Here is a 457,774-nt window from a genome sequence, read left to right on the forward strand (position 1 = left end):
GGTGCGCAAGGTGGCCAGAACGACCTCCCCCGGTTCTGGCAGGGTATGCCGCTCTGGTGTGGCAAGAGCGAACGTGCCCGCAATCTGCGGGTTGCAGGCCCATAACCGTTCCACAGGCGCGCCATCATCCCCAAGAGCGCGGGAAAAGGCGAGGCTCCCCCCCGTTCGCACCAGAATATGTTCGGCGCGGGCTTCTCTGCGGCAGGAGCCGCAGGTGGGGCGCAGACGGACCAGAACCATGTCGCCGGGCAAGGGGAGGTGCAGGTTGGGGGCGCGGGTATTGAGAACAACAGGTGTTGCCGCGGGGTCATCGGCCAGTATGCCGCAAGGGGTACCATCGGGGCGGATATGGGTTATACGCGCCCGTGCGGTTTCTGGCAGCCCGATGGAGGCCTTCAGGCGTCCTGCGGGCAGGTCCAGCAGGCCGCCATCCAGAGCCATGGTGTGTAGCAGAGCCTTCAGGCGTGCCTTGTCACGGATCGGGCGGTCGAATGCGCGCAAAATGTCGCTCAGCCCAACAGGGGTCACCCCGTCAAGCAGGAAGGCCCGAAGTGCTGCACTGGAAGGAAGGGCAGCAACTTCAGACCTGCCAGACATGGGTTATTCAGCCTTTTTTTTGCGCATTGTGGTCGGGGCCTTGCGGGTCTTGGGCTTGGCGGGTGCGGCTTCGCCCTCTGGTGTGGCGGCGGCTTTGGTCTTTGTGGTTTTGGGCGCACTCTTTGCAGCTGTTTTTGCCGGGGTTTTGGTGGCCGTCTTGGCTGCTGTGGTTTTTGTAGCCGCTTTTTTCTTGGCTGGGGCTTTTTTGGCTCCGGCCTTGGCCTTGGCTTTGAGCGGCTTGCCCTTGTCTGCCAGCAGGGCCACGGCTTCGTCCAGAGTGACCGCGTCCATATCCGTGCCGCGTGGCAGGGTGGCGACCATCTGCCCGTGCTGGGCGTATGGTCCAAATCGACCCTTGCGCACCATAACCGGTTCGCCATCCTTCGGGTGGTTGCCCAGATTGCGGATGGAGGCCAGTTTTTTGGCTAGCGCATCCACAGCCCGGTTCAACCCCACGGTCAGGACGTCATCATCCTTGTCGAGCGAGCCATAAACCGCACCCATTTTGACGTATGGCCCAAACCGGCCCAGACCGGCCTCTATGGGCTCACCCGTTTCAGGGTGCAGGCCCACAAGGCGGGGGAGGGAGAGCAGGCCAACGGCCTGATCCAGTGTTATGCTGGCACCTTCCATGCCTTTTGGCAGGGATGCGCGGCGAGGCTTGGCTTTTTTGTCCGCCGGGTCTGGTTCACCTTGCTGCACATACAGGCCCCACGGCCCCTGACGCACCGTAATGTCCTCGCTGGTTTGCGGGTGCTGGCCCAGCAGGCGCATGCCGTCCTTGAGCGTGCTGCTGCCATCACCATCTTCAGCACTTTCGGCTGTCAGCCTACGGGTAAACTGACACTCAGGGTAATTGGAGCAACCAATGAACGCCCCATAACGCCCCAGTTTAAGGCCGAGCCGTCCCGCACCGCACGCCGCGCACTGCCTGGGGTCCGAGCCATCCGCACGGGGGGGGAAAAAGAAGGGGCCAAGGTCCTTGTCCAATGCGTTCAGCACATCGGTAATGGTCAGTTCTCTGGTGTCGCCCACTGCCTTGGAAAAATCATGCCAGAAGGAGGCCAGAACTTCCTTCCACTGGGCCTGCCCGTCCGAAATATCGTCCAGCAGTTCTTCCAGACTGGCCGTAAAGCCCGTGTCCACATACCGTTCGAAGAAGGAGACAAGGAACGCCGTCACCAGCCGCCCACGGGCTTCGGGTACAAAGCGCCGGTTTTCAAGCTGAACGTAACTGCGGTCCTGCAATACGCTCAGGATGGACGCATAGGTGGAGGGCCGACCAATGCCCAGCTCTTCCATTTTCTTGACCAGAGACGCCTCGGAATAGCGCGGCGGCGGCTGGGTAAAGTGCTGTTCCGCCTCTACGCCCTCACGCTTGAGGGGGTCTTGCTCATGCATGGGTGGGAGCATGCGGGAGTCATCATCCGCCGCAGCTTTTTCCGTATCATCGCGGCCTTCGCGATAGAGTTTGAGAAAGCCGTCAAAGGTAATGATCGAGCCATTGGCGCGCAGCACGGTCTGGGCGGAGGGCCCCGCAATATCTACCGCCACCTGGTCCAGCGTTGCCGATTCCATCTGGCTGGCTACGGCACGCTTCCACACCAGTTCGTACAGGCGGCGCTGGTCGTTGTTGAGGTAGCGCGCCATGGATTCGGGGGTACGTGAAATATCCGTGGGACGAATGGCCTCATGCGCTTCCTGCGCGTTTTTGGCCTTGGATGTGTAGTGGCGTGGCTGGGCGGGTACGTAGTCCGCGCCAATTTTGTTGCCAATATGCCCGCGAATGGCGTGGACGGCTTCCTGCGCCATGGTTACGCCGTCGGTTCGCATATAGGTGATCAGGCCGACTGTTTCGCCCCCCAGTTCCATGCCTTCATAGAGCTGCTGGGCGGTGCGCATGGTGGTCTGGGCACTCATGCCCAGCTTGCGCGATGCCTCCTGCTGCAAGGTGGATGTGGTAAAGGGTGGCTGCGGGTTGCGCCGCACCTTGCGCCGCTCAATGGAGCGGACACTCAGTTCCTCGGCTTCGACCGCGCGTCTGGCGGCTTCGGCCTGATCGGCATTGCCAAGGTCAAACTGGTCGAGTTTTTTGCCGTTCAGATGCGTCAGGCGTGCGGTAAAAGGCGCGTTGCCCGGTGTGAGCAGCGATGCCGTTACACTCCAGTATTCCCGGGGTTTGAAAACCTCGATTTCCGCCTCACGCTCGCAGATCAGGCGCAGGGCAACGGACTGCACACGGCCTGCACTGCGTGAGCCGGGCAGCTTGCGCCACAGCACGGGGGAGAGGGTGAAGCCCACCAGATAATCCAGCGCGCGGCGGGCCAGGTAAGCCTCAATCAGCGGCAGATCAAGCTCACGGGGGTGGGCCATGGCGTGCTTGATGGCGCTTTTGGTAATTTCGTTAAACGTGACACGCTGCACATCCACGCCTTTGAGCGCATTGCGCTCCTCCAGCATGGCGCGCACATGCCACGAAATGGCTTCCCCTTCCCGGTCCGGGTCAGTGGCGAGGTAGAGGTGCTTTGCACCCTTGAGCGCCTTGATAATGGCAGCAACCTGCTTTGTGCCGCGTTCATCGGCCTGCCACTTCATGGCAAAGCCGTCATCTGGCAGGACAGACCCATCTTTGGGGGGGAGGTCGCGCACATGCCCAAACGATGCAAGCACCGTGTAGCCATCGCCCAGATATTTGTTGATCGTTTTAGCCTTGGCTGGGCTCTCGACCACAACAACGTCAGTCATACTCTCTCCGACCTGCCCGGAAGCAGCACTTACCTACTCGTTTCTGCCTGCCCGTTAGTGAGCCCAACGCGACCATCCTGATAGGTGGTCACCTGACCTGACAGCTCAAGCTGGGTGAGCGCGACCAGAACGACAGAAGCCGAGAACTGGCAGCGCCTTATAAGATCGTCAACAGCTATGGGTGTAAAGGACAGAAGATCAAGCAGGTGCTGGGCAGGGGTGGTTGCTGTATGCGGGTGTGTGGGTAAAGCCGGGGTTTTACCTTCAACATACTGTTTTTGCAGAATATTTTTAAAATCCACCCTCTCTGCGCCTGTGGTGGTGGAAGGGGGGAGGGATGCAAACAGCTCAGGCGTGGATTTTGTGCGGCTCAGGGCCAGAGCCGGGTTCTGGGGTGGCGTTATGGCAATATGGGGCAGAATATCCGCCACACGCTCGACCAGAATGGCTCCTTTGCGCAGGAGGTCGTTGCTGCCCCTGCACCTTGGGTCCAGCGGGGAGCCGGGTACGGCAAAGACCTCACGCCCGTAATCGGCGGCCATGCGCGCTGTGATCAGTGTGCCAGAGTGAGGGGCAGCCTCCACCACCACACAACCAAGGGCCAGCCCCGCAATAAGCCTGTTCCGACGCGGAAAGTGGCGGCCTTGCGGGGCGGTGCCGAGGGGGGCTTCAGTCACAACCGCGCCCATCTGGGCAATGCGCGCCTGTAAATCGGTGTTCTGGGGCGGGTAGGGGCAGTCCAGCCCGCCCGCTATGGCGGCAACTGTCAGTCCCCGTTTGTAAAGTGCGCCATGATGGGCAGCCTGATCTATTCCTCGCGCAAGGCCGGAAATAACGCTCAGGCCGGAGTCGGCCAGTTCCGTTGCCAGACTTTCAGCCAGCCGTAACCCTTGGGCCGAGGCATTGCGCGCTCCGACAATGCCAATACCGGGCTGGCTCAGGCAGGCGGGGTCACCCAGAATACTCAGCACGGGTGGGGCATCGGGGATATGCCGCAAAAGAAGGGGGTAGTGCGGGTCCAGCAGGGTCAGAAACTGGCCACCAAGGGGCATTGTGTTTTCAATTTCACGCTCAATACTGTCCTGCGGGGGAATAATGGGGCGTGTACGCCCTCTGGCGGGCAGGCCCGGCAAGGCGTCCAGTGCTGCCTCTGGCGTACCATACTGTGCTACCAGCCGCTGCCATGTGCGCGGGCCAACCTGCTCGGTCCGCGCAAGGCGCAGGGCTGCGTACAGGCTGTTCATATGGAAGGGTAGAGCAACCGGCGCAAAGGTCGGTCAGTCCTTTTGACCAATGCGGGACTCGGTGCCCCGCAGGATACGACCTATATTTTCATGGTGGCGGGCAACAACCAGCAGGCTGATCAGCAGCGTTGCCATGGGCTTTGGGCTGGCCTGAAAGGAAAACCCGTACAGGGCCAGAATAACAACCGGCATAACCAAAAATGCGGCCAATGCCCCGGCGGAGGAAATGCGGGAAGCCTTGGCAACGCCCAGCCACACAGCACACCCAGCCAGCCCTGTAATGGGGGAGAGCGCAAGCAGCGCTCCCAGCCCTGTTGCAACGCCCTTACCCCCCCGAAAGCCCAGAAAAACGGGAAAGCAGTGCCCCACCACTGCCGCAAATGCGGCAAGGGATGCGGTATGGTCGGAATAATCGGGCGAGGTCATGACCCATGCGATCAGAACCGCCAGAAACCCCTTGCCAGCATCCAGCCCCAGCGTTGCGGCGGCAAGGCCCTTGCGGCCGGTACGCAGCACATTGGTTGCGCCAATATTGCCAGAGCCAATGCTGCGCAGATCCCCCGCACCACCGAGGTTGGTCAGGATCAGCCCGAACGGTACGCTGCCCAGCGCGTAACCCATGAACGCCATGGCCGCCATAAGCCACAGCACGTACGAGGGAAGCTGCCCGCTCATGCCGCATCTGCTTCATAAACGCACTGGCCAGCCTTCCATGTGCCCAGCACGCGGCCTTCCAGCGGGCGGTGGTCGAATGGGGTATTCTGCGCACGACCGGGGAGTTTGCCTGCAGTGACCAGCCAGCTCTGCTCGGGCGCAAACAGGCACAGATCGGCCATGGCTCCTACGGCCAGAGTGCCAGCGTCCACGCCCAGCAGGCTCGCGGGGCGGTAGGTCAGCAGGCCAAGGGCCTGTGGCAGACCCAGCGTGCCATCATGCACACGCGCAAGGGTTACGCCCAGCAGCGTGACCATACCCGTGCCCCCGGTTGCGGCCTGTGCAAAAGGCAGGCGCTTGTCGTCCGCATCGCGCGGGTGGTGGTCGGAGGCAATGGCGTCAATCGTGCCATCGGCCAGCCCGGCGCATACTGCCAGCCGGTCTTCCTCGCTCCGCAGAGGGGGGGAGAACTTGGCGTAGGTTCTAAAATCGCCAATCGCGTTTTCGTTCAGGTCAAAATAGGGGGGGGCTGTATCGCATGTCACGTTCAGCCCGCGCGCCTTGGCCTGACGGATCAGGTCCAGCCCTTCTCCGGTGGAGACATGGCCAAAATGCAGGCGCCCTCCGGTTAGTTCCGCCAGACGGATGTCGCGTGCGATCATGATCGATTCGGCCGCTGTGGGAATCCCCGCAAGCCCAAGACGGGTTGCCAGCGCGCCAGATGTGGCGCACCCCGACCCGGCCAGAGACGGGTCTTCGGGGTGTTGCACCACCATGGCGTTAAATCCGCTGGCGTAAGCCAGTGCCAGCCGCATAAGGCGGGAAGGGTCTATGGCGCGGTTGCCATCGGTAAAGGCGACGGCTCCGGCTTCGTGTAGCAGGCCGATTTCGGCCAGTTCCCTGCCTTCGCACCCTTTGGTCAGCGCACCATAGGGGAGAATGGTCACGGCCCCGGTTTCCTCCCCTCTGGCGCGGAGCATCCGGACCAGAGCGGGGTTGTCTATGGCGGGTTTGCAGGTGGGTAACACCGCAATGGTGGTAATACCCCCGGCAGAAGCTGCGCGGGTGGCAGAGGCTATGGTTTCACGGTATTCGTAGCCGGGCTCGCCAATTTCCACGCGCATGTCTACAAGGCCGGGGCACAGCACGGCCCCTTGGCCGTCCACATGGGTCGCACCTTCTGGCCTGCCTTCGGCGCCGGGTTTGTCTATGCCGGTTATCCGCCCGTCCTGCACCAGCAGGCGACCGGGCTGGTCCAGCCCGGAGGCGGGGTCGATCAGGCGAACATTTTCAAAAACAACGGAGATCATGGCGTTTGTCTGCTACGTGTAAGGCGGTCCAGCACGGCCATGCGTACGGCCACACCCATTTCCACCTGTTCCTGAATAACGCTCTGGTCGGAATCGGCAACGGAGCTGTCAATTTCTACGCCCCGGTTCATGGGGCCGGGGTGCATGACCAGCGCATTTTTGTGCGCCAGATCCAGCCGCCTGCGGTCCAGACCAAAAAAGCGGAAGTATTCGCGCGCACTGGGGACAAGCCCGGAGGACATGCGCTCGCGCTGCAGGCGCAGCATCATCACCACGTCCACATCACGCAGGCCGTCTTCCATGCTGTGGTGGATGTCCACCCCGAGCTGGCCGAGGTTGCCCGGTACCAGTGTGGGCGGGCCTACAAGGCGCACCGAGCTGCCCATTGTGGTCAGCAGATGAATATTGGAGCGCGCTACGCGGGAATGAGCGACATCCCCACAGATAGCGACTTTGAGCCCCCCCAGAGTGCCATGGTGGCGGCGGATGGTCAGCGCATCCAGCAAAGCCTGCGTGGGATGCTCGTGCATGCCATCGCCCGCATTCACGACCGAGGCTTCCACCTTGCGGGCCAGCAGGGCTGGTGCTCCGGACTGGGAGTGGCGGACCACCAGCAGATCTGTGCGCATGGCGTTAAGGGTGGCCGCGGTGTCCAGCAGGGTTTCCCCCTTGTTCACCGAGGACTGGGCGACGGACATGTTGATCACATCCGCCCCCAGCCGCTTGCCTGCCAGTTCGAAGGAAGTACGCGTGCGCGTACTGTCCTCAAAAAACAGGTTGATCAAGGTGCGCCCGCGCAGCACGTCGCGCGGGACTTTGCGGGAACGGTTGAGCAGGGCATAGCTTTCGGCCAGATCCAGCAGTGGCTCGATCTGGTCTGGCGTCATGCCCTCCAGCCCGAGCAGATGCCGGGTGTGGCGGCCGGGAAAGCTAGCCATGCAGAACGGCTCCTATTCTGGCCAGTGTTTCATCCCGGCCCAATGCCTGCAATGTGGCATCAATCCCGGGGGATGAATTGGAGCCGGTTACGGCTGCGCGCAGTGGCTGGGCAACCTGACCAAGCTTGTGGCCGCCGCGCTCGGCAAAGGCGCGCAGGGCTACATCTATGTTTTCGGGGCTGAACGGCTCCACCACGGCCAGATCCCGCGCCAGCTCACCCAGCAGGGTGCGGCCTTCGGGGGTCAGCAGCTTTTCGGCCTTGGCGTTCATGGGCAGGGGCACATGGCGGCCGAGGAAGGCGGCGTTCTCGGTCAGCTCAACCAGTGTGCGTGCGCGTTCCTTAAGGCCGGGCATAAGAGCCAGTACACGGGCACGGGTGGTTTCGTCTACATGAACGCCTTCAATTTTTTTCAGGCGTTCCATAACATCATCCGTCAGGCGCACGTCATCTGCCTGCCGCAGCCATACGGCGTTGATGTGGTCGAGCTTGGCGTAATCCATGCGGGAGGGTGCACGGCCAACGCCGTCAATGTCGAACAGTCTGATCTGCTCTGCGCGGGAGAGGATTTCCGCATCTCCATGCCCCCAGCCCAGACGGAGCAGGTAGTTGCACAGGGCTTCGGGCAGGTAGCCCATATCGCGGAATTCCACCACGGACTGTGCGCCATGGCGTTTGGAAAGCTTGGCACCATCAGGGCCATGAATAAGCGGCAGGTGACCAAAGCGCGGCAGGTCCCAGCCCATGGCACGGTAGATCATGGCCTGACGGAAGGTGTTGGTCAGGTGGTCATCACCACGGATAACGTGGGTAATGGCCATGTCGTGGTCATCCACCACCACGGCGTGCTGGTAGGTGGGGGTGCCATCGGAGCGCAGGATGATCATGTCATCCAGTTCAACATTGGCTACGCGCACTTCGCCCTGTACCAGATCATCAATAACGGCATCGCCCTCACGCGGAGCCTTGATGCGGATGGCGTAGGGAGCGCCCTGTGGCGCATCTGCCGGGTCGCGGTCACGCCACAGGCCGTTATAGCGCGGGGGCAGGCCGTTTTTTGTGGCGTCTTCGCGCATCTGCCTGAGTTCTTCTGGCGTGCAGTAGCACTTGTAGGCCAGGCCTTTTTCAAGCAGTTCCAGTGCAACCTCGCGGTGGCGTGCCTCCCGCGAGGACTGGAAGACGGGTTCCTCATCGGCCGTAATGCCCATCCAGTCCATGCCCGCAAAAATAACATCTACGGCCTGTTGGGTGGAGCGTTCGCGGTCGGTATCTTCAATACGCAGGAGGAATTGACCGCCATGGTGACGGGCAAAGAGGAAGTTGAACAGGGCTGCGCGGGCGTTGCCAATATGCAGCAGGCCTGTCGGACTCGGGGCAAAGCGTGTGCGGATGGTCGTCATGGGGCGCTTCTTTATCACGCGCAGGCGCGGGGAGCCATATGCTGAACCCGATGTCTGTCATGGTATTGTCAGGTGCGGAGTTCAGGAGGTTTGTGCTGTGGGTTCCGGTCCTGCTGGCGCTGGGAGTGCTTGCCTATTTTTTATGGCCGTATGAGCCGGGGCCGCTGCTCGGTGTGGGGGTGCCTGCCGGGGTGGCGGTTCTGTGCCTCGGGGCCTGTTTTTACTGGCCTCTGAGCCTTGTCGCACGGCTGGCTGGTGGGGCGGGCACAGCGTTGGCCGTGGGGTTTGGTGTGGCGTGGTGTGCTGCCCATCGCCAGCCGCCCATGCCTGAACTGCCACGCCGGGGCACCGAAATTTCTGGCATCGTGCGTGATGTCGCCGTTTTTCCTGCTTTCACAGGGCAGGGGGAGCCGGTGCGGCGTATTACTCTGGCGCGCGCTGTCCTGCATGATTTTGTAGATGATGGCATGGCCCCCCTGCGGCGTACTCTGGACATACGGCTGGTTCAGTACGATTCGGCCACACTCGCGCCGGGGGATGGCGTGCGCGTACGGGTTATGTTGCAGCCTCCGCCTTTTCCTGCCCTGCCCGGCGGGAGGGACAGGCAGTTGGAGGCATGGTTTTCCGGGCAGGCGGGGAGTGGTTACGCGCTGGAGCCTGTGCATGCGGAGCCGGGGCGGCAGAGCAGGGTGTCCGGATTCCGGCTGGGGGTGGCTAGCGTGCGCGGGCGGGTTAACGCGCGCGTGCGCGCCGTTCTGCCCGGTCCTTCCGGTGCGGTTGTGGCCACCCTGCTAGGTGGTCGGGCAGAGGCCGTCCCGCAGGACGTACGGGAGGATTTTGCCGCCTCCGGGCTTGCGCATCTGCTGGCGGTGGCGGGGCTGCACCTTGGTCTTGTCATGGGGGTGGCCATGCTGGTTTGCCGTATGGCGCTGGCCGCGTGGGAATATGCCGCCCTGCGATGGCCCTGCAAGGCGCTTTCCGCCTTTGTGGCGTGGGGTGTAGGCGGGGGTTATGTGCTGCTTACAGGGGGGCACCTGCCTGCCGTGCGGAGCTGGCTGATGGCCAGCGTAGTGGTGCTTGGGCTTGCGATGGGGCGCAGGGCTGTGTCCATGCGGGGGCTGGCGCTGGCGGCCACCCTTATGCTGCTGGTGGCACCGCAGGTTGTGCTGGATGTAGCTTTTCAGATGTCCATGGCTGCGGTCATGGCGCTTGTGGCGGGGTATGAGGTTCTGCACCCCCGCCTGATCCGTGCCTTGTCCGGGCTTGCAGGCGTCAGGTACAGGCTGGCCCGGCATGGCGTTATGCTGGTGCTGACCAGTCTTTTGGCTGGCACGGCCACCCTGCCGGTGGTGATGGCTCATTTTGGAGTGGTGCAGCCGTTTTTTGTACTGGCCAACCTGCTGGCCGTGCCGCTGATGGGTGTGTGGATTATGCCGCTGGGGCTGGCGGCGCTGGCGGTTATGCCCCTGCATGCGGATGCTCCTTTTTTATATCTCATGGATGCCGGTGTACGTGTTGTGCTGTGGCTGGCACATGGTGTGGCAGGCTGGCCGGGTGCGCGCATGGGGGTGCCCGCCATGCCCGGCTGGGGGCTTGCCTGCGTTCTTCTGGGCCTGTGCTGGCTGTGTTTGTGGCGGGGGCGGCTGCGGTGGTGGGGCATGCCTGTTGTACTCTGTGCCACCCTGACCCCCTGGCTGGTTACCCGGCCTGACCTCCTGATCAGCCCGGATGGACAGTTAATGGGTGTGCGTGACCATACGGCCATACTGGTCATGGGGCATGCGCGGGATGAGCGGGCCATAAAGGCCGTCTGGGCACAGGCGCTGGCTATGCCCGCAACCGGTTTTTCCAGCACGGCGGTACAGGCGGCTGAAACACCCGATGGCAGCCTGATCTGTGGAGAGGGCGATACCGTGGGCACCTGCACCCTGCTCCGCCATATGCACGAAGTGGTGCTGCGTGTGCATGATCCCTCCGACGGGCGCAGCCTTCTGCCCCCGGACCTGTGCGCACAGGCTGATCTGGTGGTCAGCGTGGCACCCCTGAGGGCGTCATGCCCTGATGTTGCTACCCGGCTGGACCGTTTTACCGCCTGGCGCGTGGGCGCGCAGGCGGTTTTTCTGGCCTCGGGCGTGCGGGTGGTCAGTGACCGGCAAACACGGGGGGAGCGGTTGTGGGTACTCAGGCCCGGTGGCCACGGTATGCCCACCCTGCCTCTGGCTCAGGCGGAATAAGGCGTGCGGCGGTGTGGCGCCCACGCCTGTGTTCTGGTGGGGCGGGTCAGCTTTCCGTGCTGTCAAACGCCTCCATCACCCGGCTGGAATAGACAAGGGCGGCTCCCGCGTTCAGCGCCACGGCCACGCCAAGAGCCTCGGCTATTTCTTCCTTGCTGGCACCAACCTTGCGGGCTGCGGCGGAGTGCACGGCAATGCAGCCATCGCACCGCGTTGTTACGGCTACGGCCAGTGCTATCAGCTCGCGCGTTTTTGCGTCCAGATGCTTCAGTTCAGGCAGAGGGGTTTCCAGTGTTTGCAAACCTTTGAGCGTGTTGGGGGTTAGCTGCGCCAGTTCCTTGACGTTTTTTTGCATGTTGGTGCGATAAGCATTCCAGTCGGTCATGGCATGGACTCCGATACGGGTATGTTGGACCCTCCGACTGCACCAGAGCTCCTCGACCTTGTCACGACACGGTTAGGAGAGGTGTTGATGCTTGCAGAAAGAGCCCCCAAGCCGTTATCGGGCAGAATTATGACAGACATGAACACGAGCGGGGCCTCCGCTGCGACCGCACAGGGGCCTCTGGCAGTTTACCGGCAGCGCATTGCTGCGGGGGACATCAAGAGCGATCCGGATCAGGCCCGTGTGGTCGAACGTCTGGACCAGTTGTGGCGCGAACTGGCCACCATGCCCAGGCGCGCGGCGCAGGCGGCCAGCCCTACCGGCAAGGGCGCAGGCTTTCTGGCAGGGCTGGCCAGAAAGCTGATGAGCCAGCCCGCGCAGCCCACGCAGGACTGCCCGCGCGGGCTTTACATTGTAGGGCGGGTGGGCCGGGGTAAAACCATGGTCATGGACCTGTTTTTTGGCTGTGCGCCAGTCAGGCTTAAAGAACGCATCCATTTTCTGCGCTTCATGCAGGACGTGCACCAGAAGCTGCATGCCCTCAAGGCTGCCAACCCCGGCATGGCCGACCCCATTCCCCCGCTGGCCAAAGCCATTGCCGCACGTGTGCAGCTTTTGTGCTTTGATGAGTTTCAGGTCAATGACATTGCCGATGCCATGATTCTGGGCCGTCTGTTCGAGGCGCTGTTTGCCGATGGCGTGGTTATTGTTGCCACATCCAACACCGAACCTTCCCAACTGTTCCAGAACAGGCCGGGAGCAGACGCCTTTAAGCCGTTCATTGCCATTATCCGGCGTGAGATGGATACGATCGAGCTGGATTCTCCAAGGGATTACCGGCGCGGCCGCGAGCAGGACCGCCAGACATGGCTGGTTCCGGCCGATGTGCAGGCCCACGCCACGCTTGACCGTATTTTTGCCCATCAGGCCGGGGGTGCCAGCTCCCAGCCGGTCATGCTGGAATTTATTGGACGTAGTTTTGAGGTGGAGCAGGCGGCAGGGCCGGTGTGCCGGTTCGATTTCAACTCTTTGTGTGGAAAGCCTCTGGGACCGAACGACTATCTGGCGCTGGCGCGGCGTTTTCCCGTTGTCGTGATCGACAACATCCCCTGCATGGGACAGGACGAGGCCAATCTGGCGCGACGCTTCATTACCCTCATAGATGCCCTGTACGACAACGGAAACCTGCTGTTTGCCTCGGCTGCGGCCACACCTGACAAACTGTTTACCGAGGGCGAGGGATCGGACGCATTCGCCCGCACAGCCTCCCGTCTGGCGGAAATGGGCAGTGAAAGCTGGCTTGAGCATGGTGCGCAGGCAGCACAGGCGGCGCACAGCCTCGCTAGAGCGTGACAGGTGGTGCCCTTGTTCCGCTCCCATGGCCGGTCTAGCTCTTGAGACAGAAAGAGCCGGGGGCTGTGTGCTTCTGGCAAGGGATATCAAGGGCACCCCGCCGTATGGGTGGGGTGAAGGAAAAGATGGTCCGGCTTACGTTGGAGTGTGACACAACATCTGGTCTGCGGCGCGTGATCACCCCGCAACAGGGAGGAATGTGAGATGGCGGTATCGGATATGCTGGCAACCGCTCTGAACGGTGCCAATATCGCGTACCTTGCGGATTTGTATGCCCGGTGGGCAAAGGATCCAAAAAGTGTAGATCCCTCCTTCGATATTCTCTTCAGCTCGCTGGGGGATGACGAGGCGGCCGTGCTGCATGATGCGCTTGGCGCATCCTGGGCGCCACGCCCGTCCATTATTACGGGGGAAGAGCCGCCACCACCTGCCAAGGGTGGTCCGGCTGGCGGTCTGGCCGCGCAGGATAGTCTGGCTATTGCCCGTCTGGTCCGCGCCTACCGCGAATTTGGTCATCTGGAAGCAACGCTTGACCCGCTCGGGCTCAAGGTTCCCACCCAGCGTGAGGAACTGAACCCCCAGACTTACGGCTTTGGCCCCAAGGATCTGGACCGCGAGGTTTTTGTTGGCTCCCTGCTGGACCCTCTGCTCAAAGGGCGCAGTACAGCCAAGGTCAAGGACGTTATTGCAGCTCTGCGCACGGTGTACTGTGGCAATATTGGTGCGGAATACCTGTACGCCCGGAATGCGGAGCAGCGCGAATGGTTCCGCAACCGGCTGGAAAGCGATAACTGGCAGCAAAATGTCAGCGTGGCCGAACGTAAGAGCATTCTCAAAAATCTGGCTGAAGCGGAAGGGTTTGAAGCTTTCTGCCAGAAGCGCTACGTGGGTGCGAAGCGCTTTGGGCTGGAAGGGGGGGAAATTTCCATTCCCGCCCTGCACGCCATTGTGGACCAGTCTGCGACGCAGGGTGTTGGCTCGGTGACCATCGGCATGGCCCATCGTGGCCGCCTGAACACGTTGGTCAACGTGGTGCGCAAGCCTTACGTAGCCATTTTTAACGAATTTGCCGGTGGCTCCTTCAAGCCTGACAATGTGGAAGGCTCGGGGGACGTCAAGTACCATCTGGGTTCTTCGGCGGATGTGGAAGTAAACGGGCGCTCCGTTCATATTTCGCTCCTGCCTAACCCCTCCCATCTTGAAGCGGTGGATACCGTTGTGCTGGGCAAGGTGCGTGCAACGCAGGATGACGCGGGCGATACGCAAAGCCGCACTGGCAGCATGGGCATTATCATTCATGGTGATGCAGCATTTGCCGGGCAGGGTATTGTTTACGAAACCTTTGCCATGTCCCAGCTCCCCGGCTACCGCACGGGTGGGACCATCCATATGGTGGTCAACAATCAGATTGGTTTTACCACCAACCCTGAATGCGGACATTCCGGCGTGTATGGTACGGACCTTGCCAAATCCATTGAGGCGCCGGTCCTGCATGTGAATGGGGATGATGCCGAGGCCGTCATCTACGCCTCGCGTCTTGCCGCGGATTACCGCCATGCATTTGCCAGTGACATCGTGCTCGACATTGTCTGCTACCGCCGCCATGGCCATAACGAAACGGATGAGCCGGTCTTTACCCAGCCCGTCATGTACAAGGCCATCGCCAGCCACGAAACGCCGCATACCCTGTATGCCCGGCGTGTGGTGGAAGCCGGTGTCATGACCGAGGCCGAAACGCAGGCCCAGTGGGATGCGTTCCAGGACCGGCTGGAAGTGGATTACAAAGCAGCCGAATCCTACAAGGTCAACAAGGCGGACTGGCTGGAAGGCGGCTGGAAAGGGCTGAGCGCACCGGGGCAGAATCCTGAACAGGCATGGCCCGATACAGGTGTGGCTCTGGATGCGCTGCAGAAAATTGGTGCAGCCCTTACCAAGGTGCCTGAAGGGTTCAACCTCAATTCCAAAATCGCGCGCCAGCTCAAGGCCAAGGCTGCCATGTTCAGCTCGGGCGAAGGGTTTGACTGGGCAACGGGTGAGGCCATGGGGTTTGGCTCGCTCCTTCTGGAAGGCCACCGTGTGCGCCTGTCTGGCGAGGACTGCCAGCGCGGCACCTTTAGCCAGCGCCATGCGACATGGACCGATCAGGTCAACCAGACCCCCTGCACGCCGCTGAACCATATTCAGGCGGATCAGGCCAAAATCGAAATCTGGAACTCGCTGTTGTCTGAATACGGCGTGCTGGGTTTTGAATACGGCTACTCCGTGCGCAACCCGCAAACGCTGGTTCTGTGGGAAGCCCAGTTCGGGGACTTCGCTAACTGTGCACAGGTCATTATTGACCAGTTCATTGCATCGGGTGAGACCAAGTGGCTGCGCATGTCGGGTCTGGTGCTGCTTCTGCCCCATGGGTACGAAGGGCAGGGGCCGGAACATTCCTCCGCCCGTCTGGAGCGTTATCTCCAGCTCTGCGCGGAAGACAACATGTTCGTGTGCAACATTACCACGCCTGCAAACTACTTTCATGCGTTGCGCCGCCAGCTCAAGCTGGATTACCGCAAGCCTTTGGTGCTGATGGAGCCCAAGTCCCTCCTGCGCCACAAGCTGGCGGTTTCCGCTCTGGCGGATTTTGGACCGGGTACACGCTTCAGCCCCGTTCTGCCCGAGGTGGATACTCTGGGGCCGGATGCGAAGGTCCGTCGCGTCGTGCTCTGCTCGGGCAAGGTCTATTATGACCTGCTGGCCACCCGGCGCGAAAAAGACATCAAGGATGTCGCCATCGTGCGTGTGGAGCAACTCTACCCCTTCCCTGAAGCAGCACTCGCTGCCGAACTCAAGCGTTATCCTGAAGCAGATATTGTCTGGTGTCAGGAAGAAACGGAAAATGGGGGTGCATGGCACTTTGTGGACCGGCGGATTGAAAAGGCTCTGGCGCGTGCAGCTCATAAGGCGGGGCGTCCGCAGTATGTGGGGCGTGCTGCCGCAGCCAGCCCGGCAACCGGCCTTGCGCGTATTCACGCCGCCGAGCAGGCGGATCTTGTGGACCGTGCGCTTGGGCTAAAGTCGGCGCTCTGAGCAGGGTCTGGAATTTTAGAAAAATTGTCCGCCTTACGCGGAAGAAAAATCCTGTGTGGCAGAACCATTACCCCACACAGGAGCTTTCTTGAGAAAAATGGGGAACAGGATGTCAGTCGAGATCAAGGTGCCAACACTGGGCGAGAGCGTGACCACGGCAACCATTGCCAAATGGCTGAAGCAGCCGGGTGAGGCGGTCAAGGAAGACGAACCAGTCGTTGAACTTGAAACTGATAAGGTCAGTGTGGAAGTAGCAGCCCCGCAGGCTGGTGTGCTTGGCCCGCAGGCTGTCAAGGAAGGAGACGAGGTGGAAGTGGGTGCCCTGCTGGCAACCGTTGAACCCGGCAAAGCAGGGGCAGCCCCCGCAGCGCCCAAGGCTGTAGCGCCAGAAAAGAAGGCGGAAATTCCCGCAACTCCAGCCCCTGCGGCACAGCCTGTGGCTCCGGCGGTTGAGTCCGCCGCCGCTCTGCCAGCAGCCCGTAAGATCATGGCTGAAAACGGCCTGAGTGCCGGGCAGGTTGGCCAGGGTACAGGCCTTGGCGGGCGTATTACCAAGGGCGATGTACTGGGCTTTTTGTCCCAGCCGCAGGGGGCAGCCCCCGCAGCCGCGCCCAAAGCTGCCCGCAAGGATGACCCGCGTGAAGAGCGCGTAAAAATGACGCGTCTGCGCCGTACCATTGCCCGCCGCCTGAAGGAAGCGCAGGACACGGCAGCCATGCTGACCACGTTCAACGAAATCGACATGTCCGGTGCAATGGCGCTCCGTGCCGAATTTCAGGACAGCTTTGTTAAAAAGCATGGTGTGAAGCTGGGTTACATGTCCATCTTCTCCCGCGCGGTGATTGCGGCGCTCAAGGAATTCCCGGCCATTAACGCCGAAATTGACGGCGATGATGTTATCTACCGTGACTTCATTAACCTCGGTATTGCCGTGGGTGGGCCCAATGGTCTGGTGGTGCCGGTTATCCGCGATGCCGACAAAATGGGCTTTGCCCAGATTGAAAAAACCATTTCCGGGTTTGGCAAGGCCGCGCGGGAAGGGACACTCAAGCTGGATGAACTCTCGGGTGGTACTTTCTCCATCACCAATGGCGGCATTTACGGTTCACTGCTGTCCACCCCGATCCTGAACTCCCCGCAGTCCGGTATTCTGGGCATGCATTCCATTCAGGAACGCCCGGTTGCCGTAAACGGTCAGGTGGTCATTCGCCCCATGATGTATGTGGCCCTGTCCTATGATCATCGCATTGTGGACGGGAAGGAGGCAGTCAGCTTTCTTGTGCGGCTCAAGCAGAATGTGGAAGACCCCCGCCGCCTGTTGATTGACGTCTGATCTGACACTGGCTCGGGCCGGAGGTTGCTCAGGCGCTGCTCTCCGGCCTTTCCTTTTTGCAGACCCTAACGTGAGCGAGACAATACCCATGCCGACCGAAATTAAAGTACCAACCCTTGGAGAAAGTGTGACCACCGCCACGGTAGGGAAGTGGCTGAAGCAGCCGGGTGAGGCGGTCAAGGAAGACGAACCGGTTGTGGAGCTGGAAACGGACAAGGTGAGTGTGGAAGTGCCAGCCCCTGCTGCCGGTCGGCTGGAAAACCACGCGGTCAAGGAAGGGGACGAGGTTGAGGTCGGTGCCGTGCTGGCCCTGCTGGAAGCCGGAGCCGTTGGCAAGGCTGCTGCTCCGGCGGCGCAGGCTGCTCCCGCTCAGCTAACCCCCGCCCCCAAGGCTGAGGCACAGGCCGCTCCCCCGGCCGAGACAGATTATGACGTTGTGGTTATTGGCGCAGGTCCGGGTGGGTATGTCTGCGCCATTCGTGCAGCGCAGCTTGGATTCAAGGTTGCCTGCGTGGAAAAACGTGCAACTCTGGGTGGTACCTGCCTCAATGTCGGCTGTATTCCTTCCAAGGCTCTGCTTCAGTCCTCGGAAAACTATCATGCCGCGGGGCATGATTTTGCGGCTCATGGTGTGCTGATTGAGAGCGTAAAGCTTGATCTGGCCAAGATGCAGGCCCGCAAGGCGGATATCGTTGGTGCCAACGTGAAGGGTGTTGAATTCCTTTTCAAAAAAAATGGCATCACCTGGCTTAAAGGCCACGGCAAGGTCGAGGGCACGGGTCGCCTGAGTGTGGATGGCAAGCCGGTAACCGCCAGACACATTATTATTGCCAGTGGGAGCGACAGCGCGAATCTGCCGGGTATTGAGGTGGATGAAAAAGTTATTGTCACCTCCACAGGAGCGCTTGAACTGTCCGAAGTGCCCAAGCGTCTGGTGGTGATTGGTGGTGGTGTTATCGGTCTGGAACTGGGCAGCGTATGGCACCGCCTTGGCGCAGAAGTGACCGTGGTTGAGTTTCTGGACCGTCTGGTGCCCGGCACCGATAACGAAGTAGCCGCACAGTTCCAGAAACTGCTGACCAAGCAGGGCTTCAGGATGAAGCTGGGCCACAAGGTGACCAAAGCCGAAAAAACCAAAAAAGGCGTTGTACTCAGTATCGAACCTTCTGCTGGCGGCACGGTGGAAACGCTGGAAGCCGATGTGGTTCTGGTGGCGGTTGGCCGTACGGCGGCCAGCAAGAACATGGGGCTGGAAGAAGCCGGGATTGCGCTGGACAAGCGCGGTCGTGTGGAAGTGGATGCTCATTACGCTACCAGCGTACCGGGCATTTACGCCATTGGGGATGTTATCGCTGGCCCCATGCTGGCCCACAAGGCGGAAGAAGAAGGTGTGGCTCTGGCCGAACTGCTGGCAGGGCAGGCAGGACACGTCAATTACGACGCCATTCCTGGCGTGATTTACACATGGCCCGAAGTTGCTTCCGTTGGCTTTACGGAAGAGCAGCTCAAGGATAAGGGCGTTGCCTACAAGACCGGCAAGTTCCCCTTCCTGGCCAATGGTCGCGCACGCGCGCTGGGCATGACGGATGGCTTTGTTAAGGTGCTGGCCGACAAGCAGACAGACCGTGTGCTGGGCGTACACATTATTGGCCCCGCAGCAGGGGAACTGATTGCCGAGGCAACAATGGCGATCGAGTTTGGTGCTTCGGCGGAGGATATCGGCCGCGTCTGTCATGCGCACCCAACCCTGAGCGAAGCGGTAAAGGAAGCGGCTCTGGGGGCTGATAACCGCGCGATCAATATCTGAGAAAATTTTCTTCTTGTTAGGACTAATGCCATACTCTCTCCCGTAGTTGCATACGGGGGAGAGTATGTATGTTTGTGGTAGGAAAGCTGGCAGTCTGCTTGGCCGTGGCTGGTGCTTTTCTGGCCGGGATGGATACGGCGTGCGCGCAGGAGAGGGCAGGGCGGAACAGCACCCCCTCGCCCTCTTCTTCTTTTACAGACAATTCTGCTCCCGTTCTTGGGGAGGATGCCGCCCGGCAGGAAGCATGGGCGCTGACAATGGCTTTCAGGCATGAGGTGCCCGCCGCTGTTTCTGTGTCTTCAGCATATAAAGCGGCATGGGTGGCCTTGGCCCGACAGCAGCTTGAACAGGCTGGCTATGTGCTGGATCGGCCACAGGTGCTTGTGGTGGTGGACCGCAACCCCAAGGTGCAGCGTCTGTGCCTGATTCTGGCCATCCCCGGCGGCGCAGACTGGCAGGTGATTGGCAGCACCAAAGTATCCACAGGCACAACCGGACGGCAATATTATTATATTACCCCGACTGGTATTTTCCCTAATTCAGCAGATCGCCTTGGTTACCGGGCCTTGGGTACCAAGAACGAAAACGGCATTATGGGGAATGGCACCACGGGGATGCGCGTATGGGATTTTGGCTGGCAATGGGCTGAAAAAGGCTGGCTACCAAGCCGGGACAAAGTGCAGATCCGCTTGGAAATGCACGCAACAGACCCGGTTTATCTGGAGCAGCGGCTGGGGCATACGGCGTCCGAAGGGTGCATCCGTATTCCGTCATCCCTCAATGTGTTCATTGACCGCCACGGACTGCTGGATACGGAGTATGAACAGCGCGCTACCGTGGACCGCAGGTTTGCTGCCCTGTTACGCAAGGACAGGGTTGTTTCGCCCATAGCCGGGCTGCTGCTTGTGGTGGTGGATACAGCAGGTCTGGCAATGCCTCCGGCTGCTGAAGCTTTGAAAAACGAGGCTGCGCCGCACAGACCTATAGCGCATGGCTAAGGTTGGTCGTTCCGAGCAGTCTCAACCTGTGTAATGTATTGTGGTACAGGCCAGTTCTGCTGCCAGCTTTTTGCACGCAATGGATGGCTTACCGGCAGGGCCAGAGCCCGAAGAAGGGCAGGGGTGCTCCGTATGGGGGCAATCCCCTCCCTCCCCTTCGTTCAAGATATTTTAGTAACGGTATTCTTCGTGCTTGAAGGGACCGTTGACCGGAACATCAATGTATTTGGCCTGTGTTTCGCTCAGCTTGCTCAGATGCGCGCCAACTTTGGCCAGATGCAGGGCTGCAACTTTTTCGTCCAGCTTTTTGGGCAGGGTGTAAACGGCCACGTCATACTTGCCTTCCGGTGCGGTCCAGAGCTCGATCTGGGCCAGCGTCTGGTTGGTAAAGGACGCAGACATCACAAAGGACGGGTGACCGGTCGCATTGCCCAGATTGACCAGACGGCCTTCGGACAGAACAATCAGGCGCTTGCCATCGGGGAACACCACTTCATCAACCTGCGGTTTGATGTTTTCCCAAGTAAAGTTGCGCAGCCCGCCGATCTGGATTTCGGAGTCAAAATGGCCGATGTTGCACACAATTGCGCGGTTTTTCATGGCGCGCATGTGGTCAACGGTAATCACGTCCACGTTGCCGGTTGCGGTTACAAAAATATCCCCACGCGGTGCAGCGGCTTCCATGGTGACCACTTCATAGCCTTCCATGGCGGCCTGCAGGGCGCAGATCGGGTCGACTTCCGTTACCAGCACGCGGCAGCCTGCATTGCGCAGGGAAGCAGCGGAGCCTTTGCCCACGTCACCATAACCGGCAACAACGGCAACCTTGCCCGCCATCATCACGTCCGTGCCACGGCGGATGGCGTCCACCAGGCTTTCGCGGCAACCATACAGGTTATCAAACTTGGACTTGGTAACGCTGTCGTTCACATTGATGGCGGGAACCTTCAGTGTGCCCTTTTTCTGCATTTCCCACAGGCGGTGCACACCCGTTGTGGTTTCTTCCGACAGGCCCTTAACCTTGGCCAGCAGTTCGGGGTACTGCTCGTGCATCATCACGGTCAGGTCGCCGCCGTCATCGAGGATCATGTTCGGGGTCCAGCCGTCGGGGCCCTGAATGGTCTGCTCGATGCACCAGTTGAATTCGTCTTCCGTCAGGCCCTTCCAGGCGAACACCGGAATGCCAGCAGCGGCAATGGCTGCGGCAGCGTGGTCCTGCGTGGAGAAAATGTTGCAAGAAGACCAGCGTACAGTTGCACCCAGAGCGATCAGTGTTTCAATCAGAACAGCGGTCTGGATGGTCATGTGCAGGCAGCCAGCAATACGCGCGCCCTTAAGGGGCTGGCTTGCGCCGTATTCTTCGCGCAGTGCCATCAGACCCGGCATTTCGCCTTCAGCAATGGAAATTTCCTTGCGGCCCCAATCGGCCAGCGAGAGATCCTTTACCTTATAGTCGCTCATATTATCCTGTCTTCCTATGCAAAGTGCTGCTTTGCTATACAGCCATAGAAGGCCATAGGCCAGACGGAACAGGTATGGCAGGTCTGGTTTTATGTGGTTTTGCTTGCCACGATGGCGGTTTTCTGGTGTCCAGCACTGTTAATCGAAGACTCATATGCGGGTTGTAACGGGTTTGTTCTAATGGCTGTTGTGCGTTCTGTCGTGTTCAATATTGTGGCCTTCGTGCTGACCGGGGTTATGGGGGTTGGCGCATTGCCGATCCGCTGGTTTATGCCCGGGCGTGCACTGGCCTACGCCAGATTGTGGTCGCGGCTGGTCCTGTGGCTGTTCCGTACCATCTGCGGGGTGCAGGTGCGTGTGAGCGGGCTGGAGCATCTGCCACAGTCCGGTCCGGCCCTTATTGCCTCGCAGCACCAGTCTGCGTTCGACACGCTGGTCTGGATGCTGCTTCTGCCACGGCCATGCTATGTTATGAAAGGTGAACTCACCCGTATTCCCCTGCTTGGTCCTATGCTGGTCCTGACGGGTATGATGCCGGTGGAGCGCGCGGCGGGTGCGCGCGCCCTGCGGCTGCTGTTGCAGGGCACGGATAGGGCGGTGGCTGATAACCGGCAGATTATTATTTTCCCCGAAGGAACGCGCACCATGCCGGGCGAGCATGTGGCGCTCAAGCCCGGTATTGCTGCCATGTCCAGCCATACGGGGTTGCCGGTTATTCCGGTTGCCACCAATTCGGGTCTGTTCTGGGGGCGTAATGCTTTTGTCAAGCGTTCGGGTGTGCTGCATGTGTGCATTGGTCCCGGCATTGGCCCGACCAGAAGAGCGACCCTGCTGGAAGAGATTGAAAAAAGCTGGCGCATACTCGAACCGGGCTGTGGTCTGTAACCCTGCGGACAGGCGGGCGGAGGTGGGGATAAGCCGTCACCTCTGTGGATAACTTTGTGGAGTATGATCTATGTCATAAAAGGGTCATACCAGTATTACCGCCTGATTTACTGCGTGGGCTTAAGTAAATCAGGTGAAGTTATTATACATACGCCAAGGCCAATCTATATGTTTTTTTGAAAAACCTGTTTTAAATGAATGGATTTTTTGATTAATTGCATTCCGTTCATTTGCTATGGAATCAGGTGGAGGCATAGGCTAGGTTGCCGCAGGGTAAGGCGCTGCCGGGAAGGAAGTCAGGCTGTGGATAATTTTGCGGGGCAGGCGGAATACAGCCATTTGAGGTGGGGATGACAGGCTTTGTAAAAACGGCTTTTGTAACACTGGTGGCTGGAGTTGTACTGCTTGTCGGCGGTGCTGGCGCGTTCTGCTGGAAAGGCCAGCAGTATCTGGACCAGCTTGTTACGCATCCTGCCGGGCTGTGCCAGATAACCTACCAGGGCAGGCAGTTCACGGGAGGACTGTTCAGGGCCGGTCTGGCGTTGCAGGGTATGCATGTGACCTGCACCCCCACTACGCATGGCGGGCCAGCCAGAAGAGCAGTGGAATACACGGTCAGCCATGTTGGGCTGGAGGTGGTGCCGTGGCATCCCTTGCAGGTACATATGCGGCTCGATGGGCCGCAGTCCTTTGCCGTGCCATATGAACATGATGGCGTGGAGGATACGCGCGCATTCGTGCTTGAAGGCAGCCCTGTGGACGTATTCTGGCCTGCGCGTTCCCTGCCTGCGGGGCGTGCTGTGTTTACTGCCCCGTTTGTGCATGTGCGGGCATCGGGCGTGAGCATGACCAACGTGCAGGGTGCATGGCTGTGGAACACGCAGGCTACGTTTCAGGCCAGTGTGCTCGGTCTTTCCCTGTCGGTGGAGCAGATGACCATTCCTGCCTGGCCGCAATACCTGCAAAACATCAAAGCCGCTTTTTCCATGCCCGGACCATATGAGCGTCTGCATGTGCTGGAGCAGGAGGAAGAGAGCGGGCAGGCCATCTGGCCTGAACTGCTCGTGCAGAAAGCCTCGGCCGACTGGAACGGCCTCAAACTGGGGGTAACCGGTCATGTAAGGGGTGGGCACGCCACAGCTATGACGGGTGATTTCTGGCTGACGGTCAGGGACTGGAAGCCTTTTGTGGAGCGGCTGCAACCTGAAAAAATTCTCTCTCCCGAGCAGGCGGCAGTTTTTAAAACCATGCTGGAAGACGTGATTGTCCGGGGGGACCGGTCAGGCGGTAAGCTCGTTCTCTCACTCTCCGCACGCAATGGATATGTGTACATGGGGGCCGTGCCGCTGGAGCAGATTTTGCCGGTTGTAAGGCTGATGCAACCCCCACAGGACACGCAGGCTACGCACTAGGGCGCGCCCATCTTGTTCACTCCGGCATACCCTGCGGCGGTGCGGAAGTTGACCCACTCCTCCGGGAGGGGGAAGTGTTCGGGGTTGATTCATGAGTGATATGTTTTGCGGTCTGGGCGCTAGCCAGCAGCAGCCTGCCGGGCGCCATGGGCGGTCAGAACTCGTCTTTACGTTTGCGCAGGCTGGCCAGTGCTTGCGCATCGGGTGCGCGCAGGAACGGGTTTGTCGTGCGCTCAAGCCCGAGGGTGGAGGGCACTGTTGGCAATCCCTTGTCACGCAGGGCGCGTACCTCCTGCGCCCGTGTGGCCAGGGCGGGGTTTTCGGGGTCCACGCTGAGGGCAAAAAGAGCGTTGGAGAGCGTATATTCATGCCCGCAGCAGATGCTGGTCTGCGCTGGCAGGTCGCGTAATTTGCTCAGGCTTGCAAACATCTGCTCTGCTGTGCCCTCAAACAGGCGGCCACAGCCAAGGCTGAACAGCGTATCGCCACAGAACAGGGCGGGAGGCTGGTCAAAATAATAGGCAATATGTCCCAGTGTATGGCCCGGCATGGCAAGAATCCGCCCGGCACTCAGACCTATTTCCAGTCTGTCATTATCATGCAGGGGCAGGTCCAGTGCTGGCATGCGGTGCTGCTCGACTGCAGGGCCAGCTACCTTGGCGTGGTAACGGGTGCGCAGGGCATCGGTGCCGCCAGTATGGTCGTGGTGGTGATGGGTCAGTAAAATAAAATCCAGCCTGTTTCCATCCTGTGCCAGTGCGCGTTCTATGGGAACTGCTTCGCCGGGGTCTATAATGGCAGTTGTGCCTGTTGCTTCATCCCGCAGGAGCCACGCGTAATTATCGCTCAGGACCGGAATGGCGCGAATGGTAAGGGGCATGGAGCCTCCTGCTGCTGCTGGGCTGGGTCATGGCTTTGACTGGCCAAGATATGATAGGCATGAACCATGCAAAATGCCATGCCGCGCGAAGAATGCTTTTACGGGACTCCACCGGGCAGTGTGTGTGTCAGCCTGCTGGGCGAGCGCATGCGGTGGTTCTGGCCGGAGCTTAAAAACCAGTCCGTTCTGGGGCTGGGTGGGGCAACCCCTTACCTGCATGTACTTGGTGATGCCTCCACCCTGCGCATAGGGGCCAATTTTGGGGCCATGCGGAGCAATGTGGTTTTGCAGCGCGGGTCATGCTGTGTGGTGGACCCTGCGAGCCTTCCGTTTGAGCCGCAGAGGTTTGACCGCATTCTGCTTGTGCATGCCCTGCAAGGGCGTGAAAGCCCGCTGACCGTGCTGCGCTCTGCGGCCCGTGCGCTCAAGGACGATGGACGCCTGCTTATGGTTGTGCCCAGTCGGCTGGGAGGACGGGCAAGGCTGCGGCTTACCCCCTTCGCGCGGGATGCAGCCTTTACACGGCCCGGACTGCGGCAGTTGCTGGCAGCAGCCATGCTGCGGGCCGAACAGTGGGACGAGGCCGTGTTTCTGCCAGCCAGCCAGGTCTGCCGTACCCTCAGGCGTGGCAGGCAGATGGATATTGCAGGCAAGGTGCTCTGTCCCGGCGGGGGCAGCCTTATTCTGGTAGAGGCTGTGCCGGAAATGTATTCCGCCTTTTCTTTGCCGGTACAGCATAAAGAGGGGTGGCTTGCGCGTATGCGCATGCCCTGGGCTGGTATGGTCGGAGCGCCCAGAGCGGGAAAAACACCCTAGCCTCTGTGTTGGGGGAGGTTGAACACATTGTATTCAGCCTGCACTCATGGTGTTATCCGCCGGTTTTCGTGTTCATAGGTTTTGGGGCTGGGTTCCATTCTTCTCACGTGTGTTCTTTGTGGTCTGCTTCTGGTGCTGATGGCGCTGGGTGCTGTTGCTGCGCTGCCGGATAACGTCCTGCGCGGTATGGCATTCTGGCGGACCGAAATATTGGTGGCACTCTGGGGGATTGCCGGTGTGACCGCCCTGACAGGTGCCGCCTTTCGTGTTGAAGGGGAGTTCGGGTGGTTTCCCGTGTTCGGGGCGGATGGGCCGTCCCTGCCCATGCTGGCCATTCTGGCCTGTGTGGGGGGGCTGGTTGGCCGCGGACGGGCGGGTGTGGCCTGCGTGCTGGCCTGTCTGGGTGTTCTGGCCCTCTCGCCTCTGGTGTTTGGCCTTTTTACGGGTACGGCCCTTGTGCTGCTGGCAGGGCAGGGCAAGCGCGGGCTGTGCCTGCCTTTTGCCGTGCTGCCAGCCTGTATTCCAGCCGATAGCAGCCTGTCCGTACCGTTGCTGGGGGTTATGGTCCTGCTTGTGGGGTGGGCCATTGCCGTGCAGCGTGGGCCATTGGGTGTTCTGCCCGCCTGTATTGGCCTGTTTTTGCTAGGGCGCTTGCTGGCCGAGGTCGGGGAACTGCCTCTGCTCTCCCAGGGGGTGCTGCTGGTCTGCGGAGGGGTAGTGGCGTGTGCGGGGCTTGCGCAGGCCATGCGTGGCCAGCAGGCTACGGCCCTTGTGGCGGGGGTAGCGGCCTGCTGGTACGGCATGCTTGTACTGGCGCTTGTGCTGGCCCTCTCCTCCCCTCTGGGTGGGGCGGATACGTTTCGTACGACCGTGGTGCTGGGCATGGGCGCACCTGCTGTGGCGCTGCTGGGCGTGCTCTGGGTGGTTCAGCGTAGCGAGGCAAGCCGGAGCGGCATATTCCATACCCCTACGGTGCGGTGCCTGCTGGGTGTGGTGCTGGCCCAGTGTTCGGTTTTACCGCCATGTGGTGGGTTTTCGGTCCTGTGGGCGGCTCTGGCGGGAGGCAGCTATTCGGTCGAGGCCACACAGCCGGTCGTGGCGCTGCTGGCGGTTATGCTGGTGGTATTTTTTGTCACTCTTGGGGTGGTGTTGAGCGCTGCTCTGGTGCGTGTGGGCCTGCTGCTTCTGTCTGCTCCACAGGATATGCCTGATACACCACCCGCCATGGTCCTGCCCCTGTGGGTATGTGCGGTGCTGAGCAGTATTCTGGCTTTTTTGCCGGGAATCTGGCTGTTTGTGGCGGACCATCTGGTTGTGGGCCCACCCTTGCCGCCCGTAACATGGCAGGACATGACAACAGTGCATTTTGCCGGGCATGCCGCCCGTTTGACGCCACTGCTGGTTTTGCTGGGACTGGCGCTGGTGCTGCTTGCTACGGGTCTTCTGGTCCGGATGTTTGGTTTTATGCCATTTGTTCCCGCTCCCCGGCAGGTTGCAGCATGGCGCCAGGGAGCCCCGGTATACGAAATGCTCCCCGACCGGAATGACCCCGCACCTGCGGTGGAAGGCTGTCATGGAGGAGGCATGTTGCCTTTGTGGTCAGCATGGTGCGGGTTTTTTACCACGCCTGCGGCGGTCCCGGTCCTGCGTATACCGGGGGCGGGGGGTATTTTGTCCCGTCGTGGAAAAATTTTCTGGCGTTATGCGCGGCGGTGTCTGTTTGTAGGCATAAGCTGGTGCGAAGCGCAGGGTATGATCCTTATCCTGCTCCTTATGGGAGTGGGGCTGCTGGCAGGGCTGTTTGTGGGTAAATGACACATTCCATCCCCTGGGGCTGGGGCCTCCTCTTTTTGCTGCTTCTCGAGCTGCAGACACTGGTTATGGTGTTTGTAGCCCCCTGGCTGAGCGGGCTTGTCGGGCGGGTGGCGGGTCGCCTGTCGGGCGTATCGGCTTTTCCGGTCATGGGGCGCTGGCAGGATATATGGCACCAGTTCCATCGGCCCCGCTTGCCGCAGGAGGGTGCACAGTTGGCTGGCATTGCCTGTGCGGCGGCGCTGGTGCTGGCTGTTCTGGGCTGTGCGCTGGTTCCGGTATTTACACTTGCGGTTCCGGGTTTTCCCGCACCGGGGTTGCTGCTGATCTGCTGCGTGCTGGTTATGGCGCTGATGTTCCTGAACATTCCCTGTGTGCTGGGTGGTGGTCTGGGGGCGGTGCAGGGCGCTCGTGGCATGCTGGGCGCGTTTTTGTTGCTGCCCGCACTGGTGCCGGTTTTTCTGCTCTGTGGCGCACGTGATTTTTCGGTTTTTCTGGCCACGGTACACGGGCTTTCCCCCTTGACCGATGGTGCCCCCTTTGTGCTGGCCGGGGTGGCCCTGTTTTTGGTGCCCGCATTGGCGTGGCCTGTGCAGGACGGACAGCTTGCCCTGCTGGCCGGGCCGGAGCGGGCCATGTGGCTCTGGGCGGCGGACTGTGTACAAATGGCGTGGGTTGTGCTCGCACTCGATACGGCATGGCCGGGCAGTCTTGCCATGCCCGATGATGGGGGTATGGAACCGTGGCTGAGCCAGTGCATGCTCGGTTTTGGTCTGTGGGGTGCAAAGCTGCTGCTGGCTGCGATGCTGCTTGCATTGCTCCGGCTGGTTGTGCTGCCTCCGCTACGGCGCGCTCGGGTGCGGCTGGTAAGTATTTTTCTGCTCGGAGTTCTGGCCTTGCAGGTAACCTGGTCCGTTCACCCCTTTCTGGCCGAGCGGGAGGATACCAGCATGTCTGCTGTTTTGCAGGATAATGCTCAGGCTTCCGTCGCCGGTATGGAGGAAGCGCCATGACGCTGGTTGCCATTCTTGTGCCGATGGTGGCCTTGTGTGTTGTGGCGCGCGGAGTTGGTTTTCTGCTACCTGCCGGGGTGGTGACCGCGCTGGCCATGCTGGTGGATGGGCTTGCTCCGATGCAGGAGGTCGGGGCCGCGCTGGCCTTGCTGTTTGCAGCCTTGCCGCCGTTTTTTTTAACCCGCTACCAGCATGATGCCACACACGAACGCACAGGGGTCGCCGTGCCGTTTTTTGCACTGGCGCTTATGGTTCTGCTGCTGCTGGCCTGTGGTCGCGCGGGCAGTACTGTTTTCCCCGCCGGGTTGTGTACCATGGTGGCCGGGCTTGTGGCCGTTGTGTGCCGCCAGAGCATGGTCTGGCAATGGGCGGGGCTTTTAACCTGTATTGAAGGCGTTCTGCTGTCTGCCGTATTGGATCACCAGCCTGTGGTGCTGGGTGTTGCGGCTCTGGCGGGGGTGGTGGCGCTGCTGCTTGGGGGTATGTGTATTCACCGGATTATGCCGCGTGTTGTGCCAGTGCGTGCCGCTGGCCAGCGGAACAGGCGCACGGAGCAGCCGGGCGGAGGGGCAGGCGCATGAGCGCTGGCGTGGAAGCCGCGGTTTTTTTGGCCGCACTGGCGTTTGTGTGGCCCTTTATTGGCGCTCTGGTCGTGGCCGCATTACCCGTTGCCCATAGCCGCGAAGCAGCCATATGGATGGCTGCCATTGGCTGCGTGCTTACGGTTGTTGTGTTCATGTTCTCCTCGGCTGGGAATGGCCCCAGCGGGTGGGATGATGATCCGGTGCAAAGGGCGGGTCGGGTCATGCTCGCATTCGGCCTGCTGTTGCTGGTGCTGGAAAACGGTCCCCAGTCCGACCGCCTGTTGCGCAGCCTGCCGCATGTCTGCACCGCTCTGGCGGGGCTTGCGTGTGTTGCCCCCCAGCCCGCCGTAGGGCTGGGTATTCTGGAGCTGGCTCTGGCGTGGGGAGTGTTTGTTTTCACGCGTCCGGCCGGGCAGGCCAAAACCGGGTGGGGCTTAATCCGCACCGGGTCGGTGGGAACGGTTCTTGTGCTGTCGGGTTTGTTATTGCCTCAGGGGAGTACGGTTTCAGGCCTGATGATGGCATGTGGCCTTGTTATTTTAACCGGACTTGCCCCGTTTGGTCAGTTCTGGCGGGATGAGAACGGGAGCTTCCTGTTCCTTCCGTTTGCAGGGGCTTCCATCCTGCTGGCCATGCGGCTGCGTGGGCATGGCGGCGCTGCGTTTGAAATGGCTCTGGTGGCAGCGGGTCTTATTTCGGTCTGGTTAACGGCCGGTGCTGGCCGTGCGGGGGACAGGCAGAGGCTGTTCCGCACATTTCCTTCAGCGCTGGCGCTTATGGCCGTTGGCGTGGAGGCGGATGTTGCGGCTTTGCTGTTCCTGTGCGGCTGGTGCCTGGCGGGGGGGAACCGCAGTGGGCGCGGCTGGGCGATTAATGTTCTGGCCTGTTTTCCCCCCGGTGCGCCGTTTGTGGGGTGCCTGCTTCTTCTCTCTGTTATGACCGACTGGGCCTGGCCTGTTGCGGTGCTGACCGTGTGTGGCATTCTGGCTGCCGTGCTGCGTGCCGTGCCAGACAGGGAGGCCGCCCGCCTGTTCTGGCCAGATGACATGGCCGGGCGCGTGGCGTGCTCGGTGCTGACCGTTATGGGCTTTCTGGTGCCACTGGCCATGATGCTGGGAGCATTCTGATGGATGTCGCCACGCTGATTTACGCAGGCGAACAGACCTCCACCCCATGGCGCTTCCGGCTGGATGAACTGGCCTGGCGCGATATGGTGGACCTGCTCGGGGATGATGACCTGCCTTTCGTCGGGCTATGGTGCGATGGGGTGGATGTGCACGCTCTGTTCTTGCCCGATGGACATCCGCTGGCTGCAACGCTGGCATTGGAAGGGGGGCGCTATCCTGCGCTTTCCCCCGCACGGGTTGCGGCCAGTCTGTATGAACGGGCGATCTATGACCTGTTTGGAGCAGAAGCCATGTGGGCGGTGGATGTGCGCCCCCTGCTTGATCATGATGTGTGGTCTGCTTCTTCCCCACTTTCTGCCGCCCCCGGTCGGGGGGGGCAGCGCAAGGGGCTTGTGGCGTTTCAGCCGTCTGATGTCATGGCAGAGGCTACAGGGCGGGTGGAAGAGTGTGGCCCTGCAACGGGCAGTCTGGCTCCGCCATTTTATACACGGCTTGTCCTGTCCAACACGCTTGTCGCTCATGCGGAAACACAGACAGGCTATGCCCACCGGGGTATTGCGGGGCGCTCGCGGCATGCGCGGGTGGAGGATGTCTGTCGGCTGAGCAGCCGGGTTGCTGCTGGCAGTTCCGTGGCGCATCAGGTTGCGTTCTGTCAGGCGGTGGAAAATGCCTGCGATTCGCATGTCGGAACCGAAGTGGCGCTCCTGCGCGTGACCTTGCTGGAAATGGAGCGTCTGTTCCAGCATCTGTATACTCTGGCCGGTATGGCGCGGCTGGCCGGTGCACAGCTTGTAGCGTCGCACTGTATGGCGCTGCGGGAAAAACTGGTGGCCGAGGCCGCCCCCATAACCGGGTCGCGACTGCTGATGGATGTTTGTATCCCCGGTGGCCTGTCCGTGCGGGAAGCAACACAGATGGGAAATCTGTGCGCCAGATTGTACGGGCTGGGGCAGAAGGCTTATCCGCAACTTGTGCTTTTATGGCGTGAATATCCCGGTCTTTCTGCCCTGCTGGGCAGCGTGGGGCGCATTCAGGCAGATGATCTGGAGCGGGTCGGGCTGGATGGCCCGGTCGCACGGGCCGCAGGCTGGGACTGCGATGGCAGGCGCATGATGCCAGCATATGACGGGCTGTGGCGTTATACATCGGGTAGGCAGAACGGCACCGCGGAAGACCGCGCCCTGCTGTTGCTGGACGAGATGGAGGAAAGCCTGCGGATGCTGGACCTCGCCTCGACCCGTATCGGTTTGAATGCTGGTGGTACAGTCCCCCTGTCCATGCGGGATGGAGAGGGAACGGGGCTGGTGGAAGGACCGTGGGGAGGGGTGCTGTACTGGGTGCGTCTGGCCCATGGTCGTGTGGCAGAGGCTTTTTGCCGTAAGCCTGAAACCTCGGCCCTGCTGGTGTTCGAACAGGCTCTGCCCAACCATGCGGCGGAGGATACCGCGTTACTGGCCTGTTCACTGGGTATGAACGCAGCAGCGCTGGATGGTTAGGGAAGCAGGCATGAGCGGGTACAAGGCGGGGTGGTCATGGGGCTGATCCGCGCAGTCATGAATACGGTGTTCTGGAAAGAACGGCAAAAGCGCAAACCACTTGGCCCACGTTGGCCTTTGCTGCTTTTTCATGTGGATACGGGGGGATGTGGTGGTTGTGGCATGGAGCTACAGGCCATGACCTGTCTGCCATACGACATGCAGGGAGCAGGGTTCGGGTTTGTAAACTCCCCCCGCTCGGCAGATGTGCTGCTGGTCACAGGAGCCTTGACCCGCACCATGGCCCCCGTTTTGCAGGCAGCGTGGGAGGCCATGCCAAACCCCAAAGGTATTATCAGTATTGGAACCTGCGCGCTGGATGGCGGCGTGTTTAGCGAAAATTACGCCGTTATGGGGGGGCTGGAGCGGCGTGTGTCGGTTGATCTGGCCATTACGGGCTGCCCGCCCAGCCCGCAGGAAATCCTGAACGGGCTATGCACCCTGCTCGGGAGTGCCGCACAGGGTGGACAAAAAGAAACACCCTCAAGGGGATGAAGGTGTTTCCGTATCACCATTATGCAGGTCTTCGGCCGCTTTTTTCAGTTTGAGAAAACTGCGGCGGCTCAGGGGGAGCAGCACCATATAGATGACACCCGCCGCAGCCAGTGCGGCCCATGGGTCCGCAACCAGCACCACTGCGTAAATGCCTGTTCCCAGCATAAGGGGGAGCACAAACTGGGCGGGAACCTTGAAGTTTTTAAAGGACCAGACGGGAAGGGTAGAGACCAGCAGCAGGGCCGTGCTGGTCAAGGTAAAGTCTGGCAGCCAGGGCATGCGGGTCAGGTTGTAAAGCCAGTCTATACCCAGTTTTTGCGCTTCCAGCCCCAAAAAGAGCGGGAAAAGTGCAAGCCCGGCACCAGCTGGTGCTGGCACGCCGGTAAAAAAATTGCTGGCATATTTGGGTTTGAGTTCTTCCCCGTCCAGATTGGCGTTAAAGCGCGCCAGCCTGAGCGCCATACAGACTGTAAAGAGCAGGCAGGGCAGAAAAGCGTAGCGGTTACTATCCTTGATCGCCCAGAAATACAGCAGGAACGAAGGCGCAACCCCAAAGCAGAGAAAGTCGGAAAGACTGTCAAACTCCGCGCCAAAGCGTGTCGCCCCGCGCAGCATGCGGGCGATGCGCCCGTCCAGTCCATCTATAAAGGCGGAAATGAGCAGAGCTGCGGCAGCCGCCTGAAAGCGCCCTTCAATGGCAAAGCGCATGCCCATCAGGCCCGCGCAAAGCCCCAGCATTGTCAGAATGTTGGGGATCAGGCGGTTAAAGGAAGGGCCTCGGCTTTTGTTGCGCACACGCCGTTTGCGGTGGCGCGGGCGCGGGGCATCCTTCTGCTCGGTCAGGACCACTGAAGGAGGCGTTGGTGTGGGGAGTGTCACGGGCTTGTCAGAGACGCGCCATGACGGTCTCGCCGCCAACCATGGTCTGACCAACAGCGACCAGTGGTTCAACACCCTGCGGCAGATACAGGTCAGTGCGTGACCCAAAGCGGATCAGGCCGAAGCGTTCGCCTGCTTCCACTTTTGTACCTTCGTTGACGGAGCACACAATCCGGCGTGCAACAAGCCCTGCAATCTGCACCACGGCCAGCATGCGACCATCTGGCAGGGTCAGGCTGAGTGCATTGCGTTCATTCTGCTCGGATGCCTTGTCCAGACTTGCGTTCAGGAACAGGCCCGGATGGTAGGCAATACGGGTGACTGTTCCTGCTGCGGGCATGCGGTTTATGTGCACATCCAGAACGGACAGGAAGGTGGCAATCCGCCACACCGGGGTTTCGCCCATGCCGAGTTCTCTGGGGGGCGCAATTTTTTCAATGGACACAATATGCCCATCCGCAGGTGCGACCGCCACATCGCTGCGGGCAGGCGCGATCCGCTCCGGATCACGGAAAAAATAGAGGCAGAAGCCAAAAAAGCCGGTGCTGGCGTGGCCAAGCAGGCGCAACCTAGGGCAGCGCAGCTTGCGGCCAAGCAGGTAGGATACGGCGGACAGCGCACCCGACGCCAGCAAAAACGGGCGAGCTTCCGGGTGGGGGCGTGCAACAACGAGTTTAAGGGATGCAAGTAAAGACATAACGCAATCCTTACGCCAAAGGCGCATCAAAGGGAAGCAGCGGGACAGGGAGAGCACAGTCTGCTCCGCTGCTTCGTTTGCAGGGCGTCTGTGTCAGACGGTTTCTTTCAGCACATCGCGTACGGCGGCAAAGGCCGCATCTGCTGCCGTGCCATCCGGCCCACCTGCCTGCGCCATGTCCGGACGGCCACCACCACCTTTGCCACCCATGGCTATGCTGGCGGCCTTGACCAGAGCAACGGCGTTTACCTTTTCGGTCAGGGCCGAAGCTACAGCAGCCACAACACTACCTTTGCCCTCGGCGCAGGAAATCAGGACCACAACATCGGCTTCGCCCTGTTTGAGAATGGTCTCTGCCAGCCCTTTCAGTTCACGCGCGGGGGTTTCGCCCACATTGCGCGTGGCCAGACGGGCAGCCCCCACTTTTTCCACGCCAGCAGCGGCAACGCTGCCCGTGGCCATCTGGCGTTGCAGACCGGCAATCTGGCGTTCCATGGCCTTGCGTTCTTCCAGCAGGGAGGCCAGTCGTTCGGGGGCATCGGCCACGCTCACCTTCATCATGCTGGCAAGCTGGAGCAGCCTCTGCTCGTTTGCAGCAGTCAGGGATTCGGCCGCCTTGCCCGCCACGGCTTCGATACGCCGCACACCGGCGGAAACGCCGTTTTCGGCAACAATGCGGAACTGCCCGATATCCCCCGTGCGGCTGACATGGGTGCCACCACACAGTTCCATGGACCACGCACCCTTGCCATCTTCAGCCGGACCCATGGTCACAACGCGTACCTCGTCGCCATATTTTTCACCAAACAGGGCGGTAGCCCCTTCGGCAATGGCTTCTTCGGGGGTCATGGAGCGGGTGGTTACGGCTGCATTCTGGCGGATACGGTGGTTAACTTCGGCTTCGATGTCTGCCAGCTCTTCCGCCGTAATCGGGCGTGGCTGGCTGACGTCAAAGCGCAGGCGGTCTGGAGTGTTCAGGCTGCCTTTTTGCGCCACATGGGCACCAAGGCGGCGGCGCAGGGCTTCGTGTAGCAGATGGGTGGCCGAGTGATGGGCACGTATGGCCGAACGGCGGTCATGGTCTACGGTAGCGGTTACAGCCGTGCCGGGTCTGAGCGTCCCTTCGGTGACCGTGCCATAATGCACGATCAGGTCGCCTGCTTTTTTCTGTGTATCGCGTATGGCGATCTTCAGACCTTTGGCAGTCAAAAAGCCTGTATCGCCCGCCTGACCGCCACTTTCACCGTAGAAGGGGGTCTGGTTGAGCAGTATGGCAACTTCCTGCCCGACTGTTGCTTCGGGCACGAACGCATTGCCTGCAACAAGGGCCAGGACCTCGCCATCGGCCTGTTCGGTGGAATAGCCAAGAAACTCGGACGCGCCAAACCTGTCACGCGCTTCGAACCAGATGGTTTCGACCGCCGTATCGCCAGACCCGGTCCAGGCTGCGCGGGCACGCTGGCGCTGGATGGTCATGGCGTCATCAAAGCCTTTTACATCCACATCATGACCGCTGCCACGCAGGGCATCCTGCGTCAGGTCCAGCGGAAAGCCAAATGTGTCATACAGGCGGAAAGCCACATCGCCGGGGAGAGGTGCGCCGGAGGCAAGCTTGCCCTTTTCGTCATCCAGCAGGTGCAGGCCGCGGTCGAGCATGGCTTTAAAGCGTTCTTCCTCTCCGCGCATGGTTTCGCGGATCAGGGCTTCCCCATGTACCAGTTCAGGGTAGGCCGAACCCATCTGCTGGATAAGTGCTGGCAGCAGTTTGTAAAACACCGGGTCCGTGGTGCCCATCATGTGCAAATGGCGCATGGCGCGACGCATGATCCGGCGCAGCACGTAGCCGCGTCCATCCTTGGAGGGCAGAACGCCATCGGCAATAAGAAACGCGGTGGACCGCAGGTGGTCGGCCACAACGCGGTGGCTGGCCTTAAAGGGGCCGTTTACAGCCTGATGCGTCAGTTCCGACGATGCGTTGATAAGCGATACAAACGTGTCCGTATCGTAGTTGTCGCGCTTGCCCTGCATGATGGCGGCAAAGCGTTCCAACCCCAGACCCGTATCAATGGAAGGGCGGGGCAGGGGGGAGCGTGTGCCCGGCGGGTCTTCGAAATACTGCATGAACACGAGGTTCCAGATTTCGACAAACCGATCACCATCTTCATCGGGGGAGCCGGGCGGGCCGCCGGGAACATCGGGGCCGTGATCATAAAAAATCTCGGAGCAGGGGCCGCAGGGGCCGGTATCACCCATCCGCCAGAAGTTATCGGAAGTGGGAATACGGATAATGCGGCTGTCATCCAGCCCGGCAATGGAGCGCCACAGACCGGCGGCCTCTTCATCCTCGGCAAAGACGGTCACAAGCAGCTTGTCCGGGGAAATGCCGAAACCTTTGGTAATCAGGTTCCACGCCAGTTCTATGGCCTGCGGCTTGAAATAATCCCCGAAGGAAAAATTCCCCATCATTTCAAAGAACGTATGGTGCCGGGCCGTGTAGCCAACGTTATCCAGATCGTTATGCTTGCCGCCTGCGCGCACAACCTTCTGTGCGGTCGTTGCGCGGGAGTAGGGGCGTGTTTCCTGCCCGGTAAACACGTTTTTAAACTGGACCATCCCTGCGTTGGTAAACAGCAGGGTTGGGTCGTTGCTCGGCACTAGGGACGAGGAGGGGACGATCTGGTGGCCCTTGCTGGCAAAATAGTCCAGAAAAGCGGTGCGGATTTCATTTGTTGTCAGCATGGCGTGAGGCAGCAAAGTCCTGAAACTGGTTGAGCGCGTAAGACCTTCCCACGGAGCGATGGACGATGCTTACGGCCGGGTGATACGCGCAGTATTCTCTTAAACCTGTGGGTAAATGTAGCGCACCCTGTGCTTCTCTGAAAGAGGGCAGGATTATGGCTCTGCGTTGTGTGTGGGGTCGGCGGCGGGGAACTGTACGGTCATTTCTGCAAGTTCGAGTGCCGAGGCGGGCGGTTTTTCGCGAAAAACCAGCTTTTGCGTCAGACTGAAGTTGGCGAATAACCCTGCAAAACTGCCGCAGGTCAGTGCCAGAACAGGGTAATGGACGCAAAGTGGAAAGACATAAAACAGCGTATAGACTGTTCCACGGTTCAGAAAAAACCCCAGACTGTTGGCGGAAAGGAATCGCAGCCATTGCAGGACCGGATGATCGTGGCGACCAACGCTACGGAATGTCCATAAACTGTTCAGAATCCAGTTGAGCGTTGCGGCAATAAAATAAGCAACCAGTGTTGCTGCGGTTAACCCGATAACGGGGAGCAGGGCATAAACAGATACTGTATCCCACAGAAAACCAAGGCTGCCGACAACGCAGAATTTAAAAAAGCGTGAAAGGCGTGGGGGTGGTCTGAACGGAAGAACTGAACGCATATCCTGCAAAAGTCAGAAAAAAATGATCAGGGCAAGATATAAAAAGCGGAGAGGCTTGGATATCCTGCCTTAGTCCTGTTCTGGGAACCCTCTGGGGCAGTCATAATGGCCCGCTTTGGGGATAATCCTTTTCCTTTGGCGCGTGTGTTCTGTGCGTATGCGGGTCTATTGGGAGCCGTGGGCAGTAGGGGTGTGATGGATATGCAACAGGCTATGATAGCGTATGTTTGGAAATACGTTACTTTTTAACCAGCACAGATATTCAGCCATATCCCGGTTTTGTTCTTGGCAATAAGCAGCAATGCAAAAAATGTAGAGAATAAAATTCCATAAAAAAAAGAGGCACCCGAAGGTGCCTCCCTTTTTGTTCCGAGGTAACCCGGAGCAGACCGATTAGTGGAGGATAATTTCCACGCGGCGGTTCTGCGGTTCGCGAGTGTTCGGGCCGGTCGGCACCAGCGGATGGGCTTCACCATAACCGTGGATGTCGATGGCAGCAGCCGGAACGCCGTCATGAACCAGCTCGGCCTTCACGCTTTCAGCACGACGCAGGGACAGGCCCAGGTTGTACTTTTCGCCGCGCGGGCCAGGGTGAGCTGCGGAGTTATCGGTATAACCGTTAACTTCGATGCGGGTGGTCTGAACGTGGGTGGAAGCCTGAGCAGCTTCAGCCACAATCTGACGAGCCCGTGCGCTCAGGACAGACTTATCCCAGTCGAAGAACACGAGGTAGGAACGTGCTGGCAGCGGAGCCGGAGCAGCAACGATCGGAGCAGCCGGCGGCGGGGGCGGCGGAGCCGTGTCGAACGCATAACGCAGGCCAACCATGAACAGGTGGTTGAAGCGATGGTCAACGCTGGTCTGGTTGCTGCCGGAGCGAACATCGTCGAACTGGCCGTTACGGAAGGAGCCAGGCTGACCGATCATGCGGTACTGCGCGGTTACCTGAAAGCCAGGAATACCCGTGTCGAATGCTGCACCGACGATGGCCTGATAAGCAAAGCCACCTTTTGTGCCACGGTAACCGGGGGCGGAACCAAAGCTCTGGTGTTCCTGCGTCCACAGGTAGCCTGCACCGGCACCGATGAACGGAGTAACGGGCACATTGTTGATGCCGAACTTCGTCAGGTCAAAGTCGTACAGAGCGTTGATGAAACCGCCGTAGGAAGAATCCTTGCCGCGGTTGCGGGTGCCGTTACCCGTGCTGCCGCTCAGGTTGGAGCGCAGGTAGGTGCCTTCCACTTCAGCGCGCAGGCCGTTACCAAAGCCCCAGCCAGCGGAGCCGTAACCGGTCCAGCCGCTTTTGTGGCCGACCTTGTTGCTGCCGCGTTCACTACCACCTTTGGTTTTGAACGTCTGGGTCTGGGTCAGGTCGTAGCCGCCGCCGAGGTCGACATACGGGCCGGTGATGGTGGTGGCGGATGCGGCCGCCGGAGCCGCTGCCATCAGGGTTGTTGCGAGTAACGCCGTGCGGAGACGCATTTTTTGCCCTCAATATTTCATCTAGGTGAGCCTGTTCTACCAATTACTGGCGTCACTGACCACCCGATGCACCAAAAATTCGTATAAAGCGTTCCTCACCCATTCGGGATAAGGCGACGTTTCATACTCTTGTCGACTAAAAGACACAGCAGTGCTTTCGTTGCAACAGATCATTTTGCAGCATGAACATGAACTGGCTGCATGCTGCATTGTAGTTGCTTCGTTTGCTGTGTCCAATAGCTCTGCAACCGCAGATTTAAGCCATGCTCTCGCGCCAGAATAAGGCGGAAATGAGGCTTATTGCAAAAATACAACACCTTAAAAATAAAGTATGCGACTATATGTTTGTCACTCCCGTGCGCCATCGCAGACCAGAACTTTCCTTACTGCATCTGCAGGAACGTCCTGTGTTGTAAAAGCACGACCGATTCCGCGAGCAAGTACAAATGACAGACGTCCATCCTGCATCTTCTTGTCCCGTTGCATGTGGGCCATCAGGTCTTTCACAGCAAAGGTCTGGGACAGGTCCCGGATATGCGCTGGCATGTTCAGGCTTTCCAGATGTTGTGTCACGCGGAGTTGATCCTGCTCCGGGCAAAGTCCGAGCCTGACTGAGAGCATAAAGGCCAGATTCAGCCCGATGGACACGGCCTCACCATGCAGCAGGCGGCCATCGTAGCCAAGTTCGGCCTCCAGCGCGTGACCAAAAGTGTGGCCAAGGTTGAGCAGGGCGCGGCCATCGCTTTTCTGTTCTTCACGTTCATCTGCTGCGACAACCCGGGCCTTGAAGGCGCAGGCCTGTCGCACGGCTTCGGCCAGAGATTCGGGGTTCTGATCCAGAACGGCGGCGCCGTGTTTTTCGCACCAGTCAAAAAGAGCCGGGTCGCCGATCAGGCCGGATTTGACGATTTCAGCATAGCCCGCGACCAGTTCGCGCCGGGGGAGAGTGCTGAGCGTTGTCACATCAGCCAGCACGCACAGGGGCTGATGAAAAGCGCCCAGCAGGTTCTTGCCCCAGCGTGTGTTGATGCCGGTTTTGCCTCCCACGGAAGAATCGACCTGAGAAAGCAGGGTGGTGGGGATTTGCACAAATGGCAGTCCGCGCAGGGTCGTGGCCGCCACAAATCCGGCCAGATCCCCCACGACTCCTCCACCAAGAGCGATGAGTGTTGTCCGCCGTTCCACGCCCTGCTCCAGAATGGCGTCTGTCAGATGCTGGTAAACGGTCAGGCATTTGCTCTGCTCGCCCGGTGTTACGCGCAGGCTGCGGGTGCGCACGCCTGTTTCGTGTAGCGAGTCTTCCAGCTTTTGCAGGTAAAGGGGCGCTACGGTGCTGTCGGTAATGATGATGGCGTTTTTCTGCGGAAGTACCGGAGCCAGCAGCCCGCCCGCCCGGCTGATCAGATCCGTGCCGATCACCACATCGTAAGACGCTCTGGCCAGCGAGACCGGCAGCCGTAGTGGACGGCGGGACAAGGCAAGCGCTTCCATCACGCGGGTTGTGGTGTGTTCCACGTTGTTGTCTCCACAATCGACAATAATCTCGGCTTCTGCATAGACCGGGTGGCGGATGGTCATCAGCCGGTCCAGCACATCTCTGGGGGATGCGGTGTTGAGCAGCGGCCTGTGTGTGCGCCCGGCTACGCGGCGCAGCAGAACGGGCAGAGGGCAACGCAGCCAGACCGAAACCGCCTGCCTGCGCACCAGGGCGCGGGTCTGGGAATCCATGAACGCGCCGCCCCCGGTTGCCAGCACCATGGGGGGGCCTTCAAGCAGACGGCGAATTACCCGGCGTTCGCCATCGCGGAACGCGCTTTCGCCATAAAGCTGGAACACATCGGCAATGGAGCAGCCTGCGGCACGCTCGATTTCAACATCGGCATCAACAAAGGGCAGGCCGAGTCTGGCGGCAAGGTGGCGGCCAACTGTTGTTTTGCCAGCCCCCATAAGGCCGACCAGCACGATACTGCGCCCCGAGGTCATGCCGGTGTTGCTGGGGTTGCGGACAATCCGCTCCAGATCAAGCGGGATAGGTGGCGGGTCTGTGGTTGGGGAGGGGGGAGAGATACGTGATGACATAAAGCCTAGCTTAACATAGAGCAGAAAGAACACACCTATATCTGTTGTAAGGGGAGCCTGCCCGAATGAGCCGTATGGTTCTGATCGTTTTTGCCGTTGTTGTTCTTGGCGCGCTGGGAGGCTTTGCCGCCCTGGGGGTTGCCGGTCGGCCACCCGTGCCACAGCCTGTTCACCATGACCTCCCCTTTGCGGCCGAAGCGGTAGCAACAACTCCCTCGGTTGCCGTACCTCCGGCTCCTGCTGTTCCGGTTGTAACGCCTGTTGTGCCAGCAGCCCCCGCCCGGCTCAGCATTTCTCCCACGGTGCAGGCTCCCGCCCACCGGTGAGTAACGCGGAAGGCTGCGTAGAGCTTTTTCTGGAAATGCAGGCCGCCGAGCGTGCGGCCGCCCCCAATACCCTGCTGGCGTACCAGGCTGATCTCGAGTCCTGTGCGCAGAGTTTGCGGGCCGTGGGGCAGACCCTGCGCACGGCAGATACCGATGGCCTGCGTGGCTGGTTGGCGGACCTGTCCGCGCAGGCGCAGTCGCGGCGTACCGTGGCGCGTCGGCTGTCGTGTATCAGGCAGTTCTACCTGTTTTTACTGCGTGAGGGCGTGCGGGCGGATAACCCGGCCGAACACCTCGATTCCCCCCGTGCAGAGCAGGCGCTGCCGCGTTTTTTGTCCGAATCGGAAGTGCTGGCCCTGCTCGATGCCTGCGTGGAGCCAGAAGGAGCTTCCCTCGCCAAAAAGCGTCGTGCTTTGGTGGCGCGGGCGGCGCTGGAGCTGCTGTATGCGTCGGGGTTGCGGATTTCAGAACTGCTGGTGCTGCCCCGGCAGGCAATGGCGGTGGACCAGCGCATGCTCAGCGTGCGTGGCAAAGGTGGGCGGGAGCGGCTTGTCCCTCTTTCCGATAGCGCACGGCAGGCGGCCAGTGCGCTGGTGCAGGCGGATGCGGGGCTGAATAGTCCCTATCTTTTTCCCGGACGGAACCCCGCACGGGCTATGACCCGGCAGGCTTTTGACCGGATACTGCATGATGTGGGGTTAAAGGCCGGGCTGGAGCCTGCGCGCCTTTCCCCCCATGTGCTGCGCCATTCCTTTGCCACCCACCTGCTTGCGCATGGAGCGGACCTGCGCGCGCTGCAAATGCTGCTGGGCCATGCAGATATTGCGACAACCCAGATTTATACCCACGTGCAGACGGAGCAGTTGCGGCAGGTTGTGGCCGAACATCACCCTCTCTCAGCGTACCAAAACAGGGCTTTGGACGGTTGAGAGCGTAAAAAGCACACCCAGAATACATTTGGTTGCACGAAGTGACTTGGCTTTAAGCGCCATTGTGCTATCGGCTTTGCTCATGCGTCAGTTCCTGGATTTTGAAAAGCCCGTCGCCGAACTTGAGAACAAGATCGACGAGTTGCGGCAGATGACCGACCCCGAAGGGGTCAATATAGAAGAAGAGACGGCCCGCCTTTCCGAGAAGGCGGAAAAGCACCTGCGCACGATCTACGCCAAGCTCACGCCCTGGCAGAAAGTGCAGGTGGCCCGTCATGCCCAGCGTCCGCACACGCAGGACTATATTGGTCGGCTCATAACGGATTTTACGCCGTTGGCGGGTGACCGGCTGTTTGGGGATGACAAGGCCATTATTGGTGGCATTGGCCGTTTTGATGGCCTGCCCGTGATGGTGATCGGGACTGAGCGCGGCTCGGACCTGGAAACCCGGCTCCAGCACAATTTTGGCATGGCCCGCCCAGAAGGCTACCGCAAGGCGCAGCGGCTGATGAAGATGGCTGGCCAGTTCAGGCTGCCGATTCTCACCTTTATTGACACCGCAGGCGCATGGCCGGGTATTGATGCGGAACAGCGTGGACAGGCCGAAGCCATCGCCCGCTCCATTGCGACCTGTTTTGACGTTCCGGTTCCCCTGATCGCTACGGTTATTGGCGAAGGAGGCTCGGGTGGTGCGGTGGCGCTGGGTGCGGGGGATCGGGTTCTTATGCTCGAACACGCCATTTACTCCGTTATCTCGCCCGAGGCCTGTGCCTCCATCCTGTGGCGCGACCCCAAGCAGGCCAGCACGGCGGCGGAAACGCTGCGTCTGACGGCTCAGGACCTCAAGCGTTTTGGCCTGATCGACCAGATCATTCCCGAGCCCGTGGGCGGGGCCCAGCGTGACCCGGCCGCTGCCATGGATGCAGTGCGAGGTGTGCTGGGTGCCATGCTCAAGGATCTGCTGCCGCTGGCTCCGGAAAAGCTGAAGGAACTGCGCCGTGAGAAGTTTCTGGCCATGGGGCGTGAAGCCCTGCACTGAATCATACCATAGCTGACCGTGCTATTCCGGCGCGGTCAGTCTGATATGGATGCAAGCGGATCAGACGGGCGGTTCACCTTCCACGGGTGAGCCGCCTTTTTCGTTAAGCAGGTTGTGAATGGCCTGTGCCGCGTCGTTCACACGCTGCCTGTCCTGGCCTTTGGCAACCAGGGCCACGCCGTGGCCACCCTCACGGTGGAAAGGGTAGGAGCCGATGTCCAGATCGGCAAAGCGCTCCTGTATGGCTTCCAGCCCATCAGCCAGGGTGCCTTCACCCAGCAATGTGGTGTGCCATGTGCGCGAAAAAACAGGCGCACCTTTTTGCAGGGTTGGGGCCAGTTCTTCAAACATGGCGCGCATAATGCGGGGCACCCCGGCCAGCACATGCACATTGCCCATGGTAAAGCCCGGCGCAATGGATACGGGGTTGGCAATGGGGGTTGCCCCTCTGGGCAGTCTGGCCATGCGCTGGCGGGCCGTATTAAAATTTTCCGGTCCAAAGCGTTCTTGCAGCACGGCAAAGGTGGGGGCATGAATTTCCCACGGCACACCAAAGGCTTCAGCCACGCAGGGGGATGTTATGTCATCATGCGTTGGGCCAATGCCCCCGGTTGTAAACACCTCGTCAAAGCGGGCGCGCAACTCCGTGACCGTATTGATGATGGTGGCCTTGATATCGGGGATCACGCGGATCTCGACTAGAGGAATCCCCAGTTCTCCCAGCCGTAGTGCCAGAAACTGGATGTTGTCGTCCCGTGTGCGGCCAGAAAGGATTTCGTTGCCGATAAGAATGAGTGCGGAAGTGCGGCGCATGACTCGGGTTTGACCTTTTGTTCTGGGCTTTTTGACTGCCAGCAAGGATGGAGCGGAGTGTTTGCGGGGTCAATGGGCGTAAAAATTACACCGCGAAGGGTGTCCTGCGCGTTTTTGCATTGACCGGGTGCCACGCAATTCATAGCTTCCCGCGCATGTCAGATAGCCAAACAGTATCCGCTTCCGATCTTCCGCGCGCGTGGCCTTTTGAAGAGGCGCGTAAACTGGCAGATCATGTTGCAACACGTAGCAGCACAGGTGCCGATGAGCGCCCGGCTCTGCTGGAAACCGGGTATGGTCCTTCGGGCCTGCCCCATATCGGTACCTTTGGTGAGGTTGCGCGCACGTCCTGGGTGCGACAGGCCTATACGGCGCTTACGGGCCGCCCATCGCGCCTGCTGGCTTTTTCGGATGACATGGACGCCCTGCGCAAGGTGCCCGATAACGTGCCCCAGCGTGAGATGCTGCAGAACTACATAGGCCAGCCTCTCTCGCGCGTGCCGGACCCGTTTGGCACGCACGAGTCGTTCGCGGCGCATAATAATGCCCGACTCTGCGCGTTTCTGGACAGTTTCGGGTTTGAATACGAATTTGCATCTTCCACCCGGTATTATACCTCTGGGCGGTTTGATGCGGCCTTGCTGCGGGTGCTGGAAGTGCATGACCAGATTCTGGCCGTGATCCTGCCCACGCTGGGGCCGGACCGCCGGGCAACCTATTCGCCCGTTCTGCCGCTGCATCCCCGTACAGGGGAGGTTATGCAGGTTAAAATGGACGCGATCGATGCCGTCGCGGGTACCGTACGCTGGACTGACCCTACAACGGGTGAGGTGTTTGAAACGCCGGTCACAGGTGGCCACGCCAAAATGCAGTGGAAGGCCGACTGGGCCATGCGCTGGTATGCGCTGGGCGTCGATTACGAAATGTCGGGCAAGGATCTGATCGACAGCGTGCGCCTGTCTGGCCGCATCTGTAAAATTCTGGGCGGCACACCGCCTGCGGGTCTGACATACGAACTGTTTCTGGATGAGCAGGGGCAAAAAATCTCCAAGTCCAAGGGGAATGGCCTGTCGGTGGAGGAATGGCTGCGTTACGCCCCACCTGAAAGCCTTGGTCAGTTCATGTTCAACCAGCCGCAGCGGGCCAAACGGCTGTATTTTGATGTGATCCCCAAAACGGCGGATGATTATCTGACCCATGTGGATAAGGCGCGTGCCCTTCAGGCAGAAAACCCGGTGGGGAACGACCTGCGGGCAAACCCTGCATGGTTCATTCACAAAGGCAGTGTGCCCGAGGATGCAGGAAGCCCGGTGCCGTTTGGCATGCTGCTCAATCTGGCCAGCGTTGCCAATGCGGATACGCCCGAAGTGCTGTGGGGCTTTATCCGCCGTTACGATAGTGCTGTGTCACCTCAGACGCATCCCATGCTGGCTGAACTGGTCAAGCACGCCATTGCCTACTACGCGGACTTTGTACGCCCTGCCAAAACCTTCCGTGCACCAACGGAGAAGGAACGCGCAGCACTCGTGGATCTGGCTGAAACTCTGCGTGGGTTTGAAGGGGAATCGGCAGACGCGTCCCTCTTGCAGAATCTGGTGTTTGAAATAGGCAAGCGCCACGGGTTTGAGCCGCTTAGAAGCTGGTTTGGCTGTCTGTACGAAGTGCTGCTCGGGCAACAGGAGGGGCCACGCTTTGGTGGTTTTGTCGCGCTGTATGGTGTGCCCGAAACCATTGCCCTGATAGACGCCGCCCTCTTGCGAGATACGCAGGTTTAAGCAAGGTCTGGCATAGATGACTCAGATGCCCCAGCTCCCCAACCAGCAACCTGACCTGCACGGAAAGGAAAAGGGATGGAAAAAGCGGCTGAGGCATCTTCCCCATCTGGTTGGGCTGTTGCTGATGGTGGTGGCCATTATTGTGGTGCAGCATGAGGTGCGGCACCTGAAAATGGCGGATATCCGTCAGGCCATGGAGGCTATTCCCGCTTTCCAGTTATGGGCGGCTGTCGGGTGTACGCTGCTTTCCTACTTTATCCTGTCTTTTTATGACCGGTTGGCCGCTATTCAGGTCGGGTACGGGCAATTGCCATTCCGCAGAGCGGCGTTTGCGGCTTTCTGCTCCTATGTGCTGTCGCATAATCTGGGTTTTTCGGCGGTTTCTGGGGCGGCGGTCCGGTATCGGCTGTACCGCAACTGGGGCGTTAACGCCTTTGCCATTACCCAGATTATTGCCTTTTGTTCAGCCACCTACCTGCTGGGGGCGGCAGTCCTTATCGGGGCGGTCCTTATTCTGGAGCCTTCGGTGCTGCCCGGTATTGGCAACCGTGTGCCACAGGTGGTTCTGGCCTTTGTGGGCGGGCTGCTGTGGCTGATGGTGGCCGGGTATATCGGGGTGTCTTTCTGGCTGCGTGAATTCCGGTTCCGTAAATGGGTTGTTGCGTTGCCATCCCCCCGCATGGCCTTCATGCAGACCGTGGTGGCCACGGCGGAAGTTGCGGCTACCGCCAGCATTGCCTTTGTGCTGCTGCCCAAAGGGTGCGGGGTGGATTTTGGACCTTTTCTGGCTATTTATATTGCTTCCTACACGGCGGGGCTGGTAGCCAGCGTGCCCGGTGGGTTGGGTGTGTTTGACGGGGCCATGCTGCTGGCGCTCGGTCCTTATATGCCTGCTCCCCAGATTTTGGGCATGGTGCTGATTTTTCGTCTTTTTTACTATATTATTCCCCTTTTTCTGGCTGGTATCATGTTTGCCGGGCATGAACTGTTCCTACGGGGGGATGCGGCTCTTGCCAAAAAGAAAAACCGCAACCGCAGCAAGGATGCACAGGTAGTCCGGCGCAGGCCCAGTCAGGTTGTGCGCGAGAGCGAAGCTGCTTTTTCCGTCGCTGTGGCAACGGGCACTGTCTCGCTATGTGGTGTGCTGCTGCTCAGCCTTGTGCTGATGGAGCCTATGCCCAAGTTTTCCATGCTGCCGGACACGTTTGCAGGGCTTGTGCATGTGGGGGGGAATTATCTGCTCTCCCTTATGGGGGTTGCGCTTATTGGTCTGGCTATTGGTCTTTCCCAGCGGGTAACGCTGGCATGGCGGGGTGCTCTGGGCCTGTTGCTGGTGGCAACGGTCATGACATTCCTGCGCGGGAACACGGTTTTTGTGCCTGTTATGCTTGGATTGTCCGCGCTGTTTATTGCGCCATTCCGGAATTGCTACTATCGCCGGGCCGAACTGCTGAGCGAACCGCTCTCGCGCTCCAATCTTCTGTGCCTGTTACTGCTGTTTGCCTGCATTATTGCGCTGGCCACGCGCAACGCCGGGGCGGGGAGCTGGTGGCAGCTTATTCTGGCATCCCCAACGCATGGGGCCGTGCGCTGGACTGTCGCTCTTGCGGTCCTGCTTGCTCTGGTGGTGCTGGCACGGCTGATGTGGCCTGCCCGTATTCCCATCCAGTCATGGACGCAGGATATGGCCGAGTATTACGGAACGCTCGAACACGCCCTGCCCGGTATTGCGGATATGAAGCCCGAAGGTTTTGTGGAAGGCGAAGCGGGGGATGCGGTTATTCCCTTTATCCGGCGTGGGCATATGCTGGTCGGGCTGGGGGACCCTGCGGGCGGGGAGGATGACAGCATTTCAGCCATCTGGCGGTTGCGTGATCTGGCCTTGCAGCAGGGGTTGAGACTTGCCTTCTGGCAGGTGAGGGATAGTTTTATCCGGATTTACAACGATATCGGGCTGAATGTCTGGCCGCTTGAAGATGGCAGCAATACGCATCTGTGTTACCCGCCGGAGGATATTGCTCTGGTATCGCGTTTTGTAAAAACCTATAAAGCCAGCCGGGACGCAACCCACGTTCCCCTTTGATCGGCTGATGGGCCTGAAGGCGTTTGTTTTGGAGTTCCGGGCAGGATTATGACAGTGCATCTTCCCGAGGTTCTACTCAGTGGCAGTGTGGTCAGGACGGGGATTTCTTCTTTCCTGCTGGCTTTTCCGGCTCTGTTTTCCATTGTTAATCCATTTGGCGCGGCTCTTATTTTTGCTCAGGCGTCCGAGGGCCGTTCGCCGCGTGAGATCATGGCTCTTGCACGGCTTGTCTCTTTTTATTCCTTTGTGCTGATTATTGCTTCCCTCTGGTTTGGCAGCCTCGTACTGGCGTTTTTTGGCGTGACCGTTAATGCCCTGCGTGTGGCAGGTGGTCTGGTTGTGGCCGTGCGGGCGTGGGCCTTGCTGCAAAGCCCTGAAAGTGTGGAAGCGCAGAAGGAAAAACAGGCCCTTCAGGGGGGGCGCACCGTTATGTCGCCCAACTGGGCGGATGCCGCGTTTTTTCCGCTGGCGATGCCGTTTACCGTAGGGCCGGGCACAATTGCCGTGGCCATTGCCCTTGGGTCGGGTTGTCCATCGGGTCAATCCTTCTGGGGGTATTCAGCGGGCACGACTGTAGCGGCCATCTGTGTGGTGCTGATCGTGTGGGCGGCCTATTCCAGCTCGGAAAAACTGGTCTCCATGCTGGGTGTAACCGGCACACGGATTGTCAGCAGGCTGGCGGCACTGGTTCTGCTGTGCATTGGCGTGCAGATTCTGGCCGCAGGTGTGCAGGGCTTTGCAACAGATATGTGGCACAGCCTGCTCAAGGATGTCAGTCACCCTGCGTGAAGTTCCTGTACGCGAAAAAGGGGTGGTCCTGACGGCTTACTCGGGCACCAGTTCGCTCACTGTGGCGTCAAACGCACCCAGTGCCGTTTTCAGGCGTTCGAGCTGCTGCTGTGCCTGTGTGGCAAAGCCGTAAGGTGGTTTGATCACCAGCAGGCCCGCACCATTGAGTGTATCAGGGTTATGGGGTGGGCGCATCAGCAACTCGGCAACCAGCACGTTGCGGTGCCCGGCCTGCTCGACATTGCTATGGAACTGACGCACCGGAGTTCTGTGCTTGATGGGGTACCACACCGCAATCATACCCGCGGCAAAACGGGTGTGAATGGTCTGGAGTGCCTCGGCCAGACGGTCAAATTCCCCCGGTTCTTCAAATGGCGGGTCGATCAGCACAAGGCCGCGTTTTGCGGTTTGGGGGGGGAGGAGTGCGCGCAGGCTTTCATACGCATCGCGCTCATGCACGCTTATGTTGGGTTGGCCTGCAAACAGGCGGTACAGTGCCCGCTTGTCCAGCGGATGTTTTTCACAGCAGATCAACTGGTCCTGTGGGCGCAACATGAGCGATGCCAGCAGGGGAGAGCCGGGGTAAAAGCGTGGCCCGCCAGCCTTGCGCACCAGCTTCAGCCATGGAGTGAGCGGGCTGTCTGGCGCTTCTGCCCATAGCCTGCCTATACCGTTTTGGTATTCGCCTGTTTTTTCGGCCTCGGGGCTTTCAAGATCATACCAGCCGATGCCAGCATGGGTGTCCAGCACCAGAAAAGGCGCTTCCTTGCGCAGAAAATGCTGGAGCAGGCTGACCAGCAAAATATGCTTCATGCAGTCGGCAAAATTGCCTGCGTGGTAGATGTGGCGATAGTTCATGCGGAGGCCTGATCAGGTTCAAAGCGTTGGGCCATATCTTCCAATGGCCAGCGCGGGCGTGGGCGCAGGGTTGTGTCGTTGGGGGCGGGCAGGCCGCGTTCAGCACTTTCACGCCATGTTTCAAGGGCCGCCCAACCGACCATAACGGCGTTATCCGTGCAGAGCCGGAGCGGAGGTGCTGCAAAGCGCAGGCCGCGCTGCCGGGCGACGTTCTCCAGTCTGGCGCGCAGGGTGGCGTTGGCGGCAACGCCACCCGCGGCGACCAGCAGGCGGGCCTGTGGCATCATGTCCAGTGCATGATTGATCCGATCAGCCACAACATCGGCCACAGCCTGCTGAAAGGATGCAGCAAGGTCGGCGGCAAACTGGTGGGGCAGGGGAGCCTGCCCGTAAGGGGCCAGTTTTTGCGCAAGTGCGGTTTTAAGTCCGGAGAACGAGAAGTCACACCCCGGTCGATGCAGGAGTGGTCGGGGCAGGGCTATGGCATCGGGGTTGCCCTGATGGGCCAGTTTTTCCAGCGCCGGGCCGCCGGGCCAGCCAAGGCCGAGCATTTTTGCAACCTTGTCAAACGCTTCGCCTGCCGCATCGTCTATGGTGCCCCCGAGTTTGCGGTACTGGCCAACACCTTCCACCGCAATGCACTGGCAATGCCCACCCGAAACCAGCAGCAACAGGTAAGGAAAAGGCGCACCGCCGGGCACAATACCAGGCAGGCGGGCGGTCAAGGCATGGGCCTCCACATGATTGACCGCAACAAAAGGTATATTCAGCGCCAGAGCCAGCCCTTTGGCAAAACCTGTGCCAACAATCAGCCCCCCGATCAGCCCCGGCCCGGTGCTGGCGGCAATAAAGGCAAGCTCCGTGGTGGCCAGCCCTGCATCCGCCAATGTCGCCTCCACCAGAGCAGGCAGGAGGGCCAGATGCGCGCGGGCAGCTATTTCTGGCACCACGCCCCCAAAATCTGCATGCCCATCCTGCGAGACAACGCGCTGGGCAAGGCAGGTGCCATCGGGGGCCAGTATGGCGCAGGCGGTTTCGTCACAGGAGGATTCAATGGCCAGAACAGGCCCGGCGGGCTGATGGAGGGCGGAAAGGTCACTCATGGACGCACCATAAAAAAAGCGGTATTCTTGCACGGATGCAACGGGTGGGGAGGGGCGGAATGTTTTTCCGGTCGCGCAAGTTTTTCAGACCAGCCGGGCTTCATAGTATCTTGTCCTTTCTCCATTCCCGGTAATAGACACATCTTATGGATTCAGCCTACCCTTCCTCCTCTGTCCTTTCTCCCGCTTTGCAGGAGATCGCTGCAGAAGCCGCTGCACGCCAGAAAAAGGCGGGCAGCCATTCAGGACGTCACTCCCTGCCTTTGCGCGTGGGCACGCGTGGCTCCCCTCTGGCGCTGGTCCAGACACGCGCCTTTTTGACCACGCTGACACGCTTCTGCCCCGTCTTGCGGGACATGAACGCCTTTCAGGAACACCAGATCAACACCACGGGTGATCAGGTGCAAAACCAGAGGCTTGCAGAAATTGGCGGCAAGGGGTTGTTCGCAAAGGAAATTCATGAGGCTCTGGTAGACCGGCGGATTGATTTTGCCGTGCATAGCCTCAAGGATCTGGAAACAGCGCTGCCCCCCGGTCTGGTGCTGGCCTGCACGCTCCGGCGCGAAGATGCGCGTGACGCGCTGATCCTTGGCCCCCGGCTGGAACAGTCTGACCCGGATGACCCGTATTCCGCGCTGCCCGAAGGGGCTCTGGTGGGGTGTGCCTCTGTACGCCGTCAGGCGCAGATGCTGCATGCGCGCCCGGACCTTAAGTTTGGTCTGCTGCGTGGCAATGTGCAGACCCGACTCGACAAGCTCGCTGCCCGGCAGTGCGATGCCACCTTGCTTGCACTGGCTGGCCTGCGCCGCCTTGGTATGGCCGAGCGGGCCAGCATTGTGCTTTCCCCCACCGTGATGGTCCCAGCCGCCGGGCAGGGTATTGTAGGCGTTACGGTGCGTGAGGATGATATTGAACTGCGCGAACTGCTGGCCGCCATTGAAGATTACGAAGCCCGCGCCGTCGCTACGGCCGAGCGTGCCCTTCTGGCGGAACTGGATGGGTCGTGCCGTACGCCGATCGGGGGGTATGCCCAGCTTATTCCCGTGGTGGCGGGGGACGCGCCCAAACTGCACCTGACTGGCCTTGTCGCGCGGGAGGACGGGTCCTTCCTGCTCAAGCGCAGCATAAGTGGTGCCCCGGAGGATGCCGAGCGGCTGGGGCGTGAACTGGGGTGCAGCCTGCGCAGGGACAGTCCGGCCGATATTTTTGAGGAAAACGCGTAAAAACAGGTACAGGCCGTCTCCCATGCCTTCGCCGTCTTCGTATTTGTCGTTGTCGCGTGGCGTTATCATCACCCGGCCAGAGCCGGGGTTGGGGGAGACGGCCTTGGCTGTAACCCGTGCTGGATGGGTGCCTGTTCCTGCTCCGGCCTTGCATGTGTGCGCATGCCCTGTAAGGCACTTGCCGCGCCAGTCTGCGGCGTTGCTGCTAACGAGTGGGCAGGCGGTAGCCGCAGCGGCAGAAAGTGTCAGCCTGTCTGTTCCTGTTTTTGCTGTTGGTGACCGTACTGCGCAAAAAGCGCGGGCGGCAGGATTTGTTAACGTGTGTAGCGCCAAGGGTAATGCGCAGGCACTCATACACCTGATTGCTGACACGTGCTCCCCGGAGCAGGGAACGCTTCTGCTTTTTTCCGGTGCGGGGCAGGGGGGCGAACTGGCACAGGGCCTGCGCAGCCACGGTTTTAGTGTTGTGCGGCGGGTGGCCTACAGGACCAGTGCGGTGGTGGATTTTCCCGTATCTGTCGGGCAGGTGTTGCAGGCAGGGCAGGTTGCGGCGGTTCTGTTTTTTTCGACCCGGAGCGCTCGGAGCTGGCTGGCCAGCGTGCCCCGTGGCCGTCTGTATGCACAGGTGCTGGCTTTGCGCGCCGTCGTTATTTCGCACGAGGTGGCGCAGGCCGTGCTGCACGCGGGCTGGCTGGGGCCGGTTGCGGTGGCCACCACGCCGGATGCCCCGGCCATGCTTGCAGCTCTGGGCAACCTGAATACGTAAAAAACCCGGCAGCCATGATGGAGCCGGGTTTTTTGCAAGGCGCTGTTACATTTGGAACAGAGGCTTATGCGTTGCCTGCTGCTTCAGGGAATTCTGCGCGACGGGCCTGCCACAGAGCAACAAAGTCGATCGGTTGCAGCACAATGGGGGGGAACCCGCCATCACGCGTGACATCGCTGATGATGTTGCGCGCATAAGGGAAGATCAGGCGCGGTACTTCAACCAGCAGAATGGGTTCAACCAGTTCGGGCGGCGGGTTGGTTAGGGTGACAACAGCAGCATAAACCAGCTCGGTCAGGAACACTGTGCGCCCGGTGGGGCCGTTTTCCGTTTCCGGGGCTTCCTTGGCTTCAGCCTTGATGCTCAGGATGACTTCGTAAACCATCTGATCGCTCTGCAGGCGACTGGTCTGCACATCGATGTTGACACTGATCTGGGGCTGAGCGCGCAGGGTTGCAAAGATTTCTGCCCCAACGGGCACTTCAAAGGAAAGATCGCGCGTGTACTGGAGGTTAATGGCCAGTGGCAGGGCGGGCGGAACGGACTGGGCAGTATCGGACATTGATGACAGCTTCCTGCTCTCAAACGTATTGGGTTCCCTTAAGGCGGTAGCATGACCTGCGGGGTTAGCCAACACTCCAATCCGGGTCTTTGCGGGTCGGGTGCTTCATGCAGGAGGGGGGATAAGGGGGTTTGTTTTTATGGTGAAAGATGGAGCCAGTCCCCGTTTTCCAGACTCTGTTCGCTGAGTTCGAGCAGGAACCACCAGTGCGAAACAACCAGCGTGTGCTCGTGTGGCGCGTCCTTGCGCATCTGCTCGCGGAACTGCTGCGCCCGCAGGCTGAGTGCCTGACCGGATTCTGGTAAGGGAGACCACCATTGTTCTGGCAGGTGGTCAAAATCAAGGTGTGGCCAGTCCTGCATCAGCGTGGAGGCGGGGGAGCCAACATCGCATGAATACATACCCCGTTCGCGTACAAGAGGAGTAATCCGTGGCGTAAGGCCCAGAGCGCGGGCAAGGGGAGTGGCGGTTTGCAGGGCGCGGGTAAAGGGCGAAACCAGAATACGGGTGATGTTTTTATGCCGGAGTTCATCCACCAGAGCATAGGCATGCTCCTGCCCCTGAGCGGAAAGGACGGGGTCGGGCACACAGGGGTCTCGCCCGCTCAGATTATACAGGCGGTTGAACTCACTTTCGCAATGACGCAGGATGATCATGGTGGCCTGAGTGGTTTTTAAAACAGGAATGGTCTTTTACAAGGGCGGATGGGCTGGTATTCATTGTATCCGCACTCTGTCATGACTATGTGATAATGAGAGCCCGAGGGAAAGTGCCCTTCCCGTAATAATATACAAACCTGCAAACGCTGTGTGCAGGCAGATTGGTGGACGTTTAACAGATGGATTTTTCTCTCGACCACTTTCCGGTCGATCTGGTTCTTCTGGCTTTGGTAGCCGCTTTTCTGGCTCTGCGGTTGCGGAGTGTTCTGGGCAAGCGTGTTGGCATCCAGCCCCTCACCATGCCTGTTCCCGCTCGTGTGGAGGCAGCGCCCCGTGTGGTGGAAAACAAGGTGGAGCCAACAGGTTCCGCCGTTGAGTATGATGTGCCATCACCCGGCACGCGGGTCGGGCAGTTGCTGACCGAAATCCACCAGCAGGACACAGGTTTTACCCCCCAGCAGTTTTTGATGAGCGTGCAGACCGTGTTCGCACAGGTTGTGGAAGCCTATGCCCGGAGCAACCGGGATGTGCTCAAAACCTATCTGACGCCTGCGGTCTATAATTCGTTTGATGCCGCCATCACCGCGCGTGAAGCCGCAGGACAGAAGCAGCGGACAGACATTCAGGCCGTGCGCTCGCTCGCCATTGAAGATGTGCGGCTGACAAAGCTGGATGTGGGGCTGGGAGTGGCCATAGATGTGCGCATTGTTTCCGACCAGATCAGTCTGGTAGAAGACCAGGCGGGCCAGCCGGTCACTGGCACGGACGCCGTAACCGAGTTTTCCGATATGTGGACGCTTGAACGCCTGCTGGGCGTTGGTGGCAGTGGCTGGCGTCTTGCGGCGGCGCGTAGTGCGTGAGAGCGGACAAAGCGGCCACGGGTTCCACTACCCCGCCCGTACGGGCAAAACGCTATAAGGTTGGTCGTCAGGACATTGTTCTGGGTGACTGCCTGCGTGCGTTACGGCGCATGCAGGCAGAAACCGTGGATGTAATTGTTACATCCCCTCCCTACAATATTGGCCTGTCCTACCGGAGTTATCCCGACCGGCGGGAAGAAAACGATTATCTGGACTGGATGGTGGAAGTTGCAACACAGTTGCAGCGGGTGCTTAAGCCGGATGGATCATTTTTTCTGAATATTTCGGGCTCATCCGCCCAGCCATGGCTGCCGTTTGAACTGGCGGTACGCCTGCGGGATCTGTTTGTGCTGCAAAACCATATTTCATGGGTCAAATCCATCTCCGTCGGAGAGGACAGCTTTGGCCATTTTAAACCCATGAACAGCCAGCGCTACCTGCATCGTGGGCATGAACATCTTTTTCATTTCACGCTTGAGGGAGATGTGCCGCTGGACCGGCTGAGTGCGGGCGTGCCCTACAAGGACAAAACCAACATTGCCCGCCGTGGCCACCAGCAGGACCGCCGCTGCCGGGGAGATGCATGGTTTATTCCCTATGAGACCGTGCGCGGGCGGGCGGAAAAATTTGACCATCCAGGCACTTTCCCCATAGCTCTGCCTGAGCAGTGTATTCTGCTTCATGGCAAATCCGGTGCTCAGGTGCTGGACCCGTTTATGGGCACGGGCACTACCCTGCTGTCTGCCCAGCGCCTTGGGTGTAGCGGTGTGGGGATGGAAATAGATGCGGAGTACGTGGCCATAGCACGGGCGCGGCTGATGCACGATCTGGTGAACAGCCCTCTCGCCTGATCGGATTTATCTATTATTACGATAAAAATAATCGTTTTGACATTTTGATGTGTATCAAACACAACGGGCTCAAGAATGAATAAAATGTATGTGAGAAAGAAATAGAACCGGGGGATCGGGGTTTGAAACGTATATTAGTCTCTCTGGCAGGCGTCGGTCTGCTTGCATATGGTGGTACAGTTGCTTTTTTGCAGCATTATGACCATGTAACAGCAACAGAACTTATGCCAGCTTCACCAACACATAAAGACCCCGTTGCTTTGGCTGCGTTTAATGCGCTGAATGAAGCACGCTGCGATTACTGCCATGCAGTCGGTCGAGACCTGCCTTTTTACTTCCGTCTGCCCGTAGCAAACACGATTATGGAGAGGGATCGCGATCAGGGATTGCGCCATTTCCGTATAGAACCTGTTCTGCATGCGTTTGAGCACGGTACGCCACCATCGGAAGAAGAACTGTCGCGCATTGAGGAAGTCATTGTGCAGAACCGCATGCCTCCAACGCAGTACCTGCTGCTGCATTGGCATGCACATCTGTCCAATGCCGAACGGCAGGATATTCTGGCCTGGGTGCAGCAGACCCGGCGTAAATACTACGCCAATACAGGAGCAACAGCAGCGCTGGCTGCTGAACCCGTGCGCCCCGTGCCCGAAAGTGTGGAAGTGGACCCTGTAAAGGTCGCTCTGGGCAAAAAGCTGTTTTTTGACAAAAAACTGTCAGGCGACAACACGCTCAACTGCGCAAGCTGCCACGGGCTGGACAAGGGTGGGGTAGACAATCTGGTGACCGCAACCGGTATTGGCGGCCAGAAAGGCCCGATTAACGTGCCAACCGTGTATGATGCATATTTCAAGATTGCACAGTTCTGGAACGCCCGTGCGCCAGACCTTGCTGCACAGGCTGCAGGCCCGGTGATGAATCCGCTGGAGATGGGGTCGCATGACTGGTCGGAAGTGGCCCGGAAGCTGGCGGCAGACCCGGATTACACCGGTATGTTCAAGGCTGCCTTTGGCCCGGATGTGCAGGTTGGGCAGCAGACTATTACGCAGGCCATTGCCGAGTATGAAAAAACCCTGATCACGCCCGACAGCCCGTTTGATGAATATCTCAAGGGTAAGGAGGATGCGATCAGCCCGCAGGCCAAGCGCGGTTATGAGCGGTTCAAGGCTATTGGCTGTTCGGGTTGCCATAGCGGTATTGATGTTGGTGGCGGTGGTTATGAAGTTATGGGGCTGGAGTCTGATTACTTCAAGGACCGTGGCGGCAAGCTGACAGATGCGGATGAAGGGATTTATGGCATCAGCCATAACAAGCTGGACCAGAACCGCTTTGTAGTGCCCACTCTGCGTAATATTGCGCTGACTGCCCCCTATTTCCACGATGGCAGCGTCAAAACATTGGATGAAGCTGTACGCAAAATGGCGCATTACCAGACGCCGGACAGCAACCCGTCTGATCAGGACGTGGCGGATATTGTGGCGTTCCTCCGCACCCTGACCGGCAAGTATGAAGGTCATGACCTGACGGATATCAAACAGTAAAACAGGAGCATACGTAGCGGACATCTTTGCGGATGTCCGCTTTCTGTGCTTGAACAACGGCCCGTCCGCAGGTGATAAAGCCTGTTGGATGGGCCGTTTGTGTTTGTGGCTGATCGTGCATGGAGCGGATTGGTTGGAATAAAGTGCGATAGGTGAGCGGGTGGTAAAAAGACGGCGTCAGTTACAGGAGGCGGAAAAGCAGCTCTGGGCGCTGGTCGTGCGTGATGTGGCTCCCCTGAGCCGTGCCAGTCTTGTCCCACCCATGGCGGACACGGTGTTTGATCAGGCGGCTGCTTCCGCGCCGGAGGGTGTGACGGCCATCCCGCAAACAAATTACAAACCAAAGCAACCTAAAGTCAGACCCGCAGGAAGCCTGTTATGGGAGGTGCGCCCCCCATCCTCCGCTCTGTCAGGGGCCTCGCCTGCAACGTTACAGCCAGCCCCACCCATTGCGGAAAAAATTGGCCAGCGTCAGCCCGGTGTGGATGATTATAGCTGGCGGCGTTTTCATCAGGGGAGCATGCGGGTGGAAAAACGTCTGGATTTGCACGGCATGGTCGCGCAGGAAGCGTTCGTGCGTCTGAGAGAGTTTATGGATGTTGCCGCCCATCGTGGCCTGCGCTGTGTGGAAATCATTACAGGGCTGGGCACAGGGCATGAAGGTGGCATTTTACGGCGCGAACTGCCGTATTGGCTGGAACGGCCGGAAATGCGTGCCAGCATTCTGGGGCTGGCTTACCCCCATGAGGGGAATAAAGGTTCCGTCCGGGTTTTACTGCGCAGGCGCAGGCGGTAAGGGCTGTGTGGGGGAAATGCTTTTCCAGCGTGGCAGATTAAGTGCCAGCCAGCGGCGGAACGCCATGCCCACATTTACGTCGGGTGTGGCCATGCCATAAGCCGTAATGCATTTTGCACCCGACAATACGGTCTGGCCGTTGGCCAGCGCAATCTGTTGCAGGTTCAGTCTGGCGGCGCATGTTTCCGCCGCACGCCGCCAGCGTGCTACTTTGGCGGGAGGTGTTAGCAAAGGCAGGACAAGGGCTGCCTTGAGGCTGGCAGCAGAAGCGATGGCCAGCCATGCCTGTGGCAGAAAAGCCGGGGTGGATGTCCTGCGTTCTTGCAGCAATATGGTCGGGAAGGCGGGAGGCAACGCCAGATCCGCCGGTGTTGGCACGGGGGGGGCGTCGGTGTTGAGAAAGAGCGGGATAAACCCTTTGGCGCCCAGTGTGTCCAACCGCTCCTTCAGGGCTGCGTCCATGGGAAGCTGAATGGCGTCGACCAGTCCGCCGGTCAGGGCTGCCATGGCGGTATCTGGTGTTGCATAGCCACTGACTGGCAGAGGTCGCAGAGCCAGCAGGTCAAAGGCCAGAAGGGTAGGCAGTTCCGGCCCCGTGGGGATGGAAACCGCAACGCGGGTGGTTTTGCCACTGAGAATAACGCCGAGCGAGCGGTGCAGGCTGACATGCCCTACAACCACGCTGGGTTGGCATATGGTCAATACAGGCAACCAGCGGTGATAGGCGTAATGCACGCGGCTATCCCCGGTCATGGCGGCCATGAGCGCTGTGCCGGGTACGAGTAACGTGCTGGAAGCGGAACTGAGCTGCTCCTGCGCATCAAACAGGTTTGCGCCTGTTACCCCGTCCCACCCGGTGGTGAAGGTAATGTCAAAAGGGGGCTGCTCCAGCTCTTTTGCCATGTCCGGGGCCAGACGGGTCGCCCATGTGCCACAGGGTGTTTCTGCACTGCCTGCCACAATCAGCTTTGTAGTCTGCTCGGATGTGGGGGTGGCGGCTGGGCCTACCAGTATGTCATCCGCCGCATGGGCTGCTGCGGCCATACTCCCCAGTGCCCCGCCCAGAAACAGGCGGCGGGACAGGGAAAGGCCATGGCGGTGACGCATCATTGAAGAAGCAGGGATGAGAGTAGACAAACACCAATAGCCTTCATTGTGGTTATCGCTCTCCCATACTATGCGAAATTAACGGCAGAAACACGGCCATTTTATTACGGCCATTTAACCTCCGGCGGCATGCTCATCAAAATGGCTTCCGTATTGCCACCGGTTTTAAGCCCGAACAGCGTACCGCGGTCGTGCAGCAGGTTGAATTCCACGTAACGACCCCGGCGCACAAGCTGGGCCTCGCGCTGTTCGGGGGTCCAGGGTTCCATCATGCGGCCACGGACAATGCGCGGGTAGGCATCCAGAAAAGCAAGGCCGACATCCTTGGTAAAAGCAAAGTCCTCGTCTGCGTTGCCGCTGTCCAGCCGGTCATAAAAAATGCCGCCAAGGCCGCGTGGTTCGTCGCGGTGAGGAAGGTAGAAGTATTTGTCACACCACGCTTTAAAGCGTGGATAGTACTCCGGATCGTGCGCATTGCATGCCTTGGCAAAGGCGGCATGGAAGGTGGTGGCGTCGTCCTGCGCTTCGGTGCTGTCGGGGAACATGGGGGTAATATCTCCCCCGCCACCAAACCAGCCCTGCGTTGTAATGATCATGCGGGTATTAAAATGGGCGGCAGGAACCAGAGGGCTGCACATATGGGCAACAAGGCTGATGCCGGTTGCAAAAAAATGCGGATTTTCTGTTGCGCCGGGAATGGTGGCTGCAAAATCGGGGGGGAAGGTTCCCTCCACGGTGGAGATGTTGACCCCCACTTTTTCAAAAACGCGGCCATGCATCAGGCTCATCACGCCGCCACCGCCGGGGGTTCCGTCTTCATTCAGGCGGTTCCAGCTTTTGCGTTCAAAGCGGGAAGGCTGTTCGTGCCCGGGCAGTACCGGGCTGTTCCGTGCCGCAGCGTCTGCCTCAATGGTTTCAAAAGCTGTGCATATCTGGTTACGCAGAGTTTCAAACCATGTGCGTGCCGCGTCCTTGAGCTTGTCGTGCGCGGGAACGGAGGCAGGCTTTGTCGGCGTCATGTGTGAACTCTTTCCATACTGGTCATCTGCCCGGCCAGCAGAGAATCGGCCCGGAGCATTTTTTCAAGGGGTGCGCCTTAGGGCCGGTCATTGCAAGATCATCTGGTTCATCGTTAAACGGGAACCGGAGTTTGCCCGAAAGCGGTGGATCATGGGGGAGAAGTGCAATGGCTGGCAAACCAGTCTGCCATAACGGGCAGGGCGCGGAGCCTGCAACGCAGGGCCGGTTGGGCACATGGGTCAGGGCTTATGGCCGCCTGCCACTCCCTGCGGACCTGAACTGGCTGTGGACCATAGGGGCCATTCTGTGCGCCATACTGGCCCTGATGCTGCTCAGTGGGCTGACCCTCACGCTGGTCTATACGCCCGATGCGGGGCTGGCTTTTGGCTCGGTCGAAAGTATTGAGCGTCGCATGCCCGCAGGGTGGCTGCTGCGTGCCATGCACATGACTGGCGCTTCTTTTTTTATGCTGGCCTTGTATGTGCACCTGCTGCGGGGGCTGTATTACCGCTCTTACCTGCCGCCACGCCGTGCAGTGTGGCTGAGCGGGTGCGTCCTGCTGGTTCTGGTTATGATTACGGCTTTTGCAGGATATGTGCTGCCATGGGGCCAGATGTCCTATTGGGGGGCGGATGTCGCGGGTAAGGCCGTGGGAGCGTTCCCCCTTGTCGGCGGATGGCTGGAAGGTGTTTTTCTGGGCGGGGATGCTCCTGGGACACCAACCCTGCACCGCATGCTGACCCTGCATTTCGGGCTGGCGTTCCTGATCATGGGGCTGGTGGCAGGGCATATTGCCCATGTGCATGTGCGGGGAAGTTCCAGCCCATCCGCCCGCCCGATGACGGTAACGGGGGTTTTACCTTTTCATCCCTATTTTACGATGCGGGATATGCTGGCCATTGTGCTGGTTGCACTCGCCTTTGTCGGGGTGTTGTGTTTCTGGCCGGAGCTGATAGTCGAACCTGCCAATTACCGCCCGGCCAACCCGCTGCATACCCCGGTTGATATTGAGCCGGAATGGTATTTTCTGCCCTTTTACGGAATGATGCAGGCTGTGCCGTTCAAACTGGGGGGGCTGCTGCTGTCTGGTGGGGCGGTGGCTGTTCTGTTTGCGGTTCCCTGGCTGGACCATGCAACGGATACCGTCCATACCGCACCTGTTGTGGTGCGGGTGGGGGTTATGGGCCTGCTGGTCTGCTCTGCCGTGGCGGTTGCATGCGCGGGCCTGCACCACATGCATGGGGGGTGGATGCTGGTGGCCCGGCTGGGTATGGTGGGGTATTACGCCTACTTCCTGCTCTATCTGCCCCTTGCCGGTCGTTTGTGGCGGGGGGGCAGGGCATGATGGTCAGGCGATTTGTGGCGGCAGGGGCTGGCCTGCTGTGGGCGTATGCTGCAATGGCGCAACCTGCGGGGGCGCCTGCCCACCCCACGCGGCAGCAATGGTCCTTTACAGGTGCTTTAGGGCATTTTGATCTGGCCGCAGTCCAGCGTGGTTATGCGGTTTTTGCAGGGTCCTGTGCCTCCTGCCATAGCCTGTCGCAACTTCATTTTTCCGATTTTGCAGGGATGGGCCTGCAACCCGCGGAGGTGGCCGCACTGGCGGCGGCCTGGCAGGTGCCAGACGGGCTGGATGCGGAAGGGCGGCTCAGGCATCGCTCCGCTCGCCCCGACGATGCTCTGCCATCTCCCTACTCCGGGCCGGAGGCGGCTCTGGCGGCCAATCAGGGGGTGCTCCCCCCAGATCTCTCTCGCATCCTTCAGGTTTATCCCGGTGGACCGGACAGGCTGTATGGTCTGCTGCTCGGGTATGGTCCACAGCCTGTGCGCCTGATCGGGCGTGGTTTTTCCAACCCATATGCCATTGGCCACTTTACGGCCATGCCCCCGCCGTTGCATGGCAACGAGGTCAAATACGCAGATGGCACAGTGCCCGATGTGCAGGCCGAAGCGCGGGACGTGACAACCTTCCTTGCCTGGGTTTCCGCCCCCCATCTGGACCAGCGCCGCAGGTTGGGTGTGGGAGCGGGGCTGTATCTGTGCTTTCTTGCCGTGCTGTTTGTGATTTTAAACCGGAGACTCAGGTCTGATGTCAGAAAATGAAGTTGTAGAACCCGTTATCGGTCTGGTTGGCGGGTCTGGCCTGTATGATATTGATGGTCTGGAAGACAAGGAATGGCGCACGGTGGAAACCCCGTGGGGCATGCCTTCCGACCAGCTTTTATTCGGTCGGCTGGATGGCGTGAAATGCGTATTTCTGCCCCGCCATGGTCGTGGTCATCCTATTCCGCCTTCGCGCCTGAATTACAGGGCCAATATTGCAGCGCTTAAAATTGCAGGCGTGACCGATATTGTTTCTCTCTCCGCTGTGGGGTCGCTCAAGGAGGAACTGCCGCCGGGCCGGTTTGTGATTATCGACCAGTTTATTGACCGGACCATAGCGCGGGATAAAAGTTTTTTTGATACAGGCTGCGTTGCGCACATTTCCATGGCAGATCCGTTGTGCAACCGCGTGGGCGATGTGCTCAAGGCCGAAGCCGACAGGCTGGGTATCGAGGCCACGCGCAAAGGTACGTATCTGGTAATGGAAGGACCGCAGTTTTCCACCCGTGCCGAGAGCGAACTTTACCGGACATGGGGCTGCTCGGTGATTGGCATGACCAACATGCCAGAAGCCAGCCTGGCCCGTGAGGCGGAAATCTGTTACGCCACCGTTGCCATGGTGACTGATTATGACTGCTGGCACACCGAGCATGACAACGTGACGGTGGAAAGCGTTGTTAAAACCATGCAGGCCAACTCGGCCAAAGCCAAGGCGCTGGTCAAGGCGGTTATTCCTGCACTGGGCGGTAAAAAGCGTGGGCTGTGCAGCGCAGGTTGTGACCGCGCGCTGGAATATGCGCTGATTACAGCACCCGATGCGCGCGACCCCGTACTGATGGGTAAGCTTAAAAGCATTGCCGGGCGTGTGATCTAAAATACAGAGTGCGTATACCCTGCGGTAGTTACCGCGTGCTGTAAAAAACAGGCAGGCCATTGGTCTGCCTGTTTTGAAACAGGCAGTATTAAAGTCAGTACGGTTCCTTATATGGAACAGTATCTTAAAGTTCGTGTTTTCATGCAGGAAATTTTCAATATTTTCAAAATATTGAAAAACAATCACGTCTGGCTCAGGTAGAGCCATCCATATGGCCGGACTATACAGTTGGAAAACACTGTAAAGACACAGGATATTTTTGAATTTCTGGAAAAATGGTGGAGGGGGTTGGATTCGAACCAACGTAGGCGTACGCCAGCGGATTTACAGTCCGCCCCCTTTAGCCACTCGGGCACCCCTCCGACTTGTTGAGCACTCACCTAAAGCCTGCGCATGGGGTTGTCAATGGCTTTGGGTAACTATTCTTTGCCTGTGGTGGGTTAGGAGGTTTTATGCAGCTTTATGGCCAGCGTGGATTGGCAAAAGATTTATAACCATTTGGGCTGGACATATGCAGGCGTTCGGAGAAAAGCTGCATCCAGTTCCGGGTGTCCAGACGTTACGGGGAGTAGAGGTTTTGAGCAAACACCAAACAGTACGGCGGCATACGCCTCGTTCTCTGGCGGCACTGGATACGCCCATCGTCTCCCTGACCGCCTACACAGCACCCATGGCCCGCCTGCTGGATCCGCATTGCGACCTGCTCTTGGTGGGAGATTCGCTGGGTATGGTGGTGTACGGCATGGACTCCACTCTGGCCGTCAGCGTGGACATGATGGTTGCTCACGGTCAGGCTGTGGTGCGTGGTAGCCAGAAGGCCTGCGTGGCGGTGGACCTGCCTTTTGGCAGTTATCAGGAAAGCCCACAGCAGGCGTTCCGTGTTGCTGCGGATATTATGGCCAGAACCGGGGCGGGCTGCGTCAAGCTTGAAGGGGGGCAGGAAATGGCCTCAACCATAGAATTTCTGGTCCAGCGGGGTATTCCTGTTGTCGGGCATATCGGGCTTAAACCGCAGGCTGTGCATGCGCATGGGGGGTTTCGCACCGTTGGGCGAGGGAGCGAGGCTGAACAGGTGATGGCCGATGCGCTGGCGGTGGAAAAAGCCGGAGCCTTCGCCGTGGTGATTGAGAGCACAATGGAACCTCTCGCGCGCGCAATAACCGATGCCGTAAGCATCATGACCATTGGTATAGGTGCATCGCCCCGGTGCGATGGGCAGATTCTGGTGGCGGAAGACATGCTGGGTCTGTTTCCTGACTTTACCCCACGTTTTGTGCGTAAATTTGCCAATCTGGGGCAGGAGGTGGATCGCGCCGTAGCCGATTATGCCCATGCCGTGCGTACACGCTCATTCCCCGGCCCGGCGGAATGTGTGGGCATGTCCGGGGCGGGCTAGGCTTTCTGCGATTCGTTTTCAGATTGATGGTGTGCGGGCAAAACCCACAGTGGCTGTGCCCGGAGCGCACGGCATGCCCGCACAGGCGTATGACCTGTGCGGGGTGCTGGATTGAGGAACCGTGTTACTGGTAGCGTGAGAGCCACCATGCGTATGACGGTGGCAGAATGGTTTTTGCGTCTTTGGCGTGTAGAATGCGCGCTGCTTCATGGGGCCAGTGCGGGTTGGCCAGCAAGGGGCGGCCTATTGTTGCAATATCCACAATTTCGTTGCGGATCAGCGCATCAGCCTGACGGCCTTCGCTGATGTACCATGACGTGGTGGCGGGTAAGCCTGCCTCCTGCCGCACTTTATGGGCTATGGGGGCCATAAACCCTGCACCCCACGGAATGGTAGCCTCGGGGGTGGAAAAGCCTATGCTGACATCAATAAAATCCAGCCCGTGCTCTTTCATCCTGCGCACGAGAGCAATGGATTCCTCTAGCGTCTGCGCATCATTGCCATCAAATTCAATGACGCCAAAACGGGCGGTCAGCGGGCGGTCTTCAGGCCAGACGGCCCGCACGGCTGCCAGTGTTTCCAGCAGGAAGCGACCCCGGTTTTCTGCTGAACCGCCATACTGGTCAGTGCGCTTGTTGGAGTGCGCGGACCAGAAGCTCTGCGCCAGATACCCATGGGCAAAATGCAGCATCAGCCATTCGAAGCCCACGTCACGCGCACGTATTGTCGCAGCGACAAAGTCGTTTTTAACGCGTTCAATGTCCTCAACGGTCATTTCGTGCGGAACGCGGGGGAGGTTGGCTCCAAAGGCCACGGGAGAGGGGCCAATGGGCTGCCAGCTACGCGGGTCGGCAGGAGCAATATGGTCGTCCCCTTCCCATGGTACATTGGCGCTGGCCTTGCGCCCGGCATGGGCGAGCTGGATGCCCGGCGTAGCTCCTGTTTTGCGGATACTGGCAACAATGGGGGCATAGGCCTGTGCCTGCGTATCATTCCACAGGCCAAGGCAGTTGGGGGTAATCCGTCCTTCGGGAGAAACCGCGGTAGCTTCGAGCGTGACAAGCCCGGCCCCACCACGGGCGAGTGTTGCATAATGCACGCTGTGCCAGTCATTGGGTATGCCGTCCTGCGCCTGATACTGGCACATGGGGCCAACAGCAATGCGGTTGCGTAATGTGCTGCCTTTGAGGGTATAAGAGTCGAAAAGCGTTGGCATGAACCGTGCTCCTGTTACAAAGGGCGACGTGGCCCCATTAGTTCGACTATAATCGAACTAATGGGCAAAGCAAGAGAAGAGGCAAACCAAACAGTCGCCATGAAGCAGTATGACCACCCACTGGCGCAGGATATACAATTGTCCTGCCTGCTTTACGCCCTGTCCGACCCGTTCCGGCTGGCGGTGGTGCGCAGGCTTGCGGCCTGCCAGCCCCAGCCTTGCGCCCCGTTACAGGATGGACGGCCAAAATCCTCCGTGTCCCACCATTTTTCGGTCTTGCGCAAGGCGGGGGTTATCCGGACCGATGTGGTGGGGGTAACGCATATGAACTCCTTGCGTGAACAGGAACTGGAAAGTCGTTTTCCCGGTCTGCTGGCCGCCATTCTGGCCGCAGCCAGCATGGAGGATATACCCGCCTAGGGCACCAGAACGGCGGCACCGTCGAACCTGCCATGGCGCAGGTCATCCAGCGCTTTGTTGGCGTCTTTGAGTGCGTAGGTCGTGGTGGTGGTGTGGATGCCAATTTTGGGTGCGAGGGAGAGAAACTCCAGCCCGTCCTCGCGCGTCAGGTTGGCAACGGATACAATATCGCGCTCTTCCCATAACGTGTCGTAGGAAAAAGCGGGGATTTCGCTCATGTGAATCCCCGCGCATACCACGCGCCCCCCTTTGCGCAGGGTTTTAAGGGCGGCTGGCACCAGAGCGCCATCGGGGGCAAAAATAATGGCCGCATCCAGTTGCTCTGGTGGCAACGTATCCGACCCACCAACCCATTTTGCGCCAAGTGAACGGGCAAATTCCTGCGTTTTGGTGTCATTTGGGCGGGTAAAGGCATAAACCTCGCGCTTTTGCCATACCAGCACCTGCGTAATAATATGTGCGGCCGCTCCAAATCCGTACAGACCAACCTTTTGGGCCTTGCCCGTTTTGCCAAGTGAGCGCCACCCGATCAGCCCTGCACACAGCAGGGGGGCGAGAGAGACGTCCGAGCCTTCCTCCCCCATGGGGAATGCAAAATGTGCATCAGCCACAGCCATTGTGGCGTAACCGCCATCGCGCGTGTAGCCGGTAAAAATGGGGTGGTCACACAGGTTTTCGTGGTCTGTTGCGCAGTAGGAGCAGTGGCCGCAGGTATGGCCCAGCCACGAAATACCTACGCGCTGCCCAACCGTAAGGGAGGTGACACCACTCCCCAACTGGTCAATCCGGCCAATAATTTCGTGCCCCGGAGTTACGGGTAGTTTGGGGTGGGTCAGGTCTCCGTCCACCACATGCAGGTCGGTGCGGCATACACCACAGGCCAGCACCCTGACCCGGATCTGGCCCGGACCGGGGGTGGGGTCGGGCAACTCCTCCCATTGCAGCGGGGTGCGTGGGCTGTGCAGACGCATGGCGAACATGGAGGTTCTCCCTTATGGCGCAGTGGGCTTGTAACTGGCAGCCTGTGCCCACCTGTTATGCCGCATTATGGCGGTCGTGTTCCATATTATGTGCAACCTGGCGTATGGCGCGGGTAGGCAGGACTTGCGCATTGCGGGGTCCCTATGGAGGCATAACCGCTCTGACCGCAGGCATGGTGCAGACGCTAACGCATGGGCGTGGGTCGCCGCTCAGAAGGGTTTGAGCAGGCGATCCAGATAATCCAGTTCCTGCTGCGGCCGGGTCCGGTCCGAATCGCGGCGGCGCAGTTCCTGCTCAATCTCACGCGCGCGCTGGCGGGCTACCGTGTCGGGGATATGGGTGCTGTCATCCGTATTCTGGTCCGTCCCTTCGCCTTCCCTGCGGCCAAGCGGGTCTTTACCTGTTGTGTTTTCATCATCCCCACCTTCACCCGCAGCATCGGAGGGCTGGCCATTCCCGCTCTCCCCCGCGTTGCCTGAACCGGATGATCCATCGCCACTGCCACCAAAGGAAGGCAAAAAGCTGGGCGTGGTGTTCTGGCCATTGCCCTTCATGCTGTCCTGCATCTGCTTGCGGCTCTGGCGAAGGGCTTCGAGTGCTTTTTCCTCCGCACTGGCGGCAGCGGCGTCATCCCCATCAGCCAGTGCCTTGCGGGCCGCAGCCATGTTCTTGCGGGCCTGTTCAAATGCTTCGGGGGTTTTGCCGGTCAGTTCCTTGAATTCATCTTTAAGTTCACCCAATGCCTGTTCGAGCGCATGCTGGGTTGCGCGTTCGGTACGGCGTGCGCTGGCTTGTGCCTCGGCTTTGGCGGGGTCTGGCAGCCCTGCCGGAGGCTGGGGGGAGGCGGAGGAGGGCCGGGACTGCGCGTCAGTGCTGTTTCCCCCCATATTCGGCGGGGCGGAAAGCCCGAGCCTGCGCAGCAGTTCTGATGTGGGCAGGTTGGCGTATTCCGCAGCTTCTCCATCTCCATCATCGGCCAGATCGCTCTGCTGTTGGGAAAAAGCGCGTAAATGCTCGTCCAGTCGGGACTGGGCATGGTCCAGCAGGCTGGATTCCCTGGCTGTCAGGTCATGCAGGGCAGCGGCCTGCTCACGCGCTTTCTGCTGGGCCTGTAGCTGCTGGGCCAGAGCGGCAAGGTCCTGCGGTGTAGCGTTGCGCATGCGTTCGGTTGCGTTTTCCATTTCCTGCAGGCGTTGCATGGCATCGCCCGAGCGGCCATTGGTGGCATCGGCGCGCAACTGCTTCATCAGCCGATCAAAGGCCTTGTTCCCCGCTGCCGAAAAACCGGGCAGATCGGGGATGGCCGTATGGTTGCGCAAGGCGCTATCGGCCAGAGCCTGCATTTTGCGGGCAATGGCGTCCTGTAGCGTTTTCAGGCTTTGTTCCAGTTCTTCCTGTGCCTGCTGGTTGTGGGTGCCATTGCGCTTCATGTCCGCCAGTTTCTGGGCCACATCGGCCTGTGCGGCTCTTACGTCGATCGAGGCCTGGGCACTGGCGTTATCACCCGTGCGCCGGTCTTCTATGTCCAGAGCCAGGTCCCATAGCAGGTTGGTAGCACTTGCGCGGGCGGTCTGGGTGTCTATGTCGGCATTTTCCAGAAGGGCCACAATGCTGGTCAGGTTCAGGAACATGCCCGTATGCTCACGTACAGGACCGGGGGCCTCACCCAGCGCTTCCAGATCCTGCGCCGTATCTTCGCGTTTTTCCTGTTCCAGTGCAAAACGCCTGCGCACGTCCAGAATGGCGCGGGCAATGGGGGAGTGGAATACCCTGCTCCCGAGTTTGAATGTGGCTGGCTCGCTCTGCCCCTGATGCCCGCTGGTGGCGGTTGCTACGATCTGCCCCGTAACCTCCTGCCCGGCCCATGGGTCTTCCGACAGGTCGGGGGCAATTACATTTTTAACCGATTTGGGGTGGCCGGTTAAAGGCAGGGGAATACTCACTTCCCGCCGGGGGTTGGCCCCTCTGGCGGGGTGGGTGGCGTGTAGCACCACCTGCATGTTTGACAGGCCATACGCGTGGCTGGCTGTGTAAGGCAGGCGGGTGTGCCAGTCCCCCTTGCCGGGGGTTCCGGGGGATGGACCCCATGCAACCTGCGGTGCCAGGTCTGGCAGAATGGTCATGGACCAGCTTGCCAGAGTGCGTCCCCGGCCAGTCAGCTTGAGCAGGCCGCTATGGGTCAGTGTGGCTTCCAGCTTCCAGCTATGTGGGTCCAGTTTCTGGCGTTTTGCGTCCTGTACCACCATGCCGCGCGTGCCTTGCAGCACGGGGTGGGAGGCCATGCCGTTAACAATAACGGTCAGCCTGGCACCTTCCTGCATCTGGGGGGCGGGGCGGTTCGGGCTTAAAAAGACCGGGGCGTCGGGTGCGTAGGCGGGGGAGGTAATCCACGCGTCTATGTGGGGGAGGGGCACGTCCGGGTCATCCCGACCGGGAATAAAGGCGGCCAGAATGCGGCCCGGTGCCGAGGATCCGGCAACTCCACTGGCAATGCCAAGAGCCAGCACCAGCCCCGCAGCCGCAAGCTGGTGTGTGCGCTCTTTGGGGGCAAGGGCGGGCCAGCCTGCACGTAACTGGCCAAGGGAGGCCAGAAGCCGCTGCCGGTGGGCCTGCCACAAGAGCGTATTGCTGGCATGGAGGAGTGGGGCTGGGGTGTCTGTCAGGCTGGCAAGAGGGCGGTTGCGCAGGCCGGATGCCTGTTCAATCCGCCGGTCAATCTCCTCCGGCGTGGTGGGGTGTCGGCGCCCCAGATCGGCATGGAGCCGCCAGCCACACAGGCTTAGCCACCCTGCTACACCTACAAGGCGCAGGCCATCGGGCAGGTGCTGGGGCAGGCGGAGCAGGCCTGCCAGTGTGTAGACCCCCAGCATGGCCAGTGTCGGCTGGAGAGCAGGCCAGAGCTGCTCAATGTACAAAACAAGGGCCGCGTGACGGCGCACATGGGCCAGACGGACCGCCAGCGTGCCGTCCTGCGCGGTTGATGCGGTCAGATCCTGCTTCAGACCGCGCATGCGTCAGGCTTTTCCGTTCGGGGGAGCTGGCATGGCTTCATCCTGCCACAGTTCTTCCAGTGTCTGCCGGTGGCGTATAACCGTCCATTGACCGTTCTCGACCAGAACCTGCGCGGCCAGAGGGCGGCTGTTATAGGTGGAACTCATGACCGCACCATAAGCGCCCGTGTCCAGAATGGCTATACGGGATGCGCGGCCAAGGGGGGGAAGCAGGCGGTCGCGCGCAAAAGTGTCTCCACTTTCACAGACCGGGCCAACGACATGCGTAGGTGCTACAGGCTGGCTGAAGGCCTGCGGTGCAAGGGGCACAAGGCCATGCCATGCGTCGTACATGCTGGGGCGGACCATGTCGTTCATGGCGGCATCGAGCACAAGGAACGGGCCGGGGAGCCCTTCTTCCTTACGCAGGATAACGCTGCTCAGCAGCACGCCTGCCGGGCCTATGGGCCAGCGCCCCGGCTCTATGCTCAGTCGCAGCCCAAGCCCACCCAGTTCGGCCCGGATGGCGCCCGCCAGGGCTTCTGGCTGGCCTTCCACCTCGTTGCGGTAGCTGATGCCAAGCCCGCCGCCGCAGTCCACAGCCTCTACACTCAGGTCATTGGCGCGCACGGCGCGCACCAGTTCGGCCACGCGGGCGTAGGCGGCGTGATATGGAGTGGTGGAAAGAATCTGGCTACCAATATGGGTGGCAAACCCAACAGGTCTGATGCCCGGCAGGGTAAAGGCATGGGCATACAAAGCCGCAGCGTTATCAAAGGGAATGCCAAATTTATTGGCGGCAAGCCCGGTTGTAATCTTGGCGTGGGTTTTGGCGTCCACATCGGGGTTAATGCGCAGCGTGACTGTGGCCTGCTTGCCAAGGCGCGTTGCAATGGCCGAGATAATGGCCAGTTCTTCCGCACTTTCCACATTGATCTGGCCAATGCCCAGGCCAATGGCATATTCCAGTTCCGCATCGGTTTTGCCTACGCCGGAAAAAACTACCCGCTGCGCCGCAATGCCCGCCTTTTGTGTGCGGGCCAGTTCGCCACCGCTTACAATATCCGCCCCATACCCTTCCTGTCCGATCAGGGACAGCACGGAGAGGTGGTCATTCGCCTTGACAGCGTAATGGATGCAGACATCCAGCCCCGCATCCGCCATGGCCGTGCGCATGCGGGCAAGACGCTGGCGCAGTGTGCCAGCACCCAGCACCCAGCATGGGGTGCCGACCGCATCGGCTATGGCGTTCAGGGGGACACCCTCAAACATCAGCCCGCACAGGGGGTCTGTGGTCAGATGCGGGTGGGTTGCCAGCAGTTCAGCCAGCGAGGGGTCGGCATCGGTATAGGCAGGTGTATCAGCCATGAAGCGAACTGGGCCTTGGACAAAAAGAGCGGAGGTGTGGGTGGGCGCAATGTACGGCAGGCTAAAACCCGGGGAGTGTTGCATGGGGTCTGGCCTGTGATGCCATATGTTGCGTTCAGTCCGGTGGATAGGTGAGAGGGTAGGTAATCTTGTTGCGCGGACCCGGAGCCTGATTAGGTCCTTTTTTGCCGCATGCGGCCAGTGGCAGGCACAGGGCGGTTGCCAGAAACAGGCCCATGAACAGGCGGAGGGTCATATGCTCAGCCTTTTGCGGGGGTGGGAGTGCCTGCCAGAGCGTCCAGCCAGCGGGTGGCCTGCGCCATAACGTTGGATGCCGCGGTTCCGCCAAGGCTTGTGCGTGAGGCTATGGAGGCATCAACGCTCAGGACGGAATAAATGTCCTGTGTAATGCCCGGTTCTTCGGCCTGCATTTCCGCCAGAGTGAGTTCTGCAAGACCAATGTTCTGGGCCTCTGCGCGGGCCACAAGGCGGCCTGTTACGTGGTGGGCCGTGCGGAACGGCACCTTGAGCACCCGTACCAGCCAGTCTGCAATGTCGGTTGCGGTGGAATAGCCCGAGCCAGCCAGAGCGCGCATCTGCTGCGTGTTGGCGGTCATGTCGCGCACCATGCCATCGCACGCGGCAAGGCACAGGGCAGCAGCATCGGTGGCGGCAAAAACCGGTTCCTTGTCTTCCTGCATGTCCTTGGCATAGGCCAGTGGCAGACCTTTCATGACTGTCAGCAGCCCGATCAGACTACCGTTGATACGGCCTGTTTTGGCCCGGACCAGCTCTGCCGCATCCGGGTTGCGCTTTTGCGGCATGATGGAGGAACCGGTTGTAAAGGCGTCTGACAGCCGGATGAAGGAAAAGGGGGAGGAACACCAGATCACAATTTCCTCAGCCATGCGGGAGAGGTGCATGGCCAGAATGGAAAGTGCAGACAGATATTCCAGCGCAAAATCCCGGTCCGAAACCGCATCAAGCGAATTGGCGGTCGGGCGGTCAAAGTGCAGAAGTTCGGCTGTCATGGCCCGGTCAATGGGGAAGGACGTACCCGCAAGTGCGGCCGACCCCAGCGGGCATTCGTTCAGGCGGCGGCGTGTATCGGCCAGACGTCCCCGGTCACGGGCCAGCATTTCCACATAGGCCATAAGATGGTGGCCAAAAGTTACCGGCTGGGCAGTTTGCAGGTGCGTAAAGCCCGGCATGGGGTCTGCCGCATGCTCCCGCGCCCGCTGCGCCAGCGCCCGCATGAGCGAGGCCACCTGCTGGTCCAGCCCGTCTATGGCGTCACGCACCCACAGGCGGAAGTCGGTTGCCACCTGGTCATTGCGTGAACGGGCGGTGTGCAGGCGCTTGCCAGCCTCTCCTACCCGCTCGGACAGGCGGGCTTCGATATTCATGTGAATATCTTCAAGGGCTTCGGAAAAGGCAAAGTTGCCTGCGCCAATTTCTGAGCCAATTTCGGTCAGTCCCTTGCGGATTGCAGATTCATCATCCTTGGAGATGATGCCCACATGCGCCAGCATGGCTGCATGGGCCAGAGAGCCGGCAATATCCTGCTTCCACAAGGCTTTATCAAAGCTGATGGACGCGTTGATGGCCTGCATGATGTCCGAAGGTCCACCCGCAAATCGTCCGCCCCACTGCACATTGGCATTGGCTGTGGTGGCTGTTTGGGCCGGGGGCTGGTTCTTCAAAGACATGGTTGGCTGACCTGTTCGTTTACATGTAGCGTTAAGCCGCAGCCATAATACCGGAGCAGGCTGAATGCAAAACCCATCCTACCGGCGCATGCCCGGCTGCGCAAACCGTCATCCTTGCGCCAGTTCATGCCAGCGCTGCGGCGCGGGCAGTTTTTTTATGGGCAAGGCGGTGTTTACAGGGCTGGCTGCATGCGCATTTCTCTGCTTATAAAGTGTGTAAATTACAAAGGGTTCAGGATAAAGACCATGGCTCACGAACTGACAACTTTTGGAGTGATCGACCCGGGCGCGAATGTGCTGCTCGAAGTGATCAAGGCGAAAAACCCGATTGCTGCCGTGCGTCGGCTGGAAGAAAAAATGCGTGGGCCGGAATACGTGGCCGCCCGCAGCTACATGGAAGGCGGTGAAGAATCGCTGGACGGTGCAGACCCCGCCTATCTGGTCTATGAGCTGGATGGCAGCGGTCTGGATGCGGAAGGTCTGGGGGGTGAGGATGCAGGCCGCGTCCGGGCTGAGGCCGATCTGGCCGCCGTTATTGTTTCCTCCGCCCAGTAAGGCATTTTTTTCGGGTCTGGGGTGTCGGGCGTACTGCGCCCGGTGTCCCCGCCCGGCAAACTGGCACGCGCCGACAGACTGATGACAGAAATATTGACTGAGAGCTTCAGGGTTTACGGGCGGGATGAAGGCGGGCCGTTTGTGCTGGTCAGTGACCATGCCGGGCAGGCCATTCCTCCCATCCTCGATGGTCTGGGCCTGAGTGCGGAGGAGCGTGCCCGCCATATTGGGTGGGACATAGGCATCGATGGTGTGGGCCGCAGGCTGGCTGAAGCCCTGCCTGCGGTGCTGGTCGAGCAGGTGTATTCCCGTCTGGTGATCGACTGTAACCGTGCACCGGGCCATCCCACCTCCATTGTGGCGCAAAGTGATGGCACGGTTGTCCCACGCAACCAGAGCCTGAGCGCGCAGGACAGGGCATGGCGCGAACAGGCCATTCTGCATCCCTATCACCAGCGGATCACGCAGGAACTCAACGCCCGGCTGGCGCAGGAGCGCGCCGTGGTCGTGGTGGCCCTGCACAGCTTTACCCCGGTTATGCGTGGGGTTGCGCGGCCATGGCATGTGGGGCTGCTGCATAATCATGACCCGCGTCTGGCCAACATCATGATCGACCTGCTCAGGGCGGAAGGTCTGGTGGTGGGGGATAATGAACCCTATGCCCTGACCGACACATCGGATTACACAATTCCCCTGCACGGCGAGCAGCGCGCCCTGCCGCATATTGAAATTGAAATCCGTCAGGACCTGATCGCCCATCCGGCTGGTCAGGCGGAATGGGCCGCGCGGCTGGCCAGCCTGTTGCCGCAGGCATGGCGGATTTTTTGCACAAGGTATGAACAGCGGCCATGACCACTCTCCCCATCACCCCGCCATCGCAGATTATTACCGGCAAGGCCAGACTTGCGGGTGTTATGGGCTGGCCGGTCGAACATTCCCGCTCGCCTGTGCTGCATAACTACTGGCTGCGGCGCTATGGGGTGGATGGTGCCTATGTGCCCCTGCCCACGGCGCCCGAAGGTTTTGAGGCCGCCGTACAGGGGTTGCGGGCTGCGGGCTTTAAGGGGGTTAACATAACCATTCCCCACAAGGAGGCGGCCTATAGGCTGGCCGATGTGCTGGATGCCTCCGCCCAGCGGGCGGAGGCGGTCAACACGCTTGTATTCCGTGAAGATGGTAAAATCCTTGGGCTTTCCACCGATGGCAGCGGGTTTGTTGCCAGTCTGGAGGCTGGCCACCTGCCCCTACGCCCGCAGACCCGCGCCCTGTTGCTCGGGGCAGGGGGGGCTGCGCGTTCCGTAGCCGCGGCTTTGCAGGACAGGGGCATGAAGGTGACCATAACCAACCGCACGTTGGGGCGTGCTGTAGTACTGGCCGCGGCATTGCCTGGTACGGATGTGCTGCCATGGTCCGGGTGGGAGCAGCGGCTGGGAGAGTTCTCCGTGCTGGTCAATACCACCTCTCTGGGGATGGCCGGAGGGCCGGACCCGTTGTTCTGTCCTTCCCTGACGCGGGCGGCTGAAGATATGGTCGTGGCGGATATTGTTTATGTCCCGCTGGTTACGCCCCTGCTGGCTGCGGCAACCCGGCAGGGTCTGCGCACGGTGGGCGGGCTGGGCATGCTGCTCCATCAGGCGCGATTTGGCTTTAAGGCATGGTTTGGCGTTGACCCGGAGGTGGACGATGCAACGCAGGACCATGTTCTGAACAGCCTTTGAGCATGATCTGCTCCTTCTGAGCGGGCGGGGTTTACGTATGCAGATACTGGGCCTGACCGGGGGCATGGGCATGGGCAAAAGCACGGTTGCCAACATGTTGCGCCGTGCCGGGGTGGCGGTGTTTGATGCGGATGCCGCTGTTCATGCTCTTCAGGGGCCGGGGGGGGCTGCTTTGCCCCGCATAGCGCAGATGGTGCCGCAGGCTGTCACGGCTGGACGGCTGGACCGGGCAGTACTCCGGCAGGCCGTGCTGGCGCACCCGGCATTGCTGAAAAAACTGGAAGCCATTATGCACCCTCTGGTGCGCCATGCGCGCACGGAGTTTCTGCGGCGCTCCCGCCAGAAGGGAGCGGCCAGTGTGGTGCTGGACATTCCCCTTCTGTTTGAAACCGGTGCAGACCGGCTCTGCAGTCAGGTGGTGGTGGTATCTGCCCCTGCATGGGTGCAGCGCAGGCGCGTGGCCCATCGCCGTAACATGCCCCCTCCACAGGCCCGGAAGCTTATTGCCTGCCAGATGCGGGATGCCCGCAGGGTGCAGAAGGCGGATATCGTGATCCGCACAGGGCTATCCATGAAGGAAACAGAGCGGCAGGTCCGTCGCCTTATCAGGAGTTTGAGGGCATGAAGCGATCCATCCTGTTTGATACGGAAACAACAGGGCTGGACCCGGCCACCGGGGACCGGGTGATTGAAATTGCGGCTCTGGAACTGGTGGGGGACCTGCCCACGGGCAATAGCTACCACACTCTGCTTGACCCCGAGCGTGATGTGCCCGAAGAGGCCAGCCGTGTTCACGGCTTTACACGCGCGGACCTGGAGGGAAAGCCAAAGTTTGCCGAGGTCGTGGACGATTTTCTGGCATTTGTGGGGGATGACGCCCTTATTGCGCATAATGCCCGCTTTGACTTTGGCTTTTTAAACGCCGAACTCAAGCGCGCAGGCCGCAAATCACTGGATATGGGCCGGATGGTGGACACGCTGGATATGGCGCGCGAGCGTTTTCCCGGCATGCCTAACAGTCTGGACGCATTGTGCCGCCGTTTTGGCGTGGACCTGTCTGCGCGTACAACTCACAATGCGCTGCTGGACTGCAAGCTGCTGGCCGAAGTGTACGTGGAACTTATGGGGGGCCGTCAGCACGGTCTGGGGCTGGTCGCGGACGGGGAGCAGGCCCCCGCCGTGGCGTATGATGGCCCGGCGGAGCGCAGGGTTGTAAAGGTCTGCCCCACATCTGCCGAACTGACTGCGCACACAGTTTTTGTGGAAAAGCTCAAAGACCCGATCTGGAACACATAAACCGCTCCGCCATGCCTGCTTGTGCCAGCAATAAAGCTATGCAGCGGCGGAACCCTATGCCATGTTTTGGCGGTCCCGAACACAAGGAGCATTTCTGATGCGCTCAGCATCCCGTCGTTTTCTTGCGGCGCTGGCACTGTCCGGCGCATGGGCCTTGCCCGCAGGAGCAGAGACCGTTCTCGGCCCAGTCATGGCGGAGGTGACCTTTAAAACCCGCTCGGCTGATCTGGGGGTGGGGTATACTTGGGGCAACGGCGTGCTGACCTATGGCGGGCATGACTATCCGTTTGAAGTCAGCGGGGCTTCGGCTGCTGCTATCGGCTTTTCTTTTGGTAACAGCGTAGGCAAGGTTTATAATCTGCAACGGCTGGAAGATTTTACCGGAACATACTGGTCGCTCTCGGGCGAGACCACAATAGGCAAGGGTGTGGCCGGGCATCTGATGGAAAATGACTCTGGTGTGCGCATCCGGCTGGATGAAATCCGCACAGGTGGACGGCTGGCGGCCTCTCCTTCGCGCCTGACCATCCGCTTTTTACCTGTTGCCAAAAAAACCGGAACAGACAGTCACGCCACCAAAGACTGAGCGGGGTCTGTCGCTCTCAGCTACTCGCTGATCAGTGTCAGCGCCCAGTGAATCGGCCCGGGCGGGGGCTGCCCTATCCTGCTGTGGAGGAGTGCCGGATGGGCGGTCGTGGCGGGTTTGGGCGGCGCGGTGGATGGCAGAGCTCCCATACGCTCTGCGGTGTCTGAAGGGCTTGAAAGAGGTGTGGCCTGTTCTGCCGTGCCGACCGGGACATCGGGGCGAGAACCCGCTGAGGGCGGCTGTTCCTGTACTGTTCCGGGTGAGGCATCCTGCTGTGCGGGATCGGTATTCTCCTCCGCACTGTCTGTCTGGGGCAGGGGAGTGGTAGCATCCTCATCCTGCGAAGGTGCGGGTGGGGTCAGGACAAGCTGCAGCGTTGTTATCCTGCGGCCTTGGCCAAGATACACACTTTCCTCCACCCGGACCTGCCCATCGGACTGGAAAAGCCAGCTTTCTTCCTCGCTGTGCAGCAGGTGGCCGTTTTCGGTTGGCTCCACCATAATGTCAGGGTGCAGGTGGAAGCGTATGCAGGGCGTGCGGGCCAGTGTTGCGCCTTCCAGCTTTTCCTCCCCGCGCAGGGTCCGCCCGTCCTTGCCCAGATAAAGCTGGCGGTGGTACAGGCCTCCTCCCTGACTTTCGTACCCGTTATGGGTCATGTCCAGCCAGTGCGCGCCGTCCTGTGTTGCGTGGGTGCGGCTGACCTGCGGCGGCCAGTTGGTGGTGCCATTGGACTCAAAGGTCATGGGGGACATGCCCGCCAGTTCCAGAACGGAATGGGCCGCAGGGTAGCGCAGGGCTTCTGCCCACCCTTTTTGTCTGCTGGCTCCACAGTTAACGATCAGCCGTTGCCTGCCGGATGAAAACTCAAACGAAAGCATGCCCGCATGGGCTGTATGGTCAAATCCGGCCGGAGCGGGGGATGCGGCATCGGCTATGAGCAGTGCACGGCCGCTGCTCAGGCGGGCAAACCCGCTTTCGGGCAATCCCGCGGCTACGACACGGGAGCGGGATGCGCGGTTCAGCACAAGTTCCACCAGTTGGGGGTCGCATTCTGTGCTGCCGTTAAACAGGGCCAGCCCACCATCGGCATGGCGCAGGGCACGCAGGGCGGGGGCGGTCCGGTTTGCAGCGTCGACCAGTGTTGTTGGTAGCGGCAGGCGCGCAACCTGAAGGATATAGAGCATCTCGGCCAGTTCCTTTACTGTCAGGAACAGGTCTTCAGGGCTGCGGGTAATATGCCCGCCATCGGGGAGAATCTGGCTGGTTATGACCTCGTCAATCAGGCGCAGGTAGCCGGTCAGGAACTCCGGATAATCGGGGATGGATACCGCAACTGCCAGTAACCCCTTGAGTGCGCACAGGGCCTGCCAGCCATAAACGGCATCGGGCATGAGCACTATAATGGAGCGCGCTTCCATCATGAGGGAGGCCATCAGGTTCTGACGAAAAACATCATCGGCGGAGGCGGCAAAAAATTCGTAACAGCCCAGCCATGCACTCAGTCGTGCCCCGGTTATGGAGGGGTCGGTAACAGCGCGTTCGGCCGCAGGCAGGCGGGTCCAGTGTGCAACAAGTGTGCGCGCCTTGATCCGGGCGGATTCAGCCCCCAGTTCTCGCAGGTCCTGTAGCCAGCCAAAGCCCTGTAACCACCGACGGTAAGGGGCTGGCCATGCCGGGTCATCCCATATGCCAGACTGGAGCGAGCGGGGGACACCGTCAAACTCGGTCCGGTTGCGGACCAGCTTCTCCCCTACCGTCGCATTGCCCGGCCACAGGTCCCGCAGTACCACGGCAGGAGCAGCGGGAACGCGCGCAAAACCACCAAGCGGGTTGCGCATGGCATAGGCAAGGCGGGGTGCACGGGTCCAGCGGCGTAGGGGCATTAGATGAGTGTAACTCCAGAGCTGGGGTATTAAGGGCGCTACTCTAATGGAACTTTATGACAGCATTTGGTGCATTCGCACCCTCATCACCATGCGATAGATCAAGTCTGGCGGAGGGAGGCAATGGCAGCGCCATAATCCGGCTTGCCGTAAACGGCGCTTCCGGCGATCAGCACATCCGCCCCAGCCTGTATGGCCAGTGGAGCTGTTGTTGCGTCTATCCCCCCATCCACCGCCAGACGGATATTGCGCCCGCTGCATGTGATCATCTCCCGCAGGGCTGCAATTTTGGGCAACTGGCTGGGCAGGAATTTCTGGCCCCCAAAACCGGGGTTAACGGTCATGACCAGAATAACGTCCACAAGGTCCATCACCTCGGCAATGGCGGCAGCCGGTGTGGCAGGGCATAGCACAATACCCGGTTTTGCGCCTAGCTGACGAATAAGCTGGAGCGAACGATGCGTATGTGGTCCGGCTTCTATGTGTATCAGAATCTGGTCAGCCCCGGCCTGGGCAAAGGCTTCCAGGTACGGGTCAACTGGCGCGATCATCAGATGAACGTCAAAGGGCAGTGCGCTTCGCGCGCGCAACGCCCTGATTACGGCTGGCCCAAACGAAATATTGGGCACAAAATGGCCGTCCATGACATCCAGATGGATCCAGTCCGCTCCGGCGTGGGTTACGGCTTCTACTTCTTCTCCCAGCCGTGCAAAATCCGCAGCCAGAATACTAGGGGCGATCAGGGGGAATGGTGCAGAACTCATTCCTTGCTTATCCGCAATAGCAGCCGCCTGCGCAACTACAGAAAGACGGTTTGTGCACTTTTACGCGGCAACTGCCCACAGAGAGGGCAGCTGTTCAGGCAGGCCTGGTAAAACGGGCGACAAAAAAGCCGTCCATTCCGCCTTCATCCGGCCACATGCCCGGATGCGTGCGTAGCCAGCCCTCTGGCGTTAAGGCCTGAGGCAGAAACGGGAGCTCCTCTGGCGTAAAGGGCATGGGTACAAGCCCCATCGCCTGTGCTGCGCGCGCGCGGTCTGGCCCTTCTTCCTGCTGCAAGGAGCATACGGCATACACAAGCCTGCCACCGGGTTTGAGCATATCCCTTGCGGCAGCCAGAAGTTTGTCCTGCGTGGCGGTCAGAGTGGTCAGGTCACGCGGGCGTTTGACCCACAGCACATCGGGGTGGCGGCGGGCTGTGCCGGTCGCCGAGCAGGGGGCATCCAGCAGAATGGCGTCCAGCGGGGCATCGGGCTGCCATGTGGCGGCATCGGCCTGCAACGTGCGGACATCCTCCAGACCAAGGCGTGCCATGTTTTCCTTCAGGCGCAGCAGGCGGGCGGGGTTGTTTTCCACTGCTGTAACGGTTGCCCCTGTTACGGCCAGCTGGGCGGTTTTGCCACCCGGAGCTGCGCACAGATCAGCCACCTGCTCGTGTGGCTGTACGTTCAGCAGGCGGGCGGGCAGGGTTGCGGCGGCGTCCTGTACCCAGAAAGCACCGTCTTCATATCCGGGCAGTTCGGCAACCCTTGTGCCAGCAGGCAGGCGGATGGACCCATTGGGGAGAGTTATTCCCCCTTCCGGCGCCAGTGCGCCGGGGCGCAGGGTTATGTCGAGCGGGGCTTCGTGGCTGATGCCCTGAGCAATGGCGCGAGGCACACCTTTGCCCAGTGCTGTCCATGAGGTCCATAACCATGAAGGAATATCCAGCCGGGGCTGGTCCAGCCCATCCATCACGCTGAGGCCACTTGTGGCTACACGGCGCAGCACGGCATTGGCCAGCCCGGCAAACGGAGCCAGCTTGCGCCTGCGCAGCAGGGATACGGTGGTGCCAACCGCCGCATGGGGTGGCGTTTCCAGAAACAGAAGCTGCGCGCACCCCATCATTAACGCGACGCGTACGGGTTCAGGTGGTTCTTTTTTTAAAAAAGGCTCCAGCACCGAGCGTAATGTGCCCATATGACGCAGGGTTGTTGCCGCCAGACGGTGGGCGGCGGCCCGGTCGCGCGCTTCTGCCTGATGGGTGCTCGCCGAGCGGGAGAGGCTGTTCTCCAGCATACGGCGGTGTTCCACAACACCGCACAGAACATCAAACGCCACGTCCCGCGTGGGGTCGGGTTGTGGGGCGGCGGGGCGGAACCGGCCGCGCGGTTTGGAAGAGGAAGGGCGCGCAGGTGTGGTCATGGGGGCAAAAAACCGTTCGGGAAGCAGGGGAGGTGGTGGCTTATGCCACTACAAGCGCGGCGCCATTGGGCGCTGTTGCCGGGTTTTGCGTTAAAAAATGCCGCAAGGCTAGAGGATAAAGCCCATGCTCCTGTTGCAGGACACGTGCTGCCAGCAGGTCAGGCGTATCTCCGGGTAGAACGGGCACAGCGGCCTGGCCCAGAATCGGCCCTTCATCCATCCCTTCGGTTACCAGATGCACCGTGCAGCCATGCAGCCGCACACCTGCTGCCAGAGCGCGCTCATGCGTATGCAGGCCGGGGAAGGACGGCAGAAGGCTGGGATGAATATTCAGCATCCGCCCAGCCCATGCCGTGGTCAGGTAGGGGGTCAGCAGGCGCATATACCCGGCAAGGCATACGGCCTGTGCCCCAGCATCTTCCAGCGCGGCATGAATGGCGCGTTCGTGGGCTGCACGATCCTTGCCAAAGCTGCGGTGATCTATGGCCAGTGTGGGCAGGCCCGCGGCACGCGCCATATCCAACCCCGCTGCATCGGGGTTGTTGCTTAAAACAAGGCAGATGCGGGCGGGAAAATCCGGGTCCTGCGCTGCGGTAGTCAGGGCGGTGGCATTGCTGCCACGGCCACTGAGCAGAATGGCGACAGGCGTTTTTGCCGTATTCATGCTGCCCGGAAATCCGGAGTGGTCTGCATTTTCAGGTCAGGTCTGGCGTCCGGGCTTTCCGCTTCTGCAATGGAGCCGATGCGGAAAGCTTTTTCCCCTGCTTCGGCCAGCATGGCCAGCACCCTGTCCGGCTCGGGGGTGATCAGGATCATACCAATGCCGCAATTGAACACGCGCAGCATTTCTGCACTTTCCACATTGCCGGTGCGTGCCAGCCACTTGAAGACCGCAGGCATGGGCCATGCCTGATCAATAACCGCATCCAGCCCGTCCGGCAGCACGCGCGGCAGGTTGCCCGGCAGGCCACCACCGGTAATGTGGGCCGCACCATGTAGCAGCCCCGCTTTGTGCAGGGCCAGCACGGGGCGCACATACAGGCGTGTGGGTTCCAGAAAAGCCTCGCCCAGCGTACGGCCCGGCGCAAAGGCTGCGGGGTCGGTCCATGTCAGGTGGGCGTCGGCCACAATGCGGCGCACGAGCGAAAAGCCGTTGGAATGTACACCGGAGGAGGGCAGGGCGATCAGCGTATCCCCTGCGGCAATCCCTGCGGGCAGCAGGGCGCTGCGTTCGGCCGCACCAACGGAAAAACCGGCCAGATCGTAGTGCCCATCAGCATACATACCGGGCATTTCCGCCGTTTCGCCGCCGACAAGAGCGCAGCCGGAATGTTCGCATCCTTTGGCAATGCCGCGCACGACCTTGGCGGCAGAGGCAACGGACAGGCGGCCTGTGGCAAAATAGTCAAGAAAAAACAGCGGCTCAGCGCCCTGAACAATAAGGTCGTTCACGCACATGGCGACAAGGTCGATCCCCACGGTTTCGTGCAGGTCGTTATCAATGGCCAGGGTCAGCTTGGTGCCAACGCCATCGGTGCAGGAGACCAGAACAGGGTCGGTAAAGCCTGCGGCCTTCAGGTCGAACAGCGCGCCAAAGCCGCCAAGCCCACCCATGGTGCCGGGCCGGTCCGTGGCTTTGGCAGCAGGGCGAATGGCGTCAACAAGGGCTTCGCCTGCTTCAATGTCCACGCCGGAATCACGGTAGGTGAGGCCGGAGGAAGGGGTGCTAGGAGAAGACGTCATGGGTGCGCTCTTGGTCTGAATGGGAGTAAGGTCGATACCGGGAACCAAGGTCACTCAGGATTCCCGCGAACAGTCTTTACGGCAGGAGAGGCGGCGCGCAAAGCGGCATGACGCGGTTTGATGAAACAAAAGCATCTTCCCACCCCCCCGAAGAGGGCAGGAGGCGGCGCATAAACGAAGGGGAAGAGAGGATGCAGATTGCTTTGCCATTTGTGTACCGCCCCCGATTCGGACGGTCGGATTTTGTCGCGGCTCCCTCCAACGCGGCCGCCCGCGCCTGGGTGCTGGACGCGGAAGCCCCCTACCGCTGGCCCGAAGGGCGCATGGCGCTGTGGGGCGAAGGAGGGACGGGCAAGACGCATCTGCTCTCCATCTGGGCGGGGCGGTATGGCGCGCCCGTTCTGGCGGGGGCGCGGCTGCACGAGCGCGAGGTGGCCACCCTGTTCGGTCAGGGCGGGTTTAAAGCCGTTGCGCTGGATAATGCGGATTGCGTGCCTGACGAGCATGATCTGTTGCATCTGATCAATCTGGTGCGTGAGCACCGCATGTTCCTTCTTATGGCAGGGTGTCTGCCGCCTGCACGCTGGCCCGCCGTGCTGCCGGATCTGGCAAGCCGCCTGAGGGCCACATCTTCCGTGCCGCTGGGGCAGGCGGAGGAAGATCTGCTGCATCGCCTGCTGTTGCGTTTGCTGGCGGAACGGCAGATTGTTGTTGCGCCGCAGGTCACGGAGTGGCTGTTGCGCCGTCTGCCACGCCGGGCCAGTGCAGTGCGTGATTGTGTTGGTGCGCTGGATCAGGCAGCCATGGCATCGGGCGGAAAAGTCACACGCGTGCTGGCTGCCAGTGTGCTGGAAGGACTTTTTGCGCGTGATGGTGAACCGTGAAAGGAATATTTCAGTTTTATGACATGATGGCGATTTGACACCCCCGAACATTCCGGGGCCATTGTGTTTGGGATATGTTGACGGCGTATCCGGTTTTGTGCGGTCTTCGGACCGGCCGGATTGCCGGGCAGATAATGCAGGAGAGGGAGCGCAGGCCAGTGGCGGCACAGAATAAAAAAGACACCCCCCCCGTCAGTCGTGCACGTGCGTCTTCCAAGCGCGCGCCTTCACGCACCAGGGTGGCGACCAGCACCCGTGCCAAAAAAGCGATTGAGCCAAAAGTTACCCTGCAAACGCCCTCGCGCTTTATCAACCGCGAGCTCTCATGGCTTGATTTTAACCAGCGCGTGGTGGAGGAGGCGGACAACCCCCGGAACCCGCTGCTGGAGCGGCTACGTTTTTTGTCCATCAGCGCCAGTAATCTGGACGAATTCTATTCCGTGCGTGTGGCCGGGCTTGTCGGGCAGATCCGTGAGGGCCTGACCACCATCTCCCCCGATGGCCGCACCCCCGCCCAGCAGCTGGATGCGGTGCGCGAGCGCTGTGCCCGCCTTTTGCGCGAGCAGCAGAGGATATGGGTGGAACTGCGTGGCCTGCTAGCCAGGTCCCACGTTACGCTGTGCGAAACACAGGACCTGAACGATGCAGACAGGGACTGGCTGCAAACCTGCTTCATGGATCGCATTTTTCCCGTGCTTACGCCGCTGGCGGTCGATCCGGCGCATCCACTGCCCTTTATTCCCAATATGGGGCTGGCACTGGGTCTGCGCCTTTTGTACGAGGGTACGGGCCTGTTCGCCATGAACGCTCTTATTCTGCTACCTGCGCAGGTTGAACGTTTTATTCGTCTGCCCGCCACGGGCGAGGCTGTCGCGGGGGAACCTGCACGTGTGCGTTTTATCCGTCTGGAAGACCTGATCTCTCTGTTTATTGACCGGCTGTTTGCGGGGCTGGTCGTGGGTGAAAGCGGTGTGCTGCGCGTTGTGCGTGATACGGATGTGGAGTTTGAGGATGAGGCCGAAGACCTTGTCCGCTCCTATGAAAGCGCACTTAAGCGCCGCCGCCGCGGGGTGGTTATCCATCTGGACATGGAAAAGCGCGTCCCCGCCGAACTGGCCGAAGCCATTGCCTCCGATCTGGACCTGCCACCAGACGAAATTGCCGTGCATTCGGGCATGATCGGCGTGGCGGACCTCAAGCAGATGATCGTAGATGATCGGCAGGACCTGCTCTTCCCCCCCTACACACCGCGTTTTCCCGAGCGGATACTTGATTTTAATGGCGACTGTTTTGCCGCCATCAGGGCCAAGGATCTGCTGGTTCATCATCCGTTTGAAAGTTTTGATGTGGTGGTGCAGTTCCTGCGTCAGGCCGCGCTGGACCCCAATGTTATTGCCATCAAACAGACCCTGTACCGCACATCGCGCGATTCCCCCATCGTCAAGGCGTTGATCGAGGCGGCTGAAGCGGGCAAGTCGGTTACGGCTATGGTGGAACTGCGTGCGCGCTTTGATGAGGAAGCCAATATCCGCTTGGCGCGTGCGCTGGAGGCCGCCGGTGTACAGGTGGTATTTGGGTTTGCCGACCTTAAAACCCACGCCAAGCTGAGCCTTGTGGTGCGCAGGGAGGGGGCTCAGGTGCGTTCCTACGCGCATTTTGGCACAGGTAACTACCACCCCATTACGGCGCGTATTTATACCGATCTGTCGTTCTTTACGTGCAACCCGGCCCTTGCGCGGGATTCGGCACGGCTGTTCAACTACGTGACAGGCTACGCCATGCCAGCGCAGATGGAGGAAATCGCTTTTTCCCCCATTACCATCCGCAGCACGCTCAAGGACCTGATCGAAGAGGAAATTGCGCATGTCAAGGCGGGGCGTCCGGGCACGATCTGGCTGAAAATGAATGCGCTGGTCGATGCAGACCTGATCGACTGCCTGTACCGTGCATCCTGTGCCGGGGTTAAGATTGTGGGGGTCATACGCGGCATATGCTGCCTGCGCCCCGGCGTTGCCGGACTTTCGGAAAATATCCGGATCAAATCCATTGTGGGTCGCTTTTTGGAACATTCGCGGATTTTTGCTTTTGGCAATGGCCACCGCCTGCCGTCGCGCCATGCCAAGGTCTATATTTCCTCCGCAGACTGGATGACCCGTAACATGGACTGGCGGGTGGAAAGCATGGTGCCCATTACCAACCCCACCGTTCATGCGCAGGTACTGGACCAGATCATGGTGTCCAACATGCGAGACACCCTTCAGTCGTGGATACTGGAGCAAAATGCGGTGTGGCGCAGGCTTGGCGCAGGCTCCAAACCGTTTTCTTCCCATGAATGGTTCATGACCCACCCCTCCCTTTCGGGGCGGGGGTCAGCAGCCCATGAAAGCCTGAGCAGGGCGCCTGCCTCCCTCTCCCAGACCAAAGACCTGATGCTGGATGACTGAAAACGGGGTTTCTTTTTCTTATATGTCGCGTATGTCTGTGCACTTTCATACTGCCGGGCAGCATAATGGCCTGTCCGGGAACGGCTGGTAATGGAGACGGACATGCAGCGTCGTTCAGCGGTAGTTGATCTTGGGTCCAACTCGGTTCGTCTGGTTGTGTTCGAAGGGGTCTCACGCAATCCGCAGCCCATTTTTAACGAAAAAGCCGTGCTGCGGCTTGGTCGTGGGCTTACAACCACAGGTCGCCTGAATGATGAGGGGGTGGGTATGGCCATGGAGGTGCTCAGCCGCTTTCATGCCATTGCACGCGCCATGCAGGCCGATCCGTTTGAGGTGCTGGCCACGGCTGCCGTGCGTGATGCCTCAAATGGCCCGGCTTTTGTGGAAATGCTGCGCCAGAGCATGCCCGGCGTGCCAGTGCGTATTCTGTCCGGTCAGGAGGAGGCTGACCATTCCGCCATTGGGGTTATGTGTGGCATTCCCAAGGCAGACGGGCTGGTGGCCGATGTTGGGGGGGGCTCGCTTGAGCTCATTCATCTGACGGAAACCGGGCGGCACGATGCCACAACCCTGCCTTTGGGCATGATCCGTCTGGCGGATCGCTGCGCCGGGGATCTGGACGTTGCCAAACTCCTGACCGATCAGGACATTGATGGTGTTGAATGGCTGTCCAGGGTCCGGGGGCAGCCGCTTTATCTGGTCGGGGGAGCGTTCCGTGCGCTTGCTCGTCTGCAGATTGCGCGCACCCAGTACCCGCTGAACATTGTGCATTACTACACGCTGGACGTGCAGGAAGCGCGCGAGATGACCGGCTGGCTCCAGAACAGTTCCCGCCGCAGCCTTGAGAATCTGCCCGGTGCTCCCCGCAAACGGCTGGATGATATTCCTTTTGCTGCTGTGGTTCTGCGCAGGCTGATGAAAAAAATCCAGCCTAGCAAGATCGTGTTCTGCGTGGATGGCCTGCGCGAGGGCTGGTACATGATGAACGTGGCTCCCAGCTACCTGCCGCAGGACCCGATGGAAAGTGTTGCACGCGACATGTGTGCACGCTTTGGCCGCAGCAACACGCTGCCTGAAATCCTGTGGACATGGACAGGCTGCATCAAGCCGAACGAAACGGCGGAAGAACAGCATCTGCGCCGCATAGCCTGCTGGCTGTCCGATATTGGCAGCCACGATCACCCCGAATACAGGGCCGAGCAGACCTATCTGCGGATTTTGCGTGTGCAGGGGGCAGGGTTTGACCATCGTGCGCGTGTCTGGCTGTCTCTGGCACTTGCCGTGCGCTACTCGGTGGATATGAGCGCGCCAGCCCTGATGCCTTCCTTCGCCCTGCTAGGTGAGGGGGAGCGGCGTGATGCCGTGGCCTGTGGTCTGGCCTTGCGTCTGGCCTATTCCCTGTCCGGCGGGGCGGGGAGCCTGCTGGAGGGAACTTCCCTTGCGTGGGAGGGGGCGGAACTGGTGCTGACCCTGACCTCCACCCGTGTTGCCGTAAAGGGCGAAAGCGTGCGGCGTGGGCTGGACCGGCTCGGGCAGGCACTGAGCGTGCAGACCCGTTTTGAGGTGGAACTGGCGGTCTGATCTGCCACTCCTTTAAAGGGGTGGACAACTCTGCTGGTGACAGGCACGTTACGTAATGGACATCTCCGTTGTATGGAGAGCTCACCTTTGCATTGTGTCAGTGCCTTTGTCGAGGCCATGGTTGCAGAGGCGCGAATGTTCATGACCAAACAGGCAGTGGAATTTGGTGCGTGCCTTCTGAAGAGATCATAGACCCGACAGTTCAGCACGATGCATCCGTTCGGCGGGTGCTGCTGCACATGGTTCTTCCCTTTGTCCTGATTATCATGACCGTTGGGGCCATTGCGTGGGTGGGCGTCAGTTCATACCGCACCACGAGCGAGGGGGTCTCTGTTCTCACGCGTGAGCTTATGGAGGCAACCCAGCACTATATCGGGCAGGAAGTTGGGGACTATATCGCACCTTCCGCCGCCGGAAACCTGATTGCCGCTGGCATGATCGAGCATGCCCCGCCGCAGGTGTCGGATAAGGTATTTTATTCCTACGGCAGCATTATGCTGCAAAAAATTCCGCAGTTGCAGTCTTTTTACCTTGCGGATGATCAGGGTAATTTTACACTCATCACCCGTTCCCCCGACAAGGACGTGCTGGACCATGTCCGCCTTGTTGTGCAGCCGGGTGGTACAAAGGTTCTGCATCATGTTCTATACAGTAATGCGGGGCAGATAGTCCGGCAGTATGATGCCCCCGCTGGTGATTACGACCCGCGTGTGCGCCCGTGGTATAAAAACACGGCTGGTAAAGATACCATCCAGTGGACACAGCCTTACCTGTTCCCGACCGACAAACAGTTTGTCATGACCAGTTCGCTCCGCTTCAGGCGTGATGACGGGCATGAAATGGTGTTTGCCACCAATATCTCGCTCAATGAGCTGAGCGCGTTTTTGGATAAAATCAAAATCGGCAAGTCCGGCAGCGCCATGATCGTGGATGGCGAAGGGCGGGTTATCGCCGGACGCAATCTTACGCAGCATGCGGAGGCTGCAGGCTGGGACCCGGATAAAATGGTTCTGGACCCTAAAATCTACCCTGTTTTTGCGCTGGGGTATGACCATTACCGGGTGCGGGGTTTTGGCCCAAAACATGTGGAATGGGACAGCAAGTCCTATATTACCATGGCTTCAGCCCTGCCGCGTTACTCACAGGGCTGGATTTTGCTGATCGCCGCCCCTGAGAACGATTTTGGCAGCTTCGCGCATCAGAGTAGCCACCAGAGCCTTCAGTTCGCGGGCATTGTTACGGTATTCTCGCTTCTTCTGGGGGGGCTCTACATCCGTCAGTTGCGCCGGACGGAAGCTGGTAACCGCAGGCTTGCAGTGCAGCAGGCTCAGCTTGTGCAGGAAAGTGGCGCCTTGCAGCAGGTGGCTGTGGTCCCACGTCTGTTCGATCCTGCGGCGGATGCACTGGTTCTTACGGAGCAACTGGCGCAGGTTACGGGTGCGCATCGCGCCAGTCTGTGGCGGTTTTTGCACGATGGTGCAGCCATGGTGTGTGATGACACCTATGACCGGACCCAGAACACCCATTCCGGTGGGTTTGAAATGGGGCGTGAAGAACTGGGCAAGTTCTTCGGTGCCATAGAAGAAGGGTCTTCCTTTTCGGTCAGTAATGCTGCAACGGATGAACGCACGACACGCTTTGAACGGCTGGTCATGCGTGAGGCAGGCACCCGCGCACTTGCTGTGTACCCCGTTCACGGCCCCCACGGCACGTTGGGTATGCTCGCGCTGGAAGACCCGGTCATGCTGCCACATCTGCTGTATTTTGTGGAGCTTATGGCCAGCATTGCGGGTACGCGCTTTGCGGCGCAGGATGCGCAGGAAGCCGGGCAGAAACCCGAGACAGACAGCAAGACTACCGCCCCCGTAGCGGTCATGGGTCAGCCCATGTCCGATAACCTGCTCATGCGTGCAGATGAAATGGCAGCGGTAACAGGTGCGAGTATTTACCCGTCTGTTGCCGTGCTTGTTGTCAGCTTTTCTGATCCTGTTGTGGAAGGAAACAAGGAAACCGTAACCCTGATCGCCCTGATCAACCAGCTGGCCACACAGGTCCAGAGTGTTGCGCAGGAAGAGCATCTGTTTGCGGTGGAGGTGGCCGGGCACCGCATGATCTGCATGGCGGGCTGCACAACGGAGCCAGACCCCACGGCCCTGTTCCGTCTGGCCAATGCCGCCCTTAAAATGCGCGAAACATTCATGGGGGCGCTGGCCGCCGCCGACCTGGAACCCGTGTTTACCATGGGTATGGATTTTGGCCCTGCATTTGGTGGAGCCGTGGGGCAGATGCCAACGGTATTCAACCTGTGGGGGCAGACTGTCTCTCTTGCTGAGCTGATGGCTGAAAGTGCGATAGATCCGGGCACCATTCAGGTTACAGAGCGTGTGTACGCCAATCTGCGCGACCGTTACCTGTTCCGCAGCCGTGGCTCATTTTTTGTGCCGCATCTGGGTCTTGGTCGTGCCTATACGCTGGCGGCCCGCCGATGAGTGAAACTGATCCACAGGCTCCCCAGTCGTTCCCGCCACCCACCGATACAACGCGCGACCCGGTGCTGGCCGGGCAGACAGGGCAGGGCGGGCTTTTTGCACCTGTCCAGTGGGGGCTCGGCAGGCTGGCATGGATCGGGCGGCTCACACGCAGGCAGGCGCGCTTTCTGCTGATCATGCTCGGCGCATCATGGGGTGTGATCTTCGAGAGTTTTCGTGCGCATTCATGGCGCCGGACGGTGCGGTACGAATTTGTCAGCACCATGAACAACATTATCCGTGGTGGGCTTGTCGCCACCATGTTTGCCGGGGTGCTGACCGGACTTGCCGCTGTTTCGCAGGTGATTTACTGGCTGGGTCTGACCGGGCTTGCCACCATGACCGGCTCCATCCTGATCAACATTGTCGTGCGTGAAATAGCGCCCATTCTGGTGGGTGTACTCCTGCTGGGGCGTAATGGCATGCTCTCCACCACGGAACTGGGGCTTCTGAGCATAGGGGGGGAAATCCGTTCCATGCAGGCTGTGGGCATAGACCCGTTTCTGCTGCTGGTGCTGCCCCGGACACTGGCTTTTACCGTGGCCGGGTTTACGCTGGGTATCCTGTTTTCGTTCGCATCCCTTGTGACGGGGTATGTGATGAGCCGCATGTCCGGCGTGATCAACAATCCGGTCTGGGTTTTTCTGGATGATGTGGCAGCGGCCATGTCCGGCACGGATTATGTGATTATTCCGCTCAAGTTTATTACCGTCGGATTTGTGGTGGGGCTTGGCGGCTGCCTGACCGGACTGACCGCCACAAGTGAGGATTCACTCCGTACGCTGCTACCCCGTGGTTTTTCCCGCGGGATGCTGATTGTAATGGTGGTGAGCGTTCTGTTCAGTCTGGATCTGTAAGATGGATGTGTATGCTTCTGGCCCTCTGCTTGAGCTGAACAAGGCAGTTCCATCGTTTGATGAAAGTGGTCTGCCGCCGGTTCCGTTCAGCATGAAGCTGATGCCCGGAGACTGTATGGTGATTGAAGCACGCGACATAGGGCACGCGACCATGTTTGCCGATTTGTGTTGTGGGCTTGTGCCGCTGGATGATGGTTCCGTGCGGTTTATGGGGCTGGACTGGGCTGATCTGGGCGATCGGGAACTGAACGCCCTGCGCGGGCGTATCGGGCGAGTGACGCACCGGGCAAGCTGGCCCGAATTTGTGCCGGTGCATCTGGCGATCGTATTGCAGCAGTTGCACCATACAACCCGCCCGATTGATGTTCTGGTGCATGATGCCGCCCGGTTGGCGGAAAGTTTTGGCCTGCCCGGCCTGCCCACGCAAAACCCCAGCTTTTTACCCGAGGAAGACCTTGTGCGCGCAGGTTGTGTGCGGGCGTTTTTGGGAAGACCCCATTTGTTGCTGCTGGAGGATCCGCTGGAGAGCGGTCCGGCAGAATTGAGCAATTCTTTTCTGGCTGCCATAACCGAGGCGCGCGACAGGGGTGCCGGGGTTATCTGGCTGGTAAGGAATAACGCAGTCTGGCAGGAATATCGGCAGGGTATTACGGCAACCTGGCGGCTTGCAGATGATGGTCTTGTAGCAGTACGGATGGGATAATGTTCCAACTCCGCTTACGACAGAAAGTAAAACCTCTCATTTCCCTGCGCTACGCAGATGAATGGGTCGGGTTTCTTGTGCTTCTGAGCATACTCATTTTTGGGGGCGCAGTTATCGAAGCTGGCGTGCTGCGTGACTGGCTGACCCCACCGGCACGGCTGCGCGTTGTGCTGCCTGCCTCAGGCGTTGGCGGTTTGACCGTTGGCGGGGACGTGCAGCTTATGGGGGCGCATGCGGGCACCATCCGCAGCATCAAGCTCAATCCATCGGGCAATATGTATGCCATGGTTGACCTTGACCCACAGGCCAAGCCTTTTATCCGGCGGGATAGTACAGCCCTTATCCGCAAGCAGCTTATTGTCACGGGTGCTTCCTATCTGGACCTCAGCCGGGGGCATGGAGACCCTATGGACTGGAGCTACGCCGTTATCTCGGCCACCCCGGCACCGAACCCGGCGGACCAGATTACCGCGACCCTGAACAGTATTCAGGCCGAAATCATGCCCGCGCTGGCCAGTGCCAGACATATGATGGCCCAGCTGGATGGCACCATTACCGACATGCATGCGGGCAAGGGCACAATCGGGCAGTTGATGACCAATGATCAGCTTATCCGCCAGTCCGAGGCCACCATTGCCTCTTTGGATGCTGTGATCGAACGGCTCAAGCCGATTGAAAAACAGGTTTCGGGGATTATGAGCAAAACAGACGTTACAATGGGCAACCTCAAATCCGCCACCAAGGATGTCAAGGACGCAACACCGCATCTGCCAGCCATCGCCAGCAATGTGGAGGCCAGTACGGCAGACCTGCCGGCTCTTCTGGCGCAGGCCCAGACCACACTCTACGGCTTGCAGCAGCTAACCGACCAGTTGCGCGGTATGTGGCTGCTGGGTGGGCACAAGCTGACGCACCATAAACGTCTGGCACCCCAGCAGGTGCGGCCATGAGACGCCTTGCGCCTATGCTGGTGCTGGTAACCCCGCTGCTACTGGCCGGGTGCGGTGCCAGCCAGAGTAAACCTACCGCACAGGATGATGCCGCCTGGGATCAGGCCATGATGGCCGGCCGGGATTCCTTTGATCTGGGGCGCTACACGGTTGCCGTGTCTCAGTACCGCAAGGCGGCCAATCTTGCTCTTGTGCGTGATGACGGCGCAGCCGTGGCCGAAGCGGGGTATGACCTTGCCGTATCGCAACTTGCCGCCAACATGCCAGCAGAAGCGCTGAAGACAGCACAGGCTACCCGTCAGGCCGTGCAACTGCGTGGCACGCAGGATATGTCCTCGCTTGATCTGGTCGAAGCCGCAAGCCATTACCGGCTTGACCATTACGCGCAGGCTATTCCTCTGGCGGAACAGGCGATGCACTCCTCCGATACAGGCGTTGCCGCGCGGGCGGCTCTTGTGCTGGGCCTTGCTGCTGATGCACAGGGTGAGCAGAGCGCCCTTCAGGCCGCCAGTGTATACCTGAGCGGGCTTAAACAGCCTCTCTCCATGGCACAGCAGGCCGACAAGGCCGAAATTCAGGCCCGTGTGCTGCGCCTCTCCAACCCCGCACTGGCTGGGCAGCAGGCGGAAGAAGCAGCAAACCTGCGGCAGAGCGCAGGTGCATACCATGATATGGCGCGCGCTCTGGCCCTTGCCGCACGAATTGCAGCCAGTCAGGGGGATCAGGCCAGGGCGCATGCCCTGTGGGCACGGGCGGCCCAGAGTGCTGCCGCCCAATCTGGCAGTCTGAACCGGATGGATGCGCAAACGCTGGTCAATGGCAGCCTGACCAAAGGCAACGCCACACCACCTGCAGATGATGCACGGACATGGCTGCGCAATGCGGGTGATACTGTAATCAGACCCTTTGCCGAAGCGGATGGAGCGCGCTAACCGGGTGTTTTACCGGGCGGAAGATCAAGTTATGGTGTGTTATATAAGGCATTCAAGAGGCGTATTTATTTCATTTTCTTGAAAAAGCAGGGCACCTAAAAAATAATCGCAAGTTAAGCAGGTCTTCCATGCATAATCCATGGAGCACAGAGTTCACCTTGCTGTATAACACCGCACTCATGCGCAGGCCCGTCTGTCTGGCTATGCGCGCGGAGCGGTGATGATGAAAAGACTTTTCCACCATTATAGAAAACGCAACCGTCAGGGGGAAGCAGAGCGCCACACCAAGCTGGAGGATGTGGTCCCCAGACCCGGTGGCAAAGGCGGGGGGCGTTTTCATTTAAGCACCAAGGAGGCGATCAGACGCTTTCGTGCCCACGCGCTGGTTGAGGAAAAAAGCCATCGTGATGTCGTACGTGTGGGGGTAAAGGACAGCGTGTGGAGTGATCTTTATCACCATGCGCTTACGGCAAGCTGGCCTGCTTTTGCGGCTATTGCCGTTGTGTCCTATATTGTGATCAATCTTGTCTTCGCCTTGCTGTACATGGCTGCTCCGGGCCAGATTACGGGGCTTTCGCACGGTACGCTGCTGTCCCTGTTTTTTTTCAGTGTGCAAACACTCTCGACCGTTGGCTACGGGACCATGAGCCCGATCGGGGTTTATGCCAACGCCATTGTCTCGGTCGAGGTTTTTGTGGGCATGATGCTGACAGCCCTTGCAACGGGCGTGGTTTTTGCCCGTTTTGCCCGTCCTCGCGCCAGGCTGATGTTCAGCAACATAGCAGTCATCAGTAACGAAGGGGGTATTCCCGCCCTGTGCATCCGTATTGCCAACATGCGGATGAGCGTTATTTTATCGGTCGATATTGAAGTGGCTTTGTCACGTCTGGTCGTCAGTGATAATGGCCATCTGGTGCGCAAGTTTGACCAGCTCCTGCTTATGCAATCCCATGTGCCGGTGCTGCGTTTTGCGTTTGTTATGGCCCACGTTATTACGCCTGACAGCCCCTTGCATGGTAAAACAGTTGCTGAACTCGAAGGCGAGGAAGCCGAGATTATTGTAACAGTCACCGGTACGGACGAGGCTCTGGGCCAGACCGTGTTCGCAAGAACTGCTTACAGGTTTGACCGCGTGCAGTACAATCATCGCTTTGTGGATATTGTCATCTCCCGTCCCGACGGGCGTATTACTGTGGATTATACCCGCTTCCATGATGTTGAGGCCCATTAAAAACCTGTTGTGCAGGGCACCGCACCAGATGCGGTGAATGGGGTTGGGAGGGGAGGTATGCTGCCGCTCCACCAGTTCATACGTGGCGCAGATGCCCTCTACGGGTAATCCGTAATGTGTGGCGGCTTGCTCAAATCAATCCGGTTCTGATGGGTCACGCAGCCCGGTAAGGGCGTGTGGCATCCAGGAATACGGCATTGGCATCCAGTTCGTGGGAGACCACGATCAGGTAGGCAATGGCGCGGGTGAGTTCAATACGGGTGGAAATGTTGGGCTCGGTAGCTTCCATCCGGCGTAATGCAGTGGTCGCAACACGGGCTGCGTGGGCCGTATGACCGTATCTGCCTGTAAAATGGCTCATCCGCTTCATGACAATTTCTATGGCCCGGCGCGCGGGGGGAGGTATCTGGTTGCGGTGCAGGAGCGCGCGCAGGCGGATGATGTTCAACCCTATGGTCATGGCAGCCAACGTGCCCTGCAGGCAGCCTTCAATGGTGGGCGAAGGGGTGGGGCCAGCATGGCGGATCAGGCGGGCGAAGCGGTCAATATTGCGGCCAATCCAGTCCCGCGTCATGGGTGTGGGTTCGGCCGAGGCCAGTGTACGCAGGTCCCGCAGCAGGGTTCTGCGCATGCGCCAGCGTTCGGCTGCACTGTTAAAGGGCAGAACGGCACGGAAAATAAGAACCGCAAACAATACCCCCAGCAAAATGGCCCATGTGGAATTGAACCATGTCACTTCATCTACCCGGCCCTGATTGAGAGGGTGTACAAAGTTGGGGAGTAAAAGGGTATAGGCGGCGGAGTGCATGGCCGTGCTGGCGTTGCGCGCGGCCAGACCACCGGCAAACATGGGAATGGCCAGTGTGGCCACCAGCATTTCGTAATTGGATTGTGTGGGCAGGACAAAGAAGACCAGAAAAAACGCAACAAGGGCCGCCCATATGCCACCGATCATAAACTGGGTAGTCGCAACAACAGGGTTTTCACGCGTGGCAAACAACCCACATACAATGGCGACAAATGTAATGAAGCCAAGGCCCGTAGGCCATGCCGTACATTCCCACACCAGTCCGGCGGCACTCAGGGCTACGGCTGCGCGTACGCCATTATAGGCGGCCTCGCGCTTGTCTACATGGGACTGGAGGCGGAAGTGGAAGTGGTCGCCACGGATGAAGTGCTGGCTGGCATCGTATTCCCGGATGGCCTGTTCCAGTTCACCCAGCAGCTCGTCCATGGCGTTGTGCAGGATTCGCCCATCCAGCAGCGCAGAGATATGGACGTGTTCATCTTCCAGCGTAAAAGCGGACCCGATTTCGTGCGTCAGAGCGTCTACAATCTGCTGGTGACATTCCGCACGGAGCAGTTGCAGGTCTCGCAAAATGGCGCGCACTCCGGTTTCTGCGTTCAGGCGGTTTGGCAGGCTGCTCAGAAAAGTGCTGACATTGGAGGCCGTCCCGCGGAACACGGGCTGGTCGGTCTGAACGTATTGCAGACGCACGGTCATGCCTAACCCGCGTGAGAGCAGGACCGAAACCGCAGCAAGAGCTGCACGGGCGTGGTCGCCTTCGTGGCCATGAGGGCCCATTTCGGCTTCAGAGAATTCAATCTGGTCGTTAATGGACAGGATAGGGCCAAACATGGCGCGCGAGCGGGTCAGGGCTTCTTCATCCCCGGCCAGCAGGCTGGCCACGGCTTCGGATACGTTGCTCAGAGCCGTACGGAGTTTGTCGCGGATGTTGCGGCGGGCAGTCTCGGCCAGATTATGGGCAAAAAGACCAGCAACCGCGCTTTCGCACACAATGCCCAGAACAATATAGGTTGCGCGGGACATGGCGGTCATGAACACGTTTTCGGGGTGGGGAATGGCCCCTATGGCAATAATGGCCGTTGTATAGCCTGCCAGTACCAGCGCGTAGGAACGAAAGTTGCGGACAAGGGTTGCAAGCCCGCAGCATAATCCCAGCCAGATGGACAGTGCGGGAAAAAACAGCCATGCGGTCTGGTTAAAGGCGGCAATAAGGGTGATGGACATGACCACCCCCACCGCTGTGCCCACCAGACGCCAGCGCGCCTTGGACAGACTCTCCCCGCGGGAACCCTGCGCCACGATCCATACGGTCATGGGCGCCCATTGTGGGTCGTCCAGTTCCATCCACAGGGCGATAACCAGCGAAATCAGGGCAGCCGCTGTTGTCCGCAGAGCAAACCCTATTGCGGATGGTGTTGGCGCAAGCAGCCAGTTCAGGGGCAGTTTGCTTTGCACACCCGGTGGCCCTAGCGGGCGGAAGGCACGCAGACGACCGATCCTGTCAAGCAGGGGAAAAGAAAGACTGGGCACAATGGCTACTTTGTTGCAACAGAGGAAGCTGGGGAATACTGTTTGTAACCGTAGCTTGTTTTCCCGTTTTTTCCTTGTGGGTTCAGACGCATATCAGCTATCGCTTCTCAAACGGGGAAAATCGGTCTGGAACTGGTTTGTGCTTATAAGTATTACATGGATCGGTTATTCGTTCCATGACCAAATGGTGTCGTGCCAGCCGACAGGCCGCCTTACTGGCGGATATGGGAAAGATGGTTGATATGTCTGATTTTTTTCAGAGTATTGTAGGTAAGGTCGAAAGCGTTCTGGGGGGGGATGTCCAGACGCTTGTCAAACAGCAGCTCCAGTCCCTGACGCAGCCGCAGACAATCCAGACCCTGCTGGACCGCGCCGATCAGGTCGGGCTGGGGGACAAGGTGCGCTCATGGATCAGCCAGAGCGGTAATGTGCCCGCAACCCCGGATGAAATCCGCTCCATTCTGGGGAGCGACGCGGTGCATGGACTGGTGGAAAAAACCGGCCTGCCAGCCGATGCCGTGGTAACGGCACTGGTGCATTTTCTGCCCGACGCCGTGGACAGACATACACCCGATGGTGTGCTGCCCACCACCGACACCACAAAAAGCGCCTGAGCGACAAGCCGGACCGCAAGTGTGTGATGCACGGCATTTTCGTGCATCGTGGCACATAATCCGTTATGATGCAGCCATGACACTAGGTGAACGTATAACACGGATGGATAGCTGGCTGCTGGATCAGGTCTGCCAGCCGATGGCAGACAGGCTGCCAGAACGCTTTCCGGCTTTTGATGCAGGTATGAGCTGCCAGTTCGGCTCCTTGCTGCTTTCCGCCGTTTCCATTATTGCCGTATTTGTGCTGACCGGCATGCATGATTTTGGCAACATGATCTTTAACGTGCTGGTCTGGTGCCTGTGTGTCAGCTTTTTTATCGGGCTTGGCCGCCTGCGCGTGCTGGTCAAGCCGGGTAAACCCAACCCGCTGCGGCACATGCTGGTCAGTGCGCGGATTATCTCCATCCCGTTTGCCATGTACGTTGTGTATCAGGCGCTTACGTCTCCGCCTACATTCGGGACTGCGGTTTGGTTCAACGCTTTTTCAAACATTGTATTTGTTGTGGGGCTCTATCTTATTTCGTGTCAGCCGCGTCCGCCGCGTGTGCGTACAACGGAAGATGTGTGGGGCCGGGGTTTTGCGCCCCGCCCCGAGGGTGGGTTCTAGCTTAAAATAATGGCAGGCATGTCACGGGTTTTCCTGATCATGCTCACCCTGTGCAATGCGGCCTTGTACCGCAGGACGCCATGGCGCATCCTTCGGGGCTGCATCTAGCGCTTTGCGGAACAGGTCCAGCGCCTGCGCTGTTACGTGGTGTTCGGCCCGCGTCATGGCTTCTGCCGTGCGGGCGGCCAGTTCGGGGTCAAAGCCCAGTGCCAGAGCGTGGTTCCATGCATCTGCTGCCTGTGCGTAATGGTCGCCCGATGCCTGCAACTGGCCTAGCAGCAGGTAACCTTGCCGCCTGTTGGGGTCATCCGCAGGCAGGCTGGCCATGGCTTGCTGAAGCTGGGCGATAAGGGCATCGGCCTTGCGGTTTTGCATGTGCTGGGCCACCAGCCTTGGGCCAAGGGGCTGGGCTGGCAGGTAAGGTGTGCCGTTGGTCAGGTATAAGGCAATGGCCAGAGCGGGAACCGCGGCAAGGCCAAACCAGCCCAGCACGGCTGAACTGTCTGTCCGTGCGGTGGAAGGCGCTGCATCAGCCGAGAGAATACGGCGCTGGATTTCCAGTATGGCCACGTCGTGTTCTGTTGGGGCGATCAGACCGATAGCAAGGTCGCGGTCCAGTTCTGCCAGCTGGGCTTCATGCAGGGTCAGTGCAGTGCTGCGTTCATCCCGAATAACGCGGGTCCGCTTCCAGAGTGTTACAATAGCCGGAGCCAGGGCAAGCAGGCTGAGCAGCCCGATGGAAAGCCAGATCATGCTCTCAGTCCTTTGTCAGTCTGGCCAGACGGGCCTTTTCATCTTCGGTCAGGGGGGGCGGGGGCGGTGCTGCGGCCCTGCGGCGGTAGAACAGAAAAGCCGTAAGGATTCCCCCGAGCAGAGCCAGAACCGGCATGGCCCAAAGCAGGAGTGTTCCCGGAGAAAAAGCAGGTTTCAGCCGGATAAAATTGCCATAACGGCTTACCATCCAGTCCATGACCTGCTGGTTGTTCTCGCCTTTGGCCACATGCTCGCGCACAACGCGGCGCAGGTCGCGTGCCAGACCGGCGCTGCTGTCTTCTATTGATTCATTCTGGCATACAAGGCAGCGCAGTTGTGCGCCAATGGCTTGGGCGCGGGCCTCCTGCTGCGGGTTGGCCAGCATTTCGGACGGGTCATCCACAGCCAGCACCAGAGCCGGTGTTGCCATAAGGAGCAGGCCAGCCACAAGGGCTGCCAGTTTGCGGCGTATGGTCATGGTGTTTGCAGTCTTTGTACCAGTGGCAGCAGGACCTTGTTGATGGTCTGGTCCGTAAGAGGGGCTGCCGTGTGCCAGCGGATAATACCCCCTGCTCCCACCAGAAAAGTTTCCGGCACCCCGGAAATACCCCATTCAATCCCGGCCCGGCCGGTATGGTCGTCACCCAGACGGGTAAAAGGGTTGCCGGAATGGCGCAAAAAACTGGCGGTGTTCTCGGGCTTGTCCTTGTAGGCAATGCCCCACATGGTCAGCTTGTCTTTGAGGGTCATAAGAGTTGGCATTTCCGCAAGGCAGGGAATGCACCAGGATGCAAAAAAATTCACCAGCACCGGTTTGTCAAGCTGTTGCAGATTCTGTGTTGTAAACCCTTCCGCCGGGGGGAGCGGGGCCAGGGTAAAGTCTGGCACGGGCCGGTCCAGCACGGGGGCATTGATGTCATGCGGGTTGAAGGAGCCATGCTCCATGCCATCCAGCATTTTCCAGAAGGCGACACCGGCAACACCGGCCCCGGCCAGTGGCAGGGCCATAAGCAGGCGGCGGCGGGTCAGGTTATCCGAAGGTGTGGTCATGATACGCTCGAGCTTGCGGGGGTGGGTTTGGCCCGCTGTGGTGCGCCAATGCGCATACGCCGGTCAGAAAGGGAGAGCGCGCCCCCGAACGCCATGATCAGTGCACCCAGCCACATCCATGGTGCCAGCGGGTTGTAGTGCAGGCGCAGCACATAGGTCGGGTTGGTGTCCGGGCCATGCCTGTCGCCCAGAACGCCGTACAGGTCTGCCAGCATGTTGGTGTGGATGGCGACATCCGTTGTGGTCTGGTTCTGGCTGTTAAAGCTGCGTTTGGATGGGCGCATGACTGTAACCAGCCTGCCATTGCGACGGACTTCCAGTGTGGCGACCATGGCCGTGTAGTTGGGGCCGGGCTCCTGCTTCACGGCTTTGAGTGTCCAGTCATATCCGGCCAGTTGTTCGGTGGTGCCGATAGGCACTTCCACAATCTTGTGCTGTGCCTGAGACATGGCCGCAAGACCAAGCACGGTAATACCCACGCCCGCATGGGCAATGGCGGTACCAATAATGGCGCGAGGCAGCATGCGTGCGCGCTGGATGGATGTGGCAACAGGCGCGCGGAACAGCCTTGTGCGCTCTGCCAGATCGGTCACGCTTGCCGCAATAACCCATAGTGCCGCCGCAGCGCACAGGATGGCCAGCAAGCCAGACAGTTCAAATACGGCAACCGCGCAGGCCAGCGCCGCCACAATGGCGGCAAGCCACAGCTTTTGCAGCACGGGCCAGAGCTGTGCACGCTTCCACGGGAGCATGGGACCAAACCCCATGAAAATAAACAGGGGGAGTGCCAGCGGAATGGTCGTTGCATCAAAAAACGGTTTGCCAACCGAAATGGTGCGGTCAAACAGCAAGGACATAAAGGGGGGGTACATGGTGCCTGTCAGCACCACCGCGCACAGGGAACACAACAGAATGTTGTTGAGCACCAACGCGCCCTCGCGCGAGATGGGGGCAAACAGCCCGCCAGCGGTCAGGGTTGGGGCGCGGTAGGCGAACAGGGCAAGCGAGCCGCCAATAACAACGCCCAGCAGGCCCAGAATGAACACTCCGCGTGCAGGGTCGTTTGCAAAGGCGTGCACGGAGTTGAGAATGCCCGAACGCACCAGAAACGTCCCCGACAGCGAGAACGAGAAGGTGGCAATGGCCAGCAGCACAGTCCAGATTTTAAGGGCTTCGCGCTTTTCCACCACAATGGCGGAGTGGATGAGGGCTGTGCCGGTCAGCCATGGAATGAGAGAGGCGTTTTCCACCGGGTCCCAGAACCAGTAGCCGCCCCAGCCCAGCACATAATAGGACCACCAGGAGCCCATGGCGATGCCGCAGGTCAGAAAGCACCATGCGGCTACAGCCCATGGCCGTACCCAGCGGCCCCATGCTGCATCCACCCGGCCTTCGATCAGGGCTGCAATGGCGAAGGCAAAAGGTACGGCAAAGCCTACGTAACCTGTGTACAAAATGGGTGGATGAAAAGCCAGACCGGGGTCCTGTAACAGGGGGTTCATGCCCTGTCCGTCCATGGGGGCGGGCCAGATGCGGGCAAACGGGTCCGATGTGGTCAGGCAGAACAGTTCAAACCCCGTGGCCACAAGGCCAAGCACGGCAATAACGCGCGCGCGCAGGGCGGAGGGCAGGTTCCGTCCAAAGGCCGCCACCGCTGCTCCGCACAGGCCCAGAATAAGCGCCCAGAGCAGAATGGAGCCTTCGTGGTTCCCCCATACGCCGGTTATTTTGTAGAGCAGGGGTTTGGAAACCGCGCTGTTTTCCGCAATGTTCTGGACCGAAAAATCGTCCGTAACCGCTGCATAAATCAGGCTGAGAAAGGAAACGCCAAGGGCAATCATCTGCCCGATGGCAAGGCCGGGAGCCAGCGCCATAAGCCGCGCATCGCGCCGGGAGGCGCCAATAAGGGGGATAAGACCCTGCGCGGCAGCCAGTACACAGGCTAGTGCTAGGGCGTAATGTCCAAGTTCGGGGCTTAACATATCTGGGGGGAGGCTCCCGTCTTCTTTGTTCAGGCTGTTCAGTGTGCCGCGGCGGGGGCGGAAAGGGTCTTGCTGGCGTCCTGTATGGTCATGCTGTTCCAGCTTGCCGCACTGGGGGGCGGGCCAAAGCGGGGATCCCATTTGCCGGATTTTTTAAGGGCTTCGGCTACTTCCTTGGGCATATAGGTCTCATCATGCTTGGCAAGCACTTCGCTGGCCACAAATCCGTGCGACGGCTGGACCGTGCCAATGGCGACCACACTTTGTCCTTCGCGGAACAGGTCGGGCAAAATCCCTTCGTAATGCACGGTTACGGCGGCCTGACCATCGGTGACGGCAAAGGTGGCGACCGGAGTTTCTCCGTGTTTTTCACGTTTGACCGAGCCTGCCACAACCATGCCGCCCAGCTTGACCGTGCGATCCGCTGGCGGGGGCGAGGCTTCGACCTGGGAGGGGGTGACAAAGAAAACAATGTCGGAAGAAAAAGCCCGCAGGATAAGGGCGGCCGCGGTGCCAAGGCAGGCAACGCAGGCAAGGACTAGCCATAGGCGACGTGTCTTGCGGGTCATGGAGTACGGTGTGTTCCTGCGTTGTGGTTATGGGTCTGCTCCAGTGCGGCCAGTCTGGCCCGGTCGCGTTTGAGCCGGAGAGCCGCACCAATGGAGAGGACAAGCGCCATAATGGCGGCCAGCCCGTAGCTGGCAATAATATAGGGTAGGTGGGTCATGCCGCGCCTCCACTCCGGCGGGGGGAAGAGAGCAGGGCACGGATGCGGCTTTCCATAACGGCGGCACGGGTGCGGGCCACCACAAGAGCCGCAAAACCCAGCGAGAACCCGATGGTGGAAAGAGCAAGCGGCCACAGCATGGAGGCCGACATGGTGGGCGCGCCCGTTATGGTAATGCTGTCGGGCTGGTGCAGAGTATTCCACCACTGCACGCTGAACTTGATGATCGGCAGGTCCACGGCTCCGGCCAGTGCCAGAATGGCCGCGGCACGGTAACCGCGCTGCGGGTCATCAAACGCGCGGATAAGGGCGATATGCCCGAGATAGAGAAAAAACAGGACCAGCACGGAGGTCAGGCGTGCATCCCACACCCACCATGTGCCCCACATGGGTTTGCCCCAGATGGAGCCTGTAGCCAGACACAGGGCGGTAATGCACGCGCCAACGGGGCCAATTTCCACAGCGGCCAGATCCGCCAGCGGATGACGCCAGACGAGTGAGAGCAGACCACAGGCAGCAAGCCCGGCATATCCAGCGGACGCCAGCATGGCTGCGGGCACATGCACATACATGATGCGTACGGAATCCCCCTGCTGCCAGTCGGCAGGGGAGTAGAATAACCCCCAGCCAAGGCCCGCAAGGGTGAAGGCAATGGCTGACCAGGTCAGCCAGGGCTGAAGGCGTGCGCCCAGCTTGAGAAACCGGCCGGGGTTGGCGTAACGGTGGAAAAAACTGCCAGTACGCGCGACTAGGGTCGGTGAGGCGCTCAAAAGTTGGTTCGCTCCGTCTGTCTGGTTTATGGGCAAGGGGATATCCTTGCCCGTGGGGGGCGATATGTCTCAAAGTGGGACTGCTGTTGTCTCCTTTATAGCATTATAAGCGTTCTGACACGATGCAGTTCTTCATGGGCGACCATGCCCGCAAGACACAACAGAAGGAAAATAAGGCATGTTGTTTGCCATTATCTGTACGGATCGCCCCGGCTCGCTCGCTCTGCGCATGGCTACCCGCGCGCAGCATCTGGCCTTTCTGGAGCTGAATAAGGCGGCAATCCAGTTTGGTGGTCCGCAGCTTGATTCGGACGGCAAACCCTGCGGCAGCCTGATCCTGCTTGAAGCCGAGGACCGCGCCAGTGCCGAAGGTTTTGCCGCAGCCGATCCCTACGCCAAGGTGGACCTGTTTGAGAGCGTGATCGTGCGCCCGCTGCGCACGGTTTTCCGTGATGGGCAACTGGCGGAATAACATGGCATTCTGGCTGGTAAAGAGCGAGCCTGACGCGTTCGGCTGGGACGAGCAGGTTGCAAATCATGTAGAGCCATGGACCGGAGTTCGGAATCATCAGGCCAAAAAAAACCTTGCCGCCATGCAGGTGGGGGACAGGGCCTTTTTTTATCATTCCAACGTGCAGCGCGCGATTGTCGGGGTGGTGGAGGTGGTGCGTGCCGCCTACCCCGACCCTACGGCCGAAAGCGGGGCCTGGGTGTGTGTGGATGTTCAGGCGGTAGGCCCCATGCCAGCGCCGGTTACGCTTGCCCGGATCAAGGCGGAGCCGGGGCTGGAGGAACTGGCGCTGGTCCGTCAGTCCCGCCTGTCTGTCTGCCCGGTTTCGGCGGAGCACTGGCAGGTTCTGTGCCAGATGGGAGAGTGGCAGGAACCGGGCTGAAACGGACCGGCTGCCACTGCCATCAAATTATTGTGACAAAGGTCGCCCAATCGGACGGCCTTTGTCATTGATGCGTCGTTGCAGCCGGGCTTACCCCTGTGTGGCCTGCATCCATGCCTGAGCGGCCCGGTTGCCGGAGCGGCAATAGGCAAAGTATGGCCCAGGCAGCGTGTTCAGCACTTCCTGTGTTTCAATCACCACGTCAGACGTAGGGGGTACGCCTGCGGCCATGGGAATGGCAATAAAGGTCAGCCCCGCCGCGCGCACGGCCTCGCCAATGCTTTCAGCCGTGGGCTGGCCAGCTTCCTCACCATCGGGGCGGTTGCAGATAACGGTTTTGAACCCGGCATCCTTGAGTGTGGGAATATCGCTCAGGGTAATCTGGCCTGCTACGGCAAAGTCGGGGGCGATGGCTTGGTACTTCATGGAGTCTGTCATCCTGAAAACAATGGGTCTGCCCCGCGCAGGATGAGGTTTTTCGACCTCAGTGCAAGGGGTTGTTCCGGCATGGTGGGTAAGGCGCGGGCGCTAAAGCCTAGCGGTGAATGAAATACATATCCGCATACAGGTTTTTAAGGGCTGCATGGTCTGCAAGGCAGTGGCGGACAAGCAGCGCGCGCAGGCTGACGGCCGCCTGCTGCATGGCAGGGTCGGTGCTGTTTACCTGCATGGCAGGATAGTGTGCCATGCAGGCCTTGAGCGTGGGGTTGTTCATGTCCACACCGCTGCTGATCTTGGCCTTCAGTTCGTCATAATACCGGGAGACCTCGGCATCGGAGTTCCATTTGACAAGCGAGGTATCCACTTTGCCGTTGTGCATGAAGTAGGCCACGGTCATGAACCCGCTTTCGGGCGCATGGTTGCCTGCCTGAACGGTCATGCGGCAGGCCCGCTGGAAATAGGGCGGAAAGCTTACATCCGGCACGGCGGTGGAGGCCGTGACCTTGATATTTGGCGGATTGCCATCTGGTGGGGCAGAGGCGTTCTGCATGTCTTCATCGCCGCTCATGTGCGCTTTCTGCCATGCCTGTGCCAGAAGTGGGTAGTAACGGATGGACTGGCACAGGCTTGAGTCCGTGCGGGCATCTGTCAGAGCCATGTTGTATGTCTGCTGGTCCGGTGTGGCGCACGCGGTCAGGGCAAGCACAGCGGCCGTGCAACCCAGACGGCCCAGAATGCGGGCGGGTCCGGGGGCGTTTGCACGGGAATGAAAAAGACGGAAAAGACCAGCCATGAGGAAAACTCCTTAAAAGCGGTGCAGCGTTAAGCCAGATTCTTCATGCATGTGTAAGGGCTTAAAGCAACGCTTACAACGCTGTTTGCGTTGGCGCAGGGGGCGCGTTGCAACAGCTCATCTGTTTTTCATACGATCAGCCTGTTATGATCGGCCAGAATAGAGAGCATACGGCGCTCTGGCAGCGTCGGTTGTCGCATTTGCTGTAAATGAGGCAGGTAGCAGACAGGAAAGGCACGTATGAGCATGAAGGAAACAGCAGGCAACGCCCTGACTCCGCTAGCCCTGAGTGGCCGCGACCTGGGCGAGTTGGAAACAGCCCTGATCGCAGTTGAGTCCGGGCGTGGCGTTCTGGTGCGTCTGGCGGACCTTATGGGCGGGGCTGTCGGCCATGCCGCACGTCTGGGCATGCGTGGTCTGGGTATGGCCCCCAACATGGAGCAGAAGCTGCGTGGGTTGGCCGAAACCGCCATTACCCGTGCGTTTGATGTGGCCGTAATGGGCATGAAAGGCCCGGCAGACAGCGCTATGGAAGACTCGCGCTGGCGCACATCCGGCCTTCAGGCGGCTGTGGCCGTATCGGGGGCTGTGGGTGGTTTTGCGGGTCTGGCCGGTCTGGCGCCCGATATCGGGTTTACAACCCTGACCATCATGCGTGAAATCGCCCGTATTGCCCGCGAGGAAGGCGAGGACATGAGCAACCCGGATGCCCGGCGTGCCTGTCTGGAAGTATTCGCGCTCAAGGCTTTTCCCAACCGGCGGAATGGGGAAGAGAGCGAACTGGGTTATTTTTCCGCCCGCGCAGTGCTGCGTGGTCGCCCGGTTGTGATGCTGATTGCCGAAGTGGCCTCGCATTATGGTCTGGCTCTTGGGCAAAAAATTTCTGTCCAGCTTATGCCTGTGGCCGGGGCGCTGTGTGGTGCCTCGCTCAATACCGCGTTTTTCAACCATTACCGCGCGCTTGCCCGTGCGCATTTTACCATTCGCAGGCTGGAGCGTGAGCACGGCCCTGTGGTGCGTGACACCGCTCTGGCCCTGCGTGACAGCCTTGAAGGGCGCGAAAAGCTCTAACCCTGAAGCCAGACCTCAGGTAGAGAAAAAAGCAGGACCGCATCACGCGGGCCTGCTTTTTTATTGGGTTATTTTTTAACCGGAGCAGAAGGTCCGGAGCGTTCTATAAAGGTCGCAATCACGGCCATGCCCAGAAAGCTGATCCCCAGAACCTGTAGCGTGCCCTGATAATGAAAAGCCGGGTACCAGAGCACGGCACAGATGCCGGTAGCAAGAACGCAGAAGACGCGCATGGTCATGGGGTTGTTCCTTCGTATCGTGCTGTTTTATGCACCCGTTTCATGCACTGACACCAGAAGGCAGGGGTTTGCCTTCCACCATGGCGCGGACATTATCAAGGGCGAGCATGCCCATGGCGGTCCGGGTTTCTACCGTGGCGCTGCCTGCATGGGGGGTCATGAACAGGTTGGGCAGGGCCAGCAGGGCCGGGTTCGGGTTGGGCTCGTTATGGAAGACATCAAGCCCGGCGGCAAAAAGCTGGCCGGACCGCAGGGCGGCAATCAGCGCGTCTTCATCAATCAGGGAGCCACGTGCGGCGTTGACGAGCACACTCCCGCGCGGCAGCAGCCCAAGCGTGCGGGTGTTTATAAGAGGCGGCGCCGTTGTGGAGCCGGGCATGTGCAGGCTGAGAATATCGCAGTGGGGCAGCATGTCTTCGAGCGTGTCAAAGTAGGTTGCGCCTGCTTCCTCCGCCGCGTCCAGCCGCCGCCGGTTATGGTAGAGAATGGACATGTCAAACCCGCGGGCGCGCCGGGCGACAGCCTGCCCAATGCGGCCCATGCCCACAATACCCAGCCGCTTGCCACTGACACGGAGGCCCAGCATGTCCCCCATGCCCAGTGCGTGCCCCCATCCGGCCTTCATGAGCGTGTAATATTCGGCAGCCCTGCGGCTGGCGGCCAGAATGAGCATGATCGCCAGATCAGCGTTGCAGTCGGTCAGCACATCGGGGGTGTTGGAAACCGCAATATCGCGCGCCAGCAAAGCGGGAACATCCAGATGGTCCAGCCCGACGCTTACCGTTGCCACCAGTTTAACACTCTCTGGCAGGGCGGCGATATCCGCCCCTTTAAGCGGGGATGTATGCGTAACCAGCACGGCAAAGGGCTGGTAGGCATGGGCCAGAGTCAGCAGTTCAGCGGTGCTCAGGGCATGTCCTGGCGCGGGAGGGGCATCGAATTCACGGTGGATACGCTCTTCCACTGCGTCCAGCAGGCGGGTGGAGCGGATCAGGCGCGGGGAGTGAGATGTCACAAAAATCTCCATGATGCAGCATGGTGGGGCGGGCTGGGATGTGTTTATTCTGGCGCACACGCTAACAGAGTGCCACGGGTGCATTATACCGCAAGACACCTGATGCTGATAACGGGTATGGAGCAAGCCGGTTGCCCATGGGGTGGAGGTGGTGCAAAAACATGGAGCATATCCGGCATGCCTGATGGTCTGACCCCCGAAGTAATGCTGGGGGCCTATGCGGCCGGGTTATTCCCCATGGCAGAAGGGGAGGATGACCCGGCGCTAAGCTGGTATGACCCTGATCCACGCGGTATTTTGCCGCTGGAGGGTTTCCATGTCCCCCGGCGTTTGCGCCGTACGGTTCTGTCCGGCCGGTTTGAGGTCTGCGTGGACCGGGATTTTCCCGCCGTCATGCGCGGGTGTGCGGCCCCCGCCAGTGGGCGGGAGAGCACATGGATCAACAGCCGTATTTACCAGTTGTTCTGTGCGCTTCACACCATGGGTTTTGGCCATAGTGTGGAATGTCGCATGGAAGGGGAACTGGTGGGCGGGCTGTATGGGGTCGCGCTGGGGGGCGTGTTTTTTGGAGAGAGCATGTTCAGCCGGGTAAGCGATGCCTCCAAGGTCGCTCTTGTCCATCTGGTCGCCCGTATGCGCCTGAACGGTTTTATACTGCTTGATACGCAGTTCGGCACAGAGCATCTTGCCCGGTTTGGCGGGGTGGAAATACCTGCGGCAGACTACAAACAGCAGCTTGAGCGTGCCGTATGCATGCAACCCTGCTGGTCCGATACGCTTGCCCCCGATATGCTGGAAGCGGAAATACGCAGTATGTGACGCAGCCATGTACTTGCAAGTCAGTTGTGGTAACCGCGCGCCCAAAAAAAGTGCTGGTCGCAAAAAATATGGAGATGGACTTAGGTGACAGACAGATTTTTACCGGCCTGCAAACGCAGCCTGCGTGTATCCGGCCTGTGTGCCTTTGGTGTTTTGGCCATGTCTGCCATTGTTACTTCTCCCCTGCATGCCCAGCAGGCCACCGATCACCCACGCCTGACACCGGGGCGCGATGCGGTGATCGACTATGTTTTCCAGCCCCGTCCGACCGAGCAGGATATCAAAGCGGGCGTTAAAGCGGATACACCCGTTGCAAGCCGTCATGTGCAGGTGCTGTATTCGGGCGATGGCGGGCTGATGCGGATTAACTACATGACCAGCATGGAAGGGGATACCAGCCGTGGTGCGGTGATCATCAACCGTGCCGCGCAGGAAGTGCTGGTGATTATCAACGACCGCCGTATCTATACCCGGCTTGTGCAGCAGGAGGGCATACGCAATCCATTCCTGCTCGATATGTCCATGCAGTTCACCAAAACCGGGAGCGATGTGGTGGCAGGCCAGCCCTGCACCATATGGCAGGCGGTTTCTGCTCAGGGCAAGGCGTTGGCCTGCGTTACGGATGACGGGTTTATACTCCGGCAGGATGGTGTGGATGTGGATGGGCTCAATGGAAGCCTGCGCGCCATGAAGGTGGCGTACGAGAATGTGCCTGTCAGTGCCTTTGAGCCGCCACAGGGCTTTTTGGAAGTCACACCCCATTCCCCCCATTCCGATGCAACCCAGACTGAAACGCCTGCAACAGGCGTTGGTCCCGCAACCGGTCTGCCAGTAACCAGCCCCAACCCTGAGGGAGAAGTCCGGTAATGGCTGTGCGTTGCATCATAGTGTCGCGTATTCCCCTTGCTTTTGCGGCTTTCGGGCTGGTTTTGGCGGGCATGTCCAGCATGCAGGCATATGCGCAGCAGGCTGCCGTGGCACAGGAAGCCCCCGCAGCAGTGCAGCCCCCCACGGCAGGTGACCCGCCAGCGGAAGCTCCGGCCATTACCCCTTCCGTGGATGTGGACGTGGAGTACGAACTTGCTTCCCCGCAGGGGGATGTCAGCACCCGCCAACGCATGCGCTGGCAGGTTGCAACCCTGCGCCAGCGGCTGGACCCGGATAACTCCTCCGTGTTCATGATCACCTCATGGCGTGACAGAACCCTGAGTGTCGTGGACCTGGGGCGCAAAAAAGACAGTACCATGCCTGTGCCGGGCACGCAGCAGCTGACTCCTCCGGGGCAGCCCGCAATGGTCGGCTCCTATGCACGATTGGGGAGTTCCGTTGTGGCGGGTGAGCAGTGCACACTATGGCGCACGAAAGATACGGATGGTCACCTAACAGATGCCTGCTACACGGCAGATGGAGTGCTGCTTCAGGTCGCGCAGGGTGGGCAGATCACGGTGCGCGCGCTCAGTGTGCGGCGTGTGGCCCAACCCGATAGCCTGTTTGTTATCCCCCCCGGTTTGCAGCAGGAGGCACCAGCACACCCGTAGTGCACACCATGCGTGGCCATTGGTGAGACGGGGCAGGAAAGGGATGGAATGTACAACGCAACCTATGGCCGCATAGCATTGCTGTGTGCGCTATGCGCAGCCTTTGGGCAGAGGTATGACGCCGTGCAGGCTCAGGCGGTGGATGGGCCAACCACGGTCTGCATCACGGCGCAGGCGGCCCAGCAGCCACAAACACTGGTTGTGGTGCCCTCCGGCACTGTGTTTGCCACGGCGGATACAGGCCGGTCCGGACCCGACGGGGGCGCGCTTCAGGCACAGGCGGTTGTGACAACCGAAACCATTACCCTGACCCACATGCAGCCCTGCATGGCGGCGGATGCGTCCAGCGTTGTCTCCCATACCCGTCACTGGCTGGAAGAGAAGGTGCGCCCCCATAACGGGCTTGTTTTGCATGCGGTAGGCGAAGTCAGCGGTAATGGGCTGGATACAGGCATGGAGGATGAAGATACTTCCCTGCGTGATCTGGTGCATTCCGGTGCGCTGCGTCTTTCCATCAACCGAACGGTGCAGGACCCCGTTTTTTTGCGGGAAAGTGACGCAGATCTGCCCAATACAGGGGATGGGGTGGATATGTCTGCCTCGCGTGATGCGGCATCGGACCTGCCATCCCAAAGGCATGCGCCCTAGCGGAGGTCTGGTGTCAGACTGTCACGCCCCCGCACGGGCCTGTACCGTGTGGGGGCGCATTGCCCTGGGTCAGAACATTTCGCGCAGTGCGCCAGGCAGGAAAATGGAATAGGGGTTGATGTGCAGGGTCGGGTCTTCCAGCTTGCCCGTGATCCCAAAGGTGACTGCCAGCAGCCCCCCGTTTTTTTCCGGGCTGAACAGTTTGCCAATACCCGGCAGTTTGCCCGGCAGGGTGTTCACGGCAAAAATGGGGACCACGGTGCCGTGCAGGTCTATGCTGTTATGGTCAAGGTTGACCCTGCCTTCCAGTGTGGCCCCCAGAGCACCGTTGCCGGTTGTGGCGTCATGGATTTCCAGCAAACCATCTTCAAACGTAACAGGCATATTGAAGTGCGTGACCAGAAAATCATTGGCGTTCTGGGCATTGAGCCAGCCGTAGAGTGAAATATTGCGCGCGACCTGAAGGGAGGTTGGCGCTTTTTTGAGCGTAAAGGGCGTAACGTTCAGCTTGCCGCTGAAGGGGGCGGCGGGTTCGGCATCATCAAACGTGCCATCCAGTACGGCCTGCCCACCTTTGACATCGGGCAGAATGCCAAAGGCTGCCAGAAACGCTCCCATATCAGGAATATGGGCGTGCAGGGTGCGGTTGGCCCCTGTGGGGGTCAGTGTCATGCTGGCAGGCACAGGCCCGCGCATGGTAAAGTTCATTTTTTCCAACCGTAGGCCATTATCTTCAAAATAGGCCTGTACGGTGCGCAGGGGCTGCCTGTTCTTGCTGTACCAGAGCTGGTTGGCTGTCAGATCAATGGCCCATGCGGTGCCGCGGGGGCCATGCAGCTTGCCAGTTGCGGCTTCTGGCACATGGTAGTTGGCGGGTTTTTTTGCTTCGGGCGTGCTCTGTTCGTGCTCATCATGGCTCATGAGCGGGGAAAGGTCGAGCGTGTCTGCATAAACGCCAACATGGATCATGTTGCCGGACTGCTTCTGGGGGAGCACCAGCCGGGCATGACCGCTGGAACGCGCGATCCTGAAGGATGAAATAATCAGTTCAGGTGCGCGTCCGGGCCGTAGCTGCGCCTTGCCGAGCACGCTCATATCCGGACCGGAGGCCTGAAGGTGGTCCACATTGGTAATCTGACCCCGGTCCAGATTCAGGGTGACGGAGGCCTGCGCTGCCTCCCCGGCTGTTTTGTGCCACATGGGAATGCGGATATCCGCGCGACCAAGGTCCAGATCAAGGCCGACAGTGCCTAGATGGTTGGCCAGTTTCTGGTAGTCCACGGCAAGGTCTGCGCTGCCCGCAAAGTGGTCGCCCGTGGCAATGCCCGCAGCCAGAGCCGTGTCAGGCGTTATGCGGGAGGTCAGATGGGCTTTTTCCGCCACCGCATCTGGCGGAAGGGAGCGGAAGTCCATGTTGTATGTCAGATCGGAAGGCAGGCCGCCAATAACACCGTGCCCGGCAAGGGCCAGCCCGTCTGTGGTCACGTCCAGCCCAAAGCGGGCATTGGTCACATCACGCCCGGCAACAACATTGCCAATGGAGGCATGCGTGACATCCGCATGGCTCTGGATGGTCATGTCGTTAATGGTAACGCGGCTGATCAGCGGCAGGCTTAAGCCCAGATGCAGGGCGGCGGTACCACGCGGACGGGTCAGGTCGAGCGGATGGCGCGAGAGCAGGCGCAGCCGGGGCTCGGCCAGCAGGGCAATGACGTCCTGCAAAGACCCGCGCAGGTCGGTTTCTATAATGCCGGTCTGATCTTTTTGGGTCAGGCCCACAATATCCATGCTGCCCGGCCCGGCCTCAATCCGGCCTGTGCCGGTCTGGTCGACGTTTTTGCCTGTCCGGTCCACAAGCTGGTAGCCGTGGTCGAAGTGAATGCTCAGCTTGTCCGGGCTGACGATGTCCAGCCGGGCATCCAGCCCCTGCAGGGGCGTAATGGGGCGCAGCCAGTGAATGGTCAGGCCCGTTGCGTCAATTCCGCCTTGTATGCCGGTCAGCGTTAATTCGCTCCAGCCGTGGCTGCTGCCCAGTTCGGCTATGGTGACAAGGTTGGTGGCCGTGCCGGTGGTGATGTTCTCGGTCACCCATTTTTTGCCACCCTTGGCAGCGAGGCTGGGCCAGTAATAAGTCAGGTCTTCAAACGAGACATGGGGAATGGTCGCACTTAGTCTGGCCTCTATGCCTTTGGGCTGCATAAGGTCCGATGTGTTCAGGAAGCCACTCAGGTTTACACTTAGCGCGCGTGCCGCATCATCAGGCGCACTGGGGTTACGCAACAGCAGATGCACGGAGGGAAGGATAATCTGGGCCGGTACGGACTGTGCCCTGCTCTGGTTGAGCAGTACGAACACGTCCGCTGTACCGTGGTCCACCTCATAATGTGTGCCGCCTGCTTCCACATGCCCCGTGCCCATGGAGGCTGTCAGTTTCAGCGCATTGGGCACCATCCATGGCGTTTTTGCCGCAGATGTAAAATACGTATCCGCAGTCACGCTTATGGGTAGGTCTATTCTGGTCAGCTCGGGGTGCAGGGGGGCAAAGCTGGCGGGGTTGAGCGTATTGGTGCTCAGGTGCCAGACAATCTGCCTGCCATTGTCGGCTGGTGCGCCGTATGCGGTCAGGATCAGTCTGGTATTGGGGTCGTTCTGGGGCGCTATGCCGAGCCGGGCAGACCCGGTCACTCCCGTGGCCCGCCCTATTGTGTGCAGGCGCAGGTCCACACCAATATCGGAGGCCAGCCAGTGTGTGCCGGTCAACTGGTCATCCATGCTGATGGTGGCATCTTCGATGCGCGCGTGTTCCAGCCCGTAGGTTTCCAGTATGTTGTTCTGGTGGGTAGAGGGGGTGGAGGGCAGGTCAAAATCAAATTCCACGCTGCCATTATGGGAGCGGCGCAGGGCAAGGCGTAGCCCTTTGATGTTGATGGTGCGCAGTTTTATGCTGCCGTGCAGCAGGGCCAGCGGGTCGAGCGTTACGTCTGCTTCGCGTACGGTGTTGGGGTGGGTGTTGCCTGGCGCAATAAATTGCAGGTCTTCAAGTACAACTGTGATGGGCGCACCCATGCCATCACGCAGGCTGTTCCAGCGGAGTTCGGCATGGCCAAGCCGCAGGCTGACTGCTGGCGGGTGGGCGCGTTCACCCTTGATAATCGTGATGGGCAGGAAAGGCCGCACCACAGGGGTAATATCAAGTGGGCCAAACGCCATGACGCCCAGCAACATACCCAGCCCCACAAAAGGGACGGCCATCAGAACGCACGCACCAATAGCCAGCGCTCGCGGAATTTTTGTTCCTGAGGGGGAGGAGGTATCTTGACCGTTTGGAGTCAACGCAGCAAGCCTTTATGGTTCACAGTACGGGCCATATCATGACGCAGGCAGATCATTCTCTCTTCCGTGACGTAAGACAGACCCGCAGGCAAGGCCCGCGGACCTGGCCGGATGCAGACTGGCCCGCCCCGGCGGACAGGCACAGGGCCACAGTGTTTGTTGAGGATATGCTGGAACTGGCCAGTCGGAACGGTGTTGCGGCATCGGTCATGGCGCTGCCCGGTGCGCGTGAATTGATGTTGTGCCTTGGCGGGAACAGCCCATACCTGTCCGATCTGGCACGGGAGGATATTCAAGCCTTTGCGGCTCTGTTGGATAAGGGGCCGGATAGCTGTGTGCTCGATGCATTTGCGACATGCGCACAGTTTGACGCCACATCGGGGCGAGAGTATGTCGCGGCGTTCCTTCGTCATGCCAAAAAGCGTATAGCTTTTATTTGCGCCATTGCAGACCTTGGTGGTGCCTGGTCGCTGGAAGAAGTGACGCACACCCTCAGCCGGCTGGCTGAAACCGCGCTGGAAATTGCGCTCAAACATATGCTGTGGCACGCCAGTCAGGCCGGGCAGCTTGATCTGCCAGATCCCGAAAACCCCACTTCGGGTTGTGGGCTGGTTGTGCTGGCCATGGGCAAGCTGGGCGCGCGTGAACTGAATTTTTCATCCGACATCGATCTGATAGTGTTGTACGACCCCACAACGTATTCTCAGTCAGACGCGGTGCGACGTGTATTTGTGCGTATGACTAGCGATCTTGTTAGTCTGATGGAAGCGCGCGATGCGAATGGCTACGTTTTTCGTACCGATTTGCGGCTCAGGCCAGACCCATCCTCTACACCGCCAGCTGTTACCGTGCAGGCTGCCACGCTGTATTATGAGAGTCTGGGCCAGACATGGGAGCGCGCCGCCATGATCAAGGCGCGCGCAGTGGCGGGGGACCTCACGCTGGGGCGGCGTTTTCTGGCGGCTATCAGGCCATTTATCTGGCGCAGGCACCTCGACTTCGCCCTGATCGATGACATCCATGACATGAAGGCCCGCATAGACCGCTACCGCAAGGCGGGGCGGACGGATATGGCGCAGCTTCCCGATTCTGTTCTGGCGGACCCCGCTGCCAGCCGGGCGTGGCTTTTGGGCCATAACCTCAAGCTGGGGCAGGGCGGCATACGCGAAATTGAATTTATTGCGCAGGCCATGCAACTGGTCTGGGGCGGGCGTGAGCCCGGACTGCGGGATAAAACAACCTTTGGCGCGCTCAAAAAACTGGTGGGCTCGGGCAGGCTGCCCCGGACCGAAGCAGAGGTGCTGGCCCGGACCTACCGCTTTTTGCGCGATGCCGAACACCGCCTGCAAATGCGTGCCGACCACCAGACCCACAGCCTGCCCGAGACGGTGGAAGGGTTTGATGCCTTCGCCATCTTCATGAACTATCCCGATGGGGAGGCTCTGGCGCTGGATATGCTTCCGCGTATGCGTGAGGCACGGCGGATTTTTGAGCGACACTTTATTATCCAGCCCGCGCAGAACGGTATGGAGGCAGGCAGTGTGCTCATGCCCGGCCCCGAAGAGGGGCAGGTGGCCGAACTGCTGGAAAAATATGGTTTTCCTCAAGCCCAGCTGGTGGAGGCGGCGCAGGTTCTGGGTCGGTGGAGTGGCAACGGCCTGCGTGCCCTGCGCTCGGAACGGGCACATGCCCTGTTGCGTGCGTTACTCCCCGCCCTGCTGAACAATTTTGGCCAGCGTGGTAACCCGCTGGCCTGCCTGCGCAGGTTTGATGCCCTGCTGGCACGCCAGCATGCAGGGGTGCAACTGCTCTCGCTCTTTGAGCGTAACCCTGAACTGATTGACCGTATTGCCAGCATTTTTGATGCTTCGGCTTTTCTGGCCGATCATCTGGCGGACAAACCCTCCGCGCTGGAAGGGCTGCTGGCCCCCGAGCCGGAGGAAGGGCGTAATGTGGTGGCCCGTCTGAAGACGCTGGCCGGGGAAGTGGCTGATGTGGAGGAACTGCTGACCACCCTGCGCCCGTTGCTTCGCGGCGAGGAGTTCCGCCTGTCTGTTGCACTGCTGGAAGGGCGGATGAGCGAGGATGACGCCGAGCGCGAGCGCACCTTGCTGGCTGATACAATCATGACCGTGATCAAGCAGGCCGTGGAGCGTGACCATGTGCGCCGCTATGGTCGTGTGCCAAGTGGAGGCATGGCAGTGATTGCCATGGGCAAGGCTGGCTCGCGCGAGATGATGCCCGGCTCCGACCTTGACCTGCTGATGGTGTTTGACCACCCGGAGGATATTCAGGCCAGCCAGATTTCTGCCAAAAGCCGTAACGCCGGGCAGGGAGCAGCCTTCTCACGCCCTCGTAGCGTTGCCGTGGGGCAGTATTACACCCGCCTTGCCCACGCCTTTATTGCTGCATTGACCGCACCGGGGCCGGAAGGCCCGCTGTATGCGGTAGATATGCGCCTGCGCCCATCCGGAGCTGCGGGGCCGGTTGCTGTCCCGCGCACGGCGTTTTTGCGTTACCATACGGAAGCCGCATGGACGTGGGAATGTATGGCCCTTACGCGCGCGCGCATTGTGGCGGCTCCGCAGGCCCTGCGGCGCGCGCTTACGCAGGACCTGGAGCGGGTGCTGGATGGGAGTATTCGCTCCATGCCCCCCAGACGCGCCACTTTGCTGGATGATGCCCGCACCATGCGTGAACGTCTGGCCCGCGACCTGCCTGCCAGTTCCATATGGGATATCAAGCGGCGGGCAGGAGGGCTTATGGAAGTGGAGTTTATTGCGCAGATTTTTCAGCTTGTTGCCGCCAATCCCATGGCCCGCAGTCCATCTACCCGGCTGGCGCTTGGGCGGCTTGAACGGTGCGGGGTGCTGGGTACGGCAGACGCAAGACTGCTCAGGCAGGCTGATTTTTTCTGGCGGCGTTTGCAGGCTCTGCTGCGTTTGCTATGTGGCCCCGTTCCGCCACGGGAGCTGGAAACGGATATGGCCCCCGCAGCCCTGAATATCCTGCTCAGGAACATGAAGGCCCGGACCTTGCCCGAACTGATGGAGCGGAGCAACCTGCTGGCGCGCGATGTGCGGGCCTGTTTTGAACGGCTGGTTGGTCCTGTTTCTCCTATGGCGCCAGCCGAGCGGCCAGAGAACTAAGAGCGGGCTACCCCGGAACACATGATGAAAGGAGTTTACGGTTATGGAAAAAAATCAGGCGCTCAGGGTCGGGGATAAAGCTCCGGCGTTCAGCATGGCGGCAACTGGTGGGCGCACGGTGGATAGTGCGGCGCTTAAGGGCAAGCCATTTGTACTGTATTTTTACCCCAAGGCAGATACGCCCGGCTGCACCAAGGAAGCCTGCGGATTTAACGAAGCCTTGCAGGCTTTTGAACAGGCCGGTCTGAGCGTTATTGGTGTCTCACGCGATCCGGTTAAAAAGCTGGAAGCATTCGCAGCCAAATACAACCTGACCTTTCCTCTGGCATCGGATGAGGCCGGGCATGTCACCGAGGCTTACGGCGTGTGGGTGGAGAAATCCATGTATGGCCGGATTTATATGGGCATAGAGCGCGCAACATTCCTGATCGATGCCAGAGGCAATATTGCCTCTATCTGGCCCAAGGTAAAAGTCAGCGGTCATGTGGACGCGGTACTCGCTCAGGCGCAGGCACTGGGTGATGCTGCCTGAGCGGTGCCTGCCGCTTTTTTTTGAGCAGGTCTGCCGTAACTACCCGGAAAGGCAGGGCTTTACCAGCCGGGGTAATAGCCACCGGGAGCGGCGTAGTAATACCCCGGAGGTGGTCCCATAGGCGCTACGGGCACCATATAGACGGGTGGTGGAGGCGGCGGCGGCGGCGGCGGCGGAGCATAGCTGTAACCATAGGCATAGCCGCGCGGGCCATCGCTCATGGCGGCACCGGCAAGGGCTCCAACTGCCAGACCACCAATGAGTGCGCCAGCAATTGCGCAGCCATCGCCATGGTGATGGTGATGGTACTCCCATCCCGGTCCGCCCCGGCCACCCCAGCCGGGACCACCCCAGCCCGGGCCACCACCACCCCAGCGTCCGGGCTGGGCCTGCGCGCCAGGCAGTGCTGCCAGACCAAGGCCCGCAACAACGGGTATGGCCATCAGAAATTGTGTTATGCGGCGCATCAAACGTGCCTCCATGGAGCAGGATGTCAGGCTGCTCCGTATTTTTATTCTCCCTTAAATATCAATATGCTTGTGGCAAATTGAAGGCTGTTCCCTGTCCTTTTGTTGAATAATGCAGGTGTAGGGTCAGGGCGTGTTTTCCGTTATCGTGCTGTTTTTTTTTAAGGTTGATGCGGTTGCAAGGGTGACCAGCGCACAGGCGGAAACATACCAGGCAAACCAGCCTTCATGGCCAACATGCTTGCACCACAGGGCAATATACTCGGTTGTGCCGCCAAAAATGGACACGGTAAGCGCATAAGGCAGCGCCACCCCCAATGCGCGCACGCGGGTGGGGAAAAGCTCGGCTTTAACAATGGCGTTGATGGAGGTGTACCCCGAGGCCATAAACAGGGCAGCAACAATCAACCCGAATGCAACCCAGCCCGATGTGGCGTGGGAGAGGGCATTTAGCAGCGGTACGGTGCCAAGGCTTGCTCCGATGCCAAAAAACAGGAGCAGGGGCTTGCGTCCGATCCGGTCAGATACCGCGCCAAACGCAGGCTGCATGGCGGCAAACACGAACAGGCTGGCAGCAGAAATAAGAGTGGCTGTTTCCTTGGAAAAACCAAGGGAATTGGCAAGATATTTCTGCATGTAAATGGTGTAGGTGTAAAAAGCGACTGTTCCGCCAAGGGTCAGCCCGCAGACCCGCAACACGGATGGCCAATGGGCCAGCATAACGCGTATGCCCCCTTTGGCCTGCCTGTTATCTGTGTTTTCAAAGCTTTCGCTCTCCACCATCTGGCGGCGGAGCCAGAACACCAGAACGGCCCCCAATGCCCCGATCAGGAAGGGAATGCGCCAGCCCCAGCTTGCAATCTGCTGTGGTGTTAAAAACACGTATTGCATGAGCAGCAGCACGCACAGGGCCAGCAGTTGCCCCATCACCAGCGTGACATACAAAAATCCCGACCAGAATCCCCGGTGCTGCGGGGTGGAAACTTCAGCCAGATAGGTGGCTGACGCGCCGTATTCCCCACCAAGGCTTAGCCCCTGTACCAGTCGTGCCAGTACCAGAACAAGCGGGGCTACAACCCCGATCTGCTCGTATGTGGGGCACAGGGCTATGGCCAGAGACCCACAACACATGGCCAGAACAGAAAAGGTTAGCGCCCTGCGCCGCCCGTACCGGTCTGCCGCCATGCCCAGCAGCCACCCGCCAATGGGGCGCATAAAAAAGCCAACGGCAAATACGGCTGCCGCATTAAGCAGTTCGGCTGTTGGGTTGCCATGTGGAAAAAAAGCATGGGCAAAGTAGATGGTGAAGGAAGAATAAACATACCAGTCAAAATATTCGAGCAGGCTCCCGGCTGATCCTGCCAGAATACCCCGAATGCGTTGTGCCGTGTTCAAGCTGGGTTCTCCATTCCTGGATTTTTTGTTGTGTTGGTGAACAAGGCACCGTGGGCGGGAATGGTATCATTACCCCGTCACGTCTGTCATTACGTCTTCGGCATGAGAGGTGTTGCCTGGCAGGTGTGTTTTTTGTTCCAGAACAGTGAGCAAAGGAGCTTGCTCTTGGAGCAGACATCGGACAAAACAGGGTATGAGTTCTGTAATTGTTCTTGTCTGTGTGGCGGTCACGGCTCTTTTGCTGGGGGGAGTGCTGGCTTTTGTGTTGCGCAAAGCACCAGCAAAAAGTGCGGATAGCGATCTGCTGGCGCGACTTTACGTTATAATGGAGCGCGAGGCCGCCGCCGCCCGTGCGGAGTCATCTTCGCAAAGAACCGCCATGACCGAAATGGAACGGGCTTTTGGGGAGCGGCTGGAACGCATGCGTACCGAACTGGCCGAGCAGCTTGGTAACCTTTCTGGCAGTCTGGGGCGGGAGCAGGCGGAGGCACGGGCCGCACAGGCCGAAGCCCTGCGCACCATGGCGGAAGCTTCTGCCCAGCAGCTGGCCACAATCCGCCATGCAGTGACCGAGCAACTGCACGAGGCGGTGGAACGGCAGATGCACACATCGTTCCAGCGTGTGCTCGAACAGTTTGCCGCCATGCAGAAGGCCATGGGCGAAGTTCGCGCCATGACTGCGCAGATCAGTGACCTCAAGCGGCTGTTCAGTAATGTCAAAACCCGTGGTGGCTGGGGAGAAGCCCAGTTGCGCGCCATTCTGGACGATGTGCTGCCACCGGGCACGTATGAGAGCAATGTGCGGCTGGGGTCGGGGAATGATGTGGTGGAATTTGCCATTCGCATGCCAGTCAAGACCCAGACCCCGCCCCTTATGCCGGTGGACAGCAAGTTCCCGACTGAAGCGTACGAAAAACTGCTCAACGCGGCGGAAGAGGGCGATGGGGCGGGGGAAAAGGCCGCCCGCAAGTCCTTGGAGAATACCGTGCGGGTGGAAGCCCGTAAAATTGCCACCAAGTATATTCAGCCCCCCGCAACTGTTGAATTCGCCGTGCTTTATCTGCCAACCGATGGGCTCTACACAGAAGTGGCCCGCATTCCGGGTTTGATAGATGATGTCGGGCGTCAGTACCGGGTTATGATCATGGGGCCAGCCCTTATGCCCGCCATGTTGCGCACCATTCATCTGGGTTACGTGACCCTGGCCCTGGAAGAACGGACGGAAAGCATTGCCCGCCTGCTGGGTGCAACCCGGCAGGAAATGCTGAAAATGGATGGAGTGCTGGACAAGCTGGCGCGGAATGCGCAGGCTATGTCCTTCTCAATTGAAGAGGCCAGACGGCGCAACAGAGTAGTTACCCGCAAGCTGAAGGAACTGGATAACCCGGTTGCGAGTGAGGACGAAGGCGAAGAGTCTGAAATCGAATTTAGTGGCCATATGAAGGGTAGCACTGCAACAGGGTAGAACACGAGCAAGAGGGCAGGTATGTCTGAAGATGATACGCTACCGCCTTTTCTGGAAGGGCGGACAGTTCTCCTTATCGAGGATGACGGCAGGATTGCCGAGGAAATTGTGGGGGAACTCACCGGGCGCGGTTTTAACGTCCATCATGAGGAAACAGGCAATGCCGGGCTGGATGCAGCCGTAAAAGGCGAAGCTGACGTGATGGTGGTGGACCGGCTTTTGCCCGGGTGTGATGGTCTGTCTGTTATAGAAGCCATGCGACAGCAGGGGATTCGCGTGCCTGTGCTGGTCCTGTCCGCCCTGTCGGCCGTGGATGACAGGGTCATGGGTCTTAAGGCCGGAGGGGATGATTACCTGACCAAGCCTTTTGCCATGGAGGAACTGGTCGCGCGGATTGAGGCCCTGCTCCGGCGACCTGACGATACGCGTAACACCAAGTTGCGTACAGGGCCGCTGGAAATGGATCTGATCGAACGCCGTGTCTGGCGGGATGGTCGCGAGATTGATCTGCTCCCCCGTGAATTCCGGCTGCTCGAATACCTTATGCGCCGACCCGGACAGGTGCTGACACGCTCCATGCTGCTTGAGGATGTCTGGCAGTACCGTTTTATCCCACGCACCAATCTGGTTGATGTGCATATAGGCAAGCTGCGCCGGAAGGTTGATGCCCCGGGCGAGGAACCGCTTATCCAGAGTATTCGTGGCACGGGGTTCCAGTTGCGTGTTTCTGACTGAGGTTTTTCGGACCGCCACGTTCCGGATCACTCTTATGGCGCTGGCTGCCATGGCTGGCGTCATGCTCATGCAGTTCGGGCTGGTTTACGCCCAGATGGAGGCAGTGGAATCCCGCCGCTCCACGGAACTGCTACAGGGGGAGGCGGAACTGCTGGCCCAGATGTCACCCGAACATCTGGAATATGTTATCCGCCGCCGCGCAACGGATGACCTGCGCCTGATCATCAACAGTGCCGGATTGTTTGATGCCGGGCATGCCCTGATCGCGGGCGATCTGCATACATGGCCCCGTGGGCTCAAGGCGGATGGCAAGCCGCATAATATCGAAATTTATCCCGAGGAAGGGGCTCCCTATCCCCTGCGTCTGCTGGCGGTCACCTTGCCAGATCATACCATTCTGGTGCTGGGGCGCAGTTTTCATATGCTGGCGGAGCAGAAGTTCATGCTCCGTCATGCCATGCTGGTGGCGGCGGTTCCCACGTTTTTGTTCGCGCTGTTCCTTGGGGTGGCGCTCAGCCATCGCGCCCTCTCCCGTGTGAAGGAAATGCATGAGGCCATAGACCGGATTATGGCGGGCGATATTCATGAACGCTTGCCCGCCAACCGTGAGCGGGATGATCTGGAACGGCTGGCGGGGAGTGTGAACCGCATGCTCGACCGGCTGGAACATCTGATGGACGGCATGCGCGCGGTGGGAAATGATATTGCCCATGACCTGCGTACCCCACTCTCCCGCGTGCGGGCAAAGCTTGAGCGCGCCCAGTCGGGTGAGCGCAACCCGGAGCAGCTGGAGGCCGCCATAGGCCGGGCTGTGGATGACCTCGACCAGTGTCTTGGCATCATTACCGCCCTGCTCAGGATTGCCGAGATAGAGAACAGCCGCCGCATGGCTGGTTTTGCGCAGGTGAAGCTGCGTGAGTTGATGGATGATGTGTTCGACCTTTACGAACCCATTGCCGAAATGGAAGATAAAAAACTGGAGGCTCTGCCTTCCGCAGCCGAAGGGCCGGTATGGGGGGATCGGCATCTTCTGATCGAACTGCTCGCTAATCTGGTTGATAATGCTATCAAATTCACTCCTGAAGGCGGTCATATCGTACTGGATGTGCAACAAAAAGATGACGCGGTCCTGTTGATCGTGACCGATACAGGCACGGGCATTGCCCCTGAGGAAAGACAGAATGTGCTGTCCCGCTTCTATCGCTCGGACAAGAGTCGGCATGTGCCAGGCAGCGGTCTGGGTCTGAGCCTTGTTTGCGCCATTGCGCATCTGCATGACGCAAGCGTTCAGATAGAGAGCGGCCCCGATGGCAGGGGTACATGCTTCAGTATTGCTTTTCCGGTCCCGGTACTGGGTTAGGGCAATGATTTGTAAAGATAATGTCACAAGCGGGAGAGGGATGTGCGGGTATCTACTGGTAAAATGATGACCATTTCCAGAATGATGACCGGACCTTTTTTCAGCCAGAGGTCAGGTGAATGAACCAGATTGTTCTTATAGCACTCAAAAAACCGTACACTTTTGTTGTGCTGTCCATCCTGATTCTTGTTTTTGGAATTAAGGGTATTTTTTCAACCCCGACAGACGTTTTTCCAAGCATCCGCATCCCTGTTGTGGCTGTCGTCTGGCAATATACGGGGCTTATGCCCGAGGATATGTCGGGCCGCATGATCTATTATTACGAGCGTGCACTTACCGCGACCGTGAATAATATCGAACACATTGAAAGCCAGTCCTATTACGGGCGCGGGATTGTTAAAATCTTTTTCCAGCCCGGTACAAACACGTCCGTTGCGCAAACCCAGATCACCTCCGTCTCCCAGACCGTGATCAAGCAGATGCCAACCGGTTCCACGCCGCCACTTGTTCTGGCCTATGACGCCTCCTCCGTACCGGTTATTACGTTGCAGGTCGCGTCCACGTCCATGACGGCATCCCAGATTTATGACATGTCCTCCAACCTGATCCGGCCTGCGCTGGTGTCTGTTGCGGGGGCGGCCATTCCCAACCCGTATGGGGGCAAGCCGGGTAACGTCATGGTCGATCTGGACCCGGTCAAGCTGCTGGCGCACAGTCTTTCCCCAGTAGATGTCTCCCGCGCATTGAACAGCCAGAACATTGTGCTGCCAGCAGGGGACCAGCGCATCGGCCCGTTTGACTGGATGGTGCAGACTAACGCCGCTCCACGGGAGCTGGATGAACTGAACGATATTCCCATCAAGCAGGTCGGGCATGCGGTGGTCCGTCTGCGCGATGTGGCATGGGTGCATCAGGGAGGTCCGCCCCAGACCAACCTTGTGCTGGTCAAGGGCCAGCAGGGCGTTCTGATCGTGGTCATGAAGAGTGGGGATGCCTCAACTCTGGATGTGGTGGCAGGTATTAAAAAACTGCTGCCCGGTATTGTGCAGACCCTCCCGCCCGGCGTGAGCATTCGCGTGCTCAATGACGCCTCGACCTTTGTCAAGGAATCCGTGCAGGACGTGGTGCGCGAAATGATCACCGCCGCCTTCCTGACCGGGCTTGTGGTCCTGCTGTTCCTTGGGTCATGGCGGTCCACGGTTATTATTGCCACCTCTATTCCCTTGGCCATGCTGTGCTCGATTATCGGGCTGGGCTGGGCTGGGCAGACCATCAATGTCATGACCCTTGGCGGGCTGGCGCTGGCTGTTGGTATTCTGGTGGATGACGCCACGGTCATGATCGAAAACATTGATGCGCATCTGGAAATGGAAAAGGATCTGGAAACCGCCATTGTGGATGCGGCCAACCAGATCGTTATTCCAACCTTTGTTTCCACATTGTGTATCTGCATTGTGTGGATGCCGCTGTTCCAGCTTACGGGTGTGGCTGGCTGGCTGTTCATGCCTATGGCTGAAGCCATTATTTTTGCCATGCTGGCATCGTTCATTCTCTCGCGCACACTGGTGCCGACGATGGCCAAATACATGCTGGCCGCGCAGGTGGCTGCCCATGCGCATGGTCCGCAGGAACCCAAAACGGTTTTTGGCCGGTTCCAGCGGGCCTTTGAGCGCGGGTTCGAGGCCTTCCGCCACCGCTACCATAGCCTGCTCACGTATCTGATCGAGGTGCGGGGTACGTTTATTCCGGTATTCGTGCTGTGCTCGTTCGGGTCTCTGGGACTGCTGTTTTTTGTAGGGCAGAACTTTTTCCCCGAGGTTAATTCGGATGTCATTGCCCTGCATATGCGCGCACCCATTGGCACGCGGCTGGAGGAATCCGGCAAGATTTCCCAACTGGTGGATCAGGAGGTCGAACGCACGCTGCCCGGGCAGGTGGAAGGGATCGTCAATAACTGCGGTCTGGCGTTCAGCGCACTCAACATGGCCTATATTCCAACGCCAACCGTGGGTACGCAGGATTGTGACATTACCATTTCACTTAAGGACGAAGCCGCTCCGGTGGCGGAATATCGTCGCCTGCTGCGACGTAGCCTGAACGAAAAATTCCCCGGCACCCAGTTCTCCTTCCTGCCGGGGGACCTGACAGCCAAGATCCTGAACTTTGGCCTGCCATCCCCGATTGATGTGCAGGTGGTCGGGCGTGATCTGCCTGCCAACTTCCGCTTTGCCAACCGCATTGCAGAGCGGCTGCGACATGTGACCGGCCTGACCGATATTTCGGTGCAGGAACCCATGACCACGCCAACCCTGCGTGTTAATGCGCGCCGTATGTATGCGCTAGGCACGGGTATCCGCGAAGCGGACGTGGCCGACAACGTGCTGGTCTCCCTTTCGGGCAGTTCGCAGGTCGGGCAGGTTTACTGGCTGGATACCAAGACCGGGGTTTCGCACCTGATTGACATCCAGACCCCGGCTTCCTTCCTCCAGACCATGAATGATCTGGAGATCACCCCGATTGATAAGGGGGACGGTAATCCCAGCGGACAGAGCCCGCAGATTCTGGGCGGGCTGAGCCAGATTGAGCAGGTCGGAAGCCCGGCCGAGGTCGCACACTACAACATCATGCCCGTGTTCGATATCTACGCCTCCAACGAGGGGATCGATCTGGGTACCGTCTCGCGCGAGGTGGTGCGGATTGTGGATGAACTCAGGCCCGACCTGCCGCGTGGCGCATCGCTGACCGTGCGCGGGCAAGCTGTTACCATGAACAGCGCGTATGTGCAGTTGCTGGCCGGGCTGGCTATGTCCGTCCTGCTTGTTTACCTGCTGATCGTGGTCAACTTTCAGTCCTGGCTGGACCCGTTCATTATCATTACGGCGTTGCCCGGTGCACTGGCAGGTATTTCGTGGAGCCTGTTCCTCACGCATACAACCCTGTCGGTTCCGGCACTTACAGGTGCGATCATGTGCATGGGTACGGCCACGGCCAATGCCATTCTGGTTGTGGCGTTTGCGCGCGAACGGCTTGATGAGCATGGAGATGCCATTCTGGCCGCACTTGAGGCGGGGTTCGAGCGTATCCGCCCGGTTATGATGACGGCATCGGCCATGATTATTGGCATGCTGCCCATGTCTTTGAGCAATTCGCAGAATGCGCCTTTGGGCAAGGCGGTCATGGGGGGGCTTCTGGTGGCGACGGTGGCGACCTTGCTGTTTGTTCCCTGCGTATTTGCAATGTTGCACAACAAAAAAGAAGTGCCGACGACAAAAGAAGAGGAAGCTGGCGTATGACCCCGGAACATGACAATACGGGTGGCGTGGACGCCAAGGTTAAGGCCGTGGCATCTGCCCGTAAAAGAAAAATGGGGTTTGCTATTGTCGCTGGCGTGGCAGGCTTCCTCATCATTGCGGGCCTTGTGCAAAGACATTCGGCCTATATGCAGCTGGCGCAGGAAACAGCGCATGATGCGGTGCCAGTTGTGCAGGTCATTTACCCGCAGCAGGCCCCCGATGAGCGTGAGCTCTCGCTGCCTGCCAATATTGCAGCATGGTACCAGGCTCCGATTTACGCACAGGTCTCGGGCTACGTAAAAATGTGGTACAAGGATTTTGGCGCGCGCGTAAAAGCGGGAGATGTGCTGGCCGAAATTGACACACCTGGTCTGGATGCCCAATACGCCGCCGCTCAGGCCAATTATAACGTGGCACTGGCCCGCTACAAGCTGGCCCAGATTACCGCGCGGCGCTGGAAGGCGTTGCAGGGTACGCAGGCAGTCTCCCAGCAGGAGGTGGACGTACAGGCCGCCAATGCCGAGGCCCAGAAGGCGCAGGTTGAAGCCGCCCAGCATGATGTGGAGCGTTACGCCGCTCTTGAGGCGTTTAAAAAAATCGTGGCCCCGTTTGATGGCATCGTTACATCGCGTATGGCCGATGTGGGGGATTACGTTAACGCCGGGCGGGGAGATGTGGATTCCCGCGGGAATGCCACGGAGCTGTTCAGCGTTGCGGATGTGCACGCCATGCGCGTGTTTGTGGCCGTACCGCAGGATTATGCGGATATTATCTCTCCTCGTCTGCAGGCAGACCTGATTGTGCCGCAATATCCGGAGCGTACGTTCAAGGCCCGTTACCTGGCGACAGCAAGCGCCTTTAACCCCAATACCCGCACGGTTACGACCGAACTGGTGCTGGACAACAAGAGTGGTGAACTGTGGCCGAACTCCTATGCCACAGCGACTTTTCGTGCCCCGGCTGACCCTAACCAGCTTATTCTGCCCGAAGGGGCCATAGTGTTCCGGCAGGAAGGAACGCAGGTCGCTCTGGTAGATGACAGTAACCATGTGCATCTGGTCAATGTAGCTCTTGGGCGTGATCTGGGGACAACAGTGGAGATACAGCGCGGAGTTAAAAAAACCGACAGGGTGATCAACAACCCTTCTGCTGGGCTGCTGGATGGACAGTTGGTGCGGATTGTTAAAGGCACCCCCGGTTACAATATGCCTTCCGTACCTCCGGAAAAAGCTGCGAACACAAGCCGGGGTGATACCCGCGCCATGCCCGAAGATAACCGGCCCATGCCGGAAGCCGGGGGGCGTCCATGAAGGGCAGGGCGCAAGGTGGCCGGGTTTTTGCCGCCCGCTTCATGTTGGGGAGCTGTATTCTGTCTGTGCTGGCGGGGTGTGACATGGCGCCACGTTACAGGCCAGCCACTTTTGCCTATCCTGATAACTGGCAGGGGGGTGGTGTCATGCAGCCTGCTGGTGGAGTGGATACAGCGCTCAACCCCAACTGGTGGACAGTGCTGGGAGACCCCGTACTGAATGATCTGGAGGCGCAGGCCATGCGCCTTAACCCCGATCTTCAGGCGCAGGCCGAGGCTTTTCTTCAGGCGCGGGATCTGGCCATGGAAGCCAAATCCAGACTTTACCCGCAAATTGGTGGTATGGCGGGAGGAGCAAAATACAAGGGGTCGGACCACCGGTTATGGCGTGGAGCAGGCTCTACCGGGCCTATGTACATGTCCTCCGAGCAGTATTCGGGTTCTGCTACGTGGGAGCCGGATTTCTGGTCCGCCATCCGCAACAAGACGCGCATGGCAAAGCAGAACGTGCAGGAACGTGCGGCGGATTATGCAGCAGCAAGGCTGAGTTTGCAGGCTGAGCTTGCCAGTGATTACGTTGTGCTGCGCGGGCTGGATGTGCAGGATACGGTTTATCGGGATTCCATCCGTTACTATAAAACGGCGGTGCAGATTACCAACATGCGTCTGGCCGGGGCGATTGCGCCGGGTATGGATGTCTCCCGCGCAGAGGCGCAGCTTTATGCCACGCAGGCGCAGGAGACCGAAATCCGCACCCAGCGTGACGTGATGGAGCATGCCATTGCCGTGCTGGTCAATCAGGCACCGGCTACCTTCCATATTGCACCGGTGAATAGCTTGGCTTTTGCACAGGGTCCATTGCCGGTTGCCCTGCCATCCACCCTGCTGGAAAGGCGGCCCGATATTGCTGCGGCAGAACGACGCATGGCGCAGGCCAACCGCGCCATAGGCGTATCCCGTGCTGCGTTTTATCCGCATGTGACCTTTAACGCCACGACCGGGTTTATGGATAACGGGTTTGACCTCGCATCGCTTTCCAACTCCATGTACCAGTTTGGCGCGCAAGCACTTCTTCCGCTTTTTCAGGGTGGTTTGCGGCGCGCGGACCTGCAGCGCAGCTGGTCGCAGTACCGTGAGAAGGAAGACCTGTATCGCAGCACGGTGCTGGATGCCTTCAAGGAGGTCGAGGATGGGCTGACACGGGTCAACAGGCTCAAGGTGCAGGTGGGGCAGCAGTCCAGCGCTGTGGATGCCGCAGTGCGCACTCAGGGCATGACCATGGTGCTTTATACGGGTGGGCTGACCAATTACCTGGACGTTGTGGTGGCGCAGGTTGCGGCCCTGAATGCCCGCATTGCTCTGGTGCAGACCTCCACGCGTGCCATTGACGCCCGCGTGGAGCTGATTCGCGCTCTGGGTGGCGGGTGGTCCCGTGATCAGTTGCCGGTGGGCGAAAATGTGCTTATGCCTTTCAAACCGCTGCAATACAGCAATCTGCGTCAGGCTCCGGCTGCAGGCGGCATTACAACCGTGCGCGACCCTGCCAGCATGGACCTGAGCGGTGGTGCAAAAATGCGTTCCCCTCTTGACAGTCCTGTTGCGCACAGGTAAGCGCGCCTTTCCTGATCGGAACGCGGGAGGTTTCTGCCAGCGCCTTGTGTGCAGGCCGGAATCGTTAAGAACCGCGGTCCGGGTACATTTTTGAGGAGTCCCGGATATGGCCAAAAAAGTTGTTGGCTACATCAAGCTTCAGATTCCCGCTGGTAAAGCAAACCCTTCGCCGCCGGTTGGTCCGGCTCTGGGTCAGCGCGGTCTGAATATCATGGAATTCTGCAAGGCATTTAATGCCAAGACCCAGGGCCTTGAACCTGGTATGCCGATTCCCGTGGTGATCACTGCCTATGCTGACCGTACGTTCAGCTTCATCACCAAAACTCCGCCAAACACCTACTTCCTGCTTAAGGCCGCCAAGATTTCCAAAGGTAGCCAGACAGTTGGTAAGGGTGGTTCCGTGGGTAAGGTGACTATGGATCAGCTGCGTGAAATTGCTGCTCAGAAGCAGCAGGACATGAACGCAAACGACATTGATGGCGCTGTACGCATGCTGGTGGGTTCTGCCCGCTCCATGGGTCTTGATGTGGTGGAGGGCTAAGATTATGGCTCAGAACAAGCGTCTTGCAGCTGCTCGCGCCAAGGTTGTTGCCGGTAAGGCATACGGTCTGGACGAAGCTGTTTCCCTCGTCAAAGACAATGCAACTGCAAAGTTTGACGAAACGGTTGAAATTGCCCTGAATCTGGGCATTGATCCGCGTCATGCTGACCAGATGGTCCGTGGTTTTGTGTCCCTGCCTAACGGCACGGGCAAGACCCTGCGCGTTGGCGTGTTCGCACGTGGCCCCAAGGCTGAAGAAGCCAAGGCTGCCGGTGCGGATGTTGTTGGCGCAGAAGATCTGATGGAGCAGGTGCAGGCTGGCGAAATCGCTTTCGACCGCTGCATTGCAACGCCGGACATGATGGCTCTGGTTGGGCGTCTGGGTAAAATTCTCGGCCCACGTGGCCTGATGCCTAACCCAAAGCTGGGTACCGTGACCATGGATGTTAAGGGTGCCGTTCTGGCAGCCAAGTCCGGTCAGGTTGAATACCGCGCTGAAAAGACCGGTATCATCCATGCTGGCGTTGGTAAGGCTTCCTTCAGTGCGGATAAGCTGTCTGAAAACGTGCGTGCATTTGTTGACGCCGTGCAGAAAGCCCGCCCGACAGGTGCCAAAGGCACCTATCTGAAGAAAGCTGCCCTGACCTCCACAATGGGGCCAGGTGTACAGCTGGATGTCTCTGCCTTCGCGGGCTGAGCAAGAATGTTGCCAGATTGGTCCTTGTGGTCGGTCTGGTGCATGAAGAAGTGGTTTACCGCTTCTTATACCTGTCCGAGACCACACGTGAGTTTGCTCTTAATCGGCTCTGTAGGGCTGGCGCGTGGTAAGACGGGGATGCTGGTTGCAGGCTGAGAATTTTCGGCAGTGCCAGATATTCCGTTTATCAAGGACAGGCGAGCGGGTTCTGTTTGTTGCAGAACCTAAAGGGCAACCCGTTCTGTCAGGTTTTAATCTGACGGAACAAGACGGAGACGGGATTTGGACCGTACGGAAAAGAAGGCCCTTGTTGCCTCTCTGGCCGCCGTGTTCGCCGAAACGTCCATGGTTGTGGTTACCCGTAATAACGGGTTGACCGTAGCTGATGTGACGGATCTGCGGCGCAAGGTGCGGGCAGCGGGTGCAAACTACAAGGTTGCTAAAAACCGGCTGGCAACTCTCGCCCTGGATGGGACCCAGTTCAGCGGCATCGCGCCGTTGCTGACGGGACCGACCGCGCTTGCGTGGGCGGACGAACCTGTATCAGTGGCGAAGGTGATCGTTGAGTTCGCCAAAACCAATGACAAGCTTGAGCTGCTTGGTGGTTCTCTTGGTTCTCAGGTGCTTGATGTAGCTGGGATCAGGGCTCTTGCCGAGCTGCCGTCGCTCGACACGCTGCGCGCGCAGCTCGTGGGTCTTATCTCCACGCCCGCTACGCGCATCGCCAGTGTTGTTCAGGCGCCGGCTGGCCAGCTTGCTCGTGTTTTTGGGGCCTATGCCAAAACGGGTGAAGCTGCCTGACCACACGCTCCCATATGGGGGTGTGTACAAGAAATACGCGTAGTCTCTGTGTAGAGGTTGCGTTTTGCTAACCAGTGTTTATATTAGGAAGTCTGACTATGGCTGATCTTGCTAAGCTTGTTGACGAACTGTCCGTTCTGACCGTTCTTGAAGCTGCTGAACTTTCCAAGCTGCTCGAAGAAAAGTGGGGCGTTTCCGCTGCTGCTCCTGTTGCAGTTGCTGCTGCTGCTCCGGGCGCTGCTGCTGCTCCTGTTGAAGAGCAGACTGAATTCACGGTTATTCTGGCCGCCGCTGGCGAAAAGAAGATCAACGTGATTAAAGAAATCCGTGGCATCACGGGTCTGGGTCTGAAGGAAGCTAAGGACCTGGTTGAAGGCGCTCCCAAGACCGTTAAGGAAGGCGTCAACAAGGACGAAGCTGCCAAAATCAAGAAGCTTCTTGAAGATAACGGCGCAACCGTCGAAGTTAAGTAAGATTGCCTTGGTCCCACCATATGGGGTGGGGTGAAGGAAATTGAGGTTCTCGGGTGGGGGTGTATACCTCCGCCCGTTTGCCTGTTTCAGGTTGATCTGGGGCAGGTAGCCGGGTAAATCCGGTTTGGTTTTGGCCGAAAGTAGGTCGGACCATCAGGCTCGCGGCAGACCACGAGCCTGATGGTCCGAGATAAGGGCGGGGCAGGAGCGACGATGAACGCAATCACCAAATCGTTCACAGGACGGAAGCGGATTCGCAAGAGTTTCGGGCGGATTCCCGAAATCGCCCCGATGCCGAACCTGATAGATGTGCAACGCGCGTCTTACGAGACGTTTCTTCAGGCCAATGTGTCGCCTGATGCGCGCACGGCTACGGGTCTGCAGGAGGTATTCCGCTCCGTATTTCCGATCAATGACTTTGCTGGTCGTGGTCGTCTGGAGTTCGTAAGCTACGAATTTGAAGACCCGAAATACGATGTTGAAGAATGCATTCAGCGTGGTCTCACGTTCTCAGCGCCGCTGAAGGTCATCCTGCGCCTGATCGTGTGGGATGTAGACGAGGATACGGGTTCACGCTCTATTCGCGACATTAAAGAGCAGCCGGTTTACATGGGCGACATGCCGCTCATGACCGATAACGGTACCTTTATCGTTAATGGCACCGAGCGCGTTATTGTCAGCCAGATGCATCGCTCCCCTGGTGTGTTCTTTGACCATGACAAGGGAAAGACGCATTCGTCAGGCAAATACCTGTTTGCTGCGCGTGTTATTCCTTATCGTGGCTCGTGGCTTGATTTTGAATTCGACGCCAAGGATCTTCTGTACGTCCGTATTGACCGCAAGCGTAAGCTGCCCGTTACCACGCTGCTCTATGCACTTGAAGGTGCTGCCACCGCCGCTGCGCGCAAGGCAAAGCTGGCGGAAGGTGGGGATTTGGATGCGCTGGATGTTCATGGCATGGACGCCAATGAAATCCTTGGCTATTTCTACGACACAGTGATCTTTACCAAGTCCGCCAAGGGCTGGGCGCGTCCGTTTGATGCGGACTCTTTCCGTGGCCTCAAGCTGCTGGCGCCGCTGGTGGATGCCGAAACCGGCGAAGTTGTGGCCGAAGCCGAAACAAAGCTGACGGCCCGTCTGGTTCGCAAGATTGCTGAAAAAACCCGTGAAGTGCTGGTGGGTGAGGTTGATCTGATCGGGCGCTTTATCGCCCATGACATGGTCAACATGAACACTGGTGAAATTTACGGGGAAGCAGGCGAGGAAATTACAGAAGCCCGTCTGGTAGCGCTTGAAGAAGCCGGAATTACCGAGCTGCCGGTTCTGGCTATTGATTCCGCAAAGGGGCCGTGGATCCGCAACACGCTGACCGTTGATAAAAACAGCGGTCGTGATGAAGCCCTGATCGACATTTACCGTGTCATGCGCCCCGGTGAACCGCCCACGGCGGAAACGGCCGAAGCCATGTTGCAGGGCCTGTTTTTTGATGCAGACCGTTATGACCTGTCTGCCGTGGGTCGTGTGAAAATGAACATGCGTCTGGACATTGATGTGCCAGACACCATGCGTGTTCTGCGCAAGGAAGACATCCTGCGCACCATCAAGGTTCTGTGTGACCTGAAGGATGGCCGCGGTCAGATCGACGATATTGATAATCTGGGGAATCGTCGCGTCCGCTCCGTGGGCGAACTGATGGAAAACCAGTATCGTATCGGTCTGCTGCGTATGGAGCGCGCCATTCGTGAGCGTATGGGGTCGGTGGATATTGATACGGTCATGCCGCATGACCTGATCAATGCCAAGCCTGCCGCCGCTGCGGTGCGCGAGTTCTTTGGCTCCTCCCAGCTCAGCCAGTTCATGGACCAGACCAACCCACTGTCCGAAGTCACGCATAAGCGTCGTCTTTCTGCACTGGGTCCGGGCGGGTTGACGCGTGAACGCGCAGGCTTTGAAGTCCGTGACGTTCATCCGACGCATTATGGCCGTATCTGCCCGATTGAAACGCCTGAAGGTCCGAACATCGGTCTGATCAACTCGTTGGCCACATACGCCAAGGTGAACAAATACGGGTTTATTGAAACACCGTATCGTCTGGTTAAAGACGGCGTGTTGCAGGATGGATGGAAATACCTCTCCGCCATGGAAGAGGAAAAACTGGTTGTTGCTCAGGCTGACGCCAAGGTAAACGATCAGGGTGCGTTGACCAGCGACCTTATTTCTGTCCGTCGCAATGGCGACTTCCGTCTTGTTCCCCCGGCCGAAGTGACCGCCTGCGACGTATCACCCAAGCAGCTTGTTTCTGTTGCGGCCGCACTCATTCCGTTCCTTGAGAATGATGACGCGAACCGTGCACTCATGGGCTCCAACATGCAGCGTCAGGCTGTGCCGCTGGTGCGCTCGGATGCGCCGCTGGTTGGCACGGGTATGGAAGCAGCTGTTGCACGAGATTCCGGCGCAACCATTGTTGCCAAGCGCAACGGCATTGTGGACCAGATTGATGGCGCCCGTATTGTTGTGCGCTCGACGGATGCCAGCGGTGCGACGCAGGGGGTCGATATTTATCGTCTGCGTAAATACTCGCGCTCCAACCAGTCCACCTGCATCAACCAGCGCCCGCTGGTCCATGTGGGCGATCAGGTAAGTGTGGGCGATATTATTGCCGATGGTCCTTCCACGGAACTGGGTGAACTGGCTCTGGGCCGCAACGTGCTGGTCGCGTTCATGCCCTGGAACGGTTACAACTTTGAAGACTCCATCCTGATTTCCGAACGGATTGCCAAGGATGACGTGTTTACCTCGATCCATATCGAGGAATTCGAAGTCATGGCCCGTGACACCAAGCTGGGGCAGGAAGAAATTACCCGTGACATTCCCAATGTTGGCGAGGAAGCTCTGCGCAACCTTGACGAAGCCGGGATTGTCTACGTGGGTGCCGAGGTTAATCCTGGTGATATTCTGATCGGCAAGGTCACGCCGAAGGGCGAAAGCCCGATGACGCCGGAAGAAAAACTCCTGCGCGCCATTTTTGGTGAAAAAGCATCCGATGTGCGCGACACATCCCTGCGTCTGCCGCCTGGCACAACGGGCACGATTGTTGATGTGCGTGTGTTCTCCCGCCGTGGCGTGGATAAAGACGAACGCGCAATGGCAATCGAACGTGCAGAAATTGAACGTCTGGCCAAGGACCGTGATGATGAGCGGGCCATTCAGGAGCGTTCATTCTATAGCCGTCTGCGTGAAAAACTGCTCGATCAGACTGCAGGTGCTGGCTACAAGGGTATTCGTTCTGGCACGCTGATCACGCAGGAAATTCTGGACGAACAGCCGCGTGGTACGTGGAGGCATATCGTTGTCACATCTGACAGCGTTATGGCGGAGCTAGAAACCCTGCGACGTGAGTTTGATGCGGCCATTGCCCGTATTCAGGCACGCTTCGAAAGCAAGGTTGAGAAACTCCAGCGTGGTGATGAACTGCCGCCTGGCGTGATGAAGATGGTCAAGGTGTTTGTTGCGGTGAAGCGTAAGCTTCAGCCGGGTGACAAAATGGCAGGTCGTCATGGGAACAAGGGGGTTGTCTCCCGCGTGGTCCCGGTGGAGGATATGCCGTTCCTCGAAGATGGAACGCCTGTTGATCTGGTTCTGAACCCGCTTGGTGTGCCTTCGCGTATGAACGTCGGTCAGATTCTGGAAACGCATCTGGGTTGGGCATGTGCCAATATCGGTCGTGGTATTGGTGAGCTGGTGGATGATTACCAGCGCACGGGTGAAAAACGTCAGGACCTGCTGGACCGTCTGAAAGACGTGTATGGCGATAAGGTCTATGACGACGCCATTGCGAACATGAATAACAACGAGCTGGTGGAACTGGCCAATAACCTGCGTAAGGGTGTGCCTATTGCGACCCCGGTGTTTGACGGCGCTTCCATTCCCGATATTGAAGCCATGCTGGAAAAAGCTGGTGTTAACAAGTCGGGCCAGTCGCAGTTGATTGACGGACGGACAGGCGAGCAGTTTGAACGCAAGACGACTGTCGGTTACATTTATATGCTTAAGCTGCATCACCTTGTTGATGACAAGATTCATGCCCGCTCCATTGGTCCATACTCACTTGTTACGCAGCAGCCGCTGGGTGGTAAGGCGCAGTTTGGTGGTCAGCGGTTTGGGGAAATGGAAGTGTGGGCGCTCGAAGCCTACGGTGCCGCTTACACGTTGCAGGAAATGCTAACTGTGAAGTCGGATGACGTATCTGGCCGAACAAAGGTTTATGAAGCGATTGTACGCGAACAGGATGACTTTGAAGCCGGTATTCCGGAAAGCTTCAACGTGTTGATCAAGGAACTCAAGTCCCTTGGCCTCAATGTGGAGTTGGAGCAGGGGGCAAACTAACGGTGATTTTCCCCGCCACAATCCGTACTTATTTCAAGAAGGAGGCTGGAGCCATTGCTCCAGCGCTCCATTTCCCTTTGGGGGCTTCTGCACATGAATGAACTCATGAAAATTCTTGGCCAGACCGGCCAGGCAATGACCTTTGACCAGATCAAGATCCAGCTCGCATCTCCCGAGCAGATCCGGTCCTGGTCTTTTGGTGAAATCAAGAAGCCCGAGACCATTAACTACCGTACGTTCAAGCCTGAACGTGATGGCCTGTTCTGCGCTCGGATTTTTGGCCCGATCAAAGACTATGAATGCCTTTGCGGCAAATACAAGCGGATGAAATTCCGTGGTATCATCTGTGAAAAATGCGGCGTTGAAGTCACACTGGCCAAAGTCCGTCGTGAGCGTATGGGTCATATCCAGCTTGCCAGCCCTGTTGCGCACATCTGGTTCCTGAAGTCTCTCCCAAGCCGTATCGGCCTTATGGTTGATCTCACGCTCAAGGATCTGGAAAAAGTTCTGTATTTCGAGAACTATCTGGTTCTTGAGCCGGGCACGTCTCCTCTCAAGCAGTATTCTCTCCTGAGCGAAGAGCAGTATCTCGACGCAATGGATGATTATGGTGAGGAAGGGATTGAAGTTGGTATCGGTGCCGAAGCGATCAAGAAGGTTCTTGAGCGCATTGAGTGCGATGCCGAAAAGGTGGAACTGCGTCAGGCGCTTAAGGAAACCACGTCCGAAGCCAAGCGCAAGAAACTCGTCAAGCGCCTCAAACTGGTAGAAGCCTTCTCAGAAAGTGGCGCGCGCCCCGAGTGGATGATTCTGGATCTGGTTCCAGTTATTCCGCCTGAGCTGCGCCCGCTTGTGCCGCTGGACGGTGGTCGTTTCGCAACGTCCGATCTGAACGATCTGTATCGTCGCGTCATCAATCGTAACAATCGTCTCAAGCGGCTGATGGAACTGCGTGCGCCCGATATTATCGTGCGCAATGAAAAGCGCATGCTGCAGGAAGCCGTAGACGCCCTGTTCGATAACGGTCGTCGTGGCCGTGCGATTACAGGCGCCAACAAGCGTCCGCTCAAGTCCCTGTCCGATATGCTCAAAGGCAAGCAGGGTCGCTTCCGTCAGAACCTGCTGGGTAAGCGCGTTGACTACTCTGGCCGTTCAGTCATCGTGGTTGGGCCGGAACTGAAGCTGCATCAGTGCGGCCTGCCCAAAAAGATGGCGCTGGAACTCTTCAAGCCTTTCATTTACGCCAAGCTGGAAAAATATGGTCACGCTACGACCATCAAGGCTGCAAAGCGGATGGTGGAAAAGGAACGTCCTGAAGTCTGGGATATTCTTGAAGAGGTCATTCGCGAACATCCGGTTCTTCTGAACCGCGCGCCAACTCTGCATCGTCTCGGTATTCAGGCGTTTGAACCTGTTCTGGTCGAAGGTAAGGCCATTCAGTTGCATCCGCTGGTCTGCACCGCCTTTAATGCGGACTTTGACGGTGACCAGATGGCCGTGCACGTACCGCTCAGTCTGGAAGCCCAGCTTGAAGCGCGCGTGCTGATGATGTCGACCAACAACATCCTTAGTCCGGCCAATGGCAAGCCGATTATCGTGCCGTCTCAGGATATTGTTCTCGGGCTGTATTACCTCAGCCTGGAAACGCCTGAGTTCAAGGTTACGCCTGACCGGAACGAGTACAACGAAACAACGGGTGAACTGGTCAAAGCTGGTGCGGCGTCTTTCTCTTCCATTGGGGAAGTGGAATATGCTCTTAACGCCGGTGCGCTCAAACTGCATGACAAGATCCGGGCCCGGTTTGAGCAGATTGGTGCAGATGGCAAGCGGGTCTATGAAACGGCGGTGACCACACCAGGTCGTGTGCTGATCGCGCAGATACTGCCCAAGCACGAGACCATTCCGTTCTCCCTGATTAACCGGCAGTTGACCAAAAAAGCCGTATCGGACGTGATTGATACGGTTTACCGTCATTGCGGGCAGAAAGAGGCCGTCATTTTCTGCGACCGTCTGATGGCGCTTGGTTTCCGCCACGCTGCCAAGGCAGGTATTTCCTTCGGTAAGGATGACATGATCATCCCGGCTGAAAAGAAAGAACTGGTCGATCGCACTGCCGCTGAAGTCAAAGAGTTTGAACAGCAGTATCAGGATGGTCTGATCACGGCTGGCGAACGCTATAACAAGGTGGTCGATGCCTGGTCACGTTGCACGGACGAAGTGCAGGCGGCCATGACCAAGGAAATTTCCCGTCAGGAAGTTGGCAAGCCGATCAACTCCGTGTGGATGATGAGCCATTCCGGGGCCCGTGGGTCGCCGGCGCAGATGAAGCAGCTTGCTGGTATGCGCGGGCTGATGGCCAAGCCGTCAGGTGAGATTATCGAACAGCCGATTATCGCCAACTTTAAGGAAGGCCTGTCGGTTCTCGATTACTTTACGTCTACCCATGGTGCACGTAAGGGACTGGCCGATACCGCGCTCAAAACCGCGAACTCCGGTTATCTCACCCGTCGTCTGGTTGACGTGGCGCAGGACAGCATCATTATCGAAGAAGATTGCGGCAGTGAACGCGGGCTGACCGTGCGTGCGGTTATGGATGGTGGGGAAGTTGTTGCCTCCCTGTCTGAACGTATTCTGGGTCGTACGCTTGCGTCCGATGTTGTGGACCCAGCGACTGGCAAGGTTATTGCCGCCCGTAACCGGCTTGTTGATGAAGCCGATGCGGAACGCATTGAAGCCTCGGGTGTGGAAGTCATCCATATCCGCTCCGTGCTGACCTGCGACAGCCGCGTTGGTGTTTGTGGCCGGTGCTATGGGCGCGATCTGGCGCGTGGCACGCCAGTCAACATTGGTGAAGCGGTAGGTGTTATTGCCGCGCAGTCCATTGGTGAGCCTGGTACCCAGCTGACCATGCGTACCTTCCATATCGGTGGTGCGGCGCAGCGCGGTGCTGAGCAGTCCATGATCGAAGCCTCCCGTGATGGTAAGATTGTCATCCGCAATCGTAACGTGGTGCAGAACAGTCAGAACGTGCCAATCGTTATGGCCCGTAACTGTGAAATTCTGCTGACAGACGAGAAAGGTGCGGAGAAATTCCGCTATCGTGTGCCCTACGGTGCGCGTCTTCTCACAACGGAAGGTGCTACTGTGGCGCGCGGTCAGAAACTGGCCGAGTGGGATCCCTACACCCTTCCGATTATTACGGAAAAAGCCGGTAAGATCGAATATCTGGACCTCATTGATTCCATCACGCTTGTCGAGCGTATGGATGAAGTGACCGGCCTGACTTCCAAGGTGGTGGTTGACTATAAGCAGGCGGGCAAGGGCGTTGATCTGCGTCCGCGCGTTCAGCTTAAGGATGTCAATGGTGAAGTGGTGAAGCTGGATAACGGGTCTGAAGCCCGTTACTTCCTGTCACCGGAAACACTGCTTTCTATTGAGAATGGGGCTCAAGTGAACGCGGGTGACGTGCTGGCGCGTCTGCCGCGTGAAGGTTCCAAAACGCGTGACATTACCGGTGGTCTGCCGCGTGTGGCCGAACTGTTTGAAGCGCGCCGTCCCAAAGATCACGCTATTATTGCGGAAATGGAAGGACGCGTTGAATTCGGCAAGGATTACAAGTCCAAGCGCCGTATTGTCGTGAAGAATGACGAAACAGGGCATGAGCAGGAATACCTGATTCCCAAAGGCAAGCATATTTCCGTTCAGGAAGGTGACTTTGTGGAAAAAGGCGATCCACTGGTCGATGGTCCCCGTGTTCCGCATGACATCCTGAAGGTCATGGGGGTTGAGGCTCTGTCTGATTACCTGATCAATGAAATTCAGGATGTCTATCGTCTGCAGGGTGTGAAGATTAACGATAAGCATATTGAAGTGATCGTTCGTCAGATGCTCCAGAAGGTGGAAATTCTGGAACCGGGTGACACGACCTATCTGATTGGTGAAACGGTGGATCGGCTTGAGTTCGATGTCGAAAACACCAAATGCCTCAATGCGGGTGAACGCCCTGCGCTGGCCATGCCGGTGCTGCAGGGGATTACCAAAGCATCGTTGCAGACCCAGTCCTTTATCTCGGCCGCGTCCTTCCAGGAAACCACGCGTGTTCTGACTGAAGCGGCAACTGCCGGTAAAGTTGATAAGCTCATGGGCCTGAAGGAAAACGTGATTGTGGGTCGTCTGATCCCGGCAGGAACGGGGAGCGTCATGAAGCGCCTGCGCGCCATTGCCGCAGAACAGGACAAACAGCGCGTAAGCCGTACGGCTGCTGAGTAAGGTCTTTATTATAAAGGCATGTTGGAAAAGGCCGGGGCATTGCTCCGGCCTTTTTTATGGGTCTTGAGTCTGTGACGTAGAGAATCGCCGGGTAAAGCTTGACTTCTGGTGGGGAGAGCTGTAGTTAGCAGCCCTCAGCTTTGTTTATCTTTATTGGTGAACAGGGCACTCAGGTTTTCTGTATGAGTTTTAGCATGCGGTTGGCTTCCGGGGGGAAGCGGAGCCGGATGCCAATATAGCCCCATTCGGGTTGTTGCCTGATGGGATCTTTTTAATGAAAGTCGGCTAGCCGCAGAAAATGCAGCTGGTCGACCGAACTGTGTAAGGATCGGGAAAGGCGCATGCCGACCATCAACCAGCTCATTGCCAAAGGGCGTAAGCCTGCAGTCAAGCGGAACAAAGTGCCCGCTCTGCAGGGTTGCCCTCAGAAGCGCGGTGTTTGCACCCGCGTTTATACGACGACACCGAAAAAGCCTAACTCCGCACTGCGTAAAGTTGCCAAGGTGCGTCTGACGAATGGCTATGAGGTGGTTAGCTATATTCCTGGTGAAGGTCACAACCTTCAGGAACATAGTGTTGTGCTTATCCGCGGCGGTCGTGTGAAAGATTTGCCGGGTGTTCGTTACCACATCCTTCGCGGTGTTCTCGATACGCAGGGTATCGCCAAGCGGCGTCAGCGTCGTTCGCTGTATGGCGCCAAGCGTCCGAAATAAGAGGAAGTTAAGGTATGAGTCGCCGTCATCGTGCTGTTAAGCGCGAGATCCTTCCCGATCCGAAGTTCGGAGATGTCGTCATTACGCGTTTTATGAACGCGCTGATGTTCGACGGTAAGAAGTCCACAGCAGAAAAGATTGTCTATGGTGCGATTGACGCCATGGCCCGTCGCAATGGTGCAGCATCCGATCCGATCGCGCTGTTCCATAATGCTCTGGATAACGTCAAGCCGGCCGTTGAGGTCCGTTCCCGCCGTGTGGGTGGTGCGACCTATCAGGTCCCGGTCGAAGTGCGCACTGACCGTCGTCAGGCTCTGGCTATCCGCTGGGTCATCGATGCAGCGCGCAAGCGTGGTGAAAACACCATGCAGGACCGTCTGTCCAACGAACTTCTGGATGCCGTGAACAATCGTGGTGCGGCTGTGAAGAAGCGCGAAGACACGCATCGTATGGCTGAAGCCAATAAGGCGTTCAGTCACTATCGCTGGTAATCCGTGAAAGTTCCGCTTTCCCTCTTGTCGGGGAATTGGGGCGCTTATAACAACTGCATCCCGGACATTTTTTGGGGCATGGAGTAAACAATGGCTAAGGCTAAATTTGAGCGGAATAAACCGCACTGCAACATCGGCACCATTGGTCACGTTGACCATGGTAAGACGTCTCTGACGGCTGCTATTACGAAGACCCTGGCGAAGACCGGCGGCGCTGAGTACAAAGCATACGACATGATCGACGCCGCTCCCGAAGAACGCGCCCGCGGCATCACCATTTCCACCGCTCACGTGGAATATGAAACCGCAAACCGTCACTATGCGCACGTCGACTGCCCCGGACACGCTGACTATGTGAAAAACATGATCACCGGTGCGGCGCAGATGGACGGTGCCATTCTGGTTGTGTCCGCTGCTGACGGCCCGATGCCGCAGACCCGCGAGCACATCCTGCTGGCGCGTCAGGTTGGTGTGCCGGCTCTGGTTGTGTTCCTGAACAAGGTTGATCAGGTTGATGATCCGGAACTGCTTGAACTGGTTGAAATGGAAGTGCGTGAACTTCTGTCTTCCTACCAGTTCCCCGGTGACGATATTCCGGTAATCAAGGGCTCTGCTCTGGTTACTCTGGAAGATGGTGACCCGGAAGTTGGCGAAAACCGTGTTCGTGACCTGATGGATGCCGTTGATGCATACATCCCGCAGCCCGAACGTCCGGTTGACCGTCCGTTCCTGATGCCGATCGAAGACGTGTTCTCGATTTCTGGTCGTGGTACGGTTGTGACCGGTCGTGTGGAACGTGGTGTTGTCAACGTGGGTGACGAAGTTGAAATCGTCGGCCTGAAAGACACCATCAAGACCACCGTTACAGGTGTTGAAATGTTCCGCAAGCTGCTTGATCGCGGTGAAGCTGGCGACAACATCGGTGCTCTGGTGCGTGGTACGAAGCGTGAAGACGTTGAGCGTGGTCAGGTTCTGGCTAAGCCCGGCTCCATTACGCCGCACAAGAAGTTCAAGGCTGAAGCCTACATCCTGACGAAGGAAGAAGGTGGCCGTCATACGCCGTTCTTCACCAACTATCGTCCGCAGTTCTACTTCCGTACGACTGACGTGACGGGTGTTGTGCACCTGCCTGAAGGCACGGAAATGGTTATGCCCGGTGACAACTGCGCCATGGAAGTGGAGCTGATTGCTCCTATCGCCATGGACGAAGGTCTCCGCTTCGCTATCCGCGAAGGTGGCCGTACCGTTGGTGCAGGCGTTGTTGCCTCCATTATCGAGTAATCGATAAAGGATTAGAGACTGAGTGACCCCAACCGATCGTTCGGTTGGGGTCTTACTTGGCGGCCGGGTAAACCCGGATAAGTAAAGTGTTGGACTAAGAAACAGATGGACAACCAGAACATCCGCATTCGCCTGAAAGCGTACGATCATCGGGTGCTTGATAACAGCACGAAAGAGATCGTGAATACGGCGAAGCGTACGGGTGCGCGGGTTCGGGGTCCTATCCCGCTGCCGACGCATATCGAACGGTTTACGGTTAACCGTTCTCCTCACGTTGACAAGAAGAGCCGCGAACAGTTCGAAATTCGGACTCATCGTCGTTTGCTCGATATTGTTGAGCCCACTCCGCAGACCGTGGACGCTCTCATGAAGCTCGACCTCGCCGCTGGCGTGGATGTCGAGATCAAACTTTAAGGTCCAGACGATGCGCACCGGATTGATCGCAAAAAAGTTGGGCATGTCCCGACTGTTCAAGGAAGACGGCACTCATGTGCCTGTCACCGTTCTGCACGTTGATGAAGTGCAGGTGGTAGACGTTCGTACTCAGGAGCGTGATGGTTACGTAGCCGTCCAGCTGGGTATGGGCAACGCCAAGGTGAAAAACGTAACAAAACCCAACCGTGGCCATTTTGCCCGCGTGAAGGTTGAACCCAAAAAAACAGTTCGTGAATTCCGTGTGGCAGACGATGCTACGCTCGAAGTCGGTGCTGTTCTTTCTGCTTCTCATTTCGTTGTCGGCCAGAAGGTTGACGTGACGGGGACAAGCAAGGGCAAAGGGTTTGCTGGCGCTATGAAGCGCTGGAATTTTGCTGGTCTTGAGGCCTCGCATGGTGTGTCTATTTCGCATCGTTCGCATGGTTCGACCGGTAACCGCCAGGACCCTGGTAAAACCTTCAAGAACAAGAAAATGGCTGGTCATCTGGGTGATGAACGCGTGACCACCTTGAATCTGGAAATCGCAGCGGTCGATCCGGAAAAGAATCTGATCATGATTCGTGGCTCCGTTCCGGGAGCAAAGAATGGTGTCGTTCTCATTCGTGATGCGATCAAGAAAGCCCGCCATAGCGATGCGCCGTATCCGGCAGCTGTGAAGGCGGAGGCCTGAGATCATGGAAATCGAAATCAAGACACTTGATAACGGCACGGCTGGTTCAGCTACGCTTCCGGAAGAAATTTTCGGCGCAGCACCCCGGGCAGATGTAATGGCACGCGTTGTGCATTGGCAGTTGGCAAAGCGCCGCGCTGGCACGCACAAGGTCAAGGGCATGGGCGAAGTGTCCGGCACGACCAAAAAGCCGTATCGCCAGAAGGGTACTGGTAGCGCACGTCAGGGCTCCCTGCGCGCTCCCCAGTATCGTACCGGTGGTGTTGTGCATGGTCCGGTCGTGCGTGACCATGGTTATGACCTGCCTAAAAAGGTGCGTCGTCTGGGTCTGATCTCTGCCCTGTCGCAGAAAGCGGCTGAAGGTAAACTGGTCGTTCTGGACGCTGCTTCGGGCGTGACGAAGACCAGTGAGCTGGCAAAGAAGCTGCAAGGGCTTGGCTGGGCCTCGGCTCTGATTGTGGATGCATCCGTGGACGAAAATTTCGTGCGCGCAGCTCGCAACCTGCCGAAGATCGACATTCTGCCGACCATTGGCGCGAATGTTTATGACATTCTGAACCATGAGGTGCTTGCCATCACGCAGGCAGGCCTTGAAGGACTGAAGGAACGCCTGGCATGACGAATATTCTTGCTATTCGCAAGAAAGCCGAGCGTCTTTCTCGGGAGGCTCTGTACGACATCGTGCGGACGCCTGTCATCACCGAGAAGGCGACTGCGCTTTCTGAAAAAAATCAGGTTGTTTTCAAGGTCGCAATGACGGCTAGCAAGCCTGAAATCAAGGTTGCGGTGGAAACGCTGTTCGGGGTCAAGGTTGTTGGAGTCAACACCCTTGTCCAGAAAGGTAAAACCAAGCGCTTTAAAGGGCGTATTGGTCAGCGTTCTGACGTTAAGAAGGCGTTCGTTCAGCTTGCAGAAGGTCAGTCTATCGACCTGACCGCGAAGCTGGCGTGACCAAGGGTAGAAACTAATGGCACTGAAGCACTTTAATCCTGTCACGCCGAGCCTGCGTGGTACGGTTCTGATTGATCGTGCTGACCTGTGGAAAGGCAAGCCGGTCAAGCAGCTTACGGAAGGTAAGAACAAGTCGGGCGGTCGTAATAATAACGGTCGTATCACGTCTCGTTTCCGTGGCGGCGGTCACAAGCAGTCCTATCGTTATGTGGACTTCAAGCGGCGCAAATTTGATGTGCTGGGCACTGTGGAGCGTCTTGAATACGATCCCAACCGCACAGCATTCATTGCGCTGGTGAAGTACGAAGACGGGGAGCTGGCTTATATTCTGGCACCCCAGCGCCTGAAGGTTGGTGACAATGTCATCGCCGGTGCGCGTGTGGATATCAAGCCAGGCAATGCTATGCCGCTTGCTGCTATTCCGGTGGGTACGATTATCCATAACATCGAACTGAAGCAGGGCGCTGGCGGCAAGCTGGCCCGTTCCGCAGGAACGTATGCGCAGTTGGTTGGTAAGGATTCCGGCTACGCCCAGATCAAGCTGCAGTCTGGTGAGTTGCGCGTTGTTCGTGGTGAATGCATGGCGACTGTTGGTGCCGTGTCCAACCCGGACAACATGAACCAGCATATGGGCAAGGCTGGTCGTTCGCGTTGGCTGGGTCGCCGTCCGCATAACCGCGGCGTGGTGATGAACCCGGTTGATCATCCACATGGTGGTGGCGAAGGCCGCACATCTGGTGGTCGTCATCCGGTTACGCCGTGGGGCAAGCCCACCAAAGGTTACAAAACTCGGGTCAACAAGCGGACGGACGGTCTGATTATCCGTCGCCGGAAGACCGGCAAGTAAGGGGCAATAGAAGATGGCACGTTCCGTCTGGAAAGGTCCGTTCGTCGACGGGTATCTGCTGAATAAAGCTGAAGTATCCCGCGCATCGGGTCGGAATGAAGTGATCAAGATCTGGTCGCGTCGTTCAACGATTCTTCCGCAGTTCGTTGGTCTGACGTTCGGTGTTTATAACGGTCAGAAGTTCCTGCCCGTGCAGGTGACAGAGAATATGGTTGGCCACAAGTTTGGCGAATTCTCTCCCACCCGTACATTCCACGGGCATGGTGCTGACAAGAAGTCTAAGCGGGGCTAAGAGCACAGATGAGCAAGCCGAAGCATCCGCGCACGCTCGCGGAAACAGAAGCGCAAGCTATCACGCGTAACATCCGGGTTAGCCCCCGCAAGCTGAACCTTGTGGCAGGCCTGATCCGTAATAAACCTGCATCTCAGGCAATTGCGACGCTGACATTCTCCAAGCGCCGTATCGCTCAGCAGGTTAAGAAAACGCTGGAAAGCGCGATCGCTAATGCTGAAAACAACCACCAGCTTGATGTTGATCAGCTGGTGGTGAAAACGGCCGAAGTGGGTAAGTCCATTGTCATGCGGCGTTTTCACGCACGTGGCCGCGGTCGTTCCGCACGCGTCGAAAAGTTTTTTAGTCACCTGAAGATTGTTGTAGCCGAGCGGGCCATTGTGTCTGACACGGCTTCTTCCGAGCAGAAGGCGGCCTGAGTATGGGGCATAAAGTCAATCCGGTCGGGCTGCGGCTCGGCATCAACCGTACATGGGACAGCCGCTGGTACGCAGACGCGGACTATTCCCGTCTGCTGCACGAAGATCTTAAGCTTCGTGCGTTCCTGCGTCGCAAGCTGGCTGGTGCAGGCGTATCCCGCGTTGTTATCGAACGTCCGGCTAAAAAGCCGCGCGTCACGATCTACGCAGCACGCCCTGGCGTTGTCATCGGGAAGAAGGGGCAGGATATCGACGCTCTGCGCAAAGAACTGACCCGTATGGCCGGTACTGAAGTTGCGCTGAATATCGTTGAAATCCGCAAGCCGGAAATCGATGCGACTCTGGTTGCTGAAAACATTGCCCAGCAGCTTGAACGCCGCGTTGCCTTCCGTCGCGCCATGAAGCGTGCGGTGCAGTCTGCTATGCGTCTGGGTGCCCAGGGTATCCGGATCAACTGCTCTGGCCGTCTGGGTGGTGCCGAAATCGCACGTATTGAATGGTATCGTGAAGGTCGTGTGCCCTTGCACACCCTGCGCGCCGACATTGATTACGGTACGGCAACGGCGAAGACCACCTATGGCACATGCGGTGTGAAGGTATGGATCTTCAAGGGTGAAATTCTTGCTCATGATCCGTTGGCACAGGATCGCCGGGCGGCCGAACAGGCTCCTCAGCGCTGAGGAGAGGATAAAAAACAATGCTTTCCCCTAAGCGGACAAAATTCCGCAAAGCCCACAAAGGTCGTATTCACGGCCTTGCTAAAAGCGGTACCACACTGAACTTTGGTACGTTTGGCCTTAAAGCCCTGCAGCCGGAACGTATTACGGCTCGCCAGATTGAGGCGTCCCGTCGTGCCATTACCCGGGCCATGAAACGTGCGGGTCGTGTCTGGATTCGGATCTTTCCGGATATTCCGGTCTCGACAAAGCCTGCAGAAGTGCGTATGGGCTCTGGCAAGGGGTCGCCTGAATTCTGGGTGGCTCGTGTGAAGCCTGGTCGTATTTTGTTTGAGATCGAAGGCGTACCGCCCGAACTGGCGCGTGAAGCGCTGGCTCTTGGTGCTGCCAAGCTGCCGATCAAGACCAAATTTGTGACCCGAATTGGAGATGCGTAAGATGGTAAAGGCAGTAAAGCCAGCTGATTTGCGCGCTAAAACACCGGATGAGCTTGAAGCTCGTCTGGTTGAACTTAAGCGTGAACAGCTCAACTTGCGGTTCCAGCGGGCCACCGGTCAGACAGAAGCGCAGAGCCGCGTCCGTGTGGTCCGTCGTGAAATTGCGCGCATCAAGACAATTGCTGCGCAGAACGCAAAGAATGTAGCAGGTGCAAAAACATCTGCTGCCAATGCCTGAGGAGAGGTAGCCGATGCCGAGGCGCGTCCTGACCGGACGTGTGACGAGCGACAAGATGGACAAGACCGTTACGGTTCTTGTCGATCGTCGCGTCATGCATCCTATGTACAAGAAGTTCATTCGTCGCTCCAAGAAATATGCGGCGCATGATGAAGAAAACGTCTGCAAGATCGGTGATTCCGTGCGGATTGTTGAATGTGCGCCCATTTCTCGGCGTAAGACGTGGACCGTGATTTCCCGCAACGGTGAAGCCGTGGGCGTGGAACAAACCGCGTCGGCCTAACGTAAGGATTTCTAGGTTATGATCCATCCCGAGACCAACCTCGATGTGGCCGACAATTCCGGTGCACGTCAGGTGCAGTGCATTAAGGTGCTGGGCGGCTCCAAGCGGAAGTCTGCCTCGGTCGGCGACGTGATCGTCGTTTCCGTCAAGGAAGCCATCCCCCGTGGGAAGGTGAAGAAGGGCGATGTTCACCAGGCCGTTATCGTGCGTACATCTTATCCGGTTCGTCGTCCTGATGGCAGCGCCATCCGGTTCGACCGCAACGCTGCCGTGCTGATCAACAAGCAGCAGGAGCCGATCGGTACCCGTATTTTTGGCCCGGTTGTGCGTGAACTGCGCGCCAAGAAGTTCATGAAGATCATCTCTTTGGCGCCGGAGGTGCTGTAATGGCTGCCCGTATTAAAAAAGGCGATACGGTTGTCGTCATCACCGGCTCTTCCAAGGGTGTGCAGGGTGAAGTTCTGGAGGTTCGTCCTTCCGAAGATCGCGCTGTTGTCCGTGGTGTTGCAATTGCCAAACGTCACCAGCGCGCTAGCCGCATGGGCGAAGAAGGTGGAATTATTGCCCGTGAGGCAGCTGTCCACCTCTCTAACCTGAAGCTGGTTGACCCGGTCTCCAAGAAGCCGACCCGCGTTGGCTTCCGTGTGCTGGAAAACGGCAAAAAAGTTCGCGTTGCCAAGGCGACTGGCGAAGTGATTGAAGGTTGAGAGGCCAGGTATGAGTGCGAATCAGGAAGGGCGTTCCCTCCCGCGCCTTCACCAGCGCTATGAGAGTGAACTTCGTGCCAAGTTGCGTGAGCAGTTTGGATATACCAACGAAATGCAGGTGCCGCGGCTTGAAAAAATCGTCCTGAATATGGGCGTTGGTGAAGCCGCTGGAGACCAGAAAAAGCTGGATGCAGCCGTTGCGGAAATGACCCTTATTGCAGGTCAGAAACCAGTTAAGACGGTTGCCAAGAAAGCAATCGCAGGTTTTAAGATCCGTGAAGGGCTGCCGATTGGCTGTAAGGTTACGCTGCGTCGGGCTCGGATGTACGAATTTCTCGATCGTCTTGTGACGATTGCGATGCCGCGCATCCGCGACTTCCGTGGTCTCCCTGCGACAAAAGGCTTCGATGGCCGTGGCAATTTTGCCCTTGGCCTGAAAGAGCAGATTGTTTTCCCTGAAATCGAATACGACAAAGTGGACGAAGTCCGCGGTATGGATGTTGTGTTCGTTACCAGTGCGAAAACGGACGCAGAAGCTAAGGCTTTGCTGAAGGCATTTGATCTTCCCTTCTTGGGATGATACAGGCTGCTTTATTGTGTGATCTTGGAAAACCGTCGAAGGTTTTCGAAGGGTTCCGGAGGTAATGTTGTATGGCTAAAACATCTGCCATCCTGCGTAATGCTAAACGCAAGCGCATGGCGGCACGGGATAATGAGAAGCGTACTGCTCTCAAAAACATCGTAATGGATCGGTCTTTGCCCGTGGAAGACCGGTTTGATGCATCTCTCAAGCTGGCAGAACTGCCGCGTAACGGTTCTCGTGTACGTGTGCGTCTGCGTTGCAAGCTGACAGGTCGTTCTCGCGGTAATTACCGTAAGTTTGAGCTGTGTCGTATCGCTTTCCGTGATCTGGCTTCTGATGGCCAGATTCCGGGAGTGGTAAAAGCTAGCTGGTAAGGGCTCGAGATGTCGCTTTCAGATCCTTTGGGTGATATGCTCACCCGTATTCGCAACGCTCAGCGTGCGCGTCACAACTCTTGTGTTGCTCCGGCATCCAATCTGCGTGTGAATGTGCTTGAAGCTCTGCAGCGCGAAGGTTACATCCGTGGCTATAAGCGTGAAGAAGTGCGCAAGGGCATTGCCCAGTTGCACATCGAGCTGAAATACGCGGAAGGTGAACCGGTTATTCGTGAAATCCAGCGTGTTTCCCGCCCTGGCCGCCGCGTATATTCCAAAATTAAAGAATTGCCGCGTGTCTGCGCTGGTCTGGGTGTTTCCATCCTGTCCACGCCGCGTGGTGTTCTGTCCGATGTAGAGGCCCGCGCCGCCAATGTTGGTGGTGAAGTCCTTTGCCGCGTATTCTGAGGAGGGATAAATGTCACGAGTAGGCAAGTATCCCGTCGAAGTTCCGGCAGGGGTTACAGTTTCCATCGCGGACGGTGTTTTTAAGGCCAAGGGTAAGCTGGGTGAGCTTTCTCTGCCCATCTCCAGTCATGTTACGGCTGAAGTGAAGGACAATCTGGTTGTTGTACAGCCAAATGGTACCGAATCTCAGGCACGCATGATGTGGGGTACAACACGCGCACTTATCGCTTGTGCGGTCAAAGGTGTTTCTGACGGGTTTTCCAAAACTCTGGAAATTACCGGGACAGGTTATCGTGCGGCAGTGCAGGGTTCTAACCTCGTTATGAACCTCGGCTTTTCTCACGACGTGATCTATCCGATTCCTGCTGGCATCAAGATTTCTACCCCGCGTCCTACCGCGATTGTGGTGGAAGGGATTGATAAGCAGCGTGTTGGCCAGGTGGCTCTGGATATTCGTAGCTATCGTAAGCCTGAGCCTTACAAAGGCAAGGGTGTTCGTTATGATACGGAAACCATCCGCCGTAAGGAAGGCAAGAAGAAATAATGAGCACTCAGCAGGAATTGCGGAATCGGCGGCGTGCGCGTCTCCGTTTTCAGCTTCGCCGCAAGGCTGGTGGCCGTCCTCGTCTGTCGGTTTTCCGGTCTGGTAAGAACATCTACGCTCAGGTGATTGATGATGCGCAGGGGGTTACCCTTGCATCTGCGTCAACGCTGGATAAAGAACTGCGTGAAGCCCTGAAAAACGGTGCAACGCGGGAAAGCGCTGGTGCGGTTGGCAAGCTGGTTGCCCAGCGTGCTGTTGCGGCTGGCGTGTCTCAGGTCGTGTTCGATCGGGGATCTTATCTTTATCACGGGCGCGTCAAGGCCCTGGCGGAGGCGGCCCGTGAGGGCGGTCTCTCCTTCTGAGGAAAGGATCACGCAATGGCTCGTGAACCAAGAGAAGGCGGTCGAGGCGGCCGTGAGCGTGAACGCGAAGGCGATGAACTGGTCGATAAGCTGGTAACCATCAATCGCGTTGCAAAGGTTGTTAAGGGTGGTCGGCGCTTTGCGTTTGCTGCTCTGGTTGTGGTTGGTGACCAGAAGGGTCGCGTGGGCTACGGTGCTGGTAAAGCGCGCGAAGTTCCGGAAGCGATCCGTAAGGCTACCGAGCGCGCCAAGCGTGGGATGATTCGCGTTCCCATGAAAGAAGGGCGTACGCTGCATCATGATGTTGCCGGCCACTTCGGTGCTGGTAAAGTTGTGCTGCGTTCGGCTGAAGCAGGTACGGGGATCATCGCTGGTGGTCCGATGCGTGCGGTGTTTGAAAGCCTTGGCATTAATGACGTTGTTGCCAAGTCCTTGGGAACCCGGAACCCGCACAACATGGTCAAGGCGACTTTTGACGCTCTGACACGTTGTGCCAGCCCTCGTGCTGTGGCAAATCGCCGCGGCAAGAAAGTGGCGGAAATCTTTGGCAAGCGCGACCAGGCTGCTGGTGCGGAGGCTGCAGATGTCTGATAAAAAAACTTTCAAGGTGACGCAGATTGCGTCCGGTAACGGGCGTAAACCGGGTCAGCAGGAAACTCTGATCGGGCTTGGTCTGAACAAGATCGGGCGCGAAAAGGTTCTGGAAGATACCCCGTCTACCCGGGGTATGGTCCGCAAAGTGGCCCACCTGATCAAGGTGGAGGACTAATATGAGACTTAACGAGCTTCGTGATAACGAAGGTGCCCGCTACCGTAAAAAGCGGCTCGGGCGCGGTATTGGTTCCGGTAAAGGTAAAACGTCCGGTAAGGGTGTGAAAGGCCAGAAAGCACGTGAGGGTGTTTCCCTCAACGGGTTCGAAGGTGGTCAGCTTCCTATCTACCGTCGTATGCCGAAGCGGGGCTTTAAAAACATCTTCCGCAAGGTCTATGCACCGGTTAACCTTGGTGCGGTAGAGCAGGCGTTGGCTGATGGTAAGCTGGAAAACGGCGTGACCATTACCGAAGAAACGCTGAAGAAAGCCGGTCTGGTCGGGACGGGCAAGTACGCAGGGGTTCGCATTCTGGGTGAAGGCGAGCTGACAAAAGGCGTTTCTTTTGAAGTGTCTGGCGTTTCTGCTTCTGCTAAGGCTGCCATTGAAAAAGTTGGCGGCAGCATCAAGCTGCTGGTGGCGGCACCTGTGGAAGCAAGCGCCTCCTGATTGGCATGGGAGAGAGAGCAGTGGCAGACCCTGTTCTCTCTTTTGTGTTTAAGTCAGAACAGCTGTCTGATATTTTTCAGGCAATCATGCCAGCGTCTCCACTTTGTGTGGCGGCGCTGTTTGTGTGAAAGGACGGATGCATGGCTTCCGCGGCCGAACAACTGGCTGCCAATTTTAACGTAGGCTCCTTTGCCAAGGCGACGGAACTCAAGAAGCGGATCTGGTTTACGCTAGGTGCGCTGATTGTTTACCGGTTGGGAACGTATATTCCTGTGCCCGGCGTAGATGCTACGGTTATGGGGCAGCTTCTGGCGCAGCATCAGGGCGGCATTCTTGGCATGTTCAACATGTTTTCGGGGGGCGCTCTTGGGCGTATGACCGTCTTCGCGTTGAACATCATGCCCTATATCTCTGCGTCCATTATCGTGCAGTTGATGTCTACGGCGGTACCCTCTCTTGAAGCTCTCAAGAAAGAGGGTGAGCAGGGGCGCAAAAAGCTTAACCAGTACACGCGTTATCTGACGGTGATGATTGCAGTTTTCCAAGCTTACGGGATCGCGATCGGACTCGAGAATGTCCAGAGCGGCGCGGCTGTTGTTAGTCCGGGTCCGCTTTTTCTGATCACCTGCGTAACGGCGCTGGTGGGCGGAACAATGTTCCTGATGTGGCTTGGTGAGCAAATTACGTCACGCGGTGTTGGTAATGGAATATCGCTCATTATTTTTGCCGGTATCGTGGCCAATCTGCCTCATGCTTTGGTGAGCCTTTTCCAGTTGGGGTACACGGGCGCTCTGTCGTCCTTTTTTGTGCTTCTGTTCCTTGTGCTGGCTGGTCTGACCATCATGTTCATCGTGTTCATGGAGCAGGCACAGCGGCGGGTTGTTATCCAGTACCCCAAACGACAGATGGGGCAGCGGATGTTTGGTGGAGACACCACGCATATGCCGCTCAAGGTAAATACGGCTGGGGTTATTCCACCGATTTTTGCCTCTTCGGTTCTGCTGATTCCTGTCACGCTGGCAGGTTTCATGAACGGCAAGTCACTGCCGGGATGGCTGTCTTTTCTTGGTGAAGAACTGGGGCAGGGACAGCCTCTGTATCTGCTCTTTTACGCACTGATGATTGTCTTTTTCTCGTACTTCTATGCTGCGGTGACCTTTAACCCGTCAGAGACTGCGGATAACCTGCGTAAGCAGGGTGGGTTCATCCCTGGCGTGCGACCTGGTGCATCCACAGCATCGTACTTTGACAAGATCCTGACGCGTCTGACGACCATTGGCGCGGCATATATGGTCGCGGTCTGTCTGTTGCCGCAGATTCTGATCAGTCGTTATAATGTGCCGTTCTACTTTGGCGGGACCAGCCTGATTATTATTGTGTCAGTTACGATTGATACGGTTACGCAGGTGCAGTCACATCTGGTGGCACATCAGTATCAGGGGCTTATGCGCAAGTCTCGCGGTGGCAGAAAACAGAGGATCATCAGACGATGAATATTATTTTTCTGGGTCCGCCTGGGGCCGGAAAAGGGACGCAGTCCAAGCTTCTGGAAGAACGGCACGGACTGATTCAGATTTCCACTGGGGATATGCTGCGTGCAGAAGTGGCACGTGGCTCCGAGGTTGGTAATCAGGCAAAGGCACTGATGGTCGCAGGCAAGCTTGTGCCTGATGCCTTGATTATTGCCATGCTCAAAGACCGGATTGCCCAGCCGGATTGTCAGAATGGTTTTATTCTGGATGGCTTCCCGCGTACTTTGGGGCAGGCCGAAGAGCTGGATGGGATGCTCGCCGCAGATGGGAAGAGCATTGATGTTGTGCTTTTTCTGGATGTGAATGAAGAAATTCTCGCAGATCGTATCTCTGGGCGTTTTACCTGTGCGCAATGCGGGCAGACATATAACGAAGCGTCCAACCCGCCTGTAAAGGAAGGGGAATGCGACATCTGCGGGAGTCATGAGTTCAAGCGTCGGGCAGATGACAAGCGTGAGACGGTTGTCGAACGTTTGAAAGAATACCGCAATCTGACCGCGCCGATTCTGCCGTTTTATGAAAAAACGGGGCGTTTGCGTAAGGTAAACGGCATGCTTTCGACTGCTGAAGTGACAGCAGAAATTGAAGCAGCGCTTAAGGATGGTAGCTTGATCACGAAGAAGTGATCAGTTTTCGTTGACTTGTAACGGTGGTCGGTATATTTCGCGGCCACCAAGTGAAATCCGCCCAGTCAAAACAGGGCTATGAGCCGTTCGCTGTAAAAGCGGGCGAACAGGAGTATAAGGCGTGGCACGTATTGCCGGCGTGAATGTCCCGACAAACAAGCGGGTTGTGATCGGGCTTCAGTATATTTATGGAATTGGCGCATCTAAGGCGGCAGAAATCTGCAAGTCCTTGGAGATTCCAGAAGCAAAGCGGGTTAACGAACTCAGCGACGATGAAATCATGAAGCTCCGTGAGCTGATTGATGGTAGCTATCGCGTTGAAGGCGACCTGCGTCGTGAAATTGCGATGAACATTAAGCGCCTGATGGATCTTGGTTGCTACCGCGGCCTGCGTCATCGTCGTGGCCTGCCGGTGCGCGGCCAGCGGACGCACACCAATGCCCGTACCCGTAAGGGTAAGGCAGTGGCCATTGCCGGTAAGAAGAAAGCAACGCGTTAATCCAAGCCGCTAAGGCGGCCAGCCTGCACACGCAGGCTGGACAGGGACTGAGGTAGAAAAGACATGGCGAAAGCCGCAACACCGCGTGTTCGTAAAAAAGAGCGTAAGAACATTATTTCGGGCGTGGCGCATGTGCTCTCCACGTTCAACAACACCATGATCACCATTTCTGATGCTCAGGGGAATGCTATTTCCTGGTCGTCTGCTGGTGCACAGGGCTTTAAGGGCTCGCGGAAGTCTACGCCTTATGCGGCGCAGGTTGCGGCTGAAGATGCAGGCCGCAAGGCCCGTGAACACGGCATGGAAACGCTGGAAATCGAAGTTTCCGGTCCCGGGTCGGGGCGCGAAAGCGCACTGCGTGCCCTGCAGGCTGTTGGTTTCACGATCACGTCCATTCGTGATATGACACCAGTCCCGCACAATGGCTGCCGCCCGCGCAAGCGTCGCCGCGTCTGAGCTTACGAGCGGAAAGGCTGCCTGATGACAAGCCGCCTTTCCATTTGTTGTGTCCACTTCAGAGAAATCGCTGCGTAAGCAGTGGTTTTTCGTATTGAAAGGCCGGTCCATTGGTCCTTCAGAAAAACTGGCAATCTCTGATCAAGCCCGAAAAGCTTGAAGTTGAATCCGGAGTGGAGCCCGCTCGTATCGCAACCGTAGTGGCTGAGCCGCTGGAACGCGGTTTTGGTATGACGCTTGGTAACGCGCTGCGTCGGGTTCTGCTGTCTTCTCTTCAAGGTGCTGCGGTCACGGCGGTTCAGATTGACGGCGTTCTGCACGAGTTTTCGTCTGTTGCCGGTGTGCGGGAAGATGTGACTGACATCGTCCTGAACATCAAGCAGCTGGCGTTGCGCATGCACGGTGAAGGGCCGAAGCGTATGGTGCTGACGGCCACTGGCCCCGGTGAAGTGCGCGCAAGCCAGATCCAGACGGGTCATGACATTGAAATCATGAACCCTGATCTGGTCATCTGCACGCTTGATGATGGCGTCAAGCTGGGCATGGAATTTATTGTTAATACTGGCAAGGGCTATGTTCCTGCGGCGGCTAACCGTCCGGAAGATGCCCCGATCGGCCTGATCCCGGTTGATGCAATCTATTCGCCCGTCAAGCGCGTGTCCTACAAGGTGGAGCCGACCCGCGTTGGTCAGGTTACAGACTATGACAAGCTGTTGCTTACGGTCGAAACAAATGGTGCAGTAACGCCTGAAGATGCCGTGGCTCTGGCTGCGCGCATTCTGCAGGATCAGCTGCAGCTGTTCATCAACTTTGATGAGCCGCGTCCTGTGCAGGCTGAAGAGCCTGAGGATGATCTGCCGTTCAACCGTAATCTGCTGCGCAAGGTGGATGAGCTTGAGTTGTCTGTTCGCAGTGCAAATTGCCTGAAGAACGACAATATCATCTACATCGGGGATCTGGTTCAGAAGAGTGAGCAGGAAATGCTGCGCACACCGAACTTTGGCCGTAAATCCCTGAATGAAATTAAGGAAGTCCTGACCTCGATGGGGCTGTCCTTGGGTATGAATGTCCCGGCCTGGCCGCCGGAAAATATTGAAGAGCTGGCAAAGCGGCTTGATGAGCCGTTTTGATCTGACTTTTCCCGATACTAGGAACTGAACCATGCGTCACCGGATTGCCGGCCGAAAGCTCGGCGTTACCTCTTCTCACCGTGCAGCCATGTTCCGCAACATGGCTGTGGCTTTGATCAAGCACGAGCAGATCACCACTACGCTTCCCAAAGCGAAGGAACTGCGTCCGTTTGTTGAAAAGCTGATCACTCTTGGCAAGCGCGGCGATTTACACGCGCGTCGGCAGGCATTTGCTGTGCTGCGTGACGAAGTGATTGTTAAAAAGCTGTTTGCAGCCGTGGCAGAACGCTACAAGGCTCGCAACGGTGGTTACACGCGCGTTCTGCGCGCTGGCGTGCGCTACGGCGATGCTGCCCAGATGGCCGTGATCGAACTGATCGACCGTGATGTGAGCGCCAAAGGCCAGGACAGTGGTCCGCGCCCGGAAGCGGAAGATAGGCAGGATCTTGCTGCTTAATCTTTTGCTCGCAAGCGCAATGAAGGAAGCTGGCTCAATGGAGCCAGCTTTTTTTTTGCCTTTTGTACGGGCTACAATGTTAGGGTTGGACACGTGGAATAAAAATATTCCATAATCGCTCGTGAGTTATTGACAATATCAGGAATATATCCACTATTATTATTGATAAAATAATACAGTGAGAGAGATAACGTCATGACACGTGCGTTGCTAAAAATGCTGACGTTTGTCACCGTGGCATTGGGCTGGGCATTCAGTCCGGCGCAGGCAGCGGACAGCATTCGTATCGGCTATATTCCCGTTCTGGGTTCTTCCGCGCTGTTTGTGATCGACGGAGAGGGCTGGGCCAAACAGGCGGGGCTGGATGTGCAGCTTGTGCGCTTTACGTCTGGACCACAGGCTATTCAGGCGCTTGTATCCGGGCGGATTGACGGCTACGTGGCGGGGGTACTGCCGTTGTTGCAGGCACGTGCGCATGGCGTGGATGTGAAGGTGGTAGCGACAGCGTCTATTGAGGAACTGTCGGTTATTGCGCGCGGTGCATTGGTAGCAGGTGCTAAACCGGATGGTGAGACCGAACTGACACCAGATGCGGTTAAAGACATTTTTGCGCGGTTTAAACAGGAGCAGAAGCGCCTGCCGCGTCTGGCGGCCCAGCCCGCCGGTTCTGTGCCGGATACTCTACTGCGCTACTGGCTGCAACAGCAGCTTGGTTTTGCGCAGGTCAATACTGTGGCCTCCATTGTCGGGGTAGATATTGATGCGGCTCAGCAGGCGTTTCTGGCAGGTGCGGTGGATGGTGCGGTCCTAAGGGAGCCTGCTTTGACGGTTGTTAAAACCCGTCTGCCGGATGCCCGTATTCTGGCTTCGGGCCATAGTATGATGCCGGATCAGCCGGGCTCCGTTCTGGCCATTGTCAAGCCGGATGCGCCAGAGCACAAGGCATGGGCGGGTCCATTGACCAGCCTGTTCGTGCGGGCGACAGCTTTGCTGGCCCAGCACCCTGATGATGCCGTACCGTTTGTGCAAAAAGCACTTGGCGGTGGTATGCTCAATGAGAGTGTCATGAAAACTGCGTTGGAACATTCTGCTTCCCGTTTTGTCAGTGATCCGGCGCGTATTGTCGAAAGTGTCAGGCAGTTGCAGGAATTTGAAGTTGCCGAAGGTCTGCTGCGTAAGGCAGAGCCTGTTGAAAACCTGTTTGATACGGGGCTGTGGCGGCAGGCCAAGCCGTGAGTATGACATTCTCTGGCCCCGTTCGCCTGGGGCTTGGGCTGGCAGGGCTTGTTCTGTTCTTTGGCATGTGGGAGGCGGCAGTCCAGACCGGACTGTTGCCATCTGGTATGGTGCCAGCACCTTCCTCCCTTGGTCCGGCATGGCTGGATGAGGTGCGGGGAGGGTTCTGGCAGCAAGCCATTCTGGATAGTCTGAACCATTACCTTCTGGGCCTGCTCATCGGGTCCGTTCTGGGCGCTGGACTTGGTATTCTGTGCGGTATGCTGGGACTGTTGGACGGTCTGCTGGAAGGGGTTGTCCGTCTGTTGCGGCCTGTGCCAGGGCTGGCCTGGGTGCCGTTTGCCATTCTCTGGTTTGGGCTGAGCACGGCCGGGGCCACCTTTGTTATTGCCATATCGGTTTTCTGGATCAATTTTTACGCAGCGCATAGCGCAGTTCAGGGCGTGGACCCCGAACTGTATGAACTGGCCTCTGCCTTCGGGCATGGCAGTTTTGTGGGGCGGTTGTTCAAGATTGTACTCCCGGCTTCAGCACCGGGTATTATGGCCGGGTTGCGTACGGGGCTGGGGCAGGGGTGGATGTCCGTTGTGGCGGCAGAACTGTTTGGCGTACCGGGCATTGGGGCGCGCATGATGCAGGCCTCCAGCCTTCTGGCGACCGATGTTGTGGTGGTTTATATGCTGACCATGGCCATGCTGTATGCCATTACCGATTTTCTTTTTGGGTTTGTGCGTAAATGGGTTCTCAGGTGGCAGCCATGAGCGGGGCGGATGTGGTTGCCTCCTTGCATGATGTTGGCCTCTCACACGATGGGGGCGTTCATTTTGTGTTGCGGCATGTAAGCCTGACTCTGGCGCGTGGGGAGTTTGTCGCACTTTTGGGGCCATCTGGTGTGGGTAAATCCACACTGCTCAGGGTTCTGATGGGGCTTATGCATCCGACGGAAGGGCGGGTGGGTGGTTCTGCTTGTGCTGCGCAGGCAGGGGGGCAGGCCACACGGCGTAGCCGGGCCATGGTGTTCCAGGATGCCCGGCTTCTGCCCTGGCGCTCGGTGCTGCGGAATGTCATGTTCGGGCTGGAAGGTCTGCACCTGAACAGGAGCGAAAAAATAGCCCATGCGCAGGAGGCTCTGCGTCTGGTTGGACTGGAGGATGCGCAGGACCGGCTTCCCCGCCGTCTGTCGGGTGGGCAGCGGCAGCGTGTGGGGGTCGCACGTGCCCTGACAGTGGACCCAGATCTGCTGCTGATGGACGAACCGTTTGGCGCGCTGGACCCTATTACCCGCTCCAGTCTGCAGGAAGAATTGCAGCGGATATGGCAGCAGACACATAAAACAGTCCTGTTTGTGACGCATGATATTGAAGAGGCTCTGCGCCTTGCCACACGTGTTGTGGTACTGGCTGGCGGCCCTCCTGCGGGCATTACGGGCGAGATTGTACTGGATTTACCGCACCGTCATCCCGACTCACCGGCCTTTAGGACTTATGCCGCACGTCTGCGCGCCATGATTGCAGGCGAGGCTGATCCGGGTGGAGAAGCCTACTGGCGTTCGGCGGAAATCTAGCCTTAAGCAAAAAAATCGTTCACAGAGGCATCTTTAGGGGCGCAAAGCGCGTTACCCCTTAATGTAGTATGGAGGACATCCTCTTATGAGTGATGAGAGCAAGGCAGATTTCGGTCTTGAGGATGGTATTGGCAATCTTCAGGACGGTGCCGATGGTTTTTTTGGCAAGGTTTCCAGTCATGATGCCCTTCATCCGGGCAAGCGCATTACCGCAGTCGAGGCGTTGCGGGATGCTGTTATTGACCAGCCATTGCTTACTGTTGCCACAGTGGGTGTTGTCGGTCTGATTATTGGAATTTTTCTGCGACGCAGGAAATAAGTGGGCAAGAGCGTTTTGACTCTGGTCAGGATTGAAAAGCAAGGGAGCGCGTTATGCTGAAACTGGCACTGTTTTTTCTGGTTGTTTCACTTGTTGCAGGGCTGTTTGGTTTTGGCGGGATTGCCTCTGCCTCGGCCGGTATGGCTAAAATCCTGTTCTTTATCGCCATTATGCTATTTGTTGTGTTTCTGGTTGTGGCCCTGCTGGCTGGTCGCGCGGTTATGAAGTAACGGAGTCTGACCAGCTCAAAAAACGGCATAAAAAAACCTCCGGGGCCAGCGCTCCGGAGGTTTTTTATTGTTGAGTGCAGCTTAATGAGAGCAGGCATTTAGCGCGCTGACTACTGATGGCGACAACGGGCATAGGCTGTTCGCCCGAGTATTGCCCGCGCCTATCAGCAGGACGATCGCAGCACCATCCATTTCACAGGATTTATTCATCTCGTGGTTAGCCATGATCTGGATTGCCTGAATGTTGCTCGGGGTTAGTTTTTGTCTTTCTGAATAAAGGAAGGCAGAAGCGGGTTGTCTGTCTGCATGGAGTTTTTGCTGGGTAGCTCGGAAGCATTCCATCCCCCACCAAGTGCTTCCACCAGACTGACAGAGTCCAGCATGCGGCTTTGCTGGATTTGCAGTGCGGTCTGCGCGTTGGACAGGGCTGTAACCTCGGCGGTAATCACGGTCGTATAAATCTGGGTGCCTGCCATATACTGGTTGAGTGCGACCGTAACGGCCCTGTTGGCCGCACCCAGCGCAACATGCTGCTGCTCCGCCTGATCTGCCAGAATACGCAGGTTGGAAAGCTGGTCTTCCACCCCTTGCAGGGCTGTCAGTACGGTTTGCCGGTAGGTGGCGACATAAGCATTGTAATTGCTGTCGGCCTCATGGACGGCGGCGGTCCTTGCCCCCCCGGCAAACAGTGTTTCCGTAGCCGAGGCGCCAAGGGTCCAGATGCGGTTTGCAACCTGCACAAGAGAGCCGACCGGATCCCCGCTATAGGAGTATGTCGCTGTCAGTTTGACATCGGGGTAGAATGCGGCCATGGCCGCGCCGATCTGGGCATTGTATTCCTCCATCCGGCGTTCGGCTGCGGCAATGTCGGGGCGGCGCTGGAGCAGGTTGGCCGGAATCATGACCGGAATGGCCGGAATGGCGCGTGGTAATGCTCCACGGGGGATGGAGAGGTCCGCAGGTGCCTTGCCCATGAGGACCGCAATTGCGTGTTCATACTGCGCTCGGGCTATGCCGGTTGCCGTGGCCTGTGCGCGGGTCTGTTCCAGTTGCGTCCTGGCCTGAAGCAGGGCGGTCGGGTCTGCCGTACCCGCGTCATACTGGTTTTTGGTAATCTGGTAGGAGCGCTCATAAAATGCCACGTTTTTTGCCAGCAGGTCATACAGGCTGTCCTGATACCGCAGGTTGAAATAAGCCGTGGCCAACTGCGCCTGATAAGACAGGCGGGCATTGGCAAGGTCTGCGGCTGTGGCCTGCGCCTCTGTGACCTGTGCCTGAATCTGTCGCCGGATCTTGCCCCACAAATCCAGATCCCAGGAAACACTTGGCCCCGTGGCATAGGTGTTTTCGGTCGAGTTGGAAGGGGGGGAGGTCGTGTTGCGTGTGCCATCGGAACCATAATTGATAATGGTGCCGCTGGAGCGGGAACCACGGCCAGAACTCTGCCGGTTGAAGGAAATGGCTCCATTGAGCGTTGGGTAAAGCTGCGCCCGGATGGAGTTGATGGTGGCACGGGCGTTACGGTAGCGGGCTTCGTACTGAATGATATTCTGGTTGTTGATGTCCACCTGTGCTTCCAGGGCATTTAACTGCGGGTCGTTATAGATTGTCCACCACGAGCCTTTAGGCAGGCTGGCCAGTTGTGGGGTGGCATACTGCCAGCCCGGTGCCGGACGCAGTTCCTTGAAGGTGGGTGAGATAATGGGCGTAGGCCGTTTATAATCCGGCCCGACCATGCACCCCGCCAGAATGGCAGGTGCCAGCAGCAGGGACAGGCGAAGGGAGAGGAAGGGACGGTAAAAAGGCATTCAGCGGTCCTGCCTGAAGCTGCGGGAAAACGATAGCGAGCGGATAATGGACCCGGCACGGGCCTGCCAGGCATCGAACATCAGATAAACGACCGGAGTTGTGTAAAGGGTAAGTGCCTGACTTACGATCAGCCCGCCAACAATGGCAATGCCCAGCGGATGCCGCAGTTCGGCCCCATATCCATTGGCGACCATAAGCGGGGCAGCCCCAAGGGCTGCTGCGACTGATGTCATCATGATCGGGCGGAAGCGGAGCAGGCAGGCGGTGCGTATGGCGTCATGGGCGGACATACTCTGGTCGCGTTCGGCCATAATGGCAAAATCCACCAGCATGATGGCATTTTTTTTCACTATGCCAATCAGCAGGATCACTCCGATCATGGCAATGAGAGAGAACTCCTCCCCGGCCAGTTGCAGGGCCAGCAGAGCCCCCACGCCAGCCGAGGGTAGGGTGGAAAGAATGGTCAGCGGATGTATGTAGCTTTCGTACAGGATGCCCAGCGTAATATAGACGGCCACAAGGGCTGCCAGAATAAGCAGGGGTTCGTCACTGACCGCTTTCTGGAACTGTGCGGCATTGCCTGCAAACCTGCCATGGATGGTGTTAGGCATATGCAGTGCGACCTGTGCTGTATTGATGATCTGCGTGGCCGTACCCAGAGAAACCCCTTTGGCCAGATTAAACGAAAGAGTAGCCGCAACCGCCAGTTCCTGATGGTTGACTGAAAGCGGGGTACGGCTGGGCACCAGATGGGTAACCAGTGTGAGCGGGACCATGGCTTCGGAAGACGTGCTGACTGCCGAACCATTGGACGCACCGGCTCCTCCGGCCAGCGCATTGGCAATCTGGTTTTTAAAGGAGAGCGAACTCTGGCTGGCCTGCGCGCTGGCGGAGCCGGTGCTGGACGTGTTGCGCACCCGAACGGTGTTGGAGCGAGTCCCCCCCCCAGCCGATCCCCCGGCCATGCTTATCCAGACCTGCATCAGGCTTTGCGGACTGGACCAGCTTTTGGGGTCGGCCTCCATGATCACGCGGTACTGGTTGAGCCTGTTATAGATGACCGAGGCCGCGCGTTGGCCAAACGCATCGTATAGCGTGTTGGACAGGAGCTGGGGGGTGATGTTGACACGGGCGGATGTATCCCGGTCGATCCGGGTGCTTATGGCCGAGCCCCCCATCTGCACGTCGGAGGAGAGGGTTGTCAGTTCCGGATGGCGGCGTAGCTCCGCCAGCAGGCGGGATGTCCATGTGTAGAGTTCGGATGAGTTCTCACCCTCCAGCGTGTACTGGTACGCCGCATTGCTCTGCCGCGCGCCAGAGCGAATGGCGCCCGGCTGCATCAGAAAAAAACTGGCCCCGACCAGATTGCGCAATTTGCGGTTAACACGGGCGATCAGGTCGGTTGGGGTATCGTTCCGTGCAGCTTTATCCTTGAGCTGTAAAAACACCCCGGCTTCGTTGGAGGAGCCACGACCACCGATAAAGGAGGACACACTTTCCACGTCACGGTCGTGCATCAGCACTTTTTGCACTTCGGTCAGCTTTTTGGCCAGCGCCCCGAAGGAGATCGACTGGTCCCCCTGCAGATGTCCCATGAGCATGCCCGTGTCTTCCACCGGAAAAAAACCTTTAGGCATCAGCATGAACAGGGCTGCTGTAAGGGCCAGCGTAAAGGGCAGGCTGAGCAGTAAGGTCTTGTGGTAATGCAGGGCAAAGTCGAGCGAGCGGGTATAGCCAGCCTGCATGTGGTCCAGAAAAGTGCTTACGACGGCAATGGCGTGGCGCATCAGGCTACCAGAACCCGCAGGGGCTGTACCTGTTGTGTGGGGTACCAGCAGATAGGCCGCCATCATGGGGGTCAGGGTCAGGGACAGCACCATCGAGATCAGGATGGTGATGGAAACAGTCATGGCGAATTCATGGAACAGGCGACCCGCCAGCCCCCCCATGAGCAGAATGGGCAAAAAGACAGCGATCAGGGAAATGGTGATGGAAATAACCGTAAACGCCACCTCCGCGCTGCCCTTTATGGCGGCATCACGCGGGGAGAGACCCTGCTCTATGTAGCGGGCTATGTTTTCCATGACCACAATGGCGTCATCCACCACAAAGCCGGTGGAAACCGTAAGCGCCATGAGCGACATGTTATCGAGCGAAAAACCAAGCAGGCGCATAGCGCCAAAGGTCGCCACTATGGAGGTGGGCACAACCACGGCGGGAATAAGCGTCATGCGGAGCGAATGTAGGAAGATCAGCACGACAAGCACCACAAGCATGACCGAGATCAGCAGGGTCAACTGTGTGTCCACCAGCGCTGCACGGATGGTCAGTGAGCGATCAAGCCCCACATGCAGCGCCACACCGCCGGGCAGGGCGGATTTAAGCAGGGGCATTTCTGTATTGATCTGGTCCACGGTGTGAATCACATTGGCCCCGGCCTGAGGGAACACAACCGCAATAACCGATGCCTGACCGTTATAATACCCGGCGTTACGCAGGTCTTCCACACTGTTCTGTACCTGCGCCACATCGGCCAGCCGCACGGGGCGGTTGTTGCGCCATGCAATAATCAGATCCCGGTAATCCTGCGCGGTGCGGACCTGATCATTCGTGTCCAGCGTATAGCGAAGGCCGTTCTGGTCAATAATCCCTTTGGGGGTATGGGCATTGGCGGAAGCAAGGGCTGCGCGCACGTCCTCAAACCCGATACCGTATTTGAACAGGGGCAGGGGGTTTATTTCCGCCCGGATGGCGGGCAGCGCACTTCCGCTGATTTCCACCTGACCTACTCCCTGTATGGCGGACAGGTGCTGCACGAGTACGTTGGTTGCGTAATCATAAAGCTGGGGGCGGGTGTGGGTGTCCGAGGTCAGGGTAAGGATAAGGATAGGCGCGCCGTTAGGGTTGGCCTTGCGGTAACTGGGGTTCTGCCGCAAGGAGGAGGGCATGTCCGCATGGGCGGCCTGAAGGGCGGCTTCCACATCCCGCGCCGCCCCGTTAATATCGCGCGAGAGGGCGAACTGGAGCGTAATGCGTGTGCTGCCTTCGGTGGATTGAGATGTCATTTCCGTAACATCGGCAATCTGTCCCAGATGCCGCTCCAGGGGGGCAGCCACGGAACTGGCAATTTCTTCGGGGGAGCCGCCAGACTGCCGGGCCAGCACCTGAATGACCGGAAAATCCACATTGGGCAGGTCGGCAACAGGCAGGCTGCGATACCCCAGTAGCCCTCCAAGAAACAGGGCTACGCTTAGCAGGATGGTGGCAACAGGCCGGTCAATAAAAATCCGGCTGATATTCACGACACCGGTTGCCCCCCAGGGGGAGATGCAGGGCGGGGGGGGCGCAGACCGCGCCATTTATGCGCCCATGTGTCCAGCGTAAGGTAGATGACCGGTGTGGTGAACAGGGTCAGCAACTGGGAGAGGGCAAGCCCGCCAATAATGGCCAGCCCCAGCGGGTAGCGCAGTTCAGACCCCGTGCCGTGCGAGAGCACCATGGGCACAGCCCCCAGCATGGCCGCCAGTGTGGTCATGAGAATGGGGCGAAAACGCAGTGTGGCTGCTGTACGAATGGAGCGCAGGCTGTCCATTCCATGTTCACGCTCCGCTTCCAGTGCGAAGTCGATCATCATGATGGCGTTTTTCTTCACTATGCCAATCAGCAGCACAATGCCGATAATGCCCATGATGTCGAGGTTAACTCCCGCTACGATCAGGGTCAGCAACGCGCCAATGGCAGCCGAGGGCAGGGTGGAAAGAATGGTTACGGGGTGGATAAAGCTCTCGTACAGAATGCCCAGTACGATATAGACGGCAATAATTGCAGCTGCGACCAGGAACAGTTCGTTGCTGAGCGAGCCTTCAAACGCCGCCGCAGTTCCCTGAAAAGAGGTCTGGAACGCAGCGGGGAGGTGGATGTCCGCCTCTACCCGCCGGATAGCGGCCGTGGCATCCCCCAGCGCATAACCGGGGGCGAGATTGAACGAGATGGTCGTGGCCGGGAACTGCCCGAAATGGGTTAACAGCAGGGGGGCTGTTTCCTGCGTGACCTTGGTCACCGCTGGGAGGGGCACCAGCCCGGAGGTGGGGGCGCGTGTGGGACCGGATGTGCTCTCCCCCGTATTGCCGCTGATACCGGGCAGGTAAAGCTGGTTGAGAGAAGACATCTCTTTCTGAAAGCGCGGTTCGGCTTCCAGAATAACGCGGTACTGGTTGGACTGCGTATAGATGGTGGAAATCTGGCGCTGGCCAAAGCTGTCATACAGCACGTTATCAACGGTCTGGGGGGTAATTGAGTAACGCGCCCCTGTGGGGCGGTCGAGTGTGACGCGCGCCACCAGCCCTTCGGCCTGCAGGTCGGAGGTTACGTCCGCAAGCGATGGTTCCTGACGTAACCGTTCGATCAGCTTGGGTATCCATGTCTTGAAAGCGTTGTAATCGGGGTTTTCAAGCAGGAACTGGTACTGTGTTGCCGATACGGTTGTATCGAGAGAGAGGTCCTGAACGGGCTGGAGGTAGAGCTTTATCCCTGTAACCTGTGCTGTTTCCTGCTCCAGCCGCGCGGCTATTTCGGTTGCGGAGAAGGAGCGGCTGTCATGCTCTTTCAGGTTGATCAGGAAGCGGCCCTGATTAAGCGTTGCATTCTGCCCGTCCACCCCCACAAAGGAGGAGAGGGAAGCCACATCCGGGTCTTTAAGAATAACTCTGGCCAGTTCCTGCTGATGCACCTTCATACTCTCGAAGGAGATGGACTGCGCCGCAACGGAAATGCCCTGAATAACCCCTGTATCCTGTACGGGAAAAAATCCTTTGGGAATGTACCAGCCCAGAAGACCGGTCAGCACCAGTGTCCCCACGGCCACGCCCAGTGTGAGCTTGCGCCATTCCAGCACCACATCAAGCATGCGGTCATAGGCTGCAATCAGGTGCTCGGTTGCGGTTTCCATCCGGGCGGACCAGCGCAGGAACGGCGTGGCCGCCGTACCCGCATCATGCGGACGTTCGGAAAGAATGCGTGCGCACATCATGGGGACAAGTGTGAGTGACACCACGGCGGACAGGATGATGGTCGTGGCCAGTGTCAGTGCGAATTCGTGGAACAGGCGGCCCACCACATCGCTCATGAACAGCAACGGAATAAGCACGGCAATGAGTGATATGGTCAGGGAGATAATGGTAAAACCGATTTCCCCCGCCCCTTTGAGTGAGGCGCTCATGCGGTCCTCGCCCGCTTCCACGTAGCGCGAGATGTTCTCGATCATCACAATGGCATCATCCACCACAAAACCGGTGGCGATGGTCAGGGCCATGAGAGAGAGGTTATCGAGCGAGAAGCCGAGCAGGTACATAACGGCCAGCGTGCCGATAATGGAAAGTGGCACGGACAGGCTGGGAATAATGGTGGCGGGAATATTGCGCAAAAAGATAAAAATAACCGCCACAACCAGCACAAGTGCCAGAAAAAGCTCAAACTGCACATCTGCCACGGATGAGCGGATGGTTGTGGTACGGTCCGTCAGGGGAACAATATCAATACCCGGTGGCAGGGTCTGGCGCAGGGCGGGCAGGGTGGCCTTGACGTTGTCTACCACGGCAATCACGTTCGCACCCGGCTGGCGCTGCACATTCATGATCAGGGCCGGGGTCTGGTTGGACCACGCGGCAAGCTGTGTGTTTTCCGGCCCGATCACAACCGTGGCTACGTCACGGATGCGGACCGGCCCGCTGCTCTGGTAGGCAATTACCTGATTGAGCAGCATTTCCGGGCTGGTGATCTGCCCGTCTACCCGCAATGTAGCCGAGCGTTGTGCACCATCAAACGTACCTGTGGGGGAGTTGACGTTTACATTGCCAATGGTGGTACGCAATGTGTCCAGATCAATGCCGTAAGAAGTCAGCTTGGGCACGTTGACCCGCACACGGTAGGCCTTGCGGTTCCCGCCTGAAAGCGTGACCAGCCCCACGCCCGAAATCTGGCTGATTTTTTGTGCCAGACGGGTGTCCACGTAATCTTCCACCTCCGGGAGCGGAATGGTGGCCGAGGTAATGCCCAGTGTCAGCACAGGCGTGTCAGCCGGGTTGACTTTGGCATAAACCGGAGGGGCAGGCAGGTCGGTTGGCAGCAGGGAGTTGGCCTGGTTAATGGCGGCCTGTACTTCCTGTTCCGCCACATCCATGGACATGGACAGGTCAAACCGCAGGGTAATGACCGAAGCCCCACCTGATGAGCGCGATGTCATCTGGTCCAGACCGGGCATCTGGCCAAGCTGCGTTTCCAGCGGCGCAGTAACCGAGGTTGCCATAACATCTGGCCCGGCACCGGGGTAGAAGGTTTCCACCGTTATGGTGGGGTAATCAACCTGCGGCAGGGCGGAAATGGGCAAAAAATGGTAGCCCAGCAACCCGGCCATAAAAATGGCCAGCATCAGCAGCGTAGTTGCAACGGGCCTGCGTATGAAAATGGCAGATGGATTCACGGCGTGGCATGGTCCGGTGCAGGAGTGGAAGCCGTGGTGGGAATGGTAACCTTGATCCCGGCGCGCAGATGGTCTGTGCCGTCTGTAACCACCCTTTCGCCTTCCTTCAGCCCGGAGGTGACAACGCTGAGCGTGCCGTTGGAAATGCCGGTGGTAACGGGCTGGACGCTGACTGTGTCATCATCCTTGACAACATACACGAACAGGCCGGAAGGGCCTGTCTGCACGGCGGTTGTAGGCAGGAGCAGAACGTGGTCCAGCGTTTTGACCAGCAGGTGCGCGTTGACAAACTGGTTGGGAAACAGGTGTTCGTCTTCATTGGCAAAAATGGCGCGCAGACGCACGGTGCCGGTTGCCGTATCAATCTGGCTGTCCAGTGTGCTTACCGTGCCATCGGCCATTTTTTGCGTGTTGGAACTGTTCCATGCTGAAACAGGGAGGGATTTGTGTGCCCGCAACTGGGCAAACACCTCGGGTAGCTGGTCCTGCGGCAACGTGAAAATGACCGATATGGGCTGCATCTGTGTCAGCACCGCCAGCCCGCCGGACTGGCCAGCCGCCACGTAGTTGCCCTGATCCACTGCACGGATACCAATGCGCCCATCTACTGGCGCGATAATGTGGCAGTAGATCAGTTGCAGCTTCTGGTTATCCACCAGTGCCTGATCGGCTTTGACCGTGCCCTCAAGCTTCTGGACCGTGAACTGCTGGTCGCGTGCGGTTTTGGCGTCAATACTGTCCTGTTTGATCAGGCGCTGGTAGCGCCCGTTATCCACCCGGGCCTGCTCAAGCTGTGCCTTGTCCTGCTCAAGCTGGCCTTCATACTGTTCCAGTTGCACCTGATAGGGGCGGGGGTCGATAAGGGCGAGCAGGTCACCCTTATGTACATGCTGGCCTTCGGTAAACAGCACCTGCATCAGGTAGCCTTCCACACGGGTTTGCACGGTTACGTTGGTAATGGGGACAACCGTGCCCAGTTCGGTCAGTTCCACGGGCATGCTGCCAGCATGGACTGTCTGCACCGCTACGGGCTGGCTCTGGCTGGAATCAGCCGCGCCGTGGTGCATTTTGTGACCCGTGTGCGGGCGCAGGAAGGCAAAACCCAGAATACAGACGGCGACCACGGCGCTGCCCGTCAGGAGCAGGCGCTTTCTGGGGGAGCGCGGCTTGGTGGGAGCGGTGGAGGGCGGAGAGTTATCGTCCATGAGGTGCGCTGTTCGTTAACCTAAGTTGCGTCAGAAAATGCAGGGGAACGCTGTGCATAGGGGCACCCTGTTTACAAAGGGAACTGTGCTGAACTCTTTGCCCAAGCGCAAGCCTCCTCATTGAGGCGATGTATAAAATAACGTTTCTCTATGTAATTTGTGCGCTAAAAATGTGCGCTTAACGGTGGTTGCCGCTCATGTTTGCGCCCGCGGAGGGGGAAAGTGCGGCGCATAGCGGCACGGCCAGAAGGGATATGGCGCCCGTAACAACAAAGCCGAGTGCAAAATCGGTCATGTTTGCGGGGGTGTTGTGGTGCAGTCTGCTCAGTATGGTCAGTGTGCCTGCTGCAATGCAGATGCCTGCGGAGAGCATGATCTGCTGCATGGTAGAATACAGGCTGGTTGCAGCACTCATCCTGTCCTGTGGAATATCGGCATAGGCAACGGTATTATACGCTGAAAACTGGAGTGACTGGGCCGCCCCGGCCAGCGTGAGTACAAGCGAGAGCAGCCATAAAGGATAGGACGGGCGGAAAAGGGCGATCATGGCAAAGACCAGTGCGGCGGATGAGCCATTGGCCATGAGAATGGTGCGGAACCCCCAGCGTCTGAGCAGTGCTGGCACAAAAGGGCGCATGGCGATGGCTCCCAGTGGGGCCACAAAGGTTACGAGCCCGCTCTGTGCCGCACTCAGCCCTGCCCCGATCTGTAAAAAAGAGGGGAGCAGAAACGGCAGAGACCCCACCGCAATGCGCGACGCCGCCCCCCCAAAAACGGAAATGCGAAAGGTCTGGAAGCGCATAAGCCGCAGGTCCAGTAACGGAAAAGATGTACGCCCTGCGTGCCGGGCATACAGACCCAGCAGGAGCAGGCCTGCGCATAAAAAAGCCGTAATGAGCGCAGGCGAGCCTGTGCCGTGGCTGAACATCTCTGCAAAAACGGAGAGGACCGCCAGCCCGCCCCCTGCCAGAAACAGCCCCTTGATATCAAACGGAGGGGGGGAGGGTTCGCGCACTTCGGGGATAAAGCGGTAGGTCAGGAACAGCCCGAGCACGCCGACAGGAATATTCAGGTAAAAATTCCACCGCCATGTCAGCCAGGACGTAATATACCCCCCCACCACAGGCCCGAGCAGGGGGCCAAGGGTTGCGGGGAGCATCATCCATGTCATGGTTCGTACAAGCTGGTCTGCAGGAGTGCTGCGAATAACCGCAAGCCGCCCCACGGGCACCATAAGTGCTCCACCGATGCCCTGTATCGTGCGCATGATAGCCAGAAACAGCAGGGAATGGGCGGTGCCGCAAAAAATTGAACTGCCCACAAAAATGCAGATTGCCACCATCAGGATGGTGCGGCTGCCCAGACGGTCAGCCAGTGCGCCTGATGCGGGAATAAAAATGGCCAGCCCGATAATATAGGATGTCAGGGCAACAGACGTGGCGACCATATCCACATGCAGACTATGGGCGATGGAGGGCAGGGCGGTTGCCAGAATGGTGCCATCAAGCTGTTCCATAAAAAACATGGAACCAACAATGAGCGCAGTCAGTTGTGTGGACGTCGGAGAAGGCATGCCTAGTCAGAGACGCGTTTTTGCGGTCTGATGCAACAGGCGATCGTGCAGATCTCCGGTCGCTTCCATGCGCGGGCCGTTACGGGATGGTCCAGAAGAGGAGAAAGTCGTCATGGCTAAAGATAAAATCGACATCATCGAAAACAGGATCGACGCCAAGGTTCGGGACCTTAAGGGGCATGTCAAGGACGCTGCCGGGGGGCTGACTGGCGATATCGGTCTTCAGGCGGATGGAAAGCTCGACCAGTTCACCGCACACATGCAGGAAGATTTTGCCGATCTGTATGAAGAGGGTGAAGGTGCGGTTGAAAAAGCAGTGACTTTTATTCGGGATAAGCCTTTGCTTTCATTGGGAATTGTTTCGGTTGTGGGTATTCTGCTCGGCTGGCTTTTCTTCCCCCGTCGCCGCCGCTCCTAAAAATCATTTAACCGGGACTCTTGCGCTCCCGGGTAAAAAAATGCTTTTCCTTCCCTACCGAGTCGCGATTGCAGCGACTCGGTAATTTTAACCGAGTCGTTTCAAGCGGACGGGAAGGGATGCAATGCCGGACTTCAGGCGGGAACAGCAGCATGGCGGCTTGGTCGCCGGAGTGGATGAAGTGGGCCGTGGGCCGCTTGCCGGTCCGGTTGTGGCCGCTGCTGTGGTGTTTGCCCGTGGTGTGCCAGATGACCTTGCCGCCGTTATTGATGATTCCAAAAAGTTAAAACCCGCATTGCGTGAGGCCATTGCCGAGCGTCTGCCCCATGTGCCCGGTGTGGCCATTGGTGTAGGTGCGGCTTCCACGGCGGAAATTGACCGTATCAATATTTATCATGCGTCCCACCTTGCCATGCAGCGCGCTGTTGCCCGTCTGCCGGTGCGGCCAGACCATGTGCTTGTTGATGGCAACAAAATTCCAGATTTCGGGTGTAGTGCGGAGGCCATCGTGGGTGGGGACGGGGTGAGCCTGTCCATTGCCGCGGCTTCCATTGTGGCCAAGGTGGTGCGTGACCGCATCATGGCGCGGCTGAATGTGCGCTGGCCCGATTATGGATGGGAAAAAAATGCAGGTTACGGCACGGCGGTCCACCGTCAGGCTCTTCTGCAAACGGGTGTTACCCCGCACCACAGAAAAACATTTGGCACCGTGCGCCAGCAGTTGGAACATTTAAAAACGGAGACCCGGGTATGAGCGGCGCAAAAGCAGTTTCCATGGACCTCCCTCTGGATGAAATCCTGCGGGGTGAATGCGTGGAGACCATGCGCACCCTGCCTTCGGGCTCAGTGGACTGCATCTTTGCCGACCCGCCGTATAACCTGCAACTCAGAGGTGAACTCCGCCGCCCTGACGACAGCATCGTAGATGGTGTGGACGATGACTGGGACAAGTTTTCCGACCTGCAGGAATACGACCGCTTCACGCGGGAATGGCTGGGCGAGGCCCGCCGTCTGCTGCACAAGGATGGAACGATCTGGGTGATTGGTTCTTACCATAACATTTTCCGTCTCGGGGCTATTTTGCAGGACCTCGGGTTCTGGATTTTGAACGATGTGGTCTGGCGCAAGTCCAATCCCATGCCTAACTTCCGTGGCCGTCGCTTTACCAATGCGCACGAAACGCTCATCTGGGCCGCCCGCAGTCAGGATAGCCGTTACCGCTTTAATTATCAGGCCATGAAGGCGCTGAATGACGATGTGCAGATGCGCTCGGACTGGTATCTGCCGCTCTGCACCGGCAACGAGCGTCTGCGGAATGAGCATGGGCTGAAGCTCCACCCCACCCAGAAGCCCGAAAGCCTGCTCCATCGTGTGCTGCTTGCTTCTACAACGGTGAATGATGTGGTGCTTGACCCGTTCTCCGGTTCTGGTACCACGGCTGCCATGGCCCGCCGCCTGCGGCGTCATTTTGTAGGCATTGAGCGCCACCCGGATTATGTGGAAGCCGCCAGAGCCCGTGTGGCCAGCGAAGTGCCTTTGGATGATGATGCCATACAGACCACACAGGACAAGCGCGAAGCCCCGCGTGTTCCTTTTGGCAGTCTGGTGGAGCAGGGGGCGCTGGTGGCCGGAACGGTGCTGAGTGATAAAAAACAGCGTGTTCTGGCCACTGTTGCGGCAGATGGCACGCTGATCAGTGGGGCCAGGCGCGGCTCAATCCATAAAATGGGTGCCATGCTCACCAACGCGCCATCGTGCAATGGCTGGACATTCTGGCACTTTGAGCGTGAAGGCGTGCTGCTACCGCTGGATGTACTGCGGCAGGAAAGTCTGGGAGTAACAGTCGCGCTGTAAAGGTTGTTTGCGCAGCATGATGTTACAAAAAAGGGGGCCGTCTGGTGCCCCTTTTTTTTACTTATATTATATGCAGCCGGTAAGGCTGGGCAGGCCGTTTAGCTGCCACCAAAACCCAGAAAGCCGATGGAAGGCTGGGCAGCCCCGCCCGCGCGGTCGTAGCGCGGGTCATGCGTTTTGTTTTTGCTATCGTCCTCCACATCAGCACTGCTGTTGCCCATATGCAGGCCGGATGTGCTGACCGTTCCCATGCTCTCACTTCCCTGCAGGCTGCTTGAATTGCGCAGGGACAAAAGCAGGAAGGTAATGGGGTTACGGTTCAGATCGATGGACATATCAAGCGGTGTCTGGCCCAGAATATTATGCCCGTTCAGGTCTGCACCGCGGTTAATGGCGTCACGCGCGGAGGAAACACTCCCCCGGTTTATGGCCTCGAACAGCGCAACCGTGGGCTCAACATCCTTGTTGGGGTGCCCTCCGCCTTCCCCCGCTTCATCATCCCCTCCTTCAGCGCCGGGAATGGCGGTGGGGGGTGCTGCACGTTTGGCGGCCTTTGCACTTTCCGATTTTTCGGCAGATTCCGCCGCCGCGGCCTGATCTTCGGCGTCATCAGCAAATGCTGGAACCGCAGCAAACATGACAAGGCTGCTGAACAGCAGAGCGGATGAAACAAGGCGTGGAAAACGGGTCATTGTCTGTCCATCAATACAGGAGCCTCTACCGTATCACAGCCCATGGGAGCGGAAAAGACGCTCCGGGGGGCTATCGGGTCCGTCCTTCGCGCCACCATGCGCCAAACAGCAGCAGAAGGGCGAGCCCCATGGCCAGAGGGGCGGGCAGGAGAGGTATGGGTGTTCTACCCGTTACCAGATGCGCATCACGCCGGGCAAAGCCCAGCCAGTCCCCTCCGTGCAATGCGCCCGATGTGACCAGTCTGGGGGTGGGGATGTGCATGCTGGCTGTGGTATCACCGAGCCAGAAAATGCCCCCGCCACTCTGTCTGGCCATATCCTCCAGACGGGTTGCGGTTACGCGCAGGTCGGTCATCTCACGCGTATTCTCCTGCTCGGGGGCGGCATAGGTTGTGCGTGTGCCATCGGAAATACGCCAGATACCGGGCTCCGTTATGGGCACATGTGCTGTCTGGGTGCCTTCCTGCGTGGATGCCTGCAAGAGCAAGGTGCTGTTCTGCCCGGTGGGTGAGGTCAGGGTAAGGGGGGTGGCCGCAGGCGTGCCAACGCTGTGGCGGGTGATATGGAGCGTATTGGCGCTTATGCTGGCGGCAAGCTGCTCCTCCTCCAGTTCAGGCTCTTTCATCAGCCAGTGCGAAATACGGCGGAGCAGTTCGGCCTGCGGGCCACCGCCATCCTCCCCGCGCGACCAGAGCCATATCTGGTCAGACAGAAGGAGCGCAATCCGGCCCTGATCAACCCGGTCCAGTATCAGCAGGGGGCTGTTGTCCGGCCCATTCATCAGCACTTCACCGTGGGTACTGTTGGGGTGCAGGGCGCGGTACCATGGTCCCCACAGGCCCGGTACGGCTGTGGGGCTGTTGAGTGGCGCATCGGCTTTTGGTGCGCCGGGAAGCGATGCCGTAACAGGGTGCCTGCGCCCTGTTACGGTCAAGGTCGGGCGGAAGCGGCTGATGAGTATGCTGCTCTGCTCCGGGGAGACACGGGCAGGCAGTACATCGCCGACCGGGGTATCCTGCAAGGAGCCGGGGCCAATAAATTCGGGTCCGGCGGTCAGGAGCAGCCCCCCTCCACGGCGTACAAAGCTGGCAATGTTGTCCAGATAACTGTGTGGCAGAATATGCCTGTTTTCAAATCCATCAAGAATGATCAGGTCAAACTGGTTGATCTTGTCCTGGAACAGTTCACGCACGGGGAACGCAATCAGCGCCAGATCGGACAAGGGGGTGCCATCGTCCTTTTCGGGGGGACGCAGAATGGTAAAGTGGATCAGATCAACCGAAGGGTCGGCCTTGAGCAGCCTGCGCCAGACCCGCTCCCCCTGATTGGGTGTGCCCGAGATCAGCAGCACCTTCAGCCGGTCCCGTATGCCGGTAATATGGGCTACGGTCTGGTTGTTCAGCTGCGAGACTTCCCCCGGCAGGGCTGATGCGGACAGGCTGACCAGCAGCGGGCCTGGCTGTGTTACAGGCACGGTAATATCCTGCGGCATACCGCTCAGGATAGGAATATGCTGCGGTTCTTCGCCATTCATCCGGACTGTCAGCTCTGCGGGGGTGCCCGCCTGCGTGCCCGGTCCCATGTCCTCCACCTGTACACGCAGTCTGGCGCTCTGGCCTGCAATGGCGTAGGGAGGGGCCTGAAGGATGCTCAGCTTGCGGTCTTTCTGCTCCTTGCTTGCGGTAAGCAGAACGTGCAGGGGCAGGGTTGCGTGGCTGCCATTCTCCTGCATGGGGCGCAGCCGCCGGGGCAGGGTAGCGGGCACGTCGTGTGCCTCACCATCGGTTACCATCATGGCCCCGGCAAACTGGGCGGGGGGAATATCGGCAGCGGCCTGCTCCAGCGCATCAAACAGTTTTGTGCCGTCATGTGCCGTACCACGTACGGTTACGGTGCGGAGGTTCAGCCCTTCCACCTTGGCCTGTGCCAGTGCATCAGCCGCCTGCCGGGCTATGGCCGCACGCTGGTCCAGCGCCATGGAGGGGGACTGGTCCACGACCAGAAGTGCGGTCTGGGGGAGTGCGCGCCGCTGCTCGTGGTAACGTTGTGGTCCGCTCAGCCACAGTAGCACCGTACATATGGCGCACAGGCGCAGAATGACTCCCCCCGTGCGCTGGAACAGGCTCCACCCGCACAGGCCCAGCGCTGCAACGCCCAGTATGGCCAGCAGCCAGACTGGCAGCAAAGGTGCAAACCCCACGGAGGTCAAAAGAGTGCTCATGGTTTGTCCTCCAGCCGTTTGAGCAGCATGGGAACATGGACCTGATCAGCCTTGTAGCTGCCTGTTAAGGCGTAAATAACGGTGTTCAGCCCAAAGCGGTAAGCCTGCAAGCGCTGGTCGCTGCCACCGGGAATAACGGCAAATGGCGTGTTGCCCGTACTGTCCACCGCCCAGGCATGCGCCCAGTCAGCCGAGCCTATAATAACCGGGCTGACATCATCATTCTCGGCATCTCCTTCCTTGGCGACCCATATGGGCTGGCCTGCATACCGGCCCGGAAAGTCGTGGAGCAGGTAAAAGGTATGTGCCAGCAGGTGGTGGTCGGTCATGACCACCAGCGGTGGTACCACAAGGCCGGTTGTAACCCGGCGCAGGGCTGCGGCAGTGCCAGGCGCATCGGCGGTAAAGGTGGTCTCGGCCGTGCTGGAGCTTCCGTCCTGCCCCTGTGTGTCAATCAGCAGAATACCGCCATGGGCCATAAAGGTGTTCAGCGCTGCCGTCATGGCTGGAGTGGTGGTGGCATCCCCGGTAATCGGCCAGTAAAGCAGGGGGTAGTAGGTCAGGTCGTCCGTGCCGGGGTGGACGGCATCCGGGTGCCCCATAACGGCGGAGGTGCGGGCGTTTACAAAGTCGGACAGACCCTGCAACCCCTCGCGTGAGGCAGTGTCCACGTCCTCGTGCCCGGTCACAATATACCCCAGCTTGGTTTCCAGCGCGGCGGCGGGAACTGCGGGGGGCGTCATCAATCCCTGTGCATGCAGGGGAGGGGCGAACGCACCAAGGGCTGCCAGCAGTGCAGGCAGGGCAAGGGGGTGTGGCACAAACAGCCTGCCCGTGCGCATAAGGCCCACAACCACACCATCAAGCAGCAGAAGCAGAATGGCGGCAGACAGGCAGTAACGCCCAAGGGGCAGGTCCGGCTTCTGGCCCGAAGCGTCTGTAATGGTGCCAACTGGTTGTGCGGGTTGCAGGTTTTGCACTCCCGCTGCGGTATTGAGTGCCCGACGCCCATCTGCGGGGCCATACAGGCCGGGCGGGTGGGTGGGGGAGACAGAGGTGGTGGCGAACACATCGCCCTGAATACCCCGTGCTGTTGGGGGCGGCGGTCCTGCAATGCCTTCGCCGTCCAGTGTCAGGGCTGGGGCGAGCAATATATTCCCAGCAGGAACGTTCAGCCCGTTGGCATGTTCGGTCAGGCGTTGCAGCATGGCTACAAACAGGCCGGACAGCGGTAGGTTGGACCAGTCTGCCGTGCTGCTGACATGGAACAGGATAACCTCACCCTTGCCCAGTTCGGCATGGGTGACCAGTGGCGTGCCATCGGCCAGACGCGCCCAGACATGTGCGCCCAGATCGGCCGAAGGGCTGGCCAGTACCTGACGGGAAACCGTAACATCCGCTGGAATATCCAGCCCCCGGAAAGGGGATTCCGGCTCAAACGGCGCAAGTTTTTGCGGTGTGCCCCATGTCATGGACCCACCGAGCTGGCGCGCACCATCAAGCAGGGGTACGGGCAGAAGGTTCCGTGTGGTGTCTGCCGGAGTGGGCGGGTTTGTATCCTGCTGGCTGCCTGCCAGTGCGGGACCGGCAAAGCGGATGAGTGTGCCGCCGTTTTTTATCCATTCCAGCACGGCTTTCTGGTTTTGCGCTCCTGCCAGAGTGCCATCGGGGGCGATCAGCACGGACAGAGGGCGGCTGAACAATGCGTCCAGCGTTCCTTCATGCAGGTCTGATAAAGGAGCCAGCGCACGGCGGAGGTAAAAGACCGAGCCGATCAGAGGCGTGTCGGCTCCCCCACCGGAAAGCAGACCGACAGGGTGCAGGCGCGTATTTTCGTCCAGCAGAACGGTTGTGGCGGCGCTCGCAAGGCCCTGCACACTCAGTGTATCTATCCGGTTGCGTACGGTTATGGGCAGGTTGATGCGTACATCCGCCTGTGTCGCATTGGCGGCCACGGGCACAGGGGCTACGGCGAGTGTTCCTCCATCTGTTGCACGGGCCACAACATGAACAAGCCGGGGCTGCCCCGATGGCAGCGTGATCAGGCGCGCCATGGTTCCATCCGGCGTGGGTGCAACGGGAGCAAGTACCACGCCTGACTGGGCGGAAAAGCGGATTTCCTGCACGTTACCCCGCGCACGCAGGGCCTGGGCAAAGGCGCTGTCCCCGCTCTGGGCAACACCATCGGCCAGATAGACAATGCGGGCAAAAGGTAGAGCGGGCAGTTGCCCGATCTGCCGGGCCGCCTGCGCCCTGTCCACGCCCCATGGGCTGGGGTGGAAGCCATTCAGTATCCGCCGTACGGTCGGGGCTGGTTGTAACGTAGGTGGTGTTGCCGAACCTTCAGCCTGTGGAGCGGTGGTCAGTACCAGCAGGCTGGATTTTGTGCGCTCGGCATTGTCTACAATGGTGTGTGCGGTGGCCAGACGATCGGTCCAGTCCGCAGCACTGAGCATGCCGTCATCCATTACCAGCAGAACCGGGCCGGGAGTGTGTCCGCCATCCCGGCTGCCAGGAATAAACGGGCGGGCAAAGCCTGTCACCAGTAGGCCTACAGCAAGCAGGCGCAGCAGCAATAACCACGGGGGAGAGCGCGCAGCTTCGGTTTCCTTCGGGTGCAGGCGGGAGAGAAAGGCAATGGGGGGAAAAACCTGCTGGCGCGCGCGTGGGGGCGTGGCGCGGAGCAGCCACCACACCAGAGGCAGGCAGAACAGGGCAAACAGCAGGGCGGGAAACTGGAAGATCATACGCGTTGGCTCATCTGGGCATGGAGCGCCAGCAGCGTGGGGAGAGGAGGCATATCGGTCTGGTGGTGTGCAAGCGTGTGGCCGCAACGACCTATGGTTTGTTCAAGCCACTGGCTGCGGGCTGCCACAAGGGCTGCGTAGTCTGTACGCAGGCTTTGCACATGGGGCAGTTCCAGCGGAGCTTCGTGCTCAAGGCCGCAGAACTCGGTGCGACCGGTGTAGGGGAGTGTGCTTTCCGCCGGATCGCTGACATGGAGCACATAGGTTCGTGCCGGGTGTGCGGCCAGTTGGTGCAGGCAATCATGGATATGGCTATCTGGGCAGAGCAGGTCACTGACCAGCAGCAGGCGCGCGCGCCGGGGTACAAGGCCGGGCGGGGGAAGTGCTGCCTCCATGGGGCTGCTGCTGGCTGCCAGCCCGCACAGCCCGAGTGCCAGCCGCTCCAGCGCGTTGGGAGCCGGAGGCAGAGACACAACACCGGAGGAAGAAAGAAGCAGAACCCGCTCGCCATTGCGCAGCAGCAGGGCCGCCATGCTGAGCAGAAGCAGGATGGCGCGGTCCAGCTTGCCGGACAGGGTGGTGCTGGAGCGCCATTGCATGGAACCGGAAAAATCGCACCATAGCAGAACTGTCTGCGCGGCTTCGGCTTCGGTTTCGCGCACATGGGCGCGGGCTGTGCGGGCGGATTGCCGCCAGTCTATGCGGTTGGCCGGCTCACCGGGCTGTGCTGGACGATACTGCCAGAACGTATCCCCCCACCCTGCACGGCGCTGGGGGTGCATGCCTGCGGCCAGTGTTGTCGCAATGTGGCTGGCATGGAGCAGCAGGTCCGGCATGCGGGTAGCCAGCGTTTGGGCCGCACAGGCCATCTCCGCTGTGGCGGAAACCGGGGGGCTGGGCGTGGCCACCGTGCTGGGCGGCGCACCTGCCACGGGCTGGTTGCTGCCCAGAAACCAGCGCAGCAGAGAGGTTGGGGGCGGTCGGAACCGGCTCACGCGGTCAACCCAGGGTCTTGAGCAGTCGGGTTATGATATCGTCCGTGGTGACGCCCTCGGCCCGGGCGGCGAAGGTAAGCGCCATACGGTGGGCCAGCACCGGGCGGGCCAGCGCTGCCACGTCATCCAGACCGGGGGAGAGCCTGCCATCCAGCAGGGCGCGCGCACGGCTGGCAAGCATGAGCGTCTGTGCCGCACGCGGGCCGGGGCCCCATGCAATCTGCTCGCGTAATGTGGCATCGGATGTGCTCTGGGGGCGGGCTGCGCGCACGAGGTGCACAATGGCGTCCAGCACTTTTTCACCCACCGGCATGCGCCGGACCAGTGCCTGCGCCTGCATAAGGCTTTGCGCGTCCATGATCTGCTCGGCCTGTCTGGCCTGTGCGCCGGTTGTGGCCAGCAGCATGGCGCGCTCGGCTGCCGCATCGGGGAAGGTCAGCCCGATCTGGAGCATAAAGCGGTCAAGCTGGGCTTCGGGCAGAGGATACGTGCCTTCCTGCTCCATGGGGTTCTGGGTTGCCAGCACATGAAAAGGCTCGGGCAGGGGGTATTCCACCCCGGCCACGCTCACGCGGTGTTCCTGCATGGCCTGTAACAGGGCGGACTGGGTGCGTGGGCTGGCACGGTTGATTTCGTCCGCCATCAGCAACTGGGTAAAAACGGGGCCATGCACAAAGCGGAAGCTGCGGTGCCCGGTTGCATCCTCGTCCAGAATTTCACTGCCGGTAATATCGGAGGGCATCAGGTCGGGAGTGAACTGCACACGGCGGGCGTTCAGCCCCAGTACGGTGCCCAGGGTGGTGACCAGCAATGTCTTGCCCAGACCCGGTGCCCCAACCAGCAGGGCATGCCCGCCAGCCAGAACGGTGGTCAGTGTCTGGCGGATAATCTGGTCCTGCCCGAAAATGACGGTTGAAATTTCCTGCTGGACGGCGGCAAGCCGTTCACAGATACGATCTGCCTCCCGCACTTCTGGAGGGGAGGAAGGCTGTTGTGCCGGGAACGGTGCGTCTGATGTGGTCATGGATCCAGTCTGAATTACATGCAGGGCTTACATCAAGCGGGGTAAGCTCCCTATATCATTGTGCACAACACAAGGACACGTATTAACAGGATGGTGAGTCAGTGAAAGGTGAACAGGAAAGCGGCGCGCATGCCCTTTCGTGCCACGATAAGCACGAGACCGATACCCCCGATACGGCGGAAAACAGGCGTCTGCCGTTTTTGGTCAGGCGGGATGGCGTGTGGCTGTACCGTGGGTCCGAGATCAAACGCAAGGCCATGTCCTGCCTGTTTGGCTCCCTGCTTACTCGGAATACACAGGGAGCTTACCTGCTGCGCACGCCATTCGAGAGCGGGCTGATCGAGGTTGAGGACGTTCCCTTTCTGGCGGTGGAACTGGATTGGACCGGCATGGGGCGCATGCAGCGGCTGAGTTTTCGCACCAATATGGACGAAGTGGTGGTGGCCGATTCTGAACACCCGATTCGGACAGTATGGGACATCCCGCCCGAAGCCTGCCCGGAGGGATGCCCCCCTTACCTGAGCGTGCGCGCGGGGGAAGGAGATTATCCACTGGAAGCCCGTCTGTCCCGCGCTGTGTGGTACGAACTGGCAGCTCTGGCCGAACCCGGAGCCTGTCAGGGTGTGCCCTGTATGGGGGTATGGAGCTGCGGCTGCTTTTTCCCCATTGCGCGGATGGCGGTGGACAATGGGAGCACATAAAACGCTCATAAACAGGCTGGAGCAGTCCCGGCAGGCTGCGCTAGCCCATTTGTGGCAGGTTCTGCCTGCCATGCGTCTTGTGGGTGGGTGTGTGCGTGACCTGCTGACAGACCGCCCGATTGCCGATATTGACCTGGCAACCCCCGAACCTCCCGGGCAGGTAATGGAATGTTTGCGTGCGCATGGGGTGCATGTTGTGGCGACCGGCCTGCAACACGGAACTGTAACTGCCGTGCTGGATGGTGCGCCATACGAAATCACCACACTCAGATGTGATATGGAAACAGACGGGCGCCACGCCGTTGTAAGCTGGACACAGGACTGGCGTACAGACGCTCTGCGGCGGGACTTTACCATTAATGCCATGTCGGTCGACCGGGCGGGGGTCTTATACGATTATTTTGGCGGGCAGGCCGATCTGGCGGCAGGGCGTGTGCGGTTTGTTGGCCAGCCTGCATTGCGGATAAAGGAAGATGCCCTGCGCATCCTCCGGTTTTTCCGGTTTTACGGGCGATACGGGTCCGGCGCGCCGGACCCGCAGGCCGTGCAGGCCATAACCTGCGGCGTTGCCATGCTCGATGGCCTGTCTGTCGAGCGGATATGGATGGAACTGCGGCGGATTCTGGTTGGTTCCAATGTGGCTGCCATTATGCGCCTTATGGACAGTACGGGCGTTCTGGCCCGTATTCTGCCAGAAGGGTACACGCTGGAACGGTGCGTGCGACTGCTGGATTATGGTGCTCCGGCGCATGCATTGCTGCGGCTGGCTGGGCTGAGTGCGCACACTGCCGCCGTGGCCCGCCGCCTTAAACTCTCCCGCGCCGAGACTGGGCAGATTGCTGCCCTGAGCAGACCCGCCCCCCTGCCTGATATGACCATGAGCGAGACTATGCTGCGCCGCCTTGTGGCAGAGGAACCGCAGGAGGTGCTGGCCGGGCGCATATGGCTGCATCAGACCGCACAGCCGCGCACGCCAGAGGAGAACGCCGCATTTGCACAGCTCCGGGGCAGGGTGTGCGGGATTACTGTTCCGGTTTTTCCCATTGCAGGGCGGGACGTTCTGGCTATGGGCGGGCAGGCCGGGCCGGAAGTCGGGCGTATTGTGTGCCTTGTCCGCCAGTGGTGGCTGGAGGGTGGCTGCTATGCAGATGCGCAGGCATGTCGTACGCAGATAGCGCGGTATCTGCGCACAAAAGCGGCACAAAGCTGAGTTCGACCTCTTACATGCAGGGGCAGGAGGCTGGTAGAGACAGGGTATGACCTCCCAGCCCCATGCCGCCCCGCCTGCATCCCGCCCGCATCTGCGCCCTGATGCTACGCGCACCCTGCTCGTACGGTTGTGGCGAACCCAGATAAGCCATTACCCCGCCCGGATCGTAACCGTTATTGTGTTTACGGTGCTTATGGCGGTGTTAACGGCGCTGTACCCGCTGGTGATCCAGCGCGCGCTGGATATGTTTGCCATGCGTGACCCGCGCATTCTGTCTCAGGTGCCGTTTCTGGTGGTGGTAATCACGCTGGCAAAGGCTTTGGCCCAGTACGGGCAGACACTGGCAACCCATGGTCTGGTGCTGCTGGTGATCCGTGGTTTGCAGGGGCAGATGTTTGACCATCTGATCCAGACCGACATCGCCCATGTAGAGCGGGAGGCTCCGGCCAAGCTGGCGGCACGGTTTACGACGGATGCCGTCATTATCCGTGATGCCATGATCCGCGCCGTGAGCGGGATAGGGGATGTGGTTACGGTTGTGGGGTTGGTTATCTCCATGGTGTACATGGACTGGGAACTCAGTCTGATTGCAGTATTGCTGTACCCCATAGCGGCAGTTCCTCTCCAGCGGCTGGGCAAACGGGTGCGCAGTGCATCCAGCGGTATGCAGGAGCGGGTGGGGGAAACAGCCGCTTTTTTAACCGAAAGCTTTGCACAGGCCCGCACGGTGCGTGTTTACAGGCTGGAGCAGAGCGAGAGCGCGCGGGCCGGGCTCTCATTCAACCATCTGTATCAGGCCATGCTGCGGATTACCCGTGGCCGCGCAAGAGTGGAGCCTATGCTGGAAGCTCTGGGGGGTGTTGCCGTGGCCGCAGTCCTTGGCTTTGCTGGCTGGCGGGCTACCATGGGGGGGGCCACACTGGGTGATTTTTCCGGTTTTGTGGCGGCTTTGCTGCTGGCTTCGCGCCCACTGCGCGCCCTTGGCTCGCTTAACGCCGCCTTGCAGGAGGGGTTGGCCGGGCTGGTGCGTATATTCGCCGTGGTGGATGACCCTCCTGCCGTAACCGACAGCCCGCAGGCCCGTCCGCTCCCCGCAGGGGGGGGGCACCTTGTGTTTGAAAACGTCCGGTTTGTTTATGCCGATGGCCGTGTGGGCCTTGAACATCTGAGCTTTGATGCCCGGCCGGGCAGCACGGTGGCACTGGTTGGGTCTTCGGGGGCGGGTAAGTCCACGGCGCTTTCCCTTGTGCCACGTCTGCATGATGTTTCGGGCGGTCGTATCCTGCTCGATGGGATGGACCTGCGGGATGCACAGTTGGAAAGTCTGCGTGGTAGCATGGCCTATGTCAGTCAGGATCCGCTGCTGTTTGACCTTTCGGTGCGGGATAATATCCTGATCGGCAGACCGGGGGCTTCTGATGCGGACGTGGCCGCTGCCGCGCAGGCCGCAGCGGCGGAGCAGTTTATTCAGGCGTTGCCCAACGGGTACGATACGGTGGTAGGCCCGGGGGGGCAGCGTCTGTCTGGTGGGCAGCGCCAGCGCGTGGCGCTTGCGCGGGCTTTGCTGCGCAACCCTCGCCTGCTGTTGCTGGATGAAGCCACAAGCGCTCTGGACAGTGAAAACGAAGCTCTGGTGCAGGATGCACTGGTTACGCTGCGCAAGGGGCGAACAACGCTTATTGTTGCCCATCGTCTGTCTACGGTACGTTCGGCGGATATGGTGGTGGTCATGAAGGATGGATGTGCCGTGGAATATGGCACGCATGATGAACTGATGCGCCAGGACGGGCTTTATGCCCGTCTGGTCAGAACACAGGGGCTGGACCGCTAGAAAACTGCTGGCGGTTTTGCTGGTATAAACGCAAATTATGGGCATGAGAGCCGATGTGGCGCTTGATGCAGGGATGTGAACGTGGCACATACTGACCGAACTGGTCGGTCAGAGCGCCTGACCGCAAAATGCCGCGCAGGATGTGTTGGAGAGGGCAAGGAACAGAATGGCCGACGACCATAACGAGCAGTCTTTATCATCCCCCCTTGCGCAGGAGCAGAATAGCGCTGCGGATCAGCCATCGGCCGGTCAGCCGCAGGCCAGAAAGAGCAGCCGGGGCAAGGTTATTCTTTCCGGTGTTATTGGCTGTCTGGTTCTGGCAGGCGGGCTATACTGGTTCATGACCCGTAATGAGGTGGAAACGGACGACGCCTTTACCGCAGGGCGCTCCATCACCATTGCACCGCATGTCGGTGGCTACGTGACCGAACTGCTGGTGAACGATAATCAGTTTGTTCGCAAAGGCCAGATTCTGGCCCGTATCGACCCGCGTGACTGGTTGGCGGAAAAAGACAAGGCCGCAGCGCAACTGGCCAATGCACGGGCTGCCGAGCAGGCGAGCGACATGATGCACCGCGTAGCACTGCTGGAATTCCCCGGTAAGCTGTTACAGGCGCAAGGTCAGCTGGCCGACGCTAGAGCCCAGCTTTTCAAGGCGGAAACGGACTACCGGCGCCAGCATGGTGTGGAGCGTGCTGCAACGTCCCAGCAGAATATAGATTACGCCAAGGCGGCGCTGGAGGCAGCACAGGCACGGGTCATGGCATCCGAAGGTGCGGTACAGATGGCCCAGCCTGTCCAGCCGAATATTGAAAACGCAGCCGTGCTGATTTCGCAGCAGGCTGCGCAGGTCAAGGCCGCGCAGGCCAGCCTTGTTTCCGCCGCGCTGAATGTGGAATGGACCGTTATCCGTGCCCCGCATGATGGCTGGATTTCCCAGCGTAACATCGAGCAGGGTAACTACGTCCGTCAGGGCCAGAGCCTGTTTGCCATTGTGGAGCCTGAAGTCTGGGTTGTGGCCAACTACAAGGAAACTCAGATCACCAGAATGCGTCCGGGCCAGCAGGTGGATATCCGGGTGGATGCCTATCCTGGCCTTAAGCTGCATGGGCATATTGATTCGCTGCAAAAAGGCACAGGTGCCACGTTTAGCGCTTTCCCGCCCGAAAACGCGACCGGCAACTATGTCAAGATCGTGCAGCGTGTGCCTGTTAAAATCCTGATTGATAATGGTCTGGACCCCGATCAGCCACTGGCTCTTGGCCTGTCGGTTGAACCAACGGTGCATGTGGATACGCAGGGCCATTCCGATGCACCCCCTGGTGGTGGCGTGAATGGCGGCGGGCAGACCGCTCCATGAGCGCACAGGCAGGGGGTGTGTCGGTCGGGTGGAAGCCAAAGCATAATCCATGGACCGTTGCGTTTGTGGTGACCATGGCAGCGTTCATGGAGATTCTGGACACCACCATTGTCAACGTGTCCCTGCCACATATCGCGGGCAGCCTTTCCAGCACGTATGATGATTCAACCTGGACGCTTACAGCCTATCTGGTGGCCAATGGCATTGTGCTTACCATTTCGGGCTGGTTGGGAAAAGTGTTTGGCCGCAAACGCTATTTTCTCATCTGTATTGTCATGTTCACTGTCTCGTCCTTCCTGTGTGGCATGGCGACCAGTCTGGGCGAGCTGGTTGTGTTCCGGCTTATGCAGGGTTTTTTTGGCGGGGGGCTACAGCCCAACCAGCAATCCATTATTCTGGACAGTTTTCCGCCCGCCAAGCGTGCAGCCGCCTTTGGGCTGACTGCCATTGCCGCCGTTGTGGGGCCGGTTATTGGCCCGACCCTTGGGGGGTGGATTACCGATAACTTCTCATGGCGGTGGATATTTTTCATTAACGTGCCATTTGGTTTTTTAACCACCGTAGGGGTTATGGCCGTGGTGGAAGACCCACCATGGGCACAAAAGCAGAAGGCCCCGGTGGATGTTATTGGCATCAGCCTGATTACCTTGGGCTTTAGCTGCCTTGAAGTCATGGTGGACCGCGGGGAGGATGCCGACTGGTTCGGCTCAACCTTTATCCGTATTATGGGGGTTCTGGCTTTTCTGGGCCTGACTGGCGCTGTTTTCTGGCTGCTGCGTACTGATAAACCTGCTGTGGACCTGCGTGTTTTCAAGGACCGCAACTTTGCTGTGGGTACGGCCCTTATGGGTGCCATGGGGGCTCTGCTTTATGCCTCGGCCATTGTGGTGCCGCAGTTTGCCCAGCAGGTTATGGGGTACACGGCAACCTTGTCCGGGCTGCTGCTCTCCCCCGGCGGTATTGCTGTTATCGTGCTTATTCCCATTGTGGGTAAGCTGATGACGCTGACCAGCGTGCGTAATGTGATCGCCATAGGCTTTGCGCTGATGGGGGTGGCTTTGTTCTATTCGGCCCAGTTGCTGCCGCTGCTGGATTTTAAGCACCTCATGCTGTACCGCATGAGCCAGACAGCCTGTCTGGCCTTTCTGTTTGTGCCGCTTTCCACCATCGCGTATTCCACCATTCCCGAACGGTTGAACCCCGATGCTTCGGCCCTGTTCAGTATGGCGCGTAATGTGTTGGGGTCTTTGGCTATTTCTGGCGCGACAGCTATGCTGACCGAGCGCAAACAGGCGCATCAGTCCTATATGGTGGATTGGATGACGCCGTTCCATCAGCCGTTTAATGCTTATCAGGATCAGGTGCGGCAGGCGGCAATAGCGCGTGGCGTGCCAGAAGGACTGGCCGATACCGTGGCGCAGCATACTTTGTTCAAGGAGTTTTCGCGTCAGGTGGCCATGCTGTCTTACAACGAGGTCTTTATGATTTTGGGTATTGGTGCATTTTTGTGTGTACCATTATGTTTTTTACTTTCCCCCATTAGGGGAGATGGCAAAGCCAAGGGTGCTCACTAACGCGCACAGCCTGTCAGGCCGGTATTGAAAAAGCCATTGGCCGGGGATTGTTCTCCCTGACCAATGGCTTTCTGCTTCCGTGCTTTGCGGTGCCGTGCAGGGGCAGACAAGCCTGTAGGCTAGACTGCTACAGCGTGGTGGCCAAAATCCCTGACCAGTTGTTCGTAAATCGGTTTTTTAAAACCGACGGAACAATGAGGCAAATTGTGCAGGTCAACCCACATCCATGCGTCAAATTCGGCAGGCAGATGCCTGTCCAGCTGAATATCGGCTTCGGTGCCGGTAAAGCGTAGGGCAAACCATTTCTGGGTCTGGCCGCGGTAGCGCCCGCCAAGCGCATGGCCAATGAGCACCGCTGGCAGATCATATTGAATCCATTCCGGGTGCTCGGCCACAATGTGGACGTGATTGGTGCCAAGCTCCTCACCCACTTCACGCAGGACGGCTGTGCGGGGGTCTTCCCCTTCATCTATCCCGCCTTGCGGGCATTGCCATGTTCCTTGCGAAAGAGGGCCACCTGCGCCGGGCATGTCCGTGCGGCGGGCAATCAGGACACGGCCTATGGCATCAAAAATCAGCGCTCCAACATTGGGGCGGTAGGGCAGGGTGCTTGGGTCAACAGACATTAGCGGCTGCCTCCCATCATACGGGGGGCCGGGTCGGTCAGGTTAACGTGCATCTGGCCATTGCTGGCTGGTTGCGGCTGGCTGGCCGGGTCCGGGGGTTGGATAAGCTGGCTGACAGGCACCAGCGTTATGCCTACATCCTTGAGGTGGGGCAGCCATGCCCGCAGACAGGCCAGAGCAACAGGGCGCAGGGGGCCAAGAATACCAATGGCACGCCCGTTCTGGCGGGCAAGCTGCTGGAGCTTGAGCAACTGGATGTCAATATTAACAATGTCTTCATCAGTGTTGATGCTGACATCAGCCGTACCGACCGCATTGCTGCTCTCAATATGGGTGTCGGGGCTTGCGTTCAGGTAGAGTAGCCCACGCTGGTCCAGAGCGGACAGGATGGATCTGAACCCGCTGGAATTGGGAAATCCTCCACCATTCTGCCCGTCAAAAGCATTGGTGACCCCCACATACCCAGCCAGATGGGACAAAGACCAGTTCAGGTTTTCCATGTTCTGCTGGGCAGAGAGCAGAACCCCCAGCGCTTTGGGGCCTTCGCTGTCTGCCGGGGCGCCCTTGCCCGCATCGGCTGTTTTTGCTGCATCTCCCTGCATGGGGAGTGAGAGCAGCAGTTCATGCTGGTGCTGGCGGGCGGCCTCCATAATGGCGTCCGGGTCCGCCACATAAGGGGAAACAGCAAGGGACACCTGACCGGGCAGGGCGGCAATGGCTTCTTTGGTCAGGTCTTCGGACTGGCCAATACCATCCACCAGCAGCGCCACCATTGGGGTGCCAGTGGGCACCTCTACTGTGGGGGCAGCGTAAATCTGCCGTGGCAGGGTGCCATGTGGTCCCCGCTTGGGCAGGGGGAAGCCTCCCGGCCCAACATTTTTGTCCAGTAGCCCGGCCTGTGGAGGGGGAATGTTGACAAGGTGGGCAGTAGGACCGGTTTTGTTGCCCGGTTCTGCTGCGGTATCAATATCGTCACCACCGGCAATCAGGTGGGGTGGTCCCATCATCTGGAGCGCCAGAGCCAGTGCAGCCGTTGCAGCAAAAGCCCCTCCCCAAAAGCGGATGAACAGCCGACCATTGGCTGGTAGCTGCTGCCATAGGGGGGGTGTCTGCATGACCACTGCCTTGTCTCTGCTACGCGTTAGTTATGGGCTGAACAGTCGGTTTTGGCTGCTGGCTTGACCGGGGGCAGGGATGCCGTGGGGTCGGGTGCAGGCAGGCCCGCCATGGAGCGTACAACGCGCAGGCCTTCCTGAAGCTGGAAGTCCGTATTGGGCTTGTTATATTCGAACTCCGGCCAGTTGGCAGGAGGCTGGTCAGGAATGATCTTGGCAATGGCGGGCAGGTCCGTACGGGGCTGCGCCTTGGTCTGGTTGCCACCCTGATTTTTAAGAATATGCTCCAGATCCGCTTCCCGCAGGCTAAAGGCGGGGTCTTCTCGTGTTTCCTTGACCACAATATCAGGCGTAATACCCAGAGCCTGAATGGAACGGCCAGAAGGTGTGTAGTAACGCGCGGTGGTCAGGCGTACGGCCCCATTGCCGGGAATGGGGATAATGGACTGTACGGAACCCTTGCCAAAGGTGCGTGTGCCAATAAGCACGGCGCGATGGTGGTCTTGCAATGCGCCGGACACAATTTCCGACGCGGAGGCCGAGCCACCGTTGATCAGCACCACCATGGGCAGGTCGTCTGTAATATCCGTACCATGCGCATCCCAGCGTTGGCTGTCCTTGGCATGACGCGCACGGGTGGAAACAATCTCGCCCGAGCGGATGAAGCTGGAGGAGACCTCTACCGCCTGATCCAGCAGGCCGCCGGGGTCGTTCCGCAGGTCCAGCACCAGACCGCCAAGCTTGCCCCCCGCCTGCTGCTTGAGAGCGTTGTACCCCTTGAGCAGTTCTTTTTCCGTGGTTTCATTAAACTGGGCGATACGCAGGTAGCCAACCCGGTCATACAGAGCGGATTTAACCACGTCGATATGAATGATCTCGCGCGTCAGGGTGACTGTAATGGGTTTGGGTGTTTTTTCACGCACAAGGGTCAGGGTAATTTTGGTATTGGCCTTGCCACGCATTTTTTTAACCGCTTCATCCAGCGGAGTGCCGTCTATGGTGTGGCCATCCACGGCAATAATGTAATCGCCCGGTTTGATCCCTGCGCGAAAGCCCGGTGTGCCATCAATGGGGGATACAACGCGGATATGCCCATCCTGCTGCTGTAGTTCCAGCCCAAGACCCCCAAATTCGCCTTTCATCTGAACCATCATGTCATCATACTGTTTTTGGGTCATGTATGAGCTATGGGGGTCCAGGCCGCTGAGCATGCCGTTCAGGGCGTTGGTGATCAGGTCCCGGTCAGAAACTGGTTCAACATAGTCGGCCCGAACCAGGTCCAGCACCGTGCCGAACAGGGTCAGCAGGCGGTAGGTTTCTGCATGGTTGGTGGTGGGGGAGGCATCCGGGGTGGTGCTTTCCGCCTGAGCAGGTGTGCCCAGAAACCCAGCGCCATTAAGGTATCCGGGGTGAAAAGTCAGGGCAAGGCCGGTCATGGCTGCGGCGCCGAGCATCAGACCTGTGCGGAACTTCATGCGATCTTGTCTCCTGTCGCAGGGCTTTGGCCCGTGCGCTTGTTCTTCCTGTCTTTTCAAATGCGCGCACCAACCATGGTCGGATGCGTTGCGCGCCGTGCCGGAGCATGGCGGCATATTGCGCAAGACTAGCGTGTTCCGCAACAGAGGGAAACAGCCAGAGCGCGCAACCCGCCTCTCTCTTTACAGAAACGGAGCGGGGTTGACGGTTTTTTGTCCGTTACGCAACTGAATGAAAAGTGTGGCGGAACTGCCTGTCGCATTCATGTGTCCCACGGGTGCGCCTTTTGTCAAACTCTGTGCAGTGTCCACGCTCAGCTCGGAAAGTCCTGCCAGAATAAAGCGGTAATGCCGCCCGCAGTTTAAAATAACCATCTGCCCGTAGCTGCGGAATGCCCCGGCAAAGTCCACACTGCCAGAACAGGGGGCGCGCACACTTGCACCGGGCGGGGTGCGGTAGGTCATGCCGGTTGTAGGGCCGGAATCGCTGGGCACCCCCCAGCCCGAAACCAGCCTGCCAGCAACAGGCTGAGCGCCCGTACCCGTGCTGTGTTCAGCCAGACCCGGTCCCTGATTCTGGCTGAGTGTAGCTTCCTGCTGGCGGGCGGTCCGCACCCGCTCGGCCTGATGAGCCTGCTCGGCGGCGGCAATTTCGCGCTGCAGGGCTGCACGGGCGGTCTCTTCCAGTGCGTCCAGTCGGGCAATGGCATCCTGTAGGCTGGAGGCACGCTGGGTTGCGGCAAGCAATTGCTGGGCGGTATTCTGTGCCAGTTTGCTGGCCTGCTGCTGGGTTGCGCGGGCGCAGGTGGCCTGCTGGCGCACGGTGTCACGCTGCTGGCGCTGGCTCTGCTTTAATCTTGCAAGTGTGGCGTACTGGGCGGAAAGCTCCGTATCCACCGCATTCAGGCGTGTCTGCTGGGCGCGCATATCCTGCGCCTGCACCTCCATCTGGCGCGATAGTCCCCGCAGGATCAGAAATCCGGTTACGGCCTCTCCCTGTGGTACCGGGGCAGCCAGTAAGGTGTCGGACGGGTAAAGGGAGAGGCGTTCGGCCAATGGCAGAATGGGGGCAAGGGCCTGTGCGCTGGTACGCAGGGTGTTTTGCAGGTTCCGTTGCTCATTCCGGATTGCGTTCATGCGTTCGCTCAGGTCGGATATCTGCTGTTCCGTGTCGTGCAACTGGCTGGTAGCGGCAACGGTTGCCGCAGACAGGACCAGTGCCTGATTTCTGGCCTGCATGGCCGCAGCCTGAGCCGCCTCGTTTTGAAGGCGCGAGGTCTCTATGGCTGCGGCCTGCCGTTTTTTTTCCAGATCCATGGCCTGGTGCTGCGCACGGGCGGCTTCTACCGCAGCCTGTGCCTGCAAAACGGAGTGCCCTTCCTTGCCGCGGGCTGGTGTGCTCTGGTGGCTGGTGTGCTTTTTTTTATGCTGGCTGGCAGCCCCGACCAGCCCGGTGTGGCGTGTGTGGTCAGCACCCCATGTTGCCTGTAGGGGGCAGAGCAGACCTACCCCCAGCAGCAATACCGCCCCGGCCAGTGTGCCACCTGCTCTGGCAGAGAGGCCTGTGGTGTCAAAATATGGCCGGGGGGTGCTCATTCAGTGCGCAAGCAGGGACTGGCCTGTCATTTCGGCTGGTTTGGGCAGGTTCAAGGCATCGAGCAGGGTGGGGGCCAGATCAGCCAGTTTGCCGCCATCGTGTAGTTTTGTTGCGCTGGCGCCCGCAACAATAAAAGGTACAAGGTTAAGCGTATGGGCCGTATGCGGGCCGCCTGTCTGCGGGTCTTTCATGGTTTCGCAGTTGCCGTGGTCGGCTGTGACCAGCAGAATACCGTGCTCTTCCTCCAAAGCGCGGGCAATGCGGCCCAGCCCGGTGTCCACTGTTTCTACTGCTGTAATGGCAGCAGCCAGCACCCCGGTATGGCCCACCATATCCGGGTTGGCAAAATTAAGCACGATCAGGTCGTATTCCCTGCTTTTAATGGCGGCTACGGCTTTGTCGGTCAGTTCAGGGGCCGACATTTCAGGTTGCAGGTCATAGGTGGCCACTTTGGGTGAGGGCACCAGAATACGGTCTTCACCTTCAAACAGTTTTTCGCGGCCACCATTCATGAAATAGGTGACATGAGGGTATTTTTCCGTCTCCGCCATGCGGAGCTGGCGGAGACCTGCCTGTGCGACCACCTCGCCCAGCAGGTTGGTCAGTTCCTCTGGCGGGAACAGAACGGTCATGCGCCCAGCCAGTGCATCGCTGTAATGGGTCATGGCCAGAGCTGCGGCAAAATGCACGGTTTTGCTGCGGACAAAGCCTGCAAAATCCGGCTCCAGCAAGGTATCCATCAACTGGCGGATGCGGTCTGCACGGAAGTTGAAGGACAGAATGCCATCTCCATCCTGCATGCCCGCGTAGCCTGCCAGTACGGTGGGGAGAATGAACTCGTCCGAGATATCCTGTGCATAGGCTGTATTGACAACCTCTTCTGGCGTATGGGCCTGCGGACCGGTTGCGCTGACCAGAGCGTTATAGGCTTTTTCCACCCGGTCCCAGCGTTTGTCGCGGTCCATGGCGTAGTAGCGGCCTGATATGGTGGCCAGCTGCACGCTGGCAGGCAAAGCTGTGCGGAGCTGTTGCAGGTAGGTTTGTGCTGAACGGGGGGCTGTGTCGCGTCCATCAGTAAACAGATGCAGCGCGACGGGTACGCCCGCGTCACTGACAATACGGGCAAGGGCTGCGGCGTGGTCCTGATGCGAATGTACCCCGCCGCTGGAAATCAGCCCCATAAGGTGGCAGGTGCCGCCGGTTTTTTTGAGTGTGGCAATGAAATCGGTCAAAACCGGGTTGCGTGCCAAAGATCCGTCTTCAATGGCTGTAAAGATACGGGGCAACTCCTGCATGACCACCCGGCCTGCCCCGATATTGAGGTGCCCAACTTCCGAATTGCCCATCTGCCCCGCAGGCAGGCCCACATCTTCCCCGCTTGTACGCAGGAAGCTGTGCGGGTTGGCGTGCCACAACCGGTCAAAGTTGGGTGTTCTGGCCAGATGCACCGCGTTGTCAGAAGGGTCCTCACGCCAGCCAAATCCGTCAAGAATGACCAGCATGGCAGTGCGTTTGGGGGGCAGCGGGGTGGATGGCATGGTGTTGGACCTCGTTTTTATGTTTTTTCGGTTCTGCAGGAATAATGCCACCAAAACGCATGGAAGATAAAGAGGTCGCGCAGCAGGGGTGGGGGTAGATACAAAAACGGGGTGGTGGCCACCGGTCCACCACCCCGTTCAGGGTTTATTTCAAAGCGAATAAAGCCTTCAGGCCCTGCGTACGATGTAGGTCCGTTCCAGTGCTTTGGTAATAAGGGCTGCGTGTTCAGGGTCGCGTGCTTCTATCATCACCTCAAGCTGGGCGGCCTGCACGGAGGGCGCGGCAAAGAGCCGCTGGTGCGAGACTTCTATGATATTGCCGCCTGCTTCCCCTATGGTTTTGGAAATATCGGCCAGCACACCCGGACGATCGGGAATTTCCATAACCAGCCGCAGGATGCGTCCATCGCGCAGCATGGCGCGCAGGAGGGTGTTGGCCAGAATACGGCTGTCGATGTTCCCGCCCGAAATGGGAAGAGCCACTTTTTTACCCCGGAACAGGTCCGGGTAAGTCAGCACGGCGGCAAGAGCTGCGGCTCCGGCCCCTTCGCTGACCTGTTTTGCACCTTCGGCCAGTAAGGTAATGGCATTTTCAATCGCACATTCGGAAACAACCAGAACCTTGTCCACCTGCTTGCGAATGATCACATCCGTCTGCTTGCCAATCTGGAGCACGGCAATGCCTTCGGCGATGGTGGAACCACCATTGGGGTGCGTGGCCGGGCCGGGGAAGGCCGCAAGGGAGTCGTAGGATTCAACCTGCACACCAATCAGCTCCATGTCCGGGCGCAACGCGCGCGCGGCAACGGAGCAGCCAGCCAGCAGGCCGCCCCCCCCGATGGGGGCTACCAGCATGTCCAGCTCGCCCGCATCTTCCAGCAGTTCCAGCGCGCAGGTGCCCTGACCAGCCATAACGGCGGCATCATCATAAGGGTGCACAAATGTCCGGCCTTCGCGTGCCTGCATATCCTGCGCAAACATCAGGGCCTCGGCAAAGGTTTCGCCTTCAAGCACCACGCGCGCACCCCAGTTACGGGTGCGTACCACTTTGCCTGCGGGGGTGAATTTGGGCATGACAATCACGGCATCAATACCCAGCAGGCTGGCATGGCGTGCCACACCCTGCGCGTGGTTGCCAGCGGATACGGCAATCACACCACGTGCGCGTTCCTCCGGGGTCAGCAGAGCCAGTTTGTTGGCGGCTCCGCGTTCCTTGAAGGAGCCAACAGCCTGAAGGTTTTCCAGCTTGAGCGTAATATCCGCCCCCGTAGCGCGGGAGAGCGCATGGGAGGGCAGTGTTGGCGTGCGGATAACCTTGCCACGAATGCGCTCGGCCGCGGCAGTGACATCTTCGAGGGAGATCATGTCAGATAAATTTGACGGACAGGATTTCGTAAGTCCGGTCTCCGCCAGGAGCGGGTACGGAAACAGTGTCACCTTCCTGCTTGCCAATCAGTGACTTGGCGAGCGGGGAGGAAATGGAAATCTTGCTCTGTTTGATGTCCGCCTCATGCAGGCCCACGATCTGGTAGGTGATTTCCTTGTCCGCATCTTCGTCAACAAGGCACACGGTCGCACCGAACTTGATATGGCTGCCAGAGAGGGAAGAGGGCTCAATCACCTCGGCGGTGGAGATCAGCTCTTCCAGTTCCTGAATACGGCCTTCAATAAAGGACTGGCGTTCGCGCGCAGCATGGTATTCAGCATTTTCCGAAAGGTCGCCATGGCTGCGGGCTTCCGCAATGGCGCGGATAACAGCTGGGCGTTCTTCTGATCTCAGCTTGCGCAGTTCGTCTTCAAGCTGAAGCAGACCCTTGCCCGTCATTGGAGTTTTCTGCAAGACGTGTCCCCAGAATAAAAGCTGCCGGACCTGCCGGCCCGGCGCAGTAGTTACACAATAATCGCGTCGGGTGACGCCTCACACTCGTGGGGTTTGGCCCGGCGAACGGATGGGGCAGCCCTTCAGGCTATCCCGTGCGCTCAGAACGAACCGCTAAAGTATGACTGAAGTGGCGCAACATCAAGCGGTCCTTCACGCATTGCCGCAATCGCATGGATTGCCGCGCGCGCGCCAGCCATGGTGGTGTAGTGCGGAATGCCCAGTACAAGGGCCGAACGGCGGATGTCAAAACTGTCTGCCACCGACTGCGCCCCCTGTGCTGTATTGATGACCATCTGCACCTCGCCCGAGCGGATGGCATCCACGCAGTGCGGGCGGCCTTCGAGCACCTTGTTGACCACGCTGACCTCGATACCGGATTCACGGAGCTTGCGCGCCGTGCCCCGTGTGGCCACGATCTTGAAGCCCATGGACGCCAGCAGGCGGCCAAGAGGTGGCAGTTGTGGCTTGTCGCTTTCACGCACGGACAGGAACACCGTGCCGCTCATGGGCAGGCGCACGCCAGCCCCAAGCTGGGACTTGGCAAAGGCCCGTTCGAACGATGTATCCAGCCCCATGACTTCACCCGTGGAGCGCATTTCCGGCCCAAGAATGGTATCCACCTCCGCAAAGCGGTTGAAGGGGAACACGGCTTCCTTGACGGCTACATGCGGCACCACGGCCCGGTCGTCCAGATTAAAGGTATTCAGCTTGCTACCCGCCATGACCCGTGCGCCAATCTTGGCAACGGGCACACCCGTGGCCTTGGCCACAAACGGCACGGTGCGTGAGGCGCGCGGATTGACCTCGAGTACAAAGATCTCCTGATCCTTGATGGCATACTGGACGTTCATCAGCCCCACAATGCCAAGCTCACGGGCCATGGCTTCCGTCTGCGCCTTGAGTTCGGTCACAATGGCGGGGGAGAGGGTGTAAGGTGGAAGGGCGCAGGCGCTGTCGCCCGAGTGAATGCCCGCTTCCTCGATGTGTTCCATAACACCGGCCACGTACACGTCCGTACCATCGGCAATGCAGTCCACATCCGCTTCAATCGCTTCGTTCAGGTAGCGGTCGAGCAGAATGGGGCCGGAGGAAATTTCGTGCCCGGCAACCCGCAGGACGTCACGCATGTAACGCTGGAGGGAGGCGCGGTCGTACACAATTTCCATCGCCCGGCCACCCAGCACGTAGGACGGGCGGACAACCACAGGGTACCCTACGCGCTCGGCAACGGCTTCGGCTTCTTCGGGGCTGCGGGCAATGCCGTTTTCGGGCTGGCGCAGGCCAAGCGTGTGCAGCATGGTCTGGAAGCGCTCGCGGTCTTCCGCACGGTCAATGGCATCTGCTGGCGTCCCCAGCAGCGGAATGCCAGCAGCTTCCAGTGCGCGGGAGAGTTTGAGCGGGGTTTGTCCACCATACTGCACAATGCAGCCTTTGACCGTGCCATTACGCTGTTCGCAACGGATCAGGGCGATGACGTCTTCGGCGGTCAGGGGTTCAAAATACAGGCGGTCGGAGGTGTCGTAATCGGTGGAGACCGTCTCGGGGTTGCAGTTGACCATAATGGTCTCATACCCCGCTTCGCGCAGGGCGTAGGCGGCATGCACGCAGCAGTAGTCGAACTCGATACCCTGACCGATACGGTTGGGGCCACCGCCGAGAATAATGATTTTTTCGCGGTCCGTCGGGTTGGATTCACAGGTTGGAGGAGCAAAATGCCCTTCGTAGCTGGAATACATGTAAGGCGTTGCGGAGGCGAACTCACCCGCGCAGGTATCAATCCGGCGGTAAACGGGTGTTACGCCCGCTTTTGTGCGGAGCTGCTCCACTTCCTCTGGCTGTGTGCCTGACAGGCGGGAGAGCTGCACATCGGAAAAGCCGAGGGCTTTCAGGCGGCGCAGGTTCTGCGCATCTTTTGGCAGACCGTGGTGTTCAACTTCCCGTTCTGCGCGGATAATTTTTTCCATCTCGCGCAGGAACCATGGTTCAAATTTGCAGGCTTCGTGAATGGCCTCAACCGACAGGCCAGCCCGCAGTGCCTGTGCCGCCATGAGAATACGCTCCGGCCGCGGCTGGGAGAGTGCTGCGCGGAAGGCGTCTTCTCCCCCATCGCCAGGGGCTTCCACCGGGTCCAGTCCATGCAGCCCGGTTTCCATCGAACGCAGACCCTTCTGGAGTGCTTCGGGGAAGGAGCGACCAATGGCCATGGCTTCCCCGACCGACTTCATGGAGGTGGAGAGCAGGGCCGGTGCACCGGGGAATTTTTCAAATGTAAAGCGCGGAATCTTGACCACAACATAGTCAATGGTCGGCTCGAAGGAGGCGGGGGTTGTGCGCGTGATGTCGTTTTTCAGCTCATCCAGCGTGTAACCCACGGCCAGCTTGGCTGCGACCTTGGCAATGGGGAAACCCGTGGCCTTGGAGGCAAGGGCCGAGGAGCGGGAGACACGGGGGTTCATCTCGATCACCACCATGCGGCCATCGGCGGGGTTTATGCCGAACTGCACGTTGGAGCCGCCGGTTTCCACCCCAATGGCGCGCAGGCAGGCCAGAGAGGCGTCGCGCATACGCTGGTATTCCCTGTCGGTCAGTGTAAGGGCAGGGGCTACGGTAATGGAGTCACCCGTGTGGATGCCCATGGGGTCGATGTTTTCGATCGAGCAGATGATAATGCAGTTGTCCGCCGTGTCGCGCACAACTTCCATTTCGTACTCTTTCCAGCCCAGAACGGACTCTTCAACCAGTACTTCCGTGGTGGGGGAGGCATCCAGCCCCGAGAGGATGATCCGCTCGAACTCCTCACGGTTATAGGCAATGCCACCGCCCGAGCCACCCATGGTAAAGGACGGGCGGATAATGGTGGGGAAGCCAATCTGCTTGAGCGCTTCGTGCGCTTCGGCCAGCGTGTGGGCAATAAAGCTGCGCGGGCTTTCAATGCCAATGGCGTCCATGGTCTCACGGAACTTCTGGCGATCTTCCGCGCGGTCGATCACGTCGGCCTTGGCGCCGATCAGCTCAACATTGTGCTTGTCCAGAAAACCCGAAGCATGCAGCGCCATGGCTGTGTTCAGGGCCGTCTGCCCGCCCATGGTGGGCAGGACCGCATCGGGCTTTTCCTTGAGGATAATGCGCTCGACCACTTCTGGCGTAATGGGTTCCACATAGGTGGCGTCCGCAAGGCCGGGGTCGGTCATGATGGTGGCGGGGTTGGAGTTGACCAGAATAACCCGGTAGCCTTCTTCCCGCAGGGCTTTGCAGGCCTGTGCGCCGGAATAATCGAACTCGCACGCCTGACCGATAACAATGGGACCGGCGCCGATGATGAGGATGGAGCGGATGTCTGTCCGTTTGGGCATGATGCGTTCGGTCCTGTTAGTGCTTGACGCCGTTGGTGTCGATCAGGGTGACAAACCGTTCAAACAGATAAAAACTGTCCGACGGGCCGGGGCTTGCCTCGGGGTGGTACTGTACGGAGAAGGCTGCGTACCTGTCCGATGCCAGCCCCTCGTTCGAGCCATCAAACAGGCTGACATGGGTGACATGCGCGTTGTCAGGCAGGGTTTTGGCATCCACGGCAAAGCCGTGGTTCTGGCTGGTAATTTCCACCTTGCCTGTTGCCAGGTCCTGCACGGGCTGGTTGGCGCCGCGATGGCCGCGTTCCATCTTGTAGGTTTTGGCCCCAAGAGCCTGTGCGAGCAACTGGTGCCCAAGGCAGATGCCAAACAGCGGTATGCCTGCTTCCAGCACGGAGCGGATGGCGGGCACGGCGTAGGTGGCGGTAGCGGCCGGGTCACCCGGACCGTTGGAGAGGAACACGCCTTCGGGCTTGAGGGCGAGTATCTGCTCTCCCGTGGTGGTGGCGGGTACTACGGTCACGTCGCAGCCAGCGCTGACAAGGCAGCGCAGAATGTTGCGTTTTGCCCCGTAATCCACCGCTACAACCTTGCGGCGCCTGCCAGTGGGGGCGGCGGTGTTATCAGGCCATGACCATACGCCCTCGGACCAGTCATAGGGGGCTGCACAGGTTACTTCCTTGGCGAGGTCCATGCCTTCCAGCCCCGGCCATGCGGCAACCTCTGCGGCAATGGCGTCCAGATCGAACCTGCCATCGGCGGGGAACACAAGGGCTGCGGTCTGTGCGCCGCCATCACGGATTTTCAGGGTCAGGCTGCGGGTGTCCACGCCTGCAATGCCGGGGGTGCCGTGCTGCTTGAGCCATGCATCCAGGCTGCTGGTTGCGCGCCAGTTGGCCTGCTCGGTCGGCTCTTCCTTGACCACAAGCCCAAGGGCTGCGGGACGCACGGCCTCATCATCCAGTGCATTCGTGCCGACATTGCCGATATGCGGGAAGGTGAAGGTAATGATCTGCCCTGCAAAGGAGGGGTCGGTCAGGGTTTCCTGATACCCGGTCATGCCGGTGGAAAAGCAGATTTCCCCAATGGCGGGCTTGGGTGTGAAGGCGCCAAAGCCTTTCCCCCACAATACGCTGCCATCTGCGAGAACAAGAGCGGCGGTTGCGCCATCCGGGCGGGCTTGAGGCATGGATGATCCTGTCTGGCTGCCTCCCGCAAGGGGGGAGGGTCTGTCTGTAACTGCGGGTGTGGGCTGGAGGTCCTGAAGGGAAAGACCTGTAGCCTGCGCAATGGCTGGCCAATGGCGGGAGGGAATGGCCTGCGCCTGCCGCCATTTGCGAATGGCCTCGGTGCCAACGCCGGTCAGCCGTGCTGTGGCGTCTGCTCCGCCAATGCGGGCTATAATGGAGTCGATTGACATGGGCATGGGCAAAATGGTTCCTCCCGAAGTGTTCTTCTAGCAGCATGTCCGTGAGGTGGGAAGAAATTTCCCACCCGGAGACGCCGAACCTGCGGGGAGTTGGGAAGTTTTTTCCCGTAAAGCTTTTTTCCGTACCGGGTGATATGGTGCGGGGCGATTATAAATCCATATGGAGCGTAGAAGAAGCATGACCCTTCGTGAAAGCCTGATGGCAGACCTGAAAACCGCAATGAAGGCAGGCGAAAGCGCGCGCGTTGCAACCATTCGCATGGTTACGGCCAAGCTCAAGGATGTGGAAATTGCAGGCCGTGCAAAAGGGCAGGAAGGGCTGAGCGAGGAAGAAGGTATTTCCGCCCTGCGCGGTATGATCAAGTCCCGCACGGAATCCGCCACCCTGTACCGGGAGGCCGCACGCCCAGAACTGGCAGATAAGGAAGAGGCTGAAATTGCCGTAATCCGTGGCTATCTGCCGCCTGAACTGGATGATGCAACCCTGAATGCCGCTGTGGCCGAGGCTGTTGCTTCCACCGGTGCTGCGTCCATGAAGGATATGGGCAAGGTCATGGGTGTGCTCAAAGGCCGGTTTGGCGCTGCTCTGGATATGAGTCGCGCAAGTGCGGCCGTAAAGGCGCTGCTGGGTTAAGGTACGGAGCAGCATAGGCACCCATGGCCATTGATTCCAACTTTCTGGATGAACTGCGTGCCCGTACGCCCATAAGCTCCGTGATCGGGCGCAGGGTCAAACTCGCGCGTTCGGGACGGAACTGGAAGGGGTGCTGCCCCTTCCACGGGGAGAAAACCCCCTCATTTTATGTATACGATGACCACTTCCATTGCTTTGGCTGTGGTGTGCATGGGGATGTTATCTCCTTTGTCATGCAGATGGAGGGCAAGAACTTCCCCGAGGCGGTGGAGGAGCTGTCCGCCGCCGCAGGGATGGAAGTGCCAAAGGACACTCGCGCTACGCGTGAGGAGGTGGCCCATGTCCGCTCGCTCGAAGATGTGCTGGAGGCTGCGCAGGCCGTATGGTCCGCCGCCCTGTACAGGCCCGAGGGGCGCGCAGGGCTGGACTACCTGCTCGGGCGTGGCCTGACGCGTGAAACCATAACGGCTTTTGGGCTGGGCTGGGCCAGTGCGGGACGTGGGAATCTGGTGGAAGCGCTTGCTCCGCAGGGCATAACGCCCGAACAGATGGCTCAGGCCGGGCTGATGCGGGTGGATGAAGATGGCAGGCCAAAGGGCGAGCTGTTCTGGGGGCGCGTGACATTCCCCATCCGCGACCGTAAGGGGCGGCTGGTCTCCTTCGGGGGGCGTATTCTGGGGGATGGACAGCCCAAATACCTGAACGGGCCGGAAACCCCGCTTTTTTCCAAGCGCAGGCTGCTGTTCGGGCTCGATCGCGCCCGGGCCGCGGTGCGTGCGCCAAGACCAAAGGGCGTTGTGGCCCCGGACCTGATTGTGGTGGAAGGGTATATGGATGTCATAGCCCTGCATCAGGCAGGATTTACGGGGGCTGTGGCTCCTCTGGGCACAGCCCTGACACCTGAGCAGATGGAAGTGCTGTGGCAGGTCGATCGTGCCCCCATATTGTGTTTTGATGGTGATGGCGCGGGCAGGCGGGCCGCTGTAAAGGCGGCGGAAACAGGCTTGCCCCTGCTTGCCCCCGACCACACGCTGCGCATCTGCCTGCTGCCCGACGGAGAGGACCCCGATAGTCTGGTCCGCCAGCGTGGCGCTGCCTTTGTGGCGGAATTTTTTGCCGGGGCTTCTCCCTTGTCCAGTGTGCTGTTTGATCTGCTGGCGGCCGGGATTGCCAATCCGGGGCCGGAGGAGCGCGCCGCGCTGCGGCGCAGGCTGGGTGATGTTGCCGCCCTTATACCGGACAAGGCTCTGGCCTCGGAATACCGCGCTACATTGCTGGACCGGTTTTTTGCAACCTTCCGTCAGCAGGGGCGGGGGAAGCCCGGAGGAGGAAGGTCCGCTTTTGCTGCCCCCGGTGCCGTGCAGGATTCGCACACGGTTAATCTGGATCAGGCGCAGGAGTTGCAGCGCCTGATGCTGCTGTTGCTGGTGGAGCACCCGCAACTGGTGGCGGAAATGGAAGAAGCCTTGTGCCGCCTTGACTTACCAGTAGATTTTGCGCCATTGCGTGGTGTGCTGCTGGATCTGTCGGCTGATGGTTGTCTGCCCCAAACGGAGGACGATCTGCGGGCGTGGCTGAAGGCGCATGGGCAGGAGGCCGCTCTGACACCGCTCACGCGTGTTGATGGCGCGGGCCTGAGCCATGGGGATGTGGAGATTGTAGCTGCCAGAACACGATGGTGGCATTTTTACGGCTTGTTGTACCGTGACCATTTCATACGTGAGGTTATGGACGACGCGGCCCGTTTTTGTTTGGAAAAAACGGGAGATACCAGCCAATGGCAGAGATTGCAGGCGCGGCTGGAGGCCATGGAGCGCCTGCGTCGTGGTGGACTGGATGAGGCCGATATCTGAGCAGAGGCTGAATGTTCCTGAGGGTGTTCCTCTTGACTTCGCGCTCAGTATATCCCACGTCCTGCCCGCCCCGAATAACGTGAACAGTGTAGTGTGGTAAACTGGTCGATCTGTATTCTGTCGGGGATACAGATGGGGGGAGGAGCAGGTCTGGCATGGCGACAAAAACGGCATCAACGAACGCAGCGCAGGAACAGGACGGTGATTCCAGCCTGTTGGATACACAGTCATCCGCGGTCAAAAAGCTGATCGCAAAAGGGCGCGAGCGGGGATGCATCACGTTTGATGAGCTGAATGCCGTTCTGCCGCAGGATAAAATGTCCTCCGAACAGATCGAGGACATTATGGCCGTCCTGTCCGAAATGGGCATTCAGGTGGTCGAAAGCGAAGAGAGCGAAGAAGGCGACGCCCAGAAGCCTGCCGAAGACGATGAAGAATCGGATGAGGAAGAGCCCGAAGCCGAGGCGGATGCAGAAGGCCCGGCCGCAGGGAATGTGAACGAAAGCGCAGGCCGCACGGATGATCCCGTCCGGATGTACCTGCGCGAGATGGGTACGGTCGAACTGCTCTCCCGCGAAGGCGAAATCGCCATTGCAAAACGGATCGAAGCAGGCCGTGATGAGATGATCGGCGGTCTGTGCGAAAGCCCGCTGACCTTCCGCGCCATTATCTCCTGGCACGAAAAAATCCTGAGCAATGAAATGCTGCTGCGTGACATTGTGGACCTTGAGGCCATGCAGAGCGGCGGCCCGATGGAAGAAGGGGCGGAGGGGGCTGAAGGCGAAGCCTTTGCCGAATCCGAAACAGAAGAGACCGAAGAGGCAGATAGCGAATCCGAAGGCGACATCGAGGGTGAAGGCAGCGGCCTGTCGCTTTCCGCGCTGGAAGAAAAACTCAAGCCTGAAATTCTGGCCCATTTTGCTGAAATCGAACCCCTGTATGAAGCCCTGCGCAAATTGCAGGTTCATCGGATTGAAGCCCTGACATCCGGTGAGGATGTGGATGATGCGTTCGAGGACAATTATATCGCATTGCGCGACCAGCTGGTCAGCAAAGTTGAGCAGGTTCATCTGCACAACAACCGGATCGAAGATCTGGTGGCCCAGCTCAAGCAGATGTTCCAGCGCCTGAACGTGCTGGAAGGGCGCATGCTGCGTCTGGCCGAAAGCTGCCGTGTCTCCCGCGATGACTTCTTGATAAAATACCGTGGCCGCGAGCTGGACCCGGGCTGGATGGACATGGCAGCGGCCCTGCCGGGCCGGTCATGGAAGAACTTTGTGGCCAAGCACGCGCCAGCGGTTGTTGATCTGCGGAACAGCGTGGCAGGTCTGGCGCAGGAAACCGGCCTGCCGATTGGTGAGTTCCGGCGCGTATACGCAACGGTCGCCCGTGGCGAGCGGGATTCCGCACGTGCCAAAAAGGAAATGATCGAGGCCAACCTGCGGCTGGTTATTTCCATTGCCAAAAAATACACCAATCGTGGTCTTCAGTTCCTTGACCTGATTCAGGAAGGCAATATCGGCCTGATGAAGGCGGTAGACAAATTCGAATACCGCCGTGGGTACAAGTTTTCCACCTATGCTACGTGGTGGATCAGGCAGGCGATTACCCGCTCCATTGCGGATCAGGCGCGGACCATCCGTATTCCTGTGCATATGATCGAGACCATCAACAAGCTGGTGCGTACCTCGCGCCAGATGCTGCATGAAATCGGACGTGAACCCGCACCGGAAGAGCTGGCCGAAAAGCTTGGCATGCCGCTGGAAAAAGTGCGCAAGGTGCTCAAAATCGCCAAGGAGCCAATCTCCCTCGAAACTCCGATCGGGGATGAGGAAGACAGCCACCTTGGGGACTTTATCGAAGATAAATCGGCTGTTATTCCGCTAGACGCGGCCATCCAGACCAACCTGCGCGAGGCAACAACCCGCGTTCTGGCCTCCCTTACCCCGCGTGAAGAGCGTGTGTTGCGCATGCGCTTTGGTATTGGCATGAACACCGACCATACGCTTGAAGAGGTGGGTCAGCAGTTTAACGTGACCCGTGAGCGTATTCGCCAGATCGAGGCCAAGGCGCTGCGTAAGCTCAAGCACCCCAGCCGGAGCCGCAAGCTGCGTTCCTTCCTGGATGATAACTGATCTGGGGTTTGTGGAACCGGTCACGCGCATGCAGGTGCAGGTCACCTTCATGCGTATGGACCGGCCCCCGGTAACACCTGCTCTGGTCTTGCCGCCGGGCTGGGTGCTTGAAGATGACGTGCGCCTGTCCTTGCCCCAGTACCGTACCCTGCATTTTGGTGTGGGGCGAAACTGCTGCTGGTGGATGCGACAGGTTCTGTCGGACAAGGCACTGGCCCATCTGCTGGGTACAGCCCCCATAAAAGTTGGCCTGCTGCGTGAGCATGAGCATATCCGCGGTTTTTATGAACTCAATCTGGGTGACCCGCAGAATATCAATCTGGCTTATTTCGGGCTTCTGCCTGAAGCCATAGGGCAGGGCGTTGGCCGCGCTTTTCTGGATGGGGTTCTGCGCTGGGCATGGGCTTATGGTCCGCAGAGTGTGCGGGTCAACACCTGCACGGCAGATCATCCCCGCGCCCTGCCGCTATACAGGCAGATGGGGTTTGAGGTGATCCGGCGCGTGGATGAGGAATGGGATGTGCCAGACCGCCTCGGGCTGGATATTCCTGTGCATCTGCGCTGCTAAATATCTTGCATTTTCGGACTGGGTGTGGTTGACATTCCCTTTCCCTGCCGGGCTCAGGCATTGGTCCGGCTATACCCTCGCTTTCTGGCCTGTCCAGAAGCACCGTTGCTGAAAGGGTTCGGCGCGGGTGGGTTGATTGTATCCGAAGGGAGCAAACATGCCACTTTACGAAAGCGTGCTTATTGCACGTAACGATATTTCTCAGCAGCAGGTGGACGCTATTCTGGACGGCATTGCCGCTCAGATCGAAGCAGACGGCGGTGCCGTTCGCAAGCGTGAATACTGGGGCCTGCGCAGCCTTGCATACCGCATCAAAAAGAACCGCAAGGGCCATTACGCTCTTCTGGGTCTGGAAGTGCGCTCCGAGCTGCTCAAGGAAATTGAACGCCAGCTGTCCCTCAATGAAGACATCCTGCGTCTGCTGACGCTGCGGGTGGATGAAATTGACGAAGCACCGTCCCCCGTTCTGTCCCGCAAGGGCGAAGACCGTGGCGAACGCGGCAGCTTCCGTGGTGGCGCCAAGCCAGCCGGTGGTCGTTTTGAAAGCGGTCGTGGTGGCCGTCGCGGTGGCGACGACCGGATTGCTGACCAGCCAGATAACGCAGCGGAGTAATTCAGATGTCTGAAACCACAGAAATCAATCCCGCCGCCCGTCGTCCGGCTGTTGGCGCGCGCCGTCCGTTCTACCGTCGTCGCAAGTCCTGCCCGTTCTCCGGCCCCAACGCGCCGAAGATCGACTACAAGGACGTGCGTCTGCTCAGCCGCTTCCTTTCCGAACGTGGAAAGATCGTGCCGAGCCGCATTACGGCGGTTTCCGCAAAAAAGCAGCGTGAACTGGCACAGGCTATCAAGCGTGCCCGCTTCCTGGCTCTGCTTCCTTACGTTGTAAGCTGAGGGGAACAACCATGGCTGCTACAGAAGTAATCCTGCTCCAGCGCGTAGCGCATCTGGGGCAGATGGGTGATGCGGTAAAGGTTCGTCCGGGTTATGCCCGTAACTACCTGCTGCCGCAGGGCATGGCCATTCGTGCAAACGAAGCCAACCGTGCCCGTTTTGATCGTGAACGTGCACAGCTTGAAGCACAGAACATCAAAAACCGCGAAGAAGCAGAGCGTCTGTCCGAACGGATGGAAGGTCTGGCGGTTGTTCTGATCCGTCAGGCCGGTGACAGCGGCAGCCTGTATGGCTCCGTGAGCACCCGCGACGTGGCACAGTCCGTGACGGAAGCTGGTTTTACCATTTCCCGCCAGCAGGTCTCCCTTGCGCATCCCATCAAGTCCCTTGGGCTTTATGGGGTCAAGGTTGCCCTGCACCCGGAAGTTGTTGTGTCGGTTATCGTTAACGTTGCCCGTTCGCAGGAAGAAGCTGAACGTCAGGCACGTGGCGAAGCGACCTCTGTGGAAGAAGAAGCCACTCTGGCTGGTGACGAAGCCTTTGTTGAAGGTGAAATCGTTGCTGACGCAGAAGAAGTTGAAGCTCAGGACGCAACGGCCTGATTTTTCGCTTTTGCGAGAGTGTGAAAGAAGGATCGGCTTAGGCCGGTCCTTTTTTTTTGTCGGTTTGTCGGTTTCGTTCTATGTATTTGCTTAATATTTTTTTAAGCATAGGAAAACGTGAGCATGAAGCGCGTTCTGGGGCCGATTTTGCGGCATTTTGTGGAATCTGGCTCCCTGCGCGTGTTGTGGCCAGATGGAACCACCAATGTTTACCAAGGGGCAAAACCCGGCCCGCAGGCAGGCGTGCATTTGAAAAATGCAGCGGCGGTTAAATCCCTTGTGCTCAACCCCGGTCTGGCATTTGGTGAAGCCTATATGGATGGCTTTATGGAGCCGCTGGACTGCACCCTGTATGACCTGCTGCACCTGCTGATGCTGAATGCCATGAACCCATCAGGGCATCTTGCCGAGCAGCTTTCCTCAGCATTGCGCTACGTGCGGCGCGGGTGGATCCAGTTCAATTCCACCACGCGTTCCAGGCAGAATGTGGCTCATCATTATGATCTGGGGAACAGCCTGTATGCGCTGTTTCTGGATAAGGACTGGCAGTATTCCTGCGCTTACTTCCCCACGGGGAAAGAAACGCTGGACGAGGCACAGGAAGCCAAAAAACACCATATTGCCGCCAAGCTCAAACTGGACCGTCCCGGGCTGGAAGTGCTGGATATAGGCTGTGGCTGGGGTGGCATGGCCCTGACACTTGCCAGAGATTACGGTGCCGTTGTTACGGGGATTACCCTTTCGGAAGAGCAACTGGCTTTTGCACGCCAGCGTGCGAAGGATGCAGGGCTTGCAGAGCAGGTGCGCTTTGAACTGCTGGATTACCGGCACCTCAGGCGCAGGTTTGATCGGATTGTCTCGGTTGGCATGTTCGAGCATGTGGGGGTAGGGCACTACAAGGCGTTTTTTGAGACCATCCGTAATGCCCTTACCCCGGATGGTATAGCGCTGATCCACTCCATAGGCCGGAGTGATGAGCCGGGTACGACCAACCCATGGATGAACAAATATATTTTTCCCGGTGGGTATTCGCCTGCGTTGAGCGAGGTTTTTTCTGCCGTGCAGCAGACCGGGCTATGGGTGACGGATTGCGAAATCCTGCGCCTGCATTACGCCAGGACCATTGCCATCTGGCGTGAGCGCTTCGCCCTTCGTCGTGCCGAAGCCGTAGTCCTGTATGACGAACGCTTTGCCAGAATGTTCGAGTTCTATCTGGCCGCGGCCGAGCTTGCCTTCCGCGTGCAGGGGCATATGAACTTCCAGTTGCAGCTTTCCCCTTCCATTAGTGCGGTGCCCTATACCCGTGACTATATGGTGGATGCAGAGCGGAGCAGGACTGGCGCGAACTAACCCAGCGCCAGATGGGCGCGGGCCAGTTGGTCGAACTCTGCAACGCTCAGGGTTTCGGCCCGGCGGGTGCCGTCTATAGTGGTGGCATCCAGAAGTTTGGCGCCATTCAGGCTTTTGAGCGAACCGCGCAGCATTTTGCGCCTTTGGCCAAAAGCTGCGGCAGTAACGCGCTCCATGGCTTTGAACAGGGCGGGAGAAGGTTGCTCGCGGTGGGGCGTAATGCTGGCTACGGCAGACCAGACCGTCGGAGGCGGTGTAAAGGCTCCCGGCGGGAGCGTCATCACTACGGCGCACTTTGCGCACCACTGGCTTAAAACAGCGAGGCGGCCGTAATGTTCGCTATCGGGTGCCGCACAGATACGCTCTGCAACTTCCAGCTGGAACATAAGGGTCAGTCGTTCCCATGCCGTGCCCTGCCGTAACCACCCTATAAGCAGGGGGGTGGCAACATTGTAGGGCAGGTTGGCTACAATCTGCCGGGGAGCAGGGCAAACGCCTGTCAGGTCCTGTTTAAGGGCGTCAGCCTCTATCACGCTCAGGCGACCGGGGTAGAAGCAGGCCAATTCCTGAATGACCGCCACAGCGCGGCTATCCAGTTCCACTGCGGTCACGCTGCTGGCCCCTGCTGCCAGCAGGGAGCGTGTCAGGCCGCCCGGGCCGGGACCAACCTCTACAACATGTTGCCCGTCCAGTGTGCCTGCGAGGGCGGCAATGTGGTCGGTAATACCGGGATCAAGCAAAAAGTGCTGCCCCAGTGCCTTGCGGGCATCCAGCTCATGCCGGCGAATAACGTCGCGCAGGCTTTCCAGTTCGGGAGGCAGGGTTACGCCCCTTTCAGTTTAACGCGCAGGTCGATCATGGCGCGGCGGTGCAGGTCACTATCAAGCTGGCGGGCGGCCTGTTCCACGCGTTCGTTCATCAACTGATCGGCAATTTCGCTTGGGGAGCGGTTGGAAAAATTCTTTTCCGTTTTGGAGCAGACCATCAGCAGGTCAATCCCGTCGCGTGAGACCATGGGGCGCGAGGCCTGACCATTCGGAAGGCCTGCCAGCACAGACTGCATCTGCGGGTTCAGGCGTTCAAGTGGTAGTTCACCGGGGTTGCTGGGGCGTTTTTCCCCTTCGTTCCTGTTGGCGGCTTCCATTTCCGGACAGCTATGGGTTGTCTGGGCAATGTGTACGGCCTTCTGGAGCGCGGCCTCCTGCTGGGGGGTGATATGCTGGGGGTCGAGTGGTGTGTCAAACGCCACAAAAACCTGGCGAATGTCGACCATATGCCCGATTTCTTTCCCCACGACCCGCTTGCCGTTCAATGTGACAATTAAGAACCCGCCGGGCACGGTAATGGGGTTGGAAACAGCGCCGATGCCCACAGGCATCTGCCGGACAATATCGACCACGCTGGGGTCCAGTTCGTCTTCCTGCACCCAGCCCATGGAGCCTCCATCAAGCGCTGTCTGGCTTTGGGAAAACTGGGCTGCAACAATGGGGAACGGAGCGCCTTTATGCAGTTCCTCAATAACCGTATTGGTAAAGGCGAGTTCTTCCTCCGCATGACGGGGGTCGTCTACCTTGACAAAAATTTCGCTGATTTCGTATTCGGTCCGGCCTTCTTCACGCTTTAGGGCGGCCTGACGCTGGGCAATATCGCCTGCGGACACGCGTGAGCGTGGCCCAAGTTCCTGCCGCAGAACCTGAATCCAGCCAATCTGTACGCGCAACTGGTCGATCAGCGTGGTCAGGGAGACGCCATCCTGCGCAAGATGGTTGCGCAAGGTGCCTGCGGGCATGCCATTGCGTTTTTCAATGTTGGCAATGGCTGCGGCAATCTGTTCAGGAGCAATATTGATATGGCGGCTCAGGATTTCCTGCGTGCGCAGCTTTTCATCAATCATCTGACGGATAATCTGTGGGCGCAGACGGGCCATCAGGTCATCGGATACAGGCAGGCCGGTGGAGAGGGCAAACAGTTTGCCGCGGTTGTCCACGTCTCTCTTGGTTAAGGGAATGCTGTTGATAACCGCAACGATCATGTCATCCGGTTCAGGCTGGGCCCCCGCAGCAGGCGCCTGCGCGGCTTTGGAGGCAGAGGTGCGATGGTGGGTGGCCGCCGCATGGGAAGCCGTCGCACAGACCGGAAGAGCCAGCGCGGTAAGAGAACAACAAGCCAGTGTTAAGGAGCGCAGACGCATACGGAACGGTCTTTCAGCTTTCTGCCATATCAGAACGATCTGTCTGTGATACCGGAGATAGCACTATTTTTGAAGCGGTTCTTACTTGAGGCCGAAAGCCCCCAGAGTTTTAAGGCTTATTGTGATCAGATAGGTCGAGTTACGCTGCTGGCCACCGATGGTGGTGTATTGCTTCAGATACATGAAGTCGACCGCGAAGCAATCATTATCATACCCGATATCCCCGCCAAGGGAGACGAAGTTCTTGCGTGAAAGACTACGCCGGGAAAAGCCCGAAGCATGCCAGTTCCGCCAGTCCACGGACACGCCGCCGCTGAGTTCGCTGGTCTGTGTCGTGTAGAGCTGGTTGGGGGAATAGGCGCGGTAGTTGGTGGCAAAATAGTAGTAAGGTGTAACGGGTTCGTAAATGTAACCACCACGGATGCGAAAGTGCGGCACACCGGCGCTGAAGAGTGCATCGCCAAAGTTGATTTTGGTCTTGTGCGGGTCCAGACGCATGCGGGCCGTAAAGTCAAAATACTGGCTGGGAATAACGCGCGCGCGCGCCACTACGTCCGAAGCATGGTGGTCCAGACCGGAATAGGGGATCATGTCATGCGTAATGTGCTGCTGAAAACTCTCGCCTGCCAGCAGGTCCACAATATGCCCGTCCCATGTCCAGTTGGCATGTACACCCACATTGCCACGTAACCCGCCATCAAGCCTGTCCGTGCCTTGATACCGGTTGAGGGAAAACAGCGTGCTATCGGTAAATTCGTAGCTCATGCTGTCTTCATTGGGGATCATGTCGCTGCCGTTGTTACCGGTATTGGGGGCGTAAATGCCCTGTACAATCGGCTCGATCAGTTGGGTGCCGCGACCGCGTTCAAAAGTGCGCACGAACGGCCAGTTGGTTTTAAGAGCTATGGTTGGCAGGACCTGCCCGGTTACGGAGGTCCGGGACGTATTGTAATAGGCTGGCTGCTGGTACAGCTTGCGGGCGCGATAGACCATTGAATCCAGGCGCAGGGTCAGCAGGAACTGCTGGCCCATTCTGGTGTGGAACGGGCGGTTCCAGTTCAGCTGCAACTCACCGCGCTGGTCGGAAACCCCGTTATCACGCTTAACGTTGAAGTCTGTGGTGTTGACGCTCAGACGACCACCCAGCATATCGGGCTGGCCAGTAAAGCTGTAGGTGTAGCGGGGCAGAACAAGGGGCAGGTCCTTGTTGTGAATGATCCCCTGGTTCAGCCCTTCATAGTACTGCCCGTCCAGACGGGCGTAGGAACCGGTGCCGAACCCTTCCAGATAGGCGTTGGAGCTCAGGGCATCAGCCCCATAGCCCTGCACACGGTAGTCTCGCATGTAGTTGGCGGAGCTGGTGTAGTTAATGTTCGCACCTGCCCGCCAGTATTTGTTGATCGAGAAGTCGCCGTTGATGAACACATGGCCCTGCAGGCCGTGGTTGCCACCACTTTCTTCTTCATTACCGAAGTTGTTCGTATACATTTTGGCTCTGTGCGTATCGTAGGCGATACCGGCACGAATGCTCAACTGGCCAAAGTTCAGGCGGTTGCGGTAAAGGCCGCTCAACTGCGGTCCCGTTTTGGTGGCAAACAGCGCCTGCACGTTCATGTCCGACTGCTGGTTGATCACCCAGTAGTAGGGAATGGTAATATAGGCGCCAAGGTAGCGGTCATGCGGGGTAAGCCCCGGCATAAGAAAACCGCTTCGCCGCTTGGCAGATGGGTCAGTCATGGAAAAATAGGGCAGGTAAATGATCGGGACACCCAGAACATCAAGGTAGGTGTCGCGGAAGTCTATCTTCTGATGTTCAAGGTCCTGTGTCGCGTTAAAGGCGCGGAACTGCCAGAAGGGTGGGCGGGTTTTGTCTTTTTCACAGATTTCGCAGGCTGTGTACACAACGCGGCTCAAGTCGTTGATCTTGCCGCCGGTGCGCCGCATGCCATTGGCCGCCAGTTTGGCATTATCTTGCATGGTGGAGTTCACATGCAGCATGATCCCGTCCTTCATGCCGCCTGTCAGTTCGGCATAATGGGCGTATATGACCGAGCCATCGGGCTGGATGGTGGCAACATTTCCATGCGCGGCCATAAGGCCTGTGTCCCTGTCGTACACGATCTTGTCCGCACGCAGGACGCGGTCACCCTGCCAGACCTGCACATTGCCGGTCCATGTTACGGTGTGTTCGATATCGTTGTAATCAACCTTGTCGGCCTGGAATGTAGCCGGGTCGTCGGGGGATGTCCGCTGCTGGAAGTTGACATGCATGGGCTGGGGTCTGAACTGCGCAAGAGCCGTTTTTGGCTGGCTGATCGCCAGGCACGCGGCAACGCTCCCCAGCGCCGTTGCAGCACTCAGGGTGGAGCGGCGGCGCAGCAGAGCGCAGCAAAAGGGCCGGAGCGCCACGATCAATCAGCCATCCTCCAGATGAAGAAGTAGTGCAACAGCCAGGCAGAGCCCGGCAAGAGTAGGTGCCCATGCAGCCAGAATGGGGGGGAGCGCTCCTGACTTTCCCAACTGCTCAGCGACTTTGGATATGGTGAAAAGCAGAAAACCCGCTGTAACACCAGACCCAACCATTTTGGCAACGCCTCCCCGCCGTGACGGACGCATTGAAAAGCCGGCGGAAACCAGCGCCATGGTGCCCGCCAGTATAGGTAATGCCAGAAGAGACTGAAAATGAATACGGTGGCGTATGGATGAAAAACCTGAATGATCCAGCAAGGTTATAAAGCCCGGCAGCGCCCAGACGGAAAGCGTGTCGGGTGAAGCAAAGCTTTCCTGCACCCGTTCGAGGGTCAGGCTGGTGGGGAGTGTGATCACGCCAACAGGGGTTAGAATGTCGTTGGGTCTGACCGCTGATGCTTCGGTCAGCTCCCACCCTGTATTTTTTAAAGACCCTCTGGGGGATTCGATTCGCATGATCAGCTTGCCTTCATGGTCGAGCCGAAAGACGCTGATATCGCGAATATGCAACTGCCCCTGCGTGACCTGTACATCCCCCGCATGCAGCATGGTGACACCGTGGGGGTCGTATTGCGTGTCTGCCTGCCGTAGCCACAGTGAGCCGCCGGAGAGGCTGAGTGGCCCTCCATCGGAGCGGAGATACTGCTGGTCCAGATCTGCGGCCCGGCGGTACATGATCGAAGAAAAAGGGGAGATGACGCATGTGGCCATAACGCCAAGCAGAAGGGCACAGGCCAGAGGAGCTGCCAGAAACTGCCAGACCGACAGACCAGCCGCGCGCGCGACGATCAGTTCGGATGAGCGGGTCAGTCGCCAGAAACACACAATGCCGCCGAGCAGAATGCCAAATGGCAGAATTTCAATGGCAAAATAGGGTACGTGCAGCCCCGCGATTTCTGTCACGATGTTGGAGGGAACCTCGGGGCGGGAGGAGACCCGGCGGAACAGGTCAATCAGGTCAAACAGGCAGATAATACCCGTTAGCGCTGCAATCATGGTCAGCACCCACAGCAGGAACTGCCGTACAATATAACGCGAGAGGGTGACGGCAACGATCATACGTCCGGGCGTCCTCTCATGCCTGCCGGAGCTGGCGGCGGTTGGCTTTTATTTCCGGCACAAACAGCAGATAGGCACAGATGAGCCCGGGCAGGGTGGCAAAGAACGGAATGAGGGGAATAAGCCGGATGTCGCGCCCAGCCAGATTCTGCAAAAGCATGTTTCCGGCCAGCAGCCCGACAACGCACAGCACCGCCATAAGCGGGCGCGTTATATTGCCATGACGGGAGAATGCTCCCTGAAGCATGGTGAATATGCCGATCATGGCAAAAGAAAAGCAGGTCAGCGGGGAGGCCAGACGTCGCCAGCCCTCAACCTTGAACTTGCCCATATCCCGTGGTGAGACGATGCCGGGATCGGGGGAGAGCAGTTCGGGCAGAGACATCTCGGTTGAATCACGCAGAGTCTGGCTTGATGGTTGTGCGGTAGAAAAATCCATGGTGTCCTGTTCGAAAAACAGCATGTTCAACCGACCGGTTTTACGGTCGAGAACCTGACGGGAGCCATCGTAAAGCACAACGCGCGGCACGTCATTGACCGTGACCATATTGCCGTGGCTGGCCAGAATTATGGCATGGCTGTCGGGTTGCCGGTCATCCTCCACCAGAATACCCCACAGAACACCATTCTGGTCGCGTGAGCGGATATAGACGGTCATGGTGTTTGAGACTTTTGTAAAAACACCATCCTGCAGCATGAAAGCCGCCATCTTGTTCCTGATCTGGAGTTCGTACTGGCGGAACTCATGGTAGGAGGAGGGAACAACCCACACGTTGAGCACGAACACGATCAGGGTGGACAATGCCGCACAGATCAGTCCCGGCCGCGCCAGAGAAAAGGGAGAAAGCCCCGCAGCCTGCATGACCGTAAGCTCACGGTCGCTGGACAGGCGCTGGTAGACAAACAGGCTGACAATAAAGGTGGTGATGGGCATGACCACCGCCGCAAAGGACGGCAGCAAAAGGCTCGTCAGTTCTATGAAAACACGCAGGGACAGGCCCCTGTCCACAACCAGTGGCACAAAATGCAGGGACTGCATGAGCCAGATCAGCGCCACCAGCCCCCCCGTAGTGGCTGCCAGCGCCACCAGCAATTGGCGCAGCACGTAGCGGTCCAGTGTTGGAAAGTAGTGGTGGAACCACAGAAGAAGGGAGCGGGCAGTCATAGTCTCGGTTATCTACCTCCGTGGGAGCAGAGGCAACAGCCGGGACTGTAAATCACTCTATAAATAGAGACTGCAGGACGCCCCAACCTGACTAGAACATCAGCATGACGCCACCCGATGCGGTGTTGTCGCTCTCCTTGCCGCCACCGTGTGCGGAGGAGGAGGTGTGGGAGTATTCGCCGATCACGGTCAGCCAGTCGGTCATCTGGTAATAGGCGGCTCCGACTTCGGACTGGTTGCGGCGCACAAGTCCTGCAGAGCCTGTCTGGCTTTCCAGAGCGGTCCTTTCATCACCTGCCAGATACAGGTTGCTCACACCATAGCTGCCAACCAGACGGAATTTTTTGGTAATATGGTAGACACCCTGCACGTAGTAGCCTTCCGAGTCACGCTTGCGGCCATTGGAGGCAACACCATCGAAGAACAGGCCTGTCGTGCCCAGTCCGCTGCCACGATAGTAGTAGGCAACGCCCTCAAGCGGACCATAGGTGACCTTGGTGCCAATATCGCCTGCTTCCACCATGGCACTGTGGTGCTGGTCGGAACTGAGCAGAGGTGTTTTGCCATCTGCCTGCAGGCTGCTGAGCCCCTGCATGTGCTGGATCAGGAAACTGGCCCAGATGTGGAACTGCACATCGGAGACAGAAAAATCATATACGGCCCGGCCCTGCACCATGGGGGAGGAGTGCTGGGTGGAACCGGCAGAATACTGGCTGGCTGCGGAGCCCACGGTGGGGTTGGTGGCATCGGCGTAGCCGAATTCATCCAGCGGCTGGAAGATACCCACAGACCCCTGAAAACCGCCCAGTTTGGGGGAGGTGTAGGATATCTGGGGAATCCAGTCCGCGTAAACATAACCCACGCCAATACGGCCCAGCGATGTATTGCCGGGGGATGCATTGCTGCCCGTGGAGCCAACACTCAGCAGGGTTGCATCGTTCATGATGGCGTCACTGGCGAACAGGGCCAGATCACGACCGATCTTGACGGTCCCCATGTCCTTGTTGCCGAAGGTCATGTAAACCTGACGAAGGTCGATGCCAGCCGTGCCCAGCCCCACGGGGCTGCCGCCGGAGTTGGCGTTAAACGCGGCGGGTTTGGCGTTGTCCAGCCCCGGATACATGCCCAGAACAGCGGAAATATCCATGCCCTGCTGCACGGTGTTCATCTTGAGAATGAACCCGGCGGGCAGCAGCCCGTTCCTGACAGCAGAGGAATCAAAGCCCGAAGACCCCGAAGAGACACCCCCCGCAACGGGGCGACCACCAGCGGGGCTGTTATAGGAGTAAAAACCGTTCACAAAGCCGGAAAGATTGATGTCTATGGGCCCTGCTTTAAATGTCAGCCCCTTGCCCGGCACGTATTTGGCAACGCGCACAAAATTGCCGCTGTCCAGAGCCTTGGCGGCTTCCTGTGCGGAGCGCGCACTGGCTTCTGCGCGGTTCGCGGCGTCTTCCGCCCGTTGGGACATATCGTTTTCACCCGCGCCGGGGTCAAAGCGGATACCTGGCTCATAGCCCGCCTGCGCACCATGGGTAGCGTGGGCCATGGCCGTGCGGGTGCTGCCCGGGGCCACATGGGCCGGGTGCGCGGCACGGGGTTCGGTCGCAAGAGCGGTATGGCGGACATGCTTGGTCAGAAGAGTGTCATATTCATGCTTGGTCAGGCTGCCCTTGGCGCGCAGCACATCCAGCAGGTCCATGTAGTCATCCGCGCAGGCAGGCGTAGGGAGCATTTGCGGCACCCCGGCAACTGATGCAGCCATGACAGTAGCCAACAGTGCCTTTTTTCGCGATGCCATGAACTGTGTACTCCCCCTGAATTCTCCTGCTCTCTGTGGAAGCCAAGGCTTGCTGTCGTCAATATGTGGATAATGGGCGGCAAGGCTGCACAGGCAATGCGGTTGCCCTCCATTTTTTGGCGTTCTGATCTGTGCGTATCGGGTGATCTGTGGCTCCGGTAAACGCCGGGCCTGCACTGGGTGGCATGAATTCAGTTAAAATAGTGTAATACTTTCAGGGATTTATATAATTTTTAGCATAGATTGGTCTGGAAAAATTCTGTTTGGAGATGACCCGGCTCCAGATGGTCTGAGCCAGAGATTGGGGTGGAAAAGTTGAAAAACAGGTGAGCCAAGGTTGCATCAGGTCCAGATTTATCACGCAATGTTTATCGTTATAACAAGGAGTTCGGGTGCTTTCGGTCGGTTCGGAATCATAACGGGAGGGGCGCAGGCCGTATGTTGGTATGCGTGAAAACCTGTTTGGGATAAGCCTGAAAGACACGTAACGTGGCAGCAATGGTCAACCGCGTCAGGCAGGAGGGGGCTGTTCCGGTCTGGCCGTTGTATCTGACGCATTCTGTCAGGGAAAAAACAGGAGCGTGCTGGTGGACGATAAGAACAACAAGGTCGATGGGGCCAACCCCGCATCCGCCTCTGTGACCGTGCCCGATGAAGCCTTGCCCGCCTATGCGGGCAGGCCGGTAAGCTTTTTGCTGCGCTATATGCGGGCGCGGCCTGTTGGGCATGCTCTGGTATTTGGGGCCGTAGGTGGAGCCATAAGCTGCATTGTGCTCTCCTCCTATGGTATTCGTCATCTGGTGGACCTGATGACCAGCCACTCCGGCGGGGCTGTGGTGTCGGCCGTATGGGCTGCCGTGGGGGTGCTTATCGGGCTGATCGTGGCGGATAATATATGCTGGCGTATTGCAGGCTGGTTTGCCGCCCGGACATTTGTGGCGGTTACGGGCGATATACGTCAGGACCTGTTCCGGTTTTTAACCGGTCATTCTCCAGCCTATTTTGCTGACCGTATGCCCGCATCCCTTGCCGCGCGCATTGCAACGGCGGGGAATGTCAGCTTTACCATCGAGAATATGCTGGCATGGAATGTGCTTCCGCCCAGCCTGAATGTTCTGCTTTCTGTGGTGCTCATGCTTTCGGTCAGCTTGACTATGGGTGGGGCTACGGTTCTGCTGGCTGGCGGGTTGTGCCTGATCATGTTCCGTCTGGCGCTCAGGGGGCGTCGCCTGCATGGGCATTACGCAGTGGCCGCCGCCGGGCTGGAAGGCGAGACGCTGGATGTTATGGGCAATATTGCTCTTGTACGTGCCTTTGGTATGCGCAACCGTGAGCGCCAGCGCTTTAACGCCCTGACCGAGAGGGAAATGGGCGAGCGGCTCAAATCCCTGCGCTACATGGAACAGCTCCGCATGATTCATGCAGGTATGACAGCAGTGCTCACTGCTGGCCTGCTGGTCTGGGCGGTGCTGCTGTGGCAGTGGCAGCAGGCCAGTGTGGGGCAGGTGGTTATGGTGATCACGCTGGGGTTTGCCATTCTGCACGGCACGCGCGACCTGGCTCTGGCGCTGGTGGAAACCATCCAGCACAACGCGCGCCTGTCCGAAGTGCTGTCTTCCCTGCTGGTTCCGCATGACATGCCTGATCCACAGGTTGCCGCCGACCTGCCCAGCCCGGTGCGGGGGGATGTACGCTTTGGCGATGTAACCTTTGCCTACCCCGGAGGGGAGCCGGTTCTTGCACATTTTAACCTGCACATTGCCGCAGGGAGTCGCGTGGGGCTGGTGGGGCGTTCGGGCTCGGGCAAAAGCACCGTGCTGGCCCTGTTGCAGCGCATGCGCTTTGTGCAGTCCGGTTCCATACTGATCGACGGACAGGACATCCGGGACCTGACAGATGACGCCCTGCGGGCCTGCCTGTCCGTTGTGCCGCAGGATGTCTCGCTTCTGCACCGCAGCGTGATGGAGAACATCCGCTACGGTCGGCCAGATGCGAGTGATGAGGCCGTGCGCGCCGCGGCTTCCGCCGCCGGATGCGCCACATTTATTGACGCCCTGCCCGAAGGGTTTGAGACAATGGTGGGGGACCGGGGGGTGAAGCTCTCGGGCGGGCAACGCCAGCGCATTGCCATTGCACGGGCCTTTTTGCGTAATGCGCCTATTCTGATACTGGATGAAGCAACCAGCGCGCTGGATACGGAAAGTGAGGAGCATGTCCAGCAGGCGCTGGACCGGCTCATGCTCGGGCGCACGGTTATTGCCGTGGCGCACCGCTTGTCCACCCTGCGAAACTTTGACAGAATCGTTGTTATGCAGGATGGCAGAATTGCAGAGGACGGCTCTCCTGCGCAACTTGAGCAGCGGAATGGTCTCTACAGTCAGTTTCTGAACAGGCAAATGGCACATGCGCAATGACCTTTAATACCATCACCATACCAGCGCAGGGTGAGAGCAGACCCGAAGGACGGGGCGCTCTGGCGGCGTATGCCTACCAGCAGATCCGTGACCAGTTGATTTATTGCCGGTATCAGGGGGGGGAGCGGCTGGTGCTGCGCCCACTGGCAGCATCGCTCGGCTTGAGCCCGACCCCAGTGCGTGAGGCCCTCCTGCGCCTTGTATCCGAGCAGGCACTGGTGCTGGATGAGCGCAATACGGCCTGTGTGCCGCTGACCTCCCGCCCTGTTTTTCTGGATATTCATGGCGTGCGCGAAGTGCTGGAAGAGCGCGTAACCCGTGACCTTGCAGCCCATATCACGCCCGAACAGATTGCTGTGCTTGAAGAGAAGCATAAAGCATTTATTGCCGCGTATGAGGCGGGCGAGCCGCATGCAACAGCCATAACCAATGTGTATTTTCATAGCACCGGGGCTGGCTTTTCAAGGTTGTCGGTCACTGTGGGGCTGATCCGGGGACTATGGACCCGGATGGGGCCAATTTATGCCGCAGCCAATGGCCTGCCCACCATAAGCCCCGCCAACCCCGACCACCCGCATCTGCAATTGCTTGAGGCGTTCCGGGAGGGGGATGCGGATGCTGCGGTAAAGGCCCTTAAGCGGGACTTCATGCAGGCCAAGGAATGGCTGGAGCCACTTCTGCCCGGCTAGGGCGCTTTTCATGAGCCTGGGTATGAAAAAACGCCCCGTTCGCACCATGCTGGACTATGGTGCGAACGGGGCGTTCATATATCGGCGGCCATAGAAGCCGCGTGGGCCCGTTATGGCGTGGTGTAATCTGTGCTGTCAGTCTTTTTTGGCGTTTTCGGCCCTGTCGGTCAGGCCGGGAACCTCCACATCGATTTCCAGCACCGAGCATTGCGCACCCCGGTCCATTTTAATCTGCACCTTGTCCTGATCGACCGCTATATGCCGTTTGATCACTTCCATGATCTCGCGGTGCAGCTTGGCAAGCAGATCATCCTTGCCATCACCTACAGCGATACGTTCGTGCGCCAGCAAAATCTGTAGCCGGTCGCGCGCAACCGGCGCCGAGGAGCGACGCTTGAAAATGCTGGAGAGGAATGTCATGCGACTCTCCGTTTGAACAGCCAGTCAAACAGACCCTTGCGTTCTGTGGGAATGGTGACTTCCACCTTCTCTCCCATCAGGCGGCGTGCAGCTTCGGTATAAGCACGGGCTGGCGCGCTCTCCGGTTCTGCAATGGTTACGGGCGCGCCCACGTTGGACGCCTTGAGTACGTCCGGGCTTTCGGGAATAATGCCAAGCAGCGGGATGGACAGAATTTCCAGCACATCGTCCGTGCCCAGCATGTCGCCACGGGCGGCGCGCTGCGGATCATAGCGGGTGATCAGGAGGAACTTCTCCATTTTTTCACCCGCTTTGGCTTTTTCCGTCGTGCTGTCCAGCATGCCGATAATGCGGTCACTGTCACGCACGGAGGAGACTTCGGGGTTGGTCACGATCACGGCCATGTCGGCGTGGTGCATGGCCATTTGCGCGCCACGCTCAATCCCTGCCGGGCTGTCACAGATCACCCAGTCAAATTTTTTGCTCAGGTCGGCAATAATCTTGGCTACGCCTTCTGGCGTCAGGGCATCCTTGTCACGCGTCTGGGACGCGGGGAGGAGAGAGAGTGTATCCACCCGCTTGTCCTTGATCAGGGCCTGAGCAAGGTTGGCATCTCCCTGAATCACGTTGATCAGGTCGAATACCACACGGCGCTCGGCCCCCATGACAAGGTCGAGGTTGCGCAGACCAACGTCAAAATCAACCAGAACCACGCTCTGGCCAGCTCTGGCCAATGCTGCTCCAAGAGCTGCGGTGGTGGTGGTCTTGCCGACACCCCCTTTGCCTGACGTGACGACCAGAACCTTTGCCATCAGTCTTCCTCTTCCTTATCCATGCCGGTAAAGGCGCGTGTGTTAGGTCACGGCCCAATCTGGGTGAGACATTACAATCTGTGCGCGAAAATGAAACGTATAATATGACATTAATACGGCTTTTGTAGCATGTTTTATTCAAACCCGTATCAGGGTAGGGGTTTGAATACCAGAGTTTCCCCCGTCAGCATGACCTGTGTGGGTTTGCCGGTGCATTCTGCGTCCATTTCTTCCGCCGTGGCGTAGAATCCGTCTATGGCGACAAGTTCGGCGGCAAGGTTGCGCGTAAAAATCCGGGATTCCGCATTGCCACCAATGCCAGCTATGGCCCGCCCCCGTAATGCTCCATAAATATGTACGGACCCGCCAGCCGTAACTTCTGCTCCTGAGGATACAGCTCCCAGAATAACCACATCCCCATCGGGCCAGATAATATGCTGGCCGGAGCGCACGGTTTCTTCCACCACAAGGGTAGGGGTCAGGGTTGGGGTTTTTTCTCCTTCCGGTATGCTGACCGGGCCGGAGGCGCGGCCACCCATCGGGCTTTCCGGCCATGCCCAGTCGGCTACGGCGGGCCAGGATCTGTCTCCGCCCTCTATACCCAGCACGCGTATGCCGCGCTCTTGCAGGGCAGGCAGAAGATGGGGCAGGTCGGGTGTATCCGCCCGCATGAGGCTGAGGTCCAGAATAACAGGTTTCCCCGCAAAAAAACCCACTGCGCGCTGGATCTGGTGGTCCAGCGCGGCCAGCCAGTCCACCAGCGGTGTTTCCGGCGTAAGGGTCAGGGCCAGAAAGGAACGCCCAGACATACGGATGCGGGAGGAGTTGGGATGTGTGCCGGACAACGAACAGATGCTCTCTCAAAAACAGGAACGCCAGTTAGCGTGTAGAATAACAGGAGTGTATTGCAACAGGGAAGTTTGTGTTGCAGGTCAGTTTCTGCCGCATAAGGGGGTTATGTGGAAATTGATGGGCTTTGCCCGGTTTTCCCTCTGGCGTGGCTGCATGCAATGGCATAAAGCACTATGGTATGCGTACCCTGTTCCATTTCCCTCTTTCTCCCGCCAGCCGCACGGTGCGCCTTGTGCTGGGTGAAAAACGCCTGCCGTTTGAAGCTGTTGTTGAACGCCCATGGGAAAAACGCCCAGAATTTCTGGCGCTCAACCCTGCGGGTGATGTGCCCGTTCTGGTGGAAGATAACGGCTTGATCGTACCCGATGCGTACGTGATCAGCGAATATCTGGAAGAGGCGTATGCCGATACTCCCCTGCTGGGTCGCACACTGGCCGAGCGGGTGGAAGTGCGCCGTGTTGTCGCGTGGTTTGAAACGCTGTTCGCCCGTGAAGTCTCGGGCCGCTTTATTGATGAACGGGTGATGAAGCGTTTGAGCGGGCGTGGTAACCCCGATGGCGGTGCACTGCGCGATGCCTATGCCTCCATGCGCCCGCTCATGAAATACGTGAACGATCTGGCTGAAAACAGGAGCTGGCTAGGGGGGCATTTTTTATCCCTTGCCGATTTTACGGCGGCTGCCCACCTGTCCTGCCTGGATTTTATTGGCGACATAGACTGGGCCAAGGTGCCCGCAGTGCGCGACTGGTACGCCAAGATGAAGTCCCGCCCGTGCTTTCGTCCACTGTTGAACGACCGTGTTTCCGGCATTACGCCGCCTGATTACTATACCAATCTGGATTTCTGATATTTTGACACAAAAAAACGCAACGCCGATGTTTGATGTTCTTGTCATCGGTGGGGGAGCGGCAGGGTTAATGGCCGCCCTGACGGCAGGCCAGCATGGTCGCAGCGTAGCGGTGCTGGAGCATGGGCCGGAAGTTGGGCGGAAAATCCTTATTTCTGGCGGTGGGCGGTGTAACTTTACCAACCAGACCATGCGGGCGGACCGGTTTTTGTCCGCCAACCCGCATTTTGTAAAATCCGCCATCAGCCGTTACCAGCCCAGCCATTTTCTGGACCTTCTGGCCAGACACCGCATTGCCTGGCACGAAAAAAAACTGGGCCAGCTTTTTTGCGATAATTCCGCACATGATATTGTGCAGATGCTGCTGAATGAATGTGCTGCGGCCCATGTGCGGATTCTCACTGATGTGCGGGTCTATGATGTCAGCAAATCCGATGTGTTCCGGGTTCAGACCTCTCGGGGGGATATGACCGCCCGCGCCGTGGTGCTGGCAACGGGGGGGCTGTCCATTCCCAAACTGGGGTCCAGCCGCTTTGCGTATGAAATGGCACGGCAGTTTGGTCTTGCGGTTATTCAGCCCGAGCCAGCCCTTGTTCCGCTGACCTTTGGTGGCGAGAACGAGGAGTGGGTGCGTTCATTGGCGGGGCTTTCGCTCCCTGTACGGGTCACATGTGGCAAAACCACGTTTGAGGAAGCTCTTCTGTTCACGCATCGGGGCATGTCTGGTCCTGCCTTGTTGCAGATTTCGTCCTACTGGTCGGCGGGGCAGCCCCTGTTTGTGGATTTTCTGCCGGGGCAGGATGTGGCCGCTTTGCTCATGAAGCTGAAAAAAGAAGGCTCCAAGGCCAGAGGAGCCGGGGCTCTGGCGCGCTGGCTGCCGCAACGTCTGGCGCACGCCATGGTGGAACTGGGCGCGCCCGAGCGCACGCTGGCGGAATGGGCTGACCGGGATATCCGGCTTATGGCGCAGCGGGTACACCGTATGGAACTCAAACCGCAGGGGACGGAAGGCTTTGCCAAGGCCGAGGTCACGCGCGGAGGGGTGGATACCAAGACCCTGTCTTCGCGCACCATGGAGGCGCAATCCGTGCCGGGGCTGTATGTGGTGGGCGAAGCCGTGGACGTAACAGGCTGGCTGGGGGGCTATAACTTCCACTGGGCCTGGGCCAGTGGCCATGCTGCGGGCGAGGTTGCGGGCGCGTTCTGACACGCTGCCGTACCCCGGCCCGCAAGGGAGCAGGGGGGGGGAAGTTTATGCCTCTTTTGCTTCTGCTGCCAGTTCCAGTGCGCGCGCATAGACCGTGCGCCTTGGCAGACCCGCCGCGGCGGCTGCCAGTGCGGCGGCATCCTTGACCGAATGTGTATCCAGCAGGGTACGTAATGTGGTGTCCAGATCATCGGCGGAGGTTTCAACCTCCGGGGCCGGACCGAGCAGGACGGTAATTTCGCCCCGTGGCGGGGTCTGGGCATAAAACGTAGCCAGTTCTTCTGCCGTGCCGCGTTTGACTTCCTCAAACCGTTTGGTCAACTCCCGTGCTACGGCACAGGCACGGTCGGGGCCGAATACACAGACCATGTCCGCCAGTGTTTCTGCCAGACGGTGGGGTGCTTCGTGCCAGATCAGTGTTGCGCTTAGCCCCGCGCGTTCGGCTGCGTGCAGTCGGGCGAATGTTTCTTTCCGCGCGGCGGAGCGGGGGGGTGGAAAACCCACAAACATATACGGGTGGGGCGGCAGACCGGACAGGACGAGGGCGGTCAGCGCCGCGTTGGGGCCGGGCACAACGGTTACGGGAATATCCGCATCAATGGCAGCACGCGTCAGCCTGAATCCGGGGTCCGAGAGCAGGGGCATGCCAGCATCGGATACAAGGGCAATCTGTACCCCTTCGCTCAGGCGGCGGATCAGGTTGGGTACACGCTGGCGCTCATTATGCTCATGCAGGGCTTCGGTCCGGACAGAAATACCCCGATCCGCTAGAAGTCGGGCTGTCATGCGGGTATCTTCGCACAAAACCAGATCGGCCCGCGCCAGCGCTTCGGCTCCTCTGGGGCTGAAATCCCCCAGATTGCCAATGGGGGTCGCAACCAGCACAAGTCCACCTGAAAAACGCGCATGACTTGGCGCATGTCCTTCGGTATGCAAAGGTTCGACCCCATTGGAAGACGGTGCCTCGGACGGGGTATTGGTAGAGGATGATCTGGATGATGACGCGTGCATACTCGCTCCTGTCAGGGCTTTCCCGTCAAGGTCTGGCGGCAAACCGGGCATTGTGCAAGACCGGAGTGGCTGCCCTTGGTGCAACGGGGCTGATCCTTGCCGGATGTGCTGACCAGTCCGGGTCATCGGGTACGGGGGCGGTTATAGCGCCAGCTACACAGGCCACCAGCCACAAGGTGGGGGTGCTGCTGCCGTTGAGTGGCAATAATGCAGCCCTTGGGCACGAACTGCTCGCAGGTGTGCAACTCGCCCTTGGAGGGGCGGGACTGCCTCCTGATTTGCAGCTGGATGTGCATGACACGGCAGCAATAGGGGGGGCAGCCTCGGCCACGTCCGCCGCTTTACAGGCCGGGGATGGTATTCTGCTTGGCCCGCTGACCAGTGGAGACACCGCAGTAGCGGCCCCAGCGGCACAGGCTGCGGGTATTCCCGTAATGGCCTTTACCAGTGATATTACGCAAGGGCGGCCCGGTGTGTGGGTTATGGGCATTACCCCGGAAGAGCAGGTGCAGCAGCTTGTTGCACAGGCCAAGCGGGACGGGCGGCAGCATTTTGCCGCATTGCTGCCAGATAACGCGCTGGGCCACGCCATGGGGAACGGCCTGATCAGCGCCTGCCGTGATCAGGGGTTGGCAGCACCTGCCGTAGCGTATCATAACGGTACGGCGGACAGCATTGCCCAGACACTGCGCCAGCTATCCAACTATGATGCGCGTGTTGCCGCGGTAAAACAGGCCATGCCTGCAACGCCCGTGCCTGGCGCCACCACAACGCGAGGTAACTCCAGTGAAGTGACCGGGCTGACCGAACTGCCAAAGCTTGCGCAGTTGCCTGCCAGTCTGGCTGCGGCACTTGGGCAGGACCCCAACCAGCCTCCGGCCCCCACCGTCCAGCCGGGGCAGGCATCAGATGGCGCTTCAGCCCTTGTTGCTCCGGCAGGTCCGCAGATTACGTTGGGCGCTCCGCCGTTTGATGCGCTGTTGCTGGCTGATATTGGGCTGGGGTTGAAAAACGTGCTGGATGCACTGGTTGTCACACAGGTTAATATGCCTGATGTCCGTATTATGGGGCCGGGGCTGTGGGCGTCTTTTGCCTCCAAGCTCGGGGCGATCAAGGGGGCGTGGTATGCTGCACCTGACCCTACCTCCCGTCAGGCTTTTGTCTCGCGCTTCATGGCGCGTAATCACCACATGCCCAAGCCGCTGGCTGACATGTCGTACGATGCGGCAACAGCCGCCCTGACCGTGGCCCGCAGCGGTGTGCCCGGTTACCCTGCTGAATCCCTGACGCGCCCGGGTGGTTTTGCCGGAGTGGACGGCACCTTTACGCTTCTGCCAGATGGGCGCGTACGCCGCGCTCTTGGGGTGTTTGAAGTCATGGGGAACGGGAGCGACGCCCGTATGATCTCAGCCCCGATGCAGGCAAAAGCCGGAACGTCCGGCTAAGCTGCCATCAACCGTTGGGTTACTGGGCAAGGCGGCCATGCCTGCCAGAATCTGGGCTACCCGTGCAATGACATCGCCCCATTGGCGGGGCGTGGTCTGGCGGATAATGCGCAGGGTTGGGTACCAGGGGGTATCCTCCCTCCCATGCAGCCAGCGCCAGCAATTATCGTAACGATCCATCAGCAGCACGGGTTTGCCCAGCGCACCTGCCAGATGAACGACCGAGGTATCCACCGTAACCACCACGTCCAGCCCCATGATCAGGGCTGCCGTGTCATCCATGGTGTGCAGGCTGTCTGTAGGGTCGTATAGCGCCATGCCTTCTGGCGGGTCCATCATCTGTTCGGCGTAAGGGCCTTTTTGCAGGCTGATCAGGTTAATGCCCTGTACGGCTCCCAGAGGGGCCATGGTGTGCAGGCTCATGGAACGCCTGCGGTCAATCATATGGGCAACATAGGAGGTCGGGCGTGGAGCGCCGCCCCAGACCAGTCCTACATTCAGTTTGCCATTCATGGGCAAAAGCGTGGCCAGTGCCGCAACCTTTTGGCTATTGGCCCGGAGATACGGCACGGGCGCACCCCACGGGTGAGATGTGGCGGCAAAAACCCGTGGCAGGCTGATAAAAGGGCAATACCAGTCATAGGTCGGGGTTGTGCCGCCCACCTGTACCGTGTGGACCCCCTCTATATTGCGGCACAGGTCTGCCAGCGCTTCTGGCACCCACAGATGGAGTATGGCGCCACGCTCGGCCAGTGGGCGAACGTACCGCGCAAACATGAGCGTATCCCCCAGACCTTCCTCATGCGTGATCAGTACGCGCTGGCCGCTCAGGTCGGTGTTGGAGCCGAGGGTTGGCAAAAGGCGTTCCATGGGTGGGCTGGGATGCCCTGGGAGTTGAAAGCGCCATTCATGCTCGCGCCAGCCCTGAGCGTACCGACCAGCCTTGAGCCGGGCGACAGAGTGATTGACCCTGATCCGCGCATCCTGCGGGCGCAGGGCAAGTGCCTGAGCAAAATAGGCAAAAGACTGCTCCATTTGCCCCTGTGCCGCCAGAACGGAGCCAATATTGGCCAGAGTGGGTACATCGTTCGGGGTATGGTGCAGGCATGCTGTCAGGCATTGCAGGGCAGTGTCCAGCGCGCCGCTTTCGGTATGCGCCATGGAGAGAAGGTTATGGGCAAGCATATTCTGCGGGTGCCGGGTGGTTACTTTCGTCAGTGTGGCTATGGCGGCCTCGAACTGGCCGGTCTGGACCAGCAGATCGCCCAGAACCGTGTGTATGCGTATGTCGGCAGGAGCTGACTGGATTGCTGCACGGCACACGGCAATGGCGGCATTGCGCTGGTCCAGAGCGACCATGAGTTCGCTCAGGTCCTGTATGGGGTGCTGGCTGTCGGGGTTACGCAGGCCGATGGTGGTTAGAATCCGGGCGGCTGCGAGGGTGTCTCCCTCACCACACAGGCAGAAGGCGTGCAGGATTAAAGCCTGTTCGTTCTGTTGCGCTACAAGGGGGGCCAGCAGGGAGCGTGGCTGGCTGAACTGACCTGCCTGAAGAGCCTGCATTGCGTGGCGCAGTGTTGTCAGTTCTGTGTCGGGTGTGGTGGAGGGGCAGCGCATGGTTGTGTTCCGCATGGTTTATGGGGCGGGTGGCAAAAACACACGGTTTCTGGCTGGGCATAAAAAACCCGGCAGGGCTGTAAGCCATGCCGGGTCAGGGAAAACTGGGTCAGAAGGGAAACGGGCTTTGACCAAAAAAACTCAGGCGGCTTTCATGACCGCGGTCAGTTCTTCCAGAACCGCATTGGGTTCTTTCTTTTCCAGCACGGCAACCTCCGCCACAAAACGTTCCTGTGCGGCTTCGAACAGTTTACGTTCGCTAAAGCTGCCGTCCAGACTGTCCACGTTGCGACGCAGGTCACGCAGGACTTCCGCGATCTGCACCAGATCACCGGAATTGATTTTTTCCTGGTACGCAACGGCCCGGCGTGCCCACATGCCTTTGCTGACATGTGGCTTACCTTTGATGATGGACATGGCTTTGTCCACAATCTCGCGCGAGACAATCTTGCGCAGGCCGGATTTGCGGGCCTTGGAGAGCGGAATGCGCAAGGTCATCTGGTTGCCGGGGAAGGAAATCTGGATCACTTCCAGCTTGGTCCCGGCAATTTCGTCAATCCCGATCCGGTCTACACGCCCGACGCCGTGAGCGGCATAGACAATGGAATCCCCTTCCTGAAAAGGATCTTCGTCTTTCACCTTGGTTTTGGCCTGGGCCGCAGTGGTGGCGGCAGCGGTGCGTGCCATTGCATCTGTCACGCCGCCTTTTGGAGGTGTTCTAAACGTGTTCATGGTCGGGACCTGTAGCATAAAATGCGCTGTTTGTCTGCAATATAAAAGAATAGGGCCGGCAATGTTCTTATTGCTGGACGCCATTTTGTGTTTGCAGGGGCGGGGCAGTCTGCTCACCTGTAGGCTGGATCACATCAATTTCAATATTACGGGCCATGGTGGCCATGGGGAGTGCGTGCGGTGTGCCTGAAAAGGGGTTTTGCAGGTCGTCTGCACTCTTGTCCAGAATAAGGAACAGGCACCCTACGAGCGAAGACCCAAGGGGTGTAATCCATTCCAGCGTCTGCACCATGGAGAGAGGCAGAACAATACAGAAAATATTCACCAGCGCGCGTGGCAGGACGGAAAACTGTATGGGCAGAGGGGTGTTGCGAATACGCTCCAGCCCGCCCTGCGCATTGGCGATGTCAGACAGGATGCGGTCGATCTGGCCATGAACCGCGCCATCTATGCCCTTGCGCGTGACTTCCTCTTTAACACCCAGACCAATCTGGTAGAGAATGGCGTTGGGTTTGTTGCGGTATGTCTCAATGGCTTTGAGCATATGGGGGGGGAGCAGGCGCTCCACATCCGCGCTGGCATCAATCGGGCCGAGCGCCATGCGCAGGGCGTGGGGGTAGGCGGCAATGGCGTGTATCAGGTCAGGCCGGTCACCCAGCAAGGTGCCTGCCTGTCGGCCAAAGGAGCGGCAGTTATTGGTAATGGCACCCCATAGTGTACGCCCCTCCCACCAGCGTGCATACGCACTGTTGGAACGGAAACCCATGAACAGCGCCAGTGCCGAACCAATAAGGGAAACCGGCAGGCTGGGCTGTTCCATCCATTCCTGATGGAAAATCTGAAAAAGAATGACAACAACCAGATCCCACGCAGCCATAAGCAGGATGACCATAAGGATTTCCCGCGTGATAATGCGTAAGCCGACCTTCTGGTCAACAATCATTCAAAAATCTCCGGTTTCTGTGTCACAGGGCGGCATGCCCGGTGTCATTTTAACACACAATACATCGTAGGGTTGCCTGTGCGATGATGGTTTGTGCATGCTGGGTAATGGTAAGCATGAGCGCGTATGGCTGACCAGATGAAAAGGGTCATGGGTATGACTGAAACAACAGGGCTGACACTGCTGGAAGAACATCGGGCGCATGGCGGGCGCGTGCTGTTTTATGAACATTCTTCCAGCGTGCTGGGGCTTCCCGCGCGCTTTGGCGTGTTTTTGCCGCCTTCGGCAGAGCAGGGCGGCAAAGTGCCGGTTGTGTATGCTCTGGCCGGGTTGACCTGCACACAGGAGACTTTTCTGATCAAGGCTGGCGCGTTGGCTGAAGCTGCCCGGCTGGGGGTGGCTCTGGTCACGCCCGATACCTCGCCCCGTGGTGCAGGCATAGAGGGTGAGAACACGGACTGGGACCTGGGAACAGGTGCCGGTTTTTATCTGGACGCAACCCGGCAGCCATGGGCGCAGCATTACCGCATGGGCAGTTACGTAGCGCAGGAACTGCCTTTGCTGGTGGAAGCCGCTCTGCCGCTGGATGGCGCAAGGCGGGGGATCATGGGGCATTCCATGGGCGGGCATGGTGCGCTGGTGCATGGATTGCAGGCTCCCCTGTTCTGGAAGTCCATTTCCGTCTTTGCGCCTGTTGTACATCCATCCGTGACGCCTTGGGGCCAAAAGGCGTTTTCCACCTATCTGGGGGCAGATCGTGCAGCCTGGCGCACGCATGATGCCGTATGCCTGCTGGAGGATGGTTATACCCATCCCGCGCCCATTCTGGTGGATACCGGGCTGTCCGACCAGTTCCTGCAGCGTGAACTCCAGCCATGGCATCTTGTGGCCGCAGCGGAAAAGGCCGGACAGACGCTGATCTGCCGCGAGCATGACGGGTATGATCATTCCTACTGGTTTGTGCAGAGTTTTGTGGCCGATCACCTGCGCCATCATGCAGGGCTGCTGGGTGTATGAATTTCCAGCGCCATGTGCCGTGAGTGTTTGTAACACATGGCGTAGCCTGAACCGGCGGTCGAGTTCCGTCTGAGGAAAATATGCAGACGCCTTGCGCGGGATTTCATTCCGGGATGCAGAATGCTCCCCTTCAGCCGGGGAGTTAATGGCAGGCCGGAATGTTAAATAAAAATGCACAACAGTGTAAATATTATATAAACCTATATTTTAAGATTACTTAAATAAAGTACGCTTATATGTGAATTTATAAATTAACATAATTTTTAATTATTTTTGAAATCATTTGGCTCTGTGCTTTTAGAATAAAGCGGGAATGCCAATATGATAACCTGGTTTTTGTCCAGAGCGACTGCAAAATCGTCTTTGCCCATTGTTAATGGGGTCAGAACATTGTTGCTTGGGAGTGCTGTTAGTATTGTCGGCTATGCCATGCCAGCATCGGCCCAGACAGATGCTTACGGCAACAAGACACCGGATGCGTCGAATACAGGTGCGAATTATCGATATAACACGCAGGATTTTCCGTCATCGGATAATGGGTATGTTACCGCCGACCCTTCAGGAAGAACGTATTTCATTCCGGCGGGGAGTCTGTCTTTTCTCGCATCGTCATATACAGTCGGCAACCATTATGTAGGCCAGAACGTGTCTGCCAGTGACGCGGGTGGGCTACTTGCCATGCCGGGCAACCCGCCACCATTCTCACCGGAAGTTTCCCTTCTGGCAGGTAATTATATCATTCCGTCTTCATTAACGTTGCAAATAGAGAATACTGCGGCAAATTCCTATGCGGTCTTGTATCAGAATTATGTATCCGGCGTACACATTGCCAATACAAACGGCGGGGTAATATATCTTGATGGGAATACAGCAGACGGGGTGATACTGCACAACGATGAATCCAATATGTATGTCATGGATAATTCAGCGAACAGTGCGCATATAGACAATCAATACGGTAGCGGCATGAATTTTATCGGGAATAGTGCAGTAGGCGCATCCATAAACAATGATGCGTCCAGTATGAAATTTATAAATAATATAGCGAATAGCGCCGTAATAGTCAATAGTAATGGTGGCAATATGGATGTGGAAAATAATACGGCTAACAATGCAGTGATTACAAATGAGTCCGGAAGCACCCTGTATTTGACAGCTAATAAAGCAACGGGTTTAACAATAGGCAACACCGGCGCAACCCTGACTGCTGAAACCAATATTTTATCCAATGCAATAGTGATAAATAACGCTTCAGCCACTATGAATTTGAAAAAAAATGATATTAACGAAACATCTCTGAACAATAATGCCTCAAATATGAGCATTGTTGGCAATACGATAAACAATTCAAATATGATCAATGGAAATGGCGCTACAATAACCGCCTCGGGATCATTTATTACAGAAACAAAAATCACAAATGGTTCGGCTTCTGATTCATCAAACTCCACAACACTAGTAAACAATACAGCCTCGGGCATGATCATAGAAAATTATGGAACAATGGGTCTGTATGGCAACAATATTTCTGAATCGACCATTATGGCGGCCGCAAACACCCTGACGACGATTGGTGAGTGTTCCACCAGCCTGGGGTGTGACAGTAATACGGGAAGTATGATCCAGAATACAACTTTTACCAATAACGGTATTTCTACCGTAAATGGCGGGGTGAACCTCTCCGGCTCAACGATCATCAACAATGCGGTCCTTGATTTGTCCAATACGGCTCTCACGGCTGGGGGGGATATCACCAATTCGGGCACCATCACGATGTCTGGCAACAACTCCGTACAATCCAGCGTGGAAAATAACGGAACGCTCAATGTTGTCAGCGGAGTTTCTGCTCTCAGTGGCGCATTGGGCGGTCATGGGGCAATGTCCGTTACGGGTGCGTCCGTCACGCTGTCTGGTAATGGTACCTACATGGGAAGCATTGCGGTTCAGGATGGCGTTCTGGACGTTTCTGGCGCAATTCCCAATGCTACGGTTGACGCGCGGAATGGTGCGACCATTCAGGGGAACGGCACAATCGGCACAACTACGCTTGCGTCAGGTTCCGTCATTTCTCCCGAGGCGGGGGGGAGCATCGGCACATTGACCGTCAACGGCAATCTTACGGTGGAAGATGGCGCAAAATATATTGCCGATGGCCGGGCGGATACGGTCATAGGCACTGTTGCTTTACAGCGCGCGACCCTGAACCGTATGGCCAGCGATCTGGTGTCGGTTACGGGTTCAGTCAATCTCATGGGGGGAGATGTTTCCTTCAGCTCCCTGTCCGGAAAGGTCGCGCCGGGGCAGGTGTATCGTCTGCTGACTGCCGGGAATGGTGTCAGCGGGCAGTTTTCAAGTCTGACCACACCCTATGTTTTTCTCTCTTCCCAACTGTTTTATTCCTCCAATGCCGTGGATGTTCTGATGACACGTAACGCCCAGAGCTATTCCGCGGTGGCGGCAACACGTAATCAATTCATGACCGGGATAGGGGTGGATGGGTTGAGCGCAAGCAATGATGTTGCTCTGGCGCTGGATGGCCTGAGCACGGATCAGGTCCGTCCCGCACTGAATAATCTGTCCGGGGAGGTACATGCCTCAGCCCGCACGGCTCTTGTTCAGGACAGTTTTTTCGTAAGGCAGTCTGCGCTGGACAGGCTGGATACGGCGGATTGTGACGGAAGTATTGCGGACTCAACCCTGCATACGGCGTCTTTGAAAACCGGTCGCAAGGATGGGGGGTGTCTGGCTGACCAGCCCGTGATCTGGGGGGAGGCATATGGCAGCCTTGGTCATAACAGTGGCAATGGCAATGCCGCGAACATGAATCATTCCACAGCCGGATTTATCATGGGCATGGATACGCTTGTGGCGCAGACGTGGCGTGTAGGTGGTATGTTTGGCTACGGTCGTTCCATGTTTAACGTAGGGAGCGGTCGTGGGTCATCCGGCCATAGCAACAATGTGACTGCGGGTGGATATGCGGGTACGCACTGGGGGGGGCTCAATCTGCGGCTTGGTGTTGCCTATACGTGGAATATGCTGAGTATTACCCGCAATGTCGCGGTTGCAAATTTTACGAACCATCTGTCCAGTGATTATCTTGGCGGCACGGCGCAGGCATATGGCGAGCTGGGCTACAAGTTTCATATCGGTCACGGCATGGTCGAACCCTTTGGCAATCTGGCGTATATCAATCAGCATACTAACGGATATAACGAACAGGGGGGTGTTGCCGCACTCCATGGCAAGGGGATGGATACAGGGGTGACATTCTCAACCTTTGGCATCAAGGGGTCTTCCCTGTTCCATGTGGGAAAACTTGCTCTGGTTCCACATGGCTCGCTGGCGTACCGGCATGCTTTTGGCCTGTCTACATCTACTACGCATGAAATGTTCAGACAGGCCCGTTATGGCGATATGGATGTTGCCGGGGTTCCGCTGTCTGTCAACGCGGCGGTGGTTGATACGGGACTGACCGCAAAACTGACTGACAGGATTGATGTTGGCCTGTCCTATACAGGTCAGTACGGGAACCGGTCTGTTGATAGCGGAGCAAGAGCACAGGCGCGTTTTCAGTTCTGAGGAATGGAGGCTACTGGCGCGAAGGAGGGAAGGCTTTTTTTTCGTGCCAGTTATTGAGAATTTTTGGGCGTGCTCCAGGGGCTTCCCCGTTAGACCGGAAGCGACGGGTTGTGCTCCATGCCCGCCAGTGCGCCCAGCCACTTCGTGTATTCCATCCCCATCAGCCGCAGGGTGGACATCCGCCACGGGTGCTCCATGGCAGGGGGCATGACCGGGTAAGGTGTCAGGGTGATATCGGGCAACGTGCGGCCGAGTTCAAGCATGGCGCGACGCATATGGTAGCCTGCGGTCACAATAATCAGGCTGTTGATGTGGTGATCCGCAACCCACGCGGCAGTTTCGGTTGCGTTACCAATGGTCGAGCGTGCCTGATAGCCCAGCGTAATACGGGCGGCCATGTCAGGCGGGATGGAGGCGGGTAGCAACGCGCGCACCGATGTCTGCAGGTCCACGCCGGAAATAAGCAGGCGCGCATCGGGGTTGCTGGCAAGCAGGCGGAGAGACGCTTCCACCCGCCCTGTTCCCCCGGTCAGGGCCACAATGCCATCGGCATGCAGAGTGGGGGCGGGGGGCTGGCGTGCATCATGGATGAACCAGACAAACCCGGCCAGCCAGCATCCGGCTACCAGCAGGCAGGTTTTTTGCAGCAGGGGCAGGAACCGCTGACTCAGGCGGGGCAGGAGCATGGCGTTGTGCATTATGGGAGGCGGAGCAGCCACAGGCGCACCATGACCTGAGTTGTAAACCAGCAGATAAACGCAGCGGCAAAGGGAAGAAGCGCCAGTGCGCACAACATGTCTGACGGTACGGTGTCAGCCAGTGCCTGCCAGTTCTGGGGTAACAGCCGCTCAGGGGTCGTCAGTGGAACACTGGCGAAGGGGGTTGCCATTTGCAGGAGCAGCAGCAGAGGCAGGCAGGCCATAAGAGTTCCGCACAGTCCGCCACCAAAACCAAGGGTTGCGGTGCGCCATGCAAAACGGCCTGCAATATAGCTGTCCGAAGCTCCAAGTCCGTGCAGGGTTTTTATAATGTCCCTGCGTGTGGAAAGACCGGTGCGTGTGGCAAGGCCGGTTATCATGGTGGCAATGCCGCCTACACTCAGCAAGGCCAGCCCCGCGCAGGCCAGCAGGCTGTTGGCCAGTGCCCGCAGGCGTTCGCCCCAACGGGCGTTGTGCTCCATTATGGTGCCGGGAACATGGCTGTTCAGTGTCGGCTCCAGTGTGGCGGGCACGGTTGCCTCCGGTGGGAGTCTGACGCGGATAATCGCAGGGAGTGGCAAGGCGGAACTGTCGGCTTCTCCCAGCCACGGTTCCAGCAGGCGGGCCAGCTCCGGCGGGGTAAGCTGGTGTACTTCCGTGCCTTCAGGCAGGCTGGCAAGTTCTGCCATAACGGCCTGCACGCGGGTTGTGGTGGCACGGCTTCCGTCCTGTGTGGCCAGTGGAGCGTTGGCATCTGGCACCTGAATGGTAAGCAGCTGGGCAGCCCCACCCGACCAGCGTGCGGAGAGCGCGCGCGCGCCGCTGGCTCCGGCCAGGGTCAGTGCCGCCAGAAAGCCCATCATGGCTACCAGCGCGAACAGGCTGCGATCTGGCAGGGCCTCGGACAGGGAGAGACCATCCTTACGGCCAGAAAAAGGGCGTGTCATGCCTGTGTATCTCCCTCTTCCACCAGATGCCCACGCTCAAGAAACAGAAAAGGGCGTTCAAGCCTGCGCACAAGGGATTCGTTGTGGGTAGCCACAATAACCGTGGTGCCCATGGCGCTGAGTTCGGCAAACATGTCGAGCAGGCGGCAGGCCTGACTTTCCTCCAGTGCGTTTGTCGGTTCGTCCGCCAGAATAAGGCCCGGTCGGTGGATGATGGCGCGGGCAATGGCGGTGCGCTGCTGCTCCCCGCCGGAAAGCCGGGTGGCGGGCACATCCACGCGCTCGCCCAGCCCTACCCATTTGAGAATGGCGTGAACCTCGTCCTGAATTTCATCCTCTGGCCGGTTCTGCAGGCGTAGAGGCAGGGCCACGTTATCTGCCACGGACAGGTCGGGCATGAGCCGATAGTCCTGATGTACCATGCCGATTCTGTGGCGCAGGCGTACAAGGGCTGCGCGTTTTTCGTCCTGTGCAACGGTTTTGCCCAGAATGGTCATCTGCCCATCGGTGGGCAGGTTTTCAATATGCAGCAGGCTGAGCAGGCTGCTCTTGCCAGCCCCTGAAGGCCCAAGCAGCCAGCGGAATCCGCCCTGCGGCACAGCAAAGGACAGATGGGCCAGAACAGGCCCGCTATCCTTTTTGCCCCGGCGCCAGGAAACATTGTCCAGACGAATCATTTACAGTTTTCCGGGCCAAAAAGCATAAAAACAAGGCAGATCACTCATTCTCCAACTGTAGCGGATAGTTCCGTGCACTGTCGATTGAGAAGCGCCATTCAGTGCTGAATTGAAAAAGGTGTTCCGTGCCTTTAGGATCGGGGGCTGGCATGGATTGCCTTTTCCTGTGATAGGAAAGGGGGTTACGTTTATCTTCCGTCCTGATGCCTAGCCTGCCGTTCCAGCCGGACCGGGGCAACAGGGAAAGGCCCTGCTAAGAGAGTGTTCATGAAGATTGTCTGTCCTTCCTGCGGTGCGGCATATCAGGTTCCCGAAGCTCTTCTGGCTAAAAGGCATACGCTCAAATGTTCCGCCTGCGGGGTGAAGTGGCGGCTGACCCCGCCTGATGCACCAGAAGATGCATCAGCGGGCATGACCGCCTCCACGCCAGAACCCGGTGCAGTCTCCGCCCCCGAAGTCACGACGTCTCCCGTTGAGGACGTGCCAGCAAAGCCTCAGCTTCTATCGGTAGCAGTGCAAAGCGCATCGGATATACCTGAACACGCTCCGGAGCAGGCGGATAACAAGATAGAGCAGGCAGCGCTGACCCCAGCGGAAGCCGGGGATGCGCCGGTTGAACCGCAGGAGCCGGTTTTGCCCGTAACCGTGCCAGCTCCCTTGGAGGCCGGGACTGCCGGGACGGAGGGTAACGCCAGCGCACGCGTGGCTGTTCCCGCCCAATCTGCTCAACAGGTGGATGTTTCCCTTGCATCCTCCCCCGTTCAGCCTGAAAGCCAGCCAGAGCCAGAGCCAGAGCCAGAGCCAGAGCCAGAGCCAGAGCCAGAGCCAGAGCCAGAGCCAGAGCCAGAGCCAGAGCCAGAGCGAGAGGTTCCGGTTGTTGTCGCATCCGTAGCGCCGGTTTTGGTTCCGGCCCTATCTGCCGCGCCGCCGGTAGTCCTGCCCGCACAGACAGTCTCCACGGCAGAGGAGCCTGCGCCGACAGCCCCGGTGGTGCAGAGTGCCGAAAAACCGGTTTCTACTGCGTCAGGCGCGGTTCAGGCACCGGGCAGGATGTCGGTACACGCGGCGGCAGAGCAGAAAGAGGGAGCACCACTGGCAGCCCATATTGCGCGCCCGGCCTACAAGCCTGGCTCCGGCGTGGTTATGCAAATGGTACAGGAGGCTGTGGCCAACTGGTCCGGGCGGCTGGCACGCATGGATATGCGTACCCTGCTGCAAAGCGAAATGTTCTGGCGCAGGGCCTGGATTGTCAGCTTTGTGCTGGCTGCGCTGGTTGTGTCGGGTGTCTGGCACTGGTGGGCGGCAATTGTGGACGCATGGCCTGCCGCGGCCCGGCTCCACCAGCCGGGCTAACATCATTTTATACCCCGCAGGCTGTGCGGGGCAGGTGGTGGTTAAGAGGAAGCCTAGAGTTTGCGGCCTACCAGCATGGCAAGAGTTGCGCCTGCTGCGGCCACGGCCATAAGTCCCAGCCCATCGCAGATCAGCCCGCTGGGGGTCAGCTCATGCCCGGCAAGGATAATCTGTTCGGGAATGGCATTGGTAATACTGGCAATGGCGTCATGCGCCTGGGGGTCGGCCGATGCGGTGGTGCGGGTCAGGGTTTTGACCAGCGCTGGCAGCGCTGCCCATGCAGCTCCGGCAATAAGCAGGAGAGGGGCAAACAGTTCAGCCATCTGCTGGACAAAATAGAAGACAAAATAACAGGCCGCCCCTACGACCGTACGCAGCACCCGCAGCCCGGCGGCGGCCGATGTGTTCTGGCGAGAGGACATGGCAAGAGGTTGCTGGGAAGCGGGTAAAGATGTGCGCGTGTCCATAAACCTGTGTTCCTTCAGGTAATCCGAGGCGGAAAAGTCGGTCAAGCTGCCAGCGGGGCAGGCTGCTCAAGTAAAGAGTGGCCTTTATACCGTTCTTGTGTGTGTCTTGCCACCATGCTTGCAAGAGGGCAGATGCAGGTGCCATTGGTGGTAACGCATTCGAGAGCAGACGGTGGATGTTTTTGTTTGGTATGGGTCTAAAATCAGATTTAAGCGCAAAAAGGATGGGCCTAAGCGTCCAGCTATAGGCAGAATTTATGGATTTCCCTTCCTGTACCATCCTGTTCGCGGGTGTAAATGCAACATGCGAGCAACAGTTGGTGGCCGAACTGGACAAACGCGGTCTGGGCGTGCGTGTGGTTGCGGATGGCCGCGCGGTTTTTGCCGGGTTTGATACCGAACTTCCAAGCCTTCTGGTGGTACAGGATCATCTGCCTGATATGTCAGCCGCACAGCTATGCCAGCGTTTGCGGCTGACATCGGTCACGCGGAGTATACCTGTGGTGGTGCTGGTGGATGCACATGACGCCGAACAGGAGCGGGAAATTCTGGAACGTGGGGCGGATGCCTGTTTTTGCGCCGCGGATGACCCGGTTTTTCTGATTTTTCGCATATGCGCGCTCCTGCGCGACTTTGGGGATGAAACCGCCGAGCGCGAAGGTGCTGTATTCCGTCAGCCGCGTGTATCGGTTGTGACCGCGCCGGGGGGTATTTTATGGGCCTGGCCTGATGGGGCGAGTGTTGGCAAAACGCCCCGCCTTGTCAAAATGCTTCGCCAGAATGGTGAGGACGCAACGCTGGTGGAAGACCCGGACAGGCTGGAGTTGTCCAATGTCAGTGCCGGGCGTATCCAGCCTGACTGCATTGTGGTGGACCTGAGCTGCCCGGCTTTTAATGGCCTCGCACTGGCACAGACAGTTGCCGCCTTCCGGCGCAGGAGCCGCCAGTGCACCCGTGTGCTGGGGGTGGTCGAACACGGCCAGCTGACAGCGGAAAAAATACGGCTGGCGTTTCACGCCGGTGTGGATGACCTGACGGACTCGGACATAGCCCCCGCGTTGCTGGTTGCGCGCATAAGCAGCCTTGTGCGGCGCAAAACATTGCAAGATGAAGTCCGACGGGAGGAAGCCCACATAGAAAGTGCCCGTGCCCGTATGGCTCTGGCCGATGCCCTGCGCCGCGTTAATGCAGATCTGGCAGCAGCTAACCGTAAGTTGATTGATGCTCAGGTCAAGCTGGTGCAGTCGGCCAAAATGGCGTCTCTGGGGGAGCTTGCCGCAGGGATTGCGCATGAGTTCAATAACCCGCTGGCCTTTGTTCTGGCGCATGAAAACACGGTCAAGCGCAGCATGGCGCAGGCTTTGCTGGCTGTAAGGCAGAACGATATTGGCGTGGCGGAAGCCGCTCTGACCAAAGGAGCCGAGCGTCTGGCCTCCTCTCTTGTCGGGTTATCAAGGTTGCGGGAGCTGGTGGCCAGCCTGCGGCGCTTTTCCCGTCTGGAGGAGGGTGAGTTCCGGCGTCTGGACGTGCCTGAGGCCATTGCTATGGTGCTGACACTTCTGGCCCCCAAACTTGGTCAGGAAATCTCGGTGGAATGCCGCCTGGAGGCTCCGCCGGAACTGGTCTGCCAGGCCGCGCTGGTTAATCAGGTGGTTATGAACATTGTCAGCAATGCAGCCGATGCCATTCTGGAAAAGCGCGAAACGGCGCGCAAACAGGGAGGGACTGCACCAATCAGAGGCAAGGACCAGATTCTGATCGCCTCTTTTCTGGAAAAGGCGGAGGCCAGAGGGGCCGAAAATTATGTGTTGCAGATATCGGATACAGGGCCAGGAGTGCCGCAGGAATTGCAGGAACGCGTTTTTGAACCGTTTTTTACAACAAAACCTGTAGGCTCGGGGACCGGGTTAGGTCTGGCAACGGCATATGGGGTTGTGCAGGCTCACGGCGGGAGTATTGTTATAACAAACTCGGGGGCCTTGGGTGGTGCCTGCTTTACCATTCGTGTGCCCTATAAAACAGGGGAGGAGAGGCGCGGTGAGCACGTTACATGAACCAACACAGCGCCCTTTTGTGCTCGTTGTGGATGACGAGCCCGAAATTCTGGTTGCACTGTCTGATCTGCTGGAAAGTGCCTACACGGTCCTGACCGCTTCCTCGGGGGAGGAGGGGCTTGAGCGTCTGCGCCATAACCCCGGCGTTGCTGTTATTGTTTCCGACCAGCGCATGCCGGGCATGACGGGCGACGTTTTTTTGGCCCATGCGCGTAACCTCTCTGCTGCGGGGGCTATCCTGCTCACGGGGTATGCGGATATTTCCGCCGTGGAAGCTGCGCTTAACCGGGGCCAGATTTCCTTTTTTGCTTACAAGCCATGGGATGATGAAACCCTGCTGTCCATGGTCGGGCAGGCGGCCGCGCGGTATTTTCTGGAAAAAGAGCTGGAGTGCGAACGCCTGCTTCTGCGTGGGCTTCTGGACAATCTGCCCTTTGGTCTGGCGGTCAAGGATCAGGCTGGCTGCTTTGTGCGGCTTAACCAGCAGATGGCAAGCCAGTTGGGCCACACGGTTGCGCAGTGCATTGGCCAGCGCGAAGAGGATCTGGTGGATGGCCCACGGCTGGAAAGCCTGAAGGAAGCACAGGGTCAACTGGCCCAGACGGGGCGTGACCAGCAGGTGCTCCAGCTACCAGCACAGGATGGCCCCGCCCGCTGGCATGACCTGACGCGCGTAAGGCTGGATAGTCTGCGTAACACCCCTGTACAGTCCTCCATGCTCTCCGACTATTCCATTCTGATCGACCGGGATGTGAGTGAGCTTTTAAGTCTGGAACAGCGGCTGCGGCAGGCGCAGAAAATGCAGGCTATTGGCACGCTGGCCGGTGGTATTGCGCATGATTTCAATAACCTGCTCACGGCCATTCAGGGGTCTTTGGAACTGGTGCAGGATCTGGAGCCTCCAAGGGAGGCTTCGGTCGTCCGGCTGTATGAGAACGCCATGGAAGCAGCCCGGCGTGGTGCGGTGCTAACCCGCAAGCTGCTGGACTTCAGCCGCCCAAGGCATCTGGTCTGCCAGCGGGTGGATATGCATGACGTGCTGGAAAATCTTCAGACCTTCATGAAGCAGGGGAAGGTGCCAGAGGAAATCCGTGGCGCGCTGGATGCGTCCCGGCTGGAAGGTATGAGTCGCTTTAGCAGTGTACGCTTCAATATTCCCGAAGAGCCCCTGCCTCCGGTCTGGACAGATGCCGTCCAGCTTGAACTGGCTGTGTTCAGCCTGTGTGTGAATGCGCTGGATGCCCAGTCGGAAGGGGGAGAAACCTGCGTTTCCGTCCGTCAGGTTGCGCGCCTGCTGGGGCGGCATGTGGGGCGCGAGCATGCGGGCGCATGGGTGGTCGTGCAGGTGACTGACCGTGGCATTGGCATGACGGAGGATATACGCGCCCGTATTTTTGACCCGTTCTTTACGACCAAAGGCACAGGGCAGGGGCAGGGGCTTGGCCTGTCCATGATCTATGGCTTTATCAGCCATTGCGGGGGGGAAGTGCGGGTGGATAGCGCTCCGGGGGGCGGTACGTCCGTTGAGCTATGGTTCCCAGCTATGGATCAGGAGATGGCGGCAGCCATTCCCGCCGTGCCCGCCAACACGGTGCAGACCATAGCCGCCGCCCTGCCAGCAAGCGGGGCAGGCAGCACCATTCTGGTGGTGGATGATGAACCGGGCGTGCGTGCGGTAACCAGCGGCTTTTTGCGTCGTGCGGGGTATGATGTCATGGAAGCGGCAGGTGGCGCTGAAGCTGTGGAAAAAGTGCAGTCCATTCCCGGCATTGCCCTTGTGGTCATGGATGTGATGATGCCGGGCATGAACGGCGGCGAGGCCGCACGGCGTATCCACGATGTTCGTGCGGATCTGCCGGTCCTGTTTGTAACAGGCTATGCGGATTTTGGCGTGCTGCCAGAAGGGGTTGCCGTTTTGCACAAGCCTTACACGCGGGATGCGTTGCTGGGAGATGTAAGGGCTATGCTGGTCGCATAGCCCACCCCCTTGTGTCCTGCGCCAGAACGCCTATTTCTTGGTGTTATGGATAGTTTTCATTCTGCTTCGTCTTCGCATGATCCCGTCGGCTGGCACGGGACCACCATTCTTTGTGTGCGCCGTGGCGCGCAGGTTGCCATGGCCGGTGATGGCCAGGTGACACTGGGCAGCACCGTGATCAAGGGCAACGCCCGCAAGGTTCGGCGTATTGGCCCTTCTGGTACCATTCTGGCAGGGTTTGCCGGTGCTACGGCAGATGCCTTTACCCTGCTGGAGCGGCTGGAAGCCAAGCTGGAGCGCTACCCCAACCAGTTGGAGCGCGCCTGCGTGGAACTGGCAAAGGACTGGCGCACGGACCGCTACCTGCGCAGGCTGGAGGCCATGATGGCCGTGGCCGATGCCGAGCACTCCTTTACCCTGACCGGCAATGGCGATGTGCTTGAACCAGAGGATGGTATTATTGCTATTGGTTCGGGTGGTAACTACGCCCTTTCGGCGGCACGGGCATTGCTGACGGTAGAAGGGCTGGGTGCGGAGGAAATTGTAACCCGTGCCATGAAGATTGCAGGTGATATCTGCGTCTATACCAATCACTCCGTGCGGATAGAAACGCTGGATGCCAAAACAGCGGGAGACAAAGCCTGATGCAAGCCCCCCATCTTTCCCCGCGTGATATTGTTGCCGAACTTGACCGCTATATTGTGGGGCAGGGCGATGCCAAGCGCGCGGTTGCCATTGCCATGCGCAATCGCTGGCGCAGGGCACAGCTGCCAGAGGCCATGCGTGAGGAGGTTGTCCCCAAAAACATCCTCATGATCGGTCCAACCGGCTGTGGTAAAACCGAAATCGCACGCAGGCTGGCCAAGCTGGCGCAGGCTCCTTTTCTTAAGGTGGAAGCTACCAAGTTTACCGAGGTCGGCTATGTTGGCCGGGACGTGGACAGTATTGTGCGCGATCTGGTGGATGCGGCCATTGTCATGCTCAAGGACCTGCGCCGCAAGGATGTGGAGGAGCAGGCAGCTCAGGCGGCGGATGAGCGGATTGTGACCGTACTGGCGGGGGAGGGCTCTTCGGCCGATACCAAAAGCAAGTTCCGGAGCATGCTGCGCAGCGGGCAGCTTGAGGATAAGGAAATTGACATCGCCATTACCGATCCAGCCCCCACAGGCCCGGCCGATATGCCGGGCATGGTGCCGGGGAGCGTGATCAACATTGGCGAGATGATGAAAGGCTTTATGAACCGCGCACCCAGGCAGAAAAAACTCAGGATTTCTGACGCCCGCAAACAGTTGCAGCGTGAGGAAGCCGAGCGCCTGCTGGAGAGTGATAGCCTGACGCGTGAAGCCGTGGCTCATGTGCAGAATAACGGCATTGTCTTTCTGGACGAGATCGACAAGGTGTGCGCCCGCTCGTCCGAGAGTGGGGTAAAGGGCGGCGATGTCTCGCGCGAGGGGGTGCAGCGCGACCTGCTTCCCCTTATTGAAGGCACGACCGTTTCCACCAAGCACGGACCGGTCAAAACCGATCATATCCTGTTTATTGCTTCTGGCGCGTTCCATCTTGCCAAACCATCCGACCTGCTGCCGGAATTGCAGGGGCGGCTGCCTATTCGCGTGGAACTGCAACCTCTCTCGCGCGATGATCTGCGGCGTATTCTGACCGACCCGGAACATTCCCTGCTCAAACAGTACACCGCCTTGATGAAAACCGAAGGCGTAAACATGACATTTGCCGATGATGCGGTAGATGCCCTGGCAGAGCTGGCCGCAGATATTAACGAGCGGGTGGAAAATATAGGCGCGCGCAGGCTTGCAACGGTGCTGGAAAAGCTGCTGGAAGATATTTCCTTCACTGCACCCGAGCGTGGGGGCGAAACTGTTGTTGTAGATGGTGCCATGGTACGTGACAAAGTGGCCCCACTGGCCCGCAAGGGCGATCTGAGCAGGTTTATTTTGTAATGGAAGCACCCTTTGTAACCCCGCAGGAAGACACTGCCGCAGAAGCGATCGCAGCCATAGCTGATGAGCTGGACGTGTTTGACGACTGGATGGAACGCTACCAGTACATCATAGAAATGGGGCGCAAGTTGCCGCCATTCCCGCATGAATGGTGTAATGATGCGCACCGCGTGCCCGGTTGCCAGAGTCAGGTCTGGCTGGAGGAAAAAGAGGCAGATGGCAGGCTCTATTTTGCGGGCCTGTCCGATGCCGCCATTGTCAGCGGGTTGGTGGCGCTCCTGCTGCGCGTGTATTCTGGCCGTACGCGGGAGGAAATTCAGGCAACAGATCCCGGCTTCCTGCGTGATCTGGGGTTGGTGCAGGCATTGTCCACCAATCGCGGTAACGGGGTTGAGGCCATGGCGCGCGCCATGCGCTCGGCTGCCGCCATATCTGCCTGATCAGGCTTTGTTGGTCTGTAACCCTCTGCACCTGTTGGTACAGGCAGGTTCAGGGATAATGGTGCGGACGGGTGTCAGTAATCTGTCCGTAACGGGCTTTTTCCGTTTTTGGATATCCCGGTTATGTTACCGGAAAGAGCGGCCCGGCCCCGGTGGATGGCCCCGTAGGTAATGTTGCGCTTCCCTTCGGTGATGTAAGGAATTTCTTCTCTGGTACCCAAACGCTCATTTGCATAAGTCTGCCATGTCATGGCCTGTACCTTGGTTGGTGCACAGGGGGCGATTTATGTGTGCGGGTACAAAAAAGCCGGTCCATCATGTGAGGGAACCGGCTTTTTTATGAAAGTGGGGAAAACCTGATGTCTCAGGCGTTCCCTTTCTCCTTCAGCGCTTTCAACACATCCGCCGGGCGGATGGGCAGGTGGCGCAGGCGCACACCCACTGCGTTGAAAATGGCGTTGCCCACGGCAGGTGCGATGGTTGTCACGCCCGGCTCACCCAGACCCATGGGTTTTTCCGTGCTGGGCAGGAACTCAACATCCATTTCCGGCACATCTGCAATACGCAGGGGGGTATAGGTGTTCAGGTTACGGTCGCGCACGTTGCCGTCCACAATTTCCGTTCCTTCAAACAGGGCCATGCTCAGCCCCCACAAAGCACCGCCCTCGGTCTGGGCTGCGGCTCCATCGGGGTCGATAATTGTCCCGGCATCCAGTACCAGCCAGATTTTCTGACAGGTTACAACGCCTGTCTTGCGGTCAACATGGACCTGCACGGCGCCAGCCGTCCATGTTGGCATGGCGCGTTCCTGCCCGAAGGTGGTGGCAATGCCAATGGCTGTATCCGCAGGCAGGGACACTTTGCCATAGCCGCATTTCTCCACCAGATGTTTGAGCACATTGGCCTGACGGCTGGCTCCGCCCACAGAGTTGGGGGCGCTGCCAGCGTTGCGGCCTTTGCTGTCCAGCAGGCTCAGGCGGTACTCCACCGGGTCAAGCTTACGGGCATGGGCGATTTCGTCCAGAAAGCTCTCATGCGCCCACGGGGTCCAGCCGGAACTGACCGAGCGCAGCCAGCCTGGGCGGAAGGTTTCGCCTGCCAGTTCATTGTCCAGCGCACGTACCAGCATGGGGCCTACATCGTACCAGTGATCGGCACCTGCAATGGCAAACTGGTCATAGGGCTTGCCATCGTCGCCTTTTTCCATGAACGCGCTGGCCATAACCCGGGTTGGCCAGCCCGCAGAGGCATGGTGCTGCCAGGCCGTAATCGCACCATCCTGCCCCAGCGCCGCGCGCACCGTCTGCACGGAAGGGGAGCGTATGGAATCAAACAGCGCATCATCCGAGCGGGTGAAGATCAGCTTGACCGGCTTGCCCCCGAGGGCTTTGGAAATAAGGGCCGCAGGTACCGCGTAGTCTCCGTTCAGGCGGCGGCCAAAGCCCCCGCCCAGCAGGTAGCTACGCATGACCACTTCGGTTTCCGGCACCTGTAGCGCCTTGGCAATAACGGGCAGGAACAGGGTCTGCCACTGGTTGCCGCAATGCACTTCCCACTTGCCGTCGTGCTGGCGGGCCAGTGCGTTTACGGGTTCAAGCTGGTAATGCAGCACGGAAGAGCAGGTGTAGGTCTGCTCGACTACTCTGGTGGCCTTGGCAAAGGCTTCGTCCACGCCGGGGTCGTTGAACACGCGGGAACCACCGGTCTTGTTGGCGATCTGCCTGCGACCGTAGTCCAGAATATCGTGCTCGGTTACGTTGGCGGTCTTGCCCGGGGTCCAGACAACCTTGAGCGCATCCGTTGCGCGGATGGCCGCAGGGTAGGAGGAGGCCAGAACTGCAACCCAGCCCGGTACGGTGTCCGAGGGGTCTTCGAGCACAATATGGCGGATATAGCCCTTGACCTTTTTGGCCTCGCTGTCATCCACCGAGACAACTTTGGAGCCATAGCGTGTGGGGGGCAGTTTGGGGCGGGCGTACACCATGCCATCAAGCTTGGCATCTATGCCATAAATGGCGGTGCCGTTGGTTTTGGATGGAATATCCAGCGCCTTGACATCCTTGCCAATCAGCCGCCGCTCGGATGCTGGTTTGAGTGGCAGTCTGGCCATTTCATCTGGCGTGTAGGTTCTGGTCGGGTGTGCGCGGCTGACAATATCGCCGTAGCTTATGGACCGGCTGCCAGCAAGAACCCGCCCATTGCGGGCAATACACGCAGCGGGGGAAACGCCCAGCAGCTTGGCGCCCTGTTCCACCATAACCGTGCGTGCAGCCGCCCCGGCCTGGCGGAACTGGTCCCACGTCATCCATACGGACCAGGAGCCACCGGTTACCATAAGACCCCATTTGGGGTCGGTATCCACATAGGTAATGCGGACCTTGTTCCAGTCGGCTTCCATTTCATCCGCAATAATGCGGGCAAGAGCTGTGCCAATATGCTGGCCCATTTCCGCGCGGATGATGTTCACATTCACCCAGCCGTCGGGGGCAATGGAGCACCAGATCGTGGGTTCAAAGGCGGTGGCTTCCTTCAGGGTTGCCGGTGCGTCCTGCGGGTAAACCTGTGCAGCCTTGCCCTGACGGGCAAATCCGAACAGAAAAGCGGAACCTGCGGCGGTGAGCAGAAAGCTGCGGCGCGAAGGCCCACGGCCCGCAGCCCGGTCCTGCTGTGCGGCAATACGTTCGAGCTTACCCATTGGATGCCTCCTCCTTGCGCAGGGCGGCCGCTGCTTTTTTAATAGCTTTGCGAATACGGACATAAGTCATGCAGCGGCACAGGCTGCCACCCATAACACCATCAATTTCCTCATCCGTGGGGTCCGGATAGTCCTTTAACAGACTGACTGCCTGCATGATCTGGCCAGACTGGCAGTACCCGCACTGGGGAACCTGAATATCCTTCCAGGCTTCCTGCACGGCATGTTTGCCATTGGGGTCCAGCCCTTCAATGGTGGTGACATCAGCCCCTTCCAGCGAACTGAGCGGGGTAATGCAGGAACGGGTCGCCCGGCCACCAACCAGAACGGTGCAGGCACCACACTGGCCTACGCCACAGCCAAATTTTGTGCCAGTCAGGTCCAGATCATCACGCAGCGCCCACAGCAGGGGGGTGTCGTCCGGCACATCGACAGAAACGTCACGGCCATTGAGTTTGAATTTTACCATCTCGTGCTCCGTGGTCCGTCTTAGTGCGATGAATTGACAGGAATGGTGGTAATGGTCTTGCGCACTGCGGCGGCTTTCTTTTCCAGGTCCGTCCACGGTGGCAAGGTGGTGCGGGTGCGGCGCAGGTAGGCGGCAATCCGCGCCATATCATGGTCGGACAGGGCGTTGTAGAAGCTGGGCATGGCTACACCGGACTGGCCTTCTTCTGCTGTCAGCCCATGCAGGATGACCTGGTAGAGGTTGGTGGGTTCATCCAGCCATAGCGCATTGTTCAGCGCCAGATCCGGGCGACCCAGCACGGGGGAGGGCGCTGCATTGTAATGGCAGGCTGCACATGCTCCCTGATAAAGCTTGGCGTCGGGGTCCACGCTTGGGCCGATCAGATCGGTTCTGGACTGTTCCATGGCACGGGCAAGGGCGGCCTTGTCGTGTTTTTCACGCTCGGCGGCGTGGTCCACATCGGCAAAATAATGTGCAATGGCGTGCACATCCTCCTCCGGCACGGTGGAGAGAAAGCGGTGCGGCACGGGGGACATGGGGCCACCGGCAGGGCCATGGAGCGGCGCCACCCCATAACGCAGGTACTGGAAAAGCTCGTTTTCCGTCCATGTGGTGGGGGTCGGATTGTGCTCGTTCAGCGGGGGGGCAATCCAGTTATCCACGACTGCGCCATCGTAAGGAGCGCTCTTTTTTTCCGCCCCCATGAAGTCACGCGGGGTATGGCACGCGCCGCAATGGGCGTTGCCTTCGGACAGGTAAGCCCCTCGGTTCCACAAGGCGTCATGCCGTGGGTCGGGTTTATATACGCCGGGGGTGAAGTACAGCAGCTTCCATCCCGCCTGAAGAATACGCAGGCTGAGCGGGAAAGGCAGTTCATTGGTGCGATGCGTCATGTGCACGGCAGGGCGTGTCATCAGATAGGCATACAGGTCAGAGACGTCCTGCTCGGTCATTTTGGTGAAATGATCAAACGGGAAGGCCGGAATAAGATGAACCCCCTTGCGGGAAACGCCAAGATGCATGGCGCGCTGGAAAGCTTCTTCCGACCAGTTGCCAATACCGGTTTCAGGGTCTGGTGTAATATTGGAAGAATAGATGGCACCAAAAGGTGTATCCATCTTGTAATCACCTGCCAGTTCCGGCCCGCCGCCCATGTCTGTGCGGGTATGGCACTCGGCGCAGTATCCTTCGGCAGCCACAATACGGCCCCGCGCGACCTGCTCGGCAGAAAAACTGCCGCGGTCAGGGAGGTCCACAGGTTCTATGGGGGGGTACCAGGCGTAATAAAGAAAACCCAGGCCACCCACGGCACCAATGGCGGCTGCTCCTGCTAAAAGACGTTTGATCACTCTAATCCCCACCTTATGTGTAAACGTCCCGTCTGGCGGGCAGAGGGATCACGTCTGCCCAACACAGCCAGAGGAACAGCATTTGCGGTCTGTCGTTGATTGAGATCAATCTTATCTGGGTTTCTATCATAGATAAACGCATAGAAGCGGTGTTATTACACTACAAAGTGTATATGATTTATATATATCGCAAGAATATTACAAAAACTGGCCTTTTTTGGGTATTATCTATATTCAGTAAAATATAGATAAGCGGAAATTTGCATGTGCGGCATGCATTTTATTCAGGTAAACGGAGGAGCCTGCCTTATAAACAAGGGGGTGGAGTGTTCCACAGAATCCGACCGGTCGAAGAATCGGTTGCCTCCTGCGATGCAGAATTGTTGCTGGCAAAGGCTTGAAAGCCGTCCCCCTTTCTTTTAAGGAAGCGCATTCGCGCACGCGTCCGGGCCTGTGGGGCATGCCCGGCCGTGCAGAAGCCACTTTATCCCTTCCGGGGGGTAAGGCGGTTATGTCCAGCGTATTTCAGGAGTAATGAAATGCCCAAAATGAAGACCAAATCGTCGGTCAAAAAGCGGTTCAAGATCACCGCGACCGGCAAGGTGCTCTCCGGCCCATCCGGTAAGCGTCACGGCATGATCAAGCGTACCCAGAAGATGAAGCGCTCCGCTCGCGGTACGCAGGTTCTTCAGCCGCAGGACGGCCGTACGGTTAAGCAGTGGGCCCCCTACGGGCTGTAAGGAGCATCTAAGATATGGCACGTGTTAAACGCGGTGTAACCACACTCGCCCGCCACAAAAAAGTTCTGGAACTGTCCAAGGGTTACCGCGGCCGGTCTTCCACCAACTACCGCATTGCTCTGGAACGCGTTGAAAAGGCGCTCCAGTACGCATATCGCGACCGCCGCAACAAGAAGCGTGAATTCCGCGCTCTGTGGATCCAGCGTATCAACGCCGCCGTGCGTGAACACGGTCTGACCTACAGCCGTTTCATTAACGGTCTGGCCAAGGCAGGGATCGAGATTGACCGCAAGGTTCTGGCCGCCATCGCATTTGATGACGCAGCAACCTTTGCCGAAATCGTCAAGAAGGCACAGGCCGCTCTGGCAGCCTGATTGTCGGTTCTGACAGATCCGGTATACAGGAAGGCCGTCCCTAACCGGGCGGCCTTTTTGCTTTTTGGCGGATGGTTTTTGGGCCTAAGGGCTTTTCTCCCGGAGCGGGAGACTGTATCCGCCCGGTAGTGTTTTTTCCTCAGCGCGGGGTTCCATGAGCGACGATCTAGAAACTCTTCGGCAGGATGTCCTGTCCGAACTGGCTGGTGCCACAGACCTGCGGGCATGGGATGCCGTGCGCGTTGGCACTCTGGGCAAATCCGGTCGCCTGACCGGTCTGCTCAAGGCGTTGGGGAAAATGCAGCCTGACGAGCGCAAAGCTCGCGGCGTTGCCCTGAACCGCCTGCGTGATGAACTGACCCAGGTGGTGGAAGCCCGTGGCAGGGAGCTGGAAGCCGCCGCCCTGCAGACCCGCCTGATTGCCGAAAAGCTGGACGTAACCGTACCCCCACCGGCTGAGGCCGCAGGCTACATCCATCCGATCAGCCGCACGATCGAGGAAATGACAGCCATTTTTGGCGTCATGGGTTTTCAGGTTGCTGAAGGGCCGGATATCGAAACCGACTGGCACAATTTTTCGGCTCTGAACACGCCTGATCATCACCCTGCCCGGACCGACCACGACACGTTTTACCTCCCCCCGGCGCCGGGGCTGGATGTCACCCGCGTTCTGCGGACCCAGACCTCGGGCGTGCAGATACGCACCATGCTGGGGCAAAAGCCGCCCATCCGTATTATTGCACCTGGCCGCACCTACCGCGCTGACCATGATGCAACGCATTCTCCCATGTTCCACCAGTGCGAAGGTCTGGTTGTGGGGCAGGGGATTACACTGGGGCACCTCAAGGGCTGCCTGATCGAGTTTTTGCGTGCGTTTTTTGGCAAGCCGTCCCTGCCAGTGCGGTTTCGCTCATCTTATTTTCCGTTTACCGAGCCTTCTTTGGAAGTGGATATTGGCTGGTCGCGCAAAACGGGTGAAATCGGGGCAGGGGAAGACTGGCTGGAAGTGCTGGGGGCAGGCATGGTCCATGCCCGCGTTCTGGCCAATTGTGGGCTGGACCCGCGCATATGGCAGGGTTTTGCCTTTGGTATGGGGATCGAGCGCCTGGCGATGCTGAAGAACGGCATCCCCGACCTGCGCTCGTTCTATGAAAGCGATATCCGCTGGCTGCGACATTACGGGGCAGACCCGCTCGCACCCGCACTGCTGCACGAAGGGGTGTGAGAGTATGAAGTTCACGCTGTCATGGCTGTATGAGCACCTGGAAACACAGGCAACGCTGGCCGAAATATGCGCCATGCTCAACCAGATTGGTCTGGAGGTGGAGAGTGTCGAGAACAAAGGCGCTGCTCTGGCACCTTTTCTGACCGCGCGTATTCTGGACGCCCAGCCCCACCCCAATGCTGACCGTTTGCAGGTTTGCCGGGTGGATGCAGGGCCGGGTTTTTTAGACGTGCAGGTGGTGTGTGGCGCTCCTAATGCGCGCAGGGACCTGGCGGTTATCTTTGCGCCGCCGGGCGCTTATGTGCCGGGGCTGGATGTGACCATCAAGGCAGGCAAGGTCCGGGGTGAGCTTAGCAACGGTATGCTCTGCTCCCTGCGTGAACTGGGGCTGGGGGAAGAAAGCAGCGGCATTGCCGAACTGCCCGACGACACCCTGCCCGGCCAGTCTTACCCCGATTTTGCCGGGCTGGATGACGTGGTGATTGACATTGCCATAACCCCCAACCGGGGCGATGCGCTGGGTGTACGCGGCATTGCGCGTGATCTGGCCGCCGCCGGGCTTGGTACGCTGCGCCCGTGGCTGGCCGAAACGGTGGAGGGCACGTTTGCGTCCCCCGTGGAATGGGCCATTACCTACCCCGAAGCCTGCCCGTGGGTGCTGGGGCGGACCATCCGGGGGGTCAAAAACGGTCCCAGCCCTGAGTGGCTGCGTAACCGGCTGGAAAGCATTGGCCTGCGTTCCATTTCCGCACTGGTGGATATTACCAACTATTTCTGTTTCGATCTGGGGCGTCCGCTGCATGTGTTCGATGCGAACACAATTGCTGGGGGCAGACTGACCCTGTGCCGTGGCGCGGGGGAAACCTTCCGCACACTGGACGGGCAGGATTGCACCGTAACGGCGGAAGACTGCGTTATTGTCGACCAGAACGGCGTGCAGTCCCTAGCCGGGGTTATGGGAGGGGAAGCTACGGGTGCGACCGAAGCCACAACCGATGTGTTTGTAGAATGCGCTCTGTTTGACCCTGTGCGTGTGGCCCTGAGCAGCCGCAGGCTCGGCCTGTCGTCTGATTCCAGCTATCGCTTTGAGCGCGGTGTGGATCAGGCGCTCCCTGTGGCGGCTCTGGAAGCTGCAACCCGCATGATTATGGACCTGTGCGGAGGGGAAGCCAGCGAAGTTGTTTCCGCCGGGGAGCAGCCTGCATGGCAGCGCACGGCAACGCTGCGCTTTGACCGGGTGCGTGACCTTGGCGGGCTGGATGTGCCTGCTGATGAGAGCATAAACCTGCTGGAAAAACTGGGTTTTGCGGTGCGCGAGCGTCATGCTGCCCAGGTGGCGCTTGATGTGCCCTCCTGGCGGAATGATGTGGCGCAGGCACCTGTTCTGTCGCAGGGCAAGAGCCTGCCTGCTGATGTGGCGGCCCTTGCAGCGCAGGGTGTTGCGGCAATCGAGGCCGAGAGCGATCTGGTGGAGGAGGTCCTGCGACTTAAGGGGCTGAATGCGGTTCCGGCTGTTCCGCTGCCCCCTCTCAGCGTGGTGCCCGGTGCAGCGCTTACGCCCGCACAAGCCCGTTTTGCGCTGGCGCGCCGCGTACTGGCGGCCCGTGGCCTGACCGAAACCGTGGGTTTCTCCTTTGTCTCGCACGAGGAAGCCCTGCATTTTGGCGGCGCGCCAGAAAGCCTGCGCCTGCTTAACCCCATTGCCTCCGATCTGGACCAGATGCGTCCGACCCCGCTGGTCAATCTGGTGGCAGCCATCCGGCACAACAGTGTGCGCGGATGGGGGGATATTGGACTGTTTGAGATTGGTCCGGCTTTTGCACAGGCCGCACAGCAGACGCTGGCAGCCGGTGTGCGCTCGGGCTTTACTCAGCGTTATCCCGGTGTGTCGGGGCATGCTGTGTCGCTCTGGGCGGCCAAGGCGGATGCGCTGGAGTTGCTGCGGCAGTTCGGGGTTAACCCTGATGCCATAACCACTACGGCGGATGCGCCCGCATGGTACCATCCGGGCCGGTCGGGTGTGCTGCGGCAGGGGCCAAAAAGCGTTCTGGCATATTTTGGCGAGTTGCATCCTTCAGTGCTTCAGTCTGCGGGGATTGATGTGCCGGTTGTGGCGTTCGAAGTGTTTGTGGAAGACGTGCCACAACCCAAAAAGAAAAAGAAAAGCACGCCTGTTCTGTCCGCTTTCCAGCCGGTGCGGCGTGATTTTGCGTTTGTGCTTGCGCAGGATGTTTCAGTGGAAAGCGTCTTGCGCGCGGTACGCGGTGCAGACCGTCAGCTTGTGGCCGATGTCAGTCTGTTTGACATTTATACCGGCCAGCATGTGGCGGAAGGCATGCGTTCGGTCGGGGTGGATGTAACGCTTCAGCCTGCCGATAAAAGTCTGACAGATGCAGAACTCGAAGCCGTGTCCGAGCGTATTGTGGCTGCTGTCAGCAAGGCAACCGGGGCTGTCCTGCGTTAAAGGCGGGCAGCGGCAGAAGGAGCAGATCATGGCATGTTACTCCCCCACCCATGTAGGCTGCTGGGTCAGGGCTGGTTTTGCCGCTTTGCTGTTATGTGGCGGGTTTACCCCGCCGCATGCGGCTCGGGCGGACGACATTACAGGGGCGGGCTCAAGTTTTGCCGCGCCGCTGTACCAGGCATGGTCGGCATCTGGCCCTTCTGGTTTGGATGTGCGGGTGAATTATCAGACCATAGGTTCGGGTGCCGGGCAGAACCAGATTCTGGCAGGCACGGTGGACTTTGGGGCGTCAGATGCTCCAATGGGTCATACACGTCTGGTGGCCGGTGGGCTGGTTCAGGTGCCAACAGCCATTGGTGGCGTGGTGATAACGGCCAATGTGCCCGGTGTTGCTGATGGTGCGCTGCGTCTGAGTGGGGCTGTGCTGGCAGCTATTTATGCAGGTCGCATAACCCAGTGGAACGATGCCCGGATTGCGGCCCTCAACCCCGGGGTGCGCCTGCCGGATCAGGTAATTGCTCCTTTGCACCGGGCGGATGGTTCGGGCACGACCTATGTTTTTACGGACTACCTTGCCCATGTATCCCCCGAGTGGAAAAGTGGCGTGGGTAAGGGAACGTCCGTGGCATGGCCGGTCGGTGCCGGTGCACGTGGTAATGACGGCATTGCCGCGTATGTAAAAAATACGGCAGGCAGCATAGGCTATGTTGAATATGCCTATGCCACGCGCAACCATCTGGCGCTTGTGCAGATGCAGAACCATGATGGTTTTTTTGTAAGCCCCTCCGCCACAAGCTTTGCGCAGGCCGCCCAGTCCGCACAATGGGATGAAGCGGACCTGACCGCAGCCTTAAGCGATGCGGAAGGGGCGCAGAGCTGGCCCATTATTACCACGACCTATGTGCTGTTCCCTGCCACGGCGACTGCCGATAATCAGGGGCAGGCCGTGCGGCGTTTTTTCCGCTGGGGGCTGGTTGGTGGGGAAGCCGTCACCCGGCAGCTTGATTACGTGCCGCTGCCTGAGCAGATTCGCGCCCGTGTTCTACGGCGGCTTGGCGCGGAGTGAGCTGTATGCGGGGTTATCCCGCGCTCATTCCAGACTTGTCCTGTATTTCATCCACAGATTCTGTGGATAACTGGCCCGGTGGTTAATGCAGCCAGACCTGAGAGAACAGGAGCTGATTAACTTCAGTATAAAAAAAGTTCCGAACACGGGCAGATGTCAGCACCACATTGTCTTTTTCAATCATGGGTGCCGCAGGTGCCTGCTCCATGATCAGTCTGTTGGCTTCCACCCAGAGCTGGTCGCGCTGGGTCGTGCTCAGGCTGGTATCCGTTTTGGCGCGCTCCATGACAGACTGGACATGAGGGTTGCAAAATCCCGGTATGTTAATCGAATTGTCGGAATGGGGATGAGAATTCTCACATCCGAAAAGCGCGTCCACAAAGTTGGAGGCCGAGGGATAATCGGCTGACCAGCTTGTGAGCGATATTTGCACATGGTTGTCCGTGTTCTCGATGTAAGGCAGATGCAGGCTGCCGCTGAGGGGGCGCAAAACCGCCTGATAGCCAAGGGATTGCAGCATGTCGCGTACCCATGCGCCCATGGCCATGTCCGCACTGGTATTGTCCACGACCAGTGTGACTTTCTGCCCCATGGTGCCGCTTGCGCGCACCAGATTACGGGCAACCTGCATGTCTGGCGCAGCCCATTGTTGCGCAGGGGTGCTGGGCGAAGCCCCGCGCGTATAGGCACAGCTCTGCCCGGCAACATCGAGGGCAGAGGGAATAAGCCCGCATAACGGGCGTGCGATACCCGGCCCACCGTACAGAATGACCAGTGCTTTGCGGTTGAGGGCGTAATTGACAGCCTGACGCACCCTTACGTCTGTAAAAGGGGGTTCATGCATGTTCATGGGCAAAAAATAGATTGATGGATGGCGCATGACATGTGTCTGCCCCGCAAAATGACTGCCCAGCTCCCCCAGCCGGTCCAGAGGAATGGTATCTGCCATCCAGTCATACTGTCCGTTTTCCACCGCCGTTACGGCGGCTTCTTCGGGGATGCCAAAAGTATATTCAATCCGGTCCGGATAGCCTTCAGGCTGTGCCTGCGCGCTCCAGACATGGAAGGCGGGATTGCGGGCAAGATACAGAAAACTGTCGGGGTCGTAGGCTTCCAGCCGGTAGGGGCCGGTGCCGGGCAGGGGGGTATTGCCTGTATCGTGGTCGGGCGTGCTGGCTGGCAGAATAACGGCGTGGGTAAAGGCCAGTTTTTGCAGGAACTCGGTATCGGGGTGGGTCAGGTGGAAGGTTATGCGCCGGGTCGCTGCGTCTGTTTCTATTCCATGCTCAAGCGTGCAGTGCGCAGGGGTGCGCAGGCAGGTATCTGCTCCGACAAGAGCACCATAAAACGCCCCGGCTGTTGGCGCACCGATACGGAACAGACGCTGGAAGGAAGCAACAACATCCGCCGTGGTTACAGGCTGGCCGTTGGAGAAGGCAATGTTGGGGCGTAGCGTAAAAGTATAGCTTAGCCCGCCATCCTGCGGGGCGGGCAGGGCTTCTGCCAGATCGGGCACGACCTCCTTGCCCGCAGGGCCGGTAATTTTACGAAAAGTGGTGAGCCCATCATACACATTGGCAAAAAGGTTGATGTATTTTCCGGTGTAGTTGATCTGGGGGTCCAGCGTGCCGCCAGAAGCAGCCGCGACCAGCCTGAGTGTTCCGCCTGCATGTTCGGGCAGGGGGAGTTCGGATGGAGACGCGGGAAGGCTGGCGCACACCCCATAGGGAAGGGGAGAAGCCAGCAGGCACCCCAGCAACCCTCCCGCCAGCCGACTGTAAAAAGAGGGTGGTTTTTTAGCGGGGTGCATTCTGGCCCATGGTCTGGGCGGGCTGCCCTGGCATGGGTTGGCCGGTCATAAGGGCGGCAAAGCCGGAATACATGGTGCTCAGGACAATAATGCCAACCATGACAGCTCCGGCGATAATGGCCAGACGAACAATTTTCTCCGTCTTTTCGTTATCGGTCAAATTGTATGTCTTGCGGGGAGTCGGCGGTCTGTTTTCCATAAAAATTCTGTGTCTTTTTATATTGGAAGGAGTTCTGTGGCGTTTCCGGAGGCCTGTACCAGCTGGGTGTATACTGTCCCTTGTGAGTACGTGCGTGGTAGTAGTGCGCATTGGGGTCTTCCGCACAACCCGATAAGCCTATGAGCGTCAACACAAGCATGGCAAGCCGGGTATGGGAGCGCATTGGTATTTTCATGCTGTTGAGCATACTCCCAATTTTTCTGCCAGAAAAGTCTTGCCCGCTGTGGGTTGTCGTCACGCATTATGGAGGCAGAGAGTTCTGCAAAATACATAGTCATGCGTTGTGTGCATGCTTCTTGCCGGTGCTTGCGGGTGTGGCATGCTTGCCTCGGGCCTGTTAAAAGCGATGCCAAAGAGCAGAGTTTGCCATTTCCTTGCCTTATCATTGTGTTAGCAAGGAAGGAATCAGACAGGTTTTGGCAGTAAAAAGGACATGGGTATGGCGGTAACAGGGCTGGCTGCGATACTGCTTGTTATTGCGCTTCTGCTGGTTGTGGTGAGCGCGGTGCAGCCCATTGCCCGTAAGCTTGAACTCTCCGAAACCGTTCTGCTGGCTATTGTTGGCATTATTATCGGTTCGCTGGCGGATTTTGCGCTACGCACGTCCTATGCTTCCGCCCTGAATGGTATAGCGGAAACCCTGCTGGATTTTCCCATAAGCAGTGAGTCGTTCCTGCTTATTTTCCTGCCCGTACTGGTTTTTCAGGGCGCGCTGGCTATTGATGTAAGGCGTCTGGCGCATGAGGCTGCGACCGTTCTGCTGCTGGCTGTGGTGGCTGTGGCGCTCTCCACAGCCCTGATCGGTTTTGCCCTTATGCCCTTTGCGGGCATGCCGCTTGTGGTCTGCCTGCTGCTGGGCTCCATTGTGGCTACTACGGACCCGTCTGCCGTGGCCGGGATTTTCCGCGATATTGGTGCTTCCACCCGTCTGACCCGGCTGGTGGAGGGGGAGGCGCTGCTTAATGACGCAGCCGCCATTTCCATTTTTTCCATTCTGCTGCCATCGGTTACACTGCACCGCGCCATTCATCCGGGAGAAGCGGTTGTTTCGTTTGTCATCTCCTTTGCCGGGGCTTTGGTGGTTGGTGTGCTGTGCGGACGCCTGACACTGGCCATGATGTCGGCCATCGGCAGTTCCGCCGCCGAAATTACGCTCAGCGTCGCACTGCCCTATGTTGTCTATATTATTTCGGATGAGTTTCTGGGTGTGTCTGGGGTGGTGGCAACTGCTGCCGCGGGGTTGACGCTTTCAGTTTACGGGCCATCCACCGTGCGGCCACAGACATGGCTGTTTCTTAACCAGTTATGGCAGCAACTGGTGTTCTGGGCGGGGTCTTTGGTGTTTGTACTGGCATCCATGCTGGTGCCGCATCTGCTGGTGGGCATGACCCGCTGGGACTGGGTGCTGATCCTGATTGCAAGCGTGGCGGGGCTTGTCGCGCGTGCGGCCGTGGTGTTTGGCATGCTGCCGTTTCTGGCATGGTCGCGGCTTTCTCCTCCCGTGCCAACACCATTCAAGGTGACCATGGTGTGGGGGGGGCTGCGTGGGGCCATTACGCTGGCGCTGGCGCTGGCCGTAACCGAAAACGAGCATGTGGCAACGCCCATTGCCCATTTTATTGGTATCATCGCGACTGGCTTTGTGCTGATTACCCTGCTGGTCAATGGTACCACATTGCGCTCGCTTGTGCTGTTTCTGAAGCTTGACCAGCTTTCTCCCATTGATGAGGCCATGCGCCATCAGGTGCTGGGCATAGGTCTGGGGAATGTGCGTGAACGGGCAAAAAAACTCGGGGGAGAGCTCGGTTTCAGCGCGGATGCCACGCGCCCCGTGCTGGATCAGATCGAGCGCCGCTCGGAAGAGGAGCAGGCGGCCAATGTGTTCGATCAGGCTCTCTCCGATACCCAGCGCGTCAATCTTGCCCTGATCACCATAGCCAGCCAGGAGCGCTCCCTGCTGCTGGACCTGTTCCGTATGCAGGGTTTGTCCCGCCGGGTGATGGAAACCCTGCTGCGTTCATCTGAATCTGCAATTGATGGTGCAAGGCTGGAGGGGAGGCTGGGGTATGTGCGCGCGCTGCGGCGGCGGTTGAGCCCTTCCTTCCGGTTTGATCTGGCGCAGTGGGTGCATAATTACCTGCACTGGGACCGGCCCTTGATGCTGTGCATGGCCGAGCGGTTTGAAATGCTGATGGTGGCGCATTTTATTTCCATCTCGCTGACCCGCTTCATGCGTGAACGACTCGAACCCACGCTGGGCAGCCGTATTGGGGAAATTGTGGCGGAGGTACTCTCCCGCCAGCGCAAGCTGCTGGATGAGGCGCTTGAAACCCTGCGCCTGCATTACCACGGATATGCCGAAGCGCTGGAAAACCGCATCTTCCGCCAGATATCCCTGCGCATGGAAGGGGAGGAATACGATACCCTGCTCGCGGAATCCCTGATCAGTGATGAACTGAACCGGGAACTGCTCAAGGAACTGGAGCGGCGCAGGCACCGCCTGAACAAGCGTCTGAGCTTTGACCTGCGCAGCGGAATTGAGGACCGGATTAAAAACGCAGCCGTATTCCGTGGGCTGCCGGGTGCGGAACTGCATGACCTGGCCACCACCACATCCCTGCGCTTTGTGGCGCCACAGGAACTGCTGTGCCGCAAGGGGCAGAAGATGCGTTACGTCTACTTTATCAGCGCAGGGCTGGTGGAAGCCCATGTGGCAGGGGTGGATGAACTGTACGGAGCAGGGGACCTGCTCGGCGCGCAGGAAGCCCTCCAGCGCTGGCGTTGTGTTGGTAATGTGCGGGCGGTACAGTTCGGGCACTTCATGGCCATCAAGGCCTCGCGCTTCCGCCGTCTGGTCGATGACTACCCGGTGGTCATGCAGAATATCGAAACGATTTTGCGCAAGCGCGAGGCAGGGGAACGCCCGACATCGCTCCTGCCAAGGCAGAAAATAGCCGCTATGGATGAGGATGGTCTGGCAGCCAGAGCCCTGCTTGCACCCGAGGGGGATGTGCTGGCTCTCATGCCGCCGGAAAAGCCCGATACAGGGATGTCAGATGACAAGGAAGCAGGCAGGGCGTAAGCCGCCTGCTTCCTTGGAGTATCGGGCAGGCGGGTCTAGCGCAGGTTGCTCTGGCGCAGCGCAAGGCCGAACTGCACCCAGCCGATACCGCTTGCAATCAGTTCAACGGCAATAAAGGTGCCAATCAGCCACAGGCCCGACCAGGGCAGGCTGAGGTACAGGCACAGGCCCACCACAAGGCTGATCAGCCCGCTGCCCAGAATAATACCCCAGCCTGGCAGCCCACGGTACTGCAACGCCATGACCGTGCGCAGAACACCCATCACAACAAAACAGGCCGAGGCAAAAACCGTAATGGCCACGGAGCCGGACACAGGCTCCTTGATCAGCAGGGCACCTGCAATAATATAAAGCCCACCACAAAGCAGGGAAAACAGAAAGCCCGTCCAGTCCTTGACCGCGAGGGCATGTATGCCCTGCATGACCCCGGCAAAAATAAGCAGGCCACCAATAAACATGGTGCTGGCGAGGGTGACGGACACGGCGTCAAGGCAGGCAATAAAGCCCAGTATGACCAGAGCCACGCCCAACCCGACAAAGAGGGCCCATTTGTGTGCAAATGGCATGATGTCTATCCTTGTGTCTCGGAATGAAGAGTAATGCTGTTCTGATAGTATGTTGGCGCGTGTGAATACAAAATAAAAACAGCCCGGCTGCCTGTTATGTTCCGCCGTGCATGGCTTTTGTTGACAGGTGGATGACGTTCTCGTAAACCCTGCGACCATTGCCGGGAATGTGGACAGACCGGCCAGCGTCTTTTTGCTGGTAATGCGGTATGCGCCCGCTCCGATCCGTGGTGGACGGAGACTACCGGTGTAATGACGGGCTGTTTCTCCCAGCCCGCCTGTTGAGAGATGAAGAGCGCACTATGAGCAAGCGCCTTGAGAGCAAGTACAAAATCAACCGCCGCCTTGGCGTAAACCTGTGGGGCCGTGCAAAGTCCCCCGTTAACCGTCGTGAATACGGTCCCGGTCAGCATGGTCAGCGCCGTAAGGGCAAGCCTTCTGACTTCTCCGTTCAGCTGATGGCCAAACAGAAGCTCAAGGGCTATTACGGCAACATTACGGAAAAGCAGTTCCGCCGCTACTATCAGGAAGCCGTGCGTCGTAAGGGCGATACGTCTGAAAACCTGATCAACCTGCTCGAACGTCGCCTGGACGCGGTGATCTACCGCATGAAGTTCGCGATCACGCCGTTTGCCGCACGTCAGTTCATCAGCCATGGCCACATTCTGGTCAACGGCCGCAAGCTGAACATCCCGTCCTACATCGTCAAGGATGGCGACGTGATCGAAGTGCGTGAAAAATCCAAGCAGCTTGCCATTGTTCTGGATGCAACCCAGTCCGCTGAGCGTGATGTGCCGGAATACATGGAAGTGGATCATCGCCAGATGAAGGGCACGTTCCTGCGTGGCCCGCAGCTTTCCGATGTGCCGTACCCGGTGCAGATGGAACCGAACCTGGTGGTCGAATTCTACTCCCGTTAATCGGGAACTCCGGTTCGACCTGTGGACGCCGGGTGGAGGGTTTTCTCTCCATCCGGCGTTTGCCGTTTTTATTCATGCCAGAAGCCCCGGAACTGATTTATGTCTGATACCGCCAATCCTGAACTGGGTAAGGAAATTGTCCGCCGTCGTACGTTTGCGATCATCTCGCACCCCGACGCCGGTAAAACCACACTGACCGAGCGTATTCTGCGCGCCGGTGGTGCCATTCAGCTGGCGGGGAACGTGCGGGCTAAAGGCGAGCGCCGCCGCACTCGTTCGGACTGGATGGCCATTGAGCGTGACCGTGGTATTTCCGTTGTCAGCTCGGTCATGACGTTTGATTACGGCGGATGCGTGTTCAACCTGCTCGACACGCCCGGCCATGAAGACTTCTCCGAAGACACATACCGGACTCTCACGGCCGTTGACTCGGCTGTTATGGTGATTGACGCCGCCAAGGGCATAGAAGACCGGACGCGCAAGCTGTTCGAAATCTGCCGTCTGCGCGATATTCCCATTGTGACCTTCATCAACAAGATGGACCGCGAGGCACAGGACCCCTTTGCCCTGCTGGACGAAATTGCCTCCTCTCTCGCTCTGGACACATGCCCCGCCACATGGCCGGTTGGCCGTGCAGCCACGTTTGTGGGCACGTATGACCTGTTGAGCGGCAAGCTCAGCACGCTTACACCGCTGGCGGAGGATGATGCCCGTCTGGTGCAGATGCGTGAGGAGCTGGAACTGGCCGAGGCCGCCTTGCCGGAGTTTGACCGTGCCTCGTTCGATGCGGGGCACCTGACCCCCGTGTTTTTCGGAAGTGCGATCAAGGAAATAGGCGTGACCGATCTTCTGGACGCACTTGTGGCCTTTGGTCCGTCCCCCCGTGCGCAGGCGGCGGAAAACCGTACGGTCACGGCGGATGAGCCGGGCATGACGGCTCTGGTGTTCAAAATTCAGGCCAACATGGACCCCAATCACCGCGACCGCATTGCCTTTGCGCGCATATGCTCCGGTCGCCTTACACGGGGCATGCGGCTCAAACACACCCGTACGGGCAAAAGCTTTGCCGTGCACACCCCCCAGTTCTTTTTTGCGCAGGACCGGCATCTGGCGGAAGAAGCCTTTGCTGGCGATGTTGTGGGTATTCCCAACCACGGCACCTTGCGTATTGGTGACACACTGACCGAGGGCGAGGACATCCGTTTTACCGGCGTCCCTCATTTTGCTCCCGAAATTCTGCGCCGTGTGCGCCTTGATGACGCCATGAAGGCCAAAAAGCTCAAACAGGCTCTGGTGCAACTGGCGGAAGAAGGGGTCGTGCAGCTTTTCCGGCCGCAGGATGGTGCTCCCCCTATTGTGGGTGTGGTGGGTACACTTCAGCTTGATGTGTTGCAGGCCCGGTTGCGGGCGGAATATGGTGTGGGCATCGGCTTTGACTCCACACCGTTTTCCCTTGCGCGCTGGATAACCGGACCACGGGATAAAATTGAAGCATTTGTGGCCTCCAACCGCTCGGCCATGGCGGATGATCTGGACGATGACCCGGTTTTTCTGGCGACATCGGGCTTCATGATGCGCCGGACAGAAGAGCAGAATCCCGATATCAAGTTCCACGATATTAAACAGATCGGAATCGAAATCGGCTAAAGGGCGCATGCACAGGTGTTTTTGCGGCAACTCAGTTACCTGATCGCGCTGGACCAGCACCGCCATTTTTCACGCGCTGCACAGGCCTGTGGGGTGTCCCAGCCAGCACTTTCCTCTGCGATCAGGCAGTTGGAAAATGAGCTGGGCATTACCATTATCAACCGTAACCGCCGGTTTTTCGGGCTGACGGAGGAAGGCCAGCGCGTGCTGATCTGGGCACGCCAGACCCTGGCTGATCTGGACAGCCTGCGGCAGGAGGCTGCCTTCGCGCAGGATGTGGCGGGCGGGTTTGTCTCTATTGGTGTCATGCCGCAGGGGGTACAGGTTGTGCCGCTGTTGCTGGAGCATTTTCGTAGCGCCGTGCCTGCCCTGCGGGTTGAGGTAACCGTTTACCCCAATGCGGAAATCCTGCATCAGCTCAGGGAACAGCGTATTCATCTGGGGCTGATGTATCTGGAGCAGGTGCCCAGAGACGGGCCGTTTGAGGTCCAGCGCCTGTATGCCGAGCATTACGTGCTGATTGCCGCCCCGTCCATTCCATTGCCTGCGGAGCACAGGTGCGGGTGGGCGCAGGCGGCCTCGCTGCCACTGGGGCTGCTCAACCGCAACATGCACAGCAGGCAACTGGTGGATGACTGTTTTGCGCAGGCTGGTGTGGTGCCGCAGGTTATGCTGGAGACCAACGTGCTGGAACTGTTGCATGCGGAAATTATGGCAGGCAAGGTGGCTGGCATTATGCCCATATCCGCCTTGCCCGAACGTACGGGCCTTATGGAGCCGTTGCAGGTGTGCAGACTTGACCCGTCTCCCGCGCCAGATGTTGGGATGCTTCGCCTGAACCAGCCTAATGCCACTGCGCTGCTGACCCGTTTGTGGCATGTTACGACCACCTTGGAACTGGACAGTATTTATACCGTTTAGCGGATTACGGGTTCATCATAAGTTTTGCTTATGATGTGATCAGAACAAACGCTTGGACTTATGCGGACGACCTGAACATCGTGCGGCTTTTCCGGCTGGCTGAGTACAACACACCATGAGCAATACGGACCCAGACGCAGGCATGCCTGTCCATCGGTACGGGGGCATGCCGTTGCTGGCTGCGTGGCAGGAGCTAGGCGCGCACTGGGCGGGTAAGCTTAAATGGCTTGTTGCCCCGTCCTGCGGGGATGTGGCTTTTGCCATGCGCACGGCCTTTGCTGCCGGGTTATCCCTTGTCATCGCCATGGCTATGGAGCTGGATAGTCCCCAGTGGGCACCGTTGACCGTGTGGGTGGTTGCACAGTCCTCCCGGGGGGAGAGTCTGTCCAAGGCGCGCTGGCGTATTGCAGGCACCATTCTGGGCTGTTGTGTGGCGGTCGGGCTTATTGCCGCTTTTCCGCAAAGTCCCGCCCTGTTTTTTGGTGTGCTGGCCTGCTGGATTGGCCTGTGCTGTGGCATGGCCACGTTTTTGGAAGGGTATAAAGCCTACGGGCTGGTCCTGACTGGTTTTACCTCCGCTATCGTGGCTACCGGGGCCATTATGCAGCCTGATCAGGTGTTCGATATCGCCATGGCGCGTGGCACGTATATTGTGCTGGGCGTGGTGTGCGAGGCTCTGCTGGCCTTGCTCTTCATGCCCGGCCTGCAGGCCCATGCGCGAGCCCGGCTCAAAACCCGCCTGGAAACCGTACAGGCGCTGGTGCGCAAACGCGTGACCTGTCTGGTGGAAGGGCACCCGACGACTGAACTGGACCAGAGCCCGCTGCTGAGCGAACTGACCGCAGCAGGCAGCCGTATTGAATACGACGCGCTGGAGGCCGGAGGGTACGGCCACATGGCCGACCATGCCCGTGCCGCACTGGCGGGGTTGCTGGTTATGCTGGCCCGGGCAGAAGGGCTGGCAACCCTTAAACTGTTGCCTGCCAGCAAGGTGCCCGTATCCATCCGCAAGGATGAGCGCAGTATTGACGAGCATGTGCATGCCTGCCTGACCCACCGACGGGGGGACCGATTCCGTTTTCGTATCCGTTCGCGCAGGCATACGCTGGAGGCGGTGGAAAACGGTGTGCGTGCCTGCGCGGGTCTTCTGGTCGGCTGGGTGTTGTGGGAAGTTACGGCATGGCCTGCGGGGCCAACCTTTATGTCGCTGCTCGCACTTGTGTATGGTCTGCTGGCCACGCGGGAAAACCCGGTTGTGGCTTCGGCTCCGTTTTTTCGGGGGGCAGTGTGGTGCGTGCTGGTGGCCGGGATATACGTAACGCTGGTTCTGCCTGCGCTCAGTACGCCTGAGCTGCTGGTCATACTGCTTATGGTGCCTATGGTTATTGGTGGGCTTGCCGCGCGCAACCCGGCCACGGCAGGCTATGCGTTTTCGTTCAACATGTTTCTGCCCGTTCTGATGGGGCCGAATAATCAGGGACGGTATGACGAGGTCTCGTTCCTCAACACGGCACTTGCATTTTTGGGGGCTGTGCTGGTGGCGGGGTGGACGTACCGCACTGTTCTGCCGTTCAGGCCCGATTCCCACATGCAGCGCACGGCACGCTGGACCAGCAGGCAACTGCGGGAACTGGCATCAGCCAATAGTAGGGTGTCGGTTTATCAGTGGTTGTCGGGTAATGCGGATAGTCTGGTGCGGATTGTGCGGAATGCTCAGGGCATTGCCCTGCCGCAGCGCAATGCATTTGCCCGCCAGCAGTTCTCGGGCATGGTGAGTGGCATGCATGTGATTTTGCTGCGCGAACTTGCTCTGGCCCCCACCACGCCGCGCAATGTGCAACAGGCGTTCCGGGCTTTTCTGCGGCATTGGGAGCGCGATGATGGTGTGGTGGTCACCCGGCAGGCAGCCATAACCGCACGCTGGCTTGGCAGGCAGGTCGCGCAGATGCCCCCTCAGCAGCAGGAAATATTTGAGCACGCCTTGCTCAGTCTGCAGCTTCTGGCCTGCGCACAGCCCATGGAACTGCCATAAAAAAAGGGGATGCCGGAACACCCCCTTGTGGTCACTCCCCGCTGCCGGGCCTGCCCGTAGCGGAGGAGGAACCAGCTAACTTAGGCCAGACCCTGCTTGAGAGCAGCCGTCAGTTCCTTGGATGTGACATTGCCGCCCAGATCTTTGGTACGGACGCCGCCTTCAGTGATCACTTTTTTGATCGCGGCATCAATCCGGTCAGCCTGCTTGTCGTGGCCGACATGGCGCAGCATCATGACCGCAGCCAGCAGCAGGGCCAGCGGGTTGGCAATGCCTTTGCCTGCAATGTCGGGTGCAGAACCATGAACGGCTTCAAACACGGCGGCTTTTTCGCCAATATTTGCACCCGGAGCCATACCCAGACCACCTACCAGACCAGCGGTCAGGTCGGACAGGATATCCCCGAACAGGTTGGTGGTCACAATCACATCAAACTGCCACGGGTTGATGACGAGCTGCATGGCGCAGGCGTCCACAATCCGTTCGTTAAAGGCGATGCGGCCTTTGTATTCCTCGGCAACCTTGCGCCCTTCTTCAAGGAACAGGCCGGTCAGCAGCTTGAGGATGTTGGCCTTATGCACGATCGTAACCGTCTTGCGATTGTTCTTTACGGCATAATCAAAGGCGTATTTGACAATCCGGCGGCATTCCGCGCGGGAGGTAAAGCCGGAGCTCAGAGCAATACCCTTGGAGTCTTCACCCACGGGAATGTAATGCTCCATGGCGGCATAATAGCCTTCCAGGTTCTCGCGGAAGAGAACGAGGTCAATGTCTTCAAACCGGCCACCGGGCACAATGGTCTTGGTGGGGCGCAGGTTGGCGAACAGGCCGAATTCCTGCCGGAGTGTCACATTAATGGACTTGAAGCCACCACCAACTGGTGTGGTCAGCGGGCCTTTAAGGGCAAGGCCCGTGCGGCGGATGCTCTCAATGGTCTGCTTGGGCAGTGGGTCGTTAACCGCATCTACACCAGCCATACCGGCCAGCTGACGGTCCCATACAAACGGGGCGTCAACCGCGTCCAGAATTTCTATAACCGATTCAACAATTTCAGGGCCAATGCCATCACCGGGAATAAGTGTGGCGGGAATGGTCTTGCTATGTGCTGTCATTCTGAGAAGCTCCCTTTCAACTTCGGTGCCTGTTCTGCGCCTCTTTGGACGCTCAGGCGATTCCCATTTACGTGACCATTGGTGGCAGGAGCCTGCTATCACGCCTTATTGAGAGGCGCACAGGCTGTTTGCAGCCAATTTTGTGCATCTGCGGGTAGATGCGGGCCAATTTGGTGCAAGATTTCTGCATGGTAGCTATCCAGCAGAGCGGTATCTGCTTCCCCCATAAGGGAGGGGTCGATCAGCCGCCGGTCAAACGGGGCCAGGGTCAGGGTTTCAAATTCCAGAAAAGGCCGGGTGGAGTCTGCCACTTCGGCCGGGCGGACCAGAACAAGGGTTTCCAGTCGGATACCGTAAGCACCGGGCAGGTAAAAACCCGGCTCGTTGGACAGAACCATGTCCGGCTGCAACGCAATGGTGGAAACGGCCTTGGAAATACGGGCTGGTCCTTCATGTACCGATAAAAAGCTGCCAACGCCATGACCGGTCCCGTGGTCAAAATCCAGCCCTGCCTGCCATAGGTCGTACCGCGCCAGTGCATCGAGCGCATGGCCTTTTGTGCCTGTAGGGAAGCGTGCATGACCAAGGCGCAGGTTGCCTTTGAGCACGCGGGTAAACGCGGCTTTAAGCTCAGGCGGGGGCGTGTTGGGGCCACACCAGAGTGTGCGGGTCACATCGGTTGTGCCATCGGGGTACTGGCCACCGCTGTCGATCAGATACACGTCATTGGCAGTTATGGCGCGGTTGCTCTGTGGGGTCACGCTGTAGTGGATAATCGCCCCGTTTGGCCCAGTGCCTGAAATGGCCGCAAAAGAGTCTTCCACATACTCTGTTGCCGCACACCGGAATGTGGCGAGCTGTTGGGCGGCATCCAGTTCGGTTGTGGTGGTGGCGTGGGTGTCCATCCAGTGCAAAAAGCGGCATAGGGCCACGCCATCGCGCAGGTGGGCTGCGCGCATGCCCTGCTGCTCAACCGGGTTTTTGCACGCTTTGGGCAGCAGGCATGGGTCGGGGGTGGCGGCAACATCTGCGTTATGATGGCCCAGTATTTGTGTAAACCATACGGCATTGCTTGCCGGGTCCACGCCCACGGTGCGCCCTGCCAGCGTGGCCAGAATCTGCTCCAGTTCTGTGGGTGCATGTATACGGACGTCCGCGCCCAGCCATGTAAGCACATCTGCGGGGATTTTGTCGGGCTGGATAATCAGGTCAACGCTTGTATCCGCATGGATAATGGCAAAAGCCAGCACTACGGGGGTGCAGGGAATATCCGCCCCACGGATGTTGAGCAGCCAGGCAATGGAGGCGGAATCGCTCAGCACGGCTGCATCCTGTCCCAGATGGCGCAGGTCGTGCGCAATGCGCGCGCGCTTGCTGGCTGAACTTTCGCCCGCATAACACAGGGGGTGTATAAAAGCGGGACCAGCGGGCAGGGCGGGGCGGTCCTGCCAGAGTGTGTCCACCAGATTGTGCGGGGTGGGGGTAAGGTAAAGCTGGTCGTGTTGCAGGTAGGGGGCCAGTTCCGCGGCACTCATAATGCGCGGGTCGTAGCCAATGCTGGCATCTGGCCGGGCGTTGGTGGCCAGCCATGTGGCGGGGGGAACCTGCCCACCATGTACACGCTCCCAGCATGTGCCATCTACCTGCTGGTCCATTTGCGTGATGTAGCGGCCATCGGAAAAAACAGCTGCCTTGTCTGCCAGCACAATGGCGGTGCCCGCGCTGCCGGTAAAACCGCTTATCCATGCCAGCCTCTGCGCGCAGGCTGGAGTGTATTCTCCCAGAAACTCATCGCCATGTGGAATAATCACGCCATCCAGACCGTTCTGGCGCAATACGGCACGAAGCGAGGTGAGTCTGTTCATGGATAAGGAAGCCAAGGGACTACTCCGCATATGTTGGGCCAGAGGCGGGTGCGGGGTGGTCCGGGCATGGGCCACCCTGTGCAAAAATGTGGTAAAAAATCAGGCAGGGCAATGACCGCCGGGGCGGCGCAGGACCAGTGTTGCCCAGTCCCCTTCGGTCAGGGCCTGCTCAAGCACCAGCCCCTGCCTGCGGTGGGCTGCCAGTACCATGCGTATTTGCGTTTGCAGCAGGCCAGCCAGAATAACTGTGCCGCCGGGGGCCAGTGCCTGCGCCAGATCCTTGGCCATAAGGCAGAGCGGGCGGGCCAGAATATTGGCAAAAACCAGATCATACGGTGCGTTCTTGCGGATGGCGGGCGTTTGCCAGCCATTGCCAAGGCGGCAGGTGAGGGCACGGTTCAGCCGGTTGCGCCGCGCATTCTGGGCGGAAACACGGACCGACCACGGCTCAATATCTACGGCAAGCACCTTCTGGTGCAAAAGGGCTGCGGCTGCCATGGCCAGAATACCTGTGCCACAGCCAAGGTCGAGAATGCGGCGGGGGTGGCGGTGGGCAACACGTTCCAGCGCGCGCAGGCAACCACGGGTGGAGCCATGCTCGCCCGAGCCAAAAGCCACGCCCGCGTCCAGCGTGAGTACAATGCGGGTCGCCTCGGGTGCCTCAGGCAGATGGGTGCCGCGCACGACAAAGCGCTTGCCTACCTTCTGTTCAGGAAAAGCTTCATACGTGCGGGCAAGCCAGCCTTCGGCTTCGGTTGCGGCACGTTCCAGCGGGGCGGATACACCACTGGCCAGTTCGGCCAGCATAAGGGCCACGCTCAGTTCGTCCTCACGGTGGCCTGTATCTTTGACACCCTCAACCCGCCATTGGGTGCCTTCGGGGTTGGCCTCAAAAATACCAACTGTGGTGCAAACGCTGCCAATAGCGTTTTCGTAAGCTTCCACAGCGGCTTCGGGTACGGTGACAGAAATGGTTTCCAGGCTTGTGGCGTGGCGGCGGGGGGTGGGAGCCATTATAGTTTCTCGATAAAGGAGGAAAGAAGCCGTTTTGTTCCCGCGTCTTCAAACGCGATTTCCAGATGGTTGCGGTCAGCCGCAATAACGATGCCCACACCAAAACGGGGGTGGCGGACCTGTTGCCCCAGTTCAAAGGCAGGTTCTGCCTCGGGCGTGCGCTTGCGGCGGGCGAGCACGGGGCCGCTGTCAAACAGGCTCTGTTCGGCAAACAGGCCGCGTCTGGCGGAGCCACCTTCGTTTTGGCGGGTTATATGCTCGTCTGGCAGTTCATCCAGAAAGCGGCTGGGCATGGAGGGCTGCCAGTTGGCGTAAATGCGTCTGCTCCCGGCATGGAAGATCATGGCCTGTTTGCGCGCGCGGGTAATGCCCACATAGGCCAGGCGCCGTTCCTCCTCCAGTCCTTTAAGCCCGCCTTCATCGAGCGTACGCTGGGAGGGAAAAACGCCTTCCTCCCAGCCGGGAAGAAACACCGTATCAAACTCCAGTCCTTTTGCTCCGTGGAGCGTCATGATCGAGAGTTTGGCATCCTGCGCTTTTTCGTCTGTCTCCATCACGAGGGAGACATGCTCCAAAAACTCGCCCAGCGTGCCAAAGTCGGCCAGAGCGCGTACAAGTTCCTTCAGGTTTTCCAGTCGTCCGGGGGCTTCGGGCGAGCGGTCCAGCCGCCACATTTCAAGATAGCCGCTTGCTTCCAGCAGGTGTTCAACGGCCAGCACATGACCTTCGCGGCCCAGAATATCCCGCGTGGTGTTCAGGGCATTGGTGAGCGTGCGCAACTGGTCAGCCATTTTGCCCTTGATCTGGCCGGTTTCAAGCATGGTCTGGGTTGCAACGCAGACCGGGGTATTGGCAAAGCGGGCGGCCTCGCGCAGTTTTTGCAGGCTGGCCGGGCCAACGCCGCGCTTGGGGGTGTTGATGATCCGCTCGAACGCCAGATCATCCGCAGGCTGGCTGACCACGCGCATATAGGCCAGCGCATCACGGATTTCGGCCCGTTCGTAAAAGCGTACGCCACCGACAATGCGGTAGGGCAGGCCGGTCTGCACAAGCCGTTCCTCAAACGCACGGGTCTGGAACCCGGCGCGGACCAGAATGGCCATTTCCGCCAGAGACTGCCCGTTACGGTGCAGACGCTCGGCTATGTCGCATACGCTGCGGGCCTCGGCGTCTGAATCCCATACGCTGGTGACCTGCACTTTTTCCCCATCAGATGGGTCGTCCCGGCCGGAGCGCAGGGTTTTGCCCAGCCGTTCCCCGTTATGGGCGATCAGCCCTGCAGCTGCGCCCAGAATGTGGCGGGTCGAGCGGTAGTTCCGTTCCAGCCGTACAATTTTTGCACCGGGAAAATCTTTTTCAAACCGCAGGATATTTTCAACTTCCGCACCACGCCAGGAGTAGATGGACTGGTCATCATCCCCCACACAGCAGATATTGGCCGTACCATCGGCCTGTTTGGCTAGCAGGCGCAGCCATAGATACTGCACGGTATTGGTGTCCTGATACTCATCTACCAGAATATAGCGAAACAGGCGGTGGTACTGGGCCAGCACATCGGGCCGGGTGCGCAGGATTTCGGTCACATGGAGCATCAGGTCGCCAAAATCGCAGGCGTTGAGCTGCGTCAGGCGGGCCTGATAAGCCTCGTAAATGGCGCGGGCGTGGTTGTTGGCAAAATCCGTATCTTCCGACGGGGTGACGCGCGCAGGTGTCAGCCCCCGGTCCTTCCAGCGCTGGATAACGCCAAGAAGGCCGGGGGCGGGCCAGCGCTTGGTGTCGATCTGCCAGGGTTCCATAACCTGCTTGAGCAGACGGAGCTGGTCGTCCGTGTCCAGAATGGTAAAGTTCTGGGTCAGTCCCATATATTCCGCATGGCGGCGCAGCATGCGCGCACACAGGGCATGGAAGGTGCCAAGCCACAGCCCTTCCGCCGGTGCGTCAAGGAGCAGAGCGACACGCTCGCGCATTTCCCGTGCGGCCTTGTTGGTAAAGGTTACCGCCAGAATCTGCCACGGTCTGGCGCGCCCGGTCAGCAGAATATGGGCAAAGCGTGTGGTTAGCACACGGGTTTTGCCTGTACCCGCACCAGCCAGAACCAGCAGCGGGCCATCTGTTGTTTCAATGGCTGCGCGCTGCTCGGGGTTAAGCCGCGCAAGATAGGAGGAGCCGCTCTGCGGAGCAGCGTCGGAAGCGGGGTGAGAAGGGGGCTCGAATGTTGTCACCATTCCCTTATATAGTGATGTCCGCCTCAGGCCAATCGGAGCAATAGGATGGCGAAAACAAAGATGTCGCCAACCCCCGCTTCTTCTGTTCAGGAAGGGGGGAGCGTATTTGCATCAACCGGGCCTGCGGGGCATCGCAAACGCATGCGCCAGCGGGTGCTGGCCCATGGTGCGGGTGGGCTGGCCGATTACGAATTGCTGGAAATGCTCCTGTTTTACGGAGTGCCCCGACGCGATACCAAACCTCTGGCCAAAAGTCTGATCAACCAGTTCGGGTCTTTTTCCGCCGTGCTCGATTCCACGGCGGCAGTGTTGCAGGGGGCCGGTGTGCCGCGCGGTGCCGCAGCCTTATGTGCGCAGTTGCCAGATGTGGCCGCCTGTCTGGTGCGCGATGGTGGCCGCCACCGCGCCTATCTGGGCGACTGGGATGGTCTTTTGCAGTACTGCCACACGGTTTTACGTGCTGTGGAGCGGCCGCAGATGCGCATGCTGCTGCTGGATAGTCGCAACACCCTGCTTGTGGATGAGCCACTGGCAGGGGCCATTCCCACATCCAGGGCCGGGGAGGAGCGGATACGGCATGCCGTGGCTCATGTTCTGCAACGTGCGCTGGAGGTGCAGGCCTGTGCGGTTGTGAGCGTGTATCTGGCCGAACCTGAGCAGGATGTGCAAACTCTGCTCCAGAATTGTGCGCCTTTTGTTGCGGGTCTGCGCAAGTCTGCTCCTTTGCTGGCGGTCAGCCTGCATGACCATCTGGTGGTCGGGGTCAGGGCATGGGCAAGTGCGCGCCAGATGGCAACAGAGTGGTGAGCCGCCCCCACCCTCCACCGGGTATGGCCGATGGCGCGGTTTTTTTTACAAGACCGCAGGAGGGGCTGGCACAGGTTCCGCCTCTGGTCGGAGCCGAACCTGGGGAGTGGGATAACCGGCAATGTCTTGCCGCGTTACTTGGGGCCGCAGGTATGGCGCATGCGCAGGCGTGTGAGAAAGCTGAAGCCCTTGTGGGAGAATATGCCACCCTGTCCGCCGTGCTGGCGGCGGTGGTGCAGCAGGAGGGAAGTGCACGTCTGCTCCCCGAAGCCGCACGCGTATTGCTGATCCTTGCGCGAGAGGGGGCCTTCCGCCTGCATCGTGCCCGCTTGCAGCGGGAGAGCGTTCTGTGTGAGCGCCCGGCCCTTAACGCGTATCTGTCTGCTCTTATGGCGCATGAAAAAACCGAGCAGATGCGTGTGTTGTTCCTTGATGGCGCCAACCGGCTTGTGGCGGACGAAGTCATGGGGCGCGGGACGGTGGACCACGCACCTGTTTACCCGCGTGAGATTGTCAGGCGTGCTTTAGTCTTGCAAGCCAGTAGCTTTGTGCTGGTGCATAACCATCCGAGCGGGGAGGTTCAGCCCTCCGCCGAGGATATGTGCATGACCGGGCAGATTATTGCAGCTGCCCGTGTGGTGGGGTTGTGTATGGCAGACCATCTGATCGTAGGTCGGGAGCAGGTCCTGAGCATGAAGGAGGCGGGGCTATTGTAGCGGCCTTTTCTGTTCAGGGCGTGGGTCTGCTTAATCCTCGTCTGTTGGTGGGGGGGCGGCGCATTTGGTCGCCAGCGGGCCAAGAGCTGCCTGTATGCCCCAGTCTCCGGGGAGCGCGCCGTAGGGGAACAGAATGTTCACATGCCCCATCTTGCGCCCTTCACGGGCTTCTTTTTTGCCATACAGGTGCGGAATATGCCCCGGGTTAGCCAAAATGGCGGGCCATAGGGCCATATCTTCGGGGCCGACAAGGTTTTTCATCGCCGCATCCGAGTGACGGATGGCGTGGGGGAGTGGCAGACCCGCAACCGCGCGGATGTGCATGTCAAACTGGTCCTGTGCGCAGGCATCCATGGTCCAGTGGCCGGAGTTGTGGGGACGAGGGGCAACCTCGTTCACCATCAGCGAGCCATCGCGCACCAGAAACATTTCCACCCCCATAAGACCGACCAGATCAAACTGTTCGGCAATAAGGGCTGCCAGTCTGCCTGCCTCCTGCGCCACGCTCTCGGGTACGGGGGCCGGGGCGAGTGTCAGGTCCAGAATACCGTGCCAGTGATGGTTTAGAGCCGTGTCAAAACACCGGGTTGTGCCATCTGTGCCGCGTGCGACCATAACGCTCAGTTCGCAGGCAAAATCGACCATGCCCTCGGCTACCAGCGGGTGCGGGGCGAGTGCGGCAAAAGCGTCCTCCAGTTCCGCAGTATTCTGCACACGGCGCTGGCCTTTGCCGTCATACCCGTTGCGGGTGGTTTTGAGGATAAGCGGAAAGCCCAGTCTGTCTGCTGCCGCATGCAAGGAGGCGTGGTCCGTTACCGCATGCCATGGCGCCAGCGGCACGCCGGTGGCTGCCAGAAAAGTTTTTTCTGCCAGCCGGTCCTGACTGGTGCGCAGAATACTGCCGGACGGGCGCACAGGGCAGTACCTGCTCAGCCGGTCCAGCGCATCAGCACTAATGTTTTCAAACTCGAATGTGACCACATCAACCGCTTTGGCAAAGGCGTCCAGAGCTGCGGGGTCATCATACGCACCGAGGGTTATGGCGCTGCAAACCTGTGCGGCAGGGCCATGTGCATCCTGCGTGAGAATATGCGTTCTGTAGCCTAGTCGGGAAGCTGCAACAGCAGACATGCGGCCAAGCTGCCCCCCGCCCACAATGCCAATAACGGCATTGGGGGCAAGAGCTGCGTGTGTATGGGTCATTCGTTTTCTGTCACGGGTGTATCGGCAACCGATGCGGTCTGTATCGCGCGCCACGCTTCCAGCCGTACGGCCAGCTCAGGGTTTTGCAGGGCCAGAATGGAGGCTGCCAGCAAGGCTGCATTCTTGGCGCCAGCCGAGCCAATGGCCAGCGTGCCCACGGGTACGCCACCGGGCATCTGCACAATGGAGAGCAGGCTGTCCATGCCTTTGAGTGCGCGGGATTCAACAGGCACGCCCAGCACGGGCAGGCGGGTCCATGCCGCGCACATGCCGGGCAGGTGGGCCGCTCCACCAGCCCCTGCAATAATAACAGACAGCCCCCGCTCCGCCGCCGTACGGGCATACTCCGCCAGCCGGTCCGGTGTGCGGTGGGCAGAGACAATACGTGTTTCGTGCGGGATTTCCAGCGTGTTCAGAATGGTATCGGCATGGCGCATGGTTTCCCAGTCTGACTGGCTGCCCATGATAATGCCAACCTTGGGGGGAGTGGCCGCCGCGTTGTTATCTGCTGCGTGGGAGGTGGTGGTCTGGGGGGCTGTTGTGTTCACAGGGGGAGGGTATCCGGTCTTGCTAATGCTGGTCCTGTTGTAAAGTCAGGCAATATTGTCGGGTATCAGTTGGCTTTCAACCCGTGTTATGCGGTCTTTGAGCAGTAATTTCCGTTTTTTCAACCGCTGAAGGTACAACTGGTCGATAAAGCTTGTCTCATTGGTCATTCTGTTGATGACCGTATCCAGATCACGATGCTCGCTTCGCAGCTCAAGAAGCTGCCCCAGTAGTGACTCGCGGTCTTGCATCATGGCGCTGGTTCTCCCTGTGTGCATCTGACTCGTGCAGTCAATCGGATTGCTCCGTTGTCGCATTTATGACGCTCTTTACCAACCATGCATTGCGCGGCTGACTTGCGCAAACGGGAAAAAGTTCCATGTGTGCAGCGCATATCGACATGCGGTGAAATATGAAATTAACATGAAATTTCTGGCCGTCTGTACGCTAGCGTAAAAGAGTCACTAACCGAATGGAGGCAGCCATGGCGCGCCTAGCAAGGATAGAGTCTCTCAAACACCGCCATTCCCATATTGATCAGAAAATCGCTTCCGAAGGGGGCAGGCCCAGACCGGACGAACGTGTTCTGATGTGCCTGAAGCTGCAAAAGCTCAGGATCAAGGAAGAAATCGAGCGGCTGGCGGGCTAAACACGCCATACGGATTTATCTGCCGAAAGCGTAGACACGGCAGATAAATCCGGCAGGAATTTTATTCAGCAGAAAAATCAAGATCGCCTGCATCCAGTGCAGGTACGGGAATTTCCGCCCCTTCGCGCTCAAGCCGGGCATTGGCGTCGGCTACGGCTGCGTTCAGGTCGGTCTGGCTGCACAGGCCAACGGTCACCGGGTCACGCGGCTTGATGTTGGGTGTGTTCCAGTGCTGCTTGTCGCGCACTTTGGCGATGGTGTCCTTGGTGGTGCCAAGCAGTTTGACAATCTGCTGTTCGCTCAGTTGCGGGTAGTTACGCAGCAGGAAGGCAATACCATCCGGACGGTCATGGCGCTTGGCAACCGGCGTGTAGCGCGCCCCCTTGGAGCGGCGGCGTACGGGGTTGTTGGTGGCCAGAATTTTAAGCCGCGCTGTGGGTGTTGCTTCGCAGCGGCGGATTTCTTCAAGTGCAAGCTGGTGGTTGGCAACGGGGTCGTAGCCAACAATGCCCTGAGCGACTTCACCATCGGCAATGGCCTGCACTTCCAGTGGGTGCATCCCACAAAAAGCGGCAATCTGTTCAAAGCTGAGCGCGGTCTTTTCGATCAGCCACACAGCGGTTGCTTTTGGCATCAAGGGTAAGGTCGTCATTTGGCTTCTATCCTGTCGTCGGGCGGCGCTCACGCAGGCACCGGTAAATTGACGGCCTGGAACCTCTTCCGAAGCCTGCGTGCCTGCCGACGCGCATCTATGCCCCCGATATGGGGGGAGCAGCCCGCTCAGGTCAAGCCGCAAAAGTACAACAAAAGGGAGCGGAACCGGAGTTCCACTCCCTTTTGGGCCTGCAAGGCAGGTTCAGGCTGCGTTTGGCACACTCCGGTTATGAGACGGGGCCGATGTTGCGAGTGTGGAATTAGGGGCAAAGGGGGCATTGCTCTGATGGGGTGGTGCGGAAACCCTGCTCACGCTGGCCCCTTCGGTCTGTCCTGTATTGACAGGAATGCGCCTTGGCTTGAGGGCTTCTGGCACAATCTGGCGCACGCTAATGCGGAGCAGGCCGTTATTCATGTCCGCGCCTGTGACCTCAACATGGTCAGCCAGTGCAAAGCGGCGCTCAAAGGCGCGGCGGGCAATGCCACGGTGCAGCACTTCGCCTTCGTTCTGTGGGGTGCTGACCCGGCCAGACACAACAAGCGTACTGTCCTGCACCAGCAGTTCAATATCATCAGGGGCAAAGCCTGCCACAGCCATGGTCAGGGCGTAGCTGTCGCTCCCTGTCTTGGCAATGTCATAAGGGGGGTAGCTGGGTGTGCCCGTGCTGCGGGCTGCGGTGTCCATAACCTGTGCCAGCCGGTCAAAGCCAATTGCAGTACGGAACAGTGGTGCAAAATCGTAAGTCATGTGAAACCTCCTCGTTCAGCAAGGTTCTGCCGTGCAGCAGGCCCCATAAGGCGGCCTGTGTGGCAGGTCTGTCTGGCTAACCCCCCAGGGGCATCAGCCATGCACCAAACGTGGAAAGCCCCGCCTCCTTTTTCAAGAGGGCGGGGCCAAAGCACATGAGCAAGGCTTGAAAAATCAGCCTTTGGAGCGGGTGCCGATCCCGGCAAAGCGCTTGTTGAACTTGGCGACCTGGCCCCCGGTGTCCATGATGCGCTGCACACCGGTCCACGCCGGATGGGACTTGGTGTCAATGTCCAGACGGATGGTGTCACCAGCTTTGCCGTAGCAGGAGCGGGTGGTGTATTCCGTGCCGTCGGTCATGATGACGGTGATTTCGTGGTATTCGGGGTGAATGCCGGACTTCATGGGGCAGGTCTTTCTTTACAGCAGACGAAGGCCCGATACCGACCGGGCCGAATTGCCGTGCATATAACGGTATGCGGCAGCAGGATCAACCGTTGATTATGCACCTTTTACCGGTAACCGGTCTTAAGGTTGCAGCCCGTTCCAGGGTAAAGTCCTGAATAGTCTGCGCCGATAATGGCGGGGCAAGGGCGGATACGGCAAAGATTTTTGGTTATTCCAGCAATAACACTTGAGAAATGGCCAGCCTGACGGATACAGAACAGTATCCTTGCAGAAAATTCTTTAAACAGGACACTGAATTTATGGTTGATCTTAAAACTGATCTTAAGGCCCGTGTGCGTACACCGGGTTGGGTAGGGGAATTCCGTGCCTTTATCATGCGCGGTAATGTGGTGGATCTGGCCGTTGGTGTTGTCATTGGCGCAGCGTTTACAGGTATTGTGAACAGTCTGGTCAAGGATGTGTTCAACCCCATTATTGGTCTGCTGGTGGGCGGGATTGATTTTTCCAATCTGTTCGTCACCCTTAAAGGCCCTCATGAGGCGACGCTGGAAGCTGCCCAGAAAGCCGGTGCGGTTACCCTTAACCTTGGCCTGTTCCTGAATGCTGTTATCCAGTTCCTGATTGTGGCGATGGCCATTTTCTGGATGGTCAAAGCCCTGACCCGCCTGCATGTGCGGGAAGAAGCCAAGCCCGCAGCGCCGGTCGCGCCAACCCAGACGGAAATCCTGCTGACCCAAATCCGTGACGAACTTGTCGCGCGCAATACCCGGCAGGGCTGAACGCTGCTCCGGAGTAAAGTGGTTCTGGTCTAATATCCTGACAGCCAGTGTGTTTTCGGCAGGCGGAATATGGAGTAGGCTCCAAAACATGAAGCGCTCTATATTCCGCTTTTTTTATAAAGCGCCCCCGTTTGCTGCCCTGCTTGCCCTTGTTGGCGTGGCGGGGTGCCAGAGTGTGCCGTATCAGCTCAGGGTGGAGCAGACTCCCAGTACGCTGCTGTATAGCTACGCCATAGCCAACGGCATGGCGCGCGGGCAGTTGATGAGTGGTGGCCTGAGCCTGCCGCAGATTGTGCAGATAGTCACAGCCGACCGGGAGGCGCTGGCCGCCATTCTGGTCTTTCGTGACCATCCGGGCAGTGCTACGTTCAAGATGGCGGGGCTTAAGGTAGAGGCTTTTCTGGCCACTATTGAGGAACCTGCCTCACCAGGTAGCAGCATGCTGGTGCTGCCTAATGGCGTACCCGTTCCACTCTCCCGTGATTGAAGCATAAAAAACGGAGCCGTCTGACGGCTCCGTTTTTTGTGGCAGGCGTGATCGGTGTGGCGTCAGGCCGACGGAGCCGTAGCCTTGCCGCTTTTGGCTCCGCGCTTGAGGCGACCTTCCCCCATGAACAGCAGCAGAGGAGCTGCGATAAAGATGGAGGAGGACGTGCCGACAACAATGCCAAACAGCATGGTCCATGCAAAGCCGGAGAGCGTGGCTCCTCCCCACAGGGCCAGCGGCAGGGATGCCAGAAAGACCGTGGAGGATGTGCCTAGCGTGCGGTTGAGTGTTTCATTGATCGAAAGGTTGATCAGGTCGATCAGCGGCATGGTGCGGTATTTGCGCAGGTTCTCACGCACACGGTCATAAACCACCACCTTGTCGTTGGTGGAATAGCCCAGAATGGTCAGGATTGCAGCGACCATGACCAGATCGAACTCAAAGCCGGTCAGTACCAGAAAACCCACGGTCTTGGTCAGGTCCAGCACGAGTGTGATGACTGCACTCAGGGCGAACTCCCACTCGAACCGGAACCAGATGTAGCCCAGAATCATGGCAAGGCTGAGGGCCAGAGCCAGCATGCCGTTGCGGAACAGTTCGGCTGAAACCGAAGCCCCGACCGCATCGGCCCGCAGGATGGTCGTGCCGGGCAGGGATTGGGCTACGGTATGACGCACCTTGTCCACAATGGCCTGCGTATCCTGCTCCGAGCCAGCATCCAGCCGGATCAGAACATCATTGGCAGCCCCGAAGGACTGGAAGGAGGCATGTGATACTCCGTGTTCGGCCAGAGCCGTACGGATTTTGGCAAAATCAGCCGGACCGGGTGTCCGGGCTTCCACCACAATGCCCCCCCGAAAATCCAGCCCCAGCGTAAGGCCGGGGTGGAAGAACAGAACAAGCGATGCGATCGAGAGCACGGCCGAGACAATCAGCCCCATGAAGCGGCCGCGCATGAAGTTGATATGCGTATCCTTGCGGACAAAGCGCAGGAGAGGACGTCCGAACATAAGTAGCGCCTCGTTTCTTCAGACAGGCAGGCTGGTAGGGCGCGTACGCGCGTACCAGCGGGCCATGAGCATGCGGGAGAGCAGCAGGGTGGTGAACAGGGTGGTCATAATGCCGATGGTAATGGTGAGTGCGAACCCACGGACCGGACCTGTACCAAAAACAAACAGCATCACATGGGCCAGCAGGGCCGTGGCGTTACTGTCGATAATGGTGGAGGTCGCTTTTTCAAACCCTGTCTGCATGGCTGCCAGCGGGGTGCGCCCACGGGCAATTTCCTCGCGTATGCGTTCGTTGATCAGAATGTTGGCGTCCACCGCCATGCCCAGCGTAAGCAGCATACCCGCCATGCCGGGCAGGGTGAGTGTGGCCTCAAAAAGCGAGAGAATGGCCACCATGAGCACCAGATTGGCCAGCAGCGCAAAGTCTGCGTACCAGCCAAAGCGGCCATAAAACAGCACCATAAAGGCCACGACCATAACAAAGCCAACGCCAAGGCTGATCATGCCCGCACGAATGGAATCCGCTCCCAGTGACGGGCCAATGGAGCGCTGCTCAATAACGCTCAGCGGGGCAGGCAGAGCCCCCGCGCGCAGCATAAGGGCAAGGTCGGTTGCCTTCTGTGCATCAAACCCGCCGGTAATCTGGCCGTTACCCCCTGTTATGGGGCTCATGATCACGGGTGCTTCGATGATCTTGTTATCCAGCACAATGGCGAATCGCTTGCCAACATTGGCCTTTGAAACAGCGGCAAAAGCATGTGTGCCTATCGAATCGAAAGAGAAGCTGACCGCCCATTTGCCACTCTGCTGGTCAATAACCGCGCCCGCGTTGGTCAGGTCCGAGCCATCGACATCCACATGATCAAAAACGGGGAGCGGACCACCTTCCGCCGGATCGGCCATCTGCAAAAGGCTGACACCCTGTGGGGGGTAGGTCGCGTGCAGCGGATTGGCGTCCACCAGATGGAAGCTCATTTTGGCCGTGGTACCCAGCAGCGTCTTGATCCGCTCAGGGTCACTGATTCCGGGCAGTTCCACAACAATGCGGTCATCACCCTGACGGGTAATTTCGGGGTCAACGGCCCCGGTGCCGTCAATGCGGCGGCGCACGATTTCAATGGACTGGGTTACGGCCTCACGCGCACGGGTGCGGATGGACTCGGGAGCCAGCACAAGAACTATGCTGCCATCTTCGCGCTTGCTGACGCTGAATTCGTTGGGTACGGCGCGGGGCAGGGCGTTCAGCGCTGCTATGTCCGCCTCGGTTTCCGCAGCGGAACGCGGCATGAACGAGATGGAGCCTTTGGCGGCATCCACCGCAATGTTCTGGTAGCCAAGATGCGCGTTCAGCAGCGCATCCCGCGTGTTTTCCGAGAGGGTTTGCAGCCTGTCATGGGTCAGGCTTTGCAGATCAACCTGCATGAGCAGGTAGGAACCGCCCCGCAGATCCAGTCCAAGGTGGATCTGTCGCCATGGTATGGAAGGGAGCGGCTTGCGCATGCCGTTGGGCAGGCACAGCAGCAGGCCTAAAAGGCATACGCCCAGTACCGAGGCCAGTTTGAGGCGGCTGTAATACATTCTTACCTGATCGTTTGCAGTTTTGCTGCCCGGAACATGCCGCTCAACCCTGATAGATGCAACCCGTTCGCGTGCTTATGGGTGGAATGCTTTGCTTTTTCGTTCATTCTGCGTGGCTCAGGCGCATCACCCAGCCGTAAAATGGGGGGGGAGGCATGGCTGGTAGCGCACGGTCGCGGACCGGGCTTGTTTGCATTCGGGGATGGGGCTGCTACCCCTTGGGAAGATCAAAAAACAGGCCAGATCAGGCAGGGGCTGCAACACATGAGCACAATGCTGCGCGTAGGGGTTATTGGGGCAGGGCATTTTGGACGGTACCACGCCTTGAAAATACGTGACGTGCCGGGGGAGAGCCTGTCCGGCCTGTTTGACCCCGATCCTGCCCGCGCCCGGCTGGTCGCGCGGGAGGCAGGCTGCCCGGTTATGGAGGATGTGGACAGCCTGCTTGCCCAGTCCGATGCAGTGGTGGTGGCAGCACCCGCGGAGTTCCATTTTGAACTGGCCGTGCAGGCCCTGCGGGCAGGACGACATGTGCTGGTGGAAAAACCGGTGGCGGCAACGCTGGAACAGGCAGACATGCTGGTTACTCTGGCGCAGCAGAGCGGGCTGGTCTGTCAGGTGGGGCATTTGCTGCGCTATTCCGCCGAGCATGCCGCCATCAGTGCGCGCATAACCCGCCCGCTTTATATAGAGGCCACGCGGATTGCCCCATACAAACCGCGCGGAACAGATGTGTCCGTTATTCTGGACCTGATGATCCATGACCTGGACCTGGTTCTGGCCCTTGTGGATAGCCCGATCGCACAGGTGGATGCGCTGGGGGCTGCTGTCAGTTCTGCGCATGAGGATATTGCGAATGCGCGGGTACGGTTTGAAAACGGGTGTGTGGCCAGCATTACCGCCAGTCGCATATCGCTCAAGACCGAGCGGCGGATGCGCCTTTTTTCCGAGGAAGGGTATCTGTCGGCTGATTTTGTCAAACGTGAACTGAGCATGATCGGGCGTGAGCGCGGCCTGCCTCTGCCGGGCACCGGCGGATTCCGGCGTGAGGGCATAAGCTGGGCCGAGCATGATTCGCTGTTTGCGGAGCATCAGGCTTTTGTGGCGTCGTGTGTGCAGGGCGCACCCGTTGTGGTGGATGCGGTGGCCGGGCGGCGCGCTCTGGCGGCGGCTCTGGCTGTGGCGGATGGAATCACCACTTCGCGCAGTCTTATGGAGCAGTCCGGGTTGATCCGGGGAGGCTGAAAAAAGACATGTTTGAGGAAGCGGGAAGAATCAGCCATTTTTTGGAGAAGCAAGTCTAAAATCGCGTATTTTGGGCAAAAAAAAACCTAGATATGGGGGCAAAGTAGGGTAAGAAGCGCGATATATGGTGTATGCGGCTGTATTAGCCACATACCAACATGATCGTTCGCAAAAACCGGAGAGTAAGCGCCATGAGTCTGATTGACGTGCATGAGAATGACGTTCGTCGTTCCCATTCTGGAGCATCAGGCTCGGCTGAAGAACCGGACCTGTTCGGTGCTGAGCAGATGCAGGATATGGTGCAGCTTCCCGGGCACCATCAGGTGCGCGTTGACCGCTCGCGCGATGCGCTGCTGACCCCCTTTGGCAAAGCCACGCTTGATAACCGCTACCTGCTGCCCGATGAGAGCTATCAGGACCTGTTCGGGCGTGTGGCGTCCTATTACGGGGCGGATGCGGCGCATGCCCAGCGCATTTACGACTATATCAGCCGTCACTGGTTCATGCCTGCGACCCCGGTGCTGTCTAATGGTGGCACAACGCGTGGTCTGCCTATTTCGTGCTTTCTGAACGAAGCCAATGACAGCCTTAAAGGCATTGTCGATCTGTGGAACGAAAATGTGTGGCTGGCCAGCAAGGGGGGGGGTATCGGCTCCTACTGGGGCAACCTGCGCTCCATTGGTGAGAATGTGGGTCGCAACGGCAAAACCTCGGGGGTTATTCCTTTCATCCGTGTGATGGACAGCCTGACACTGGCCATTTCCCAAGGGTCCTTGCGCCGTGGGTCGGCTGCGGTCTACCTGCCGGTCTGGCACCCCGAGATTGAGGAGTTCATAGAACTCCGCCGCCCCACAGGGGGGGACCCCAACCGCAAGGCGCTCAATCTCCACCACGGAATTCTGGTGTCCGATGCGTTCATGCGCGCGGTAGAGGCGGATGACGAATGGGCGCTGCTTTCCCCCAAGGATAACTCGGTTATCCGCAAGATTTCAGCGCGCGGTCTATGGATTCGTATCCTGACCGCCCGCATGGAGCAGGGCGAGCCTTATATTGTTTACTCCGACCATGTGAACAACGCCCGCCCTGAGCACCACAAACTCGCTGGGCTGGAAGTCAAGACATCCAACCTGTGCTCCGAAATTACGCTGCCAACGGGCATAGACCACCACGGCAAGGCACGTACGGCAGTATGCTGCCTGTCCTCCCTCAACCTTGAGACATGGGATGAATGGTCGGATAATCCCCAGTTCATCGAGGATGTGATGATCTTCCTCGACAATGTTCTGCAGGACTTCATCGACCGTGCGCCAGAGGACATGGAGCGGGCCAAATACGCCGCCATGCGGGAACGTTCCGTGGGGCTGGGGGTTATGGGTTTCCACTCCTTCCTCCAAGCCAAGAACGTGCCATTTGAAAGTGTGATCGCCAAGGTCTGGAATCGCAAGATATTCAAGCACATCCGCGAGCAGGCCGATGCCGCCTCCCGCCATCTGGCCGAGGTGCGTGGCCCTTGTCCCGATGCAGAGGAATACGGGATCAAGGAACGGTTTTCCAACAAGATGGCCATTGCGCCCACGGCGTCCATTTCCATTATCGCGGGGAACGCCAGCCCGGGTATTGAGCCCATAGCCGCCAATGTGTTCTTGCAGAAAACCCTCTCCGGCTCGTTCACGGTGCGGAACCGGCACCTGTTGAAGCTGCTGGTGGAAAAAGGGCAGGACACGCCAGAGGTGTGGTCCTCCATTACCACCAGCAAGGGCAGCGTGCAGCATCTGGACTTTTTGACCCAGCAGGAAAAGGACGTGTTTAAAACCGCGTTTGAGCTGGATCAGCGCTGGGTGGTGGAACATGCCGCAGACCGGCAGCCCTTTATCTGTCAGGCGCAGTCGGTCAACCTGTTCCTGCCTGCGGACGTGCATAAGCGCGACCTCAACCAGATTCATTTTCAGGCATGGAAGAAGGGGCTGAAGTCCCTTTATTACTGCCGCAGCCTGTCCATCCAGCGGGCGGATACGGTGAGCAACGTGCTTGCCAAGTCCGAGGTGCTGGAGGCGGGTGTTGCCGAACGGGCGGCTGCAGAGCACGCCGCAGGCGGCAATAATTATGACGAATGTCTGGCCTGTCAGTAAGACCTGGGTGGTCAGTGTCTGTTTTGTAAAAAGTCGAGAGGCGGCCTCCTCGGGTGGTGCCGCCCGATGGAGGCATCATGAGCGAGCATAAAGCCAGCCAGCAGCCGCAGGAAGAGCGTTTTGACCTGCTGACAGCCAACCCGGTATACAAGCCTTTTCGGTACCCGTGGGCGTATGATGCGTGGCTGACGCAGCAGCGCGTACACTGGCTGCCTGAAGAAGTGCCTCTGGCAGATGACGTAAAAGACTGGCATCGCGTGCTTGATGAGAGTGAGCGCCACCTTGTCACCCAGATTTTTCGCTTCTTCACTCAGTCGGATGTGGAGGTGAACAACTGTTACATGAAGCACTACAGCCGGGTTTTCAAACCGACTGAAGTGCTGATGATGCTCTCGGCCTTTTCCAATATCGAGACCATCCATATTGCAGCATACAGCCACCTGCTGGATACGCTCGGTATGCCCGAGGAGGAATATTCCGCATTCCTTAAGTATAAGGAAATGAAGGATAAATACGATTACATGCAGTCTTTCAATGTGGACAGCAAGCATGAAATCGCAAAAACACTGGCAGCCTTTGGGGCGTTTACCGAAGGGCTACAGCTGTTTGCCTCCTTTGCCATTCTGCTTAACTTCCCGCGCTTTAACAAGCTCAAGGGTATGGGGCAGATCGTGTCGTGGTCAGTGCGGGACGAAACCCTGCATTGCCTGTCCATTATCCGTCTGTTCCGCGTGTTCATTCAGGAAAATCCGCATATCTGGACCGACAGGTTGCGGCAGGAACTGACTGACATCTGCAAAACCATTGTGGAGCATGAAGAGGCCTTTATTGATCTGGCGTTTGAAATGGGGCCAGTAGAAGGGCTGGATGCCGCACAGGTTAAAACCTACATCCACTTTATTGCTGATCGCCGCCTGACCCAGCTTGGGCTGGACCCGGTTTACAACACGACGACAAACCCGCTGCCCTGGCTGGACGATATGCTGAATGCGGTCGAACACGCCAATTTCTTTGAAAACCGCGCGACCGAATACAGCCGCGCCTCCACTCTGGGGACATGGGAAGAGGCGTTTGAAAGCTCTGTTTTCTCGTAATATCAGGGAGGAGGGGGGAAGCGGGTTTAAAGGCCCGGCAGGGCTGTGCCGTTTTCCAGCACATCGCGCGCTTGTGGGGTAAAGGCTCCGTCCGCCTCGTGCAATGTCAGGCCAGACAGCACACGGGCGGGGCTTTTAACGCCCAGTTTGGCCTGAATGAGCAGGATACGCGCCTCCCGGCCTGTTTTGGGCCAGAAGGGATAAAGGGTTACACCTCCAAAGCCATGAGCGCTCAGTTCGGTTGTGGCCCTGTCGGTCAGGGCTGTGGGGAGTGCGAGTGTCAGGCTGCCTTTGTGGCGCAGCATGGCGGCCGCCCCTTTAATCCAGAGAGGCAGGGTCTGAATGTCCATCCTGCGGGCAAGATCCCGGCGTGGCTCGGGGGAGGCTGTGCCTGTGGGGGCGTGCCATGGTGGGTTGGCCATGCAATGGTCAAACCGCAGGAGCCCGGACACATCATCGGGGAAAGATGCTGTAATTACTGAAGCTTGCTCTTTTTTGTTCGCCAGCAGGTTGGTGCGGGCCAGTGCCGCCGTTTCGGAGTCTTTCTCCACTCCTGTTCCGTGCAGGTCAGGTACGCGGTGCATCAGGCATAACAGCCCTGCACCGGCTCCACAGCCGATTTCGAGCGCATGCTGGCCCGGACGTGCGGGTACGGCTGCGGCCATAAGAATGGGCTCAAGCCCTGTACGGTAGCCTTGCTGGAACTGGCTGTAAGCGATACGTCCACGCAAAAGGGTACCATGTGAGGTCGTAGGAATGTGGGTTGATGGAGCTTGTTGCATCGCTGTATCTGGCTGGCTTGAATGTGTTGGTGCTTGACCGTTTTTCAGGTGCCTCGCATATAAGAGGACGTCAACTCATCCCGAGGCTGGGGGAATAGCATTTGGGTGTTGCAGTCAGTCTGTCAGAAATGGACAGTGCCGCGAGCCAGGATGGATCTGGAGTTTCTGTGAGTAAACCAGGGGAAGCTGGCCTTAAGGCGCTGGCTGATTATCTCGCTGCGGATATGCAGGCATGCAATCAGGTCATTGTGGACCGCATGCAAAGTTCCGTAGCGCTTATTCCGCAGTTAGCTGCGCATCTTGTAGCCGCAGGCGGCAAGAGGTTGCGGCCATTGCTGACACTCGCCTCTGCGCGGCTGTGTGGTTACAACAATCAGGACGGGCGCATGCGGCATGTGGAAATTGCCGCCTGTGTCGAGTTCATTCATACAGCAACACTGCTGCATGATGATGTTGTGGACGATAGCCAGTTGCGGCGTGGTCTGGCCAGCGCCAACGCTATTTTTGGCAACAAGGCGTCCGTTCTGGTGGGGGACTTCCTGTTTGCCCGGTCGTTCCAGATTCTGACGGCTGATGCCTCGCTGGATGTCATGGCGATTCTCTCTGCTGCATCGGCTACACTGGCGGAAGGCGAGGTTATGCAGATGACCACGCAGAACGATCTTTCCACCTCTGTTGAACAGTATCTTCAGGTTATTTATGGCAAAACAGCGGCGCTGTTCGCGGCTGCATGTGAATCTGGTGCCATTATAGGGGATGTTACCCCTGCCGAGCGTGAGGCTCTGCGTGTTTACGGTGCTAATCTGGGCATGGCGTTCCAGCTGGTGGATGATGCTCTGGACTACTCGGCGGATCAGGCTGTGCTGGGCAAGGAGGTCGGGGACGACTTCAAGGAGGGCAAGGTCACGCTGCCAGTGCTGGCAGCGTACGAGGCTGGTAGCGAGCAGGACCGCGTATTCTGGCGGCGTGTGATTGAGGAGTGCGAACAGCAGCCGGAAGATCTGGATGCCGCACTGGCCCTTATTGCCCGGACCAATGCAATTGGCGTTACGTTGGCCAAGGCGGAAGAATACGCTGCATTAGCCCGTCAGGCGTTGCAGGGCTTTCCTGATAGCGACCTTAAAGCTTTGCTACTTGAAACCGCGAGCTATTCCGCCAGCCGCGCCAGCTAGGCTGGTTTGTAGCCGTTCTGGCAAAGATGCTGGTGTCGTGCCGGGGCGGCTTTTCCAGCCCGCTCCCACTGGCCCGTGTTCAGGCGGTGCGGGCGCGCGGCTGACTTGCCAGTTCGGGCCATAGGGTGATCTGGTTAAAGCCAAAAGCTGGTAGATGCGCGTTCAGGGCATCAGCATCAGTCGGGATGGCCGTAAACCATGCCTGCTCTGGTTGTGTGTCTGGGCTGGGTAAAGGGGGCCGGGCTTGCAAAACCGTGCAGGTCTGCCGCGCAACGGCCTGCGCCGGGTCCAGCCATATTATGCCTGATGGTGTTATTCTGCGCAGATGGTCAAGCATGAAGGTGTAGTGCGTGCATCCCAGACCCACGGCATCGAGCCGTGCAGAGTCCGGGTGGCTGAGCAGACCTTCAATATCTTTATAAACAAGGTCATCGGGTACGGAACGGCCCCGAAAAACCTGCTCGGCATAGCTTGCCAGATGCGGGGCTGCGTGTGCGATCAATGTGCATTCCGGCGCGTATAGCGTGTGCAGGCGGGAGAGGTACGGGCGGCGGATGGTTGCTCGGGTGGCCAGCAGGCCGATTACGCCGGTTTCTGTCTGGCGTGCGGCCCAGCGGATGGGAGGCACACAGCCAATAAACGGCAGGCTGGGGCAGGTGGTGCGCAACGCGTCCAGCGCCAGAGTGCTGGCCGTGTTACAGGCAATGACAACCGCCTGTGGCCGCAGGCGCGCAACAGCGTGGGAAAGAAGGGAAATAATGCGTTGGATCAGGAGCGCATCATCCTGCTCGCCGTAAGGAAAAACGGCAGTATCGGCCAGATAGTCTACCCTGACCGAAGGCGCATAGGCCCGAATGGCCCGCACGATGCCCAATCCACCAATGCCTGAATCAAACGCCAGAACACGGTAGGGACCAGTCAGTGCGGGGCCAGTCGTCTGCACGGGGTTATTTGTCCTTGCGTGCCTTGAATGCGGCCGCTTCTTCCAGGCTGCCTACGCCACCACGGCGGGCGGACCAGCCACAGGGGTCTTCCAGAAAGCGACGGACTTCGGATGCCGCTTCTTCAGAGAAATAAGGACGGCTGGCGCAGGCTTCAAGCACATCCCACCATGTGCACAGGGAGTGCAGGGCCACGTTCATGTCTGTCAGTGTCTGCTGCGCGCCAGGAAAAACGCCATAGTAGAAGACGACAAAGGCATGGTTCACAATGGCACCTGCGTTACGCAGGGCGTTGGCAAACTGTACCTTGGATGCGCCATCCGTGGTCAGGTCTTCCACCAGCAGGGTCCGCATGTTTTCGGGCACATCGCCTTCAATCTGGGCATTGCGGCCAAAACCTTTGGGTTTTTTGCGTACATAGGCCATGGGCAGCAGCATGCGGTCGGCCATCCATGCGGCAAATGGAATACCGGCTGTTTCGCCCCCTACAATGGCCTCCAGACTTTCGTAACCAACGTGGCGGCCAATTTTTTCTACACCCAGTTCCACAATTTTTGCGCGGGCACGGGGGAAAAAGATAATCCGGCGGCAATCAATATAAACAGGGGATTTCCAGCCAGATGTCAGGGTATAGGGGTCTTCAGGGCGAAAATTGACTGCCTTGATTTCAAGCAGCAGGCGTGCGGTGGTAAGGGCGGCGTCACGATCCCATTCGCTGGACTCTCCAGTGGGAGAGACAATGCCTGCTGGCGACATCATGGCAGATTCCTTGAAGTTATGGTGGTTAAAGTTGGATTGGCATACCCCTAGCCGGGCCGAAAATCCATGCCTCATCTGCCTGTATATGTGATTTGCTGCGCAGTTCTGGCCGGAAAAAGGATGATTTATGCGCGACATAGAAAAACATCAGACATAAGCAGGTTGTGATTTTATGTGTAAAGTAAAATAGAACTTAATCCTTGCTTTGAAGCAGGATGTGGCGTCTAATAACCGCAGTTGAGATTGGTTATCAGTTGAAGGTGAATGTCGTGGCTATGGAAGCAAGTCGGATCGCACGGAAATGCGAGCGGGCCGTCATCACGGCTTACACAGAACTACGCGAAGTGGGTACAGCGGATGTTGCCGCGTTTAACGCCTGCACTACTCTTTACCGTATCCACCACCCCGAATCGTCTTTGAGCGAAGCGCGCATGCTGGTTTCCGAATGGATTGACCATCATATGGTACGCAAGGATGATGGCCCGACAGCCGGGTGCAACTGCGGCTAGGTCATCGCGTGTAACCAGCCGTTTGGCTGGCCGACAGCACACAGCAGTTCTGGCGGATGCTCATGGTCAAATGAGCATCCGCTTTTTTTATGGTTTGCAGTTCATAACGGCCCGGTGCTTGTCTGGTTTCTGTTATGAACAAAAAAACTGGCCCGTGTTGCCACGGGCCAGTTTTTACAAATAAGCAGGATAATCAGCTTTTAGCGTTTGCTGAAGGGTACAAAATCCCGTTCCGTTGCGCCCAGATACAACTGGCGGGGACGGCTGATACGCTGGCCTGGTTCCTCGATCATTTCCTTCCACTGGCTTACCCAGCCGGTGGTCCGGGCAACGGCGAACAGCACGGTGAACATGCTGGTGGGAATGCCCATGGCCTTGAGGATAATGCCGGAATAGAAATCCACGTTGGGATAGAGTTTACGCTGCACAAAGTAGTCGTCGCTGAGTGCAATGTTTTCCAGCTCGACTGCCAGATCAAGCAGTGGATCATCCTTGATGCCCAGTTCTTTAAGAACTTCATGGCAGGTCTGCTGCATGATTTTGGCGCGTGGATCGAAGTTTTTGTAAACACGGTGGCCAAAGCCCATAAGCTTGACGCCGCTGTTCTTGTCTTTGACCTGAGCGATAAAGGCAGGAATATTTTCTTTTTTACCAATATGGGCCAGCATTTTCAGCACGGCTTCGTTGGCTCCGCCATGAGCGGGTCCCCACAGGGCGGCAATGCCTGCGGCAATACAGGCGAACGGGTTGGCCCCAGTGGACCCCGCCAGACGCACGGTGGAGGTGGAAGCATTCTGCTCATGATCTGCATGCAGGATCAGGATCCGGTTCATGGCGCGGGCCAGAACAGGGTTGACCTTATAGGGTTCGGACATGCGTGCGAACATCATGGACAAAAAGTTTTCCGCGTAGTTCAGGTCATTACGCGGGTAAATAAAGGCGTCGCCCTGTGTATATTTGTAGGCCCAGGCCGCAATGGTCGGGATTTTGGCGATCAGACGCATAGCCGCCAGATCGCGGTTTGCAGGAATGGCGATGTCGCTGGCATCGGGGTAAAAGGCGGAAAGAGCACCAACCGTGCCACACAGAATGGCCATGGGGTGGGCATCGCGCCGAAACCCATTAAAGAAGTTGCGGATCTGCTCATGGAGCAGGGTGTGGTTTGTCAGCGTGGTGGAAAAAGCATCGTACTGCGCCTTGTCGGGCAGTTCGCCATTGAGCAGGAGATAGATCACCTCTTCGTAGGAAGCGTTTTCCGCCAACTGGGCAATAGGGTAGCCACGGTGTAGCAGAATACCTTTATCACCATCAATAAAGGTGATCTTGCTGTTGCAGGAGGCCGTTTCGCCGTAACCGGGGTCAAACGTGAACACGCCCAGTTCTGAGGGCAGCTTACGAATATCAATAACATCCGGCCCAAGATTGCCAGAAAGTACGGGCATCTCGGCGGTTTTGCCACCGATCGAAATGGTAGCGGTGGACTGCTTACCCTCGTTCTGCGACACGCTCATGGTGTTTCCTTTTGCATAATGGGGTCACGGTCGCGGCTGCGGCCTGCTGTTTGACTGTTGTCTCCCATTCAGGAGCAAACAAAAAGGTTCATCCTGATAAACCGCGCGTTATCACGCGCGCACAACGGCGGAAAACCGGGGTTTTTTCTCTCAGGGTCGCGTGAATGTGTGCAAAGTGAGGCTCAGATCGTCACAGTTTGCCCAAGTGGTCTGGTCTGGAACAAGGTCGCTGCCAATCATCTCGAAGACCGCAAGTGAAGCCGGAGCGAATCCCTGATCGAGCATTTCGTTCCCGCTATCCAGCCAGCGTGCAAACTCTGAAATGCCGGGATTGTGCCCGACCAGCAGAACGGTGCGAGCCTGTGGGGGAGCCTGTCTGAGCACTCTGATCAGGGTATCAAGGTTGGCTTCGTATATTTCGGGGCACAAAAATACGGTATCTGCGCTGGAAGGAGGGAGGGCGCTCTGTATGCCAGAAAGGGTTTGCTGCGTTCTTGCCGCCGGGCTGCACAGAACCACATCGGGGAGCAGTCCGTTTTGGTGGAGCCATATCCCGCACCGTATGGCGGCGCATTGACCATCATGGGTCAAGGGGCGCTGCATGTCTGACGCGGTGGAAAAATTGCCCGGATCAGGCGTAACCGCTTCCGCATGACGGAGCAGAATCAGGCAGCGGGGTGTGGGGAGAGCAGGCATAAAATCACATGATGTTATGGGGATACGGGGGGAGGGGCTGCTTCAAGCGCAATGGCTTCATGGTGGCGGATCACCTCATGGATGATGAAGTTGAGGAATTTCTCCGCAAAGTCAGGGTCAAGATGTGCGTCTTCGGCAAGGTGGCGCAGGCGCGCGATCTGCTGAGTCTCACGCGCAGGGTCTGCGGGAGGGAGCTTGTGGAGGGCCTTGAGTGCTCCCACTGCCTTGGTGCAGCGGAAGCGTTCCGCCAGCATGGCTACAAGAGCTGCGTCAATATTGTCTATGCTGCGGCGGAGGTCCTGCAGGGCTTCCGGGGGGCACGGCTGATTTGTCACGGTGATCAAGGTCTCTGGCTGCTGGGAAAGAACATTATAGGAGCGTTATAAATGCGTAACGCCCGGACGTTAACAGACAAAAAAATTTTCTTCCACAGGCGGGTAAGGCAGATCCACCCAAGCCAGATGTCCGCCTTTCCCTGCGCCCGTATCTACAAATATGGCGCGCCCACCAGCCCGGCCGGGTATGGTCAGGGGGCAGCCATTGGTCGAACGCTGGTCATGTCCACAGTAAACTGTATAGCCGTCGGGAATATGGTTGACCCAGTTGAGCGTGCGTTCCGGGTAGCCATCGGCCTGTATGCGGCTCGTGGTTTCACCAAACAAAGCGCGGGAGAGCAGGTAGGTCACGCGTCCAAGCGGTGGTGGCGGGGGTTCGTTCAGCATGTGTGGCTCAAACGCGCCATGCACAAAAACTGTCCGCCCCATGACCAGCCACGCCGGAGCCTGTTCCAGCGCGGGGAGCACGTCATGCAGGACATCCGCGTTATCTGGCGCAGTCAGCTGGGCCAGCGTTTCGTCCAGATGAGGGGAGGAGCGGAGCTTCTTGCCCATAAGCGCACGACCCAGCTTGCGGTCGTGGTTGCCAATCAGGAACAGCCCGCGCCCTTCGCGCTGGACCTGTAACATCAGGCGCAGCACACCTGCGCTGTCTGGCCCGTAATCCACCAGATCACCCAGCTGGATGATAAAACGATCCGTGGCCACGGCATGGCGGAATGCTTCCAGATCACCATGCACATCGCCCACAATGCGGAGTCCTTTGCGCATTGCGTTCTTCACGTTTTCGTCATGCCTGGTATCCGTGAACATGCCATCCCTACCCGTTCTTTCCTAACCTTCATGTAGGCTTTTCGAGCGAAAACAGGAACGGTGCTGGCAAGTTTTTTTTGAAGGGATCATACGCATGCACAAGTATGTGACGCGCCAGAAGCTTCTGTTTAAGCATAGGGTGCAAGAACTTTCAGGGGCGGAAACAAGCCTGAAAATGCAAAGGCAGGGCAGAGCCACAGTCTGGTGGCGCATGGCTCCCGATTGGAGCGTGACGCAGGAACTCTGGGGTGATTTGCAGCTTTTGTATGTTCGGAACAGTTTGAGAAGAAAAAACAGGAAGGCCTCTCATGACAGAGCGCATTCGGAACGTCGCGCTGCGTAGCAAGGTTTGCCCGGCAGAGGCCGCGGCAAAGCTGATCCGAAACGGTGACGTAGTGGGCACCAGTGGTTTTACTGGCGCAGGCTACCCCAAGGCCGTGCCCATGGCCCTGGCCCAGCAGATGGAAGCTGCCCATAACAATGGGCAGGAACACCGGATCAGCCTGATTACGGGCGCATCCACCGGCCCGCAGCTTGATGGCGAGCTGGGCAAGGTTAATGGTGTTTCCTTCCGCTCTCCGTTCAATACCGATCCGGCCATGCGCAACCGCATTAATGCTGGCGAGACGGATTATTTTGATAACCATCTCGGGCAGGTGGCTCTGCGCGCATGCCAGGGCAATTACGGCAAGTTCGATGTTGCCGTGGTGGAAGCTACAGCCATTACGGAAGAAGGCGGCATTGTACCGACCTCCTCTGTTGGCAATTCGCAGGCTTTTCTTGATCTGGCTGACAAGGTCATCATCGAAGTCAACGAATGGCAGAATCCGGAGCTGGAAGGTACGCATGACGTCTGGGATGGCAACAGCTATGGTGCCGCCCCGCGTGATATTATTCCGCTCTCCCGTGCGGACCAGCGCATTGGCCGCACGTTCCTCAAGGTTGATCCGGGCAAGATTCAGGCCATTGTCCGTACGAATGACAGCGACCGTAACGCACCATTCGCCGCGCCAGATGGTACAGCCAAGGCCATTGCGGGCTACCTGCTTGATTTTTTTGAGCATGAAGTCAAACAGAACCGCCTGCCGCCCTCCCTGCTGCCGTTGCAGTCCGGTGTTGGCAACGTAGCCAATGCTGTGCTTGACGGCCTGAATGAAGGGCCATTTGAAAATCTGGTTGGTTTTAGCGAAGTTATTCAGGATGGCATGCTTGCCATGCTGGATTCGGGGCGTATGCGCATTGCCTCGGCGACATCGTTTTCTCTGAGCCCTGAAGCGGCGGAAGAGATCAACAACCGAATGGACTTCTTCCGCTCCAAGATCATCCTGCGTCAGCAGGACATCAGCAACAGCACGGGCGTTATCCGCCAGTTGGGCTGTATTGCCATGAACGGCATGATCGAGGCGGATATTTACGGTAACGTCAATTCCACCCGTGTCATGGGTTCGAAAATGATGAACGGTATTGGTGGCTCGGGGGATTTTGCCCGTAACGCTTATCTGTCCATCTTCCTGTCACCGTCCACAGCCAAGGGCGGTAAGATATCGGCCATTGTGCCCATGGCGGCTCATGTGGACCATATCATGCAGGATACCCAGATTTTTGTGACCGAGCAGGGGCTGGCCGATCTTCGCGGGCTTTCACCCGTCAAGCGCGCTCAGACCATTATCAAAAAATGCGCACATCCCGATTACCGTCCGATGCTGCAGGACTATCTGGACCGTGCGTGCAAGGATTCCTTTGGCAAGCATACACCCCATCTGCTGACCGAAGCCCTGTCCTGGCACCAGCGGTTTATTGAAACAGGCTCCATGCTTCCCGCGTAAGCGGGTTGCCTTATACGGGCTGAAAACCCCTGCTCTTGCGAAAAGGGCAGGGGTTTTTTGTTGGGAGCCTCTCAGCTTCAACCCGATCAGCCATGCAGTTTTGCAGGGCGCAACAGGCGCAGAGTCAGGTGTTATTCGGAATGGGTGGTGGAAGACCCGGTTACGGCAAGGGAGGTGGTCAACTGGTAAGGCTGGTGGGTAATAACGATATCAACCGGCCTGTTTGCCAGAAAATCCGTCGTAGATATTTTGGCCGAAGGGGTATCTGTAATAATGGCCTCGGCATCGCGGTGAACCAGAGAGAACAGACTGGGTGCAGCAGAGGAGGGAAGGTAGGCCGCGTAAGGGTGGCGTCCAGCCATGCGATGCGCGTTATAGGCGTCCCGCTCGGAGCTTATGGGAATGGCCACCATAACCTTGGAATCGGCTTTTAGGGCCGCAGCGGTGCTTTTGTAGTCGGCTGGCACAAAAATGACCCGGTCACGCATATGGGCCTTACTGACCTCATGCGCCACTTCTTTGGGGTCAGTCCCATGCAGGTCGAGCATCAGCAGGGTGTTGGAATGCCTGGCGGAGTCCAGAACGGTGGCAAGCGTACTGCTGCCCGGCTCTACCGCAACCTGTCCATCCGTGCCGCTGGTCAGGCCAAGGCGCACCATGGCGGGCCGTTCCATGGAGGAAATGGTCGCGGCCTGTGCAACGCTTTGTGTGCCTGTGTTGCTGGCACAGACAATAAGTCCGTGGTGAATGCGCGCCATAATACCACTGGTCTTGGTGTGGTGGATGGCCAGCACGGCTACGGATGCCACGCACAGGGTTGCCGCAACGGCATTTTTTTTCAAACACCTGTGCGAGGTGGTGGTTCCGCAGCAAACAGACATGTCAGCTCCCTTTTCAGGATGTGACATCAGTGGGTTCCTTGTCCTTCTGACCGACCATGGAGGCCGCTTTAGCCAGATCAACAGAAAGAACGCGGCTTACCCCGCGTTCCTGCATGGTTACACCAAAAAGCTGGTCCATATGGGCCATGGTGAGCTGGTGGTGTGTCACGACCAGAAAACGCGTACCGGCTTCTGCAACCATGTCGCCGAGCAGGGCGCTAAAGCGGCCTACATTGGCGTCATCCAGTGGGGCATCCACTTCGTCCAGTACGCATATCGGAGCAGGGTTACAGCGGAACACGGCAAAAATCAAGGAAAGCGCGGTTAAAGCTTGTTCACCTCCGGACAGGAGCGACAGTGTGGCCAGTTTCTTGCCCGGTGGCTGCGCATAGATTTCCAGCCCGGCTTCAAGCGGGTCATCACTCCCGACAAGGCCCAGATGGGCGCGGCCACCACCGAACATGCGGGTAAAAAGGGACTGAAAATGCTGGTCCACCTGTGTGAACACCGCCATAAGCCGCTCACGCCCTTCCTTGTTAAGCGAACCTATGGAACCCCGCAGGCGGTTTATGGCCTCCTCCAGATCGTTCATTTCGGCCCCAAGGGTCTGGGCCTGAGTGGAGGCTTCCTCCGCCTCCAGTTCGGCCCGCAGGTTGACCGGCCCCATATCGTCGCGTTCACGGGTCAGGCGGGCAATCTTGCGGCGCAGGGAGGTTTCGGCCCCTTCTGTCAGGTCGGAAACGGGTTGTCTGGGCGGGGCAGGTGTTTCTGCCAGCAACTGGTCCAGAATGGCATGGGCCTGCTCGCTCTTGCCTTCTGCCTTAAGCAGGTTTTCACGTGCTGTGGCCAGTTCTCCCTCTGTTTTGCGGCGCAGTTCATGGGCGGCGGTCAGGGCGGCTTCGGCTTCGGCCCGCAGGCGGTCGGCCTGCATAAAGTGCTCCTCTGCATCTTCCAGCGCTGCCAGTGTGCTGGCTTTTTGCTGCTGTGCCGCAGTGGGGAGTTCGGCCACCTTGTTGTGGTTGGCCCGTGCGGTTTCCAGCCGCTGGAGGGCATTTGTGGTGTCTGTCCGGGCAAGGTCTTCACGCGCGCTCCACTCGGCCTGTGCGGTGTTGAGCGCACTAATCCGTTCTGCCAGCGTGGTGGATTCAGCTTGCAGGGCGGCACGAAGTTCACGCGCGGCGTCAAGCCTGCTCAGCAGGTCGGCCTTCTGGGCGTTCAGGTTGTCCAGTCTGGCCGGTGCATCTTCCGGCACTGCGGCGCAGGCGGTATCCAGCGCAGCCTGAGCCGTCAGCAGGCTTTGTTGGGTGTCCGCATGGTCGGTATGCAGTTCTGCCTGCCGTGGGGTCAGTCCTGCCAGACGACTGCGCAGGGTAAGGGCCTGCTCCTGTAATATGCGGTTGGCCTGCGCGGTTGCAGCCATCTGTTCATCGGCGTGCAAGGTGGTCTGTGTTGCAGCCTGCAGAGCTGTGTTGGCGGCGTTCAGCTTTTCCTGCGCTTCATGCAGGGCATTCCGGGTCTGCTGCATGGATTGGGCAGAGGTCAGCCTATCTTCCATTTCCGTAACGGTCGTGGATTCCGTTGCCAGATTGTGGCGCAGGCGCTCAAGCTCGGGGGTGAGCGTCTCCAGCCGGGTTGTGGCGGAAGCATGCTGCTGTTCGGCGCGGGCCAGCTTGTCGCGTGCGGTTTGCAGGGCGGCCTGTGTCTGTTTGAAGGTTGTGTGAGCCTGCTGTTCGGCCGTTTGTGCCGCAGCGTTTCTGTCGCGCGTGGTGGCAAGGGCGTTTTGGGTATCCTGCAGGGATGGCAGGCTCTCATGTGCAAGCCGGGCGCTGCTGAGTGTGGCTTCGGCTTCGGCCAGAGCCGCCTGTGCGCGCTCATGCTGGGGGAGTATGGCATCCAGCCTTGCGCGGTAGGAGGCGTGGCGGCGCTCTGTTTCGGTCTCATGCGCGCGGGCTTTTTGGAGGGCCTGTTCCTGCATGTGGCGGCTGCTGCGGAGTTGTTTGAGCAGGTCCTCATGAGCCTGTAAGGCGGCCGCGCAGTTTGCAACACTCGCCTGTATGGCGGGCAGGTCAGCTTGCAATATGTTCAGGCGGCTTTGGGTTTCACGCAGAATACGGCGTTGGGCCAGCCTGCGGGCAGCCGTGCTGCTTTCCCCTGACCGGGTATAAAATCCGTCCCATCGCCACAGGTCTCCTGCGGTGGATACCAGGCATTGTCCGGGAGCCAGCAAGGCCTGAAGCGCGCGCCCATCCGCACCATCGAGGAGCAGGCCGCTGGAGAGCAGAACCCGGTCCAGTTCCGGCGGCGCGGTAATATGGTTTCTGAGCGGCTGTGCGCCACCGGGCAGGGGAGGCAGGCTCTCAGGCGGGAGGTGCAGCCAGCCTTGGGGGGTATTGGTTGCCGCGGGTGCATCCAGTCCTTCTGCCAGAGCAGCCGCCAGAGCATTTTCGTACTCTTCGGGAACGCTAATCCGGGCGGAAACCGGGTTTTCCGCGGCTGCGCTCTCCTGCCCCAGAGCCTGATCCAGCCCTTCGGCCTGAGCCTGCAGGCGGGTGAGTTCGGTCTGGAGTATGGTCTGCTGGTCTTGGGCCGTTGTGTACCGGGCTTTATGTGTACTCAGCGTGTGTTCGGCCTGCTCCAGCTCGGCCCCGGTCTGGGCCAGAGCATTTTCCTGCTGGATGCGGGCCTGTCTGGCGCTGTCCAGAACAGTGTCGGCAATGGTTTCGGCCCGAACCTTGTCCAGCTCCCGTGTAAGGGTCTGTGCTTCGTGCTGCGCGCGTTGCTGCGTGGTGCTGGCCGTGCGCAGGGCTTCGGCTGCACTGCGCTGGTGTGCTTCAGCCTCCTGTGCCGTGCGGCTGGCCTCGGTAAAGGCCGTGCTGGCGGCACGGCGTTCGGCCTCGGCTTTTTCCTGTGCCTGCGTGGCCTGCTCCAGTGTGGCTGCTGCCTGCTGGCTGCTGGTTTGGAGTGCATCCAGCACGTCGGGGCTGATAAGAGCCTCCAGTGCTTCGGCATGGCGCTTTTCTGCTCCATGCAGTTCAGCCCGCAGGGCAGTCAGGCGCTGGCGGGCCTGTTGCAGGGCTTTTTGTTGTTCGTTGTGAGCGGCCTGTGCGGCCTGTGCATTGTTTTTGGCAATGGAGAGGTCAATATTACACTGGGCGCAAAGGCGCTCGACTTCCTCCTGCGCGGCTTTGGCGGCCTGCTGGGCCTGTGTGGCCTGCTCTGCCTGTTCCTGTGCCATAGCCAGTGCCTGCACGGAGGGGAGCTGGCTTTCCAGCTCCGCCAGTTCGGCCTGAATGGTGTTGAGCGCGAGAGCTACCCGGTCGTGCCGTGTGCGGGCATTGTTCAGGCTGTCTTCGGCCCGCTCCTTGCCCGCGCGGGCGGCGTTCAGTTCTGCTGTCAGGCTGGCAAGGGTCTGCTCGGTTTCAGCCTGCTGGGCGTTTAGCTGCTGTATCTGCTGCTCGACATCGGCTGTGCGGCTGGGGAGGGACGTCCGGGCTACCAGCGCTTCGGCCATATCCGCCTTAACGCGTTCGAGCGTGTCCAGCACGTCCTGCAGGCGGGTGTGTGCGGCCAGGGCATCGGCCTCGTGCTGTTGCAGCAGTTCGGCTGCGGCCTGCGCCTGAGCTGCGGCGCGTTCTTCCTCCTTGACTACGCCTTCAGCCAGAACGCGGCAGCGCTCCAGCGCCGTGCGGGCGGAATCGGCTTTTTCACGCAGGGTTGGCAGAGCTTTGGTGGCTTCAAATTCGGCCAGAACAGCGGTTTCTGCGGCCTCTTCATGCTCACTCAGGGTTTTGCGCGCCTGCACGGTGGCACTTGCCGCACGCTCCACGGCCAGTCTGGCCCGCGCGTGCAGGACTGCCAGCAGTTCGGTTTCCGCCTCCCGCAGGGCTGCGGAAATTTCGCGGTAGCGCGTGGCCTCGCGTGATTGTTCGGCCAGACCGCTCAGCCGCTCGGTCAACTGCACGCGGCGGTCTTCGGCGCGGGTCAGGTTGCCTTCAGTCGCGCGGAGCTTGATCTCGGCTTCGTGCCTGCGGGCATGCAGGCCGGTAATGCCCGCGGCTTCTTCCAGAATACTGCGCCGCTCTTCCGGGCGGGCACCGACCAGCATGGCCACCCGGCCCTGACTGACCATGGCGGAGGAGCGCGCACCAGATGCCAGATCGGCAAACAGGGTCTGCACATCCCTTGCGCGGACGGGACGACCGTTAATGCGGTAATCGCTACCCGCACCACGTTCGGCCCTGCGGGTAATCTGGAGTTCGTCCAGATCGGCAAAGGCTGCGGGGCCAAAGCCTTTTGTGCCTTCCAGCGTTACGGTGACTTCCGCCAGCGAGCGGGCGGGACGCCCGGCTGTGCCAGCAAAAATAAGGTCATCCATTTCTCCCCCGCGCAGGGAACGGGCGGAGGATTCCCCCATAACCCAACGGAGCGCTTCCACCACGTTGGATTTGCCGCATCCGTTAGGACCTACAACGCCGGTCAGACCGGGGAGCAGTTCCACGGTTATGGGGTCGGCAAAGCTTTTAAACCCCACAATACGGAGGCGAACAAAACGAACCGTCATACAGATCTGTGTTTTTCTGGTCGGATAGGCTGACTGTTAAAAAAACAGTCAGTTTGCCTTGGTCAGATATTTAACAAAGTCGTCGTAGGAGAGGGCGCTGGACACCTGCTCCTTGTTGTTGAAGCGGAAGGTGGGAGTGGACTCAATGCTGTATTTGTCCTGTGCCTCGCTCTGTTCGGTCATGATGAACTGGAGCAGCTTCTGGTCCGTTACCGCTTTGTCAAATGTTTCGGCGGGCATGCCAGCAAAGGCCGCCATTTTCTGCAGCTCGGCCTTGTGGTCGACTTCGTTATTGTACGCCCAGCGGTCCAGACTGGAAAGCACGGCCGAGCAGAAGGGTTCGTATCGTTCTTCGGGCAGGGTGCGGGCGACCATGGCGGCAAGCGTTGCAAGCTGGTCGGTGGGGAAGTCATGAAAAACGTAACGGATTTTGCCTGTATCAATCAGGTTTTTCTTGATCTGCGGGAAGGTTTCTTCAGCAAAATGCGCGCAGTGGATGCAGGTCAGGGAGAACCATTCCTCCACCACCACCTTGGCGTTGGGGTTGCCCAGCACGCGCGGGGTAAAGCGCGTATCTGCTACATCGGCAGCAAAGGCCAGTCCAGAGAGTGAACTGGCGGTGAGAACCGCGCCCGTGGCGACAAGAAAAGAACGACGTGTAAAGGACATGAGGAACCAAGCCTTCCCGATCAATGGACCATAATGCTGCGAACAGGGATGGCGGCAGAAAGAACCGCCGTCAACCTGTTGTTGCAGTCTGCCCTGCCAGAGCCTGTGGATTGGAGGCGTTTTCCCCCTCGCTGCCCAGCCTGCGCACCCGTACACGGCGGATATGCCGTGCATCTGCATCCAGCACGCGGAACAGATAGCCGTTTTCGTGCGTCAGCACCTCGCCGCGTGCGGGTACATGCCCGGCCATACGAAAAACAAGGCCGCCAATGGTCTCGATTTCGGCTTCTTTTTCGCTTTCGGTCAGAATCGGACCTATCTTCTGCTCGAATTCTTCCACCGGGCAGCGGGCATCCACGTCATACGACCCATCGGGGCGGGGGGTGATCAGCACCGCTTCGGGTTCGTCATGCTCGTCGGAAATGTCGCCCACAATGGTTTCGATCAGGTCTTCAATCGTTACCAGACCGTCAATGCCCCCATATTCGTCAATAACGAGGGCAAGGTGCATGTGGCGCTGACGCATTTGCAGCAGCAGGTCCAGTACGGGAATCTGCGGGGCAATAAACAGGGGCTGGCGGAGCAGGGGTTCCAGATTGAAGGCCTCGCTGGTGCCTACGTAGGCAATAAGGTCCTTTACGTGGATCATGCCGACAATGTCATCAAGCTGGTCGCGGTACACGGGCATGCGCGAGTGGTTTTCTCGTCGCATCATGGCCAGTGCCTCGTCCAGACTGATGGAGACCGGCATGGCCACAATATCGGCTCTGGGCACCATTACATCATCGGCCGAAATGTTGCGCAGGCGCAGGATATTGGCGATCAGCGCGCGTTCCTGCCGGTCGAGTTCTGGCTTTTCACCATCTGCTGCGCTCTCATCCCCCGCTTCAGCGGCCTGCTGCACAAGAGCGGCGATGGAACTGCGCAATCCGCCTGTCGGTTTTTTGCGATGAAAAAACGAAAACAGGCCACGTCCGGAAGGCTCCGCCCGTTCGGCTGAAGTGTCGTGCTCGCTCATGACCGGGTTTTCCACGGGTTAGGCACTTTCATGCGGGAAAGCAGGCGGGATTCCAGCATTTCCATTTCCCGTGCATCACCCGGATGGTGGTGGTCATAGCCAGCCAGATGCAGGCTGCCATGCACAACCAGATGCGCCAGATGGTGGCTGACCGGTCGCCCTGCCTTGCGCGCTTCGCGTACAACCGTTTCCAGTGCCAGAATAATATCGCCCCCGCCATAGCCGGGTGGGGGTTCAAAGGTCAGAACATTGGTTGGTTTATACTTGCCCCGGTGCCTGCCATTAAGCCGCCGCACCTCCCGGTCGCTTGCCAGCACAACACTGCCGGGTTCAAGGCCATAGTGCGTGCAGGCCGCCAGAGCGCGACGCACGGTTTTTTCGGGTGCGGGGGCGTAGGAGCGCCAGCGTGCGTCCCGGATCAGCACATCCGGGCCGTCCTGTGTCAACGCATCATGAAACCCTGTTGGATACGGGTCCGTATCCACAGGGTCGGCCACGTCCGGGGGCAGGACAGGGCCAAGACTACTTCGCGGTTCCATTGTTCTCCTGACGGCCCTTGTGGCGGGAGTGCCCTTTTTTATCAGCCGTCGTCGTTTTTGCATCATAAGCTTCAATAATGCGCGCGACCAGCTTGTGTCGCACAACATCAGCCGCTTCAAAACGGCAAATGGTAATTCCCTTGACGTTTTCAAGCGTGTCGACCGCATCCTGCAGGCCCGAGGGCGTATCATGCGGCAGGTCAATCTGGGTCAGATCCCCTGTTACAACCATGCGGGAGCCCGGCCCAAGGCGGGTAAGGAACATCTTCATCTGCGCGATGGTGGTATTCTGGGCTTCGTCCAGAATAACAAAAGCGTGCGAGAGTGTACGCCCACGCATGAAGGCAAGGGGGGCAACCTCAATCTCGCCCGCACTCATGCGGCGCATGACCTGATCACCGGGGAGCATGTCATGCAGGGCGTCGTAGAGGGGGCGCAGGTAGGGGTCGATCTTGTCCTTCATATCTCCGGGCAAAAAGCCAAGCCGCTCGCCGGCTTCCACTGCGGGGCGGGAGAGAATGATCCGGTCAATGGAGCCTGCCAGCAGGAGAGAAACCGCCTGAGCGACCGCAAGGTAGGTTTTGCCCGTACCCGCCGGGCCAATGCCAAACACAAGTTCCCTGCTGGCAAGGGTGCGCATGTAGCTGGCCTGTCCGGGGGAGCGGGGTTCTATGTTGCCCTGACGCAGCCGGATAACGGGCAGCGTGGGGTCCTGATTGGCAATGGGGGTTGCCGGAGCAACAGACAGGGGGAGGGTGGGTCTGCTTTCATGCACTTTGGACATGCGTATGGCCGCCTCTACTGCGCTGATGTCTATGGTCTCGCCTGCTGCCAGTTTCTGGTACAGCAGGCTCAGGGTCGTGCGGGCAAGGGATGCGGTTTCTGGCAGACCACGGATGGAAATGCGGTTGCCGCGTCGTGCGACGTCCACTTCCAGCCCTTCTTCCAGGCAGCGCAGATGCCTGTCGTGGTCTCCGACCAGTCGGGCGAGCAGCGTATTATTTTCAAATTGCAGGGTTACAGGCTGAACCAGCTCCGCAACCGCGACGGAAGGAGGGGGGGACGTGCGCGTGGTGTTCAAGCGTATACATTCTCCTCTTCCAGAATACCGCCCAGCGAGTTTGTCAGGCGTTCTGTTATGCGGACTGGCACCGTCTGGCCGATCAGGCGGTCAGGGCCGATCACATGGACCGGCTGGAGCCAGGGTGAGCGCCCTGCAATCTGCCCGGGCTTGCGCCCCTTGCCAGTAAACAGGACGGGCACGGTCTTGCCAACCATGGATGCGTTAAACGCATCTTGCTGTTCGCGCAGGAGTTTTTGCAGGGCCTGCAGCCGGGCATCCTTTACGTCCTCGGGCACCTGCAAGGGCGCGCCCGCAGCCGGGGTGCCCGGTCGGGGGGAGTATTTAAAGGAATAGGCCAGCGCAAACCCCACATCCCGCACAAGCTGCATGGTGGCTTCAAAATCTTCCTCCGTCTCGCCCGGATGGCCGATAATAAAGTCGGAGGACAGGGCAAGGTCCGGCCTGACAGCGCGCAGGCGGTGCACAAGATCGCGGTACTCATCTGCCGTGTGGCCACGGTTCATGGCGCGCAGAATGCGATCGGAGCCGGACTGTACGGGCAGGTGGAGGAACGGCATGAGTGCAGGCAGGTCGCGGTGGGCGGCGATCAGCGCATCGTTCATGTCCCGCGGGTGGGATGTGGTGTAGCGGATACGGGACAGACCGGGGATTTCGGCCAGCGCATAGGCCAGACGGGTCAGGTCCCATACGGCGCCATCGGGGCCTTCGCCGTGATAGGCGTTGACATTCTGCCCCAGCAGGCTGATTTCGCGCACGCCACTTTGGGCCATGCGGCGGGCTTCGGCCAGCACGGACTGCACACTGCGGCTGCTTTCTGCTCCACGGGTGTAGGGTACCACACAAAAGGAGCAGAATTTGTCGCAGCCCTCCTGAATGGTCAGGAAGGCTGTGTAGTTGCCCGGAGTCTGCGGGGCTTCTGCTTCGGGCAGGAAGTCAAATTTCTGCTCGGTGGGGAAGTCGGTTTCGATAATGGCATTTCCTGCGCGGGCTGCGCGGGCCACCATTTCTGGCAGGCGGTGGTATGTCTGCGGGCCAAGAACAATGTCCACATACGGTGCGCGGGCCAGAATTTCCTGCCCTTCGGCCTGCGCCACACATCCGGCCACGGCAATAATGGTCTGCTGGCCTTCCGCCTTGCGCGCCTCCTTGATCAGCCGCAGCCGCCCGAGTTCGGAAAAGACCTTTTCCGCCGCGCGGTCACGGATATGACAGGTGTTGAGGATGATCATATCCGCCGTGTCGGGCGTATCCACCGGCTGGTAGCCTAACGGGCGCAGCACATCCCCCATGCGTGCACTGTCATACACGTTCATCTGGCAGCCCCATGTAATCACATGCAAGGCGCGTGATGGTGCTGTCTGGTCGGGGGTTCGGGTCATAATGGCTGCCACTCCGCTCTGCCGCTGGCCCATTCCATGCGGCGGAAAGAGGACATCAGGCGAGCAGGGGCGCAGGTCAAGCCTCTTTTCTCACGGCTTGGTGGGGCGTGGGGTGGAATGGTGCGCCATAAGAGCCATGCCGTGCCGGACAGAGTGGCCTCCCGCCGTGAACACTGCGCAGGCCACCTGGGGGCGGTCGCGCGGGTTAAGTTCTCTTTTTCAATGAAGCAAAAAATGAGGCCGCTCTGTCAAGCAGCAGTTTTGTTTTCTTGACATGTGCGGGCAAAAAATTGGCGGGCAGGGAAGCAGCGCTGAACCGGCCGGGCTGAACGCGTGGCTCGCGGTGCTGCCGCAGATCGGCACAGCCATCGGCCACGGCTTTCCATGCCGCCTGCGCCAGCGCCTTGCGACTGGAGAACAGGTCTGGGTCCAGAGGTTCGTGCAGCACAACGGTCACATGCGAGCGCTTCCACTGCAAAAGCTGCCAGAGATGCGGGCCCAGATCCATATCCCCGTACCATGAAAAAACAGGGCGGCGGAACCGGCTGACCGGCAGACCTTCCAGTTCATCATAGACCAGGGAGACAGGCTGTATAAGCGGTGCCATGCCGGGTCCGTAAGTGACGGGCAACAGGTTTGCGTCCATGCCTTCCTTGAGTTTGGGCAGTTTGGCGATGGCGAAAAAAGCGGACATGAAGGGCAGAACGCGCGAGCCATCGGAGGATGTCCCTTCGGGGAAGAGGATCAGATTGTCTCCGTTCACCATACGCTGGATCATCTGGTCCCGTTCGCGCCCGGTGGTGCTGCGCTGTCGGCTGACAAAAATAGTGCGGCCAATATGGCAGACAATCCCCATGACCGGCCATTTTTCAATATCACCCTTAGCCACAAAAACAGAGGGCAGCAACGTGCCCAGCACGGGCACGTCCAGCCAGGACATATGGTTGGAAATATAAATAACGGGACGCTCGCCCCGTCTGCGGGCCTTTATGCCCCCAACCGTGCCCACCCTTTTTCCCCAGACTGTAATATGCAGGCCAATAATGCGGCACAGCACGCCCCAGATCACGCGCGTCCACCGGATTTTGGCCGTGCCGGGCACGAGTAACAGGCAGGCCTCAAACCCAACGGAAAGTGGCACCCACACCAGCAGCCCTGTCAGACGTATGGCCGAACGTGCCTGCCCCGCACGGCGGAACAGCATATCTACCCATGACGGAAGGGGAGAGATCGGGGCGGTGGCAGACGTGCCCGGAGGCAGGGGCTGCGTAGGTTGGTCAGGCTTGGTGCGCATGGTCCTGCTTCTGCCAGAGGCTGGCCGGATGGGCCAAGGAGCGGGCAGTAATGTGGAAGAAACACATAAACATGCGTTCTCATACCGCGAAGAGGGGGGAGGGGACAATCCACCGTGTGAGAAGGTTTTTTTGGCGGAATACCCAATTTTTGTCATGGTATGGTTGTAAGTGGGGGAAACATGTAAAAATAAGCCCGGACAACGGGCCACATAGCTTTCATGCAGTAACAGACAGACAGGACAGAGTGGCCGTTTACAACCACAACATACTTGGCAGATTTACTGGTACCGCGAATCGGCTTCTGGTCGGAGTGGCGCTATGGAGCGTGTTAGCCAGTGGCGCGCATGCGGCAGATCCGCAGCCTTATGTGACAGACCTTGCTTCAACCGGGCAGAGTGATCTGGATACCGCGCTCAAGGCATCGTCCGACCTGTTGAGCCTGCAATCCACGCGGGCGGTTGGGCCGTTTGCACTGGCCGGGCGTGTCCGGAATGAATATGACCGCCTGCGCGGCGCGCTGGAAAGCTGCGGGTATTACAACGGCACTGTGCGCATCATGCTCCGCAATGGCAGGCAGGGTATTGCCATGGATGGCATGTCCAGTGCTCTGGCATCATGGCTTGGGGCCGTTCCCGAGCATGACAGGGTAAATATTATCATTAAGGTTGATACAGGCCCGCTCTTCCATCTTGGCTCGGTCAAGCTGGTGGAAAGTGCTACCGGCGTTGCGCCGCATCTTACTCAGGAACAGCAAGCAGCGTTTGGTCTGCACACAGGCCAGCCCGCCATAGCTGCGGATGTGCTGGCTGCCGGGGGCCGTCTGATGGACGCCCTGCGCGAGAGTGGGCACGCTCTGGCACAGGTGGACAAGCCGATGGCCTATCTGCGTCCGTCTACCAGAACGGTGGATATTGTGTACCCTGTTGTGCCCGGCCCCATACTGGATATTGGCAGGATCAGTATGGAAGGGCTCAGGCGGGTGCATGAATCGTTCGTGCGCAGGCGTCTGGGTGTGCATGAGGGGGAATTGTACCAGCCTTCCCGCATAGAGGCCGCACGGCAGGACCTGACTACTCTGGGTGTTTTTTCCAACGTGACGGTCAGGGATGCCTCCAGCAAGGCGGTTAATGGCACCATGCCGCTGGATTTTTCTTTCCAGGAAGGCAAGCGCCGTTCCATTGGGGCCGAGCTTGGGTATTCCACGGATCTTGGCGCACGTGTGGGGGCCACGTGGACCCATAGCAACCTGCTCGGCAATGCCGAACGTCTGCGCCTGACAGCCCTGATTACCGGTCTTGGCGGGTCTGCCCAGCAGGGGGTGGGGTATGACGTGTATGCTGATTTTTTCAAGCCTGACTTTCTGGAAAGCAAACAGAACCTGAATGCCCGCATAGAAGGACTGCGGCAGTTGTTATGGTCCTACCGGCAGACAGCGCTGCTGCTGCGTGGTGGCATAACCCGCCCGCTGGTCAAAAACTGGAACGGTAATTTTGGTCTTGCCGCTGAGCAGGAAAGAATCGAGCAGTTTGGTGTTTCGCGCAGTTACACCATTCTTTCGGCTCCACTTTCGGGCATGTATGACAATACCGGGGTGGACAACCCCATAGAGCCTGCAACGCATGGGGTGCGTGCAAGCATTAACGTGACTCCCTCTGTCTCTCTGGGCAGCAAGGGGGCGGGTACATCGTTTTTTGCAATCATGAATGCCACAGCCTCCACTTACGTGGACCTGCACAGGCTGGGCATAAGCCGTCCGGGGCGGAGCATTCTGGCTTTTCGTGGGACCATTGGCAGTATTCAAGGCGCAGGCACATGGGACATTCCGCCTGATCAGCGCATGTATGCGGGGGGAAGTGCTACGGTGCGTGGTTATCGCTGGCAGGGCGTTGGACCACAGTATGGCCATACCAAATACGCCATTGGTGGCACCTCTCTGGATGCGGGGACGGTGGAATACAGGCAGCGTCTGTTAAAAAGTTTTGGTCTGGCCGCCTTTGCCGATGCCGGGCAGGTAGGCAGTAACAGCATGCCCTTTACCGGTACCTTGCGTGTGGGGGCGGGGGGGGGTGTCCGGTATTACACCCCTATCGGTCCGGTCCGGCTGGACGTGGCGGTGCCACTTAACCGCGCGCCACGTGGGGATGCGTGGGATTTGTATATCGGATTGGGAGAAACATTCTGATGCCAGACGCCAAACCTGCCCCCCCGCGCAGCCTATGGTGGCGTGCAGGCCGTTTTGCGCTGATAATCGCGGGTTCACTGGCTGGTATTGGCGTGCTGGCGACAACCCTACTGCTGGTGGGCATCAATACGGGTCCGGGGCGGCGGATGCTGGTGCGCCAGACCGCATCCCTCACCGGGGGCATGGTCACGCTGGAGGGGGTGTCTGGCCGTTTTCCCGATAATCTGCGCGTTAAAACGCTGGCGATCCATGACCGGCAGGGCGCGTGGCTGACACTGCATGACGTGCGGTTCGACTGGTCGCCTATAGCCATGGTGTGGCGGCAGGCCCGCATTTATGAGTTTAGTGCGAGCGGGCTGGATATTCCGCGCCTGCCAGTGTCCGAGCCCACACCGCAGTCAGCCCAGCCCGAGCTGTCTTCCCCGTCAGCTTTGCGGATGGGGGTGGATATTCGCAGGCTGGAGGTCGGGCGGATTAATGTGGGCGCTTCTCTTGCCGGGCAGGCTGCCAGCTTCCGTGTGAGCGGTCATGGCAGGCTTGCCAATATTGATGCGGTTCTTAATGGGCTGAGCCTGCCAAAGCTCCCTCATTCCGATATTGCCATACAGGTTACGCGGCTGGACCAGACCGGGCAGATCAGCCTGACTACGGCAACGGGGGGGGGCAAGCTTGCGCTGCACCTGAATGCGAGCGAAGGCGCAGACGGCGGGTTTGTGGCAACCCTGCTGGGCATGCCGCAACTGGCCCCTCTGGCGCTCAGGCTGGACATGCAGGGCCCGGTCACGGCCAGCACTCTGGCGTTTACCGCTTCCGCCGGGGCTGTGAGTGCGCAGGCGCGCGGCACGCTGGACCTGCTTGCGCAGCAAATGGCCCGGCTGGAGGTTTCCGCCCAGTCGCCCCGGCTTGATCTTGCGCCAGATGTCGGGTGGCAGGCCGTGCGCCTTGCCGCCCGTCTTAATGGCAAAATGGCGGCTCCCCACGGCACGGCGCATCTGGAGGTGGATCAACTGGCTGCTTCGGGCGTGCAGGTGGGAGCACTGAATGTCCGCTTTGCGGGGGAAGGTGGTAAGGCTGTTGCCGTGGCCGAACAGCTCCACCTGACACTTACAGCCGATGGGCTGCGTCTGCCGGGTAAGGCGCCCACATTGCTGGCGGCGGCCCCACTCAGGCTGGATGCTGTGGCCAAACCAGCCGAGCCGGGGCTACCGGTGGTTTTTACGCTGGAGCACCCCGTTGTTGCCCTGTCCGGTACTGTGCAGGCGGCGGCTCCGCAAAGTGGCACATTCAGCCTGAGAGTGCCTGACCTGCTGCCCATGGGCGAGGTGGCAGGTGTGCCCCTACGCGGGCATGCAAGCCTGAGCGCACGGTTTGACCGCCCCCGTGACCCGCAGGGGGAGACCCATTTTACCGCCGACGGCCAACTGGCAATAACGGGTGGGCAGGCGATGGCTGCCGGGCTTATGGGGCCGGATGGGCATTTTGCCCTTGCCGCGGCCATGCATCCGCTGCCAGCGCAGGCGGGCATGTCTGCCGGGCAGCAGATTGATGTGTCCTCATTCACCCTGTCGGGGCAGGCGCTGGCCGCCAAATTACTGGGCCACATGCAGACAGGGCGCAATGTGGACATAACCGCCGATATTGGCCTGCCTGCGCTGGAAAAACTGGTTCCTACCTTGCGGGGGGATACCAATATCGTACTCGCCCTTAAAGGACCGTTGCAGGATTTTGTCGCCACATTGGGGATAAAGGCCAACCTGGGTACCGCTACAATGCCCAAGGGGGCCTTGGCGCTGGATGCATCGGTTGTCCATCTGCCAGAAGCCCCTCAGGGCACACTGACCCTTGAGGGCACATTGGACCGCGCACCAGCGCAACTGGCTGTGGCGTTTGGGCAGGCGGCAGATGGCGTGCGTCATCTTGACCTGCAAAAGCTGGGCTGGAGCAGCACAAAAGGGGAAGGTACACTAACGCTCGCCCCCAAAGAGGTGGTGCCGCAGGGGAATCTGAACCTGACAGTTGGCAGGCTGGCGGATTATGGTTCCCTTGTTGGCCAGAAAATAGCGGGCTCGCTGGCAGCGTCAGTCAGTACCACCATGGTTGAGTACAAGCCGGTTGTAGCGCTCAGGCTCAAGGGGAGTGTGCTTACACCCACATTTAAAGTGGGATCGATCGTGCTGGCAGGTTCCATTACCGACCCGGTTGCCCATCCCACGCCGGACCTGACCCTGCGTCTTGGGGGGCTCGGGGTGGCCGGGGTAAGCGGGCAGGCGCTGTTGAGCGCAAAAGGGCCGGATACGGGCATGGTGCTTTCCGCGCAGGTGGGGCCAGCAAGCTGGCTGGGCAGCCCCCTGATGCTGAATACACAGGCTGTGCTGAACCTTCCGGATAAACAGATCAAACTCCAGAAGCTGACTGCTACGGCAAAGCAGGAGACCCTGCGCCTGCAGGCACCTGTGCTTGTCTCGTTTGGAGAGACACTGGGGATCGACCGCCTGCGTGCGGTAATGAGCACGCAAGGCAGCCAGCCCGCCACGCTGGATGTGGCGGGGAGGATAAAGCCCAGCCTGTCGGTTACGGCGGATATTCGCAATGTAACCCCGGCACTGGCGCACCCGTTTATGCCGAATCTTGATGCCAGGGGGGTCGTGTCACTGAACGCCAAACTGTCTGGTGCGCTGGATAAGCCCGAAGGCAGGGTGCAGATCAGGGGTAGCAACCTGCGCATGATGGATAGTTCTGCCGCCGCCTCTGTTCCGGCAATGGAGGTGGAGGGCACGGCCAGTCTCGCCCGCACACAGGCACAGGTGCAGCTTGATGCGTCAGCCGGAAGCAAAATGGGCCTGCAGGTGCGCGGCAATGTCCCCCTTTCCAGAACGGGGCAGATGAATTTACAGGCCAACGGGAAGCTGGACCTGAGCATCGCCAATGGTATCCTCGGGGCGCAGGCCCGGCAGGCGCAGGGGAAGGTGCAGATGGCCCTTCAGGTGCGTGGCACACCTGCTTCTCCCGCTGTTATGGGTGCGATTGACCTGATCAATGCGGATTTTCAGGATTTTGCGCAGGGTGTTCACCTGAGCGCCATCAACGGGCGTATGGTGGGAGCGCGGGACCGTATCGTTATTCAGGCACTCAGCGCAAAAGCCGGGAATGGCACGCTGGGAGCAAGTGGCTTTGTGGGGATTGCCATGCCAGGCATGCCCATGGACCTGCATCTGTTTGCCAAAGATGCGCGCCCGGTTACGAGCGACCTGCTGACTGCGGTGCTCAATGCCGACATAACCGTGCGCGGGCAGGTGCAGACGCGTATGGATGTGATCGGTGGAGTAGATTTGCGGCGTGTGGAAATCAATATTCCCAATTCGCTCCCCGTATCTGTTGCACGTCTGGATATCATACGCCCCGGTGAGGAAAAAAAACGGCTGGAGGACGCCATGGCTGCCTCCACGCATCAGTCCGTTATCGGGCTGGACCTCAAGCTGACATCACCGGGCAAGTTTTTTGTGCGAGGGCACGGGCTGGATGCGGAAATGGCCGGTCGCCTGAATGTAACGGGCACGGCACAGGTCCCCGTCGTAACCGGCGGGTTTGACCTCAAACGTGGTAATTTTGATCTGGCGGGGATTTCGCTCAACTTTAGCAAGGGGCGGGTCGGTTTTAATGGCTCTGGCGTTGGGCACAAGCTTGACCCAACGCTTGATTTTGAGGCCGATCGCGCCGTGGAAGGCCAGACGGCCATGCTGAAGGTGGGAGGTTATGCCAGCGCCCCCAAAATCAGTTTTGATTCCATACCTTCCCTGCCGCAGGATCAGGTTCTGGCCATGCTGCTGTTTGGTACGGATGCACGCTCGCTTTCCTCCACGCAGATGGTGGAGGTTGGCACGGCACTGGCGACCCTGACCGGCCTGACCACCTTTGACCCCATGGGCACCTTGCGCAAAACCCTGCATCTGGACAGGTTGGCCGTGGGGGGCGGTTCGGGCGTTGGTAATGGCGGGGCCAGCGTAGAAGCTGGTAAATACGTCATGAAAGGTGTTTACGTGGGGGCCAAACAGGCTACTTCCGGCTCGGGCACGCAGGCGCAGGTGCAGGTGGACCTGACAAACCACCTTAAACTCAATACCACGGTAGGGAGCGGCGGGTCCGTAACGGGCTTTACCACACCAGAAAACGATCCGGGGAGCAGCGTGGGGCTGATCTGGCAGTATCGCTATTAAACGGGCGTGAGCATGCCGTTACACCCTGTGGGGGGCTCTGCCCGTCTGGAGTGGTGTTTGTTCAGGGCTGAGGGCGAATGTCCATGACCACAGGCACATGGTCGGAGGGGGATGGCCAGTCTCTGGCCTCTTCCAGCACGGTCATATGCGCCAGTTCGGGCAGTAGGTCCGGTGTGACCCATATGTGGTCCAGCCTGCGGCCCCGGTTAGACTTGCGCCAGTCCTTGTTACGGTAGGACCACCATGTGTACAGCTTGTCCGTGGGGGGGACAAAACGGCGCATGGCGTCCACAAAGCCGGTCTGCTGCCAGTGGGTCAGGCGCTGGGTTTCCGGCGGTGTATGGCTGACAATTTTCAGCAGTTGCCTGTGGTTCCACACATCGTGTTCAAGTGGCGCGATGTTCAGGTCACCGACCAGCACCGTGCGGGCTGGTTTTTGCTGTGCAAACCACTGCGTGGCTTCATCCACAAAGGCAAGCTTGTGGGCAAATTTCGGGTTGGTTTCGGGGTCTGGCTCATCCCCGCCTGCGGGGACGTAAAAATCATGCAGGGTGATGTCGCCCCCCGGCGCATGGACGGTGGCGGCAATATGGCGGCAGTCTTCCTGCCCGTACCATGTTGGTGTGTCCACAACCGGGCTGAGCGGCAGGCGCGAGAGAATGGCCACGCCGTTATACCCCTTCATGCCCTTGTAGTGCAGGTGTTCAAACCCAAGGGCGCGCACGCTCTCATGCGGGAAAAGCGCGTCTGTCACCTTGGTTTCCTGCAGGCAGATAACATCTGGCTGCAAGGCGGTGGTCAGCTTTTCCAGCAGCGGCATACGCAGGCGGAGGGAATTGATGTTCCATGTCACAAGTCGCATGGGCAGGGCATGGCGTATTGTGTGAGGGAGGGCAAGTAAAAAGACAGACGCCTCCATGCACACAGGAGCGGGAGGACTCTTGCAATTTTTTGCAACCACACCATGATATTAAAAGCATGGATACCCAACACCCCCAGCCAGCCCTCCCGCAGGACGCCGTCGCCCTGCACCGCGCCCTCCTGACACTCGATAGTCATATCGACATTCCGTGGCCTGACCGGGCCGATGCGTTTGAGGATACTCCCCAGCGTAAGGTGGATCTGCCCAAAATGCAGCGTGGTGGCATGTCAGCGGGCTGCTTTGTGGCGTACACGGCACAGGGGCCGGTGACAGATCAGGCGCATGCGCAGGTGCAGCAGGAATGTCTGGCCATGCTGGACGCCATCAACACCATGCAGGGTACGCATCATGGGGTAACAGCGGGCATCTGCTCCCGTGTGGCCGATATTCGGGTGGCCCACGCCAGGGGGGTGATTGCGGTTATTCCCGCAGTGGAAAATGGCTACGGTATGGGAGAGGATCCGGCTCTGCTTGGCGCGTTTGCCAGACGGGGTGCCCGGTATGTGACCCTGACCCATAACGGGCATAATGCACTGGCGGATGCAGCCATCCATCGCCCCAGTCTGGGGGATACGCCGCAAAAACATGGTGGGCTTTCCGCCCTTGGGCGCGAAGCCGTGCGGGAGATGAACAGGCTTGGCCTGCTTGTGGATGTATCCCATGCCTCCAGACAGACCATGCTTCAGGCCGTTGCGGCCTCGGCCACACCCGTTGTTGCCAGCCATTCGTGCGTGCGTACATTGTGTGACCATCCACGGAATCTGGATGATGAGCAGCTTGATGCGCTCGGTGCCAGTGGCGGGCTGATCCAGATCACCGCGATGCCTGCCTTCCTCAAACCCAAACCGGAGGAGGGGCGGCGTTCTGCCAGTGTTGCTGACCTTGTGGATCATATTGACTATGTGGTGCGCAGGCTTGGCCCGGCTTACGTCGGGATTTCCTCCGATTTTGATGGCGGTGGCGCACTGGCGGACTGGCAGGATGCAACGCAGGGCGCCAACATTACCGCCGAACTGCTGCGCCGGGGGTATGACCGCAGTGAGATAGCGGCCTTCTGGGGGGAGAATTTTTTGCGGCTGCTGGAAAAGGCGGAACAGGTGGCGGAACAAAGCGAGATTACAGTCCACGTCACAGGCTGAAAATTTTGTCCACTATTCCTCTTGACATGCTCTATTTTCAACAAAGAGTTCAAAAAAGCAATGATGGGTTAAGAGCGCTCCAGAAGAAAATTCTTTTAAATCAATGATGTGGCGTGTTTGATTAAAAAATATGCAATCCGTTGGAAGGGCTGAAAATCTGCGGTTTGCACCCTTTCAGTCCCTCATCGTCCACAGACTTATCCACAAAAACGGTGGATGAAATTGAATACCCCCCAAAGAGCGCCAGATGACTGCACAAAATTCGTCACAGGATCATGCGGAGGCACAGACCAGCGCCCGGCCAGACCTTCCGGCCAGAGGGGTGGAGGTCATACGTCACGCCCTGCGCACCATGCCCTTTACCCCAGGTGTGTACCGCATGCTCGGGTGCAAGGGAGAGGTGCTGTATGTGGGCAAGGCACTCTCGCTCAAAAAACGTGTCACGTCCTATACGCAGGTAGGTCGTCTGCCCGAGCGCCTGCGGCGCATGGTGTCGGAAACGGCATCCATGGAAATCGTGACGACCCACACAGAGGCCGAGGCCCTGCTGCTGGAGGCCAATTACATCAAGCGGATGAAGCCCCGCTTCAATATCCTCCTGCGTGATGACAAGAGCTACCCATGGCTGATGCTGACAGATGGACAGGACTTCCCCCAGATTGCCAAGCATAGGGGCAAGGCGGTCAAGGGGGCCAGCCTGTGGGGGCCTTTTGCTTCCGTATGGGCGGTTAACCAGACCCTGAACCTGATCCAGCGTGTGTTTTTGCTGCGTTCGTGCGCAGATTCCATTTTTAACAGCCGAAGCAGGCCGTGCCTCCTGTTCCAGATCAAGCGCTGCTCCGCTCCGTGTGTGGAGCGCATAGACCGGCAGGCGTACGGGCAACTGGTGGAACAGGCACGGGATTTTTTATCCGGCAAGGACACCGTATTGCGCGAGACGCTGGGCGCGGACATGAACAAAGCAGCGGAGGAGATGGATTTCGAGCGCGCCGCCGTGCTGCGTGACCGTATTCGCGCGTTGGCACAAATGCAGGATTCCAGCGTTATCAACCCCGCCTCCTTGCAGGAGGCGGATGTGTTCGGGTTATGGCAGGAGGCCGGGCAGACCTGCATTCAGGTCTTTTTTGTGCGTGGCGGGCGCAACAATGGCAGCCGTTCGTTTTTTCCAGCTCATGCGCAGGATGAGACCGCGGCGGATATCCTTTCCGCCTTTATTGCCCAGTTTTATGATGACAAGCCTTGTCCAGCCCAGATTCTGGTCAATCACGCTCTGGCGGAAAGCCCGCTTATGGCCGAGGCTCTTGCATTGCGGCGTGGTAAAAAAGTGGACATTCTCAATCCGCAGCGTGGTGAGAAAAAACAGGTGGTCGATCATGCCGCCACCAATGCGCGGGATGCGCTCAACCGCAGGCTGGCCGAAACAGCGGGGCAGGCCAGACTGCTTCAGGGTGTTGCGGATGTGTTTGCGCTGGATGCCCCCCCCGAACGCATAGAGGTATATGACAACAGCCACATTCAGGGCGCGCACGCCTATGGTGTGATGATTGTGGGTGGCCCGGAGGGGTTCAACCGCAAGGCGTACCGCAAATTCCGCATCAAAGGCCCCATTACACCAGGGGATGACTTTGCCATGATGCGCGAAGTGCTGGAACGCCGTTTTGGCCGGGCACTCAGGGAGGTGGATGAGGGAGATACTTCCAACTGGCCCGATGTCCTGCTGATCGATGGCGGGGCAGGCCAGTATTCTGCCGTTCGGGCCGTGCTGGAGGAACTGGGCGTAACCGGCGTCAAGCTTGTAGGGATTGCCAAGGGGCCGGACAGGGACGCAGGGCGGGAGTGGTTTTATACCGACCATACGGAGCCTTTTCAGCTCCCCCTGCGTGACCCGGTTCTGTATTACCTGCAAAGACTGCGGGATGAAGCGCACCGCTTTGCCATTACCACGCATCGCTCGGGGCGCTCCAAAGCGCTTGTTACGTCTGAGCTGGATGAGATTCCCGGCATTGGTCCTGCGCGCAAGAAAATGCTGCTCAACACCTTTGGCTCGGCCCGGGCGGTCAGGCAGGCGGGGCTGGAGGCGCTGGAGGCGGCGCCGGGTGTCAGCCGGGAACTTGCACGGGTGGTCTACGGGCATTTTCACCCCGGCTGGTCACCAGACTGAACGGGGCGGGCGTTTTTTGGCGTACCGATGGCTGCCTTGCAGTCAGATTGTGGATGGGTGACGACTTTGCGATAGGTCAAACCATTCCAGTGTGATGGAAAATGCGCTAGCATACACCGCAATGCTGACAGACCTGCCCAACGTCCTGACTCTTTCGCGTATTGCGGCCATTCCCATTGTGGTTGGATTTGCCGCATGGGGAACGCCGCAGACAGATGCGTTGGCCTGTCTGCTGTTCATACTGGCCGGTATTACCGATTATTTTGATGGTAAGCTGGCGCGTTCGCGCCATCAGTTGTCCGACTTCGGGCGCATGTTTGACTCCATAGCCGACAAACTGCTGGTCGGCGCCTGCCTTATGGTGCTGGCGGGCTTTTTGCGCCTGCCATACTTCAGCCTGTGGCCCGCCATCATCATTCTGTGCCGTGAAATTCTGGTGTCAGGCATGCGCGAGTATCTGGCCGAGCGGCGCGCCAGCCTGCCAGTAAGCCGGTTGGCAAAATGGAAAACCGGATTCCAGATGACTGCCATAGGCTTTTTGCTCGCGGGGGATGGAACCAGCGCGCTGCTGGGTATTTCCTGGCTGCCCGTTGCCCTGATCGGGGCTATACTGCTCTGGATTGCTGGTGTGCTCACAATAATTACAGGATGGGATTATCTGACGAAGGGTTTGCAGCACGTCGATCTGTAGCCCCCTTCTGTGCCGGAGGGGAGTACTGGTCGCCCAATGGCAGGCAATACTGGCGGAATGCGGAGTCTGGGTATGCGAAAAGCCGCTCTTTTGGGAGTGTGCATGATGGTGAGCGGATGTGCAGGTTTTGAGAAAGTCATGTCCGACAGCATCTCCCTACCCGGCGAAAACCCCAATGCTCCAGCTGGCTCGGACCTGAACATGCAGCGTGTGCAGGGGCAGGCCGCAAAGGAGGTGCCCATTCTGCCTCAGGGGGGCAATATATGGCCCGGCCCACCGGCTCCACTGCCAACGCTGGAAGATGTGGCCAGAGGCCGCATGAACAGCCAGACAGGAGCAAAGCCGCCAGCAACAGGCCCGCAACTGCCCGATGGGCAGGAAATCAGTATGGGAGAGCAGGAGAACATCCACAAAGGCGTTGTCAGCTCGTCCCGGTACGGGGCGCCAGAGCTGGGGCGTGCCAGTGGCCACCCCATAAATACAGGCAGGTCCGTGCCTGCACCCATTGAAATTCCCAATGGTGATGGCACAACAACCCTTGTCAATTCGGATGGCTCCATCAGCACCATTGGCACGCCCGGCCGCCGGGGGGCTGTGCACTAGATGGATAAGGGTGGTCCTGTGGCGCAAGTGGCAGGCGGGATGTGCTGCCAAGGTAAAAGGTTGGTAAGGCGGATATGGCAGACCGGGTAACAGTCTTGTTTTTTGCAGCATTACGCGAACAGATCGGTCAGGAAAGCCTGAGCGTGATCATACCCGCATCCGGGGTATCGGTCGTAGCTCTGCGCACCCAGATCGAGAGGGCGGACCCCGTCATTGCCCAGGCGCTGGCGGACCAGCCCAAACTGCGCGTTGCCGTTAACAGAACACTGAGCACGTTTGAGCAACTGGTTATACCGGGGGATGAAGTTGCTTTTTTCCCTCCTATGACGGGGGGGTGAGCAGGTCATGTCCGTGCATGTTACGGTGCAGGCTGCTCCATTTGACGTGGGGGTAGAGGCCGATCGCCTGAGTACGCTTTCCCCCCTTACGGGTGGGATAGGGCTGTTTGTCGGGCAGGTGCGCGGCGGGCAGGGGCTTCGGGCCATGACGCTTGAACATTATCCGGGCATGACCGAAGCAATCCTGCACGCTCTGGCGGAGGAAGCAATGGCACGGTTTGGGCTGACAGGCTGCACCATACTCCACCGCGTGGGGCGGCTGGAGGTTGGGGCCGGTATTGTCTTTGTTGGGGCCGGGGCCGCGCATCGGGGGGCAGCACTAATGGCTACCTCCTTTTTGATCGATAGGCTGAAAACCGGTGCACCATTCTGGAAGCGTGAAGAATATGACGATGGCCGCGCCATATGGGTGGATGCGCGCGAGACGGATGAAGAAGCCGCCCGCGCATGGATGAATAAGCCTGCCGCCTGAGCGTATTCATCCAATCCGGTGCAGTAAGCCGGGTCTATTCTGCCAGTACGGTATGGATTGTGCGGCACAGGAAGCGCAGGTCCGGTTCGGTGATGGTAAAGGCCGGGGTCAGGTAAACAATATTCCTGAAAGGTCGTATCCACGCGCCATGTGCTATCAGTTTCTGGCGTAGCCTGTCTGGGTTGCCCAGCGTTTCCAGCTCCACAACGCCAATGGCACCGAGTATGCGCACGTCCCGCACGCTGGGGAGTGTGCGGCATGGCTCCAGCGTTTCGGTCATGACCGCATTGATTGCGGCAACCTGTTCCAGTCGTGGTTCTGTCTCAAACAGATCAAGAGCTGCATTGGCGCATGCGCAGGCCAACGGATTGGCCATGAAGGTGGGGCCGTGCATGAGTGCATGCTCAGGATTGTCAGACAGGAATGCCTCAAAAACATGCCGCCTTGCAACGGTGGCGGCAAGGGCCATGGTGCCGCCCGTAAGTGCTTTGGACAGGGTGATGATGTCTGGCGTAATTCCGGCCTGCTCGCAGGCAAACAGGGTGCCGGTACGGCCAAAGCCTGTAAAAATTTCGTCCAGAATAAGCAATACATCATGGCGGTCTGCAGCCTGACGGACTGCGCGCAGGACTTCTGGCCCATGGAAGAGCATGCCCCCCGCCCCCTGAACCAGCGGTTCCATGATAATCCCAGCCAGTTCATGCGCATGGCGTGCAAGGAGCGCCATAAAAGCCTGTGTGCTTGGCGCATCCACCGGCAGAGGAGCTATGACGTGTTCGGTCAGTGCCGGGCCGTACAGGTGGTGCATGCCTTCTTCGGGGTCGCATATGGCCATGGTGGCCAGTGTGTCCCCATGGTAGCCGCCGCGAAAAGCCAGAAGCCGGGTGCGCTGGCGCTCGCCTTTGTTCAGTCGGTACTGGATGGCCATTTTCATGGCGACTTCCACCGCAACCGAGCCGGAATCGGTAAAGAACACCCGCTCCAGGTCACCGGGGAGCAGTGCGCATAATCTGCTGGCAAGGCGCAAGGCGGGTTCATGCACCATACCGCCAAACATGACATGGGGCATGGTGCCTAACTGTTCTGTCACGGCGTGGCGGATATGGGGGTGGTTATAGCCGTGGCAGGCTGTCCACCATGCGGCAACGCCATCCACCAGCACGCGTCCATCGGTCAGGGTAATGTGGCTGCCCTGTGTGCTCCGCGCCGCCAGAGGCGGAGAGGCGGTTTGCATCTGGCTGTAAGGAAGCCAGATATGGGGCAGGCCCTGCTGGTACCAGTCGGGCATGGAGGCGGGTGCGGACATGCTGTGGTGTTCCTGTAGATGATTGACCCGGAGGGCTGGCTCCGGCACCACAGATGTCATGACGCGCTTTGACAATCTTTTCCAGCGGGGGCTGGCTGGTTTTGCGGAGCAGGGGCGTATGCGCTCCTGCAGACAATGGCATGCTGCTGGCCCCGGCCTTTTGCAGCGTTCTGATACGGGCGCTGTTCTGGCTGATTTTTCGTCCAATGATTATCTGGGCCTGCGCACCCATCCGCTCCTGCTTGAGCGGGCCCTCGCATGGGGGCGGGTGGAAGGGAGCGGTAGCGGAGCTTCGCGCCTTGTCACGGGCACACCACCGCAGACTGTGGCGCTGGAGCAGCGGCTGGCCATACTGAAAGGCATGGAAGCGGCCCGTATATTTTCATCGGGCTGGCAGGCCAATGCGTCTGTGGTGCCTGCTCTTGCCCGCTTTTCCGCTCAGGTCATGGCGGCGCGGGCTGTTATTGTGGCGGACCGGTTCATACATGCCAGCCTCTACCATGGGTGTGCTGCCGCAGGGGTCACGCCCAAACGCTTCCGGCATAATGATATGGCGCATCTGGATGCCCTTCTGGCGCAGGATGCGGGGGCAGGGCTGAAAATTGTCCTGACCGAGAGCGTTTTCAGCATGGACGGAGACCGGGCGGACATGGCCCAGCTCCGGGCCATAACCCAGCGGCATAATGCCTTTCTGTGTGTGGACGAAGCCCACGCCACAGGCATACTGGGCATGCAGGGCAAGGGGCTTGCCAATGGGCAGGCGGACCTTGTTATGGGTACTTTCAGCAAGGCGCTGGGCGGAATGGGGGCATTTGTGGCGGCGTCCGATGCCGTATGCCGCTGGCTGGATAACACGGCGTCGGGCTTTATTTACTCCACAGCACCTTCTGCCATGGTGCTTGGGGCCGTGGATGCTGCGCTGGAACTCCTGCCAGATATGGAGGCAGAACGCGCGGCGGTGGCGGAGCTTGCCTGCGGCTTCAGGCAGCGCATGGCAGGAGCTGGTCTGGACGTCGGGCTTTCCACTACCCAGATCGTTCCCGTGGTGGTGGGAGCGGAACAAACAGCGCTGGCGCTGGCACAGGCTGTTGAGCGGGCCGGTTTTCTGGCAGTTGCCATTCGTCCGCCAACGGTGCCGCCGGGTGGCTGCCGCCTGCGGGTTGTGTTTCATGCCCATCACACGCAGGAGCAGATGCATGCTCTGGCTAGCGCCATTATCAGTGCCGTGACACAAAAAGACACTTCACAGGCGCATGGAGCATGGGGCGCATGAGGCCGGTTCAGCCCGTATTCGTGCATGGCTGGGGGTTTGGTCCGGAGTTTTGGGCACCTGTCGTAGCGGCTCTGGGGTGGACGGATGCGCTTATGCTGGACCTCGGTTTTCTGGAAGGTCCAGTCCCTGCATCCCCAATACTTGCCGCACAACGCTTGCAGGCTGTGCAGATGCAGGGCAGAGCTTTGCTGGGAGTTGGTCATTCGCTGGGTTTTTTGTGGCTGGCCGGGCATATGGCACTTCTTCCCACCGATCGGCTGGTGGGGATTAATGCTTTTGCCGCTTTTGCCGCGCGCGAGAGCTTTGCTTCTGGTGTGCCTGTCCGGGTTCTACAGCGTATGCTCAAAGGGTTATCAGACACGCCAGAAAAAGTTCTGGCGGATTTTTACAGCCTTTGTGGTGCTCCCCGCACCAGCATGGTTCCGTGTGTGCCCAGTCTGCGCAAGGGACTGGACCTGCTGCTTGCAGGGGATGCCCGACCCGTATTGGCTGCCAAAGCCGGACACTACGGTATTCTGGCCGCCCGGCATGATCCGGTAGCTACCCCCGCCATGACGGAGGAGAGTTTTGCAGGATGCACAGCCGCACAATGGGTGGATGGTGGGCATCTGCTCCCGCAAACGCATGTGTCGGCCTGCGCGGCGTTCCTGCAGGCTGCGCGCAGGACAATGGAACAGGACGTAAAATGACAGACCTGCAGCACAGGGAGCGGATACGCCGCAGCTTTGACCTTGCCGAAGGGTATGACGGTGCGGCAACGGTGCAACGCCTTGCAGCGCGCACCCTTGCCGCGCGGCTTGCCCGCGTGCTGGACGGTAGAAAACCTACCCGTATTCTGGAAATAGGCTGTGGCACGGGCCTGCTGACCGAGCAGTTGGCCCGGAACTGGCCCGAAGCACAGATCGTCGCGACTGATTTTGCACCGCAAATGCTCGAGCGGGCCAGACGTCACGCTCCTCCCACTACAGAATTCAAACTCATGGATGCTGCCAGCCCCACGGTTGAAGGTCCGTTTGATGTGGTCTGTGGCAATTTGGTCATGCAATGGCTGGAGCAGCCCGGGCAGGTAATGGAACGTCTGGGCGAGCTTTTGGCTCCGGGTGGTGTGCTGGCGGTTTCCACCCTGCTGGACGGCACATTTGCGGAATGGAAAGCGGCCTGTGCGTTTGAAGGTGTGCAGCCCGCCACGCCTCATTACCCCGAATCCGGGCAGATACAGGCCTGGACTCCCTGGCTGTTTTCGGGGTTATGGGCGAGCGAGAGCTGTGTGCAGGCTTTTGGTTCAGGTCTGGAGTTTGTCAGGCATCTCAAGGCAACGGGGGCTTCTGTTCCACAGGCGGGGCATAAACCAATGGGGGCGGGTGCGCTCGTGCGGGTTGCGCGTCGGCTGGACCAGTCCGGAGCAGCTATAACGTGGCAACTGGCGTATGGCTGTTTCCGTAAACCTCCGGTTGCGGGTGTTTTTGTTACAGGCACAGATACAGGGGTGGGTAAGACCTTTGTTTCGGCCTGTCTGGTCCAGCGATGGCAGGCAGCTTACTGGAAGCCCCTGCAAAGTGGTCTGGCCGATGAGGTGGGAGATACCGCCACGGTGACCCATCTTGCGCCGGGGGCTGTGAGTTTTCCGTCCGCCGGGGTGTTTCAGGCTTCGCTTTCTCCTCAGGCCGCAGCCGAGGCAGAGGGAGTGCAGGTGTGCCGCGCGCAGCTTGCATTGCCAAAGGTTGAAGACGGCCGACTGCTGGTGGTGGAAGGAGCCGGTGGGGTCATGGTCCCTGCAACGGATGAGCTGATGATGCTGGATTTGGCTGCAATATGGGGGTTACCGGTGGTGCTGGTGGCCCGCAGCGGACTGGGTACACTCAACCACACCTTGCTCAGCTTGCAGGCGCTGCGTAGCCGCGGCGTGGCGGTGGCGGGGGTTGTGCTGAATGGCCCGTATAATCCGGCCAACAGCCGTACCATAGCGCAATTGGGCAAGGTTCGTATTCTGGCGGAGGTAGCGCATCTGCCCAGTCTTTCGCCAGATTCCGTGGCGGAGGTGGCAGCCACATTCCCGGCGTGGAAGACAGTCTGCGCAAGGCCTTAACAGCTTCTGGGCGTATAAAGACGGGAAACGCTGATGGCCACGCCCGTAACGGGGGGTGGCCATCAGCGTTTAGTACTGGCGGATCAAACCGGCCAGATGGCCCTGAATAACCAGCCGTTCGGCAGGGATGATGCGGGTTTCGTATCGGGCATTAGCGGGCTCAAGTGCGATCATGTTGCCTTTGCGGCGCAGGCGTTTGAGCGTGACCTCCTGCCCATCAATCAGGGCCACAATAATCTGCCCGTTTTCCGCCTGATCCGATTTTTTGATAATGACCTGATCGCCATCCAGAATTCCGGCTTCGATCATGGAATCCCCAGCGACTTCCAGTGCGTAATAATCTCCCGAACCAAGCATGTCCGCAGGGATGGAAAGGGAGTTGGACGTGTCTGCCATGGCTTCAATCGGCAGTCCCGCGGCAATACGGCCGTAAAGCGGGATTTTGACGGGGTCCGGTTTTTGCCGGGTAAAACTGCCACGGATGACGTTGGTTGGCAGTTCCTCCTCCATTTCGGGGAGCTGGATCACTTCCAGCGCACGGGCACGGTGGTGGTGGCGACGCAGAAAGCCGCGTTCTTCCAGCCCCGAAATCAGGCGGTGGATGCCGGACTTGGAGCGTAAGCCCATGGCCTCGCGCATTTCGTCAAAAGAGGGGGAAAAGCCGGTCTGTTTGAGGTGCGAATCAATAAAAAGAAGAAGCTTGTGCTGTTTTCGGGTCAGCATGTCGCACCTCGGTCTGGCTGTTTGAAATGGAACGTCAATCTTATGGTTTGTTCTATGTAAGTTCCTGTTTTTGTCAATATCAAAATCAGGGCAGGTGCATAATCTGGCAAGGTGTGCCAGCTTTTTGGGCGGGACCGTGGGCAGGACGTACAATAAGCGCCTGGCTGTTGGCCAGAATATTCAGTTGCGCTGAACTCTGCTGCCCGGACGGTGTGGCTACAAGCTGGCCGTCAGGGGTGGTCTGGAGTGTGGCGCGCAGAAAATCCTGCCTCTCGTCATTTTCGGCTACATCCGCGCCGAGTAATGCCATCTGGGTCTGTAGAGTGTCTGCCACGCAGGCGCCCATAAGTTTGTGCAGGGCTGGCAGCACAAACACCAGAGTGCACACCAGTGCGGCAACCGGATTGCCGGGAAGGCCGAGCACAGGCATGCCATGGAGTGTGCCAGACATGAGCGGCTTGCCCGGACGCATGGCAATTTTCCAGAAGTTCTGGACAAGTCCCGCGTTTTCCAGCGTTGGGCGCACCAGATCATAGGCCCCCACGCTGGCGCCACCAATGGTGATCAGCATGTCCAGGTCATGGGTGTGGGCAAATGCGTTGGAGAGTGACGTGGCATTGTCGCGTGCAACAGGTAGCATAATCGAGTCTGCCCCGTTCTGCCCTAGCAAGGCGGCCAGCATGAACGAGGCGGAATTGAAAATGCCATCAGGCGGGGCGGTATCACCGGGCAGGAGAATTTCGTCCCCTGTGGCCAGAATACCCACGCGGGGGCGGCGGTAGACCGGCAGCCAGACCAGACCGCCAGCAGCCGCCAGCCCTATATCCCTTGGGCCGAGTCTGCTGCCTGCGTTCAGCAGCACGGCTCCTTGGGCAAAATCCTGCCCCTGTGGACGAATGAACTGCCCTGCCGTGGCAGGCTGGGTCAGCGTGATCTGCTGACCTGTTCGCCGGGTATTTTCCTGAATGAGAATGGCGTCTGCTCCGGCTGGTATCTGGCTGCCCGTAAAAAGCCGGATACATTCACCCGCCGCCACGGTGCGGGCAGACGGTCTGCCTGCGGGGGCTTCGTCTATAATCTGCAATACAGCGCCCTGGTGGGCATCTGTCGCCCTTATGGCGTACCCGTCCATTGCGGAAACACAGACCGGTGGGTTGGCCCTTCGTGCAGACACGTCCTGAGCCAGAATGCGGCCACATGCGGCACTCAGGGCGACGGTTTCCTGCCCGCATGGCAGCAGATTTTTCAGAATTCTGGCCCGCGCGGTTGCCACATCCAGCATGAATTCGTCTCCTTTTGGCGTCCGTGGCGCCATATTGATGTAAGAAAGCTTGACCTTTTGCCTTTGTATGCGCATTTTGCCGCAACTTGAACACCGCCGGAGCCGTATGGACCGGCTCTGTAAATATGTTCTGCTGAGGAAGTCATGGCCAAGACCAACGTCATTAAGATCCGTCTCGTCTCGACGGCGGACACCGGTTACTTCTATGTGACCAAGAAAAATGCCCGCGCACACACGGGTAAAATGGAACTGAAGAAGTACGACCCGGTTGCACGCAAGCACGTCGTATTCCGTGAAGCCAAAATCAAGTAATTCTGGCCAGATCGGTATAGTACGAAAAACGGCGCCTCTGAGCGCCGTTTTTTATGCGGGTCATTCAGGCCTGAGCGCGATGAACCGGTTTGTATATGTGTGCTGGTAGAGTTAAAAAAGCGGATCGTGCCGGTCGTAGGGAATAACTACATCGTTGCGGTTGGCCATGTTCAGCATGGCGCGGGCGCGCTCATCCAGAATATCTGTATCCAGCGTGTTTTCACGCAGGCCGTTAACGCGGCGCTTCCATGCATTCTGTTCGGTTTGTGCATCGGTGCGGGCCTGTTTGGCCTGTTCCAGCAGACCAAGCTGCTGCTGGTAGGCCTGCATGCCGTGGTCGCCCTGTGTGGCGTTCCAGCCAAAGTATCCGGCAATGCTTAAAAACGCCAAAGGTGGCACCACGGCGCGTATAGCGCGGCGGAAGAAACGGCCAATCTGCACTTTTGGTCAGCTCCTTGCCAGAGGCGTGGTTACCAAGAGACATGAATACAGAGTAATCTGTAGCCCATGTTGCGCCAGATGGGGAAGGGTGTACACATAAAAAAACCGGCCCCCAAAAGGGACCGGCCTGTTCTGAGGTTGGCACATAGACAGAAAATCCTGCCCGCGCCCGCAGTCTTTAGCCGTTTTTAAGGATTGTACGGCCCGCGTACTGTGCGGCGGTGACCAGTTCCTGCTCAATACGGATGAGCTGATTGTATTTGGCCGTCCGGTCGGAGCGGGAGAGCGAGCCGGTTTTGATCTGCCCGCAGTTGGTTGCAACGGCCAGATCAGCAATGGTGGAATCTTCCGTCTCACCCGAGCGGTGGCTCATCACTGCGGTGTAGCCCGCCCGATGGGCCATCTCCACGGCCTGAAGGGTTTCGGTCAGTGTGCCAATCTGGTTCACCTTGACCAGCAGTGAGTTGGCAATGCCAGCCTTGATTCCGCGGCTGAGGCGTTCGGGGTTGGTGACGAACAGATCATCGCCCACGAGCTGTACCTTTTTGCCCAGTGTCTGGGTCAGAAGTGCCCAGCCTTCCCAGTCATCTTCGGCCATGCCATCTTCGATGGAAACAATCGGGTAGCGGTTTACCAAGTCTTCCAGATAAGCGGCCATGCCTGCGGAATCGAGGCTCTTGCCTTCGCCTTCCATCACATACTGGCCATTTTTGAAGAACTCCGTGCTGGCGCAGTCCAGCGCGAAGGTCACGTCCTGTCCGGGGCGGTAGCCTGCGGCTTCCACTGCGCGGGTCATAAAGCCCAGTGCTTCATCAGCAGATTTAAGAGCTGGAGCAAAGCCACCCTCATCACCAACATTGGTGTTCAGGCCCGCAGCGCTCAGCGCTTTTTTGAGCTGGGCAAAAATTTCAGACCCCCAGCGAATGGCGTCCGCAACAGTCGGCGCACCTACGGGCTGGATCATGAATTCCTGAATATCGATCGGGTTGTCCGCGTGCTGGCCACCGTTGACAATGTTCATCATGGGTACGGGCAGGATATGGGCAAACGCACCACCCACATAGCGGTACAGCGGGATTTCCAGCTCTGCCGCCGTTGCTTTGGCTACAGCAAGTGAAACGCCCAGAATGGCGTTGGCCCCCATCCGGCTTTTGTTGGGTGTGCCATCCAGATCAATCATGGCGTTGTCGATGTCGATCTGGTCGGAGGATTCCGCACCCTGCAATGTGGGCAGGATTTCGCTCTCAATGTTTTCAATGGCGCGGAGCACACCTTTGCCACCATAGCGCCGGGCATCACCATCACGCAGTTCCACGGCTTCATGTGCGCCGGTTGATGCGCCAGAGGGAACAGCCGCGCGGCCTTTGGCGCCAGATGCCAGTTCCACGTCCACTTCCACGGTGGGGTTGCCACGGCTATCCAGAATTTCGCGGGCGATAATGTCAACAATGGCGCTCATGGTGTTTGTTCCTGCTTCTCAGTGGCACTGGCTGGGGCGGGTGCCGTCGTTTCTTATTCTTGATCTATGATGCAACCTGCATGGAGCTTTATCTTCCACGCGGTTGCTAGTGGCAGCGTCTTGGGCTTTTCTGTCAACACTGAGAACAAGAAAATACAGAGAAAAAGGTGTCTGTTCCCCTATGAAGAAGCTTCCGTTTCTGGGTGTGGTTCTGATGCTGGCTGGGGTTGTACCCTATGTTTTATGCACATGCGCCATTGTGTTTTACGATTCCCATGTCCCTGTGCCCAACCTGCTCATGGCTGAACTGTTTTATGGAGCCATCTCCCTTTCCTTTCTTGGCGCAGTGCACTGGGGGCAGGCGCTGGAGGTGGAGCGTACCATTATTGTGGTGTCTGCCGTACGTACGGACCATGTGCGCCTGCTGCTTGGGGTCGTGCCCGCTCTGCTGGGCTGGATTGCGGCCTGCACGGGGTTTATGTGGCAACCTCTGGGCGGGATTGCGGTGCTGGTGGCCGCATTCGCACTTGTGGCTGTGGGCGAGCGCGCGGCATGGCGGCGCGGCTGGATGCCGCCGGGCTACATGGGTGTGCGCTGGATTGTGACCGCGATTACCGAATGTTGCCTGCTGATGGTGCTGCTGGTTCGTTTTTTGTGAATGGTAGACAATGGGCCGGTGCGCTAGAACCTGTATCAGGTATGTTATAACACGCAGGTGCCGCGTAGGACGCGCATATCAGTCAGGAAGTGGAAAGCAGGGCTTATGAACGGCAAACTGCGCATTCTGGTAAAAGGTGCAGGTGTGGCGGGGCTGACCGCCGCCGTAACACTCGCAGAGCGTGGCGGGGTTGTAACCCTGTATGATTGTGCAGAGCGGGTCGGCGCTGGTGCGTCATGGATGGCAGGCGGTATGCTGGCCCCATGGTGCGAGGCGGAATCGGCTCCGGCGGAAGTTACCGCCCAGTCGGTCGATTCGGTGGACTGGTGGGCAAACCATGTGCCCGGTGTTGTGCGGCAGGGCAGTCTGGTGCTGGCTCCCGCACGTGACGTTGGTGAACTGGCCCGCTTCGGGCGGCGCACCTCGCATTACGAAACCGTGGGCGAGGCCGATATTGCGCGGCTGGAGCCAGACCTTGCCGGGCGTTTCCAAAAAGGCCTGTTTTTTGCAGATGAAGGGCACGTAGACCCACGCATGGCCCTGCCTGCACTGGCGCATGCGCTGGAGCAGATGGGCGGGCAGGTGCTGGTGGCCCCCGAGCCTGCTCCAGATGATGCCGGGTTTGACTGGGTGGTGGACTGCACGGGGCTTAGAGTACGGGACCAACTCGACCGTCTGCGCGGTGTGCGCGGCGAAATGCTGCTGCTTCATTGTGCGGATGTCATGCTGCATCGGCCTGTACGTATGTTGCATCCGCGGATTCCGGTTTACATCGTGCCGCGTGATAATCATGTGTTCATGGTCGGGGCGACCATGGTGGAGAGCGAGAATGCAGGTGGCATGACCGTGCGTTCCATGATGGAACTGCTCAATTCCGCATGGACCCTGCACCCCGGCTTTGCCGAAGCGGAAATTCTGGAAATGGGAACAGGCCTGCGCCCATCCTACCCGGACAACATGCCCCGTGTGGTGCGGCAGGGGCGGCATATTTATGTTAATGGCATGTACCGCCATGGTTTTCTGCTCTCCCCCGCTCGGGCACGGGAGGCCGCAGATCTGGTTTTTGGGCCGTAAACCCCAAGGAGTAATGCCTGATGAAAATAACCGTCAATGATGAGGCGCAGGACGTGTCCGCCACAACTCTGGCAGGGCTGATTGATGAGCTGGGATACGCCGGTGCGCGTATTGCAACTGCCCTGAATGGGCAGTTTGTGCCAAAAACCGAGCGCGGGCGTGCCGCGCTGGCAGCCGGTGCGCGGGTGGAAATTGTCGCCCCCATGCAGGGGGGATAAACGGTATGACGGTGTTATTTTACGGGCAGGCGCTCTCCTCCGCTCTTATGCTGGGCACGGCGCAGTACCCATCCCCCGAAATCCTGCGCGATGCCGTTCTGGCCGCGCGTCCGGGGGTGTTGACCGTATCCCTGCGCCGCGAGTCCGCCGGGGAGCGGGCAGGGCAGGCCTTCTGGTCTTTGGTGCATGAACTGGGTGTGCCTGTTCTGCCCAACACGGCAGGGTGCCACACAGTCAAGGAGGCGGTCACAACCGCGCATATGGCGCGCGAGGTGTTTGGCACGGACTGGATCAAGCTTGAGGTAATCGGTGAGGCAGATACACTTCAGCCCGATGTGTTCGGACTGGTGGAAGCCGCGCGGATTTTGAGCGAGGAAGGGTTTAAGGTTTTCCCTTACACCACGGAAGATCTGGTCGTAGCCGAGCGTTTGCTGGCCGCAGGGTGTGAAGTACTTATGCCGTGGGGAGCGCCCATAGGTTCGGGCAAGGGCCTGAACAACGTGTTTGGCTTGCGGGCCATGCGTGCGCATTTTCCTGCCGTGCCGCTGGTGGTTGATGCGGGCATCGGTGTGCCCTCACACGCAGCGCAGGCGCTGGAACTGGGGTATGATGCCGTGCTGATCAACACCGCCGTAGCCAAGGCGGGGGACCCGGTTCGTATGGCGCAGGCCTTTGGTCTGGCCGTGCAGGCCGGTATGCTGGCGCGTATGGCAGATCCGATGGACGCGCGGGATATGGCCGCCCCGTCCACCCCTGTTGCAGGAAAGGCATTTTTGGGATGAGCGCACTACCACAGAAGTTCTACCCGGTTGTGGATCACGCCCAGTGGGTCAGGCGCCTTGGTGCGGCAGGTGCGCGTTTTATTCAGCTACGGCTCAAGGACCTGCCCGCAGCGGAGCTTCGCGCGCAGGTCCGGCTGGCGCGTACTTATGCGGCTGAGCATGATGTCTGTCTGGTGCTGAATGATTTTTGGCAGATCGCGTTGGAAGAAGGTGTTTCCTACGTCCATCTGGGACAGGAAGATCTGGATACGGCGGATATGCCTGCTATTCGCAAAGCGGGCCTGCGTGTGGGCGTGAGCACGCATTGCCCGGAGGAGCTGGAGCGCGCTCTAGCCCTGACCCCCGATTACGTGGCGCTGGGACCGATATGGGAAACCCGGCTTAAAAAAATGGCGTTTGGCCCGCAAGGCGTAGAAAAACTGCGTGAGTGGAAGCAGCGTATCGGCGCCATGCCACTGGTTGCTATTGGCGGTATAACACTGGAGCGTGCGCCATTGTGTCTGGCTGCCGGGGCTGATTGTGTTTCTGCCGTATCCGCCTTTACTCAGCACGCGGACCCCGAAGGGCAGGTCCGGGCATGGCTGGAGGCTACCGCAGGCGTGTGACGTCCCGCGCAGGCAAACAGCTTGCCTGCGGCAGCCGCTGCGCCTTAACCGCCGCTAAAAATACGGGCGGCATCCGCCTTGCCAAAAAGTGCAAGAAGCACACGGGCCGAGGTCGGGAGCAGGTAGGTGCCGGTTGATCTGGCCTTTGTGTCGGGCAGAATACGCTGGGCTTCGGTGTGGGCTGTATCGAGTAGCAGATCGACCAGCATTTCCGGCGCCATGCGGTATTCGGGCAGGCCCGACTGCCTGCGGCCTGTGGCTTCCCCCCCCCCGCGCAGGCGAAAATCCTCATCCGCGATCAGAAAGCCATCTTCCGTCTCACGCAGGCAGGTCAGGCGGCGGCGGGCTGTCTGACCCAGCCCGGCATCATGCAGCATCAGGCAGTATGATGCTCTGGCCCCCCGGCCCACGCGCCCGCGTAACTGGTGGAGCTGGGCCAGACCAAAGCGCTCGGCATGTTCAATGACCATGATGGTGGCGCTTGGTACATCCACCCCCACCTCGATCACGGTTGTGGCGACCAGAATACGGGTTCGGCCACTGGCAAAATCCTGCAATGCCTGTTCGCGCGTGTTTGTGTCCTGTCGTCCGTGGGCAATGCCTGCCAGATCCCCAAACCGGTCTATCAGAGCGGCCTGCCGGGCCTCGGCTGCGGCAATGTCGAGCGCTTCACTCTCGGATACAAGCGGGCAGACCCAGAAGATCTGCGCCCCGGCCTGCAGGGCGCGGCTAATGCCGTCGAGCACATCGTCCAGAGTGTTCAGGCTATGCAGGGATGTGCGGATGGGCTTGCGGCCGGATGGTTTGCCCTCCAGACGGCTAACCTGCATATCCCCGAACTGGGTCAGCAACAGGGTGCGCGGTATGGGGGTTGCGGTCATGACCAGCATATCCGCCCTGTGGCCTTTTTCCACCAGTGTCAGGCGCTGGTCCACGCCAAAGCGGTGCTGCTCGTCTACTACGGCCAGCCCGAGGTCTGCGAACTTTACGCTCTCCTGCACCAGGGCGTGGGTGCCCACGATCAGTCTGGCCGTGCCATCCTCCATATCCGCCAGTGCCTGCCTGCGGGCCTTGCCTTTGACAGAGCTGCACAAAAACGCCACGGGCACGGGGGACAGGCGCGTAAAGGTTGCGGCATGCTGGCGGGCCAGAATTTCGGTCGGCGCCATAATGGCCGCCTGTGCGCCAGCTTCCACCGCACGGAGCATGGCCAGCAGGGCGACAAGCGTCTTGCCCGCACCCACATCGCCTTGCAGTAGCCTGCTCATGCGGTGTGGGGTAGCCATATCTGCCTCTATCTCGCGTAGCACATGGGCCTGCCCGTGTGTGAGCGGGTGCCCGAAGGCGGCAAGGGCCTGCTGTTGCAGGTGTGCATTGCCTTGCAGGCTACGGCCGGGGCTGCTGCGGGTGGCCTGCTGGGCAATGCGCATGGCAAGCTGGTCGGCCAGTAGTTCGTCACAGGCCAGACGGGCCTGCGCGCGGGCGCGCTCCGCCTGCCAGTTATTGCCGGTGTGGCTGTCGGGAATGCTGTCGGGCCTGTGCATCCATGTGAGTGCGGTGGCAAAATCGGGCCAGTTTTTTTGTGCGATCAGGGCAGGGTCATGCCATTCGGGCAGGTCCGGGGGGAGCAGGGCCAGCGCTGCCGTCATGGCCTGACGTACCTGCCCGGCAAACAGGCCCGCAGTCAGCGGCCAGACCGGGTCAAGCAGGGGAATACGCTCGATCTGGCGGGCGGGGAGCAGGTAATCGGGCGAAGCCATGCAGAGCCGCTCGCCAAAACGCTCGATTTTGCCCGATACGGCAATCTGCGCTCCGGTGGTGGCCTGTCTGGCCTGCCAGGGGGAGAAAAAAGCGATCTCCAGCAGACCGGTTCCGTCCGAGAGTGTGGCTCGCCATGGCTGGCGGGTGCGCGGAGCTGGGGCGCGCACGTCCTGCACCGTGCCGCAAACTGTTGCAATTGTGTCAGCCCTGAGTTGTGCCAGCGATGGACGCAGCCGCCTGTCCGTTACACTTTCTGGCAGGCAGAACAGCAGATCCGTGACCCGTGACCCACCTGCAATTCTGGCCAAAAGCCGCGAGCGGGCTACGTTAACGCTGCTCAGGCTGTCGAGTGGGGCGGCAAGGGCCTGCAGGGCAGGTCCATTCGCCCATTGCGGAACCGAAGCGGATGTGAAGGATGGGGGGCTGGACACGGGCGGTATACAGGCCTCTGTTTGCAGGCTGACAGACAGGAACAGCCCCGGTATAGGACAGCAACGCCATGCAACACAATTTTACAACGCCTTCGAATACGCTTTCCCCCACGGCATCTGCCGTGGAGGATGAACCTCTGGCGGCCCGTCGGCGGCGGCTCCGGTTCCGCGCCAACCATCGCGGCACGTTTGAAACCGATATCCTGATCGGTGGCTTTGTGGAGGAAACGGTGGACAGCCTGAACGCCGAGGAACTGGCGGATATGGAATCCATACTCGAAATGCCCGACCCCGACCTGACCGACTGGCTGTTTGGCCGTTTGCCCTTGCCGGAGGAAAAAGCAACCCCCATGTTGCGGCGCATGGTTGAGACATGCCGCGCAAGGTGCGGAAAATAAAATTTTCTTTCCATTAAGGGAAGATCAGGCAGGACAAGAGAAACAGGGCCTATGACAGCAGACACAGGTGCGGCACCAGACCGTCGGATTGCCACTATTTGGGGCGTGCCGGAGGGGTACGATGCCCTTTTGCTTGCGCGGCGCGCGCGTGAGCACAAGGGGCCTTTGCTGCACATAGCCCGCAACGATGCTTCCATGGCGCGGCTGGCGGAGACTCTGGCCTTTGTTGCGACCGATGTGGACGTACTGCGTTTTCCCGCATGGGATTGCCTGCCATACGACCGGGTTTCGCCCAATCCGACAATCGTTGCGGAACGGGTGGCCACACTGACCCGCCTGCTCGAACCCTCGGAGGGCAGGCCGCGTCTTGTGTTGACCACGGTTAACGGCGCAATCCAGCGCGTGGCTCCCCGCAAGACCTTCAGGGGGCAGTCCCTCAATATCCGCACGGGGGAAAGTCTGGACCAGTCCCTGCTGGTCGAACTGCTGATCGCCAACGGCTACACCCGCACCGATACGGTGATGGAGGCCGGGGAGTTTGCAACACGTGGCGGTATATTTGACCTGTACCCCGCTGGTGCGCCCGAGCCTGTACGCCTTGACCTGTTTGGGGACGAGGTGGAAAACATCCGTGCCTTCGACCCCGGTACCCAGCGCTCGACTGATAAGCGTGATGGGCTGGTGCTCTGCCCGGTGTCCGAATTTTCGCTCGATGCAGCCAGTATTTCCCTGTTCCGCACAGGCTGGCGGGATGCGTTTGGTCCCGCTGCGGCATCCGATCCCCTGTATGAACATATTTCCGACGGCCGCCGGTACCCCGGGATCGAACATTGGTTGCCGCTGTTCCATGAGCAGATGGAAACCCTGTTCGACTATCTGCCTGGTGCTGCACTTTCGCTCGACTATCAGGTGGAGGAGGTTCTGGCCGCACGGCTGGATATGATTGTCGACCATTATCAGGCTCGCAAAATGCCGGTGCGGGAGGGGGAAACCCCTTACCGTCCGTTACCACCACACCTGTTGTACATGGACCTAAAAGGGTGGGAAGCCTCCATTGCCCGCCTGCCTGCCGTGGCATTCAGCCCCTATGCGCAGCCTGATGGTGCAAAGGGCATGGATGTGGGCGGCAGACCGGGCAAGATGTACTCCAAGATCGTGCCGGGCGCGCAGCGTGAGCAGGTGTTTACCCTGCTGGGCGAGCAGGTGCGGGAATGGGCGCAGGTCAGGCGCCGGACGTATGTAACTGCATGGAGCAAAGGCTCGCGCGAGCGGATTGGCGTGCTGCTGCGTGAACACGGCGTGGCAACAGACACGTTTGAGACATGGGAACAGGCGAGCAAGGCCAAGGCCGGCCCCGTAGGGCTGCTGACCCTTGGGTTGGAGCGCGGTTTTGTGGCTGAGGATGTGGCGTTTGTGTCCGAGCAGGATCTGCTGGGCGAGCGCATAGGCCGCCCACCACGCCGCCGCCGCCGTGCGGACGAACTGATTGCCGAGGCCAGTGAACTGTCTGCGGGGGATCTGATCGTTCATCAGGACTACGGTATAGGCCGGTATGACGGGCTGGAGACAGTGAGCGTGGGCGTGGCCCCGCATGACTGCCTGCGCCTGTTGTACGATGGTGGAGAAAAACTCTACCTGCCGGTGGAAAATATTGAACTGCTCAGCCGGTTCGGCTCGGACCAGGCCGGGGTATCGCTCGATCGTCTGGGTGGGGTGGCCTGGCAGAACCGTAAATCGCAGATGAAAAGCCGCATCCGTGATATGGCGGGTGAGCTTATTCGCACCGCAGCGGCTCGCGCACTCAAGGAGGCCCCGGAACTGCTCCCGCCCGAAGGAATGTGGGACGAGTTCTGCGCCCGATTCCCCTTTGTGGAAACAGAGGATCAGTCTCGCGCCATTACGGATGTGCTGGAGGATATGTCTTCGGGGCGTCCCATGGACCGGCTGGTGTGTGGTGATGTGGGCTTTGGCAAAACGGAGGTCGCTCTTCGGGCGGCGTTTGTCGCGGCCATGTCCGGCGGACAGGTGGCGGTGGTTGTGCCCACCACCCTGCTGGCCCGCCAGCATTACCGCACCTTTGTCGCGCGCTTTGAGGGGTTTCCCATCAAGGTGGCCCAGCTCTCACGCATGGTCACTGGCAAGGAAGCCACCGAAATACGCAAGGGGCTGGCCGATGGCAGCGTGCATGTGGTGATCGGCACCCATGCCCTGCTGGCCAAAACAATCAGGTTTGCAGCCCTGGAACTGCTGATTATTGATGAAGAGCAGCATTTTGGCGTCTCGCATAAGGAAAAGCTGAAGGCCCTGCGCGAAGATGTGCATGTGCTCACCCTTTCCGCCACACCTTTGCCCCGTACGCTCCAGCTCTCGCTCTCCGGTGTGCGGGAGATGAGCCTGATCGCAACGCCGCCAACAGACAGGCTTGCCGTGCGGACATTTATTATGCCGTTTGACAGCGTGGTGATCCGCGAGGCCATTCAGCGCGAGCGCTTCCGTGGTGGGCAGATTTTTTGTGTCGCCCCCAGAATTGAGGACCTTGACCAACTGGCCGAGCGCCTGAGCAGCATTGTGCCTGATGCCCGGCTGGTGCAGGCCCATGGTCGCCTGTCTCCTACGGAACTGGAGCGGGTGATGACCGAGTTCTCCGATGGACAGTATGACATTCTGCTCTCCACCAACATTGTGGAAAGTGGACTGGACATGCCTGCGGTCAACACGTTGATCATCCACCGGGCGGACATGTTCGGTCTCGGGCAGCTTTACCAGCTTCGTGGGCGTGTGGGGCGTGGCAAGCAGCGTGGCTACGCGTATCTCACATGGCCACAGACACACACACTGTCTCCCGCAGCGGAAAAGCGGCTGGAGGTCATGCAGACGCTCGATACGCTGGGGGCTGGCTTTACGCTGGCATCGCACGACCTGGACCTGCGTGGCGCGGGCAACCTGCTGGGTGATCAGCAGTCCGGCCATGTGCGTGAGGTGGGGATTGAGCTGTACCAGCAGATGCTGGAAGACGCCGTGGCCGACCTGCGCAGCGACCGGGGGCGGAGTGCAGAGAGCGACCGGGGCTGGACCCCCAATATTGTTATGGGGCTGCCAGTCCTTATCCCCGATGCATATGTGCCTGACCTGCCTGTGCGCTTGGGTCTTTACCGTAGAATCAGCGCTCTGGCGTCTGATGTTGAGCTGGAAGCTATGGAGGCGGAACTGGTGGATCGTTTTGGCTCAGTTCCCGAGGAAGTTAAAAACCTCCTAAACATTGTTGATCTTAAAAGACTTTGCAGGCAGGCTGGAGTGGAGCGGGTAGAAGCTGGCCCCAAGGGAATGGTACTCCAGTTCCGCAATAACAGCTTTGCCAATCCCGGCAGTCTTGTGCAGTGGATGGGCCGCTGGAAAGATGGTGTGGTTCGCTTGCGGCCAGACCATAAGATGGCTGTTGTGCGGGAGTTGACCAACGTGCAGCGGATTGACCTTGCGCGTAAGGTGCTGCGCGAACTTGCCGGTATGTGTGAGCGTGAGATGGCCTGACAGAACACCCGGCCCTGTGGTGCTCGTCCAGTGCCCTCCGCATGGAATGGCCCGTGCGGAGGGGGTGGTTTATTTGATGGGTAGGGGAAAACCGTTAACCGTAAGAACGCCGCCTTCCCATGTGGTGTCCCACGTGTTCTGCTCGCCCGAGCGATGGCTGACCAGCCTGCCCAGCACAAGGCCTGCGGCCAGTTTCATCTGATGTGCAGCGCGGGCTTTTTCTATCAGGTCTTCCAGATTGGTAATTTCCAGATGCCCGGAGGCGGATGTGGCCGCAACATCCCCGGTCAGTGTTGCCTTCCCATTCCCCTGTAGCTTTACCGTGCCTTCGGATGCTTTAAAGCTGCTTATGGTGGCGTGCACGGCAGGGGCTGCGGTACTCCGCCCGCCTATGGCGCTCATAAGTGCGGGCAACTCCGATGTGGGGAGCGAAAACGCCGCATCGGCGGTGGTGGGCAGAAGTTGCTGGTTGAGCACGTTGTGGAAGGATAGTCCGCTCATGCTCAGGGTTGCAGCACTGGTCCGTGGAGTGGCCGCACCCTGAATCTGGTAGTGGGCGATTGTGGCGTTTACGTGTGCCACCCCCTGTTCCACCGTGGCGTTGTTCCATGTCAGGTCATAGTGCCCGCCGGACTGGAGGTTGGTGGTAACCAGTCTGCCCTGCTCCATAAGCCACTGGGTGCAGGCCGCATTATGCTGTCCGGTCATGGCGGAAACCAGTAAGAGGGATGCTGCCTGCGCCAGATCCTGCGTCGCTTCCGGGCTGGGCGCCTGACCGATAAATACCAGTTTTTTAACATGCAGGCTGGTTGTGCCGCTGGGGGCGTGTACGGTCAGGTCATGGTAAATCAGGCCTTTGGGTGTGTCTTCCTCCGCACTGGCGCTTACGGTTGCGCATGCGGTGGGAGGGGCGGCTAGGGCGGTTTCTGCGGTGGCGATGGTGCAAAGGCTCACGACCCCGAGAAGATGGAGGGAAAAAGGAGAGTTCTGCTTCATTTCATCATGAAGGTGCCGTAAGTAAAAATTGCAGGCAACAAGATTATCATGGAAGAGCCCCAACCGTGCGCTTTTTGAAAATTGACCCCTTTTTGCTGGGACTGCTGGTGTCTGTTCTGCTGGCAACGCTTGTGCCATGCCATGGGGCTGCGGTGCCTGTTTTTCACTGGCTATCTGTCGGGCTGATTGCGCTCATGTTTTTTCTGCAAGGAGCGCGTCTGTCACGTAAGGCCGTGCTGGATGGAATGGTGGCATGGAAGCTGCATCTGCTTATCCTGAGCTGCACATTCATCCTGTTCCCGCTTTTGGGGCTGGCGGCGCACGCCCTGTTCCCCGGTCTGTTGCAGCCCGATATATGGATGGGTGTGCTGTTTCTGTGCTGTCTGCCGTCCACGGTCCAGTCTTCCATTGCGTTTACCTCCATTGCTGGGGGTAACGTGCCTGCCGCCGTGTGCGCTGCCACGGCGTCCAACGTGTTTGGTATTTTTATTACACCCGTGCTGGTAGGGCTGGTGCTGAGCCAGCATGGTCAGGCCACAGGTAATCCGCTGGATATTGTGTACCAGCTTCTGCTGCCATTCATTCTGGGTCAGGTGTTGCAGCCGTGGCTTGGGGCGTGGGCGCACCGGAACAAGAAAATCCTTTCTTTTTCCGATCGGGGGTCGGTACTGGTTGTTGTTTATGCCGCCTTTAGTGATGCGGTCATGCAAGGTCTGTGGCACCGCTTGCCCATGGCTGAACTGGGCATGATTGCGATTGCCGATTCAGTTCTGCTGTTCAGTGTGCTGGGCCTGACCATTTTTGGCGGTCGTCTGATCGGCCTGCCCCTTAAAGATGAAATTGCCATGGTGTTCTGCGGCTCCAAAAAAACACTGGCGTCTGGTGTGCCCATGGCCAACGTTCTGTTTCCGCCTGCTTCGGTGGGGGTTATTGTTCTGCCGCTCATGCTGTATCACCAGATTCAGCTTTTTGTCTGTGCCGTGCTGGCTCGCAGGTTTGCACGGCTCAGTCAGGAGCACGATAATGCTTCCGCAACGCCAGCACAGCAGTCTGGCTAGGGTGCAGTTGTTGAAGTCATGCAAGAGGAGAGCCGGGTTGTGGCAGGTCTGGATCCTGAAGACTGGGAAGAACTGAAAGCTCAGGGGCACCAGATGCTGGATGACATGCTGGAAAATATCCGCCATGTCTCTCAGGGCTCTGTCTGGCAACCTATGCCAGCTTCTGTGCGTGAGGGGTTCAGGGTAGCCCCGCTCCCTGCCTCCGGTCAGGAACTGGGGGGCTTGTATCAGCAGTTCAAGCAAACGGTGCAACCCTATGCCGTGGGCAACCGGCATCCACGCTTTATGGGTTGGGTGCATGGGGGGGGAACCGCGCAGGGCATGCTGGCGGATATGCTGGCTGCAGGACTGAACGCCAATCTGGGCGGACGCGACCACGCACCTGTAGAAGTTGAACGGATGGTGATCCGCTGGGCTGCGGAAATGTTCGGTTTTCCCCCAGAAGCCACGGGGCTGCTGGTAACTGGTTCTTCCATGGCCAATTTTATTGCCATCCTGACGGCCACCCGCAACGTGGCTGGTGGGCAGGACCTGCGGCAGCAGGGCATTGGTGGTCGCAGGCTGGTAGGCTATGCGGGCGAGACTGCGCATGGGTGCGTGGCCCGTGCGTTTGATATGGCCGGACTGGGCGAGCAGGCATTGCGCCGCGTACCAATGGACAGCGCATTCCGCATGGATGTGGCTGCCCTTGAGCGCCTGATTGCGCAGGACAGGGCTGCGGGATTTGAGCCATTTCTGGTCGTTGGTACGGCAGGAACGGTGGATACAGGCAGTATTGACCCACTGAACGCACTGGCCGATCTGGCTGCGCGGGAGGGGCTGTGGTTCCACGTGGATGGAGCCTTTGGCGCGCTGGCAAAGCTTGCACCTGATCTGGCACCTCTGCTTGCGGGCCTTGAGCGGGCCGATAGTCTGGCCTTTGATTTTCATAAATGGGCGCAGATTCCATACGATGCGGGCTGCGTGCTGGTGCGCGAACCAGGCAGGCAGGCAGCGGCCTTTGCACAATCCCTTGCATATCTCTCACGCGAGGATAGGGGGCTTGCTGCGGGTGCCCCATGGTTTTGTGATCTGGGGCCAGACCTCTCGCGCGGGTTTCGGGCGCTCAAGGTCTGGTTCGCTCTGGCGGGGTTTGGTACCCAAAAGCTGGGTCAGGTGGTGACCCGGTCCTGCGCTTTGGCGCAGGAGCTGGCACGGCAGGTGCAGGCTACAGCCCAGTTGCAACTGCTTGCACCTGTTACGCTGAACATTGTGTGTTTTAGGGTTGTCACACCTGATGTGGAGGACCTGGACTGGTTGAATGGGGAACTGGTCAAGGACCTGCAGGTTAGCGGCGTTGTTGCGCCATCCACCACCCGGATCGGTGGTGTGCTGGCTATTCGTGTGGCTCTGGTTAACCACCGCACGACCTGGGCAGACGTGGCTATTCTGCTTGACGCGCTACATTCCTTTACGGAAGTGCGTCTGGCGCATGGGAAAATGATGAAGGAACTGGCGGGGACGCCACAGGCTTAACCCCGCTTGCGCATACGTTTTTCATCAAACAGGGCGGAAAGGGACTGGAGCATGGTTCCGCCCAGTTCCTCTGCATCGGTAATGGTGACGGCCCGCTGGTAATAGCGGGTCACGTCATGGCCGATACCGATGGCGCTCAGTTCCACCGGGCTGCGGTTTTCAATCATGCTGATCACTTCGCGCAGGTGGTCTTCCAGATAAGAGGCCGGGTTGACGGACAGGGTACTGTCATCCACCGGAGCTCCGTCCGAGATCACCATGAGAATTTTGCGGGCTTCGGGACGGCTTTTAATGCGCCGCCATGCCCAGAGCAGGGCTTCGCCGTCTATGTTTTCCTTCAGCAGCCCTTCACGTAGCATAAGGCCCAGATTGGGGCGTGCGCGCCGCCAGGGCGTATCTGCCCCCTTGTAAACAACGTGGCGCAGATCGTTCAGGCGACCGGGGTTTTCAGGTTTGTTGTTCTGCACCCATAGTTCACGGCTTTGTCCACCTTTCCATGCGCGGGTGGTAAAGCCCAGAATTTCCACTTTTACACCGCAGCGTTCGAGCGTACGCGCCAGAATATCTCCGCAGGACGCGGCAACTGAAATGGGGCGGCCGCGCATGGAGCCGGAATTGTCGATCAGCAGCGTGACTACAGTATCGCGGAATTCCGTATCTTTTTCCTGCTTGTAGGAGAGGGACAGGCGTGGATTGACCACAATGCGCGACAGCCTGCCAGCATCCAGCATGCCCTCTTCCAGATCAAACGACCAGGAACGGGTCTGCTGCGCCATAAGGCGGCGCTGGAGCCGGTTGGCAAGGCGGGAGACAACCCCGTGCAGCGTGACCAGTTGCAAGTCAAGCTGGTGCCGCAGGCGGGAGAGTTCTTCGGGGTCACACAGGTTTTCGGCCAGAATTTCTTCATCAAAACTGGTGGTGTAGGCATGGTAGCCCTTGGCGGTCTGGCCTGCCTCGATTTCCTTGCGGTTGCCCGGTCCGGCGGCATCCCCTGTGCCTTCGGCAGAGCCGGATTCTTGCTCTACCTCGGGGGTATTGTCGGCGGCATCCGCGCTGCCTGCCATAAGCTGGGGTTCGGAAACCGTATCGGACATATCAGGCGCAGCGCCTGAGGTTTCATCCTGCTGCTCGGGAGGGGGCTGTTCGTTTTCATCCTCGTTTGTGTCTGGTGCATTGCCCGAACTGTCGTCGTCTTCCTCCTGATCGGAGAGAGAGTCGTCATCGGTTAACGCGCAGGCGGCCAGCAGTTTGCGGGTGGCACGGGAATAGGCTTTCTGGCTATCCTGATCAGCGGCCAGTGTGTCCAGTGCTGCCAGTGCGTCTTTGGGCAGGCTCTGTTTCCACTGCTCCATAATGGCACGGGCGGATTCGGGCGGGGGCTCGCCTGTCAGCTTTTCACGCGCCAGCAGTTCCAGCCCGACAACGGGGGAAAGCTGGGCAGAATCGGTCATATGGTCCAGGCCAGCAGCGCGGATTTCCTGCTCCAGCCTGTGGCGCAGGTTGGCGGCAACGCCTTTCATGTGGCGGGCGCCTACGGCTTCCACACGCGCCTGCTCCAGTGCGTCATAGACCTCGCGGGCAATAGTGTCTGCCGGACGGCGGGCGGCATGCAGGCCAAAATCATGGTGTTTGAGCCGTAGGGCCTGTGCGTCCGCCGCACCACGCAGGCGTTGTGTTTCTTCCTCATTCAGGTTGAGAGAGGGGGAGGACAGGCGAATTTTCTCTCCCAGACTGATCGAAGCCATGGGCATATTGCCGCTATGGAAGGAGACATTGGTCTCCTTCCGCCCGCCAAGGGCGCGCAGTGTTGCCTCGGTTGCCTGTTTAAAGGCATCAGCCCGTTTTTCTGCCTCCTCACGGGAGAGGCGGATGGACGGGTTGCCCGTGTTTTTTGCCTGATCAGCCATAACGCCCCCTGTCTGTGTAGATTATTTCTGTCAGGCAGGGCGCTTGGGCAGGGGGCTGCTGTTAAAACAGCGCTGGTAATATTCTGCTACCATGCCGCGCTCGGCCTCGTCACACTTGTTGAGGAATGTAACGCGGAAGGCAAAGGCCAGATCCTTGAAAATAAGGTCATTTTCCGCCCATGCAATGACCGAGCGGGGCGACATGACGGTGGATAGATCCCCCGCCATGAAGCCTGCGCGTGTCAGCCCGGCCAGAGCCACCATATTGCCAATTTTTTCACGCTCAGCCCTGTCGTCCGGCGTAATGCCCAGACGGGAGCAGACAATGCCGACCTCCTGCGCGTGGGGCAGGTAGTTGAGTGAGGTTACAATGTTCCAGCGATCCATCTGGCCCTGATTGATCTGCTGGGTGCCATGATACAGGCCAGTAGTATCGCCCAGCCCCACGGTGTTGGCGGTGGAGAACAGGCGAAACCACGGGTTGGGGGTAATGACGCGGTTCTGGTCAAGCAGGGTTAGCTTGCCCTCGACTTCCAGAATACGCTGGATCACGAACATGACATCCGGGCGACCGGCATCGTATTCATCAAACACCAGTGCGCAGGGGCGTTGCAGGCACCACGGCAGCAGCCCTTCCTGGAATTCGGTCACCTGCTGGCCATCCTTGACCACAATGGCATCCTTGCCCACCAGATCTATGCGTGAAACGTGGCTATCCAGATTGATGCGGATGCACGGCCAGTTCAGGCGCGCTGCAATCTGCTCCACATGGGAGGATTTGCCCGTGCCATGGAAGCCCTGCACCATCACGCGGCGGTTGAAGGCAAAGCCTGCCAGAATGGCCAGAGTTGTATCGTGGTCAAACAGGTAAGCTGTATCAATCGGGGGAACGTGCTCGGTACGCAAGGAGAAGGCGGGAACCTTCAGGTCTGAATCGATCCCGAATACCTCACGGACGCTGACCTCCGTATCCGGTACGGAAACCGCTGAAATGGGCGGAAGATCAAGAGCTGCTGTCTGGGGGCTGGAATCCGTCATGATTATCCGTCTGATCGTAAGGGGTTCAAAACAAAACCGGCGGGCACACCGGAGCAGGATACATGATCAGCCTGCTTTTTCGAGTTCTTCTGTCTGCAGATGTGCCTTCACAATCGTAAAGGCAACGTTGATCCTTTTCAGACGTTCCTCTGCCGCAGGGTCGCCCTGATTGGTATCAGGGTGATGTTTGCGGGCAAGGGCGCGGTAATGCGTCTTGGCGTTTGCCAGTGTAACCGGCCAGTCCAGCCCCAGAACGGCGAGAGGCTCGCGCAGATGGGTGGGAATCCGGGGCTCGGCCTGTGCGCGGGCCCGGTCGGCGCGGGCGCGGCGGTTCTGGCCCAGTATGTCCAGCGGGTCCAGAATGTCTTCTTCACCGGGCATGGTGCGTTTGCTTTGGCCCGGCCCCTGTCCGAACGTCCATGTTGGCCGGTCCCAGCTTATATCGGCCCGCAGGTGCGCCTCTATCTGACCGGGAGACATGCCTTTGTAATAGTCCCACCGTGCATTGTATTCACGCACATGCTCCAGGCAGAACCAATAATACTGGTTCAGGCTATCGCGGGAACGGGGCGCGCGGTATCCTGCCGGGCTTGTGCAGTCCGGCATGTCGCAGCAGCGCTGCGGCGCGTTGGGATCAGGATCAAACGCGCGGGGACGGGTGTTCCTTCGCTTCATCATTCATCGTTATTTGCGTTGCAAATGCTTTGGTCGCAAGAGGTGAGTTGCCATATGACCAGTCTTTCAGACCCCACACCGTCCTCCATGTCGGGTGTTACGCGTGCCCTGCGGATACGCAAAGTGCTTGAAACTGCGCTTTTTCCGACCAGATTGGACATACTGGATGAGAGCCACCGCCATGCCCACCATGTGGAGCAGGCGCGCGGCCCTGCTGCCGGTGTAACCGAAACGCACTTCCGCCTCTATATTGTCTCGCCTGTGTTCGAGGGCATGAGTCGCGTGGGACGTTCACGCAGGGTGCATGACCTGCTGGCCCCCGAACTGGCCGATGGCCTGCATGCGCTGGCGCTGACCCTGCGCACTCCGGCGGAAGAAGAGGCCGCTCCATGAACAGGGGGGTATTCAGCCGCCGTTCCCTGTTTGCCCTTGCGCCGCTTGTGCTTGCGGCCTGCGCAACGCAGCAGGTGGCAGAAGGGCCACAAAATGCCACGGTCAAACGGGTGGAGGCATATTTTCGCACGGTTAACATGCAGGATGTGCCGTTTACGCAAATATGGCCCAATGGCGCCAGCGGCGGCGGGCTGATCACCTACCGCCCCGGTTATCTGGACATGCGTTTTACCACCCCGCATGAGATGGAGCTCAAGGCATCCGAACGCTCGGCTGTGTTTACGGATGCAGCCAATGGGTCGGTTACCCATATCGGTCTGGGTCACAGCGCGTTGGGGATGTTGTTAAGCAACCCTGTGCGCCTGTCTGGCCCGGTTATGGTCTCCGATGTTCAGCAGCAGCGGGGTCTTGTCCAGATTTCCCTGACCAGAGCGGATAACCCTTCCCAGGGGTTGATCACGCTCCGCTTCAGGGATGAACAGGGTGCTTTAAGTCTGTACGATGTGCGTATTCTGGACGTGCAGCGCAAACTTACGCAAATTCGACTGGATCAGGCGTAAGTTCCACAGGTGTCAGGGCGGAAGGCGTGCTGCCGAACACGGTATGCCACGCCGCTGCCAGAGCGAGGTCCAGATCCTGCATGCTGGCCCTGATGCCCAGCTTTTCAAAGCTGGTCACGCCGTATTCACGAATCCCGCAAGGTACAATGCCTTCAAAATCCGGCAGGGCAGGGGCCAGATTAATGGCTACGCCATGCCAGCTGACCCAGCGGGATACACGCACGCCGATGGCTGCGATTTTTTCCTCTCTCCCTGTCTGTGGGTCGATGACCCAGACGCCCACCCGGCCGTCGCGCACGTCCCCACGCAGGCCAAAACTGGCGAGTGCGGTAATAATCCATGCCTCCAGTGCCTGAACATAGGCGCGCAGGTCACGCGCGGCGGTGTTGCCGTGGGGGCGTTGCAGGTCAAGCATGACATAGGCCGTGCGCTGGCCCGGCCCGTGGTAGGTCCATTGTCCCCCCCGGCCTGCAGGGTAGGTAGGGTACCCGGCGGGGTTGAACAGGTCCTCTGCTCTGGCCGATGTGCCTGACGTGTACAGAGGGGGATGTTCAAGCAGCCATACGCGTTCGGCGGCCTCTCCTGCCCGTATGTCTTTGGCAATCTGCTCCATTCTGCTCAGGGCTGCTGGGTAAGGCACCAGTTTTTTGCTTGTTTCCCATAAAATTTGTTCTTTGGTCATTGCCGCCTGCTTATGGTTCGGTTATAGGGCTTTCTAGCACACGGTATCGCCTTTTTTGGTACCGTTTGTCACGTGCGGTCGTGGCGGAATGGTAGACGCGCAAGCTTGAGGTGCTTGTGGGGGAAACCTCGTGGAAGTTCGAGTCTTCTCGACCGCACCATTTTTTTTCATAACAAAATGTTATGTTATGAACGGCAGAAGGCTGACGCCTTGTGCCGTTTTTTTGTTTGTGCGCATTTTTCTGCGAATTGGACAGAAGTTGTCATATTCACGCCGTTCTTTTGCAGTCTGTTGCAGTGTAGAAGCATGGTTAAGATGATGTAAGAAAGACCGTGTAAGCGGCCACGGATACAAGGCGCAATGACGGCCAGCACTGTCGGCGGTCTTGATCTTTTTCCGGTACGGGCGGGCATTGGGGCTGGTATCCCCATGTTTTGGCCTGATCAGGTCGGATGGTCTCAGGTTTAACTTGATTTAAAGGTGTTATATTCGTGTCCAATCCCAAGCCTTTACGTAAAGCAGTCCTGCCAGTTGCAGGACTGGGAACGCGCTTTTTGCCCGCCACCAAGGCCATGCCAAAAGAAATGCTGCCGGTCGTGGACAAACCCCTTATCCAGTATGCAATTGATGAAGCACGCGCCGCAGGCATTGAGGAGTTCTGCCTGATTACAGGCCGTGGCAAAGATTCCCTGATTGACTATTTCGATATCGCCTACGAACTGGAAAGCACACTCAAGGAACGCAACAAGGTCGACTGTCTGGAGGCGCTGGAGCCGAGCAGTATTCAGGCCGGGTCGCTTATTGCCGTGCGCCAGCAGGAACCGCTTGGGCTTGGGCATGCCATCTGGTGTGCGCGCTCGTTTATTGGCAACGACCCGTTTGCCATTCTGCTGCCAGATGACATGGTGATGTCGCAGAAAGGCTGCCTGAAGCAGCTGGCTGATGCGTATTACGAAACCGGAGGCAACGTGGTTGCCGTGTCCGAAGTGCCGCGCGAGCATACCAACCGCTATGGTATTCTGGACACCGGCAAGGATGATGGCCGCCTTGTGGAAGTTAAAGGGCTGGTTGAAAAACCCAAACCCGAGGATGCGCCCTCCAACCTGTCCATTATCGGGCGTTATATCCTGACCCCCGATGTCATGCCGCATCTGGCCAAGCTGGAAAAAGGGGCCGGAGGCGAGGTGCAACTGACAGACGCCATGGCTAAAACCATTGGTCATGTACCGTTCCATGGCCTGCGGTATGAGGGTGTACGTTACGATTGCGGTAACAAGCTTGGCTTTTTGGAAGCCCAGATTGCCTTTGCTCTGGAACGCCCCGAACTGGCTGAGGGCGTACGCGAATTTCTCAAGAAATATGAGGGGCAGAACTGATGTCTTTTGCGCATGATTTTGAAGCGACAAGCCTGCGTGAATACGATATTCGCGGGATTGTTGGTAAAACCTTGAGCGTGGAAGATGCGTTTGCCATTGGCCGCACATTTGGCAGTCTTATTCGCCGCAATGGCGGTAAAACGCTGGTTGTCGGGTATGATGGCCGCCTGTCTTCCCCCATGCTGGAAGAAGCCCTTGTAAAAGGGGCTCTGGAGTGTGGTCTGGATGTGACCCGTGTTGGGCGTGGGCCTACTCCCATGCTGTATTACGCATCGGCTACGCTTGATGCGGATGGGGCCATTATGGTTACGGGCAGCCACAATCCGCCCAACTATAACGGCTTTAAAATGATGCTGGCAGGCAAGCCGTTCTTTGGCGCCCAGATTCGTGAACTTGGGGATCTGTCCGCCAAGGGGAATGTGGTCGCAGCGGAACAGGGCACCGTGCGCACGATTGATGTGCGTGATGACTACGTCAAACGTCTTGTAAAGGATTATGACGGCGGCACGCGCAAACTCAAGATCGTCTGGGACAACGGCAACAGCTCTGCGGGCGAAGTGCTGGAAAAAATGGTAGCGGCCCTGCCAGGTGAGCACATTGTGCTCAATGCCGCCATTGATGGCACGTTCCCTGCCCATCATCCGGATCCCACGGTTGCCAAAAATCTGGAGCAGCTTATTGCTGCGGTCAAAGACAATCATGCCGATCTGGGCATTGCCTTTGATGGGGATGCAGACCGAATCGGGCTGGTGGACAATAAGGGCGAAATTTTGTGGGGGGACCAGATTCTGGTCCTGCTGGCGCGGGATGTGCTTAAAAGCCATTCCGGGGCGACCATTATTGCCGATGTCAAAGCCAGTCAGGTGCTGTTTGATGAGGTGGCGCGCGCTGGTGGCAAGCCACTCATGTGGCGTACGGGGCATTCGCTCATTAAATCCAAAATGGCGGAAACCGGCTCCCCGCTGGCGGGGGAAATGTCGGGGCACATCTTCTTTGCCGATAAGTGGTACGGGTTTGATGATGCGCTTTATGCCGGTGTGCGCGTGCTCGGCATTGTGGCGCGCTCCACGGAATCGCTTGCTGCGTTCCGTGAGGCGCTGCCTGCAACGCTTTCCACGCCGGAAGTGCGTTTTGACTGCGACGATCACCGCAAGTTCAAGGTCATTGAGGAAGTGGCCGAACGCCTGCGCAAAGCCGGTGCTGATGTGTCCGAGATTGATGGTGTACGCGTCAATACGACCGATGGCTGGTGGCTGCTGCGCGCATCGAACACACAGGCTGTGCTGGTCGCGCGTGCAGAAGGGCGGGATAGCGCAGGGCTGGAACGGCTGAAGGATGCTCTGGTGGAGCAGCTTGAGCATTCCGGCCTCTCCAAGCCGGATTTTTCGGGCAATAACGCGGGGCACTAGCCTCTATTTTTTCAACTTGCCTGCTGCATACGGCCCGCTTAAAGCGGGCCGTATGTTTTTTACGGGGCCGGGTGCCGTTTCTGCTGTGCCGGGGTGCTCTTTTGCATTTAAAGCCGTAGAGGTTTCTGATATAAAGTGTACCTATGTTGTCCTCTTTAACGGACCCCGCCGGAAGGCGGATTTCCTACCTCCGTCTTTCTGTGACTGACAGATGTGACATGCGGTGTGTGTACTGCATGTCTGAACAGATGTCGTTTTTGCCAAGAGCAGATGTTCTGGATTTTGAGGAACTTCTGCGCCTGAGCCGGGTGTTTGTGCTCCACGGTGTACGCAGGTTACGCATTACGGGGGGTGAGCCCCTTGTGCGGCGCGATATCGGGGTTTTCTTTAAGGAACTCGGCTCATGGCTGCGCCATCCTGAGCAGGCTGGTCGGCTGGATGAGCTGACATTGACTACCAATGGCAGCCAACTGGCGCATTATGCTCCCGTTCTGGCGCAGGCGGGGGTCAGGCGTGTGAATGTCAGTCTGGATTCTCTGGATGAACAGCGTTTTGCCAGACTGACCCGCCGGGGCAAACTGGCTGCAACGCTCGAAGGTATCCGCGCCGCCCGTGCGGAAGGGCTGGCCGTGCGTATCAACACCGTGGCCATGGCAGGCGTAAATGATGATGAGTTTGATGCCCTGCTCGCCTGGTGTGGGGATATTGGCGCTGATCTTTGCCTGATAGAAACCATGCCCATGGGGGAAACGGGGGAAGACCGCGCCGCGCAGTACCTCTCGCTCGATGCGGTAAGGCGGACTTTATCCCAGCGCTGGACGTTTGAGTCCTTGGCTTATCAGACCGGAGGGCCTGCGCGCTATGTGCGTGTGGCGCAAACGGGCCAGCGTCTGGGATTTATTACACCTCTGAGCCACAATTTTTGTGCGACCTGCAATCGTGTCCGTCTTTCCTGCACAGGGCAGCTTTATACCTGCCTTGGGCAGGAAGATGGAGTGGACCTGCGCCATCTCATGCGTGAGGGGGCGACGGATTCTGCGCTGGAAATCGCCATACAGCAGGCCATAGCCCGCAAACCAGTAGGGCATGATTTTCTGCTGGACAGGCAAACGGGGGCCGTGTCCGGTCCGCAAAGGCATATGAGCGTGACCGGAGGCTGATACCGGCCCGGCCTTGTTTGTGGGAACAGGTCAGGCGGAAGGGGGCTGCGGGTTCAGGGCATCGTGCAGGGACTGCTGGAACTGGCCGGGCTGCAAGGGAACAGGTTGGGTTGGAGCCGGTGCCCAGCCAGATAGAACAGCTATATGCAGGGGCATGGCAAAGCTGTCTGTCCCCGGTTTTTCCAGTTCTGCGGCAGCGGCGGGAAACATCATGCGTGGCGGTGTGGTGTGTGTGCGCTGGATCAGGGCATTTGTCTCACCCGCAGCACGAAGATCGGCCATAAGTGCGCTGAGCGAACGGTAGCGCAGGTCCAGACATTCGGTATCAATAACAGGTAAGGCAAATCCAGCACGTTGCATCAGCAGCGCACAGCTCTGTTGCGTGGGCAAAGGCGAAACGCGGGGCGATACTCCATCGCATACCGCCAGTTCGGCGGCTTCCAGTGCCATGCGCAGGGGGCGCAATGTGGGGAGTATGGGCATGCTGGCGAGGAACAGCCCATCCGGTCGCAGAACATGCCGGATCTGGGTGAAAACACCGGGTAGATCGTTCACCCAGTGTAGCGACAGGTTGGCAATGACCAGATCAAAGCTGCGTGGAGCAAACGGTAACCATTCTTCATCCGCGCAAACGCGTATTCCTTGGGAGTGGGCCACGAGTCTGGGGGAGAGGTCCATGCTGGTTGTGGCAATGCCACGCGCGGCAAGGCGCTGGCTGATAACACCGCGTCCGCCCATATCCAGCGCAGTGGAAAAACTCCGTACCATATCCTCCAGCCGATCAAGCAGAAGGTCGGCGGTGTTATCCAGCAGGGGCATAATATCATCCAGCCTGCGTGCTGCCTGATCCCTGTGCAGCCTGACGGCTTTGCGGTCAAAAATAACAGGTGTATCCATAAAGGCAGATGTGCGCGTATCCATGCTTTTTGCCAAGCGGTCAGCCATGACAAACCTGTGTATATGCTAGGCGGGCGCTTTGGGGCGCGGTTGCGTGCCCTTGGGCAGATGGGGCTGGAGGTGCTTTATCCACCATCCTGTCTGCATTGCGGGGCGGATGTTGTGCGGCATGGTCTGCTCTGCTCCGCCTGTTTTGTCCGTCTTCGGGGAGTTGTCGCACCATTTTGCAAAACTTGTGCGATGCCGCAGGTGAGTGCCGCAATGCTGGGCGAGGGCGGCCTGTGCCCGGCATGCGAGCGGCACCCTCCCGTATGGGCGCAGGCCCGTGCGGCCTTTGTTTACGAAAGTGTGGCAAGAGAGCTGATTTTAAAGCTTAAATATGCCGACCAAACGGAAAACACATCTTTTCTGGCCCAACACATGGCGCGGATCGGGCAGGATATTTTGTATAGTGATGCACTGCTGGTGCCCGTACCCGTGCATCGCTGGCGTTTGTTCAGGCGGCGCTATAATCAGGCTGCCTTGCTGGCGCATGCAGTAGCAAAACTGAGCGGCGTGCAGTGTCTGCCCGATGCCTTGGTTCGTGTCCGCTCCACGGTGCCTCTGGCGTCTTTTTCCCGTCAGGCGCGGCGGGATGAGGTTGCTCAGGTCATGCGTGTGCGTGCCATGCGGGCGAGCAAGGTGCGTGGGCGTGACATTGTAGTGGTCGATGATCTGCTGACAACGGGTGCGACTGCGGCGGCCTGCACCCATGTGCTGTTACAGGCCGGGGCGCGTAGCGTTAGCCTGCTGGTGGCCGGGGTCGTGCCCGTCCGCGTGGAGGTGGATATTGACCGACCCGGCTAGACATCGCGCATGAAGCCCATAACATGGTTCGGCAAAAGCTGATTGAATCCATAACACGGAAGCAGTAAGGACAATTTATGCCCGAAATCAAAATCTACACCCAGCCCGGCTGCCCTTATTGCATGCGTGCAGTCGCCCTGCTGGAAAGCAAAAAAATACCGTTTACGGAAATTAACGCTCCACGCGGTACGCCCGAGCGGGCAGAAGCCATAGCCCTATCCGATGGGCAGACAACTGTGCCCCAGACCTTTGTGGATGGAAAGGCGCTCGGCGGATGTGATGACCTGATGCGGCTTGAACGTACAGGCCAGTTGAATGGCCTGCTCGGACTGGGCTGAGTGTTCATCACACTCAAAGAGCATCTGCCAGGGTAATACAATATGATCTGCTATCGCCTGCGTTGCGCCAGTGACCATGTGTTTGAAGGCTGGTACAAAGACAGCAGTACATTTGTCGTGCTCAGGCAGAAAAATCTTTTAAGCTGCCCCGAATGTGGTACGTCCCGTGTGGATCAGGCTCCCATGGCTCCGGCCATTGTGGGGCGCGCGTCCGGGCGTTTGCCACAATGCGACCCCACACCCGTAACGGACATGGTGGCGCCTGCGGCACCCTCAGCCGTTCAGGTGCCTCCGGGCCTGTCAGATGTAATGCGCAGTGCCTTGCGTGAAGTGCGGCGTACAATTGAAGAAAATTGTGAAAACGTGGGGAGCCGATTTGCCGATGAAGCCTTGCGCATTCATTATGGCGAAGCCCCCGAACGTGGGATTTACGGTGAGATGTCCCAGACCCAGCGCGAAGAGCTGGAAGAAGAAGGGGTTGCATTCCAGAACGTGCCCTGGGTGCGGGATACGGATAGTTGAATGTCTGGGCTGATCATATACAAATGAGGGTGGTGTATAAGAAGGTGATCCCCCACATCTTGAAGGGCTGGGTGGGCAAGCCAGACCGCTGCCCGGTTGAGGGAGAGGCAGACATGACAGAAAACGGAAAGCGCGGCGCAGTGCATAAAGTCAGAGTGGGGTTTGCTGCCCTGCTGGCTGTTTTGCTGGCGGGTGTGCATGCTGCCCCTTTATCTGCCGCAAAACCGCTCTCGAATGACCCTGCATTAACGGGGTACTGGCTTAGTCAGGATCATGACGGTGTGTTTAAAATTGACCGGTGCGGGCAAAATCTGTGCGGCCATCTGGTTGGCCTGCGCTACGATGGCACGGACGTGCCGCGTGGGTATGATGGCAAATCCGAATGTAACCTGTTGATGCTAACCGACTTCCGCCCCATGGACGAAAGCGATTCAGGGCGCTGGGCCGGGCATATTCTGGACCCCGATACGGGGCATCTTTATGATTCTCAGATATGGCTGGCTCAACCGGACGTGCTCAAGCTACGTGGCTACATAGGGCTGCCCATTTTTGGCGAAACCCAGACGTGGACCCGTTACAACGGTCCTGCCATGGGGGCTGTGTGCAAAATTCCCGACTCAGTCAAATAACGGGTGTGGTCTGGAGAGAGTGTTAGTCTCCAGACCGGTAAAAACTTTAAAATCAGTATCTTGTAAAAGCCGCGATGTAGTTGATACCTAGGTCGCGGGTTTCTTTCCAGCCCATGGGGCTGGGGGCCATGCCTGTTATGGCGGTCATACGCAGGCCCGCAGCACGGGCATACTGGCCCAACTCGGAAGGCTGGATGAACTTGCGCCACTCATGTGTGCCTATGGGCAGCAGGCGCAGAATATATTCGGCTCCAATCTTGCCAACCGCAAGCGAGCGCAAGGTGCGGTTCATGGTGGAAACAATGACCGTGCCCTTTGGCCCCGAAAGCTGGGCCAGCATGCCCATAAATGCTGCAGGATCAGTTACATGCTCAATAATTTCTAACGCCACAACCGCGTCAAATTCGCAGCCTTCAGCCACAAGGTCTTCAGCACTTCCATTGCGGTAATGTAATGGTCCGGCATGTTCAGGCAACGGGCAGGTGCTCAGATGCTCCTTTGCTGCGGCAATGCCGTTGGCCGAAGCATCCAGCCCCAGCACGTCATAGCCTGCTTTGGCCAGAGCTTCGCTCGCCAGTCCTGCGCCACATCCGATGTCCAGAATTTTTGCACGTCGTGTGGCGCGGCCGCGCAAGGGCAGGTGGCGGCTTGCCCAGTCTATGCGTAACGCATTCATGGCGTGCAGGGGGCGCATGGGGCCGGAAGGATTCCACCACTGCTCCGCAAGGGCGCTAAACCGTGCGATTTCTTCATCAGAGACTGATGAGGGGGCGTGTGGGGTGGTGGCGTTCATGCAACAAAATCCTTTCCTGCTGGTCTCCCCGCTGGACGAAAGGGGGCCGGGAAGGTTATGTGACGCGCCTTGTAAAGCTGTGCAACCGTTCCTGTCCGTCTTTTCTGGTAAAGCTGGGGGTGAACTGGAGTTGGTGGCATGTTCTGCGGCTTGTCTGGTGGAGAATAAAGCTATGTCCGGTTCCGCACCCCGGATTGTCATGAAATTCGGCGGAACGTCTGTCGGCGACCTTGATCGTATTCGAGCCGTGGCCGAGCGCGTCAAAAAACAGAAAGACGCAGGATGTGATGTTCTTGTTGTCGTTTCCGCCATGGCGGGGGAGACAAACAGACTTGTCGGCTTCTGTCAGTCCCTCTCTCCTTTGCATGACCCTAGGGAATACGATTCCATCGTGGCCACGGGCGAGCAGGTGACCAGTGGCCTGCTGGCCATTGCCCTGCAAAAGCTCGGCGTGCCCTCGCGCTCGTTTGCGGGGTGGCAGGTTCCCATCCTTACCGATTCGGCGCATGGCAAGGCCAGTCTGGACACAATTGACGGTACAAAGCTGCTTGGCTGCATGGCCGAGGGTATGGTGCCGGTTGTTGCGGGCTTTCAGGGTGTTGCGCCAGACGGGCGTGTTTCCACCCTTGGGCGTGGCGGGTCCGATACCTCGGCTGTAGCACTTGCCGCAGCAATCAAGGCGGACCGGTGCGACATTTATACGGATGTGGACGGGATTTACACAACCGATCCCCGCATTGTGCCCAAAGCGCGCAAGCTTGATAAAATTACCTATGAGGAAATGCTGGAACTGGCGTCTGTGGGTGCCAAGGTGCTGCAAACCCGCAGTGTGGGGCTTGCCATGCGCGAGGGGGTACGGGTGCAGGTGCTTTCCAGCTTTGCAGATGGCCCGGCAGTTATGGAAGGGCACCTTCCCGGGTCTTTGGTGGTGGATGAGGACGAAATCGTGGAAAAAAAACTGGTTACCGGCATTGCCTACTCGCGTGATGAAGCCAAGTTGTCGGTCCGGCGCATTCCGGACCGCCCCGGCATTGCCGCAGCGATTTTTGGCCCCATGAGCGAAGCCCATGTGAACGTGGACATGATTGTGCAGAGCACAGGTGTGGACGGCACCACCAACATGACCTTCACCACCAGCAAGAGCGATCTGCCGCAGGCGATCAATGTACTGGAAAGCGTCAGGGACTCCGTGCAGTACGAAGAGCTTGCGACTGATCCGGATATTGTTAAAATCAGTGTTGTAGGCACGGGCATGCGCTCGCATGCCGGGGTGGCCAGCACCATGTTCCGCACACTTTCGGAAAGGTCCATCAACATTCAGGCCATTTCCACCAGCGAAATCAAAATTTCTGTGCTGGTGGCGGCGGAATACGCAGAGCTTGCCGTGCGGGCCCTGCATACCGCATATGGGCTGGATAATGTCTGAACAGAACAATACGGTCGCCATGACCGACACCCCCACCCAGCCCGAACTGCAACGTGCGCGTAAGCGGCTGGATGCATTGTGGCGGCGTGGGACCGATTTTCTGGGAACGCAGTACGCCATTCTTGGCGGAGCCATGTCCTGGGTAAGTGAGCGCAATCTGGTGTCCGCCATTTCCAACGCGGGCGGGTTTGGCGTTATTGCCTGCGGGGCTATGGAGCCTGCGCGTCTGGCGGAGGAAATTCAGGCAACCCGTGCCCTGACTGACCGCCCGTTTGGTGTAAACCTGATAACCATGCACCCGCAGCTGACCGAGCTTGTGCAGGTCTGTCTGGATGCAGGGGTTGGCCATATTGTGCTGGCTGGCGGTATTCCGCCCGGTGCCGCCATCAAGGCGATCAAGGATGGGGGGGCAAAGGTTATTGCGTTCTCTCCGGCGTTGGTTCTGGCCAGGCGTCTGGTCAAAATGGGCGTGGATGCGTTGGTCATTGAAGGGGCGGAAGCTGGCGGACATGTCGGTCCTGTTTCGCTGACCGTTCTGGCGCAGGAAATTCTGCCGCATATCCAGAGTGTTCCGGTTTTTGTGGCCGGTGGTCTGGGGCGTGGGGATGCTCTGGTGTCTTATCTGGAACTTGGGGCTTCGGGTGGGCAGTTGGGGACGCGCTTTGCCGCAGCAGAAGAAAGCATTGCTCACGAAAAGTTCAAAAAAGCATTCGTACGTGCCGCAGCGCGGGATGCCGTAACCTCCGTGCAACTGGATGACCGCTTTCCGGTTATTCCCGTGCGTGCTCTTGGTAACGAAGGCGGGCAGCAGTTTGTTACCCATCAGGCCGATGTGATCCGCCGCTTTCAGTCCGGGGAACTCACGCGCGAGGCTGCACAGCTGGAGATTGAACATTTCTGGGCAGGTGCGCTGCGTCGTGCGGTTATTGACGGCGATGTTGAACATGGGTCTGTTATGGCGGGCCAGTCTGTTGGTATGGTAACGTCAGTCCAGCCTGTAGCTCAGATTATTGATGATCTGGTAGAGCAGGCGACTGTGGCTTTGGTACGTCAACAACGTCGTATGGATGCGGATGGCTGAATACGCCCAAGGTTCTGATCAAGAGCAAGGCTCGCCCTTGCCTCCGCTTCCCGATGTGGAGGTGCTGGGGGTAGGCGAAGCTTTGCGTAAACGCCGCGAGCAGCTTGGCTGGAGCATCGGGGATGTTGCCGCCTGGCTGCGGATTCGCAGTGTTTATCTGGACGCGCTGGAAAATGGGAACGCCAGCGTATTGCCAGCAGAAGTCTATGCTCTGGGCTTTTTGCGGGCATATGGGCAGGCTCTCGGGTTCAACCCCGACCAGATGCTCAAGCTGTATCGTCAGGAAGGGCGGCTGGGTGTGCGTAAGCCGGATCTGGATTTTCCCGATCCACCACCAGACCGCCGTCTGCCTCCCGCTGTAAGCATTTCTCTGGGGCTGGCCGTTATTATGGCCAGCTATGTGGGCTGGTACTGTTTTGTGGGGCACGCACCGCCTGTGCCTGAACGTGTACCACCCGTTGCAGCCCTGATGCCCGGTGAGAGTGCAAAAAACGCGCCCTCGCCGCAGGTTGCTTCCATTCTGCCCGATCATAACATGACCCAGACCTCTGTCTTGCCGGTGGTGGCCCAGCCTGCACCTGTGCAGACCGTACCAGCCATGCAGGCAGGACCAGATGCGCCCGCACCTGCCAGTACAGACAGTGTGATGGCGGATACATCGGTGCCGCCACAGGCTGGTAAACAGGTCGCTGCAGAACCTGCAGCGCTCCCCCCTGCGGTTGAGCAGCCTGCGGCCAGTGTGCCAACAGCCAGTGTGGATGCGCCACTTATGCTCAGAGCGCTGGCTGCAAGCTGGGTGCAGGTCCGGAATGCGGGGGGGAAGGTTGTGTACGACCATGTCCTGCAACCCGGTGATGTCTGGACTGTTCCTTCCAGTAACGGGCCTTACAGCCTGACAGTCGGTAATGCGGGTGGTATAGTTTTTGCGCAGGGAGACATGACAACTCCCCCGTTAGGGCGGAACGGCGCGGTCCTGCGGCATATTGCCTTAACGCCGGAAGTTGTTCAGCAGATCAAGGCAGGTGGTGGTGTCAGTGCTGTAACCACACCTCCGGCTATGTCTTTACCTGCCGGAGCGGCCGTGCCCGCCAGAAGCAGTACGGTGGTAGCGCCCGAGGCTGGTGCAGCCGTGGCACCCGAGAGCGGGGGAGGGCATGTTACCCCACCTGCGCCTGAAGTGGTGAAGCAGCCATCGCACCGTGAGGCACGCCCCTCCGCCGAACCAAGTGCGGATGACCTGAATGCCCGCCAGCTGAATGAGGCAGGCGTGCACTGAATGGCTTTTTCCATGCTTTATGTGTAGCCAACCGGCCTTGATTTTGGCAGGAAAACACCAAACCTAGAGCGGGAGACGCCGCAGCGCCGAATTGCGGCCAGACCTCCCCCAACTGTCGTTTCGACAAAAGGATGCAAGATGAGCGGCTACCGGCCTTACCAGCATATCGAGCGTCGGAAATCTCGGCAGATCCACGTCGGCAAGGTAGCCGTCGGTGGAGATGCTCCGATTTCTGTCCAGACCATGACCAATACCCTGACCAGCGACGCGCAGGCGACTATCGAGCAGATCCGTCGCGCGGAACTGGCAGGGGTGGATATTGTTCGTGTTTCCTGCCCGGATGAGGAAAGCACGGCAGCATTGGCGGAAATTGTAAAGGAAGTGAACGTGCCAATCGTGGCCGATATTCACTTCCACTACAAACGTGCAATTGAGGCGGCCAAGGCCGGGGCTGCTTGCCTGCGTATTAATCCGGGCAACATCGGTAGTGCCGAGCGCGTGCGTGAGGTGGTGCAGGCTGCCAAGGATTATGGCTGTTCCATTCGTATTGGCGTTAACGCCGGGTCGCTTGAAAAGCACCTGCTGGAAAAATATGGTGAACCCAACCCCGAAGCACTGGTGGAAAGCGCGCTTGAACACGCCAGAATTCTGGAAGATCACGATTTCCGTGAATTCAAGATCAGCGTAAAGGCGTCTGACGTGTTCATGGCGGTTGCAGCCTACCAGCAACTGGCGGATGCGTGCGATTACCCGCTGCATATTGGCATCACCGAAGCAGGCAGCAAGCGTGCCGGTACGGTCAAGTCCTCCATCGGGCTGGGCAACCTGCTCTGGGCTGGTGTGGGTGACACCATGCGTGTTTCTCTCTCCGCGGCCCCTGAAGAAGAAGTGCTGGTCGGGTGGGATATTCTTAAATCCCTTGGCCTGCGGCACCGTGGGGTCAAAATCATTTCCTGCCCGTCCTGTGCGCGTCAGGGCTTTAATGTGGTGGAAACGGTCCAGACTCTTGAAGACCGTCTGGCCCATATCAAGACCCCGCTTACGCTTTCCATCATTGGTTGCGTGGTCAACGGTCCCGGTGAGGCCCTTATGACCGATCTTGGAGTGACCGGGGGTGGCTCTGGCCGCCATATGGTCTATTCCGCAGGCAAGCAGGATCATACAATTGCCGCAGATGACATGATCAACCATGTTGTTGATCTGGTTGAAGAGCGCGTGGCTGCCATTGAAGCAGAGGAAGCCCGCGCAAAGCAGGAAGGGGTAAGCCCCCAACTGCCGGATATGGCGTCTGCCAACTAGGTCCGCCTATCACCCGCCATGTGCTTCCGGCGTGTTCGGAGCTGTGGCGGTTTTTATTTGCCCAATAGCACAGAGATCAGGTGCCGCCTCGCAAGGCGTTGCGCCAATCAGGAAAAAAACAGGCCGTGAGCAGCATTCAGCCCGTAAGAGGAACGCACGATCTTATTGGAGAAGAGCAACGCCGCCATACGCGTGTGGTTGATACCGCACGCCGTATTGCCGGGCTTTACGGGTTTGATGAGTGGGCCACCCCCATTTTTGAAGAAACCCGCGTATTCTCCCGCTCTCTGGGCGATACGTCGGATGTGGTTTCCAAGGAAATGTATTCCTTCAATGACCGCGATGGAGACAGCCTGACCTTGCGGCCTGAAGGGACGGCAGCTGTCTGCCGTGCGCTGGTGACCAACGCGCTGACCCAGTCGCTCCCGCAGAAGGTGTTTTATACAGGCCCCATGTTCCGGCATGAGCGGCCACAAAAAGGGCGTTACCGTCAGTTTCACCAGATTGGGGCGGAACTGCTGGGCGCGGCCGAACCTCTGGCGGATGCAGAGGCGATAGCTCTGGGTTATGCCGTGCTTGAAGCTCTGGGTGTTGCCCATTACGTAACGCTTGAGCTGAACACGCTGGGCGATACGGCCAGCAGGGATGCATGGCGTCAGGCGCTGGTGACGTATTTTTCCGCCTACAGTGCCAGATTGTCTGAGGATAGCCGCATCAGGCTTGAAAAAAATCCGCTGCGCATTCTCGATAGCAAGGATCCGGGCGATCGTGAACTTGTGGTCAACGCCCCCATGATGGAAGACTTCCTGACCCCAGAAGCCCGTATTTTCTGGGAGGAACTGCGCTACAGGCTCGACCTGTTCGGCATTGCCTACACGGTTAACCCTGCCATTGTCCGTGGGTTGGACTACTACAACCACACGACCTTTGAGTTTGTAACCAGTCGTCTTGGTTCACAGGGCACGGTTCTGGCTGGTGGGCGGTATGATGGTCTGGTCAAGCAGATGGGTGGGCCGGAAGTGCCTGCCATTGGCTGGGCTGCCGGGGTAGAGCGTCTGGCCATGCTGCTTGAAGAGGCACCGCCAGCGCCACGTTCGGTAGTGCTGATTCCGGTAGGCTCGCCGGATGAAAAAGCCGTGTGTCAGATTTTGCAGGCATTGCGCCAGCAGAATGTGCGGACCGAAATCGGCTACAAGGGCTCGCTGCGGAAACGCATGGAGCGGGCAGGCAAGCAGAATGCAAGCCATGTTCTGTTTCTGGGTGAGGATGAACTGGCCCGTGGTGTGTTCCGTGTCAAAAGCATGGAAACCGGGCAGGAAAACGAAGTAGCGACACAGGTCCTTCTATCTGATGCGCGGAGCATTTTTGCGTAATGAATCTTGATGAACGGCTGGACCGGATTGCCAGCCGCGCGCTTGAGTTGGAAGCGCTTCTGGCAAGCGGTCTGGGTGGGGATGCCTTTACCCAGGCTTCCCGCGAATACGCGGAAATTGAGCCGGTTGTAACCTGCATTAACGGCCTGCGCGCGACAGAGAAAGGCATTGCTCAGGCAGAGGCCCTTATGGCCGACCCGGAAATGCAGGAACTGGCAGGCGAAGAACTGGCAGAACTGCGTGAACAACTGCCCAGATTGCAGCGCGAAGTGCGGCTGGCGCTGCTCCCCAAGGACGTGGCGGACGCACGCAGTGCCATTCTGGAAGTGCGCCCTGCCGCAGGGGGGGACGAAGCAGCGCTGTTCGCATCTGAATTATTCGATCTGTACCGGCGTTACGCGGACCTCAAGGGCTGGCGTTTTACCGTGATGGATTATGATGAGAGCGAACTCGGTGGCCTGCGTTGCGGTATTGCTGAAATTAACGGCAAAAGCGTTTTTGCGCGGCTTAAGTACGAATCGGGTGTGCACAGGGTGCAGCGTGTACCCGCAACAGAAGCACAGGGTCGTATTCACACATCCACGGTTACGGTGGCCGTTCTGCCAGAAGCGGAAGAAGTGGATGTTACCATTAATGAAAGCGAGCTGCGCATAGACGTTTTTCGGGCGTCCGGGGCTGGTGGACAACACGTTAACAAAACCGAAAGTGCGGTGCGGATTACCCACCTGCCGACCAACATTGTTGTGTCCATGCAGGAGGAAAAAAGCCAGCATAAGAATCGTGCCAAGGCGATGAAAATTCTGCGCGCCCGCCTGTATGAGCGTGAGCGCGAGCAAGCTCATGCCAATCGTGCGGCGGATCGGCGCTCTCAGGTTGGTACAGGGGATCGCTCCGAGCGGATCCGCACGTATAATTTTCCACAAGGGCGGGTTACGGACCACCGGATCAACCTGACCCTGTATAAAATTGATCGCGTTATGCTGGGTGATCTGGATGAATTTGTAGATGCGCTTACGCAGGAAGAGCAGGCAGCTTTGCTGGCGGATGCTGGGTTCTAGCGCTTTCAGCTAATCGGGGCGGAGCAAGCTTCTCCCCGACCGGGGAGGCGCTCGGCGGCTTCTGGTGCTTGTGGATCAACCAGAAAAAAATCTGTAAATCCCCCTGATCCCAAAGCGTCAAAATGATGACCATCAGGGTTGTGCAAAAGGCCGCTGCTGCTCACTTCGTGCGTTTCTGTCCGGCCGTCCGCTGTGCGAATGGTAATTTCCCCGCATAACGTATAGGTGTGGTCCAGACGGCCCAGTGGGGTCGGGATACGCACGGTTTTGTACCGCGTGGCATCATCAAGCCGGAATTCGGATACGAGTTTACCGTCCAGATAAATGCGTGAAACTTCGGAAATTTCCATGTCAGCTTTTTCATCCGTTACCGTAAACTCGCCTGCCAGGGCAGGGCGCGCGGGTACAGCCAGCAGGCTGATGAAGTACAGCAGCACAACAGTCCGAAGGATGCATGAAAAGCGTGAAGCGGGCATGGATATCTGGTCGGGTGATTTGTTGAAATGACTTACGCAAGCAAAGCAGAAAAACCCCCACACCACCAGCCCGTACGCGACCTGCTGGCCAGTGGCGCGCAACTTTTGCGCGATGCGGGGGTGGAAAACCCCCGGCGGGAAGCACGCCTGCTTTTACAGCATGCTCTGGGAATAACGCCTGAGGCTCTGCTGGGTCTTTCCCAGTGTGAACAGGTTGCTGCGGAACCGTTTCTGGGCTGGATTGCCCGCCGGGCAAGGCACGAGCCGTTTGCCTATATTACGGGGAGTAAAGGGTTCTGGAGTCTTGATCTGGCAGTATCTCCAGCCTCTCTTGTACCAAGGGCGGATACGGAAACCCTGATTACCGCACTGCTGAATGCATATCCGGACCGCAATGCCCCCTTGTCGTTTCTGGATCTGGGTACGGGGTCGGGGTGTATTCTGCTGGCGGCTCTGACGGAATACCCACGGGCATGGGGTGTTGGGGTGGATATTAATCCGGCAGCAGCCGGTCTGGCCCATGCCAATGCCCGGCGTTGCAATATGGCTGGTCGTGCACTGGTTATGGCAGCCCGGTGGGGGGACGCTCTGGCCTCTCTGGCCCGTTTTGATGTTGTTTTCAGCAATCCTCCCTATATTCCTACATCAGACCTTGAAGGACTGATGGAGGAGGTCAGGGCGCATGAGCCCGTACGCGCGCTGGATGGTGGGTGTGACGGTCTGGACGCCTATCGTGACTTGTGCACCCGGCTGCCGCTTCTGCTGAGTGACAATGGGGTTGGTATTTTTGAAATCGGGATAGGGCAGGAACAGGCCCTGCGGGACATAGCCGCGCAGAGCGGGCTGAGTGTTGTACGTGTGCTGGATGATCTGGCCGGAATAGCCCGCTGTGTTGTGTTGGGTTATGGACGGCCATAAGCCAGAATATAAAAAAATCGGTTGGCTTTGTGGTTGTGCGTTGGTATTGTCGTGGGGCTCAGTCCTGCGGCAGAATTCAGATTAGCCAGATATGCCACGGTGGATGAGCGGTAAGGGCCTTTCTTCCGGCAATAAAAATGGATTGCCGCCAAAAGCCCATTCCGAAAAAACAATTCGGCCTTCATTCAGGAACATGCCTTTTGTATCGGACTGTTTCTTCATGCAAAGTGCCATGAACAGGAAAGCACTGTGATAAACCCATGAATGTAAAACGGATGCGTACCAGACACCATCGCTCCAACGGGAGTAATGGAGCGTCCAGGCAGTTGAATGGCCAGATTCCCATGAACCGGAATCATGTTTTTGACAGTCATGGCCCCGATGTGCGGGTCAGAGGCACAGCACAGCAGCTTTTTGAAAAATATCTCCAGCTTGGCCGTGATGCAACGGGGAGTGGTGATCGTGTGGCAGCGGAAGCCTACTTCCAGCATGCCGAGCATTATTTCCGTATTCTGAATGCCATGGCGCAGGCTGCGCAGCAAAGCCAGCAGGAACGCGCAGAGCGTCAGACGGCCCGGCCGCAGCGGGTATCATCCAACATGCCTGCGGATGAAGAAGACGACCAGACGGAAGCCGAAAACGAAGTGGGAACTGAGGTCAAGGACCTGTCGAGCGAACCGCAGCCTGAGCTGTCCGAGAGCTGATCCAGAATTCCGCTACCCTGCCTTCGCCCTGTTGACCATGGATATGGAGCAGGGTGGAGCAGGTCTGTCTGGTGTGGAGGTATGGACACAGGTATAGCAATGCCTGTTTGGTCTATTTGACCAGAAGGTAAAGACAATACTTTGATTTTCAGGGAATTTGGTAGCGGCGGAAGGATTTGAACCTCCGACCAAGGGATTATGATTCCCCTGCTCTACCACTGAGCTACGCCGCCATTGGTTGGTGGCGGTTATGTATCCGCTCCTGAAGGGGGCGTCAATCCATCTTGTCAGATTTTTTTTGAAAAAACTGATTGGTTGGAAGCAATTGGTTTACTGTTCCAGATTGCCTGCACCAAAAATATAGTTGCTTACCTGCTGTTCAAGACTGGAAGGTTCAAGTGTGTGGGTCATCATCTGCCCGGACTGGGTCAGGGTTGTGGCCTTTCCCGGCTCGATCATCAGTGCATTTTCGGAAGAGAGGGTGCTGCTGCCAATGGTCAGGATACTGTCTGTTGGCAGGTGGAGTGCGCTATCGAGCCGGAAGCGGACAATGGCCATCTGGGATGCGGGGTCCAGTGTAATACCGGATACGCGTCCAACTTTGACCCCGGCAATATCCACGTCCGCCCCGCGCGCCAGGCCGTTGGCTGATACAAAGCGGGCTGTGAGTTCATAGGATGATTTGCCCGGTGTCTTCTGGGTATTGATTGCGTACATACCAAACCCTGTTGCCGCAGCCAGAACCAGAGTGCTGCAAAGAATAGCGCCTATATGGTTTTGTCGGCTCATGGTTGGCTAAGACCCTTATCAGAAAGTATGCTTGCACGAAAAGTTAAACAGGACGAAATCCTTGCAGCACTTAGGCGCATGGTGCAAGGACAGCAGTCATATAACAGACCGTTTGGAACGCTAAACTTACATGTCCCTTTTTCAGGCACTTATCATGGCGCTGCTGCAGGGCGCTACAGAGCTTTTTCCTGTCAGCAGTCTTGGGCATGCTGTTGTCCTACCGTCTTTGCTGCACTGGTCGTATGATCTGCATGATCCGACCTTTCTGCCATTTCTGGTCATGTTGCATATGGGGACATCCGTCGCCCTGCTGATTTTTTTCTGGCAGGACTGGCGGGCTCTTTGCAAAGGGGCATTCGGAGCGTTCGGGCATCGTATCCAGTTGGAAAGCCTGCATATTCTTTGGTTGATCTGTCTGGCAACCGTGCCTGCGGTTATTGTTGGCGGTCTGTTTGAGCACTGGTTGCGCAGTGTGTTTGGCTCTGCATCTTCTGCGGCATTGTTTCTGTTCCTTAACGGGGTGCTGCTGCTGCTGGTTGAAAAACTGCGGAACCGTGTGGCCCATAAGGATGTGCGGTATCTGGCCAGCCTGACATCGCGTGATGCGCTGTTTATCGGGTTTTTCCAGTGCTTTGCTTTTTTCCCCGGTCTGTCACGCTCGGGGGCGACCATCTGTGGGGGGCTGCTGCGTGGGCTGCACCATGATTCGGCGGCACGTTTTTCGTTCCTCATGGCTCAGCCGGTCATTATTGCCGCAACAGTGCGCGAGGCGTTTAAAATGCGCCATACGCCCATTGACCCGGCCCAGATGCATATTGCCTTGCTGGCGGCTGTTGTGTCGGGGGCAACCGCTCTGGCGAGCACTGCTTTTCTGATGCGCTATTTCCGCAGGCATGACAGTTGGGCGATGTCGCCTTTTGCATGGTATTGTATGGTGGTTGGCGGGGCTGCGTTTCTGATATTCCACTTCGCACAGTAAGTCGTGGGCAGGATGAAGCGGGTGCGTGCTCCCTTGCTGCGCAAGACACTTGCCAGAATAGAGCTTGAAAACGGGCAGCAGCGTCTGAAAAAAACGCTGGGACCACTGCAGCTAACCACGCTGGGTGTGGGCTCAACCATTGGTGCTGGCATTTATGTCATGACCGGAACCGCCGCGGCCAACTATGCCGGTCCGTCCATTCTGCTGTCTTTTATTATTGCGGGTGTCGCCTGCCTGTTTACGGCTCTGTCCTATGCGGAACTGGCATCTGTTATGCCAGTGTCGGGGTCGGCCTACACGTATGCGTACGTGTCCATGGGAGAAGGGTGGGCATGGGCTGTTGGCTGGCTGCTGTTGATGGAATATGGCATTTCCTGCGCGGGGGTGGCAGCTGGTTTTTCGGGCTATGCAGCCAGTCTTCTGGATGATCTGGGCGTGCATGTTCCTCCCTTTTTGCATACCACAGCTCTGGAGGTGGTTTATCAGGGGGTGAACCGGCATATCGCAGGTCATCGGCAATGCGACCTGCTGGGGGCTTTGTCCATTGCCGTTGTAACCGGGCTACTGGTCGTGGGTGTGCGGGAATCCTTTAAAATCAATTCTCTCATTGTAGTGCTTAAGGTGGGGGTGCTGGCGGTTTTTGTGGCTTTGGGTGTCTGGCAAATGCACCCGGCTTACTGGACTCCGTTCATTCCTGCGTATCAGGGTGGTTTTCGATACGGTATTCCCGGTATTTTTCGCGCGGCGTCCGTTATCTTCTTTGCCTATGTCGGGTTTGAGGCTGTATCTACCGCTGCCGCCGAGGCTAAAAACCCCCGGCGGGACGTGCCGGTCGGTATTGTGCTGTCACTGGTGATCTGCACGGCGGTGTATATGGTGGTCGCTGCCGTGCTGATAGGCGTTGTGCCATGGCAGGCGCTGGATGTAGCGGACCCACTGGCCATTGCTGTTAACGCCATGCATCAGCCGTGGCTGGCCCTGTTTGTTAAAATTGGTGCGGTAATTGGCCTGTGTTCGGTGCTGATGGGTCTGTTATACGCCCAGAGCCGTATCTTTTTTGCCATGGCGGAAGATGGCCTGCTGTTTTCCATTTTTGCGCGTTTGCACTCGCGCTACCATACACCCTGGCTTGGCAGCATCATGCTGGGGAGTGTGGTGGCTCTGGTGACTGCCATCCTGCCGATTGATATTATTGGTGATCTGGTCAGCCTTGGAACGGCAACGGCGTTTGCTATTGTCTGCTTTACCGTAATATGGATGCGCAATACGGCCCCCGATTATAAGCGCGCTTTTGTTGTGCCTTTTGGCGGGTTTGTGCTGCGTAATATCTGGGTTGGCTATGTGCCGCTGCTTGGAATGGTCTTTTGCGGATTTATGGTCGCCCCCTTATGCTGGGAAATGGTACTGGCTTTTATGGGGGGTGACCCCGTACCCGTTTTACTGCTGACGGTTTATGCGTTGTGCGGGTGGAGCTGCTACCGTTTTTATGGTCGGCGGCATTCCCGCCTGGCGCAGGAGCACCGAGCCGCATTGGTGCAGGATGCGCTCAGTCATTAAGTGGGTAGGACGCCAGCAGTTTTTTATGTTCGCGCCACAGGCGTAGTCCGTACCACAGGTTTGTGGGCTTCCAGCCTGCGGCCTTGTTTTTTGCCCCTATGCGGTAGCTTTCTCCGTAATGCAGGAACTGCGCGGCATAGGCTTCGCGCAGGGTGGTTCTGGCATCCCAGATATGGATGGCTTCTGCGCCGACGCCATTGATTTCTATGATCTCAAAATTTTCACCACGGGCGAGGTCTTCCACACTGCGGAATTTCAGATCAATGCGTCCGAAATAAAAATCGGGAATATCCTGCATGATCCGGTCAATCCGCCGTGTCAGTTCAGGCGTAATGTCGGCTATGCCATTGCGAAAAATGGCGCCTTTGCAGTGATTGCCTGCAAAAACCAGATCGACCTTTTCCCCCGGGTCGGGAATGGTGTTCAGGCGGTGTTGCAGGCGAGGGGTATAAATATGGAGTACCTTGCTGGTGCGGGCATCCTGCCTGAGCAGTTCATGAATGGTGTTCCTGCCGTTGCCGATCAGGAAGGGGATATCCTTATATGTCAGGGAAGTCAGGCGGCCTGTGGGTTCGTCTGGATGACGGATGTAAAACAATCCGGCTTCATGCGGCCATGTGATCAGTCTTTGAATAACAAGCTCCACATTGCGTGGGAATGCGGCGCAGACCCGGGCCAGTTCCTCCCGCGTATGCACCAGCTTGACCCCCGTGCCGTTGCACCCGATGTCGGGTTTGACAACAACAGGGAAGGCCAGTCCCTTGGCGTGCATGGCCTGCGTGGCCTGGGCCAGATCGTTCTCGCCCGTGGTGAATGTCGTGTATGGGGCAATCCACTGTACCGCATAAGGGCCAGCCATATCCAGCAGGTCGCTTTTCTTTTCCCCACACAGGCCGCCGGTTGTTATGCGGGGGTTGGCGGCGGTGGGGAGCGTGACATCCCTGTAGCGGAGGCCAAGCAGAATCCAGTAGGCCACAACAGGCGTGTAAAATACCCAGCGCGGCCAGAACTCGAAGAGTGAGAGAGGGTTAGGGTGCTTGTCTTGTCGGGAGGGGAGCATGGGTAAGGTCATATCTTGTGCTTTTGGGTACGTGCAACCAGCCGCCCCACCAGAATGATGGCTGCCACAAAGCCAGCCACGCCAACCCAGCGCCATGCGCCAAGATGGGCGAGAAGAGCGGCCCCCACATGCAGGGAGAGCATGAAGAGCGCTGTAGTCCACAACAGGGTGGCGCAGAAGGTTGCTGCTGTAAAAACAGCCAGCCCGGCACGGAAAAAACCGCAAGCCGTATAAAGTGGCAGGCGTGTGCCCGGAATAAATCGGCTGACAAACACAACCACAAACAGGTTTCTGCCCAGCCATGCCTGCCGTGCCTGGGCGGAGGGAACGTTAATCCAGCGTTGTGCCGGTGGCCATCTGGCGGCCAGAGCGCCCAGAGCGTAAAGCCCCACATCGCCCAGAACAATGCCCGTGTACAGGGCGCTCAGGGCGACAGGAATACTGATCGTATGGAGGTGAACCTGAATGGCCGTAATAATGGTTGCCGCGTCCTCCAGCACAAAAGTTGCCAGAATAACGATCAGAACCTGCAAAAGAGGTTGTGTGGCAGTCAGTTCCAGAAAATGGTCAAGCACAACGGAGCCTGCTCTCCAACACGGCAGATTGCGGTCCAGCCTATGTGCAGAACCTGCGGCAACAGGCTCTTTTACACGACGCATGTCAAGTTTCTGGAAGAGGCGAATAAAAATCGGTATTGCATATGTTTGGCCAGAGTTCTGGCATGGATTAAAGCGGCCAGCACGGCCTGACACACAGGCAAAAGCAGGATAGTGTGTTTGCCTGTGTCGTCTGCAAAGCGGATCGTGCCTCATGTTACGTAGAAAATTTTTACTTGGTGGGGGGGGGCTGCTGCTGGCCTCACCTGTTTGTGTGCGGCATGCTGCGCAGGGTGCGACTGGCAGTTATGCCACATTTCTGGCCGGGGTCAGGCGGGAGGCCGTGGGGCAGGGGGTTTCTGCCTCCGTGGTTGCGCAGGCACTGGCACCATTACATGGCCCTAACCCCAAGGTATTGCAGGCGGACAGGCACCAGCCTGAATTCACCCTGACATGGGCGCAGTACAAAGACCGCGTTCTGAGCGAAAAAAAACTGAATGATGGTCTGGCCGCCATTCAGCAGCGTACGGACCTGCTGGGGCGGATCAGCGGGCTTTATGGTGTTGCTCAGGGCGCTATTGCGGGCATATGGGGGCTGGAATCCGCGTATGGCACCCGTATGGGTACGTTCTCGGTGATCGATGCGCTGGCAACGCTGGCGTATGATGGACGACGTGCCGGTTTTTTTCGTACGGAACTGCTCAAGGCGCTCCATGTGGTGGAGCAGGCCGGGGTTGCTCCAGCCCATATGCTCGGTAGTTATGCAGGGGCCATGGGGCAGCCGCAGTTCATGCCCAGTGCCTATATGCGTTATGCGGCCAGCTATCCTGCAGGCGGGCGTGCGGATATCTGGCATAATGAAGGCGATGTGTTTGCCTCCATTGCCAACTATCTGGCCCGGTGCGGCTGGCAGGCCGGGCAGCCATGGGGGGAAGGTGTTGTATTGCCCGATACCCTGGAGCAGTCCCTGCTGGGGCGCAATCACGTAAGACCGCTTGCATGGTGGGAGCAGCACGGAGTAAGGCCCCGTGCGGGAGGGTTTGATGCCTCATTACAGGAAGGCGCAGTCATCCGCCCTGATGGGCCGGGTGGCGAGGCATTTATTGTTTACCACAATTTTAACGTGATCCGACGGTACAATCCATCAGATTTTTATGCATTGGCCGTAGGGCTTCTGGGTGATGCCATAACGTGAAAAAAGTCGTTTTCTGGGGTTGCCTGCTGCTGGCATCGTGTTCTCCAGCACCAGCGCCCCATCCGGATGTGCATTATACGGTTGGGGCCGCATGGCATGTGCCGGGCCAGTGGTTTTATCCGCGGGAGGAGTTTGCCTGGCAGGGAACCGGTCTTGCCGTACGTCAGGACGGGCGTGAGGGAGAACTGACAGCCGATGGCGAGGTGCGCAGCATGGCTACCATGACGGCCAGCCACCCCACACTCCAGTTACCCGCCATTGTGACCGTTACAAATCTGGAAAACGGACGACAGGTGCGTGTAAGGGTGAACGACCGTGGTCCTGCGCAAATAGGTCGTACACTGGCTTTGTCCACTCAGGCTGCCAATCTGCTTGGAATGGGTGCAGGTCCAGCACAGGTTCGGATTGTGGAGGATGAGGTCGCCAGCCGCCAACTGGCTGAAACCCTGCCCGGAGGGGTCGCCCTGCAAATTGATGCGGCTCCCCGGGAGCAGGTTGTTCAGTCCAGTCTTGGCGGGAGTGGTGGCGTTTCGGTCGTGGCGATTGGTGGAGGGGCGGAGAATACCCCTGCGCCTGCAGGCGCGCGGCTGGGAGAGCTCCCGGTGGCCTATGCACAGGGCTATGCGGCTCCTGGCATGCTTTGGGTAGAAACCATGGATTTTACCTCCCGCTCTGCTGCGGTCATGCAGGCTGGTGGCCATGGTGGCGTGGTTAGGCCCATTATGTCAGGCCAAAGCATGATGTGGGCTGTCCGGCAGGGACCGTTTGCGACTATAAGTGCCGCAGACGCAGCCCTTAAACGGGCATTGGCTAATGGTTTTAATGGTTCTCACATCGTCGTCGAATAGGGAATGACTTTGCAGACTCGACGGTTTTTACTCGCAGGGGGCACCGCCCTTTTTTCTGGCAGCTTTGTAGGGGGTGCCGTGGCGCGCCCCCGGCACAAGGCTGCTCCCTCGGCCGCGCCCGAGACACCCGCAGCCACCGGAGGTGCTGTGCCCGAAACACCGGCCACCACGCCGGTAGGGCCGGTGGATACAATGGCGCGCTGGGCCTGTATTCTGGATTATGGCAGCGGGGCTGCCGTGCTGGAAAAAAATGCGGATGAACGTATGCCGCCCTCATCCCTGACCAAGATGATGACAGCCTATGTCACTTTTGGCATGTTGCGAGCGGGGCGGCTCAAGCTAGACCAGATGCTGCCGGTCAGTGAGCGTGCATGGCGCATGCAGGGTTCCAAAATGTTCGTCCCGCTGGGGCAGAGTGTTGCGGTGCAGGATCTTGTTCAGGGCATGATTATCCAGTCCGGTAATGATGCATGTATTGTTCTCTCTGAAGGGATTTCTGGCTCCCAGGAGCAGTTTGTCACGCTGATGAATGATACGGCAGCCAAGCTGGGGCTGACCAATTCGCACTTCATGAATGCAACGGGCTGGCCTGCAGAAAACCATTACATGTCCGCGCGGGATGTGGCGTATCTTGCATTGCGCCTGATTCATGATTTTCCCGAATATTATCATTTCTTTTCGGAAAAAGAGTTCGTTTTTAACAAAATTCATCAGGAAAACCGTAATAGTCTTGTGGTCAAGGGTCTGGCAGACGGACTGAAGACCGGACACACGGATGCCGGTGGGTTTGGCCTGTGCGCCTCTTCCGAGCGGGATGGGCGGCGTATTGTCATGGCCATTAACGGTCTGCCGAGTGATGGCGCACGCGGGCGCGAAGGTGAACGCCTGATGGGGTGGGCATTTGCGAATTTCGAAACAGCCCAGATCATCAATAAAGGTGAGGCCGTAGAGCAGGCTCCCGTCTGGATGGGGGTGAGCCAGACCGTACCTCTGGTTGCTGCTCAGGAGTTCAGAATGCTGTTGCCACATGGCTGGAAAAACAGCACGCATGTGGCCATAGACTATGACAGCCCGCTTATTGCACCTGTGAGCGAAGGGCAGGTCGTGGGGCAGTTAAGTGTGATTCTGCCCGGCGGTAGAAAAGCCAGTATTCCACTTGTGGCAGGGCAGGGCGTGCCTGCTCTTGGCCTGCTCGGGCGGGCCGCAAGACGGCTGCACCTTTAAACCATGAAGTCTGGCCTGTTCATAACGCTTGAGGGGGGGGAAGGCGTTGGTAAATCCACGCAGCTCCGCCTGCTCAGGGATGCTCTGCAATCCCATGGATACAGGGTGCTGGCTACGCGGGAGCCTGGTGGGTCCGCGGGTGCGGAAGACCTGCGGCAGCTGCTGCTGTTTGGCAAAAATCCCCTGTCCCTCCGTGCGGAAATACTGACGCATTTTGCCGCACGGTTTGACCATGTGGATACGGTTATCCGCCCGGCTCTGGCAGAGGGGCGGATCGTGCTGTGTGACCGGTTTACAGACTCGACCATGGCCTATCAGGGCTACGGCCGGGCGGAGGGGCAGCCTGCCATTCTGGACCTGATTGCCGCGTTGCAGGCCCGGTTGGGCCTGATGCCGGATATGACCTTCCTGCTGCAAGCGCCAAGGGAGATCACACGGCAAAGGTTGGCCGTGCGCGGAGTGCCTACAGACCGTTACGAACAGGCAGATGAAGCCTTCCACGCCCGTATTGCCGCAGGGTTTAGGGCAATAGCGGACCAGCAGCCCGGGCGCGTAAAGTGCATCACAACCGCCAATCATAGTCAGGAAGCCGTGAGCAGCCTGATCATGAAGGAAGTTTTACCCAGATTGCCCCATGTCTGATGCGCCGGGCCTGTCCCCCCGCGTAGCTTCGCTCCAGTTGCAGGGGCATGATGCCGAACTGGCATTGTTCAGGGGTTCACTCGCCAAAGGCCGTATGCCCCATGCATGGCTGGTGAGCGGACCACCTGGTGTTGGCAAGGCCACGTTTGCTTTTGCTCTGGCCCGTATCCTGCTGGGAGGCATGGAGGCGGAAAATCCGGTTGCTCGTCGTATTTCCGCCGCCAGCCATGCTGATCTGCTGGTGGTAGAGCGCGGTTATGATGAAAAAAAACAGCGCTACCGGCAGGAAATTGTTGCCGATGATGTGCGCCCGATTAACGCTTTTTTGCGCCGGACGGCAGCCGAAGGGGGCTGGCGTGTGGTCATTGTGGATGGCGCGGAGTGGATGAACCGCAGCGCTGCGAACGCCGTGCTGAAAATTCTGGAGGAACCCCCGCCCGCTACTGTGTTGATTCTGACCAGTTCTGCGCCGGGCAGGTTATTGCCGACCATACGCAGCCGTTGCCGCAGGCTTGAGCTTTCTCCTCTGCCAGATGCGCCCATGCAGCGCGTACTGCATTTTTTATGGCCAGACCTGCCTGCACAGGATTTTGCACGCATTGTCTCACAATCGCATGGAGCACCGGGCAAGGCTGTGGCATTACTGGTGGATACAGGTGGTGGCATAGCCGCTCTGGTTGCCGAGGTGTTGCAAGGAACGCCCCCCCTGCGGGGTTATGAAATTGCAGAGGCCGTTTTGCGCAGGGATGAGGGTTTTGGCCTTTTTTTTGCCCTGCTGGGCGACCAGTTGCAAAGCGCGGCGCGGCAGGCCGCAAAGGCTGGGAACCGCCAGTGTATGACCCTTGCTGCCGCGTGGGAGCAGATTATGCGCGTTCACACCGAGACGGAACGCTTTAATCTGGATAAACAGGAAGCCCTTATTGAAGCCATGACGATTGCGAGCCCAGAATGACCCGTCGTTTCTATGTGACCACCCCTATTTATTACGTGAACGGAGCACCGCATATCGGTCACGCCTACACGTCCATTGCCGCGGATGTTATGGCGCGTTTTCATCGTTTGGCGGGGGATGATGTTTTTTTTCTGACGGGTACGGACGAGCACGGGCAAAAAGTGGAGCAGGCAGCGCAGGCAGCAGGCGTGGCCCCCAGCGCGTTTGCGGATAGCGTTTCGGCCAACTTCCGCGCCATGGCTGATGCCATGGCCATTTCGTACGATGACTTTATCCGCACGACCGAGCCCCGCCATATTGCCAGCGCGCAGGCTTTGTGGCGCAAGGTAGCCGATAATGGCGCCATTTATCTGGATGCGTACGAAGGCTGGTACGCCCTGCGTGATGAATGTTTTTATGGCGAAGATGAACTGGTGGCAGGGCCAGACGGTAAAAAGGTCGCTCCCACCGGTGCGCCGGTGGAGTGGGTCAAGGAGCCATCCTATTTTTTTCGTCTCTCCGATTATCAGGACCGTCTGCTGGAGCTGTACGAGCAGCATCCGGAGTTTCTGGGGCCGCACGGGGCGCGCAACGAGATTATCAGCTTTGTCAAACAGGGACTGCGCAACCTTTCCATCAGCCGTACGAGTTTTAAATGGGGTATTCCCGTTCCCGGCGATGAGCGGCACGTCATGTATGTGTGGTTTGATGCGCTGGCCAATTACCTGAGTGCGCTGGGCTACCCGGATCCGGACGCCCCACGCATGGCGTACTGGCCTGCCAGCCTGCACCTTGTGGGGAAGGATATTGCACGCTTCCATGCCATTTACTGGCCTGCCTTCCTTATGGCTGCGGGTATTGACCTGCCCAAAAAGGTTTTTGCCAATGGCTGGTGGACCATTGAAGGCCAGAAGATGAGCAAATCCCTGGGCAACGTGGTGGATCCCAGAGAACTGGTGGCAGAGTTCGGGCTGGATGCCGTTCGTTTTTTTGTGCTGCGTGAGGTGCCCTTCGGCGGGGATAGTGACCTGTCCCGCAAGGCGCTGATCATGCGTAATAATGTGGAACTTGCCAACGATCTGGGCAATCTGGCGCAGCGGACCCTCTCTCTGGTTGCGCGTAATTGTGGAGGTATTCTGCCAGAACGCCGGACCCTGACGGAAGAGGATACAAAACTTCTGGGGCAGGTGATGGTTCTGCCGCAGCTTCTGGCCGCGCAGTTTGAGCGGTGTGCGCTAACCGATGCGCTGGAAGATGTGTGGAAGGTCATTCGCGCCTGTAACGCTTATATCGACCATCAGGCCCCATGGGCGCTTCGCAAGACGGATGTGGAGCGTATGGCCGATGTACTGCGCGTTCTGCTGGATGCGTTGCGCGGGATTGCCACCGTACTCCAGCCCTTTATGCCGGACAGCATGGCCCGCATGCTTGACCAGCTTGGTGTGGCGCAGGAGGAGCGGACATTGGCAGCCCTTGAGGTTGCTTTGCCGGGCGGGCGGCAACTGCCTGCACCGCAGGGTATCTTCCCCCGCTATGTTGAACCGGAACAGTCATGACTGATGTTAGCATGCCCGGACTGATCGACTCCCATTGCCATCTCGATCATTTTTCGGACGAGGAACTGCCAGCTCTGCTCGATGCGGCCAAAGAGGCGGGGCTGAGCGGTATGGTCACTATTGGCACGCGTCTGTCCAATGCGCCCGAACAGAAGCGGCTCACACAGTTTTCTCGCCCGGACATGCGGGTATGGTGCACGGTCGGCACGCACCCCGACCACGTGGAAGAAGCTCCAGTGCCGGAGGTCCAGAACATTGTAGCACTGGCCGACACCCCCGAAGTGATTGGCATAGGGGAGACGGGGCTGGATTATTTTCATGGGCAGGAGGCTGTTCGTCCTCTCCAGCAGGAGAGCTTCCGCAGGCATATCCAGGCTGCCCGTGTGCTGGAAATCCCCGTTATCATCCACGCGCGGCAGGCCGATGCGGATGTAGCGGCAATTCTGGAGGATGAGACCGCCAAAGGCGCTTTTCCCATTCTGCTTCATTGCTTTGCCTCTGGTCCCGAACTGGCGGGCAGGGTGGTGGCCCTTGGTGGGTATGTCAGTTTTTCAGGTATTGCGACTTTCCCCAAATGTGAGGAAATCCGGAGTGTTGCCCGTGACCTGCCCATAGAACGCATTCTGGTGGAAACAGATGCTCCTTATCTGGCCCCCGTGCCCCAGCGGGGCAGGCGGAACCAGCCTGCCTTTGTGGCGCATACGGCAGGCTGCATTGCGCGTGAGCGGGACTTGGAAGTGGCAGCATTTACCGAGCAGACAACGCGGAACTTCTTCAGGCTGTTTCGTAAGGTTCGCTAACACGGGAGTAAGCCGGATATGAGGGTTAGTGTGCTTGGATGTGGTGGGTCGTCTGGCGTGCCTGCACTTGGCGGCCCGGACGGACATGGCCAGTGGGGTGCATGCGATCCGGCTGAACCTCGCAACAGGCGCAGCCGTGCATCCATTTTTTTGCGGATGGAGGATGGCTGCGGGGTTCTGGTCGATACCGGGCCAGACCTGCGTGCCCAGTTGCTTGCGCAGGGTATCAGCACGTTCGAGAACGTAATTTACACGCATGCTCATGCGGACCATGTTGCCGGTCTGGACGAACTCAGAGGTATTAACCGCCAGATTGGCAAGGCCATTACTGCGTATGGTACCGCCGAAGTGCTGGGGGAGTTGAAGGAGCGGTTTGGCTATGTTTTCAAACCCGGCACAACGCCGTACTTTTTCCGGGCGACGCTGGATGCCCAGCCTGTTCTGTGGGGGCAGCAGGTGACTATTGGCGGGTACGCTTTTACCCTGTTCGAGCAGAACCACGGTTACGCAACGTCCACGGGGCTTCGGTGTGGAGCGTTTGCCTATAGTACGGATGTAGTGGAACTACCCGAGCAGTCTGTGGCATGTTTGCGCGGTGTCCATACATGGATGGTGGACTGCTTCCAGAAAACGCCACATGGCGCCCATGCCTGGCTTGACCGGGTCATGGAGTGGAAAGCCCTGATCCAGCCAGAGCGCGTTATACTGACCCATATGGGGGCGGAAATGGACTGGGAATGGATGCGCCAACACCTGCCTCCGGGGGTGGAGGCAGCATGGGACGGCATGAGCTTTGAACTCCCCGACCCTCCTCACGCCGGATGAGGAGGGGCTGGCCCATTTATGGAACGGCGGCCTAGCGGCTCATCAGCACTGTAATGTCAGCGCTTTCCAGCACATGGCGGGTAACACCCCCCAGAATGAGCTGACGCAGGCGGGAGTGTGAGTAGGCTCCCATGGCCAGCATATCAGCCTCGAACTCCCGGCAGGCTGCCAGCAGTCCTTTCCCGACATCACGCTCAACGGGCTGAAACTCGGCCGTATCCGCCTTAATGCTGTGGGCGGCCAGATATTCCACCACGTCTTTTGCGCTGGGGCCACGGCGCTGGTAGTCCCCGCAGTGCAGCACCCGCACGGCTTCAGCCGTTTGCGCCCATGCCAGTGCGCCACGCAGGGCCGAGGAAGATTCGGCCGTTCCATTCCAGCCAATGCAGACGCGCCTGATCAGCCCGACCGGTACGGTGCGGGGGGCCATAACTACGGGACGTCCGCTGTCAAACAGAACAGCGTGCAGCGTTTCGGAGGAGGAGACTTCATCGCCCGAATTAGGGTGCGGCACCAGAGTAAAGTCCGACAGGCGGGCCTGTGCGGGAATAATTTCGCTCTCCGCGCCACGGAGAACGGTAAAGCTGATGCTTGGAGCCGCATCGGGGTAGGCACTGTGTAGTGGCACAATCTTTATGTCGGGGTTGGTGGTGGTATAGCGCTCGAACAGTGTGTGTACGTCATGGGCATGGCGGGCGCTTTCATGGTCAGCCGAGCGCATCAGGTCTTCCACCATGGCACCGGACATGCCTTCCCCGGCCAGTGGGGCTATGTCACGCCCATCGGGGCGTACGTGCAGGACGGCAAGGTGCGCGCCAAAACGGCGGGCAAAATTACCACCACGTACCAGAGCGGCCTCGGCATTGGACGTGCTGGGGAGTGGAAGCAGAATTTTGCGGACGTCTTTCATAGTGTCGCTCCTTTGAATATCTGTGTGCGCGGCGCGCAGAGAAAGGGGAGGAAACGGCGTGACAGCTTATGGGTATAACCGTGTGACGTCCCATCCGTTCCCGTGGTGTTCCCATATGGCCCGATCATGCAGGCGGTATGGGCGTTCCTGCCAGAATTCAAAATGCTGCGGGCTTACCCGGTAGCCTGACCAGTTTTTGGGGCGGGGAATAGGAGCGCTGCCAAATTCTTCTTCCGCGTTTTTCAGGCGCTGTTCAAAAATATCACGGTCGGCCAGAGGGCGGGACTGGTCGGAGGCAATGGCTCCAAGCTGGGACATACGGCTCCGACTCGCAAAATAGGCATCGGCCTCCTCGGGGGAGACTGGCGTTATGTCTCCTTCGATTCGGATCTGGCGGCGCAGGCTTTTCCAGTGGAACAGCAGGGCAGCGCAGGGATTGGCCTCAAGCTCACGCCCCTTACGGCTGAACATGTTGGTATAAAAAACAAACCCCCGGCGGTCATGTCCTTTGAGCAGAACAATCCGCGCAGAGGGGCGACCATCGGCGGTGGCTGTTGCAAGCACCATGGCGTTGGGGTCACAGGGCTCCGCTTTTTCTGCGTCATGCATCCATGTGTCAAAGAGTGTGAACGGGTCTGCACTCAGGTCGATCAGGGGATGATCAACAAAGGGGACAGTGGGAGCGGCTGGGTCTGTTTCCGGCATGGTTCGGACTCTTGTCTAAATGTCATGGAAAGGGGCGTTGCCCGCTTTCCTATGTGATTCCATACTCCTGCCGGATGCGAGTTTAAAGCGTATCCATGCGTGTTTGGGCTTGTTTCACACGCCGGTGTGTGCGACCACGCCTACAGAAAACCCAGAATTTTTTCCGAAACAAGTAGGTTGAGGTTCCCACATGTCTTCTCCCAACGCCGAGCTGCCCGTAAAAGGTACGCTGATGAAGGGCAAAAAAGGTCTGGTGATGGGTGTTGCCAATGACCGTTCTCTTGCTTGGGGCATTGCATCCGCAGTGGCCGCTCAGGGGGGCGAGCTGGCTTTTACCTATCAGGGCGAGGCGTTGGGCAAGCGCGTGCAGCCTTTGGCGGACAGTGTTGGCGCCAGTCTGGTCCTCCCATGCGACGTTACCGATGATGCCGCCATTGACGAAACATTCGCCACGATCGAACGCGAATGGGGCGAACTCGACTTTGTTGTTCACGCCATTGGCTGGGCAGACAAGCAGTTCCTGCGTGGGCGCTATGTGGACACACCGCGCGCCGCATTCCTGACTGCGCTGGATATTTCGTGCTATTCTTTTACGGCAGTTGCACGGCGTGCGGCGGCCCTGATGAAGAATGGCGGCTCGCTGCTTACCCTCACCTATCTGGGGGCGGAACGTGTCATGCCGCATTACAATGTCATGGGTGTTGCCAAGGCGGCTCTCGAGGCTTCCGTGCGTTACATGGCAGCGGATCTTGGGTCTGAAGGTATCCGCGTGAACGCGGTTTCCGCAGGGCCGGTCAAAACACTTGCCGCCAGCGGTATCGGGGATTTCCGGTATATTCTGAAGTGGAACCAGTATAACGCGCCACTTGAGCGCAATGTTATGCTGGAAGAAGTGGGCGGGGCAGGGCTTTATATGCTTTCCGACCTGTCCTCCGGTGTGACGGGCGAAGTGCATCATGTGGACTGCGGCTACCATATGGTCGGTATGAAAAATCCAGCCGCTCCCGATATCTCTGTTGTCGGAGACTAAGCTCAGCCGTGTCCTACAATACTTTCGGGCATATGTTCCGGGTTACAACGTGGGGCGAGAGCCATGGCCCCGCGATCGGCTGTGTTATTGATGGTTGCCCACCGCGTATTGCGTTGAGTGAGGCGGATATCCAGCCTTTTCTCGATCGCAGGCGACCGGGGCAGTCGGCTTTTACCACACAGAGGCAGGAGCCTGATCAGGTTCGTATTCTGTCAGGTGTGTTTGAAGGGCAGACAACGGGAACACCCATCTCCCTGATGATCGAGAATACGGACCAGCGTTCGCGCGATTACGGAGATATTGCCCAAGCCTACCGCCCCGGCCATGCAGACCTTGTTTATGACCTGAAATACGGCATCCGCGATTACCGTGGCGGTGGCCGCTCCTCCGCGCGGGAGACAGCCTGCCGTGTTGCCGCCGGGGCTGTTGCCCGTAAGGTGCTGGGGAGTGGCGTGCGTGTGCGTGGCGCTCTGGTCCAGCTTGGCCCCAAGGATATTGACCGAACCCGCTGGGACTGGGCGGAAGTGGAGCGTAACCCGTTCTTTGCTCCTGATCCCGGAGTGGTAGAGGACTGGGCGGCCTATCTGGCGACCATTCGCAAGGATGGTTCATCCATTGGCGCCGTGATCGAGATTGTGGCCGAAGGCGTACCTGCTGGGCTGGGTGCGCCCATTTACGGTAAGCTGGATGCGGACATTGCCGCCGCGTTCATGAGCATTAACGCCGTCAAAGGGGTGGAAATAGGCGATGGCTTTGCCTCAGCCTCCCTCACCGGGCCAGAAAATGCCGATGCCCTGTTCATGCGCAATGGTGTGCTGGAATTTGGCTCCAACCACGCAGGGGGCGTGCTGGGGGGTATTTCCAGCGGCCAGCCTGTGGTGGTCCGTTTTGCAGTCAAGCCCACCAGTTCCATGCTGACCCCCGTGCCGTCCATTACGAAAGATGGGGCGGAAACACAGGTCATTACCAAAGGACGGCATGACCCGTGTGTGGGTATTCGTGCTGTACCTGTAGGGGAAGCCATGATGGCCTGCGTACTTGCCGACCATCTGCTCCGTCATCGTGGGCAGGTAGGAGAGTAACACCTCCTACGCGATCAGGGTGGCATCCAGCGTAATGGCCGCTCTGAACAGCTTGGAAACAGGGCAGCCTTCCTTGGCTTTGTTGGCTAGTGTTGTAAACTGCTGCTGTGTTGCGTTAGGGACTTTGGCCCTGAGGGTAAGGGCGATGGATGTAATTTCAAATCCTCCGTCTGTTTTGCTCAGACTGACATCCGCCTGAGTATCAATGCTGGTTGCAGTGAACCCCGCATCCCCCAGAATGAGCGACAGGGCCATGGAAAAACAGGCGGCGTGGGCTGCTCCCAGAAGTTCTTCGGGATTAGTGCCGGATTGCCCTTCAAAGCGGGTGTTAAAACCATAAGGCTGCTGGTTTAGTGCGCCACTCTGGGTGGAAACCGTGCCCTTTCCGGTTTTGATCGCCCCTTCCCAATGGGCGCTGCCATGTTTGATAATGCTGCTCATATTTCTGGATCCGTCTTTCATGTTCGCCTGAATTGCGTTGGCAGGCATCGTATGGCTCGAACGCCGGAGCGGTAGATAAAGTTCATGCATGGCTGCCTGCTCTCGCAGAGATGAAAAGGCGTTTTGGGCGAAATGTGCCTATACTGCATTTAACAATATGACCGTGAACGCTCTGTAAAGCCTTGCAAGCAGGGAGGAGCAGAGGCATTCCGGCTTATATCCTTGGCCCCGGTTCCATGCGCAGACGCGGCGGGCGAGGCTGATAACGCGGAGACCATGATGAGTTCCACCACGACCGATACCGCTTCTTCCGTTGATGTCGTCCTGATCGGCGGCGGCGTCATGAGCGCTACGCTTGGGACATTGCTGCGTCAGCTCCAGCCGGAATGGAGCATCAGCGTTTTTGAACGTCTGGGCAGCGTTGCGGAAGAAAGTTCCAATGCGTGGAATAATGCAGGAACCGGGCATTCCGCTCTGTGCGAGCTGAATTATACCCCCCAAGGGGCCGATGGCACGGTGGACATTACCAAAGCTGTGGAAGTGAACGAGCAGTTCCAGATTTCCCGCCAGTTCTGGTCCTATCTGGTGGAAAACCAGATTATTGCTTCTGCCAGAAATTTTTTAACGTCCGTCCCGCATATGAGCTTTGTGTGGGGGGAAAACAACATGGCGTTCCTGCGTAAACGCTACGAGGCGCTCTCCCAGCATCCTCTGTTCTCAGGTATGGAATACACGCAAGATACGGCCCAGATCACGCAGTGGGCACCGCTGATCATGCGTGACCGCCCCGCCGGGCAGAAGCTGGCGCTGACCCGGAGCCTCAAGGGGACGGATGTCAATTTTGGCGCGCTGACCCGTCTGCTGTTCACCTACCTTGCCGGAACCCCGGCCTGTACACTGCATACGCAACACGAAGTAAGCGACATTACCCGCAATGGCAGTGATGGCTGGCGGCTGAAGATACGCGATCTGCGGCAAAACACCCAGCGTGAGGTCAATGCCCGCTTTGTCTTTATTGGCAGTGGCGGGGGAGCGCTATCCCTGTTGCAGAAAACGGGAATACCCGAAGCGCGCGGCATTGGTGGTTTTCCTGTAAGCGGGCAGTTCCTGCGCTGCACTAATCCGGACCTGATTGCCCAGCACCATGCCAAGATTTATGGCAAGGCTTCGGTTGGGGCTCCTCCCATGTCCGTGCCACATCTTGATACGCGCATGATTGATGGCAATCCGGCCCTGCTGTTTGGTCCGTATGCCGGTTTTTCCACTCGCTTTTTAAAGCAGGGGTCTCTTATGGACCTGCCGCTCTCGGTGCGTGCGGACAATATTGGTCCCATGCTGGCCGTCGCGCGTGATAACTGGGCTTTGACCAAATACCTGATCGAGCAGGTCATGCAGACGCAGGGGGCGCGAATTAAGGCATTGCAGGACTTTATTCCCAACGCGCAGGCCAAGGACTGGGAACTGGTTGTGGCAGGCCAACGGGTGCAGATTATTAAAAAGGATGCCGCCAAAGGCGGCGTTCTGCAATTTGGCACGGAAGTCATCGCCAGCGAAGATGGCTCCGTTGCCGCCTTGCTGGGGGCCTCTCCGGGGGCCTCCACAGCAGCCCCGATCATGCTCAACGTTCTGCAAAAATGCTTCCCCACCAAAATTCCGGAATGGACGGAGAAGCTGTGCCAGATCATTCCCTCATTCGGGCAGAAACTCTCCCGGAATCCTGATATGTGTGAAGAAATTTTTGACAAAACAACACAGGTACTCGGCCTGACCCAGTAAGCTGCGGCCATCCCCCGCATTCCGTTTATACGGGGGATGGCAGGTCCAGAAGCCCGGGCTCTAGTCGGCTATGCTCATATCTGCCCGGTTCCACCAGTTCTGCTGCAAGGAGGTGTGGGGGATAAAGTCTGCCGGGTTGCCTGCAAAGCTGACGGTATTGGTGGGGGTTTCCTCAATGCTGAGTTCAGAGCAGCGCAAAATGCCCCCTTCGGCCAGCAGGAAGGCGCTGATCTTGGCCATAAGCAGGCAGACCATTAACTCGGTTGTCGGGTCGCCGGGGGTAACCACAATACGCGTAGCCCGCGCAGGCTCATGTGCTTTGAACCACGCCAAAAGAGGATCATCCCCGGCAAGCTGGAGCGCGTGGTCCAGTCGTTCGTCCACAAAGCGGTGCCAGGTCTGTTTGGCTTTCTGAAAAGAGACCGGCATGTTCCCACGACCATCCAGCCGTGTGGGGTTGGTGGGTTCAAGCCTTACGGTCACGAATTCGTTGTGTCCGTGTGGCAGGGCACAGCTTTCGCTGGCGCCGTGAATAAGGCGGTGTCCCATGGAAAAGCGGCGTGTAAAAACAAGGTCAGGCATGTTGGTCTTCTGCTGTGTAAGCTTCCCACCCCGCGCGGCGGAGCTGGCAGGCGGGGCAGATGCCGCAGCCATACCCCCATGCGTGACGCACGGTGCGATCCCCCATATAACACGTATGGCTCTCATGGTTGATGAGTGTCACCAGAGGTTTTCCCCCCAGTTCGTCTGCTAACGTCCAGGTTTCGGCCTTGTCCAGCCACATCAGGGGGGTGTGCAGGACGTAACGACTGTCCATGCCCAGATTAAGGGCGACCTGCAGGGCCTTTATGGTATCATCGCGACAGTCGGGGTAGCCGGAATAATCGGTTTCACATACACCGGTTACAATGTGGCGCATGCTCCTGCGGGCAGCGAGAGCTGCGGAAAACGTCAGGAAGATCAGATTTCGGCCTGGCACAAACGTATTGGGCAGGCCGTTCCGGGTGATTGCAATTTCGGCATCGCGTGTGAGCGCCGTATCGGAGATATCGTTCAGGGCATGCAGGGGGAGCGTATGGTCCGGCCCCAGCCGCTCTTTCCACTGCGGGTTCAGAGCTGCAAGGCCTTCCCGTATGCTCTGGCGACATTCCAGTTCAATGACATGACGCTGGCCGTAATCAAACCCCACGGTTTCCACATGTTTGAAGCGCGCCAGAGCCCACGCCAGACAGGTTGCGGAGTCCTGCCCGCCGGAAAAAAGCACAAGGGCGGATTCGGTCTGTTCCTTGGAGGACAGGGGCATGATCAGGGTATTCCCGTCAGCTTGTGGGTTTGCAGGGATAACGCCCATTTGGGATTTTGCAGGCAGTAGGCAATGGCGGCCTGCGTATTGGCGGCCTGCTCTGGGCCATCCATGGGCTGGAGCAGGAAGTGTGCGAAGTCCAGCCCCGCCATATCTGCCGGATCAAGTCCGGGCTGGGGGTAAACCAGCTTGAGCTCGGTCCCGCTGGTTTGCGCAAGTGGTGCATCGGCTTTGGGGCTGATGCACAGCCAGTCAATCCCCTGCGGGGCAGGTATGGTGCCGTTGCTTTCCACCGCGACCAGAAAACCTTTGTGGTGCATGGCGGCAATAAGAGGCGCATCAAGCTGGAGCAGGGGTTCTCCCCCCGTAAACACCACAAGAGGACAACTTTGGAAGGCTGACGAAGGCCAGAACCCGGCAATGCGCTCGGCCAGTTCCGTTGCGCTGTGGAAGCGGCCACCCCCGGTACCATTGGTGCCAACAAAATCCGTATCGCAAAACTGGCAAACGGCCTGTGCCCTGTCTTCTTCCCGACCGGACCACAGGTTGCAGCCAGTAAAGCGGCAGAACACGGCTACGCGCCCTGCCTGCCCGCCTTCACCTTGCAGGGTAAGAAAAATTTCCTTGACCGAGTAAACCATTGGTAAAGTCTTACAGGCCGATCCCGATCGTATGCATGCCCAAGCTGTCCAGCAGGGCCCGGTCACGCTGTGCCTGTGGGTTGGGGGTGGTCAGCAGCCGTTCACCATAGAAGATGGAGTTGGCCCCGGCCAGAAAACACAGGGTCTGTGTTTCATCATTCATGTTCTCACGCCCTGCGGCAAGGCGTACGCGGCTTTTGGGCATGGTAATGCGGGCTGCCGCGATCATGCGCACAAAATCCAGAGGCCGGACTTCATCCGCCTTGGCAAGCGGGGTGCCTTCCACGCGGACCAGCAGGTTGATGGGTACGCTCTCTGGGTGGGCAGGCATGTTGGCGAGTGCGGAGATCAGACCTGCACGGTCAGTCTCGCTTTCGCCCATGCCGACAATACCACCACAGCAGACATTGATCCCTGCATCGCGCACGTTGGAAAGGGTATCCAGCCGCTCCTGATAGGTGCGGGTAGTGATGATCTGACCATAATATTCAGGAGAGGTGTCGATATTATGGTTGTAAAAATCCAGACCAGCCTGCTTGAGCCGCTGGGCCTGAGTGTCATCAAGCATTCCAAGCGTTACACAGGTTTCCAGTCCCAGTTCTTTAACGCCCTCAATCATGGCGCAGACTGTTTCCATGTCCCGCTCTTTGGGGGTACGCCATGCCGCGCCCATGCAAAAACGGCTGGCCCCTGCGGCTTTGGCTTTTTTTGCTTCAGCCAGCACGTTTTCAATCGCCATAAGCTTTTCAGCTTTCACGCCGTCTTCATGCAGTGCGCTCTGGGGGCAGTAGGCGCAATCTTCGGGGCATCCACCTGTCTTGATGGATAGAAGGGTGGAGATTTGTATCTCGGTCGGATCAAACGCCGCACGGTGAATGGCTTGTGCCTGAAACATCAGTTCCGGGAACGGGAGGTCAAGCAGCGCCTGCACTTCGGCAACGCTCCAGTCGTGGCGGATGTCCATTGCTGGAGTGGCAGGGCGGGAAAAAGAGGGCGAACCATCAGGCATGGAATATCAACCGAACCAGATATGCTAGAGGGAAGTGCAATGCAGCATATCGTGTTTGTACCGTCAAAGCCAGTTTTTAGCGGAGAGCCAAAAGGCACCTGTTTGCACGCCCCATCTTCACAACAGGGGCAAAGTGCTCCCATAGTGACGCCAAGCTAGTTTGAATACAAAACCAAGGTGAGCAAGATGACAAAGAAGAACTCGGTTGTAGGGCTGGTACTGGCAATGGGCGCGTTGGGTACGCTGGGTGCCTGTGAACACTCCCCACAGGAGCGTTCTGGCCGCGGGGTGGGGCTTTTGCGCATGCCCAATCCGGCCTCGGTTTACTGCGTTAAAAAAGGCGGTGAACTGAAGATGGAAATGACCGACAAGGGGCAGGTCGGGTACTGCCATCTGCCTGATGGCCGTGTGGTGGAGGAATGGGCTCTGTTCCGTCAGGATAATCCGCGCCAGGGTAGCTGAGTGAGGCCTGAAGGACATGTCCCGTCCTCCCTTCCCGCCATTTGATACCACAAGTGCCACATGCAAGGCCCGTATGGCTGAAGATGCATGGAACTCTCAGGAGCCGGAAAAAGTGGCTCTGGCTTACACACCGCAGAGCATATGGCGTAACCGGACCGACTTTGTGCATGGGCGGTCAGAAATTATTGCTTTTCTGACCCGTAAATGGGCGGAGGAACTGGATTACAGGCTGATCAAGGAGGTCTGGGCGTTCAGGGACAACCGTATTGCCGTGCGTTTTGCCTATGAATGGCATAATGCGGCCGGGCAGTGGTTCCGCTCCTATGGCAATGAGAACTGGGAGTTTGATGCCGCCGGGCTGATGCGGAACCGGCATGCTTCCATTAACGATCTGGCCATTGCCAGCGCGGACCGCCTGTTCCTCTGGCCCCGGGGCCGCAGGCCGGACGGGCATCCGGGCCTGAGCGAACTGGGGCTGTAAGCCGTCTGGTGGAACAAGGGCTCTGGTTAGGCTTCAAACAGAAGTCTGACCAGTATCAGGCTCGCGCCGATCAACCCGAGTAGGGAAAAAAGCACGCTCAGGGCCAGCGGCCTGCCAGCATGCAGGACCGTGCGTAACTCCACACTCAGCCCCAGAGCCGCCATGGCCATGGTGGTCAGGCAGGTTGCGGTATTGCTCAGGGGGGCGAGTGCTGTATCTGGCATAAGGTTGAGTGAGCGGGCGGTCATCATGGCGGCAAAGCCGATGATATACCAAGGCACCAGCCGGGTCAGGGGGACACCACGTCTGGTGTCCTGCCGGTTCTGGCTTTGTTTTGCATAAAAGACCGCAAGGGTGAGGCAGACCGGCCCCAGCATGAGTACGCGCATAAGTTTGACCAGTGTGCCGATATGGAGGGCCGTCTGGCCAAAAGGGGCTGCAGCGGCAATAACCTGTGGCACAGCGTAAACGGTTAATCCTGCCAGAGCGCCCTGTGCATTGGGGGTGTTCAGCAAGACGGGTGCCAGCAGTGGCAGGCCCAGCACCACCACAAGACCGCCCGCTGCGGTAAAGGCGATGGTAGTGCCTATATCCTCCTCCCTTGCCCCGATTGCCGGGGCCGCGGCCATGATGGCGGAGTTTCCACAAATGGCGTTTCCACAGGCGACCAGTACAAGCTGATGTGTGGGTAACCCCGTTGCACGGCCAAAAAGCACCGTAAAAGCCATGCTGAAAGAGACGATCCCCATAACCCCCACAAGCAGAAGTGGCCCGGCGCAAAAAACGGCATGGAGGCTGAAGGATGCCCCCAGACAGACAATGGCAACGTTTAACAGGGTTCTGGCGCATAGCCTGATCCCCCCAGTCCATATGGGGTCGGGTGTTCTGACCGCTCTGATAAAAACCCCGAGCAGGAGGGCCAGATTCAGGCTTTCCAGCCAGGTTTTGCCCAGCAGGTGCGTTTCGGCTCGTTCAAGGACTATGGCCAGCCCCGAAACCAGCAGGCAGAGCAGAACACCTGGCAGAGACGTGCGCAAAAAACCGACAGTTTTAAGCGGGAGAATGCAGCCAGGGTCGGGTTGTGCTGTCATGGTGTTTTTTCCTTCAGTCCACCAGACCTTAGGAAAAACCTAACCCATCAATCCAACTCATAGTTTTTGTTATTTCAATCGAAAATAATAATTGGTTATGCTAGGTAATACGGTATGACACTGGAGCAACTTCGTATTTTTGTGGCTGTGGCCGAGCGTGAGCACGTTACGGCCGCCAGCCGTGCTTTGCATGTGACACAATCTGCCGTATCCGCCGCTATTGCGGCGCTGGAGGAACGGCATGCTGTCAAACTGTTCCATCGTGTGGGGCGTGGAATAGCGCTGACAGAGGCCGGGCGCCTGTTTGTGCCGGAAGCCCGTGCGGTTCTGGCGCGCGCGACTATGGCGCAGACCGTGCTGGAGGAGGTAGGCGGGCTTAAACGGGGCAAACTACGCCTTGTCGCCAGCCAGACCATTGCCGCTTACTGGCTGCCACCCATTCTGGTCGCATTCCGTCGGCTTTACCCCGATATTGAGATCGATCTGGCAATCAGCAACACTCTGGATGCAGCAACCCATGTGCGGGACGGGGATGTGGAACTCGGAATTGTAGAAGGTCTGGTGGATGATCCCGCTCTGGCGCAGTGGCCGATAGGGGAAGATCACCTGACAATTATTCAGGCCGATGCGGCGCTCCCACACAGGATCAGTCGCGATTGGCTCTGTGCGGCGCAGTGGGTCATGCGTGAAGAGGGGTCTGGCACCCGTGCAGCACTGGAGAACTATCTTGCGCAGTTCGGGGTTGTACCACAGGATATGACCATAAGCTTGGTTCTGCCCTCGAATGAGGCTGTGCGCACAGCCATAGAGGCCGGGGCAGGGATAGGCGCACTTTCCTCGCTGGTGGTTGCTCCCGCATTGCTGGCTGGCACGGTTTATGCCGTGCCGCAGAATGTAAAACCCCGTGCATTTTATGGCCTGCGGCACAAGGAGCGCTACCGGAGCCGGGCGGCGGATGCGTTATTGGACCTTATGGCACAGCGGCGCGCAGCGGGGTGAATACCGCGTATGAGGCGGTTTGGAACAGAATCTGCTGCAAAAACCTGCTTGGGGACATAACGATGAGCGCGTATTTGTGCTACGTAAACGCCGCTCTCCAACTGCTCCCGTATGCTCATTGCGGTGGGTAAAACCGGAAAATTGAAGATGACAGCTCTGCCGACTTTCAGTGACGTGGTTGCGGCTTCGGCCAGAATAAAAGGGCAGGTCCATCGCACTCCTGTTCTGAGGTCACGCTATTTGAATGCGCTGAGTGGTGTTGAACTGTTCTTTAAAGCAGAGAATTTCCAGCGGGTTGGGGCCTTCAAGTTCAGGGGAGCCACAAACGCGATTCTGGCCTTGCCAGAGGATGTGCGGCGGAAGGGTATTATTGCGTTTTCGTCAGGTAATCATGCACAGGCTATCGCCTGTGCCGCGCGTGAGGCCGCAGTGCCTTCGGTGATTGTCATGCCCGCGGATGCCCCTGCCGTAAAGCTGGCCGCAACACGCGGGTACGGAGCAGAGGTTGTGACCTATGACCGCTATGCTCAGGACCGGGAGGAGATTGCAGCACGCCTTGTAGCCGAACGGGGTGGGACGTTGCTGCCATCTTTCAATCATCCGGACATTATTGCGGGGCAGGGCACGGCTGCGCTCGAACTTATGGAAGAAACAGGACCGCTGGACGCGCTGTTTGTGCCTGTTGGGGGCGGTGGTCTGGTTTCGGGCTCCGCACTTGTCGCGCATGAGGTTGCGCCGGACTGCGCGGTGATCGGGGTGGAACCCGTAACGGGGGATGATGCCCGGCAGTCCATGGCTGCGGGGCACATTGTAAAAATTGCCGCACCGCGCACAATTGCAGATGGTGCGCAGACAACCAGCGTGGGCGACATAACATTCGCACTCATGCAACGATATGTCCGCGATATTGTCACGGTGGACGATGCCGCCTTGGCCACAACAATGCGTCTGCTGGCAGAGCGGATGAAAATTATAGTTGAACCCACAGGTTGCCTGGCCCCGGCTGCGGCCCTTGCTGCTGCCCCACAATGGCAGGGGCAGCGCGTGGGTGTGCTTTTATCTGGTGGGAACATCGATATAACCAGATTTGCCCAGCTTGTGAGTTAAGTCATGACTGACAAAGACCTGTGACTGTGAAGAGGTAATTGAATTGTGGAATATATTCTTGATAAGTTTCCACGTCTGACAAACCTTGGTGCGAGTGCATTTGGTGAAGATGCCGACACCTTTGGTGAAACGCTCTATGACGTTATTCATGATGAACCGTACACGCGGGATCTGGCGTTCAAAATCCAGACGGTCAACGAGTTAAGGGTTCTGCTGGCTTATAACGATGAGGACATGGAGCGGGTCAGCTCGGTTGTTTTGGGTATTGACCCTACTGCAGATGTTGAAGACCCGTCTGACTGGGGTAGTTTTCCAACCTTGTGGGCATTCTGGTGCGCCGTTCTGCATGCTTTTGAAAATGATCCCGAAGTAGAGGCGGGAAAACGGATTGAACTGGCACCACTGCAGCATCTGGGTGCGGGTGGTTATGTGCTGTCCAATCATGTCGCTCTCACTGATGAGCGCATCGCATATCGGTTTGACGTGGAAAAGCGGCCCGCTGTCTCGTGCTTCGTATTGGAAGAAGGAGCCGAGCATGCGATTTATGAGGTGCTCCAGGAGAATGCCGATAAAATTGATGATTGGCTCAAGACTGCAAGAATGGGAGCCAAGCTGGAGGTCGGGAGGTATGTCTCAGCAGAAGGGGCTTTTGTTATCAGCGCCTCAGACCGGGCGCGCAAGCGCGCCCGATACATACAGGCTACTATTGTAAAAGAAGAATGCAGAGGGATGGTTTATTATATCCATACTGTTAGGTTCTACTAACTCAGAAGACTGGACAATCGGCTAAACCACGACACGTCCTGATCTGGTTCTCACAGCCAAAAATTGCATAAGATATATTATGCCAACAAAAATGGATGCGTAAATGGATATCGTGGCGTTTGACTGTCGCGTTCAAATGATATGCATCAGAGTGGTCTGAAAACACAGCTTTTGACATCCCGGATCCCATTTTGACTAAAATAGAGAATGAAACCCGCTCTGGAGTGCGCTCATTCTGGTGGTCTGGCGGTAGGAGCCGCGACCAAATGCCCCATCCCTCCTGCTGGGTAGTATCAGGCGGATGGCGCATCGGGTGGGATGTGCCCGGCATGCGGGAAGTCTTGGAGTGCGCTATTTAACGGACATAAATAGTGTAAATTGATCCGCATTGGAACATATTGTCTATTTTTAGATGTTGTTTTTTCCGGAATATATCTATAAAGGAGTGGTTATATGAGGTTCTGTTATTCACTGTGATGGGTTGTGGATATTTTGTCTTCTGACAATACAGGTGTTATCGAGCAGTTGCGTGCCGTGCAGGGTAACCCTGTTCGTCTGCTGCGTACGGCGCATGCCCTGCTGGGTAACTGGTTGGCGGTTATGTCGTCTTTTGGGGCGGAATCTGCCCTGCTACTCGCCTTTGTGGCAGAGGCTGAACGTACCATGAAGGTACTTTTCCTCAACACCGGCAAGCACTTCCCCCAGACGCTCGCATACCGGCGCGAGCTGGCCGATGTATTGGGGTTGAGCAATGTTGAGGATATCGGCCCATCTTCCGGGCAGGTCAGCGACCGTGACCCAACGGGAGAACTCTGGGCGTTTGACCCCGATGCCTGTTGTAACCTGCGCAAGGTTGAACCGCTGAATGTTGCGTCTTTGCCATATGAGGCACTGGTAACAGGCCGCAAGCGTGGGCAGGCTGCAACACGGGCAGCAATGGATATTGTGGAAAACCGTGGCGATGGTCAGATTCGCATCAATCCGCTGGCTTTTTGGAGCGCGCAGGACATTGCCGCAGAAATGCAGCGCCGCGCCTTGCCACCCCATCCGCTGGTGGCAGAAGGATATTTATCCATCGGGTGTGCGCCATGCACACGTCCGGTGGGTGGGCATGAAGATGCCCGTTCAGGCCGCTGGTCCGGCCTGAACAAAACCGAATGTGGGATACACGTCACAGGTTAACCTGCCGTGCCGCATTCTAGAACACCAGGCTTACCCGTTAAAACTGCAGGGTCGTGGAACATGGATCATCTTGATCAACTGGAAGCTCAGAGCGTTTTTATTCTGCGGGAGGCTTATCGCAAGCTCAAGCCGCTTGCCATGCTGTGGTCATTGGGGAAAGACTCCAATGTTATGGTCTGGCTGGCCAAAAAGGCGTTCCTCGGGCGCGTCCCCTTCCCTGTCATGCATGTGGATACGGGCAAAAAATTTCCCGAAATGTACCAGTTCCGGGATGACTATACCAAAAAATGGAACCTGGACCTGCTGTTGGGTGATTGCCCGCCGGTAGAGGAAATGGACCCCTCCCTTCCTCCTGCTGCCCGTTCTGCCGCCCGCAAGACCGCAGGCCTTGCCGCGATGATCGAAAAGCATAAATTGCAGGGTGTGATCGCTGGTATCCGCCGTGATGAGCAGGGTACCCGTGCCAAGGAACGCGTGTTCAGCCCGCGTGGTGCAAGCCACAAATGGGATATCCGCAACCAGCCGCCCGAATTCTGGGACCAGTATGCCACCCCGCACGAGGAAGGCATGCATATCCGCGTCCATCCGCTCCTGTCCTGGCGCGAGATTGATATCTGGCGCTACATCGAGCGCGAGGGCATCCCGCTGGTTGACCTGTATTTTGCCAAAAACGGGAAGCGTTACCGTTCCTTGGGGGATGCGGACATTACCTCCCCTGTGGAAAGTAATGCTGCAACACTGGCGGAAGTTATTGCAGAGCTGGAAACAACCAAAACGTCTGAACGTTCGGGCCGGGCCATGGATCATGAATCTGAAGATGCCTTTGAACGTCTGCGTGTGGCTGGTTATCTCTGATAGAGCGTGGATCGGAAAAAACGAAAATGAGTGATACGATTTCTTCCTCTCAGGATGCCGCAACCCCCATCGTGATTGTGGGGCATGTTGACCATGGCAAATCCACGCTTATCGGGCGTCTTTTGCACGATACGGATAACCTGCAGGACGGCAAGGTTGCCCAGATTATTGAATCTTCCAAAAAACGTGGCCTCAAGATTGAATGGAGCTTCCTGCTCGATTCCTTGCAGATCGAACGTGATCAGGGCGTTACGGTTGATTCCACGCGCATCCCTTTCAAGCTGGGTTCGCGCGAATACGTTATTGTGGATGCCCCCGGTCATCGCCAGTTCCTGCGGAACATGATTACCGGTGCCGCCGATGCAGAGGCCGCCGTGCTGGTGGTGGACGCGGTGGAAGGTGCGCGTGAGCAGACCCGGCGCCACGCCATGCTCCTGCACCTGATCGGGATCAGGCATGTTATTGTTCTGCTCAACAAGGTCGATCTGCTTGAGTTCGATCAGGCCAAGATTGAAGCTGTTGAGGTTTCGGTCAATGAGCTTCTGGGCAAGCTGGAACTGGAAGCTGCCTATTTTGTTCCTGCCTCCGCTCGGGATGGGGATAATATTGCCAGCCGCTCCGACCGCATGCCCTGGTACAAAGGCCCAACCCTGACCGAAGCACTGGCGCGTGTGCCTACCCCTGCTTCCCGTTCGGAGCTGGCTCTGCGTCTGCCTGTGCAGGATGTTTATCGCTTTGGTGATAAGCGTTACGTGGCTGGTCGTATTGAGCGCGGCCGGGTGCGTGTGGGCGACACGGTGGTTATTGGCACGCAAAAAACCCCTGCCCGCATTGCGTCGATTGAAGGCTGGCACACGGCTCCGCATGTGAGTGCCTCGGCAGGGCAGTCTGTTGCAGTCACGCTGGAGCCTGACGTTATTCCAGATCGGGGTGATCTGCTGCACCATGTGGATACCCCTCCCACGCAGGCATCACGCGTGCGTACCCGGCTGTTCTGGCTGCGGCAGGAGCCTTTGCGTGTGGGCGAGAGCTTTCGTCTGCGTCTGGCCACGGCAGAGCATGCGGTGACAGTTACCAGTATTGAGTCCGTTGTTAATCTGGACGACCTGACCATGTACCCCGGCACGGAAGTGCCGCCCGAAGGATTTGCTGAAATTACGCTTGCCGCGGCGGAGAATATTCAGTTCGATGCCTTTGCACCGGGCACGCCGGACGGGCGTGGTGTTCTGGTGGACCTGCAGCAGCGTATTGTAGGGGGGGCTCCCCTTATCGGCCCGGCGGAAATTGCTGTGGGTGATAAAGCCATTCACCCGAGTGCCAGTACCGTTACCACGCAGGACCGCCAGCGGGTTAAAGGTCATAAAGGCAGTGTGTTCTGGCTTACCGGGCTCTCGGGCGCAGGTAAAAGCACATTGGCGCGGGCAGCAGAAAATGCGTTGTTTGCGGCTGGTGTGGATGTCAGCGTGCTGGATGGTGATACGTTGCGCGCAGGGCTGTGCAGGGATCTTGGTTTTACTGAAGCCGAACGGACCGAAAACGTGCGTCGTGCGGCAGAAGTCGCACGTATCCTGCGTGATTCCGGGCAGGTGGTGCTGGTCGCCCTGATCTCTCCTCTGCGCTCGGACCGCGAACTGGCTCGCCAGATTATTGGTGAAGGGTTTGAGGAAGTGTTTGTGGATGCCGATCTGGGCACCTGCGAGCAGCGTGACCCCAAAGGCCTGTATGCCGCAGCCCGTGCGGGCAAAATTAGCGGCTTTACGGGGATTGATGCTCCGTACGAAGCCCCACAGGCTCCTGCACTGCGTGTGGCAACGGGCAATGGGAGCGTGGAAAAAGCGGTCTCTCAGCTTGTTTCCTTCGTGGATGGTAGTGTGCGTTCGGGTGGCAGCGCCCGCGTACGATCCTGATATGATCGCACGGATGGCTGCTGTGGCATAAAGGTCGCGGCAGCCACTTTTCAGGCGAGGTTGTTCGCCTGTAAGATACTGTTTTTAAAAGGTGGGCAGGCAGATATATGAGTGCCAAGTCATGACTCTGTCACGTCTTGCTTTTTTAAAAGCAGGGGGTTCCGCCCTGCCCGGCTACAGGCTGTCGCTTACACTTACGCTGGCGTGGACAGGCTTTTTTATTCTTCTGCCTCTTTCTACCCTGCTGGTTTATCCGTGGCAGGGTGGTACTGGCTCCATGCTGTCTGCCTTGCATGACAGCCGTATGCTGGCGGCGTTGTGGACGAGTTTTTCGTGCGCGGGGGTTGCGGCTGCATGTAATATACCGTGTGGGCTGTTGCTGGCCTGGGCGCTGGCGCGAGGGAACCTGCCGGGGCATCGTCTGGCCGATGCGTTGATTGACCTCCCGCTGGCCCTGCCTACGGCGGTTTCGGGCATTACGCTGGCAACGCTCTATGGGCCGCGCGGATGGCTGGGGTCTCTGCTGACGGTTTTTGGTATCAGTGTTTCTTACAACAAGGCCGGGATTGTACTGGCGCTTATGTTTGTGGGGCTGCCCTTTGTGGTGCGGGCGGTGGAGCCGGTCCTGCGTAATCTGCCGCATGAACTGGAGGAAGCCGCACATCTGCTGGGGGCGAGGCCATGGCAGATTTTTGTGCGCGTTATTGCCGCCCCCGTTCTGCCCGCGCTCATAACCGGGTTTGGTCTGGCTTTTGCCCGTGGCATTGGGGAATACGGGTCCGTTATTTTTATTGCGGGCAACCAGCCGTTCAAAAGCGAAATTGCGCCTCTGCTGATCGTGGTCAGGTTGCAGGAATTTGATTATCCGGGCGCGACCGCCATTGCTCTGGTGCTGTTATGCGTTTCTCTCTTCTCGCTTGCACTGATAGCTGGTGTACGCCGTCGCTTTGCCGTGTGGAGCGAACCAGCATGACCCGTTATGTTGTATGGGCTGCAAGCTGGTTGTTCATTCTTGTCATGCTTGTAACGCCTCCGGCACTGGTATTGACCGAAGCACTTAAGGATGGCGTGGGAGCATCTCTGCTCACTCTATCAGACCCTGATGCACAGGCTGCCATCTGGCTGACGCTCCGGGTGAGTGTGGTGGCTGTTACACTGAATACCTTTTTTGGTATTCTGGCGGCGTGGGTGCTGGTTAAATTCCGCTTTCCGGGTCGGCAGTTCCTGCAAATTGTGGTGGAACTGCCGTTGAGTATTTCGCCTGTTGTTTCGGGCCTTGTCTGGTTGTTGCTGTTTGGTGCTCAGGGCTGGTTTGGCCCGCTGCTGGAACGGTGGAATATTCACATCGTTTTTGCTGTATCGGGTATTATTCTGGCCACGCTGTTTGTCACGCTGCCTTATGTCGTGCGTACCGTCATGCCGGTCATGGAGGTGCAGGGGCGCGATGCGGAGGAGGCCGCCGTTCTGGCGGGAGCCGGGTTCTGGCAGGTTCTGTGGCATGTTACCCTGCCGGGCGTGCGGGGGGCACTGTTCTCTGGCGTGTTGCTGACAACTGCCAGGGCACTGGGGGAATTCGGGGCGGTTTCGGTCGTATCTGGCCATATCCCGGGCGAGACGGAAACCATGCCGCTTCATATTGAAAATCTTTATAACGGCTACCAGTCTGTAGCAGCCTTTACCATGGCGGCTCTCCTGGCGCTTATGGCCATGAGTGCGGTCCTGCTCAGGTCCGCGCCGGACTGGCTTGCCAGATTGCAGGAGAAGAAGGCGTGAGTATTGAGGTCTGCAATCTGGTCCGTCTGGCTCCGGGCGCGCGGCAGCCATTGCTGGATAACGTATCGCTCAAAGTACCGGATGGTGCGTTTGTGGCTCTGGTCGGACCATCGGGGGCAGGTAAAACCACTTTGCTGCGTGCCATAGCCGGGTTGGACAACTGCGACAGCGGCTCCGTACTGCTCGATGACAGGCCTATGACCAGTGTAAAGGATCGTGCGGGCCGCATGGGGTTTGTATTCCAGAACTATGCCCTGTTCCCGCATATGACGGTCGCGCGCAACATTGCCTTCGGGCTGGATGTGCAACCCCGTGCGGAGCGCCCTGCCCGCTCCCAGATTGCCCGGCGGGTGGAAGAACTGCTTGAGCTGATGCAATTGCAGGGTATGGGGGGCAAACACCCGGCAAAACTGTCTGGCGGGCAGCGCCAGCGTGTGGCACTTGCGCGTGCGCTGGCAACCGGGCCGCGGGTTCTGCTGCTGGACGAACCTTTTGGTGCGCTGGACCCCATCGTGCGCCGTTCTATCCGGACATGGCTGCGCGAACTGCATGATACGCTGGGCCTGACCACCATTCTGGTCACGCATGATCAGGAAGAAGCGCTTGAGGTGGCGGATCGTATTGTGGTCATGCAGTCCGGCAGGATTGTACAGGATGCCTCGCCCATGGACTTGGACGAACAGCCAGCGACCGAATTTGTTATGGAGTTTCTGGGGGAAGCCGTGTCTTTCCCCGGGGAGGTCCGGCATGGCCGCATGATACCGGATGATGAACTGGCTCAGCCTTTTGTCGTTCCCGAGGGTGTGACGGATGGCCCTGTAGTCGCCATGATCCGTCCATATGAAATGCGCATACAAAAACCCGTATCCGAACAGGATATACTGAGCCTTTACGCAGTCCCCCGCGGCACGCGGAATGGGTACAGGCATTATACGCTCCAGCTTGGGGAGCGGGTTGTGCCATTTTACCGTCCGGTGAATGAGGCCGATGTTCAGGTGCAGGGTATAGCTCTGGACATCAGCCGCTCCCGCCTGTTCCGTCAGGGACTTTTGTGTGTATGATACGCACCTGATGCGTGATATGTTGATGAAGACGAAAATTTATGTAATTTTCTGTCGTGGAATACGCGGAAAGGTATGAGCGTGGATCGCAGGAATAATCGTCGTGATACTGAAGGCTGTAGTGTTGTAACAGCCAACCGTCTGCTTGATGGCCGGATTGTCTGGCTGGATGCGCAGGGAAAATGGCAGTTGACCATTGCTCACGCCTGCCTGTTCCCCAATGACGGGATGGAAGACGTGCTACGCTCCCAAAGTGCCCGTGCCGGGGCGGATAATGTGGTGGGGGTTTATGGCGTGCAGGTTGAGCAGACCGCGCACGGACCGTGCCCCCGCACTACGCGCGAGCGTATCCGCGCCGATGGCCCGAGTGTTCATGCTGAATTTACGCCCCTCTGGCAGCCTGCCCCCGCTGTCGTAAGTGGCTCCTGAATAAAACCCGACGGACCCCAAATCATGCCCCACTCTTCCCAGCCTCCAGCAGACGTCGGTCGGTATGCGTATGACGCGGTTGACCGTACATTTCTCAAACAGCGGGTTGAACAGTTCCGTGATCAGGTTCAGCGCCGGATTTCTGGCGCCCTGAGCGAAGATGAGTTCAAACCCCTGCGCCTGATGAACGGCCTTTACCTGCAACTGCATGCCTACATGCTGCGGGTGGCTATTCCATACGGTATTGTTAGCGCCAACCAGATGCGTACACTGGCCCATATTGCCCGGCGATATGACCGTGGTTACGGGCATTTTACCACGCGCCAGAATATCCAGTTCAACTGGATCAGGCTGGAAGATACGCCCGATATCCTGAATATTCTGGCCGATGCGGAAATGCATGCCATCCAGACCAGCGGCAACTGCATTCGTAATGTCACATCCGACCAGTTTGCCGGTGCTGCGCGTGATGAGGTTCTGGACCCGCGCGTCCACGCGGAAATCCTGCGCCAGTGGTCCACCCTGCATCCCGAATTTACGTTTTTGCCGCGTAAATTCAAAATTGCCATTTCCGGTAGCGCGCAGGATCGGGTTGCCGCCCGTTTTCATGATATCGGGCTGCTTGCACGCATGGGAGAAAACGGGCGTGCGGTGTTCGAGGTTTATGTGGGTGGCGGTCTGGGGCGCACCCCGGTTGTTGGCGTAAAATTGCGCGATGATCTGCCTGAAGAAGATCTGATTGCGTATCTGGAGGCGGTTCTGCGCATATATAATGCGTACGGACGGCGCGATAACATTTACAAGGCGCGGATTAAAATTCTTGTGCAGGCTCTGGGCCTTGGTGCTTTCCGCGATGAAGTCAACGCCGAGTTCATGGCTATGGATCGCAGCCGGTACCGTTTGCAGCCTGAGGTCGTGGCGGCTATTCGCGCCCGCTTTGCCAGCCCTGTGTTTGAAGATGCCTCTGCGGCTTCCGCCCAACTGGTGGCGCAGACAAAGGCAGACCCGGCTTTTGCCGCATGGGTAAACATCAACACCCACCCGCACCAGCAGGACGGGTATTGCAGCGTGACCATTTCGTGCAAACCTGCGGGCGGTATTCCGGGGGATGTTACATCCGCCCAGATGGACCTGCTGGCAGATATGGCGGACCAGTACAGCTTTGGCGAACTGCGGATCACACACCTGCAGAACGTGGTGCTGGGGCATGTGCGCAAGGATAATCTGTTTGCGCTGTGGCAGGCGCTTAGCGCCAAGGGGCTGGGTACGGCCAATGTCGGCATGATAACCGATATTATTGCCTGCCCGGGTCTGGATTACTGCGCACTGGCCAATGCGCGATCCATCCCGATTGCCCAGAAACTGAGCCAGCGCTTCTCCAACGCCGCCTTGCAGCAGGAAATAGGGGCGTTGCGCCTGAATATTTCTGGCTGCATCAATGCCTGCGGTCATCACCACGCCGGGCATATTGGCATTCTGGGTGTTGATAAACGTGGGGAAGAAGCGTTTCAGATCACTCTGGGCGGCAATAGTGGGGAAGATGCCTCCATCGGCCAGATTATCGGGTCGGCCATGTCCGAGGATGAAACGGTTGATGCAATTGCCAGAATTGTTGATACCTATCTGGTCCAGCGCAAGCCGGGCGAACGTTTTATTGAAACCTGTCGCCGCCTGGGTGCCGCGCCATTCAAGGACGCAGCTTATGCCACTGCTTGAGAACGGTCAGATTGTCCAGGATGGATGGACACTGGTGCAGGATGACCAGCCCCTTCCCGAGGGGGACATTCTGCTGCCTCTTTCCCGGTTGTCCGAAGGGCTTGGACGTAATGGCAAGGGGCGTCTGGGTATTGTGCTCAAGCCTGACGAACGGGTGAGTGACCTTAAGGAAGCCCTGCCCCGCCTTGATCTGGTCAGCCTGAACTTCCCTATCTTCCGGGATGGGCGGGCATTTACACAGGCTCGCTCCTTGCGCGAGCATCTGCACTTTGCCGGTGCTGTGCGTGTGACGGGGCATTTTCTGCCTGATCAGTATGAGTTTCTGCTCCGCTGTGGCGTCAGTCAGCTTGTTATTCCCGAGCAGAGTGATCTGGCGGTGTGGCATCAGGCGCATGAGCGGATAACGGTCGCCTATCAGCCTTCCGTTCTGAACGAACGCCCGGAAGGATTTGCATTCAGGCGGTTCCTGTCATCCTGAGAGCATGGCTGTGTCAGGTGTGTGGAAGAGTGCACGCGAGCTTGTTCGTTCTGTTGCCGTAGGGTCCATTCGGGCCTACCTCGGGTTTGCATTGCGGACCACGCGATGGACCTTTAGAATTGACCCGCAATCCTACCTCTACCTGACCAGTCAGGAAGGGCGGACGGCTGTTGTGGCTTTCTGGCATGAAGCACTACCCCTGACTCCCGCTTTATGGTGGTGGGCTGAGCGCCAGAACCCCGCAGTAAACCTGCGGGTACTGGTTAGCCGCAACAGCGATGGCCGGGTAATAGCCGATGTTGTGGCACCGTGGCGTATCTGCTCCATAGCGGGGTCATCGAACACAAGGGGTAAAAGCAAAGGGGGTGCTGCGGCCATGTTACGTATGCGTGCGAGTCTGCGGCATGGCTGTCTGGTTGCGATTACTCCCGATGGCCCTTGTGGACCCCGCAGGCAGACCCGGCCGGGAGCCGAAGCTCTGGCGCGGCTTGTGGGCAGACCAGTGATTCCCATAGGGGCGTCCTGCCGTGCCATACGGCTTAAATCGTGGGATAAAATGTTTTTTCCTCTTCCTTTCGGGCGTGGTGTGTTTGTCAGTGGCGCACCTTTATGGCCGTCCTCAGATTCCCATGACCCGGCCCAGAACCTGCAAATCCATATGAATAGCCTTATGGAACAGGCTCAGGTAGAGCAGGATTGCGCCACTACCGGGCACGTTGTTCTCAGGCCACGGGTCATATGCCCTTCGTATTTATGGAAAGGTGTGGGCACGTTGCTGGCACCTGTTCTTCCGCTTTATCTGCGCTGGCGGCAGAGTAAGGGGAAAGAAGTTGCCGGGCGTGTGCGCGAAAAAATGGGTTTTGCCACCATCCCTCGCCCGCCGGGCAAACTTTTGTGGTTTCATGCTGCAAGTGTGGGGGAAACCCTGTCCATTCTGCCTCTGGTGCAGGCCTGTCTGCGGCAGAATGCGCATATCAATGTACTGGTGACAACGGGCACGGTTACAGCCAGTACCATTGTGGCGCAGCGCTTTGCGCATGAGCGGGTTGTACACCAGTTCATGCCTTTGGATGTACCAAGGTGGTGCCAGCGTTTTTTGGACCATTGGGCACCGCAGGTCGCAGTTTTTACCGAGAGTGAGTTATGGCCTACGGTACTGGGGGCCTGCCACGCCCGCAGCCTGCCTGTTGTGCTGGTTAATGGGCGTATGTCTGCATCGTCCTTTCGGCTCTGGCAGCATATGCCCGGTGTTGCGCGGAGAATGTTGGCCCCGTTTGCGTGGGTCTCGGCCCGGACGGAGGAGGATGCACAGCGCCTGCGGTCTTTGGGGGCTCTCTCGCAACTCCCCCCGGGAGATCTTAAAACCGCAGCCCCACCGTTACCGGTGGATGCTCAGATTCTGGCCGATTTACGGGCTGTTATAGGAGGGCGGCCAGTGTTCGTAGCCGCTTCCACCCATGCGGGGGAAGAGGAGGTTATAGCGCGTGCAGCACAGAGCGTTCGCCAGACATACCCCGACCTGCTGACCATTCTTGTGCCACGGCACCCCGAGCGTGGCGCAGACATTGCAGCCCGTTTAAATTCCGCACCAAGGCGGGCGCAGAATGCCCTGCCCACAGATCAGGATGCCTTTTGGGTGTGTGATACACTGGGCGAACTGGGGCTTTTTTTCAGACTGGGGGATTGTACCTTTATTGGCAACAGCCTGCCGGTCTGCCCCGGCGGAGGGCACAACCCGTTTGAACCCGCACGGCTTGGCTGTGCTTTGGCAACTGGCCCGCAGGTCCATAATTTTGAGGAGGCCTACCATGCGCTGCATGCCTGTGTGCAGGTTGTGCATGATGAGCGTTCTCTGGCGACATGGGTTGTAAGGATGCTCTCCTCCCCTCAGGAGCGGGTATTGCTGGAACAGCAGGCGCAGGCAATGGCAACGGTTAACGCAACACTCCCCGATGATCTGGCGCACGGGATTCTGGCGCTCATATGGTAAGGCTGACCCCACCGGCATTCTGGACCAATCCGCAGGCCCGGTTCTGGCCTGCCCTGCTTGCTCCTTTGGCCTGGGGAGTTGCAAATGTTACGCGCAGCAGAATGCGCAGGTCAGGCTGGCTGGCTCCGGTGCCGGTACTATGCTGCGGCAATGTGAGCGTCGGAGGCGTGGGCAAAACCACGGTGGTTATTGATCTGGTGCAACGGCTGAGTGCGCGGGGGCGGTGCGCACATGTGTTGACGCGTGGTTACGGTGGGCGCGAGACAAATGGCATTAGGGTCAATCCCGCCCGGCATACCGCGCGGCAGGTTGGGGATGAAGCGTTATTGCTGGCGAAGTATTGCCCGGTCTGGGTTGGAGGGGACCGTAGCGTAACCGCACGTCATGCCGTAGAGGCCGGGGCGGATTGCCTGATCATGGATGATGGGTTTCAAAACCCGTTCTTGCAGAAAACCTTCTCGCTGCTGGTTGTGGATGGGGCCGTGGGGTTTGGAAACGGGCGCGTTCTTCCCGCAGGTCCTTTGCGTGAGAAGATCGGGGATGCTCTGGCCCGGGCGAATGCATTGCTGATGATCGGGGCGGATCAGACCGGAGCCGTCGGGCACAATGCCGCCCTGCCCGTTTTATGGGCTGATCTGGATCAGGGTGATATTCCGCAAAGCATTGTTAGCCGCCCATGTGTGGCGTTTGCTGGCATAGGTCGGCCGGAGAAGTTTTTTAAGGGTTTGCGTGGGGCTGGGTTGAGCCTTGTCCGTACCCTTTCTTACCCCGATCATTATGCGTATAAACAGCGGGATTTCGAGCGGCTTCTGGCATTGGCCAACGGGCTGGACGCACAACTTGTAACAACCCCCAAGGATGCCATGCGCCTGCCTCCCGGTTTTCGTAAAAATGTGGTTGAGGTGGGTGTGCGGCTGGTCTGGCAGGACCAAAAGGTGCCTGAACGTCTGCTGGATATGTTTCTGGCCTTACCGGTATGAAGGCCCGGAGTGTGGCTGTGCGTTACCGGCTGGAGGCCTGTGTGGCCTTTGCGCTGCTGTGGCTGCTGGAACGTCTGCGCCCGGACCATTCTTCCAGCCTTCTTGGCCTGTTTTGCCGTGCTCTTGGCCCGTGGCTTCCAACATCGCGGATTATCAGGCGTAATCTGGAACTGGCGATGCCGGAACTGGATCATCAGGATCACAGGCGGATTGTGCGCGGTGTGTGGGAAAATCTGGGCCGGACCATTGGCGAACTGCCGCATCTTGCCACCCTGAAAGAAAACACCCCCGCTGGCCCGGGGTTTGAGGTGCAGGGGGCCGAGCATCTGGCGCAACAGGCCTTGCGGGGTGGGCCAGTTCTGTTTGTATCGGGTCACATTGGTAACTGGGAAATGTTGCCCCCTGCTGTGGCGCGGCATGGCACGCCGTTTGCATCTTTTTATCGTGCCGCGGCTAATCCGCTGGTCGATGCCCTGCTGCGTTCGCTGCGGAACAGGGCCATGGGCGATACGTCTGTGCCTCTTTTTGCCAAGGGAGCAAAAGGTGCCCGGGGGGCCTTGGCCTATGTGTCTGCCGGGGGACGTGTAGGCATGCTGGTGGACCAGAAAATGAATGACGGGATTGAAGCCTCGTTTTTCAATTGTCCGAGCATGACTGCCCCTGCCCTTGCCGCCATGGCTTTACGCTACCGCTGTCCTGTTATTCCCGGTTATGTGGAGCGCCTGGGGCCTGCCCGGTTCCGTATTATTGTGGAAGCCCCGCTGGAACTCCCCGATACAGGGGATAAACGTCAGGATTTGCAGATACTGGTGCAGAGGGTGAACGACCGTCTGGAAGAATGGATCCGCAAAAACCCTTCAAGCTGGCTCTGGTTGCACAGGCGTTGGGCTAAAGAACTTTACCGTTAAAGGGCATTGTCACCAGACCGTACAATCCGGGTGATGGTGGCCATGTACGGGCCTTCATGAATGCCGTTTACAAAAATATCTGGCATGCAGAAGGATGGCGCATAAAGCGGGTCGCCCTGCAAGGGTCTTGGCGGTATGGTGGCAGCGTGTAAATTTTTATTGGAGTAGCCATTTCCATGCCAGTCCTCCCCAGCCCTGCCCTGGCCTACCGACTGGAAGCCGCCCGGGCTGTTGTGCATGATGCAGCCCGACTGGCCATGTCCATGCGGCCACCGCCGGGCGGGCCACAAGGGGAGTTGAAGTCCGCACAGGATTGGTTGACGGAAACAGATGGTGCGGTTGAAGCTTTTATTGCCCAGCGTATGCAGGCTCTTTTTCCCGAAGATGGTTTTCAGGGGGAAGAAGGTGGCGTAAGTCGCACAGGGAGCCTGCGCTGGGTTGTGGACCCGATTGATGGCACGTCCAACTACGCCCGTGGCCGGTGTCGGTGGTGTGTTTCTCTCGGGTTGATGGATGGGGATGAGCCCGTGGCTGGCGTTATAGATGCCCCGGCACTGGGCGAGGTTTATACAGCGTTGCGTGGATATGGGGCTTTTTTGAACGGGAAGCCCATAAAAGCATCCCCCATAACGGACCCGGCTCGCTCCATGATCGAAATGGGGTGGAGTGGCCGCGTGCCCAAAGCCGTGTTCATGGACAAGATGGACGCTATTATGGAACTGGGCACCATGCCCCGTTCTGGCGGATGTGGTGCGCTGGCACTGGCAGATGTGGCCAGTGGCCGACTTGATGGATACATCGAAATTGTTATCAATCTGTGGGATGTAGCCGCAGCCCTGCCCCTGCTGGCCGAAGCCGGGGCGGTTGTGTCTCCCTTCCTGCAAAATGGCGGATTAACGGGGGGGGCTACCATTCTGGCAGCCAATCCGCATATTGGTCCCATACTGGCCAAGGCTGTTTCCATTCCACTGGAATAAAAACAGGAACTGGCCTTTCTCGCGCCACAAAAGCATGCTTTTTTTAAGCATCAATTTACTGGACTTATCGTGGAGAAACCCGGAATGCATTTCTTTAGACGGCTGTCTTCAGTTTCTCTGGTCCTGGCTGCAACCGTGCTGTCTTCAGGCATGCCTGCGCATGCGCAGGCAGCGGATAATGCGCAGGCAACTGTTGATAAAGCAGCGTTGACTGTGCAGGATATTTTTCTGGGTGCAACCGGACAGAGCGCATTGGTGAGCAATCTGGCCAAGGCGCGCGCGGTTATGGTCTGCCCGTCCATGTTCCGGATGTCTATTGCCTTTGGCGGTGCACATGGAGAATGCGTACTGCTGGCAAAAGATGCGCGTGGCTCATGGTCTGACCCGGCATTTTACAAGCTGAGTTCTGCCTCCTTTGGTATCCAGTTTGGCGTGCAGAGTTCCCAGATCGTTTTTTTCATCATGACCGATCGTGGCCTTCAGGCACTTCTGGATAGTCAGTTCCAGTTTGGTACCAATGCCGGGGCGTCTTTTGCCAATATGAGTTCTGCAGTTGCCAGTTCCAATGCCGGGGCCAGCAATACGGATATTCTGGTTGCACAGAAGTCTCAGGGGGTTTTTGCCGGAGCATCACTTGGAGGGAGCAAACTGACCGTCAATAGTGATGAAAACCGCGCATATTACAAACAAAGCGTTGGCCCTGAAGATATTGTTGTGAGCATGCGCGTTAATAATCCAGATGCGGATCCGCTGCGCAGTATTCTGATGCGTTATGCCCGCAGAGCGCAGACAGCCCCCACAACAGCGTCCCGCACAGCAGCCGCGACAACGGATGCCATTGAGAGTGACAGCACGGGTGTGACTGCTCCAAGTGGCGGAATTGTGCAGGAAAACCTTTCCCCCGCTCGTTCGGGCTCCCGCTAACAGAGCACCAGTCCGGAGTGCGCCAGCCACTTAATGCTTTGCGGTGTTAGTGGCTGGCTTTTTGTTTACGTAAGAGCAGGACGTTATGATTGTGGTCACTCAACGTGGCCGCAAAATTATGCCCCCCTGTTCCATTCGCCACAAAATACAGCATATCGCCTTTTGCAGGATGTGCTGCCGCTTCCAGTGCGGCTTTTCCGGGTGAACAGATTGGCCCCGGAGGCAGACCGGTATAAATATAAGTGTTGTACGGGCTGGCCGTCTGGAGGTCCGCATGGGTTAAGGGCCTGTCCAGCGGTGGTTTGCCCTGCGTAATGGCGTAGATTACCGTAGGGTCTGTTTGTAATTTCATGTTTTTTTGCAGGCGGTTGTAAAAAACACGGGCGACCGATGGACGTTCATCTGGCATGGCCGTTTCTTTTTCAATGACAGATGCCAGCGTAAGAAGCTCTTGCGGGCTGCCTAGTGGCAAACCGCTTTCTCTTTCTGCCCAGATTTGTTTGAGCATCTGCGTCATGCTGGCCTGCATATGGGCCAGCAGATCCTTGCGCGGGCTATTGCGCAGGTAGGTATAGGTCTGTGGAAGAATACTCCCTTCATCAGGTAGGGGAGTGTCTCCCGTCAGTAAGGGAGCGGCCTGAACCAGAGCCTGAATCTGCCAGATTGTCAGCCCTTCAGGAATGGTCAGCTTATGCTGGACAGGCTTGCCATGCCGCAAAATCCATAATGTCTGCTTGATGGAAACAGAAGCGGGAAAATGCAATTCCGCTGCATGCAGTTGTCCCTCCCCGCGGGTCAGGACAAGGGCGATTGAAAAGACCCGGCCGCTCCACCAGTTTGCTGGAATAATTCCGGTATTTTGTAAGGCAGACAAGGTCGTGGCGTAGTTGCCATGTGGGACCACAATATCCTGATCAATGGATAATGGTCCGGGGCAGGTATAGGTCTGCCAGCCTAAAAAGGCGGTAAGCCCCATGCCTGCCGCAAGAGCAAAAACGCCTCCACCAGACCACTTGAGAAAACGGAAAAGTTTGCTGTGGTCTGAAGGAGGAGAGGGTAGTTTTTTACGTTTAGACGCCACGTACGATCAGGCTGGCATTTGTACCGCCAAACCCGAAGCTGTTGGACAGGGCAACGTTGATCGGGCGCTGCTGCGCTGTATGCGCCACGCGATCGATAATGCTCTCGCGCGAGGGGCTGTCCAGGTTAAGCGTGGGTGGTGCCACGTTATCCCGGATGGCGAGAATGGAGAAAATTGCCTCCACCGCACCCGCTGCACCGAGCAGATGTCCCGTAGCCGATTTGGTGGAAGACATAGCCAGCTTTTTGGCGTCATCGCCAAACAGACGTTCTACGGCTTCAAGCTCAAGGTCATCTGCCATGGTCGATGTGCCATGGGCGTTAACGTAATTAATGTCAGCCGTGGTCAGGCCTGCGCTCTGCAAGGCGGAGCGCATGGCGCGGTAAGCGCCATAATGCCCTTCTGATGGTGCCGTAATATGGTAGGCATCGCCGGACATGCCGTAACCGATAACCTCACCATAAATTTTGGCGCCTCGTGCTTTGGCGTGTTCGTATTCTTCGAGCACAACAATCCCCGAGCCTTCACCCATGACAAAACCATCACGGTCCTTGTCCCACGGGCGGGAAGCCTGCTGCGGGGTTGCGTTAAAGCCTGTGGAAAGAGCGCGGGCAGAGCAGAACCCGGCAATACCCAGCGGGCATACCGTGGCTTCAGCCCCACCGGCAACCATAACGTCAGCATCGCCGAACATGATCAGGCGGGCTGCGTCACCAATGGCATGAACGCCAGTTGCGCAGGCAGTCACAACCGAATGGTTGGGTCCCTGAAAACCGTATTTGATGGAAACATGCCCGGATACAAGATTGATCAGGGCAGAAGGGATGAAGAACGGCGACAGCCGCTTTGCTCGCCCTTCATGCACGGTAATGGAGGCGTCATAGATGGTTTGCAGGCCGCCAATGCCAGAACCGATCATCACACCGGTACGACATTTTTCTTCTTCGGTCTGAGGTTTCCAGCCGGAGTCCTCAACCGCTTCCGTTGCGGCAACCAGCCCCATATGGATAAAGCGGTCCATCTTGCGCTGGTCTTTGGTTGGCACCCACTCGGATAGCGTGAGTTTTCCTTCCTCCCGCGGTCCGTCAGGGACTTCCCCTGCAACCTGTGCAGGCAGATCACTCGCATCGAACTGCGTGATTTTACCAATCCCGCTTTCGCCTGCGACCAGACGTGACCATACGTTTTCGACACCGAGGCCGAGAGGCCCGACGATGCCCATGCCGGTGACGACAACGCGTCTCCGTCCAGAATTCATTCCGGCCGAAAGCAACAAACCAGCCCGCTCCCCATTCGACACATATCTGGTCCCCCAGCCATCTGAGGGACCATAATTCTGTAATTTAAGGCAGATGGCCTAGAATCAGGCGGCTTTCTGCTTTTCGATATAGTCGATGGCGTCTTTCACCGTGGTGATTTTTTCTGCGGCATCTTCAGGGATTTCGACATTGAAGGCTTCTTCAAACGCCATCACCAGCTCAACGGTGTCAAGGCTGTCTGCGCCCAGATCGTCAATAAAAGACGCTTCCGGTGTGACCTTGCTTTCCTCGACGCCGAGATGCTCGACCACGATTTTTTTAACCTTATCAGCGATTTCGCTCATCTGTCTTTCTATCCCATATGCCTGCCTACCGAAAATGGCAGGTTGTTCAGGTGTTTAATCCGCGATGGACCTCGTCGCTGGCAGAGAACCAGGTGGTAGATGCCCGCCTCATTCCGGTCCAGCAGTAAGGTGTTGCGCGCGATTAGCACGTTTTATCTCTCCACGCCAAGGCAAACCGGACAAATACATCCGTCGAAAGCCCAAAACAGCATGGTTGCGCTGCCTGTGTGGCACATCTTAAAGCATTTTGCACCACCTGTTCTGGCGATGCATATGCTTTTCGTGTGTTCAGGCCATGACCATGCCGCCATTGACATGCAGCGTAGCGCCGGTCACCCACCGTGCCTCGTCCGATGCCAGGTACAGCACGGCGGACGCAATATCTTCGGGCTGGCCAAGGCGCGCGAGCGGAATGGCGGACAGGAGCTTCTCCTTTTGCGCGTCTGGCAGCACGTCGGTCATGGGGGTGACAATAAAGCCCGGCGCAACCACGTTCACTGTTACTCCGCGTGAACCAGCTTCCTGCGCCAGAGATTTGCTCATGCCCACCATGCCAGCTTTGGCCGCTGCATAATTGGCCTGCCCGGCATTGCCGGTTGTGCCGATCACAGAGGCAATATTGACAATGCGGCCAGCCCGGCGGCGCAACATGCCTTTGAGCGTTGCCCGGCACAGGCGGAATGGGGCGGCCAGGTCGACATTGAGAACCTGATTCCAGTCCTCATCCTTCATGCGCAGGGCAAGCATGTCGCGCGTAAGGCCCGCGTTGTTGACCAGAATATCCAGTGGCGCGCCGGCAACTTCTTCAGCCCTTGCAATCAGGGCATCCGCTTCTGCTGGTTCGCTCAGGTTGGCAGCAGCATAAAACGCGCCTTCCCCCAGTTCTTCCGCCAGTTCACGGATAACGCCTTCACGCGTGCCAGACAGCACAACTTTGGCCCCCTGAGCATGAAGCGTTTTGGCAATGGCGCTGCCAATACCACCAGAAGCACCCGTAACGAGTGCGGTTTTTCCATCCAGTCGGAACATGTTGTGTAAACCTGTTTTAGTGGGATTTCAGAAAGGTTTCGATATCCGCCGGGGTGCCGATGGAAAGGGTCGAAACTTCGGGGTCAATACGCCGCACCAGACCGGACAGAACCTTGCCTGCCCCGATTTCCACAAACGTATCAACACCCAGGCCGGTCATGGTGGCCACACTTTCGCGCCAGCGGACGCGACCGGTCACCTGCTGGACCAGATTGTTGCGAATCGTGTCGGCATCAGTTTCACGCTCGGCGGTCACATTGGCGATTACGGGTATAACCGGCGTGGCAATATCCGCTTTGGCCAGTGCTTCGGCCATGGCGTCTTCAGCAGGCTTCATGAGCGTGGAATGGAATGGGGCGGAAACGGGGAGTTTGACCGCGCGCTTGATCCCCATTTCCTTTGCTATGGCGATGGCGGCATCAATCCCGGTCATCTTGCCTGAAATAACAATCTGGCCACCGCCATTGTCGTTGGCAATTTCGGTGCTGCCACTCTCACTTGCGCGGGTGCAGACTTCTTCTGCCTGTGCCAGCGTTACGCCAATAAGTGCGGCCATGCCCCCTTCCCCCGCTGGCACGGCGCGTTGCATGGCCTGCCCGCGCAGGCGCAGCAGCCGCGCTGCCTGTGCGACATCAAAAGCCCGACCAGCGGCCAGAGCGGCATATTCGCCCAGTGAATGTCCGGCAAGAAGGCTTACCTGGCCAGCAATATCCAGCCCGCCATCCTGCTCCAGAACGCGCAGAACCGCCATGGAAACAGCCATAAGGGCAGGCTGGGCATTCTCGGTGCTGGTCAGGGTTTCTATCGGACCTTCAAAAATCGTTTTTGACAGATGTTCGCCCAGAGCATCGTCAACTTCCTGAAAAACTGCGCGCGCGGCGGAAAAAGCATTAGCAAGCTCCAGCCCCATGCCAACAGACTGGCTGCCTTGTCCGGGAAAAGTAAATGCGTAAACGGCCATGATACTCACTGTTTCAAAAACGACGCCCAAAGGCGGACAGATTGTAAGGAATGGAAGGAAAGACCCCGGCAAATGGTTCTGTCCTTCCGGCAGTCAAAAGTGCTGGCAGAATAGGGCCTGCGTTAACGTGGCACAATACGTTGGGCCGGAAGGAGGAAGGCAAGCCACGGAATTGCCAGGGTTTGCATCCGTTAAGGCACGGTTTTGTGTGCAGGGTCGTGGGTATCTGTGCGCCATGCTCCGGCCGGGTCAATGCCAGAACAGCACAATGTGCGCTCAGGCCGGAGCGCGCAGCAGCACACGATTCAGTCGTTCCAGAATACTAAAGCTTTCTAGCCAGACATGCCGGAATTTTTCCGCATTCACGCCGCGTGTGGCCAGAATGTCGGCCAGTTCTCCCACGGTTCTTTCTCCGTCAATCAGAGGCAGAATGCCGCGGGTCTGGGGCGGTAGCGGGATAGGGACGACAAGTGTGCCAAAGTGGAAGGGCAACATGTTATCGGCCGTCATCTGCCTGGCGAGTTCAGCCCCCGGAATTTCGCGCATGATGGGTACCGCATCTGCGGCCAGCGGGTCAGGTTTTTGGGGAGCCGCGTTTTTGCGCACGACATAGGCAACATGTGTTGCCATATTGCCTGCAAGATCTTCGGCAATGGCGGCTTGTGCCTGCCAGGGCTGGGTGGACAGGCGCGCGCGCAGGCGTGGGTCTGGCAAAAAGAGGGCCGGATCATACCGTGCCGGTTCCATAAGGGCCGTGGGCTCAAGCCCGGCCTGGCCCAGCAGGGCCAGAAATTCGGTGATGGTGTAGGAGCGGTCCCTGGGATTGAGGAGCAGATCGTAAAGCCCTGCATCTCCACCGGAGAGGTGATCCCCAAAATTGCCGTTCTGGTGTAGCCATGCCGTTGCGGGCAGGTTACGCATAACGCGGCGGGCTACATCCAGCCGCTCCTGTGGTGTGCCCGTGAGTGGGGCCAGTTTTTCCAGCACGTCTTGCAGCATGTACACGCCAGTCCGGCCATAGGGGGCATAGACCATCAGCCCCATGCCACCATGAGGCGCGAGATGGTGTTCCAGAATCTGGAGTGCGGCTGCCGGGTCTGGCAGATGGTGCAGCACACCGCAGCAGTCAATATAATCGAATAATCCCAGATCAAGCGCGTCCAGCTCGGTCAGGGAGCCTTGAACAAACCGGATATTGTCCAGTGCGCGGGTTTTGGCACGGGCCTGCGCAATGGAAAGGGCTTTTTCCGAACGGTCCAGGCAGATAATTTCCGCCGGGCGTGCAACCCGCGCAAGCTGTGTTGCCAGCATGATTGCGCCATCACCCGTGCCGCACCCGGCCACGAGCGCCCGCAATGCCTGACTGCGGGGACGTTGTGCGCCAAAGACCCAGTAATCCACTTCTCGCAGGTGGCTGGGGCTGCCAATGAGCAGGCGGCGGGTTTCGTCCTGTGGGTCACGCTCCGGGTAAGGATAGGCTTCGTACTGGGCGGCCAGCCCGGCATCCCGGTCATCCGCTGCGGTGTTGTGTGTCATGGGTCGGCACTCTTTAGCGTGGGAGAAGCTTTCCGCGCTGCCATGCTTCGGCAGCTTCGTCCGCGCTCATGCCTTCTACTCGCATGGCGTAGTCCATGGCGCTGATGATTTTGGCGCTCAGCATCAGTTCATCCAGCTCATCCAGCAGGTCTGTTTCCAGTTCATCACGCAACCCGTCGCGGAGCAGAAGGGTTGCTTCCATCTCTCCCCCCATTGCTTTCTGGGGGTCGTTCAGAATACGCAGCCCCCCCTGATGGAACAGGAAGCAGGGCTGGAACAGGGGCAGAAGGCTGGGCTGCTCGGCGCCGAGAGCTGCATTAAGCCTCGCCAGCGCCTCTTCATCGGGGAGTATATCAAGGGTAAAGCCTGCATCTGCCAGACTGTAGGCGCGCAGCACCTGCTCCATGCGTCTGGCAAGGGACTGAGGTGTCACAATCGTGCGGGCAATGTCCGGTCCGGCCTGAGCCAGATCGCTCAGGGATGTGAGCGGGCTGTTCTCGTCCGAAATACAGCAGCAGGCTTCGGGTTGGAATAGCCGTCCCAGTTGTGTGGTGCCTGTGCAGAGGAGGTCAGAATCCTCATCCGGCAGCCATGCGGCAACATAGATGTCGATCTCCCCCTTGCGCAGCAGGTCGGCCAGAGCCTGCTTGGGGCCGGTTACAATTTCGGGTTCAATATCGTTGGCCTCGAGAACCCGAATGATGGTGGCTGCCGTCGCCTCATGAATGGTGGACTGAGGATAGGCGAGTGTCAGGGATGTCATTTCGGGTTCCTCTGGATCAGTCGGGACAGCAAGATGCCTGCCCTGTCCTTGCCGCACGGTAAAGTGCAGTGGCAATCCCTCAAATGGAAATATCTGCTTCCATCGGGTATTTTATCAGCTTCAGGGCAAAGAAAAACCGCCACCCCGGGGCATGGGAGTGGCGGCCGGAAAGCACCAGAAAGTTATGGGAGGGTTAGGCGGCAACAATATCCTGTTTGACCGGCAGAACAGGGCGGATCATGTTCAGGGCATCGGCAAAAGAAGCAAACTGGCCCAGAGTGTTGTCACGCACCGCGTCCATAACAATCCAGCGGTTGCCGCGAGAATAAACCTTGTAGGCGGGGTTTGATGTTTCGCGCACCCATACAAGAACATAGCCTGATGAAACACCAGCCTGCTTCTCCTCAGCAGGAAAGATATCGGCATCGCAAATGCCCATGGGCTGACTGGCGGCAATCCAGCGGTCCAGATAGTCGCGGTGGCGACACATGATTTCCATCTGGAACGGGATAATCTGGCAGATGTTCTGTGTTTCCGACTGGCGCAGCATAAGTTCTGTATCCCCTACATCAAAACCCGGTGGCTCTTTCTGATTTCGAGAGTAAGGGCGAAACTTCATGCCGCGCTACAGGAAAGAGGGGAATTTCGCCTCATAAACGGGCAGGTTGGCGAGGTAGTGGCGAAAAAAACACAGAAATGCAGAATTTGATGGAAGTTTATGCACAAAAATAATGCAATTGATTAAATAATGCACATTTTTTGAGGCTGAGATGCAGAGAGGTGTGAAAACTAATTAAACACAAAGTCCGAATTACAAGGAGAGGGCTGCGCCATGCATCGGGTTGCTTGAACGTGTGGCAGGTTTGCCGGGGCGGTCTGGGATGAAGGAGCATGGCTGGCCGGGATGGACGCGGGCTGGTGGCTCTCGCTTTGTTCGATTCCAGAAAGTGTTTGTGCCTGCTCCCCAAATCTGAGTGGGTAATTGTTGAGACTGCTCTCATCCAAAAGTTGCGGGGTATGTGCCGCGTGTGGTGGCTGTGTGAGGGGGCTTGGGGCAGGTTCGAAAAGAGGCTGGCATCACAAATTTGTGATACGAAGAAAAGTGCGTGAAGCAGGCACGGTTTTCATGCTTTGCTGTAGCAGCACGCTAACGACTGTGCTACGCATGCGTTGGGCATGTTTGCAATATTCAGGAGGGGGAATGATGGGCTTTTTGTTCAAAGCACGTAATCCTGTCAACCCATTCTGGCAGTTTGCCCGTTTTTCAATATCCGGAGAAGTTTCCATCTTCTCCGCACTCCAGGATCAAGACCGTTGAAAAGTAACAGGACCGACCGCAGCCCCCGTTCTCCTCGCCGCGGCGGATTTGATGACGACAATTATATGTCGATGCCTTCTTTCGGTGAGCGTCCCGCTTATGGTGGCGGCGGCGGCGACCGTGGTGGGTTTGCTCCGCGTCGGCCCGCTGGCGGTCCGCAGGTTATCGCTTCCGGCCCGGAAGTGGGTGCAGCCGTTAAGTGGTTCAATGGCGAAAAAGGCTTCGGCTTTGTTGAACTCGCTGATGGATCGGGCGATGTGTTCCTGCACGCCAATGCACTGTCTCAGGCTGGTGTGCAGGGTGTAAACCCCGGCGCTACGCTGGTTGTGCGCATTGGTCAGGGGCCTAAAGGTCGCCAGGTTGCCGAAGTCATCTCTGTTGATGAAAGCACGGCTCAGCCGGAACGTCCGCGTAGCCCCGCTGGTGGCCGTCCTGGCTTTGGCGCCCGCCCTGCTGCCCGCCCCGCTCCTGATCTGTCTGATGCTGAAGATACGCGCGGTACCGTTAAGTGGTACAACGCTGTTAAAGGCTTTGGCTTCATCACGCCTGAAGGCGGTGGCAAGGACATCTTTATCCACGCTTCTGCGCTGGAACGTTCCGGTCTGCCGGGCCTGAATGAAGGTCAGGGCGTGAACGTTAAAGTTGTTCAGGGCCAGAAGGGCCCCGAAGCTGCTGAAGTGACCTCTGCCTGAGGGACTGCTTTTTAGCGGTTAGTAAGAAAAAAGCCTCGGTTACATGACCGAGGCTTTTTTATGCCGTTTACATCTGTCAGTATTGTGCGGGCCTGTTTGTATGGAACAGGCGGAATGCGCTAGTAGTCGCCCTTCCCCTTGTTGCGGATCAGGCGGGCCTTGTCACGCTGCCAGTCCCGGTCTGCTACGGTCTGCCGCTTGTCCACACTTTTTTTGCCAACACCCAGACCAAGGGTAACTTTGGCCAGTCCGCGGTCGTTAAAGTGAATATCCAGCGGAACAAGGGTTGCTCCCTGCTTGGCAATGGCACCCATAAACTTCTGGGCCTGCTTACGGTGCATCAGCAGTTTGCGGGGGGCGCGCGAATCAAAGCGGGACAAAACTCCCCCCTGATATTCAGGTATATAGCTGTTAAACAGCCAGAGTTCGCCATTACGTTCGCCAGCAAAGGCCTCGCCAATTGTTGCGCGGCCCAGGCGCAGGCTTTTAACTTCCGGCCCTTTCAGTACAAGCCCGGCCTCGACTGTTTCCTTTATGGTGTAGTTAAAGCGGGCCTTGCGGTTTTGTGCGACCATGCCGTGGGAGATCATGGTGCTTTTGCTGGATTTTGTGGACATGATCAGCCCAGCAACCCAACATCAACCAGAGCCTGCCGTACCTTGTGGCGCGATTCATCGCTCAGGGGTGCCAGTGGCAGACGGCAGGTTTCTCCCGCAAGGCCCAGCAGGCTTGCCGCATATTTGGCGGGTGCGGGATTGCTCTCGCAGAACAGGGTGTCATGCAGTGGGGTCAGGCGGTCCTGAATGGCAATGGCTTCCTGCGTCTGCCCCGCTTTCCATGCTGCTTGTACTGCGGCGCACAGGGCGGGAGCAATGTTGGATGTCACGCTGATGCATCCGTCCCCCCCGGCTGCAAGAAAAGCTACAGCAGTGCCATCTTCGCCCGAAAGCTGGTTAAAAGACTTGTCCACTGCCCGGCGGACCTGCAGGGGGCGGAACAGGTTTGCGGTTGCATCCTTTACCCCTACGATATTGCCGTGTTTGGCCAGACGAGCCGTTGTTTCCACACTGATGTCAATAATGGAGCGGCCGGGAATATTGTACAGAATAACCGGGATGGAAACAGCGTCCGCTATGGCCATGAAGTGCCGGTACAGACCTTCCTGCGTAGGCTTGTTGTAATAGGGAGCCACAACAAGGGCTGCGGCAGCCCCCGCCTGCTCCGCGTGACGGGCCAGATCAACGGCTTCGGACGTGCTGTTGGAACCCGCCCCGGCAATAACAGGCACACGGCCGTTGGCAACTTTTATGGTGCGTTCAACAACAGCGTGGTGCTCTGTGTGTGACAGCGTTGGACTTTCGCCCGTTGTACCTACGGCGCATAGACCTGCGGTACCTTCCTTGATCTGCCAGTCCACCAGTTTTTCAAACGAGTCAAAGTCCAGACTTCCATCCCGGTTCATGGGGGTGATGAGCGCAGTTATGGAGCCGGAGAAGAATGTATGAGGCATGGGGCGGTCACTTATCCTGGAATGGCATCTGCTGGAGCGGAACGTGGGACGTCCTGCCCTTGGATGGAAGCACGGTGCCGGAACGGCGATTGTTGATAGACACCTAGAATTGTGGCGTTTTTGGAAAAAAATTCAAGTTCCGCCAAGGCTTTGCCCAGATGGGAATCGCCGGGGTGGCCCTCTACATCCATCAAAAAACGTGTAGCGGCAAATGTTTCGCCCGACATGTAGCTTTCCAGCCGGGTCATGTTGACGCCATTGGTGGCAAAGCCTCCAAGCACTTTATACAGAGCGCCGGGGCTGTTTTGTACACTGAAGAGCAGCGTGGTCATGACGTGAGGTGTCTGTGGTGTGGGCACCTGCGGTGTGCGCGCGGTAATATAGAAGCGCGTCGTATTGTGGGAGGCATCTTCCACATTCCGCTGCAGGATTTCCAGCCCGTACAGTTCTGCGGCAAGGGCGGAGGCCACGGCGGCTTCCTCGGGCTTTTGCCAGAGTGCGACCAGCTCTGCTGCTCCTGCCGTGTCAAACTCGGTTACAGGGATCAGGGTGTTGTTTTTAAGCAGGTTACGTATCTGGGCCATGGCCACAGGATGCGTATGTATGCGGCGGATCTGCTCCATGCGTGTGCCGGGGACAACCAGCAGGCAGTGTTCAACACGCTGGAAGTGCTCGCCAATAATGTGCAGCCCGGCTGCTGGCAGGAGCGAATGGATATCAGGCACACGGCCTGCCAGACTGTTTTCGCATGCCAGCATGGCCTGTTCGGCCTTGCCTGCATGCACGGCGTCTATGGCATCGGCAAAGCTGTGGCATGGCAGGGTAGTCCAGCCGGGTCGCGCGGCGCGGCAGGCCATATCGGAATACGCTCCGTGCATGCCCTGAAAGGCTATAATCCTGTCCATCATGGCCTTTCAGCTCCAAGCAGGCGGCGTGCCCGTTCCAGATCCTGTGGTGTATCAACCCCAAAGGGCGCGATTGCAAGACGTGCGCAGCCAATACGCATACCATCTTCCAGCGCCCTGAGCTGTTCCAGACTTTCACGTTTTTCCAGGCCAGATGGGGGGAGTTGGACAAAGCGGGCCAGAGCGGTCCGCCGCCACGCGTAAATACCAACATGGTGCCATAACGGCCCCTGCCCCGCGGGAATGGGCTGACGGGAAAAATAGAGTGCAACCGCATGTTCGGCTGCCTGCTCAAAGTGGCATGCGACCTTGACAACAGAAGGGGCTGCTGCCTCTTCTTCAAAGGTAATGGGGGCGACGAGTGTTCCAATATCAAACGCAGGATCATCCATGACCCTGCACACCGTATGCAGGGCATCTGGTGCCAGTGTGGGCAGATCTCCTTGCAGGTTGATGATGGTGGAGTATCGCTCGTGCGGGTCCAGTGTCTGCACAGCCTGCCAGACCCGGTCTGAACCGGATGGCAGGTCAGGGTCGGTCAGTACCGCCGTCCCGCCCGCGTTGGTGACAATATCGCAAATCTCGGGGTCAGCGGCTGCAACCACAACCGGACCAATTTCGGCCCTGAGAGCCGCATGAAGCACATGTACGATCATGGGCAGCCCGGCAATATCGGCCAGGGGCTTGCCGGGTAGCCTTGTTGAGGCAAGTCTGGCGGGTATGACAACAAGGGGCGGCATGCTCAGCTTGCTCCAGAATACAGCGCGTTTTATAGGCGTGGAAAAGTGCGGCGCAGTCTAGAAAAGCTGCAATGCAAACGCAACCAGTGATCAGCAGGGCAAAAGTTCGGATGGATGGCAGGTTCCTGAACAGGGTGGCGGTTTCGGCGTTGATAAGCGTGGTGGCCTTGGGGGGGGCGCTGGTGACGGCGCATGCGATCGTGCCGGACACAGCCCCTGCGGCTCCGGTTTTTCGTCTGCCAGACCTGCGGGCAGTTCCTGTTGCGCCTTACATGGTGCGTGCCAGTCTGGCGCATGGCACTATGCTGGCGGGGCGTATTTGTGCTCAGTGCCACAGCTTTGCCCTTGGGAGCGAAGGAAATGCCGGTCCGGTTCTGGCTGGTGTTGTGGGGCGGAATATAGCGACTTTTCCCGGCTATGCCTATTCTGCGGCTTTGCGTCAGCATGCCGCGCAGATATGGGATGACCAGAGATTATCTGACTGGCTTATGGCGCCTGCCAGATATGTGGTGGGCACACGCATGTCTTTTGCCGGTCTGTCCGATCCGCAGGACAGGGCGGATGTGATCAGCTATTTGCATACACTGCACACCCCTGCCCCCACCCTCACCCCAGCAACAGGAGAAAGCCGATGACCCCGCAGATAACAGACCAGTTTGTGGATGTGGCAATCATGCTGGCGGAGACGGCGCGGAGCGTTGTCCGGCCATGGTTCAGGCGTGGTGTCGGGGTAGAGAGCAAAAAGGATGCAAGCCCTGTTACGGTGGCGGACAGGACGGCAGAACGGGTTATGCGGGCTATTCTGGCTGAACGTCTGCCAGAGCATGGTGTGTTTGGCGAGGAATTTGGGCAGGACAACGCTCAGGCGGATTACCAGTGGCTGCTGGACCCGGTGGATGGCACACGGGCGTTTGTAACCGGACGTCCGCTTTTTGGTACTTTGATTGCCCTTTTTTACAAAGGAGAGCCTGTGCTGGGTATTCTGGACCAGCCGGTTCTGGGTGAACGCTGGGTTGGGGTCAAGGGACGTGCGACCATGTTTTCTTCTTCTTTGGGGGGGCAGGCGCGCACCCGGCAGGATGTTGTGCTGGACGAGGCTGAAATGTCGTGTACATCGCCCGAAATGCTCGAACTGGCACCGCATGACCGCTGGAAGGTACTCAAGCAGCAGGCTCGGCGCATGACATGGGGGGGGGATTGTTACGCTTACGGGCTGCTTGCCCTGGGCCAGATTGATCTGATTGCCGAATGTGACATGAATCCCTGGGACTGGGGAGCACTTGTGCCCATTGTGCAAGGCGCTGGCGGGGTTATGAGCGCGTGGGATGGTTCCCCCCTGCGGATGGATGGAGATCGCACGGTTCTGGCCGCGGGTTCCGCTTCCCTGCACCGTGAGGCTGTGCGTATTCTGCAGGCGGGTTAACAAGATTTATTGAGGGGAATATCGCCAAATCTGGCCGGTCAGACTATGCATTGCCCCGGTTTTGCGATAGGTCTGCGCTTCGGTACAACAGCGATGGTCAGTCCAATATGAGCACGAGCACGCACCTGTCCCTCTCCAAGGACAAGATCCGTATTCTTCTGCTGGAGGGTATCCACGATAGTGCCGTCGCCCTCCTCAAGGCCTGTGGTTACGAAAATGTCGTACGCCACAAAGGCGCGCTTGAGGGCGATGCGCTCAAAAAAGCGCTGGAAGGTGTGCATATTGTTGGTATCCGCTCGCGTACGCAGCTGACCAAGGACGTGCTTGAAGGGGCAGATCGCCTGATGGCCATTGGCTGCTTTTGTATTGGCACCAATCAGGTTGATCTTGAAACCGCACGCCTGAACGGGATTCCGGTTTTTAATGCGCCGTACAGCAACACGCGCTCCGTGGCCGAACTGGTCATGGGGGAAATTGTTATGCTGATGCGTCGTATTTTCCCCCGCTCGGTCGAGTGCCATAAAGGCGAGTGGACCAAATCTGCGGCGAATAGCTGGGAAGTGCGCGGCAAAACACTTGGGATTGTGGGTTATGGCTCCATTGGCTCACAGCTCTCCGTTCTGGCGGAAGCCTTTGGCATGCGGGTTGTCTATTACGATGTGACGGATAAACTCGGCCACGGCAACGCTCTGCCGGTTGATACGCTGGATGACCTGCTGGCCCAGAGTGATGTGGTGAGCCTGCACGTACCTCAGCTGCCAACTACGGCAAACCTGATGGGTGCAGAGCAGATCAGCAAGATGAAGAAGGGATCCTTCCTCATCAACAATGCCCGCGGCAATGTTGTCGATCTGGATGCGCTGGCCAAGGCGCTGGAAAGCGGACATCTGCTTGGTGCCGCCATTGACGTGTATCCCAAAGAACCCAAAGGCCCGGGTGATCTGCTGTCCACCCCGATCATGGGGCTGGATAACGTCATTCTCACCCCCCATATTGGTGGTTCCACGGCGGAAGCTCAGGAACGTATTGGTGTGGAAGTCGCCCGCAAGCTGGTGGAATATTCGGACGTTGGCTCCACGTTTGGTGCGGTTAACTTCCCGGGTGTTCAATTGCCGCAAAGCCCGCGTGGCACGCGCTTCATGCATGCACACCATAACATCCCCGGTGTTATGATGAAGCTGAATGAAATCTTCCTGCGTGAAACCTGCAACGTAACAGCCCAGTTCCTCCAGACCGATGGAGAGATCGGTTATGTGGTGATTGAGGCCGATACGGGTGGGGATACGGATCTGGACGACCGTCTGCTTAAGGCACTGCGTGAACTTGATGGCACGGTTCGTGCCCGTCTAATTTACAAGGGTCGCTAAGCATGGCTTGCGGAGTGCGGGAATGATCTATTCCCGCATCCGCAGTTTTGCTTTTTCGGGTATCGAGGCCAGACCCGTATGGGTTGAAGTGCAGATATCCTCTGGTTTGCCTGCATTTCTGGTTGTAGGTCTGCCAGACAAGGCGGTAGGTGAAGCGCGTGAGCGTGTTCGGGCCGCCTTGACCGCCATAGGGCTGGCGCTCCCTGCAAAGCGTATTCTTGTTAATCTTGTTCCTGCCGACCTCCCAAAGGAAGGATCACATTTTGATCTGCCCATCGCGCTGGCCCTGCTGGCGGCCATGGGGGTGATCTTTGCAGAGGAAGTGGGGCGTTATGCAGCCCTTGGCGAACTCTCGCTCGATGGGCGGCTTAATCCTGTTTCGGGTGTGCTTTCGGCTTCTCTGGAGGCGGCCTCCATGGGGCTGGGGCTTGTGTGTCCTGCTCCACAGGGCGAGGAAGCCTTATGTGGTGGTGATATTGCCATCCTTGCGGCGCCAGACCTTCTGGCGTTGATCAACCATTTTTCTGGTCTGCAAATCCTCAGCCCGCCTGTTTTTTCCCGCTCGGAACCTCCTGCTACAGGTGTTGAACCTGATCTTGCGGATATCAGAGGGATGGAAACAGGGCGCAGGGCGCTGGAAATTGCGGCTGCGGGTGGACATTCCCTTTTACTTTCCGGTCCGCCAGGTGCGGGTAAATCCATGCTTGCGGCACGGTTGCGCGGATTATTGCCTGACCTGTTGCCATCGGAAAGTCTGGCGGTTTCACGCATTTACAGTGCAGCCGGGCTGTTGCCTGATGGCAGGCCCATACGCCGCCCGCCTGTGAGGGAGCCACACCATTCCGCGAGCCTGCCTGCACTGGTGGGCGGTGGTGCGCGCGCCAGACCGGGGGAAATCAGTCTGGCGCACCATGGTGTGCTGTTTTTGGATGAACTGCCCGAATTTTCGCGCGCAGCGCTTGAGGCTTTACGCCAGCCGCTGGAAACCGGTCAGGTCAGTATTGCGCGCGCGGCCAGACATATCACCTACCCTGCCCGTTTTCAGCTTATAGCTGCCATGAACCCCTGCCGTTGTGGGTATCTGGGGGATGCAATGCGCGAATGTAGCAAAGCGCCCCGTTGTGGAGCGGATTATCTGGCACGTCTGTCCGGCCCCCTTATGGACCGTGTTGATCTGCATGTGGCCATGCAGCCCTATGAACCCCTTGGTTACATGACGGAGATGGGGGGAGAAAATACCGCAACAGTCGCCTTGCGTGTGGCTCGGGCCAGAATGTTCCAGACAGAGCGGCAGGGTATACAAAAAAATGCCGAGGCGGCGCTGAATGTGCTCTCGCTTACCGGGAGTGCTCAGGAACTGGCGCAGGTTGTGGCGGAGCGGTACCGTTTTTCTGCGCGGGGGTACACCCGTCTGTTGCGGGTTGCCAGAACCATTGCCGATCTGGTGGCCGCGCCAGATGTAGAGCCGCAGCATATTGCCGAAGCTGCTACATTCCGTGCCCGCTCCGCTTCGTAAGCTTCAGGCTGTGTGGTGCAGGGCGTTAAAGGCCTGATCCAGATCATCAATCAGGTCCTGTGCGTTTTCCAGACCGATCTGTAGCCTGAAGGCGGGAAGTTCCGGCTGTTCTGCGCCAAAATTCCGCGTTATGCCTCCTGTGGTCGGGAGTACCAGACTTTCGTATCCACCCCATGATGCACCAATGCCAAACAGTTGCATGGCGTTAATCATGCGTTCCATGCTCTGGCAGGTGTATGGGGGCTTCAGAACCACGCCAAACAGGCTGCCTGCACCTGTAAAATCGCGTTTCCAGAAGTTATGGCCCGGGCAGTCTGGCAGCGCAGGGTGCAGAACCTGCGCCACTTCAGGGCGTTGTTTGAGCCATGTGGCAACCTGCAGGGCGGTGCGGGCCTGCTGCGCCAGACGGACCCCCATTGTGCGCAGACCGCGCAGGGTAAGCCAGCATTCGTCTGGTCCGGCCACCTGACCAAGCTGGATGGAGGCATCCCGCAGGATATGCCAGCTTGCCTGATCGGCTACAGTGACGGCTCCGGCAATAACATCCGAGTGGCCGGAAGGATATTTGGTCAAGGCCTGAATGGAGACATCCACGCCATGTGCAAACGGGGCAAAAATGCCAAACCCCCATGTGTTGTCCAGAAAAAGACGAGCGCCATGCCGGTGAGCAACTTCTGCCAGCATGGGAATATCCTGCACTTCAAACGTATGGCTGCCCGGGCTCTCGGTAAAAATGATGCGGGTGTTGGGCTGGACGTATTCTTCCACTTCGGACCGGCTGGCACAGGGAGGAAAGTAGGAAATGTCCACTCCAAAGCGCCCGAGCATGTTGTCGGCAAAACGGCGGGTTGGGCCATAAACGCTGTCGGCCAGCAGGCAGTGATCGCCTGCTTTTAAAAAAGCCAGCAATGGCGTGGTGCATGCCGCCAGACCGGAGCTGACAATCTGGCAGTCTGTGCCACCTTCTATGTGCGCAATCAGTTTTTCCAGCTCGTGCTGGGTGGGGGAGCCCATGGCGCCATAGATGCTTGTGTGAACATAACGTTCCTGACCTTTGCGGTTCATGCTCTTGAGCGAGGGAAAGAGCACAGTGGAGCCACGCTCCAGCGGTGGGTTGACGTATGTCCCCGCTTCGGACGGGGGGGGGCGGCCTGTATGGGTCAGGGACGTGCCAAGTTTCTGCCACCCGGCATCAACACTGTTGCGGTCTGTCATGGCTTTTGTCCGTTTGTCACTGGCATACCCGGTGTGCTGCCCCACTCGGCCCAGGAACCATCATAAAGAGCGTTGGAGGTAAATCCCGCCAGTTCCAGTGCAACGTTCAGCACTGCGGCGGTCATGCCGGAGCCACAGGTGGTGATAGGGTGCGTTGTGGCGGAAACACCCGCCTGTAAAAACAGGGTTTGCAGTTGTGAAGCGGGAAGAAAAAAACCATTTTCGTCCAGCACGGTTTTATAGGGAATGTTGCGTGCGCCGGGCATGTGCCCGGATTTTACGCCTGCGCGCGGCTCAGGTTCTGTGCCATAAAAACGCGCAGCACTACGGGCATCCAGTATGGGGCGGTTTTGCAGTCGAACATGTTCAAGCATGTCCCCAAGACCGGCCAGACGGGAATATTCTGTTCTGGGGTGGTAGACCTGCGGGGTATGCAATGCCCCCTCCCCCTGTTCCACAGGAAGGTTCTGCTGCCGCCAGGCCTTTAGGCCGCCATGGATGATCTGGGTTTTTTCATGCCCGAACAGTCTGGTCATCCACCAGGCCCGGCATGCAGAAGCTACATTGCCCTGATCGTAAAAAACAACATGGGTCTGCGGGGTAATACCCATCTGGCCAAACAGATACGCAAAGCGTGCGGCAGATGGCACGGTATGCGGCAGGGTGCTCTGCAGGTCGGAAAAAACAGAGATGTCAAAATACTGGCTGCCCGGAATATGGCACGCCATAAATTCAGTCTGCGGGTCAAATGTCTCCCCGGGTAATGGTGTTGTGGCATCCAGAAAGCGGATTGTGGTGTCCGTGGCAAGTGCTGGGAGAAAGCTGCCGGGAATGAGAGGAGACATGGCCAGAGACCTCATGTTTTTTAACAGGACAATAACGATCACATAGTCCTTCAGAACTGGCAAATGAGTTATGATATGTGAAGAGCCTGCACAAAGCCTTTATCCGAACCGGCTGGAAACTCAGTGCGGAATACGCCATATCATACTGCTGATATGCCATGTTCCTGTCAGCAAGACACAAAATTAAGACGTTCGGTGGTTAGTTGCACGCATGACTGATAGTCACACATTGACGGCTGAACGTATTCTCCGGTTTTTATTGCTGGTAGGGATTGCCTATGGCTGCATAGCCGTGCTGGTTCCCTTTTCTTCCGCTCTGCTCTGGGCGGGGGTGCTCACCTATACCACATGGCCTCTTTTCCAGTATTTGCGGCGGAGTATGGGGGCCAATGCGGCCAGCCTGATCATGACGGTCCTGTGCGCTGTATGCGTGGTGTTTCCGCTCGCCCTGCTGGCATCAGCCTGTGTGGCGTCCGGGCCGCGCTGGGCGTTGCAGCTGACAACCCTGTTCGGGCAGGTCAACCAATTGCCTCCCCTCCCGAGATGGCTGGATAACCTGCCTGTTTTTGGGCCGGATATTCATCGCCGCTGGGCGTTGTGGAGCCGTAACCTCGGGTTTGCCGCAGCTGAATTGCGACCGTATGCGGGGGGAATTATCCAGTCTGTTCTTGGCGTGCTCATGCAAATGGCCAGTGGAGCGCTGCATCTTGTAACTGCTTTGTTCATTTCTTTCTTTTTCTGGATCAGCGGTTCCATTTTGTGGGACACGTTGCAGGCTGTTATTTTGCGGATTGCCGGACCGCGGGCCGGGCGGCACCTGTCCATTATTGCCAGTACGGTGCGTGGCACCGTGTATGGCATTCTTGGCACCGCCATTATTCAGGGTATTCTGACCGGACTCGGATTGTGGTTCTTTGGCATGGCCGAGCCGGTTATTCTAGGTGGAATTGCTGCATTTCTGGCGGTATTCCCTGTTGGTGCGCCTCTGGTGTGGATACCGGCCGCGATATGGCTGTTTGTAACCCACCACCAGCTGAAGGGTATTTTGCTTATCGTCTATGGGGTGGTATTTATTTCTGGTGCGGATCATCTCATCCGTCCGCTGTTTATCGCACGCGGTTCCAAGCTGCCTTACCTGCTTACCGTGCTGGGAGTTATAGGTGGATTGTTAGCTTTTGGAGGGGTGGGTATTTTTCTGGGGCCGGTCCTGCTTGCCATCGGCTTTACGCTGACCATGGAATTTGCGCAGGGCGAGCCAGCACGACCACCACTGGATGATACAAGGAATATCGCACCATGAAGAGCCGTCTGGCCCGTTTTGTTGAACGCGCATCCAAAGGGCGACGCAGGCATGTGGCAGCCAATGACACGCCGGGTGTCCGTATTATCAGCTGGAACCTGCTCCGCCGCACGGGGGCGACAGTACATGATGTGGCCGCTCTGATAGAGGCGGAACAGCCGGATATTCTGCTCATGCAGGAAGCTACGGTGGAAATAGACGTGCTGCCAGATGTGATTGGTGGTCATTATGCACGCTCTCCTTTGCCGGGGCGTATTCATGGTGTGGCGTGCTGGAGCCGCATCCCTTTTGCGCGGCCACCACGGGCATGCACCATTCCGTCCGGACCAATCGTTAAACGACACGCCCAGATCATAGATTACCCTCAGTTTTCCTTGGCTAATGTTCATCTTTCACATGGACAGATGCTTAACCGCAGGCAGTTGCGGCGGATCGCATCCTTGCTGTCTGCGCCATGCGCTATTCTGGGGGACTTTAATCTGGTGGGGCCAACCCTTGTTCCGGGATTTGCCGACGTGGGACCAAAAGCTCCGACACATCGTATGATTGACCTCCTGCCCATTCGTCTGGATCGCTGCCTGGTGGAAGGCATGGTCTGTTCGGATGCGCAGGTGCTGCCAGTTTTTGCTTCGGATCATAGGCCAATAGCGGTCACGCTTCAGCCAGAAATGGGCCGACGCACACTGGCTAGTGCTTACAGGTAAGGCATGAACAGTCTGGCAAAGGAATCCCGTATGCGGGTCGGGAAGTTCCGTTTGTCCAGATCATAATGTGTTAGCCGGTGGTTGCGGTGCTGGCATATGAAATCATCCATGATTTCAGCTATGGTGACATCGTATGTTTCCATATTGATCTCAAAGTTCAGACGCAGACTGCGAATATCAAGGTTGGAACTGCCCACAAAAGACCACGCCTTGTCCACTACCATCAGTTTGGAATGGTTAAAGGGTGGATTGGCGTGCCAGACCCGTACTCCGGTGTCCAGCAAGGGGGAAATATTGGCAGCGCAGGCCCAGTCCAGCGGACGATGGTTACTGCGGAGCGGAATAATGATATCGACCTGTACGCCACGCAGGGCGGCTAATCCCAGTTCGGATAAAAAGCGTGCACCTGGTAAAAAATAAGGTGTCATCAACCGTATGCTTTTGCGCGAAAGTGTAATGGCCTGAAGCATGGTATATTCAATTTTTTCCAGATCCGTGTCCGGGCCTGCGGTAACAATTCGGGCCAGAGAACTCCCTTTACTGGTATGTTCTTGCAAAAAGAGATCCCGGTTCAGTTGTTCCCCGGTTGTAAAATACCAGTCCCATGCTGCAACCCGCGCCAACTGGTGCACAACCGGACCTTCAATCCGGAAATGCGTGTCAGATACAGGGTGCCGGGGCTTGCGCGCGACCAGATTGTTATCGGCAATATTGAGCCCCCCCATAAACCCAACGCTACCGTCTACAACCAGAATCTTGCGGTGGTTCCGTAAATTAAGGAACGGCATCCGCCAGGGGAGGAGTGAATGCATGAAGCGCGCACAAGGAACCCCTTCCCTTCTCAGATAACGGTAAATGGGCGATAAAAAATACCCGCTGCCAATACCGTCGACCAGCACACGGACATTGACCCCCCTTTTATGCGCAGCAATCAGCCTGTCTGCGAATAATTGCCCGCTGGCATCATGCCGGAAAATATACGAACACAGCAGAATACTTCTGGTTGCTTTTTCTATGGCGTCCAGCATATGCGGGTATGCACCATCGCCATCATGCAGGCAGGTGATGCTGTTATTGCCAACAACAGGGCGGGTTGTCAGCTTGCCTACCATCAATGCCAGCGGAGCAAACTGACCATCCAGTTCCCTGTTCCATGTGGATAGGTCAGCGCCATCCGGCCTATGTGCCGTTCGGTCCCCTACCAGCTTTTTTGCAAGCCGGGTCACACGGTTGATCCCGAACATAAGATAGAGACCTGTTCCCAGAAACGGCATGAGAACACAGATGCCAATCCATCCGATGGCCGATGATGTATTCCGTTTTGTGAGCAGAATATGCAAACTCACGCCGGTAACCAGACACAGGCGCATACACGCAACAATCAGGACTGTTGTGGCAAACTGGAGATCAAAAAACATGGCAGAGGAAAAGCTTTCACAACAGGCGGCTGGCGTCCACAACATAACGAATAAGTGTTCTGCACAACAGCTTTCAGTCTCCACCGCAAAGCGGGCGAGGGGCTATGCGTCCTACCAGAATGGTCTGATGGCAGAGGAAGCTGTTTGCCGGAAATTGCGGGAGGCAGGCTGGAACATTCTGCTTCAAAGGGCAAAAACACGCAGAGGCGAGATTGATATTGTTGCACAGAATGGCGCAACGATCTGTTTTATTGAAGTTAAACAACGCCAGACATTGCGTGGGGCTGCGGAATGTCTTTCTGCAACACAATCCCGAAGAGTATACAGATCTGCAGAGTGTTTGTTGCAAAGCCACCCACAGTGGCAGTACGAAAACCTGCGATTTGACCTGTTTATGCTGGATGCAAAAGGCCAGATGGCGTGGCTGGAAGATATTATCCGTCAGATGTAAGTCACGGATGGACTAAAGGGCTGCCCTGCCCAGAAACGTGACCTGCCTAAACCAGACTGCATTCAGGTGCGGCGGTGGGGCTTGCTGCTGTGTACCACTGTATGTGCACCAGGATGGTAGCTGACCAGATGCACCATTTTACCATGCTGGGCAGCAGCCAGAACCACCTTGTGCTGTGCATGGCTTACTGTTGCCGTATGGTGTGCAATATGGCGAACATGTGCAACAGGTGGTGGGGCGGTCAGGGAGGCAAAGGTTAATTTGCTGGCTTCCAGATCGGAAAGAACGCGTTCCGCATGCACTGAAGAACTGGTGGCCATTACACTCAGACCAATACCGGCCAGAGCAAAAAGCCCGCGTACAAACGGCACTCGCGTCATTAACCTTAGCCCCCTGATCTTATGTCTGCCTGAAACTATACAAAGCAATTGCAGGCTGACAACCTATAATTCAGGCGGATGCGTTGCAGGCGATGTTTTTTTCCTGCAGCAGTTTTTGCAGCTCACCGGTCTGGTACATTTCGGTCACAATATCGCACCCACCAACAAACTCCCCTTTGACGTAAAGCTGAGGAATGGTCGGCCAGTTGGAATAGTCCTTAATGCCCTGACGCAGTGCGGAATCTGCCAGAACATTGGCAGCTTTGAACGGTACGCCAATCTGCTGCAGGATCTGTACAACGCGGGCAGAAAAGCCACACTGTGGGAAATCAGCATCCCCCTTCATAAAAAGCATGACAGGGTTTGACTCAATATCCTGCTGAATGGTCTGTTTAATGGAATCAGTCATGTGTCTGTTATCCTTGCTCGTGTAGAATCCGGGCTCTGGTCAGGGAGCGGACGTACGGAGGGCCAGCGCATGCAGTTTGCCCCCCATATGTCCTTCAAGCGCGTTATAAACGAGTTGATGCTGCCTTACACGCGGAACATCACGAAAAGCCTCGCTTACAATCGAACAGGAATAGTGATCCCCATCTCCTGCCAGATCATCAATCTTGATCTGGGCATCAGGGAACGCCTTCAGAATATAAGCTTCAAGTTCTGTGGTGGACATGGCCATGATGCTGTCTCTTCCCTATTGGTCCATCAGTGCAGGAAAAAAGGTTTCATGCGCTGATTTAAGGCGTGCAGCAGATATGGTGACGCCGCTGGGTAGAATCAAATCATTTCCACCGGAGCGACCCATCAGACGTGCAGGCACTCCCGCCTGTGCGGCTCTAGCGCAAAAAGACCGGGCATCGGCAACGCATACAAGGTAGCGGGCCTGATCCTCACCAAACCAGAAAGCTTCCGGGCGGATACCTGAATCCGGGCTTTCCAGTTCGCAGCCCGTGCCTGATGCCATGACCATTTCGGCTGCGGCAACCAGAATGCCACCATCGGCAATGTCATGACATGCACTAATCTGGCCTGCCTGAATTTCGGCCCGGACAAAATCCCCGTTCCGTTTTTCTGCCACCAGATTTACCGCTGGCGGTGCGCCTTCTTCACGCCCCAGAATTTCACGCAGCCAGATGGACTGACCAAGTTCGCCTTGGGTTGTGCCAATCAGCACCAGATCGCTATCGGGCTGCATGCCAAGGCCCACGGCAGAGGACACATCATCCAGAACACCAAGACCACCAATGGCGGGTGTCGGCAGAATGGCCTGAGTTGTGCCATCGGGCATCCGGGTTTCGTTGTACAGGGAGACGTTGCCGCTCACGATGGGGAAGTCGAGAACCCTGCACGCTTCTCCCATGCCCTCCAGTGCCGCAATGAACTGGCCCATGATTTCCGGCTTTTCGGGATTGCCGAAGTTCAGGTTGTCCGTCACTGCCAGAGGCCGTGCGCCGGTTGCCGTAATATTGCGCCATGCTTCAGCCACGGCCTGTGCGCCACCTGTGCGCGGGTCCGCCTGACAATAGCGTGGTGTGCAATCCGTGGTCAGCGCAAGACCGAGCTGCGTATTGTCCACCTTGATAATGGCGGCGTCCGCAGCGCCAGGGCGGCGGACAGTCTGCCCCCCTACGGTGCTGTCATACTGGTTCCACACCCATGCGCGCGATGCCAGATCAGGTGAGGCCACAAGCTGGAGCAGCATTGCATCAAGCGAGAGAGGTGCGTGAACACTCCCCAGTTCTGCAGGTTTTTCCGGAGGAATGGAGGGACGGTCATAAACCGGTGCCTCATCAGCCAGAGGGCCAAGTGGAATATCGGCCTCAAGCTGCCCTTTGTGCTTGATGACAATATGGCCGGTTTCGGTCAGATGACCGATAATGGCAAAGTCCAGTTCCCACTTTTCAAAAATCTGGCGTGCCAGTTCTGTCCGGTCAGGACGCAGGACCATGAGCATGCGTTCCTGACTTTCAGAAAGCATCATCTCATAGGCGGTCATGTTGGGTTCGCGCTGGGGTACGGCATCAAGATCGAGCTCAATACCCACGCCCCCCTTGCCCGCCATTTCCACGGCGGAAGAGGTCAGACCGGCAGCCCCCATGTCCTGAATGGCAACAATAGCGTCTGTGGCCATCAGTTCCAGACAGGCTTCGATCAGCAGTTTTTCAATGAAGGGGTCGCCAACCTGCACGGTCGGGCGCTTGGAAAGCGCATCCTCATCAAACTCGGCGGAGGACATGGTGGCACCATGGATACCGTCCCGCCCTGTGCGTGAACCAACATAGACAACAGGGTTGCCAACCCCGGCTGCAGCTGACAGAAAAATACGGTCCTGCCGGGCAATGCCCACGGTCATGGCGTTTACAAGCGGGTTGCCGTCGTAGGCAGGGTGAAAGTTGATTTCTCCCCCGACTGTAGGCACACCTACGCAGTTGCCATAGCCACCAATGCCCCGCACCACGCCATCGACAATGCGGCGGGTGGTGGGGTTTTCGGGGCTGCCAAAGCGCAGGGCGTTCAGGTTGGCAATGGGGCGCGCACCCATGGTAAACACGTCACGCAGAATACCGCCCACACCTGTAGCCGCTCCCTGATAGGGTTCGATAAAGGAGGGGTGGTTATGGCTTTCCATCTTGAAGATGGCAGCATAACCTTGCCCGATATCCACAACGCCTGCGTTTTCGCCCGGTCCATGGATAACCCACGGAGCCTTGGTTGGCAGGCCACGCAGCCATTTGCGAGAGGATTTGTAGGAGCAGTGCTCCGACCACATGACGGAAAAGACACCGAGTTCCGTCAGGCTGGGCGTGCGGCCCATGATAGACAGAACACGGCCGTATTCCCCACCCGTCAGGCCGAATTCACGTGCCAGGGATTCATCAACGGTTACAGGCTTATTCACCGGACAAGAGCCTCCACCAGACCTTCAAACAGCGGCAGACCATCCTCGCCCCCCATCAGCGGATCAACCAGATCCTCGGGGTGGGGCATCATGCCGCAAATACGTTTGTTTTCGCTCAGAACACCGGCAATGCTGTTCACGCTGCCGTTGGGGTTGCTTGTTCTGTCATCCGCGCGCACATGGCCTTTGGCGTCTGCGTAGCGGAATGCAACGCGCCCTTCGCCTTCAATGAGGGCAAGGGTTTGGGCATCGGCAGTATAGTTGCCATCTCCATGCGCCAGAGGAGTGCGGAAGATGTCTCCCTTTTTCCAGCGCCGGGTAAAGGGTGTGCCTTCAATTTCCACGCGCAAATGGCAGTCTTGCGAGAGAAACCTCAGGTCCGCATTACGCAGGAGCGCGCCGGGGAGAAGGTTGCTTTCGGTTAAGATCTGAAAGCCGTTGCACACGCCCAGAATATGCCCACCTTTGGCGGCAAAGTCGCGCACGGCTCCCATAATCGGGGAATGTGCGGCCATTGCGCCACAACGCAGGTAATCACCATAGCTGAAGCCACCGGGCAGCACGACCAGATCCACACCGTTCAGATCTGTCTCGTGATGCCAGATCATGCGTGGGGCCTGCCCGGTCACGCGCCGCAGGGCAATGGCCATATCTCGTTCCCGGTTCGTGCCGGGGAATACGACAATCGCTGCTTTCATTTTTTCACGTCACACGGATAAGAGTCATGCAGGGCGGTAAAAACGCTCTCGCCTACTGGTTTGCCCAGAGAGTCGGAATGCGCTTTTAGCCAGGTGAGCACTTTGGCGCGGATTGCGGCAATGTCTTCGCTGGCGGGCACACAAAAACCCGTGGGGGTTGAGGCGTCACCCGTATTGTGCGCGTTGATCTGGGCAAGAGTGACGCCATCGGTCAGACCGCTCAGATAAGCATCGCACGCGGTGCGGCTGGCCGAGCCGGAACACATCTTGCCAAGCGCTCCTGCCTTCATGGGGGCCAGCCGCTGGGCGTGCGCCAGACCGGGAACAGCCAGCGCACCTGCAAGGGCGATCAGGACAAGGCGCTTCATGCCACAACCTCTACCGAGTAGTCCTCGATCACCAGATTGGCGAGCAGGTTACGGGCCATTTCCCCCGCTTTTTCGTGTGCTTCTTCTGCTTTTACACCATGCAGCTCCAGCTCTATGACCTTGCCAACGCGCACGTCCTGCACGCCCTCAAAGCCCAGTGTGTGCAGTGCGTGACCAATGGCCTTTCCCTGCGGGTCCAGAACGCCGTCCTTAAGCATGACGGTTACACGTACTTTCATTCTCAAACTCCCAAAGTACCCGTAGGGGTTACTGAACTGTTTCTGGGCCCTTCATGTCACCCCCGGCACCATTTTCCGGCAGGATGCCCATGCGGCGTGCAACTTCCTGATACGCTTCCTTCACGTTGCCCAGATCACGGCGGAAGCGGTCCTTGTCGAGCTTCTCGTTGGTACGAAGATCCCACAGACGGCAGTTATCAGGCGAAATTTCGTCAGCAAGAACAATACGCATGTCCTCGCCTTCCCAGCAGCGGCCGAACTCGAGCTTGAAGTCCACCAACTGGATGCCAATGCCGCTGAACAGACCGCAGAGGAAGTCATTCACACGCATGGACATGCCTGTAATATCTTCCAGATCATGCGGGCAGGCCCAGCCAAATGCAATAATGTGATCTTCCGATACCAGCGGATCACCGAGTTCGTCATTCTTGTAATAGAACTCAACAATCGGACGCGGCAGGCGCTGGCCTTCGGGAATGTTGAAACGCTTGGAAATACTGCCAGCGGCAACATTGCGGATGACCACTTCAAGCGGGATAATCTCCACTTCCTTTACCAACTGCTCACGCATGTTGATGCGGCGGATAAAGTGGGTGGGGATGCCGATTTCCTGCAAACGCAGCATCAGGTGTTCGCTAATGCGGTTGTTGAGCACACCTTTGCCGGTAATCACACCGCTTTTGGCACCATTGCCAGCCGTGGCATCGTCCTTGAAGTATTGCACAAGGGTCCCCGGTTCCGGACCTTCAAAGAGGATTTTGGCTTTACCTTCATAAAGCTGGCGGCGACGGGCCATAATGATCCTTACCTGTCGAAATGTGTGCGGGCGGTTGGGTGACCACCCCAAAAAACGGGGGAACCAAGCTGGCGGTTCACCCCTTTATTGCTCCTGTGTTCATAGCAGGCTTCCCGCGTGGAGGATACAGCCTGTGCAAACAGGATTGGCCCTTACTGTTTTGGGCCTGCTTCGCCAAAGATTTTTTCAAACTGGAAGTCCAGCGCCTTCAGGTGCTGGCGGCTATCCATGGCGGCATCAAGCACGTCGGCAGGAATACGGCCCGAAATTTCGGTATCATCGGCCAGATTTTCGCGGAATGTTTTGCCTTCGGGCGTGCCTAGTCTGGTCCATGTCGCCATCGCGTTGCGCTGGACAATACGGTAGGCATCCTCGCGAGACAGCCCGGCTTTTGCCAGAGCCAGCAGGACTTCACCTGAATGTACCACACCGCCAAGGCTCTCGATATTTGCGGCCATGCGGTCGGGGTATACGACAAGTTTGGTGATCATGCCGGACAGGCGGGCAAGGGCAAAGTCCAGACCAATGGTGGCATCGGGGCAGATGTTGCGCTCAACCGAGGAGTGGCTGATGTCACGCTCGTGCCACAGCGCTACGTTTTCCAGTGCGGGAATAACGGCAGCGCGCACCAGACGGGCAAGGCCGGTCAGGTTTTCGGTCAGTACGGGGTTCCGCTTGTGCGGCATGGCAGAAGACCCCTTCTGCCCCGGATGGAAGAATTCCTCCGCCTCGCGCACTTCCGAGCGTTGCAGGTGGCGGACTTCCGTTGCAAGCCGCTCAATGCTGCTGGCAATAACGCCGAGGGTGCAGAAAAAAGCAGCATGGCGGTCACGTGGGATAACCTGGGTGGAAACCGCTTCGGCCTGCAGGCCAAGACGTTCGGCCACATAGGCTTCTATGCGCGGGTCGAGATGGGCATATGTGCCTACAGCGCCGGAAATGGCACAGGTGGCAATTTCGGCCCGTGCTGTTTCAAGGCGGGTTCTGTTCCGGGCGAACTCGGCGTAATGGCCAGCAATCTTGAGACCGAAAGACGTGGGTTCGGCATGGATGCCGTGGCTGCGGCCAATGGTCAGAGTGTGTTTGTGTTCGAACGCACGGGCCTTCAGGGCGGCCAGGGTTTCGTCCAGGTCCCTGAGCAGAAGGTCGGCGGCCTGCACAAGCTGCACGGCAAGGCAGGTGTCCAGCACGTCCGAGGAGGTCATGCCCAGGTGGACAAAGCGGCTTTCCGGACCGACTTTTTCCGCCAGCCAAGTCAGGAACGCAATAACGTCATGCCGTGTTTCGGCTTCGATCTCGTCAATCCGGGCGAGGTCTGCATCGCAAAAAGCAGCCATGGCGGCGTTGCCTTTTTCGCGGACCACTTTGGCGGCTTCCTGGGGGACCGTCCCGTATTCTGCCATGGCTTCGCAGGCCAGAGCTTCGATCTCGAACCAGATTCGATAGCGGTTTTCAGGAGACCAGATTGCGGCCATGACGGGGCGGGTATAGCGCGGAACCATAACGCGAATTCCTTAACCAGAACAGTTTAAACGTCAGACAGGTGGCGTCTCTCTAGCGGATTTCGCGCATGTCGTCTGCCCGCAATGCGGAAAACTTTGACATTTTCTGTCGCGTGCCAGAAATTTGCGCCACTCAATGCGTGTTCTGGAATCGGAGTTATTGTGGCCAACCTATTTGATTCTGCCAGTTTTCCGGCAGTTGCCGCCCTCTTGCAGGTTGTGCTGATTGATGTGACGCTGGCCGGGGACAACGCAGTTGTCATTGGTATGGCCGTGCGTTCACTTGGTGGGGCGCAGCGGCGCAAGGCCATCTGGGCTGGCGTGGGGCTGGCTGCGGTTACCAGGGTGCTGCTGGCACTTGTGGCGGTCAAGCTGCTGAGCATTGTCGGTCTGACACTGGCTGGCGGGCTGCTTCTGCTATGGGTCTGCTGGCGCATGTACCGTGAGATGCGGCACAGCCATGCCGCTGATGGAGAGGCCGGGAGCGCGCCGGGCAGCCTGCGTTCGGCCATTATCAAAATCCTGATCGCTGATTTGTCCATGAGTCTGGATAACGTGCTGGCCGTGGCCGGGGCTGCGCGTGAACATCCCGGTATTCTGGTCATGGGGCTGGCCCTGTCTGTTGTGCTTATGGGGTTGGCGGCCTCCCTGATTGCGCGGCTGCTTGAACGGTATAAATGGATTTCGTGGGTAGGGTTGCTGGTTGTACTTGCCGTTGCCGTGGAACTGATTGTGAGTGGTGGCGGAGAGGTGTGGGGCCACCTCTCCTGAGCCTGACAAAAGAGCTTGCCAAATTGCAAGAAACCCGTTGAATTCCGGGTATGACCCGTTCTTACCCTTCATGGCGGCGGCAGCTTGTTGCCGCAGTATCTCTGGTCGGGTTTTCCCTGACTGCCTGCTCCGGTCCATCTGCCCAGCAGGTATCTGCGTCTGGGGCGAGTACGGGAGCGGCCGATGTAGTTGCTCCTGCCCGTAGTCCCATGCAGACTGGCAGCCTGAACGACCGGTTGGATATATGGCTCCGCCTTGTCGGGCCAACACATGCAAGCGCTCAGGATTACGCCGATTTTTTGCAGTCTGGCAGTGTATGGCCACGCTGGTCGGTGTTGACCCTGCGTATGCAGCAGGCTCTGGCGGGTGAGACGGATACTCAGGTTCTGGCGCGTCTGTGCCATACCCAAAAACTGACCTATGCCCCGGCACTGGTGCAATGTGCTGCCCAACTACCAGATGATAAGCCTCTCCAGCAGCAACTGGCGGCCGAAGCTGTAACCGCATGGACCAATGGGAACGATACACCCGCAGCAGCTACCGCGTTGGCAGGCGCGTTCGGGGCAAGTCTTACTCCCCAGAGTTCATGGTTACGTTTTGACCGGCAGGAACGCACAGGGCTGCTCACTGCCGCTCAGCAGACCCTGCCTTATCTTTCCGCCAGCGGGCAGTCTCTGGCGCAGGCCCGGCTTGCGTTAAGAAACAATGACGCAACGGCGCGCTCCCAATTTGATGCCCTCCCCGCTTCTGCGCGCACGGACTCATGGCTTGTGCTGGATCTGGCGCGCTGGCTGCGCAAGCAGCAACGCTATGATGAGGCGGTTGCCTTATGGAAAGCTGGAGCCATTGAAGCGGAAAGAACAACCCGCTCCAAACTGTTCTGGCGCGAGCGTGACGGGCTGGCCCGTGAGCTGATCCAGCAGAATCGACCCGGAGATGCCTTTGCCGTGGCGAATGACACGGTTGCTCAGGATGAGAGCCGTTTAGAGGCTGTGTTCCTGAGCGGGTGGATTGCGCTGCGGTTGCAGCATGATGCTGCAACCGCAGAGGATTTTTTCCGTCAGCTTACTGAATCCTCTTCACTTATTACACGCAGCCGTGGATTTTACTGGCTTGGCCGCGCTCGCGCCACTGCGGGCAATATGGTTGCGGCTCAGGCGGACTGGACACGCGCCACGGCTTACCCCGGTACCTATTATGGTCAAATGGCGGCGGCAACTCTGGCAGGTCAGGCCAATGCCCTGTTAGAGCCGGAGCAGGTGCCAGCCTTGATCGTGCAAAATCTCAGGCAGGCGGATAACGCAATCCTCCCTACCTCTGAAGAGATACTGCCAATGGGTAACGACCTGCTTCTGGCAGCTCTTCGGCTGGCGGCCATGGGGGATAAAGACCACGCGCGCGATTTTTTGAATCTCTTTGAAAAACAGGTGACACAGACACCGCAGCGTCAGGCGCTTTCATCTCTGGCATTGCGTCTGGGCGTACCCGATATTGCCGTAACCATAGCACGCCATGCCGGGCGGGACGGTGTCTTTATGCTGCGTTCGGGCTGGCCCCTGCCCTATACACCGCCCCAGAGCAACCTGCCCAGGGATTTTGTCATGGGACTTATACGGCAGGAAAGCAGCTTTAACCCCGATGCAGTCAGTTCCTCCAATGCAATAGGCCTTATGCAGATCAAGCCTTCCACTGCGGCGGATATGGTGCGGGCAGCCGGTGTGGCACCATCTGCGGCGACGGCTTTGGGGCTGAGGGATGCGCAAAATAATATGCAACTGGGTACGGCCTATCTGCTCCATTTGCAGGATCGGTTTGGTCCCATAGTGCCCTACATGGCCGCAGCCTATAATGGTGGCCCCACCCGGCTGGCCAGATGGCTGGCTACGGCAGGTGACCCCGCGCATAATGGGAGGGAAATGGAGCGGATGATCGACTGGGTGGAAAATATTCCCTATGCCGAAACACGTAATTACGTACAACGTGTGTGGGAAAACATGATTGTTTACAAAGCGTTAGGAACGTCGGAATGACCCCCGCCCGCCTGATCGCAACTTTTGGAGGCTGCGGCCTGTTCCCCCGTGCGCCCGGCACGGTTGGGTCGCTTGCAGCGCTGCTGGTCGGGCTGCCTTTGTTAAAGCGGCCCCGCATGCTGGTTTGCGCTGCTATGGCGGCAACCCTTGTGGGCTGGTGGGCCACAGCCCGTGCGGGTGAAGGAGAAGACCATAGCTGGATTGTGATTGATGAAGTGGCGGGGATGTGGATCGCTCTGCTGGCCTGTTTGCCCGACAGTCATCAGGATGAGGCCGCAACCAAAGCCACACACCGGCTGTTATGGCCCATTGTAGCGTTTGGTCTGTTCCGGTTGTTTGACATTACTAAACCAGGCCCCATAGGAGCGCTGGACAGGCGGCACGATGCCATTGGCGTTATGGGGGATGATGTTCTGGCAGGGTTTGCCAGTGCTGGCTGTGTGCGGGTACTGCGTAAAATATGGACCTGCGGAAATAAAACAGTGAGCAAGTAAAGAGGGTTGAACATGCGTGAACAGGCAGATGTGTATGGTCCCGCAGTTTTAGCCGAGGCTGCGCGTGTTCTGACTCTGTTGCGCGTAGCAGGTCTCCGGATTGTTACAGCCGAAAGTTGCACAGGTGGGCTGGTTGCAGGGGCGCTAACGCATTTCGCCGGGTCGTCAGATGTGACCGAAGGCGGGTTTGTGACCTACTCCAACGGCATGAAGCAGGCGGTGCTGGGCGTGCAGGCAAGCACATTGGCTGCACACGGTGCGGTAAGTGCGCAAACGGTTGAACAGATGGCCGAAGGGGCGCTTGGTGCCTGCCAGGGCGCTGGTGTTGCTGTGTCTATTTCCGGCATTGCAGGGCCAGGAGGGGGGGGTGCAGGCAAGCCGGTTGGTCTGGTCTGGTTTGCTACCGCGCTGCGTGGAGATGCAACCTGTACAGACCAGCAGATATTTGCCGGGGACCGGGCACAGGTGCGTGAACAGGCTGTGTTACATGCCTTAGCGCTTGTGTCTGCCCGGTTGGCTCATCTGTAAACGGATTGCTGCCTGTCTGCCGGGTTATAAACGGACGTTGCCTGTAAATCGGGGGCCAGAACGCCAGTGCCTTTGGCTATGGTGCCACCCTGCAATGCCGGGGGTGTGGCGGATATGGTCGGCTGGGAACATTGTCTATGCGCCAGACTGTGGGCGTTTAATGTATTCGTAGTCTTGGTCTTGGCATCGCCGGATATCAGGTTTTTGGAGCCTGTGCGCTCTGCCTGTGGTGGCGCGGTGTCTGCCATGGTCTGAGCGACAGGTGTGAACATTCCTCCAAGCAGAAGCAGATAAAACAGTCTGGGCATGTGGTAATCCCCTGTGTTCAGATTCCGGGTTCTGCACAATGGAGGCGGAGGTCAGGTTGTTTTCTGCCCAGAAAGAGCGGCGGACGTTGCTGTGGCACCAGCTTGCAGGCTGGGGGGGCCATAAACTTCTTTGGCGCGCTTGATAAAAGCGGAGACCATAAGACGGGTTGCCTCGGTAAAGACCACACCAATAGCTGCTTGCAGAATACGGGAGTTGAATTCAAAATCGACAAAGAAATCGACCTGACAACCACTCCCGTGGGGCGTGAACTTCCACACATTGCGCAGGTAGCGGAACGGGCCACGCTCGTAGCGTACGGTAATGGTGGAGGGGCGGTCCAGTGTAACGCGGGAGGTAAAGCTCTCCCTGAACGGGCCAAAGCCTATGGTCAGGTCGGCAACAAGTTCTGTTTCGGTGCGGCTGCGCAGGCGTGCGGAGACACACCAGGGTAGAAAAGCCGGATAATGTGTAACGTCCGCAACCAGATCAAAAATCTGGTCTGGGCGATAGGGCAGAACACGCGTCTCTGCGTGTTTAGGCATTACAGAATCTCCTTCAGGCGCATGTTGCGTGCTTCGCGCAGTTGCGCAAAATCTGTGTCGGCATGGTAGGAAGAGCGCGTAAGGGGGCTGGAACTGATCTGCAAAAACCCTTTTACGCGCGCCATGGTGCCGTATTCCTCGAATTCTTCTGGTGTTACAAAGCGTGCTACGGCAGCGTGTTTGACCGTGGGCTGCAAATACTGCCCCATGGTTATAAAATCCACATCAGCGATACGCAGATCATCCATGACCTGAGCGAGTTCCATTTTTTCTTCTCCCAAGCCCAGCATCAGCCCGGATTTGGTAAAAATGGAAGGGTCAAGTTGCTTGACCCGGTCCAGAAGGCGCATGGACTGGTAATACCGTGCACCGGGCCGGATGGTGGGATAAAGGCGTGGCACGGTTTCCAGATTATGGTTGAACACGTCCGGGCGTGCTTCAACAACCACTTCCAGAGCCTTGTCTTTACGTAAAAAATCTGGCGTCAGGATTTCAATGGTCGTGTCGGGGGACGTTGCGCGTATGGCGGCAATGACACGCGCAAAATGCCGCGCGCCACCATCGGCCAGATCATCCCGGTCCACAGAGGTAATAACCACATGGCGCAGCCCCAGTTTGGCCACAGCTTCGGCCACACGTTCTGGCTCGCCCTCATCCAGTGGATTGGGCAAACCAGTGCTGACATTGCAGAATGCACAGGCCCGGGTGCAGATTTCCCCCATGATCATCATGGTGGCGTGGCGCTGTGACCAGCACTCCCCAATGTTGGGGCATGCGGCTTCCTCACACACTGTGACCAGCTTGTTGTCACGCATGAGGGTGCGTGTTTCGTGGTAAGTCGGGTTGTTGGGGGCTTTAACGCGTATCCACTCCGGCTTGCGGGCAATGGGGTTGTCCGGCCGATGGGCTTTTTCGGGGTGCCGTAACCGGCTTGTCCCGCTTTTTCGATGATCAATCTCGACACGAGTAGACATGACTTCGCCCATTTATACCCAAAGAGTGCAGATAGAACTGGAATGCCCCTGCATGCACGTCAAGGCGTTGGAGAGGCGATCACCGGGAATGGGGCATCAAACCCGCGAGATTGATGCCCTACCCTTTTGAAAACAGAGGCTAAAAGTGCAAAGCGCCATCATAGGCCGCAAGAACAGCCTCATGCATGGATTCAGAAATGGTCGGATGCGGGAAAATGGTTTCCACCAACTCTGCTTCCGTTAATTCCCCTGTGCGGGCAATAACGTACCCCTGAATCATTTCAGTCACTTCCGCGCCAATCATGTGTGCGCCAAGAAGTTCGCCTGTCTGGGCATCAAAAACCGTTTTGATCAGCCCATCGGGCTCACCCATTGCAAGGGCTTTGCCGTTGGCCAGAAGGGGGAATCTGCCTACACGTACCTTGTAGCCTGCCTCCAGAGCTTTTGCTTCCGTGTAGCCAACCGAGGCAATCTGTGGGCGGCAGTAAGTGCAGCCGGGTATTTTTGTCGGGTCAATGGGGTGAACTTTTCTGCCTGCAATGGCTTCTACACACATCACGGCTTCATGGCTGGCCTTGTGGGCAAGCCATGGTGCCCCGGCCAGATCGCCAATGGCATACACACCAGGTTCACCGGTACGGCAAAGCGCGTCTGTGACCACATGTGTCCGGTCGATCTGGATTTTAGTCCCTTCCAGCCCGATTTTTTCTACATTACCAACAATGCCAACGGCAGAAATTACCCGTTCAGCAAGCAGTGTATCGGTTTTGCCATTGACGGTAACAGGAATGCTGACCCCGGTTGCCGTTTTCTGCAACGTGCCAATTTTGGCGCCTGTCAGTACGCGCATGCCCTGCTTTTCAAAAGCTTTGCGTGCAAGCTGGCTTATTTCCACATCTTCCACCGGCAAAATGCGCTCGGCAACTTCAACCAAGGTCACGTCCGCACCCATGTTGCGGTAGAAGGATGCAAACTCGGTGCCGATAGCGCCAGAGCCAATAACCACAAGGCTTTTGGGCATGGTTTCTGGCACAAGGGCTTCCTTGTAGGACCAGATGAATTGACCATCCGGCTCCAGCCCCGGCAGCACCCGTGCGCGCGCGCCCGTCGCCAGAATAACGTGCTGGGCGGTGAGCGTAGTAGGGGCTGCCCCATCCTTGCTGACGAGTACTTTGCGGCGTCCGTTGGCTAATGTGCCGTCCAACTGGCCGTGGCCATCAAAAACCGGAACCTTGTTTTTTTTAAGCAGATGCGCAACGCCTGCGGACAACTGCTTGGACACAGCCCGCGAGCGGGCAACAATTTTTTTAAAATCAAAGCTTACGCCATCAGCCTTAAACCCATAGGCAGGCAGATCGTGCAGCAGGTGATTGATTTCCGATGCCCGAAGCAGCGCTTTGGTGGGAATGCACCCCCAGTTAAGGCAGATGCCACCAAGATGCCGGGCTTCGACCACCGCTACGGAAAGTTTAAGCTGGGCGGCGCGCAGGGCGGCAACATACCCGCCCGGCCCGCCACCAATGATGATCACATCAAAATCTGTCTGGCTCATGATGCCAAATTTCTCCCGCAAAAGGCCGCGTTACAGAACAAGAGCCAGAGGTGCCTGCACAATGTTACGGAAGGCCGAGAGCCATCTGGCTGCCATGGCCCCATCCACCGCACGGTGATCGACAGAGAGCGTTACAGTCATGACTGTAGCAATTTTAATCTCATCACCACTCACAACGGGCTGCCTTTTACCTGCGGCAATGGCCAGAATGGCGGCCTGAGGGGGATTAACAATAGCTGCAAATTCCTTGACGCCAAACATCCCCATATTGGAAATGGAGAACGTGCCGCCCTGAAACTCTTCCGGCTTCAGCTTGCCTGCTCTGGCGCGGGAGACCAGAGATTTGGCCTCCTGACTGATCTGCTTCAGGCTTTTGCGGTCAGCTGCCCGCACAATGGGGGTGATCAGCCCATCATCAAGGGAAACCGCTACCGAAATATTTGCATCTTCATGCAAGATCATGGCGTCTTCCGTAAAGGAGGCGTTGACTTCGGGCACCTGCTTGAGAGCGAGAGCTGCGGCCTTGATCAGCATGTCATTCACCGACAGCTTGAACGCATCCTGCCCTTCATCGTGGGACAGGGCATTGAGCTGTGAGCGTAATGCCATAAGTGCATCCAGTTCCACATCCATGGAAACATAAAAGTGCGGAATGGTCGCCTTGGATTCACTCAACCGGCGGGCAATTACCTTGCGCATGGTGGAGTGTGGCACCGTACGGCTTGCTCCCGTGGGGAGTGGCGTCCCTGCCTGCGTACCGGGTTTGGGCGTGGCTGCGGGCTGTGTAGTGGCAGATTCCACATCGCGTTTGACAATGCGCCCGTTAGGCCCTGTTCCCTTGACGGTGGACAGATCCACATTTTTTACCGCGGCAATACGGCGTGCCAGCGGGGAGGCAACAATGCGGTTAACCGGGTGCACTGCCTGCGATACGGCTGCTGGAGGAACCGGTGCATTTGTAGTTACACTGGGCGGGGTAACAGCACCTGCCTGCGTGGGGGCCGTGGCCGCGCTGGTGGAAGATGGTGCGGCAGATGCTGGTATGGCCTCCCCTTCCTCCACCATAATGGCGATGGGAGTATTGACTGCAACGCCCTCGGTCCCTTCGGGAACAAGGATGCGGCCAAAAATACCATCTTCAATGGCTTCAATCTCCATTGTGGCCTTGTCGGTTTCGATCTCGGCCAGAACATCGCCATTGCTGACCGTATCTCCCTCTTTTTTCAGCCAGCGGGCAATCTTGCCCTCTGTCATGGTGGGAGAGAGGGCGGGCATCAGAATTTCAATTGCCATCTTTCATCACCTCAGATCAGGCTGCGCACGGCTTTAACGACGTGCTCAGACTGTGGCAGGGCCAGTTTTTCCAGATTGGCGGCAAATGGCATGGGCACATCTTCGCCCGCTACACGTACGGGTGGTGCATCCAGCCAGTCAAAGGCATGTTCGATAACCTGCATGCTCACTTCGGATCCAATGCCAGCAAACGGCCAGCCTTCTTCCACCGTAACAAGTCGGCTGGTCTTTTTAACACTGTTGACAATTGTGGCCGTATCCAGCGGACGAATGCTGCGCAGGTTGATCACTTCGGCTTCAATCCCCTGTCTGGCAAGTTCGGCTGCCGCATCCAGCGCCGTACCTACTGCAATGGAGAAGGCAACGATGGTGACATCAGTCCCCGCACGTTCGATCTTTGCCTTGCCAATGGGCAGAATGAAGTTTTCATCAATCGGGCAAGGGAACTTCTGTCCGTAAAGAATTTCGTTTTCCAGCACGATCACCGGGTTGGGATCGCGGATAGCTGCGCGCAAAAGGCCTTTGGCGTCTGCCGCAGACCAGGGGGCAACAACCTTGAGCCCCGGCACATGGCCGTACCAGCTTGCATAACACTGTGAATGCTGGGCACCCACGCGTGCAGCAGCACCATTAGGACCACGGAATACAATAGGACAGCCCATCTGCCCGCCGGACATATACAGCGTTTTGGCAGCGGAGTTGATAATGTGGTCAATGGCCTGCATGGCGAAGTTCATGGTCATGAACTCGACAACAGGCTTAAGTCCTGTCAGGGCCGCCCCCACGGCCATGCCGGTAAAACCATGTTCGGTAATGGGCATGTCCAGCACGCGCTTGTCGCCAAATTCCTGCAGCAGACCTTGCGAGATTTTGTAAGCCCCCTGGTATTCGGCCACTTCCTCACCAAGCAGGAAGACGTCTTCATCACGGCGCAGTTCTGCCGCCATGGCGTCGCGCAGGGCTTCACGTACGGTAATGTCTCGCGTTTCCCCCCAGTCCTGCTCAGGCTCGCTTGTGCTCAGTGGCATGGCAGGCGTGGTTGCGGGCGGAGCCGTGCTGGCTGCGGGTGCTGGCGCGCTGGTGGCAGGGGCATCGCTCACGGCATCGGTGTCGGGCACGGCCTCACCATCTTCAACTACAATGGCTATGGGGGTGTTGACGGCAACCCCTTCGACCCCTTCGCCGATCAGCACACGACCAAGAAGACCATCTTCAATGGCTTCAATCTCCATTGTGGCCTTGTCGGTTTCGATCTCGGCCAGTACGTCACCAGCGGTAATGGTATCCCCTTCTTTCTTCAGCCAGCGGGCAATCTTGCCTTCTGTCATGGTGGGGGAAAGGGCGGGCATTAAAATTTTAGTTGCCATAATCTGCTCAGGCCTCCAGCACAACGTCCGTATAAAGTTCAGAAGGATCAGGTTCCGGGCTGGTCTGCGCGAATTCGGCTGAGTCGTTCACGACGGCTTTAATTTCGGCTTCCATGGCTTTGAGCGTGGCGTCCTCAACCCCGGCGTCCAGAAGGATATGTTTGACGTGTTCAATCGGGTCGCGCGTTTTGCGCACCTGATCGACTTCCTCGCGCGTGCGGTACTTGGCCGGGTCGGACATGGAGTGACCGCGGTACCGGTAGGTCATCATCTCCAGAATGTAAGGGCCTTTGCCTGCGCGGCAGTGTGCCACGGCCTGAGCCGCAGCAGCATGCACGGCCGCAACATCCATACCGTCCACCTGCAGGCCGGGAATGCCCCATGGCTCGCCATTTTTATACAGATTGTGAGAGGCCGAGGCCCGTTCGATTGCGGTGCCCATGCCGTATTTGTTGTTCTCGATGATAAAAATACAGGGCAGTTTGTGCAGGGCCGCCAGATTGAAGCTTTCGTAAACCTGCCCCTGTCCGGCAGCGCCATCTCCAAAATAGGCAACAGACACTTCATCCGTGCCACGATATTTGTTGGCAAAGGCCAGACCGATGCCAAGTGCTACCTGCGCACCCACGATACCATGTCCGCCATAAAAATTCTTCTCGCGGGAGAACATGTGCATGGAACCGCCTTTGCCATGCGAGTAGCCTGTAGCGCGGCCTGTCAGTTCAGCCATAACGCCCCGCGGGCTCATGCCTGCAACAAGCATCTGCCCATGGTCGCGGTAGGAGGTGATGAGCTTGTCCCCATCCTTCAGGCACATCTGTATGCCGACCACAACCGCTTCCTGCCCGATGTAAAGGTGGCAGAACCCCCCGATCAGTCCCATGCCGTAAAGCTGCCCGGCTTTTTCTTCAAATCGGCGGATCAGCAGCATGTCATGATAAGCTGTTAGAAACTGTTCCCGGGTCAGTGATGGGCCATTGCCACCGACTGCGCCGATCTGCTCAGATGTTGTTTCCATGTATGGACCCTCTACGATACATAGGTAAATGCGTCTCAAACGTAATGTTTTGGCGGCCAGGGGCTGGGCGGTTCGAGCATTTTATCGTGTTTTTTGCATAAAAAATGCTGTCTGATCAGGGCACCTTGGTTATTTGGCGTTATATTCTCCTGACCTGCCACCGCTTTTATGCCGTAGTCGGATATTGTCGATGCGCATGCCACGGTCAACGGCTTTGCACATGTCATAGAGTGTGAGAGCCGCGACAGATACCGCAGTCAACGCCTCCATTTCCACTCCGGTTGCGTCTTTTGTTGTAACAGAAGCGGTGATCTCGATTTTGTCATCTGTGGCGACAAGATCAAGCGTGACAGATGTCAGGCGCAGCGGGTGGCACAGGGGAATGATATCAGCCGTTTTTTTTGCCGCCATAATTCCCGCAATCCGGGCCGTCGCCAGCACATCCCCCTTGGGCATGGAACCCGAGACAATCAGATCCAGCGTGTGGCGCTGCATATGCACCTCTGCAGCGGCAATGGCCTTGCGGAATGTCTCGTTCTTGTCGGATACGTCCACCATCCGGGCATGTCCGGATGAATCCAGATGGGTCAGAGGCTGTTCGCGCACGGTTACTTCTGTCCGAGCAATACGCGTACGGCAGCTCCGGGATCAGGCTGACGGAGCAGGGTCTCCCCCACCAGAAAGCCCGTAACACCAATGGCGGCAAGCTGCGCGATTTCCTCGTGTGTTTTAATCCCGCTTTCGGAGATGATAATCCGGTCAGGTGGCACCAGCGGAGCAAGCAGGCTGGTGGTGTTGATGTCTGTCGTCAGGGTTTTGAGGTTACGGTTGTTAATGCCGATCAAAAACGTGTCCAGCGCCAGAGCCCGGTTCAGTTCGTCCTCATCATGCACTTCCACCAGAACGTCCATGTCCAGACCTTTGGCGTGATCAACCAGTTCCAGCGCCATTTCGTCTGTCAGAATGGACATGATCAGTAAAATGCAGTCAGCACCGATCATCCGGCTTTCGTAAACCTGCCATGGGTCGAGAATGAAGTCCTTGCGCAGGACGGGGAGCGCGCAGGCGGCCCGGGCGGTTGCCAGGTCCTCGTTTGCACCGTGGAAGCATGAGCTTTCCGTTAGTACAGAAATACAGGCCGCTCCAGCCTGCTCGTAAGCAAGGGCGATCCGCGCAGGGTCATATTCTTCCTGCAAGATACCGGCAGAGGGAGATGCCTTTTTGATCTCGGCAATCAGACCCACGGCGCGGTCGGCGGCTTTTTCCTTGAGCGCGCGACCGAAGCCCCGTGGCGCTTCTTTGGTTTCCTGCGCTTTGGCTACAACTTCCTTCAGGGGCTGTAGTGTGGAGCGATGTTCCACTTCCAGCCGTGTCCGCGCACAGATGCGGGCTAGAACATCTGGCAGTTCATCTACTTTGCAGTCTGGTGTGACGGCAGCGGAAGCTACAGTGGACGTGGAGGATGTATCGTTCATGATTGTCCTGTCATGTCTCCGGCGTGTGCATCCGAACGTGATGCACGCAAACCATTAAGCACTGCAAGGGCAGTGCCGTTGTCGAGTGAGTGTGCGGCGGTCGCCACACTGTTCCTGAGGCGGGCCGGGTCAATCCGGCCATTATGCAAGACAGTCTGTTGACCAGCAACATGCAGCGCAAATGCTGCATTCAACAGAACAGTATCACGGTATGCCCCATGTGCGCCACGCAGGAGTGCTTCCAGCGCCTGCGCATTATGCTGGGCGTCGCCCCCTTTAATGGCGGATACCGGGGCATAGGGCAGACCTGCCATGTCAGGCTCGATCAGGTGAGACTGGATCTGACCGTTTTCGAGCGCTACCGCCTGCGTAGGGCCTGCCAGAGTTATTTCGTCTATGCCGCCCTGCCCGTCATGGGGTTGGCCACAGACCGTCCACACGCATTCCGACCCCAGACGGGCAAGCACTTCCGTAACGGGGCGGAGCCACTGGGTGGAAAAAACTCCCATAAGCTGGCGCCTGACACCGGCAGGATTAACCATGGGGCCAACCAGATTGAACAACGTGGGCAGGGCCAGCACTTTTCTGGCTCCCGCCGCATGGCGCATGGCGGGGTGATGATGCGGCGCAGCCATAAACACCACATGGTGGCGCGCAAGCTGTTCGGCAAGCACCTCTGCGCTGGAAGATAATGGTACGCACAGGGCCGCCAGCACGTCTGAGGCTCCGGTAAGGGAGGAAATGGCTCTGTTCCCATGCTTGGCCACTGGCACCCCAAGGGCTGCCAGCACGAAGGCTACAGCGGTGGAAACATTCAGCGTACCGTAATTGTCTCCCCCCGTGCCGCAGACATCAATCGTATTGAGGGGGGCGTTGGGAACAGGGTACATCCGCTGCCGCAGAGCGGTTACGGCGCCAAGCAGTTCATCCTGCGTTTCCCCGCGTACGCGCAATGCCATTAAAAAGGCGGCAATCCGTTCGGGTGGAACATTGCCATCCATGATGCTGCCAAACGCGGCTTCCGCCTGTGCGGCGCTCAGACTTTTGCTGAGTGCAAGAGTATGCAGAACCCCGGAAAAAAAAGCAGGGTCGTCTGTACTGCCAGTCGTAGCGGCGTGCTCAGGCATGGAGCCGGTCCGTAGTCCATGCCCGCGCGTGGGTCAGAAAATTGCGGAGCAGATCATGCCCATATTCCGATGCAATGCTCTCGGGATGGAACTGCACGCCCGAGATGGGGTGCCGCTTGTGCCGCACTCCCATGATCACGCCATCGGCGGTCCATGCCGTAACGTCCAGATCATCGGGGATGCTGGAAGGCTCAAGGGTCAGGCTATGGTAACGGGTAGCATTGAACGGGCTGGGAAGCCCCTCAAAAACATCGCTCCCATTGTGGAAAACGGGGCTGATCTTGCCATGCATGGGGGTTGGAGAGCGCACTACCTGTGCGCCAAACACCTGCCCGATGGACTGGTGGCCAAGACAGACGCCCAAAACGGGCACCTTGCCTGCTGCTGCGGCGATCAGGTCGCAGCAGATGCCGGCCTCGTTCGGAGAGCAGGGGCCAGGGGACAGGACAATGGCGTCCGGGGCAAGGGCCATAGCCTCTGCCACGCTGAGCGTATCGTTCCGGCGGACATCGCACTCCTCGCCCAGTTCGCCCAGATAGTGAACCAGATTAAAGGTAAAGCTGTCATAATTGTCGATCAGTAGGATCATGGCGGAATGATGACCTTTTCGTGCGCACGGGTCAAATGACGTGTCGGAAAGGCACGGCTTACCCGCGACCTGTCCGGGCCATTATCAAGGCTTCCTCCGCTGCGCGGAACACGGCGCGGGCTTTATGCTGGGTTTCCTCATATTCTGATTCCGGCACACTGTCTGCCACCACGCCACAGCCTGCCTGCACATGCATGGCACCGTCTTTGACAACAGCCATGCGCAGGCCAATGCAGGTGTCCATATCTCCTCCCGCACCAAAATAGCCTATGCAGCCTGCATAGGTGGCGCGGCGGGTGCGTTCGACCTCATCAATAATCTCCATGGCGCGGATTTTGGGAGCGCCGGTCAGAGTCCCGGCGGGAAAAGCCGCGACCAAGGCATCCAGCGCTTCCAGATCAGGCTTGAGTATGCCCTCCACATTGGAGGAAATATGCATGACATGACTGAACCGCTCAATGACGAACCGTTCTGTAACTTTCACGGAACCGGGAGAGCAAACGCGCCCGACATCATTCCGGCCCAGATCAATCAGCATCAGGTGCTCGGCGATTTCCTTCTGGTCGGCCAGAAGGTCCTGCTCCAGTGCCAGGTCCTCCGCTACGGTTTTCCCACGTGGGCGTGTTCCCGCCAGAGGCCGGACGGTCATTTTGCCATCCCTGAGCCGTACAAGAATTTCGGGGGATGACCCGACCAGAGAAAAGGCACCAAAATCCAGATGAAACAGAAAAGGAGCTGGATTGATACGCCTGAGCGCACGGTAGAGAGAGAGGGAGGGGAGTGCAAAAGCAGTTGAAAAACGTTGGCTTGGCACAACCTGAAACGCATCTCCCGCAGTAATGTAGTCCTGAATACGGGTGATGGCGGCGTAGAAATCCTGACGTGTGAACGTGGAAGTGGGTTCGGCAAAGGCCGGGACATCTGCGGGAATGTTTGCCGGAGGGAGTGCCCCGCTCAGGCAGTCCCTGGCGCGCTGGAGCAACGCTTGCGCACGATCCCATGCTTCTGGCGCCGTGTCCGCAGCGTTGGGCCGGACTGGGGTCGCCAGAATAAGCTCGTCCGTGACCGTATCAAAAACAGCAAAAAGACCCGGACGCATCAGAATGGATTCTGGCAGATTCAGGTCGTCTGGTGGCGCATCAGGCAGGTGTTCCATCTGGCGCACCATGTCGTACCCCAGATACCCGAACAGGCCACCAATCATGGGGGGAAGCTCGGGTGGAAGGTCCATGCGGGCAGCATGGATCAGGGCGCGCAGGCTGGCCAGTGGCGCGGTATCTTCATCTGGTACGGCTTTTGTGGGCTGGCCGTTGTGACATGTGCTGGTGCTGACCCTGCCGTTATGACAGGTCCATACCAGATCGGGCCGGAGGGCGATAACGGAGTAACGGCCGCGGGTAGTGCCACCCTCCACGCTTTCCAGCAGCAAGGTATATTGCCCTGTGCCGCCTTCCAGATGTGCTAGCCGCAGATAGGCGGAAACCGGGGTTAGTAGATCTGCAGGTTCTACAGAGTAAATAATGGAGCCCCTGCCCTCTTCCCATGCAGCAATACAGTCCTGTTTGCTGGGAGAGGCTGCAGTATGTGCCTTCATGCCCGGATTCACTGGACTGGTCCTCCAAACCCGGCAGCAGATAAGGCTGCCTGAATGGCGGCGTTGTTAATGTGCGGGGGAAGTCGCTTGTTAAGGTCCTGTACGTAGCTGGCCGCCAGATCATCACCGTATGCCTGGGTCATATTGTTTTTCAGTTTTTGCAGGACATCGGTCGAAGCCGGAGGATTGGGCACAAAAACTCTGGTTACCACGGCGACAAAAAAAGTATCCTCATTTTCGGCCATAATCGCCTGCCCTGCCTTCATGCGGGGGATGTAGCTGGCAATTTCGTGCGGCAGGGCCTTGTCGGGGCTTGCCAAGGAAAATGGAATGTCACGGGTAATTTGAATTCCGGAGGTGCTCTGGCCTACAATGCTTCCTTTCTGACGGGCAGTCAGAAACAGGGATGTCGCCTGCTGGTCTGCCGTGTGATGGCGGGTCTCTGCCTGCCATGCGGCCAGCACGTCAGCCTTGGCCTGCTCAAATGAGCGGGGGGTGGCGGGCACTACGGAATCAACCTCAACCGCAAACCAGCTATTGTCCGGCCCTTCGATCAGATTGGGGGGAGCGCCGACTTTCTGGGCGAATATCTGGTGCACAATGGCATCGCGCAATTTGCCGGAGGCTGGAATCGGGGCCGGTTGTTTTTCAGCCGTATTGCCCTGTGCATCCAGCGAGCCGGAAATGGCGGCAGCGCCAATTGTGTCCGGAATGGCGTCCAGTCCTTTGCCCGCAATGGCGTCCTGTAACTGCCGACGGCGTTCGGTCACAACGGAAGGGGCGGCAGCAGCCCTGTATTGTTGCAAAATTTCCGGTCGGGCAGCGGCAAGGGGGGTATTATGTGCGGGCAGGATTTTGCTCACCCGGAAAACAGACCAGCCCATTTCGGTTTTGACCGGCCCCATAATCTGCCCCTGTGGAGCTTGAAACAGAGCCTGCCTGAGCACGTCAGAAGGAATGGTGGCGGGGCGAGCGCCAGGCATTTCCACCGATGCCGCACCTTTGACAGCACTCTGCCCGGCCTGCCAGTTGCCTTTGAGCTTCCATGCATCAGCAATTTTCTGGGCGTCAGCTTCGGATGTGGCGGTTATGAGCTGAATATCACGGGTTTCAGGCACATTGTAATGGCTGCTCATCGCATCATATGCGCGCTTGATCTGCGTGTCGTCCATTGTAATCGTATCCGCCACGGTTTGGGGGGACAGGACCACAATGCGTGCATGCCGTAGTTCCGGGGTGCCGAACAGCCACAGATGGTTCGTATAATAACGCTGCAATGTTGCATTATCTGGCGCGGGTGGAACTGGGCGCGCGGCAACGGGAATACTGATGAGGTCCACCATACGTGTGATCGCGCCGTAATTGACCAAGGTGCTGAGCAGGGTGTTGGAAACGCTGCTCCCCTGAGCTATCGGTTGCAGCAGGGTACGTACGGTCAGATCATCGCGGATTATGTCCAGCACCTGCTGTTCGCTGAGTCCCTGCGCACTCAGGCGCTGGTTGAACACGGCACGGTCGAACTGGCCTGTAGGCCCTTTGAAGTAAGGAAGGGCAAACACTTCCTCCCTCACGGCGGAATCCGGTACAATGATTTTAAGCTGGCGAGCGGCTTCAAGCAGTTCGGCCTGAGCAATCAGGCGCTGCAAAATCTGGCGTGCAATCTGCTTCTGCATGATGGGAGATAGGGCAGAAGGATCCTTGACCCCCATCTGCTGGGTAATTGCTGGCATTTCAGAGCGCAGGGCCATGGCCAGATCGCGCGTGGGTATGCGGTGCTGGCCAACCCGGGCCACCACATCGGTTTCTTCGCTCATGAAGCCAATAACGTCGCCAATACCCCAGCCGACAAAGGCCAGAAAAATAACAATGGCAATAACGCGGCCCAGCCACGATTCAACAAGTACTCGGCGCAGGTAGGAAATCATGACCCTATGGATCCACAGCTCATCATAAATGGTTTATGCTGATTGCAGCACATCTTGGGGCGGCACCATAAGCGGAGGTGTGCCGCTTGACCAGACATAACCGTTGTGGGGCAGCAATAAGGTATTGTCCCTCTCTTGCGTCTGGGGGGGCGTGTATGGTTTAGCCTGTTGGCAACAGTGCCATGGCAGACGCACATGCAGCGCGTGGCAGCACAGGAACTGGAGGATGGGTATGAGCAGGCAGATTATTGTCGGCAACTGGAAAATGAATGGTACGCGCCAGGACGCGCAGGCGCTGGTGCGGGAACTGGTGAGCGGCATGCCCACCACTGCGCCGGATGTGGTTGTCTGCCCTCCTTTTACGCAACTGGCCCTTGTGCAGCCAGCGCTGGATGCCTCTCCTATCGGCCTTGGCGCGCAGGATTGCCATAAGGATGCCGCCGGGGCGCATACAGGCGACATTTCCCCCACCATGCTGGCCGATCTTGGCGTGAGCTACGTGATTCTTGGTCACTCAGAGCGGCGGCAGGAACACGGTGAGCTTGATGAAACCGTGCGTGAAAAAGCTGTCGCCGCCACCAAGGCAGGTCTGACCCCGATTGTCTGCATTGGCGAGACGGAAGACCAGCGCGAAAGCAGTGAGTACGAAGATGTGCTTGGCTGGCAGATCAAGGGCTCGCTTCCTGATGGTTTTGGCGGTATTGTGGCGTACGAACCCATATGGGCCATAGGAACGGGGCTTGCCGCGACCACCGACCAGATAGCGCAGACCATGTCTTTCCTGCGCGCGGAATTGGTCCGGCAGTTTGGTGAGGCTGGAAAAACTATCAAAATCCTGTATGGAGGGTCCGTAAACGCTGGGAATGCTGTTTCCGTTCTTTCCATTCCCGAGGTTGCGGGCGCACTGGTTGGTGGCGCGAGCCTTAAGGCGGATGTATTTCTTTCTATTGTCAACGCAGCATCCGCTGCCTGACATTGCTGCTTTGATCTGGAACCCGACATGACGACAGCCCTGCTGATCCTGCATTTCTGTGTCACTATTGCTCTGATTGGCGTTGTGCTGATTCAGCGTAGCGAAGGTGGCGGCCTTGGTATTGGTAACAGTCAGGGTATGGGCGCCTTTATGTCCGGCCGCGGGACAGCCAACCTGCTGACCCGCACAACCGCCGTTCTGGCAGGGCTGTTCATGCTGCTCTCCCTCCTGCTTGCCATGCTCTACAAAGGTGGCGTAACCGGTGCCGGACACGACATTCTGGCCCAGCCTCCGGCTGAAACCGCTCCCGTGGCAACCACGGCTCCGTCTGCTGTCCAGACTCAGGCTCCTCCCACGGCGACCAAGCCCTGAAAAATGCTGACATCCTTCTCTGATATCCGGTTGGTTTGCAGAGAAGGCCATGAATTTCTGTCCCCCGCATGCAGCAGTGCATGCGGCGGATTGTGTTTGTTTATTCTTCTCCACCCGCTCCAGTCCGTGTAGGAATTCTGCTCATGACACGCTTTGTCTTTATTACTGGTGGTGTGGTGTCCTCTCTTGGCAAGGGCATTGCTTCAGCCGCTCTCGCAGCGCTTTTGCAGGCGCGTGGCTACAAGGTCCGCCTGCGCAAGCTGGACCCCTACCTGAACGTGGACCCCGGCACCATGAGCCCTTACCAGCATGGTGAGGTGTTTGTAACCGATGACGGAGCGGAAACGGACCTGGATCTCGGGCACTATGAGCGTTTTACAGGCGTTAACGCTACTAAGGAGGATAATGCGACAACAGGGCGCATTTACTCCGACGTAATCGTGCGTGAGCGGCGGGGGGATTATCTGGGGGCCACCGTGCAGGTTATCCCCCATATTACAGATGCCATTAAGGACGTGGTGGTTGCCAATACGGATGATCTGGACTTTGTTCTGGTCGAAATCGGTGGAACCGTAGGGGATATTGAAAGCCTGCCATTCCTTGAGGCCATTCGCCAGTTGCGTAATGATCTGGGCATGGACCAGACCATGGTGGTCCATCTGACGCTACTGCCGTGGATTCCTTCAGCCGGGGAGCTTAAAACAAAGCCGACCCAGCATTCGGTTAAGGAATTGCAGAATGTAGGTCTTCAGCCACAAATTCTGCTCTGTCGCTGTGACCGTCCGATCCCCCCGACTGAACGACGCAAGATTGCAAATTTCTGTAACGTTCGCCCCGAAGCAGTTATTGCTGCGCGGGACGTGGATACGATTTACGCCTGCCCCCTCTCCTACCATGCGGAAGGGATGGATACGGAAGTTCTGCGTTACTTTGGTCTGCCATATGCTG

At 58.5% G+C, this 457,774-nt stretch carries 423 protein-coding genes, 3 tRNA genes and 1 pseudogene (2 of these 427 running past the window's edge); 242 read left to right on the plus strand and 185 right to left on the minus strand.

Annotation, left to right across the window (positions count from 1 at the left end; genetic code table 11):
- The 7 genes in view from PY793_RS00815 to gltX are tightly spaced (at most 33 nt apart) and all read right to left on the minus strand, a layout consistent with a single transcriptional unit that may run on beyond the window.
- A protein-coding gene (locus PY793_RS00815) for a ribonuclease R (protein WP_275176238.1) crosses the window boundary here: on the minus strand, positions 1–597 show its beginning. It extends 1,458 nt beyond the left edge of the window; only the first 597 of its 2,055 coding nucleotides appear in the window; its start codon is at positions 595–597; its stop codon lies beyond the left edge, outside the window.
- A 3-nt stretch (positions 598–600) separates the two neighbouring features.
- Entirely contained in the window at positions 601–3,342 is a 2,742-nt protein-coding gene (gene topA / locus PY793_RS00820) for a type I DNA topoisomerase (RefSeq protein ID WP_275176239.1), read from the minus strand.
- A gap of 29 nt (positions 3,343–3,371) precedes the next feature.
- A complete protein-coding gene (gene dprA / locus PY793_RS00825) occupies positions 3,372–4,586 on the minus strand; it encodes a DNA-processing protein DprA (RefSeq protein WP_275176240.1) in 1,215 nt (404 codons plus the stop codon).
- 33 nt (positions 4,587–4,619) lie between these two features.
- Complete coding sequence (gene plsY / locus PY793_RS00830; RefSeq protein ID WP_275176241.1) at positions 4,620–5,261, minus strand: glycerol-3-phosphate 1-O-acyltransferase PlsY; 642 nt, start codon at positions 5,259–5,261, stop codon at positions 4,620–4,622.
- On the minus strand, positions 5,258–6,550 hold the full coding sequence (locus tag PY793_RS00835; protein WP_275176242.1) for a dihydroorotase: 1,293 nt from the start codon (positions 6,548–6,550) through the stop codon (positions 5,258–5,260). Before PY793_RS00835 ends, plsY begins: the two co-directional genes overlap by 4 nt.
- The gene (locus tag PY793_RS00840; RefSeq protein ID WP_275176243.1) at positions 6,547–7,488 is read right to left on the minus strand and encodes an aspartate carbamoyltransferase catalytic subunit; all 942 of its coding nucleotides are present in this window, start codon (positions 7,486–7,488) and stop codon (positions 6,547–6,549) included. The genes PY793_RS00835 and PY793_RS00840 overlap by 4 nt, the downstream gene beginning before the upstream one ends.
- Positions 7,481–8,887, minus strand: coding sequence for a glutamate--tRNA ligase (gltX, locus tag PY793_RS00845; RefSeq protein ID WP_275176244.1), 1,407 nt, complete (start codon positions 8,885–8,887; stop codon positions 7,481–7,483). The genes PY793_RS00840 and gltX overlap by 8 nt, the downstream gene beginning before the upstream one ends.
- A 38-nt stretch (positions 8,888–8,925) precedes the next feature.
- Here gltX and PY793_RS00850 point away from each other — a divergent pair, with 38 nt between their 5' ends.
- Entirely contained in the window at positions 8,926–11,121 is a 2,196-nt protein-coding gene (locus PY793_RS00850; protein ID WP_275176245.1) for a ComEC/Rec2 family competence protein, read from the plus strand.
- Between the two features lie 46 nt (positions 11,122–11,167).
- On the opposite strand, the gene PY793_RS00855 is transcribed toward PY793_RS00850, so the two are convergent.
- Positions 11,168–11,506, minus strand: a complete 339-nt coding sequence (locus tag PY793_RS00855; RefSeq protein ID WP_275176246.1) for a carboxymuconolactone decarboxylase family protein — start codon at positions 11,504–11,506, stop codon at positions 11,168–11,170.
- An 87-nt stretch (positions 11,507–11,593) separates the two neighbouring features.
- On the opposite strand from PY793_RS00855, the gene zapE reads away from it, so the two are divergent.
- The 5 genes from zapE (at position 11,594) to PY793_RS00880 (ending at position 20,069) form a co-directional block, all read left to right on the plus strand.
- Positions 11,594–12,859 (plus strand): cell division protein ZapE, encoded by a 1,266-nt coding sequence (zapE, locus tag PY793_RS00860; protein WP_275176247.1) that lies wholly within the window; start codon positions 11,594–11,596, stop codon positions 12,857–12,859.
- 204 nt (positions 12,860–13,063) lie between these two features.
- The gene (locus tag PY793_RS00865) at positions 13,064–15,931 is read left to right on the plus strand and encodes a 2-oxoglutarate dehydrogenase E1 component (protein ID WP_275176248.1); all 2,868 of its coding nucleotides are present in this window, start codon (positions 13,064–13,066) and stop codon (positions 15,929–15,931) included.
- Positions 15,932–16,040: 109 nt separating this feature from the next.
- Positions 16,041–17,264: a 2-oxoglutarate dehydrogenase complex dihydrolipoyllysine-residue succinyltransferase gene (odhB, locus tag PY793_RS00870; RefSeq protein WP_275176669.1), complete on the plus strand. Its 1,224-nt coding sequence runs from the start codon at positions 16,041–16,043 to the stop codon at positions 17,262–17,264.
- Positions 17,265–17,352: 88 nt separating this feature from the next.
- Positions 17,353–19,071: a dihydrolipoyl dehydrogenase gene (lpdA, locus tag PY793_RS00875; RefSeq protein WP_275176670.1), complete on the plus strand. Its 1,719-nt coding sequence runs from the start codon at positions 17,353–17,355 to the stop codon at positions 19,069–19,071.
- Positions 19,072–19,199: 128 nt separating this feature from the next.
- Positions 19,200–20,069, plus strand: coding sequence for a L,D-transpeptidase (locus PY793_RS00880; RefSeq protein WP_408744651.1), 870 nt, complete (start codon positions 19,200–19,202; stop codon positions 20,067–20,069).
- Between the two features lie 171 nt (positions 20,070–20,240).
- Here the strand turns inward: PY793_RS00880 and ahcY are convergent, their stop codons facing one another.
- Positions 20,241–21,530, minus strand: a complete 1,290-nt coding sequence (ahcY, locus tag PY793_RS00885) for an adenosylhomocysteinase (RefSeq protein WP_275176250.1) — start codon at positions 21,528–21,530, stop codon at positions 20,241–20,243.
- Positions 21,531–21,710: 180 nt separating this feature from the next.
- Here ahcY and PY793_RS00890 point away from each other — a divergent pair, with 180 nt between their 5' ends.
- Together PY793_RS00890 and PY793_RS00895 are read left to right on the plus strand one after the other, a co-directional pair.
- Positions 21,711–22,415 (plus strand): lysophospholipid acyltransferase family protein, encoded by a 705-nt coding sequence (locus PY793_RS00890; RefSeq protein ID WP_275176251.1) that lies wholly within the window; start codon positions 21,711–21,713, stop codon positions 22,413–22,415.
- 350 nt (positions 22,416–22,765) lie between these two features.
- Positions 22,766–23,827, plus strand: coding sequence for a DUF2125 domain-containing protein (locus tag PY793_RS00895; protein WP_275176252.1), 1,062 nt, complete (start codon positions 22,766–22,768; stop codon positions 23,825–23,827).
- 154 nt (positions 23,828–23,981) lie between these two features.
- On the opposite strand, the gene gloB is transcribed toward PY793_RS00895, so the two are convergent.
- Positions 23,982–24,707 (minus strand): hydroxyacylglutathione hydrolase, encoded by a 726-nt coding sequence (gloB, locus tag PY793_RS00900; RefSeq protein WP_275176253.1) that lies wholly within the window; start codon positions 24,705–24,707, stop codon positions 23,982–23,984.
- A gap of 78 nt (positions 24,708–24,785) precedes the next feature.
- Here gloB and PY793_RS00905 point away from each other — a divergent pair, with 78 nt between their 5' ends.
- From PY793_RS00905 to PY793_RS00935, 7 genes are all read left to right on the plus strand, one after another.
- Positions 24,786–25,523 carry a class I SAM-dependent methyltransferase gene (locus tag PY793_RS00905; protein ID WP_275176254.1) on the plus strand — a complete coding sequence of 246 codons (738 nt, stop codon included), beginning with the start codon at positions 24,786–24,788 and terminating at the stop codon, positions 25,521–25,523.
- 138 nt (positions 25,524–25,661) lie between these two features.
- Positions 25,662–27,338: a hypothetical protein gene (locus tag PY793_RS00910; protein ID WP_275176255.1), complete on the plus strand. Its 1,677-nt coding sequence runs from the start codon at positions 25,662–25,664 to the stop codon at positions 27,336–27,338.
- A complete protein-coding gene (locus PY793_RS00915) occupies positions 27,335–28,348 on the plus strand; it encodes a hypothetical protein (RefSeq protein ID WP_275176256.1) in 1,014 nt (337 codons plus the stop codon). Before PY793_RS00910 ends, PY793_RS00915 begins: the two co-directional genes overlap by 4 nt.
- Positions 28,345–28,929, plus strand: coding sequence for a hypothetical protein (locus PY793_RS00920; RefSeq protein ID WP_275176257.1), 585 nt, complete (start codon positions 28,345–28,347; stop codon positions 28,927–28,929). Before PY793_RS00915 ends, PY793_RS00920 begins: the two co-directional genes overlap by 4 nt.
- Positions 28,926–30,059, plus strand: coding sequence for a hypothetical protein (locus PY793_RS00925; protein ID WP_275176258.1), 1,134 nt, complete (start codon positions 28,926–28,928; stop codon positions 30,057–30,059). Before PY793_RS00920 ends, PY793_RS00925 begins: the two co-directional genes overlap by 4 nt.
- The gene (locus PY793_RS00930) at positions 30,059–31,555 is read left to right on the plus strand and encodes an NADH-quinone oxidoreductase subunit D-related protein (protein WP_275176259.1); all 1,497 of its coding nucleotides are present in this window, start codon (positions 30,059–30,061) and stop codon (positions 31,553–31,555) included. Before PY793_RS00925 ends, PY793_RS00930 begins: the two co-directional genes overlap by 1 nt.
- A 36-nt stretch (positions 31,556–31,591) precedes the next feature.
- Positions 31,592–32,089 carry an NADH-quinone oxidoreductase subunit B family protein gene (locus PY793_RS00935; protein WP_275176261.1) on the plus strand — a complete coding sequence of 166 codons (498 nt, stop codon included), beginning with the start codon at positions 31,592–31,594 and terminating at the stop codon, positions 32,087–32,089.
- On the opposite strand, the gene PY793_RS00940 is transcribed toward PY793_RS00935, so the two are convergent.
- The 6 genes from PY793_RS00940 to aroB form a co-directional block, all read right to left on the minus strand.
- Positions 32,078–32,968: a CDP-alcohol phosphatidyltransferase family protein gene (locus PY793_RS00940; protein WP_408744639.1), complete on the minus strand. Its 891-nt coding sequence runs from the start codon at positions 32,966–32,968 to the stop codon at positions 32,078–32,080. The genes PY793_RS00935 and PY793_RS00940 overlap by 12 nt on opposite strands.
- A 7-nt stretch (positions 32,969–32,975) precedes the next feature.
- Positions 32,976–33,665: a phosphatidylserine decarboxylase gene (locus PY793_RS00945; RefSeq protein WP_275176262.1), complete on the minus strand. Its 690-nt coding sequence runs from the start codon at positions 33,663–33,665 to the stop codon at positions 32,976–32,978.
- A 93-nt stretch (positions 33,666–33,758) separates the two neighbouring features.
- Positions 33,759–36,404, minus strand: coding sequence for an alanine--tRNA ligase (gene alaS / locus PY793_RS00950; protein WP_275176263.1), 2,646 nt, complete (start codon positions 36,402–36,404; stop codon positions 33,759–33,761).
- Between the two features lie 153 nt (positions 36,405–36,557).
- Entirely contained in the window at positions 36,558–37,055 is a 498-nt protein-coding gene (locus PY793_RS00955) for a GtrA family protein (protein ID WP_275176264.1), read from the minus strand.
- A gap of 393 nt (positions 37,056–37,448) precedes the next feature.
- Positions 37,449–38,537 carry an OmpA family protein gene (locus PY793_RS00960; protein ID WP_275176265.1) on the minus strand — a complete coding sequence of 363 codons (1,089 nt, stop codon included), beginning with the start codon at positions 38,535–38,537 and terminating at the stop codon, positions 37,449–37,451.
- A 348-nt stretch (positions 38,538–38,885) separates the two neighbouring features.
- Positions 38,886–40,616 (minus strand): 3-dehydroquinate synthase, encoded by a 1,731-nt coding sequence (gene aroB, locus PY793_RS00965; RefSeq protein WP_275176266.1) that lies wholly within the window; start codon positions 40,614–40,616, stop codon positions 38,886–38,888.
- A 65-nt stretch (positions 40,617–40,681) separates the two neighbouring features.
- Between aroB and PY793_RS00970 the strand changes: the two genes are divergently transcribed.
- The 3 genes from PY793_RS00970 (at position 40,682) to PY793_RS00980 (ending at position 42,910) form a co-directional block, all read left to right on the plus strand.
- Complete coding sequence (locus PY793_RS00970; RefSeq protein ID WP_275176267.1) at positions 40,682–40,942, plus strand: hypothetical protein; 261 nt, start codon at positions 40,682–40,684, stop codon at positions 40,940–40,942.
- Complete coding sequence (locus PY793_RS00975) at positions 40,939–41,871, plus strand: tyrosine recombinase (protein ID WP_275176268.1); 933 nt, start codon at positions 40,939–40,941, stop codon at positions 41,869–41,871. The genes PY793_RS00970 and PY793_RS00975 overlap by 4 nt, the downstream gene beginning before the upstream one ends.
- 82 nt (positions 41,872–41,953) lie before the next feature.
- Complete coding sequence (locus PY793_RS00980) at positions 41,954–42,910, plus strand: acetyl-CoA carboxylase carboxyltransferase subunit alpha (protein WP_275176269.1); 957 nt, start codon at positions 41,954–41,956, stop codon at positions 42,908–42,910.
- Between the two features lie 60 nt (positions 42,911–42,970).
- Here the strand turns inward: PY793_RS00980 and PY793_RS00985 are convergent, their stop codons facing one another.
- Positions 42,971–43,723, minus strand: coding sequence for a competence/damage-inducible protein A (locus PY793_RS00985; RefSeq protein WP_275176270.1), 753 nt, complete (start codon positions 43,721–43,723; stop codon positions 42,971–42,973).
- Between the two features lie 155 nt (positions 43,724–43,878).
- On the opposite strand from PY793_RS00985, the gene PY793_RS00990 reads away from it, so the two are divergent.
- The 3 genes from PY793_RS00990 to PY793_RS01000 are packed head-to-tail and all read left to right on the plus strand — an operon-like array spanning position 43,879 to position 48,370.
- Positions 43,879–45,498, plus strand: a complete 1,620-nt coding sequence (locus PY793_RS00990) for a lysine--tRNA ligase (protein WP_275176271.1) — start codon at positions 43,879–43,881, stop codon at positions 45,496–45,498.
- Between the two features lie 16 nt (positions 45,499–45,514).
- Positions 45,515–47,581 (plus strand): lysylphosphatidylglycerol synthase domain-containing protein, encoded by a 2,067-nt coding sequence (locus PY793_RS00995; RefSeq protein ID WP_275176272.1) that lies wholly within the window; start codon positions 45,515–45,517, stop codon positions 47,579–47,581.
- 48 nt (positions 47,582–47,629) lie between these two features.
- Complete coding sequence (locus PY793_RS01000) at positions 47,630–48,370, plus strand: MarC family protein (RefSeq protein ID WP_275176273.1); 741 nt, start codon at positions 47,630–47,632, stop codon at positions 48,368–48,370.
- A 36-nt stretch (positions 48,371–48,406) separates the two neighbouring features.
- On the opposite strand, the gene PY793_RS01005 is transcribed toward PY793_RS01000, so the two are convergent.
- On the minus strand, positions 48,407–49,228 hold the full coding sequence (locus PY793_RS01005) for a 23S rRNA (adenine(2030)-N(6))-methyltransferase RlmJ (protein WP_275176274.1): 822 nt from the start codon (positions 49,226–49,228) through the stop codon (positions 48,407–48,409).
- Positions 49,225–50,331 (minus strand): tRNA (adenosine(37)-N6)-threonylcarbamoyltransferase complex transferase subunit TsaD, encoded by a 1,107-nt coding sequence (gene tsaD / locus PY793_RS01010; RefSeq protein ID WP_275176275.1) that lies wholly within the window; start codon positions 50,329–50,331, stop codon positions 49,225–49,227. The genes PY793_RS01005 and tsaD overlap by 4 nt, the downstream gene beginning before the upstream one ends.
- Before the next feature lie 146 nt (positions 50,332–50,477).
- Here tsaD and hemC point away from each other — a divergent pair, with 146 nt between their 5' ends.
- Together hemC and PY793_RS01020 are read left to right on the plus strand one after the other, a co-directional pair.
- Entirely contained in the window at positions 50,478–51,554 is a 1,077-nt protein-coding gene (gene hemC / locus PY793_RS01015) for a hydroxymethylbilane synthase (RefSeq protein ID WP_275176276.1), read from the plus strand.
- Between the two features lie 22 nt (positions 51,555–51,576).
- Positions 51,577–52,320 carry a uroporphyrinogen-III synthase gene (locus PY793_RS01020; RefSeq protein ID WP_275176277.1) on the plus strand — a complete coding sequence of 248 codons (744 nt, stop codon included), beginning with the start codon at positions 51,577–51,579 and terminating at the stop codon, positions 52,318–52,320.
- Between the two features lie 64 nt (positions 52,321–52,384).
- Here PY793_RS01020 and secB read toward each other — a convergent pair whose 3' ends face one another.
- Together secB and PY793_RS01030 are read right to left on the minus strand one after the other, a co-directional pair.
- Positions 52,385–52,882 (minus strand): protein-export chaperone SecB, encoded by a 498-nt coding sequence (gene secB / locus PY793_RS01025; protein WP_275176278.1) that lies wholly within the window; start codon positions 52,880–52,882, stop codon positions 52,385–52,387.
- Positions 52,883–53,019: 137 nt separating this feature from the next.
- Positions 53,020–53,538, minus strand: coding sequence for a histidine phosphatase family protein (locus tag PY793_RS01030; RefSeq protein WP_275176279.1), 519 nt, complete (start codon positions 53,536–53,538; stop codon positions 53,020–53,022).
- Between the two features lie 182 nt (positions 53,539–53,720).
- On the opposite strand from PY793_RS01030, the gene PY793_RS01035 reads away from it, so the two are divergent.
- From PY793_RS01035 to PY793_RS01050, 4 genes are all read left to right on the plus strand, one after another.
- The gene (locus PY793_RS01035; protein ID WP_275176280.1) at positions 53,721–54,401 is read left to right on the plus strand and encodes a Tim44/TimA family putative adaptor protein; all 681 of its coding nucleotides are present in this window, start codon (positions 53,721–53,723) and stop codon (positions 54,399–54,401) included.
- A complete protein-coding gene (locus tag PY793_RS01040; RefSeq protein ID WP_275176281.1) occupies positions 54,398–55,252 on the plus strand; it encodes a DNA-methyltransferase in 855 nt (284 codons plus the stop codon). Before PY793_RS01035 ends, PY793_RS01040 begins: the two co-directional genes overlap by 4 nt.
- Before the next feature lie 122 nt (positions 55,253–55,374).
- A complete protein-coding gene (locus tag PY793_RS01045) occupies positions 55,375–56,793 on the plus strand; it encodes a cytochrome-c peroxidase (RefSeq protein ID WP_275176282.1) in 1,419 nt (472 codons plus the stop codon).
- Positions 56,794–56,953: 160 nt separating this feature from the next.
- Positions 56,954–57,589 (plus strand): Smr/MutS family protein, encoded by a 636-nt coding sequence (locus tag PY793_RS01050; RefSeq protein WP_275176283.1) that lies wholly within the window; start codon positions 56,954–56,956, stop codon positions 57,587–57,589.
- Here the strand turns inward: PY793_RS01050 and PY793_RS01055 are convergent.
- Positions 57,566–58,726: a hypothetical protein gene (locus tag PY793_RS01055; protein WP_275176284.1), complete on the minus strand. Its 1,161-nt coding sequence runs from the start codon at positions 58,724–58,726 to the stop codon at positions 57,566–57,568. The two genes, PY793_RS01050 and PY793_RS01055, sit on opposite strands and share 24 nt — an antisense overlap.
- Positions 58,727–58,800: 74 nt before the next feature.
- Positions 58,801–59,715, minus strand: a complete 915-nt coding sequence (gene hemF, locus PY793_RS01060; protein WP_275176285.1) for an oxygen-dependent coproporphyrinogen oxidase — start codon at positions 59,713–59,715, stop codon at positions 58,801–58,803.
- A gap of 167 nt (positions 59,716–59,882) precedes the next feature.
- On the opposite strand from hemF, the gene PY793_RS01065 reads away from it, so the two are divergent.
- The 3 genes from PY793_RS01065 to PY793_RS01075 are packed head-to-tail and all read left to right on the plus strand — an operon-like array spanning position 59,883 to position 62,693.
- On the plus strand, positions 59,883–61,061 hold the full coding sequence (locus tag PY793_RS01065) for a cytochrome b (RefSeq protein ID WP_275176286.1): 1,179 nt from the start codon (positions 59,883–59,885) through the stop codon (positions 61,059–61,061).
- Positions 61,058–61,819, plus strand: a complete 762-nt coding sequence (locus tag PY793_RS01070; protein WP_275176287.1) for a cytochrome c1 — start codon at positions 61,058–61,060, stop codon at positions 61,817–61,819. The genes PY793_RS01065 and PY793_RS01070 overlap by 4 nt, the downstream gene beginning before the upstream one ends.
- Positions 61,806–62,693 (plus strand): S-methyl-5'-thioadenosine phosphorylase, encoded by an 888-nt coding sequence (locus tag PY793_RS01075; protein WP_275176288.1) that lies wholly within the window; start codon positions 61,806–61,808, stop codon positions 62,691–62,693. The genes PY793_RS01070 and PY793_RS01075 overlap by 14 nt, the downstream gene beginning before the upstream one ends.
- Positions 62,694–62,969: 276 nt before the next feature.
- Here PY793_RS01075 and PY793_RS01080 read toward each other — a convergent pair.
- A tRNA-Tyr gene (locus tag PY793_RS01080) sits at positions 62,970–63,055 on the minus strand.
- A gap of 215 nt (positions 63,056–63,270) precedes the next feature.
- Here PY793_RS01080 and panB point away from each other — a divergent pair.
- Positions 63,271–64,089, plus strand: a complete 819-nt coding sequence (gene panB / locus PY793_RS01085; protein ID WP_275176289.1) for a 3-methyl-2-oxobutanoate hydroxymethyltransferase — start codon at positions 63,271–63,273, stop codon at positions 64,087–64,089.
- 124 nt (positions 64,090–64,213) lie between these two features.
- Here the strand turns inward: panB and PY793_RS01090 are convergent, their stop codons facing one another.
- The gene (locus PY793_RS01090; RefSeq protein WP_275176290.1) at positions 64,214–65,305 is read right to left on the minus strand and encodes an NADH:flavin oxidoreductase/NADH oxidase; all 1,092 of its coding nucleotides are present in this window, start codon (positions 65,303–65,305) and stop codon (positions 64,214–64,216) included.
- Positions 65,306–65,404: 99 nt separating this feature from the next.
- Here PY793_RS01090 and PY793_RS01095 point away from each other — a divergent pair, with 99 nt between their 5' ends.
- Positions 65,405–65,725: an ArsR/SmtB family transcription factor gene (locus tag PY793_RS01095; RefSeq protein ID WP_275176291.1), complete on the plus strand. Its 321-nt coding sequence runs from the start codon at positions 65,405–65,407 to the stop codon at positions 65,723–65,725.
- Here PY793_RS01095 and PY793_RS01100 read toward each other — a convergent pair.
- The 5 genes from PY793_RS01100 to argH all read right to left on the minus strand — a co-directional run bounded on the left by PY793_RS01100 (position 65,722) and on the right by argH (position 72,773).
- A complete protein-coding gene (locus PY793_RS01100) occupies positions 65,722–66,705 on the minus strand; it encodes a zinc-dependent alcohol dehydrogenase family protein (protein ID WP_275176292.1) in 984 nt (327 codons plus the stop codon). The genes PY793_RS01095 and PY793_RS01100 overlap by 4 nt on opposite strands.
- A gap of 210 nt (positions 66,706–66,915) precedes the next feature.
- Complete coding sequence (locus tag PY793_RS01105; RefSeq protein WP_275176293.1) at positions 66,916–69,717, minus strand: DUF4175 domain-containing protein; 2,802 nt, start codon at positions 69,715–69,717, stop codon at positions 66,916–66,918.
- A 3-nt stretch (positions 69,718–69,720) separates the two neighbouring features.
- Positions 69,721–71,064, minus strand: coding sequence for a diaminopimelate decarboxylase (lysA, locus tag PY793_RS01110; protein WP_275176294.1), 1,344 nt, complete (start codon positions 71,062–71,064; stop codon positions 69,721–69,723).
- Positions 71,065–71,179: 115 nt separating this feature from the next.
- Positions 71,180–71,320, minus strand: a complete 141-nt coding sequence (locus PY793_RS01115) for a hypothetical protein (RefSeq protein WP_275176295.1) — start codon at positions 71,318–71,320, stop codon at positions 71,180–71,182.
- A gap of 4 nt (positions 71,321–71,324) precedes the next feature.
- Positions 71,325–72,773 (minus strand): argininosuccinate lyase, encoded by a 1,449-nt coding sequence (gene argH / locus PY793_RS01120; protein WP_275176296.1) that lies wholly within the window; start codon positions 72,771–72,773, stop codon positions 71,325–71,327.
- Between the two features lie 246 nt (positions 72,774–73,019).
- On the opposite strand from argH, the gene PY793_RS01125 reads away from it, so the two are divergent.
- The 6 genes from PY793_RS01125 to PY793_RS01150 all read left to right on the plus strand — a co-directional run bounded on the left by PY793_RS01125 (position 73,020) and on the right by PY793_RS01150 (position 76,928).
- Positions 73,020–73,328, plus strand: a complete 309-nt coding sequence (locus PY793_RS01125; RefSeq protein ID WP_275176297.1) for a hypothetical protein — start codon at positions 73,020–73,022, stop codon at positions 73,326–73,328.
- An 81-nt stretch (positions 73,329–73,409) separates the two neighbouring features.
- Positions 73,410–74,180, plus strand: coding sequence for an N-formylglutamate amidohydrolase (locus tag PY793_RS01130; protein WP_275176298.1), 771 nt, complete (start codon positions 73,410–73,412; stop codon positions 74,178–74,180).
- Positions 74,177–75,046 carry a shikimate dehydrogenase gene (locus PY793_RS01135; protein ID WP_275176299.1) on the plus strand — a complete coding sequence of 290 codons (870 nt, stop codon included), beginning with the start codon at positions 74,177–74,179 and terminating at the stop codon, positions 75,044–75,046. The genes PY793_RS01130 and PY793_RS01135 overlap by 4 nt, the downstream gene beginning before the upstream one ends.
- 37 nt (positions 75,047–75,083) lie before the next feature.
- Positions 75,084–75,671 (plus strand): dephospho-CoA kinase, encoded by a 588-nt coding sequence (gene coaE / locus PY793_RS01140; RefSeq protein WP_275176300.1) that lies wholly within the window; start codon positions 75,084–75,086, stop codon positions 75,669–75,671.
- Positions 75,668–76,342 carry a DNA polymerase III subunit epsilon gene (gene dnaQ / locus PY793_RS01145; RefSeq protein WP_275176301.1) on the plus strand — a complete coding sequence of 225 codons (675 nt, stop codon included), beginning with the start codon at positions 75,668–75,670 and terminating at the stop codon, positions 76,340–76,342. Before coaE ends, dnaQ begins: the two co-directional genes overlap by 4 nt.
- Positions 76,343–76,439: 97 nt before the next feature.
- Positions 76,440–76,928, plus strand: a complete 489-nt coding sequence (locus PY793_RS01150) for a hypothetical protein (RefSeq protein WP_275176302.1) — start codon at positions 76,440–76,442, stop codon at positions 76,926–76,928.
- A gap of 20 nt (positions 76,929–76,948) precedes the next feature.
- Here PY793_RS01150 and PY793_RS01155 read toward each other — a convergent pair whose 3' ends face one another.
- The 5 genes from PY793_RS01155 to purM form a co-directional block, all read right to left on the minus strand.
- The gene (locus tag PY793_RS01155) at positions 76,949–78,811 is read right to left on the minus strand and encodes a heparinase II/III family protein (RefSeq protein ID WP_275176303.1); all 1,863 of its coding nucleotides are present in this window, start codon (positions 78,809–78,811) and stop codon (positions 76,949–76,951) included.
- Between the two features lie 101 nt (positions 78,812–78,912).
- The gene (rpe, locus tag PY793_RS01160) at positions 78,913–79,575 is read right to left on the minus strand and encodes a ribulose-phosphate 3-epimerase (RefSeq protein ID WP_275176304.1); all 663 of its coding nucleotides are present in this window, start codon (positions 79,573–79,575) and stop codon (positions 78,913–78,915) included.
- 94 nt (positions 79,576–79,669) lie between these two features.
- Positions 79,670–80,995: an RsmB/NOP family class I SAM-dependent RNA methyltransferase gene (locus PY793_RS01165; RefSeq protein ID WP_275176305.1), complete on the minus strand. Its 1,326-nt coding sequence runs from the start codon at positions 80,993–80,995 to the stop codon at positions 79,670–79,672.
- A gap of 40 nt (positions 80,996–81,035) precedes the next feature.
- The gene (gene purN / locus PY793_RS01170) at positions 81,036–81,659 is read right to left on the minus strand and encodes a phosphoribosylglycinamide formyltransferase (protein WP_275176306.1); all 624 of its coding nucleotides are present in this window, start codon (positions 81,657–81,659) and stop codon (positions 81,036–81,038) included.
- A complete protein-coding gene (gene purM / locus PY793_RS01175; protein WP_275176307.1) occupies positions 81,656–82,738 on the minus strand; it encodes a phosphoribosylformylglycinamidine cyclo-ligase in 1,083 nt (360 codons plus the stop codon). Before purM ends, purN begins: the two co-directional genes overlap by 4 nt.
- A 107-nt stretch (positions 82,739–82,845) precedes the next feature.
- Between purM and PY793_RS01180 the strand changes: the two genes are divergently transcribed.
- From PY793_RS01180 to PY793_RS01220, 9 genes are all read left to right on the plus strand, one after another.
- Complete coding sequence (locus PY793_RS01180) at positions 82,846–83,622, plus strand: P-loop NTPase family protein (protein ID WP_275176308.1); 777 nt, start codon at positions 82,846–82,848, stop codon at positions 83,620–83,622.
- Between the two features lie 134 nt (positions 83,623–83,756).
- Positions 83,757–86,066: an RNA degradosome polyphosphate kinase gene (locus PY793_RS01185; RefSeq protein ID WP_408744640.1), complete on the plus strand. Its 2,310-nt coding sequence runs from the start codon at positions 83,757–83,759 to the stop codon at positions 86,064–86,066.
- A gap of 90 nt (positions 86,067–86,156) precedes the next feature.
- Positions 86,157–87,647 carry a Ppx/GppA family phosphatase gene (locus PY793_RS01190; RefSeq protein WP_275176309.1) on the plus strand — a complete coding sequence of 497 codons (1,491 nt, stop codon included), beginning with the start codon at positions 86,157–86,159 and terminating at the stop codon, positions 87,645–87,647.
- Positions 87,648–87,817: 170 nt separating this feature from the next.
- Positions 87,818–90,136: an adenylate/guanylate cyclase domain-containing protein gene (locus PY793_RS01195; protein WP_275176310.1), complete on the plus strand. Its 2,319-nt coding sequence runs from the start codon at positions 87,818–87,820 to the stop codon at positions 90,134–90,136.
- Positions 90,133–91,032, plus strand: coding sequence for an MlaE family ABC transporter permease (locus tag PY793_RS01200; protein ID WP_275176311.1), 900 nt, complete (start codon positions 90,133–90,135; stop codon positions 91,030–91,032). Before PY793_RS01195 ends, PY793_RS01200 begins: the two co-directional genes overlap by 4 nt.
- Position 91,033: 1 nt before the next feature.
- Positions 91,034–91,735, plus strand: coding sequence for an ABC transporter ATP-binding protein (locus tag PY793_RS01205; RefSeq protein WP_275176312.1), 702 nt, complete (start codon positions 91,034–91,036; stop codon positions 91,733–91,735).
- Positions 91,735–92,685 carry an MlaD family protein gene (locus tag PY793_RS01210; RefSeq protein ID WP_275176313.1) on the plus strand — a complete coding sequence of 317 codons (951 nt, stop codon included), beginning with the start codon at positions 91,735–91,737 and terminating at the stop codon, positions 92,683–92,685. Before PY793_RS01205 ends, PY793_RS01210 begins: the two co-directional genes overlap by 1 nt.
- Complete coding sequence (locus PY793_RS01215) at positions 92,682–93,617, plus strand: hypothetical protein (protein ID WP_275176314.1); 936 nt, start codon at positions 92,682–92,684, stop codon at positions 93,615–93,617. The genes PY793_RS01210 and PY793_RS01215 overlap by 4 nt, the downstream gene beginning before the upstream one ends.
- A gap of 220 nt (positions 93,618–93,837) precedes the next feature.
- Complete coding sequence (locus tag PY793_RS01220) at positions 93,838–94,848, plus strand: ion channel (protein WP_408744641.1); 1,011 nt, start codon at positions 93,838–93,840, stop codon at positions 94,846–94,848.
- 154 nt (positions 94,849–95,002) lie between these two features.
- Here the strand turns inward: PY793_RS01220 and PY793_RS01225 are convergent, their stop codons facing one another.
- The gene (locus PY793_RS01225; RefSeq protein WP_275176316.1) at positions 95,003–97,186 is read right to left on the minus strand and encodes an FUSC family protein; all 2,184 of its coding nucleotides are present in this window, start codon (positions 97,184–97,186) and stop codon (positions 95,003–95,005) included.
- A 176-nt stretch (positions 97,187–97,362) separates the two neighbouring features.
- Here PY793_RS01225 and PY793_RS01230 point away from each other — a divergent pair, with 176 nt between their 5' ends.
- Both PY793_RS01230 and PY793_RS01235 read left to right on the plus strand, forming a co-directional pair.
- A complete protein-coding gene (locus PY793_RS01230; protein WP_275176317.1) occupies positions 97,363–97,800 on the plus strand; it encodes a YidB family protein in 438 nt (145 codons plus the stop codon).
- Between the two features lie 76 nt (positions 97,801–97,876).
- Positions 97,877–98,407 (plus strand): hypothetical protein, encoded by a 531-nt coding sequence (locus PY793_RS01235; RefSeq protein WP_275176318.1) that lies wholly within the window; start codon positions 97,877–97,879, stop codon positions 98,405–98,407.
- Between the two features lie 21 nt (positions 98,408–98,428).
- Here the strand turns inward: PY793_RS01235 and ccmI are convergent, their stop codons facing one another.
- From ccmI to PY793_RS01270, 7 genes are read right to left on the minus strand one after another with little or no spacing between them, the layout of a single operon-like run.
- Positions 98,429–99,160, minus strand: coding sequence for a c-type cytochrome biogenesis protein CcmI (gene ccmI, locus PY793_RS01240; protein ID WP_275176319.1), 732 nt, complete (start codon positions 99,158–99,160; stop codon positions 98,429–98,431).
- 4 nt (positions 99,161–99,164) lie between these two features.
- Positions 99,165–99,638: a cytochrome c-type biogenesis protein gene (locus PY793_RS01245; RefSeq protein WP_275176320.1), complete on the minus strand. Its 474-nt coding sequence runs from the start codon at positions 99,636–99,638 to the stop codon at positions 99,165–99,167.
- Positions 99,635–100,210 carry a DsbE family thiol:disulfide interchange protein gene (locus tag PY793_RS01250; protein ID WP_275176321.1) on the minus strand — a complete coding sequence of 192 codons (576 nt, stop codon included), beginning with the start codon at positions 100,208–100,210 and terminating at the stop codon, positions 99,635–99,637. Before PY793_RS01250 ends, PY793_RS01245 begins: the two co-directional genes overlap by 4 nt.
- Complete coding sequence (locus PY793_RS01255; protein WP_275176322.1) at positions 100,207–102,192, minus strand: heme lyase CcmF/NrfE family subunit; 1,986 nt, start codon at positions 102,190–102,192, stop codon at positions 100,207–100,209. The genes PY793_RS01250 and PY793_RS01255 overlap by 4 nt, the downstream gene beginning before the upstream one ends.
- Before the next feature lie 38 nt (positions 102,193–102,230).
- Positions 102,231–102,761 carry a cytochrome c maturation protein CcmE gene (gene ccmE / locus PY793_RS01260; RefSeq protein ID WP_275176323.1) on the minus strand — a complete coding sequence of 177 codons (531 nt, stop codon included), beginning with the start codon at positions 102,759–102,761 and terminating at the stop codon, positions 102,231–102,233.
- Positions 102,758–102,919, minus strand: coding sequence for a heme exporter protein CcmD (locus tag PY793_RS01265; RefSeq protein ID WP_275176324.1), 162 nt, complete (start codon positions 102,917–102,919; stop codon positions 102,758–102,760). Before PY793_RS01265 ends, ccmE begins: the two co-directional genes overlap by 4 nt.
- The gene (locus tag PY793_RS01270; protein WP_275176325.1) at positions 102,916–103,689 is read right to left on the minus strand and encodes a heme ABC transporter permease; all 774 of its coding nucleotides are present in this window, start codon (positions 103,687–103,689) and stop codon (positions 102,916–102,918) included. The genes PY793_RS01265 and PY793_RS01270 overlap by 4 nt, the downstream gene beginning before the upstream one ends.
- Before the next feature lie 178 nt (positions 103,690–103,867).
- Here PY793_RS01270 and PY793_RS01275 point away from each other — a divergent pair, with 178 nt between their 5' ends.
- Together PY793_RS01275 and PY793_RS01280 are read left to right on the plus strand one after the other, a co-directional pair.
- Positions 103,868–104,161 carry a YciI family protein gene (locus PY793_RS01275; RefSeq protein ID WP_275176326.1) on the plus strand — a complete coding sequence of 98 codons (294 nt, stop codon included), beginning with the start codon at positions 103,868–103,870 and terminating at the stop codon, positions 104,159–104,161.
- Between the two features lies 1 nt (position 104,162).
- On the plus strand, positions 104,163–104,582 hold the full coding sequence (locus PY793_RS01280) for an EVE domain-containing protein (protein WP_275176327.1): 420 nt from the start codon (positions 104,163–104,165) through the stop codon (positions 104,580–104,582).
- A gap of 90 nt (positions 104,583–104,672) precedes the next feature.
- Here the strand turns inward: PY793_RS01280 and PY793_RS01285 are convergent, their stop codons facing one another.
- Together PY793_RS01285 and PY793_RS01290 are read right to left on the minus strand one after the other, a co-directional pair.
- Entirely contained in the window at positions 104,673–105,008 is a 336-nt protein-coding gene (locus tag PY793_RS01285) for a protein tyrosine phosphatase family protein (RefSeq protein ID WP_275176328.1), read from the minus strand.
- 109 nt (positions 105,009–105,117) lie between these two features.
- Positions 105,118–105,816: a hypothetical protein gene (locus PY793_RS01290; protein WP_275176329.1), complete on the minus strand. Its 699-nt coding sequence runs from the start codon at positions 105,814–105,816 to the stop codon at positions 105,118–105,120.
- A 246-nt stretch (positions 105,817–106,062) separates the two neighbouring features.
- Between PY793_RS01290 and PY793_RS01295 the strand changes: the two genes are divergently transcribed.
- Entirely contained in the window at positions 106,063–106,887 is an 825-nt protein-coding gene (locus PY793_RS01295) for an EcsC family protein (protein WP_275176674.1), read from the plus strand.
- A gap of 68 nt (positions 106,888–106,955) precedes the next feature.
- Here PY793_RS01295 and PY793_RS01300 read toward each other — a convergent pair whose 3' ends face one another.
- Positions 106,956–107,126 (minus strand): hypothetical protein, encoded by a 171-nt coding sequence (locus tag PY793_RS01300; RefSeq protein WP_275176330.1) that lies wholly within the window; start codon positions 107,124–107,126, stop codon positions 106,956–106,958.
- Between the two features lie 40 nt (positions 107,127–107,166).
- Positions 107,167–108,153: a 2-hydroxyacid dehydrogenase gene (locus tag PY793_RS01305; RefSeq protein WP_408744642.1), complete on the minus strand. Its 987-nt coding sequence runs from the start codon at positions 108,151–108,153 to the stop codon at positions 107,167–107,169.
- 165 nt (positions 108,154–108,318) lie between these two features.
- Between PY793_RS01305 and aat the strand changes: the two genes are divergently transcribed.
- The 4 genes from aat (at position 108,319) to PY793_RS01325 (ending at position 111,146) form a co-directional block, all read left to right on the plus strand.
- Complete coding sequence (gene aat, locus PY793_RS01310; protein ID WP_275176332.1) at positions 108,319–108,960, plus strand: leucyl/phenylalanyl-tRNA--protein transferase; 642 nt, start codon at positions 108,319–108,321, stop codon at positions 108,958–108,960.
- Positions 108,961–109,044: 84 nt separating this feature from the next.
- Positions 109,045–109,827, plus strand: a complete 783-nt coding sequence (locus PY793_RS01315) for a DUF4412 domain-containing protein (protein WP_275176333.1) — start codon at positions 109,045–109,047, stop codon at positions 109,825–109,827.
- Complete coding sequence (locus tag PY793_RS01320) at positions 109,827–110,498, plus strand: hypothetical protein (RefSeq protein WP_275176334.1); 672 nt, start codon at positions 109,827–109,829, stop codon at positions 110,496–110,498. Before PY793_RS01315 ends, PY793_RS01320 begins: the two co-directional genes overlap by 1 nt.
- A gap of 48 nt (positions 110,499–110,546) precedes the next feature.
- Entirely contained in the window at positions 110,547–111,146 is a 600-nt protein-coding gene (locus PY793_RS01325; RefSeq protein ID WP_275176335.1) for a hypothetical protein, read from the plus strand.
- A gap of 69 nt (positions 111,147–111,215) precedes the next feature.
- Here PY793_RS01325 and PY793_RS01330 read toward each other — a convergent pair whose 3' ends face one another.
- Positions 111,216–114,398, minus strand: coding sequence for an AsmA-like C-terminal region-containing protein (locus PY793_RS01330; protein WP_275176336.1), 3,183 nt, complete (start codon positions 114,396–114,398; stop codon positions 111,216–111,218).
- Between the two features lie 119 nt (positions 114,399–114,517).
- On the opposite strand from PY793_RS01330, the gene PY793_RS01335 reads away from it, so the two are divergent.
- Entirely contained in the window at positions 114,518–117,628 is a 3,111-nt protein-coding gene (locus tag PY793_RS01335; RefSeq protein WP_275176337.1) for a bifunctional [glutamine synthetase] adenylyltransferase/[glutamine synthetase]-adenylyl-L-tyrosine phosphorylase, read from the plus strand.
- 43 nt (positions 117,629–117,671) lie between these two features.
- On the plus strand, positions 117,672–118,160 hold the full coding sequence (gene bcp / locus PY793_RS01340) for a thioredoxin-dependent thiol peroxidase (RefSeq protein WP_275176338.1): 489 nt from the start codon (positions 117,672–117,674) through the stop codon (positions 118,158–118,160).
- A 59-nt stretch (positions 118,161–118,219) separates the two neighbouring features.
- On the opposite strand, the gene PY793_RS01345 is transcribed toward bcp, so the two are convergent.
- Positions 118,220–118,627, minus strand: a complete 408-nt coding sequence (locus PY793_RS01345) for a hypothetical protein (RefSeq protein WP_275176339.1) — start codon at positions 118,625–118,627, stop codon at positions 118,220–118,222.
- Between the two features lie 126 nt (positions 118,628–118,753).
- Positions 118,754–120,022: an MFS transporter gene (locus tag PY793_RS01350; protein ID WP_275176340.1), complete on the minus strand. Its 1,269-nt coding sequence runs from the start codon at positions 120,020–120,022 to the stop codon at positions 118,754–118,756.
- 193 nt (positions 120,023–120,215) lie between these two features.
- Here PY793_RS01350 and PY793_RS01355 point away from each other — a divergent pair, with 193 nt between their 5' ends.
- The 47 genes from PY793_RS01355 (at position 120,216) to PY793_RS01585 (ending at position 160,982) form a co-directional block, all read left to right on the plus strand.
- Positions 120,216–121,487: a DNA recombination protein RmuC gene (locus tag PY793_RS01355; protein WP_275176341.1), complete on the plus strand. Its 1,272-nt coding sequence runs from the start codon at positions 120,216–120,218 to the stop codon at positions 121,485–121,487.
- A gap of 21 nt (positions 121,488–121,508) precedes the next feature.
- The gene (locus tag PY793_RS01360; RefSeq protein WP_275176342.1) at positions 121,509–122,222 is read left to right on the plus strand and encodes a response regulator transcription factor; all 714 of its coding nucleotides are present in this window, start codon (positions 121,509–121,511) and stop codon (positions 122,220–122,222) included.
- The gene (locus tag PY793_RS01365) at positions 122,209–123,582 is read left to right on the plus strand and encodes a sensor histidine kinase (RefSeq protein WP_275176343.1); all 1,374 of its coding nucleotides are present in this window, start codon (positions 122,209–122,211) and stop codon (positions 123,580–123,582) included. The genes PY793_RS01360 and PY793_RS01365 overlap by 14 nt, the downstream gene beginning before the upstream one ends.
- Positions 123,583–123,701: 119 nt before the next feature.
- The gene (locus PY793_RS01370) at positions 123,702–126,875 is read left to right on the plus strand and encodes an efflux RND transporter permease subunit (RefSeq protein ID WP_275176344.1); all 3,174 of its coding nucleotides are present in this window, start codon (positions 123,702–123,704) and stop codon (positions 126,873–126,875) included.
- Positions 126,872–128,185, plus strand: coding sequence for an efflux RND transporter periplasmic adaptor subunit (locus PY793_RS01375; RefSeq protein WP_275176345.1), 1,314 nt, complete (start codon positions 126,872–126,874; stop codon positions 128,183–128,185). The genes PY793_RS01370 and PY793_RS01375 overlap by 4 nt, the downstream gene beginning before the upstream one ends.
- 41 nt (positions 128,186–128,226) lie before the next feature.
- Positions 128,227–129,795: an efflux transporter outer membrane subunit gene (locus PY793_RS01380; protein WP_275176675.1), complete on the plus strand. Its 1,569-nt coding sequence runs from the start codon at positions 128,227–128,229 to the stop codon at positions 129,793–129,795.
- Between the two features lie 106 nt (positions 129,796–129,901).
- On the plus strand, positions 129,902–130,336 hold the full coding sequence (gene rplK / locus PY793_RS01385) for a 50S ribosomal protein L11 (RefSeq protein WP_095348979.1): 435 nt from the start codon (positions 129,902–129,904) through the stop codon (positions 130,334–130,336).
- 4 nt (positions 130,337–130,340) lie between these two features.
- Positions 130,341–131,033: a 50S ribosomal protein L1 gene (gene rplA / locus PY793_RS01390; RefSeq protein ID WP_275176346.1), complete on the plus strand. Its 693-nt coding sequence runs from the start codon at positions 130,341–130,343 to the stop codon at positions 131,031–131,033.
- 282 nt (positions 131,034–131,315) lie between these two features.
- Positions 131,316–131,834, plus strand: coding sequence for a 50S ribosomal protein L10 (rplJ, locus tag PY793_RS01395; protein ID WP_275176347.1), 519 nt, complete (start codon positions 131,316–131,318; stop codon positions 131,832–131,834).
- Positions 131,835–131,932: 98 nt separating this feature from the next.
- A complete protein-coding gene (gene rplL, locus PY793_RS01400; RefSeq protein ID WP_275176348.1) occupies positions 131,933–132,307 on the plus strand; it encodes a 50S ribosomal protein L7/L12 in 375 nt (124 codons plus the stop codon).
- 213 nt (positions 132,308–132,520) lie between these two features.
- Positions 132,521–136,693: a DNA-directed RNA polymerase subunit beta gene (gene rpoB, locus PY793_RS01405; protein WP_275176349.1), complete on the plus strand. Its 4,173-nt coding sequence runs from the start codon at positions 132,521–132,523 to the stop codon at positions 136,691–136,693.
- 93 nt (positions 136,694–136,786) lie between these two features.
- The gene (rpoC, locus tag PY793_RS01410; RefSeq protein WP_275176676.1) at positions 136,787–140,962 is read left to right on the plus strand and encodes a DNA-directed RNA polymerase subunit beta'; all 4,176 of its coding nucleotides are present in this window, start codon (positions 136,787–136,789) and stop codon (positions 140,960–140,962) included.
- A 341-nt stretch (positions 140,963–141,303) separates the two neighbouring features.
- Entirely contained in the window at positions 141,304–141,675 is a 372-nt protein-coding gene (gene rpsL, locus PY793_RS01415; protein WP_003622698.1) for a 30S ribosomal protein S12, read from the plus strand.
- 14 nt (positions 141,676–141,689) lie between these two features.
- Positions 141,690–142,166, plus strand: coding sequence for a 30S ribosomal protein S7 (rpsG, locus tag PY793_RS01420; protein WP_059023537.1), 477 nt, complete (start codon positions 141,690–141,692; stop codon positions 142,164–142,166).
- 90 nt (positions 142,167–142,256) lie between these two features.
- A complete protein-coding gene (tuf, locus tag PY793_RS01425) occupies positions 142,257–143,447 on the plus strand; it encodes an elongation factor Tu (RefSeq protein WP_166110496.1) in 1,191 nt (396 codons plus the stop codon).
- A 105-nt stretch (positions 143,448–143,552) separates the two neighbouring features.
- The gene (rpsJ, locus tag PY793_RS01430; protein ID WP_007282720.1) at positions 143,553–143,861 is read left to right on the plus strand and encodes a 30S ribosomal protein S10; all 309 of its coding nucleotides are present in this window, start codon (positions 143,553–143,555) and stop codon (positions 143,859–143,861) included.
- Between the two features lie 10 nt (positions 143,862–143,871).
- Positions 143,872–144,552 carry a 50S ribosomal protein L3 gene (rplC, locus tag PY793_RS01435; RefSeq protein ID WP_275176350.1) on the plus strand — a complete coding sequence of 227 codons (681 nt, stop codon included), beginning with the start codon at positions 143,872–143,874 and terminating at the stop codon, positions 144,550–144,552.
- 4 nt (positions 144,553–144,556) lie between these two features.
- Positions 144,557–145,171: a 50S ribosomal protein L4 gene (rplD, locus tag PY793_RS01440; protein WP_275176351.1), complete on the plus strand. Its 615-nt coding sequence runs from the start codon at positions 144,557–144,559 to the stop codon at positions 145,169–145,171.
- Positions 145,168–145,503, plus strand: a complete 336-nt coding sequence (locus PY793_RS01445) for a 50S ribosomal protein L23 (RefSeq protein ID WP_048852979.1) — start codon at positions 145,168–145,170, stop codon at positions 145,501–145,503. The genes rplD and PY793_RS01445 overlap by 4 nt, the downstream gene beginning before the upstream one ends.
- Before the next feature lie 16 nt (positions 145,504–145,519).
- Positions 145,520–146,350 (plus strand): 50S ribosomal protein L2, encoded by an 831-nt coding sequence (gene rplB / locus PY793_RS01450; RefSeq protein ID WP_086647126.1) that lies wholly within the window; start codon positions 145,520–145,522, stop codon positions 146,348–146,350.
- 13 nt (positions 146,351–146,363) lie between these two features.
- A complete protein-coding gene (gene rpsS / locus PY793_RS01455) occupies positions 146,364–146,642 on the plus strand; it encodes a 30S ribosomal protein S19 (RefSeq protein ID WP_012812769.1) in 279 nt (92 codons plus the stop codon).
- A gap of 8 nt (positions 146,643–146,650) precedes the next feature.
- Positions 146,651–147,061, plus strand: a complete 411-nt coding sequence (rplV, locus tag PY793_RS01460; RefSeq protein WP_275176352.1) for a 50S ribosomal protein L22 — start codon at positions 146,651–146,653, stop codon at positions 147,059–147,061.
- A 2-nt stretch (positions 147,062–147,063) separates the two neighbouring features.
- Positions 147,064–147,741 (plus strand): 30S ribosomal protein S3, encoded by a 678-nt coding sequence (gene rpsC, locus PY793_RS01465; RefSeq protein WP_086647128.1) that lies wholly within the window; start codon positions 147,064–147,066, stop codon positions 147,739–147,741.
- Between the two features lie 17 nt (positions 147,742–147,758).
- Positions 147,759–148,175, plus strand: a complete 417-nt coding sequence (gene rplP / locus PY793_RS01470; RefSeq protein WP_025826957.1) for a 50S ribosomal protein L16 — start codon at positions 147,759–147,761, stop codon at positions 148,173–148,175.
- Position 148,176: 1 nt separating this feature from the next.
- Positions 148,177–148,413: a 50S ribosomal protein L29 gene (rpmC, locus tag PY793_RS01475; RefSeq protein ID WP_275176353.1), complete on the plus strand. Its 237-nt coding sequence runs from the start codon at positions 148,177–148,179 to the stop codon at positions 148,411–148,413.
- Between the two features lie 13 nt (positions 148,414–148,426).
- A complete protein-coding gene (gene rpsQ / locus PY793_RS01480; protein ID WP_275176354.1) occupies positions 148,427–148,696 on the plus strand; it encodes a 30S ribosomal protein S17 in 270 nt (89 codons plus the stop codon).
- 18 nt (positions 148,697–148,714) lie between these two features.
- On the plus strand, positions 148,715–149,083 hold the full coding sequence (gene rplN / locus PY793_RS01485) for a 50S ribosomal protein L14 (RefSeq protein WP_025826951.1): 369 nt from the start codon (positions 148,715–148,717) through the stop codon (positions 149,081–149,083).
- On the plus strand, positions 149,083–149,403 hold the full coding sequence (gene rplX, locus PY793_RS01490) for a 50S ribosomal protein L24 (protein ID WP_275176355.1): 321 nt from the start codon (positions 149,083–149,085) through the stop codon (positions 149,401–149,403). The genes rplN and rplX overlap by 1 nt, the downstream gene beginning before the upstream one ends.
- A gap of 10 nt (positions 149,404–149,413) precedes the next feature.
- Positions 149,414–149,983 (plus strand): 50S ribosomal protein L5, encoded by a 570-nt coding sequence (gene rplE / locus PY793_RS01495; protein ID WP_086638474.1) that lies wholly within the window; start codon positions 149,414–149,416, stop codon positions 149,981–149,983.
- Positions 149,984–150,054: 71 nt separating this feature from the next.
- Positions 150,055–150,360, plus strand: a complete 306-nt coding sequence (gene rpsN, locus PY793_RS01500; protein WP_025826945.1) for a 30S ribosomal protein S14 — start codon at positions 150,055–150,057, stop codon at positions 150,358–150,360.
- Between the two features lie 9 nt (positions 150,361–150,369).
- Positions 150,370–150,768, plus strand: coding sequence for a 30S ribosomal protein S8 (rpsH, locus tag PY793_RS01505; protein ID WP_025826943.1), 399 nt, complete (start codon positions 150,370–150,372; stop codon positions 150,766–150,768).
- A 10-nt stretch (positions 150,769–150,778) separates the two neighbouring features.
- Entirely contained in the window at positions 150,779–151,312 is a 534-nt protein-coding gene (gene rplF / locus PY793_RS01510; protein WP_086647133.1) for a 50S ribosomal protein L6, read from the plus strand.
- The gene (gene rplR, locus PY793_RS01515) at positions 151,312–151,674 is read left to right on the plus strand and encodes a 50S ribosomal protein L18 (RefSeq protein ID WP_166110476.1); all 363 of its coding nucleotides are present in this window, start codon (positions 151,312–151,314) and stop codon (positions 151,672–151,674) included. The genes rplF and rplR overlap by 1 nt, the downstream gene beginning before the upstream one ends.
- A gap of 15 nt (positions 151,675–151,689) precedes the next feature.
- A complete protein-coding gene (gene rpsE / locus PY793_RS01520) occupies positions 151,690–152,265 on the plus strand; it encodes a 30S ribosomal protein S5 (RefSeq protein WP_048852990.1) in 576 nt (191 codons plus the stop codon).
- On the plus strand, positions 152,258–152,443 hold the full coding sequence (gene rpmD, locus PY793_RS01525) for a 50S ribosomal protein L30 (protein WP_275176356.1): 186 nt from the start codon (positions 152,258–152,260) through the stop codon (positions 152,441–152,443). Before rpsE ends, rpmD begins: the two co-directional genes overlap by 8 nt.
- Before the next feature lies 1 nt (position 152,444).
- Positions 152,445–152,933, plus strand: a complete 489-nt coding sequence (rplO, locus tag PY793_RS01530; protein ID WP_275176357.1) for a 50S ribosomal protein L15 — start codon at positions 152,445–152,447, stop codon at positions 152,931–152,933.
- A 140-nt stretch (positions 152,934–153,073) separates the two neighbouring features.
- On the plus strand, positions 153,074–154,426 hold the full coding sequence (gene secY, locus PY793_RS01535) for a preprotein translocase subunit SecY (protein ID WP_275176358.1): 1,353 nt from the start codon (positions 153,074–153,076) through the stop codon (positions 154,424–154,426).
- Positions 154,423–155,091, plus strand: a complete 669-nt coding sequence (locus PY793_RS01540) for an adenylate kinase (RefSeq protein WP_275176359.1) — start codon at positions 154,423–154,425, stop codon at positions 155,089–155,091. The genes secY and PY793_RS01540 overlap by 4 nt, the downstream gene beginning before the upstream one ends.
- A 121-nt stretch (positions 155,092–155,212) precedes the next feature.
- The gene (gene rpsM, locus PY793_RS01545) at positions 155,213–155,590 is read left to right on the plus strand and encodes a 30S ribosomal protein S13 (RefSeq protein WP_166110466.1); all 378 of its coding nucleotides are present in this window, start codon (positions 155,213–155,215) and stop codon (positions 155,588–155,590) included.
- Between the two features lie 63 nt (positions 155,591–155,653).
- A complete protein-coding gene (gene rpsK / locus PY793_RS01550) occupies positions 155,654–156,046 on the plus strand; it encodes a 30S ribosomal protein S11 (protein WP_025826926.1) in 393 nt (130 codons plus the stop codon).
- 110 nt (positions 156,047–156,156) lie between these two features.
- Entirely contained in the window at positions 156,157–157,176 is a 1,020-nt protein-coding gene (locus PY793_RS01555) for a DNA-directed RNA polymerase subunit alpha (RefSeq protein ID WP_025826924.1), read from the plus strand.
- Between the two features lie 31 nt (positions 157,177–157,207).
- On the plus strand, positions 157,208–157,633 hold the full coding sequence (gene rplQ / locus PY793_RS01560; RefSeq protein ID WP_275176360.1) for a 50S ribosomal protein L17: 426 nt from the start codon (positions 157,208–157,210) through the stop codon (positions 157,631–157,633).
- 195 nt (positions 157,634–157,828) lie between these two features.
- Positions 157,829–158,869: an ABC transporter substrate-binding protein gene (locus tag PY793_RS01565; RefSeq protein ID WP_275176361.1), complete on the plus strand. Its 1,041-nt coding sequence runs from the start codon at positions 157,829–157,831 to the stop codon at positions 158,867–158,869.
- Between the two features lie 2 nt (positions 158,870–158,871).
- Positions 158,872–159,630 (plus strand): ABC transporter permease, encoded by a 759-nt coding sequence (locus PY793_RS01570; protein ID WP_275176677.1) that lies wholly within the window; start codon positions 158,872–158,874, stop codon positions 159,628–159,630.
- Positions 159,627–160,433: an ABC transporter ATP-binding protein gene (locus tag PY793_RS01575; protein ID WP_275176362.1), complete on the plus strand. Its 807-nt coding sequence runs from the start codon at positions 159,627–159,629 to the stop codon at positions 160,431–160,433. Before PY793_RS01570 ends, PY793_RS01575 begins: the two co-directional genes overlap by 4 nt.
- Before the next feature lie 85 nt (positions 160,434–160,518).
- Positions 160,519–160,752 carry a hypothetical protein gene (locus tag PY793_RS01580; protein WP_275176363.1) on the plus strand — a complete coding sequence of 78 codons (234 nt, stop codon included), beginning with the start codon at positions 160,519–160,521 and terminating at the stop codon, positions 160,750–160,752.
- Positions 160,753–160,805: 53 nt separating this feature from the next.
- Positions 160,806–160,982 carry a DUF1328 domain-containing protein gene (locus PY793_RS01585; RefSeq protein WP_086647142.1) on the plus strand — a complete coding sequence of 59 codons (177 nt, stop codon included), beginning with the start codon at positions 160,806–160,808 and terminating at the stop codon, positions 160,980–160,982.
- Between the two features lie 254 nt (positions 160,983–161,236).
- Here the strand turns inward: PY793_RS01585 and PY793_RS01590 are convergent, their stop codons facing one another.
- The 5 genes from PY793_RS01590 to PY793_RS01610 form a co-directional block, all read right to left on the minus strand.
- Positions 161,237–162,790: an efflux transporter outer membrane subunit gene (locus PY793_RS01590; RefSeq protein WP_275176364.1), complete on the minus strand. Its 1,554-nt coding sequence runs from the start codon at positions 162,788–162,790 to the stop codon at positions 161,237–161,239.
- Positions 162,791–166,093 (minus strand): efflux RND transporter permease subunit, encoded by a 3,303-nt coding sequence (locus tag PY793_RS01595; protein WP_275176678.1) that lies wholly within the window; start codon positions 166,091–166,093, stop codon positions 162,791–162,793.
- Positions 166,090–169,269 (minus strand): efflux RND transporter permease subunit, encoded by a 3,180-nt coding sequence (locus PY793_RS01600; RefSeq protein ID WP_275176365.1) that lies wholly within the window; start codon positions 169,267–169,269, stop codon positions 166,090–166,092. Before PY793_RS01600 ends, PY793_RS01595 begins: the two co-directional genes overlap by 4 nt.
- Entirely contained in the window at positions 169,266–170,474 is a 1,209-nt protein-coding gene (locus PY793_RS01605) for an efflux RND transporter periplasmic adaptor subunit (RefSeq protein ID WP_275176366.1), read from the minus strand. Before PY793_RS01605 ends, PY793_RS01600 begins: the two co-directional genes overlap by 4 nt.
- 178 nt (positions 170,475–170,652) lie before the next feature.
- Positions 170,653–172,047 carry an MFS transporter gene (locus PY793_RS01610; RefSeq protein ID WP_275176367.1) on the minus strand — a complete coding sequence of 465 codons (1,395 nt, stop codon included), beginning with the start codon at positions 172,045–172,047 and terminating at the stop codon, positions 170,653–170,655.
- Positions 172,048–172,159: 112 nt separating this feature from the next.
- Between PY793_RS01610 and PY793_RS01615 the strand changes: the two genes are divergently transcribed.
- From PY793_RS01615 to PY793_RS01625, 3 genes are all read left to right on the plus strand, one after another.
- Positions 172,160–172,465 carry a CsbD family protein gene (locus PY793_RS01615; RefSeq protein ID WP_275176368.1) on the plus strand — a complete coding sequence of 102 codons (306 nt, stop codon included), beginning with the start codon at positions 172,160–172,162 and terminating at the stop codon, positions 172,463–172,465.
- A 124-nt stretch (positions 172,466–172,589) separates the two neighbouring features.
- Positions 172,590–173,219 carry a ribonuclease HII gene (locus PY793_RS01620; RefSeq protein ID WP_275176369.1) on the plus strand — a complete coding sequence of 210 codons (630 nt, stop codon included), beginning with the start codon at positions 172,590–172,592 and terminating at the stop codon, positions 173,217–173,219.
- On the plus strand, positions 173,216–174,319 hold the full coding sequence (locus PY793_RS01625) for a DNA methyltransferase (protein ID WP_275176370.1): 1,104 nt from the start codon (positions 173,216–173,218) through the stop codon (positions 174,317–174,319). Before PY793_RS01620 ends, PY793_RS01625 begins: the two co-directional genes overlap by 4 nt.
- 98 nt (positions 174,320–174,417) lie before the next feature.
- On the opposite strand, the gene PY793_RS01630 is transcribed toward PY793_RS01625, so the two are convergent.
- From PY793_RS01630 to PY793_RS01650, 5 genes are all read right to left on the minus strand, one after another.
- Entirely contained in the window at positions 174,418–175,011 is a 594-nt protein-coding gene (locus tag PY793_RS01630) for an ankyrin repeat domain-containing protein (RefSeq protein WP_275176371.1), read from the minus strand.
- Between the two features lie 70 nt (positions 175,012–175,081).
- On the minus strand, positions 175,082–177,232 hold the full coding sequence (locus PY793_RS01635; protein WP_275176372.1) for a VWA domain-containing protein: 2,151 nt from the start codon (positions 177,230–177,232) through the stop codon (positions 175,082–175,084).
- Entirely contained in the window at positions 177,229–179,979 is a 2,751-nt protein-coding gene (locus tag PY793_RS01640) for a DUF4159 domain-containing protein (protein WP_275176373.1), read from the minus strand. Before PY793_RS01640 ends, PY793_RS01635 begins: the two co-directional genes overlap by 4 nt.
- On the minus strand, positions 179,976–180,974 hold the full coding sequence (locus PY793_RS01645) for a DUF58 domain-containing protein (protein WP_275176374.1): 999 nt from the start codon (positions 180,972–180,974) through the stop codon (positions 179,976–179,978). The genes PY793_RS01640 and PY793_RS01645 overlap by 4 nt, the downstream gene beginning before the upstream one ends.
- A gap of 4 nt (positions 180,975–180,978) precedes the next feature.
- A complete protein-coding gene (locus PY793_RS01650) occupies positions 180,979–181,998 on the minus strand; it encodes an AAA family ATPase (RefSeq protein WP_275176375.1) in 1,020 nt (339 codons plus the stop codon).
- Positions 181,999–182,189: 191 nt separating this feature from the next.
- Between PY793_RS01650 and PY793_RS01655 the strand changes: the two genes are divergently transcribed.
- From PY793_RS01655 to PY793_RS01675, 5 genes are all read left to right on the plus strand, one after another.
- A complete protein-coding gene (locus PY793_RS01655; protein ID WP_275176679.1) occupies positions 182,190–182,699 on the plus strand; it encodes a DUF1285 domain-containing protein in 510 nt (169 codons plus the stop codon).
- The gene (locus PY793_RS01660) at positions 182,686–183,909 is read left to right on the plus strand and encodes a CCA tRNA nucleotidyltransferase (protein ID WP_275176376.1); all 1,224 of its coding nucleotides are present in this window, start codon (positions 182,686–182,688) and stop codon (positions 183,907–183,909) included. Before PY793_RS01655 ends, PY793_RS01660 begins: the two co-directional genes overlap by 14 nt.
- A gap of 46 nt (positions 183,910–183,955) precedes the next feature.
- A complete protein-coding gene (locus PY793_RS01665) occupies positions 183,956–185,740 on the plus strand; it encodes an ABC transporter ATP-binding protein (RefSeq protein ID WP_275176377.1) in 1,785 nt (594 codons plus the stop codon).
- 166 nt (positions 185,741–185,906) lie between these two features.
- Positions 185,907–187,100: an HlyD family secretion protein gene (locus tag PY793_RS01670; RefSeq protein ID WP_275176378.1), complete on the plus strand. Its 1,194-nt coding sequence runs from the start codon at positions 185,907–185,909 to the stop codon at positions 187,098–187,100.
- Positions 187,097–188,674: a DHA2 family efflux MFS transporter permease subunit gene (locus PY793_RS01675; RefSeq protein ID WP_275176379.1), complete on the plus strand. Its 1,578-nt coding sequence runs from the start codon at positions 187,097–187,099 to the stop codon at positions 188,672–188,674. Before PY793_RS01670 ends, PY793_RS01675 begins: the two co-directional genes overlap by 4 nt.
- A gap of 119 nt (positions 188,675–188,793) precedes the next feature.
- On the opposite strand, the gene PY793_RS01680 is transcribed toward PY793_RS01675, so the two are convergent.
- From PY793_RS01680 to carA, 9 genes are all read right to left on the minus strand, one after another.
- Positions 188,794–189,300 (minus strand): RNA pyrophosphohydrolase, encoded by a 507-nt coding sequence (locus tag PY793_RS01680; protein ID WP_275176380.1) that lies wholly within the window; start codon positions 189,298–189,300, stop codon positions 188,794–188,796.
- A complete protein-coding gene (locus PY793_RS01685) occupies positions 189,300–190,415 on the minus strand; it encodes a divergent polysaccharide deacetylase family protein (RefSeq protein ID WP_275176381.1) in 1,116 nt (371 codons plus the stop codon). The genes PY793_RS01680 and PY793_RS01685 overlap by 1 nt, the downstream gene beginning before the upstream one ends.
- 26 nt (positions 190,416–190,441) lie before the next feature.
- A complete protein-coding gene (locus PY793_RS01690; protein ID WP_275176382.1) occupies positions 190,442–191,890 on the minus strand; it encodes a S41 family peptidase in 1,449 nt (482 codons plus the stop codon).
- A gap of 183 nt (positions 191,891–192,073) precedes the next feature.
- On the minus strand, positions 192,074–193,486 hold the full coding sequence (locus tag PY793_RS01695; RefSeq protein WP_275176383.1) for a murein hydrolase activator EnvC family protein: 1,413 nt from the start codon (positions 193,484–193,486) through the stop codon (positions 192,074–192,076).
- Positions 193,487–195,025 (minus strand): 2,3-bisphosphoglycerate-independent phosphoglycerate mutase, encoded by a 1,539-nt coding sequence (gpmI, locus tag PY793_RS01700; RefSeq protein ID WP_275176384.1) that lies wholly within the window; start codon positions 195,023–195,025, stop codon positions 193,487–193,489.
- 168 nt (positions 195,026–195,193) lie between these two features.
- Positions 195,194–196,390, minus strand: a complete 1,197-nt coding sequence (locus tag PY793_RS01705) for a threonine ammonia-lyase (protein ID WP_275176385.1) — start codon at positions 196,388–196,390, stop codon at positions 195,194–195,196.
- Position 196,391: 1 nt separating this feature from the next.
- Positions 196,392–196,865 carry a transcription elongation factor GreA gene (gene greA, locus PY793_RS01710; RefSeq protein ID WP_275176386.1) on the minus strand — a complete coding sequence of 158 codons (474 nt, stop codon included), beginning with the start codon at positions 196,863–196,865 and terminating at the stop codon, positions 196,392–196,394.
- 140 nt (positions 196,866–197,005) lie between these two features.
- Positions 197,006–200,260, minus strand: a complete 3,255-nt coding sequence (carB, locus tag PY793_RS01715; RefSeq protein WP_275176387.1) for a carbamoyl-phosphate synthase large subunit — start codon at positions 200,258–200,260, stop codon at positions 197,006–197,008.
- A 16-nt stretch (positions 200,261–200,276) separates the two neighbouring features.
- Positions 200,277–201,683, minus strand: coding sequence for a glutamine-hydrolyzing carbamoyl-phosphate synthase small subunit (gene carA / locus PY793_RS01720; RefSeq protein WP_275176388.1), 1,407 nt, complete (start codon positions 201,681–201,683; stop codon positions 200,277–200,279).
- A 181-nt stretch (positions 201,684–201,864) separates the two neighbouring features.
- Between carA and PY793_RS01725 the strand changes: the two genes are divergently transcribed.
- The 8 genes from PY793_RS01725 (at position 201,865) to PY793_RS01760 (ending at position 209,722) form a co-directional block, all read left to right on the plus strand.
- Entirely contained in the window at positions 201,865–202,320 is a 456-nt protein-coding gene (locus PY793_RS01725) for a GatB/YqeY domain-containing protein (RefSeq protein WP_275176389.1), read from the plus strand.
- A gap of 23 nt (positions 202,321–202,343) precedes the next feature.
- Positions 202,344–204,173 (plus strand): DNA primase, encoded by a 1,830-nt coding sequence (gene dnaG / locus PY793_RS01730; protein WP_275176390.1) that lies wholly within the window; start codon positions 202,344–202,346, stop codon positions 204,171–204,173.
- A 155-nt stretch (positions 204,174–204,328) separates the two neighbouring features.
- The gene (gene rpoD, locus PY793_RS01735; protein WP_275176391.1) at positions 204,329–206,308 is read left to right on the plus strand and encodes an RNA polymerase sigma factor RpoD; all 1,980 of its coding nucleotides are present in this window, start codon (positions 204,329–204,331) and stop codon (positions 206,306–206,308) included.
- Positions 206,298–206,876, plus strand: a complete 579-nt coding sequence (locus tag PY793_RS01740; RefSeq protein ID WP_275176392.1) for a GNAT family N-acetyltransferase — start codon at positions 206,298–206,300, stop codon at positions 206,874–206,876. The genes rpoD and PY793_RS01740 overlap by 11 nt, the downstream gene beginning before the upstream one ends.
- Positions 206,877–207,033: 157 nt before the next feature.
- A complete protein-coding gene (gene rpsF / locus PY793_RS01745) occupies positions 207,034–207,489 on the plus strand; it encodes a 30S ribosomal protein S6 (RefSeq protein WP_275176393.1) in 456 nt (151 codons plus the stop codon).
- A gap of 5 nt (positions 207,490–207,494) precedes the next feature.
- Positions 207,495–207,770, plus strand: a complete 276-nt coding sequence (gene rpsR / locus PY793_RS01750; RefSeq protein WP_025827191.1) for a 30S ribosomal protein S18 — start codon at positions 207,495–207,497, stop codon at positions 207,768–207,770.
- 11 nt (positions 207,771–207,781) lie between these two features.
- Positions 207,782–208,372: a 50S ribosomal protein L9 gene (rplI, locus tag PY793_RS01755; protein WP_275176394.1), complete on the plus strand. Its 591-nt coding sequence runs from the start codon at positions 207,782–207,784 to the stop codon at positions 208,370–208,372.
- 123 nt (positions 208,373–208,495) lie between these two features.
- Positions 208,496–209,722, plus strand: coding sequence for a cyclopropane-fatty-acyl-phospholipid synthase (locus PY793_RS01760; RefSeq protein WP_275176395.1), 1,227 nt, complete (start codon positions 208,496–208,498; stop codon positions 209,720–209,722).
- Here PY793_RS01760 and rsmA read toward each other — a convergent pair.
- The 6 genes from rsmA to PY793_RS01790 all read right to left on the minus strand — a co-directional run bounded on the left by rsmA (position 209,719) and on the right by PY793_RS01790 (position 218,407).
- Positions 209,719–210,543, minus strand: a complete 825-nt coding sequence (rsmA, locus tag PY793_RS01765) for a 16S rRNA (adenine(1518)-N(6)/adenine(1519)-N(6))-dimethyltransferase RsmA (protein ID WP_275176680.1) — start codon at positions 210,541–210,543, stop codon at positions 209,719–209,721. The two genes, PY793_RS01760 and rsmA, sit on opposite strands and share 4 nt — an antisense overlap.
- Positions 210,544–210,545: 2 nt before the next feature.
- A complete protein-coding gene (locus tag PY793_RS01770) occupies positions 210,546–211,913 on the minus strand; it encodes a peptidylprolyl isomerase (RefSeq protein ID WP_275176396.1) in 1,368 nt (455 codons plus the stop codon).
- A gap of 81 nt (positions 211,914–211,994) precedes the next feature.
- Positions 211,995–214,322, minus strand: coding sequence for an LPS-assembly protein LptD (locus PY793_RS01775; protein WP_275176397.1), 2,328 nt, complete (start codon positions 214,320–214,322; stop codon positions 211,995–211,997).
- Between the two features lie 6 nt (positions 214,323–214,328).
- Positions 214,329–215,441 carry an LPS export ABC transporter permease LptG gene (lptG, locus tag PY793_RS01780; RefSeq protein WP_275176398.1) on the minus strand — a complete coding sequence of 371 codons (1,113 nt, stop codon included), beginning with the start codon at positions 215,439–215,441 and terminating at the stop codon, positions 214,329–214,331.
- A 16-nt stretch (positions 215,442–215,457) separates the two neighbouring features.
- A complete protein-coding gene (lptF, locus tag PY793_RS01785; protein WP_275176399.1) occupies positions 215,458–216,606 on the minus strand; it encodes an LPS export ABC transporter permease LptF in 1,149 nt (382 codons plus the stop codon).
- Between the two features lie 91 nt (positions 216,607–216,697).
- The gene (locus PY793_RS01790; protein WP_275176400.1) at positions 216,698–218,407 is read right to left on the minus strand and encodes a porin; all 1,710 of its coding nucleotides are present in this window, start codon (positions 218,405–218,407) and stop codon (positions 216,698–216,700) included.
- 587 nt (positions 218,408–218,994) lie between these two features.
- Here PY793_RS01790 and PY793_RS01795 point away from each other — a divergent pair.
- Both PY793_RS01795 and PY793_RS01800 read left to right on the plus strand, forming a co-directional pair.
- On the plus strand, positions 218,995–220,821 hold the full coding sequence (locus PY793_RS01795) for an ABC transporter ATP-binding protein (RefSeq protein WP_275176401.1): 1,827 nt from the start codon (positions 218,995–218,997) through the stop codon (positions 220,819–220,821).
- Positions 220,818–221,510, plus strand: a complete 693-nt coding sequence (locus PY793_RS01800; RefSeq protein WP_275176402.1) for a GntR family transcriptional regulator — start codon at positions 220,818–220,820, stop codon at positions 221,508–221,510. Before PY793_RS01795 ends, PY793_RS01800 begins: the two co-directional genes overlap by 4 nt.
- Before the next feature lie 135 nt (positions 221,511–221,645).
- Here PY793_RS01800 and minE read toward each other — a convergent pair whose 3' ends face one another.
- The 3 genes from minE to minC form a co-directional block, all read right to left on the minus strand.
- Entirely contained in the window at positions 221,646–221,930 is a 285-nt protein-coding gene (minE, locus tag PY793_RS01805; RefSeq protein ID WP_275176403.1) for a cell division topological specificity factor MinE, read from the minus strand.
- Positions 221,927–222,742 (minus strand): septum site-determining protein MinD, encoded by an 816-nt coding sequence (gene minD, locus PY793_RS01810; protein ID WP_275176404.1) that lies wholly within the window; start codon positions 222,740–222,742, stop codon positions 221,927–221,929. The genes minE and minD overlap by 4 nt, the downstream gene beginning before the upstream one ends.
- A 149-nt stretch (positions 222,743–222,891) precedes the next feature.
- Entirely contained in the window at positions 222,892–223,587 is a 696-nt protein-coding gene (minC, locus tag PY793_RS01815) for a septum site-determining protein MinC (RefSeq protein ID WP_275176405.1), read from the minus strand.
- A gap of 185 nt (positions 223,588–223,772) precedes the next feature.
- Between minC and PY793_RS01820 the strand changes: the two genes are divergently transcribed.
- Both PY793_RS01820 and PY793_RS01825 read left to right on the plus strand, forming a co-directional pair.
- Complete coding sequence (locus PY793_RS01820; RefSeq protein WP_275176406.1) at positions 223,773–224,441, plus strand: glutathione S-transferase family protein; 669 nt, start codon at positions 223,773–223,775, stop codon at positions 224,439–224,441.
- A gap of 28 nt (positions 224,442–224,469) precedes the next feature.
- Positions 224,470–225,648 carry a BaiN/RdsA family NAD(P)/FAD-dependent oxidoreductase gene (locus PY793_RS01825; RefSeq protein WP_275176681.1) on the plus strand — a complete coding sequence of 393 codons (1,179 nt, stop codon included), beginning with the start codon at positions 224,470–224,472 and terminating at the stop codon, positions 225,646–225,648.
- Between the two features lie 45 nt (positions 225,649–225,693).
- On the opposite strand, the gene rsmI is transcribed toward PY793_RS01825, so the two are convergent.
- The gene (rsmI, locus tag PY793_RS01830; protein WP_275176407.1) at positions 225,694–226,659 is read right to left on the minus strand and encodes a 16S rRNA (cytidine(1402)-2'-O)-methyltransferase; all 966 of its coding nucleotides are present in this window, start codon (positions 226,657–226,659) and stop codon (positions 225,694–225,696) included.
- On the opposite strand from rsmI, the gene PY793_RS01835 reads away from it, so the two are divergent.
- On the plus strand, positions 226,647–228,104 hold the full coding sequence (locus tag PY793_RS01835) for a penicillin-binding protein activator (protein WP_408744652.1): 1,458 nt from the start codon (positions 226,647–226,649) through the stop codon (positions 228,102–228,104). The genes rsmI and PY793_RS01835 overlap by 13 nt on opposite strands.
- Here the strand turns inward: PY793_RS01835 and PY793_RS01840 are convergent.
- The 3 genes from PY793_RS01840 to PY793_RS01850 form a co-directional block, all read right to left on the minus strand.
- Positions 228,066–229,721 carry a tetratricopeptide repeat protein gene (locus PY793_RS01840; protein WP_275176409.1) on the minus strand — a complete coding sequence of 552 codons (1,656 nt, stop codon included), beginning with the start codon at positions 229,719–229,721 and terminating at the stop codon, positions 228,066–228,068. The two genes, PY793_RS01835 and PY793_RS01840, sit on opposite strands and share 39 nt — an antisense overlap.
- Positions 229,722–229,862: 141 nt before the next feature.
- A complete protein-coding gene (locus PY793_RS01845; RefSeq protein WP_086647188.1) occupies positions 229,863–230,453 on the minus strand; it encodes a CarD family transcriptional regulator in 591 nt (196 codons plus the stop codon).
- A gap of 67 nt (positions 230,454–230,520) precedes the next feature.
- Entirely contained in the window at positions 230,521–231,396 is an 876-nt protein-coding gene (locus tag PY793_RS01850) for a bestrophin family protein (RefSeq protein WP_275176410.1), read from the minus strand.
- Between the two features lie 156 nt (positions 231,397–231,552).
- Between PY793_RS01850 and fghA the strand changes: the two genes are divergently transcribed.
- Positions 231,553–232,413, plus strand: a complete 861-nt coding sequence (gene fghA, locus PY793_RS01855; RefSeq protein WP_275176411.1) for an S-formylglutathione hydrolase — start codon at positions 231,553–231,555, stop codon at positions 232,411–232,413.
- Between the two features lie 950 nt (positions 232,414–233,363).
- Here the strand turns inward: fghA and PY793_RS01860 are convergent.
- Entirely contained in the window at positions 233,364–233,894 is a 531-nt protein-coding gene (locus PY793_RS01860) for a hypothetical protein (RefSeq protein ID WP_275176412.1), read from the minus strand.
- Between PY793_RS01860 and PY793_RS01865 the strand changes: the two genes are divergently transcribed.
- Complete coding sequence (locus PY793_RS01865) at positions 233,893–235,995, plus strand: autotransporter outer membrane beta-barrel domain-containing protein (RefSeq protein ID WP_275176413.1); 2,103 nt, start codon at positions 233,893–233,895, stop codon at positions 235,993–235,995. The genes PY793_RS01860 and PY793_RS01865 overlap by 2 nt on opposite strands.
- 89 nt (positions 235,996–236,084) lie before the next feature.
- On the opposite strand, the gene PY793_RS01870 is transcribed toward PY793_RS01865, so the two are convergent.
- The 3 genes from PY793_RS01870 to PY793_RS01880 are packed head-to-tail and all read right to left on the minus strand — an operon-like array spanning position 236,085 to position 238,317.
- Complete coding sequence (locus PY793_RS01870; protein WP_342803906.1) at positions 236,085–236,681, minus strand: YdcF family protein; 597 nt, start codon at positions 236,679–236,681, stop codon at positions 236,085–236,087.
- 11 nt (positions 236,682–236,692) lie between these two features.
- Positions 236,693–237,640 (minus strand): cell division protein FtsX, encoded by a 948-nt coding sequence (locus tag PY793_RS01875; RefSeq protein WP_275176415.1) that lies wholly within the window; start codon positions 237,638–237,640, stop codon positions 236,693–236,695.
- Entirely contained in the window at positions 237,637–238,317 is a 681-nt protein-coding gene (locus tag PY793_RS01880; protein WP_275176416.1) for a cell division ATP-binding protein FtsE, read from the minus strand. The genes PY793_RS01875 and PY793_RS01880 overlap by 4 nt, the downstream gene beginning before the upstream one ends.
- A gap of 267 nt (positions 238,318–238,584) precedes the next feature.
- Here PY793_RS01880 and PY793_RS01885 point away from each other — a divergent pair, with 267 nt between their 5' ends.
- Positions 238,585–239,670, plus strand: coding sequence for a zinc-ribbon domain-containing protein (locus PY793_RS01885; protein WP_275176417.1), 1,086 nt, complete (start codon positions 238,585–238,587; stop codon positions 239,668–239,670).
- Between the two features lie 53 nt (positions 239,671–239,723).
- On the opposite strand, the gene PY793_RS01890 is transcribed toward PY793_RS01885, so the two are convergent.
- Complete coding sequence (locus PY793_RS01890) at positions 239,724–240,137, minus strand: hypothetical protein (protein WP_275176418.1); 414 nt, start codon at positions 240,135–240,137, stop codon at positions 239,724–239,726.
- Between the two features lie 257 nt (positions 240,138–240,394).
- Here PY793_RS01890 and PY793_RS01895 point away from each other — a divergent pair, with 257 nt between their 5' ends.
- Genes PY793_RS01895 through PY793_RS01915 form a run of 5 tightly spaced genes read left to right on the plus strand, consistent with a single transcriptional unit; the run spans position 240,395 to position 246,567 of the window.
- Complete coding sequence (locus PY793_RS01895; protein WP_275176419.1) at positions 240,395–242,191, plus strand: ATP-binding protein; 1,797 nt, start codon at positions 240,395–240,397, stop codon at positions 242,189–242,191.
- A complete protein-coding gene (locus PY793_RS01900) occupies positions 242,175–244,169 on the plus strand; it encodes a response regulator (RefSeq protein ID WP_275176420.1) in 1,995 nt (664 codons plus the stop codon). Before PY793_RS01895 ends, PY793_RS01900 begins: the two co-directional genes overlap by 17 nt.
- A gap of 45 nt (positions 244,170–244,214) precedes the next feature.
- Positions 244,215–244,814 (plus strand): ATP-dependent protease subunit HslV, encoded by a 600-nt coding sequence (hslV, locus tag PY793_RS01905; protein WP_086647195.1) that lies wholly within the window; start codon positions 244,215–244,217, stop codon positions 244,812–244,814.
- Positions 244,814–246,127: an ATP-dependent protease ATPase subunit HslU gene (hslU, locus tag PY793_RS01910; RefSeq protein WP_275176422.1), complete on the plus strand. Its 1,314-nt coding sequence runs from the start codon at positions 244,814–244,816 to the stop codon at positions 246,125–246,127. Before hslV ends, hslU begins: the two co-directional genes overlap by 1 nt.
- Entirely contained in the window at positions 246,127–246,567 is a 441-nt protein-coding gene (locus PY793_RS01915) for a SufE family protein (protein ID WP_275176423.1), read from the plus strand. Before hslU ends, PY793_RS01915 begins: the two co-directional genes overlap by 1 nt.
- A gap of 364 nt (positions 246,568–246,931) precedes the next feature.
- Here the strand turns inward: PY793_RS01915 and PY793_RS01920 are convergent, their stop codons facing one another.
- From PY793_RS01920 to PY793_RS01930, 3 genes are read right to left on the minus strand one after another with little or no spacing between them, the layout of a single operon-like run.
- On the minus strand, positions 246,932–249,262 hold the full coding sequence (locus tag PY793_RS01920; RefSeq protein WP_275176424.1) for a xanthine dehydrogenase family protein molybdopterin-binding subunit: 2,331 nt from the start codon (positions 249,260–249,262) through the stop codon (positions 246,932–246,934).
- The gene (locus tag PY793_RS01925) at positions 249,255–249,731 is read right to left on the minus strand and encodes a (2Fe-2S)-binding protein (RefSeq protein ID WP_048853986.1); all 477 of its coding nucleotides are present in this window, start codon (positions 249,729–249,731) and stop codon (positions 249,255–249,257) included. Before PY793_RS01925 ends, PY793_RS01920 begins: the two co-directional genes overlap by 8 nt.
- Positions 249,732–249,751: 20 nt before the next feature.
- A complete protein-coding gene (locus tag PY793_RS01930; RefSeq protein ID WP_275176425.1) occupies positions 249,752–251,080 on the minus strand; it encodes a c-type cytochrome in 1,329 nt (442 codons plus the stop codon).
- A gap of 539 nt (positions 251,081–251,619) precedes the next feature.
- Here PY793_RS01930 and rpmI point away from each other — a divergent pair.
- The 5 genes from rpmI to pstS all read left to right on the plus strand — a co-directional run bounded on the left by rpmI (position 251,620) and on the right by pstS (position 256,949).
- The gene (gene rpmI, locus PY793_RS01935; RefSeq protein ID WP_086638528.1) at positions 251,620–251,820 is read left to right on the plus strand and encodes a 50S ribosomal protein L35; all 201 of its coding nucleotides are present in this window, start codon (positions 251,620–251,622) and stop codon (positions 251,818–251,820) included.
- A gap of 14 nt (positions 251,821–251,834) precedes the next feature.
- Positions 251,835–252,194, plus strand: a complete 360-nt coding sequence (gene rplT / locus PY793_RS01940) for a 50S ribosomal protein L20 (protein ID WP_025824929.1) — start codon at positions 251,835–251,837, stop codon at positions 252,192–252,194.
- A 154-nt stretch (positions 252,195–252,348) separates the two neighbouring features.
- The gene (gene pheS / locus PY793_RS01945) at positions 252,349–253,419 is read left to right on the plus strand and encodes a phenylalanine--tRNA ligase subunit alpha (protein WP_275176426.1); all 1,071 of its coding nucleotides are present in this window, start codon (positions 252,349–252,351) and stop codon (positions 253,417–253,419) included.
- A 4-nt stretch (positions 253,420–253,423) separates the two neighbouring features.
- Entirely contained in the window at positions 253,424–255,883 is a 2,460-nt protein-coding gene (pheT, locus tag PY793_RS01950; RefSeq protein ID WP_275176427.1) for a phenylalanine--tRNA ligase subunit beta, read from the plus strand.
- Positions 255,884–255,911: 28 nt separating this feature from the next.
- The gene (gene pstS / locus PY793_RS01955; protein ID WP_275176428.1) at positions 255,912–256,949 is read left to right on the plus strand and encodes a phosphate ABC transporter substrate-binding protein PstS; all 1,038 of its coding nucleotides are present in this window, start codon (positions 255,912–255,914) and stop codon (positions 256,947–256,949) included.
- 82 nt (positions 256,950–257,031) lie between these two features.
- Here pstS and PY793_RS01960 read toward each other — a convergent pair whose 3' ends face one another.
- Together PY793_RS01960 and PY793_RS01965 are read right to left on the minus strand one after the other, a co-directional pair.
- Complete coding sequence (locus tag PY793_RS01960; protein ID WP_275176429.1) at positions 257,032–258,759, minus strand: ABC transporter substrate-binding protein; 1,728 nt, start codon at positions 258,757–258,759, stop codon at positions 257,032–257,034.
- Positions 258,746–258,919: a hypothetical protein gene (locus tag PY793_RS01965; RefSeq protein ID WP_275176430.1), complete on the minus strand. Its 174-nt coding sequence runs from the start codon at positions 258,917–258,919 to the stop codon at positions 258,746–258,748. The genes PY793_RS01960 and PY793_RS01965 overlap by 14 nt, the downstream gene beginning before the upstream one ends.
- A 499-nt stretch (positions 258,920–259,418) precedes the next feature.
- Between PY793_RS01965 and PY793_RS01970 the strand changes: the two genes are divergently transcribed.
- Positions 259,419–262,061: a cation:proton antiporter gene (locus PY793_RS01970; protein WP_275176431.1), complete on the plus strand. Its 2,643-nt coding sequence runs from the start codon at positions 259,419–259,421 to the stop codon at positions 262,059–262,061.
- Positions 262,062–262,096: 35 nt separating this feature from the next.
- Here PY793_RS01970 and PY793_RS01975 read toward each other — a convergent pair whose 3' ends face one another.
- Positions 262,097–262,627, minus strand: a complete 531-nt coding sequence (locus PY793_RS01975; RefSeq protein ID WP_275176432.1) for an HdeD family acid-resistance protein — start codon at positions 262,625–262,627, stop codon at positions 262,097–262,099.
- 302 nt (positions 262,628–262,929) lie between these two features.
- Between PY793_RS01975 and rpsD the strand changes: the two genes are divergently transcribed.
- The 4 genes from rpsD to PY793_RS01995 all read left to right on the plus strand — a co-directional run bounded on the left by rpsD (position 262,930) and on the right by PY793_RS01995 (position 268,147).
- Complete coding sequence (gene rpsD / locus PY793_RS01980; RefSeq protein WP_025824941.1) at positions 262,930–263,547, plus strand: 30S ribosomal protein S4; 618 nt, start codon at positions 262,930–262,932, stop codon at positions 263,545–263,547.
- Between the two features lie 99 nt (positions 263,548–263,646).
- Positions 263,647–265,194 carry a peptide chain release factor 3 gene (locus tag PY793_RS01985; protein WP_275176433.1) on the plus strand — a complete coding sequence of 516 codons (1,548 nt, stop codon included), beginning with the start codon at positions 263,647–263,649 and terminating at the stop codon, positions 265,192–265,194.
- Positions 265,195–265,209: 15 nt separating this feature from the next.
- Positions 265,210–266,115 (plus strand): LysR family transcriptional regulator, encoded by a 906-nt coding sequence (locus PY793_RS01990; protein ID WP_275176434.1) that lies wholly within the window; start codon positions 265,210–265,212, stop codon positions 266,113–266,115.
- Between the two features lie 166 nt (positions 266,116–266,281).
- The gene (locus PY793_RS01995; RefSeq protein WP_408744653.1) at positions 266,282–268,147 is read left to right on the plus strand and encodes an FUSC family protein; all 1,866 of its coding nucleotides are present in this window, start codon (positions 266,282–266,284) and stop codon (positions 268,145–268,147) included.
- 80 nt (positions 268,148–268,227) lie between these two features.
- Here the strand turns inward: PY793_RS01995 and PY793_RS02000 are convergent, their stop codons facing one another.
- The 4 genes from PY793_RS02000 to PY793_RS02015 all read right to left on the minus strand — a co-directional run bounded on the left by PY793_RS02000 (position 268,228) and on the right by PY793_RS02015 (position 274,363).
- Entirely contained in the window at positions 268,228–269,259 is a 1,032-nt protein-coding gene (locus PY793_RS02000; protein WP_275176436.1) for an isocitrate/isopropylmalate dehydrogenase family protein, read from the minus strand.
- A gap of 98 nt (positions 269,260–269,357) precedes the next feature.
- Positions 269,358–271,139, minus strand: coding sequence for an aminopeptidase P family protein (locus tag PY793_RS02005; protein ID WP_275176437.1), 1,782 nt, complete (start codon positions 271,137–271,139; stop codon positions 269,358–269,360).
- Positions 271,140–271,223: 84 nt separating this feature from the next.
- Positions 271,224–272,138, minus strand: coding sequence for a 50S ribosomal protein L11 methyltransferase (locus PY793_RS02010; RefSeq protein WP_275176438.1), 915 nt, complete (start codon positions 272,136–272,138; stop codon positions 271,224–271,226).
- A complete protein-coding gene (locus PY793_RS02015; RefSeq protein ID WP_275176439.1) occupies positions 272,138–274,363 on the minus strand; it encodes an ATP-dependent helicase in 2,226 nt (741 codons plus the stop codon). Before PY793_RS02015 ends, PY793_RS02010 begins: the two co-directional genes overlap by 1 nt.
- Positions 274,364–274,423: 60 nt before the next feature.
- Here PY793_RS02015 and PY793_RS02020 point away from each other — a divergent pair, with 60 nt between their 5' ends.
- Together PY793_RS02020 and PY793_RS02025 are read left to right on the plus strand one after the other, a co-directional pair.
- Entirely contained in the window at positions 274,424–275,170 is a 747-nt protein-coding gene (locus PY793_RS02020) for a JAB domain-containing protein (RefSeq protein WP_275176440.1), read from the plus strand.
- Positions 275,167–275,886, plus strand: coding sequence for a JAB domain-containing protein (locus tag PY793_RS02025; RefSeq protein WP_275176441.1), 720 nt, complete (start codon positions 275,167–275,169; stop codon positions 275,884–275,886). The genes PY793_RS02020 and PY793_RS02025 overlap by 4 nt, the downstream gene beginning before the upstream one ends.
- A gap of 30 nt (positions 275,887–275,916) precedes the next feature.
- Here the strand turns inward: PY793_RS02025 and PY793_RS02030 are convergent, their stop codons facing one another.
- Genes PY793_RS02030 through PY793_RS02040 form a run of 3 tightly spaced genes read right to left on the minus strand, consistent with a single transcriptional unit; the run spans position 275,917 to position 277,889 of the window.
- Positions 275,917–277,089, minus strand: coding sequence for a 5-(carboxyamino)imidazole ribonucleotide synthase (locus tag PY793_RS02030; RefSeq protein WP_275176442.1), 1,173 nt, complete (start codon positions 277,087–277,089; stop codon positions 275,917–275,919).
- Positions 277,086–277,637: a 5-(carboxyamino)imidazole ribonucleotide mutase gene (gene purE, locus PY793_RS02035; RefSeq protein ID WP_275176443.1), complete on the minus strand. Its 552-nt coding sequence runs from the start codon at positions 277,635–277,637 to the stop codon at positions 277,086–277,088. Before purE ends, PY793_RS02030 begins: the two co-directional genes overlap by 4 nt.
- Before the next feature lie 45 nt (positions 277,638–277,682).
- Entirely contained in the window at positions 277,683–277,889 is a 207-nt protein-coding gene (locus tag PY793_RS02040; RefSeq protein WP_275176444.1) for a YdcH family protein, read from the minus strand.
- Between the two features lie 230 nt (positions 277,890–278,119).
- On the opposite strand from PY793_RS02040, the gene PY793_RS02045 reads away from it, so the two are divergent.
- Positions 278,120–278,284, plus strand: a complete 165-nt coding sequence (locus PY793_RS02045; protein ID WP_086646044.1) for a YdcH family protein — start codon at positions 278,120–278,122, stop codon at positions 278,282–278,284.
- Positions 278,285–278,345: 61 nt separating this feature from the next.
- Here PY793_RS02045 and PY793_RS02050 read toward each other — a convergent pair whose 3' ends face one another.
- From PY793_RS02050 to rpmE, 3 genes are all read right to left on the minus strand, one after another.
- Positions 278,346–278,936, minus strand: coding sequence for a DUF1013 domain-containing protein (locus PY793_RS02050; RefSeq protein ID WP_086645837.1), 591 nt, complete (start codon positions 278,934–278,936; stop codon positions 278,346–278,348).
- A 204-nt stretch (positions 278,937–279,140) separates the two neighbouring features.
- The gene (locus PY793_RS02055; RefSeq protein WP_275176445.1) at positions 279,141–279,686 is read right to left on the minus strand and encodes an Hsp20 family protein; all 546 of its coding nucleotides are present in this window, start codon (positions 279,684–279,686) and stop codon (positions 279,141–279,143) included.
- 174 nt (positions 279,687–279,860) lie between these two features.
- Complete coding sequence (gene rpmE, locus PY793_RS02060) at positions 279,861–280,091, minus strand: 50S ribosomal protein L31 (protein ID WP_086638545.1); 231 nt, start codon at positions 280,089–280,091, stop codon at positions 279,861–279,863.
- A gap of 302 nt (positions 280,092–280,393) precedes the next feature.
- On the opposite strand from rpmE, the gene mscL reads away from it, so the two are divergent.
- Entirely contained in the window at positions 280,394–280,873 is a 480-nt protein-coding gene (mscL, locus tag PY793_RS02065; protein WP_275176446.1) for a large conductance mechanosensitive channel protein MscL, read from the plus strand.
- An 88-nt stretch (positions 280,874–280,961) separates the two neighbouring features.
- The gene (locus PY793_RS02070; RefSeq protein ID WP_275176447.1) at positions 280,962–281,360 is read left to right on the plus strand and encodes a hypothetical protein; all 399 of its coding nucleotides are present in this window, start codon (positions 280,962–280,964) and stop codon (positions 281,358–281,360) included.
- 62 nt (positions 281,361–281,422) lie between these two features.
- Here PY793_RS02070 and secF read toward each other — a convergent pair whose 3' ends face one another.
- Both secF and secD read right to left on the minus strand, forming a co-directional pair.
- On the minus strand, positions 281,423–282,370 hold the full coding sequence (secF, locus tag PY793_RS02075) for a protein translocase subunit SecF (RefSeq protein WP_275176448.1): 948 nt from the start codon (positions 282,368–282,370) through the stop codon (positions 281,423–281,425).
- Positions 282,371–282,388: 18 nt separating this feature from the next.
- Positions 282,389–283,948 carry a protein translocase subunit SecD gene (gene secD / locus PY793_RS02080; RefSeq protein ID WP_275176449.1) on the minus strand — a complete coding sequence of 520 codons (1,560 nt, stop codon included), beginning with the start codon at positions 283,946–283,948 and terminating at the stop codon, positions 282,389–282,391.
- A gap of 264 nt (positions 283,949–284,212) precedes the next feature.
- Here secD and PY793_RS02085 point away from each other — a divergent pair, with 264 nt between their 5' ends.
- From PY793_RS02085 to PY793_RS02095, 3 genes are all read left to right on the plus strand, one after another.
- Positions 284,213–285,193, plus strand: a complete 981-nt coding sequence (locus PY793_RS02085; protein ID WP_275176450.1) for a Gfo/Idh/MocA family protein — start codon at positions 284,213–284,215, stop codon at positions 285,191–285,193.
- A 191-nt stretch (positions 285,194–285,384) separates the two neighbouring features.
- Positions 285,385–287,322: a ribonucleoside-diphosphate reductase subunit alpha gene (locus tag PY793_RS02090; RefSeq protein ID WP_275176451.1), complete on the plus strand. Its 1,938-nt coding sequence runs from the start codon at positions 285,385–285,387 to the stop codon at positions 287,320–287,322.
- A gap of 77 nt (positions 287,323–287,399) precedes the next feature.
- Positions 287,400–288,416, plus strand: a complete 1,017-nt coding sequence (locus PY793_RS02095; RefSeq protein ID WP_275176452.1) for a ribonucleotide-diphosphate reductase subunit beta — start codon at positions 287,400–287,402, stop codon at positions 288,414–288,416.
- A gap of 26 nt (positions 288,417–288,442) precedes the next feature.
- Here PY793_RS02095 and PY793_RS02100 read toward each other — a convergent pair whose 3' ends face one another.
- On the minus strand, positions 288,443–289,198 hold the full coding sequence (locus PY793_RS02100) for a tRNA1(Val) (adenine(37)-N6)-methyltransferase (protein WP_342803900.1): 756 nt from the start codon (positions 289,196–289,198) through the stop codon (positions 288,443–288,445).
- A 101-nt stretch (positions 289,199–289,299) separates the two neighbouring features.
- On the opposite strand from PY793_RS02100, the gene PY793_RS02105 reads away from it, so the two are divergent.
- Entirely contained in the window at positions 289,300–290,370 is a 1,071-nt protein-coding gene (locus PY793_RS02105; protein ID WP_275176454.1) for a polyprenyl synthetase family protein, read from the plus strand.
- Positions 290,371–290,449: 79 nt separating this feature from the next.
- Here the strand turns inward: PY793_RS02105 and PY793_RS02110 are convergent, their stop codons facing one another.
- Both PY793_RS02110 and PY793_RS02115 read right to left on the minus strand, forming a co-directional pair.
- On the minus strand, positions 290,450–291,313 hold the full coding sequence (locus PY793_RS02110; protein ID WP_275176455.1) for a glutamate racemase: 864 nt from the start codon (positions 291,311–291,313) through the stop codon (positions 290,450–290,452).
- 4 nt (positions 291,314–291,317) lie between these two features.
- Entirely contained in the window at positions 291,318–292,070 is a 753-nt protein-coding gene (locus PY793_RS02115) for an orotate phosphoribosyltransferase (protein WP_275176456.1), read from the minus strand.
- Positions 292,071–292,339: 269 nt separating this feature from the next.
- Between PY793_RS02115 and PY793_RS02120 the strand changes: the two genes are divergently transcribed.
- Positions 292,340–292,579 (plus strand): hypothetical protein, encoded by a 240-nt coding sequence (locus tag PY793_RS02120; RefSeq protein WP_275176457.1) that lies wholly within the window; start codon positions 292,340–292,342, stop codon positions 292,577–292,579.
- Positions 292,580–292,779: 200 nt separating this feature from the next.
- Here PY793_RS02120 and gltA read toward each other — a convergent pair whose 3' ends face one another.
- From gltA to PY793_RS02140, 4 genes are all read right to left on the minus strand, one after another.
- The gene (gene gltA / locus PY793_RS02125) at positions 292,780–294,090 is read right to left on the minus strand and encodes a citrate synthase (protein WP_275176458.1); all 1,311 of its coding nucleotides are present in this window, start codon (positions 294,088–294,090) and stop codon (positions 292,780–292,782) included.
- Between the two features lie 150 nt (positions 294,091–294,240).
- Positions 294,241–294,786: a SixA phosphatase family protein gene (locus PY793_RS02130; RefSeq protein ID WP_275176459.1), complete on the minus strand. Its 546-nt coding sequence runs from the start codon at positions 294,784–294,786 to the stop codon at positions 294,241–294,243.
- A 14-nt stretch (positions 294,787–294,800) separates the two neighbouring features.
- A complete protein-coding gene (locus tag PY793_RS02135; protein ID WP_408744643.1) occupies positions 294,801–295,121 on the minus strand; it encodes a chorismate mutase in 321 nt (106 codons plus the stop codon).
- Between the two features lie 69 nt (positions 295,122–295,190).
- A complete protein-coding gene (locus PY793_RS02140; protein WP_275176460.1) occupies positions 295,191–295,934 on the minus strand; it encodes a metallophosphoesterase in 744 nt (247 codons plus the stop codon).
- Between the two features lie 308 nt (positions 295,935–296,242).
- On the opposite strand from PY793_RS02140, the gene PY793_RS02145 reads away from it, so the two are divergent.
- A complete protein-coding gene (locus PY793_RS02145; RefSeq protein WP_275176461.1) occupies positions 296,243–297,760 on the plus strand; it encodes an acetyl-CoA hydrolase/transferase family protein in 1,518 nt (505 codons plus the stop codon).
- A 131-nt stretch (positions 297,761–297,891) separates the two neighbouring features.
- Here the strand turns inward: PY793_RS02145 and PY793_RS02150 are convergent, their stop codons facing one another.
- The 8 genes from PY793_RS02150 to PY793_RS02185 form a co-directional block, all read right to left on the minus strand.
- Entirely contained in the window at positions 297,892–298,668 is a 777-nt protein-coding gene (locus tag PY793_RS02150) for a hypothetical protein (protein ID WP_275176462.1), read from the minus strand.
- Entirely contained in the window at positions 298,655–303,202 is a 4,548-nt protein-coding gene (locus tag PY793_RS02155; protein ID WP_275176463.1) for a coiled-coil domain-containing protein, read from the minus strand. The genes PY793_RS02150 and PY793_RS02155 overlap by 14 nt, the downstream gene beginning before the upstream one ends.
- 48 nt (positions 303,203–303,250) lie before the next feature.
- Positions 303,251–303,871 (minus strand): DsbA family protein, encoded by a 621-nt coding sequence (locus PY793_RS02160; protein ID WP_275176464.1) that lies wholly within the window; start codon positions 303,869–303,871, stop codon positions 303,251–303,253.
- A 70-nt stretch (positions 303,872–303,941) separates the two neighbouring features.
- A complete protein-coding gene (locus tag PY793_RS02165) occupies positions 303,942–304,889 on the minus strand; it encodes a hemolysin family protein (RefSeq protein ID WP_275176465.1) in 948 nt (315 codons plus the stop codon).
- A complete protein-coding gene (gene ybeY, locus PY793_RS02170; protein WP_275176466.1) occupies positions 304,886–305,428 on the minus strand; it encodes an rRNA maturation RNase YbeY in 543 nt (180 codons plus the stop codon). The genes PY793_RS02165 and ybeY overlap by 4 nt, the downstream gene beginning before the upstream one ends.
- Positions 305,412–306,509 carry a PhoH family protein gene (locus tag PY793_RS02175; RefSeq protein WP_408744644.1) on the minus strand — a complete coding sequence of 366 codons (1,098 nt, stop codon included), beginning with the start codon at positions 306,507–306,509 and terminating at the stop codon, positions 305,412–305,414. The genes ybeY and PY793_RS02175 overlap by 17 nt, the downstream gene beginning before the upstream one ends.
- A complete protein-coding gene (gene miaB, locus PY793_RS02180) occupies positions 306,506–307,924 on the minus strand; it encodes a tRNA (N6-isopentenyl adenosine(37)-C2)-methylthiotransferase MiaB (protein WP_275176467.1) in 1,419 nt (472 codons plus the stop codon). The genes PY793_RS02175 and miaB overlap by 4 nt, the downstream gene beginning before the upstream one ends.
- Positions 307,925–308,096: 172 nt before the next feature.
- Entirely contained in the window at positions 308,097–309,095 is a 999-nt protein-coding gene (locus tag PY793_RS02185) for a lysophospholipid acyltransferase family protein (RefSeq protein WP_275176684.1), read from the minus strand.
- A 335-nt stretch (positions 309,096–309,430) separates the two neighbouring features.
- On the opposite strand from PY793_RS02185, the gene PY793_RS02190 reads away from it, so the two are divergent.
- Together PY793_RS02190 and PY793_RS02195 are read left to right on the plus strand one after the other, a co-directional pair.
- The gene (locus tag PY793_RS02190; RefSeq protein WP_408744645.1) at positions 309,431–311,368 is read left to right on the plus strand and encodes an autotransporter assembly complex protein TamA; all 1,938 of its coding nucleotides are present in this window, start codon (positions 309,431–309,433) and stop codon (positions 311,366–311,368) included.
- On the plus strand, positions 311,368–315,582 hold the full coding sequence (locus tag PY793_RS02195) for a translocation/assembly module TamB domain-containing protein (RefSeq protein ID WP_275176468.1): 4,215 nt from the start codon (positions 311,368–311,370) through the stop codon (positions 315,580–315,582). The genes PY793_RS02190 and PY793_RS02195 overlap by 1 nt, the downstream gene beginning before the upstream one ends.
- A 61-nt stretch (positions 315,583–315,643) precedes the next feature.
- Here the strand turns inward: PY793_RS02195 and PY793_RS02200 are convergent, their stop codons facing one another.
- Positions 315,644–316,444, minus strand: coding sequence for an exodeoxyribonuclease III (locus PY793_RS02200; RefSeq protein WP_275176686.1), 801 nt, complete (start codon positions 316,442–316,444; stop codon positions 315,644–315,646).
- Between the two features lie 116 nt (positions 316,445–316,560).
- On the opposite strand from PY793_RS02200, the gene PY793_RS02205 reads away from it, so the two are divergent.
- The 6 genes from PY793_RS02205 (at position 316,561) to PY793_RS02230 (ending at position 321,908) form a co-directional block, all read left to right on the plus strand.
- Positions 316,561–317,643 (plus strand): dipeptidase, encoded by a 1,083-nt coding sequence (locus PY793_RS02205; protein WP_275176469.1) that lies wholly within the window; start codon positions 316,561–316,563, stop codon positions 317,641–317,643.
- Positions 317,644–317,890: 247 nt separating this feature from the next.
- Positions 317,891–319,804: an excinuclease ABC subunit UvrC gene (gene uvrC, locus PY793_RS02210; protein WP_275176470.1), complete on the plus strand. Its 1,914-nt coding sequence runs from the start codon at positions 317,891–317,893 to the stop codon at positions 319,802–319,804.
- Between the two features lie 121 nt (positions 319,805–319,925).
- On the plus strand, positions 319,926–320,495 hold the full coding sequence (gene pgsA, locus PY793_RS02215; RefSeq protein WP_275176471.1) for a CDP-diacylglycerol--glycerol-3-phosphate 3-phosphatidyltransferase: 570 nt from the start codon (positions 319,926–319,928) through the stop codon (positions 320,493–320,495).
- Positions 320,496–320,567: 72 nt separating this feature from the next.
- On the plus strand, positions 320,568–321,098 hold the full coding sequence (locus tag PY793_RS02220; RefSeq protein ID WP_275176472.1) for a hypothetical protein: 531 nt from the start codon (positions 320,568–320,570) through the stop codon (positions 321,096–321,098).
- Between the two features lie 74 nt (positions 321,099–321,172).
- Positions 321,173–321,436, plus strand: a complete 264-nt coding sequence (gene moaD, locus PY793_RS02225; RefSeq protein ID WP_275176473.1) for a molybdopterin converting factor subunit 1 — start codon at positions 321,173–321,175, stop codon at positions 321,434–321,436.
- A gap of 7 nt (positions 321,437–321,443) precedes the next feature.
- A complete protein-coding gene (locus tag PY793_RS02230) occupies positions 321,444–321,908 on the plus strand; it encodes a molybdenum cofactor biosynthesis protein MoaE (RefSeq protein ID WP_275176474.1) in 465 nt (154 codons plus the stop codon).
- 34 nt (positions 321,909–321,942) lie between these two features.
- Here the strand turns inward: PY793_RS02230 and PY793_RS02235 are convergent, their stop codons facing one another.
- Positions 321,943–323,214 carry an adenosylmethionine--8-amino-7-oxononanoate transaminase gene (locus tag PY793_RS02235; protein WP_275176475.1) on the minus strand — a complete coding sequence of 424 codons (1,272 nt, stop codon included), beginning with the start codon at positions 323,212–323,214 and terminating at the stop codon, positions 321,943–321,945.
- 58 nt (positions 323,215–323,272) lie between these two features.
- On the opposite strand from PY793_RS02235, the gene PY793_RS02240 reads away from it, so the two are divergent.
- From PY793_RS02240 to bioD, 3 genes are read left to right on the plus strand one after another with little or no spacing between them, the layout of a single operon-like run.
- Positions 323,273–324,487, plus strand: a complete 1,215-nt coding sequence (locus PY793_RS02240) for an aminotransferase class I/II-fold pyridoxal phosphate-dependent enzyme (protein ID WP_275176476.1) — start codon at positions 323,273–323,275, stop codon at positions 324,485–324,487.
- Positions 324,484–325,176 carry an alpha/beta fold hydrolase gene (locus PY793_RS02245; RefSeq protein WP_275176477.1) on the plus strand — a complete coding sequence of 231 codons (693 nt, stop codon included), beginning with the start codon at positions 324,484–324,486 and terminating at the stop codon, positions 325,174–325,176. The genes PY793_RS02240 and PY793_RS02245 overlap by 4 nt, the downstream gene beginning before the upstream one ends.
- Complete coding sequence (gene bioD / locus PY793_RS02250) at positions 325,173–326,573, plus strand: dethiobiotin synthase (RefSeq protein WP_275176478.1); 1,401 nt, start codon at positions 325,173–325,175, stop codon at positions 326,571–326,573. The genes PY793_RS02245 and bioD overlap by 4 nt, the downstream gene beginning before the upstream one ends.
- Positions 326,574–326,642: 69 nt before the next feature.
- Here bioD and lexA read toward each other — a convergent pair whose 3' ends face one another.
- Positions 326,643–327,296, minus strand: coding sequence for a transcriptional repressor LexA (gene lexA / locus PY793_RS02255; RefSeq protein ID WP_275176479.1), 654 nt, complete (start codon positions 327,294–327,296; stop codon positions 326,643–326,645).
- Positions 327,297–327,381: 85 nt separating this feature from the next.
- Positions 327,382–328,653: a molybdopterin molybdotransferase MoeA gene (locus tag PY793_RS02260; protein ID WP_275176480.1), complete on the minus strand. Its 1,272-nt coding sequence runs from the start codon at positions 328,651–328,653 to the stop codon at positions 327,382–327,384.
- A gap of 69 nt (positions 328,654–328,722) precedes the next feature.
- Here PY793_RS02260 and rpmG point away from each other — a divergent pair, with 69 nt between their 5' ends.
- Positions 328,723–328,890 (plus strand): 50S ribosomal protein L33, encoded by a 168-nt coding sequence (rpmG, locus tag PY793_RS02265; RefSeq protein ID WP_003623017.1) that lies wholly within the window; start codon positions 328,723–328,725, stop codon positions 328,888–328,890.
- A 111-nt stretch (positions 328,891–329,001) separates the two neighbouring features.
- On the opposite strand, the gene PY793_RS02270 is transcribed toward rpmG, so the two are convergent.
- Positions 329,002–329,331: an FtsB family cell division protein gene (locus tag PY793_RS02270; protein WP_275176481.1), complete on the minus strand. Its 330-nt coding sequence runs from the start codon at positions 329,329–329,331 to the stop codon at positions 329,002–329,004.
- Between the two features lie 178 nt (positions 329,332–329,509).
- On the minus strand, positions 329,510–330,790 hold the full coding sequence (eno, locus tag PY793_RS02275) for a phosphopyruvate hydratase (RefSeq protein ID WP_275176482.1): 1,281 nt from the start codon (positions 330,788–330,790) through the stop codon (positions 329,510–329,512).
- Between the two features lie 181 nt (positions 330,791–330,971).
- Here eno and PY793_RS02280 point away from each other — a divergent pair, with 181 nt between their 5' ends.
- The 5 genes from PY793_RS02280 (at position 330,972) to PY793_RS02300 (ending at position 334,127) form a co-directional block, all read left to right on the plus strand.
- Positions 330,972–331,448 (plus strand): DUF3429 domain-containing protein, encoded by a 477-nt coding sequence (locus tag PY793_RS02280; protein WP_275176483.1) that lies wholly within the window; start codon positions 330,972–330,974, stop codon positions 331,446–331,448.
- A 105-nt stretch (positions 331,449–331,553) separates the two neighbouring features.
- Positions 331,554–332,522 (plus strand): FAD-dependent oxidoreductase, encoded by a 969-nt coding sequence (locus PY793_RS02285; RefSeq protein ID WP_275176484.1) that lies wholly within the window; start codon positions 331,554–331,556, stop codon positions 332,520–332,522.
- A 20-nt stretch (positions 332,523–332,542) separates the two neighbouring features.
- Positions 332,543–332,740: a sulfur carrier protein ThiS gene (gene thiS, locus PY793_RS02290; RefSeq protein ID WP_275176485.1), complete on the plus strand. Its 198-nt coding sequence runs from the start codon at positions 332,543–332,545 to the stop codon at positions 332,738–332,740.
- 11 nt (positions 332,741–332,751) lie between these two features.
- Complete coding sequence (locus PY793_RS02295) at positions 332,752–333,522, plus strand: thiazole synthase (RefSeq protein WP_275176687.1); 771 nt, start codon at positions 332,752–332,754, stop codon at positions 333,520–333,522.
- Positions 333,519–334,127: a thiamine phosphate synthase gene (locus tag PY793_RS02300; protein WP_275176486.1), complete on the plus strand. Its 609-nt coding sequence runs from the start codon at positions 333,519–333,521 to the stop codon at positions 334,125–334,127. Before PY793_RS02295 ends, PY793_RS02300 begins: the two co-directional genes overlap by 4 nt.
- A gap of 44 nt (positions 334,128–334,171) precedes the next feature.
- Here PY793_RS02300 and recG read toward each other — a convergent pair whose 3' ends face one another.
- Positions 334,172–336,319: an ATP-dependent DNA helicase RecG gene (gene recG, locus PY793_RS02305; protein WP_275176487.1), complete on the minus strand. Its 2,148-nt coding sequence runs from the start codon at positions 336,317–336,319 to the stop codon at positions 334,172–334,174.
- A gap of 68 nt (positions 336,320–336,387) precedes the next feature.
- Here recG and PY793_RS02310 point away from each other — a divergent pair, with 68 nt between their 5' ends.
- Together PY793_RS02310 and mfd are read left to right on the plus strand one after the other, a co-directional pair.
- On the plus strand, positions 336,388–336,717 hold the full coding sequence (locus PY793_RS02310; protein WP_275176488.1) for an FAD assembly factor SdhE: 330 nt from the start codon (positions 336,388–336,390) through the stop codon (positions 336,715–336,717).
- A 51-nt stretch (positions 336,718–336,768) separates the two neighbouring features.
- Positions 336,769–340,245 (plus strand): transcription-repair coupling factor, encoded by a 3,477-nt coding sequence (gene mfd / locus PY793_RS02315; RefSeq protein ID WP_275176489.1) that lies wholly within the window; start codon positions 336,769–336,771, stop codon positions 340,243–340,245.
- Positions 340,246–340,314: 69 nt separating this feature from the next.
- Here the strand turns inward: mfd and PY793_RS02320 are convergent, their stop codons facing one another.
- Positions 340,315–341,241, minus strand: a complete 927-nt coding sequence (locus PY793_RS02320; protein ID WP_275176490.1) for a hypothetical protein — start codon at positions 341,239–341,241, stop codon at positions 340,315–340,317.
- 65 nt (positions 341,242–341,306) lie between these two features.
- Here PY793_RS02320 and PY793_RS02325 point away from each other — a divergent pair, with 65 nt between their 5' ends.
- Positions 341,307–342,299 (plus strand): bile acid:sodium symporter family protein, encoded by a 993-nt coding sequence (locus PY793_RS02325; RefSeq protein WP_275176491.1) that lies wholly within the window; start codon positions 341,307–341,309, stop codon positions 342,297–342,299.
- A gap of 39 nt (positions 342,300–342,338) precedes the next feature.
- Positions 342,339–343,814: a pyridoxal phosphate-dependent decarboxylase family protein gene (locus tag PY793_RS02330; protein ID WP_275176492.1), complete on the plus strand. Its 1,476-nt coding sequence runs from the start codon at positions 342,339–342,341 to the stop codon at positions 343,812–343,814.
- Here the strand turns inward: PY793_RS02330 and cobT are convergent.
- The 3 genes from cobT to PY793_RS02345 all read right to left on the minus strand — a co-directional run bounded on the left by cobT (position 343,811) and on the right by PY793_RS02345 (position 347,437).
- A complete protein-coding gene (gene cobT / locus PY793_RS02335) occupies positions 343,811–345,721 on the minus strand; it encodes a cobaltochelatase subunit CobT (protein WP_275176493.1) in 1,911 nt (636 codons plus the stop codon). The genes PY793_RS02330 and cobT overlap by 4 nt on opposite strands.
- 30 nt (positions 345,722–345,751) lie before the next feature.
- A complete protein-coding gene (locus PY793_RS02340) occupies positions 345,752–346,759 on the minus strand; it encodes an AAA family ATPase (RefSeq protein ID WP_275176494.1) in 1,008 nt (335 codons plus the stop codon).
- Between the two features lie 66 nt (positions 346,760–346,825).
- Positions 346,826–347,437, minus strand: coding sequence for a J domain-containing protein (locus PY793_RS02345; RefSeq protein ID WP_275176495.1), 612 nt, complete (start codon positions 347,435–347,437; stop codon positions 346,826–346,828).
- 51 nt (positions 347,438–347,488) lie between these two features.
- On the opposite strand from PY793_RS02345, the gene PY793_RS02350 reads away from it, so the two are divergent.
- Positions 347,489–347,827 (plus strand): BolA family protein, encoded by a 339-nt coding sequence (locus tag PY793_RS02350; protein ID WP_275176496.1) that lies wholly within the window; start codon positions 347,489–347,491, stop codon positions 347,825–347,827.
- Positions 347,824–348,387: a LolA family protein gene (locus PY793_RS02355; RefSeq protein WP_275176497.1), complete on the plus strand. Its 564-nt coding sequence runs from the start codon at positions 347,824–347,826 to the stop codon at positions 348,385–348,387. The genes PY793_RS02350 and PY793_RS02355 overlap by 4 nt, the downstream gene beginning before the upstream one ends.
- On the opposite strand, the gene lipB is transcribed toward PY793_RS02355, so the two are convergent.
- Positions 348,359–349,069, minus strand: a complete 711-nt coding sequence (gene lipB / locus PY793_RS02360) for a lipoyl(octanoyl) transferase LipB (protein ID WP_275176498.1) — start codon at positions 349,067–349,069, stop codon at positions 348,359–348,361. The two genes, PY793_RS02355 and lipB, sit on opposite strands and share 29 nt — an antisense overlap.
- Positions 349,070–349,143: 74 nt before the next feature.
- On the opposite strand from lipB, the gene PY793_RS02365 reads away from it, so the two are divergent.
- From PY793_RS02365 to moaA, 4 genes are all read left to right on the plus strand, one after another.
- Positions 349,144–349,229 (plus strand) — tRNA-Leu (locus tag PY793_RS02365).
- A gap of 331 nt (positions 349,230–349,560) precedes the next feature.
- Positions 349,561–350,445, plus strand: a complete 885-nt coding sequence (gene galU / locus PY793_RS02370) for a UTP--glucose-1-phosphate uridylyltransferase GalU (RefSeq protein WP_275176499.1) — start codon at positions 349,561–349,563, stop codon at positions 350,443–350,445.
- Positions 350,445–351,854: a phosphoglucomutase/phosphomannomutase PgmG gene (gene pgmG, locus PY793_RS02375; RefSeq protein ID WP_275176500.1), complete on the plus strand. Its 1,410-nt coding sequence runs from the start codon at positions 350,445–350,447 to the stop codon at positions 351,852–351,854. The genes galU and pgmG overlap by 1 nt, the downstream gene beginning before the upstream one ends.
- Positions 351,855–351,997: 143 nt before the next feature.
- Positions 351,998–353,014: a GTP 3',8-cyclase MoaA gene (gene moaA, locus PY793_RS02380; protein WP_275176501.1), complete on the plus strand. Its 1,017-nt coding sequence runs from the start codon at positions 351,998–352,000 to the stop codon at positions 353,012–353,014.
- A gap of 30 nt (positions 353,015–353,044) precedes the next feature.
- Here the strand turns inward: moaA and PY793_RS02385 are convergent, their stop codons facing one another.
- A complete protein-coding gene (locus PY793_RS02385) occupies positions 353,045–353,911 on the minus strand; it encodes a methyltransferase domain-containing protein (RefSeq protein WP_275176688.1) in 867 nt (288 codons plus the stop codon).
- Between the two features lie 63 nt (positions 353,912–353,974).
- On the opposite strand from PY793_RS02385, the gene PY793_RS02390 reads away from it, so the two are divergent.
- From PY793_RS02390 to PY793_RS02405, 4 genes are all read left to right on the plus strand, one after another.
- On the plus strand, positions 353,975–354,757 hold the full coding sequence (locus tag PY793_RS02390) for a ComF family protein (RefSeq protein ID WP_275176689.1): 783 nt from the start codon (positions 353,975–353,977) through the stop codon (positions 354,755–354,757).
- Positions 354,758–354,834: 77 nt separating this feature from the next.
- Complete coding sequence (gene grxC, locus PY793_RS02395) at positions 354,835–355,095, plus strand: glutaredoxin 3 (RefSeq protein WP_275176502.1); 261 nt, start codon at positions 354,835–354,837, stop codon at positions 355,093–355,095.
- 42 nt (positions 355,096–355,137) lie between these two features.
- Complete coding sequence (locus tag PY793_RS02400; RefSeq protein ID WP_275176503.1) at positions 355,138–355,617, plus strand: DUF1178 family protein; 480 nt, start codon at positions 355,138–355,140, stop codon at positions 355,615–355,617.
- Between the two features lie 113 nt (positions 355,618–355,730).
- Positions 355,731–356,246: a DUF2147 domain-containing protein gene (locus PY793_RS02405; RefSeq protein ID WP_275176504.1), complete on the plus strand. Its 516-nt coding sequence runs from the start codon at positions 355,731–355,733 to the stop codon at positions 356,244–356,246.
- Between the two features lie 52 nt (positions 356,247–356,298).
- On the opposite strand, the gene ubiG is transcribed toward PY793_RS02405, so the two are convergent.
- On the minus strand, positions 356,299–357,039 hold the full coding sequence (ubiG, locus tag PY793_RS02410) for a bifunctional 2-polyprenyl-6-hydroxyphenol methylase/3-demethylubiquinol 3-O-methyltransferase UbiG (protein WP_275176505.1): 741 nt from the start codon (positions 357,037–357,039) through the stop codon (positions 356,299–356,301).
- Between the two features lie 172 nt (positions 357,040–357,211).
- On the opposite strand from ubiG, the gene PY793_RS02415 reads away from it, so the two are divergent.
- The 6 genes from PY793_RS02415 (at position 357,212) to prfA (ending at position 364,552) form a co-directional block, all read left to right on the plus strand.
- Positions 357,212–358,465 (plus strand): aspartate kinase, encoded by a 1,254-nt coding sequence (locus PY793_RS02415; RefSeq protein WP_275176506.1) that lies wholly within the window; start codon positions 357,212–357,214, stop codon positions 358,463–358,465.
- A 19-nt stretch (positions 358,466–358,484) separates the two neighbouring features.
- Positions 358,485–359,546, plus strand: coding sequence for an NAD(P)H-dependent flavin oxidoreductase (locus tag PY793_RS02420; RefSeq protein WP_408744654.1), 1,062 nt, complete (start codon positions 358,485–358,487; stop codon positions 359,544–359,546).
- Between the two features lie 37 nt (positions 359,547–359,583).
- Complete coding sequence (locus PY793_RS02425) at positions 359,584–360,822, plus strand: helix-turn-helix domain-containing protein (RefSeq protein WP_275176508.1); 1,239 nt, start codon at positions 359,584–359,586, stop codon at positions 360,820–360,822.
- Between the two features lie 138 nt (positions 360,823–360,960).
- The gene (ispG, locus tag PY793_RS02430) at positions 360,961–362,121 is read left to right on the plus strand and encodes a flavodoxin-dependent (E)-4-hydroxy-3-methylbut-2-enyl-diphosphate synthase (protein WP_275176509.1); all 1,161 of its coding nucleotides are present in this window, start codon (positions 360,961–360,963) and stop codon (positions 362,119–362,121) included.
- A 125-nt stretch (positions 362,122–362,246) separates the two neighbouring features.
- Complete coding sequence (gene hisS / locus PY793_RS02435; protein WP_275176510.1) at positions 362,247–363,494, plus strand: histidine--tRNA ligase; 1,248 nt, start codon at positions 362,247–362,249, stop codon at positions 363,492–363,494.
- The gene (gene prfA / locus PY793_RS02440; protein ID WP_275176511.1) at positions 363,494–364,552 is read left to right on the plus strand and encodes a peptide chain release factor 1; all 1,059 of its coding nucleotides are present in this window, start codon (positions 363,494–363,496) and stop codon (positions 364,550–364,552) included. The genes hisS and prfA overlap by 1 nt, the downstream gene beginning before the upstream one ends.
- A 5-nt stretch (positions 364,553–364,557) precedes the next feature.
- Here prfA and PY793_RS02445 read toward each other — a convergent pair whose 3' ends face one another.
- Positions 364,558–364,902 (minus strand): hypothetical protein, encoded by a 345-nt coding sequence (locus PY793_RS02445; protein WP_408744655.1) that lies wholly within the window; start codon positions 364,900–364,902, stop codon positions 364,558–364,560.
- A gap of 153 nt (positions 364,903–365,055) precedes the next feature.
- On the opposite strand from PY793_RS02445, the gene prmC reads away from it, so the two are divergent.
- Positions 365,056–365,946 (plus strand): peptide chain release factor N(5)-glutamine methyltransferase, encoded by an 891-nt coding sequence (gene prmC, locus PY793_RS02450; RefSeq protein WP_275176513.1) that lies wholly within the window; start codon positions 365,056–365,058, stop codon positions 365,944–365,946.
- Between the two features lie 81 nt (positions 365,947–366,027).
- Here prmC and PY793_RS02455 read toward each other — a convergent pair whose 3' ends face one another.
- Positions 366,028–366,168: a hypothetical protein gene (locus PY793_RS02455; protein ID WP_275176514.1), complete on the minus strand. Its 141-nt coding sequence runs from the start codon at positions 366,166–366,168 to the stop codon at positions 366,028–366,030.
- A gap of 38 nt (positions 366,169–366,206) precedes the next feature.
- Between PY793_RS02455 and PY793_RS02460 the strand changes: the two genes are divergently transcribed.
- Positions 366,207–366,650: a DUF4167 domain-containing protein gene (locus tag PY793_RS02460; protein WP_275176515.1), complete on the plus strand. Its 444-nt coding sequence runs from the start codon at positions 366,207–366,209 to the stop codon at positions 366,648–366,650.
- A gap of 158 nt (positions 366,651–366,808) precedes the next feature.
- On the opposite strand, the gene PY793_RS02465 is transcribed toward PY793_RS02460, so the two are convergent.
- Both PY793_RS02465 and PY793_RS02470 read right to left on the minus strand, forming a co-directional pair.
- Positions 366,809–366,883 (minus strand) — tRNA-Met (locus PY793_RS02465).
- A 97-nt stretch (positions 366,884–366,980) separates the two neighbouring features.
- Positions 366,981–367,439: an MlaD family protein gene (locus tag PY793_RS02470; protein ID WP_275176516.1), complete on the minus strand. Its 459-nt coding sequence runs from the start codon at positions 367,437–367,439 to the stop codon at positions 366,981–366,983.
- 130 nt (positions 367,440–367,569) lie between these two features.
- Here PY793_RS02470 and PY793_RS02475 point away from each other — a divergent pair, with 130 nt between their 5' ends.
- Together PY793_RS02475 and PY793_RS02480 are read left to right on the plus strand one after the other, a co-directional pair.
- Positions 367,570–368,418, plus strand: a complete 849-nt coding sequence (locus PY793_RS02475) for an undecaprenyl-diphosphate phosphatase (RefSeq protein ID WP_275176517.1) — start codon at positions 367,570–367,572, stop codon at positions 368,416–368,418.
- A gap of 12 nt (positions 368,419–368,430) precedes the next feature.
- The gene (locus PY793_RS02480) at positions 368,431–369,975 is read left to right on the plus strand and encodes an amino acid permease (protein ID WP_275176518.1); all 1,545 of its coding nucleotides are present in this window, start codon (positions 368,431–368,433) and stop codon (positions 369,973–369,975) included.
- Here PY793_RS02480 and PY793_RS02485 read toward each other — a convergent pair.
- Positions 369,965–371,047 (minus strand): ATP-grasp domain-containing protein, encoded by a 1,083-nt coding sequence (locus PY793_RS02485; RefSeq protein WP_275176519.1) that lies wholly within the window; start codon positions 371,045–371,047, stop codon positions 369,965–369,967. The two genes, PY793_RS02480 and PY793_RS02485, sit on opposite strands and share 11 nt — an antisense overlap.
- Positions 371,044–371,610, minus strand: a complete 567-nt coding sequence (locus PY793_RS02490; RefSeq protein ID WP_275176690.1) for a DedA family protein — start codon at positions 371,608–371,610, stop codon at positions 371,044–371,046. Before PY793_RS02490 ends, PY793_RS02485 begins: the two co-directional genes overlap by 4 nt.
- 235 nt (positions 371,611–371,845) lie before the next feature.
- Here PY793_RS02490 and PY793_RS02495 point away from each other — a divergent pair, with 235 nt between their 5' ends.
- From PY793_RS02495 to PY793_RS02530, 8 genes are read left to right on the plus strand one after another with little or no spacing between them, the layout of a single operon-like run.
- Complete coding sequence (locus PY793_RS02495; protein ID WP_275176520.1) at positions 371,846–372,826, plus strand: lytic murein transglycosylase; 981 nt, start codon at positions 371,846–371,848, stop codon at positions 372,824–372,826.
- Positions 372,823–373,674 carry a septal ring lytic transglycosylase RlpA family protein gene (locus tag PY793_RS02500; protein WP_275176521.1) on the plus strand — a complete coding sequence of 284 codons (852 nt, stop codon included), beginning with the start codon at positions 372,823–372,825 and terminating at the stop codon, positions 373,672–373,674. Before PY793_RS02495 ends, PY793_RS02500 begins: the two co-directional genes overlap by 4 nt.
- Positions 373,675–373,677: 3 nt before the next feature.
- Positions 373,678–374,898: a D-alanyl-D-alanine carboxypeptidase family protein gene (locus tag PY793_RS02505; protein WP_275176522.1), complete on the plus strand. Its 1,221-nt coding sequence runs from the start codon at positions 373,678–373,680 to the stop codon at positions 374,896–374,898.
- 3 nt (positions 374,899–374,901) lie between these two features.
- Positions 374,902–375,540: a dTMP kinase gene (gene tmk / locus PY793_RS02510; RefSeq protein WP_275176523.1), complete on the plus strand. Its 639-nt coding sequence runs from the start codon at positions 374,902–374,904 to the stop codon at positions 375,538–375,540.
- Entirely contained in the window at positions 375,533–376,492 is a 960-nt protein-coding gene (locus tag PY793_RS02515; protein WP_275176524.1) for a DNA polymerase III subunit delta', read from the plus strand. The genes tmk and PY793_RS02515 overlap by 8 nt, the downstream gene beginning before the upstream one ends.
- Positions 376,489–378,027 carry a methionine--tRNA ligase gene (metG, locus tag PY793_RS02520; RefSeq protein ID WP_275176525.1) on the plus strand — a complete coding sequence of 513 codons (1,539 nt, stop codon included), beginning with the start codon at positions 376,489–376,491 and terminating at the stop codon, positions 378,025–378,027. Before PY793_RS02515 ends, metG begins: the two co-directional genes overlap by 4 nt.
- An 11-nt stretch (positions 378,028–378,038) precedes the next feature.
- Entirely contained in the window at positions 378,039–378,827 is a 789-nt protein-coding gene (locus tag PY793_RS02525; protein ID WP_275176691.1) for a TatD family hydrolase, read from the plus strand.
- An 18-nt stretch (positions 378,828–378,845) separates the two neighbouring features.
- Positions 378,846–379,652 carry an MBL fold metallo-hydrolase gene (locus PY793_RS02530; RefSeq protein WP_275176526.1) on the plus strand — a complete coding sequence of 269 codons (807 nt, stop codon included), beginning with the start codon at positions 378,846–378,848 and terminating at the stop codon, positions 379,650–379,652.
- Between the two features lie 31 nt (positions 379,653–379,683).
- Here the strand turns inward: PY793_RS02530 and PY793_RS02535 are convergent, their stop codons facing one another.
- Both PY793_RS02535 and pdxH read right to left on the minus strand, forming a co-directional pair.
- Complete coding sequence (locus PY793_RS02535; RefSeq protein WP_275176527.1) at positions 379,684–380,562, minus strand: universal stress protein; 879 nt, start codon at positions 380,560–380,562, stop codon at positions 379,684–379,686.
- 66 nt (positions 380,563–380,628) lie between these two features.
- Positions 380,629–381,267 (minus strand): pyridoxamine 5'-phosphate oxidase, encoded by a 639-nt coding sequence (pdxH, locus tag PY793_RS02540; protein WP_275176528.1) that lies wholly within the window; start codon positions 381,265–381,267, stop codon positions 380,629–380,631.
- Positions 381,268–381,457: 190 nt separating this feature from the next.
- Between pdxH and fabI the strand changes: the two genes are divergently transcribed.
- Complete coding sequence (fabI, locus tag PY793_RS02545) at positions 381,458–382,297, plus strand: enoyl-ACP reductase FabI (RefSeq protein WP_166109984.1); 840 nt, start codon at positions 381,458–381,460, stop codon at positions 382,295–382,297.
- A gap of 8 nt (positions 382,298–382,305) precedes the next feature.
- Entirely contained in the window at positions 382,306–383,379 is a 1,074-nt protein-coding gene (gene aroC, locus PY793_RS02550) for a chorismate synthase (RefSeq protein ID WP_275176529.1), read from the plus strand.
- A gap of 6 nt (positions 383,380–383,385) precedes the next feature.
- Here the strand turns inward: aroC and PY793_RS02555 are convergent, their stop codons facing one another.
- Positions 383,386–383,820, minus strand: a complete 435-nt coding sequence (locus PY793_RS02555) for an OsmC family protein (protein ID WP_275176530.1) — start codon at positions 383,818–383,820, stop codon at positions 383,386–383,388.
- Positions 383,821–384,042: 222 nt separating this feature from the next.
- On the opposite strand from PY793_RS02555, the gene PY793_RS02560 reads away from it, so the two are divergent.
- Positions 384,043–385,596: a malate:quinone oxidoreductase gene (locus tag PY793_RS02560; RefSeq protein ID WP_275176531.1), complete on the plus strand. Its 1,554-nt coding sequence runs from the start codon at positions 384,043–384,045 to the stop codon at positions 385,594–385,596.
- A 60-nt stretch (positions 385,597–385,656) separates the two neighbouring features.
- On the opposite strand, the gene PY793_RS02565 is transcribed toward PY793_RS02560, so the two are convergent.
- Genes PY793_RS02565 through bioB form a run of 4 tightly spaced genes read right to left on the minus strand, consistent with a single transcriptional unit; the run spans position 385,657 to position 388,549 of the window.
- Positions 385,657–386,178, minus strand: coding sequence for a 6-pyruvoyl trahydropterin synthase family protein (locus tag PY793_RS02565; RefSeq protein ID WP_275176532.1), 522 nt, complete (start codon positions 386,176–386,178; stop codon positions 385,657–385,659).
- Complete coding sequence (queC, locus tag PY793_RS02570; RefSeq protein WP_275176533.1) at positions 386,171–386,899, minus strand: 7-cyano-7-deazaguanine synthase QueC; 729 nt, start codon at positions 386,897–386,899, stop codon at positions 386,171–386,173. The genes PY793_RS02565 and queC overlap by 8 nt, the downstream gene beginning before the upstream one ends.
- 2 nt (positions 386,900–386,901) lie before the next feature.
- Positions 386,902–387,540, minus strand: coding sequence for a 7-carboxy-7-deazaguanine synthase (queE, locus tag PY793_RS02575; RefSeq protein WP_275176534.1), 639 nt, complete (start codon positions 387,538–387,540; stop codon positions 386,902–386,904).
- Positions 387,541–387,550: 10 nt separating this feature from the next.
- Positions 387,551–388,549, minus strand: a complete 999-nt coding sequence (bioB, locus tag PY793_RS02580) for a biotin synthase BioB (RefSeq protein ID WP_275176535.1) — start codon at positions 388,547–388,549, stop codon at positions 387,551–387,553.
- Positions 388,550–388,735: 186 nt separating this feature from the next.
- Here bioB and PY793_RS02585 point away from each other — a divergent pair, with 186 nt between their 5' ends.
- A complete protein-coding gene (locus PY793_RS02585; protein WP_275176536.1) occupies positions 388,736–389,011 on the plus strand; it encodes a putative hemolysin in 276 nt (91 codons plus the stop codon).
- Between the two features lie 16 nt (positions 389,012–389,027).
- Positions 389,028–389,492 (plus strand): nuclear transport factor 2 family protein, encoded by a 465-nt coding sequence (locus PY793_RS02590; RefSeq protein WP_275176537.1) that lies wholly within the window; start codon positions 389,028–389,030, stop codon positions 389,490–389,492.
- 26 nt (positions 389,493–389,518) lie between these two features.
- Here the strand turns inward: PY793_RS02590 and PY793_RS02595 are convergent, their stop codons facing one another.
- Positions 389,519–390,583, minus strand: a complete 1,065-nt coding sequence (locus tag PY793_RS02595; RefSeq protein WP_275176538.1) for a YeiH family protein — start codon at positions 390,581–390,583, stop codon at positions 389,519–389,521.
- A 114-nt stretch (positions 390,584–390,697) separates the two neighbouring features.
- On the opposite strand from PY793_RS02595, the gene PY793_RS02600 reads away from it, so the two are divergent.
- The 18 genes and pseudogenes from PY793_RS02600 (at position 390,698) to PY793_RS02680 (ending at position 408,634) form a co-directional block, all read left to right on the plus strand.
- Positions 390,698–391,582 (plus strand): LysR substrate-binding domain-containing protein, encoded by an 885-nt coding sequence (locus tag PY793_RS02600; RefSeq protein WP_275176539.1) that lies wholly within the window; start codon positions 390,698–390,700, stop codon positions 391,580–391,582.
- Between the two features lie 147 nt (positions 391,583–391,729).
- Entirely contained in the window at positions 391,730–392,689 is a 960-nt protein-coding gene (locus PY793_RS02605; protein ID WP_275176540.1) for a threo-3-hydroxy-L-aspartate ammonia-lyase, read from the plus strand.
- Between the two features lie 54 nt (positions 392,690–392,743).
- Positions 392,744–393,082, plus strand: a pseudogene (locus tag PY793_RS14120) (hypothetical protein); the annotation flags it as partial.
- A 36-nt stretch (positions 393,083–393,118) separates the two neighbouring features.
- Positions 393,119–393,454 (plus strand): RNase A-like domain-containing protein, encoded by a 336-nt coding sequence (locus tag PY793_RS14125; RefSeq protein WP_342803907.1) that lies wholly within the window; start codon positions 393,119–393,121, stop codon positions 393,452–393,454.
- 483 nt (positions 393,455–393,937) lie between these two features.
- Positions 393,938–394,636, plus strand: coding sequence for a phosphoadenylyl-sulfate reductase (locus PY793_RS02615; protein WP_342803901.1), 699 nt, complete (start codon positions 393,938–393,940; stop codon positions 394,634–394,636).
- 60 nt (positions 394,637–394,696) lie between these two features.
- Positions 394,697–395,491 (plus strand): sulfate adenylyltransferase subunit CysD, encoded by a 795-nt coding sequence (gene cysD, locus PY793_RS02620; protein WP_275176542.1) that lies wholly within the window; start codon positions 394,697–394,699, stop codon positions 395,489–395,491.
- A 26-nt stretch (positions 395,492–395,517) separates the two neighbouring features.
- Positions 395,518–397,398: an adenylyl-sulfate kinase gene (cysC, locus tag PY793_RS02625; protein WP_275176543.1), complete on the plus strand. Its 1,881-nt coding sequence runs from the start codon at positions 395,518–395,520 to the stop codon at positions 397,396–397,398.
- A 121-nt stretch (positions 397,399–397,519) separates the two neighbouring features.
- Entirely contained in the window at positions 397,520–398,371 is an 852-nt protein-coding gene (gene cysT / locus PY793_RS02630) for a sulfate ABC transporter permease subunit CysT (protein WP_275176544.1), read from the plus strand.
- Entirely contained in the window at positions 398,368–399,171 is an 804-nt protein-coding gene (locus tag PY793_RS02635; RefSeq protein WP_275176545.1) for a sulfate ABC transporter permease, read from the plus strand. Before cysT ends, PY793_RS02635 begins: the two co-directional genes overlap by 4 nt.
- Positions 399,168–400,232, plus strand: a complete 1,065-nt coding sequence (locus PY793_RS02640) for a sulfate/molybdate ABC transporter ATP-binding protein (RefSeq protein ID WP_275176546.1) — start codon at positions 399,168–399,170, stop codon at positions 400,230–400,232. Before PY793_RS02635 ends, PY793_RS02640 begins: the two co-directional genes overlap by 4 nt.
- Before the next feature lie 81 nt (positions 400,233–400,313).
- Complete coding sequence (locus tag PY793_RS02645) at positions 400,314–400,661, plus strand: DUF2849 domain-containing protein (protein ID WP_275176693.1); 348 nt, start codon at positions 400,314–400,316, stop codon at positions 400,659–400,661.
- Between the two features lie 24 nt (positions 400,662–400,685).
- Complete coding sequence (locus PY793_RS02650; protein WP_275176547.1) at positions 400,686–402,377, plus strand: nitrite/sulfite reductase; 1,692 nt, start codon at positions 400,686–400,688, stop codon at positions 402,375–402,377.
- The gene (locus PY793_RS02655) at positions 402,364–402,855 is read left to right on the plus strand and encodes a DUF934 domain-containing protein (protein WP_275176548.1); all 492 of its coding nucleotides are present in this window, start codon (positions 402,364–402,366) and stop codon (positions 402,853–402,855) included. The genes PY793_RS02650 and PY793_RS02655 overlap by 14 nt, the downstream gene beginning before the upstream one ends.
- Before the next feature lie 4 nt (positions 402,856–402,859).
- On the plus strand, positions 402,860–404,845 hold the full coding sequence (locus tag PY793_RS02660; protein WP_275176549.1) for a glycosyltransferase N-terminal domain-containing protein: 1,986 nt from the start codon (positions 402,860–402,862) through the stop codon (positions 404,843–404,845).
- 2 nt (positions 404,846–404,847) lie between these two features.
- Positions 404,848–405,825 carry a tetraacyldisaccharide 4'-kinase gene (gene lpxK, locus PY793_RS02665; RefSeq protein ID WP_408744656.1) on the plus strand — a complete coding sequence of 326 codons (978 nt, stop codon included), beginning with the start codon at positions 404,848–404,850 and terminating at the stop codon, positions 405,823–405,825.
- Positions 405,822–406,733, plus strand: coding sequence for a lysophospholipid acyltransferase family protein (locus tag PY793_RS02670; RefSeq protein ID WP_275176551.1), 912 nt, complete (start codon positions 405,822–405,824; stop codon positions 406,731–406,733). Before lpxK ends, PY793_RS02670 begins: the two co-directional genes overlap by 4 nt.
- A 176-nt stretch (positions 406,734–406,909) precedes the next feature.
- Positions 406,910–407,710, plus strand: a complete 801-nt coding sequence (locus tag PY793_RS02675) for an inositol monophosphatase family protein (RefSeq protein WP_275176552.1) — start codon at positions 406,910–406,912, stop codon at positions 407,708–407,710.
- 84 nt (positions 407,711–407,794) lie between these two features.
- Positions 407,795–408,634 carry a lipid-binding SYLF domain-containing protein gene (locus tag PY793_RS02680; RefSeq protein ID WP_275176553.1) on the plus strand — a complete coding sequence of 280 codons (840 nt, stop codon included), beginning with the start codon at positions 407,795–407,797 and terminating at the stop codon, positions 408,632–408,634.
- A gap of 46 nt (positions 408,635–408,680) precedes the next feature.
- Here the strand turns inward: PY793_RS02680 and mltG are convergent, their stop codons facing one another.
- The 8 genes from mltG to PY793_RS02720 all read right to left on the minus strand — a co-directional run bounded on the left by mltG (position 408,681) and on the right by PY793_RS02720 (position 416,226).
- On the minus strand, positions 408,681–409,715 hold the full coding sequence (gene mltG / locus PY793_RS02685) for an endolytic transglycosylase MltG (protein ID WP_275176554.1): 1,035 nt from the start codon (positions 409,713–409,715) through the stop codon (positions 408,681–408,683).
- Complete coding sequence (fabF, locus tag PY793_RS02690; RefSeq protein WP_275176555.1) at positions 409,705–410,973, minus strand: beta-ketoacyl-ACP synthase II; 1,269 nt, start codon at positions 410,971–410,973, stop codon at positions 409,705–409,707. Before fabF ends, mltG begins: the two co-directional genes overlap by 11 nt.
- A 105-nt stretch (positions 410,974–411,078) precedes the next feature.
- Entirely contained in the window at positions 411,079–411,318 is a 240-nt protein-coding gene (locus PY793_RS02695) for an acyl carrier protein (protein ID WP_025825175.1), read from the minus strand.
- Positions 411,319–411,606: 288 nt separating this feature from the next.
- Positions 411,607–412,347, minus strand: a complete 741-nt coding sequence (gene fabG / locus PY793_RS02700; RefSeq protein WP_275176556.1) for a 3-oxoacyl-[acyl-carrier-protein] reductase — start codon at positions 412,345–412,347, stop codon at positions 411,607–411,609.
- Positions 412,348–412,363: 16 nt separating this feature from the next.
- Positions 412,364–413,308: an ACP S-malonyltransferase gene (fabD, locus tag PY793_RS02705; RefSeq protein WP_275176557.1), complete on the minus strand. Its 945-nt coding sequence runs from the start codon at positions 413,306–413,308 to the stop codon at positions 412,364–412,366.
- A gap of 276 nt (positions 413,309–413,584) precedes the next feature.
- The gene (locus PY793_RS02710) at positions 413,585–414,844 is read right to left on the minus strand and encodes a class I SAM-dependent methyltransferase (RefSeq protein WP_275176558.1); all 1,260 of its coding nucleotides are present in this window, start codon (positions 414,842–414,844) and stop codon (positions 413,585–413,587) included.
- Between the two features lie 13 nt (positions 414,845–414,857).
- Positions 414,858–415,607 (minus strand): glycine betaine ABC transporter substrate-binding protein, encoded by a 750-nt coding sequence (locus tag PY793_RS02715; RefSeq protein ID WP_275176559.1) that lies wholly within the window; start codon positions 415,605–415,607, stop codon positions 414,858–414,860.
- A 193-nt stretch (positions 415,608–415,800) separates the two neighbouring features.
- The gene (locus tag PY793_RS02720; RefSeq protein WP_275176560.1) at positions 415,801–416,226 is read right to left on the minus strand and encodes a hypothetical protein; all 426 of its coding nucleotides are present in this window, start codon (positions 416,224–416,226) and stop codon (positions 415,801–415,803) included.
- Positions 416,227–416,921: 695 nt separating this feature from the next.
- On the opposite strand from PY793_RS02720, the gene PY793_RS02725 reads away from it, so the two are divergent.
- On the plus strand, positions 416,922–417,617 hold the full coding sequence (locus PY793_RS02725; RefSeq protein WP_275176561.1) for a cold-shock protein: 696 nt from the start codon (positions 416,922–416,924) through the stop codon (positions 417,615–417,617).
- 119 nt (positions 417,618–417,736) lie between these two features.
- On the opposite strand, the gene smpB is transcribed toward PY793_RS02725, so the two are convergent.
- From smpB to PY793_RS02745, 4 genes are read right to left on the minus strand one after another with little or no spacing between them, the layout of a single operon-like run.
- Positions 417,737–418,234, minus strand: a complete 498-nt coding sequence (gene smpB / locus PY793_RS02730; RefSeq protein ID WP_275176562.1) for an SsrA-binding protein SmpB — start codon at positions 418,232–418,234, stop codon at positions 417,737–417,739.
- Positions 418,235–418,236: 2 nt separating this feature from the next.
- The gene (dapA, locus tag PY793_RS02735; protein WP_275176563.1) at positions 418,237–419,127 is read right to left on the minus strand and encodes a 4-hydroxy-tetrahydrodipicolinate synthase; all 891 of its coding nucleotides are present in this window, start codon (positions 419,125–419,127) and stop codon (positions 418,237–418,239) included.
- Between the two features lie 11 nt (positions 419,128–419,138).
- Complete coding sequence (locus PY793_RS02740) at positions 419,139–420,035, minus strand: prephenate dehydratase (RefSeq protein WP_275176564.1); 897 nt, start codon at positions 420,033–420,035, stop codon at positions 419,139–419,141.
- Complete coding sequence (locus tag PY793_RS02745; RefSeq protein ID WP_275176565.1) at positions 420,032–420,772, minus strand: 3-deoxy-manno-octulosonate cytidylyltransferase; 741 nt, start codon at positions 420,770–420,772, stop codon at positions 420,032–420,034. The genes PY793_RS02740 and PY793_RS02745 overlap by 4 nt, the downstream gene beginning before the upstream one ends.
- A 110-nt stretch (positions 420,773–420,882) precedes the next feature.
- Here PY793_RS02745 and PY793_RS02750 point away from each other — a divergent pair, with 110 nt between their 5' ends.
- The 4 genes from PY793_RS02750 (at position 420,883) to PY793_RS02765 (ending at position 425,078) form a co-directional block, all read left to right on the plus strand.
- Positions 420,883–421,407 carry a c-type cytochrome gene (locus PY793_RS02750; protein ID WP_275176566.1) on the plus strand — a complete coding sequence of 175 codons (525 nt, stop codon included), beginning with the start codon at positions 420,883–420,885 and terminating at the stop codon, positions 421,405–421,407.
- On the plus strand, positions 421,404–422,195 hold the full coding sequence (locus PY793_RS02755; protein WP_275176567.1) for an inositol monophosphatase family protein: 792 nt from the start codon (positions 421,404–421,406) through the stop codon (positions 422,193–422,195). Before PY793_RS02750 ends, PY793_RS02755 begins: the two co-directional genes overlap by 4 nt.
- Before the next feature lie 107 nt (positions 422,196–422,302).
- Positions 422,303–423,562, plus strand: coding sequence for a phosphoglycerate dehydrogenase (gene serA / locus PY793_RS02760; RefSeq protein ID WP_275176568.1), 1,260 nt, complete (start codon positions 422,303–422,305; stop codon positions 423,560–423,562).
- A 22-nt stretch (positions 423,563–423,584) separates the two neighbouring features.
- Positions 423,585–425,078, plus strand: a complete 1,494-nt coding sequence (locus PY793_RS02765) for a YifB family Mg chelatase-like AAA ATPase (protein WP_275176569.1) — start codon at positions 423,585–423,587, stop codon at positions 425,076–425,078.
- Positions 425,079–425,081: 3 nt separating this feature from the next.
- Here PY793_RS02765 and metC read toward each other — a convergent pair whose 3' ends face one another.
- Together metC and PY793_RS02775 are read right to left on the minus strand one after the other, a co-directional pair.
- Positions 425,082–426,293 carry a cystathionine beta-lyase gene (gene metC / locus PY793_RS02770; RefSeq protein ID WP_275176570.1) on the minus strand — a complete coding sequence of 404 codons (1,212 nt, stop codon included), beginning with the start codon at positions 426,291–426,293 and terminating at the stop codon, positions 425,082–425,084.
- Entirely contained in the window at positions 426,290–427,138 is an 849-nt protein-coding gene (locus PY793_RS02775) for a sulfurtransferase (RefSeq protein ID WP_275176571.1), read from the minus strand. Before PY793_RS02775 ends, metC begins: the two co-directional genes overlap by 4 nt.
- A gap of 211 nt (positions 427,139–427,349) precedes the next feature.
- On the opposite strand from PY793_RS02775, the gene PY793_RS02780 reads away from it, so the two are divergent.
- Together PY793_RS02780 and PY793_RS02785 are read left to right on the plus strand one after the other, a co-directional pair.
- A complete protein-coding gene (locus PY793_RS02780; RefSeq protein WP_275176572.1) occupies positions 427,350–428,438 on the plus strand; it encodes an AI-2E family transporter in 1,089 nt (362 codons plus the stop codon).
- On the plus strand, positions 428,435–429,142 hold the full coding sequence (locus PY793_RS02785; protein WP_275176573.1) for an endonuclease/exonuclease/phosphatase family protein: 708 nt from the start codon (positions 428,435–428,437) through the stop codon (positions 429,140–429,142). The genes PY793_RS02780 and PY793_RS02785 overlap by 4 nt, the downstream gene beginning before the upstream one ends.
- Here the strand turns inward: PY793_RS02785 and cls are convergent.
- Complete coding sequence (cls, locus tag PY793_RS02790) at positions 429,133–430,560, minus strand: cardiolipin synthase (RefSeq protein WP_275176574.1); 1,428 nt, start codon at positions 430,558–430,560, stop codon at positions 429,133–429,135. The two genes, PY793_RS02785 and cls, sit on opposite strands and share 10 nt — an antisense overlap.
- A gap of 127 nt (positions 430,561–430,687) precedes the next feature.
- Here cls and PY793_RS02795 point away from each other — a divergent pair, with 127 nt between their 5' ends.
- A complete protein-coding gene (locus PY793_RS02795) occupies positions 430,688–431,011 on the plus strand; it encodes a YraN family protein (RefSeq protein ID WP_275176575.1) in 324 nt (107 codons plus the stop codon).
- 62 nt (positions 431,012–431,073) lie between these two features.
- Here the strand turns inward: PY793_RS02795 and PY793_RS02800 are convergent, their stop codons facing one another.
- From PY793_RS02800 to purB, 9 genes are all read right to left on the minus strand, one after another.
- Positions 431,074–431,391 carry a hypothetical protein gene (locus tag PY793_RS02800; RefSeq protein WP_275176576.1) on the minus strand — a complete coding sequence of 106 codons (318 nt, stop codon included), beginning with the start codon at positions 431,389–431,391 and terminating at the stop codon, positions 431,074–431,076.
- A 70-nt stretch (positions 431,392–431,461) separates the two neighbouring features.
- Positions 431,462–431,800 (minus strand): Grx4 family monothiol glutaredoxin, encoded by a 339-nt coding sequence (gene grxD, locus PY793_RS02805; RefSeq protein WP_275176577.1) that lies wholly within the window; start codon positions 431,798–431,800, stop codon positions 431,462–431,464.
- Positions 431,801–431,839: 39 nt separating this feature from the next.
- Complete coding sequence (locus PY793_RS02810; protein WP_275176578.1) at positions 431,840–432,070, minus strand: BolA family transcriptional regulator; 231 nt, start codon at positions 432,068–432,070, stop codon at positions 431,840–431,842.
- A 15-nt stretch (positions 432,071–432,085) separates the two neighbouring features.
- Positions 432,086–434,290 carry a phosphoribosylformylglycinamidine synthase subunit PurL gene (purL, locus tag PY793_RS02815; RefSeq protein WP_275176579.1) on the minus strand — a complete coding sequence of 735 codons (2,205 nt, stop codon included), beginning with the start codon at positions 434,288–434,290 and terminating at the stop codon, positions 432,086–432,088.
- Positions 434,287–434,988: a phosphoribosylformylglycinamidine synthase subunit PurQ gene (gene purQ, locus PY793_RS02820; protein WP_275176580.1), complete on the minus strand. Its 702-nt coding sequence runs from the start codon at positions 434,986–434,988 to the stop codon at positions 434,287–434,289. Before purQ ends, purL begins: the two co-directional genes overlap by 4 nt.
- A complete protein-coding gene (locus tag PY793_RS02825; RefSeq protein WP_275176581.1) occupies positions 434,985–435,356 on the minus strand; it encodes a Rap1a/Tai family immunity protein in 372 nt (123 codons plus the stop codon). Before PY793_RS02825 ends, purQ begins: the two co-directional genes overlap by 4 nt.
- Entirely contained in the window at positions 435,353–435,595 is a 243-nt protein-coding gene (purS, locus tag PY793_RS02830) for a phosphoribosylformylglycinamidine synthase subunit PurS (RefSeq protein WP_086645965.1), read from the minus strand. The genes PY793_RS02825 and purS overlap by 4 nt, the downstream gene beginning before the upstream one ends.
- 28 nt (positions 435,596–435,623) lie before the next feature.
- The gene (gene purC, locus PY793_RS02835) at positions 435,624–436,391 is read right to left on the minus strand and encodes a phosphoribosylaminoimidazolesuccinocarboxamide synthase (RefSeq protein WP_048853840.1); all 768 of its coding nucleotides are present in this window, start codon (positions 436,389–436,391) and stop codon (positions 435,624–435,626) included.
- A gap of 152 nt (positions 436,392–436,543) precedes the next feature.
- The gene (gene purB, locus PY793_RS02840; RefSeq protein WP_275176582.1) at positions 436,544–437,893 is read right to left on the minus strand and encodes an adenylosuccinate lyase; all 1,350 of its coding nucleotides are present in this window, start codon (positions 437,891–437,893) and stop codon (positions 436,544–436,546) included.
- A 162-nt stretch (positions 437,894–438,055) separates the two neighbouring features.
- On the opposite strand from purB, the gene PY793_RS02845 reads away from it, so the two are divergent.
- The 4 genes from PY793_RS02845 to PY793_RS02860 are packed head-to-tail and all read left to right on the plus strand — an operon-like array spanning position 438,056 to position 441,716.
- Positions 438,056–438,664, plus strand: coding sequence for a YjbE family putative metal transport protein (locus PY793_RS02845; protein ID WP_275176583.1), 609 nt, complete (start codon positions 438,056–438,058; stop codon positions 438,662–438,664).
- Positions 438,665–438,714: 50 nt separating this feature from the next.
- Positions 438,715–440,694: a lytic transglycosylase domain-containing protein gene (locus PY793_RS02850; protein ID WP_275176584.1), complete on the plus strand. Its 1,980-nt coding sequence runs from the start codon at positions 438,715–438,717 to the stop codon at positions 440,692–440,694.
- On the plus strand, positions 440,691–441,188 hold the full coding sequence (locus PY793_RS02855) for a phosphatidylglycerophosphatase A family protein (protein WP_275176585.1): 498 nt from the start codon (positions 440,691–440,693) through the stop codon (positions 441,186–441,188). Before PY793_RS02850 ends, PY793_RS02855 begins: the two co-directional genes overlap by 4 nt.
- Positions 441,189–441,200: 12 nt before the next feature.
- Positions 441,201–441,716, plus strand: coding sequence for a CinA family protein (locus PY793_RS02860; protein ID WP_275176586.1), 516 nt, complete (start codon positions 441,201–441,203; stop codon positions 441,714–441,716).
- On the opposite strand, the gene PY793_RS02865 is transcribed toward PY793_RS02860, so the two are convergent.
- The 13 genes from PY793_RS02865 to PY793_RS02925 form a co-directional block, all read right to left on the minus strand.
- Positions 441,707–442,024 (minus strand): hypothetical protein, encoded by a 318-nt coding sequence (locus PY793_RS02865; RefSeq protein ID WP_275176587.1) that lies wholly within the window; start codon positions 442,022–442,024, stop codon positions 441,707–441,709. The genes PY793_RS02860 and PY793_RS02865 overlap by 10 nt on opposite strands.
- 51 nt (positions 442,025–442,075) lie before the next feature.
- Entirely contained in the window at positions 442,076–442,567 is a 492-nt protein-coding gene (locus PY793_RS02870; RefSeq protein ID WP_275176588.1) for a type II toxin-antitoxin system RatA family toxin, read from the minus strand.
- The gene (gene lipA, locus PY793_RS02875) at positions 442,567–443,541 is read right to left on the minus strand and encodes a lipoyl synthase (RefSeq protein WP_275176589.1); all 975 of its coding nucleotides are present in this window, start codon (positions 443,539–443,541) and stop codon (positions 442,567–442,569) included. The genes PY793_RS02870 and lipA overlap by 1 nt, the downstream gene beginning before the upstream one ends.
- Positions 443,542–443,680: 139 nt before the next feature.
- Positions 443,681–445,093 (minus strand): dihydrolipoyl dehydrogenase, encoded by a 1,413-nt coding sequence (lpdA, locus tag PY793_RS02880; protein WP_275176590.1) that lies wholly within the window; start codon positions 445,091–445,093, stop codon positions 443,681–443,683.
- Between the two features lie 30 nt (positions 445,094–445,123).
- Positions 445,124–446,386, minus strand: coding sequence for a pyruvate dehydrogenase complex dihydrolipoamide acetyltransferase (locus PY793_RS02885; RefSeq protein WP_275176591.1), 1,263 nt, complete (start codon positions 446,384–446,386; stop codon positions 445,124–445,126).
- A gap of 11 nt (positions 446,387–446,397) precedes the next feature.
- Positions 446,398–447,753, minus strand: coding sequence for a pyruvate dehydrogenase complex E1 component subunit beta (locus PY793_RS02890; protein ID WP_275176592.1), 1,356 nt, complete (start codon positions 447,751–447,753; stop codon positions 446,398–446,400).
- A 7-nt stretch (positions 447,754–447,760) separates the two neighbouring features.
- Entirely contained in the window at positions 447,761–448,771 is a 1,011-nt protein-coding gene (pdhA, locus tag PY793_RS02895; RefSeq protein ID WP_275176593.1) for a pyruvate dehydrogenase (acetyl-transferring) E1 component subunit alpha, read from the minus strand.
- Between the two features lie 129 nt (positions 448,772–448,900).
- Positions 448,901–449,377, minus strand: coding sequence for a cyclic pyranopterin monophosphate synthase MoaC (gene moaC, locus PY793_RS02900; RefSeq protein WP_275176594.1), 477 nt, complete (start codon positions 449,375–449,377; stop codon positions 448,901–448,903).
- Positions 449,378–449,379: 2 nt separating this feature from the next.
- Positions 449,380–450,246: an indole-3-glycerol phosphate synthase TrpC gene (gene trpC, locus PY793_RS02905; RefSeq protein WP_275176595.1), complete on the minus strand. Its 867-nt coding sequence runs from the start codon at positions 450,244–450,246 to the stop codon at positions 449,380–449,382.
- Entirely contained in the window at positions 450,243–451,373 is a 1,131-nt protein-coding gene (gene trpD / locus PY793_RS02910; RefSeq protein WP_275176596.1) for an anthranilate phosphoribosyltransferase, read from the minus strand. The genes trpC and trpD overlap by 4 nt, the downstream gene beginning before the upstream one ends.
- Positions 451,366–451,962, minus strand: a complete 597-nt coding sequence (locus PY793_RS02915) for an anthranilate synthase component II (RefSeq protein ID WP_275176597.1) — start codon at positions 451,960–451,962, stop codon at positions 451,366–451,368. Before PY793_RS02915 ends, trpD begins: the two co-directional genes overlap by 8 nt.
- 58 nt (positions 451,963–452,020) lie before the next feature.
- On the minus strand, positions 452,021–453,556 hold the full coding sequence (gene trpE / locus PY793_RS02920) for an anthranilate synthase component I (protein WP_275176598.1): 1,536 nt from the start codon (positions 453,554–453,556) through the stop codon (positions 452,021–452,023).
- 8 nt (positions 453,557–453,564) lie between these two features.
- Complete coding sequence (locus PY793_RS02925) at positions 453,565–455,481, minus strand: peptidylprolyl isomerase (protein WP_275176599.1); 1,917 nt, start codon at positions 455,479–455,481, stop codon at positions 453,565–453,567.
- 232 nt (positions 455,482–455,713) lie between these two features.
- On the opposite strand from PY793_RS02925, the gene tpiA reads away from it, so the two are divergent.
- From tpiA to PY793_RS02940, 3 genes are all read left to right on the plus strand, one after another.
- Entirely contained in the window at positions 455,714–456,454 is a 741-nt protein-coding gene (gene tpiA / locus PY793_RS02930) for a triose-phosphate isomerase (protein WP_275176600.1), read from the plus strand.
- A 27-nt stretch (positions 456,455–456,481) separates the two neighbouring features.
- Positions 456,482–456,826, plus strand: coding sequence for a preprotein translocase subunit SecG (gene secG / locus PY793_RS02935; protein ID WP_275176601.1), 345 nt, complete (start codon positions 456,482–456,484; stop codon positions 456,824–456,826).
- A gap of 143 nt (positions 456,827–456,969) precedes the next feature.
- Positions 456,970–457,774: the start of a CTP synthase gene (locus tag PY793_RS02940; RefSeq protein ID WP_275176602.1), read on the plus strand. 830 nt of this gene lie beyond the right edge of the window; 805 of the gene's 1,635 nt are visible here — the first part of the coding sequence; the start codon lies at positions 456,970–456,972; its stop codon lies beyond the right edge, outside the window.

The organism is Acetobacter fabarum, assembly GCF_029069195.1.
GTDB lineage: Bacteria > Pseudomonadota > Alphaproteobacteria > Acetobacterales > Acetobacteraceae > Acetobacter > Acetobacter fabarum_A.

Bases quoted from the DNA above. Each gene is read 5' to 3' on its own strand.
- PY793_RS01020 (WP_275176277.1), top strand. From the start codon at position 51,577: ATGCCTTCGCCGTCTTCGTATTTGTCGTTGTCGCGTGGCGTTATCATC.
- PY793_RS01290 (WP_275176329.1), bottom strand. From the start codon at position 105,816: ATGGCTGGTCTTTTCCGTCTTTTTCATTCCCGTGCAAACGCCCCCGGA.
- cysT (WP_275176544.1), top strand. From the start codon at position 397,520: ATGACTCTGTCACGTCTTGCTTTTTTAAAAGCAGGGGGTTCCGCCCTG.
- pdxH (WP_275176528.1), bottom strand. From the start codon at position 381,267: ATGCCGGAAACAGACCCAGCCGCTCCCACTGTCCCCTTTGTTGATCAT.
- cls (WP_275176574.1), bottom strand. From the start codon at position 430,560: ATGTTTTTTGATCTCCAGTTTGCCACAACAGTCCTGATTGTTGCGTGT.
- PY793_RS01885 (WP_275176417.1), top strand. From the start codon at position 238,585: ATGAAGATTGTCTGTCCTTCCTGCGGTGCGGCATATCAGGTTCCCGAA.
- PY793_RS02755 (WP_275176567.1), top strand. From the start codon at position 421,404: ATGACCCCGCAGATAACAGACCAGTTTGTGGATGTGGCAATCATGCTG.
- PY793_RS01220 (WP_408744641.1), top strand. From the start codon at position 93,838: ATGATGAAAAGACTTTTCCACCATTATAGAAAACGCAACCGTCAGGGG.
- PY793_RS02220 (WP_275176472.1), top strand. From the start codon at position 320,568: ATGCGAAAAGCCGCTCTTTTGGGAGTGTGCATGATGGTGAGCGGATGT.
- PY793_RS01695 (WP_275176383.1), bottom strand. From the start codon at position 193,486: ATGAGCACCCCCCGGCCATATTTTGACACCACAGGCCTCTCTGCCAGA.
- hemC (WP_275176276.1), top strand. From the start codon at position 50,478: ATGGATTCAGCCTACCCTTCCTCCTCTGTCCTTTCTCCCGCTTTGCAG.
- PY793_RS02020 (WP_275176440.1), top strand. From the start codon at position 274,424: ATGTCGCCAACCCCCGCTTCTTCTGTTCAGGAAGGGGGGAGCGTATTT.
- PY793_RS02405 (WP_275176504.1), top strand. From the start codon at position 355,731: ATGACAGAAAACGGAAAGCGCGGCGCAGTGCATAAAGTCAGAGTGGGG.
- serA (WP_275176568.1), top strand. From the start codon at position 422,303: ATGAGCACGAGCACGCACCTGTCCCTCTCCAAGGACAAGATCCGTATT.
- trpD (WP_275176596.1), bottom strand. From the start codon at position 451,373: ATGCCTGAGCACGCCGCTACGACTGGCAGTACAGACGACCCTGCTTTT.
- rpsN (WP_025826945.1), top strand. From the start codon at position 150,055: ATGGCTAAAACATCTGCCATCCTGCGTAATGCTAAACGCAAGCGCATG.
- fabG (WP_275176556.1), bottom strand. From the start codon at position 412,347: ATGTTCCGACTGGATGGAAAAACCGCACTCGTTACGGGTGCTTCTGGT.
- rplQ (WP_275176360.1), top strand. From the start codon at position 157,208: ATGCGTCACCGGATTGCCGGCCGAAAGCTCGGCGTTACCTCTTCTCAC.
- PY793_RS01620 (WP_275176369.1), top strand. From the start codon at position 172,590: ATGCCGGACTTCAGGCGGGAACAGCAGCATGGCGGCTTGGTCGCCGGA.
- PY793_RS02720 (WP_275176560.1), bottom strand. From the start codon at position 416,226: ATGAAGTTTCGCCCTTACTCTCGAAATCAGAAAGAGCCACCGGGTTTT.
- PY793_RS01895 (WP_275176419.1), top strand. From the start codon at position 240,395: ATGGATTTCCCTTCCTGTACCATCCTGTTCGCGGGTGTAAATGCAACA.
- rpe (WP_275176304.1), bottom strand. From the start codon at position 79,575: ATGAGTTCTGCACCATTCCCCCTGATCGCCCCTAGTATTCTGGCTGCG.
- PY793_RS01035 (WP_275176280.1), top strand. From the start codon at position 53,721: ATGGATTTTTCTCTCGACCACTTTCCGGTCGATCTGGTTCTTCTGGCT.
- fabI (WP_166109984.1), top strand. From the start codon at position 381,458: ATGTCTTCTCCCAACGCCGAGCTGCCCGTAAAAGGTACGCTGATGAAG.
- PY793_RS02130 (WP_275176459.1), bottom strand. From the start codon at position 294,786: ATGCCTGCTCTCCCCACACCCCGCTGCCTGATTCTGCTCCGTCATGCG.
- PY793_RS01235 (WP_275176318.1), top strand. From the start codon at position 97,877: ATGACACTAGGTGAACGTATAACACGGATGGATAGCTGGCTGCTGGAT.
- rplO (WP_275176357.1), top strand. From the start codon at position 152,445: ATGAGACTTAACGAGCTTCGTGATAACGAAGGTGCCCGCTACCGTAAA.
- PY793_RS02740 (WP_275176564.1), bottom strand. From the start codon at position 420,035: ATGATGGACAGGATTATAGCCTTTCAGGGCATGCACGGAGCGTATTCC.
- PY793_RS01670 (WP_275176378.1), top strand. From the start codon at position 185,907: ATGGCCGACGACCATAACGAGCAGTCTTTATCATCCCCCCTTGCGCAG.
- plsY (WP_275176241.1), bottom strand. From the start codon at position 5,261: ATGAGCGGGCAGCTTCCCTCGTACGTGCTGTGGCTTATGGCGGCCATG.
- dnaG (WP_275176390.1), top strand. From the start codon at position 202,344: ATGGCCATTGATTCCAACTTTCTGGATGAACTGCGTGCCCGTACGCCC.
- ahcY (WP_275176250.1), bottom strand. From the start codon at position 21,530: ATGAGCGACTATAAGGTAAAGGATCTCTCGCTGGCCGATTGGGGCCGC.
- PY793_RS01305 (WP_408744642.1), bottom strand. From the start codon at position 108,153: ATGGAGATTTTTGTGACATCTCACTCCCCGCGCCTGATCCGCTCCACC.
- PY793_RS02745 (WP_275176565.1), bottom strand. From the start codon at position 420,772: ATGCCGCCCCTTGTTGTCATACCCGCCAGACTTGCCTCAACAAGGCTA.
- rplP (WP_025826957.1), top strand. From the start codon at position 147,759: ATGCTTTCCCCTAAGCGGACAAAATTCCGCAAAGCCCACAAAGGTCGT.
- rplN (WP_025826951.1), top strand. From the start codon at position 148,715: ATGATCCATCCCGAGACCAACCTCGATGTGGCCGACAATTCCGGTGCA.
- PY793_RS01975 (WP_275176432.1), bottom strand. From the start codon at position 262,627: ATGCCATTTGCACACAAATGGGCCCTCTTTGTCGGGTTGGGCGTGGCT.
- grxC (WP_275176502.1), top strand. From the start codon at position 354,835: ATGCCCGAAATCAAAATCTACACCCAGCCCGGCTGCCCTTATTGCATG.
- secB (WP_275176278.1), bottom strand. From the start codon at position 52,882: ATGTCCGATACTGCCCAGTCCGTTCCGCCCGCCCTGCCACTGGCCATT.
- rplR (WP_166110476.1), top strand. From the start codon at position 151,312: ATGAGCACTCAGCAGGAATTGCGGAATCGGCGGCGTGCGCGTCTCCGT.
- lipA (WP_275176589.1), bottom strand. From the start codon at position 443,541: ATGTCTACTCGTGTCGAGATTGATCATCGAAAAAGCGGGACAAGCCGG.
- dapA (WP_275176563.1), bottom strand. From the start codon at position 419,127: ATGCCTCATACATTCTTCTCCGGCTCCATAACTGCGCTCATCACCCCC.
- tmk (WP_275176523.1), top strand. From the start codon at position 374,902: ATGAAGTCTGGCCTGTTCATAACGCTTGAGGGGGGGGAAGGCGTTGGT.
- fabF (WP_275176555.1), bottom strand. From the start codon at position 410,973: ATGAATTCTGGACGGAGACGCGTTGTCGTCACCGGCATGGGCATCGTC.
- PY793_RS01925 (WP_048853986.1), bottom strand. From the start codon at position 249,731: ATGGTAAAATTCAAACTCAATGGCCGTGACGTTTCTGTCGATGTGCCG.
- PY793_RS01135 (WP_275176299.1), top strand. From the start codon at position 74,177: ATGACCACTCTCCCCATCACCCCGCCATCGCAGATTATTACCGGCAAG.
- PY793_RS02240 (WP_275176476.1), top strand. From the start codon at position 323,273: ATGACGCGCTTTGACAATCTTTTCCAGCGGGGGCTGGCTGGTTTTGCG.
- rplE (WP_086638474.1), top strand. From the start codon at position 149,414: ATGAGTGCGAATCAGGAAGGGCGTTCCCTCCCGCGCCTTCACCAGCGC.
- hslU (WP_275176422.1), top strand. From the start codon at position 244,814: ATGCAAGCCCCCCATCTTTCCCCGCGTGATATTGTTGCCGAACTTGAC.
- PY793_RS01585 (WP_086647142.1), top strand. From the start codon at position 160,806: ATGCTGAAACTGGCACTGTTTTTTCTGGTTGTTTCACTTGTTGCAGGG.
- PY793_RS01630 (WP_275176371.1), bottom strand. From the start codon at position 175,011: ATGACCCGTTTTCCACGCCTTGTTTCATCCGCTCTGCTGTTCAGCAGC.
- PY793_RS01800 (WP_275176402.1), top strand. From the start codon at position 220,818: ATGACCTTTAATACCATCACCATACCAGCGCAGGGTGAGAGCAGACCC.
- rplD (WP_275176351.1), top strand. From the start codon at position 144,557: ATGGAAATCGAAATCAAGACACTTGATAACGGCACGGCTGGTTCAGCT.
- PY793_RS02695 (WP_025825175.1), bottom strand. From the start codon at position 411,318: ATGAGCGAAATCGCTGATAAGGTTAAAAAAATCGTGGTCGAGCATCTC.
- PY793_RS02785 (WP_275176573.1), top strand. From the start codon at position 428,435: ATGAAGAGCCGTCTGGCCCGTTTTGTTGAACGCGCATCCAAAGGGCGA.
- PY793_RS00895 (WP_275176252.1), top strand. From the start codon at position 22,766: ATGACAGGCTTTGTAAAAACGGCTTTTGTAACACTGGTGGCTGGAGTT.
- PY793_RS01075 (WP_275176288.1), top strand. From the start codon at position 61,806: ATGTCAGAAAATGAAGTTGTAGAACCCGTTATCGGTCTGGTTGGCGGG.
- PY793_RS01210 (WP_275176313.1), top strand. From the start codon at position 91,735: ATGTTCCAACTCCGCTTACGACAGAAAGTAAAACCTCTCATTTCCCTG.
- PY793_RS02870 (WP_275176588.1), bottom strand. From the start codon at position 442,567: ATGCCTAAACACGCAGAGACGCGTGTTCTGCCCTATCGCCCAGACCAG.
- PY793_RS00945 (WP_275176262.1), bottom strand. From the start codon at position 33,665: ATGTCTTTACTTGCATCCCTTAAACTCGTTGTTGCACGCCCCCACCCG.
- secD (WP_275176449.1), bottom strand. From the start codon at position 283,948: ATGTATTACAGCCGCCTCAAACTGGCCTCGGTACTGGGCGTATGCCTT.
- fabD (WP_275176557.1), bottom strand. From the start codon at position 413,308: ATGGCCGTTTACGCATTTACTTTTCCCGGACAAGGCAGCCAGTCTGTT.
- rplL (WP_275176348.1), top strand. From the start codon at position 131,933: ATGGCTGATCTTGCTAAGCTTGTTGACGAACTGTCCGTTCTGACCGTT.
- PY793_RS01250 (WP_275176321.1), bottom strand. From the start codon at position 100,210: ATGACCACACCTTCGGATAACCTGACCCGCCGCCGCCTGCTTATGGCC.
- lptG (WP_275176398.1), bottom strand. From the start codon at position 215,441: ATGATCGTTGCCGTCACCCTCTCGCGTTATATTGTACGGCAGTTCCTG.
- PY793_RS00855 (WP_275176246.1), bottom strand. From the start codon at position 11,506: ATGACCGACTGGAATGCTTATCGCACCAACATGCAAAAAAACGTCAAG.
- rplI (WP_275176394.1), top strand. From the start codon at position 207,782: ATGGCTGCTACAGAAGTAATCCTGCTCCAGCGCGTAGCGCATCTGGGG.
- PY793_RS01000 (WP_275176273.1), top strand. From the start codon at position 47,630: ATGACAGTGCATCTTCCCGAGGTTCTACTCAGTGGCAGTGTGGTCAGG.
- PY793_RS01325 (WP_275176335.1), top strand. From the start codon at position 110,547: ATGTACAACGCAACCTATGGCCGCATAGCATTGCTGTGTGCGCTATGC.
- PY793_RS01790 (WP_275176400.1), bottom strand. From the start codon at position 218,407: ATGGCATCGCGAAAAAAGGCACTGTTGGCTACTGTCATGGCTGCATCA.
- PY793_RS01605 (WP_275176366.1), bottom strand. From the start codon at position 170,474: ATGGACGATAACTCTCCGCCCTCCACCGCTCCCACCAAGCCGCGCTCC.
- PY793_RS01635 (WP_275176372.1), bottom strand. From the start codon at position 177,232: ATGAGCACTCTTTTGACCTCCGTGGGGTTTGCACCTTTGCTGCCAGTC.
- PY793_RS02300 (WP_275176486.1), top strand. From the start codon at position 333,519: ATGAGCGCACTACCACAGAAGTTCTACCCGGTTGTGGATCACGCCCAG.
- PY793_RS01285 (WP_275176328.1), bottom strand. From the start codon at position 105,008: ATGAAGTACCAAGCCATCGCCCCCGACTTTGCCGTAGCAGGCCAGATT.
- PY793_RS02055 (WP_275176445.1), bottom strand. From the start codon at position 279,686: ATGACTTACGATTTTGCACCACTGTTCCGTACTGCAATTGGCTTTGAC.
- PY793_RS02865 (WP_275176587.1), bottom strand. From the start codon at position 442,024: ATGCCCAGACTGTTTTATCTGCTTCTGCTTGGAGGAATGTTCACACCT.
- odhB (WP_275176669.1), top strand. From the start codon at position 16,041: ATGTCAGTCGAGATCAAGGTGCCAACACTGGGCGAGAGCGTGACCACG.
- PY793_RS01070 (WP_275176287.1), top strand. From the start codon at position 61,058: ATGATGGTCAGGCGATTTGTGGCGGCAGGGGCTGGCCTGCTGTGGGCG.
- pheS (WP_275176426.1), top strand. From the start codon at position 252,349: ATGAGCGACGATCTAGAAACTCTTCGGCAGGATGTCCTGTCCGAACTG.
- PY793_RS02565 (WP_275176532.1), bottom strand. From the start codon at position 386,178: ATGCCTGACCTTGTTTTTACACGCCGCTTTTCCATGGGACACCGCCTT.
- PY793_RS02045 (WP_086646044.1), top strand. From the start codon at position 278,120: ATGGCGCGCCTAGCAAGGATAGAGTCTCTCAAACACCGCCATTCCCAT.
- PY793_RS01870 (WP_342803906.1), bottom strand. From the start codon at position 236,681: ATGCTCCTGCCCCGCCTGAGTCAGCGGTTCCTGCCCCTGCTGCAAAAA.
- PY793_RS00905 (WP_275176254.1), top strand. From the start codon at position 24,786: ATGCCGCGCGAAGAATGCTTTTACGGGACTCCACCGGGCAGTGTGTGT.
- PY793_RS01960 (WP_275176429.1), bottom strand. From the start codon at position 258,759: ATGCACCCCGCTAAAAAACCACCCTCTTTTTACAGTCGGCTGGCGGGA.
- alaS (WP_275176263.1), bottom strand. From the start codon at position 36,404: ATGCTGACAACAAATGAAATCCGCACCGCTTTTCTGGACTATTTTGCC.
- PY793_RS00995 (WP_275176272.1), top strand. From the start codon at position 45,515: ATGACTCAGATGCCCCAGCTCCCCAACCAGCAACCTGACCTGCACGGA.
- PY793_RS01245 (WP_275176320.1), bottom strand. From the start codon at position 99,638: ATGACCATACGCCGCAAACTGGCAGCCCTTGTGGCTGGCCTGCTCCTT.
- cysD (WP_275176542.1), top strand. From the start codon at position 394,697: ATGGATCATCTTGATCAACTGGAAGCTCAGAGCGTTTTTATTCTGCGG.
- PY793_RS02515 (WP_275176524.1), top strand. From the start codon at position 375,533: ATGTCTGATGCGCCGGGCCTGTCCCCCCGCGTAGCTTCGCTCCAGTTG.
- PY793_RS01540 (WP_275176359.1), top strand. From the start codon at position 154,423: ATGAATATTATTTTTCTGGGTCCGCCTGGGGCCGGAAAAGGGACGCAG.
- PY793_RS02605 (WP_275176540.1), top strand. From the start codon at position 391,730: ATGACAGCTCTGCCGACTTTCAGTGACGTGGTTGCGGCTTCGGCCAGA.
- PY793_RS02115 (WP_275176456.1), bottom strand. From the start codon at position 292,070: ATGATGTCGCCAGCAGGCATTGTCTCTCCCACTGGAGAGTCCAGCGAA.
- PY793_RS01575 (WP_275176362.1), top strand. From the start codon at position 159,627: ATGAGCGGGGCGGATGTGGTTGCCTCCTTGCATGATGTTGGCCTCTCA.
- PY793_RS01875 (WP_275176415.1), bottom strand. From the start codon at position 237,640: ATGACACGCCCTTTTTCTGGCCGTAAGGATGGTCTCTCCCTGTCCGAG.
- PY793_RS01295 (WP_275176674.1), top strand. From the start codon at position 106,063: ATGAAGGAAACAGCAGGCAACGCCCTGACTCCGCTAGCCCTGAGTGGC.
- PY793_RS02890 (WP_275176592.1), bottom strand. From the start codon at position 447,753: ATGGCAACTAAAATTTTAATGCCCGCCCTTTCCCCCACCATGACAGAA.
- PY793_RS02150 (WP_275176462.1), bottom strand. From the start codon at position 298,668: ATGTCACATCCTGAAAAGGGAGCTGACATGTCTGTTTGCTGCGGAACC.
- PY793_RS01230 (WP_275176317.1), top strand. From the start codon at position 97,363: ATGACCAAATGGTGTCGTGCCAGCCGACAGGCCGCCTTACTGGCGGAT.
- rpmG (WP_003623017.1), top strand. From the start codon at position 328,723: ATGGCCAAGACCAACGTCATTAAGATCCGTCTCGTCTCGACGGCGGAC.
- PY793_RS01095 (WP_275176291.1), top strand. From the start codon at position 65,405: ATGAAGCAGTATGACCACCCACTGGCGCAGGATATACAATTGTCCTGC.
- PY793_RS00935 (WP_275176261.1), top strand. From the start codon at position 31,592: ATGGGGCTGATCCGCGCAGTCATGAATACGGTGTTCTGGAAAGAACGG.
- PY793_RS02200 (WP_275176686.1), bottom strand. From the start codon at position 316,444: ATGCGACTTGTGACATGGAACATCAATTCCCTCCGCCTGCGTATGCCG.
- rpsF (WP_275176393.1), top strand. From the start codon at position 207,034: ATGCCACTTTACGAAAGCGTGCTTATTGCACGTAACGATATTTCTCAG.
- PY793_RS01890 (WP_275176418.1), bottom strand. From the start codon at position 240,137: ATGGACACGCGCACATCTTTACCCGCTTCCCAGCAACCTCTTGCCATG.
- PY793_RS01985 (WP_275176433.1), top strand. From the start codon at position 263,647: ATGTCTGATACCGCCAATCCTGAACTGGGTAAGGAAATTGTCCGCCGT.
- carA (WP_275176388.1), bottom strand. From the start codon at position 201,683: ATGCCCATGTCAATCGACTCCATTATAGCCCGCATTGGCGGAGCAGAC.
- lysA (WP_275176294.1), bottom strand. From the start codon at position 71,064: ATGGCTGATACACCTGCCTATACCGATGCCGACCCCTCGCTGGCTGAA.
- purC (WP_048853840.1), bottom strand. From the start codon at position 436,391: ATGGCCCGTCGCCGCCAGCTTTATGAAGGTAAAGCCAAAATCCTCTTT.
- thiS (WP_275176485.1), top strand. From the start codon at position 332,543: ATGAAAATAACCGTCAATGATGAGGCGCAGGACGTGTCCGCCACAACT.
- purM (WP_275176307.1), bottom strand. From the start codon at position 82,738: ATGACGTCTTCTCCTAGCACCCCTTCCTCCGGCCTCACCTACCGTGAT.
- rpsC (WP_086647128.1), top strand. From the start codon at position 147,064: ATGGGGCATAAAGTCAATCCGGTCGGGCTGCGGCTCGGCATCAACCGT.
- PY793_RS01165 (WP_275176305.1), bottom strand. From the start codon at position 80,995: ATGACCACACCTGCGCGCCCTTCCTCTTCCAAACCGCGCGGCCGGTTC.
- PY793_RS02915 (WP_275176597.1), bottom strand. From the start codon at position 451,962: ATGATCCTACTGATCGACAATTATGACAGCTTTACCTTTAATCTGGTT.
- rplX (WP_275176355.1), top strand. From the start codon at position 149,083: ATGGCTGCCCGTATTAAAAAAGGCGATACGGTTGTCGTCATCACCGGC.
- PY793_RS02245 (WP_275176477.1), top strand. From the start codon at position 324,484: ATGAGGCCGGTTCAGCCCGTATTCGTGCATGGCTGGGGGTTTGGTCCG.
- PY793_RS01880 (WP_275176416.1), bottom strand. From the start codon at position 238,317: ATGATTCGTCTGGACAATGTTTCCTGGCGCCGGGGCAAAAAGGATAGC.
- rplB (WP_086647126.1), top strand. From the start codon at position 145,520: ATGGCACTGAAGCACTTTAATCCTGTCACGCCGAGCCTGCGTGGTACG.
- smpB (WP_275176562.1), bottom strand. From the start codon at position 418,234: ATGTCCACAAAATCCAGCAAAAGCACCATGATCTCCCACGGCATGGTC.
- mscL (WP_275176446.1), top strand. From the start codon at position 280,394: ATGGTTGATCTTAAAACTGATCTTAAGGCCCGTGTGCGTACACCGGGT.
- PY793_RS02485 (WP_275176519.1), bottom strand. From the start codon at position 371,047: ATGACCTTACCCATGCTCCCCTCCCGACAAGACAAGCACCCTAACCCT.
- PY793_RS01380 (WP_275176675.1), top strand. From the start codon at position 128,227: ATGTTGGGGAGCTGTATTCTGTCTGTGCTGGCGGGGTGTGACATGGCG.
- pstS (WP_275176428.1), top strand. From the start codon at position 255,912: ATGGCATGTTACTCCCCCACCCATGTAGGCTGCTGGGTCAGGGCTGGT.
- PY793_RS00865 (WP_275176248.1), top strand. From the start codon at position 13,064: ATGGCGGTATCGGATATGCTGGCAACCGCTCTGAACGGTGCCAATATC.
- PY793_RS01770 (WP_275176396.1), bottom strand. From the start codon at position 211,913: ATGCGTCTGCGCTCCTTAACACTGGCTTGTTGTTCTCTTACCGCGCTG.
- queE (WP_275176534.1), bottom strand. From the start codon at position 387,540: ATGGTTTACTCGGTCAAGGAAATTTTTCTTACCCTGCAAGGTGAAGGC.
- PY793_RS02000 (WP_275176436.1), bottom strand. From the start codon at position 269,259: ATGACAGCACATAGCAAGACCATTCCCGCCACACTTATTCCCGGTGAT.
- PY793_RS02715 (WP_275176559.1), bottom strand. From the start codon at position 415,607: ATGACATCCCTGACACTCGCCTATCCTCAGTCCACCATTCATGAGGCG.
- gltX (WP_275176244.1), bottom strand. From the start codon at position 8,887: ATGACGACCATCCGCACACGCTTTGCCCCGAGTCCGACAGGCCTGCTG.
- cysC (WP_275176543.1), top strand. From the start codon at position 395,518: ATGAGTGATACGATTTCTTCCTCTCAGGATGCCGCAACCCCCATCGTG.
- bcp (WP_275176338.1), top strand. From the start codon at position 117,672: ATGGAAAAAAATCAGGCGCTCAGGGTCGGGGATAAAGCTCCGGCGTTC.
- PY793_RS01150 (WP_275176302.1), top strand. From the start codon at position 76,440: ATGCGCTCAGCATCCCGTCGTTTTCTTGCGGCGCTGGCACTGTCCGGC.
- rsmI (WP_275176407.1), bottom strand. From the start codon at position 226,659: ATGCACGCGTCATCATCCAGATCATCCTCTACCAATACCCCGTCCGAG.
- PY793_RS01265 (WP_275176324.1), bottom strand. From the start codon at position 102,919: ATGACCCACCTACCCTATATTATTGCCAGCTACGGGCTGGCCGCCATT.
- PY793_RS01105 (WP_275176293.1), bottom strand. From the start codon at position 69,717: ATGCGCGGTCTGAAGCAGGATCTGACCGCATCAACCGCGCAGGACGGC.
- PY793_RS01125 (WP_275176297.1), top strand. From the start codon at position 73,020: ATGGCTCACGAACTGACAACTTTTGGAGTGATCGACCCGGGCGCGAAT.
- PY793_RS01610 (WP_275176367.1), bottom strand. From the start codon at position 172,047: ATGCCTTCTCCGACGTCCACACAACTGACTGCGCTCATTGTTGGTTCC.
- tpiA (WP_275176600.1), top strand. From the start codon at position 455,714: ATGAGCAGGCAGATTATTGTCGGCAACTGGAAAATGAATGGTACGCGC.
- PY793_RS01920 (WP_275176424.1), bottom strand. From the start codon at position 249,262: ATGGGTAAGCTCGAACGTATTGCCGCACAGCAGGACCGGGCTGCGGGC.
- PY793_RS02795 (WP_275176575.1), top strand. From the start codon at position 430,688: ATGGCAGAGGAAGCTGTTTGCCGGAAATTGCGGGAGGCAGGCTGGAAC.
- PY793_RS02860 (WP_275176586.1), top strand. From the start codon at position 441,201: ATGCGTGAACAGGCAGATGTGTATGGTCCCGCAGTTTTAGCCGAGGCT.
- PY793_RS02010 (WP_275176438.1), bottom strand. From the start codon at position 272,138: ATGGCTCCCACCCCCCGCCGCCACGCCACAAGCCTGGAAACCATTTCT.
- PY793_RS02415 (WP_275176506.1), top strand. From the start codon at position 357,212: ATGTCCGGTTCCGCACCCCGGATTGTCATGAAATTCGGCGGAACGTCT.
- PY793_RS02455 (WP_275176514.1), bottom strand. From the start codon at position 366,168: ATGAAGAAACAGTCCGATACAAAAGGCATGTTCCTGAATGAAGGCCGA.
- rplF (WP_086647133.1), top strand. From the start codon at position 150,779: ATGTCACGAGTAGGCAAGTATCCCGTCGAAGTTCCGGCAGGGGTTACA.
- PY793_RS01375 (WP_275176345.1), top strand. From the start codon at position 126,872: ATGACCCCGGAACATGACAATACGGGTGGCGTGGACGCCAAGGTTAAG.
- purQ (WP_275176580.1), bottom strand. From the start codon at position 434,988: ATGAAAGCAGCGATTGTCGTATTCCCCGGCACGAACCGGGAACGAGAT.
- minE (WP_275176403.1), bottom strand. From the start codon at position 221,930: ATGACATTCCTCTCCAGCATTTTCAAGCGTCGCTCCTCGGCGCCGGTT.
- PY793_RS01130 (WP_275176298.1), top strand. From the start codon at position 73,410: ATGACAGAAATATTGACTGAGAGCTTCAGGGTTTACGGGCGGGATGAA.
- PY793_RS01675 (WP_275176379.1), top strand. From the start codon at position 187,097: ATGAGCGCACAGGCAGGGGGTGTGTCGGTCGGGTGGAAGCCAAAGCAT.
- rplA (WP_275176346.1), top strand. From the start codon at position 130,341: ATGGCTCAGAACAAGCGTCTTGCAGCTGCTCGCGCCAAGGTTGTTGCC.
- PY793_RS02670 (WP_275176551.1), top strand. From the start codon at position 405,822: ATGAAGGCCCGGAGTGTGGCTGTGCGTTACCGGCTGGAGGCCTGTGTG.
- PY793_RS02015 (WP_275176439.1), bottom strand. From the start codon at position 274,363: ATGGTGACAACATTCGAGCCCCCTTCTCACCCCGCTTCCGACGCTGCT.
- carB (WP_275176387.1), bottom strand. From the start codon at position 200,260: ATGCCCAAACGGACAGACATCCGCTCCATCCTCATCATCGGCGCCGGT.
- hslV (WP_086647195.1), top strand. From the start codon at position 244,215: ATGGATAGTTTTCATTCTGCTTCGTCTTCGCATGATCCCGTCGGCTGG.
- trpE (WP_275176598.1), bottom strand. From the start codon at position 453,556: ATGAAGGCACATACTGCAGCCTCTCCCAGCAAACAGGACTGTATTGCT.
- gloB (WP_275176253.1), bottom strand. From the start codon at position 24,707: ATGCCCCTTACCATTCGCGCCATTCCGGTCCTGAGCGATAATTACGCG.
- PY793_RS02555 (WP_275176530.1), bottom strand. From the start codon at position 383,820: ATGAGCAGCATTATCAAACATGGCAGCGCCCATTGGGAAGGGGCGATC.
- PY793_RS02145 (WP_275176461.1), top strand. From the start codon at position 296,243: ATGACAGAGCGCATTCGGAACGTCGCGCTGCGTAGCAAGGTTTGCCCG.
- aroB (WP_275176266.1), bottom strand. From the start codon at position 40,616: ATGTCATCACGTATCTCTCCCCCCTCCCCAACCACAGACCCGCCACCT.
- gpmI (WP_275176384.1), bottom strand. From the start codon at position 195,025: ATGCCATCCACCCCGCTGCCCCCCAAACGCACTGCCATGCTGGTCATT.
- PY793_RS02345 (WP_275176495.1), bottom strand. From the start codon at position 347,437: ATGATGAAGCGAAGGAACACCCGTCCCCGCGCGTTTGATCCTGATCCC.
- PY793_RS01995 (WP_408744653.1), top strand. From the start codon at position 266,282: ATGCCGTTGCTGGCTGCGTGGCAGGAGCTAGGCGCGCACTGGGCGGGT.
- PY793_RS01825 (WP_275176681.1), top strand. From the start codon at position 224,470: ATGTTTGATGTTCTTGTCATCGGTGGGGGAGCGGCAGGGTTAATGGCC.
- dprA (WP_275176240.1), bottom strand. From the start codon at position 4,586: ATGAACAGCCTGTACGCAGCCCTGCGCCTTGCGCGGACCGAGCAGGTT.
- PY793_RS02095 (WP_275176452.1), top strand. From the start codon at position 287,400: ATGAGCGAGCATAAAGCCAGCCAGCAGCCGCAGGAAGAGCGTTTTGAC.
- PY793_RS01615 (WP_275176368.1), top strand. From the start codon at position 172,160: ATGGCTAAAGATAAAATCGACATCATCGAAAACAGGATCGACGCCAAG.
- secY (WP_275176358.1), top strand. From the start codon at position 153,074: ATGGCTTCCGCGGCCGAACAACTGGCTGCCAATTTTAACGTAGGCTCC.
- minD (WP_275176404.1), bottom strand. From the start codon at position 222,742: ATGGCAAAGGTTCTGGTCGTCACGTCAGGCAAAGGGGGTGTCGGCAAG.
- PY793_RS00960 (WP_275176265.1), bottom strand. From the start codon at position 38,537: ATGCGTCTCCGCACGGCGTTACTCGCAACAACCCTGATGGCAGCGGCT.
- ispG (WP_275176509.1), top strand. From the start codon at position 360,961: ATGAGCGGCTACCGGCCTTACCAGCATATCGAGCGTCGGAAATCTCGG.
- grxD (WP_275176577.1), bottom strand. From the start codon at position 431,800: ATGACTGATTCCATTAAACAGACCATTCAGCAGGATATTGAGTCAAAC.
- queC (WP_275176533.1), bottom strand. From the start codon at position 386,899: ATGCCCCTGTCCTCCAAGGAACAGACCGAATCCGCCCTTGTGCTTTTT.
- PY793_RS01320 (WP_275176334.1), top strand. From the start codon at position 109,827: ATGGCTGTGCGTTGCATCATAGTGTCGCGTATTCCCCTTGCTTTTGCG.
- PY793_RS02280 (WP_275176483.1), top strand. From the start codon at position 330,972: ATGAAGAAGCTTCCGTTTCTGGGTGTGGTTCTGATGCTGGCTGGGGTT.
- PY793_RS01300 (WP_275176330.1), bottom strand. From the start codon at position 107,126: ATGACCATGCGCGTCTTCTGCGTTCTTGCTACCGGCATCTGTGCCGTG.
- PY793_RS02310 (WP_275176488.1), top strand. From the start codon at position 336,388: ATGCAACACAATTTTACAACGCCTTCGAATACGCTTTCCCCCACGGCA.
- secG (WP_275176601.1), top strand. From the start codon at position 456,482: ATGACGACAGCCCTGCTGATCCTGCATTTCTGTGTCACTATTGCTCTG.
- PY793_RS01190 (WP_275176309.1), top strand. From the start codon at position 86,157: ATGGAGACGGACATGCAGCGTCGTTCAGCGGTAGTTGATCTTGGGTCC.
- purS (WP_086645965.1), bottom strand. From the start codon at position 435,595: ATGAAAGTACGTGTAACCGTCATGCTTAAGGACGGCGTTCTGGACCCG.
- PY793_RS02535 (WP_275176527.1), bottom strand. From the start codon at position 380,562: ATGAAAGACGTCCGCAAAATTCTGCTTCCACTCCCCAGCACGTCCAAT.
- PY793_RS02100 (WP_342803900.1), bottom strand. From the start codon at position 289,198: ATGCAACAAGCTCCATCAACCCACATTCCTACGACCTCACATGGTACC.
- pdhA (WP_275176593.1), bottom strand. From the start codon at position 448,771: ATGGAAACAACATCTGAGCAGATCGGCGCAGTCGGTGGCAATGGCCCA.
- rplC (WP_275176350.1), top strand. From the start codon at position 143,872: ATGCGCACCGGATTGATCGCAAAAAAGTTGGGCATGTCCCGACTGTTC.
- pgmG (WP_275176500.1), top strand. From the start codon at position 350,445: ATGTCTTTTGCGCATGATTTTGAAGCGACAAGCCTGCGTGAATACGAT.
- dnaQ (WP_275176301.1), top strand. From the start codon at position 75,668: ATGAAGCGATCCATCCTGTTTGATACGGAAACAACAGGGCTGGACCCG.
- PY793_RS02050 (WP_086645837.1), bottom strand. From the start codon at position 278,936: ATGACGACCTTACCCTTGATGCCAAAAGCAACCGCTGTGTGGCTGATC.
- PY793_RS01370 (WP_275176344.1), top strand. From the start codon at position 123,702: ATGAACCAGATTGTTCTTATAGCACTCAAAAAACCGTACACTTTTGTT.
- moaD (WP_275176473.1), top strand. From the start codon at position 321,173: ATGGCAGACCGGGTAACAGTCTTGTTTTTTGCAGCATTACGCGAACAG.
- PY793_RS00915 (WP_275176256.1), top strand. From the start codon at position 27,335: ATGACACATTCCATCCCCTGGGGCTGGGGCCTCCTCTTTTTGCTGCTT.
- PY793_RS00980 (WP_275176269.1), top strand. From the start codon at position 41,954: ATGCGTCAGTTCCTGGATTTTGAAAAGCCCGTCGCCGAACTTGAGAAC.
- PY793_RS01030 (WP_275176279.1), bottom strand. From the start codon at position 53,538: ATGATCATCCTGCGTCATTGCGAAAGTGAGTTCAACCGCCTGTATAAT.
- PY793_RS01660 (WP_275176376.1), top strand. From the start codon at position 182,686: ATGGGAGCACATAAAACGCTCATAAACAGGCTGGAGCAGTCCCGGCAG.
- PY793_RS02530 (WP_275176526.1), top strand. From the start codon at position 378,846: ATGAGGGTTAGTGTGCTTGGATGTGGTGGGTCGTCTGGCGTGCCTGCA.
- PY793_RS02205 (WP_275176469.1), top strand. From the start codon at position 316,561: ATGGATACCCAACACCCCCAGCCAGCCCTCCCGCAGGACGCCGTCGCC.
- fghA (WP_275176411.1), top strand. From the start codon at position 231,553: ATGACTGAAACAACAGGGCTGACACTGCTGGAAGAACATCGGGCGCAT.
- PY793_RS02470 (WP_275176516.1), bottom strand. From the start codon at position 367,439: ATGAGCCGACAAAACCATATAGGCGCTATTCTTTGCAGCACTCTGGTT.
- argH (WP_275176296.1), bottom strand. From the start codon at position 72,773: ATGTCTTTGAAGAACCAGCCCCCGGCCCAAACAGCCACCACAGCCAAT.
- PY793_RS01860 (WP_275176412.1), bottom strand. From the start codon at position 233,894: ATGCCCGAGGCTGTATTGTTTACTAGTGTTGTGGAGTTTGATGAATCA.
- PY793_RS01685 (WP_275176381.1), bottom strand. From the start codon at position 190,415: ATGCAGACACCCCCCCTATGGCAGCAGCTACCAGCCAATGGTCGGCTG.
- PY793_RS01625 (WP_275176370.1), top strand. From the start codon at position 173,216: ATGAGCGGCGCAAAAGCAGTTTCCATGGACCTCCCTCTGGATGAAATC.
- rpsG (WP_059023537.1), top strand. From the start codon at position 141,690: ATGAGTCGCCGTCATCGTGCTGTTAAGCGCGAGATCCTTCCCGATCCG.
- PY793_RS00970 (WP_275176267.1), top strand. From the start codon at position 40,682: ATGAGCCGTATGGTTCTGATCGTTTTTGCCGTTGTTGTTCTTGGCGCG.
- rpsJ (WP_007282720.1), top strand. From the start codon at position 143,553: ATGGACAACCAGAACATCCGCATTCGCCTGAAAGCGTACGATCATCGG.
- PY793_RS01065 (WP_275176286.1), top strand. From the start codon at position 59,883: ATGGCTGGCAAACCAGTCTGCCATAACGGGCAGGGCGCGGAGCCTGCA.
- rpsH (WP_025826943.1), top strand. From the start codon at position 150,370: ATGTCGCTTTCAGATCCTTTGGGTGATATGCTCACCCGTATTCGCAAC.
- PY793_RS02155 (WP_275176463.1), bottom strand. From the start codon at position 303,202: ATGACGGTTCGTTTTGTTCGCCTCCGTATTGTGGGGTTTAAAAGCTTT.
- PY793_RS01840 (WP_275176409.1), bottom strand. From the start codon at position 229,721: ATGCGCTGCCCCTCCACCACACCCGACACAGAACTGACAACACTGCGC.
- PY793_RS02385 (WP_275176688.1), bottom strand. From the start codon at position 353,911: ATGGATACACCTGTTATTTTTGACCGCAAAGCCGTCAGGCTGCACAGG.
- rpmE (WP_086638545.1), bottom strand. From the start codon at position 280,091: ATGAAGTCCGGCATTCACCCCGAATACCACGAAATCACCGTCATCATG.
- PY793_RS01275 (WP_275176326.1), top strand. From the start codon at position 103,868: ATGTTGTTTGCCATTATCTGTACGGATCGCCCCGGCTCGCTCGCTCTG.
- PY793_RS02590 (WP_275176537.1), top strand. From the start codon at position 389,028: ATGTCCCGTCCTCCCTTCCCGCCATTTGATACCACAAGTGCCACATGC.
- mfd (WP_275176489.1), top strand. From the start codon at position 336,769: ATGACAGCAGACACAGGTGCGGCACCAGACCGTCGGATTGCCACTATT.
- PY793_RS01725 (WP_275176389.1), top strand. From the start codon at position 201,865: ATGACCCTTCGTGAAAGCCTGATGGCAGACCTGAAAACCGCAATGAAG.
- purN (WP_275176306.1), bottom strand. From the start codon at position 81,659: ATGAATACGGCAAAAACGCCTGTCGCCATTCTGCTCAGTGGCCGTGGC.
- PY793_RS01740 (WP_275176392.1), top strand. From the start codon at position 206,298: ATGATAACTGATCTGGGGTTTGTGGAACCGGTCACGCGCATGCAGGTG.
- ubiG (WP_275176505.1), bottom strand. From the start codon at position 357,039: ATGAACGCCACCACCCCACACGCCCCCTCATCAGTCTCTGATGAAGAA.
- PY793_RS00955 (WP_275176264.1), bottom strand. From the start codon at position 37,055: ATGCGTTCAGTTCTTCCGTTCAGACCACCCCCACGCCTTTCACGCTTT.
- rpmD (WP_275176356.1), top strand. From the start codon at position 152,258: ATGTCTGATAAAAAAACTTTCAAGGTGACGCAGATTGCGTCCGGTAAC.
- PY793_RS01835 (WP_408744652.1), top strand. From the start codon at position 226,647: ATGACGCGTGCATACTCGCTCCTGTCAGGGCTTTCCCGTCAAGGTCTG.
- PY793_RS00835 (WP_275176242.1), bottom strand. From the start codon at position 6,550: ATGATCTCCGTTGTTTTTGAAAATGTTCGCCTGATCGACCCCGCCTCC.
- PY793_RS02195 (WP_275176468.1), top strand. From the start codon at position 311,368: ATGCCAGACGCCAAACCTGCCCCCCCGCGCAGCCTATGGTGGCGTGCA.
- lptF (WP_275176399.1), bottom strand. From the start codon at position 216,606: ATGACTGCCCGCTCCCTTCTTCTGTGGTTCCACCACTACTTTCCAACA.
- PY793_RS01355 (WP_275176341.1), top strand. From the start codon at position 120,216: ATGAGTTCTGTAATTGTTCTTGTCTGTGTGGCGGTCACGGCTCTTTTG.
- PY793_RS02355 (WP_275176497.1), top strand. From the start codon at position 347,824: ATGAACAGGGGGGTATTCAGCCGCCGTTCCCTGTTTGCCCTTGCGCCG.
- PY793_RS01915 (WP_275176423.1), top strand. From the start codon at position 246,127: ATGGAAGCACCCTTTGTAACCCCGCAGGAAGACACTGCCGCAGAAGCG.
- PY793_RS02420 (WP_408744654.1), top strand. From the start codon at position 358,485: ATGACCGACACCCCCACCCAGCCCGAACTGCAACGTGCGCGTAAGCGG.
- rpsQ (WP_275176354.1), top strand. From the start codon at position 148,427: ATGCCGAGGCGCGTCCTGACCGGACGTGTGACGAGCGACAAGATGGAC.
- cobT (WP_275176493.1), bottom strand. From the start codon at position 345,721: ATGGCTGATCAGGCAAAAAACACGGGCAACCCGTCCATCCGCCTCTCC.
- tsaD (WP_275176275.1), bottom strand. From the start codon at position 50,331: ATGAGTGACCTTTCCGCCCTCCATCAGCCCGCCGGGCCTGTTCTGGCC.
- PY793_RS02235 (WP_275176475.1), bottom strand. From the start codon at position 323,214: ATGTCCGCACCCGCCTCCATGCCCGACTGGTACCAGCAGGGCCTGCCC.
- PY793_RS02350 (WP_275176496.1), top strand. From the start codon at position 347,489: ATGACCAGTCTTTCAGACCCCACACCGTCCTCCATGTCGGGTGTTACG.
- prfA (WP_275176511.1), top strand. From the start codon at position 363,494: ATGAATCTTGATGAACGGCTGGACCGGATTGCCAGCCGCGCGCTTGAG.
- PY793_RS02780 (WP_275176572.1), top strand. From the start codon at position 427,350: ATGACTGATAGTCACACATTGACGGCTGAACGTATTCTCCGGTTTTTA.
- PY793_RS01115 (WP_275176295.1), bottom strand. From the start codon at position 71,320: ATGACCCTCCGCCTGTTCATGGGCCTGTTTCTGGCAACCGCCCTGTGC.
- PY793_RS02040 (WP_275176444.1), bottom strand. From the start codon at position 277,889: ATGATGCAAGACCGCGAGTCACTACTGGGGCAGCTTCTTGAGCTGCGA.
- PY793_RS02445 (WP_408744655.1), bottom strand. From the start codon at position 364,902: ATGGAAATTTCCGAAGTTTCACGCATTTATCTGGACGGTAAACTCGTA.
- tuf (WP_166110496.1), top strand. From the start codon at position 142,257: ATGGCTAAGGCTAAATTTGAGCGGAATAAACCGCACTGCAACATCGGC.
- rpsD (WP_025824941.1), top strand. From the start codon at position 262,930: ATGAGCAAGCGCCTTGAGAGCAAGTACAAAATCAACCGCCGCCTTGGC.
- PY793_RS02505 (WP_275176522.1), top strand. From the start codon at position 373,678: ATGACTTTGCAGACTCGACGGTTTTTACTCGCAGGGGGCACCGCCCTT.
- bioD (WP_275176478.1), top strand. From the start codon at position 325,173: ATGACAGACCTGCAGCACAGGGAGCGGATACGCCGCAGCTTTGACCTT.
- PY793_RS01335 (WP_275176337.1), top strand. From the start codon at position 114,518: ATGACGCAGGCAGATCATTCTCTCTTCCGTGACGTAAGACAGACCCGC.
- PY793_RS01590 (WP_275176364.1), bottom strand. From the start codon at position 162,790: ATGCCTTTTTACCGTCCCTTCCTCTCCCTTCGCCTGTCCCTGCTGCTG.
- lpdA (WP_275176590.1), bottom strand. From the start codon at position 445,093: ATGAGCCAGACAGATTTTGATGTGATCATCATTGGTGGCGGGCCGGGC.
- PY793_RS02585 (WP_275176536.1), top strand. From the start codon at position 388,736: ATGACAAAGAAGAACTCGGTTGTAGGGCTGGTACTGGCAATGGGCGCG.
- PY793_RS02320 (WP_275176490.1), bottom strand. From the start codon at position 341,241: ATGAAGCAGAACTCTCCTTTTTCCCTCCATCTTCTCGGGGTCGTGAGC.
- PY793_RS01640 (WP_275176373.1), bottom strand. From the start codon at position 179,979: ATGATCTTCCAGTTTCCCGCCCTGCTGTTTGCCCTGTTCTGCCTGCCT.
- PY793_RS00925 (WP_275176258.1), top strand. From the start codon at position 28,926: ATGAGCGCTGGCGTGGAAGCCGCGGTTTTTTTGGCCGCACTGGCGTTT.
- PY793_RS01445 (WP_048852979.1), top strand. From the start codon at position 145,168: ATGACGAATATTCTTGCTATTCGCAAGAAAGCCGAGCGTCTTTCTCGG.
- lipB (WP_275176498.1), bottom strand. From the start codon at position 349,069: ATGACCAAAGAACAAATTTTATGGGAAACAAGCAAAAAACTGGTGCCT.
- PY793_RS01650 (WP_275176375.1), bottom strand. From the start codon at position 181,998: ATGACCACATCAGACGCACCGTTCCCGGCACAACAGCCTTCCTCCCCT.
- PY793_RS01330 (WP_275176336.1), bottom strand. From the start codon at position 114,398: ATGGCCGTCCCTTTTGTGGGGCTGGGTATGTTGCTGGGCGTCATGGCG.
- PY793_RS02165 (WP_275176465.1), bottom strand. From the start codon at position 304,889: ATGAGCGAGCACGACACTTCAGCCGAACGGGCGGAGCCTTCCGGACGT.
- PY793_RS01845 (WP_086647188.1), bottom strand. From the start codon at position 230,453: ATGAACACGTTTAGAACACCTCCAAAAGGCGGCGTGACAGATGCAATG.
- PY793_RS02775 (WP_275176571.1), bottom strand. From the start codon at position 427,138: ATGTCTCCTCTCATTCCCGGCAGCTTTCTCCCAGCACTTGCCACGGAC.
- PY793_RS01705 (WP_275176385.1), bottom strand. From the start codon at position 196,390: ATGATCTCCCTCGAAGATGTCACTGCCGCGGCCGAGCGCATTCGTGGC.
- PY793_RS01360 (WP_275176342.1), top strand. From the start codon at position 121,509: ATGTCTGAAGATGATACGCTACCGCCTTTTCTGGAAGGGCGGACAGTT.
- PY793_RS02675 (WP_275176552.1), top strand. From the start codon at position 406,910: ATGCCAGTCCTCCCCAGCCCTGCCCTGGCCTACCGACTGGAAGCCGCC.
- PY793_RS01970 (WP_275176431.1), top strand. From the start codon at position 259,419: ATGGCGGTAACAGGGCTGGCTGCGATACTGCTTGTTATTGCGCTTCTG.
- PY793_RS01200 (WP_275176311.1), top strand. From the start codon at position 90,133: ATGAGTGAAACTGATCCACAGGCTCCCCAGTCGTTCCCGCCACCCACC.
- PY793_RS02810 (WP_275176578.1), bottom strand. From the start codon at position 432,070: ATGGCCATGTCCACCACAGAACTTGAAGCTTATATTCTGAAGGCGTTC.
- metC (WP_275176570.1), bottom strand. From the start codon at position 426,293: ATGACAGACCGCAACAGTGTTGATGCCGGGTGGCAGAAACTTGGCACG.
- PY793_RS02850 (WP_275176584.1), top strand. From the start codon at position 438,715: ATGACCCGTTCTTACCCTTCATGGCGGCGGCAGCTTGTTGCCGCAGTA.
- PY793_RS00850 (WP_275176245.1), top strand. From the start codon at position 8,926: ATGCTGAACCCGATGTCTGTCATGGTATTGTCAGGTGCGGAGTTCAGG.
- pgsA (WP_275176471.1), top strand. From the start codon at position 319,926: ATGCTGACAGACCTGCCCAACGTCCTGACTCTTTCGCGTATTGCGGCC.
- PY793_RS01345 (WP_275176339.1), bottom strand. From the start codon at position 118,627: ATGCGCCGCATAACACAATTTCTGATGGCCATACCCGTTGTTGCGGGC.
- PY793_RS02230 (WP_275176474.1), top strand. From the start codon at position 321,444: ATGTCCGTGCATGTTACGGTGCAGGCTGCTCCATTTGACGTGGGGGTA.
- PY793_RS02185 (WP_275176684.1), bottom strand. From the start codon at position 309,095: ATGCTGTTCCGCCGTGCGGGGCAGGCACGTTCGGCCATACGTCTGACA.
- PY793_RS02525 (WP_275176691.1), top strand. From the start codon at position 378,039: ATGCCCGGACTGATCGACTCCCATTGCCATCTCGATCATTTTTCGGAC.
- moaA (WP_275176501.1), top strand. From the start codon at position 351,998: ATGTTGTCCTCTTTAACGGACCCCGCCGGAAGGCGGATTTCCTACCTC.
- rplT (WP_025824929.1), top strand. From the start codon at position 251,835: ATGGCACGTGTTAAACGCGGTGTAACCACACTCGCCCGCCACAAAAAA.
- PY793_RS02885 (WP_275176591.1), bottom strand. From the start codon at position 446,386: ATGGCAATTGAAATTCTGATGCCCGCCCTCTCTCCCACCATGACAGAG.
- PY793_RS02600 (WP_275176539.1), top strand. From the start codon at position 390,698: ATGACACTGGAGCAACTTCGTATTTTTGTGGCTGTGGCCGAGCGTGAG.
- ccmE (WP_275176323.1), bottom strand. From the start codon at position 102,761: ATGACCCGCAAGACACGTCGCCTATGGCTAGTCCTTGCCTGCGTTGCC.
- purB (WP_275176582.1), bottom strand. From the start codon at position 437,893: ATGGTTCCGCGCTATACCCGCCCCGTCATGGCCGCAATCTGGTCTCCT.
- ccmI (WP_275176319.1), bottom strand. From the start codon at position 99,160: ATGATCTGGCTTTCCATCGGGCTGCTCAGCCTGCTTGCCCTGGCTCCG.
- PY793_RS02340 (WP_275176494.1), bottom strand. From the start codon at position 346,759: ATGACGGATTCCAGCCCCCAGACAGCAGCTCTTGATCTTCCGCCCATT.
- PY793_RS02495 (WP_275176520.1), top strand. From the start codon at position 371,846: ATGTTACGTAGAAAATTTTTACTTGGTGGGGGGGGGCTGCTGCTGGCC.
- rpsE (WP_048852990.1), top strand. From the start codon at position 151,690: ATGGCTCGTGAACCAAGAGAAGGCGGTCGAGGCGGCCGTGAGCGTGAA.
- PY793_RS02710 (WP_275176558.1), bottom strand. From the start codon at position 414,844: ATGACACACAACACCGCAGCGGATGACCGGGATGCCGGGCTGGCCGCC.
- PY793_RS00930 (WP_275176259.1), top strand. From the start codon at position 30,059: ATGGATGTCGCCACGCTGATTTACGCAGGCGAACAGACCTCCACCCCA.
- PY793_RS02635 (WP_275176545.1), top strand. From the start codon at position 398,368: ATGACCCGTTATGTTGTATGGGCTGCAAGCTGGTTGTTCATTCTTGTC.
- PY793_RS02260 (WP_275176480.1), bottom strand. From the start codon at position 328,653: ATGCGCATACAAAGGCAAAAGGTCAAGCTTTCTTACATCAATATGGCG.
- PY793_RS02655 (WP_275176548.1), top strand. From the start codon at position 402,364: ATGCCACTGCTTGAGAACGGTCAGATTGTCCAGGATGGATGGACACTG.
- PY793_RS02480 (WP_275176518.1), top strand. From the start codon at position 368,431: ATGAAGCGGGTGCGTGCTCCCTTGCTGCGCAAGACACTTGCCAGAATA.
- rpoB (WP_275176349.1), top strand. From the start codon at position 132,521: ATGAACGCAATCACCAAATCGTTCACAGGACGGAAGCGGATTCGCAAG.
- PY793_RS01180 (WP_275176308.1), top strand. From the start codon at position 82,846: ATGACGCGGTTTGATGAAACAAAAGCATCTTCCCACCCCCCCGAAGAG.
- PY793_RS02855 (WP_275176585.1), top strand. From the start codon at position 440,691: ATGACCCCCGCCCGCCTGATCGCAACTTTTGGAGGCTGCGGCCTGTTC.
- rpmI (WP_086638528.1), top strand. From the start codon at position 251,620: ATGCCCAAAATGAAGACCAAATCGTCGGTCAAAAAGCGGTTCAAGATC.
- PY793_RS02680 (WP_275176553.1), top strand. From the start codon at position 407,795: ATGCATTTCTTTAGACGGCTGTCTTCAGTTTCTCTGGTCCTGGCTGCA.
- PY793_RS02750 (WP_275176566.1), top strand. From the start codon at position 420,883: ATGGATGGCAGGTTCCTGAACAGGGTGGCGGTTTCGGCGTTGATAAGC.
- PY793_RS02090 (WP_275176451.1), top strand. From the start codon at position 285,385: ATGAGTCTGATTGACGTGCATGAGAATGACGTTCGTCGTTCCCATTCT.
- PY793_RS02085 (WP_275176450.1), top strand. From the start codon at position 284,213: ATGAGCACAATGCTGCGCGTAGGGGTTATTGGGGCAGGGCATTTTGGA.
- PY793_RS01215 (WP_275176314.1), top strand. From the start codon at position 92,682: ATGAGACGCCTTGCGCCTATGCTGGTGCTGGTAACCCCGCTGCTACTG.
- trpC (WP_275176595.1), bottom strand. From the start codon at position 450,246: ATGAACGATACATCCTCCACGTCCACTGTAGCTTCCGCTGCCGTCACA.
- PY793_RS02475 (WP_275176517.1), top strand. From the start codon at position 367,570: ATGTCCCTTTTTCAGGCACTTATCATGGCGCTGCTGCAGGGCGCTACA.
- PY793_RS02765 (WP_275176569.1), top strand. From the start codon at position 423,585: ATGATCTATTCCCGCATCCGCAGTTTTGCTTTTTCGGGTATCGAGGCC.
- PY793_RS00985 (WP_275176270.1), bottom strand. From the start codon at position 43,723: ATGCGCCGCACTTCCGCACTCATTCTTATCGGCAACGAAATCCTTTCT.
- PY793_RS01185 (WP_408744640.1), top strand. From the start codon at position 83,757: ATGCAGGAGAGGGAGCGCAGGCCAGTGGCGGCACAGAATAAAAAAGAC.
- coaE (WP_275176300.1), top strand. From the start codon at position 75,084: ATGCAGATACTGGGCCTGACCGGGGGCATGGGCATGGGCAAAAGCACG.
- PY793_RS00920 (WP_275176257.1), top strand. From the start codon at position 28,345: ATGACGCTGGTTGCCATTCTTGTGCCGATGGTGGCCTTGTGTGTTGTG.
- PY793_RS01580 (WP_275176363.1), top strand. From the start codon at position 160,519: ATGAGTGATGAGAGCAAGGCAGATTTCGGTCTTGAGGATGGTATTGGC.
- PY793_RS01850 (WP_275176410.1), bottom strand. From the start codon at position 231,396: ATGATTGTTGACCAGAAGGTCGGCTTACGCATTATCACGCGGGAAATC.
- gltA (WP_275176458.1), bottom strand. From the start codon at position 294,090: ATGAGCGTGTCGCAGAACGAGGGTAAGCAGTCCACCGCTACCATTTCG.
- topA (WP_275176239.1), bottom strand. From the start codon at position 3,342: ATGACTGACGTTGTTGTGGTCGAGAGCCCAGCCAAGGCTAAAACGATC.
- PY793_RS01570 (WP_275176677.1), top strand. From the start codon at position 158,872: ATGACATTCTCTGGCCCCGTTCGCCTGGGGCTTGGGCTGGCAGGGCTT.
- rpmC (WP_275176353.1), top strand. From the start codon at position 148,177: ATGGTAAAGGCAGTAAAGCCAGCTGATTTGCGCGCTAAAACACCGGAT.
- rpsR (WP_025827191.1), top strand. From the start codon at position 207,495: ATGTCTGAAACCACAGAAATCAATCCCGCCGCCCGTCGTCCGGCTGTT.
- zapE (WP_275176247.1), top strand. From the start codon at position 11,594: ATGCTTGCAGAAAGAGCCCCCAAGCCGTTATCGGGCAGAATTATGACA.
- rpoD (WP_275176391.1), top strand. From the start codon at position 204,329: ATGGCGACAAAAACGGCATCAACGAACGCAGCGCAGGAACAGGACGGT.
- pheT (WP_275176427.1), top strand. From the start codon at position 253,424: ATGAAGTTCACGCTGTCATGGCTGTATGAGCACCTGGAAACACAGGCA.
- PY793_RS02660 (WP_275176549.1), top strand. From the start codon at position 402,860: ATGGCTGTGTCAGGTGTGTGGAAGAGTGCACGCGAGCTTGTTCGTTCT.
- PY793_RS02390 (WP_275176689.1), top strand. From the start codon at position 353,975: ATGCTAGGCGGGCGCTTTGGGGCGCGGTTGCGTGCCCTTGGGCAGATG.
- rplV (WP_275176352.1), top strand. From the start codon at position 146,651: ATGAGCAAGCCGAAGCATCCGCGCACGCTCGCGGAAACAGAAGCGCAA.
- PY793_RS01205 (WP_275176312.1), top strand. From the start codon at position 91,034: ATGGATGTGTATGCTTCTGGCCCTCTGCTTGAGCTGAACAAGGCAGTT.
- rpoC (WP_275176676.1), top strand. From the start codon at position 136,787: ATGAATGAACTCATGAAAATTCTTGGCCAGACCGGCCAGGCAATGACC.
- rpsK (WP_025826926.1), top strand. From the start codon at position 155,654: ATGGCGAAAGCCGCAACACCGCGTGTTCGTAAAAAAGAGCGTAAGAAC.
- PY793_RS01155 (WP_275176303.1), bottom strand. From the start codon at position 78,811: ATGCCCCTACGCCGCTGGACCCGTGCACCCCGCCTTGCCTATGCCATG.
- PY793_RS01090 (WP_275176290.1), bottom strand. From the start codon at position 65,305: ATGCCAACGCTTTTCGACTCTTATACCCTCAAAGGCAGCACATTACGC.
- PY793_RS02800 (WP_275176576.1), bottom strand. From the start codon at position 431,391: ATGACGCGAGTGCCGTTTGTACGCGGGCTTTTTGCTCTGGCCGGTATT.
- PY793_RS02285 (WP_275176484.1), top strand. From the start codon at position 331,554: ATGAACGGCAAACTGCGCATTCTGGTAAAAGGTGCAGGTGTGGCGGGG.
- PY793_RS01865 (WP_275176413.1), top strand. From the start codon at position 233,893: ATGATCATAGAAAATTATGGAACAATGGGTCTGTATGGCAACAATATT.
- PY793_RS00910 (WP_275176255.1), top strand. From the start codon at position 25,662: ATGGCGCTGGGTGCTGTTGCTGCGCTGCCGGATAACGTCCTGCGCGGT.
- PY793_RS01820 (WP_275176406.1), top strand. From the start codon at position 223,773: ATGCGTACCCTGTTCCATTTCCCTCTTTCTCCCGCCAGCCGCACGGTG.
- PY793_RS00990 (WP_275176271.1), top strand. From the start codon at position 43,879: ATGTCAGATAGCCAAACAGTATCCGCTTCCGATCTTCCGCGCGCGTGG.
- PY793_RS02030 (WP_275176442.1), bottom strand. From the start codon at position 277,089: ATGACCCATACACACGCAGCTCTTGCCCCCAATGCCGTTATTGGCATT.
- lpdA (WP_275176670.1), top strand. From the start codon at position 17,353: ATGCCGACCGAAATTAAAGTACCAACCCTTGGAGAAAGTGTGACCACC.
- hemF (WP_275176285.1), bottom strand. From the start codon at position 59,715: ATGACGCCGACAAAGCCTGCCTCCGTTCCCGCGCACGACAAGCTCAAG.
- lexA (WP_275176479.1), bottom strand. From the start codon at position 327,296: ATGCTGACCCGAAAACAGCACAAGCTTCTTCTTTTTATTGATTCGCAC.
- PY793_RS01690 (WP_275176382.1), bottom strand. From the start codon at position 191,890: ATGAAGTTCCGCACAGGTCTGATGCTCGGCGCCGCAGCCATGACCGGC.
- rplK (WP_095348979.1), top strand. From the start codon at position 129,902: ATGGCCAAAAAAGTTGTTGGCTACATCAAGCTTCAGATTCCCGCTGGT.
- PY793_RS01005 (WP_275176274.1), bottom strand. From the start codon at position 49,228: ATGAACTATCGCCACATCTACCACGCAGGCAATTTTGCCGACTGCATG.
- PY793_RS01255 (WP_275176322.1), bottom strand. From the start codon at position 102,192: ATGTTAAGCCCCGAACTTGGACATTACGCCCTAGCACTAGCCTGTGTA.
- aat (WP_275176332.1), top strand. From the start codon at position 108,319: ATGCCTGATGGTCTGACCCCCGAAGTAATGCTGGGGGCCTATGCGGCC.
- ybeY (WP_275176466.1), bottom strand. From the start codon at position 305,428: ATGGAACCGCGAAGTAGTCTTGGCCCTGTCCTGCCCCCGGACGTGGCC.
- prmC (WP_275176513.1), top strand. From the start codon at position 365,056: ATGACTTACGCAAGCAAAGCAGAAAAACCCCCACACCACCAGCCCGTA.
- PY793_RS02400 (WP_275176503.1), top strand. From the start codon at position 355,138: ATGATCTGCTATCGCCTGCGTTGCGCCAGTGACCATGTGTTTGAAGGC.
- PY793_RS01565 (WP_275176361.1), top strand. From the start codon at position 157,829: ATGACACGTGCGTTGCTAAAAATGCTGACGTTTGTCACCGTGGCATTG.
- metG (WP_275176525.1), top strand. From the start codon at position 376,489: ATGACCCGTCGTTTCTATGTGACCACCCCTATTTATTACGTGAACGGA.
- PY793_RS02650 (WP_275176547.1), top strand. From the start codon at position 400,686: ATGCCCCACTCTTCCCAGCCTCCAGCAGACGTCGGTCGGTATGCGTAT.
- PY793_RS00880 (WP_408744651.1), top strand. From the start codon at position 19,200: ATGGATACGGCGTGCGCGCAGGAGAGGGCAGGGCGGAACAGCACCCCC.
- PY793_RS00890 (WP_275176251.1), top strand. From the start codon at position 21,711: ATGGCTGTTGTGCGTTCTGTCGTGTTCAATATTGTGGCCTTCGTGCTG.
- rpsL (WP_003622698.1), top strand. From the start codon at position 141,304: ATGCCGACCATCAACCAGCTCATTGCCAAAGGGCGTAAGCCTGCAGTC.
- PY793_RS01665 (WP_275176377.1), top strand. From the start codon at position 183,956: ATGACCTCCCAGCCCCATGCCGCCCCGCCTGCATCCCGCCCGCATCTG.
- PY793_RS01280 (WP_275176327.1), top strand. From the start codon at position 104,163: ATGGCATTCTGGCTGGTAAAGAGCGAGCCTGACGCGTTCGGCTGGGAC.
- PY793_RS01760 (WP_275176395.1), top strand. From the start codon at position 208,496: ATGAAGCGCGTTCTGGGGCCGATTTTGCGGCATTTTGTGGAATCTGGC.
- secF (WP_275176448.1), bottom strand. From the start codon at position 282,370: ATGTTCGGACGTCCTCTCCTGCGCTTTGTCCGCAAGGATACGCATATC.
- PY793_RS02070 (WP_275176447.1), top strand. From the start codon at position 280,962: ATGAAGCGCTCTATATTCCGCTTTTTTTATAAAGCGCCCCCGTTTGCT.
- uvrC (WP_275176470.1), top strand. From the start codon at position 317,891: ATGACTGCACAAAATTCGTCACAGGATCATGCGGAGGCACAGACCAGC.
- PY793_RS02825 (WP_275176581.1), bottom strand. From the start codon at position 435,356: ATGAAGCGCCTTGTCCTGATCGCCCTTGCAGGTGCGCTGGCTGTTCCC.
- PY793_RS00840 (WP_275176243.1), bottom strand. From the start codon at position 7,488: ATGGCTAGCTTTCCCGGCCGCCACACCCGGCATCTGCTCGGGCTGGAG.
- bioB (WP_275176535.1), bottom strand. From the start codon at position 388,549: ATGCCTGATGGTTCGCCCTCTTTTTCCCGCCCTGCCACTCCAGCAATG.
- PY793_RS01680 (WP_275176380.1), bottom strand. From the start codon at position 189,300: ATGTCTGTTGACCCAAGCACCCTGCCCTACCGCCCCAATGTTGGAGCG.
- PY793_RS02460 (WP_275176515.1), top strand. From the start codon at position 366,207: ATGAATGTAAAACGGATGCGTACCAGACACCATCGCTCCAACGGGAGT.
- miaB (WP_275176467.1), bottom strand. From the start codon at position 307,924: ATGGGCCAGCGGCAGAGCGGAGTGGCAGCCATTATGACCCGAACCCCC.
- PY793_RS01100 (WP_275176292.1), bottom strand. From the start codon at position 66,705: ATGTTCGCCATGCGTCTGCACAGCCCACGCACCCCGCTGCAATGGGAG.
- eno (WP_275176482.1), bottom strand. From the start codon at position 330,790: ATGAGCGCCATTGTTGACATTATCGCCCGCGAAATTCTGGATAGCCGT.
- PY793_RS02595 (WP_275176538.1), bottom strand. From the start codon at position 390,583: ATGACAGCACAACCCGACCCTGGCTGCATTCTCCCGCTTAAAACTGTC.
- PY793_RS02925 (WP_275176599.1), bottom strand. From the start codon at position 455,481: ATGATTTCCTACCTGCGCCGAGTACTTGTTGAATCGTGGCTGGGCCGC.
- PY793_RS02160 (WP_275176464.1), bottom strand. From the start codon at position 303,871: ATGTCCTTTACACGTCGTTCTTTTCTTGTCGCCACGGGCGCGGTTCTC.
- PY793_RS02140 (WP_275176460.1), bottom strand. From the start codon at position 295,934: ATGTTCACGGATACCAGGCATGACGAAAACGTGAAGAACGCAATGCGC.
- rpsS (WP_012812769.1), top strand. From the start codon at position 146,364: ATGGCACGTTCCGTCTGGAAAGGTCCGTTCGTCGACGGGTATCTGCTG.